416 protein-coding genes, 6 tRNA genes, 2 other RNA genes and 7 pseudogenes (1 of these 431 only partly in view) are annotated in these 451721 nt (G+C 61.8%); 225 read left to right on the forward strand and 206 right to left on the reverse strand.

Annotated features, from left to right (window positions below; genetic code table 11):
- Positions 1–233 precede the first annotated feature (233 nt).
- A pseudogene (locus FEV16_RS00535) lies at positions 234–521 on the reverse strand (transposase); the annotation flags it as partial.
- Between the two features lie 16 nt (positions 522–537).
- On the opposite strand from FEV16_RS00535, the gene FEV16_RS00540 reads away from it, so the two are divergent.
- A complete protein-coding gene (locus tag FEV16_RS00540; RefSeq protein WP_138165666.1) occupies positions 538–684 on the forward strand; it encodes a type II toxin-antitoxin system HicA family toxin in 147 nt (48 codons plus the stop codon).
- A gap of 14 nt (positions 685–698) precedes the next feature.
- Complete coding sequence (locus FEV16_RS00545; RefSeq protein ID WP_246657098.1) at positions 699–890, forward strand: type II toxin-antitoxin system HicB family antitoxin; 192 nt, start codon at positions 699–701, stop codon at positions 888–890.
- Between the two features lie 21 nt (positions 891–911).
- Here the strand turns inward: FEV16_RS00545 and rpoD are convergent, their stop codons facing one another.
- Positions 912–2924, reverse strand: coding sequence for an RNA polymerase sigma factor RpoD (rpoD, locus tag FEV16_RS00550; RefSeq protein ID WP_138165668.1), 2013 nt, complete (start codon positions 2922–2924; stop codon positions 912–914).
- Between the two features lie 211 nt (positions 2925–3135).
- Positions 3136–5040 (reverse strand): DNA primase, encoded by a 1905-nt coding sequence (gene dnaG / locus FEV16_RS00555; protein WP_138165669.1) that lies wholly within the window; start codon positions 5038–5040, stop codon positions 3136–3138.
- Positions 5041–5188: 148 nt separating this feature from the next.
- Between dnaG and FEV16_RS00560 the strand changes: the two genes are divergently transcribed.
- Positions 5189–5473 carry a BrnT family toxin gene (locus FEV16_RS00560; protein ID WP_138165670.1) on the forward strand — a complete coding sequence of 95 codons (285 nt, stop codon included), beginning with the start codon at positions 5189–5191 and terminating at the stop codon, positions 5471–5473.
- Between the two features lie 34 nt (positions 5474–5507).
- Positions 5508–5735 carry a BrnA antitoxin family protein gene (locus tag FEV16_RS00565; RefSeq protein ID WP_138165671.1) on the forward strand — a complete coding sequence of 76 codons (228 nt, stop codon included), beginning with the start codon at positions 5508–5510 and terminating at the stop codon, positions 5733–5735.
- Positions 5736–5792: 57 nt separating this feature from the next.
- On the opposite strand, the gene nikR is transcribed toward FEV16_RS00565, so the two are convergent.
- The 4 genes from nikR to FEV16_RS00585 all read right to left on the reverse strand — a co-directional run bounded on the left by nikR (position 5793) and on the right by FEV16_RS00585 (position 8847).
- Positions 5793–6260: a nickel-responsive transcriptional regulator NikR gene (nikR, locus tag FEV16_RS00570; protein WP_138165672.1), complete on the reverse strand. Its 468-nt coding sequence runs from the start codon at positions 6258–6260 to the stop codon at positions 5793–5795.
- A gap of 132 nt (positions 6261–6392) precedes the next feature.
- On the reverse strand, positions 6393–8048 hold the full coding sequence (locus tag FEV16_RS00575) for an adenylate/guanylate cyclase domain-containing protein (RefSeq protein ID WP_138165673.1): 1656 nt from the start codon (positions 8046–8048) through the stop codon (positions 6393–6395).
- A 62-nt stretch (positions 8049–8110) separates the two neighbouring features.
- A tRNA-Lys gene (locus FEV16_RS00580) sits at positions 8111–8186 on the reverse strand.
- Between the two features lie 115 nt (positions 8187–8301).
- Positions 8302–8847, reverse strand: a complete 546-nt coding sequence (locus FEV16_RS00585; protein WP_138165674.1) for a hypothetical protein — start codon at positions 8845–8847, stop codon at positions 8302–8304.
- 233 nt (positions 8848–9080) lie between these two features.
- Here FEV16_RS00585 and mdh point away from each other — a divergent pair, with 233 nt between their 5' ends.
- Together mdh and FEV16_RS17390 are read left to right on the forward strand one after the other, a co-directional pair.
- Entirely contained in the window at positions 9081–10043 is a 963-nt protein-coding gene (mdh, locus tag FEV16_RS00590; RefSeq protein WP_138165675.1) for a malate dehydrogenase, read from the forward strand.
- Between the two features lie 163 nt (positions 10044–10206).
- Positions 10207–10332: a hypothetical protein gene (locus tag FEV16_RS17390; RefSeq protein WP_281404835.1), complete on the forward strand. Its 126-nt coding sequence runs from the start codon at positions 10207–10209 to the stop codon at positions 10330–10332.
- A gap of 58 nt (positions 10333–10390) precedes the next feature.
- Here FEV16_RS17390 and FEV16_RS00595 read toward each other — a convergent pair whose 3' ends face one another.
- From FEV16_RS00595 to FEV16_RS00620, 6 genes are all read right to left on the reverse strand, one after another.
- Entirely contained in the window at positions 10391–11923 is a 1533-nt protein-coding gene (locus FEV16_RS00595) for a DUF882 domain-containing protein (protein ID WP_138165676.1), read from the reverse strand.
- A gap of 241 nt (positions 11924–12164) precedes the next feature.
- Positions 12165–12899, reverse strand: coding sequence for a hypothetical protein (locus FEV16_RS00600; protein WP_171015111.1), 735 nt, complete (start codon positions 12897–12899; stop codon positions 12165–12167).
- A gap of 87 nt (positions 12900–12986) precedes the next feature.
- Positions 12987–14015: an NAD regulator gene (locus FEV16_RS00605; RefSeq protein ID WP_138165677.1), complete on the reverse strand. Its 1029-nt coding sequence runs from the start codon at positions 14013–14015 to the stop codon at positions 12987–12989.
- On the reverse strand, positions 13975–14499 hold the full coding sequence (locus FEV16_RS00610) for a protein tyrosine phosphatase (RefSeq protein WP_138165678.1): 525 nt from the start codon (positions 14497–14499) through the stop codon (positions 13975–13977). The genes FEV16_RS00605 and FEV16_RS00610 overlap by 41 nt, the downstream gene beginning before the upstream one ends.
- A 22-nt stretch (positions 14500–14521) precedes the next feature.
- Positions 14522–15085, reverse strand: coding sequence for an HD family hydrolase (locus FEV16_RS00615; RefSeq protein WP_246657099.1), 564 nt, complete (start codon positions 15083–15085; stop codon positions 14522–14524).
- Between the two features lie 70 nt (positions 15086–15155).
- Positions 15156–15785 (reverse strand): DNA-3-methyladenine glycosylase I, encoded by a 630-nt coding sequence (locus tag FEV16_RS00620; protein ID WP_138165680.1) that lies wholly within the window; start codon positions 15783–15785, stop codon positions 15156–15158.
- 187 nt (positions 15786–15972) lie between these two features.
- Between FEV16_RS00620 and FEV16_RS00625 the strand changes: the two genes are divergently transcribed.
- Positions 15973–16497: a hypothetical protein gene (locus FEV16_RS00625; RefSeq protein ID WP_246657100.1), complete on the forward strand. Its 525-nt coding sequence runs from the start codon at positions 15973–15975 to the stop codon at positions 16495–16497.
- 119 nt (positions 16498–16616) lie between these two features.
- Positions 16617–17012 (forward strand): DUF3126 family protein, encoded by a 396-nt coding sequence (locus tag FEV16_RS00630; RefSeq protein ID WP_138165682.1) that lies wholly within the window; start codon positions 16617–16619, stop codon positions 17010–17012.
- Between the two features lie 13 nt (positions 17013–17025).
- Here the strand turns inward: FEV16_RS00630 and FEV16_RS00635 are convergent, their stop codons facing one another.
- The 20 genes and pseudogenes from FEV16_RS00635 to FEV16_RS00725 all read right to left on the reverse strand — a co-directional run bounded on the left by FEV16_RS00635 (position 17026) and on the right by FEV16_RS00725 (position 29508).
- Positions 17026–18411, reverse strand: a complete 1386-nt coding sequence (locus FEV16_RS00635; RefSeq protein ID WP_138165683.1) for an ATP-binding protein — start codon at positions 18409–18411, stop codon at positions 17026–17028.
- A 4-nt stretch (positions 18412–18415) separates the two neighbouring features.
- Positions 18416–19099, reverse strand: a complete 684-nt coding sequence (locus FEV16_RS00640; protein ID WP_138165684.1) for a response regulator transcription factor — start codon at positions 19097–19099, stop codon at positions 18416–18418.
- A 24-nt stretch (positions 19100–19123) separates the two neighbouring features.
- A complete protein-coding gene (locus FEV16_RS00645) occupies positions 19124–19477 on the reverse strand; it encodes a PepSY domain-containing protein (protein ID WP_138165685.1) in 354 nt (117 codons plus the stop codon).
- 77 nt (positions 19478–19554) lie between these two features.
- A complete protein-coding gene (locus tag FEV16_RS00650; RefSeq protein ID WP_210234855.1) occupies positions 19555–19770 on the reverse strand; it encodes a hypothetical protein in 216 nt (71 codons plus the stop codon).
- Positions 19736–19957 carry a hypothetical protein gene (locus tag FEV16_RS00655; protein WP_138165686.1) on the reverse strand — a complete coding sequence of 74 codons (222 nt, stop codon included), beginning with the start codon at positions 19955–19957 and terminating at the stop codon, positions 19736–19738. The genes FEV16_RS00650 and FEV16_RS00655 overlap by 35 nt, the downstream gene beginning before the upstream one ends.
- 1 nt (position 19958) lies before the next feature.
- Entirely contained in the window at positions 19959–20372 is a 414-nt protein-coding gene (locus FEV16_RS00660) for a DUF3168 domain-containing protein (RefSeq protein ID WP_138165687.1), read from the reverse strand.
- Between the two features lie 10 nt (positions 20373–20382).
- The gene (locus tag FEV16_RS00665; protein ID WP_138165688.1) at positions 20383–20709 is read right to left on the reverse strand and encodes a phage head closure protein; all 327 of its coding nucleotides are present in this window, start codon (positions 20707–20709) and stop codon (positions 20383–20385) included.
- Complete coding sequence (locus FEV16_RS00670) at positions 20706–21281, reverse strand: phage head-tail connector protein (protein WP_138165689.1); 576 nt, start codon at positions 21279–21281, stop codon at positions 20706–20708. Before FEV16_RS00670 ends, FEV16_RS00665 begins: the two co-directional genes overlap by 4 nt.
- A gap of 70 nt (positions 21282–21351) precedes the next feature.
- Positions 21352–22445 (reverse strand): annotated as a pseudogene (locus FEV16_RS00675) (phage major capsid protein).
- A 143-nt stretch (positions 22446–22588) separates the two neighbouring features.
- On the reverse strand, positions 22589–22762 hold the full coding sequence (locus tag FEV16_RS00680; protein ID WP_138165690.1) for a histidine kinase: 174 nt from the start codon (positions 22760–22762) through the stop codon (positions 22589–22591).
- A complete protein-coding gene (locus FEV16_RS00685) occupies positions 22759–22947 on the reverse strand; it encodes a hypothetical protein (protein ID WP_138165691.1) in 189 nt (62 codons plus the stop codon). The genes FEV16_RS00680 and FEV16_RS00685 overlap by 4 nt, the downstream gene beginning before the upstream one ends.
- Positions 22932–23486, reverse strand: a pseudogene (locus tag FEV16_RS00690) (phage portal protein); the annotation flags it as partial. The gene FEV16_RS00685 and the pseudogene FEV16_RS00690, both read right to left, overlap by 16 nt.
- 28 nt (positions 23487–23514) lie before the next feature.
- Positions 23515–23817, reverse strand: coding sequence for a hypothetical protein (locus FEV16_RS00695; protein WP_138165692.1), 303 nt, complete (start codon positions 23815–23817; stop codon positions 23515–23517).
- A 16-nt stretch (positions 23818–23833) separates the two neighbouring features.
- Positions 23834–24448 carry an RNase A-like domain-containing protein gene (locus FEV16_RS17395; protein ID WP_281404840.1) on the reverse strand — a complete coding sequence of 205 codons (615 nt, stop codon included), beginning with the start codon at positions 24446–24448 and terminating at the stop codon, positions 23834–23836.
- A 39-nt stretch (positions 24449–24487) separates the two neighbouring features.
- A pseudogene (locus tag FEV16_RS17110) lies at positions 24488–25645 on the reverse strand (phage portal protein); the annotation flags it as partial.
- Between the two features lie 69 nt (positions 25646–25714).
- A complete protein-coding gene (locus FEV16_RS00705) occupies positions 25715–27034 on the reverse strand; it encodes a terminase family protein (protein WP_246657101.1) in 1320 nt (439 codons plus the stop codon).
- The gene (locus FEV16_RS00710; protein ID WP_138165694.1) at positions 27000–27527 is read right to left on the reverse strand and encodes a hypothetical protein; all 528 of its coding nucleotides are present in this window, start codon (positions 27525–27527) and stop codon (positions 27000–27002) included. The genes FEV16_RS00705 and FEV16_RS00710 overlap by 35 nt, the downstream gene beginning before the upstream one ends.
- A 236-nt stretch (positions 27528–27763) precedes the next feature.
- On the reverse strand, positions 27764–28381 hold the full coding sequence (locus tag FEV16_RS00715) for a hypothetical protein (RefSeq protein ID WP_138165695.1): 618 nt from the start codon (positions 28379–28381) through the stop codon (positions 27764–27766).
- Positions 28371–28709: a hypothetical protein gene (locus FEV16_RS00720; RefSeq protein WP_138165696.1), complete on the reverse strand. Its 339-nt coding sequence runs from the start codon at positions 28707–28709 to the stop codon at positions 28371–28373. The genes FEV16_RS00715 and FEV16_RS00720 overlap by 11 nt, the downstream gene beginning before the upstream one ends.
- 286 nt (positions 28710–28995) lie before the next feature.
- The gene (locus tag FEV16_RS00725; RefSeq protein ID WP_138165697.1) at positions 28996–29508 is read right to left on the reverse strand and encodes a YcgN family cysteine cluster protein; all 513 of its coding nucleotides are present in this window, start codon (positions 29506–29508) and stop codon (positions 28996–28998) included.
- 139 nt (positions 29509–29647) lie between these two features.
- Between FEV16_RS00725 and FEV16_RS00730 the strand changes: the two genes are divergently transcribed.
- Genes FEV16_RS00730 through FEV16_RS00740 form a run of 3 tightly spaced genes read left to right on the forward strand, consistent with a single transcriptional unit; the run spans position 29648 to position 33085 of the window.
- Complete coding sequence (locus tag FEV16_RS00730; protein ID WP_138165698.1) at positions 29648–31885, forward strand: PBP1A family penicillin-binding protein; 2238 nt, start codon at positions 29648–29650, stop codon at positions 31883–31885.
- A 16-nt stretch (positions 31886–31901) separates the two neighbouring features.
- Positions 31902–32492: a DUF1214 domain-containing protein gene (locus FEV16_RS00735; protein ID WP_138165699.1), complete on the forward strand. Its 591-nt coding sequence runs from the start codon at positions 31902–31904 to the stop codon at positions 32490–32492.
- On the forward strand, positions 32483–33085 hold the full coding sequence (locus tag FEV16_RS00740) for a DUF1254 domain-containing protein (protein WP_138165700.1): 603 nt from the start codon (positions 32483–32485) through the stop codon (positions 33083–33085). The genes FEV16_RS00735 and FEV16_RS00740 overlap by 10 nt, the downstream gene beginning before the upstream one ends.
- 105 nt (positions 33086–33190) lie before the next feature.
- On the opposite strand, the gene FEV16_RS00745 is transcribed toward FEV16_RS00740, so the two are convergent.
- Positions 33191–33397 carry a hypothetical protein gene (locus tag FEV16_RS00745; protein WP_138165701.1) on the reverse strand — a complete coding sequence of 69 codons (207 nt, stop codon included), beginning with the start codon at positions 33395–33397 and terminating at the stop codon, positions 33191–33193.
- Between the two features lie 313 nt (positions 33398–33710).
- Here FEV16_RS00745 and FEV16_RS00750 point away from each other — a divergent pair, with 313 nt between their 5' ends.
- A complete protein-coding gene (locus tag FEV16_RS00750; protein ID WP_138165702.1) occupies positions 33711–34040 on the forward strand; it encodes a hypothetical protein in 330 nt (109 codons plus the stop codon).
- 98 nt (positions 34041–34138) lie between these two features.
- On the opposite strand, the gene FEV16_RS00755 is transcribed toward FEV16_RS00750, so the two are convergent.
- Genes FEV16_RS00755 through FEV16_RS00765 form a run of 3 tightly spaced genes read right to left on the reverse strand, consistent with a single transcriptional unit; the run spans position 34139 to position 35595 of the window.
- Positions 34139–34537, reverse strand: coding sequence for a DUF1178 family protein (locus FEV16_RS00755; protein ID WP_138165703.1), 399 nt, complete (start codon positions 34535–34537; stop codon positions 34139–34141).
- A complete protein-coding gene (grxC, locus tag FEV16_RS00760) occupies positions 34534–34806 on the reverse strand; it encodes a glutaredoxin 3 (protein WP_138165704.1) in 273 nt (90 codons plus the stop codon). Before grxC ends, FEV16_RS00755 begins: the two co-directional genes overlap by 4 nt.
- 21 nt (positions 34807–34827) lie before the next feature.
- Positions 34828–35595 carry a ComF family protein gene (locus FEV16_RS00765; protein WP_138165705.1) on the reverse strand — a complete coding sequence of 256 codons (768 nt, stop codon included), beginning with the start codon at positions 35593–35595 and terminating at the stop codon, positions 34828–34830.
- A gap of 177 nt (positions 35596–35772) precedes the next feature.
- Here FEV16_RS00765 and FEV16_RS00770 point away from each other — a divergent pair, with 177 nt between their 5' ends.
- Positions 35773–37095, forward strand: coding sequence for a cation:proton antiporter (locus FEV16_RS00770; protein WP_138165706.1), 1323 nt, complete (start codon positions 35773–35775; stop codon positions 37093–37095).
- A 2-nt stretch (positions 37096–37097) separates the two neighbouring features.
- Here the strand turns inward: FEV16_RS00770 and FEV16_RS00775 are convergent, their stop codons facing one another.
- The 6 genes from FEV16_RS00775 to galE all read right to left on the reverse strand — a co-directional run bounded on the left by FEV16_RS00775 (position 37098) and on the right by galE (position 42614).
- Positions 37098–38291, reverse strand: coding sequence for a GTP-binding protein (locus FEV16_RS00775; protein WP_138165707.1), 1194 nt, complete (start codon positions 38289–38291; stop codon positions 37098–37100).
- Between the two features lie 105 nt (positions 38292–38396).
- Complete coding sequence (locus tag FEV16_RS00780; RefSeq protein WP_138165708.1) at positions 38397–39818, reverse strand: D-alanyl-D-alanine carboxypeptidase family protein; 1422 nt, start codon at positions 39816–39818, stop codon at positions 38397–38399.
- 170 nt (positions 39819–39988) lie between these two features.
- Entirely contained in the window at positions 39989–40543 is a 555-nt protein-coding gene (locus FEV16_RS00785) for a DUF3280 domain-containing protein (protein ID WP_138165709.1), read from the reverse strand.
- A gap of 26 nt (positions 40544–40569) precedes the next feature.
- Entirely contained in the window at positions 40570–41034 is a 465-nt protein-coding gene (locus tag FEV16_RS00790) for an SRPBCC family protein (RefSeq protein WP_138165710.1), read from the reverse strand.
- On the reverse strand, positions 41009–41365 hold the full coding sequence (locus FEV16_RS00795) for a metalloregulator ArsR/SmtB family transcription factor (RefSeq protein WP_138165711.1): 357 nt from the start codon (positions 41363–41365) through the stop codon (positions 41009–41011). The genes FEV16_RS00790 and FEV16_RS00795 overlap by 26 nt, the downstream gene beginning before the upstream one ends.
- Before the next feature lie 259 nt (positions 41366–41624).
- A complete protein-coding gene (gene galE / locus FEV16_RS00800; protein WP_138165712.1) occupies positions 41625–42614 on the reverse strand; it encodes a UDP-glucose 4-epimerase GalE in 990 nt (329 codons plus the stop codon).
- A 120-nt stretch (positions 42615–42734) separates the two neighbouring features.
- Between galE and FEV16_RS00805 the strand changes: the two genes are divergently transcribed.
- Complete coding sequence (locus tag FEV16_RS00805; protein WP_138165713.1) at positions 42735–43619, forward strand: UTP--glucose-1-phosphate uridylyltransferase; 885 nt, start codon at positions 42735–42737, stop codon at positions 43617–43619.
- 170 nt (positions 43620–43789) lie between these two features.
- Positions 43790–45007, forward strand: coding sequence for a beta-ketoacyl-[acyl-carrier-protein] synthase family protein (locus FEV16_RS00810; protein WP_138165714.1), 1218 nt, complete (start codon positions 43790–43792; stop codon positions 45005–45007).
- Positions 45008–45011: 4 nt separating this feature from the next.
- On the opposite strand, the gene FEV16_RS00815 is transcribed toward FEV16_RS00810, so the two are convergent.
- The 3 genes from FEV16_RS00815 to FEV16_RS00825 are packed head-to-tail and all read right to left on the reverse strand — an operon-like array spanning position 45012 to position 46383.
- On the reverse strand, positions 45012–45437 hold the full coding sequence (locus FEV16_RS00815) for an SRPBCC family protein (RefSeq protein ID WP_138165715.1): 426 nt from the start codon (positions 45435–45437) through the stop codon (positions 45012–45014).
- Positions 45434–45958: a DUF2380 domain-containing protein gene (locus tag FEV16_RS00820; protein WP_138165716.1), complete on the reverse strand. Its 525-nt coding sequence runs from the start codon at positions 45956–45958 to the stop codon at positions 45434–45436. Before FEV16_RS00820 ends, FEV16_RS00815 begins: the two co-directional genes overlap by 4 nt.
- 29 nt (positions 45959–45987) lie before the next feature.
- The gene (locus tag FEV16_RS00825) at positions 45988–46383 is read right to left on the reverse strand and encodes a hypothetical protein (protein ID WP_138165717.1); all 396 of its coding nucleotides are present in this window, start codon (positions 46381–46383) and stop codon (positions 45988–45990) included.
- 125 nt (positions 46384–46508) lie between these two features.
- Here FEV16_RS00825 and FEV16_RS00830 point away from each other — a divergent pair, with 125 nt between their 5' ends.
- Both FEV16_RS00830 and murA read left to right on the forward strand, forming a co-directional pair.
- Positions 46509–47540: an AraC family transcriptional regulator gene (locus FEV16_RS00830; RefSeq protein ID WP_171015113.1), complete on the forward strand. Its 1032-nt coding sequence runs from the start codon at positions 46509–46511 to the stop codon at positions 47538–47540.
- A gap of 241 nt (positions 47541–47781) precedes the next feature.
- Positions 47782–49077, forward strand: coding sequence for a UDP-N-acetylglucosamine 1-carboxyvinyltransferase (gene murA, locus FEV16_RS00840; RefSeq protein WP_138165720.1), 1296 nt, complete (start codon positions 47782–47784; stop codon positions 49075–49077).
- Positions 49078–49151: 74 nt separating this feature from the next.
- On the opposite strand, the gene FEV16_RS00845 is transcribed toward murA, so the two are convergent.
- The 4 genes from FEV16_RS00845 to FEV16_RS00860 all read right to left on the reverse strand — a co-directional run bounded on the left by FEV16_RS00845 (position 49152) and on the right by FEV16_RS00860 (position 63917).
- On the reverse strand, positions 49152–50201 hold the full coding sequence (locus FEV16_RS00845) for an AI-2E family transporter (protein ID WP_138166423.1): 1050 nt from the start codon (positions 50199–50201) through the stop codon (positions 49152–49154).
- A gap of 223 nt (positions 50202–50424) precedes the next feature.
- Positions 50425–52647, reverse strand: coding sequence for a transglycosylase domain-containing protein (locus tag FEV16_RS00850; RefSeq protein WP_246657103.1), 2223 nt, complete (start codon positions 52645–52647; stop codon positions 50425–50427).
- 267 nt (positions 52648–52914) lie between these two features.
- A complete protein-coding gene (locus tag FEV16_RS00855; RefSeq protein WP_246657104.1) occupies positions 52915–58752 on the reverse strand; it encodes an MG2 domain-containing protein in 5838 nt (1945 codons plus the stop codon).
- 17 nt (positions 58753–58769) lie between these two features.
- The gene (locus tag FEV16_RS00860) at positions 58770–63917 is read right to left on the reverse strand and encodes a hypothetical protein (RefSeq protein WP_246657105.1); all 5148 of its coding nucleotides are present in this window, start codon (positions 63915–63917) and stop codon (positions 58770–58772) included.
- A 224-nt stretch (positions 63918–64141) separates the two neighbouring features.
- On the opposite strand from FEV16_RS00860, the gene FEV16_RS00865 reads away from it, so the two are divergent.
- Positions 64142–64534, forward strand: coding sequence for an SH3 domain-containing protein (locus FEV16_RS00865; RefSeq protein WP_138165724.1), 393 nt, complete (start codon positions 64142–64144; stop codon positions 64532–64534).
- A 9-nt stretch (positions 64535–64543) separates the two neighbouring features.
- Here the strand turns inward: FEV16_RS00865 and FEV16_RS17400 are convergent, their stop codons facing one another.
- Complete coding sequence (locus FEV16_RS17400; RefSeq protein WP_138165725.1) at positions 64544–66784, reverse strand: lytic transglycosylase domain-containing protein; 2241 nt, start codon at positions 66782–66784, stop codon at positions 64544–64546.
- 205 nt (positions 66785–66989) lie between these two features.
- Here FEV16_RS17400 and dapA point away from each other — a divergent pair, with 205 nt between their 5' ends.
- Positions 66990–67883, forward strand: coding sequence for a 4-hydroxy-tetrahydrodipicolinate synthase (dapA, locus tag FEV16_RS00875; protein WP_138165726.1), 894 nt, complete (start codon positions 66990–66992; stop codon positions 67881–67883).
- A 47-nt stretch (positions 67884–67930) separates the two neighbouring features.
- The gene (gene smpB / locus FEV16_RS00880) at positions 67931–68407 is read left to right on the forward strand and encodes an SsrA-binding protein SmpB (protein ID WP_138165727.1); all 477 of its coding nucleotides are present in this window, start codon (positions 67931–67933) and stop codon (positions 68405–68407) included.
- A 72-nt stretch (positions 68408–68479) separates the two neighbouring features.
- On the opposite strand, the gene FEV16_RS00885 is transcribed toward smpB, so the two are convergent.
- A complete protein-coding gene (locus FEV16_RS00885; RefSeq protein WP_138165728.1) occupies positions 68480–69088 on the reverse strand; it encodes an NYN domain-containing protein in 609 nt (202 codons plus the stop codon).
- A 380-nt stretch (positions 69089–69468) separates the two neighbouring features.
- On the opposite strand from FEV16_RS00885, the gene rpoZ reads away from it, so the two are divergent.
- Positions 69469–69855, forward strand: coding sequence for a DNA-directed RNA polymerase subunit omega (gene rpoZ, locus FEV16_RS00890; protein ID WP_138165729.1), 387 nt, complete (start codon positions 69469–69471; stop codon positions 69853–69855).
- Between the two features lie 215 nt (positions 69856–70070).
- Positions 70071–72278, forward strand: coding sequence for a bifunctional (p)ppGpp synthetase/guanosine-3',5'-bis(diphosphate) 3'-pyrophosphohydrolase (locus tag FEV16_RS00895; RefSeq protein WP_138165730.1), 2208 nt, complete (start codon positions 70071–70073; stop codon positions 72276–72278).
- Between the two features lie 84 nt (positions 72279–72362).
- On the opposite strand, the gene FEV16_RS00900 is transcribed toward FEV16_RS00895, so the two are convergent.
- The 3 genes from FEV16_RS00900 to FEV16_RS00910 all read right to left on the reverse strand — a co-directional run bounded on the left by FEV16_RS00900 (position 72363) and on the right by FEV16_RS00910 (position 74402).
- Positions 72363–72821 carry a hypothetical protein gene (locus FEV16_RS00900; RefSeq protein ID WP_138165731.1) on the reverse strand — a complete coding sequence of 153 codons (459 nt, stop codon included), beginning with the start codon at positions 72819–72821 and terminating at the stop codon, positions 72363–72365.
- 54 nt (positions 72822–72875) lie between these two features.
- Positions 72876–73451 carry an SRPBCC domain-containing protein gene (locus tag FEV16_RS00905; RefSeq protein WP_246657176.1) on the reverse strand — a complete coding sequence of 192 codons (576 nt, stop codon included), beginning with the start codon at positions 73449–73451 and terminating at the stop codon, positions 72876–72878.
- A 69-nt stretch (positions 73452–73520) separates the two neighbouring features.
- A complete protein-coding gene (locus FEV16_RS00910; protein WP_138165732.1) occupies positions 73521–74402 on the reverse strand; it encodes an AraC family transcriptional regulator in 882 nt (293 codons plus the stop codon).
- A 114-nt stretch (positions 74403–74516) separates the two neighbouring features.
- Between FEV16_RS00910 and FEV16_RS00915 the strand changes: the two genes are divergently transcribed.
- The 6 genes from FEV16_RS00915 (at position 74517) to recO (ending at position 79004) form a co-directional block, all read left to right on the forward strand.
- Entirely contained in the window at positions 74517–75272 is a 756-nt protein-coding gene (locus tag FEV16_RS00915) for a pyridoxine 5'-phosphate synthase (RefSeq protein WP_138165733.1), read from the forward strand.
- A 247-nt stretch (positions 75273–75519) separates the two neighbouring features.
- Positions 75520–76290, forward strand: a complete 771-nt coding sequence (gene lepB / locus FEV16_RS00920) for a signal peptidase I (RefSeq protein WP_138166425.1) — start codon at positions 75520–75522, stop codon at positions 76288–76290.
- A gap of 19 nt (positions 76291–76309) precedes the next feature.
- The gene (rnc, locus tag FEV16_RS00925; protein WP_138165734.1) at positions 76310–77014 is read left to right on the forward strand and encodes a ribonuclease III; all 705 of its coding nucleotides are present in this window, start codon (positions 76310–76312) and stop codon (positions 77012–77014) included.
- Complete coding sequence (era, locus tag FEV16_RS00930; RefSeq protein WP_138165735.1) at positions 77011–77937, forward strand: GTPase Era; 927 nt, start codon at positions 77011–77013, stop codon at positions 77935–77937. The genes rnc and era overlap by 4 nt, the downstream gene beginning before the upstream one ends.
- A gap of 85 nt (positions 77938–78022) precedes the next feature.
- Positions 78023–78250, forward strand: a complete 228-nt coding sequence (locus FEV16_RS00935) for a DUF1737 domain-containing protein (protein ID WP_138165736.1) — start codon at positions 78023–78025, stop codon at positions 78248–78250.
- Positions 78251–78272: 22 nt separating this feature from the next.
- Positions 78273–79004, forward strand: coding sequence for a DNA repair protein RecO (recO, locus tag FEV16_RS00940; protein ID WP_138165737.1), 732 nt, complete (start codon positions 78273–78275; stop codon positions 79002–79004).
- Here recO and FEV16_RS00945 read toward each other — a convergent pair.
- A complete protein-coding gene (locus FEV16_RS00945) occupies positions 79001–79246 on the reverse strand; it encodes a hypothetical protein (RefSeq protein ID WP_246657106.1) in 246 nt (81 codons plus the stop codon). The two genes, recO and FEV16_RS00945, sit on opposite strands and share 4 nt — an antisense overlap.
- A 247-nt stretch (positions 79247–79493) precedes the next feature.
- Between FEV16_RS00945 and parC the strand changes: the two genes are divergently transcribed.
- On the forward strand, positions 79494–81761 hold the full coding sequence (gene parC / locus FEV16_RS00950; RefSeq protein ID WP_138165739.1) for a DNA topoisomerase IV subunit A: 2268 nt from the start codon (positions 79494–79496) through the stop codon (positions 81759–81761).
- A 79-nt stretch (positions 81762–81840) separates the two neighbouring features.
- Here the strand turns inward: parC and FEV16_RS00955 are convergent, their stop codons facing one another.
- The 4 genes from FEV16_RS00955 to FEV16_RS00970 form a co-directional block, all read right to left on the reverse strand.
- Positions 81841–82212, reverse strand: a complete 372-nt coding sequence (locus FEV16_RS00955) for a hypothetical protein (RefSeq protein ID WP_138165740.1) — start codon at positions 82210–82212, stop codon at positions 81841–81843.
- A gap of 121 nt (positions 82213–82333) precedes the next feature.
- Positions 82334–82927, reverse strand: a complete 594-nt coding sequence (locus FEV16_RS00960; protein WP_138165741.1) for a hypothetical protein — start codon at positions 82925–82927, stop codon at positions 82334–82336.
- A gap of 8 nt (positions 82928–82935) precedes the next feature.
- Complete coding sequence (gene cysE / locus FEV16_RS00965; protein WP_138165742.1) at positions 82936–83775, reverse strand: serine O-acetyltransferase; 840 nt, start codon at positions 83773–83775, stop codon at positions 82936–82938.
- 72 nt (positions 83776–83847) lie between these two features.
- Entirely contained in the window at positions 83848–84615 is a 768-nt protein-coding gene (locus FEV16_RS00970; protein WP_138165743.1) for an alpha/beta fold hydrolase, read from the reverse strand.
- A gap of 160 nt (positions 84616–84775) precedes the next feature.
- Here FEV16_RS00970 and FEV16_RS00975 point away from each other — a divergent pair.
- Positions 84776–84852, forward strand: a tRNA-Arg gene (locus tag FEV16_RS00975).
- Between the two features lie 117 nt (positions 84853–84969).
- Here FEV16_RS00975 and FEV16_RS00980 read toward each other — a convergent pair.
- Complete coding sequence (locus FEV16_RS00980) at positions 84970–86109, reverse strand: HupE/UreJ family protein (RefSeq protein WP_138165744.1); 1140 nt, start codon at positions 86107–86109, stop codon at positions 84970–84972.
- Between the two features lie 524 nt (positions 86110–86633).
- Here FEV16_RS00980 and FEV16_RS00985 point away from each other — a divergent pair.
- Entirely contained in the window at positions 86634–86939 is a 306-nt protein-coding gene (locus FEV16_RS00985; protein ID WP_246657107.1) for a copper resistance CopC family protein, read from the forward strand.
- An 88-nt stretch (positions 86940–87027) separates the two neighbouring features.
- Positions 87028–87594: a hypothetical protein gene (locus FEV16_RS00990; RefSeq protein ID WP_138165746.1), complete on the forward strand. Its 567-nt coding sequence runs from the start codon at positions 87028–87030 to the stop codon at positions 87592–87594.
- An 18-nt stretch (positions 87595–87612) separates the two neighbouring features.
- On the opposite strand, the gene FEV16_RS00995 is transcribed toward FEV16_RS00990, so the two are convergent.
- Entirely contained in the window at positions 87613–88893 is a 1281-nt protein-coding gene (locus FEV16_RS00995) for a PepSY-associated TM helix domain-containing protein (protein ID WP_246657108.1), read from the reverse strand.
- Between the two features lie 203 nt (positions 88894–89096).
- Between FEV16_RS00995 and thrS the strand changes: the two genes are divergently transcribed.
- The 3 genes from thrS (at position 89097) to FEV16_RS01010 (ending at position 92138) form a co-directional block, all read left to right on the forward strand.
- Positions 89097–91049: a threonine--tRNA ligase gene (gene thrS, locus FEV16_RS01000; protein WP_138165747.1), complete on the forward strand. Its 1953-nt coding sequence runs from the start codon at positions 89097–89099 to the stop codon at positions 91047–91049.
- A gap of 224 nt (positions 91050–91273) precedes the next feature.
- Complete coding sequence (locus tag FEV16_RS01005; RefSeq protein ID WP_138165748.1) at positions 91274–91612, forward strand: PadR family transcriptional regulator; 339 nt, start codon at positions 91274–91276, stop codon at positions 91610–91612.
- Complete coding sequence (locus FEV16_RS01010) at positions 91605–92138, forward strand: hypothetical protein (RefSeq protein ID WP_138165749.1); 534 nt, start codon at positions 91605–91607, stop codon at positions 92136–92138. Before FEV16_RS01005 ends, FEV16_RS01010 begins: the two co-directional genes overlap by 8 nt.
- A gap of 131 nt (positions 92139–92269) precedes the next feature.
- Here the strand turns inward: FEV16_RS01010 and rpmB are convergent, their stop codons facing one another.
- Positions 92270–92563, reverse strand: a complete 294-nt coding sequence (gene rpmB / locus FEV16_RS01015) for a 50S ribosomal protein L28 (protein ID WP_138165750.1) — start codon at positions 92561–92563, stop codon at positions 92270–92272.
- Positions 92564–92963: 400 nt separating this feature from the next.
- Between rpmB and FEV16_RS01020 the strand changes: the two genes are divergently transcribed.
- The 3 genes from FEV16_RS01020 (at position 92964) to FEV16_RS01030 (ending at position 95634) form a co-directional block, all read left to right on the forward strand.
- Positions 92964–93854, forward strand: a complete 891-nt coding sequence (locus FEV16_RS01020) for an NAD(P)-dependent methylenetetrahydromethanopterin dehydrogenase (protein ID WP_138165751.1) — start codon at positions 92964–92966, stop codon at positions 93852–93854.
- 168 nt (positions 93855–94022) lie between these two features.
- Complete coding sequence (gene fae, locus FEV16_RS01025) at positions 94023–94532, forward strand: formaldehyde-activating enzyme (RefSeq protein ID WP_138165752.1); 510 nt, start codon at positions 94023–94025, stop codon at positions 94530–94532.
- A gap of 67 nt (positions 94533–94599) precedes the next feature.
- Positions 94600–95634: a hydantoinase/oxoprolinase family protein gene (locus tag FEV16_RS01030; protein ID WP_138165753.1), complete on the forward strand. Its 1035-nt coding sequence runs from the start codon at positions 94600–94602 to the stop codon at positions 95632–95634.
- A gap of 26 nt (positions 95635–95660) precedes the next feature.
- Here FEV16_RS01030 and FEV16_RS01035 read toward each other — a convergent pair whose 3' ends face one another.
- The 9 genes from FEV16_RS01035 to FEV16_RS01075 form a co-directional block, all read right to left on the reverse strand.
- Positions 95661–96242 carry a DUF447 domain-containing protein gene (locus FEV16_RS01035; protein ID WP_138165754.1) on the reverse strand — a complete coding sequence of 194 codons (582 nt, stop codon included), beginning with the start codon at positions 96240–96242 and terminating at the stop codon, positions 95661–95663.
- Complete coding sequence (locus tag FEV16_RS01040) at positions 96226–97647, reverse strand: DUF6513 domain-containing protein (protein ID WP_138165755.1); 1422 nt, start codon at positions 97645–97647, stop codon at positions 96226–96228. Before FEV16_RS01040 ends, FEV16_RS01035 begins: the two co-directional genes overlap by 17 nt.
- A 12-nt stretch (positions 97648–97659) precedes the next feature.
- Positions 97660–98217: a flavoprotein gene (locus FEV16_RS01045; RefSeq protein WP_138165756.1), complete on the reverse strand. Its 558-nt coding sequence runs from the start codon at positions 98215–98217 to the stop codon at positions 97660–97662.
- Positions 98217–98855: a uridylate kinase gene (locus FEV16_RS01050; RefSeq protein WP_138165757.1), complete on the reverse strand. Its 639-nt coding sequence runs from the start codon at positions 98853–98855 to the stop codon at positions 98217–98219. Before FEV16_RS01050 ends, FEV16_RS01045 begins: the two co-directional genes overlap by 1 nt.
- A complete protein-coding gene (locus FEV16_RS01055) occupies positions 98842–99987 on the reverse strand; it encodes a (5-formylfuran-3-yl)methyl phosphate synthase (RefSeq protein ID WP_138165758.1) in 1146 nt (381 codons plus the stop codon). The genes FEV16_RS01050 and FEV16_RS01055 overlap by 14 nt, the downstream gene beginning before the upstream one ends.
- Before the next feature lie 88 nt (positions 99988–100075).
- Positions 100076–101392 carry a folylpolyglutamate synthase/dihydrofolate synthase family protein gene (locus tag FEV16_RS01060; RefSeq protein WP_138165759.1) on the reverse strand — a complete coding sequence of 439 codons (1317 nt, stop codon included), beginning with the start codon at positions 101390–101392 and terminating at the stop codon, positions 100076–100078.
- Positions 101393–101412: 20 nt separating this feature from the next.
- Positions 101413–102279: an acetyl-CoA carboxylase, carboxyltransferase subunit beta gene (gene accD / locus FEV16_RS01065; RefSeq protein ID WP_138165760.1), complete on the reverse strand. Its 867-nt coding sequence runs from the start codon at positions 102277–102279 to the stop codon at positions 101413–101415.
- The gene (trpA, locus tag FEV16_RS01070; RefSeq protein WP_138165761.1) at positions 102276–103142 is read right to left on the reverse strand and encodes a tryptophan synthase subunit alpha; all 867 of its coding nucleotides are present in this window, start codon (positions 103140–103142) and stop codon (positions 102276–102278) included. Before trpA ends, accD begins: the two co-directional genes overlap by 4 nt.
- Before the next feature lie 122 nt (positions 103143–103264).
- Positions 103265–105199, reverse strand: coding sequence for a potassium transporter Kup (locus FEV16_RS01075; RefSeq protein ID WP_138165762.1), 1935 nt, complete (start codon positions 105197–105199; stop codon positions 103265–103267).
- Between the two features lie 310 nt (positions 105200–105509).
- Between FEV16_RS01075 and FEV16_RS01080 the strand changes: the two genes are divergently transcribed.
- Positions 105510–106307: a dienelactone hydrolase family protein gene (locus tag FEV16_RS01080; protein ID WP_138165763.1), complete on the forward strand. Its 798-nt coding sequence runs from the start codon at positions 105510–105512 to the stop codon at positions 106305–106307.
- Between the two features lie 7 nt (positions 106308–106314).
- Here FEV16_RS01080 and FEV16_RS01085 read toward each other — a convergent pair whose 3' ends face one another.
- Together FEV16_RS01085 and FEV16_RS01090 are read right to left on the reverse strand one after the other, a co-directional pair.
- On the reverse strand, positions 106315–107124 hold the full coding sequence (locus FEV16_RS01085) for a cyclase family protein (RefSeq protein WP_138165764.1): 810 nt from the start codon (positions 107122–107124) through the stop codon (positions 106315–106317).
- A gap of 39 nt (positions 107125–107163) precedes the next feature.
- Positions 107164–107370: a DUF1674 domain-containing protein gene (locus FEV16_RS01090; protein WP_138165765.1), complete on the reverse strand. Its 207-nt coding sequence runs from the start codon at positions 107368–107370 to the stop codon at positions 107164–107166.
- Positions 107371–107524: 154 nt separating this feature from the next.
- Here FEV16_RS01090 and FEV16_RS01095 point away from each other — a divergent pair, with 154 nt between their 5' ends.
- A complete protein-coding gene (locus FEV16_RS01095) occupies positions 107525–108871 on the forward strand; it encodes a transcription antitermination factor NusB (protein WP_138165766.1) in 1347 nt (448 codons plus the stop codon).
- A 109-nt stretch (positions 108872–108980) separates the two neighbouring features.
- Here FEV16_RS01095 and FEV16_RS01100 read toward each other — a convergent pair whose 3' ends face one another.
- Both FEV16_RS01100 and FEV16_RS01105 read right to left on the reverse strand, forming a co-directional pair.
- Positions 108981–109490, reverse strand: a complete 510-nt coding sequence (locus tag FEV16_RS01100) for an RNA pyrophosphohydrolase (RefSeq protein ID WP_138165767.1) — start codon at positions 109488–109490, stop codon at positions 108981–108983.
- Between the two features lie 124 nt (positions 109491–109614).
- Positions 109615–110703, reverse strand: a complete 1089-nt coding sequence (locus tag FEV16_RS01105) for a Ppx/GppA phosphatase family protein (RefSeq protein WP_138166427.1) — start codon at positions 110701–110703, stop codon at positions 109615–109617.
- A 236-nt stretch (positions 110704–110939) separates the two neighbouring features.
- Here FEV16_RS01105 and FEV16_RS01110 point away from each other — a divergent pair.
- Positions 110940–111013 (forward strand) — tRNA-Gln (locus FEV16_RS01110).
- 149 nt (positions 111014–111162) lie between these two features.
- A complete protein-coding gene (locus FEV16_RS01115) occupies positions 111163–111375 on the forward strand; it encodes an alkylphosphonate utilization protein (RefSeq protein ID WP_138165768.1) in 213 nt (70 codons plus the stop codon).
- Between the two features lie 576 nt (positions 111376–111951).
- On the opposite strand, the gene FEV16_RS01120 is transcribed toward FEV16_RS01115, so the two are convergent.
- Positions 111952–112359, reverse strand: a complete 408-nt coding sequence (locus tag FEV16_RS01120; protein WP_138165769.1) for a hypothetical protein — start codon at positions 112357–112359, stop codon at positions 111952–111954.
- 273 nt (positions 112360–112632) lie between these two features.
- Positions 112633–112869 carry a hypothetical protein gene (locus FEV16_RS01125; RefSeq protein WP_138165770.1) on the reverse strand — a complete coding sequence of 79 codons (237 nt, stop codon included), beginning with the start codon at positions 112867–112869 and terminating at the stop codon, positions 112633–112635.
- 234 nt (positions 112870–113103) lie between these two features.
- On the opposite strand from FEV16_RS01125, the gene FEV16_RS01130 reads away from it, so the two are divergent.
- Both FEV16_RS01130 and FEV16_RS17405 read left to right on the forward strand, forming a co-directional pair.
- Positions 113104–113286 (forward strand): hypothetical protein, encoded by a 183-nt coding sequence (locus tag FEV16_RS01130; protein WP_138165771.1) that lies wholly within the window; start codon positions 113104–113106, stop codon positions 113284–113286.
- Positions 113287–113435: 149 nt separating this feature from the next.
- A complete protein-coding gene (locus tag FEV16_RS17405) occupies positions 113436–113558 on the forward strand; it encodes a hypothetical protein (RefSeq protein ID WP_281404836.1) in 123 nt (40 codons plus the stop codon).
- A 122-nt stretch (positions 113559–113680) separates the two neighbouring features.
- On the opposite strand, the gene FEV16_RS01135 is transcribed toward FEV16_RS17405, so the two are convergent.
- Together FEV16_RS01135 and FEV16_RS01140 are read right to left on the reverse strand one after the other, a co-directional pair.
- A complete protein-coding gene (locus tag FEV16_RS01135; RefSeq protein WP_138165772.1) occupies positions 113681–114358 on the reverse strand; it encodes a hypothetical protein in 678 nt (225 codons plus the stop codon).
- 145 nt (positions 114359–114503) lie between these two features.
- Positions 114504–115157 carry a hypothetical protein gene (locus FEV16_RS01140; protein WP_138165773.1) on the reverse strand — a complete coding sequence of 218 codons (654 nt, stop codon included), beginning with the start codon at positions 115155–115157 and terminating at the stop codon, positions 114504–114506.
- 352 nt (positions 115158–115509) lie between these two features.
- Between FEV16_RS01140 and FEV16_RS01145 the strand changes: the two genes are divergently transcribed.
- From FEV16_RS01145 to FEV16_RS01200, 12 genes are all read left to right on the forward strand, one after another.
- Complete coding sequence (locus tag FEV16_RS01145; protein ID WP_138165774.1) at positions 115510–117114, forward strand: phosphoenolpyruvate carboxykinase; 1605 nt, start codon at positions 115510–115512, stop codon at positions 117112–117114.
- A gap of 102 nt (positions 117115–117216) precedes the next feature.
- Positions 117217–118386 carry an isovaleryl-CoA dehydrogenase gene (locus FEV16_RS01150; protein WP_138165775.1) on the forward strand — a complete coding sequence of 390 codons (1170 nt, stop codon included), beginning with the start codon at positions 117217–117219 and terminating at the stop codon, positions 118384–118386.
- 15 nt (positions 118387–118401) lie between these two features.
- The gene (locus FEV16_RS01155) at positions 118402–120009 is read left to right on the forward strand and encodes a carboxyl transferase domain-containing protein (RefSeq protein WP_138165776.1); all 1608 of its coding nucleotides are present in this window, start codon (positions 118402–118404) and stop codon (positions 120007–120009) included.
- 8 nt (positions 120010–120017) lie between these two features.
- Positions 120018–120806 carry an enoyl-CoA hydratase-related protein gene (locus FEV16_RS01160; RefSeq protein ID WP_138165777.1) on the forward strand — a complete coding sequence of 263 codons (789 nt, stop codon included), beginning with the start codon at positions 120018–120020 and terminating at the stop codon, positions 120804–120806.
- A gap of 1 nt (position 120807) precedes the next feature.
- Entirely contained in the window at positions 120808–122811 is a 2004-nt protein-coding gene (locus FEV16_RS01165) for a biotin carboxylase N-terminal domain-containing protein (protein WP_138165778.1), read from the forward strand.
- A complete protein-coding gene (locus FEV16_RS01170) occupies positions 122808–123725 on the forward strand; it encodes a hydroxymethylglutaryl-CoA lyase (protein ID WP_138165779.1) in 918 nt (305 codons plus the stop codon). The genes FEV16_RS01165 and FEV16_RS01170 overlap by 4 nt, the downstream gene beginning before the upstream one ends.
- Before the next feature lie 73 nt (positions 123726–123798).
- On the forward strand, positions 123799–124950 hold the full coding sequence (locus FEV16_RS01175; protein ID WP_138165780.1) for an acyl-CoA dehydrogenase family protein: 1152 nt from the start codon (positions 123799–123801) through the stop codon (positions 124948–124950).
- Between the two features lie 4 nt (positions 124951–124954).
- Complete coding sequence (locus tag FEV16_RS01180; RefSeq protein WP_138165781.1) at positions 124955–126028, forward strand: 3-hydroxyisobutyryl-CoA hydrolase; 1074 nt, start codon at positions 124955–124957, stop codon at positions 126026–126028.
- 25 nt (positions 126029–126053) lie between these two features.
- The gene (locus FEV16_RS01185) at positions 126054–127244 is read left to right on the forward strand and encodes an acetyl-CoA C-acyltransferase (protein WP_138165782.1); all 1191 of its coding nucleotides are present in this window, start codon (positions 126054–126056) and stop codon (positions 127242–127244) included.
- Between the two features lie 331 nt (positions 127245–127575).
- Complete coding sequence (gene pdhA, locus FEV16_RS01190; protein WP_138165783.1) at positions 127576–128685, forward strand: pyruvate dehydrogenase (acetyl-transferring) E1 component subunit alpha; 1110 nt, start codon at positions 127576–127578, stop codon at positions 128683–128685.
- The gene (locus FEV16_RS01195; protein WP_138165784.1) at positions 128678–129658 is read left to right on the forward strand and encodes an alpha-ketoacid dehydrogenase subunit beta; all 981 of its coding nucleotides are present in this window, start codon (positions 128678–128680) and stop codon (positions 129656–129658) included. The genes pdhA and FEV16_RS01195 overlap by 8 nt, the downstream gene beginning before the upstream one ends.
- The gene (locus FEV16_RS01200) at positions 129655–130755 is read left to right on the forward strand and encodes a dihydrolipoamide acetyltransferase family protein (RefSeq protein ID WP_138165785.1); all 1101 of its coding nucleotides are present in this window, start codon (positions 129655–129657) and stop codon (positions 130753–130755) included. The genes FEV16_RS01195 and FEV16_RS01200 overlap by 4 nt, the downstream gene beginning before the upstream one ends.
- A 3-nt stretch (positions 130756–130758) precedes the next feature.
- On the opposite strand, the gene maiA is transcribed toward FEV16_RS01200, so the two are convergent.
- Positions 130759–131388, reverse strand: a complete 630-nt coding sequence (gene maiA, locus FEV16_RS01205; protein ID WP_138165786.1) for a maleylacetoacetate isomerase — start codon at positions 131386–131388, stop codon at positions 130759–130761.
- Between the two features lie 84 nt (positions 131389–131472).
- On the opposite strand from maiA, the gene hppD reads away from it, so the two are divergent.
- The 3 genes from hppD to FEV16_RS01220 are packed head-to-tail and all read left to right on the forward strand — an operon-like array spanning position 131473 to position 134885.
- Entirely contained in the window at positions 131473–132570 is a 1098-nt protein-coding gene (hppD, locus tag FEV16_RS01210; RefSeq protein ID WP_138165787.1) for a 4-hydroxyphenylpyruvate dioxygenase, read from the forward strand.
- A 3-nt stretch (positions 132571–132573) separates the two neighbouring features.
- Positions 132574–133875, forward strand: coding sequence for a homogentisate 1,2-dioxygenase (gene hmgA / locus FEV16_RS01215; protein WP_138165788.1), 1302 nt, complete (start codon positions 132574–132576; stop codon positions 133873–133875).
- Entirely contained in the window at positions 133872–134885 is a 1014-nt protein-coding gene (locus FEV16_RS01220) for a fumarylacetoacetate hydrolase family protein (protein WP_138165789.1), read from the forward strand. The genes hmgA and FEV16_RS01220 overlap by 4 nt, the downstream gene beginning before the upstream one ends.
- Here FEV16_RS01220 and phhA read toward each other — a convergent pair.
- Positions 134882–135763 (reverse strand): phenylalanine 4-monooxygenase, encoded by an 882-nt coding sequence (gene phhA / locus FEV16_RS01225; protein ID WP_246657109.1) that lies wholly within the window; start codon positions 135761–135763, stop codon positions 134882–134884. The genes FEV16_RS01220 and phhA overlap by 4 nt on opposite strands.
- 96 nt (positions 135764–135859) lie before the next feature.
- Here phhA and FEV16_RS01230 point away from each other — a divergent pair, with 96 nt between their 5' ends.
- The 3 genes from FEV16_RS01230 (at position 135860) to FEV16_RS01240 (ending at position 139334) form a co-directional block, all read left to right on the forward strand.
- Positions 135860–137356: a CoA-acylating methylmalonate-semialdehyde dehydrogenase gene (locus FEV16_RS01230; RefSeq protein ID WP_138165790.1), complete on the forward strand. Its 1497-nt coding sequence runs from the start codon at positions 135860–135862 to the stop codon at positions 137354–137356.
- Between the two features lie 2 nt (positions 137357–137358).
- A complete protein-coding gene (mmsB, locus tag FEV16_RS01235) occupies positions 137359–138258 on the forward strand; it encodes a 3-hydroxyisobutyrate dehydrogenase (RefSeq protein WP_138165791.1) in 900 nt (299 codons plus the stop codon).
- 68 nt (positions 138259–138326) lie between these two features.
- Entirely contained in the window at positions 138327–139334 is a 1008-nt protein-coding gene (locus FEV16_RS01240; RefSeq protein WP_138165792.1) for a DUF4331 family protein, read from the forward strand.
- A 66-nt stretch (positions 139335–139400) separates the two neighbouring features.
- Here the strand turns inward: FEV16_RS01240 and FEV16_RS01245 are convergent, their stop codons facing one another.
- The 4 genes from FEV16_RS01245 to ppsA form a co-directional block, all read right to left on the reverse strand.
- Positions 139401–139949 carry a DUF992 domain-containing protein gene (locus tag FEV16_RS01245; RefSeq protein WP_246657110.1) on the reverse strand — a complete coding sequence of 183 codons (549 nt, stop codon included), beginning with the start codon at positions 139947–139949 and terminating at the stop codon, positions 139401–139403.
- 405 nt (positions 139950–140354) lie between these two features.
- Entirely contained in the window at positions 140355–140510 is a 156-nt protein-coding gene (locus FEV16_RS01250) for a DUF3309 family protein (protein WP_138165793.1), read from the reverse strand.
- A gap of 228 nt (positions 140511–140738) precedes the next feature.
- Positions 140739–141233, reverse strand: a complete 495-nt coding sequence (locus tag FEV16_RS01255; protein ID WP_138165794.1) for a cupin domain-containing protein — start codon at positions 141231–141233, stop codon at positions 140739–140741.
- Positions 141234–141501: 268 nt separating this feature from the next.
- A complete protein-coding gene (gene ppsA, locus FEV16_RS01260) occupies positions 141502–143985 on the reverse strand; it encodes a phosphoenolpyruvate synthase (RefSeq protein ID WP_246657111.1) in 2484 nt (827 codons plus the stop codon).
- 310 nt (positions 143986–144295) lie between these two features.
- On the opposite strand from ppsA, the gene FEV16_RS01265 reads away from it, so the two are divergent.
- The 4 genes from FEV16_RS01265 (at position 144296) to FEV16_RS01280 (ending at position 146519) form a co-directional block, all read left to right on the forward strand.
- A complete protein-coding gene (locus FEV16_RS01265) occupies positions 144296–144817 on the forward strand; it encodes an ABC transporter permease (protein WP_138165795.1) in 522 nt (173 codons plus the stop codon).
- 168 nt (positions 144818–144985) lie between these two features.
- Positions 144986–145414, forward strand: coding sequence for a universal stress protein (locus FEV16_RS01270; RefSeq protein ID WP_138165796.1), 429 nt, complete (start codon positions 144986–144988; stop codon positions 145412–145414).
- A gap of 41 nt (positions 145415–145455) precedes the next feature.
- Positions 145456–145797 carry a cytochrome c gene (locus FEV16_RS01275; protein ID WP_138165797.1) on the forward strand — a complete coding sequence of 114 codons (342 nt, stop codon included), beginning with the start codon at positions 145456–145458 and terminating at the stop codon, positions 145795–145797.
- 263 nt (positions 145798–146060) lie between these two features.
- On the forward strand, positions 146061–146519 hold the full coding sequence (locus tag FEV16_RS01280; protein WP_138165798.1) for a phosphate-starvation-inducible PsiE family protein: 459 nt from the start codon (positions 146061–146063) through the stop codon (positions 146517–146519).
- Between the two features lie 18 nt (positions 146520–146537).
- On the opposite strand, the gene FEV16_RS01285 is transcribed toward FEV16_RS01280, so the two are convergent.
- The gene (locus FEV16_RS01285; RefSeq protein ID WP_246657112.1) at positions 146538–146759 is read right to left on the reverse strand and encodes a hypothetical protein; all 222 of its coding nucleotides are present in this window, start codon (positions 146757–146759) and stop codon (positions 146538–146540) included.
- Positions 146760–146973: 214 nt separating this feature from the next.
- On the opposite strand from FEV16_RS01285, the gene scpA reads away from it, so the two are divergent.
- On the forward strand, positions 146974–149136 hold the full coding sequence (gene scpA / locus FEV16_RS01290; RefSeq protein WP_138165800.1) for a methylmalonyl-CoA mutase: 2163 nt from the start codon (positions 146974–146976) through the stop codon (positions 149134–149136).
- 152 nt (positions 149137–149288) lie between these two features.
- Positions 149289–149480 carry a DUF6494 family protein gene (locus FEV16_RS01295; protein WP_138165801.1) on the forward strand — a complete coding sequence of 64 codons (192 nt, stop codon included), beginning with the start codon at positions 149289–149291 and terminating at the stop codon, positions 149478–149480.
- Positions 149481–149485: 5 nt separating this feature from the next.
- Here FEV16_RS01295 and FEV16_RS01300 read toward each other — a convergent pair whose 3' ends face one another.
- Positions 149486–150772 carry a DUF2254 domain-containing protein gene (locus FEV16_RS01300; protein ID WP_138165802.1) on the reverse strand — a complete coding sequence of 429 codons (1287 nt, stop codon included), beginning with the start codon at positions 150770–150772 and terminating at the stop codon, positions 149486–149488.
- A 111-nt stretch (positions 150773–150883) separates the two neighbouring features.
- Positions 150884–150960: transfer RNA gene (locus tag FEV16_RS01305), tRNA-Asp, on the reverse strand.
- A 204-nt stretch (positions 150961–151164) separates the two neighbouring features.
- Between FEV16_RS01305 and FEV16_RS01310 the strand changes: the two genes are divergently transcribed.
- The 4 genes from FEV16_RS01310 to FEV16_RS01325 all read left to right on the forward strand — a co-directional run bounded on the left by FEV16_RS01310 (position 151165) and on the right by FEV16_RS01325 (position 156611).
- Positions 151165–151434 (forward strand): succinate dehydrogenase assembly factor 2, encoded by a 270-nt coding sequence (locus FEV16_RS01310; protein ID WP_246657113.1) that lies wholly within the window; start codon positions 151165–151167, stop codon positions 151432–151434.
- Positions 151431–154967: a transcription-repair coupling factor gene (gene mfd / locus FEV16_RS01315; RefSeq protein WP_138165803.1), complete on the forward strand. Its 3537-nt coding sequence runs from the start codon at positions 151431–151433 to the stop codon at positions 154965–154967. The genes FEV16_RS01310 and mfd overlap by 4 nt, the downstream gene beginning before the upstream one ends.
- Positions 154968–155158: 191 nt before the next feature.
- Positions 155159–155389 carry a hypothetical protein gene (locus FEV16_RS01320; RefSeq protein WP_138165804.1) on the forward strand — a complete coding sequence of 77 codons (231 nt, stop codon included), beginning with the start codon at positions 155159–155161 and terminating at the stop codon, positions 155387–155389.
- 277 nt (positions 155390–155666) lie between these two features.
- Entirely contained in the window at positions 155667–156611 is a 945-nt protein-coding gene (locus tag FEV16_RS01325) for a Spy/CpxP family protein refolding chaperone (protein ID WP_138165805.1), read from the forward strand.
- Positions 156612–156677: 66 nt separating this feature from the next.
- On the opposite strand, the gene FEV16_RS01330 is transcribed toward FEV16_RS01325, so the two are convergent.
- Positions 156678–158330: a multicopper oxidase family protein gene (locus FEV16_RS01330; protein ID WP_138165806.1), complete on the reverse strand. Its 1653-nt coding sequence runs from the start codon at positions 158328–158330 to the stop codon at positions 156678–156680.
- A 300-nt stretch (positions 158331–158630) separates the two neighbouring features.
- On the opposite strand from FEV16_RS01330, the gene FEV16_RS01335 reads away from it, so the two are divergent.
- On the forward strand, positions 158631–159557 hold the full coding sequence (locus FEV16_RS01335; RefSeq protein ID WP_246657114.1) for a TonB family protein: 927 nt from the start codon (positions 158631–158633) through the stop codon (positions 159555–159557).
- Positions 159558–159559: 2 nt separating this feature from the next.
- Here FEV16_RS01335 and pgeF read toward each other — a convergent pair whose 3' ends face one another.
- The 7 genes from pgeF to FEV16_RS01370 all read right to left on the reverse strand — a co-directional run bounded on the left by pgeF (position 159560) and on the right by FEV16_RS01370 (position 168116).
- Positions 159560–160339: a peptidoglycan editing factor PgeF gene (gene pgeF / locus FEV16_RS01340; protein ID WP_138165808.1), complete on the reverse strand. Its 780-nt coding sequence runs from the start codon at positions 160337–160339 to the stop codon at positions 159560–159562.
- A gap of 10 nt (positions 160340–160349) precedes the next feature.
- Entirely contained in the window at positions 160350–161432 is a 1083-nt protein-coding gene (locus FEV16_RS01345) for a class I SAM-dependent methyltransferase (protein ID WP_138165809.1), read from the reverse strand.
- Positions 161429–162253, reverse strand: a complete 825-nt coding sequence (lgt, locus tag FEV16_RS01350) for a prolipoprotein diacylglyceryl transferase (protein WP_138165810.1) — start codon at positions 162251–162253, stop codon at positions 161429–161431. The genes FEV16_RS01345 and lgt overlap by 4 nt, the downstream gene beginning before the upstream one ends.
- A gap of 115 nt (positions 162254–162368) precedes the next feature.
- Positions 162369–164576 (reverse strand): 3-hydroxyacyl-CoA dehydrogenase NAD-binding domain-containing protein, encoded by a 2208-nt coding sequence (locus FEV16_RS01355; RefSeq protein WP_138165811.1) that lies wholly within the window; start codon positions 164574–164576, stop codon positions 162369–162371.
- Positions 164577–164631: 55 nt separating this feature from the next.
- Positions 164632–165057 carry a VOC family protein gene (locus tag FEV16_RS01360; protein ID WP_138165812.1) on the reverse strand — a complete coding sequence of 142 codons (426 nt, stop codon included), beginning with the start codon at positions 165055–165057 and terminating at the stop codon, positions 164632–164634.
- Between the two features lie 23 nt (positions 165058–165080).
- Complete coding sequence (locus FEV16_RS01365; protein ID WP_138165813.1) at positions 165081–166289, reverse strand: acetyl-CoA C-acetyltransferase; 1209 nt, start codon at positions 166287–166289, stop codon at positions 165081–165083.
- 33 nt (positions 166290–166322) lie between these two features.
- Entirely contained in the window at positions 166323–168116 is a 1794-nt protein-coding gene (locus FEV16_RS01370) for an acyl-CoA dehydrogenase C-terminal domain-containing protein (protein WP_138165814.1), read from the reverse strand.
- 290 nt (positions 168117–168406) lie between these two features.
- Here FEV16_RS01370 and FEV16_RS01375 point away from each other — a divergent pair, with 290 nt between their 5' ends.
- The 3 genes from FEV16_RS01375 (at position 168407) to FEV16_RS01385 (ending at position 173547) form a co-directional block, all read left to right on the forward strand.
- A complete protein-coding gene (locus tag FEV16_RS01375; RefSeq protein ID WP_138165815.1) occupies positions 168407–171898 on the forward strand; it encodes an SEL1-like repeat protein in 3492 nt (1163 codons plus the stop codon).
- Positions 171899–172012: 114 nt separating this feature from the next.
- Complete coding sequence (locus tag FEV16_RS01380; RefSeq protein WP_348639961.1) at positions 172013–172309, forward strand: hypothetical protein; 297 nt, start codon at positions 172013–172015, stop codon at positions 172307–172309.
- Between the two features lie 62 nt (positions 172310–172371).
- Complete coding sequence (locus FEV16_RS01385; RefSeq protein ID WP_138165816.1) at positions 172372–173547, forward strand: lytic murein transglycosylase; 1176 nt, start codon at positions 172372–172374, stop codon at positions 173545–173547.
- Here FEV16_RS01385 and FEV16_RS01390 read toward each other — a convergent pair.
- The gene (locus tag FEV16_RS01390) at positions 173515–174678 is read right to left on the reverse strand and encodes an AI-2E family transporter (protein WP_138165817.1); all 1164 of its coding nucleotides are present in this window, start codon (positions 174676–174678) and stop codon (positions 173515–173517) included. The two genes, FEV16_RS01385 and FEV16_RS01390, sit on opposite strands and share 33 nt — an antisense overlap.
- Positions 174679–175163: 485 nt before the next feature.
- Between FEV16_RS01390 and FEV16_RS01400 the strand changes: the two genes are divergently transcribed.
- The 3 genes from FEV16_RS01400 to lptA are packed head-to-tail and all read left to right on the forward strand — an operon-like array spanning position 175164 to position 177055.
- The gene (locus FEV16_RS01400) at positions 175164–175778 is read left to right on the forward strand and encodes a ribonuclease D (protein WP_138165819.1); all 615 of its coding nucleotides are present in this window, start codon (positions 175164–175166) and stop codon (positions 175776–175778) included.
- A 50-nt stretch (positions 175779–175828) separates the two neighbouring features.
- Positions 175829–176530 carry an LPS export ABC transporter periplasmic protein LptC gene (gene lptC / locus FEV16_RS01405; RefSeq protein WP_138165820.1) on the forward strand — a complete coding sequence of 234 codons (702 nt, stop codon included), beginning with the start codon at positions 175829–175831 and terminating at the stop codon, positions 176528–176530.
- Positions 176531–177055: a lipopolysaccharide transport periplasmic protein LptA gene (gene lptA, locus FEV16_RS01410; protein ID WP_138165821.1), complete on the forward strand. Its 525-nt coding sequence runs from the start codon at positions 176531–176533 to the stop codon at positions 177053–177055. It abuts the gene before it with no gap.
- Positions 177056–177095: 40 nt separating this feature from the next.
- Here the strand turns inward: lptA and FEV16_RS17505 are convergent.
- Positions 177096–177401: pseudogene (locus tag FEV16_RS17505) on the reverse strand (lytic transglycosylase domain-containing protein); the annotation flags it as partial.
- 310 nt (positions 177402–177711) lie between these two features.
- Here FEV16_RS17505 and FEV16_RS01420 point away from each other — a divergent pair.
- On the forward strand, positions 177712–178038 hold the full coding sequence (locus FEV16_RS01420) for a DUF3175 domain-containing protein (protein WP_138165823.1): 327 nt from the start codon (positions 177712–177714) through the stop codon (positions 178036–178038).
- 47 nt (positions 178039–178085) lie between these two features.
- Here the strand turns inward: FEV16_RS01420 and FEV16_RS01425 are convergent, their stop codons facing one another.
- From FEV16_RS01425 to FEV16_RS01435, 3 genes are all read right to left on the reverse strand, one after another.
- A complete protein-coding gene (locus FEV16_RS01425; protein ID WP_138165824.1) occupies positions 178086–179267 on the reverse strand; it encodes an AIPR family protein in 1182 nt (393 codons plus the stop codon).
- 112 nt (positions 179268–179379) lie between these two features.
- Positions 179380–181032, reverse strand: coding sequence for an energy-dependent translational throttle protein EttA (ettA, locus tag FEV16_RS01430; RefSeq protein ID WP_138165825.1), 1653 nt, complete (start codon positions 181030–181032; stop codon positions 179380–179382).
- Positions 181033–181168: 136 nt separating this feature from the next.
- Positions 181169–181858: a hypothetical protein gene (locus tag FEV16_RS01435; protein WP_138165826.1), complete on the reverse strand. Its 690-nt coding sequence runs from the start codon at positions 181856–181858 to the stop codon at positions 181169–181171.
- A gap of 144 nt (positions 181859–182002) precedes the next feature.
- Here FEV16_RS01435 and purD point away from each other — a divergent pair, with 144 nt between their 5' ends.
- On the forward strand, positions 182003–183289 hold the full coding sequence (purD, locus tag FEV16_RS01440; RefSeq protein WP_138165827.1) for a phosphoribosylamine--glycine ligase: 1287 nt from the start codon (positions 182003–182005) through the stop codon (positions 183287–183289).
- Here purD and FEV16_RS01445 read toward each other — a convergent pair.
- From FEV16_RS01445 to FEV16_RS01460, 4 genes are read right to left on the reverse strand one after another with little or no spacing between them, the layout of a single operon-like run.
- Positions 183277–183885 carry a TPM domain-containing protein gene (locus FEV16_RS01445; RefSeq protein WP_138166433.1) on the reverse strand — a complete coding sequence of 203 codons (609 nt, stop codon included), beginning with the start codon at positions 183883–183885 and terminating at the stop codon, positions 183277–183279. The genes purD and FEV16_RS01445 overlap by 13 nt on opposite strands.
- The gene (locus FEV16_RS01450; RefSeq protein ID WP_138165828.1) at positions 183885–184673 is read right to left on the reverse strand and encodes a TPM domain-containing protein; all 789 of its coding nucleotides are present in this window, start codon (positions 184671–184673) and stop codon (positions 183885–183887) included. Before FEV16_RS01450 ends, FEV16_RS01445 begins: the two co-directional genes overlap by 1 nt.
- 2 nt (positions 184674–184675) lie before the next feature.
- Positions 184676–185107: a transcriptional repressor gene (locus FEV16_RS01455; RefSeq protein ID WP_138165829.1), complete on the reverse strand. Its 432-nt coding sequence runs from the start codon at positions 185105–185107 to the stop codon at positions 184676–184678.
- A gap of 39 nt (positions 185108–185146) precedes the next feature.
- Positions 185147–185632, reverse strand: a complete 486-nt coding sequence (locus FEV16_RS01460; RefSeq protein ID WP_138165830.1) for a hypothetical protein — start codon at positions 185630–185632, stop codon at positions 185147–185149.
- 103 nt (positions 185633–185735) lie between these two features.
- On the opposite strand from FEV16_RS01460, the gene FEV16_RS01465 reads away from it, so the two are divergent.
- The 4 genes from FEV16_RS01465 to FEV16_RS01480 all read left to right on the forward strand — a co-directional run bounded on the left by FEV16_RS01465 (position 185736) and on the right by FEV16_RS01480 (position 191528).
- Entirely contained in the window at positions 185736–186977 is a 1242-nt protein-coding gene (locus FEV16_RS01465) for an argininosuccinate synthase (protein ID WP_138165831.1), read from the forward strand.
- A 160-nt stretch (positions 186978–187137) separates the two neighbouring features.
- Positions 187138–188241 (forward strand): lysine-2,3-aminomutase-like protein, encoded by a 1104-nt coding sequence (locus FEV16_RS01470; RefSeq protein WP_138165832.1) that lies wholly within the window; start codon positions 187138–187140, stop codon positions 188239–188241.
- A 57-nt stretch (positions 188242–188298) separates the two neighbouring features.
- Positions 188299–190962 carry a DUF3772 domain-containing protein gene (locus tag FEV16_RS01475; protein ID WP_138165833.1) on the forward strand — a complete coding sequence of 888 codons (2664 nt, stop codon included), beginning with the start codon at positions 188299–188301 and terminating at the stop codon, positions 190960–190962.
- A 47-nt stretch (positions 190963–191009) separates the two neighbouring features.
- A complete protein-coding gene (locus FEV16_RS01480; protein WP_246657115.1) occupies positions 191010–191528 on the forward strand; it encodes a CAP domain-containing protein in 519 nt (172 codons plus the stop codon).
- A 1-nt stretch (position 191529) separates the two neighbouring features.
- Here FEV16_RS01480 and FEV16_RS01485 read toward each other — a convergent pair whose 3' ends face one another.
- A complete protein-coding gene (locus FEV16_RS01485) occupies positions 191530–191739 on the reverse strand; it encodes a hypothetical protein (protein WP_138165835.1) in 210 nt (69 codons plus the stop codon).
- A 135-nt stretch (positions 191740–191874) separates the two neighbouring features.
- On the opposite strand from FEV16_RS01485, the gene FEV16_RS01490 reads away from it, so the two are divergent.
- On the forward strand, positions 191875–192942 hold the full coding sequence (locus tag FEV16_RS01490) for a DUF2336 domain-containing protein (protein ID WP_138165836.1): 1068 nt from the start codon (positions 191875–191877) through the stop codon (positions 192940–192942).
- A 3-nt stretch (positions 192943–192945) separates the two neighbouring features.
- On the opposite strand, the gene FEV16_RS01495 is transcribed toward FEV16_RS01490, so the two are convergent.
- From FEV16_RS01495 to FEV16_RS01505, 3 genes are all read right to left on the reverse strand, one after another.
- Positions 192946–193287 (reverse strand): DUF1491 family protein, encoded by a 342-nt coding sequence (locus FEV16_RS01495; RefSeq protein ID WP_138165837.1) that lies wholly within the window; start codon positions 193285–193287, stop codon positions 192946–192948.
- 45 nt (positions 193288–193332) lie between these two features.
- Positions 193333–193911 (reverse strand): peptidoglycan-binding domain-containing protein, encoded by a 579-nt coding sequence (locus FEV16_RS01500; protein ID WP_246657116.1) that lies wholly within the window; start codon positions 193909–193911, stop codon positions 193333–193335.
- A gap of 130 nt (positions 193912–194041) precedes the next feature.
- Positions 194042–195160, reverse strand: a complete 1119-nt coding sequence (locus tag FEV16_RS01505; protein WP_138165839.1) for a HAMP domain-containing sensor histidine kinase — start codon at positions 195158–195160, stop codon at positions 194042–194044.
- A gap of 640 nt (positions 195161–195800) precedes the next feature.
- Here FEV16_RS01505 and FEV16_RS01515 point away from each other — a divergent pair.
- Both FEV16_RS01515 and lepA read left to right on the forward strand, forming a co-directional pair.
- On the forward strand, positions 195801–196388 hold the full coding sequence (locus FEV16_RS01515; protein WP_138165841.1) for a hypothetical protein: 588 nt from the start codon (positions 195801–195803) through the stop codon (positions 196386–196388).
- A 101-nt stretch (positions 196389–196489) separates the two neighbouring features.
- The gene (gene lepA / locus FEV16_RS01520; protein ID WP_138165842.1) at positions 196490–198295 is read left to right on the forward strand and encodes a translation elongation factor 4; all 1806 of its coding nucleotides are present in this window, start codon (positions 196490–196492) and stop codon (positions 198293–198295) included.
- 139 nt (positions 198296–198434) lie between these two features.
- Here the strand turns inward: lepA and FEV16_RS01525 are convergent, their stop codons facing one another.
- Together FEV16_RS01525 and FEV16_RS01530 are read right to left on the reverse strand one after the other, a co-directional pair.
- Positions 198435–199337, reverse strand: coding sequence for an EamA family transporter (locus FEV16_RS01525; protein ID WP_138165843.1), 903 nt, complete (start codon positions 199335–199337; stop codon positions 198435–198437).
- Positions 199338–199488: 151 nt separating this feature from the next.
- Positions 199489–200220, reverse strand: a complete 732-nt coding sequence (locus FEV16_RS01530; RefSeq protein ID WP_138165844.1) for a class I SAM-dependent methyltransferase — start codon at positions 200218–200220, stop codon at positions 199489–199491.
- Positions 200221–200321: 101 nt separating this feature from the next.
- On the opposite strand from FEV16_RS01530, the gene FEV16_RS01535 reads away from it, so the two are divergent.
- Both FEV16_RS01535 and FEV16_RS01540 read left to right on the forward strand, forming a co-directional pair.
- Complete coding sequence (locus FEV16_RS01535; protein WP_138165845.1) at positions 200322–201620, forward strand: glutamate-5-semialdehyde dehydrogenase; 1299 nt, start codon at positions 200322–200324, stop codon at positions 201618–201620.
- 169 nt (positions 201621–201789) lie between these two features.
- Positions 201790–202425, forward strand: coding sequence for a nicotinate-nucleotide adenylyltransferase (locus tag FEV16_RS01540; RefSeq protein ID WP_138165846.1), 636 nt, complete (start codon positions 201790–201792; stop codon positions 202423–202425).
- Here FEV16_RS01540 and FEV16_RS01545 read toward each other — a convergent pair.
- A complete protein-coding gene (locus FEV16_RS01545; RefSeq protein ID WP_138165847.1) occupies positions 202386–202706 on the reverse strand; it encodes a hypothetical protein in 321 nt (106 codons plus the stop codon). The genes FEV16_RS01540 and FEV16_RS01545 overlap by 40 nt on opposite strands.
- 46 nt (positions 202707–202752) lie before the next feature.
- Entirely contained in the window at positions 202753–204102 is a 1350-nt protein-coding gene (rimO, locus tag FEV16_RS01550; protein WP_138165848.1) for a 30S ribosomal protein S12 methylthiotransferase RimO, read from the reverse strand.
- A gap of 354 nt (positions 204103–204456) precedes the next feature.
- Between rimO and FEV16_RS01555 the strand changes: the two genes are divergently transcribed.
- The 21 genes from FEV16_RS01555 (at position 204457) to hypB (ending at position 226303) form a co-directional block, all read left to right on the forward strand.
- Complete coding sequence (locus FEV16_RS01555; RefSeq protein ID WP_138165849.1) at positions 204457–205440, forward strand: beta-ketoacyl-ACP synthase III; 984 nt, start codon at positions 204457–204459, stop codon at positions 205438–205440.
- 129 nt (positions 205441–205569) lie between these two features.
- On the forward strand, positions 205570–206607 hold the full coding sequence (locus FEV16_RS01560) for a sulfate ABC transporter substrate-binding protein (protein ID WP_138165850.1): 1038 nt from the start codon (positions 205570–205572) through the stop codon (positions 206605–206607).
- Complete coding sequence (gene cysT / locus FEV16_RS01565) at positions 206604–207467, forward strand: sulfate ABC transporter permease subunit CysT (protein WP_138165851.1); 864 nt, start codon at positions 206604–206606, stop codon at positions 207465–207467. Before FEV16_RS01560 ends, cysT begins: the two co-directional genes overlap by 4 nt.
- Before the next feature lie 7 nt (positions 207468–207474).
- Complete coding sequence (gene cysW / locus FEV16_RS01570; RefSeq protein WP_246657178.1) at positions 207475–208347, forward strand: sulfate ABC transporter permease subunit CysW; 873 nt, start codon at positions 207475–207477, stop codon at positions 208345–208347.
- On the forward strand, positions 208316–209440 hold the full coding sequence (locus FEV16_RS01575; protein WP_138165853.1) for a sulfate/molybdate ABC transporter ATP-binding protein: 1125 nt from the start codon (positions 208316–208318) through the stop codon (positions 209438–209440). The genes cysW and FEV16_RS01575 overlap by 32 nt, the downstream gene beginning before the upstream one ends.
- Complete coding sequence (gene tam / locus FEV16_RS01580; RefSeq protein WP_138165854.1) at positions 209437–210249, forward strand: trans-aconitate 2-methyltransferase; 813 nt, start codon at positions 209437–209439, stop codon at positions 210247–210249. Before FEV16_RS01575 ends, tam begins: the two co-directional genes overlap by 4 nt.
- A gap of 202 nt (positions 210250–210451) precedes the next feature.
- Positions 210452–212281: a porin gene (locus FEV16_RS01585; protein ID WP_138165855.1), complete on the forward strand. Its 1830-nt coding sequence runs from the start codon at positions 210452–210454 to the stop codon at positions 212279–212281.
- Between the two features lie 452 nt (positions 212282–212733).
- Entirely contained in the window at positions 212734–213819 is a 1086-nt protein-coding gene (locus FEV16_RS01590) for a hydrogenase expression protein HypE (RefSeq protein ID WP_138165856.1), read from the forward strand.
- A 17-nt stretch (positions 213820–213836) separates the two neighbouring features.
- Positions 213837–215654 carry a nickel-dependent hydrogenase large subunit gene (locus FEV16_RS01595; RefSeq protein WP_138165857.1) on the forward strand — a complete coding sequence of 606 codons (1818 nt, stop codon included), beginning with the start codon at positions 213837–213839 and terminating at the stop codon, positions 215652–215654.
- A complete protein-coding gene (locus FEV16_RS01600) occupies positions 215651–216172 on the forward strand; it encodes a nitrogen fixation protein NifU (RefSeq protein WP_138165858.1) in 522 nt (173 codons plus the stop codon). Before FEV16_RS01595 ends, FEV16_RS01600 begins: the two co-directional genes overlap by 4 nt.
- A gap of 18 nt (positions 216173–216190) precedes the next feature.
- Positions 216191–216814 carry a DUF5947 family protein gene (locus FEV16_RS01605; RefSeq protein WP_138165859.1) on the forward strand — a complete coding sequence of 208 codons (624 nt, stop codon included), beginning with the start codon at positions 216191–216193 and terminating at the stop codon, positions 216812–216814.
- The gene (locus tag FEV16_RS01610) at positions 216807–217454 is read left to right on the forward strand and encodes a DUF6084 family protein (protein ID WP_138165860.1); all 648 of its coding nucleotides are present in this window, start codon (positions 216807–216809) and stop codon (positions 217452–217454) included. Before FEV16_RS01605 ends, FEV16_RS01610 begins: the two co-directional genes overlap by 8 nt.
- Positions 217451–218809 (forward strand): hypothetical protein, encoded by a 1359-nt coding sequence (locus FEV16_RS01615; protein WP_138165861.1) that lies wholly within the window; start codon positions 217451–217453, stop codon positions 218807–218809. Before FEV16_RS01610 ends, FEV16_RS01615 begins: the two co-directional genes overlap by 4 nt.
- Entirely contained in the window at positions 218806–219348 is a 543-nt protein-coding gene (locus tag FEV16_RS01620; protein ID WP_138165862.1) for a hydrogenase maturation protease, read from the forward strand. The genes FEV16_RS01615 and FEV16_RS01620 overlap by 4 nt, the downstream gene beginning before the upstream one ends.
- Before the next feature lie 119 nt (positions 219349–219467).
- Entirely contained in the window at positions 219468–221864 is a 2397-nt protein-coding gene (hypF, locus tag FEV16_RS01625; RefSeq protein ID WP_138165863.1) for a carbamoyltransferase HypF, read from the forward strand.
- A complete protein-coding gene (locus tag FEV16_RS01630) occupies positions 221828–222133 on the forward strand; it encodes a HypC/HybG/HupF family hydrogenase formation chaperone (RefSeq protein ID WP_138165864.1) in 306 nt (101 codons plus the stop codon). The genes hypF and FEV16_RS01630 overlap by 37 nt, the downstream gene beginning before the upstream one ends.
- Positions 222130–222816, forward strand: a complete 687-nt coding sequence (locus FEV16_RS01635) for an SIS domain-containing protein (RefSeq protein ID WP_138165865.1) — start codon at positions 222130–222132, stop codon at positions 222814–222816. Before FEV16_RS01630 ends, FEV16_RS01635 begins: the two co-directional genes overlap by 4 nt.
- Positions 222813–223958 (forward strand): hydrogenase formation protein HypD, encoded by a 1146-nt coding sequence (gene hypD / locus FEV16_RS01640; RefSeq protein ID WP_138165866.1) that lies wholly within the window; start codon positions 222813–222815, stop codon positions 223956–223958. The genes FEV16_RS01635 and hypD overlap by 4 nt, the downstream gene beginning before the upstream one ends.
- Positions 223955–225025, forward strand: a complete 1071-nt coding sequence (gene hypE / locus FEV16_RS01645; protein WP_138165867.1) for a hydrogenase expression/formation protein HypE — start codon at positions 223955–223957, stop codon at positions 225023–225025. The genes hypD and hypE overlap by 4 nt, the downstream gene beginning before the upstream one ends.
- A gap of 10 nt (positions 225026–225035) precedes the next feature.
- Entirely contained in the window at positions 225036–225374 is a 339-nt protein-coding gene (locus FEV16_RS01650; protein WP_138165868.1) for a hydrogenase maturation nickel metallochaperone HypA, read from the forward strand.
- A 38-nt stretch (positions 225375–225412) separates the two neighbouring features.
- Positions 225413–226303, forward strand: coding sequence for a hydrogenase nickel incorporation protein HypB (gene hypB / locus FEV16_RS01655; RefSeq protein WP_246657117.1), 891 nt, complete (start codon positions 225413–225415; stop codon positions 226301–226303).
- Between the two features lie 13 nt (positions 226304–226316).
- Here hypB and FEV16_RS01660 read toward each other — a convergent pair whose 3' ends face one another.
- From FEV16_RS01660 to FEV16_RS01670, 3 genes are read right to left on the reverse strand one after another with little or no spacing between them, the layout of a single operon-like run.
- Positions 226317–227198 carry a transglutaminase family protein gene (locus FEV16_RS01660; protein WP_138165870.1) on the reverse strand — a complete coding sequence of 294 codons (882 nt, stop codon included), beginning with the start codon at positions 227196–227198 and terminating at the stop codon, positions 226317–226319.
- Positions 227195–229708 (reverse strand): circularly permuted type 2 ATP-grasp protein, encoded by a 2514-nt coding sequence (locus FEV16_RS01665; protein ID WP_138165871.1) that lies wholly within the window; start codon positions 229706–229708, stop codon positions 227195–227197. The genes FEV16_RS01660 and FEV16_RS01665 overlap by 4 nt, the downstream gene beginning before the upstream one ends.
- Positions 229698–233003: a transglutaminase family protein gene (locus tag FEV16_RS01670; RefSeq protein ID WP_138165872.1), complete on the reverse strand. Its 3306-nt coding sequence runs from the start codon at positions 233001–233003 to the stop codon at positions 229698–229700. Before FEV16_RS01670 ends, FEV16_RS01665 begins: the two co-directional genes overlap by 11 nt.
- Positions 233004–233291: 288 nt before the next feature.
- Between FEV16_RS01670 and FEV16_RS01675 the strand changes: the two genes are divergently transcribed.
- Both FEV16_RS01675 and lldD read left to right on the forward strand, forming a co-directional pair.
- Positions 233292–234413 (forward strand): putative zinc-binding peptidase, encoded by a 1122-nt coding sequence (locus FEV16_RS01675; RefSeq protein WP_138165873.1) that lies wholly within the window; start codon positions 233292–233294, stop codon positions 234411–234413.
- A gap of 231 nt (positions 234414–234644) precedes the next feature.
- Positions 234645–235772: an FMN-dependent L-lactate dehydrogenase LldD gene (gene lldD / locus FEV16_RS01680; RefSeq protein ID WP_138165874.1), complete on the forward strand. Its 1128-nt coding sequence runs from the start codon at positions 234645–234647 to the stop codon at positions 235770–235772.
- 81 nt (positions 235773–235853) lie between these two features.
- Here lldD and FEV16_RS01685 read toward each other — a convergent pair whose 3' ends face one another.
- Complete coding sequence (locus FEV16_RS01685) at positions 235854–236621, reverse strand: carbonic anhydrase (RefSeq protein WP_138165875.1); 768 nt, start codon at positions 236619–236621, stop codon at positions 235854–235856.
- A 282-nt stretch (positions 236622–236903) separates the two neighbouring features.
- Here FEV16_RS01685 and FEV16_RS01690 point away from each other — a divergent pair, with 282 nt between their 5' ends.
- Entirely contained in the window at positions 236904–237137 is a 234-nt protein-coding gene (locus FEV16_RS01690; RefSeq protein WP_138165876.1) for a NepR family anti-sigma factor, read from the forward strand.
- 48 nt (positions 237138–237185) lie between these two features.
- Here FEV16_RS01690 and FEV16_RS01695 read toward each other — a convergent pair whose 3' ends face one another.
- The 6 genes and pseudogenes from FEV16_RS01695 to FEV16_RS01720 form a co-directional block, all read right to left on the reverse strand.
- Positions 237186–238154 carry a DUF5996 family protein gene (locus FEV16_RS01695; protein ID WP_138165877.1) on the reverse strand — a complete coding sequence of 323 codons (969 nt, stop codon included), beginning with the start codon at positions 238152–238154 and terminating at the stop codon, positions 237186–237188.
- A 29-nt stretch (positions 238155–238183) separates the two neighbouring features.
- A complete protein-coding gene (gene egtD, locus FEV16_RS01700; protein ID WP_138165878.1) occupies positions 238184–239146 on the reverse strand; it encodes an L-histidine N(alpha)-methyltransferase in 963 nt (320 codons plus the stop codon).
- On the reverse strand, positions 239146–240453 hold the full coding sequence (gene egtB / locus FEV16_RS01705) for an ergothioneine biosynthesis protein EgtB (RefSeq protein WP_138165879.1): 1308 nt from the start codon (positions 240451–240453) through the stop codon (positions 239146–239148). The genes egtD and egtB overlap by 1 nt, the downstream gene beginning before the upstream one ends.
- Positions 240454–240552: 99 nt before the next feature.
- Positions 240553–241270, reverse strand: a pseudogene (locus FEV16_RS01710) (glutathione S-transferase).
- Positions 241271–241460: 190 nt separating this feature from the next.
- Positions 241461–241536, reverse strand: a tRNA-Ala gene (locus tag FEV16_RS01715).
- A 119-nt stretch (positions 241537–241655) separates the two neighbouring features.
- Entirely contained in the window at positions 241656–242030 is a 375-nt protein-coding gene (locus FEV16_RS01720) for a response regulator (protein WP_138165880.1), read from the reverse strand.
- A 241-nt stretch (positions 242031–242271) separates the two neighbouring features.
- Here FEV16_RS01720 and FEV16_RS01725 point away from each other — a divergent pair, with 241 nt between their 5' ends.
- The 3 genes from FEV16_RS01725 to glcF are packed head-to-tail and all read left to right on the forward strand — an operon-like array spanning position 242272 to position 246274.
- The gene (locus FEV16_RS01725; protein WP_138165881.1) at positions 242272–243765 is read left to right on the forward strand and encodes an FAD-linked oxidase C-terminal domain-containing protein; all 1494 of its coding nucleotides are present in this window, start codon (positions 242272–242274) and stop codon (positions 243763–243765) included.
- Positions 243766–243767: 2 nt separating this feature from the next.
- Entirely contained in the window at positions 243768–244982 is a 1215-nt protein-coding gene (gene glcE, locus FEV16_RS01730) for a glycolate oxidase subunit GlcE (protein ID WP_138166434.1), read from the forward strand.
- Positions 244983–244987: 5 nt separating this feature from the next.
- Positions 244988–246274, forward strand: coding sequence for a glycolate oxidase subunit GlcF (gene glcF, locus FEV16_RS01735; RefSeq protein ID WP_138165882.1), 1287 nt, complete (start codon positions 244988–244990; stop codon positions 246272–246274).
- Here glcF and trpS read toward each other — a convergent pair.
- From trpS to FEV16_RS01755, 4 genes are all read right to left on the reverse strand, one after another.
- A complete protein-coding gene (trpS, locus tag FEV16_RS01740; RefSeq protein ID WP_138165883.1) occupies positions 246271–247305 on the reverse strand; it encodes a tryptophan--tRNA ligase in 1035 nt (344 codons plus the stop codon). The genes glcF and trpS overlap by 4 nt on opposite strands.
- Positions 247306–247377: 72 nt before the next feature.
- Positions 247378–248682: an ATP-dependent protease ATPase subunit HslU gene (hslU, locus tag FEV16_RS01745; protein ID WP_138165884.1), complete on the reverse strand. Its 1305-nt coding sequence runs from the start codon at positions 248680–248682 to the stop codon at positions 247378–247380.
- Between the two features lie 83 nt (positions 248683–248765).
- Entirely contained in the window at positions 248766–249329 is a 564-nt protein-coding gene (gene hslV / locus FEV16_RS01750) for an ATP-dependent protease subunit HslV (RefSeq protein WP_138165885.1), read from the reverse strand.
- Positions 249330–249449: 120 nt separating this feature from the next.
- Positions 249450–250121, reverse strand: a complete 672-nt coding sequence (locus tag FEV16_RS01755; protein ID WP_138165886.1) for a hypothetical protein — start codon at positions 250119–250121, stop codon at positions 249450–249452.
- Between the two features lie 336 nt (positions 250122–250457).
- Between FEV16_RS01755 and hisB the strand changes: the two genes are divergently transcribed.
- From hisB to FEV16_RS01795, 8 genes are read left to right on the forward strand one after another with little or no spacing between them, the layout of a single operon-like run.
- On the forward strand, positions 250458–251054 hold the full coding sequence (hisB, locus tag FEV16_RS01760; RefSeq protein WP_138166435.1) for an imidazoleglycerol-phosphate dehydratase HisB: 597 nt from the start codon (positions 250458–250460) through the stop codon (positions 251052–251054).
- A 32-nt stretch (positions 251055–251086) separates the two neighbouring features.
- Positions 251087–251509 (forward strand): DUF2628 domain-containing protein, encoded by a 423-nt coding sequence (locus FEV16_RS01765; RefSeq protein WP_138165887.1) that lies wholly within the window; start codon positions 251087–251089, stop codon positions 251507–251509.
- A complete protein-coding gene (gene hisH / locus FEV16_RS01770; protein WP_138165888.1) occupies positions 251506–252156 on the forward strand; it encodes an imidazole glycerol phosphate synthase subunit HisH in 651 nt (216 codons plus the stop codon). Before FEV16_RS01765 ends, hisH begins: the two co-directional genes overlap by 4 nt.
- Entirely contained in the window at positions 252144–252902 is a 759-nt protein-coding gene (gene hisA / locus FEV16_RS01775) for a 1-(5-phosphoribosyl)-5-[(5-phosphoribosylamino)methylideneamino]imidazole-4-carboxamide isomerase (protein ID WP_171015114.1), read from the forward strand. Before hisH ends, hisA begins: the two co-directional genes overlap by 13 nt.
- On the forward strand, positions 252902–253681 hold the full coding sequence (hisF, locus tag FEV16_RS01780; RefSeq protein ID WP_138165889.1) for an imidazole glycerol phosphate synthase subunit HisF: 780 nt from the start codon (positions 252902–252904) through the stop codon (positions 253679–253681). The genes hisA and hisF overlap by 1 nt, the downstream gene beginning before the upstream one ends.
- Positions 253678–254004, forward strand: a complete 327-nt coding sequence (locus FEV16_RS01785; RefSeq protein ID WP_138165890.1) for a phosphoribosyl-ATP diphosphatase — start codon at positions 253678–253680, stop codon at positions 254002–254004. The genes hisF and FEV16_RS01785 overlap by 4 nt, the downstream gene beginning before the upstream one ends.
- Entirely contained in the window at positions 254001–254963 is a 963-nt protein-coding gene (gene coaA, locus FEV16_RS01790) for a type I pantothenate kinase (protein WP_138165891.1), read from the forward strand. Before FEV16_RS01785 ends, coaA begins: the two co-directional genes overlap by 4 nt.
- A gap of 56 nt (positions 254964–255019) precedes the next feature.
- Positions 255020–256630 (forward strand): Na+/H+ antiporter, encoded by a 1611-nt coding sequence (locus FEV16_RS01795; protein ID WP_138165892.1) that lies wholly within the window; start codon positions 255020–255022, stop codon positions 256628–256630.
- 47 nt (positions 256631–256677) lie between these two features.
- Here the strand turns inward: FEV16_RS01795 and clpB are convergent, their stop codons facing one another.
- Positions 256678–259299, reverse strand: a complete 2622-nt coding sequence (clpB, locus tag FEV16_RS01800) for an ATP-dependent chaperone ClpB (protein WP_138165893.1) — start codon at positions 259297–259299, stop codon at positions 256678–256680.
- Between the two features lie 208 nt (positions 259300–259507).
- On the opposite strand from clpB, the gene FEV16_RS01805 reads away from it, so the two are divergent.
- Positions 259508–260275 carry an MOSC domain-containing protein gene (locus FEV16_RS01805; RefSeq protein WP_138165894.1) on the forward strand — a complete coding sequence of 256 codons (768 nt, stop codon included), beginning with the start codon at positions 259508–259510 and terminating at the stop codon, positions 260273–260275.
- On the opposite strand, the gene FEV16_RS01810 is transcribed toward FEV16_RS01805, so the two are convergent.
- From FEV16_RS01810 to htpG, 3 genes are all read right to left on the reverse strand, one after another.
- Positions 260272–261135 carry a DUF4167 domain-containing protein gene (locus tag FEV16_RS01810; RefSeq protein ID WP_246657118.1) on the reverse strand — a complete coding sequence of 288 codons (864 nt, stop codon included), beginning with the start codon at positions 261133–261135 and terminating at the stop codon, positions 260272–260274. The genes FEV16_RS01805 and FEV16_RS01810 overlap by 4 nt on opposite strands.
- A 528-nt stretch (positions 261136–261663) precedes the next feature.
- Positions 261664–262572: a peptide chain release factor N(5)-glutamine methyltransferase gene (gene prmC / locus FEV16_RS01815; RefSeq protein ID WP_348639962.1), complete on the reverse strand. Its 909-nt coding sequence runs from the start codon at positions 262570–262572 to the stop codon at positions 261664–261666.
- 3 nt (positions 262573–262575) lie between these two features.
- The gene (gene htpG, locus FEV16_RS01820) at positions 262576–264486 is read right to left on the reverse strand and encodes a molecular chaperone HtpG (RefSeq protein ID WP_246657119.1); all 1911 of its coding nucleotides are present in this window, start codon (positions 264484–264486) and stop codon (positions 262576–262578) included.
- A gap of 437 nt (positions 264487–264923) precedes the next feature.
- Here htpG and FEV16_RS01825 point away from each other — a divergent pair, with 437 nt between their 5' ends.
- A complete protein-coding gene (locus FEV16_RS01825) occupies positions 264924–265334 on the forward strand; it encodes a DUF2794 domain-containing protein (protein ID WP_138165897.1) in 411 nt (136 codons plus the stop codon).
- 2 nt (positions 265335–265336) lie between these two features.
- Here the strand turns inward: FEV16_RS01825 and FEV16_RS01830 are convergent, their stop codons facing one another.
- Positions 265337–266581, reverse strand: coding sequence for an FAD-dependent oxidoreductase (locus FEV16_RS01830; RefSeq protein ID WP_138165898.1), 1245 nt, complete (start codon positions 266579–266581; stop codon positions 265337–265339).
- 91 nt (positions 266582–266672) lie between these two features.
- Here FEV16_RS01830 and purB point away from each other — a divergent pair, with 91 nt between their 5' ends.
- Positions 266673–267980, forward strand: a complete 1308-nt coding sequence (gene purB / locus FEV16_RS01835) for an adenylosuccinate lyase (RefSeq protein WP_138165899.1) — start codon at positions 266673–266675, stop codon at positions 267978–267980.
- Here the strand turns inward: purB and FEV16_RS01840 are convergent.
- The gene (locus tag FEV16_RS01840) at positions 267934–268401 is read right to left on the reverse strand and encodes a DUF2721 domain-containing protein (protein WP_138165900.1); all 468 of its coding nucleotides are present in this window, start codon (positions 268399–268401) and stop codon (positions 267934–267936) included. The genes purB and FEV16_RS01840 overlap by 47 nt on opposite strands.
- 164 nt (positions 268402–268565) lie before the next feature.
- Here FEV16_RS01840 and ccmI point away from each other — a divergent pair, with 164 nt between their 5' ends.
- The 7 genes from ccmI (at position 268566) to FEV16_RS01875 (ending at position 275586) form a co-directional block, all read left to right on the forward strand.
- Positions 268566–269678 carry a c-type cytochrome biogenesis protein CcmI gene (gene ccmI / locus FEV16_RS01845; protein WP_138165901.1) on the forward strand — a complete coding sequence of 371 codons (1113 nt, stop codon included), beginning with the start codon at positions 268566–268568 and terminating at the stop codon, positions 269676–269678.
- A 174-nt stretch (positions 269679–269852) separates the two neighbouring features.
- Positions 269853–270290, forward strand: a complete 438-nt coding sequence (gene ccmE, locus FEV16_RS01850) for a cytochrome c maturation protein CcmE (RefSeq protein ID WP_138165902.1) — start codon at positions 269853–269855, stop codon at positions 270288–270290.
- A 168-nt stretch (positions 270291–270458) separates the two neighbouring features.
- On the forward strand, positions 270459–272426 hold the full coding sequence (locus FEV16_RS01855; protein WP_138166438.1) for a heme lyase CcmF/NrfE family subunit: 1968 nt from the start codon (positions 270459–270461) through the stop codon (positions 272424–272426).
- Positions 272427–272554: 128 nt separating this feature from the next.
- A complete protein-coding gene (locus FEV16_RS01860) occupies positions 272555–273025 on the forward strand; it encodes a cytochrome c-type biogenesis protein (protein ID WP_246657120.1) in 471 nt (156 codons plus the stop codon).
- A gap of 77 nt (positions 273026–273102) precedes the next feature.
- Positions 273103–273354, forward strand: a complete 252-nt coding sequence (locus tag FEV16_RS01865) for a zinc-finger domain-containing protein (protein ID WP_138165904.1) — start codon at positions 273103–273105, stop codon at positions 273352–273354.
- 12 nt (positions 273355–273366) lie between these two features.
- Complete coding sequence (locus FEV16_RS01870; RefSeq protein WP_138165905.1) at positions 273367–274551, forward strand: FAD-dependent monooxygenase; 1185 nt, start codon at positions 273367–273369, stop codon at positions 274549–274551.
- A 411-nt stretch (positions 274552–274962) separates the two neighbouring features.
- Positions 274963–275586 (forward strand): transglutaminase-like cysteine peptidase, encoded by a 624-nt coding sequence (locus tag FEV16_RS01875; protein WP_138165906.1) that lies wholly within the window; start codon positions 274963–274965, stop codon positions 275584–275586.
- 9 nt (positions 275587–275595) lie between these two features.
- Here the strand turns inward: FEV16_RS01875 and FEV16_RS01880 are convergent, their stop codons facing one another.
- A complete protein-coding gene (locus FEV16_RS01880; protein WP_138165907.1) occupies positions 275596–276126 on the reverse strand; it encodes a gamma carbonic anhydrase family protein in 531 nt (176 codons plus the stop codon).
- Between the two features lie 217 nt (positions 276127–276343).
- Here FEV16_RS01880 and FEV16_RS01885 point away from each other — a divergent pair, with 217 nt between their 5' ends.
- From FEV16_RS01885 to FEV16_RS01895, 3 genes are read left to right on the forward strand one after another with little or no spacing between them, the layout of a single operon-like run.
- The gene (locus tag FEV16_RS01885; protein WP_138165908.1) at positions 276344–278062 is read left to right on the forward strand and encodes a heparinase II/III family protein; all 1719 of its coding nucleotides are present in this window, start codon (positions 276344–276346) and stop codon (positions 278060–278062) included.
- 29 nt (positions 278063–278091) lie between these two features.
- Positions 278092–279684, forward strand: a complete 1593-nt coding sequence (gene purH / locus FEV16_RS01890; protein ID WP_138165909.1) for a bifunctional phosphoribosylaminoimidazolecarboxamide formyltransferase/IMP cyclohydrolase — start codon at positions 278092–278094, stop codon at positions 279682–279684.
- A 58-nt stretch (positions 279685–279742) separates the two neighbouring features.
- A complete protein-coding gene (locus FEV16_RS01895; RefSeq protein WP_138165910.1) occupies positions 279743–280063 on the forward strand; it encodes a cellulose-binding protein in 321 nt (106 codons plus the stop codon).
- A 68-nt stretch (positions 280064–280131) separates the two neighbouring features.
- Here the strand turns inward: FEV16_RS01895 and FEV16_RS01900 are convergent, their stop codons facing one another.
- From FEV16_RS01900 to ptsP, 3 genes are all read right to left on the reverse strand, one after another.
- The gene (locus FEV16_RS01900) at positions 280132–280389 is read right to left on the reverse strand and encodes a hypothetical protein (protein WP_138165911.1); all 258 of its coding nucleotides are present in this window, start codon (positions 280387–280389) and stop codon (positions 280132–280134) included.
- A 95-nt stretch (positions 280390–280484) separates the two neighbouring features.
- Positions 280485–281555: a peptide chain release factor 1 gene (gene prfA, locus FEV16_RS01905; protein ID WP_138165912.1), complete on the reverse strand. Its 1071-nt coding sequence runs from the start codon at positions 281553–281555 to the stop codon at positions 280485–280487.
- Between the two features lie 52 nt (positions 281556–281607).
- Positions 281608–283872, reverse strand: coding sequence for a phosphoenolpyruvate--protein phosphotransferase (gene ptsP, locus FEV16_RS01910; protein WP_138165913.1), 2265 nt, complete (start codon positions 283870–283872; stop codon positions 281608–281610).
- A gap of 314 nt (positions 283873–284186) precedes the next feature.
- Between ptsP and FEV16_RS01915 the strand changes: the two genes are divergently transcribed.
- The 3 genes from FEV16_RS01915 (at position 284187) to ligA (ending at position 289779) form a co-directional block, all read left to right on the forward strand.
- Complete coding sequence (locus tag FEV16_RS01915; RefSeq protein ID WP_138165914.1) at positions 284187–287054, forward strand: EAL domain-containing protein; 2868 nt, start codon at positions 284187–284189, stop codon at positions 287052–287054.
- Positions 287055–287187: 133 nt separating this feature from the next.
- The gene (locus FEV16_RS01920) at positions 287188–287652 is read left to right on the forward strand and encodes a 2-hydroxychromene-2-carboxylate isomerase (RefSeq protein WP_348639966.1); all 465 of its coding nucleotides are present in this window, start codon (positions 287188–287190) and stop codon (positions 287650–287652) included.
- A gap of 33 nt (positions 287653–287685) precedes the next feature.
- Positions 287686–289779, forward strand: a complete 2094-nt coding sequence (ligA, locus tag FEV16_RS01925; protein WP_138165915.1) for an NAD-dependent DNA ligase LigA — start codon at positions 287686–287688, stop codon at positions 289777–289779.
- Positions 289780–289941: 162 nt separating this feature from the next.
- Here ligA and FEV16_RS01930 read toward each other — a convergent pair whose 3' ends face one another.
- The 4 genes from FEV16_RS01930 to FEV16_RS01945 form a co-directional block, all read right to left on the reverse strand.
- The gene (locus FEV16_RS01930) at positions 289942–290589 is read right to left on the reverse strand and encodes a sterol desaturase family protein (RefSeq protein ID WP_138165916.1); all 648 of its coding nucleotides are present in this window, start codon (positions 290587–290589) and stop codon (positions 289942–289944) included.
- 3 nt (positions 290590–290592) lie between these two features.
- Positions 290593–291585 carry a fatty acid desaturase gene (locus FEV16_RS01935; protein ID WP_138165917.1) on the reverse strand — a complete coding sequence of 331 codons (993 nt, stop codon included), beginning with the start codon at positions 291583–291585 and terminating at the stop codon, positions 290593–290595.
- The gene (locus FEV16_RS01940; RefSeq protein WP_138165918.1) at positions 291582–292796 is read right to left on the reverse strand and encodes a hypothetical protein; all 1215 of its coding nucleotides are present in this window, start codon (positions 292794–292796) and stop codon (positions 291582–291584) included. The genes FEV16_RS01935 and FEV16_RS01940 overlap by 4 nt, the downstream gene beginning before the upstream one ends.
- 64 nt (positions 292797–292860) lie before the next feature.
- Positions 292861–294099, reverse strand: coding sequence for an aminotransferase class I/II-fold pyridoxal phosphate-dependent enzyme (locus FEV16_RS01945; RefSeq protein WP_138165919.1), 1239 nt, complete (start codon positions 294097–294099; stop codon positions 292861–292863).
- Between the two features lie 250 nt (positions 294100–294349).
- Here FEV16_RS01945 and ccmA point away from each other — a divergent pair, with 250 nt between their 5' ends.
- Both ccmA and ccmB read left to right on the forward strand, forming a co-directional pair.
- The gene (gene ccmA, locus FEV16_RS01950; RefSeq protein ID WP_138166439.1) at positions 294350–294967 is read left to right on the forward strand and encodes a heme ABC exporter ATP-binding protein CcmA; all 618 of its coding nucleotides are present in this window, start codon (positions 294350–294352) and stop codon (positions 294965–294967) included.
- Positions 294964–295632: a heme exporter protein CcmB gene (gene ccmB / locus FEV16_RS01955; protein WP_246657121.1), complete on the forward strand. Its 669-nt coding sequence runs from the start codon at positions 294964–294966 to the stop codon at positions 295630–295632. Before ccmA ends, ccmB begins: the two co-directional genes overlap by 4 nt.
- Positions 295633–295638: 6 nt before the next feature.
- Here the strand turns inward: ccmB and FEV16_RS01960 are convergent, their stop codons facing one another.
- The 5 genes from FEV16_RS01960 to FEV16_RS01980 all read right to left on the reverse strand — a co-directional run bounded on the left by FEV16_RS01960 (position 295639) and on the right by FEV16_RS01980 (position 301731).
- Positions 295639–296079, reverse strand: a complete 441-nt coding sequence (locus tag FEV16_RS01960) for a DUF1036 domain-containing protein (protein WP_138165921.1) — start codon at positions 296077–296079, stop codon at positions 295639–295641.
- A 279-nt stretch (positions 296080–296358) separates the two neighbouring features.
- Positions 296359–296790, reverse strand: coding sequence for a DUF1772 domain-containing protein (locus FEV16_RS01965; RefSeq protein WP_138165922.1), 432 nt, complete (start codon positions 296788–296790; stop codon positions 296359–296361).
- A 70-nt stretch (positions 296791–296860) separates the two neighbouring features.
- Complete coding sequence (locus FEV16_RS01970; protein ID WP_138165923.1) at positions 296861–297667, reverse strand: enoyl-CoA hydratase; 807 nt, start codon at positions 297665–297667, stop codon at positions 296861–296863.
- Positions 297668–297723: 56 nt separating this feature from the next.
- A complete protein-coding gene (locus tag FEV16_RS01975; protein WP_138165924.1) occupies positions 297724–300129 on the reverse strand; it encodes a penicillin-binding protein 1A in 2406 nt (801 codons plus the stop codon).
- A gap of 360 nt (positions 300130–300489) precedes the next feature.
- Complete coding sequence (locus tag FEV16_RS01980; protein ID WP_246657122.1) at positions 300490–301731, reverse strand: N-acetylmuramoyl-L-alanine amidase; 1242 nt, start codon at positions 301729–301731, stop codon at positions 300490–300492.
- A gap of 657 nt (positions 301732–302388) precedes the next feature.
- Here FEV16_RS01980 and FEV16_RS01985 point away from each other — a divergent pair.
- Positions 302389–305325 (forward strand): ribonuclease E/G, encoded by a 2937-nt coding sequence (locus tag FEV16_RS01985; protein ID WP_138165925.1) that lies wholly within the window; start codon positions 302389–302391, stop codon positions 305323–305325.
- Positions 305326–305473: 148 nt separating this feature from the next.
- On the opposite strand, the gene FEV16_RS01990 is transcribed toward FEV16_RS01985, so the two are convergent.
- Positions 305474–306640, reverse strand: coding sequence for a pyridoxal phosphate-dependent aminotransferase (locus FEV16_RS01990; RefSeq protein WP_171015132.1), 1167 nt, complete (start codon positions 306638–306640; stop codon positions 305474–305476).
- 123 nt (positions 306641–306763) lie between these two features.
- Between FEV16_RS01990 and FEV16_RS01995 the strand changes: the two are divergent.
- Positions 306764–307948, forward strand: a pseudogene (locus FEV16_RS01995) (DUF4010 domain-containing protein); the annotation flags it as partial.
- 117 nt (positions 307949–308065) lie between these two features.
- On the opposite strand, the gene trxA reads toward FEV16_RS01995, so the two are convergent.
- From trxA to secA, 10 genes are all read right to left on the reverse strand, one after another.
- A complete protein-coding gene (trxA, locus tag FEV16_RS02000) occupies positions 308066–308386 on the reverse strand; it encodes a thioredoxin (protein WP_138166441.1) in 321 nt (106 codons plus the stop codon).
- A gap of 541 nt (positions 308387–308927) precedes the next feature.
- Positions 308928–310463, reverse strand: a complete 1536-nt coding sequence (locus FEV16_RS02005; RefSeq protein ID WP_138165927.1) for an acyl-CoA carboxylase subunit beta — start codon at positions 310461–310463, stop codon at positions 308928–308930.
- A 40-nt stretch (positions 310464–310503) separates the two neighbouring features.
- Positions 310504–311166, reverse strand: a complete 663-nt coding sequence (locus FEV16_RS02010) for a hypothetical protein (protein WP_138165928.1) — start codon at positions 311164–311166, stop codon at positions 310504–310506.
- Between the two features lie 88 nt (positions 311167–311254).
- A tRNA-Val gene (locus tag FEV16_RS02015) sits at positions 311255–311330 on the reverse strand.
- A gap of 134 nt (positions 311331–311464) precedes the next feature.
- Positions 311465–311746, reverse strand: coding sequence for an HU family DNA-binding protein (locus FEV16_RS02020; protein WP_138165929.1), 282 nt, complete (start codon positions 311744–311746; stop codon positions 311465–311467).
- 289 nt (positions 311747–312035) lie between these two features.
- Entirely contained in the window at positions 312036–314462 is a 2427-nt protein-coding gene (gene lon / locus FEV16_RS02025; protein WP_138165930.1) for an endopeptidase La, read from the reverse strand.
- 243 nt (positions 314463–314705) lie between these two features.
- Entirely contained in the window at positions 314706–315971 is a 1266-nt protein-coding gene (gene clpX / locus FEV16_RS02030; protein WP_138165931.1) for an ATP-dependent Clp protease ATP-binding subunit ClpX, read from the reverse strand.
- A gap of 231 nt (positions 315972–316202) precedes the next feature.
- The gene (locus FEV16_RS02035; RefSeq protein WP_138165932.1) at positions 316203–317423 is read right to left on the reverse strand and encodes a 6-phosphofructokinase; all 1221 of its coding nucleotides are present in this window, start codon (positions 317421–317423) and stop codon (positions 316203–316205) included.
- A 117-nt stretch (positions 317424–317540) separates the two neighbouring features.
- Positions 317541–317954 (reverse strand): surface-adhesin E family protein, encoded by a 414-nt coding sequence (locus FEV16_RS02040; RefSeq protein WP_138165933.1) that lies wholly within the window; start codon positions 317952–317954, stop codon positions 317541–317543.
- A 17-nt stretch (positions 317955–317971) separates the two neighbouring features.
- Complete coding sequence (gene secA, locus FEV16_RS02045) at positions 317972–320803, reverse strand: preprotein translocase subunit SecA (protein WP_138165934.1); 2832 nt, start codon at positions 320801–320803, stop codon at positions 317972–317974.
- Positions 320804–321150: 347 nt separating this feature from the next.
- Here secA and FEV16_RS02050 point away from each other — a divergent pair, with 347 nt between their 5' ends.
- Both FEV16_RS02050 and FEV16_RS02055 read left to right on the forward strand, forming a co-directional pair.
- Positions 321151–321444 carry a hypothetical protein gene (locus FEV16_RS02050; protein ID WP_246657123.1) on the forward strand — a complete coding sequence of 98 codons (294 nt, stop codon included), beginning with the start codon at positions 321151–321153 and terminating at the stop codon, positions 321442–321444.
- Between the two features lie 39 nt (positions 321445–321483).
- Positions 321484–321900 carry a DUF1036 domain-containing protein gene (locus FEV16_RS02055; protein WP_138165936.1) on the forward strand — a complete coding sequence of 139 codons (417 nt, stop codon included), beginning with the start codon at positions 321484–321486 and terminating at the stop codon, positions 321898–321900.
- A 5-nt stretch (positions 321901–321905) separates the two neighbouring features.
- On the opposite strand, the gene FEV16_RS02060 is transcribed toward FEV16_RS02055, so the two are convergent.
- Entirely contained in the window at positions 321906–322880 is a 975-nt protein-coding gene (locus FEV16_RS02060; protein ID WP_246657124.1) for a polysaccharide deacetylase, read from the reverse strand.
- Between FEV16_RS02060 and FEV16_RS02065 the strand changes: the two genes are divergently transcribed.
- Together FEV16_RS02065 and FEV16_RS02070 are read left to right on the forward strand one after the other, a co-directional pair.
- Positions 322879–323310 carry a GNAT family N-acetyltransferase gene (locus FEV16_RS02065; protein WP_138165937.1) on the forward strand — a complete coding sequence of 144 codons (432 nt, stop codon included), beginning with the start codon at positions 322879–322881 and terminating at the stop codon, positions 323308–323310. The two genes, FEV16_RS02060 and FEV16_RS02065, sit on opposite strands and share 2 nt — an antisense overlap.
- A gap of 8 nt (positions 323311–323318) precedes the next feature.
- Complete coding sequence (locus FEV16_RS02070; protein ID WP_138166443.1) at positions 323319–324302, forward strand: zinc-dependent alcohol dehydrogenase family protein; 984 nt, start codon at positions 323319–323321, stop codon at positions 324300–324302.
- A 209-nt stretch (positions 324303–324511) separates the two neighbouring features.
- On the opposite strand, the gene FEV16_RS02075 is transcribed toward FEV16_RS02070, so the two are convergent.
- On the reverse strand, positions 324512–326038 hold the full coding sequence (locus tag FEV16_RS02075; RefSeq protein WP_138165938.1) for a bifunctional aminoglycoside phosphotransferase/ATP-binding protein: 1527 nt from the start codon (positions 326036–326038) through the stop codon (positions 324512–324514).
- A 73-nt stretch (positions 326039–326111) separates the two neighbouring features.
- Positions 326112–326360: a DUF2312 domain-containing protein gene (locus FEV16_RS02080; protein WP_138165939.1), complete on the reverse strand. Its 249-nt coding sequence runs from the start codon at positions 326358–326360 to the stop codon at positions 326112–326114.
- 179 nt (positions 326361–326539) lie between these two features.
- On the opposite strand from FEV16_RS02080, the gene FEV16_RS02085 reads away from it, so the two are divergent.
- From FEV16_RS02085 to FEV16_RS02095, 3 genes are all read left to right on the forward strand, one after another.
- A complete protein-coding gene (locus FEV16_RS02085) occupies positions 326540–327022 on the forward strand; it encodes an RDD family protein (protein ID WP_138165940.1) in 483 nt (160 codons plus the stop codon).
- An 86-nt stretch (positions 327023–327108) separates the two neighbouring features.
- Entirely contained in the window at positions 327109–327840 is a 732-nt protein-coding gene (locus FEV16_RS02090) for an arginyltransferase (protein ID WP_138165941.1), read from the forward strand.
- A 166-nt stretch (positions 327841–328006) separates the two neighbouring features.
- Positions 328007–329359 (forward strand): L,D-transpeptidase family protein, encoded by a 1353-nt coding sequence (locus FEV16_RS02095; RefSeq protein ID WP_138165942.1) that lies wholly within the window; start codon positions 328007–328009, stop codon positions 329357–329359.
- A 6-nt stretch (positions 329360–329365) separates the two neighbouring features.
- Here the strand turns inward: FEV16_RS02095 and FEV16_RS02100 are convergent, their stop codons facing one another.
- Positions 329366–329788: a hypothetical protein gene (locus FEV16_RS02100; RefSeq protein ID WP_138165943.1), complete on the reverse strand. Its 423-nt coding sequence runs from the start codon at positions 329786–329788 to the stop codon at positions 329366–329368.
- Positions 329785–331650: a methylmalonyl-CoA mutase family protein gene (locus FEV16_RS02105; protein WP_138166444.1), complete on the reverse strand. Its 1866-nt coding sequence runs from the start codon at positions 331648–331650 to the stop codon at positions 329785–329787. The genes FEV16_RS02100 and FEV16_RS02105 overlap by 4 nt, the downstream gene beginning before the upstream one ends.
- Before the next feature lie 217 nt (positions 331651–331867).
- Here FEV16_RS02105 and FEV16_RS02110 point away from each other — a divergent pair, with 217 nt between their 5' ends.
- The 7 genes from FEV16_RS02110 to FEV16_RS02140 are packed head-to-tail and all read left to right on the forward strand — an operon-like array spanning position 331868 to position 337616.
- A complete protein-coding gene (locus FEV16_RS02110; RefSeq protein WP_246657125.1) occupies positions 331868–332248 on the forward strand; it encodes a phosphopantetheine-binding protein in 381 nt (126 codons plus the stop codon).
- Complete coding sequence (locus FEV16_RS02115) at positions 332249–333484, forward strand: beta-ketoacyl-[acyl-carrier-protein] synthase family protein (protein WP_138165944.1); 1236 nt, start codon at positions 332249–332251, stop codon at positions 333482–333484.
- Entirely contained in the window at positions 333474–333869 is a 396-nt protein-coding gene (locus FEV16_RS02120) for a hypothetical protein (protein WP_138165945.1), read from the forward strand. The genes FEV16_RS02115 and FEV16_RS02120 overlap by 11 nt, the downstream gene beginning before the upstream one ends.
- Positions 333866–334270, forward strand: a complete 405-nt coding sequence (locus FEV16_RS02125) for a MaoC family dehydratase (protein WP_138165946.1) — start codon at positions 333866–333868, stop codon at positions 334268–334270. Before FEV16_RS02120 ends, FEV16_RS02125 begins: the two co-directional genes overlap by 4 nt.
- 21 nt (positions 334271–334291) lie before the next feature.
- A complete protein-coding gene (locus FEV16_RS02130) occupies positions 334292–335152 on the forward strand; it encodes an SDR family NAD(P)-dependent oxidoreductase (protein WP_138165947.1) in 861 nt (286 codons plus the stop codon).
- Positions 335149–336306: a glycosyltransferase gene (locus FEV16_RS02135; RefSeq protein WP_246657126.1), complete on the forward strand. Its 1158-nt coding sequence runs from the start codon at positions 335149–335151 to the stop codon at positions 336304–336306. Before FEV16_RS02130 ends, FEV16_RS02135 begins: the two co-directional genes overlap by 4 nt.
- Positions 336307–336314: 8 nt before the next feature.
- On the forward strand, positions 336315–337616 hold the full coding sequence (locus tag FEV16_RS02140; RefSeq protein WP_138165948.1) for a glycosyltransferase family 2 protein: 1302 nt from the start codon (positions 336315–336317) through the stop codon (positions 337614–337616).
- 15 nt (positions 337617–337631) lie between these two features.
- Here the strand turns inward: FEV16_RS02140 and FEV16_RS02145 are convergent, their stop codons facing one another.
- The gene (locus FEV16_RS02145) at positions 337632–338441 is read right to left on the reverse strand and encodes a protein-disulfide reductase DsbD domain-containing protein (RefSeq protein WP_246657127.1); all 810 of its coding nucleotides are present in this window, start codon (positions 338439–338441) and stop codon (positions 337632–337634) included.
- 91 nt (positions 338442–338532) lie between these two features.
- Here FEV16_RS02145 and FEV16_RS02150 point away from each other — a divergent pair, with 91 nt between their 5' ends.
- Positions 338533–339183, forward strand: a complete 651-nt coding sequence (locus FEV16_RS02150; protein WP_138165949.1) for a YqgE/AlgH family protein — start codon at positions 338533–338535, stop codon at positions 339181–339183.
- Between the two features lie 9 nt (positions 339184–339192).
- Here FEV16_RS02150 and FEV16_RS02155 read toward each other — a convergent pair whose 3' ends face one another.
- From FEV16_RS02155 to FEV16_RS02170, 4 genes are all read right to left on the reverse strand, one after another.
- On the reverse strand, positions 339193–339687 hold the full coding sequence (locus FEV16_RS02155) for an N-acetyltransferase (protein WP_138165950.1): 495 nt from the start codon (positions 339685–339687) through the stop codon (positions 339193–339195).
- Positions 339684–340733 (reverse strand): aldo/keto reductase, encoded by a 1050-nt coding sequence (locus FEV16_RS02160; protein ID WP_138165951.1) that lies wholly within the window; start codon positions 340731–340733, stop codon positions 339684–339686. Before FEV16_RS02160 ends, FEV16_RS02155 begins: the two co-directional genes overlap by 4 nt.
- Before the next feature lie 10 nt (positions 340734–340743).
- The gene (locus tag FEV16_RS02165; RefSeq protein ID WP_246657128.1) at positions 340744–341403 is read right to left on the reverse strand and encodes a hypothetical protein; all 660 of its coding nucleotides are present in this window, start codon (positions 341401–341403) and stop codon (positions 340744–340746) included.
- 90 nt (positions 341404–341493) lie between these two features.
- Complete coding sequence (locus tag FEV16_RS02170) at positions 341494–342351, reverse strand: hypothetical protein (protein WP_171015115.1); 858 nt, start codon at positions 342349–342351, stop codon at positions 341494–341496.
- Positions 342352–342630: 279 nt separating this feature from the next.
- Here FEV16_RS02170 and FEV16_RS02175 point away from each other — a divergent pair, with 279 nt between their 5' ends.
- Genes FEV16_RS02175 through cysN form a run of 7 tightly spaced genes read left to right on the forward strand, consistent with a single transcriptional unit; the run spans position 342631 to position 348823 of the window.
- Positions 342631–343005, forward strand: coding sequence for a 2Fe-2S iron-sulfur cluster-binding protein (locus tag FEV16_RS02175; protein ID WP_138165954.1), 375 nt, complete (start codon positions 342631–342633; stop codon positions 343003–343005).
- A complete protein-coding gene (locus tag FEV16_RS02180) occupies positions 343002–343322 on the forward strand; it encodes a DUF2849 domain-containing protein (RefSeq protein ID WP_246657129.1) in 321 nt (106 codons plus the stop codon). Before FEV16_RS02175 ends, FEV16_RS02180 begins: the two co-directional genes overlap by 4 nt.
- Positions 343319–345043: a nitrite/sulfite reductase gene (locus FEV16_RS02185; protein WP_138165955.1), complete on the forward strand. Its 1725-nt coding sequence runs from the start codon at positions 343319–343321 to the stop codon at positions 345041–345043. Before FEV16_RS02180 ends, FEV16_RS02185 begins: the two co-directional genes overlap by 4 nt.
- The gene (locus tag FEV16_RS02190) at positions 345027–345533 is read left to right on the forward strand and encodes a DUF934 domain-containing protein (RefSeq protein WP_138165956.1); all 507 of its coding nucleotides are present in this window, start codon (positions 345027–345029) and stop codon (positions 345531–345533) included. The genes FEV16_RS02185 and FEV16_RS02190 overlap by 17 nt, the downstream gene beginning before the upstream one ends.
- Positions 345530–346279 carry a phosphoadenylyl-sulfate reductase gene (locus tag FEV16_RS02195; protein WP_138165957.1) on the forward strand — a complete coding sequence of 250 codons (750 nt, stop codon included), beginning with the start codon at positions 345530–345532 and terminating at the stop codon, positions 346277–346279. The genes FEV16_RS02190 and FEV16_RS02195 overlap by 4 nt, the downstream gene beginning before the upstream one ends.
- Entirely contained in the window at positions 346276–347193 is a 918-nt protein-coding gene (gene cysD / locus FEV16_RS02200; RefSeq protein WP_138165958.1) for a sulfate adenylyltransferase subunit CysD, read from the forward strand. The genes FEV16_RS02195 and cysD overlap by 4 nt, the downstream gene beginning before the upstream one ends.
- A 1-nt stretch (position 347194) precedes the next feature.
- Positions 347195–348823 carry a sulfate adenylyltransferase subunit CysN gene (gene cysN / locus FEV16_RS02205; protein ID WP_138165959.1) on the forward strand — a complete coding sequence of 543 codons (1629 nt, stop codon included), beginning with the start codon at positions 347195–347197 and terminating at the stop codon, positions 348821–348823.
- A 3-nt stretch (positions 348824–348826) separates the two neighbouring features.
- Here cysN and polA read toward each other — a convergent pair whose 3' ends face one another.
- The gene (gene polA / locus FEV16_RS02210; RefSeq protein ID WP_138165960.1) at positions 348827–351820 is read right to left on the reverse strand and encodes a DNA polymerase I; all 2994 of its coding nucleotides are present in this window, start codon (positions 351818–351820) and stop codon (positions 348827–348829) included.
- A 95-nt stretch (positions 351821–351915) separates the two neighbouring features.
- Here polA and aroC point away from each other — a divergent pair, with 95 nt between their 5' ends.
- Positions 351916–352998 carry a chorismate synthase gene (gene aroC, locus FEV16_RS02215; protein ID WP_138165961.1) on the forward strand — a complete coding sequence of 361 codons (1083 nt, stop codon included), beginning with the start codon at positions 351916–351918 and terminating at the stop codon, positions 352996–352998.
- Between the two features lie 19 nt (positions 352999–353017).
- Here aroC and FEV16_RS02220 read toward each other — a convergent pair whose 3' ends face one another.
- Positions 353018–355864: an AMP-binding protein gene (locus FEV16_RS02220; RefSeq protein WP_138165962.1), complete on the reverse strand. Its 2847-nt coding sequence runs from the start codon at positions 355862–355864 to the stop codon at positions 353018–353020.
- Positions 355865–356833: 969 nt separating this feature from the next.
- Here FEV16_RS02220 and FEV16_RS02225 point away from each other — a divergent pair.
- A complete protein-coding gene (locus FEV16_RS02225; RefSeq protein WP_138165963.1) occupies positions 356834–357607 on the forward strand; it encodes a methane monooxygenase/ammonia monooxygenase subunit C in 774 nt (257 codons plus the stop codon).
- Positions 357608–357677: 70 nt separating this feature from the next.
- Here FEV16_RS02225 and hemW read toward each other — a convergent pair whose 3' ends face one another.
- Positions 357678–358847: a radical SAM family heme chaperone HemW gene (gene hemW / locus FEV16_RS02230; RefSeq protein WP_138165964.1), complete on the reverse strand. Its 1170-nt coding sequence runs from the start codon at positions 358845–358847 to the stop codon at positions 357678–357680.
- Between the two features lie 74 nt (positions 358848–358921).
- On the opposite strand from hemW, the gene FEV16_RS02235 reads away from it, so the two are divergent.
- The gene (locus tag FEV16_RS02235; RefSeq protein WP_138165965.1) at positions 358922–359407 is read left to right on the forward strand and encodes a hypothetical protein; all 486 of its coding nucleotides are present in this window, start codon (positions 358922–358924) and stop codon (positions 359405–359407) included.
- Positions 359408–359525: 118 nt separating this feature from the next.
- Positions 359526–360074 carry a hypothetical protein gene (locus FEV16_RS02240; protein ID WP_246657130.1) on the forward strand — a complete coding sequence of 183 codons (549 nt, stop codon included), beginning with the start codon at positions 359526–359528 and terminating at the stop codon, positions 360072–360074.
- A gap of 8 nt (positions 360075–360082) precedes the next feature.
- Here FEV16_RS02240 and ada read toward each other — a convergent pair whose 3' ends face one another.
- Entirely contained in the window at positions 360083–361144 is a 1062-nt protein-coding gene (gene ada, locus FEV16_RS02245; protein WP_246657131.1) for a bifunctional DNA-binding transcriptional regulator/O6-methylguanine-DNA methyltransferase Ada, read from the reverse strand.
- 137 nt (positions 361145–361281) lie between these two features.
- Here ada and FEV16_RS02250 point away from each other — a divergent pair, with 137 nt between their 5' ends.
- Entirely contained in the window at positions 361282–362307 is a 1026-nt protein-coding gene (locus FEV16_RS02250; protein WP_138165967.1) for a histone deacetylase family protein, read from the forward strand.
- Positions 362308–362319: 12 nt separating this feature from the next.
- On the opposite strand, the gene hisG is transcribed toward FEV16_RS02250, so the two are convergent.
- Positions 362320–363291 (reverse strand): ATP phosphoribosyltransferase, encoded by a 972-nt coding sequence (gene hisG / locus FEV16_RS02255; RefSeq protein WP_138166450.1) that lies wholly within the window; start codon positions 363289–363291, stop codon positions 362320–362322.
- A complete protein-coding gene (locus FEV16_RS02260; RefSeq protein WP_246657132.1) occupies positions 363291–364436 on the reverse strand; it encodes an ATP phosphoribosyltransferase regulatory subunit in 1146 nt (381 codons plus the stop codon). Before FEV16_RS02260 ends, hisG begins: the two co-directional genes overlap by 1 nt.
- 198 nt (positions 364437–364634) lie before the next feature.
- Between FEV16_RS02260 and FEV16_RS02265 the strand changes: the two genes are divergently transcribed.
- The 6 genes from FEV16_RS02265 (at position 364635) to recR (ending at position 369009) form a co-directional block, all read left to right on the forward strand.
- Positions 364635–365483 (forward strand): hypothetical protein, encoded by an 849-nt coding sequence (locus FEV16_RS02265; RefSeq protein WP_138165968.1) that lies wholly within the window; start codon positions 364635–364637, stop codon positions 365481–365483.
- An 84-nt stretch (positions 365484–365567) separates the two neighbouring features.
- Positions 365568–365664, forward strand: an RNA gene (gene ffs / locus FEV16_RS02270) — signal recognition particle sRNA small type.
- 73 nt (positions 365665–365737) lie between these two features.
- Complete coding sequence (locus tag FEV16_RS02275) at positions 365738–366094, forward strand: GFA family protein (protein ID WP_138165969.1); 357 nt, start codon at positions 365738–365740, stop codon at positions 366092–366094.
- A 6-nt stretch (positions 366095–366100) separates the two neighbouring features.
- On the forward strand, positions 366101–367918 hold the full coding sequence (locus tag FEV16_RS02280) for a DNA polymerase III subunit gamma/tau (RefSeq protein WP_138165970.1): 1818 nt from the start codon (positions 366101–366103) through the stop codon (positions 367916–367918).
- Positions 367919–368242 (forward strand): YbaB/EbfC family nucleoid-associated protein, encoded by a 324-nt coding sequence (locus tag FEV16_RS02285; protein ID WP_171015116.1) that lies wholly within the window; start codon positions 367919–367921, stop codon positions 368240–368242.
- Positions 368243–368403: 161 nt separating this feature from the next.
- Positions 368404–369009: a recombination mediator RecR gene (gene recR / locus FEV16_RS02290; RefSeq protein ID WP_138165971.1), complete on the forward strand. Its 606-nt coding sequence runs from the start codon at positions 368404–368406 to the stop codon at positions 369007–369009.
- 61 nt (positions 369010–369070) lie between these two features.
- Here the strand turns inward: recR and FEV16_RS02295 are convergent, their stop codons facing one another.
- The 6 genes from FEV16_RS02295 to rpsA all read right to left on the reverse strand — a co-directional run bounded on the left by FEV16_RS02295 (position 369071) and on the right by rpsA (position 374410).
- Positions 369071–369685, reverse strand: a complete 615-nt coding sequence (locus FEV16_RS02295; RefSeq protein ID WP_348639963.1) for a DsbA family protein — start codon at positions 369683–369685, stop codon at positions 369071–369073.
- Between the two features lie 135 nt (positions 369686–369820).
- The gene (locus tag FEV16_RS02300; protein ID WP_138165973.1) at positions 369821–370024 is read right to left on the reverse strand and encodes a hypothetical protein; all 204 of its coding nucleotides are present in this window, start codon (positions 370022–370024) and stop codon (positions 369821–369823) included.
- 169 nt (positions 370025–370193) lie between these two features.
- Positions 370194–370811, reverse strand: a complete 618-nt coding sequence (gene rpsD, locus FEV16_RS02305) for a 30S ribosomal protein S4 (RefSeq protein WP_138165974.1) — start codon at positions 370809–370811, stop codon at positions 370194–370196.
- Between the two features lie 280 nt (positions 370812–371091).
- Positions 371092–371430 carry a hypothetical protein gene (locus FEV16_RS02310; RefSeq protein WP_138165975.1) on the reverse strand — a complete coding sequence of 113 codons (339 nt, stop codon included), beginning with the start codon at positions 371428–371430 and terminating at the stop codon, positions 371092–371094.
- 112 nt (positions 371431–371542) lie between these two features.
- Complete coding sequence (locus FEV16_RS02315) at positions 371543–372481, reverse strand: hypothetical protein (protein WP_138165976.1); 939 nt, start codon at positions 372479–372481, stop codon at positions 371543–371545.
- A gap of 186 nt (positions 372482–372667) precedes the next feature.
- The gene (rpsA, locus tag FEV16_RS02320) at positions 372668–374410 is read right to left on the reverse strand and encodes a 30S ribosomal protein S1 (protein WP_138165977.1); all 1743 of its coding nucleotides are present in this window, start codon (positions 374408–374410) and stop codon (positions 372668–372670) included.
- A 606-nt stretch (positions 374411–375016) separates the two neighbouring features.
- On the opposite strand from rpsA, the gene FEV16_RS02325 reads away from it, so the two are divergent.
- The 3 genes from FEV16_RS02325 to FEV16_RS02335 all read left to right on the forward strand — a co-directional run bounded on the left by FEV16_RS02325 (position 375017) and on the right by FEV16_RS02335 (position 377011).
- Entirely contained in the window at positions 375017–375250 is a 234-nt protein-coding gene (locus FEV16_RS02325; protein ID WP_138165978.1) for a hypothetical protein, read from the forward strand.
- A gap of 82 nt (positions 375251–375332) precedes the next feature.
- Positions 375333–376178, forward strand: a complete 846-nt coding sequence (locus FEV16_RS02330) for a DUF692 domain-containing protein (protein WP_138165979.1) — start codon at positions 375333–375335, stop codon at positions 376176–376178.
- Positions 376175–377011 carry a DNA-binding domain-containing protein gene (locus tag FEV16_RS02335; protein WP_138165980.1) on the forward strand — a complete coding sequence of 279 codons (837 nt, stop codon included), beginning with the start codon at positions 376175–376177 and terminating at the stop codon, positions 377009–377011. The genes FEV16_RS02330 and FEV16_RS02335 overlap by 4 nt, the downstream gene beginning before the upstream one ends.
- Here FEV16_RS02335 and fae (FEV16_RS02340) read toward each other — a convergent pair.
- The 6 genes from fae (FEV16_RS02340) to FEV16_RS02365 all read right to left on the reverse strand — a co-directional run bounded on the left by fae (FEV16_RS02340) (position 376981) and on the right by FEV16_RS02365 (position 383317).
- A complete protein-coding gene (fae, locus tag FEV16_RS02340) occupies positions 376981–377523 on the reverse strand; it encodes a formaldehyde-activating enzyme (protein ID WP_138165981.1) in 543 nt (180 codons plus the stop codon). The two genes, FEV16_RS02335 and fae (FEV16_RS02340), sit on opposite strands and share 31 nt — an antisense overlap.
- A 74-nt stretch (positions 377524–377597) precedes the next feature.
- Positions 377598–378092 carry an N-acetyltransferase gene (locus FEV16_RS02345; protein ID WP_138165982.1) on the reverse strand — a complete coding sequence of 165 codons (495 nt, stop codon included), beginning with the start codon at positions 378090–378092 and terminating at the stop codon, positions 377598–377600.
- Positions 378093–378130: 38 nt separating this feature from the next.
- Positions 378131–379186, reverse strand: a complete 1056-nt coding sequence (locus FEV16_RS02350) for a quinone-dependent dihydroorotate dehydrogenase (RefSeq protein WP_138165983.1) — start codon at positions 379184–379186, stop codon at positions 378131–378133.
- Positions 379183–379527: a DUF952 domain-containing protein gene (locus FEV16_RS02355; RefSeq protein WP_138165984.1), complete on the reverse strand. Its 345-nt coding sequence runs from the start codon at positions 379525–379527 to the stop codon at positions 379183–379185. Before FEV16_RS02355 ends, FEV16_RS02350 begins: the two co-directional genes overlap by 4 nt.
- A gap of 29 nt (positions 379528–379556) precedes the next feature.
- Entirely contained in the window at positions 379557–381785 is a 2229-nt protein-coding gene (gene mdoH / locus FEV16_RS02360) for a glucans biosynthesis glucosyltransferase MdoH (protein WP_138165985.1), read from the reverse strand.
- Entirely contained in the window at positions 381773–383317 is a 1545-nt protein-coding gene (locus FEV16_RS02365; protein WP_138165986.1) for a glucan biosynthesis protein, read from the reverse strand. The genes mdoH and FEV16_RS02365 overlap by 13 nt, the downstream gene beginning before the upstream one ends.
- 253 nt (positions 383318–383570) lie before the next feature.
- Between FEV16_RS02365 and glmU the strand changes: the two genes are divergently transcribed.
- Both glmU and glmS read left to right on the forward strand, forming a co-directional pair.
- On the forward strand, positions 383571–384932 hold the full coding sequence (glmU, locus tag FEV16_RS02370) for a bifunctional UDP-N-acetylglucosamine diphosphorylase/glucosamine-1-phosphate N-acetyltransferase GlmU (protein WP_138165987.1): 1362 nt from the start codon (positions 383571–383573) through the stop codon (positions 384930–384932).
- Between the two features lie 96 nt (positions 384933–385028).
- Complete coding sequence (gene glmS, locus FEV16_RS02375) at positions 385029–386858, forward strand: glutamine--fructose-6-phosphate transaminase (isomerizing) (protein WP_138165988.1); 1830 nt, start codon at positions 385029–385031, stop codon at positions 386856–386858.
- 5 nt (positions 386859–386863) lie between these two features.
- On the opposite strand, the gene FEV16_RS02380 is transcribed toward glmS, so the two are convergent.
- Positions 386864–388363: an FAD-dependent oxidoreductase gene (locus FEV16_RS02380; RefSeq protein WP_138165989.1), complete on the reverse strand. Its 1500-nt coding sequence runs from the start codon at positions 388361–388363 to the stop codon at positions 386864–386866.
- 151 nt (positions 388364–388514) lie between these two features.
- Between FEV16_RS02380 and FEV16_RS02385 the strand changes: the two genes are divergently transcribed.
- Both FEV16_RS02385 and FEV16_RS02390 read left to right on the forward strand, forming a co-directional pair.
- Entirely contained in the window at positions 388515–389339 is an 825-nt protein-coding gene (locus tag FEV16_RS02385; RefSeq protein ID WP_138165990.1) for an ABC transporter permease, read from the forward strand.
- Positions 389329–390102 (forward strand): ABC transporter ATP-binding protein, encoded by a 774-nt coding sequence (locus FEV16_RS02390; RefSeq protein WP_138165991.1) that lies wholly within the window; start codon positions 389329–389331, stop codon positions 390100–390102. Before FEV16_RS02385 ends, FEV16_RS02390 begins: the two co-directional genes overlap by 11 nt.
- Positions 390103–390104: 2 nt before the next feature.
- Here FEV16_RS02390 and FEV16_RS02395 read toward each other — a convergent pair whose 3' ends face one another.
- Together FEV16_RS02395 and FEV16_RS02400 are read right to left on the reverse strand one after the other, a co-directional pair.
- Positions 390105–391271 carry an LptF/LptG family permease gene (locus FEV16_RS02395; protein ID WP_138165992.1) on the reverse strand — a complete coding sequence of 389 codons (1167 nt, stop codon included), beginning with the start codon at positions 391269–391271 and terminating at the stop codon, positions 390105–390107.
- A gap of 66 nt (positions 391272–391337) precedes the next feature.
- The gene (locus tag FEV16_RS02400; protein ID WP_138166453.1) at positions 391338–392228 is read right to left on the reverse strand and encodes a hypothetical protein; all 891 of its coding nucleotides are present in this window, start codon (positions 392226–392228) and stop codon (positions 391338–391340) included.
- A gap of 156 nt (positions 392229–392384) precedes the next feature.
- Here FEV16_RS02400 and FEV16_RS02405 point away from each other — a divergent pair, with 156 nt between their 5' ends.
- The 4 genes from FEV16_RS02405 to hrcA all read left to right on the forward strand — a co-directional run bounded on the left by FEV16_RS02405 (position 392385) and on the right by hrcA (position 397204).
- Positions 392385–393674: a glycosyltransferase gene (locus FEV16_RS02405; RefSeq protein WP_138165993.1), complete on the forward strand. Its 1290-nt coding sequence runs from the start codon at positions 392385–392387 to the stop codon at positions 393672–393674.
- A gap of 143 nt (positions 393675–393817) precedes the next feature.
- Positions 393818–395092 carry a glycosyltransferase gene (locus FEV16_RS02410; protein WP_138165994.1) on the forward strand — a complete coding sequence of 425 codons (1275 nt, stop codon included), beginning with the start codon at positions 393818–393820 and terminating at the stop codon, positions 395090–395092.
- Between the two features lie 161 nt (positions 395093–395253).
- Entirely contained in the window at positions 395254–396036 is a 783-nt protein-coding gene (locus FEV16_RS02415; RefSeq protein ID WP_138165995.1) for an outer membrane beta-barrel protein, read from the forward strand.
- 82 nt (positions 396037–396118) lie between these two features.
- Positions 396119–397204 carry a heat-inducible transcriptional repressor HrcA gene (gene hrcA, locus FEV16_RS02420; RefSeq protein WP_138166454.1) on the forward strand — a complete coding sequence of 362 codons (1086 nt, stop codon included), beginning with the start codon at positions 396119–396121 and terminating at the stop codon, positions 397202–397204.
- A 20-nt stretch (positions 397205–397224) separates the two neighbouring features.
- Here the strand turns inward: hrcA and FEV16_RS02425 are convergent, their stop codons facing one another.
- Entirely contained in the window at positions 397225–399468 is a 2244-nt protein-coding gene (locus tag FEV16_RS02425) for a primosomal protein N' (protein ID WP_138165996.1), read from the reverse strand.
- Positions 399469–399546: 78 nt separating this feature from the next.
- Positions 399547–400803, reverse strand: coding sequence for an NAD(P)/FAD-dependent oxidoreductase (locus tag FEV16_RS02430; RefSeq protein WP_138165997.1), 1257 nt, complete (start codon positions 400801–400803; stop codon positions 399547–399549).
- Positions 400804–400932: 129 nt separating this feature from the next.
- On the opposite strand from FEV16_RS02430, the gene rnpB reads away from it, so the two are divergent.
- From rnpB to FEV16_RS02520, 18 genes are all read left to right on the forward strand, one after another.
- Positions 400933–401312: RNase P RNA component class A (rnpB, locus tag FEV16_RS02435), an RNA gene on the forward strand.
- A gap of 284 nt (positions 401313–401596) precedes the next feature.
- A complete protein-coding gene (rsmH, locus tag FEV16_RS02440) occupies positions 401597–402613 on the forward strand; it encodes a 16S rRNA (cytosine(1402)-N(4))-methyltransferase RsmH (RefSeq protein WP_348639967.1) in 1017 nt (338 codons plus the stop codon).
- Complete coding sequence (locus tag FEV16_RS02445; RefSeq protein ID WP_138165999.1) at positions 402613–403026, forward strand: hypothetical protein; 414 nt, start codon at positions 402613–402615, stop codon at positions 403024–403026. Before rsmH ends, FEV16_RS02445 begins: the two co-directional genes overlap by 1 nt.
- Entirely contained in the window at positions 403023–404792 is a 1770-nt protein-coding gene (locus FEV16_RS02450) for a penicillin-binding protein 2 (RefSeq protein WP_138166000.1), read from the forward strand. Before FEV16_RS02445 ends, FEV16_RS02450 begins: the two co-directional genes overlap by 4 nt.
- Entirely contained in the window at positions 404792–406243 is a 1452-nt protein-coding gene (locus tag FEV16_RS02455) for a UDP-N-acetylmuramoyl-L-alanyl-D-glutamate--2,6-diaminopimelate ligase (RefSeq protein ID WP_138166001.1), read from the forward strand. Before FEV16_RS02450 ends, FEV16_RS02455 begins: the two co-directional genes overlap by 1 nt.
- The gene (locus FEV16_RS02460) at positions 406240–407658 is read left to right on the forward strand and encodes a UDP-N-acetylmuramoylalanyl-D-glutamyl-2,6-diaminopimelate--D-alanyl-D-alanine ligase (RefSeq protein ID WP_138166002.1); all 1419 of its coding nucleotides are present in this window, start codon (positions 406240–406242) and stop codon (positions 407656–407658) included. The genes FEV16_RS02455 and FEV16_RS02460 overlap by 4 nt, the downstream gene beginning before the upstream one ends.
- Before the next feature lie 9 nt (positions 407659–407667).
- Positions 407668–408750: a phospho-N-acetylmuramoyl-pentapeptide-transferase gene (gene mraY, locus FEV16_RS02465; protein ID WP_138166003.1), complete on the forward strand. Its 1083-nt coding sequence runs from the start codon at positions 407668–407670 to the stop codon at positions 408748–408750.
- Between the two features lie 2 nt (positions 408751–408752).
- The gene (murD, locus tag FEV16_RS02470; RefSeq protein WP_138166004.1) at positions 408753–410180 is read left to right on the forward strand and encodes a UDP-N-acetylmuramoyl-L-alanine--D-glutamate ligase; all 1428 of its coding nucleotides are present in this window, start codon (positions 408753–408755) and stop codon (positions 410178–410180) included.
- On the forward strand, positions 410177–411331 hold the full coding sequence (locus tag FEV16_RS02475; RefSeq protein WP_138166005.1) for a putative peptidoglycan glycosyltransferase FtsW: 1155 nt from the start codon (positions 410177–410179) through the stop codon (positions 411329–411331). Before murD ends, FEV16_RS02475 begins: the two co-directional genes overlap by 4 nt.
- Positions 411332–411344: 13 nt before the next feature.
- Positions 411345–412460, forward strand: coding sequence for an undecaprenyldiphospho-muramoylpentapeptide beta-N-acetylglucosaminyltransferase (murG, locus tag FEV16_RS02480; RefSeq protein WP_138166006.1), 1116 nt, complete (start codon positions 411345–411347; stop codon positions 412458–412460).
- A complete protein-coding gene (gene murC, locus FEV16_RS02485) occupies positions 412457–413866 on the forward strand; it encodes a UDP-N-acetylmuramate--L-alanine ligase (protein ID WP_138166007.1) in 1410 nt (469 codons plus the stop codon). The genes murG and murC overlap by 4 nt, the downstream gene beginning before the upstream one ends.
- Complete coding sequence (gene murB / locus FEV16_RS02490) at positions 413863–414783, forward strand: UDP-N-acetylmuramate dehydrogenase (protein WP_138166008.1); 921 nt, start codon at positions 413863–413865, stop codon at positions 414781–414783. The genes murC and murB overlap by 4 nt, the downstream gene beginning before the upstream one ends.
- Before the next feature lie 79 nt (positions 414784–414862).
- Complete coding sequence (locus tag FEV16_RS02495; RefSeq protein WP_138166009.1) at positions 414863–415786, forward strand: D-alanine--D-alanine ligase; 924 nt, start codon at positions 414863–414865, stop codon at positions 415784–415786.
- Positions 415753–416763, forward strand: coding sequence for a cell division protein FtsQ/DivIB (locus FEV16_RS02500; RefSeq protein ID WP_138166010.1), 1011 nt, complete (start codon positions 415753–415755; stop codon positions 416761–416763). Before FEV16_RS02495 ends, FEV16_RS02500 begins: the two co-directional genes overlap by 34 nt.
- Positions 416764–416767: 4 nt before the next feature.
- Entirely contained in the window at positions 416768–418078 is a 1311-nt protein-coding gene (ftsA, locus tag FEV16_RS02505) for a cell division protein FtsA (RefSeq protein ID WP_138166011.1), read from the forward strand.
- 147 nt (positions 418079–418225) lie between these two features.
- Positions 418226–419866: a cell division protein FtsZ gene (ftsZ, locus tag FEV16_RS02510; protein ID WP_138166012.1), complete on the forward strand. Its 1641-nt coding sequence runs from the start codon at positions 418226–418228 to the stop codon at positions 419864–419866.
- Positions 419867–419972: 106 nt separating this feature from the next.
- Positions 419973–420968 carry a UDP-3-O-acyl-N-acetylglucosamine deacetylase gene (gene lpxC / locus FEV16_RS02515; protein WP_281404837.1) on the forward strand — a complete coding sequence of 332 codons (996 nt, stop codon included), beginning with the start codon at positions 419973–419975 and terminating at the stop codon, positions 420966–420968.
- 273 nt (positions 420969–421241) lie between these two features.
- Positions 421242–422126, forward strand: a complete 885-nt coding sequence (locus FEV16_RS02520) for an outer membrane protein assembly factor BamD (protein ID WP_138166013.1) — start codon at positions 421242–421244, stop codon at positions 422124–422126.
- On the opposite strand, the gene FEV16_RS02525 is transcribed toward FEV16_RS02520, so the two are convergent.
- Entirely contained in the window at positions 422123–423034 is a 912-nt protein-coding gene (locus tag FEV16_RS02525; RefSeq protein WP_138166456.1) for an alpha/beta hydrolase, read from the reverse strand. The genes FEV16_RS02520 and FEV16_RS02525 overlap by 4 nt on opposite strands.
- 98 nt (positions 423035–423132) lie before the next feature.
- Here FEV16_RS02525 and recN point away from each other — a divergent pair, with 98 nt between their 5' ends.
- Entirely contained in the window at positions 423133–424812 is a 1680-nt protein-coding gene (gene recN / locus FEV16_RS02530) for a DNA repair protein RecN (protein ID WP_138166457.1), read from the forward strand.
- Positions 424813–424814: 2 nt separating this feature from the next.
- On the opposite strand, the gene FEV16_RS02535 is transcribed toward recN, so the two are convergent.
- Together FEV16_RS02535 and FEV16_RS02540 are read right to left on the reverse strand one after the other, a co-directional pair.
- Positions 424815–425102: a type II toxin-antitoxin system RelE/ParE family toxin gene (locus FEV16_RS02535; protein ID WP_138166014.1), complete on the reverse strand. Its 288-nt coding sequence runs from the start codon at positions 425100–425102 to the stop codon at positions 424815–424817.
- Complete coding sequence (locus FEV16_RS02540) at positions 425099–425395, reverse strand: CopG family ribbon-helix-helix protein (protein ID WP_138166015.1); 297 nt, start codon at positions 425393–425395, stop codon at positions 425099–425101. Before FEV16_RS02540 ends, FEV16_RS02535 begins: the two co-directional genes overlap by 4 nt.
- Positions 425396–425496: 101 nt before the next feature.
- Here FEV16_RS02540 and FEV16_RS02545 point away from each other — a divergent pair, with 101 nt between their 5' ends.
- From FEV16_RS02545 to FEV16_RS02560, 4 genes are read left to right on the forward strand one after another with little or no spacing between them, the layout of a single operon-like run.
- Complete coding sequence (locus FEV16_RS02545) at positions 425497–426375, forward strand: chorismate mutase (RefSeq protein ID WP_138166016.1); 879 nt, start codon at positions 425497–425499, stop codon at positions 426373–426375.
- A 2-nt stretch (positions 426376–426377) separates the two neighbouring features.
- Positions 426378–427508 (forward strand): histidinol-phosphate transaminase, encoded by a 1131-nt coding sequence (gene hisC / locus FEV16_RS02550; protein ID WP_138166458.1) that lies wholly within the window; start codon positions 426378–426380, stop codon positions 427506–427508.
- Positions 427501–428424, forward strand: a complete 924-nt coding sequence (locus tag FEV16_RS02555) for a prephenate/arogenate dehydrogenase family protein (protein WP_138166017.1) — start codon at positions 427501–427503, stop codon at positions 428422–428424. The genes hisC and FEV16_RS02555 overlap by 8 nt, the downstream gene beginning before the upstream one ends.
- A 37-nt stretch (positions 428425–428461) precedes the next feature.
- Positions 428462–429157, forward strand: a complete 696-nt coding sequence (locus FEV16_RS02560; protein ID WP_138166018.1) for a class I SAM-dependent methyltransferase — start codon at positions 428462–428464, stop codon at positions 429155–429157.
- Here FEV16_RS02560 and FEV16_RS02565 read toward each other — a convergent pair.
- Positions 429132–429482, reverse strand: a complete 351-nt coding sequence (locus FEV16_RS02565; RefSeq protein WP_138166019.1) for a polyhydroxyalkanoic acid system family protein — start codon at positions 429480–429482, stop codon at positions 429132–429134. The genes FEV16_RS02560 and FEV16_RS02565 overlap by 26 nt on opposite strands.
- 73 nt (positions 429483–429555) lie before the next feature.
- On the opposite strand from FEV16_RS02565, the gene FEV16_RS02570 reads away from it, so the two are divergent.
- Positions 429556–430299 carry an extensin family protein gene (locus FEV16_RS02570; RefSeq protein WP_138166020.1) on the forward strand — a complete coding sequence of 248 codons (744 nt, stop codon included), beginning with the start codon at positions 429556–429558 and terminating at the stop codon, positions 430297–430299.
- A 30-nt stretch (positions 430300–430329) separates the two neighbouring features.
- Here FEV16_RS02570 and FEV16_RS02575 read toward each other — a convergent pair whose 3' ends face one another.
- From FEV16_RS02575 to sseA, 4 genes are all read right to left on the reverse strand, one after another.
- The gene (locus FEV16_RS02575; RefSeq protein WP_138166021.1) at positions 430330–431301 is read right to left on the reverse strand and encodes a phosphate ABC transporter substrate-binding protein; all 972 of its coding nucleotides are present in this window, start codon (positions 431299–431301) and stop codon (positions 430330–430332) included.
- Between the two features lie 274 nt (positions 431302–431575).
- Positions 431576–432985: a type I glutamate--ammonia ligase gene (gene glnA / locus FEV16_RS02580; protein WP_138166022.1), complete on the reverse strand. Its 1410-nt coding sequence runs from the start codon at positions 432983–432985 to the stop codon at positions 431576–431578.
- 110 nt (positions 432986–433095) lie between these two features.
- Positions 433096–433434 carry a P-II family nitrogen regulator gene (locus FEV16_RS02585; RefSeq protein WP_109025536.1) on the reverse strand — a complete coding sequence of 113 codons (339 nt, stop codon included), beginning with the start codon at positions 433432–433434 and terminating at the stop codon, positions 433096–433098.
- A gap of 182 nt (positions 433435–433616) precedes the next feature.
- The gene (gene sseA, locus FEV16_RS02590) at positions 433617–434489 is read right to left on the reverse strand and encodes a 3-mercaptopyruvate sulfurtransferase (protein ID WP_138166023.1); all 873 of its coding nucleotides are present in this window, start codon (positions 434487–434489) and stop codon (positions 433617–433619) included.
- 96 nt (positions 434490–434585) lie between these two features.
- On the opposite strand from sseA, the gene FEV16_RS02595 reads away from it, so the two are divergent.
- Positions 434586–435002, forward strand: coding sequence for a hypothetical protein (locus tag FEV16_RS02595; RefSeq protein ID WP_138166024.1), 417 nt, complete (start codon positions 434586–434588; stop codon positions 435000–435002).
- Positions 435003–435054: 52 nt separating this feature from the next.
- Positions 435055–435891: a DUF3108 domain-containing protein gene (locus tag FEV16_RS02600; RefSeq protein WP_138166025.1), complete on the forward strand. Its 837-nt coding sequence runs from the start codon at positions 435055–435057 to the stop codon at positions 435889–435891.
- Positions 435892–435904: 13 nt separating this feature from the next.
- Here the strand turns inward: FEV16_RS02600 and FEV16_RS02605 are convergent, their stop codons facing one another.
- Positions 435905–436297 (reverse strand): DUF1190 domain-containing protein, encoded by a 393-nt coding sequence (locus FEV16_RS02605; RefSeq protein ID WP_138166026.1) that lies wholly within the window; start codon positions 436295–436297, stop codon positions 435905–435907.
- A gap of 785 nt (positions 436298–437082) precedes the next feature.
- Between FEV16_RS02605 and FEV16_RS02610 the strand changes: the two genes are divergently transcribed.
- The gene (locus FEV16_RS02610; protein WP_138166027.1) at positions 437083–437862 is read left to right on the forward strand and encodes a response regulator transcription factor; all 780 of its coding nucleotides are present in this window, start codon (positions 437083–437085) and stop codon (positions 437860–437862) included.
- A 38-nt stretch (positions 437863–437900) separates the two neighbouring features.
- Here the strand turns inward: FEV16_RS02610 and FEV16_RS02615 are convergent, their stop codons facing one another.
- Positions 437901–438692, reverse strand: a complete 792-nt coding sequence (locus FEV16_RS02615) for a YdcF family protein (RefSeq protein WP_138166028.1) — start codon at positions 438690–438692, stop codon at positions 437901–437903.
- Between the two features lie 88 nt (positions 438693–438780).
- Positions 438781–440457 (reverse strand): electron transfer flavoprotein-ubiquinone oxidoreductase, encoded by a 1677-nt coding sequence (locus FEV16_RS02620; RefSeq protein ID WP_138166029.1) that lies wholly within the window; start codon positions 440455–440457, stop codon positions 438781–438783.
- Positions 440458–440631: 174 nt separating this feature from the next.
- Between FEV16_RS02620 and FEV16_RS02625 the strand changes: the two genes are divergently transcribed.
- The 4 genes from FEV16_RS02625 to FEV16_RS02640 are packed head-to-tail and all read left to right on the forward strand — an operon-like array spanning position 440632 to position 443982.
- Positions 440632–441621, forward strand: a complete 990-nt coding sequence (locus FEV16_RS02625) for an HlyD family efflux transporter periplasmic adaptor subunit (RefSeq protein WP_138166030.1) — start codon at positions 440632–440634, stop codon at positions 441619–441621.
- The gene (locus FEV16_RS02630) at positions 441618–442547 is read left to right on the forward strand and encodes an ABC transporter ATP-binding protein (protein ID WP_138166031.1); all 930 of its coding nucleotides are present in this window, start codon (positions 441618–441620) and stop codon (positions 442545–442547) included. Before FEV16_RS02625 ends, FEV16_RS02630 begins: the two co-directional genes overlap by 4 nt.
- Positions 442544–443731, forward strand: a complete 1188-nt coding sequence (locus FEV16_RS02635) for an ABC transporter permease (protein WP_210234859.1) — start codon at positions 442544–442546, stop codon at positions 443729–443731. Before FEV16_RS02630 ends, FEV16_RS02635 begins: the two co-directional genes overlap by 4 nt.
- 47 nt (positions 443732–443778) lie before the next feature.
- Positions 443779–443982: a hypothetical protein gene (locus tag FEV16_RS02640; RefSeq protein WP_138166032.1), complete on the forward strand. Its 204-nt coding sequence runs from the start codon at positions 443779–443781 to the stop codon at positions 443980–443982.
- 37 nt (positions 443983–444019) lie between these two features.
- Here the strand turns inward: FEV16_RS02640 and ubiA are convergent, their stop codons facing one another.
- A complete protein-coding gene (gene ubiA, locus FEV16_RS02645; protein WP_138166033.1) occupies positions 444020–444976 on the reverse strand; it encodes a 4-hydroxybenzoate octaprenyltransferase in 957 nt (318 codons plus the stop codon).
- A complete protein-coding gene (locus FEV16_RS02650; protein WP_138166034.1) occupies positions 444973–445416 on the reverse strand; it encodes a hypothetical protein in 444 nt (147 codons plus the stop codon). Before FEV16_RS02650 ends, ubiA begins: the two co-directional genes overlap by 4 nt.
- Positions 445417–445553: 137 nt before the next feature.
- Between FEV16_RS02650 and FEV16_RS02655 the strand changes: the two genes are divergently transcribed.
- On the forward strand, positions 445554–446327 hold the full coding sequence (locus FEV16_RS02655; RefSeq protein WP_171015117.1) for a 16S rRNA (uracil(1498)-N(3))-methyltransferase: 774 nt from the start codon (positions 445554–445556) through the stop codon (positions 446325–446327).
- A 233-nt stretch (positions 446328–446560) separates the two neighbouring features.
- The gene (locus tag FEV16_RS02660; protein WP_138166035.1) at positions 446561–446884 is read left to right on the forward strand and encodes a hypothetical protein; all 324 of its coding nucleotides are present in this window, start codon (positions 446561–446563) and stop codon (positions 446882–446884) included.
- A gap of 15 nt (positions 446885–446899) precedes the next feature.
- Here FEV16_RS02660 and FEV16_RS02665 read toward each other — a convergent pair whose 3' ends face one another.
- A complete protein-coding gene (locus FEV16_RS02665; RefSeq protein ID WP_138166036.1) occupies positions 446900–448288 on the reverse strand; it encodes a glutamate--cysteine ligase in 1389 nt (462 codons plus the stop codon).
- A 209-nt stretch (positions 448289–448497) separates the two neighbouring features.
- Positions 448498–449346: a DUF937 domain-containing protein gene (locus FEV16_RS02670; protein WP_138166037.1), complete on the reverse strand. Its 849-nt coding sequence runs from the start codon at positions 449344–449346 to the stop codon at positions 448498–448500.
- 296 nt (positions 449347–449642) lie between these two features.
- Here FEV16_RS02670 and ispH point away from each other — a divergent pair, with 296 nt between their 5' ends.
- The 3 genes in view from ispH to rnhA are tightly spaced (at most 30 nt apart) and all read left to right on the forward strand, a layout consistent with a single transcriptional unit that may run on beyond the window.
- Complete coding sequence (gene ispH / locus FEV16_RS02675; protein WP_138166038.1) at positions 449643–450611, forward strand: 4-hydroxy-3-methylbut-2-enyl diphosphate reductase; 969 nt, start codon at positions 449643–449645, stop codon at positions 450609–450611.
- Between the two features lie 30 nt (positions 450612–450641).
- On the forward strand, positions 450642–451607 hold the full coding sequence (gene thrB, locus FEV16_RS02680) for a homoserine kinase (RefSeq protein WP_138166039.1): 966 nt from the start codon (positions 450642–450644) through the stop codon (positions 451605–451607).
- Positions 451604–451721, forward strand: partial view of a ribonuclease HI gene (rnhA, locus tag FEV16_RS02685; RefSeq protein ID WP_138166040.1) — the beginning only. The gene runs 359 nt beyond the window's last position; 118 of the gene's 477 nt are visible here — the first part of the coding sequence; the start codon lies at positions 451604–451606; its stop codon lies beyond the right edge, outside the window. The genes thrB and rnhA overlap by 4 nt, the downstream gene beginning before the upstream one ends.

Here is a 451721-nt window from a genome sequence, read left to right on the forward strand (position 1 = left end):
CTCATGTAGGTGCGACCAAGCTGGTATGGGCTGGGCGCTATCTTCCCATTCAACCATAACGAGGGGGCATCGCTTGGCCATTGTTCAGTCCTTAAGCCTCTCGGAAGCAGTGCTTCTGGCAGATTAGAGGAATTCATCGCCCAAGAGGAAGCTCGTGGCATCGGGCCGGCTGACCGCGCTAAGTTCGACAGAGATGCGATCAGAAGATCAAACATCGCGTTCCGCATCTGGCGATGGTTCGAGCGGAAAGAAAACTCGCCGAGGTAGCGGTCCATGTGCTTCGCGCTGATGTGAATGTGCGTCGAAGCTACCGACTTCTTAAACAGTTTCCGGAAGCTCTCGACATTGTTCGTGTGATGCGTCGCGTCGTGGCGATAATCGCAATACGCCCATTCCTTCGCGCCATGCTTTACCGCGCCATGCTTGTAGCCGTCGCCGGTCAGTAAGCCATAGCTGTAAAGCTCATCGGTCGAAACTGTCGCGCCCTTCTCGACATTCTCAAGAACGACGCCGCGCAGCGAGAGAGATGGCTGGTTCTTGGTCGCTACAAGAGGCAGCGACCGCCAGTTCAAGCACCCAACGAAGCCAGGTCGAACGACGGTCGCAGGTAAGCCGTCAGACGATATTTCGCCAGGAACGCTGAACAGTATTCAGAAACAGGCAGGCCTCAAGGAGAAGCCCTGACGCGTTACGCGGTCGTGATCGAAAAGGCGGGCGACAATTACTCGGCCTATGTGCCTGATTTACCGGGTTGCATCGCGACAGGATCGACGGTGGCTGAAGTCGAGCGGGAACTGCGAGAAGCGATCCGATTCCACATTGAAGGGCTGGAGGCGGACGGTCTCCCAGTGCCGCTGCCTAGCGCCGTCGCAGAGTATGTCGACGCGTAAATCGATTCTCCGCGCGTCACGTCAATTATCCAAGAAGCTCCGCAGCTTCCGGCTGCGGCTCGGATGCTTCAGCTTCCTTAGCGCCTTTGCCTCGATCTGGCGGATGCGCTCGCGCGTCACTGAGAACTGCTGACCGACTTCTTCGAGCGTATGGTCGGTGTTCATGCCGATGCCGAAGCGCATGCGCAGCACGCGTTCTTCGCGCGGCGTCAGCGATGACAATACGCGCGTCGTGGTCTCGCGCAGATTCGACTGGATCGCCGCCTCGATCGGCAGCACCGCATTCTTGTCCTCGATGAAATCGCCGAGATGCGAATCTTCCTCATCGCCAATCGGCGTCTCGAGCGAGATCGGCTCCTTGGCGATTTTGAGAACCTTACGCACTTTCTCGAGCGGCATGGCGAGCTTTTCGGAAAGCTCTTCCGGCGTCGGCTCGCGCCCGATCTCATGCAGCATCTGGCGCGAGGTGCGCACGATCTTGTTGATCGTCTCGATCATATGCACGGGGATGCGGATCGTTCGCGCCTGATCGGCGATCGAGCGGGTGATCGCTTGGCGAATCCACCAGGTCGCGTAGGTCGAGAATTTATAGCCGCGGCGATATTCGAATTTGTCGACCGCCTTCATCAGGCCGATGTTGCCTTCCTGGATGAGGTCGAGGAACTGCAGGCCGCGGTTGGTGTATTTCTTGGCGATGGAGATCACGAGACGCAGATTCGCCTCGACCATCTCCTTCTTGGCCTGCCGGGCCTCGCGCTCGCCCTTCTGCACCATATGCACGATCTTGCGGAACTCGGAGATCTCCAGTCCCGTTTCGGTCGCAAGCGCGTGAATGTCGGCGCGCAGATCCTTGATGCGGTCCTTGTCGCGGGCGACGAATTCCTTCCAGCCCTTGGAGCCGAGCTTGGCGACGCGCATCACCCATTTGGGGTCAAGTTCGGAGCCGTGGAATTTGTCGATGAAATCTTCGCGCATCACGCCATGGCTGTCGGCGAGCCGCAGCAGTTTCGTCTCATAGCCGATGAGCCGCTTGTTGATGTCGTAAAGCTGCTCGACCAGCGCTTCGATGCGGTTCTGGTTTAGAGAAAGCGATTTGACGTCGGCGACAATCTCTTTCTTCAGCGTCTTATATTTTCGCTCCTGCGCGGGCGTCAGAGTCTCGTTCTTGAGCTTGTTTTCGACGTTCTGATCCTGAAGCCGGCGCAGCTTCTTGTAGGCGTCGGCGATGCGGGCGAAAGTTTCGAGGACTTTGGGCTTAAGTTCCAATTCCATCGCGGAGAGCGACACGGAATTTTCCATGTCGTCTTCTTCCTCGAACGTCTCTTCGGCGGGCGGGACTTCCTCCTCCAGACCGGCGGGCGGCGTGCGCGGCGCCGTCGACGGCGCCATGTCGGCGGCGGGGGCGGGCTCTGCAGTCTTCGCCGCCTTGCCCTCAGGGCCGGCGTAGGTCGCCTCGAGATCGATGATGTCGCGCAGCAGAACCTTGCCCGCTTCCAATTCCTCGCGCCAGATGATGATCGCCTGGAAGGTGAGCGGGCTCTCGCAGAGCCCGGCGATCATCGCCTCGCGCCCAGCCTCGATCCGCTTGGCGATGGCGATCTCGCCCTCGCGCGATAGAAGCTCGACCGAGCCCATCTCGCGCAGATACATGCGCACCGGATCGTCGGTGCGGTCGGCGGGCTCCGACGTGCGCGTCGTCACCGCGGTTGCGCGCGGACTTTCGACGAGTTCGCCGCCTTCAGATTCTTCCTCTTCGGCGGCCTGTTCCTCCTCGACATCGTCGGGATCGTCGCCTTCCGAGACCGTAATGCCCATTTCCGATAGCATTGCGTAGACGTCCTCGATCTGGTCCGACGATACTTCCTCGGAGGGCAGAACGGCGTTCAGTTCGGCATAGGTGACAAAGCCGCGCTTTTTGGCGAGCTTGATCATCCGCTTAACGGCGGCGTCATTGAGATCGAGAAGCGGCCCGTCGGAGGTTTCCGTCGCGGCTGCAGTCTCGTTCTCGACCTTGTCTTCGTCTTTCTTCGCCATCCATAAGCTCCAAGCATCTCGCCCTGGATCGGCTCCCCGAACCAGGCAAGGCGCAAGTTTTTCTCAAAAAATAAGCCTGAGAGGCCGCCCCTCTCCAAGCTGCGGCGCGGCGACCAGGCGAAGGGCCTTGCCGACCGCAAAAAACCTTCGCCCCGCCCCCTAGCGGCGCGTTTTCCATCCCCTCTTCGCCACGGCGTTAACCCTTGCGAATTCACAAATTGCGCGACGGCCGGCCGGAAAGCGCTCCATATCCTTCCACCGCCGCTTCTGCGCCATCTAGCGCCGACAACTGGGTCTGAATATCCTTCAGCCGCGCATAATCCCGCTCGTTGGGGTTGTCGGCCAGCAGCGCTTGCACCGCGCGCAACTCTCTATTTAACGCCAACGATCTGCGATGCAAGACGAAAGCCTGTCGCAGGCTTTCGCCGGCGTCAGCGGCGGCGGCCTCGGGGCGCACGCTCCACAACGTCGAGTGGGCGGCCATCGCCTCAAGCCGGGCGACCGTCCGCTCAAGCTCGAGCGACGCCAGAAACGGGCGAAGCTGAGCCTTATCCGATTCGCTACGCTCCGCGAATCGTAAAAGCGCGTCACGCAAGGCGCGCATGTCGCCGGAATCGAGGTCGAGGGTCGCCAGATCTTCGACACGGGAGTCGATCAGATCAGGATGATTGATCAGGATCAATAAGATAAGCGCTTCTCGCGGCGCGATCCCAGCCTTGACTCCCCGAAACAGCGGCGAATTCGCCAGCCCCGGACCAATGGCGAGGGGCCCGTCGTCAGTCGCGCGTCTGCGTCCGCCCGCGCTGCGGCGCGCGCCATAGGGGCCTCGAAATTGGCTGCGCCGATCGCGTCCAAAAAGGCTGTCCAGCCGCTGTGCGAACTCTTGCAGGTAGTGGCGCCGCAGGTCGTCGTCGCGAATCTCGCCGACAATCTCACGCAGCCGCCGTTCTAGCGCGGCGCGCCGCTCGGGCGTATCGAGCGCCGCCGAATCTGTCTCGCGCATCCACAAGAGATCGACAAGCGGCAGCGGCCGGCTCAGAGCTTCAGCGAGAGCCTCCGGGCCCGCGGCGCGCAGCAGTTCGTCGGGGTCCTGGCCGTCTGGCAGGAGCACGAATCGCAGCGAACGGCCGGGGCCAATCAGCGGCAGCACCGTATCGACCGCGCGAAAGGCCGCTTTCAATCCGGCCTTGTCGCCGTCGAAGCAGAGGATAGGCTCCTCGGCCAGACGCCAGAGCAGGGCGCATTGTTCGGCGGTCAGCGCAGTGCCGAGCGGGGCGACCGCGTTGGGGAAACCCGCCGCAGTCAGCGCGATGACGTCGATATAGCCCTCGACGGCGATGACCGCGCCCATCTCATGCGCGGCCTTGCGGGCGTTATGCAGATTGTAGAGCGTCGCCCCCTTGTGAAAGAGCGGCGTCTCGGGGGAGTTGAGATATTTCGCCTGGGCGTCGGCCTCCAAGGCGCGTCCGCCGAAGGCGATGACCCTTCCGGAGCGGTCGCAGATCGGAAACATGATCCGATTGCGGAATCGATCATAGGGAACAGCAATCTCCTCGCCATGGACGAGCAGGCCGGCCTCGATCATGGTTTCAACGCTTGCGCCCTTGGCGGCGAGATAATCGCGCAGCGCATGGCGTTCGGGCGGCGCAAAACCCAGACGGAATTTCTCGCGCGCGGACAAGGAAATCTGTCGGCGGTCGAGATAGGCGCGCGCCTCGCGTCCCGCTGCGCCGGCGAGCTGCTTTTCGAAAAAGACCGCCGCCGCTTCGAGCGCCTCGCCAAGCGTCGCGCGCCGCCGATCCTGCTCTTGCTGCTCCCTCGTCTCGACAGGCAGCGGCAGGCCGGCGAGCGCCGCCAGTCTCTCCACCGCTTCAGGGAAGGAGAGTCCCTCGGTCTCCATGACGAAATCGAAGATGTTGCCGTTCTTGCCCGCCGAGAAGTCGAACCAGCGCATCTTCTGGTCGTTGACGTAAAAAGAAGGGGTTTTCTCGGCGTTAAAGGGCGAGAGGCCCCGCCACTCCTTGCCTTCTTTCCTGAGTTTCACCTTCTGGCGCACGACCTCCGAGACGGGCACGCGCGCCCGAATCTCATCGAGGAAGGAAGGCGAAAAGCGCATTGGAGCCTGCCGTTGAGCAAGAAGTACCATAGACGCCTGGGACGCCTTGCGAGAAGCCTTCTTGATTATCTTGGTCAGTGTATATACAACTGCATTCCCGGCGCAGTGGCCTGCTGCGCCGCAGTAGTCGCCGCAGGCTTATCACAACATGGGCGAACAGGGCTTCGAATGGGAAGCAGATAAGAACGAGTCGAATCGCCAGAAGCACCGAATTTCCTTTGAAGAGTGTACCGCTCTATTCGACGAGCCCTTCCTGAGGATCCGCTCGGATCGTTCGGGCGAGACCCGGTGGTTGGCGATCGGAAAATCACAGGATCGGATTATCGCCGTAATCTACACTGAACGATACGGCCGTATTCGGATCATCTCGGCCAGGATGGCGAGAAAATATGAGCGTGAAATCTACAAAGATCGCATCGGTGACACATCATGAATCGATGACGCGCCGGGTGACAAAGAAGCGACAAATGACCGACGTGGAATTGGACGCCGCCGTCGCAAGCGATCCCGATTGGGCGGAATTTGAGCCGATCGACTGGAGCAAGGCAGAAGTCGTCGTGCCTGCAAAAAAGCAGGCGATTTCCATCCGTCTCGATCAAGACCTGATTGACTATTTCAAGGCGCAAGGCCCCGGCTATCAGCGACGCATCAACGCCGTTCTGCGCAGCTACATGAGGCAACGCAAGGTTGGTTAACCTGCGTTTGTTCAAAGCGCATCGCCGGGAATTGGCGTCTACGCCACGGGCCGGCGACTAATTCGAATGATGCGCGTGACGGGTTGTCGGGCGCCGATGGACATGGGGCGCTTCGGCCTGCTCGACATCCGCCGGGACGACGACGAGCTGCCCATATCGGACTCCGCGCTCGCCAATTACATGACCGGCGAAATGTTCGACTTCGGACTTCTGGCCCTTGAGCAGCGACACTTCGAGACAGGTCGCCTCATCCAAGTGCACATGGAGCGTGGCGATCGACATGTCGGCATGAGAATGATGATCGTGCATCAATCGCTTCGAGAGCTGTCGCGTCTCGTGGTCATAGACATAAACGAGCGCCGCGACGCAGGCGCGGGCGCCGTCATCGGTTTCGGGCGTTTTGAGCAGACCTGCGCGAACGAGATCGCGCACCGCCTCGGAACGGTTTCGATGGCCGCCCGCCTCCATATATTGGTCGAGCGCGCTCATCAGCTCTTCATCGATGGTTATCGTCACGCGCTGCATAGGTAGCTCCGGCTGTTTGCGGCTGCGTCGAGCCAGATGATAGGCCAAAATCGCCCGGCAGGCCCGAACGTTAGTTTATTATTCGCAGCGGCTAAGGGCCAATAGCGCGAGACGTGAAGGATCGAGCGCCGGTCACGAGCCGCTTTGGAAAGCGGCTGGTCTAGAAGACTTAAAGTCCAAAATTCCAGGCATTTGCGTCTTTTTTCCAATCAGAAAAAAGGACCGCATCGTCTCTTTGCCTTTCAAGTCGACGGTTCCGTCGTCCAGGAATACGTAATCATCAGTAAGGCGCACTTTGACCGCTTCCGACACATGGATCTTGTCGGGCTCACAGGTCGATTCGAAGCGGCTGGCGACATTTACGACATCGCCCCACAGATCATAGGAAAAGCGTTTTCTGCCGACGACGCCGGCGGCGACAGTGCCGGTGTGCACGCCCATCCTCATTTTGAGCGGGTAGGGAACTTCTTTGCCGAAATCATTTATGAAGCTCTGCGCATCTAGAGCGAAGTCTGCGATATGCTGACAGTGCAGCGGGTCGCGGGTCGGGACGCCGCCGACGACCATGTAGCTGTCGCCGATCGTCTTTATTTTCTCGACGCCGTGCTTTTCGACGAGCTCGTCGAATTTTTCGAATATGGCGTTGAGCATATTGACCGTCTCGTGCGGTCCAAGCTTCGCCGAGAGTTCGGTGAATCCGACGATGTCAGAGAAGAACACGGTGACTTCCGGAAAAACTTCCGCGATGGTTTCTTCGCCGCCGCGCAATCTTTCGGCGATGGCGGCAGGAAGAATGTTGTGAAGCAGCTTTTCCGAACGAGAGCGTTCGACCTCCAGATCCGCCAACGCCTCGCCTGAGAGCTTTATTTTATTTTCGAGTTTGTCGAATGCTATGTTCAGATCTTCCGCCATCGCGTTGATGGTCGTCGCCAACTCGCTTATCTCGTCGCTCCCGGAAACAGGAACGCGCGCACTCAGGTTTCCGGAGCCGATATCGTGAACGACCGTCATGAGCTGCGACGATCGAACCGCGAAGCGATTGCGCAAGAAGATGAGAGACAAAATGACCATGCCGAATAGGCCAATATTGATGTAGGTGTTGGCAGTGAATAAGAGGCGGGTGAACGCTTGTTGTTGTGAAATCTGCGTCGCATATCTCTGCCGAATCAATTCCTGCATCTGGGAGATTTTCAGCGCCAAATCTCCGTTGAGCTTACGATATTCGTCACTAAACAGCAGCTTTGTCGCTAGGGTTCGATCTGGCTTGCCCTTGCGGGAGAAGGTTCCGGCGCCGTCGTCGAACTCCCCATCGACCGCGTGCATTGCGGCGCGTTCGATGCCGACCACCTTCTCTAAGAAGCTGCGCGCTTCCTTTAACTTATTCAGCTCTTGTGCGGTGATATTTTGACTTAAGAAGCGATCTTCGATGGAAACTGCGTCGTCGCGTTTCTTTTCGGGCGGCGGAATAATCCCGCCATTCACGAGATCCCAATAGCCAAAATTGTAGTCTTTCGGTCGCGCGACTTTGCCATTCAGGATGGCTTCGATGGCGTTATACCAGTCAACTCTTTTCGGGTCGTTGTTAGAGATGTAGCCTCTCGCAAAGCGCGTCTGCCACTGCGAGGAAAAGACCAAGTCGTCGGCAAGCGTGGTCAGAGACTGCAGTTCGCGATGCGACGCCTCCAGCTCTTGCTGCGCTTTTTCGAGAAAGACGCCGAGCGCTAAGTTGGCTCCTGCTAATGCGACGAGCAATAGGAAGAAGATCGAGAAGAACGTCCGAAGCTTCATTTTCGGGCCCGCGACCGGACAGTCACTTCATCAGAAGACCACAGGGGCCATTGATTGACGATTGGTGGGCGCACAAGGGCTCGAACCTTGGACCCGCTGATTAAGAGTCAGCTGCTCTACCAACTGAGCTATGCGCCCGTCCGTCGAGCGCGCGGGCGAGCCCGACGCTGTTTCGAACGAGCGGTGCGAATAACAAAACCGCTCGCGGCTGTCCAGCGCTACGCAATGCCTGGGCTCGATTGCCCCTCTTAAGCTATGGCGCCGGCGCCGCCGGCCACCCGTGGATCAGCCGCGACTTCGTCACGAGATCGGACCAGGGTCCCTTATAGGCGTTGCCGGCTGCGGCCGTCGGCGCGTCCTGCTTACGCGCGCAAACACCTTTGGCCGCCTCGGATTTCGGGCCCTCCACGTAAAAATAGATGACGTCCATTTTCAGTCGCGAGGCCAGCTGATCGAGGACCGTGCCCCTTTTCAGCACATTTACGCCCCAATGGGCGTCGCGCGGGCCGCCCGGCTTAAAGCCGTAACCATAGTCGCCGTCGCCCTTGATGAGATCGAAGCGGATGTAACAAAGCTCGCCCTGAGGGGCGGGCTGCGCCACCATCTCACGGGTGACGATGACATCCTGGTTGTTGTAGCGGACCGTATAGTCGACCGGAAAATGCCAGACGTCGACCTTCTCAAAATGATTTAGGAGCTCCGCCTCGTCCGGGTCCGCCGCTCGAGCCGCGGTTGATCCTAGCAGGCCGCCCACCGCAATCGCGATCGCCCATATGGGCGTCGAAAATTCTCTCCTCATGTGTCGACCTTCCGCTGGCGCTCTTGCGCTCCCCCTCGAGCTTTGCAGGTAAGCAGCTCCGCCGGCGGTCGCAATCCCTGCGACATTAGCGCGCTTCGGCGGCGCCTCGGCTCTGGAGGCCGGCGGCGAAGGCGTGGCGCGGTCAGACTCTGGTTAGGACACGCGCCGAGAAGTCTTCCCCCCGCCGCAAAAGCGCGCTAGCAATTCTTGAGAAGCAAAGAACGAGTTTGATTATGTCGCGAAAAAAAATCGCTTTGATCGGCGCCGGCAATATCGGTGGAACGCTTGCCCATCTCGCCGGCCTTAAGGAATTAGGCGACATCGTTCTTTTCGACATCGTCGACGGCGTGCCTCAGGGCAAGGCGCTCGACATCGCCCAATCATCTCCCGTCGCGGGCTTCGACGCTAAACTTACCGGCGGCTCGGACTATTCGGCGATCGAAGGGGCGGATGTCGTCATCGTCACTGCGGGCATTCCGCGTCAGCCTGGCATGAGCCGCGACGATCTTTTGTCCATCAATCTCGGGGTCATCGCCAAAGTCGGCGCTGGCGTTAAGCAATATGCGCCAAACGCCTTCGTGATCTGCATCACCAATCCGCTCGACGTTATGGTCTGGGCGCTGCAGAAAGCTTCAGGCTTGCCGACGCATCGCGTCGTCGGCATGGCGGGCATGCTCGATTCTTCGCGCTTCCGTTATTTCCTCGCAGAGGAGCTGAATGTCTCGGTCGAAGACGTCAGCGCCTTCGTTCTGGGCGGCCATGGCGACGACATGGCGCCATCGGTGCGTTATTCGAGCGTGGCGGGCGTGCCGTTGCCGGACATTGTCGCTATGGGATGGACCACTCAGGAGCGAATCGACGCGATCGTCGAGCGCACGCGTAAAGGCGGGGGCGAGATCGTCGGCCTTCTTAAGACCGGCTCCGCATATTATGCGCCGGCGACCGCGGCGATCGCTATGGCCGAGAGCTACCTTAAGGACAAGCGCCGGGTGATGCCCTGCGCCGCCTATCTCACCGGCCAATATGGCGTGAACGGCCTTTACGTCGGGGTGCCGGTCGTCATCGGCGCGAATGGCGTCGAGAGGGTAATGGAGATCAAGCTCGATGACGTCGAGCGGGCGATGTTTGAGAAATCCGTCGCTTCGGTTCGGTCGTTGATCGACGCCGCGAAGTCCCTCGACGCCGCATTTGCCTGAACCCCTTCCAAACGCCGCACTCGATTTCAGAGCTGCAACGCCGCGGCGGAAGGCCGGCGGCTTGGGCTTGCCCACAGGAACATTCTTTGCAAGTCGGAGGTTAGTCACTCTGGAAGACTGAATCTTGCGAGAGGTTCAGCTTTGCTGGAATGGATTTAAGGCCATGTTTGATCCCGATGGCTATACCTTCGTCAAAATTATCGCTATTGCCGGCACGCTCTACTTCGCAGTGCGTGCTGCTATTCTACTCGGTGTCGCGGCGATAAATGCGGTTACTTTGCTGCCGTAAATTTTTAGTAGAAGGGTCGAGCTTTCAAAGGCGAGATGAGCGACCGCGTCTGGAGCATTTAGTGGACCGGGGACTTCGCAATCTCTTCCACGGCTTCCGGAGCGGCTTGGTCGCGCACGCGTGCGCGCGCGGCTGAGCGAAGGCCAGTGGGCGCAATAAGGGCGGCTTTCGCCGGCTGGTCGGCGACTTTTGGATTCCTCTGCACGCTTTCCTCGCTTGCGTCTGATTGCTCCTGCGCCTTTGGCTCAGGCGCGTAAGCGAGTGAATCTTCGCGGACTGTTTTTGACCTTCTTGCCTCGCTTTTGGTCGATTTGACCAAGCGAGCTATGGCGCTCGTCGCTTTGACGTCGAAGGTCGCGGGACGAGACGGGGGAAGGGGCGCCGATCCCCGCGCGGAACGATGGGGCGTGGCCTCGGGGCTTTCGCTCTCCTGAAGTTCGCTTGCGCTTTGCAGTTCGCGCGACCGCTCGACCGCGGCAAAAGTGGCGGCTCTGTCATAGGCGATCTGCCTATCTGTAAAGCCCGGGAGCGAAGCTGGACGCTGAGGCGGAAGCGGCGCCCGGACGGTGGGCAGCTTGGTGGATGAAGACCCCTGATCGGGCGGCTCTGCTCCCGGCGCTGAAAGGGTAGTTTCGCCCCGCGGCAGATCGGCCTCGGCTCGCGCGATCTCGGGCGCCCTATAACGATTGGCGTCGGCTGAGGCGGAAGCGGCGCTTTCTTCGTCGGCTTCGCCGTTCGCGCCCCGCGTCGCCCGCGGCGCGAGCGACGCCCATTGCTTGCGCGCGCCCGGCGCTGGCGTCGTGACCTCGGCGTCGTCTTCCTCGCCGCCGCCGCCAAATAGCATGGCGAAGAACCCGCCAAACGTGCGCCTCGGCGCGACGACATAAGCGCCGTCGCCGCGGGCTTCGATTTCCGCGCGCGCCTCTTCATAGCGCGCGAGCGGCTGGTTGTTGGTCGGCAGATGCACGGTTTTCCCGTCAGGGAAAAGCCGCACGAGTTCGTCGTAACTCATGCGCGGCCAATGGCGCACATTGCCGACGTCGAGATGGACAAAGGGCGTGCCGGCATTGGGGTAATAGCCAACGCCGCCGCGCTGCATCCGCATGCCGATCTCGCGAACCTGAGACATGGGAAGCCCGGGCATGGTGGTGTCCATCGCCTTGCCGAGCATGTGCTGTGAATATTTGGCGACGGCGCGCGAACGGGCGCGCAGCATGGCGTTCGTTTCAGGAGAGCGATAGGCGGAGACGACCTGCACGACCTGATCTCCAACGCCCGCGGAACGGTATGCTTCCCACACGACGTCAAACAGGCGCGGGTCCATATTGGTCGGCTCGTCGCGGCGCCAGTCGCGCAGGAACCAGTTCAGTTGCTGCAGGACGTTGCTGTCATACTGCCCGTTGACGAGATAGGTCGCAGAAATCGATTCATGCGTGTGGGCGTGGTAGAGAAGGATGGTTCTTGTGTCGCCGTTGGCGACCGCCGTTTCAGTGATTTTCGGCGCGAGCGTCGTCAGACAAAGGACGACGAGTCCGAGGACCTTAGAAAGCGGAGCGTAGATCAGGCGCGCGCTGGAGCGAGGCGTCGTCAATGGGTCGCTTCCCGTCTCGCTTGAAGCGCGCCGTGATCGGCGCCGCCCGGAACCAATAAATCTTCGAGACCTTTTGGCCCCATGCGCGCCATGCGCCGACGGCGCGATGACCGGCAGAAAATCAAATGTGAAATGCGCCGTTAAGACGCGCTTCGCCCATCGCGGCCGCTAGCGGCCTGATTTCCCACCCATTGCGACGCTAGGGTAACATCGTGGCGAAAAATTGCTCAAGCTTGGCGGCTTAGTTCGTAGCCACGGTTCGCATAAATTGCTGACCTAGGATCGGCTGCGCGCCGCTGATGAGCTGCAGATAGGCCGGGCTCAGCGGCGCGGCGTTCTGGGCCAGGAAAGCCTCCGATGGCGGTCTGCGGGGCGGGAGCGGCGCAGCCTCGGGAAGCGTGTTCGCCTCGATCTGCTCCCGGTCGGCGACGGCGACGCGGATCGGCGACGCCGATTGGCTGGAGAGAGCGGTCGCGACTGCTGACTGCACCTTATGCGCGACGTCGCCAAATGAGGCGAGGCTCACGCCCGACCCGTCCGGCTGTGCGCTGGCGACCCGGGTTGGCGGCGACGGCTGCTTGCGGCCGGCGATCATCGTCGGGCCGCTCTCGCAATTGCGCATGCCGAGAGCGATGAGCTCCGTCCCCGTCAGCACGCGATATTCTCTCGTTAGATGGCCAAGACGCGCCTGCACGGCGGCAGGGTAGGAGGCGAACAGCTGCGACGAGACGCCGAGGTCGGTCTCTCTGTTAATGGCGTTGTAGGCCTGATGAAATTTGACCTTCGCATCCGGATAGACGCAGACGTTCGGCAGGCTCAGCGCCAGCGTGCAGGCCGACCGGCATTCATGCAGCCTGACTTCGCGGTTCTCACGGCGATAGCGTTCGGTTATCGCCTCATAATCGCTGACGAGACCGCCGACATCTTTGTAGACGACGACTGGCGCCGGCATTGGCGGCGGCGACAAATAGCCCAAGACGCACCTCTACCCTACGCATTGGCGGGCTTCCGCTTCAGCAAGGATTCACCATGTCGCGGTGAACATTGGCTTAAAGAGGCGAAATCAGCCCCTTATGCCGACGCGAAGCCCCGGTGCGGGACGTTCTTGCAGAACATTGCGGCGAAAATGAAATAGAGCAGCTGGCCGGCCGCCGGTTTTTAAGGACATCTCGCCCGTCGGTTCGACAATGGCGGTTGTTTCGACAAGACGGCGGAAGTTTTGCTTGTGGAGATGCCGACCTGCAATTGCTTCTACTGTCCGTTGCAGTTCTGTTAGCGTGAACTCCGGCGCCATCAACTCGAAAATCACCGGCCGATATTTCATTTTGGCGCGCAATCTGCCCATAGCTGTGGCGAGAATGCGGCGATGGTCGTGGCGCATGGGCGCCCCGAGCGGCGCGAGCGGCGCCCTTTTTTGCGCCGATTCGCGGCCGTCGCGCAGCGCCTCCTCGAGGAGCCCGGCCTCGTAGAGAAGCTCGTAGCGCTCGAGGACGTTCTCCTCATTGAACGCACGGCCCTTGCCGCCAAAGAGCAGGTTGATGCGCACCCTGCGGGAAAGGCCCGAGAAGGAGACGGCGTCCGGCGACTCGGCGACCCAGCTTTCCAGTCCGGGCGCGATCGTCTCCTCGATGATCGCCGGCGGACCTTTGCGCCAATCCTCCCAGGGAAAGAAATCATGCCAGCTTCGCCAGACGCCCGCGCGCCGGTCGGCCTCATCGCGGATGCGGGTCAGCGCCAGATAGCCGACCGAGACGACATGCGGGTCGCGGTCGCCGGCGCGCGCATGCCGTCCGCGGTCGCCGAACGTGTAGAGCTGCTCGACATAGCCGAGAGGCGCGCCGGTCTGTTCGGCGACCCATTCGCGCAAGCCGATCTCGAAGGTCCGGTGACGGATGGGATCGAATGGTCCGGAAGGCAGGGCCGCAACGCCGACGGGCCCGTCCGCACGCGTCGTCAGGATCAGCGGCTCATCATCGCGAACGGCGACGATTGCGGCGGTGAGGCCAATTTCGACAGGGGGGGAAATCGGCGCGAATTCTTCCGCGACGTGACTAGGCGTCAGCGAATTCCAGGACGAAGGGCGATCCCTCATAGCAGTCGGTCCCGCGTCCAATTGCGGCGATCGCGGCGGACATTCGCCCCGCTCGCCCGAGCCTGTCGTCTGCAAGCGCGACCAAACGCCTGTTGGGGGTCGCGGTCGAAGAGACGCGGCGGAGTTCGCGCGCGATCTCCAATTCGCAGCGGTGCGGCGCCAATGCACAGGCCGCGACATAGGCCGCCGCGGGGGAACGACTCACCCCGGCGTAGCAATGAATGACGAGCGGCGCGGAACGGTCCCATTCTTCAAGAAAAGCTAACAGGCGATCGATATGTTCCTCGCCGGGAAGGATGTGTCCCTCCCGCGGCGCGTCGATATCGGAGACTGCGATGCGCAAATGGCGCTCTCGGGCGATTTCGCAAGGCCGAACAAGCGACGCCCCGGCCGTAAGAATGGTGATAAGCGAGCGCGCGCCGCTTTCGCGCACGGTCTCGACCACCTTAGTCAGCGAACAGACGTACAATCGCCCATTCGGCATTTCTCTCCCCGACGTTCTTCTTTTAACTTTCGTCGACCGCCCGGAATCGAGCGAGGAAACGCGCCTGCGTCTCCTCGATGGGAGTCGGGGCGAGTTCGTCCATGAAAGACTTCGGCGGGATCGCCGGGCGGCCGAAGATGCGCTCGGCTTCGGCCCGTGTAAAGCCCGCAAGCTGCACCGCCTCGAAAAAGGCGGCGGCGCGGTCGGCCGTTTTGCACAGGCGTCGCAGCGCGGGCTCGGGCGCCGGCGGAAGAGAGAAGCGCAGGAGAATCGCGCCGAGTATGCGGTCCTCGACCGCTCTGTATGCGTCGCCGATCACCGCCTTGAAGGGCGAAATCATGTCGCCGATCACATATTCCGGCGCGTCATGCAACAGCATGTAGAGCCGCTCGCTTCGGCCGATGCCCGGTTCAAGCGCGCTCGCGACCTTTTCCACGAGCAGGCTGTGTTGCGCGACCGAGAAAATATGCGCGCCGGCGGTCTGCCCGTTCCAGCGGGCGACGCGCGCCAGCCCGTGGGCGATATCCTCGATCTCCACGTCGAGCGGCGAAGGATCGAGCAGATCGAGGCGACGTCCGGACAACATGCGCTGCCAGGCGCGGGGCGCTTCGCTTCGCGACGCGCGCCCGCGCTTCGTCGAGGAGGAGCGTATTGCGTCAGCCAGCGTCGCCCCCCGCATGGCGATGGCAGCCGACCAGATGATCGTCCACCATGCCGACCGCCTGCATGAAGGCGTAAACGATCGTCGGCCCGCAGAATTTGAAGCCGCGCGCCTTGAGGTCTTTGGAAAGACGTTCCGAGAGCGGCGTTTGCGTCGGCACGTCGCTCATGCGCCTCCAATGATTGACGATCGGTCGCCCATCCACGAAATCCCAAAGATAATTCGAGAAGCCGGTCGCCGCCTCGATCCTGAGCCACGCCTGCGCCGAGAGCACGGCGCCCTCGATTTTTGCGCGATTGCGCACGATCGCATCATTGCGCATCAGCGCGGCCACGCGCTTTTGGTCAAAGACGGCGACCTTCTCTGGATCGAAGCCGGCGAAGGCGACGCGAAACGCCTCGCGCTTGCGTAGGATGGTGATCCAGGAAAGGCCGGCTTGAAAGCCATCGAGAGTCAGCTTTTCAAAGAGCGCTCGGCTGTCGCGCTCGGCTCGGCCCCATTCATTATCGTGATAGTCGAGATAAAGCGGATCGACGCCCGGCCATGGACAGCGCTTCAGTCCATCAATATGGGACACGACCGCGAGGTCACGCCAACTTGCCGGCTGTTCCCGGACGCTCGCCAAGACTCGATCCTTCCTGATGCGGACGTTAAACGCCGCGCGCCGCGGCTTTATCGCGCGTTCGGATTGCGTTCACAACCAAGTTGGGACTATCGTCCCGCTTGGCGGACGCAGATGGCGCGCGTCCTGCTTTATGCGCGGTCGCAAGTCATCGCGGCTCAGTTCGCGCCGCCCATCAATGGAGATTTATATGGGGATCGCTGTTTCTCACGCTGCGGCCGGCCTTTTCGCCCTCGCCGTCGGCGTCGCCGGTTCGCAGGCGGCGTATGCTCAGGCCAATGTGTTGAAGGAATGCGGATCGCAATATCAGGCCGCCAAAGCCGCCAATGAGCTGGGCGGACAGAGCTGGCAAGACTTTCTGAAGGCGTGTCGCGCCCGCCTATCCGAGCAGGCCAAGCCAGAAGAGAAACCGGCTGAAGCGAAACCCGCCGAAGCGAAGCCAGTGGAGCCGCCGCCAGCCGCCGCTGAGTCGAAGCCAACCCCGCCGCCGGCGACCGAGGCGAAGCCCGCGGAGCCCGCTCCGCCTGCGATGACGGAGGCCAAGCCTGCCGCCAAGCCGGCGAAGGATACGCAGGCCGCATTGCGCGAGCGTCAGAAGAAATGCGCCGCCGAATGGAAAGCAAAAAAGGCCGAACTCAAAAAGACGGATGCAAAAATCACCTGGCCGAAATATTGGAGCGAATGCAACAAGCGGCTGAAGGCCGCCGGCGAATAAGACCGAGCGCGCCAAGCATAGAACCCGACGGTCTCGCCGTCGGGTTTTTTGCGCGCCCTTGCTCGGCGACGCCGCACATGGCAGAGGAATGAAGCAGACCGACAAACGAGGGCCGGCGTTTGGACAAAATTGAATTGCGAAAGCTGCAGTCCTTCTTGCGCCGTTCGCTCGGCAATGACGGCATTCGCGTCGCAGCCGATCCGAAAAATCCAGAAGATGCGGCCGTTCATCTTGGCGAGCGAAGGATCGCGTCAATCTCTGTCGATGACGAGGACGGCGACCGCTCATTCGCTTTTGAGATGAAAATTCCCGTCGGACGCGAAGTGTTGCAGTCCTATTTGCGCAAGCTTTTTGAGAACGATCGCTTGTCGATCGCGGCGCGCGGGCGCAAGACCGATTCTGTCGAACTCAATTCCGACGGGGAATTCTTAGGCGTCATCTCGGCCGACGATCCCAAACTTTCGAGCTTCACGCTGCAAGTCGCCATTCTCGATTTCGATCTCGAGGACGAGTAGCGCGAAACGCGCTTTAAAATCCGGGCAATCGAAGCTCCGCGCGGAGACCTCCGCTAGGACTGTCGTTGAGCTGTAGCGAGCCGCCATAGGCGGCGGCGAGATCGACGACGATCGACAATCCAAGACCAGATCCAGGCTTGGTTTCATCGAGTCGTCGGCCGCGCTGCGTCGCAGTCGCGCGCAAATGTGAGGCGAGTCCCGGCCCATCGTCGTCGATGATGACGCGCAGCGCCGGCCGCGATGCGGTTTCGCCGCTATCAACAGAAACGTCGATGGTGACGCGGCTCTTCGCCCATTTGCCGGCGTTATCAAGCAGATTGCCGATCATTTCTTCGAGATCCTGGCGCTCGCCGAGAAAGCGTAGCAGCGGATCGGCGCCGCCGGAAAAGATCACGCCCGTATCGCCATAAATTTTGCTGAAAGCCCGAAGCAAAGCGTCGATCGACGGCGCAACCGGCGTCGCGGCGCCAAGCGCGCCGCCGCGCGCCGCCGCCCGCGCCCGATCGAGGTAGAAGGAAATCTGATCGCGCATGATCTGCGCCTGTTCTTGAACTTTCTGGGCGAGTTGGCCTGGCGCGGCGTCGGCTTCGTTGACGATGACGGAGAGCGGCGTTTTCAGCGCATGGGCAAGATTGCCGACCTGCGTGCGGGCGCGTTCGAGAATGTCGCGATTGGCGCTGATAAGCAGATTGAGCTCGTCGGCAAGCGGCGCAACTTCACTCGGGTAATTCCCCATGATGCGCTCCCGCTCTCCGCGACGGATAGAAGCAAGTTCGCGCTGTAATTGCCGCAAGGGACGCAAGCCGAAACGGACTTGGAAGGCGGCGCCGATCGCGAGCGCAATCGCTAGCGCGCCGAAGGCGACGATCAACGCAAAGCGAAAACGCCCGATCTGCTCTTCCATCTCTTCGCCGCTGCCGGCGACCTGCACGAGATAGATGCCGACGTCGCCAACGTCGATGACGCGCTCGACGATCCGCAGCCGCCGTCCATCAGGCCCAAGCGCGTAACCACGTCGAAAGCCGCCGACCTCCGCCGGGACGCCGAGATCGGAGAGCTTCGGCAGCGTTCCGGTGAAGAGCGAGCGCGACGCTTTTATTTCGTGTGATTTGTCGTCGAGCCGGGTGATCTGCCAATACCAGCCCGAGCCCGGCAATTCGAATTGAGGATCGCCAAGCTGGCCGGGGCCGGTGCGTCCCTCCTGTCCGGACTCGGACACGTCCGCCACGATAGCGCGCAGGTAAACGTCGAGGCGGCGTTCGAAGACCTCTTCCGCCTCGCTTCGGTAGTAGGCGGTAAGAAGAATGCTGGCGATGAGCAGAACGACAAGGCTCATCGCCGCCGCCGTCAGAAAAAGACGCGCCGCGATAGAGCGAATGGAGCCGATCGGCAGGCGCATACGCCTAACGTTTTTCGCCAGCGTCCTTTGCCGACGCGGCCGCCATGTAGCCAAGCCCACGCACGGTCTGAATGAGGTCGACGCCGAGCTTTTTGCGCAGCCTGCCGACGAACACTTCGACGGTGTTGGAGTCGCGATCGAAATCCTGATCGTACAAATGTTCGATGATTTCGCTGCGGGAAACGACGCGTCCGCTGTGATGCATCAGATAGGCGAGCAGCCGATATTCATGTGAAGTGAGCTTTACCGGCGCGCCGTCGACGACGACTCGGCCAGCTTTCGTGTCGAGTCGCACGGCGCCGCAGACGATTTCATTCGTCGCATGCCCTGTCGCGCGACGCAGCAACGCGCGGATGCGGGCGAGCACTTCCTCCATGTGGAAGGGCTTTGAAACATAGTCGTCGGCGCCGGCGTCGAAGCCCTGCACCTTGTCGCTCCAGCGGTCGCGCGCGGTTAATATCAGCACCGGCATATCCCGGCCGGCGGCGCGCCATTCTTCGAGAATGGTTACGCCGTCCTTCTTCGGGAGGCCGATGTCGAGGACGACGGCGTCATAGGGTTCAGTCTCGCCGAGATGACATCCTTCCTCGCCGTCGAAGGCGCGATCCACCGCATAGCCCGACTGTTCGAGCGCGCGAACGATCTGTCGATTTAGATCCTTGTCGTCTTCAACGACGAGCAGCCGCAATGCGTCCTCCCTGCGTGCTTATGCTCAGTTTTCTATAGAGCTAGAATGAGGCTGTCCGCTGAGCGCGTCGACATGAATTTTGACGATATGGCCATCCCGGCGCAGCAGGCTGATCTCATAAATAAGGCTTTCGCCCAATTGACACAGCCGGGCCCTGAGCGGTTCGCCCTGCAGGCGTAGCGCAATCTCCCGCATGCTCCTGAAAGGATCCGCAAGCTTATGCGCTTCAATCTTGCCGCGCGCTTGAGCCATGGTGAAGCATTGCATCCGCGCCCCCAGCAATTCTTCGACGCGGGCGGCAGTGGGGCGCGCGAAGGCGCCCGTCGCCGCAAGAGCGGCGACGGCGACCCGTCTCAGATACCGTCCGGCGGCCAGCATGCGCCTCTCCCCGGCGCATATTCGACCGAAAGCGATGAATGCGCAATGAATAGCAAAGAGACGCGGCCTACGCCGCCCTAACTTCCAGAGGCGCGGCAAGCGTCTCGTGTCTTCTTGTAATCGATGATCATGGCGGCGAGGGGCGTGTTTTTTGGCAGGGCCCGCAATTGCTTCGCCGCAATTTTTTGCTCTTCGAGCGAATAGACGACGAGCGGCGGACAACCGCCGCCCGTCGACTGGCATGCCGCAAGAGCGAAGCTAAAAGCGCCCAAGATCGAGATCTTCCGCAACATTCTCTATGCTCCTGCGCGCAACCATGATTTCGGCTTGCCGCTTTGCCGCGATCAAATCCGCTTCGGCGCGACGCGCCTTCTCCGCGTCGACGCCGCTCGCCACAAGGCGCGCCAGCGCCGCGCGCCCAAGCGCATAGGCGACGACGCCAGCGACCACGACGAGACACAGCGCAACGAGCTTCGGCATGTCAGGCCGTTCCCGGCGGCGTTGTCGCGCGAAAGCGCAGATTGACTCGTGCGATGCGGCCGTTCTGATCACGACGCGTCTCCATCGAGAGAAAGCGCAGATCGACGAGCCGATGGTCCTGCAGAGTGAGCGGCGCTTCGTCGAGCAGATCGGCGATGCGCTGCGCGAGATCGAGCGCCTCCGATAGTCCTCGCATCGTCGACGTGACGCCTATGGTGAACAATTGCTCGGCGCCGCGCGAAAGATCGGAGGACCAATCGCGCAGCTGCGCTTCGGCGAAAAGCGCATAGGGCGGTTCCATCCCGCGCGGCGCCTCGTCGTAGAGCTTCTCGCCAAGGACAGCGGTGAAGCCTGCGTCAGCGAGCAGATAGACGCGGATCGCTTTGCGCAGCGCGACCACAGGTGAAGCGCTCATGACGAGTCCTTTAGGTAATTTCTTCGCACTGGCAGATCAGAAAGCGCCGACGCTCGTCTGGGTCGAAAACCGATTGGATGCGAAGCTTGCGGCCGCGATGAAGGACGCGCATGTCTTTTGTGACATCGTTGCGCCAGCGGATCGTCACGACGTGGTTCGTCGCCTGTTCGGCGCGCTGCTCGATAAAATCCTCGCGCGCGCTCGAAAGGGCAATGCGCGCCCAGAGATTCGCGACCGGCGTGAAGCTGCGTGAAAAGCCGCCAGCGCCGTCAGGCGCGTCGATCGGCGCCTCCAGCGTCACCCGAAACCGCAGCGCGCCGATGTTCGCGCCGTTCACAGCAGCCGCTCCCGGCGAAACGGCGCGGCAAGCTGCGCGACCGCATTGGGCAAAGCGTCGTCGCCGTTATCGCCGCGATGTTCCCGCCAATGCGCGACGAGCGTGAGGATAGCGTGACGCAGCGGCTGCGGAATCTCACTCGCAAGCGCGCCATAACCGACGGCGAAATCGATTTCGATTCCATCCGTCGCGCGCCCCGGCGCTGGCGGCGCCGATTTGAAGCTGATGCGGCCACCCTCCGACGATGACGGCGCACGATACGCCGCCGCCGCGAGCGTTTGCGCTGCGTCGTTTGAATCGAAAATGCGTATCGCCGTCGCTGACTGAAAGGGCGCAAAGGGAATGTAGAGCGTGGCGTTGCAAATGGCCGAGGATGGCCAGCAGTCGAAAATGAGACGCCAGCTTTGTGTGACGAAGAAGCGTCGCGTATAGGCTTCAAGCGTCATGCGCGCGGCGACGATCAGCGTCTGGATCAGTTGATCCTCTTCAACGCCGTCTTCGCGCAACCATGATTTTGCGTCGGCGAGCGAGACGGGCTCGATCGCCGGCGCGCCGATGAGCATCGGTCGCATCGCGCATCCTGTGTTGGGGTAAGAGAAGGCCGCGAGCCTTCCGTCGCGGCCGTCCAAAGTTGGCAGGGGATTACGAGGCCGCAAACTTCAACAGCTTGATCGCCTCGAAATTCTGCACGCCGCCGCCGACGCGCTTCGTCGTGTAGAACAGCACATAGGGCTTGGCGGAATAGGGATCGCGCAGCACGCGAATGCCGACGCGATCGACGACCACATAGCCGCGCTCGAAATCCCCAAAAGCGATAGAGAGCGAATTGGCGGCCGGGTCAGGCATATCCTCGGCTTCGACGACGGGGAAGTTCATCAGCGACGCGGCGCCGTCAGCGGTCGCGGGCGGCGCCCAGATATAATCGCCGGTCGTCGTCTTGAATTGGCGCACGAGCGACTGCGCGCGCCGCCCCATGACGAATTTGGCGTTCTGGCGAAAAGCCGCGCGTAGAGCATAGACGAGATTGACGAGAGCGTCGGACGGGTTCGAAGCGGCGAAGGCGCCGGCGGCGCCCGTCGGCACATAGCCGATATTGCCCCAGGTCCAACTCGCGTCATCGATCGTCGCATAGGCGAGAAAGCCCTTGGGCTTGTTCACGCCGTCGCCATTAACGAAGGCCGCGCCTTCCTGTTCGGCGAAGGCGGTTTGCACTTCTTCGGCGATCCATTGTTCGATGTCGACGACGGAGTCATCGAGCAGCGCTTGAGTCGCCGCCGGCATGGCGTAAAGCTCCATCGCCGGGAAGGTCATGTCGGCGAGAGTTTCGCGAGCCTGCGCAGCACTTCGCGCTCCGTTGGCAACGGCACGAGATAGCCGCCGTCGGGGCCGGAGCCGCGCGACAGCGCCTTGGCTTCGAACGCCTTCAGCCCGCTCGCTTCGCCGGAGCGCATGTAATGATTGAACGCGCTCTTATGCTCGCGGCCGCTGTGATCGTCGACAAGCTTGCCGCCGATGCGCGGCCGCGACATTTCGAGCGCCAGGCGATCGAGCCGGCTCTTTGTATCGTCGAGCGCGTGGTCGATGCGCGCGAGTTTCTCCTCCGTCACGACATCGGCGCCGAGGCGGCTCTCGAGCTGCGTCAGGCGCTCGTCGTTGGTTTCCTTAAACGCGGAAAAGGCGCGATTGAGATCGGCGAGAATGTCCTCGCTGGCGGATTTTGTTTCAAGTGCTGACATGTGCAGGAGCCTCGTGTTGATGCGGGGGATAAAAAACCCGCGCGGCTCGAGCCGGCGGGAGAAGGCGCCAGCCTCATTCGCCTGCAGCAGCGGCTGTTCTGCGCGCTTTACCTCCGGCGCGCCAGTTCTTCGCAACGCCGCCATCAGCTCTTCTCCGCCTGGGCGTTGATCGGCGCATGGCTCGCTGCGCGCGCCTCGGCGCGAAGTTGCGCCAGCAATTCGACGAAGGTCTTGAAGACGGCGGAAGGGTCTTCGCGACGCACATTGCGCGCGCGCGGACGCCTGACAAAATGCGGCGGCCAATTTTTCCAACTCATGAATCGCTCCTGCAGCGTCTATTGAAGCGCGCGAGTTCGCGCACGAAAGCGTCGAGGCGGCGTGTCGCCTCGCCGAGTTCCCGCATGGCGAGATAGGCTTGCGCTGTAGCCGCGCAGGCCCACAGAAACAGCGCGAGATGCGCGAGATCGCCGCGCTCCAAGATGGCGTTCAGAATGTCGGACATGAACGATGGCTTCTTTCGAGCGAAGCGCTCGTGTCGACGCGCTCCCATTCGCTTGCGCGTTCGCTCGCCAATGCTTCGAGACGATCGGCGTTATAGTCGAGACGAAAGGCGCCAAAGCCCGGCTGCGGCCAGGCCTGAAAACTCTTCTGCACGCGCGCGACGAGCGGCAGAACGGTCTGGCGCCAGAAGGCGCGATTGGCTTCTGTGTAATTGCTGAAGGCGTTGTCCCCCGGAAGACCCAGCAGCAACGGCGGCACACCGAAGGCGAGCGCGATCTCGCGCGCCGCGCCCGCTTTCGACTCGGTAAAATCCATGTCCTTTGGCGAGAGCGACAGCGCCTTTCAGTCGAGCCCGCCTTCGAGCAGTAGCGGCCGGCCGGCGTTGGTCGCGCCGGAGAAATTCTCCTCCAGCTCTTCCTTTAAGCGCGAGAATTGCGCGTCGGTGAGATGCGCGCCTTCCGGCCCCGCATAGACGAGGGCGCCGGAAGGCCGCGCGGAATTGTCCAAGAGCGCCTTGTTCCAAAAACTCGCGGCGTTATGCGCTCGTCCTCTTTCGCCGAGCGGTTCTTCACTCCCCTTGCGAAGAGCCTTCAGCTTTCAGTCGTCGCCATATCTCTTCAAGATAAACTCGATAGTGTTGTTGATCGGCAAAGCCAACGCGTGCGCCGCCGTCAAACCAAACAGCCTCCAATTCCTTGTCGCTGGGATCGCCCGTCAAGATTTCAGTTAGAAAATCCTTGACGATCCCCTTTTCGTCCTCACTGAGATGTCCGATCGCGTACGAGATGTCGTCCGAGCCTTCTGGAATGTTTTCCTCGAGCTCGAGGTCGAACCAACCGCACATCTCGTACAATGCGTCGGGTACCTTCATGACAAATTTCCTTCGTCTACTCGAGTGGTCGCGGGTTCATCGGGAATGCGGTTAGTACTCTGTAGCCTTTCTCAGCCTTAGAATCCCTTACTATGATAACACGCACGCCAAATGTCTGTCGGATAACAGGAGTGGAAATTCCTGATGCCAAATAAGCTTCCTTGCCGGTGCGATATCCGAATATGCGCTCAATCTTTGCTTCAGGCGACTTTCCCTCGGCAACCGCATCCACCAGGTCCTTGTTGGCCTCCAACACACGGTTGACGAAGTCGTTCGCCGATTCATGGGAATCAAATGAACCAACAACCCGCAGATACTTTACGACGCGCGCAGCGGCCGTTCGTGTCGTTGTTCGCTCTTTCTCAATTGCGGCGAGCAACTCATCATCACTTTTGCCAACGTGCCGCTCAATTGTGTGGCCGTAGCCTTCTTCATCTTTCAGTTTGACGATGTACCGATCACGACTCTCGTTTTGTGCCGTTCTAATCCTCGGCGCAACGGCCGAACTATCGGCCGAATCGTTGCTTCCGTTCCAGTCGCCGCTTCCACCGCTCCCGCCGTCCGTCCATCGACCAGCGCCGAAAATTCCCGCCGGGACGCGCGGTTGATTCGGACTATAGCGGCGCTCCAGCGCGACATCGCGTTTGGCGAAGTGCGCCTCTTTCGGCGCCGGGCCATAGCCGAGCGCTTCGCGCTGCTCGTCGAGCGTAAGAAAGGCGGCCTTGCCGACGCGCTCCCATTCGGCCGCGCGTTCGCTCGCCAGCGCTTCGAGACGGTCGGCATTATAGTCGAGACGAAAGGGACCGAACCCCGGCTGCAGCCAGGCCTGAAAGCTCTTCTGCACGCGCGCGACGAGCGGCAACACGGTCTGGCGCCAGAAGGCGCGATTGGCCTCGGCGTAATTGCTGAAGGTGTTGTCGCCAGGAAGACCCAGGAGCAGCGGCGGCACGCCGAAGGCGAGCGCGATCTCGCGCGCCGCGCCCGCTTTCGACTCGGTGAAATCCATGTCTTTCGGCGAAAGCGACAGCGCCTTCCAGTCGAGGCCACCTTCGAGCAGCAGCGGCCGCCCGGCGTTGGTCGCGCCGGAGAAATTCTCCTCCAGCTCTTCCTTTAAGCGCGAGAATTGCTCGTCGGTCAGATGCGCGCCTTCCGGCCCCGCATAGACGAGGGCGCCGGAAGGCCGCGCGGAATTGTCCAAGAGCGCCTTGTTCCAGAAACTCGCGGCGTTATGCGTGTCGAGCGCCACTTGCGCGGCGGCGAGCGGCGGAAAGCCGTAATAATCGTCGAGCGGGTTGAAGAATTTGATGTGCAGGATCGGCTCGATCCCGTCGCCGCGCATCTCGTAGCGCGCTTCCTGACCCAACGCGCGATAGATGAGGGCCGCGGGCCAGCCATTGCGTCCCGCCTCGATGCTCATGCGGTCGGGCCGCAGCGCATAGAGTTCGCGTAGCTCCTCGTCGATCAGAACCGATTCGACATAGGCGTTGCCGTAAAGCAGCAGATTGGCGCAGATCGCCTCGATGAAGGAGGCGCTGGTGTCGAGCGGATTGGGGCGCTCGATGAGCGAGATCAGCGGATGGTCGACCGCCTCGTCGCGGCCCGCATAGACGAGCCAGGGCACCGAGGCGGCGGCTTCCGCCACCATGCGCACGCAGCGATGGCAGACGGCGTTGCGCTCATAGCCTTCGCGGGTCAGCACCGTCGAATTGCGCGCGCTCCAATGCGGCTGTCCGAGCGCATGCATGGCGAGCAGCTTCGCCGCGCGCGAATATTTGGTTTCGCGCGCCGGCGCGACCGCGCCGATGAGTCGCGAGAGCAGAGAGGGCATGAAGGGTCCTTGAGAAAAACGTAAAGCAGCGCGCGTTTACCCTCTCCCAAAGGGAGAGGGTATTTCGCGCTACACTCTTCGCATGCGCGGCTCGGGCGCTTTCGGCGTCAAGGCAAGCGCCGTAATCGCCCAGACCAGCGCGTCGAGCCGGTCGGGACTTCGGCCGGATGAAAGTCCGTCGGCGGCGAAATCGCACATTTCGTCTTCGAGCGCCGGAAAGGCGCCGACATGTTTGACGCGCCCCTGTTCGTAAAGCTGCGCCGCCGGGGCGGCGCGCAAATATTTGCCGCGGGTCGCCCGCGTCATCGTCACCGGGACAGACGGGTCGGCTTCGTTGAGCACCGCCCGCACCATTTCGCCGCCCTGATTGACTTCGGCGACAAGCGCGTCGGCCGAGAGCTTGTGATAGAGCGCGATCGCCGCGCGCGCCCATTGCGCCGGCCGCGCCGCCGACAATGTCGCATCGGCGAGAACGTAAAGCGCGCCCGCCTCTTCGACGCCCGCGGCGACGAGACCGCAATTGTCGGCGCGCTTGCCGGAGCTCGCCGGCGGATCGACGGCGACGACGATGCGCCTTAACGGCGGCGCCTCATGCACGCGGGCGCGCTCCAGCATGTCGCGGGTCCAGAGCGCGTCCTTGCGCTCGTCGAGGATTTCGCCGTCGAGCTCCTGACGCCCCAATCGCGTGCCGGCATATTGCGCGACGACGCTTTCGAGAAAGGAGGGCGCGAGATTGGCCGCATTCTCGCGCGTTAGTGCGCGGGTCACGACGCTTGTTGGATGGGCGATCAGCTCTTTTAAAAGCGGCAACGGACGCGGCGTCGTCGTCACAAGTTGGCGCGGCCAGTCGCCGAGACGCAGGCCGAATTGCAGCATGTCCCAAGTCTCCCTGGCGTAGCGCCATTTGGCGAGTTCGTCGCACCAGGCGGCGTGAAACTGAGGGCCCCTCAGGCTTTCCGGATCTTCGGCCGAGAAGGCTTGCGCCACGGCGCCAGAGTCCCAGACGAGCCGTCTGCGCGTCGTCTCCCAGCGCGGCCGATCGCGCCTTCCATGCACGGCGAGAAGCCCCGACACGCCTTCGACCATCACTTCGCGAACATCGGCCGCCGTCTCGCCGACAAGCGCGATGCGGCCGAGCGGCGCGAGCGAAAATTGCGCGCGCCCGAGCGCCAGCGCCTTCACCCATTCGGCGCCGGCGCGGGTCTTGCCCGCGCCGCGCCCGCCAAGAATGAGCCATGTGCGCCAGGGCGCGCCATTGGCGGCGAGCGCCGGCGGCCATTGATCGCGGCGCGCGACGAATTCCCAATCATCGAGAAGCCGCGCGAGTTCTCGCGCGCTAAAACTTTCGAGCGCGTCATTCAGTCGGCCCTGCGCCGCGCAATCGTTCAAGCCGTCGAGCAAGCTCCGCGCGGAGTTCGGCCAATTCGCGGGGCGGCGCGTCGCCTCCGTCGCTCGCGGCTTGCTCGCTGTCATCTGCGTCGTTCTCGCGATCCTCGTTCTCGCGCCGCATACGCTTCAATTCGGCGAGCGTCTTGACGAGGCTTGCGAGCGTGCGGGCGCTCGCCTCGATGGTCTTTGGCGCATGTTTGGCGAGCGCCGCTTCGGCGCGGGCGAATTCCTGTTCGACCGCGTCTTCGAGCCGCGCGATGAGACGGTTCGCGTCGCGCGGTTTCTTTGTTGCGGGCGCAGCCTCTTGCGTCTTCTTCGGCGCGCAGGCTGAAGCGCGTAGCGGCCAGCCGTTGTTCTCCCGAAAGCGGCGGAATTGCCCGACGCTCATGCCGAGCAGTTCGAGAATTTCGCGGATCGGCGTGACGCCAGAGTCATAGAGAAGCTTCGCCTGCGCAATTTTTTCATCGCGCGGCGGCGCGGATTTGGCTCGCATCTGCGAGTCTCCGGAAATTGGTTAGCAACTGAGTTTGATTTGTTAGTGGCGCTATTTGCTAAAGTCCGCGCGTGTCATTCTCGACAGGCCGGACGCCTGATCGGGAATCCAGAGATGTCGCCTGGATTCCCGATATTGCTTCTTCCGCGGAACTATTTCGGTGGCAAAGAGGTCGTCGGAGTGACGTTTTACTTTTGCACGGGCTGGAAAAAATCTTCCAGCTCGTGCAAAGTTGATTATGCGGCGGCTCGATCTGACCAATTGTCCTCATCATCCGCTACACATTCTGGCCCTTTGCGGCGCCAAAAATGAAATACAAGCTTTTCAGAAGGACTGTGAAAAGCTTCAATTTTCATTGTTATAAATGACTTCACCAAGTCGATAGCGCTGTCCACCGCCTTTTTCGTAACGTTGGTAGGCATGGGCATGTCTGTAGCAGCTATATTGCGATTGAACATGTCCTCCGGATTTTTCAAGAACGACGACGAAAAGGCCGCCATCCTAAAAAGTTTCTCCGCCTGAGCGGACATGACTTTTTGCCCACTCTCGCAACGCGAGAAATGCTCAGCCGTCATATCCAAGAACTCAGCGATTATTTTTGCCTTTACACCGAGTGCTTTCCTGATGAATTTTAATTCGCTCCCATTTAGCTTCCTCTTATGGCAAACTCTTGCCCGCACGACCGCATTGATCAAGCCGATCGTGTCAGGGATTTTTACAGTCTCCTCACCTGTTTGCTTATCAACGCCAAACTCCACGCCACTATGAAGTATGACCTTAAACGGCGCTCCCAGAGTGTCCATGTCATATGGCTTTCGAACAACAGGAACGCTCCCAGTTCGTTCATGCTGCATTGCCCGGCTCCTCCAGTGTCTTCACTCTCTTAACTCGTCGCACAGTCACTTCTAGAGTTTCAGAAATGACCCACAGCTGTGCACAAATACTGCCCCCATCGCCATCGCTGCCCTCTATTATCCATAGCGCTCCAGGGCCATCGAGTTTGTTTGCGTAGGTAACCGTGCCTAAGCGAAAAACGTTCCGCAGGTCCACGACGGATACATTCTCTCGCCTCAGCATTTCTGGCGTGTATGTGAAGCCAGTCTCGCGCGGCAAATAGGTCGCCGCATATTCACGAATCCAGACAGTTTCCGTCGCAAATTGCGGTTCCGGCGCGGCTGACATTCATATCCCTCCAGCGTTGCTGAGAGAGATTAATGGACGATTGATCTAAGATCAAGTTGATAGGGATCAAGTCATGGTGGCCAAAAGAGATCCCCTCGGCCTCAAGAGATGCGTCTTGAAGCGCGAGGGGATCAGGAGGGCGCGGGGGAGGGGAGGAGGACGCCGCGCCGGTAAAACTCGTTCGCGCCGCTCAAGCGCAATTTTGGAGCATGGCGTTTTTTTATAGGACCATCGTCCGGCTGTCAAGGAATAAAATCCGCATGGAGAAAAAATCCTATGCGAGCCCTCAATATCGCGCCTTCTTCGGCCAGCGCTTCGGCCAAAGCCTGATAAAATCCGGCAGATCGTCGGTGTCGACCTCGTCCTCGCCCGCCTCGACCCGGCCGCGCACGGAGACTCCGGCGCGATGGACGCTCTCGGGATCGCCCGAGATCAGCGGATGCCAGGGGGGCAGCGGTTTGCCCTGAAAGCGCAGGACATAGGCGCAGGTCGGCGGCAGCCAGCGAATATCTTTGAGCTTTTCGAGGGTTAGCCGCACGCAGTCGGGCACATATCGGCGCCGCCGGGGGTAGTCGGCGCAGCGGCAGCTCTGCTGGTCAAGCAATTTGCAGGCGACGCTCGTGTGATAAATCGCGCCGGTGTCATCGTCTTCGAGCTTCACCAGGCAACAACGGCCGCAGCCGTCGCAAAGCCGCTCCCACTCGGCGCGGGTCAAGTCCGAAAGCGGCTTTTCCCAGAACGGCGTCTCGGTCCGAGCGGGATAAACGGACAGGGCATTTTCGCCTTTTTTTAACGCCATCCTTCTCTTTCTACTTGCGCTTTGCGCGACAGAAACCATAACGCAATGTGGGTCGCGCGGACTGTCGTCAAGATGGTTTAAAAAGTGTTAACGTCCACAAGGCGCCGGTAAGTTTTGCCGCGCGGGAGGCATTTGAGCTGTGTGGGAGCGTTTCCAGGCCTCTGCTTTCGCTAAGCGCTTAAGGCGCATCCTGCTCGCGATCGACGCGCTGATCGATTCCGCCATGTTTCAGAGCGGGCGGCGCGCCCGTGAGCGCTATGAAGATTTCTCCACCTTCATGGAGCGCTTCCACGTCTCCGGCGTCGCCCGGGTCGGCGTGGAATTATCCTGTGAGGCGCTGACGCTCGGACTTGGCGCCGGCATCGTCGCGATGGCGCTGGCGTCCTCGGCCTTTCAGATGACAAGCGACGAGAACTGGCTCAAGCAGACCGATCTCGCCGTCACCTTCCTCGACCGCTACGGCGCCGAGGTCGGCCAGCGCGGCATCAAGCATGACGATCTGGTGCCGCTCGAGCAATATCCCGATCACCTTGTTAAAGCGGTGCTGGCGACGGAAGACCGGCGCTTCTACGAGCATTTCGGCATCGATGTGATCGGCACGCTGCGGGCGCTGACCGTCAACGCACGGTCATCGGGCGTGGTGCAGGGCGGCTCCTCCATCACCCAGCAGCTCGCCAAGAATCTTTTCCTGTCGAACGAGCGAACCATCACCCGCAAGATCAACGAGGCCTTTCTCGCGCTCTGGCTCGAGCACCATCTAACGAAGCGCGAAATCCTCAAGCTCTATCTCGATCGCGTCTATATGGGCGGCGGCGCCTTCGGCATTCAGGCGGCCGCCGAATTCTATTTCGGCAAGTCGGTCAAGGACGTCACCCTCTCAGAGGCGGCGATGCTCGCCGGCCTCTTCAAGGCGCCGACGAAATATGCGCCGCACGTCAATCTTCCGGCGGCGCGCGCGCGCGCCAATGACGTGCTCAATAATCTCGTCGACTCGGGCTTCATGACCGAAAGCCAGATCATCCCGGCGCTGCGCAATCCCGCGACGCCGATCGACCGCGCGCGCGAAACGAGCCCCGACTGGTATCTCGACTACGCCTATGGGGAAATCCGCAGGCTCGCTCAGGAGGGCAAGCTCGGCGACAATCGCGTGCTGCACGTGCGCACCGCGCTCGACTCCAACATCCAGCAGCGCGCCGAAGAGGTGATTGAAACCAATCTGCGCGAGCAGGGCCGCGCCTTCCACGCCAAGCAGAGCGCCGCGGTCGTGATGGAGCCCGACGGCGCGGTGCGCGCCATCGTCGGCGGCCGGGACTATGGCGCAAGCCAGTTCAATCGCGCGACTGACGCCGCGCGCCAACCGGGCTCCTCTTTCAAGCCCTACGTCTATCTCACCGCGCTGATGACTGGGCGTTTCAAGCCGACGACCATCGTCACCGACCGGCCGACCTGTATCGGCAATTACTGCGTGCATAATTACAGCGGCGGCTATGCCGGCTCCTTGCCGCTCGCCATGGCCTTGGCGAAATCCTTGAACACGATCGCCATCCAGCTGTCGCAAGCGATCGGCAAGGGCGATTCGCGCATCGGCCGCGCCAAGATCATCGACACCTGCCGGCGGCTCGGCATCACCACGCCGCTCGAAGATACGCCCTCGCTTCCCGTCGGCCAGAGCGACGTCATTCCGCTTGAACATTCCGCGGCCTACGCCGCCTTCGTCAACGGCGGCAAAAAGGTCACGCCTTACGCCGCCGTCGAGATCCGCAACCGCCAGGGCGATCTGCTCTATCGCCATGACCGTGACGCGCCGCCGCAACAGCAGGCGGTGCCGTTCGACAAGGTCGTGGAGCTTGCCGGCATGATGAAGAAGGTCGTCGAGGAAGGCACCGGCAAACGCGCGCAGCTTGGCGAAGGCATCGACGTCATCGGCAAGACCGGCACCACGAACGGCTATAAGGACGCGTGGTTCTGCGGTTATTCCGGAACGATGGGCGGCTGCGTCTGGTATGGCAACGACGACAACGCGCCGATGAATAATATGACCGGCGGCACGCTGCCGGCTGGCACCTGGCACGACATCATGGCCTATGCGCATCAGGGCGCGACGTTGAAGCCCATCGTCGGATTGAAGCCCGATCCAAAGAGCGTGACGGCCGTCGCCAACGCAAATGTGGTGAAGCCGGTCGAACTTGGCGCGCCGCAGCGTCCGGCGACCCTATCTAAGGGCGCGATCCAGGCGCTCGAATCGATTCAAACGAAGATCAAAGCTGTTGGCGGCGACAAGCAGAGCGCGATCGAAGCGCCGGAAAACGCCGCGTACGACGCCATGCGGCATGAGGCGCAGCGCGCAAATGGCGCCGCCGACGGCGTCGTGCGTTAGCGGCGGGAGCGCTTCCTTGGACCTCAAGCCTTATGCAAATTATCTGCGCGCCGGCTCGGTGATGATCGCCGGCCTCATCATTGGCCTGCTCGTGACCGTGCTGTCGCTCAACGCCGGCTACGGCTTCAATTCGCTGCGCGCCGGGCCATGGATCTCGTGGCCGCACACCGGCGCCGCCGACATCGATCCTTATGCGCGGGCGGTCGTAGCGCGTTCGGGGGAGGCGCCGCTCGGGCGCGATCAGGGACTGGCCTTCATCGCGCGAACGGACTCGAATGGCGCGCCGCTTAACGCCGATTGCGAATATCGCATCGTCGATCCCCTGCCTTCCGCGCGCTACTGGACAATTGCGCTCGCGAGCCCCGATGGACGTCTCCTCGCCAATTCAGCCGAGCGCTATGGCTATTCTTCGGTCGACGTTTTGCGCAAGGAGGACGGCGACTTTGAAATCGACGTCGCGCGTGAGGCGCGGCCCGGCAATTGGCTGTCGCCGGGCGAGGCGCGCGACTTCGTCGTTATGCTGCGATTCTACGATACGTCGCTCGACATCGATTCAAATCCGGATCCCAATAGTTTTCCCAAGATCGTGAAACTCGGATGCGCTTAAACATTCCAGATCGCTATCTCGACCTCGCGCCGTGGGTCATCGCGACGCTGTTCATCGCCGGGATCGTGCATGTCGTCTCGGTTCTGTTGATGCCGAGCGTTGCGCCGCGCGACGCTCTGGCGCGGCTTGCGGCCTATGTGAAGAGCGCCGCTCCGGCTGAGGGGCTGGTGCTGTTGCCGCAAATGACGCCCGGCGCCGAAATGCTTCCCTTCGAAGATCCGGCGTTGGCCGAGGCCGTCTGCGTCTATGATCTCGCCAAAGGTCCGCTGCGCGTCAAGACAAGCGTCGACGGCGAGGACTATCTCGGACTTTCGTTTCACGCCAGCGCCGGCCGCATCTATCATTCGATGACCGATCGCTCGGCGATCAAAGGCAAGATCGACATCGTCGTCGGCGACGCCCGCCAGATCGACGCGCTGGTGAGCGCTGACGAAGGCGACGCACCGCCGCCGCAAGAAGTGCGGCTCACGGCGCCGACGAAACGCGGCTTCGTTTTGATCCGCTCCTTCGCCAAGCGTCCTTCCGATCAGGAGCGCGCGCGAAGCCGTCTGAACGCGATCACCTGCCAGCGTTTCGATCTGCCGCAGGGATAGCATTTTTGCAGGCTGTCATTCCCGACAGGCCGAAGGCCTGATCGGGAATCCAGAGCAAGATCGCGCAACAATTGGATGTTGTCCTAAATTGCCGACAAGCGTCAATCAGTCGATCCGAACTATCTTGGCAATTGGCTGAGGCATGGCGCTAGGAGGTTGTAATTCGATAGTGAGAGCAACTTGACGCACGTCATCATCGGGAAATTCTTCTTCGGCTCGCTCAGCGGCTGCGTTGGCATCATCATCAACAACGAAGTTACCGGACTCGGTCATCACAATATGTATTTCGATAGTGCGTCTCTTGCCGCTCATTGCTACTTTCCTCCGGATCTAACGCGATGCGCCGTATCCCGCTATATGTAACACCGCATAGAACCGACACCTGTCGCTTCTTTCAATAGGAGACGCGGGTCGGCTTGCGTCGCGTGCGAGTTGCCTTCTAAGTCGAATACCTCAACCACGCCTTCCCATGCGGTCTGGCCTTGGAATGTCTTTTTGACGGGGGGGATTCGACAAGAGAGGTAACGCCGCCATGTTGATTCTCAATGCCGGCTGAGAGTGCGGATATCCTGGTCCATCGCCGGCTTTGGTCTATGGAAGAGTTAGTAGAGGAGAGTTCCATCTAATGGACTTATTATCGATAGCATCAAACTGCGCGACAATTTTAACAGCCGTCGTAGCGACCGCCACGGCGGTTTACTTTTTTCGCCTAAAACGTCAGCGCATAAGAATACTTGAAACCTATCTGAAATTTAGCGTGGAGAAAGGGCAGGCGCGCCGATTGCCGCATCTTATGGCCGAATGTCTCATGACCGAAGGTCAGCTTTTCGAAGCCGCGCTCGCCAGCAGGAAGGTGAACGTTTGGAATGCATTTGATGACGACGGGAATGAGACGCCAATTATCCTTTTTAATTATGATCCAAAAGGACGAGCTAGAAAAGTTCGGTCAAAATAGGCTGCGCACAATTGGCTTTTCTGGATTCCCGATCGCGCTTCGCGCGTCGGGAATGACATTGGGAAGTTTTCGCTTCGTGTGAAACGAACAGCCGTGCGTCAGTTGCCGTCGCTCGGCAGACCCGGAAGCGGTAGAATCTCGATTCCCTCTTCGAGCAATGCCTTCGCTTCTTCGAAAGTTGCGCGGCCGCGGATGGCGCGTCGCTCCGTCTCGCCATCCTCCATCGCGCGCGCTTCCTCCGGAAAGCGATCGCCGACATCTTCCGTGTTCGCGACGACCGTGTCGTGCAGCTCGCGCAGCTTCATGCGCAGATCGCGCGCTGAATCGTCACGCTGCTTGGCGACATTGGGCGCCATCACGTCGCGTGCGATCTTCGTCGACTCGCAGAAGGGACAGGCGATCCGTCCTTCAGCCGCCTGCTTCTCAAAGCTCGCGCAGTCGCGAAACCAGCTGTCGAAGCTGTGACCTGCGTCGCAGATGAGCGAATAGCGAATCATGCCGCAGCTCCGCCGGCGAGGAGCACGTCGAGTTCGCCCTCGCGTTCGAGAGCGTAGAGATCGTCACAGCCGCCGATATGCTGGTCGTCAATGAAAATCTGCGGCACAGTCGAGCGGCCATCGGCGCGCTCGCTCATGCGGCGGCGTCCGAGCGGGTCCCACGCCACGGAAATTTCTTCGAATTCGGCGCCCTTTTGCGTCAGCAGACGCTTCGCGGCGATGCAGTAGGGGCAGGTCGGCGTGGTGTAGATTTCGATGCGGGGGGCCATGGCGCGCTTATACGCCGGCCTCTACGCGCTTGTCACGGCCCGCGCGAAGACGAGAAGATCGACCCGCGCCGCGCCAGCCTTGAGCAACGCGCGCGTGGCCGCATTGGCGGTCGCGCCCGTGGTCAGCACGTCGTCCACGAGCACGACATTGCGTCCGTCGATAGCGTCGGCCCGCTCGGGGGATACCCGAAACGCGCCGGAGAGATTGGCGGCGCGCTGCGCCCGCGTCAGCCCGACCTGCGGCGCCCTGGGCTTGACGCGCTCAAGCGCCATCATCGCCGCCGGCACGGCGCTGATGCGCGAGATCGCCTGCGCAAGCGCCGCCGACTGATTGAAGCGGCGCGTAAAAAGCCGCAACCGGTGCAAGGGGATGGGCACGATAATGTCTGCATCTGCGAGAAGTTCGGCGCCGGCGCGCGCCATCCAGCGGCCCATCGGCTCGGCGAGCTCCAGCCGGTCGTAATATTTCAAACGGTGCGCCAAAGCGCGCGCCTTGTCGCTGTCGTAGCGGGCGACGGCTCTGGCGCGGCCGAAGGCCGGCGGATTGGCGGCGGCTTCGAGCGAAATCAAGCCCGGCTGCGCAAGGTCGCGTTCGAAAGGCGTGCCGAGTCGCTCGCAGTAGGGCCGCTCGATGAAGGCGATGTCGCGCCAGCATTCGGCGCAGATCGCGCCGTGGGCTGCAACGGCTTTTCGGCAGATGAGGCAGGACGGCGGATAGACGAGATCGAGAAGCGCATGTCCCGCCCGTGCGAGAGGCCGAAGCAGGTCCGTCTCTCCGCGCCAGTTCATTAGGCGAAACCCATTTAATCAGCCTAGCGGCCGCCGCCTCTTGGTGAAATCAGGGGGTGAGCGCGGGCGGAACCCTAACGCATGGTTGGGGTCAGGAAAAGAATCGTTTGGCTTGTCGGGCCGTCGACAAGCCGGCATTACAGTGTCGAAGCGGAGCCCGTAGGAGATCGGCGCGTCATGAATGAATTCCACACGCTCTTTGTCATCTCCTGTATCGCCGTGCTCGCGCCGCTGATCAACAGAGTTCCGGCTTTTGCCCGCGCGCCGATCGTCGCCATCGAGCTGCTGCTGGGCATGCTTGTCGGCCCACATGGGGCGGGGCTGGTGACGGCGGATGGCGCCCTCGACTTTTTAAGGGAGTTTGGTCTCGTCTATTTGTTTTTCCAGGCGGGGTTCGAGTTCAACCAGAATGAGATAAGAGGAAAGCCGCTTCGACTTGGGTTTTTTGCCTGGCTCGCTTCATTGGGCCTCTCGATCGTCATTTCCGGAATGCTGTACCTTGTTGGCCTCGTCGAGGCGCCGTTTCTCGTCGCGCTGATCCTGCCCACGACGGCCTTCGGCATATTGATCCCCATGTTGCGGCAGACCGGGAATCTTGATGACGAATTTGGACATTACGTCCTTGGCGTCGCGGCCGTCAGCGAACTCGGCCCGCTCGTTCTCGCTTCGATCGTTCTGGCGCATCACAATCATCATCTCCATCAGACGCTGCTGAGCGCTCTCTTCATCGCCGTCGGGCTCGCAACGATTTTCTTGCTCAAAAGGGCGCGTTCCGATCGCCTCACAGAAAGCGTTGTGCGCTGGCTTGGCGACAGCGAGCTTCTTCCCATTCGAATCTCGCTCGTTATCTTGCTCGGCTTCATCTCATTCGCCGATAGGCTGGGCATGGAGCTTGTGGTTGGCTCCTACATGGCGGGCATGGCCGTCGCGATCCTCGTGCGCGGCACCAAGGCCGAAATTCTCCAAGAGCGTTTGACCGCCATTGGCTCAGGTTTTTTGATTCCGCTGTTTTTCATCGAGAGCGGCGCCGCCTTCGACTTCATGGCGCTCGTCACGAGCCCAGCGAGCGTTGTGCTTTTCATTCTCTTTTGCACGGCGTTCCTGCTCATTCGCCTGGCGCCGATGAATATTTACCGGGGGACGTTGCCGGAACGCGACATGCCGGCATTGGCGCTATTGTCATCGACGACGCTGTCGCTCGTCGTCGCGCTAACTTATCTCGGCGTGAGCAGGGGACAGATGGCGCCAGGGACGGCCACCGCGCTTGTGGGCGCCGCGATGATGACCATCACCGTGTTCCCGACACTGGCCTTTTGGCTTCGTGGAGCGCAGCAGCAATCTCGCCCCGAGAGCAGCGTATCGCTTGCCGCTCACGCCGTCGCCGATTGGTTCTCTGCGCAGGCGTCTCGCGCGTTCGCCAAGCTTCCCCCTCAATGGCTCGAGGCCATCCAGATTTTCGAGCGGCGCCTCTTCGATCTCGTCAACCGCGCGGCAAATTAGGCTCAGCCGAGCAGGCCGCCCGGCGTGGGCGCGAGCGGGTTGTCGATGAGCGCCTGCGCGTCTGGGCGATCAGGCGCGGGGTGATTGACGAGCGCCCCGTAGAGTCCCTGTACGAAGCTTTCGTCGAGATCCTTGACGATGAAGACGATGCGCGTGCGCCTGTCCGCATCAGGCCAAGCGTCGAGTCGATGCGGCGGGTGAAAGACATGCTGTACGCCATGAATCGCGACGGGCCGCGACGGATCGTCAGCGAGCGCGACGATTCCTTTCACGCGCAACATGCGCGGCCCATGCGTGTGGCGCAGAAGATCAATGAAAATATCGAAGGAGGCAGGCGTCAGCGGCGTCTCTGAGGAGAAGCAGAAAGCGCGAATATGCGCGTCATGCCGGTTCACGTCATGGCTGTGATGCGCATGAGCTCCATCATGAGGCGCGTGGTCGTGATCATGACCGGCGTGACCATGCGCTTGCGCGGCTTCGACCGCTTCGGCGTTGAGCCATTCCTTCACGCGCGGCGTCTTTGTCGCAGGATCATAGAGGCCGCAGTTGATCAGCGCCTCCGGCGTCGCTTCGCCCTTGGCCGCGTCGAGCTGCAGCGCGCCGGGATTAAGTCGCGTAAGCCGCGCCTTCAGGGCGTCGAGCCGCTCTGCGCCCCGAGGCAGATCCGTTTTGGTCAGGACAAGCCGGTCTGCGACCGCCGCCTGCCTGACGGCCTCCTCATGCGCGTCGAGCGTCGCCTCGCCATTCGCGGCGTCGATGAGCGTAACGACGCCGTCGAGCCGATAGCGCATCATCAGATAGGGGTGATACATGATCGCGTGCAGGATCGGCGCGGGATCGGCGAGGCCGGTCGTCTCCAGCACGACGCGCTTGAATGGCTTGATCCTGCCATTGTCGAGACGCTTCAGCAGGTCTTCAAGCGTGTTCACCAGATCGCCGCGGATCGTGCAGCACACGCAGCCCGAACTCATCAGCATCATGTCGCCGTCGATTTTCTCAATGAAGAGATGATCGAGGCCGATCTCGCCGAATTCATTGATGAGGACGAGCGTATCGGCCAGCGCCGGCGAGGCGAGCAGTCGATTGAGCAGCGTGGTTTTGCCGGCGCCGAGAAAGCCGGTAACCACGGTGAGCGGAATCGACGGCGGCGCTGCGCGCACCGTGCGACGGGCGGCGGCATTGGTGAAATCGTTCATTTAGACGGAGCTCACGCCGGAGCAGAAAGAATTTCCTGCTCGCGGAAGGCTCGCATTTTCGCTGAAAACGACGCGCGTTTCCAGAACGAACGAACCGTGGCGCTCTTAGCTCTTGCCCTGTTCGGTAGCGGCGCGAGTCTTCGGGGCGACGGCCCGTTTTTGAACTTCGGCGGGAGGCGCGGCTGTTTTCGGCTTGGCTGCGTGTTTCGTCGCCTTAGGCTTTACGGCCGGCTCAGCTTCGATCACTTGGACCTTGGCGTCTTCCGCCTTCGCCGCGCGCGCGGCCTTCACGGCCTTTGCATGCTTGGCGGCGCGGCGTAGCGACACCGCATCCGGGGCAGGTTTGCTGATCGGCGAAGCATTCGCGTCGCCTGGCTCAGGCTGCGACGCATAGGCGGATAGATCGTCCTGTTCGCCCACGGGAGCGCCCGGCGCGCGCGTACGCGCCACCGGCCCGACATAGCCTGGCGCGCGACCGACATAGACGGAAACGGCCTCAAAGCGCGGGCGCGGCAGCCGCGCGACTTCTTTGGCGTTCATATGCGGCTGAGCGGGGCTCATGGTGTCGAGTAGCGGGATGCCTGTCGCCGCGACCGGCGCGGACGCCTCTTCGATCTCCGCCAAGAATTGCGCCGCCGCGGGTCCCCGGTGGTGACAGACCGCCTCGCGCATGTCAGGCGCCGCGGTGGGGCCAGTATTCGGCAGGGAGGATAGGGATGCGAGAGCCGCGCCGCTCTGGAAGCCGCGGTCGAGCAAGGCCGACGTCTTCGCGGTGCGCAGCATGGGATTGGGCGCGCCGAGCACGACGGCGATCAACCGCCGGCCGCCGCGGGTAGCGGAGGCGACGAGATTGAATCCCGCGGGGCAGGTGAAGCCGGTTTTCATCCCGTCAGCGCCAGGATAACGGCCAAGCATTTGGTTGTGCGTGGGAATGATCTGCCTGCCGAGCTGCATCGCGCCGATATTGAACAGATTGGCGTGCTCGGGAAATTGAACGTAAAGCGCGCGGCCGAGAATGGCGAGATCGCGCGCCGAAGTGACTTGCCGGTCATCAGGAAGACCATTCGGATTGACCCATGCCGACTGCGTCATGCCAAGAGAAGCGGAGGCGCGGTTCATTTCGTCGGCGAAGGCTTCGACCGAGCCCGATACGCCTTCGGCGATGGCGACGGCAATGTCATTCGCCGATTTCACCATCAGCATGACGAGCGCATTGTGCAGGGTCACTTCCGAGCCTGGCCTGAAACCCATCTTGGAAGGCGCCATGCGGCAGGCGCGCGGCGACATCATCACCGGCGTGTCGAGCGAAATGCGGCCCTGTCGCACGGCATCAAGCGCGACATAAGCCGTCATCAGCTTTGTCAGAGAGGCGGGATACCAGGAGGCGGTCGCCTGATCATGCGAGAGCACGGCCCCCGACGCCACATCAACGACGATCGATGGCGCCGCTCGGGCGGGCGCCGATGCGCCGAAAACGATCAACAATGCGCTGCTTGCGGCAATGAAAGTCGATTTCGAGAAGATCATCCGCCTAGCCCCGTCACCCGGCGCTCAAGCGCACGGGATCAAATGAAAACGCCACTTAATTATAATAGCGCCGAGGCGCTCATCCGAAATAGGCGCGGATTTGGGCGATTCGGGGGCGGCGATTTGCGAACTGTTAACCATAATCTCCATAAGAAGCGCGGACGGGGCCGTTAGCGCTGAACAGAATTTCGACGCGCGAGCTCCGGCTCGACGAGCTGATATCTGATCAGGAACTTCAGCGCGCGGCTCCAGGACTGGTCGGTTTCCCCGCGCAGGTCCGTTTGCGAGACATGCGTCAGTCGCCCGGTGCGCGCGTCGCGAATGCGCATTTCGAGATATTGCTCCATCACGCTGACTTTTCGAAAGAAGCAGACGAATGACAAGTCGGCGCCAAGCGCGCGGGCGATATCGGCGTCACAGCCGTTGCATTTGCGCAGCCAATGATCTTTCACTCTCTGATCCGTCGAAGCGCTTCCGTCGACGATTTCGAACAGCCCGGACTGGGTCAGAAGTTCGCGCGCGAGCGCTGTCATTTTTTGAAGGCGCGCCGTCTCTTCCGGGCTTTCGCCGGCGATCGGTCCTCCGGCGGTGAAATCGTCGAGCTCGATGTCGAACACGGCGAGTTTCATTGGCGGCGACGATTCTGCGTGAGCGCTCGCGATAAGCCCGATTGCGCCCGCCATGAGCGCCAATATTAGGACGAGGACGCATTTCTTGTTTGTCATCGCAAAGCTCGCCTCCATTTTATCCATTATACATTCTGCGCCGCCTCTTCGAGCTGTGAAATGCACGCGCCCCAGCCGTCGTAAAATCCGAGCTCTTCGTGCCGCTGGCGCTCGGCGTCGTCCTTATGCAGGACGCGCGCGACGTATCGGGTGCCCGAGCCTTCGTCGGCCATTGTCAGGATCGCGGTAAACGCGAGCCAGGGCGACGCAGGGCGCCAGCCCCCGACCAGCATTGACGTGAAGACGATGCGCTCCTGCGGCGCAATATCGAGAAAGCACCCGGGGTTGTCGCTTTCTCCGCCATCTGGCCCGCTCATAAAGGTGTGAAAGGCCCCGCCAGGATAAAAGTCGAAGGCGCGAACTTCGGTTTTCCAGGGTCGCGGACACCACCATTCCTTCAGGATCGCCGGATCAGCCCAGGCCTTCCAGACGCGCGCGCGAGGGACATTCAGGAGGCGCGAAATTTCAAGATCGAGGCTTTGATCGGTCATCCTGCTCCTCGTTTTTCTCCAAGAATGCGTCCAGGCGATCGAAACGCGCTTCCCATTCCGCACGTTGTCGGCCAAGCCACGCCTGCACGGCGTCAAACCGTTTCGGCTGGATGCGGCAGGTGCGCACGCGCCCGACTTTTCGGCTCGTCACAAGCCCGCTCTGCTCCAGAGTCTGCAAATGCTGCATGACCGCTGGGAGCGATATTTTCAGCGGCCTGGCCAGTTCGCTGACATTCGCCGGCCCCCGCGCGAGGCGCTCGATCATGGCGCGCCGCGTCGGATCGGCGAGCGCGGAGAACATGAGATCGAGGTTGGCCGAACGCTTAGGCATTTGCTTAACTATCATCGCACGGCGGCAAGGGCAAGGAAAACTTCATCAATTGCTTAAGTTTTTTCGCAGCTATGTTTGTTGGAACAGTTCAGATGTCATTCCCGATGCTCGCAAAGCAAGCGATCGGGCAACCTTGCTTTTTTGTAGTCGCAGCCCCTACAGCCGTCATTGCGAGGAGCGCAGCGACGAAGCAATCCAAAGGTCGGCTCATGATTCTGGATTGCTTCGCTTCGCTCGAAGGGATCAACCTCAGTCTCAATCAGCCGACGCGCGCAATGAGACGCTTTTCCCATTCGAGCGCCTGACGGACGATCTCGTCGAGGTTGTCATATTGCGGCGTCCAGCCGAGGGCTTGACGGATTCTCTCATTGGCGGCGACGATCGCGGCGGGATCGCCCGGCCGACGCGGCGCAATTTCAACGTCGAAATCAACGCCCGAAACGCGCTTCACCGATTCGATGACTTCGAGAACGGAAAAGCCGCGCTCATAACCGCAATTGGCGGCGAGATTGGCGCCGCCCTCGCGCAAATAGCGCAAAGCGTCGAGATGGGCGCGCGAAAGATCGGTGACCTGAATATAGTCGCGCACGCATGTGCCGTCCGGCGTCGGGTAATCGTCGCCGAAAACTTGCAGTTTCGGGCGCAGGCCGAGCGCCGTCTGCACGGCGACCTTGATGAGATGTGTGGCGTTTGGCGTCGATTGTCCCGAACGGCCCTTCGGGTCGGCGCCGGCGACATTGAAATAGCGCAATGCGACATAGGAGAGTCCGTGCGCACGCGCGGTGTCCTCCAACATCCATTCCACCATGAGTTTCGACCGCCCATAAGGCGAAACCGGCTTTAGCGGCTCGTCCTCGGTCACCGGATTGTGCAGCGGATCGCCGTAGACGGCGGCAGTCGAAGAAAAGATGAAGCGCTTGATTCCGCGCGCGACCGACGTCGCGAGCAGCGTGCGCGCTTTCGCCGTATTGTTGAGATAATAGCCCAACGGATCGGCGACGGAGTCGGGAACGACAATCTTTGCGGCGAAGTGAATGATTTCATCAACGGCATAGCGTTCGATCAAACCCGTGACGAGGTCCGCATCGCCGAAATCGCCGATGACGAGCGGCGCCCCGTCTGGAACCGACCAACGGAAGCCGGTCGAAAGATCATCGAGCACCACGGGCGGAGGTTCGCCGGCGTCAAGCAGCTCGAGTACAGTATGACTGCCGATATAGCCCGCGCCGCCCGTCACCAGAACCCTCATGCCGCAACCTTCCTCTCGTTTCTTCCGCCCAATTTAGCGCCGCAATGCCCCGGCGAGTCGCTTCCGCGCTGATTTGCCGCTATCACCCCATCGCCGTCTCAACCCTCACCAGGCTTTTCCATGAGCAAACGCATTCGCAAGGCCGTTTTCCCCGTCGCTGGCCTCGGCACGCGCTTCCTGCCCGCCACCAAGGCCGTGCCGAAGGAGATGCTGACCGTCGTTGATCGGCCGGTCGTACAGCATGTCGTCGATGAGGCGCGTGAGGCCGGAATAGAACATTTCGTTTTCGTCACGGGGAGAGGCAAGGGCGCCATCGAAGATCACTTTGACATGGCCTATGAGCTCGAGGACACGCTGCGCCGCCGCAACAAGTTGAAGGAATATGAAGCTCTGATGTCAGACCTGCCGGCCGCCGGCGCAACAAGCTTCACGCGCCAGCAGGCGCCGCTTGGACTCGGCCACGCCGTGTGGTGCGCGCGCGACATCATTGGCGACGAGCCTTTCGCGGTGCTGCTCCCTGATATGATCACGCTTCCGGCAAAGGGCAAAACATCGCGTTGCCTTGCAGAGGCGGTCGCGGCTTACGAAAAGCATGGCGGCAATATCATCGCCGTCGAGGAAGTAAAGCCGGAAGAGACGCATCAATATGGGATCGTGGCGCGCGGCAAGGATTATGGCGCGACCTTCGAAATCACCGGCATGGTTGAGAAGCCGCCACAGGGAACCGCGCCGAGCAATTTCATCATCTCCGGTCGCTATATTTTGGAGCCGGAGATTTTCGCATCGCTCGGCAAACATGAGACAGGCGCCGGCGGCGAAATTCAACTTACGGACGCCATGATAGATCTTGCGAAGACGCGGCCCTTCCATGCCGTGCGTTTTGACGGACGCACCTATGACACGGGCTCGAAGCTTGGATTTCTCGTGGCCAATATCGCTTTCGGCCTCGCACGGCCCGATGTCGCCGGCGGTCTGCGCGCCGAGCTGAAAAAACTGCTCGACTAAGCGTATATACCGTAAAAACATAGGCTTAGGCATGTCGCTCGTCGAACTGTCGCCCCAGTCCTGGGCGCCAGTTTGACGTTGGCGCGCGCGCTTCATTAAACCATTGGAAGGGCTTTTCAGATCGGCGCGCGGCCGCGCGTGATTGAATTCAAGCGAGGGATTGAACGCTGATGCCGCAACAAGGCGCCGCACGCAGAATCGTCATTACTGGAATGGGCGCAGTGTCGGCGGCCGGCGTTGGCGCGGCGGCGCTGTGGCGCGCGGCGCGCGACGGCGTCTCTTGCGTGCGGCCGGTGAAATTGCCGCGGCCCTTTACCGGACGAATCGGCATCGCGGCGCAGGTCCCGGACTTTGACGCCGCCGAATATCTCGAAGCCGAACTGCTTCCGTATTGCGATCCCTTTACTCAGTTCTCCATCGTCGCCGCCGATGAGGCGCTGGCCCAGGCCGGGTTCGCGGGAAAAGAGGTCGGCGGGCAACGAACGGCGGTGATTATCGGCACAGGCATCGGCGGCGCCACGACGATCGATAACAACGCCTATCAGGAATATAAGATCGAGACCCGGCCGGACACGCTGACCGTGCCGCGCCTCATACCGAGCGCCGCGCCGACGACGCTCGGCATGCGCTATGGCGCGAAGGGGCCGACTTTCGCGCTCGCCTCTGCTTGCTCCTCCGCGACTCAGGCGATCGGCGAAGCCTTCGAGATGCTGCGCGCTGGCCGCGCCGATCGGGCGATCGCCGGCGGCGCCGAAGCCTGCGTGACCAATGGCGCCATTCGCTCATGGGAAGCCCTGCGCGTTCTCACCCCTGACCTTTGCCGTCCGTTCTCGCAAAAGCGCAACGGCATGACTCTCGGCGAAGGCGCTGCGGTCTTCATTCTCGAGACGCTGGAAAGGGCGCAGGCGCGCGGCGCAACGCCGCTCTGCGAACTCGCCGGCTATGGCACGACGAGCGACGCTTTCGATCCGCTGCGCGCCGATGTCGAAGGCCCATCCCGCTGCATGCGGCTCGCGCTTGAAAGCGCCGGACTGGAGCCGGGAGACGTTGACTATCTCAACGCCCACGGCACGGCGACCTACGCCAACGACATCACCGAATCACAGGCCATGCGGGCCGTCTTTGGCGATAAGCCGCCGCCGGTTTCCTCTACGAAGCCCGTGCATGGCCATGCGCTTGGCGCAAGCGGCGGGCTCGAACTTTCGATCGTCATCAGCGCGCTTCGGGAGCAGGTCGCGCCGCCGACGATCAATTTTCTTGAAGCGGATCCGAAATGCGAGGTGGACGCCATTCCTAATGTCGCGCGCGAAATGCCGATCCGCGTCGCGCTGTCGAATTCCTTCGCCTTCGGGGGCATCAACGCGACGCTTGTCGTTCGCGCGATTTGATTGGTTACGCTTCCCGCAATTCCTTGTTCAATCCGTCTACGCCATCCGAGATCGCTGAGTGGACGAGCGCTATGATTTCGTCCCGATGCTCGGCGTCGACGTCGAAGCGCACCGTCCAGGACAGGACGCTGTGCGCTTCGCCATCGTCGTGAATCTCGACGACGCCCGCATAGTCTTTCACCGGAAAAGGATGATGCGGGCGTTCGTAGCGCAGTCGTCGCGCGCCGGCGTCGATTTCCACGATGTTGTCGCGCATTTCTTCGCCGGTCGTCAGCTTCATAATGCGCAGGGCGCCGACGCCAGCGCCTTCCACGCGGCAGTCGGAGATGATCGGAAACCAGCGATCGAGTCCGCCAATTCCGGCAATCGCCGCCCAAGCCCGCTCAGCGGAGGCGTCGAGCCGCTTCGTTATATTGACCATCGCATTCATTTCACTTGCTCCGCTCTCGCGCTTTCCGCAATCTGTCGCGCCAGATATTGTTCTGCGCGCCGCCAGGCTTCGTCGTCGTCGCCGCGAAAGGTGAGGCGGCGGTCGTCGATCAGGAGATTCTTCTCCACATCCACGATTTGCGCCTGCGCCAATTGCACGAGCGTGCTGATCTTATGCACGCCGCCGTAAAGGACGAGCCGCGCGCCCGCCTTTTTCGCCGCCTCGAAAAGCGCCTGCGGCGTCATGCGGCCCGCCGAGCAGGGAACGGGACCGCAATCGAGCGTCACGACCCTGTAAGCGCCGCCGGCGTCAAGGTCCTGGCGCAGCGCCGCGCCGAATGCGCGCAGCCGCGCTTCATGCTGGTCCCTCTGGTCTTTTTCCTCGCCGGAGGTGTCGACATAGTCGAAATCGAGGACGGCGATCGTCGCCGGCGCGACGGCTTGGGCCCATGCGCCGGCAAGCGTCGCGACGATGAGCGTCATTGCGGCGATCAAGGGCGTCCGCGCGTGCGCGTAAGGCATGTGCGATTCCTTTCCTGCGTGGGGAGTCCTCAGTTCGCAACGGGCCAAAAGGCCGCGGTGAGCAGCGCCAGCGCGATCCAGAAGCCGATTTCCAGCGTCTCGATAATCGGCTGCACGCGCTGGACCGCGCCGACGATATGCACGACGATCATCGTCGCCCAGACCATCGCCATGAATTCGAATGTCGGCGTTAAGGCTTCTCCGGTCAATGCGGCGCGAAGCATGAAGAAATTCAAGATGAGCGCGAAGGCGCCGAGACAACGGCCGAAATAGACCGTGAGATCGTGCTCCAACGGAATTTCCCAGCCGACGAGTCGCGCCCAGAAGAGCGGCGCGAAGGCGATCGGGATCGAGAAAAGAATGAGGGTCAAAGAGCCGAGCGCGAGCAGGAATGTTTGCGCATGAGGCGCGAGAGAGCCGATCATGGCCCGCCTCCTTCCAAAGGTCAGTCGCGCCGAGGTTAGGCGCTGGAGAGCGGAGAACTTGCCATTTCGCGCCAGCGGTGGAAGTTTCGCGCGAGACGCATTTTCTATTGGAATAGGGGAGGTTCGTGGCCGCTCTCGGCTTCACTAAGGCGCGTTCGATGGGGCCCGTCGCGGAAGCGGTCGAGCGCGCCGGCGGCTCGGTCGCGCGTGTCTTCCGCAAGGCCGAATTGCCATTGCGCCTGATTGAGGCGCCTGAACAGCTCATCCTGTTGAGAGACCAACTCGCGCTCGTCGAGCACGCCGCGCGTGAATTGGACGACGAAACGCTGCCGCTGCGCCTCTCCATGCAGGCGGGGATGGAAGGGCTCGGACTCTTCGGCAGACGCGTGCGAACGGCGCCGACGCTCGAAAACGCCATTCAGCGCTGCAACTTTGGCATTCAATCGATGTTACAGTCGATGACGCGCATGGATCTTAAGCAGACCGAAGCGAGCGCGGCGCGCCTCGCGGCGTGGACATATGAAATATTGGATGATGCGCCTGTCGGGCGGCAGAAGAACGAATTGCTCGCCTTCGGCTATATGATCTCCGCGCTCAAACATTTTCGTGTCGGCGCGTTGCGGGTCACGCTGCCGCGAAAGCCGCCGGAGCGCGCGACGCTTGAAGACCTTTTAGGCTGCGAGATTGCGGCCGGGGAAAAAGCCGCGCTGGTTTTTCCTGCAGAATGCTTGTGCAACGCCAATCCGGCATGTGTCGACCCTGACGACGCGCGTATCGACGACATGCCTTCGCCGACCGACTTTTCTGCCGCCGTCGAGCGACTCGTAGAACTCGCCTTGTTGGAGCGACGTCCCACGATCGACGCCGTGCGCCGACGTTTGGCGCTTTCGGCGCGCAGCTTGCAACGCCGGCTCGCTGAGGAGGGCGAGAGCTTCGATGCGATTCGCCGCCGCGTCGTTCTCGCGAAGGCGCGAACCCGCTTGAGAGACGGAGCGACGCCGATCACGCAGATCGCCTATGAACTCGGCTATTCCGACGCCGCGCATTTTTCGCGCGCTTTTGCCGCCTGGACAGGCGAGAGCCCACGCGCCTGGCGGCGCGCCGCATTGGCGCGAGCATGTGAAACAGGCTTGCCGTCCCTGGGACAACGCCCTTAGTAGGAAGGGGTTTTTACGAATAACGTTTGCAAAATATGGCAGACAGCGACGACGATCAGCGAAAGGGCGCCCCAAAAGGGGCGGATTTTGACCGGAAGTTTAAGGGCGCGCCGAAAAAGAAGGCTGCGCTTGCCGCCGCTTTGCGCGCTAATCTCGCCCGTCGCAAAGAGCGCGAACGCGCGCTAAATGGCCAGACGCCAGCCAAAAACGGCGGGGATTCGAAAACCGACAGCGAGGGGTGATGGATAAGATCAAGATCGTCGGCGGAAGCCGGCTCAATGGCGTGATCCCCATCTCGGGCGCGAAAAACGCCGCTCTGCCGCTGATGATCGCGTCGCTCCTGACGCGCGAGACTTTGACGCTCGCCAACATGCCGCTTCTCGCCGATGTGACGCTGCTCGAACGCATCCTCGGCAATCATGGCGTCGATTACGCTATCGCGGGTAAACGCGCCGGCGATTCTGTCGATGCGGGCCGCACCGTTCAGCTTACCGCGCGCGAGATCGTCGACACCACCGCGCCTTATGAACTGGTTTCGCGCATGCGCGCGAGCTTCTGGGTGCTGGCGCCGCTTCTCGCCCGAATGGGCGAGGCGCGCGTATCGCTTCCCGGCGGCTGCGCGATCGGCACGCGCCCGGTCGATCTTCTTCTCATGGCGCTCGAAAAACTTGGCGCGAAGATCGACATCGAGAACGGCTACGTCGTCGCCACGGCGAAGGAAGGTCTTGTCGGCGCCGAGATTGACTTTCCGAAGGTCACGGTCGGTGGCACGCATACGGCGCTGATGGCGGCGTCGCTCGCTCGCGGAACCACCGTGTTGCACAACGCCGCGCGCGAGCCGGAAGTCGTCGATCTTGCCGACTGCCTCGTGAAAATGGGCGCGCGCATTAAGGGCGCGGGCCAATCGACGATCGAGATCGAAGGCGTCGGTTCGCTTTATGGCGCAAGACACGCCGTCATGCCTGATCGGATCGAAACCGGCACTTACGCTATGGCGGTGGCGATGACGGGCGGCGACGTTCTTCTCGCCGGCGCGCGCGCTGATCTTCTGCAGGCGGCGCTCGATGTGCTCGAAGAGACCGGCGTCAGCGTGAGTGAAACGAATGAAGGACTGCGCATCGCGCGCAATGGCGCGGGCATTTCATCCGTCGATGTCACGACCGCGCCATTCCCGGCCTTTCCAACCGATCTGCAAGCGCAGTTCATGGCGTTGATGACGCGCGCCAAGGGCGTATCCCGCATTACCGAAACGGTTTTCGAAAATCGCTTCATGCACGTGCAGGAGCTGGCGCGATTCGGCGCGCATATCAAGCTTGAAGGCGACACCGCCATCGTGACGGGGTCGGATTATCTTGAAGGCGCGCCGGTGATGGCGACAGATCTGCGCGCGTCAGTGTCGCTCGTCATCGCGGGGCTCGCCGCGCGCGGCGAGACGACGATCAACCGCGTCTATCATCTCGATCGCGGTTTCGAGCGGCTGGAAAAGAAATTGCGTGGCTGCGGCGCGGAAATCGAGCGCATCAGCGGACAGGGGTGAGAGCGATCTTAGCCAAGGACTGACGAGGCCTGGCGTTTAGTCAGGCGCCTCGGACTCTATCGATTCTCTTGAATTCAGTTGGCTTCAGTCCGGCGGCGATCGGGGGTTTGCGACGCTCCAGAGAACATCGTCGCGATCCACTGAGTTGACGGAAACTGTGCGCAGAGCGTGAGAAAGGCGATCGCCAGCGGGACCCCAATGAAGGCTCCTGGAACGCCCCATAAGAAAGTCCAGAGAACGACTGCAAATACGACAACGGATGGTGAAATCGCCAAAGCCGAACCCGAAATGAGCGGCTCGAGATAGCTGCCGATGACAAATTGAATCACAGCGAGAGCAACGAACACGAGCATCGCGGTTTGCCAGGAATCGAATTGAACAAGAGCAAACAACGCTGGAAAAACGGTAACGATCAACGACCCGATATAAGGTAGATAGTTAAGCGCGAATGCGAGGATCGCCCAGGCGGCGGCAAGCTCAAGTCTCATGAGCAGAGCGAAACCGCCGACAGCGACGGCCGTCGCAATGCTCGCAATTGTGCGGACGATCATATACTTGCGGAATTTCTTCCCGATCGACTGGCTTGCCGTCAACAAACGACGACTTGTTTCTTGGTCTTTTAGTTTCATAATGTGATCTTGAAAATCTTCTGTTTCGACAAGGCCCATGATCAAGAATATGAAGACCAGAAGAGAGAAACCAACAAGAACATTGACCCTTATCGCGACTGTTTTTAGAAAGCCGACCAACCACGCGGCGTCGAAATTTTCCGTCACATGCGACATCACAAATATGTCGTGATCTTCCAGCCACGTCGTGGAATTGCGGAATGTCGCTCCAATTTTCAAAAGATTCTGACGGGTCCAGTCGGCGATCTCGCCGCCTCCCCATACAACCATCGATGTAAGCGCGATAACGGCGGCAAGCGTCACGACAATAGTGATCAGCAGCGCCAAAGCTTTTGGCATTCGGAACTGGAGCGCCTTCTGCAGCGGCCAGATCAAGGCGATTATAAATATCGCAAAAATCACCGGCTCAATGACGACCTGGGCCATGGAAGACGTTGCGAGCACAACGAACGTTATGACGAGCGCAGCCATGATGGTCACGAGTTGGTTATCCATCTTGCACCCGTTGATTCGCGGTCGGTATCTAGCTGTAATTCTAGCGCTGCATTGAAAACCATCTACTGGGCGCGTGTGAGAGGCCATTATTGCGGAGTGTCATTCCCGGCGCGCCCTTTGCGCGCGATCGGGAATCCAACAAAAATCCATTGATGGGACGAGGCGCCCCTGGATTCCCGATCAGACCTTCAGCCTGTCGGGAATAACAAGCCTGGCGCCACTCTCACTCGATCACAATCTTCACCGCGCGCGATGCGACCGGGGCGAGCGCAAGCCGCGCCTGAATGCGATGCGCGCCGGGCGTCATCGGCCAAAACACGGTTTCGTCCGCCTGCGCCGTGACGAAGGGCTCGCCGTCGATCGTCCAGACGATCTGTGCGTCCGCGCTGGTCGGCGCGAGCTTCAACGCCAGTCTGTTGAAGCGCTCGGGCTGCTCCGGATTTCGCCAGATATGCGTATTGTGCTCCGGCGTCGCGATGACGAGCGAGGCGCCATGCTCTTGGAGCTGTTCGAGCCCCGCGTCCGATGCGCCTGTCGGAGCCTGACTTGCGCCCGGCGCGCCTGAATGAGGCATCGCAGAGCGAGCCTCGGCCTCGCGCGCCTCCGCCGGCCTAACCCATTCGCGCAGAGTCTGAGCGCATTCGCCGTCGCCGGCGCGACAGAGGTCTATGGCGACGCGGCCTGGCGGCGGCGCAAATGTTTCCGGCGCGATGTCTCCGGGCGTCGCGCCATGCAGCTTCGCAAATACGGCGTGAGCAAGCCGCGCCGCCGATGACACGCCTGTCATCGCGCGCATCGCGCCAGCGTCCCCGCGCCCGATCCACACGCCGACAATGAATTTGTGCGAAAAGGCGACCGTCCAGGCGTCGCGATAGGCTTGCGACGTTCCGGTCTTCACGGCGACGGCGAAAGGATATTCGAGCGGTCCGTAGCGTGGAAAGGATGGAAGCCGCGCCTGCGGGTCGGCAAGCATGGACGTGATCAGACGCGCGCTGTCGACCGACAGCACGCGCCGCCGCGCACGCCGCGCTTCTCCGCGCGTGAATGCAAGCTCGCGCATAAGTCCGTCGTCAGCGAGCGCCGCGTAGGCGCGCATCACATCCTCAAGCCTGGTCGGCAGCGCGCCGATCGCCATGGAAATTCCAAAACTCTCCGCCGGCGTTTCGAGATCATGCAGGCCGAGGTCGCGAAGGAAATTGAAATTTGCCTCAAGTCCGACGCGGCGCAGCAGATTCGTCGCCGGCACGTTGCGGGAATTGGCGAGCGCCTGACGCGGCGTCAACGGTCCGAGATAGAGTCCGTCGGCGTTCGATACGCCCGACGCCCCTTCGGGAATGTCGTTCAAAAGATCTGTCGTCTTAAGAGCGCCGCGCTCGAACGCCAGCGCATAGATGAAGGGCTTCAGCGTCGAACCAGGCGAGCGCCGCACGCGCGTGAAGTCGAAGGCGCCTGCCTGCGGATCGCGATAGTCCGATGAGCCGACATCGGCGATGACGGCGTTCGTTCCTCGCTCGACGACCATGACCGCGACTTGCCGCGCGCCACGGTTACGAAAATTGGAAAGATAGCGGCGAGCGAGATGCAGGACCTCTCGTTCGACCTCCATATCGATCGTCGCATTGATGCGTTGGTCGCCGTCTGAGACGGGCAGCGCCAAGCCCTCGCGCGCGAGCGCCTCGTAACGTAGCGCGAGGTGCAGCGCCTCAGGACGGCGCTTGGCGTCGAGCGGTCGCATGTGATCGAGCTCTGCGCGCGCCAGCGCCGTCTGCGCGCCGTCGAGCGCGCCTTCTTCCTCTAGTCGCGCGAGAGCGTATCGGGCGCGCGCGGCCGCCAATTTGAGGCCGCTTTCGCGCGTGATGTTCATGCGTCCAGGCGATTGCGGAATGGCGGCGAGCAGGGCTGCCTGCGCCCAGGAGAGATCTTCGACCGGTCTGTCGAAATAGAAGCGCGCGGCGTAGGCGGCGCCATGTCCGTTAAGTCCGTAGGGCGCGAGCCGCAGATAATGTGCGAGCGTCGCCTCATGTCCGTGACGCGCGACGATGGCGAGCGCCGTCGCGGCCTGCATCAGCTTTTTGCCAAAGCTGCGCGGCCTCTCGCCCTGCATGCGCGCAACTTGCATGGCGATCGTCGAAGCGCCTTCACGTCTGCCGCGCAACATCAGATTGCGCCAGGCGGCGCGCAGCAGCGCGCGAATGTCGACGCCGGGGTGAGCGTAAAAGCGGCGATCTTCGAGAGCGAGAGTCGCATGCGCAATTTTTTGCGGGACAGTCTTCAGCGGCCAATAGCCGTAATCGACGCGCGCCGCATTCGTCGCGCGATCAAGCATCCTTTCGCCGATCTGGGTCAGAAAGGCGCCGTTACGGTCGTAAACGATGGCGCTTGCGCGTGGAGAAACGAGTTCGGCGCGTGACAGCGCCTCACGCGAGAGCCAAGCGGCGCCCGCCACGAATGTTGCAATAAGAGCCAGAGCGATTGCGCGCGCGAACCCTCTCCCTTTGGGAGAGGGTGGCTGCGGAGCAGCCGGGTGAGGGGTTGCGACATGTGCTGTCATGCGGTTGCGTCGAACCTACAAAGATTATTTCCCCTCACCCGACCCCGCCAAAAGCCCGTGGTTTACGACGGGCGTCTATATAGACGCCCTTTGGCGGGGCCACCCTCTCCCAAGAGGAGAGTGTTACGCGCCTACTTCCCAAGATGAGGGAGGGTTATGCGGCTACTTCCCAATCTCAACTCTCGCTCCCGCGCTGGTCGCGCGAAGGCCCTTCTTGTACATCGCCTCGACGAGCGCAGCCGGCTGCGTATAGGCTCCCGCCGTCTGCGCGCGCAGGCGAAAGGCGAAACGGTAGGTTCCCTTCGGTAGCGAATCATATGCGTAGAACACGCGGTCATCGCCGAAGGAGACCCAACTTGGCTGCAGCGTCGGCGCGATCGAGGGCTGCGCCTCGGCGGGCGCGGTTGCGATGTTGGGATTGAGCGGCTCATAGCCGGCGGCGAGCGGGATCGAGATCGCGATATGCGTGCGATCTTCGGGATTGACCACTTCCGCCGTCTCCTCGATGAGATCGCCTTGTTTCATCTGAAGAACGCCGTCGATGGGTTCGATCTTCTGCGGCGCCTTGCCGTTTTCGACGCGCCAGCTCTGTCTTGTGATCGTAAAGCCGTCGCTTGTCGGCTGAGCCTTTGCGCCGGGCTCGGCTGGCATGTAGCTGGTCTCGATCATCGCGACAAGCGGCGCATTGGAGCCATTGGCGATTTTCAGCGGTCCCTCGCTCTTCGACAGGTGACGGGCGACGGGATTGTTCGCGTCGATCGACAACGCGCGATCCTGTCCGCCATCATTGAAAGTCAGGCCGATCGACGCGACTGGCCGCCGCCAGCCTTCGGCCAGCGCTTCGATCGCGGCGGCGTCGGCGTTGGTCGTTCCCCAGCCGTCGCCTTCGCCAAGCCGCAGCAGCGCGTCGCGCAGCGCATTGGCGCGCGGATCGCCTGAGGCGACGAGCCCCGCTGCGCGAACCATCTCGGCGAGGTTACGCGTCTCGGAAGGCAGAATGATCGGCGTAGCGCTTTCCGCCGCCTGACCAGCATAGACCTGCACGCCATTGCGGCTCGCGAATTTCACGCGGCCCCACATCGTATCGATGAGCCCAGCGAGCGCGCGCTGATCGACATTAGGGAGAAGCGCGGCGGCGGAGGCCATCTGCGCGACGCTGATGTTGGGGAGGAAGTCGGCGCGACGCGCAAATTCCGCGACGTAGGATTCGTCGAGCTTGCCGCCTTCGGCGAGCGCTGAAAGCGCTTCGACGCGCTCGCGCAATTCATCGCCCGAAAGCAGCCGCGGATAATCGGAGCGCAACGACAATTTGAGGATATTGGCGAGACGATCCAAAAGGCTCTTGTCGATCGGCTCTCCGGCGCGCTCGGCCCGCGCAAGAAAATCATAGGCCCAGGCGGTCAGCGAGACAGTGCCGCGCGCGCGCGGCCAGAAGGCCACGAGCCCGTCAGCGTCGATCGACTGATCGATGATTTGCGCCGTCGATTTCACATTGGCTGAGACGCGATCCTCCAGCCCTGCCGCAGCGAGTATTGGCGCGAAGCTTTTTAGCGCCAATCCGCCGCGCGCAAGCGACAAGCGCTGCTCGGTGCAGCCATAGGGATATTCAACGAGCGCATTCAGTCCGGCGACGAGCTTCACAAGCGACGGGTCGGCGGCGACGATCGTCTCGCGCGAGAAGCTGCCGGGCCGCGCCTGCTCTCCAGCGGAAGCAATTGTCTTCGTTTCGCCGGGGGCGATCTCGACCAGTTCGAAGCGGCGTGTCGCTTCGCGATCCTCCTTCACGGGCAGGGCGATCTCGACCGCGTCTTTCGCGTGGTCGGCGTCGCGCTCTATGCGGAAGCCGAGCGTCGCATCGCCTGCGAGTTGGGCAGGCGCCGCGGCGCGCAGATCGATGCGCACAGGCTTGTTCTGAGTCCATTCAATCTTGCGGCTCGCGTCGCCTGAGAGCGTCAGCGCCGGCGCCGCGATCGACGCCTTGCCGGCGCCGCCCGGTCCTTCGACGATGCGCGCGACGAGGCCGATGTCGAACGCGTCGCCTGGGCGAATAAATCGCGGCAGCGCCGGCTGCGCGACCAGCGCCTGACGAATCAGCATTTCGCCGCCGGCGGCGCCGAAGCGGTCGGAACCGCTCACCGCTTTGGCGCGCAGCTTGAACACGGTGAGCGTATCGGGAAGCTGCACCTTGATTTTGGCGACGCCATCTGGACCGATCTTCACGCTTGGCAGATAGATCGGCACCGGCGTGAAATTCTTGCGCACGGAGATATTGTTCTCGGCGCCCCATTCCTGAAGTTCGTCGCCGTCGCCGCCGGCGATTTCCTCGAGCGGAATGACGCCGAAGGCCATGTTGCGCGTATCGCGCGCCGCCATCTTCGTTTCGCGCTCGACAATGAAATCCGGCAGCGGATCGAGCGGCCGTTCTTTTGCGAGCGAGAGCACCGCCTGATCTACCATCCAGAAAGTCGCCTCGCCGGAGAGCGGCTTGCCGGCGTCGTCCGAAAGCCGCAGCGCGACCTCGATCGCTTCGCCCGGGCGCGCCTTGGCCGGATGTTCGAGCTTCACATTGACGATGTTCTTTACGGGCGTCACCTCGACCCATTTCGTCGCGGCAATGGTGACGGGCTTGCCCTGATCGAAGGTCGCCGTCGGCTGCGGCGGCGCATCCTTCAGCCGTCCGCGCATGATCAGGAAGTGAACGGCGAGCTTCGGCGTCTGCTCCTTTTTTATTGGCAGCGCATAGCGGCCGAAGCCATTGGCGATGTCGACGAACTCATAGTCATAGACGCCGTTCGGCTGTTCAATGATGGCGAGCGCGCGCGCATTCTGGAACGGCGATTGGATGATGAGCGTCGCCACCTCGCCCGGCGCATATTTGTCCTTGTCGGTCGTGATCGTCGCGGACTCGGCCGGCGGACGCGCGAAGGTGACAGGCGTGTCGCCGCCGACGAAAAAGTCGACGCTCACCTGTTGCCGGCGCTTGAGCCTGTCATAGGCCTCCAGCTGCACGACATAGACGCCGGCGTTGCGGGTCTCCAATTCGACCTTCTGGGCCTCCTTCGCGCTCGTCACCTTGCGTTCGATCAGGACGTCGTCCTGCGCCTGCGTGACATATTTCGCTGCCCCTTGCGCGAAGTCCGACGCCTGCAGCGTCGAAATCCAATTGCGCTTGATGAGCCGCAGCGTCATCTCCAGGCCGACGACCGCCTCGCCCTTGCCGTCGATGGCGATGAGCTCCGGCGTGATGGCGCCTGGACGCTCGACATAGCGCGGCGTCTTCACGCCAAGCACGAAGGGCGGCAGCGCGATGACGTTCTGCACATTGCGCACTTCGACGCCGTCGTCGCCCGTCACCGTCGCTTCGATAGAATAGCGGCGCGGCTGCGCCGTCGGCTCGATCGCGGTGTCGAAAGTCATGCGGGCGGCGCCGCCGGCGTCGGTGCGCTGATCGCGTTCGAGCACCGCGGTCGATTTGAACTTGCCGTCGCCGGAGAAGCGCGCGTCTGTCGAAAAGAGAAAGCCTTCGCGTCCTGGCGGCGTGAAGACATGCGGAAATTGCGCGGCGCGCCATTTGACGGGGCGGTCAGCCGCAAGCCCGCCAGCGAAATAGCGGGCGAGGAGATCGACGTCGAAGGTTCCGTCGAGCGCAACGGTCTGTGGCGCATTGAGCACCACTTCGAAGGTCGGCAGACGATAGGCTTCCTTTTTGAACGTGAACTGGCCGCAGGAGATGTCTTGAGCGGGTTCCGCCGCTCCATTCTCTCCTTCAGCGGTTTCATCCGTTTCGCTCTTCTGCTCTTCGGACTTCTTGGCCTTTTTTGGCGCGTCCGGTTCGAACCGCGCCGAATAGTCGCCGGTCGCCTGAGTTTGCGCATCGAATTTGTGATAAAAGCCGCCGCTCGCGTCGAGCTTCACTGGTATGCGCCATTCCTGATTGCCGGGCCCCGTTACGACAAGCGTCCCGCCGGTCTTGGTCAGACTCAGCGCCCCGCCGCGGTAGCTGCGCACGAATCCTTTGATATGCGCGCTTTCCTCCGGCCGATAAATCGGCCGCTCGGAGAAGAGATGGCAGAGCGTGCGCGATTTTTCGGCGCGTGGCTGGTCAGCCTCGCTTGTCCAGGCAAGCCATTCCGACTCTGGCTTCGACCAGATTTCCCGCGAATATTCCGAAGGCGCGCTATTGGGGTCGATGACGAGCGTATCCAGTCCCTTGTTCACGACCACGCGCCGCGCTTCGCCGGCGCCGCGCTTATCCGGCGTCCAGGCGTAGAAGCCCGAAGCGTCGGTTGTTCCGCTCGCGAGCGTGACGAATTTTTCGTCCTTCAGTCCTTCGACGCGGATTTGCGCGCCGCTCACTGGCTGCGTCGTCGAGAGCGACGTGACGGCGAAGCGCACGCGGGTTGGTTCTTCGACGGCCGAAAGCGTGAGATCGGTGATTTGCACGCGGAGCCAGCGGCGTTTGTCGTCATCGACGGCGCGCAGGCCGACGAGATAGGTTCCCGGCTGTGCGCGGCCGCTGATCTTGGCGAAGTCCTCCTTAAGATCGACGCCGAATTTCGCGTCAGGGCCGTTGCGGCGGATCGGCAGATCGACGAGTCGCGACACTGCCGGCGAGCCGAGCGATTTGATGCGCTGCTTGATCGCGTCCGCCTCGATGTTGGCGTTTTCGCTCCATGTCTTCGGCTCGTTGCCGGGCAGGGGCGGGGCGTCGGAATCGCTCGTGTCGACGCCATGCGCAGGGAAGGGGAAGAAATCGCGCGACAGCGGATCGATGGCGTGGATGCGGATGTCGGCGCGGTCATATCCCCGGCCGCGCGCCGGCAGCAGCTGCGGACCGAAGCGTTCCGCGACCCCATAGCCCGCGTCCCATTGCAGCGCCGGCACATCGCGGGTGAAGGCGAAGCGCTGCGTGAATGCGGTCGCAAGCGCACGTCCTTGCGAGTCTTTCATCGCGCCTTGCGCGATCGAAAGCTCATAAACGCGGTCGGACAGGAATTTCGCGACGATGCGCAGTCGCCTGCCGTCGCTCTCGACGGCAAGATCGTCGACGGGCGGCGTAATTCGCAACGCCTCGCGCGCGCGCAAAATGTCGAGCGTCTCGGGCGTGGCGTTGAAAGAGAGCGCGAGCTGGCGCTTGCTCGCGGCGGAATAGGGCGGCGTAGCAACCTCGCCGCCTTCCTCTTCGCCGCTCTCCGGCGCAGGCGACATGAGATAGGACGCGCAGCGCAGCACATTGTCGGCGCGATCGTCGCTCCAGCCGCGCCCGCAACTTGCTTCGGTCGCGACGAAAGGCGGCGCGGTGCGCAGCCGCAATTCATAGGTCTGGTCGTCTAAACCGGCTTCGTCGGAAAGGCGCAGCCGCAGGATGGCGACCCGGCCATCCGCAATCCTTTCACGGAAGCGGATAACATAGGTCTGTTCCTCGGCGCGTTCGCCCCGCTCCAGCGCGCGGATCTCATAGGCCGAGGCGCTGAGCATTTGCCCGCCCTGTGGCGAGATGCCTGGCGAAGGACGAACTTCAATCGTGAGCAGCCGCGCCAGCGCGGCGACGTCGATGGGTTCGGCGAAGGTGAGCGCGATCTGCGTCAATTCAAGTTGCGGATCCGCGCCCTCGGCCGGGTTCGTTGATCGCGGCATCGGCAGCAGCGCGACGAGTTTCGTTTCCGCCGAACCGAGTTTCACGCTTACGCGCGACAGCGGCTTCCAGGCGTCGGCGGGGCGAAATTGCAAAGTGCGCGGACCGAGCCAGCGCCATTCACCTGCCGGCTGCGGCGTCATCGTCACATATTTTTGCGGCGAGTCTTCCGCGCCACCGTTCTTCGGTCCGGTGTCGCTGCCGAAGAAGACTGTCACCGGTTCATAGGCGCGCAGAAATTTGTCTGGCGCCACGCGTGTGCCGTCGGCGCGTTGCGCGTGGTCGAACACAGGCGGCGTTTCCGCGCGCAGCGGCGCCGCAGCGGCGAAGAGCGCACAAAGAAAGAGAAGCAGAAGTTTTTTCATCGCCGCGCCTTTCAAAGTCATTGCGCTTTGCTTTTCTTCATGCCGGCTTTATCGAGCAGCTCCGCCACGATTTCCGCCGGTGGGGCGTTTACAGGCGGAGACAGTCCGACGATCGCGACGCGGATCGTCGTCGCGGGAGCGTCAGGCGGCGTTCGCGCCTCGAGGAAATAGCGGCCGGGCGAGAGTTTCATCGTCTGCGCGACGCCTTCGCCGAGCGCTTTGCCTTGCGCATCCATGAGCCGCGCGCTGACGCGGTCGGGTTCGCCGCGAATGCCGAGTCCGATGTCGCGCGCTTCCTTCACCTCGAAGCTGAAGAGAGCGCTCGCGCCGGGCGACGCCGCCACGGCGTCGTTGACGCCTTCATGCGCCTCAACGACGGGCTGCGTCGAAATATCGAGCGCGCCGGAGAGCGTTCCTTCATAGGGCGCGTAAATGTCGAGCGTCGCTTCGCCCGGCGTCATGTAGCGACTGAGATCGACGCCATTCGCGAAAGCCAGCGTCTCGCGTCCGCCGTTTTGGGTAAAACTGACGATCGCCGGCGCGGCGCCCGTCGCTTTCAACAACGCAGGCTTGTCGCTCTTGACCGCGAAGCGCATCGCTGCGCCTTCGAGCGTCACGCGCTGTGGCGGATTGAGCGCGCGCGCCGCTGGCGTCGGCCAGGGGCTTGCTCCCGCGCGCTCGATCCAAAAGGCGACGAGCCCGGGCCCATGATCGATGATCGCTTCGCCCGCGCCATCGAGCGCGATGTTCTCGCCGCGGGAGATACGGCCATTGTTTGAAATGACGGTTGCTCTCGCGCCGCTGACAATCAGCCTGTCGTTCGTTCCAGCATCGAGCGGCAGCGAAATTTGCCCGGCTGCGGGGAAGAAACGCGTGAAGGCGCGCGTTACGTCGAGGCGCCGGTTCTCGCCCGGTTCGCGCGCAATGCGCGCCGGCAGCGGCGCTTGCGTCAGATTGACGAGAAGCGCGCGCGATTTGACGCCATGCAGAATGCGCGATGTTGCGGCGCCATCGCCGAAGACGACGCGGGGCTCGGCAAAAGCGGCGAGCCCACCCGCGAGGTCAATTGCGAGCGGACCGGCGGCCTCGTCCATGTCTATAGGCTGGACGCTCATCGGCGGGATAATTCCCGAAAACAGCGCGCCGCCTTTCACTGCCGGCCGGGCGTCGACGTCGATCGCACTTAAAGCCACACGCATCGGCGCGCTGCCTTCGGCGTTCCAAAGCGCGAGCGGCGCTTCGCCCGCAAGCGTCAAGGCGGCCCCCGGCGCGACGCCGACGCCGCGCCCGCCGTCGAGCGCGGGCTGCGCGAAGGCGGAACGCGCGAGCCACAGCCGCTGCTTGCCGGCGGGCGGCGCGAGGGGAACAAGATGCGCGCGCTCGCCCTCGCCGATGTCGAGCGAAATCTCAGCGCCCTTCCAGTCGAAGGCGGCGACGCCGATGCGCGCAGAACAATCCCCGCGGCTTATCAGCCACAGATCTTGCGCTTGCGGTGCCAGCGGTCCCGAGCGCGCCGGGCGCAATAAGCTTGCAGCCATCGAGCCGGCGGCGACGTCTTGCTGCGTGTCGAGGGTCACGAGCGAAGAGTCGGGCGCCGCGACTTTACCGACGCAGACTCCGGCGACGCCTTCGACTGGATCGAGCGCGACGTCGCCGAGCTGGCGCGCGCGACGTTCGACCGCGCGCGCGGAAAGCGTAATCGGCGCGTCGCCGCCGCCGATCGACCAAACGACGGCGCGCAATTCCCTGTCTCCGGCTGCAGGCCAGGCGGCGACGGGGCTGCGTCCGCGCTCCACGCCGATCGCGCGCCATTTGCCATCGGCGTCGCGCCGCTCGATCGAGATAGCGGCATCGCTTTCCGAGCGCGCGGCGATCAATGCGAGACTTCCGGCGGGCGCCGGGGCGAGGGAAAGGATATGCGCGCCGGCGCCGTTCAACGTCTTCTCGCCCGAAAACGGCAGCGGGCCGCCATTCTTCTCCTCAAGCAGCGACAGCCGAAGCTCGACGCCGCTTAATGGCGCGTCATCGTTTTCGGCCGTCTCTTCTTGACTGGCGCCTTCGCCGGAGGCCTCCCCATCATTGGAGACTTCTACGGTTTCCTCGCTGGACGCTTCCTGAGCTTCAACAGGCGCGCTCGGCTGAGCGCCAAGCGGCTCGAGCTCGAGCCGGTAATTTCCAGCGGGCAGCCGTCGGGACAGGGCGACATTCCAGTCGTCGACGCGTGGCTGCAGACGCTCGATCACGTCGCCCTTGCCGTCCTTCAATACGCCGATGGTTTCGATCGCGCCGAAGCTTGAAAGATCGACGACGCTGTCCTTCGCCAGTGAGAGATCGACGCGCGTCGGTGGTTCGATCGCGCGCGTGGCGCCGGGCTGCAACTCTTGCGAGTCGAGTGAAATCTCATAGTCGAGACGGTCGTCATGCGCGAGGCTTCGCGCCTCGACCCGGTAATCCCCCGCTGAGAGCTTCGATTTGAACGGCCTGCCAGCAGCGACCTTGCCGACGCTTTCCTTCTCGCCTTTAAAAATCTCGCCGACCATGCCTTCGCCGATCGAAAGATCGATCTCGGCGTCACCATAGAGGGAGAAGCGCCAGAGGTCCGGCGCGCGCGTCGCGTCGCGCGCCTGTGGCTCGCGCCATTGCAGCCGCTGCGTTTCGCCGAAGGGCAGGGGATGTGGGCCGTGGCCCTCCAGCGTCTTCGCGGGGACGACTGGCGTCAGTCGCGCGACCATGCGCGCTTCGACGTCTTTGGGCATGACGACCAGCCGATAGGCGCCCTTCTCGAATCGCCGCGTCAGGCGCTGCGTTTCGCCTGGCGCCGCGAGCGGCCAGCCGTCGGCGTCCTCCAATCTCGCGCGCCATTTCTGCTTCAGTCCGAGAAGCTCGATGCGATATTCGCCCTCGCGCGCGATCTCGATCGGCACGATCGCGCCCTTGCCTGAATCGAGCGTTGCGCGCGCAATTCCTGCGTCGACGAGTTTCGCCGTCGGCGCGAGAATCGCTGGCGAGATGGCAAGGCCCAAATGGCCGGAAGAGTCTTTCGCCGTTACGGCCGCGCGATAGGCGCCGGCGCGCAGAAAGGCCGTCACAAGCGCATTGGCGCCAGGGCCATTCGCTTCGCCTTCGCCAAGGCGCGGCGAAACATTGGCGCCGACGCGAAGCGCCGTCTTCATGCGCCCGAGCGTTTCGACTCGATAAAGGCCGCCCTGAGGGACATCAAAGCGCAGACGCTTCGTTTCATCGCGCGTAAGATCAAAGAAGGCCGGACGCGCAACGGAAGCGGAAAGCGCCATCGATGTCGGCTTACCCGATTCTTCCACCTTCGCCGGCGTGGTTTCAGGAACGAAGATGAGCCCGAGCGCGCGCGATTTTTCGGCGGCGGCAATCCTTATCGTCGCGAGGCGTTGCTCGTTCTCTTCTCTTTGATCGGCGTACGTCAGCGCGATATCGACGTTACGCGAATCGCGCGCAACCACTTTGCCGGTCTTTGGAAGCCGAACAGGCAGCGCAAGCTCCTTGCCGGCGTCCTGCCATATAGCTAATGGCGCCTTGTCGAGTTCGGCGGGAAGCGCGACGACGCGCGGCCCGGTCAAAAGTTGCGGCGCGACATTCGTCAGGATGAGATAGGAGCCCTCTTTTTCGAGCGTCTGAGTCCCAAAAGAAATGGATGGGCGCGAGAGCGTCGGCGCTGGCGCTGGCGCAGAAAGACCGGGAGGCCCGAGCGTCACGTCGATGACGCCGCCAGAGTCGCCTTTCGGCTCTAGCCTCAGGAAATAATAGCCCGCTTGGAGATCGTAGCGCGCTGAGTTTTTCCCGTCCGCGCGCGGCGCGAGCGCGCCAAGCGCGGGTTCGATGAAGGCGTCGATCTTGACGCCTTTTGCGTCGATTGCGACGAGCCCATCCCGCGTCGCCTCGAAGAGGATCGACGTCGGGCCGAACAGATTAAATTTTCCCCGCCACGCCTTTCCAGCGTCGATGCGCGGCGCGTCAGAAGCGATCACCCGCGTCTTGCCGTCGCGCTCGATACGCGCGAAGAGCGCTGTCGCCGGCGCTTCATCGCCGCCGTCGCCAGCGAGGTCGACGCTGACGAGATGCGGTCCTGACGCCTCGAACGTTTCGTGATCCGATTGGCGCAAACCGCGCAATGTGAACGCCTGGCCCTCATAGCCGGAGACTTCAAGACGCGCGTTCGTTTTGCCGTCAGAGGCTAGTCGGACGTTTGCGGAGGGCGTTCGGCTGTTCTTCGAGATCGTCGCGATCTCTTTCGATTCATTGCGCCGCGCTTCGAGCCGCGCGGGCGTTGTCTGCGTAAGGTCGAGACGGAAGGCGTCGTAGCTTGCCGGCGCATCGAAGCGCGCGGCGCCGAACGGGCCGATCACCCCCTCGGCGACGCCAGCTGCAAGCAACGTCGGCTCTTCAAGCCGCAGCATGAAAGGCTGTGCAGCGTCGCCTTGCGCCCAGACGAGTTTTTCGCCGCCGTAGGCGGTGACGACATAGCGTCCCGGCTCCAATGCGCCTTCGAGGCGCAGCCGGTTCATGGCGCGGCCGGGCTTTGTTTCAACCGTTTCCTGTTCGAAAGCGAGATCGACAAGTTCGCCATCGGCGCGCCAGACGCGCAGCTCGCTGAGCGCGCGACCGATCGCCTCGAGGCTTACACGACTTTCCGCGCCGACGTCGAAGGCATAGGAACGTTGCTGCAGATCCCCGAGTTCGCCGCTTTGAATGCGTCCCGGCGCGAGCGTCGGTTTCGATCCTTCTGCTTCAACGAAATTCTGTGCGGACAGCGCCGTCTTGCCGTTTGCGCCTTTCACGCCGAAGACACGCAGCTTGTAGACGCCCTTATCGAGCAAGGCGTCGATGCGTCCGTCGCGCAGGCCGGGCGCGCCGCTTGAATCAAGCGGGCCGGCGATCATGTCGACGAGTTCGATGCGCGCGCCTGATGGACTTTTTGCGCGGATCGAATAGCGGCCTAGCGCGGGAACGGTCAGAAGACTCGCGCCGTCATGGTCCGCTGGCAGTTCGCTCGGCGCAAAACTGATTGAAGCTTGTTTCGCTCTTGTTTCGGCGACGGCGGTTTGCGTGGCGCGCCATAAGGGCTGCGCGAAATACGCCACGGACGCAGCGAGAAGAGAGAACGCGATCCGCCGCATAAGCGTACCGTACACCAGCCGGGGATTCGCCGGGAGGGGCGCATCGCCGCTGGTTGCGAGCATAGGCCGCGCGCCGCGCCTGAGTCGAGAGCGATGCGCCTCTTGCTGCGACGATTCCTTCATGCCCTTGTCCCACGCGCTCTTTCCCACCGGCCCGTTTGGAGCCGGCCAAAATATCTTTTAGGCTAGGTTTTGTGACTGGGGATTGCGCGAGCGCACATCAAACCGGAGAATTCGGCATGCGGCGGTCGGTATTGGCCTTGGTTCTTTACGCCGCGCTCTCGTGTGGCCAGGAAGCGGCGGCGATAAAGCTGATGCTGGCCTATCCGGCGGTGCTCCGCGCAGGTCCCGAGGAGCACTATGCGGCGATTGAGACGGCGCCGGCGGGGACTGAAGTCAAAATCATACGCGACGATCCGAGCTGGACGCGCATCGCCGTTGGAAACAGGCGCTTTTTCGTCGCGACGCTCGAACTTGTCTTCGTATCCTCGAGGGTCACCGAGACGTCGGGCTGCGATTTTGGCTATCCTTATTCAGGCAGCAATCAATATTTCACCTGGCCGCCGACTGAGTTACGCCACAGCTGGCCGCTTGGCGAGCTGTTCGGCTACCACAACCGGTTTCCTTGCTAGAGCATGGGATTAAAGGCCGGCGTGCGCCAGTTCGACCTGCGGCGGCCGCGTCGCCTTATCCTCGAACTTCGCGCGATAGACGACGAAATTCTCCATCACGCGCTGCACGTAATTGCGCGTTTCGGTGATGGGAATCCTCTCCACCCAGTCGATCGGATCGACATTGGGCTTGCGCGGGTCGCCATAGGCGTCGATCCATTGTTTCACCCGCCCGCCGCCGGCGTTGTAGGCGGCGAATGTGAGGAGATAGGCGCCTCGATATTCCCCAAGCAGAATGCCGAGATGCGCCGCGCCGAGCTGGGCGTTGAACGGCGGATCGTTGAGCATCCGCGACATGTCGAAGCTCACGCCGCGCATAGAGGCGGTGTGCCGCGCGGTCGAGGCGATCATCTGCATCAAGCCCATAGCGCCGGCGGATGAAACGGCCTTTGGGTCAAAGGCGCTTTCCTGCCGCGCGACAGCGAAGACGATCGAGCGCGACGCCGAGCCTGGAAGCGCGTTGAAGGTTGGAACCCCGTAGGCGGGGAAGGCGACGTCATCGAGCGCAATTCCCCGGTAGGACGCCGCCTTGCCGTAAACGAGCGAGAGTTTGGCGTCTCCTTGCCGAGCGATGACATCCCCGAGCGCTGCGACTTGGGTCTCATCTTGCAAATACTTGGCGCCGTCGAGCGCAAACGGCGCAGCAATGTCCTTCTCGCCGAGCGCGAACAGCAACTCCGCCACCCGAACCGCTTCGTGACGGCTTTCGCCCGAGGCGGCCGCAGGCGCCGGACGAATTGGCCGATCTTCCGCGCCCAGGCGCGCGCTGGCGAGCTGTCCATAGAAGGTGGTCGAATGCGCCGCCGCCTGCTGATAAAAATCGAGCGCCCTCGAGTCGTTCTCGACTTCCGCCGTGCGGCCCAACCAGTACGCCGCCCGCGATTTCTGCAGCGGAGTCTCGGCAATCTCGGCGAGCAGCTTGAAATGCCGCTCAGCCTTGATCGGATCGTTTAAGAATCGCAGAGCGATCCAGCCGGCGCTGAATTCGGCGTCGACTTTGTTGCTGGTCTTAATCGCGGCGTGCTGTGCGCAAAGAATATAAGCGGTCTGGGAATCGCCCTGATCGAGCAGCTTACGCGCAACAAGGCGCCGCTCCTCCCACCAGGCGTCGCCGTCGACGACGAGTTCAGCTTCGTGCGGCGCTTTGCGCAGCAGCGCGCCAGCTTCGGCGAATTTATTGGCCGTGCGCAGCTTGTGAACGCGTCCGTAGAGCAGACCGGGATCGTCCTGCAGCGACGAAGGCACATTCGCGATCAAACGGTCGGAGCCAAGAATGCGGGCGCGGGCGAGCAGGGTGACATCCTTGCCGGCGAGCTCCGCGGCTCGCAAAGCCAACACATTCTTGCTCGCATAAAGAAGGCGGTCGGCGCGAAACTTATGGTCGGCCGCCGTCAGAAGCTCGCCAAGCTCCTTAGTAAAGGCCGTATCGAATCCCTGTCCGATATCGTCGTAGCGCCAGGCTTGGCGCGCTAGCGCCGCGGCCGCCTCGAAATTTCCTTCTCGCGCCAGCGCTCGCGCCAGCGCATATCTCCCATATCCGGTGAGCGGCTTTGTTTCGGCGAACCACGCCAACACGGTTTTGTCGGGATGGCGCTCCGCGACCAGCGCCTCCTCGCCGCGGCGGCGTAGCCAATCCGCGGCGGGCCAGTTGGGGTGGGCGGCGAGGAATGCGGAGATTCGCTTGAAGCCGGCTTCGCGCGCGTGAAGACGAAGGGCGACCCAGCGCGCTGCGGCGTCAGCGAGGGAGCCCTTTATCCGCGCTGCGTCCTCATCGCCGTGAGAGAAATCGCCAGCCTTGTAGAAGGCGACCGCTTGGATGAAAGCGTCGGCGTCGTCGCCGAGCAAAGCCGCAGCGGTTGCCGCCGCCACCTTGGCGCCATTCGACCGGCGCAAAGTCGGGGCGTTCGCCACGATCGGGGGTAGTGCGCCGTCTTCCGCGCCAAAGAGCGAATTTCCGAGAGGATGCGCCGCCTCTTTGTCGGAGCGGTCGCGCTCGATGAATTCACGCACAGTCACCTGCAAGGAGCCGACCCGAGAGCGCCAGACGCCGAGACTAAGGGGAACTGTGGGCGTCCAGCGCCAGAGCGATATGCGCTTCGCTTCGCCGTCGCCGAGACGGTCAAGTCCACTGAAGGCGGGCGCGGCGATCGCGAGGGCAGCCACGCCGATCGTCAGTCTGAAGCGCGTCGCAACACGTCGAGGCAACATCATCACCGCGTTTCCCTACTGGCGTGAAAAGCTGCTCTCATTTGCTTTACGAAGGGTCAACTCCCTGCGCCGCTTACGATTTCGATATCTCGCGGCCTCCTATTATAGCCTAGGGCTTTCCCGAACGCAGCCCAACGGCTATGAAGGGCGCCTCAATATTAGCGACGCGATTGCGGCGGCTCTGGGGCGTAGGGAAAGCTTTGATTCAATGAATGGAAAGCCGATTTTTCATGGGTCGATGACGGCCCTGGTCACGCCGTTTTCCCATGGAGAAGTCGATTATGACGCACTTCGCGCGCTGATCGATTGGCAGATCGAGAATGGGACGCACGGGCTCGTGCCGGTCGGCACCACGGGCGAAAGCCCGACGTTAAGCCACGAGGAGCATGGTCGCGTCATTACCGAGACGATTCGCGCCGCGCGGGGGCGCGTGCCGGTTGTCGCCGGGGCGGGCTCGAACAATACGCGCGAGGCGATCGCCATCGCCGGCCATGCGGAGCGCGCCGGAGCGGACGGTCTCCTCATCGTTACGCCCTACTACAACAAGCCCAATCAGGAAGGGCTGTATCTGCACTTCAAGGCGATCAACGACGCCGTCTCGATCCCTATTATTATTTACAACATCCCGCCGCGATCGGTCATCGACATGAGCGTCGAGACGATGAAGCGTTGCGCCGGCTTAAAGAATATCGTCGGCGTGAAGGACGCGACCGGCAATATCGGCCGCATTTCACTTCAACGCGAGGCGATGGGTCCGGATTTCATCCAGCTTTCTGGCGACGATCTCACGGCGCTCGCCTGCATGGCGGCGGGCGCGCATGGCTGCATCTCGGTCGTCGCCAATATCGCGCCGCGGCTCTGCGCCGATTTGCAGAATGCCTGTCTCGCTGGCGACTACGCCAAAGCGCTGGAGATTCAGGACAGGCTGACGCCGTTGCACGTTGCGACTTTTCTTGAGGCCGGGGTCACAGGCGCCAAGTATGGTCTCTCGCTTCTCGGCAAGGCCGAGGAGGGGGTGCGGCTTCCGCTGGTGCCGTGCACTCAACCCACCAAGGACCGCATACGGGCAGCGATGGTTCACGCTGGCGTGCTCGCGGCTTAAATTTCAGATCGCGTTTCGCCTTCGTCGAAACGCTTCGAGGGCAGTCAGTGGCCGCAAAGCCGGAGCCGAATTTCAAGGTCGTCGCCGATAACCGCAAGGCGCGCTACAACTACGAAATCGGCGAGACTTTCGAAGCGGGACTGGCGCTGACGGGCACCGAGGTGAAGTCGCTGCGCACCGGCAAGGCGACGATTGCCGAGAGCTACGCCCATGTCGACCGGCAAGGCGAGGCTTGGCTCGTCAACGCCAACATTCCGGAATATCTGTCCGGCAATCGCTTCAATCATCCGCCAAAGCGACCGCGCAAACTGCTGCTCAAGTCGCGCGAGCTAGCCAAGCTCTCTCAGGCAGTCGAGCGGGAAGGCATGACAATCGTGCCGCTCAAGCTTTACTTCAACGCCAAGGGTAGGGCGAAGCTGCAACTCGCGTTAGCAAAGGGCAAGAAGCTGCACGATAAACGCGAAGTCGAAAAGAAGCGGGACTGGAGCCGAGAAAAAGGTCGGCTGCTTCGCGCGCGCGGCTGAATCGAACCATAAAAAATTCGGCGTCTCGAAGACGAGACGCCGAAGCATTGGCCTTCACTTAATCGCTGAGCGTTATTCGCCTTCATCTTCGGCGTGAGCCGCTTGGGGTGCCGGACGCGGACGCTCCTGATAGCGCTGCATACGCTCGGCGCGCTCGCCGGGATCGCGGCCGATCTTTCCGACAAGATGGATGAGGTCGATGAACTCGTCCGCCTGCCGACGCAGTTCGTCAGCGATCATCGGAGGTTGGGTGGTGATCGTCGAGATCACCGAGACCCGCACGCCGCGCCGCTGTACGGCTTCGACCAGAGAGCGGAAGTCGCCGTCGCCTGAGAACAGAACCATGTGGTCGATATGCTCCGCCATCTCCATGGCGTCGACCGCAAGTTCGATGTCCATATTGCCTTTAACTTTGCGACGGCCCAGAGAATCGACGAATTCCTTCGTCGGCTTCGTCACAACGGCGTAGCCGTTGTAGTCCAGCCAATCGATCAAAGGCCGGATCGATGAATACTCCTGATCCTCGATCAGCGCGGTGTAGTAGAAGGCCCGGATCAGCCGGCCCTTGCCCTGAAATTCGCGGAGCAAACGCTTATAATCAATATCGAATCCCAACGATTTAGCGGTCGCGTAGAGGTTCGCGCCGTCAATGAATAACGCAATTCGTTCGATATCTGCCATCTCAGTCTCACGGTCGGGTTGTTATGTTAATTTCGTGCGGAACTGGCTAACGCCGTCAACCCGCAGCTCGGCGTCGCTTCAATTTTTTCCAAGTTCAGCGCCGAAAGTCTCAAGGGCGATTGCGCCGTTCTCGCGGCGCCGCCCGAGCCTTTCCGCAGCCATCCCTGAAAAAGCGCAGCGCGCGTCTCCTGAGATACATCGCCTCTCGATGTCGGAGCGTCAAGAGGATTAGCGACTTTTTGCCGACAAATCATGGAGCGTCTTCTAGAGAAACAAGGTCAAATACCGTCAGCAAAGCATCTAGCGCCAAGAGATTATTGCCTAATTTTCATAATTGGCGTATCAGCCCTACTCTCGAACCGAATGGAGCTTGACAGCAGATGGCGCGCGTTACTGTCGAAGATTGTATCGACAAGATCGAAAACCGCTTCGACCTCGTCCTTCTTGCTGCGCATCGGGCGCGGAACATCTCGTCTGGTCAGCCGATTCTTGTCGATCGCGACCGCGACAAAAATCCCGTTGTCGCTCTGCGCGAGATCGCTGAAACGGCGTTTGCGCCGGAAGACCTTTCCGAGGACTTCATTCACTCGCTTCAGCGTCACGTCGAAGTCGACGAGCCGGAAGCCGAAGCTGCGCCTGCCTTGACGCCCGCAGTTGGCGGCGAGCTCGAAGGCGAGGCGCAATTCGACCGCATGACCGAAGAAGATCTGCTGCGCGGTCTCGAAGGGCTGGTGCCGCCCGCCGAAGTCGAGGACGAAGCAGAGTAGTCGGCGGTCGGGCTAAACTTCTTGAGCTGTTCGCCTGGTAAGTCCGGGCAGCAGCCGCGCATTTGCGCGTCGTCGCTGTTGGTCATAGCGGCCACCCTGCGCTATTCTTGATTTAATGCTCCTGCCGCTCCGGCGCCGCTCGTCTGCTTTGTGCGTTAAATCGACGCATGGGTGGCGGGCGCGTCGGCGCATAACCATTCTTCGGCGCCACCCACATGATGCGTCAGTACGAACTCGTCGAACGCGTGCGGAAGTATAATCCGCGCGTCGACGAGGATTTGTTAAACCGGGCCTATGTTTACGCCATGAAGGCGCATGGGGCGCAAACCCGCGCCTCCGGCGATCCCTATTTTTCGCATCCGCTCGAAGTCGCCGCGATCCTCACCGACCTGAAGCTCGACGACGCGACGATCGTCGCGGCGGTGCTACACGATACGCTCGAAGACACCGACGCGACGCGCGAAGAGATCGACCGGCTGTTTGGGGAGCAGATTGGCAGACTTGTCGAGGGCCTGACCAAGATCGAGAAGCTCGATCTTGTCACCAAACAGGCGCGGCAGGGCGAGAATTTCCGCAAATTGCTGCTCGCCGTCGCCGAAGACGTGCGCGTGCTGCTGGTCAAGCTCGCCGATCGCCTGCACAATATGCGCACACTGCATTTCGTGCCGCAGGACAAGCGCGCGCGCATCGCTCAAGAGACGCTCGACATCTATGCGCCGCTGGCCGGCCGCATGGGCATGCAGCGTCTGCGCGAGGAACTCGAGGGCCTCGCCTTTCGCCATCTGATGCCGGAAGCGCATCAGACGATCGAGCAGCGCCTGCACGATCTGCGCACAAAGAACGGACGCATCATCAAGCGCATCGAGGACGAACTCGCTAAGGAGTTCGCGGCGCGGGGCATCACTGCGGCGGTCACCGGACGCCAGAAGTCGCCCTATTCGGTGTGGCGCAAGATGGAGCGCAAATCGATTTCCTTCGAGCAGCTTTCCGACATTTTCGGCTTCCGGATCATCGTCGGGACCGTGGAGGACTGCTATCGCGCGCTTGGCGTCGTGCATTCGAAATGGCCCAACGTTCCCGGCCGTTTCAAGGATTACATCTCGACGCCGAAACAAAACGACTATCGTTCGATCCATACGACCGTGATCGGTCCCGGCCACCAGCGCGTCGAACTTCAGATTCGCACGGCTGAGATGCATGAGATCGCCCGCTTCGGCATCGCCGCACATGCGCTTTATAAGGACGCCATTGGGGCGCAGGGTCGCGAGGAGCTCGCCAAGGAAAGCCGCGCCTTCCGTTGGCTGCAGGAAACGCTCGATCTCCTCGCGCATGGCGACAATCCCGAGGAATTCCTCGAGCACACCCGTCTGGAACTGTTCCAGGATCAGGTGTTCTGCTTCACGCCGAAGGGCGGATTGATCGCGCTGCCGCGCGGGGCGACGCCGATCGATTTCGCCTATGCCGTGCACACCAAGCTCGGCGATTCAGCGGTTGGCGCGAAGATCAACGGACGCGTCGCCCCGGTGCTGTCGCAGCTGAAAAACGGCGACGAGGTCGAGATCATCCGCGCCGAGGGGCATGTTCCGCCGGCCGCCTGGGAGGCGGCGGTCGCGACCGGCAAGGCGCGCGCCGCGATCAGGCGCGCGACGCGTGACGCCGTACGCCAGCAATATGCAGGGCTTGGCCGCCAGATCGTCGAACGCGCTTTTGAGCGCGCCGGCCGCGTCTGGAGCGAGGACAAGCTGAAATCGGCGCTAATGCGGCTCGCGCGCCCTTCAGTCGAAGACGCGCTCGCCGCCGTGGGCCGCGGCGAAATCTATTCGGGCGACGTCGTAAAGGCGGTCTATCCCGATTTCAGCGAAGAGCGCAGAGCCGCGCCGAGGCCCATCGGTCCGGGCGAACCAGGATGGTTCGGCGTCAAGGCGAACGCCAATGTGGTTTTCAAGGCGCCGGGCGCGAAAGACGGCGGCAGCGCCATCCCCATTCGCGGATTGCGCGGCGACGCGCCGGTGCGTTTCGCGCCGGAAGGGGGCGCGGTGCCGGGCGACCGCATCGTCGGCATTTTTACGCCCGGCGAAGGCATCACCATCTATCCGATTCAGTCGCCGTCGCTCACCGCCTTTGACGATCAGCCCGAACGCTGGCTCGACGTGCGCTGGGATATCGAAGCCGGCTCTTCCGCATTGTTTCCCGTCCGCATCGTCGTGACAGCGATCAATGAGCCGGGCTCGCTCGGCGCGCTCGCGACGCTGATCGGCGAGACCGGCGCCAATATCGACAACATCAGTTTCAAGGCGCATTCGCCTGACTTTCGCGAGATGACCTTCGATCTCGAAGTCGCCGACTTGAAACATTTGAACGGCGTCGTGACGCGCCTGCGCGCCAGCCCCTTGGTGAGCAAGGTCGAAAGGGTGATTGGGTGAGAGCGTAGCTGTGAGCGGTTTCAATCAGGTTCGATAATGAGCCTTATGCGACACGCGGAGCTTGGAGCGCATTACCATCAGCGATTAATGTTCAGCTTCCAAATTTCTACAAGATACGAATTTCATATAGTTTTTTGGCTTAGGTAAATTCAGCTTCTCTAAATTGATTAGAGCGTCCTCGATCCAGTTACGTGCTTCAACAACGGGGTCTATAGTAACCGTAGAATCGCTACCATCGTCATTCATGTGTTTGACCGAGTTTTTTGACCCCAGCGTAATTCCTAACGCTTTTTTGCGTTCGGTTTTTTGAGCGGTTTCGTATTCGACCTCTTTCCCGCTTTCAAGCACTTGGAACCCTATTTGGGCTTTCAAAGCGATAGTAGAAATGCGTTCATCTTTGGGCAAGTGTCTTCCGAATAATTCCTCTGCCGCCCCTGCCAAATGGATGGCTGAAAAGTAGCTTCGCTTCTCGATATATAGTTGCATCGCCGTATCGAGATACTCGTGCGCAATGTCCAGTTTTGTGTAAGTGGCTTCGGCCATTTGGCCTCTCCCCAAGTAACGCCTGTTCGTCCACTCTACGCGCATGTGCAAAAATCAAGACTTCTGCCGCATCTCCGCCTGAGCTTTTAGAGCGGAATTCATCGCCTCAAACCCTTGCTGGGTCGCCGGCAACATCCCGCTCAACATTCCGGCCAAGAGGCCCGAAAATATTTCCCCGTGCCTTAGGCGCGTTCGCTTCTCATCAAGCGGCTCAAGCAGGAAATAATGTTCGCCATCGAGCAACCCTTTGACGAATACCCGTCCAAGCCAGCGCAATTCTGAATTAGGACTCAGCGCGAGGACCACCGGATTAAACCGCATGGCGGGTTTACCCGGAGGAGCAATCCTAAGAGAGAGCGTTTCTCCTTGCGCCAGATTTCCAGAGATCCCGGTGATGAAGGGGTTCCATGAAGGCATGTGGTTGAAATCAGTTAAGATGCCCCAGACGCAAGCTGCAGGAGCTTCGATCTCGATTTCTGTTTCAATATGGCGTTGAACCATTCGCTCCTCCGCTGCTCCTAATTCGGTGCAAAAACTAGGGATGGCGCCAAACCGGCCGGATCGATTTTCAAAGAGTTGTGCAGAAACCTCCAATGGCGAGCGTGCCGCCTGCGCGCTATGAGAGAGCATGACGATCAAATCCCTTTGCCTTGGCGTCAATGTCGATCATGTCGCGACCGTCCGCACCACCGCCAGACCCTACTTGAGCGGCAAATATATCTCGGTCAAATGGCGATGTTCGGGCGTATCGTGATCGAGGTTCAGATAGTGGAAATAGACCGGGAAATCCCGAAGTTCTTCTCCAGATTCCGGCAGCCAATGGCGATAGAGCGCATAAACGCTCTCGTCGATCCGGTCGCGCGAACCGGCATGGACCGTCATGGCGCAGCGTCCGCCGGGGATCGTCTTCGTCACGACGCCTTGTTCATTGCCGGCGACCGGCTCCGTCACCGATCCGCAAATATCGAAGCGAAACTCCTCCGGCGGCGTCGTATTGGGGTCATTATACGGCACCCCATAGGTCTCGCACTGGCTGACGGGAGAAAGTCCGGACGACTTTCGCCAGGCGATGAAGCGCTGCACTGAATCGTTGAGCAGCGCCGGCGCGCCTCGATGTTCGAGCGCCGCGACCAATATCGGTTCGACGTCGATGATCTTTACGTCCATGTCATTCGTCCTTTCGCTGAGTGGGAGGCTTATGCGAGATCGCGCGCTCCATGACGCCCAGTCCGGCTTCTTGCGGAACGCGCTGGGCGTCTGGCCGAATGCGGCTTTGAAGGCGCGCGAGAATGATTCAGGATTTTCGAACCCTGAATCCAAAGCGACGTCGGTGATCGGCGCGGTCGGATTGAATGCGAGACGATAGGCGGCTCTCTTGAGCCTCATGAATTGAATGTAGCGTGAGAGGCTAATCCCGCAGTGTTGGGAAAATTGCCGATGGAAATGGAATTTTGAAAAGTTCGCGACGTCGCTCAGCACGTCGACGGTAAGGTCTTCGTAGAGATGCTTGTCAATGTAAGCGAGCACGCGATTGATGCGTCGCGCATAGACGGGTTCCTTTGATCTTGTCCTGGTCTCCATTTTTGCATCGTATCAAGCGCGGGGACCGACTTCTTGACCGAAATTGCTCATTGAGCCGCTGCGCCAGCCGCGCGCCCAATGACAAACCGTCCGCCCGCGCGCTATAGGAGCGCAATGACCTCGCCTCCCCTTCGCCTTGGCGTCAATGTCGATCATGTCGCGACCGTCCGCAACGCGCGCGGCGGCCCGCGGCCCGACCCAGTGCGCGCCGCGCTGCTCGCCATCGAAGCCGGCGCCGACGGGATCACCGCGCATCTGCGCGAAGACCGCCGTCACATCAACGACGCGGACATGGCGCGGTTGAAGGCGGCGATATCGAAGCCGCTCAACTTCGAAATGGCGGCGACCGAGCAGATGCTCGACATCGCCGTCGCGACGGCGCCGCACGCCGTCTGCCTCGTGCCGGAAAAGCGCACCGAGCGCACGACCGAGGGCGGCCTCGATGTCGTCGGCCAGCACGACTACCTTATGCCTTACGTCGATCAGCTGACTCGAGAGGGCGTGCGCGTGTCGCTTTTCATCGAGCCCTCGACGGAGGCGCTCGACGCCGCCGTTTCCATCAAGGCGCCGGTCGTGGAGCTCCATACGGGCGCCTGGTGCCACGCCGTCGAGGTCGGCGATACGCGGCGGGCGGAGGCGGAGTTCGCGCGGATCGCTGAGGCTGCCGACTATGGCGCGCAGCGTGGGCTCGAAATCCACGCGGGGCATGGCCTCGATTATGAGACGGCGCGCCGAGTCTGCGCGCTGCCGCAGGTCGTCGAGCTCAACATCGGGCATTTTCTCATCGGCGAGGCGATATTCGTCGGGCTCGCGGAGGCGATCCGGCGCATGCGTCAGGCCATGGAGCAGGGCCGGGCGCAACCTCTCTGAAGCCGAGGCAGCCTGGTCGGCGCGTAGGCAGGGAAAGCCCTGGCGTTAGCGTTAATCCCACAATCCGCCAAGTCTTGGCTGAATGGCTAAAGTGGCGCGTGGTCATCTATTTGACGCTAACCCGTCGCAATCGTTTGGCGCCGGCGCAGGTTCTCATCGAAGCTGTAGCGTGGTAAGCGGGACGGCCGGGCGGGCCGACGCCGCCCAAATGCATGAGGAGTGAGTCGGCTTGAGCAGGAACGTTCCGGTGGCTGAAAAGCGCGAAGAGGGCGGTTTTTTAGAAACCATTAAGGTCATCCTCCAGGCGCTGGCGATCGCGCTCGTCATCCGCACGCTGCTCTTTCAGCCGTTCAATATTCCTTCCGGCTCGATGATCCCGACGCTGCTCATCGGCGACTATGTGTTCGTGTCGAAATATTCCTACGGCTATTCGAATTACTCGATGCCGTTTGGGCCCGATATTTTTTCCGGCCGCATTCTGGCGTCGCCGCCGAACCGCGGCGACGTTGTCGTCTTCAAGCTGCCGCGGGACAATGAGACCGACTATATCAAGCGCGTCATCGGCCTTCCCGGCGACCGCATCCAGGTCATCGACGGTCGGCTTTACATCAACGGCGTCATCGTGCCGCGCACGCCGATCGAAAAGGCCGTGACTGAAAATCGCGAGGGACGCGACGTCCCTGTGACGACCTACAGGGAAACGCTGCCAGGGAACAGCGATCATCCGCCGGTCGAACACACGATCATCGAAATCGAGGGCGATCACGGCATCAACGACAGCACCGAACTCTTCGTCGTTCCGCCTGATCACTATTTCATGATGGGCGATAACCGTGACAACTCCACCGACTCGCGCATCGCGCCGGAGCTTGGCGGCGTCGGCTTTGTGCCTTTCGTCAATCTCGTGGGCCGCGCCGAGATCATTTTCTTCTCGGTCAAGAAAGATGAATCGGCGCTCGCCTTCTGGCGCTGGCCATGGTCGGTGCGTTGGGACCGGCTGTTTCGACCTGTTCATTGACCAGACGCGCGGGCGTGACATGACGCGCGGCCGCGACGAGGGGCTCGCCGCGCTCGAAGCGCGCATCGGACATGAATTTGCCGATCCGACCCTGCTCGCGCGCGCGCTGACCCATGTCACCGCCTCCTCCGCCCGGCGCGACTCATACGAGCGGCTCGAGTTTCTGGGCGACCGGGTGCTCGGTCTCGCCGTCGCCCACATGCTCTACGACGCCTTTCCGAACGAGAGCGAGGGCGAGCTGTCGCGTCGTCTCGCAGCGCTCGTGCGCAAGGAGACCTGCGCCGAGGTTGCGGAGACCTGGGGCGTTGGCCCTGCGATGCGACTTGGCGAGGGCGAGGCCCAGACTGGCGGACGCGGCAAACGCGCCTTGCTGGGCGACATTTGCGAAGCGATCATCGGCGCGGCCTTTCTCGACGGCGGCGCGGCCGCGGCCGAACGCATTGTCCGCAAGGCTTTCAGCAACCGCATGGCGAGCGGCCAGGATTTGCGTGACGCCAAGACCGCCTTGCAGGAATGGGCGCAGGCGCGTGGCCTGCCCACGCCGCGCTACCAGCTTGTCGCCCGCAGCGGACCGGACCATGCGCCTTTCTTCGAAGTCGCCGTGGATGTGAAAGGATTTCCGCCGACGCCGGGCTCGGGCGCCTCGAAACGCGCCGCCGAACAGGCCGCCGCGGCGGCCTTTCTGGTGCGTGAAGGCGCTGGCGCAGGAAAGGGCGAGGCGTGAGCGAAGGGCGCCACGCGCAGCGAGAAGAGACGCGTTGCGGCTTCGCGGCGCTCGTCGGCGCGCCCAACGCCGGCAAGTCGACGCTGCTCAATCAGCTCGTCGGCGCCAAGGTCTCGATCGTGTCGCGCAAGGCGCAGACGACTCGGGCGCTGGTTCGCGGCATCGCCATTGAGGCCGTAACGCAGATCATCCTTGTCGATACGCCAGGCATCTTCAAACCGAAGCGCAGGTTGGATCGCGCCATGGTCGCAAGCGCGCTGTCGGGCGCCGCCGACGCCGACGTGATTGCGTTGCTCGTCGATTCGCGCAAAGGCCTGGATGAGGAGGTTGAAGCAATATTAACGCAGCTTCAGCAGACGAGGGCGCCGAAACTTCTCGTCCTGAACAAGATCGACCTCATTCCCCGCGAAAAGCTGCTTGCGTTGGCGCAGACGCTGAACGCGCGCGAGAAATTCGACGAAACTTTCATGATTTCGGCCTTAAACGGCGACGGCGTCGACGATCTGCGACGGGCGCTCGCGCAGCGCATGAAGCCTTCGCCCTGGCTCTATCCCGAAGACCAACTCTCCGACGCGCCGCTGCGGTTGCTCGCCGCCGAGATCACGCGCGAGAAAATCTACGAGCGCCTGCACGACGAATTGCCCTATCAGTCGACGGTCGAAACCGAGTCCTGGACAAACCAAAAGGACGGGTCGGCGCGTATCGAGCAGACGATCTATGTCGCGCGCGACAGTCAGAAGAAGATCGTCCTCGGCGAGGGCGGCCGCACCATTAAGGCGATCGGCCAGGCGGCGCGCAAAGAAATCGCCGAAGCCGCTGAACAGCCGGTGCATCTCTTCCTTTTTGTGAAGGTTCGGGAGAATTGGGCCGACGATCCGGAGCGTTACCGTGAGATGCGGCTGGAGTTTCCAAAAGGCGAGTAGTATTCAAAACGACAAGCGCAGCCGTTTGTCGATTCTCTCCTTTATTCTCATCAATGCGCCGACTGCGTCGGAGCCAGGGCGCGACATGACCCAGCCTTCAAAACGCTTCACCGCTTATCGCTATCTCACCGGGCCGGACGACGCAGCCTTCTGTCATCGCGTCACGGAGGCCTTAAGCCGTGGCTGGACCCTCTATGGTTCGCCAGCCTTGACCTATGATTCCGTGAACAAACGCGTCATCTGCGGTCAGGCGTTGACCAAAGAGGTCGAGGACGCAGAATATAGGGCGGACTTGACGCTCGGAGATTTGTAGCAAGGCGGGCTAAGGCGAAGATATGGATTGGCGGGACGACGGCCTCGTCATGGGCGCGCGCCGGCATGGCGAGACCTCTGTCATTCTGGAACTGATGACGCGTGGACATGGTCGCCATCTCGGCCTCGTGCGCGGCGGCCGCTCGCGCCGGCTTCGTCCGGTTCTACAGCCCGGCAATCTCGTCGCCGCGCAGTGGCGCGCGCGTCTTGAAGACCATCTCGGCGCCTTGACGGTCGAACCGCTTGCGGCACGCGCCGCCCATCTCCTCGATCGCGCCGTGGCGCTCAATGGCGTCGCCTCGCTTTGCGCGCTTTTGCGTCTGTTGCCGGAGCGCGATCCTCATGAGGATTTGTTCGAAATGGCTGACGCCATCGCGGCGCGGCTTGGCGACATTCGCGATTTCGAAATCGCCGCGACAATGATGGCGCGATTCGAGCTTGCGCTGCTCGGCGCGCTCGGCTTCGGACTCGATCTCAACGCATGCGCGCTGACCGGCGCGCAGGACGATCTCGCTTATGTGTCGCCGAAATCAGGCCGCGCGGTGAGTCGCGCCGCCGGCGCGCCCTGGCGCGACAGGCTGTTGCCCTATCCCGACTTTCTTCAACATGAGAGTATTGCGGCGGCGCGGGGGGATCTTATCGCAGCATTCCGATTGACCGGATATTTCCTGACGCGCGACGTGCTGAACCCGCGCGGCGTCACGCTGCCTGCTGCGCGCGACCTTTACATCGACGCTCTTGCGCGCGCGGCCTAGTGGCCCTTGTCGCTACAAATGTAGCGCGATTCGCGGCGGGAGACGCCGTAGCCCGGGTCGATGTCGACGAGCACTTCGCGGCAGAGCGCCTGCATGTCGGCGTCATCCGCGTTCGGCGCTTGCGGGGCGCGGCCGCTCGCAGCGACTGTCGGGCCGGAGACCGGCAGCTGCGATCTGTCCAAAGCGGAAGAAGCGGTGGTGACGAGCAGCGTGGCGGCGAGCGACAAAAGCAGTTTCTTCATGGACGCCATGTTTTGAAAGCCGCAGAAAACCAGCGAAAATTCGACCGCGCCGATCCGCGCCATCGCTGCCGAAGCTTCTAAAGGAAGAGGTGCAGTGGCTGCAAGAACTTATTTGCAACAGTTCGCACAAAACGCGGTCGCTTTATCGACGCTTTCCGGGTGAGGAAAGCCGTCTCGAAATCGCCCGCTTGCGCCGAGGCGCGGGTGGCCATAGTACGGGTCACAAAGACAGAATCGGGTTTTGGAAATGGCGCAAAAAGGCGGCGCGGGAGCCGGAAAAGGAAAAGGCGCAAGCGACGTTAGCGTGATTGCGCCCGTCGATCTGCGCGAGGCGCTCGAGGAGCGCTATCTGCGTTACGCGCTTTCGACGATCACCGGCCGCGCGCTGCCCGATGCGCGCGACGGGCTTAAGCCCGTGCATCGGCGCATACTTTACGGGATGCATATTCTTCGCCTCGATCCCGGGGCGCCGTTCAAGAAATGCGCAAAGATCGTCGGCGACGTGATGGGCTCGTTCCATCCGCATGGCGATCAGGCGATCTATGACGCGTTGGTGCGGCTCGCGCAGGATTTCGCCTCCCGCTATCCGCTTGTCGACGGGCAGGGCAATTTCGGCAATGTCGATGGCGATTCGGCGGCCGCCTATCGCTATACCGAAGCGCGGATGACGGCGGTGGCGCGTCTGCTTCTCGAAGGCATCGACGAAGACGCGATCGACTTCATTCCGAACTATTCGGGCGAAGAGAAGGAGCCGGTGGTGCTGCCGTCGGCGCTGCCGAATATGCTGGCGAATGGCGCGCAAGGGATCGCCGTCGGCATGGCGACCTCTATTCCGCCGCATAATCTCGCCGAGCTTTGCGACGCGGCGCTCTATCTCATCTCCCATCGGAAGGCGACCGCCGAGCAGCTGCTGACCTTCGTGCAGGGGCCGGATTTTCCCACGGGTGGCATTGTCGTCGACAAGCGCGACGAGATCATCGAGACCTATCGCACGGGCCGCGGCTCATTTCGTCTGCGCGCGCGCTGGACCAAGGAAGAGCTGCCGCGCGGCGGTTGGGTCGCCGTCGTCACGGAAATTCCCTATGGCGTGCAGAAGTCGCGCCTCATTGAGAGGCTCGCGGAGCTTATCGCGGAACGCAAACTGCCGCTTGTCGCCGACGTGCGCGACGAATCGGCTGAGGACGTGCGCATCGTCTTCGAGCCTCGTTCGCGCACGGTCGATCCGGCGCTGATGATGGAGACGCTGTTCAAGCTCTCCGAGCTCGAAACGCGTTTCGCGATGAACATGAATGTGCTCGTCGACGGCGTGACGCCGCGCGTCGTGTCGCTCGACGAGGCCTTAAGGCAATGGCTCGACCATCGCCGCGTCGTTCTGCAGCGCCGTTCGCGCCATCGCCTCGCCGCCATCATTCGCCGCATCGAGCAATTGGAAGGCATGGTCATCGTCTTCCTCAATCTCGATAAAGTGATCCGCATCATCCGCGAAGAGGACGACGCCAAGGGCGAGCTGAAAAAAGCGTTCAAACTGACCGACCTTCAGGTCGATTACATCCTCGACACCAGGCTGCGCGCCTTGCGCCGGCTCGAAGAGATGGAGCTGAAGAAAGAGCTCAAGGAGCTTTCCGACGAGCGCAAGGACATTGATGCGCTGCTCGCCGATGAATCGAAGCAGTGGAAGACCATCGCCTGGCAGGTGCGCGAGCTGAAGAAAACCTATGGGCCGCAGACGCCGATCGGCAAAAGGCGCACGACCTTCGAAGACGCGCCCGAGGCGATCGATCTCGATCTCGCCGAGGCGATGATCGAGCGCGAGCCGGTGACCACCGTCGTCTCGAAGAAGGGCTGGATTCGCGCGCTGAAAGGTCATGTGCAGGATCTCTCGAGCCTGCAGTTCAAGGGCGACGACGAACTCGGCGCGTCTTTCTTCGCGCAGACGACCTCGAAAATCCTGGCGCTCGCGTCGAACGGCAAGGCCTATACGCTCGACGCGTCGAAACTTCCCGGCGGACGCGGACATGGGGAGCCGATCCGACTCTTCGCCGACATCGAGGAAGGCGCCGATGTCGTCGCCGTCCTGCCGCATGTGGCGGAGACTGCGCTGCTCCTTGTGACGAATGATGGGCGCGGGTTCGTGGTGAGCGCGGACGATCTTCTATCGTCGACGCGCAAGGGACGCGCGGTTCTTACTGTCGATCCGCCGTCGAGATTGAAGATCGTGACTCAGGCGCAGGGCGATCATATCGCCATCATTGGCGAGAACAGAAAGCTCCTGGTCTTTCCGTTGAGCGAAGCGCCGCGCATGGCGCGCGGCAAGGGCGTGCGCATGCAGCGCTATAGAGACGGCGGCGTCTCCGACGCGAAGGTATTTGTGTTGAAGGACGGACTGACATGGACCGACGCTTCGGGGCGAATCTTCACCGTCGACAAGGCGGAACTCAAGGACTGGATCGGCCATCGCGCCGAGGCAGGAAGATTGCCGCCGAGAGGCTTTCCGAGGAATAATAGGTTTGAGTAGAAACAGCTGGGGTAAAAGAGCGGCTCGGAAAGTGGACGCTTTTTTTGCGAAGTTAGTTGCGCGGGCTTGAGTAGCCTTCCTACTGCGTCGGACCTACCGTCCCGCTGTCGCGCAGGCGATGGCCCCGCACCCAGCCCATGACGCTGTTAGCGCTTCTGGGACTTTCATACATGACCGACACCCAGCCGTCATTGGTTTCCGCATAAGAGATCAGCGTGTCACCCGGCACGACAAAAACTCCCCTCATCGCGCAATGCACGCTGGGCGCTGAGTAGAATTGCAGCCGGCCTGTCCCAATCACGACATTGCCGTGCGGCGGCGAGATCAGCGGCGCCTTGTTCGAACCCGCCACCGGCTCCTTACAGCTCTTAATGCCGCGCGCGAATGCTGTGGTTCCTTGTGGAGTTGCGCCAAGCGCGATGGCGACAAGCACGATGTTCGCAAAACGCATTGTCGTTTTCCTGGATTGGTCCAATGCGAAATCTAAGCGCGCGCGCCGGGCAGGTCCCTGGCTTGATAAGTCTCTTATCCACGAAAATTATTGTGCGCACGAATACGGCGCTCGAAACGGCTCAATCCGTCTTTGAAAAATCCGGAATCTTGAATCCGAGCTTGCCCTGGCGCCAGAGCGTGAAGGCCACGCCGCCGGCGACGACGACGAAAACGCCGAAGGCGATATAGAGATAGATTTCTTCGTCAGTGACGAGACCGACGGAGAACGGATGCTTGCCGATAAAACTTTTCGCGCCGTCGTCGCTTGTGAGCTTCGCGTAAAGCACGTAATTGCCCGCGTCCCTGAAATTCTGGTCGAAATTCACCATGCCGTTGCGGAATTTTTGAATGGGCAGGCGGCCGACGACATCGGCCTCGGGGTCGGCGTCGCCGTTCGGCCCGTTGCCGCGCAGGATGCGGATGTCCCAGTTCATGTCGCGCAATTCATTGTCGGAAGCGTCGAGCACGATCACGCTCGGGCCGACGTCAGGCAGCGCGACGCATTCGCGGTCGATGTTTTTCTTGGGCTGCATGGCGACGAATTTCATCGACTTGCCGCCAAGCTCGATCGGACATTCGGGATCGTAATAATGCCAGCCGGCGGCCGTAGCGGTGTGCGAGAGGAGGACCGACGCGACAAAAACGAGCGCAAAGCCCAGTAGAGTTCTGCTCAAGGGAAACCTCACATGCCGGCTTCGAGAATTGCCAGCATCTGATCCATGGCCAGCGCCGGCTCGGCGCAACGCGAGTCGCCAACGATGCGGGCCGGCACGCCGGCGACGGTCTTGTTCGCCGGCACTGGGTCGAGCACGACCGAGCCCGCGGCGATCATGGCGCAGCGGCCGATTTCGATATTGCCGAGGATCTTCGCGCCGGCGCCGATCAGCACGCCGCGCCTGACCTTCGGGTGGCGATCGCCGCGCGCCTTGCCTGTGCCGCCAAGCGTGACGCCGTGCAGCATCGACACTTCGTCTTCGACGACGCTCGTCGCGCCGATGACGACGCCGGTGGCGTGGTCGATGAAAACGCTCTTGCCGATCACGGCGGCGGGATGGATGTCGACCTGGAAGGTCTGCGACGACAGGCTCTGCAGGATCAGGGCGAAGTCGCTGCGGCCGTTCTTCCAAAGCCAATGCGCCAGACGATAGGTCTGCAGCGCGTGGAAGCCTTTGAAGTAAAGCGCCGGCTCGATCAGCCTTGTGCAGGCGGGATCGCGCTCAAGCACGGCGAGCAGGTCGGCGCGGAACGCCTCGACCATTCCGGGCTCGCGCGCGACGCATTCTTCGAAAGCTTGGCGGATGGCGATATAGGGGGCTTCCGGCCGGTCGAGGCGCTGCGCCACGCGATGGGCGACGACGCCCGCCACCCCATTTTGCGACAGGATCGCAGGATGCAGGAATCCGCCGAGCTCCGGCTCGCGCCGTAGGATTTCTTCCGCCTCGGCGCGTAGCCGCGCAAAAAGCGGATCGCTCTGGGCGAAGTCGATGATTTTCGCGCCTTGTTCGCGCATTTCGGCGCCCATCCTCTCCCCTCCTTGGTCGGGCAGTTATATAGCGGACCGCCTGGACAATAGCACGGGCCCCGCCCGCGACAGTTAAGGCCGCGTATCCAGGAATTCCAGCACCGCCTGCTTATAGATGCGGTCGCCGACGGCCCGGTTGTGGTCGCGGCCTGGAATGTCGACGACGCGGGCGTTCGGGAAGAACTCAGCCAGCGGATGTGGGTCGCCCGCGACGTCGTCGCGCGTGCCGACGCAGATCAACACCGGCGCCGTGATGCGCGCGAGCAGCTCAGGCTGAATGGCCTTGCGCGCGCCGCGCACGCAGGCGGCGAGCGCGGCAAGATCGCTGCGGGTGGCTTCGGCGAAGCCGCGGAAGATTTTGAGCATCGAGTCGTCGATGTCCTCGATCCGCTCGGTCTCCATAGCCTCGGCAAGGCCACGCGGCAGCCCGGAGTCCTCGATGAGATTTTCGCCAATGCCGCCAAGGATGAGGGAGCGCACCCGCTCCGGCGCGGTCAACGCGAGGAGCGTCCCGATGCGTCCGCCGAGCGAATAGCCCATGACGTCGGCGCGGGGAATCGACAGATGATCGAGCAGATTCGCGACATCCGCCGCCATGAGGTCGAGACTGTATTGAGCCGGGTCATACAGCTTGGCGGATTGGCCGTGACCGCGATTGTCCAACACGATGACGCGGCGGCCGTCCTCGGTCAGCGTCTTGACCCACTGTGTGAAGAGCCAGTTCACGGCGTGGGTCGACGCGAAGCCATGCACAAGAACGATCGGTTCTCCGCGATCTTCCGTTAGGGGCTCGAAATCGACATAGGCTATCTTGACGCCATCCGACAGGAACGTTTCCATAAGAATCTCACCTAGCGCCTTTTATCTAAATGCTTGAGCCGTCGACGCAAGGCCGCTGCGGGGCGAAAGTAAATGCGCTATTGCCATTCGCGCCGCTTGCCGGTAAACGAGCGGGCGCGTCGCCTTAGCCCGTTAAAGCACGGGAGCGATGGCGCAATAGGCGCCCGTAGCTCAGCTGGATAGAGCACCAGACTACGAATCTGGGGGTCAGAGGTTCGAATCCTTTCGGGCGCGCCATTCTTTTCGAAATGCACAGATTTTATGGCGCAAGCAGTGCTGGCGGCTTCCCGAGAACCGAGACACTGAACCCTGACTGAGCCTATGCCCGTTCAGCCCGGATGAATGAAGGACAGCTCACCCCACTTCGCTAACGCGCACGAAAAACCAATAGGCGCCGAAGCAAGCGATGATCCCGGAGCAGACCTGAACGAGCAGCGGGCTGCGCTGTCCATGCGTGAAAATCTTATCGGCCAAAAAAAGTAAGGGCAGAACGATCAGCACGACGCCGATCTGCCCGATCTCGACGCCGATGTTGAAGCTCGCCAGGGCCGGCACGATAGCGCGCTGAGGAACGCCGAGTTCGATCAAGCCGCTCGCAAAACCAAAGCCATGAATAAACCCGAATGCGAAGGTGTCGCGCCAGCGACCGTCGACCTTGCGCGAAAAAAAATTCTCCACCGCCACATAGATGATCGACAGCGCAATCGCGATCTCCACCCACCAGCTTGGCAGATTGATAAGTTCGAGCGCCGCCAGCGAGAGCGTCACCGAATGCGACACCGTGAAAGCGGTCACGATCTTGACGACAGGCCAGATGCGCGTCGCCCATAGCATCACGGCGATCAGAAAGCACAGATGATCATAGCCGGTCATGATGTGCTCGACGCCCGCGGACAAAAATTTCGGCGCAAGCTCCCAAGGCGTCAGCAGCGGCTTGGAGAGGTCGATCATCGCGTCGCCGGGATAGATCATGACCTGTTCGGGCGCCGGCTCACGGCCCATGCGCTGCGCCTCTGTCAGATTGGATTCATCGCGCTTCTCGCCAATGCTGACGAGATGCTTTGCTCGCGATCCTTGCGCTTCCAGGAGCCTGAACGGGTTATAAAAAATCTGGCCCTGAACGGCGCTGCAGTCCATCTGCAGCACCACTTTTGAGTCGGAAGGGTTGGTTGGATCTTCGCCGACCGAAACGATCGTGCTTGCGCAGGTCTGGCCTTCCGCATTCTGCAGATCGACGCGCTGCTGGATGAATTTGCCGATCATCCCCTCGATGACGCCTGGCTCGGTGAGATCGACGTCGTCGCTCTTCGGCTTGTTCTCGGCGAACATGCGCTCGATGTCGGTTCCCAAAAAGCCGACTTCAACACGGTAATGATCATGCCCCTCAGGCACGATCCGGCTGCTGGAAATATCGGCCGTATGGGCTTGCGCCGCTGACGCAGTTGCGAAGAAGGCCAAAACCACGGCGAGCGGCTTGTTACGCAACCACATCATTGGGGCGGACTCCCTTGACGAAGCGCGAGCACGCGGCGTATGCGCTTTTTATACAAAGTGCATACAGTCGACGGAAAGACAAGTTTAAGTCCGGGGCGCTCGGGAGCGCGATAGCCCCCCTCTGAGCGGCGATTGACCGGCGACGGAAGCATACGCTCTCCGCGGGGAAGGCCGCGTTCGATTGGCGCCGCTGGTCAAGTCTGTGACATTATAAAACCGGCGCCGCTCGCAGTTGTTGCTGGGAAAGTTCGCATCATGATCCAATCGGATTTTTTCGCGAGATGACGAAGAGCGAACAGGAAAAATTTCGGCGAAAACATATCCGTTGGACCTTCGCCGGCCGGCGAACGCGCCTTCTGTTCGTGGGGATCATCCTGTCGGCCTCAGCGCCTGAAAACGCAAGCGCGCACGGAATGGACTCAGATGTCTCGCCAAGCACAGGGAAACAACAGCCGCGCGAGGCTCCGGCAATCGAATTGACCGGACCACCGCTCCCGCCGCAAGACGCCTCGCGCCCCGCGATTATGTTGGCGCATGCCATTGTCGTCCGCACTTCGCCAGCGCAAGGCGGCGTCGGTCCTGAGGACATCGGAAAGGTGGAAGTATGGTACGACGCGGGCATTCGCGACGCCTTTGCCGCATTGGCGGTTGTGAGCGCTGCGGGTGAAAGAGTCGATAAGCGCGACGCAGCGATCGACAGCGCCGATCCGAGCCACGTTTCGGTGAGCGTGAATAAATTGACTCCGGGAAAATACACGGTGCGCTATCGTGCGCTTTCGGCTGACGGCCACCTCGTCAGCGGCGCTTGGGAGTTCGAAGTGCGCCCATGACGCGCGTAAGCATTTCGTCGGGCCAACAGACAGCTATGCTCAATAATAAGGTCGAAACTCCTGGGCACAGAGAAAGGAAGCGCAAGCGATGAGTCCGGGCCGTTTGAACTTGATGATTTTCGTGGGCATCCTTCTGCTCGTCGGCGTCAACGGCGCGGCCTTTTCATATAAGCTATGGGGTCCGGCCTTCACTCAATATGTCGATGACTTTTGGAAGGCGCATACGGTGAAGCCCGCCGTGAAGGCTGGCGATCGCACCATATCGGAATGCCTTGGGGTCAGCGATTTCTACTCCGTGCACCTTACGACATACTTCCTGCCGGATTCGGAAGAAAGCGCCGGAGGAGCCACGGATGATTTGAGCAAATATGACGAGTATTGCGACCGCGTGCCCGGCACGGGGAAGGTCATTTTTTCCGTGACGCTCATGGAAAAAGAAGCGCGAAACGAAGCTGTCGCGCTTTCCTTCTATCGATATGAGCCTGACGGCGGTCTTAAACAGATAAATGCTCTGCCATCTCAGCCGCATTCAAGCGGTTTTGTGACTTTGGATGCAACGGTCGCTCACAAGGGGAAATACCTTCTAAAACTCGCTTTCGGCGAGGCGAAGAACGCCGAGGATACGATCGATATGCCGATCTTCGTCGGGCAGTGACGGCCGTCTGCGTTCGGGTCAAATGACGTGCAGGTTCGTGGGGCGCTTTCGCGCCCGCCGCTTGTGCCGCCACCGCAGAAAGCCGGTTACGTAGAGCGTAAGGGGCGCGAGTCCAACCATCAAAACCACCGAACGTCCTACGGCGCCAAACGCCTCTCCCGTATGCAGCGGGAACAGCCATTCAAGGAATTTCTCGCCCGTGGTGAAGGCGTCGCGATCTTGCACGTAAAGAACCTGTCCGCTGTACTGGTCGACGCCAACGTTCCTGTACGTCTTGGTGCGATTGGGCTCGTCGCTTGATTGCTTGCCGACGACATAAACGCCAGTGGGGGCGCTCGGCAGGAGAATCCAGTGGAGCTTTCCATCGGGGAAAATCTTGTCGGCGGACGCGACCGCCTCGCCGACGCCGATCGGCGCGTGGCCAGCAATCAGAGTCGATTTTCCAAAATCCGGGTCTTGGCGCACGGGAGAAAACAAAGTCGTGACCGAGCGCGTCGCCGGTTTGAAGATCATGGCGACCCCAGTGAACAGCGTGACCAACAGAAGGGCGGCGCAATAAATGCCGACGCTACGGTGTATGTCGTAGACAAGCCTCTCTGCGCTCGCCCGCCATTTGATCTTCAAACCCAATCGCCAGTTGCCGTTGAGCGGGCGCCACAGATAAATTCCAATGAGGATGGAGATGAAAAGAAGGATGGCGACCGAACCGAGGATATAGGCATTGTTCGCTCCAAGCAGCAGCGTCCAATGGAAGGCCATGATGATCGGGACGAGCGGCTGCGAAAATATCCTTTCGTTATGCAGATAAAGCCTCAGCCCTTTGACCTTCGCCGTGTAAGGATCGACGAACATCTCGAAAACGTCGGTGTCTAAGTCGTCCGTCTCGACCATATAGATTATCGCCGCGGCCGAGCCCGGATGTCGCGGCATCGTGAGCCTCTCCAATTTGCCGTCCGGCGGCATGGCGGCGATCGCCGCTGCAAGAATTTCGTCGAGCGAGCGGTAAGAGGCCTGTGCGGGCGCATCAACGCGCATGATCGGAGCGTTCAGCCATTCATCGATGTTCTCCCGAAACGCGAGAATGGCGCCGCTGAGCCCGACGAGAACGAACACTGCTCCCGCGAAAAGCCCGATGGTTCGATGAACCTGCAGAAAGATCTTGCGCGCGACGTCTCGCCGACGCATGGCGCGCCGCGATGATGCGATGTCTTTCTCCATGTCGCGTTCAGCGACCCGTTCGACCATGGACAGAAATCCTTCCGGCAACACAAGGTCGCCCGGGGTCATCGCGAGGGACATCCGGACCGCTTGCGCCAAAGAACGGCTGATCGGACCGACTTCGGACGGGCTTGTCAACGCACGCGGGCGTTTCTGCACAGGCGCCAAGCGCCATGGCGCCGCTTCCGATTGCCTTCGCCGGCGCTCGGCGCTATGAAAGCGCCGTCCATCCAAAGCGACTTACGCCGATTGGTGTCGGCGATTGAGCGCGTCAGGAGAACAACATGATAGCGGTCACATTCCCCGACGGGGCGTCCCGTCAGTTCGAGCCCGGCGTCTCGGGCGTCGACATCGCCAAGAGCATCTCTCCCTCTCTCGCCAAACGCAGCGTCGCCATGACGTTTGACGGCGCGCTCGTCGATCTCGCAAGTCCGATCGAGCGCGACGCGAAGATCGAATTCGTCACGCGCGACGATCCGCGTGCGCTCGATCTCATTCGGCACGACGCCGCGCACGTCCTGGCTGAGGCCGTTCAGGAGCTCTATCCGGGCGTGCAAGTGACGATCGGTCCCGTGATCGAAAACGGCTTCTATTACGATTTCTATCGTGACGAGCCTTTCACGCTCGAAGACCTGCCCACAATCGAAAAGAAGATGCGCGAGATCGTCGCGCGTGACGCTAAAATCTCGCGCGAAGTATGGAGTCGCGACGACGCCAAGCAGTGGTTTCTCGCCAAGGGCGAAGTCTTCAAGGGCGAACTCATCGACGCCATCAAATCCGACGAGCCGCTCTCGATCTATAAGCAGGGTCAATGGCTCGACCTCTGTCGTGGGCCGCATATGCCTTCCGTCGGCAAAGTCGGCACGGCGTTCAAACTGATGAAGGTCGCGGGCGCCTATTGGCGCGGCGATCACAATAATCCCATGCTGTCGCGCATCTACGGCACGGCGTGGGCGACGCAGGAGGAACTCGACGCCTATCTGCACCGCCTGGAGGAAGCCGAGCGGCGCGACCATCGGCGGCTCGGACGCGAGATGGACCTCTTCCATTTTCAGGAGGAAGGCCCCGGCGCGATCTTCTGGCACCCGAAGGGCTGGGCGCTGTTCCAGAACGTCATCTCATACATGCGTCGGCGCCTGAAGGCGGACTATCAAGAAGTCAATGCGCCGCAGCTTCTCGACAAGTCGCTGTGGGAGACGTCGGGACATTGGGAGTGGTTTCGCGAGAACATGTTCGTCTCGCAGCCCGCGCGCGAACAGACGGACGAAGATCGGCTTTACGCCATTAAGCCGATGAACTGTCCGGGCCATATCCAGATTTTTAAACATGGCCTGAAGTCCTATCGCGATCTGCCGCTGCGCATGGCGGAGTTCGGCGTCGTGCATCGCTATGAACCGTCTGGCGCCCTGCATGGTCTCCTGCGCGTGCGCGCCTTCACGCAGGACGACGCGCATGTCTTCTGCACCGAAGAGCAAATGGCGCAAGAGTGTCTCAAGATCAACGATCTCATTCTCTCGACCTATGCCGATTTCGGCTTCGAGGAAGTCGTCGTGAAGCTCTCGACGCGTCCGGAAAAGCGCGTCGGCTCCGACGAGGCCTGGGATCAGGCCGAAGCGATCATGGCGCGGGTGTTGAGCGAGATCGAACAGCGCTCGGGCGGCCGCATCAAGACGGGCATTAATCCGGGCGAGGGCGCCTTCTATGGCCCCAAATTCGAATATACGCTGCGCGACGCGATCGGCCGCGAATGGCAATGCGGCACGACGCAGGTCGACTTCAACCTGCCGTCGCGCTTCGGCGCCTATTACATCGGTCCGGACAGCGAAAAGAAGACTCCGGTGATGATCCATCGCGCGATCTTCGGCTCGCTCGAACGCTTCACCGGCATTCTGATCGAGCATTACGCCGGACATCTGCCGCTATGGCTGTCGCCGCTGCAGATCGTCGTGTGCACGATCACGCAGGACGCCGACGACTACGCCTATGAGGTCGCCGCGGCGGCGCGCAAGCTCGGGCTTGCGGTCGAGGTCGACGCGCGCAACGAGAAAATCACCTATAAGGTGCGAGAACATTCGCTGGCGAAGGTTCCCGTGCTGCTTGTCGCGGGCAAGAAGGAGTCGGCGGAGCGCACGATCTCGATGCGCCGGCTTGGCTCGCAGGCGCAGACGCAATTGCCGCTCGACGAGGCGTTGAAGCTGCTGGCCGACGAAGCGACGCCGCCGGATGTGCGGGGGTAACCCAAGGACGCTGGGCGTTCATACCTCCCCCTTGCGGGGAGGTCGCTCGCCAAAGGCGAGCGGGTGGGGGGATGCTACGACCGTTTTGAACCCCACCCGGTTCGCTTCGCGAACCACCCTCCCCGTAAAGGGGAGGGAGAGGGCGCACTGGTTTGTTATTCGCGCTCTTGACGCCGCGCCTATTTCTTCTATCTTTACGAAGAAATCGAATCGTGGAGCGTTTCTTGTCCAAAATTCCTGAGCTGACGACCGCCGAGCAGCAGACCCTGCTCGCCATCATGATTCAGCATCCCAACGCCTATGGCGTTTCGATCCGCGATGAAATCAGGAAGCGCACGGATCGCGAATATTCCTTCGGCTCGATTTACGCCGTACTGGAGCGTCTGGAAGACAAAGGTCTCATCGCCTCTCGAGAGGGGGAGGCGACTGCCGCGCGTGGCGGGCGGAAGAAACAGTATTTCACCGTCACTGCGCTGGGACAGGCCGCTTTACAGGCGTCCCTGCGCGCAGTTGATGCAATGCGTGACGGCGTCGAGATTGAAGGGACCTGGGCCTATGCTTGACAGGATTATCTTCATCATGCGCCGCGTTCCAGTGGCGGTTGAGACGGTAGCGATTGCAAGACATCCGTCCCCGCGGCTTTGGACATTTGTATTTTCCCTATTTGTCTACGCTGTTGTCAGTCTTGGATGTCGGGCCTTCGGGTTGAGCACTTTGGCTTCGATTTCTGTTGCAGTGGGGATTACATGGGCATGCCCGATACCTAGTTTTCAGAAGATCGCAGCCGTCTTTCAGTGCGCTACTGATTTGGCGATCGATGGCCGTGAGAAGATTCACAATCCACCAGCTCTTGCTGAATTTCTTGTTGGCCTTTTCGCGAAGCCAAAATATCGCACTAGCTTCTTGCAGTGCTTGGACGAGGATTTTCGCAGTGACATAAATGCTGGCATGCCGCTTTCCCGTGCCCGGTGGCGGTATCGGGCCGCTGCGCTGAACTCTGTCGGCCCCCAGCTTTGGGTGGCGATCAAGCGTATCGGCGTCATCGGCATTGTCGCCGATTATGTTCGTAGAAAGTTCGGCGGTGCATAGCTACAGCGCGCTCCCTCTCCCTATGGGAGAAGGGATGCGCGCCTTTTTCTGCGACAAGGATGAGGGCGCCAAAAAAACAAAAGCCCCGTCGCCGTTCGGCGCAGGGCTTTTCTAAAGCGGGAAGAAACGGATCAGGCGCTCGCGGCCGCCTGCTTCTTCTCGATTTCGCGCTTGAGCGCGCGGGCGTTCTGCGACAGCTCCTCGCTCTTCGCCTTGACCAGGAAGGCGTCGAGTCCGCCACGATGCTCGACCGAACGCAGCGCCGCCGCCGAGATGCGCAGCCGCACTGAGCGCGCCAGGGCCTCCGAGGCGAGCGTTACATTGACGAGATTGGGCAGAAAGCGGGTCTTCGTCTTCCGGTTCGAGTGGCTGACGAGATGCCCGGACTGCACGCCCTTTCCGGTGAGCTCGCAACGGCGGGACATGGATGTTCCTTTCGCTCTATTCGTCCATGCGCAGGCCGGCGCATCTTGCGCCTTATTCGCCAGCGGAGGGTGAAAAAGACAGCGAGGCGCGACGCCGATGCGCCGAGCCTCGTTTGCGGGCGCTTATAGAGGTAAAGCGCGGCCGCCGTCAACCGGCGCGCGGGGCGATCGGGCGCCCGCCTGCCATTGCACGCTGCGGCGCACACGCCTCTGGACATCGGCTCCGTTCTGGGTTCTAAGCCTCCATCGCTCCAGGCGAGGCCGAGGGCGCGCGACCGTGCGCCGTTCCTTTTGCCGGGAATCATTGAGAAACCGAAGGGCTGGAGACCATCTCCCGCCGCGCGCGTCGCCTTTTGGCCGCGTAAGACGCGAAAATCGAGAGAAAGGTTGGGGAAATTCAATGGCCAAAGCGATTCTGCACATGCTCAGCACGTTGAAGCATATGAGCCCCTTCGACGTGAATATGGCCCTCGACGCCGGCTATGACGCGGCGATTCCCTACACCAATGTCACGCTCGATGAAGTCACCGCGCTCGTGCAGGACGCGATGTTTTCCCGCGCGCCTTCCGCGGCGCTGCGCACGGGCATTTTCTTTGCCGGCCGCGACGCCGTGCTTGCGCTCGACATGATGGACGCCGCCAAGAAAGCGCTGCTCAAGCCTTTCGAAGTGTCGCTCTTCGCCGATCCCTACGGCTCCTTCACCACCGCCGGCGCGATGGTCGCCTGCGTTGAAAAGGTTTTGCGCGAGAAGAAGCAGCGCGAGCTCAAGGGCTCGAAAGTCGTCATCTATGGGGCCACAGGCGTTGTCGGCTATTCCGCCGCGGTCATCTCGGCGCTTGAGGGCGCTCAGGTCACCATCGTCGGCTATAGCGGCCTCGAGCGTGTCGCGAAGCTTGCCGACGAGATGTGCAAGCGCTTCAACATCAAGGTGGCGCCTGCCGACGGCTCCACCCCTGAGCAGGTGCGCTCGTTGCTTTGCCAGCATGAAATCGCGCTGTGCGCGGCGCGCGCCGGCGTGCAGGTGCTTTCGAAGGAAGACCTCGCCGCCGCCAAGGATCTTCTGATCGCCGCCGACGTCAACGCGGTGCCGCCGCTCGGCGTCGAAGGCTGCGGTCTGCACGACAATGGCGTCGTGATCTCGCCGCATGGCGCGCTCGGCATTGGGGCGCTGGCGATCGGCAACATCAAATACGGCACGGAAGCAGGCCTTTTCAAAAAAATGGCGACATCCGACGCGCCGCTTTGTCTCGACTTCCGTCACGCCTTCGCGCTGGCCCGCGAACTCGTGTGACGTCTCGCGCGCTCGCCAGGCTCCGCCTTGGCAAGGACGCGCAAAAATGGTTGAGTCCGCGCCGCGAGCGAAGCTTGCGGGGCTTCTCATCGCCGCACGCAGCGCGTGTGCGGCTCGCGTGGCGCGCCTGTCAAAATTTCAGGCGCCGGGATTCTGGGAGAAAAACACATGGCAGTGATCAACAAGATGCTGGTCGGCGAGTCGCTGGTCGGCGACGGCAACGAAGTTGCGCATATCGACCTGATCATGGGTCCGCGCGGCTCGGCGGCCGAGCTCGCCTTCGCCAATGCGCTGGTCAACAATAAGGACGGCTTCACGACGCTGCTCGCGGTCGTCGCCCCGAACCTGCTCTGCAAGCCCAACACGATCCTTTTTAACAAGGTGACGATCAAGGGCGCCAAGCAGGCGGTGCAGATGTTTGGCCCGGCGCAGCATGGCGTGGCCAAGGCGGTCGCCGATTCGGTGGCCGAGGGCGTGATCCCGGTCGACGAGGCCGACGACATCTTCATTTCGGTTGGCGTGTTCATTCACTGGGACGCGAACGACGACAAGAAGATCCAGGACTACAACTACACCGCGACGAAGGAAGCGATTGCGCGCGCCGTCAAGGGCGAGCCGAAGGCCTCCGAAGTCGTCGCCAAGCGCAACGAAGCCAAGCACCCCTTCGCGCCGAACTGAGTCGCGCGAACATCTTCGAGTTTGAAGGGGAGCCGCGCGGCTCCCCTTTTTCTTTTGGGAGAAGCGCGTGGCCGCGGTCATCGGCTGGGATATCGGCGGCGCGCATGTGAAGGCGGCGCGCGCGGACGACGGCCGCCTCACAGCGGTCGTTCAGATCGCCTGCGCTCCGCATGAAAGCGTCGCCAGTCTCGAACAAGCGCTGCGCGAGGCGCGCGCGGCGCTCGGCGACGTCGAACGTCATCGCGTCACAATGACGGCGGAGCTCTCCGACGCCTTCGAAAGCAGGTCGCGCGGAGTCATTGCAGTCGCCGCGATCGCCGCGCGTGAAACCGGCGCGTCTGACATCCTTTTCTACGCCGGCGAACGCGGCTTTATCACGCGTGACGAGGTTGGCGCGAACGTCGACGCCGTCGCTTCGGCCAATTGGCGCGCCTCTGCCGAACTCGTTGCACGTCATTGCGCGGATGCGCTTTTCATTGACATCGGATCGACGACGACAGACCTGACGCCGCTTTGCGCCGGCCGCGTCGCGGCGCTTGGCGTGAGTGACGCCGAGCGCCTCGCTTATGGCGAACTGGCCTACGCCGGATTTTCGCGTGGCGCGCCTCAGGCCTATGCGGCGCGCGCGCCGGTCGCCGGGCGATGGACGCCGCTCGTTAACGAGGCCTTCGCGTCGATGGCCGACGTGCGGCGCGTTCTCGGCGATCTTCCTGAAGGCGAAACAGACGCGGACCTTTCGCCGACGGCGGACGGGCGGCCCAAGACGGTTGCGGCGTCGCGCGCACGGCTTGCGCGTCTTACTGGGCGCGACGCCGCTGAATTGACCGACGCGCAATGGCGCGCCTTCGCGCAATATCTCGCACGCGCGCAACTGCGCGTCATCGAAGATCAGATTGCCTTGCTCCAGTCACGTGATGCCGTCGCGTTCGACGCTCCGATCGTCGGCGCAGGCGTCGGCCGCAAACTCGCTGCGCGCCTGGCGCAGGCGCAACGCCGGACATTCCTGGATTTCGCCGATTTGATCGCCGCGCCTCCGGCTTTGGCTGACAAAGCGGCGAACTGCGCGCCGGCTTCAGCGCTCGCGTTGCTTTTAGAGCCGTAGCTCGTTCAAGGAAAATGTCGCGCCGCCTACTGCGCCACGCCTGCCTTGACGTCGTTCATATGCGCATCGATCTTCGCCCTCACCATGTCCCAGGCTTCGCGCTCCGCCTGGCCGGCGGTTTTGTCGACGGCGATCTGCAGATAGGCGAGTTCGCTTTCGATCTTCTCGCGCGGCAGCATGTCGAGCCGCGTCGCGAGAATGGCCGCTTCGAGCACGGCGGCGCGCGCCCGATTCATGCCGAGAAAGGCGCGGTGCGACTCAATTCGTCTCACTTTGCAAAAGAAACGCGGCCGCAATTCGTGCTCCTCGACGCGCGCGACGATGAGTTCAGCGTGCGCGAGCGCTGCGGAAAGGCGCGGCGCCGGCCAGCCTTCGATATCGGTAAGCGGCCAGTTGCGGCATCCCGTGACGAGGCCCGCAAAAATTCGCGCGTCGTCAGTGAAGCTCGCCGTCAGTTTTGGAGTATGGGTGAGATTGAGGAGGGTCGAGGAGGGACGAAACGGCGCCGCGATCCAGTAACCGTGTTCCTCGATCAATCCGAGCGGCGCGATATGCGGTCGACCTTCAGGCGACAGCGTCGTGACGACGCATTCATGTATCAGAGGCATCTTTCGCAGGTCCTTCGCCCGCTTTGCGCATGGTGTGACCCATTTCCTTGAAACGGGTCGCGTCCTCTTCGTTAATGTCCGTCGCGACTCCGAAGTCGAGCGGCTCGTCCTGACGATAGCGCTTGCCGAGCTTGTAGGCGATCTCGGCCTTCATCAATTCTGCGCCAAGGTAAAAGGCGTGCGCGCCGTCATGTTCGACGGCAAGATGCGGAAAGAGCGCCATTGCGTCAGCCGCGACGTGGTGAAACCCTTTGGCGTAGATGTGCACGCCGTCTTGGGTCGTCTCTATTCGGAAATTAGTATCCCGCAGTTCGCGCGCAAGCTCGGCGATCTCTTCCGGCGTTGCGGCGTAGGGTTTGCGGTCATGTATCTGCAGCAGGGCGTCGCCGTAGCCTTTCGGCAAAGCGCGATCGGCGCGCGCCGCGAACATCAGCCGTCTCGCCGCGTCGTGCTCCTGCAGAGTCCGCCGCGTATGTGGCGAAACCTGCACCGTGAGCAGATGCCGGATATCGAGCTCGGAGCATAGGCCGAGCATCGCAGCGGTCACGCCGGCCGAGTCGGCGTCGGTGAGTTCCGTGAGATTGCCGGTGCCCATCATGATCTCGGCGTCAGGCTCGCGGGCGCGCAGTTCGACGTAACGGGCGATCGAGGCCGCGAAGCCAAAATGAATAGGATCGAGGATTGGATCGAGAATGGCGCCGATCCTGCGTTCGCGAGCGCGCCGGGCCGCGCGCTGGAGCGAATCAAGATCGCCGTGCGGTCGAGGCGTCAAAATCGGAACGATGGGAGATTTGTCGGGAAGAATCGAAAGCGTTTCTTCGTCGAGACTTAAGAGGTGATCGACGCCGGCCTTGGCTGCGCGTTCAAGCTCGGCCACATTGGCCGAGTCGACGCTCACCTTCAGACCATTCGCCTTGAGCGCCTCGATCGTTTCTTCAAGATGCGCAAAAGGCGTATCCGGCAGACAGCCGAGATCGATAACGTCGGCGCCGGCGGCGACGAGTTCGCGCGCTTTGACCAAGATATCCGCGACGCTCATTTTTGACGCGTCGACGATCTCGGCGAAGATCTGCATATCGTAGTGTGATAGATCGGGCTTCATGCCACCGCGTCCCAAATAGGCGGGGATATCCGCAATCTCTTCCGGTCCGCGTTCGAATGAAACGCCGAAGTCCTTGGTCAGCGCGGAGAGATCGGCGCGACAGCGACCGGGCAGTATCACGCGGTCGGCCTGCACAGGCCGCGGCAGACGTCGCTGGATGATCTCTTGCGTCATCAGCGCCGCGACCTTCACGCCGATATCGTGAATTCGCCATTGCCGCGCCGCTTCGCCGAAGCTCGCGACCATTCGCTCCAACCGCGGCAAAGCGAGGTGGCCGGTGAGGAACAGCAGGCGCTCGCTCATGAGGAGCCTTCGTTAGGGTTGCGGCTCGACCTCGCGGCGGCGACGCTCCACCGCTTCTTGCAGCGCCGCGAGGCTTTCCACGACCTGCGTCGCTTCGAAGGATTTCAGCGCATCGGTGTTCTGCAGATCGATGCGGCGCGGATAGACCATCACCATGCCCTTGGGCGCGCGCGTCTCGAGTTCGGGCGCGGTGTCGCAGGCGAAGACGATCGTCGGCACGCGACATTTGCCGGCCTGCGCAAAGACATTCGTCGCAAGATTGTCGGAAATGCCGACGACGCATTTCGCCACCGTGTTCGACGTCGCGGGCGCGAGAACCAGCGTGTGGTAAAAATTGTAATAGAAATTGCCGACCGGCGCGGCGCTCGCCGTCGTGTCCTTGAAGATGCGCACATTCTCCGGCAGCGCGAGATCGTGCTTATACATGCGAACGACTTCAGCCGCCGCCTTGCTGACAAAAAGATCGACGTGATCGAGCGTGCGGATCATGTCGAGACATTCGGTGAAGAAATGTCCGGATCCGGTGAGCGCCCAACCCCAGCGCGGCGTGACGACTTTCTTTTTTGTCATTAGGCGGACTTCCGCGTTGGAAAAGTTGAAATGGTTGCGCCCGGCAGCATACCGTCGGCAAGAACCGCCGTGGCGCGCGGGAGAAACGAGGGGCCGGCGATGAAGAGCGGCGTCCCATCGAGATAATCCGGAAGCGCCGGATCGACAACGCCCTTGCGTATAATCTCGCTCAGCGAGGCGCCGTCGCCGACATCGACGCTTTTGATCAGAAGCAGCGCGCCGGCGCGCGTTTTTTTTGCAAGCCAGGCGGCGAGACTGTCGGAGGTGACGCCCCAGCAGGGCGCAACGTCGTCGGCCGCGGCGACCATAGCGCTCGGCCGCCAAAGCGCGATACGTCCTTGCGCCTGGGCCGCTTGGATCGCGTCAAGAGAGTCGGCGAGCTCCAGCGTGGAGTCGCGGCTCGCGAGCGCAAGCGCATATTGTTCCATTGCGAGAACCGCCATGGCGTGCGCGGTTTTCTCGTCATAGCGCATTGCCGACTGTGCGGCGCGCACAGCGTCGGCGAAAGGTCCGCCGCCGGGGACGATCGTCAGCGGCCTGGGGCAGCGCTTCAGCGCCGTAAGCCAATCGCCGAGCGCCGGCGAAGCATGCAGACTGCCGCCGAATTTGACGACGAGAGGCGCGCTATTTGACGGCATCGATGCGCATCGGCGCTGGCTGTAAGCGGCGCGCCTCTTCATGAGCGCGGGCGCGCCGTATCCTCACGCCGACAGCGCCCGGCGCGACGTCAAGTTTTTCAACCTGCACAGTGACCGCGCGCACGCGCTCATGCAGCAACACGCTCTCGGCGAGGCGCTCGGCGATCGTTTCGACAAGCTCGATATGTCCGCCGGCGAGAATCATCTTTATCGCGTCCATAATCACATCGTAAGAAAAGATCGAGCGCATGTCGTCGGACCCATTGACGCGAGTCACTTCCGCTTCGACATTGAAACGCACGCGCTGCGTATGGCCGTGTTCATGGGCATAGGCGCCGATCTCCACGGGCGCGATGTAATCTTTAAGGAATACGGAATCGGTGTCGTTTGCTCCTGGAGGTTCAATATAGCCGCGGCCGAGGAACGCCCATTCGGCGTGAAACGCGACATGGGCCCCGCTCGCGGCAGGTATCAGGTCGCGGATCAGACTCGTGGCGCGAGCGTCGATAGCGGCCCGACGGTCGCCATGCGCGCAGAGCGCGCCGCGAAAACCGAGCACGTCCGCGCCAGTGACAAGCAGGCGCGGCACGTCTGGAGGCTCGAGCGAGCCGGCGAGGCCCGAAACGAGCCCGAGATTGCGGCAGCGCGCGACGAATTCGGAGAGCGCCCTGACGCTCATATAGTCGAGCAGTCGGCCTTTGCCTTTATGCGCGGTATCGAGCATCGCGCCATGAAAGCCGGCCCCGGCCAGCGGCTCGAGAATATCAAACTCGGGGCCGAGATCGGCGAAGAGCACGGCGACGAGTCTGGTTTTCGCGGTTAGCGGCGCCAGCGCATCGATGATCTCGACGGCGTCAGGCGTCGCGGGCAGGGCGAATTTCACATAGTCGACGCCCGCGGCGACCACCTCTTCAAAGGCGCGCAGCGCATGCGAGACGTCATGCGGCAGCTCCACCACCGCGCTCACCGGCCGACGGCCGTCGACGAAGGCGACGATCTCCGCGACCGAGTCGAGCGGCAGAGCGCCGAGGGCGCCGCGCGAGGGCGCCTTGCAGTCGATGATGTCGGCGCCGCGCGACAGGGCGATCTCCGCCTCTTCGCGCGAAAGAACGCTGGCCAACATCACGGTCATAAACTCAAGCTCCGGGGAAACGACGATCGCCGCGTTCGTTCATATACACTATTACGGACGCCGGAAATCTGCTCGGCCAAGATCCCGCCTAGTCGATGACCGAACCGTTGGCGGCCAGCACCGAGGCGGCGAGATAGAGCGAGCCTGCGATGAGCACGCGCGGCGGCGCGTCGAAGCTGCGCGTCGAAAGGAGCTTCAGCGCTTCCTCAACGCCATCTGCCGCCGCGCCGGGGATGCCCTCCGCCCTGGCGAGGCTCGCAACCTCATCTGGCGGCCAGCTCTTATGTTCTCCTTCGACCGGCACGGCGACGACCTCGCGCGCGAGCCCCACGAAATGCTTGAGCAGCGCGCGAATGTCCTTGGTCGTCTGCGCGCCGCAGATCAGCGCCAACGGGCGCGGCGACTTGTCGTGGAACTCGGCCATTGCCTCGGCCAACACGCGTCCCCCGTCTTCATTATGGCCGCCGTCGAGCCAGACCTCGGACCCAGACGGCGCGAGATCGACAATGTGGCCTTGTGTGAGGCGCTGCAGTCGCGCTGGCCATTCGGCGCGCGTCAGCCCAGCTTCGATCGCCGAGTTCGGAATCTCCAGCGCGACGGCGCGCAGGGCGGCGATGGCGCCGGCGGCGTTTTCATGCTGGTGGCGTCCAGCGAGCCGAGGCAGCGGCAGATCGAGCAGACCGTGTTCGTCCTCATAGACGAGGCGGCCGTTCTCATTGGAAATGTCGAAGTCGCGCCCGGCGACGATCAGCGGCGCGCCGACGCGCAGCGCCTCTCTCTCGATCGCCCTGGCTACCGGCTCCGACTGGAACCCGATGATGGCCGGCGCGCCCTTCTTCAGGATGCCCGCCTTCTCGTGAGCGATCTTTTCAACCGTATCGCCGAGGAATTCGAGATGATCGAGCGAGATCGAGGTGATGATCGTGCATTTGGGCTGAGAGATGACATTCGTCGCGTCATAACGCCCCCCGAGACCTGTTTCGAGCAGCAGCCAGTCGGCCGGCGTTTCGGCGAAGAGCAAAAAAGCCGCCGCCGTGGTGATCTCGAAGAAGGTGATCGGCTGTCCGGCATTCGCCTGTTCGCAACGCTCGAGCGCAGCGTTCAGACGCTCATCGTCGACAAGCTTACCGCCGCCGTCGGCGCCTAGACGGATACGTTCGTTGAAGCGCAGCAGATGAGGGGACGTGTAGACATGCACGCGCTGGCCGGCGGCCTCGAGCATCGCGCGCAAAAACGCGATGGTCGAACCTTTGCCGTTGGTGCCGGCGACGTGAATGATCGGCGGCAGTCGGAGATCGGGACGTCCCAGAGCTGCGAGCAGCCGCTCGGTGCGCCCGAGCGACAGATCGATCTTCTTTGGATGGAGCGTAAGCAGTCGCGACAGGATCGCGTCGTGCTGATCCATTGCGGCCGCGCCTCGCGATGTCAGGCGGCGGCGCGCCGCGGCGGCGACTTGGTCAGCAAACCGCACAGGCGCGCCAGAGTCTCGCGCATCTCCTGGCGCGGCACGACCATGTCGACCATGCCGTGATCGCGCAAATATTCGGCGCGCTGGAATCCTTCGGGAAGCTTCTCCCGGATTGTCTGCTCGATGACGCGGGCGCCGGCGAAGCCGATGATCGCGCCGGGCTCGGCGATCTGCACGTCGCCAAGCATGGCGTAGGACGCGGTGACGCCGCCCGTCGTAGGATTGGTCAGTACGACGATATAGGGCAGGCGCGCGTCGCGCAGGCGCTGCACGGCGATCGTCGTGCGCGGCATCTGCATGAGCGAGAACATTCCCTCCTGCATGCGCGCGCCGCCCGAGGCCGTGAAGATCACGAATGGCGTGCGCTTGGCGAGCGCATGTTCGCAGCCCGCGATGATCGCCTCGCCGGCCGCCATGCCAAGCGATCCGCCTAAGAATTCAAAATCCTGAACGGCGACGGTGACGGAAGACCCTTCGAGATTTCCGAAGGCGAGAGTGACGGCGTCCGTCATTCCAGTCTTCGTCCGGTATTCTTTCAGCTTGTCGACATAGCGCTTGATGTCACGGAACTTCAGCGGATCGAGCGGCGCTTCCGGCGTCGGAAGCAATTCGCACTGGCCGTCGTCGAAGAGATTGGCGAGCCGCGTCTCGACCGGACAACGCATGTGGTAGCCCGAGCCGGGCACGACGTAGAGATTGGCCTCGATGTCCTTATGGAAGACGAGCTGACCGCTCTCGGGGCATTTCACCCAGAGATTCTCGGGCGCTTCGCGCTTGATCAGCGCTTTGATCTTTGGCGGGACGACGTTCGAATACCAGTTCATGACACGAGCCTCGTCAACCAGCTCAACACGCCGCGCTTGGGTCGCGCATCCCGCACGCCTTCGGCGATCGAGGCGACGAGGCCCGTTACCGCGCTGACGCTCGAAGGACCGGCGTGGCCTTCCGCGTCGAGCGAGGCTTTCAGCGCTTCGACCAGCGCCGTCCCGACCACGACGCCATCGGCGTTGCGGGCGATCTCGGCGGCGTTTTCCGCATTCTTGACGCCGAAACCGACGGCGATCGGCAGTCCCGTGTGCCGTTTGATGCGAGCGACCGCCTGGCTCACGCCGGCATAGTCGGCGAGCGCCGCGCCGGTGATGCCGGTGAGCGAGACATAATAGACGAAGCCGCTTGTATTTTGGAGCACTTTAGGAAGCCGCCTGTCGTCGGTCGTCGGCGTTGCGAGTCGAATGAAGTTCAGCCCGGCGTCGCGGGCGGGGACGCAGAGCTCCGCATCCTCTTCCGGCGGCAGATCCACGACGATGAGGCCATCCACGCCGGCGGCCCGGGCGTCGCGCAGGAAGGCGTCGACGCCGTAAACATAGATCGGATTGTAGTAGCCCATCAGGACGAGGGGGGTGGCGTCGTCTCCGGCGCGGAAGTCGGCGACGAGCTTTAGGGTCTTTTTGAGCGTGGTCCCGGCCTTCAGCGCTCGCAGCCCCGCCGCCTGGATCGCCGGCCCGTCCGCCATAGGATCGGTGAAGGGCATGCCCACTTCAATAACGTCCGCGCCGGCCCTCGGCAGGCCTTTCAAGATGTCAAGCGATGTCGCCAGATCTGGATCGCCCGCCATCACGAAGGTCACGAGAGCGGCGCGCCCTTCTTTCCTGAGAGCGGCGAAGCGATCATCGATCCGGGTGGACATAAGCGACAGAGGTCCTTGGTGAGTCGGCGCGATTTTGCTGTAAGTCCGATCGATTGGCTGCGGCGGACCTTAGGGCTCCAATAGGGCCGAACAGGCCGTCCCGTCCACTGTTTTCGCGCGCGTTAAATCGTCACCTGCGCTCCCAATTCCACGACGCGGTCGGAGGGGATCGAGAAGAAGTCCGTGGCGTTGGCGGCCTGGCGGGTGAGCGCGACATAGAGCTTGTCCTGCCACCCCGGCATTTCCGAGGAGGCGCTCTCCTTGATCGAACGCCTTCCCAGGAAGAAGCTCGTGGTCATGATGTCGTATTTGAACCCGGTCTTGCGCATGGCGGCGAGCGCCGCCGGGACGCGTGGACTTTCCATGAAGCCATAGTGGAGCGTGGCGCGGTAGAAATCGTTCGAGAGCCTCTCGATTTCAAAGCGCTTTTCCGGCGAGACGCGCGGCCGGTCTTCGGTCATCACGCAGATCACCAGCACCCGCTCGTGCAGGACTTTGTTGTGCTTGATATTGTGCAATAACGCGGCGGGCGCGACGGCCGGATCGCTGGTTAGAAAGACCGCTGTGCCGGGCACGCGCGTCGGTTTCGACTTCTCCAACATCGCGATCAACTCCCTGAGAGGTATCGAGTCGCGATGTGTTTTTTCCGCGAGAAGCCGCGTGCCGCGTGTCCAGGTCCACATGACGATCATGGCGCAACCGCCAAGCGCCAATGGCACCCAACCCCCGTCTTTGACCTTCATAAGGTTCGCCGCAAGAAACGCCAGGTCGACGACGAGGAACGCTGAAATGAGTAGCAACGCAGCCCATAGCGGCCAATCCCATTTCCGCCACACGACGACAAAGGCGAGCCCAGTCGTGACCACCATGGTGCCGGTGACCGCGATGCCATATGCGGACGCCAAGGCGGAAGAGCTTTTGAAGGCGACGACGAGCAACAAAACGCCGATAAGCAATAGCCGGTTAATGCGGCCGATGTAAATTTGCCCTTCTTGAGAGGCGGAGGTGTGCGTTATCTCCAGACGAGGGAGAAGTCCGAGTTGGATCGCTTGCCTAACAATCGAGAAAGCGCCTGTAATCACCGCCTGACTCGCGATGACTGTGGCGAGCGTCGATAAGATAACGAGCGGCAATAATCCCCAATCCGGAGCCATGTGAAAGAAAGGATTGTCGATCGCCTCCGGACGGGAAAGTATCAGAGCGCCTTGACCAAGATAGTTTAGTAATAGCGCCGGCAGCACGAAAGAGAGCCAAGCGAAGCGGATAGGAAAGCGGCCGAAATGGCCCATATCTGCATAGAGCGCCTCGGCGCCGGTCACGCCCAGGAAGACCGACCCAAGCACCGCAAATCCCAGCCATCCGTGACTGACAAGAAAGCGGACGCCCGCGCGAGGGTCGAAGGCGGTCAGCACTTGCGGCGCATCGGCGATGTGCGAAGCGCCAAGCACTGCGATGCTAAGGAAGAACGTAATCATAATTGGGCCGAAAAAGGCTGCGACGCGCGCTGTTCCGTGACTTTGCACCCAAAACAGCGTGACAAGGATGAAGATCGTAATCGGCAACACGAATTCGCTGAAGCGATGCGTGACGAGCTCCAAGCCCTCGATCGCCGACATGACGGAAATCGCCGGCGTGATAATAGCGTCGCCAGAAAACAGCGCAGCGCCCGCGACGCCGAGCAAAAAGACAGGCGCAGAACCTCCGCCGAGCGCGGATTGTGCGAGCGCCATCAAGGAAAGGATGCCGCCTTCTCCCCGGTTGTCGGCGCGCATGAGGAAGACGACGTATTTAATTGTCACGGTGAATATCAGTGCGAATATCAACAGCGAAATAGCGCCGATAACCGCTTCTTCAGTGACGACGTCCGCCTTCACGCTGTGCGCTAGCGACTCACGCAGCGCGTACAGCGGGCTCGTGCCGATGTCGCCGTATACGACGCCGATCGAGCCAATGATGAGCCCGATAACGCCGCCGCGCGCACGTTCGTCTCCGTGATGCGCGTGAACTTGCGTCCCATCGCCGCCCGGGGCGGGACTGGCGTCGGATCGCTGGGTCATAGGATATTTCCCTTAATGGGACCCGACGCGCCTCTCGTCGACGCTGTCGCAAGAGGGCGCCCGCTCGGGACGAGCACGGGTAGGAGCAAGGATTCCTCTCCTTCGGCGGGGGTCGCCGATACGGTGCGGCGATATACGCGCTTTTCCGGGCAATGAGAAGTCGCTGTGGCGGCGTGATATTGGCGACGCCAAGTTCCAGGGCCATGGCATTATTCGCCATTAGAACTTCACCGCGAGAGGCCGAAGGTCCGCTGGACATGGCCCGTGTCTTTTATAGCTAATCTCCAAGCTCAGCTTTTCTGGAGGCCGCATGTCATCGTCTTTAGCCAACCCGGCCTGGTTTGCGCAGGCGGCGGGCGCGCCTTCGCCCAGCGCCGTCGTGACGGACGCGGAGGGCCTGGAGGCGGGCATGACGGAGCTGCCCAACGGGGCCCCGGCCTATTTTGCCCGCCCCCAAAACGGCGCCGAGCTCCCGATCATTCTGATCGCGCAGGAAATTTTTGGGCTGCACGAGCATATTCGCGACGTCGTGCGGCGCTTCGCCAAGCTTGGATTCATCGCCATCGCGCCCGACTTCCTCATTCGCTACGGCGACCCGCAGAAGGCGCCGGACATAGAGGCCATTCGCGCCATCGTCGCCAAGGTTCCCGATTCAGAGACGATGGCGACATTCGACGAAGCTCTCGCCTTCGCCGCATCGAAAGGCGGCGACGCCAAACGCGCCGCGATCAGCGGATTTTGCTGGGGCGGGCGCATCGCCTGGCTCTATGCAGCCCACAATCCTATGCTTCTCGCTTGCATTCCCTGGTATGGGCGCCTCGATGGGCCGCATACGCCGGCGCAGCCGCGCTGGCCGATCGACGTGGCCGCGGAGATCAAGACGCCGACGCTGGGGCTATATGGCGGCGCCGATCCGAGCATTCCTGCTGACGTGATTGAGGCTATGCGCGAGCGTCTCAAGCGGGCGCACGCGCCAGCCGAGATCATCGTCTATGACGGTGCGCCGCACGCGTTCTTTGCCGACTATCGCGAGAGCTATCGGGCGGACGCCGCAAAGGACGCCTGGTCGCGCGCGCTCGCCTTCCTGCGCGCGACGGGCTTGAAGTGACCTGCGCTTAGCGCGGCGTGAGCCCGATGATGCGCGCCGGGCCGCCCGAACCCTTTTCAATCTTCATTGGCAAAGCGACGACGATCGCGCCGGTCGGCGGCAATTGGTCGAGGTTGGTGAGATTCTCGAGGCCGCCGATATTGGCGGCGCCGATGATCCTGTGGACGAGAAATTCCTGCGACGGACCGTTATCGACGCTCGCCGTGTCGACGCCGATGAGATTGGGATGGCGTTCTTTCGCAAGCCAAGCGGCCGCTTCAGGACCGAAAGACGGGAAATGGAGATGGGTCGCGTCGCCCGGCGTGTCGTCGCCGAGATAGGCCTTCTTGTCGGGCCAGCGCGAACTCCAGCCGGTTCGCAGCAGCACGATGGCTTTGTCCGGAATGCGGCCATGCGCCGCCTCCCAGGCGGCGATATCCTCGACTGTCAATACATAGTCTGGATTCGCTTCGGCCTTGGCGGCGACGTCGATCACGATCGCCGGCCCTACGAAGCGTTCGACGGGAATTTCGGCGTTTGTCCAGCGGCCTTCTGCGAAATGCATCGGCGCATCGAGATGCGTGCCGCCGTGCTCGGGCGAACAAAAGGCGTTGGCGAAATAGAAGAACCCCGCCTTCGTCGGCCCCTTGTGCAGAACCGTCAGTTCAAAACCAGACGGCGAGGTCGGCCAATAGATAGTCTCGGCGTTGAAAGCGTGACTGAGGTCGACGACCTTGCTCGACGCGAGATCGAGGCTCTGCGCTTGCGCCGGTTCGAGCCGCGCGGCGGAGAGCATCAGACCAATAAGCAGTCCGCAACATGCATATGTTTTTTTCATTTCAGAAGATCTCCGGAACGGGCGGCTGACGCAGCAGAATTAAAAATCGCTCGCGATTCCTTTAACTTCCCAGTCACCGTAGCGTGCGGGATCCGGTCCGTCGCGGCCGCCGATTTCTTCGGGCGGCGCAGGACGTTTCGCGCCCTCACGGCGCCTCGCCTCGGCTTCGGCCAATGCGCGTCGCGCGGCTGGCGGCAGCTCAGCGCGCCGGTCTCTTGATCTTAATGGGTTGTTTGTCTTCGACACGGCCCGTCTCTTTGCATTCGTCGCACGCCGTAACGTCTATTGTGCTATGATTCGCAAAGGGAGAAGCCGTTTGGCGAATAGCGATAGTAGATCATATTCCGCTCGGACCAAATCGGCGCGTGCGCCGGCGCGTCAAGCGTCGCGGCAAGGCTTCGTGCCTGCCGAAGCGGTGCGAGAGGCCGAAGCGGCGAAGATCCCCGGATTACCGACGCGTCTCGCGGCGGCCAACATCATTGGCGATATTGTGCAGGGCGGCCATCGTCTCGACGAATGTTTCGCCGCGAACGCCGTTCCTTCGCGCTTGTCCGGACTCGACGCCCGCGACGTAGCGCTCACGCGCTCGATCGTCACGGTCGCGCTGCGGCGCCTTGGCGTCATTCGCTACGCGCTCGGCGAACTCCTCGAAAAAGGGCTGCCGCGCCAGGCTTCGCGCCTCGAGCATTCGCTGATCGGCGCAGCCGCGCAAATCCTGTTTCTCGACGCCGCCGATCATGCCGCCGTTGATCTTGCCGTGCGCGCCGCGCGGCTTGAACCGAAAACCGCCGCCTTCAGCGGTCTCGTTAATGGCGTGCTGCGCAATCTCGTACGACGCCGCGACGAATTCTTGGAGGTTGCAGCAAGCGGCGAATATGACGCGCCCACCTGGCTCATGCAGCGCTGGCGCAAACATTACGGCGAAGAAACAGCGCGCGCCATCTCGGCGATGCACATGCTGGAGCCGCCTCTCGACGTTTCAGTGAAAGACGATCCAGAGAACTGGGCGAAGCGGCTCGACGGCGTCGTGCTGCCGACAGGCTCCGTGCGGCTGCGCGCGCGCACGCCGATCAGCGAGCTTCCTGGCTACAGCGAGGGCGAATGGTGGGTGCAGGACGCCGCCGCTGCTTTGCCGGCGCGCCTGCTTGCGCCTCGCGCTGACGAGCGCGTGCTCGACATGTGCGCTGCGCCGGGCGGCAAGACGGCGCAAATGGCGTTTGCCCGCGCGCATGTGGTCGCGCTCGATCGTTCGGCGGAGCGCCTGAAGCTCCTCGCCGCCAATCTCGCGCGGTTGCAATTGCATGCGGAAGTCGCTGTCGGCGACGCCGCCGCCTATCAGGCGCCGCCTTTCGACGCGATCTTAATCGATGCCCCCTGTTCGGCGACGGGCACGATCCGGCGCCATCCTGACGTGCCCTGGACCAAGAAGCCGGGCGACATCGAAACGCTCGCGGCCTTGCAGACAAAGCTGCTCAATCGCGCGGCTCTACTCACGCGCGCCGGCGGCCGTCTCGTCTATTGCACCTGTTCGTTGGAGCCCGAGGAAGGCGAACAGCAGATCGCCGCGTTCTTGCGCCGCAATCCGGATTTCCGGCGCATGCCGATCGATCCAGGGGAGGGCGTTTCTGAGGAGTTTATCAGCGGCGACGGCGATCTGCGCACGTTTCCGCATTACTGGCCGAATGAAGATTCGCGCCTTGCCGGAATCGACGGTTTCTTCGCCGCGCGGTTGCTGCGGTCAGCTTAGAGCAGGTTCCGAAAAAGTTGACAGACTTTTTCGATGAGAACCTGCTCCAACGTTTTTATTTTGAGCGATTCCTTCCCGATCACATGAATCCATGTGATCGGGAAGCGCTCTAGGCCTCCGCAGCTGCGAAGCGCGCGAACTCCTTCACCACTTGCTCATAGACGATGCGCTTGAACGGCACGATGAGTTCCGGAAGCGCAGAAAGCTCCTCCCAGCGCCAGGCGTCGAATTCCGGCTTATGCGCGCCGCCGCCTGGCGCGTGAATGTCGATCTCGTTCTCGTCGCCAGTGAAGCGCAGCGCGAACCAGCGCTGGGTCTGGCCGACATATTTGCCGCTCCAGCGGTTGTTCGAACCTTTGGGCAAATCATAACACAGCCAGTCCGGGGCTTCGGCGAGCAGGGCCACGCTCGAGACATTGGTCTCTTCGTAAAGCTCGCGAAGGGCCGCCTCATAGGGCGTCTCGCCCTCGTCGATGCCGCCTTGCGGCATCTGCCACAGGTACGGCGGTCGGGTCTGGTCGTGGGCGCCCTTGGCGCGACGCCGGCCAATAAAGGCGTGTCCCTGCGCATTGAGCAACAGAACGCCGACGCAGGGCCGATAGAGTCCGTGTGGGCTCATCGCTGCGTCTCGTCGCAATGGCCGCTTTCGCGCGCCTCTAAAAATGCGTTGCTCATCGCCGTTCCCTGGCGCCCATACTTAACCTAGACAATTCTGCATATCTGCGCGCCCGCCGTCGAGCGGGTTAGACGCGGCGCATCAGCGCCCCGTCGGCCTCCATCAGCTCGAGCAGCATGCCTTCCCGCAAGCCCCGGTCGGCGATGCGCGTACGCTGGGCGGGAAAAAGGGCGCGAATGGCGTCAAAAATGGCGCAGCCGGCGAGGACGAGATCGGCGCGCTGCGGTCCGATGCAGCCGTTGGCGACGCGCTCCTCGAAATCCATGTCGCGCAACCGCATAATCGCTCGGGTCGCGTCCTCGTCGCTCATCCACAGGCCGTCGACGCGCCAGCGGTCGTAGCGTTCGAGCCCGAGATGAACGCCGGCGAGAGTCGTGACCGTTCCCGATGTGCCGAGGAGATGGAAGCGCGGACAGCGACGCTCCGCGGCCATCCGCCCCGCGAAGGGCGCGAGCAGCTCGCGCGATTGCTGCGCCATGGCGGCGAAGGTCTCGGCAGAGACGCTGCGCCCGCCAAAATGCTCAGCGAGCGTCACGACGCCGAGTTCGAGCGATGTCCAGGCGCGGAAGGCGTAGGCGCCGTTGTGATCGCCACGTTCGCGCGTCAGCCAAACGAGCTCGGTAGACCCGCCGCCGATATCGAAGAGCAATACGCTTTCCGCGGCCGGATCGGCGAGCGAACCGCAGCCGCGGGCGGCGAAGCGCGCCTCTGTCTCGCGGTCGATGATCTCGAGCCGCAGCCCGGTGCGTTCGCGCACGCGCTCGATGAATTCGTCGCCATTCGCCGCGCTGCGGCAAGCCTGGGTGGCGACGAGCCTGGCGCGGGTGACGCCGCGCGCTTCCATTTTTTCGCGGCAGATTTCGAGAGCGGCGATGGTGCGCTCGATCGCCTCCTCGCTGATGCGTCCCGCCTTTCCGAGGCCTTCTCCCAGTCGAACGATGCGCGAAAAAGCGTCGATGATGCGCAGCGAGTCATTGTTGCGCCGCCGTGGCCGACGTTCGGGGCGCGCGACCAGCAGCCGGCAGTTATTGGTGCCGAGGTCGAGCGCGGCATAGGTGTGGCGCGAGTCGAGCGAGCTGGGCGCGACGCCGTGCTCGACCTGTAACTCGGGCGCAGCCGGCGCCGACGCCGTTGAGGGTAGACCGGATTCCCTCACTCGATCCATTCCGCGAAGTCGCTCCGTCTCGACTCGCGTCGCATCGCCGAAAGCGGAGCGACGATTGCCCTAACGCCATGAGGCTGGCGTAAATTTCCTTTTTGCAGGATCGTCGCGCGGCTCGCAAGGCGTTTCCTAGAGGTAGAGGACGGAGCAGGGCCTAGCTGCCGTCTGGTTGACACCGTCACCGGCGCTCTCTAAGTCACCAGCCGTTCGCAGGCCTTGCGCTGCGCTGTTGGGGGATAGTTCAACGGTAGAACAGCGGACTCTGACTCCGTTAATCTTGGTTCGAATCCAGGTCCCCCAGCCAATAAAATCAAATAGTTATGAGTTAACGCCACAGAAAATCGGCAGCGTGTCACTTACGTGTCGCCAAACGGATTTGCGCTTCCTCAAGAGATTCCCTTGATAGAGAGAGCGTAGCGAGCGCAGCGTCGAACGTTGCTCGCGGAGAAAATCATGACAGTTAAGGACAGCAACGGCGTTGAGTTGAAGGACGGCGACTCCGTGACGCTCATTAAAGACCTAAAGGTCAAGGGATCGTCAGTCACGCTCAAACGAGGGACGTTGATTAAGAACATCCGGCTCACCGACGATGAGCAAGAAATCGAATGCCGAGCAGAAAAGATCAAAGGTCTCGTGCTCAGAACGGAGTTTTTGAAAAAGGCGTAGGCGCGCGCTCCTCATCTGCCGCGCCAATCCGCCGAGGCAGTTGAGGCGTCCTTCGATAAACAGCACGACGCGACGACCTGCGCGGCAAGCGCAGATTCGCTCCGGGGCTTGAGGCAATGCGCCCGATCATCGCCGGCCGCGGCGTCACAGAAGCATCATCGTAAGCGCGCAACGTCATGGCTGCGGCCGGTATGGAGCGGCCTTTTGATTTATGTTCTAGAGTTTTTCGCGGAGGACGTTGAAAATGAAAACTGTCCTCCGCTTAGGATAAAGCACCGCGCCAAAACCTTAGCGTTGGCCGAAAAACACGCCCACGCCGAGATCAAAATGTGACCATCGGCGACAAAAAGGCGTGCGGTTGCTTGATCATGGATCAACTTGGGAAATTGATGAGCGAGGTTCGGGACGAACCGGCTGTGTGACAACAAAAAAGCTCGGCCATTACTAGCCGAGCAAAGTTTGCGATTATTCCCTGAGAGGGGGCGGCGCACCAGGCGCCAATCACACCCGCGACGTCCGCTTAGCGGCGCATCGCATGAAGACAAGCAGCGCCTGACAGCCCGGATACTTGCCGTTCTACCACCCCCAATAGCCCGCTCCTGGGTAGCCGCAGACGTTCACCCAAGTCTGCGTCCATCCCCAGCCAGTCCAGACGGTGCGCGGGCGGTAACATCCGTAGCCATAGCCACCGTAGACGATGGGGCGGAAATAATAGGGACGATAGCCCCAGCCTCCATAACTCCAACGGGGCCCGCCCCAACCGGCGTGGCCAAATCCGCCGCCCCAGCCGCGTCCGCCCCAACCGCCGAAGTGACCGCCCCCAAAGCCGCCAAAATGGCCCCCGCCGAAGCCGCCGAAGTGGCCGCCGCCGAAGCCGCCGAAGTGGCCGCCGCTGAAGCCGCCACCATGCCCCCAAGCAAGAGCTTCTCCGGGGATGAGGATCGCAGCGGCCAGCGCGCCGAGTAGAGCCATTCGTCGAAGCATCGCAATGCTCCTTTTTGCCTAAGAACGCCCCTCCTGACGAAGCTTAACAGGGCCCGCACCGTCATATGTTTCGCAACTATTTCCAATCGCCGCCCCGTGCCCCCTAACACCGGGCCGGTTATCGACCTCGCCAAATGCGCGTGCTCAGTTACGCGCGTGTCCTGCCAGGATTATGGAGTCGCGCCCCTTCGAAGCGATTGCGCTCCACACGAAAAAGCCCGGCCATTGCTGGCCGGGCTGAGCGCGACACGCTTGATCGATTACGTTCGACGCCTAGTACCCAGCGACGATCGGGGGCGGCGGCGGTGGAGGGGCAAACGCGCCGAAAATCGTCGTCGCCACGGTGAAGGGCAGGGCGACGATCGCGCCCACAGGGGCGAACGGGCTTGGAGCGACCGCCGCGTAGGGAGGCGGAGGGGGAGGAGCCGCCGCGAGATCGGCGGCGAAAACCGAGGACGCCGTGGCCGCCATGGCGACGCCAAGCGCAAGAACGATCAATTTCTGGGTCAAGTTAGCCTCCTTACGCAGTCCTCGCATGCAATGCGGGATGCACTAATGCTAACGTTTAGCTTCCAAAATCGTTCCGGTACTAGAGACTTGCGCGGATACGATCTCGACGGCGGGAAGGCGGTCGTCGAAACTCTGCTCTCAGCCGATGTTTCTTATTGAAAATAATGCGCCAGATAGCTGATGCGCATCGGGCCGACATGAGGTCATCGCGTCGGGGGTAGGAGGGTTTGCGCAATGCAGTACGATGCGATTTTGGCCGCTCTCGTCGCTGGCGTCGTCACTCTTCTGGCGTTTCTTTTCTGGCCGGCAGTGGCGGATCAGTTCCCGGAGGTCGCTCGCGCAGCGATTGTCTATCTTCTGGTGCTTCTCGCCGGCTCCTGGATTTTCGAGTCCTGGAGGCACAGACGCCGCAAATAACGGTCCGAGCAGGTCTGGTTTATCAACGGGTCGCGCCGGTCGCCGCTTTTTGGGCCCAGGCTGGTAGATTTCCGGCTTGACAGCAGTCAAACAACGTTCTTTTAACGGCTCGACATTTATATCGCGCTCATTCTCAGGCAAACCGGTTCATGCGCTTCCTCAAAAAACTCCCAACCCTCGCCGCGCCGCTTGTCGGAGTGACGGTCGCGCTCGCTCTGTGCGTCGTCGTCTTCGCGCTGAGTTTGGCGGGAATGGACCCGAGCCTCGATTAGTCTGCTGGCGGCTATGTCGCCACTGCTCAAGATCATTGGATGAAAGAAGCAACCTCCGGTCCACATTTGAACCGGAGGTCACAAAGATATTACGGAGGCCGTACGCCGGCCCTCGCGCGCGATCAAGCCGAGCGCACAAAATTGAGCAATGTCGCGCTCAGGCTGCCTCCGGTAAAAACGATTGTCGCGCCAAGAGCGAGTAACGCAACAAGGTTGAGGGTCACGGCGTTCGCGACCCCGACTAGCGCGAGAAGGCCGAGCACAATCACAGCCAAACCTGAGAGCGCTTGGACGCCGGCCGAGCCGAAGGCCATCTCGCTCGCAAGAATTTCCCTGCTTGCAAGGTCGCTCTGAGACCGGCCTCTCAGCGACTCTTGACCAAGCACGTGCAATTGCCACACCGCATTGCTGCTCAGAACCAAAGCAGACCCAAACGCGATAGCGGCAATTGGGATCAGCGCAGCAGGTTCGATACGGAGCAATGAAAGGACGCCCAAAACGATGCCGGCGACGCCGACGAGGAAAACGACGGACAGGCTGCCGCCGCCAAATCCCTCGACCTGGGTCGCCGTGGAACCCGCCGGAAACATGATGCGAGCGTATTCAGACAACATCGTGCCGCCTTGAATCAGCAAAGCGGCGCCAAAGACGATCGTCGCGATCGCGGCCATCATTGGCGCGTTCACGCCGGACAGGCCCACAATGGCGATGACGATGGTGGCGAGACCGCCGATTGCGTCTATGAGGCCGCCATAAACCGCTGTTTCGCGAAATGCCGAATCTCGAGAGGTAATGGACATGGCATTGTCTCCACGCTCGCGATGTCGCCGCACGGCGAGACAACGCGAGATTCCACATAGCGTGGGATTCACATAGTCAAGCCCAATCACGCGTTTGCGCTTGCTTGCGGGACCCTGAGCCGTCGGCGCGACTGTGACCGCGCAATCAAGCCGGGCGCATGAAGCTTAGGAGTATGGCGTTGAGGCTGCCTCCCTTTAGAACGAGCGCCGACCCGAGCATGAGCAAAGCCACAAGGTTGAATGTCAGATCATATGTTGCGCCTGACGCAGCAAGAACGCCGAGAATGATCGCGGCGAGTCCAGCAAAGATCTGAACGCTGAGCGAATCGAAAACCATGTGGTTGGCGACAATGTCCTTCAAACTCTCTCCGCCTTTGGCGGACGCGCGTCTGATCGCATTGAGATGCCAGATGGAGATGCCGCTTAAGACCAGTCCCGCCCCGAACATGATCGATGCGACTGGAGTCAACATAGCGGAGTTGAAGTCGAGTAGCGATAGCACGCCAAGAGCAGCGCCGGCGGCGCCCAGCAACACAACGGCGAAACGGACGCTTACTCCAAAGGCGCTGGCGCTCGCCGCCGCCTCGACCGAAGCTTGCGTATACAGCGTCAGTAGCGTTCTTCCCTGCACCAGCAGAGCGACGCCGAATATAATTGTCGCGATTGCGGCCAGGAGGGGCGCATAGAGGCCCGCCAATCCGAGAATGGCGAGTAATAGAGTTGCAACGCCGCCAATATCGTCGATCAAACCAAAAGCGGCGCGCTCACGGTAGAGGCGCTGTCGAGCGACTATGGACATCGTCTTTCTCCGCTTCGATTCCGCCAGGACAAGAACTAAAGTAGCGGCGATGTCGGCGCGGCAAGCTCTGCGAACGCGAGACCGTTACTTTAATGCGTCTAAACGGCTGAGCTCGAGTGATGTCGCGTCGAGATAAGGCTGTAGCTTCGAGCCTCTCCTTAACCCGCCGAGATTGCAGCCTTGGGCGTAGCTGCTGTGCTGTTTGCCTGTCACTGTTTGCTTCGGGAGAACAGACGCTTCGCTGCTCCTTGATTCAGGCCATTCACGCTTTATTTCCTAGAAATGCTTACGCTTAGCCGGCGCTCATATGCCATTAACGTCGCATTCGGCGGGCCGGCGAGGGAAATTCAGTATGGCGAACACGGCGATGTGGCGAGCGGAGGACGTTGGTGGTTCGGCGGCTAATGACTTCGATCTCTTCACGCACGCGCGACGGAATTTCGAGACAAGCGAGCTTTTTGACGAAGCAATCCGCCGCGGGGAAGGGTTCGCATCTTCGACGGGTGGGCTCGTCGTTGAAACCGGCGTTCACACCGGCCGTTCGCCTAATGACAAATTCATCGTTTGCGACGCGCTGACCAATCAAACGATCTGGTGGGAAAACAACCAGTCGATGAGGCCGGAGGAGTTCGAGCGGCTTCATCAGGACATGCTGGCGCACGCGCGTCGGACGAGCCTTTTCTCTCAAGATCTCTATGCCTGCGCTTCGCCAGCGCACCAGCTCAACGTTCGCGTTTTCACTGAATACGCCTGGCACTCGCTGTTTGTGCGGCATCTGTTCGTCCCCGCCGAGCGCGCCTTCAACAACTTCGAGCCGCAGCTGACGGTCCTGGATTTACCTTCTTTCCGTGCGGATCCTTCACGTCACGGCTGTCGCTCCAATACGGTCATCGCGATCAATTTCTCTAGTGGTCTCGTGCTCATTGGCGGCACGCAATATGCGGGAGAGATCAAGAAATCGGTTTTCACCTATCTCAACTATATTCTGCCTGCGAAAGGCGTGTTGCCGATGCACTGCGCCGTTAACGAGGGCGAAGGCGGATCGGCGGCCTTCTTTGGACTATCCGGGACAGGCAAAACGACTCTGTCCGCTGATCCGATGCGTAGCCTTATTGGCGATGATGAGCACGGATGGGACGAAAGCGGCCTCTTCAATTTTGAGGGAGGCTGCTACGCGAAGGCGATCCGTCTTTCGCAACAATCGGAGCCGGATATCTATGCGGCGTCGCATCGTCACGGCGCGATCCTCGAGAATGTGTCGTACAATTCTGGCGCGGGCAGGTTCGACTTCGATGACGACTCGAGGACCGAAAACACTCGGATCGCTTATCCGCTCGGTTTTATCCCCAATGCTTCGGCGACTCGCCGTGCAGGTCATCCTAGGAACATCGTGATGCTGACCTGCGACGCATTTGGCGTGCTGCCGCCTATTGCGCGCCTGACGCCGGCGCAGGCCATGTATCATTTCCTCTCCGGCTACACCGCGAAAGTCGCGGGGACTGAGCGCGGCGTCATAGAACCCCAGGCGACGTTCTCCGCCTGTTTCGGCGCCCCCTTCATGCCGCGGCGGCCAACTGAATATGCGAACCTTTTGCGCGATTTCATCTTGTCCAGCGATGCAAACTGCTGGCTGATGAATACGGGCTGGTCCGGCGGTCAGTACGGCGAGGGACGGCGGATGCCGATTGCGGCGACGCGCGCGCTGCTTCAGGGCGCTCTCGACGGTTCGCTCGCGCAGGGGAGCTTCCGGATAGACCAATCATTCGGTCTGTGCGTGCCGGAGTCGGCGCCGGGCGTCCAATCCCAAATGCTTGATCCGGTTCAGACATGGTCATCGCGCGAAGATTTTGACTGGATGGCGAAAAGGCTTGTCGGGATGTTCGAGGCGAACTTCCGCACGCTCGCCCCTTTCGTCGACCAGCAGGTGCTCGACGCCCAACCCGGCCGCGTCCAGTAACTTTCCGGGCGCTCGTTGGCCATCAACCGGCTGCCGGCAACTTGAAACTTCGTTGATCGGCGAAAATATAGGGTCCATCACCGCGCGCCATCGGAGATGGGCATGCGCCATTGGACGCCTACTTTCGATTTCGATCTCGGCGACGTCGCTGACCGTGTGCGCAGCGCAACCGAAACTTTCGCGGGCGCCGAAATTGCGCCGCGGGCGCAGCAGATCGATGCGCAAAACGCTTTCCCTTCGGATCTTTGGCCCAAGCTGGGAGCCCTCGGCGCGCTGGGACTAACCGTGCATGAGCGCTACGGCGGCGCGGGAATGGGCTATGTGGAACACGTTCTCGCGATGGAGGAAATCAGCCGGGCTTCAGCGTCGGTCGGATTGTCCTACGGCGCCCACTCCAATCTCTGCGTTAACCAAATCCATCGCAACGGCTCGGAGGAGCAGAAACAGCGTTATCTGCCGGACCTCGTCTCTGGCCGTCACGTCGGCGCGCTTGCGATGTCGGAGCCAGGAGCCGGGTCCGACGTCACCGACATGCGGCTGAGCGCGGTGAGGCGCGGCGATCGTTATGTCCTTAACGGAAGCAAGATGTGGGTGACGAACGGTCCCGACGCGGATGTCGTGATCGTCTACGCCAAGACGGACCCAGGCGCCGGACCGCACGGCATAACCGCATTCATTGTCGAGCGCGTCTTTCCCGGTTTTTCCTCAAGCGCCAAGCTCGACAAGCTCGGCATGCGCGGCTCTAACACATGCGAACTCGTTTTTGAGGATTGCGAGGTCCCGGAAGAAAACGTGCTCGGCCTCCCGGAGCGCGGCGTGAATGTGCTGATGAGCGGCCTGGATTATGAGCGCGCGGTGCTCGCCGGCGGCCCGCTCGGAATCATGCAGGCCTGCATGGATGTCGTGCTTCCCTATGTGCATGAGCGCAAGCAGTTCGGTCAGCCGATCGGCGAGTTCGAGCTCATGCAGGGCAAGCTCGCCGACATGTATACCGCGCTCATGGCGACGCGCGCTTATGTCTACGCGGTGGCCAAGGCGTGCGATCGCGGCCGCGTGACGCGAAAGGATGCGGCCAGCGCCATATTGTTCGCTGCTGAGCGCGCGACATGGATGACGCTGGAGGCCATTCAGTGCCTCGGCGGCAACGGCTATATGAACGAATATCCGACAGGCAGATTGCTGCGCGACGCTAAACTCTATGAGATCGGCGCTGGGACAAGCGAAATTCGCCGCATGCTGATCGGGCGCGAACTTTATCAGGAGACGGCCTGACTTTGGAATAGCAATATGCCCCGCCTAGATAGCCTTGTGAATTCGAAAGGCGCTGATTACGCGAAGAATTATCAATTTATGGCTGACCGCGTCGCGGAGGTGAAGCGGATTGCGGCCGAGATTCGCGTCGGAGGGGACGAAACAGCGCGCGAGCGCCATCTCGCGCGTGGAAAAATGCTGGCGCGGCAGCGCATTGACGCGCTTATTGATCCATTATCGCCTTTTCTCGAAATCGCTCCGTTCGCCGCACATGGCATGTACGATGGCCGCGTCGCGGCGGCCGGGGTCGTCGCCGGAATAGGGCGGGTGCGAGGCCGCGAATGCATGATTGTCGCCAATGACGCCACGGTCAAAGGCGGCGTTTACTTTCCTTTGACTGTGAAGAAGCATCTTCGCGCCCAAGAGATTGCCTTTCAGAATAATCTGCCCTGCATTTATCTTGTCGATTCCGGCGGCGCTAATCTCACGAGCCAGGAGGATGTTTTTCCCGACCGGGATCATTTCGGCCGTATTTTTTATAATCAGGCGACGATGTCGTCACGAGGCATTGCGCAGATCGCGGTCGTCATGGGTTCGTGCACGGCGGGCGGCGCCTATGTGCCGGCGATGTGCGACGAAACGATCATTGTTCGCAACGAAGGCGCAATATTTTTGGCGGGACCGCCTCTTGTTAAAGCGGCGACCGGCGAGGTCGTGAGCGCAGAGGAGCTTGGCGGCGCCGAAGTGCATTGCCGTCGGTCGGGCGTCGCCGATCATTGCGCCGAGAATGACGCGCATGCGCTGCAAATCGCGCGGGATATCGTGGGCAATCTCGGGCCCGCGGGGGCGATACAGATCCCGGTTAGAAAGCCTGCCGAGCCTTTCTACGATCCCGAGGAGATTTATGGTCTTCTGCCTCAAGACCCGCGGAAGCAGTTCGACATACGCGAGGTAATCGCGCGGCTCGTCGACGCAAGCGAATTTGACGAGTTCCGCAAGCTCTATGGTCCGTCCTTGGTGACAGGCTTCGCTCACATCTATGGTTATCCCGTCGGAATCGTCGCCAACAACGGCGTGTTGTTTCCCGAGAGCGCGCAAAAGGGCGCGCACTTCATCGAGCTTTGCGTGCGACGCCAAACGCCGCTGCTGTTTTTGCACAACACGACGGGTTTCATTGTCGGCGCGAAATATGAAAGCGCGGGAGTCGCCAAAGAAGGGGCGAAGATGGTGACCGCGGTTGCGACGGCCGCCGTGCCCAAGCTTTCGATCATCGTCGGAGGCAGTTTTGGCGCGGGAAATTACGCCATGTGCGGCCGGGCTTACTCGCCACGATTTCTATGGATGTGGCCGGGAGCGCGCATTGGCGTGATGGGTGGAGAACAGGCGGCGAGCGTGCTGACGCGCGTCAAGCGCGAGGCCATGGAGAAGCGGCGGAAGGAATTTTCGCAAGCCCAAGAAGAGGAATTCGCGCGCCCGCTTCGGGAACAATATGAACGCCAGAGCCTGCCCCTTTATTCGAGCGCACGGCTTTGGGACGACGGCGTCATTGACCCGCTCGACACGAGACGGATCGTCAGTCTCGCGCTATCTTTCGCGCTGAGGGCGCCGATCGAAGAAACGCGCTTTGGCCTGTTTCGCATGTGAGTTCTTTTATGACGGCATTGCTGCAATCGGTTGACGCAAATGGCGTCGCGACTTTGACGCTGAACCGTCCGGACAAGCGCAATGCGCTTGACTCCGAGTTGATCGATCTTCTGAAGGACGCGCTCGAAGAACTGGGCGCGCGAGCCGACGTCCGCATTATCACGCTTGAGGGCGCCGGAGACTATTTTTGCGCGGGCGGCGATATTGGATCAATGCTCCGGATCGCGCAGAGCGCGTCGAGCGCCAATGAGCAGGACGCCTTGGCGCTCGCGAGAATGTTGCACACGCTGGACATGTCCCCGAAACCCACGATCGCATTGGCCAAGGGCGTCGTCGTCGGGGGAGGCGTCGGGCTTCTCGCGTGCTGCGACATCGTCATCGCGGCCGATGACGCGTCGTTCGCTCTCAACGAGGTGCGGCTCGGACTGCTTCCCGCGATCGTGGGGCCCTTTCTTATCCGGGCCATAGGGCTGCGCCAACTGCGCCGGTACGCTTTGACGGCCGAGCGATTCTCCGCCGCCGAGGCGCAGATGATGGGTCTCGTTCATCGCGTAGCGCCAAGGTTGGAGGTCGGGCTGGCGCATACGGCGATCGTCGCGGACTTGCTGCGTGGCGCGCCTGGCGCGCAGGCGGACGTCAAGGGCTTCTTCGCTGAATGCCACGATCAAGGGGCGGATACAGAACTCTTGCGCGAGGCCGCGAACCGACTCGCCGCCAGAAGATCAAGCGCGGAGGCGCAGGAAGGCCTTTCCGCATTTCTTGAGAAACGAACGCCCAAGTGGATCGCGGCCGACTGAGATGATGCGCAAGCTCCTCATCGCGAATCGCGGGGAGATCGCTTGTCGAATCATGCGCACGGCAAGAAGATTGGGGATCACGCCAGTCGCAGTCTATTCCGAAGTCGATGCGCATGCGATGCATGTCGAACTTGCCGATGAAGCCTATCTTCTCGGACCGGCGCCGGCGCGGGACAGCTATCTTTCGATCGATAAGATTATCGAAGTCGCCCGGCGTTCCGGATCGGACGCCATACATCCGGGCTACGGATTTCTTGCCGAGAATGCGGACTTCGCCGAAGCCTGCGCGGCGAATGGACTGATCTTCGTTGGACCGCCGCCTCAGGCCATGCGGCTTCTTGGTTCGAAGAGCGCGGCCAAGGCCGCGATGATACGGGCAGGCGTGCCTGTGGCGCCGGGATCATCTGGCCGCGACGATGCTGAATTATTGGAAGCGGCGCGCGCCATCGGCTTTCCCTTGCTTGTGAAGGCGTCGGCTGGCGGCGGCGGCAGGGGCATGCGCATTGTTCGAGCGCCCGAGGAAATGGCTTTAGCGCTTGAAAGCGCCCGGCGCGAAGCGCGCGCCGCTTTTGGCGACGATGCACTGTTCGTCGAGAAGTATTTCGCCGGCTATAAGCACATTGAAATCCAGATTTTTGCTGACTCGCACGGCGGCGTCATATCCTTTCTCGAGCGTGACTGCTCCTTGCAGCGCCGGCATCAGAAGGTCGTTGAAGAAACGCCAGCGCCGGGGCTGACTCCGTCTTTGCGCGCGCAGATGAGCGATGCGGCGATCCGAGCGGCGCGTACGGCGGGGTACGTCGGAGCTGGAACGGTCGAATTTCTGGTGGGGGATGACCATTTCTATTTTCTAGAGATGAACACAAGGCTGCAGGTCGAACATCCCGTCACGGAGATGGTTTCGAATCAGGATCTCGTCGAATGGCAGTTGCGCATCGCCTGTGGCGCGCCGCTTCCCTTGACTCAAAGCGATCTGAGGATGAGCGGCTGCGCCATTGAGGCGCGGATCTGCGCCGAAGACCCTGCGCGCGGGTTCCTGCCCTCATTCGGCAAGATCGTCCACTTTCGTGCGCCGCAAGAAGCGCCTTTTTTTCGCATCGACGCCGGCGTTCGCGCCGGCGATAGCGTCACGCCTTATTATGATTCGCTCCTGGCGAAACTGATCGTTTTCGGGGAGAGCCGCGAGCAGGCGCTTCGCCGCCTGCAGACAGCCCTAGATGAGGTCGAAATCGTCGGCGTCGTCACAAATCTCGATTTGTTGCGGGCGATTTCCAAGAGCGATGCGATGGCGAGTGGCGATTACGACACAGAATTCGTCGCGAACACTATCGACATGCTGATATGTCCGGCCGCTATGGACACAGATTTGGATCGCGTCCTTCTTGCGGCGTCGGCGTCGGTATTCCTAGCCGATGTTCGGCGCGCCGCGCGTGAGGCAAGCGGAGCGGTTGGCGACGAATGGTCGCCCTGGGCCGAAGCTGGCGCGTGGCGGCTTTACGCCCCTGCGAGCTACGAGCTTAGAGTTACGCAGTCTGATCGAATGCTCTCCGCCCTTATCCTGCGTCCGCATGACGGCGGCTTTTCGCTGAGCTTTGGCGATGTTGAGATGTCGGTAGAAGCTCAAAGGGTCGGCGATCGCCTCTCGCTGCTTGTAGATGGGGTTAAGCACGAAGTTTCAACGGTCGTCCTCGATGATGGCGTTGTCATCGTTCTTCGCGGCAGGAACTACCTCATCAATTGGCTGCAAGCGTCGACGACATCGAACCAGGCGCCGTCTGACGATCGCGTGCTGGCGCCGATGCCCGCGACCGTCACCCGCATCGCCGTAAAATCTGGCGATGTGGTCAGCAAAGGCGAGACCCTTATAGTCGTGGAGGCGATGAAAATGGAGATCGCCTTGGCCGCGCCGCACGACGGCGTCATCAAGAGCGTCGACTACTCGGTGGGCGATATGGCGAAAGAAGGCGCCGAACTCGTCACGATCGCGCGAAAGGACGTCGAATGAGCATCCCGTCCCGCGTGAGCATCGTGGAAGTTGGTCCTCGGGACGGCCTGCAGAATGAGAAACAGGCGCTCTCTCCGCATGTCCGGGCCGAACTCATCAGCCGTCTCGCGGCTGCAGGATTGACGCGCATCGAAGCCGGCAGCTTTGTCTCGCCAACAGCTGTGCCCCAGATGGCGCACACGGACGAGGTGCTTGCGCTTGTTCCAAAGGAAAATCTGCGCCTCAGCGTGCTCGTTCCCAACCTTCGCGGACTTTCGGACGCTATTGCGGCCGGAGCGGACGAGATCGCCGTATTCGCCGCTGCCTCCGAGACGTTTTCCAAGCGCAACATCAACTGCTCGATCGAGGAAAGTCTTGAACGATACGCCGAAGTGGTCGCAGAAGCGCGGCGCCACGGCGTCATGGCGCGCGGCTACGTCTCCTGCGTCCTGGGCTGTCCTTACGAAGGAGAGGTCGATAGCGGCCGAGTCGCGGCGGTCGCGGGCGCTCTCTTTGATATGGGCTGCTTCGAGGTTTCGCTCGGCGATACGATCGGCGTCGGCGCGCCGCTCCCCGCGCGCCGATTGGTCGAAAGAGTTGCGCGCGTCGCGCCGATCGACAAACTCGCGGTGCACTTTCACGACACCTACGGGCAGTCGCTCGCCAATATTTTCGCCTGTCTCGAAGTCGGCGTCTGCGTCGTCGACAGTTCTGTCGCTGGCCTCGGGGGGTGTCCATTTGCGCCGGGCGCAGCCGGAAACGTCGCGACCGAAGACGTTGTCTATATGCTTCAGCGAATGGACGTTGAAACCGGCGTGTCGCTCGACCGACTTTTGGACGCGGGGGCCTTTGCCTGCGCGCAACTCAATCGGGCGCCAGCCAGTCGCGTGGCGCAGGCCTATGCCGCTAAATGTGACCGTCCGGTTGACGCGTGACGAACGCCGAGAGCTTGTCAAAAAGCTTTGCCGCGACAAATTTACGTCAACAAAATTGCGATAAGTAGCGAAAATGTCGTCCTATTCTGAATTGAATGCCGAACAGGAAGCCATTTGCGAAATGGCGCGAGACTTCGGACGCGACCGCCTTGCGCCATTCGCGCTCGACTGGGACCGCGAGCATGTCTTCCCCATAGACGCGCTGCGCGACGCAGCGGCGTTGGGCATGGCCGCGATCAACGTGCGAGAGGCTTCCGGCGGCGCCGGGCTGACGCGTTTCGACGGTGTTCTGATCTTCGAGGCGCTCGCGATGGGTTGTCCGACGATCGCCGCCTACCTTTCTATTCACAACATGTGCGCTGGCTTGATTGACGCTTTCGGCAGCGACCGGCAGATCGACAAATGGCTGCCGAAGCTCGCGACGATGGAGATTTTATCGAGCTACTGTCTAACCGAGTCCGGCAGCGGATCGGACGCGGCGGCGCTGCGCACGCACGCAACATACAGCGGCGATCATTATGTCTTGAATGGCGCCAAACAATTCATTTCAGGCGCCGGCGCGGGCGGCGACAATCATCTCTACCTCGTCATGGCGCGCACCGGCGAGTCGGGCCCTAAAGGCATATCGGCTTTCATCGTCGAGGGCGGAACGCCGGGTCTAAGTTTTGGCGCGCTTGAGCGAAAGATGGGTTGGAACGCTCAGCCGACACGGGCCGTTATTTTCGATGACTGCCGGGTTCCGGCCGAAAATCTCATCGGACGTGAAGGCGAAGGATTCAAGATCGCCATGAAGGCGCTCGACGGCGGGCGCCTGAATATCGGCGCCTGCTCGCTCGGCGGCGCCCAGTCGGCCTTCGATCATACGCTGCGGTATATGAACAGCCGCAAGGCGTTTGGACGCGCGCTCGATGAGTTTCAGGCGCTGCAGTTTCGACTCGCGGATATGGCGACCCAGCTTGAGGTTTCGCGCACGTTCCTTTGGCGCGCGGCGGCGGCGCTCGACGCCAAATCGCCGGGCGCCACAACGTTGTGCGCGATGGCGAAGCGCGTCGTGACCGACGCCTGTTTTGCGGTCGCCAATGAGGCGCTGCAGTTGCACGGCGGCTATGGCTATCTCAGTGAATATGGAATCGAAAAAATTGTTCGTGACCTGCGCGTCCATCAGATTCTCGAAGGAACGAATGAAATCATGCGCGTCATCATTGTACGCTCACTGCTGAAGTAGGCATATGGATCTCATCGTTTCGCGAGAAGGTCGACTCGGACGTATTCTGCTAAACCGGCCGCAGGCGCTCAACACGCTGACGCTGCCGATGGTGCGCGATTTCCGGCGCGCGCTTGACGAGTTCGGAAACGATGAGGGCATTAGCGCCGTGCTCGTCGCAGGCGCCGGAGATCGCGGTCTTTGCGCCGGCGGCGACGTGAGAATTCTTTATGAGCTGGAGGCGTCACGGAAGCGGCTTTTCGCCGACTTCTGGCGCGAAGAATATGAACTGAATGCCCGCATCGGCTCCTTTCCCAAGCCCTATGTCGTCGTCATGGACGGAATCGTCATGGGCGGCGGCATCGGAATTTCCGCCCACGGCAACCGGCGGATCGTAACTGAGCGAAGCCGGATCGCCATGCCGGAGGTCGGGATCGGATTTTTTCCTGACGTGGGCGCGAGTTGGCTACTCTCCAAAGCCCGCGAGGTGGGCGTTTACATGGCGCTTTCGGCGACGTCTGTCGCCGCGGCCGACGCCATAGACGCCGGGCTCGCCGATCTCATGATCCATTCTCAAGACGTCGAGGGGCTTATCGGAGCTCTCGCGACAATAGAAGCCCCCGAGGATGTCGATGCTTCCTTGCGGCGCCTCGCGCGGTCGCCAGGTCATGGCCAGCTATCGCTGCACAAGCGGTTGCTTGCAGAAACAACAACGTACGGAAAGGTTGCTGACATTATCGCGGCCTTCGAGCGCGAAGGATCGGAATTCTCTCTTAGCGCTGCGGACGAAATCAGAACGAAGTCCCCGACGGCTCTGAAGGTGACTCGCGCACTGCTGCGGCGCGCTACGCAGGCTTCCGACCTCGAGACCTGTCTGACAAACGAATTCAACGCCGCGTGTCGCATGCTCGAGACTCACGATCTTTATGAAGGCATTCGCGCCGCGATCATAGACAAGGACCGGCGCCCGATATGGTCGCCTGACAGGCTCGAAGCGGTGAGCGACGAGGCCGTCGAAACAATCCTTGCAGGCGATGGCGCGCCGCCTCCGGCGTTTAAAAATTGGGATTCGTCGCCATATTCTCGATGGGAAGGCTAACGGGCCAGCCGATGAGGAGTTTGTCATGAGCGCTGCCGCACCGGTCGCCATCGTCGGGGCCGCGCGCACGCCGATTGGCGCCTTTCTTGGCGATTTGAAGGACGTTCCCGCGCCGCAACTTGGCGGGCGCGCCATCGAAGCGGCCGTGATGCGCGCGGGGCTCGCGCCGAACGACATAGACGAAGTCGTCATGGGTTGTGTTCTTTCCGCTGGACTTGGCCAGGCGCCGGCGCGCCAGGCGGCGCTCGGCGCAGGACTGCCGGAGACGACGGGCGCCGTCACCGTCAACAAGATGTGCGGCTCTGGAATGAAGGCGGTGATGCTCGCCAGCGATCAGCTCGCCGCCGGGGGCGCGCGAGTCGCGGTCGCCGGCGGCATGGAGAGCATGAGTAATGCGCCTTATCTGCTCGATCGCGCGCGCACGGGTTACCGGATGGGGCACCGTAAGGTCCTCGATCACATGTTTTTGGACGGTCTCGAGGACGCCTATGAAAAGGGCCGGCTCATGGGCTCTTTCGCCGAGGACTGCGCGACAGAGTATCAATTTACGCGCGAGATGCAGGATCGCTACGCGGCGACCTCGCTGGCGCGCGCGCAACGCGCCACAACGGACAAATCTTTCGCTCAGGAGATCGCGCCGATAACGCTGGGCAAAGGCGCCAATGGCCGGGCCGTCGCCAGCGACGAACTGCCAGGCAGAGCCAAGGCGGAGGATATTTCCCGCCTTAAACCAGCTTTCCGAGAGGATGGAACGATCACCGCCGCAAACGCCAGCGCGATATCGGACGGGGCTGCGGCGCTCGCTCTGATGCGCGCTGACGACGCCGAGCGCGCAGGCGTAAAGCCGCTCGCGATCATTCGGGGCTACGTCACCGTCGCCGGCGCGCCGAGCCGCTTTTCCGTCATGCCGATAGCGGCGATCCGTAAACTGATGGATCGGGTCGGTTGGACGACGAGCGGCGTGGACCTCTTCGAGATCAACGAAGCTTTTGCCGTCGTCGCAATGGCTGCGATGGGCGAGCTGGATCTACCGCACGACAAGGTCAATGTTCGGGGTGGCGCTTGCGCCCTTGGCCATCCCATTGGGGCGTCGGGCGCGCGGATTATCGTCACGCTTCTTTATGCTTTGGAGGCGATGGACTTAAAGAAGGGCGTCGCCGCGCTGTGCATCGGCGGCGGAGAGGCGACCGCGTTGGCTATCGAACGGCTAGGCTAGCGCTAATCTCGTGCGGTTCGTCGGTCGAAAAGTTCCCGTGCGGCGCCGCCAGTACCGCGTTCGACAGGTCGTCGCAGTTGTCCACATGGAGGCGTTAGGGTGCGCATCCGAATAAAGATGTGGATGGCCATATTGTCGATAGCGACGATGTGGCGCTGATCGAGCGAGGATGGCTAGATATGAACGATTTTCTTCGGGACAAAATCCGTCTCGGGATGACAAAGAATCGGCAAGTCGCTTTCCCGCGCTGCGGCGCGAAACCACAAAAAATTCGGCGCGGCGCCGTGACGTCCCGCATCGCCGCGCTACTTCGCTCATCAGGAGCGGGGCGATGGGAACCATAGAGATGGGTTTCGATCTCCATGTAGATTTCGTCCAGCTGTTGTCGCCAACCGGCGAGATCAGCAAGGCGGCCAGTAAATCGGCGAAAGACATTGACAGACTGGTCCAATTCTATCGCGCGATGACGCGGACCAGGACCTTCGACAATAAGGCGATCAGTCTCCAACGCACGGGTCAGCTTGGCACATTCGCGTCGGCGCTCGGACAAGAGGCGATTGGCGTCGGGGCGGCGGCGGCGATGGAAGAACGCGACGTGCTCGTGCCGTCCTATCGAGATCATGCGGCGCAATTCTATCGCGGCATGTCGATGCGTGAGTGTCTGCTCTATTGGGGCGGCGACGAGCGCGGAAGCGATTTCAAGAATGCGCGCGGCGACTTTCCAAACTGTGTGCCGGTCGCCACTCAGGCTCCGCAGGCGGTCGGCGCGGCTTACGCGCTGAAGATGCGCAAAGAAGATCGCGTCGTCGTCACGTTCATTGGCGACGGCGGCACGTCCAACGGCGCCTTTTACGAAGCGATCAACATGGCGGGAGTCTGGAAGACGCCTGTTGTCTTCATCATCAGCAATAACGGCTGGGCGATATCGACGCCGCGAGAACTCGAAAGCGCGGCTGAGACTCTCGCGCAAAAGGCGGTGGCCGCCGGTATCGAAGGCCGTCAGGTCGACGGCAATGACGTCGTTGCGGTTCATGAAGTCGTGCGCCGGGCGGTCGAGAAGGCGCGATCAGGCGGTGGACCGACGTTGATCGAAGCGCTCACCTATCGCCTCGGCGATCACACGACCGCCGATGATGCTTCGCGCTACCGTGATCCCGAGATCGTCCGCGCACAGTGGACGCGCGAACCGATCGCTCGGCTGCGCGCTTATCTCGTCAGCGAAGGCGCTTGGTCGAAGGAGCAGGAGTCGGAACTTCTGAAGGAGTGTGCGGAAGAGGTCGATCGCGAAGTTGCGGCCTATCTTAACGCGTCGCCGCTCAGTTCCGACGCCATGTTCGAGCATCTTTACGCAAAGCTCCCCGAGTCAATGCAGTGGCAACGAGAAGAGGCGCGCCGTTTCGCTCAACGCGGCGGAGACGGTGGCGGGAACGGCCATGGCTGAAATTACTTTGGTCGAAGCGGTCAATCTCGCGCTCGCGCGCGCGATGAGCGAGGACGGAGATGTGTTGCTGCTCGGCGAGGACATCGGGGTCAATGGCGGCGTGTTTCGCGCCACGAACGGCTTGCAGGCGCGCTTTGGCCGCGAGCGCGTCATCGACACGCCGTTGGCGGAAGGCGGCATCGCGGGGGTCGCGGTGGGCATGGCGGCGATGGGACTAAAGCCCGTCGCGGAAATTCAATTCTCCGGGTTCATCTACCCGGCCATTGATCAAATCATCAATCATGCTTCCCGTATGCGCAATCGCACGCGCGGGCGAATGACATGCCCCATGGTGCTTCGCTCGCCTTGCGGCGCAGGCATTCACGCGCCTGAGCATCACTCCGAAAGTCCTGAGTCGATGTTCGCGCACATGCCAGGGCTGCGCGTCGTGGCGCCGTCTTCGCCCGCTCGGGCTTATGGGCTGCTTCTGGCGTCGGTGCGCGATCCCGACCCGGTCATCTTTCTCGAGCCGACGCGACTTTATCGCCTTTTCCGCGAGGAGGTTGAAGACGACGGCGCGGAACTGCCGCTCGACGCCTGCTTCGTGTTGCGGGAAGGCGCCGACGCGACCGTCGTCACCTGGGGCGCAATGGCGCCGGAAGTGCTCGCCGCCGCTGAAAAACTCGAGGAAGAAGGCGTCACAATCGAAGTGATCGACGTGGCGACTCTCAAGCCTCTCGACGTCGAAACGATCCTGCGCTCAGTCGAAAAGACTGGGCGCTGCGTGATCGTTCATGAAGCGCCGCGCACGGCGGGCTTTGGCGCCGAGATCGCCGCCGAAATCGCCGAGCGCGCGCTCTATTCGCTGTTGGCGCCGATCAAGCGGGTGACCGGCTATGACGTCGTCGTGCCGCTCGCGAAATTGGAGAAGCAATATATTCCGAGCGTCGAACGCATCGTCGACGGGGTTAGGCAAGTGATGGAGGCGTCATGAACATTTTTCGTCTTCCCGATCTCGGAGAGGGGTTGCAGGAGGCCGAACTCGTGGAATGGCGCGTCGCCGCCGGCGAGGACGTCAAAGTCGATCAGCCGCTCGTTGCGGTCGAAACCGCTAAGGCCGTCGTCGAAATCCCGTCGCCTCAGGCAGGACGCGTCGAGCGGCTGTTCGCCTCCGCCGGAGACGTGATTCGCATCGGCGCGCCGCTGGTGGGTTTCGAAGGCGCCGGAGAAGATTCCGGGTCAGTGGTTGGCGCCGTTCAGCATGGCGCGGCAGTCGTCCGCGAGCAGCCCATCTCTGTCGGGCACGTCGGCGGAGCCGTGCGGGCCACGCCCGCGGTGAGAGCGCTTGCGCGTAAACTCAACGTCGATCTTGGCATGGTTACGCCCTCGGGTCCGGACGAGCTGATCACCGTTCAGGACATCGAACGCGTAGCGCGCATCTTGAGCGAGACGGAAGCCGCCGAGCCGCTGCGCGGCGCGCGTCGCGCCATGGCGCATAATATGGCGCAGGCGCAGGCGGAAGTCGCCGCGGCCACAATTGTCGACGATGCTGACATCAATGCCTGGGCCGCCGGAACCGACACGACTGCCCGCCTGATCCGGGCGCTCGTGAAAGGCTGTGAGGCCGAGCCTGAGCTCAATGCATGGTTCGAGTCTCACGCCTTTGCGCGCCGCGTGATGAAGAAGATCGACCTCGGCGTCGCCGTGGACCTCTCGGAAGAGGGCCTGTTCGTGCCGGTTCTGCGGGATGTTGGCAATCGCGACGCAAAGGATTTGCGTCAGGCGCTGGACCGCATGCGGAAGGACGCGGCCGCTCGGCGCATCCCTCCGGAGGAACTGCGCGGCGCGACCATCACGCTTTCGAACTTCGGTATGATCGCCGGGCGCTACGCCGCGCCAATCGTTCTGCCGCCGACCGTCGCGATCCTTGGCGCAGGCCGTATCCGCGACGAGGTGGTCGCCGCCAATGGCGCGCCTGCGGTGCATCGGGTCTTGCCGCTGAGTTTGACCTTCGATCACCGAGTGGTGACCGGCGGCGAAGCCGGCCGCTTCCTGGCGGCCGTTATCGCCGACCTGACGCTCGCGTCTTAGTATCTATTCGGCGTCGGGCTGCGCCTGCGGATGCGCCTCAATAAAGGCGGGGTGGGAAGCGCAGGCGGCTTCCACCGCAACTATGCGCGGACAGGCGTCTAGCGGGACGTCGAAGCGTCGCGCATTATAGACCTGCGGAATGAGGCATACATCGGCAAGCGACGGCGCTGCGCCAAAGGCGAAGGGGCCGGGTGCGATCAACGCCTCGACCGCGCTGAGGCCGTCATGGATCCAGCGCTTTCGCCATATGGCGATCTGATCGTCCTTCGCATCGAATTGCCCCTGCAGCGCCTGGATGACTCTCAAATTAACAAGCGGATGAATCTCGCAGGCGATCGTCAATGCCGCCGCCCGGACTTGGGCTGCGGTGATAGCGTCTTTGGGCAGAAGCGGCGGATCAGGCTTCAGCGCGTCAAGATAATCGATGACCGCCAGCGACTGGGTAATGAACGTCCCATCGTCGAGTTCGAGCGTCGGCACAATGGCCAGTGGGCTTTTGGCGCGATAGCCTGGGTCACGCTGTTCACCACGCAAAAGATGGATTGGCCGGCGTTCGACGACGAGCCCCTTGAGCGCGATCGCTATGCGCACGCGATAGGCGGCCGACGAGCGGTAGTAGTCGTAGAGGATCATGGGCCTTTAACCGGATCGGGGAATGCAATATTTAAGTAGCGGGATTTAAATAGCGGGTCAGCGGAAGCTGTATAGGGCCTTCAAATGGACTCGACGCTTGGCGACGCCGGAACGCCCGCCGAAAATCCGATGGGAACTGACGGATTCGAATTTGTCGAATTCGCGCATCCTGATCCTGCGCAGCTCGCATCATTGTTCGAAAAGATGGGATTTGCCGTCGTCGCGCGTCACCGATCCAAGGATGTGACGCTATATCGGCAGGGCGAAGTGAACTACGTGCTGAACGCGGAGCCCCATAGCTTCGCCGCCGAATTTCAGAAAGCGCACGGTCCTTCGGTTTGCTGCATCGGCTTTCGCGTGGTCGACGCCGCGAAAGCGATGCGCCGCGCCGTTTCGCTCGGCGCAAAGCCCGTCGCTTTCGGCGTCGGGCCGATGGAGTTGAACATTCCCGCGATCGAGGGCGTCGGGGGTTCGCTCATCTATTTTGTCGACCGATACGGCGATCAGGGATCAATCTGGGACATCGACTTTCGATGGACGGGCGAGCGCGACCCCAAACCTTTCGGCGTGGGCCTGACAGAGATCGACCATCTGACCCATAATGTGCGCCGCGGTCGCATGGACGCGCTCGCGAAATGGTATGAGCGGATCTTCAACTTCCGCGAAATTCGCTATTTCGACATTGAAGGCAAGCTGACGGGCTTGCGCTCTCGCGCCATGACGAGTCCCTGCGGCAAGATTCGCATCCCGATCAATGAAAGCTCCGACGAAAAAAGCCAGATCGAGGAATTTTTGGATGCCTATAAGGGCGAAGGCATTCAGCACATCGCTTGCGGTTGTCGTGACATTTACGAGGCCGTTGTCGCGATGCGTAAAAACGGGCTCGATTTCATGCCGGCGCCGCCGGATGCCTATTACGAAGCGTTGGAGGAGAGGCTGCCGGGCCATGGAGAGCCGACGCAGCGTCTCAAGGAACTTGGCATTCTTATCGATGGCCTTACGACGGGCGCGCGCCGTCTGCTGTTGCAGATTTTCTCCAAGACGGTCATCGGCCCAATCTTTTTCGAATTTATTCAGCGCAAGGGCGATGAAGGCTTCGGCGAGGGAAATTTCCGCGCGCTATTCGAGTCGATTGAAGAGGACCAAATCCGCCGCGGCGTTTTGAACCGGGCGGCAGGCTAGGCCATGGCGCCCACGGCCTATCTGCACGGTTTCGGCAACGGGTTTGAAAGCGAAGCTCTTCCGGGCGCGTTGCCGGTCGGCCAGAATTCGCCCCAACAATGCCCTTATGGTCTCTATGCAGAGCAGTTGTCCGGCTCCGCGTTCACCGCGCCAAACTGCGTCAACCGGCGCTCGTGGCTTTATCGGATTAGACCTTCCGTCCTTCACGTCCGCGATCCCAAGCCAATTGAGCAGAGCCGCTGGAAGACCGCTCCCTGCCGCGAGGTCGACGCGCCGCTCGGGCAGTTGCGCTGGGGCGCAAGCGACATCGCCGACGACGCAGGCTCCTTCATCGAAGGAATTCGCACCATCGCGACGGCCGGCGATTGCGGCCTGAAGGTCGGCATGGCCGCGCATCTCTATCTCGCCGCTCGGTCGATGCGCGACGACTATTTCTACAACGCCGACGGCGAGCTCTTGATCGTCCTGCAGCTTGGCGATCTACGCATCTTCACGGAGTTCGGGCTCATCGAGTGCGCTCCTGGCGAGATTTGCGTCATCCCGAGAGGCGTGAAATTTCGGGTCGAGCTGTCCGCAGACCCGTGTCGCGGCTACATCTGCGAAAACTACGGCGCGCCCTTCACATTGCCCTATCGCGGCGTGATCGGCGCCAACGGCCTCGCAGATCCGCGCGATTTCTTTACGCCGACCGCCGCATTCGAGGACAAGGAAAAGCCCTGTCGCCTCAGCGTCAAATGGGGCGGCCGCTTCTACCGCTGCGAGATCGGCCATTCGCCGCTCGACGTCGTCGCCTGGCACGGCAATTACGCGCCTTATAAATATGATTTACGGAAATTCTGTCCGATGGGCGCCTTGCTCTTCGATCATCCCGATCCATCAATATTTACGGTCTTGACGTCTCCTTCGGAAGAAAGCGGCGTGGGCAATGTCGATTTCGCGATTTTTCCGCCGCGCTGGCAGGTCGCTGAGCATACGTTCCGGCCTCCCTGGTATCATTTGAACATTATGAGCGAATTCATGGGCTTGATTTACGGACGCTACGACGCGAAGCCATCCGGCTTTGAGCCCGGCGGCATGTCGCTTCATAACGCGATGCTGCCGCATGGCCCGGACGCCGAAGCATTCGAACAGGCCTCAGACGCGGATCTTGCCCCAGTGAAGATCGACGACGCTCTGGCCTTCATGTTTGAATCCAGACTGCCGCTTTATCCGACCTCTTTCGCCATATCGCTCGATACCCTGCAGGAGGATTACGCTGGGTGCTGGTCGGGACTGCGCCGCCACTTTACCGGCAATGGACCGTGAAGCTCGCATCCCTGAAGAGTCGGCGCGACGGCGCGCTTCTCCTTGTCTCGCGCGATCTGTCGCGCGCCGTTGCGGCGGGTTTCGTCGCGCCCACTCTGCAGTCCGCGATCGAAGACTGGGAAACCGTGGCGCCGGAGCTGCGCGCTCTGGCGGCGCGGCTCGAATGCGGACTTCGCGAGAGCTTTCCCTTTCGCGAGCAGGACTGCGCCTCGCCGCTGCCGCGCGCCTACCAGTGGGCCGACGGCTCGGCATACGTCAATCATGTCGCGCTCGTGCGAAAATCTCGGGGCGCCGAAATGCCGGAGAGCTTTTGGAGCGACCCGCTGATGTATCAGGGAGGCTCTGACGCCTTTCTCGGGCCGCGCGACGACATTCCCTTGCTCGACGAGAAGCATGAGCTTGATCTTGAAGCCGAGGTCGCCGTCGTTACGGACGACGTTCCGATGGGCGTCACGCCGGAAGAGGCGCGCGACCGCATCAAGCTCGTGATGCTCGTCAATGATGTGACTTTGCGCGGATTGGTCGCTCCGGAGCTTGCGAAAGGCTTCGGCTTTTTTCAGTCAAAGCCGGCTTCCGCTTTTTCTCCTGTCGCCGTGACGCCTGACGAGCTTGGCGACGCGTGGGATGGCGGACGACTGTCGTTGCCGCTTCTGTCCTTCGTCAATGGCGCGCCGTTCGGGCGGCCGGACTCGGGAAAGGACATGACCTTCGACTTTCCGCGCCTCGTCGCTCATGCGGCGAGAACGCGGACGCTTTGTGCCGGAACGATCATCGGCTCTGGCACAGTGTCCAACCGTGGCGCCGACGGCGGGCCCGGCAGGCCGATCGGGCAGGGCGGGGACGGCTACTCCTGCATCGCCGAGCAACGCGTGGTGGAGAAGCTCATCGAGGGCGCGCCGCGAACGCCCTTCCTGAAAGCGGGCGATGTGGTGCGCATCGAAATGCGCGACGCCGAGGGTCGCTCGATTTTCGGCGCAATCGAGCAGCGAGTGTCAGGTCCGCAGTCTTAAGCGCTTCGCTTGGCGCGAAAATAATGAAAATCGCCGCGCGAGATGATGCGGTCTCCGGGCGCCAGCTCATGCGGCGCGAAATCCGAAGCGCCGCGAAGCCGATCATAGATTGGGCCAAAGTCCTGATAGCCGTCGGCGAGAAGCTTCTCAAAGCTTTCGATGACGAAATAAGTCTGTTGGAAATCGCTGATGATGTAATTCGTCCGCATGACGCGTTCGAGGTCGAAGGCGACGCGGTTGGGCGAGGAGTCTTCCAGCGAAAAGATCGTCTCCGAAGGAGACGACATGATCCCGGCGCCGAAAATGCGTAGCCCCGCGGGCGTCTCAATCAGGCCGAATTCGATCGTATACCAGTAAAGCCGCGCGAGATTGTGGAGCTGCCCGCGCCCAAGCGCCCGTTGCCCGCCCTTGCCGTAGGCCTCGAGAAAGCGCGCATAGGTCGGATTAGCGAGAAGCGGCACATGGCCGAAGACGTCGTGGAAGACGTCCGGCTCCTGCAGATATTCGAGCTCCGACTCTGGGCGGATGAACGCGCCGGCGGGGAAGCGCCGGTTGGCGAGATGATCGAAGAAGGCGTCATCCGGAATGAGCCCGGCGACCGGGACGACGCTCCACCCGGTCATGGCTCCCAATCGGCGGCTTAGGTCGGCGAAATCCGGAATGCCGGAGCGCGAAAGTTCGAGCTTTTGCTTCGCCTCCAGGAACTCGTCGCAGGCGCGCCCAGGCAAAAGCTTCCCCTGGCGGGCGAAGAGCCTGTTCCAGCGGTCATGCTCCTCATCGCTGTAGGACGCCCAATTCTGGTCTATCGTCCAGTCCGCCTGTCGCGGCGCCTGCGCGTATCGATTCTTGCCTTCGCTCGTGAGCTGCAGTCCCATCATGGACGCCCATCGTGGAAGCCGTCTCTGTATAACATATAGGCGCGCCGTCTCGTCTTGCGAGATGACATCACGCGGACGCGCCTTAGATGAGCGAACATGGAAGAGCTTTGGCATTTTATCGGCGGACGTCGCGTTAAGGGAAAGTCCGGCCGTTTCAGCGACGCCTATGAGCCGATGACGGGAGCGACGATCTCGCGCGTGCCGCTCGCCGGCCGCGAAGAGGTCCGCGAGGCGGTCGACGACGCCGCTGCGGCGCAACGAGAATGGGCGGCGATCAATCCGCAACGCAGGGCCCGCGTGCTGATGAAATTCGTCGATCTCGTCGCGCGCGAGAAGGAGAGGCTTGCGGCGATTCTGGCGCGCGAGCACGGCAAAACGATCGCAGATGCGCAGGGCGAAATTCAGCGGGGCGTTGAGGTCGTCGAATTTTGCATCGGCGTTCCGCATTTGATGAAGGGCGAGTTCACCGACTCGGCGGCCGCTGGCCTCGACGTTTATTCGATGCGCCAGCCGCTCGGCGTCGTCGCCGGCGTCACGCCTTTCAATTTTCCAGTGATGATTCCGATGTGGAAATTCGCGCCCGCGATCGCTTGCGGCAACGCCTTCATTCTGAAGCCCTCCGAGCGAAACCCCGGCGCGCCCCTGTTTCTTGCCGAACTGATGCTCGAAGCCGGCCTGCCGGCGGGCGTGCTTAACGTCGTCAATGGCGACAAGGAGGCGGTCGATGCGCTGCTCGAGGAGCCTCGCGTCAAGGCCATCGGCTTTGTCGGGTCCACGCCCGTCGCCGAATATGTCTATGCGCATGGGGCCGCCCACGGAAAACGCGTGCAATGTTTCGGCGGCGCAAAGAATCACATGGTGATCATGCCCGACGCCGACATGGATCAGGCGGTCGATGCTCTGGTCGGCGCAGCCTATGGGTCAGGCGGCGAACGATGCATGGCGATCTCGGTCGCCGTGCCGGTCGGGGAAGAAACGGCTGACGCGCTGGTCGCTCGGCTCGAACCGCGGGTCGAAAATCTGCGCGTCGGCCCTTCGATCGATCCGTCAGCCGATTTCGGCCCGCTGATCTCGCGCGCGCATCTGGAGCGAGTCAAAGACTATGTCGCGCTCGGCGTACAGGAGGGCGCGAGATTGCGGGTCGATGGCCGCGGCTTCAAAATGCAAGGCTATGAGGACGGTTTTTACATGGGGGGCTGCCTATTCGACGAGGTGCGGCCGGAGATGCGGATCTACAAGGAGGAAATTTTCGGTCCGGTACTGTCTGTCGTGCGCGCGCGCGGCTTCGACGAGGCGCTGTCGCTTGCGAATGATCACGAATATGGCAATGGCGTCGCCATCTTTACGCGCGACGGCGATGCCGCGCGCGAATTCGCCTCCCGCGTCGAAGTTGGCATGGTCGGCGTCAATGTGCCGATCCCGACGCCTTTGGCCTATTACACCTTCGGCGGTTGGAAGCGATCGATGTTCGGCGACCTCAATCAGCACGGACCGGACGCCATCCGCTTCTATACAAAGACGAAGATCGTCGCGTCGCGATGGCCCGGGGGCGTCAGGACGGGCGCGAGTTTCGTCATGCCGACCTTGTCGTAGCCATGGCGCGAGTAGCTTTCATCGGTCTCGGCAACATGGGCCGTCCGATGGCGGCGGCGCTGGCGCGCGCCGGCGTCAAGACACGTGGATTCGACCTTAACGTGTCGCTTATCGAAGCCGCCGCCAAGGAAGGCGTCGTCGCCGCGAGTTCCCTGCGCGATGCGGTCGACGGGGCCGACGTCGCCATCACCATGCTGCAGAGCGGCGATCAGACGCTTGCCGTCTGGCGGGAAATCGCTCCCCAGTCGCGCGGCAAGCTCCTTATCGACTGCTCAACGATCGACGTTGAAAGCGCGCGCGCCGCGCATCGCCTCGCGGCGGAGTGCGGCGCGCCCTCAGTCGACGCGCCCGTATCCGGCGGCGTCGCCGGCGCAAAAGCTGCGACGCTGACGTTCATGTGCGGCGGCGAAGCGGGGGCGTTCATGGCGGCGAAGCCGATCCTCGAATATATGGGCGCGCATATGCTTCATTGCGGCGGCGCCGGCATGGGGCAGGCGGCGAAAATCTGCAACAATCTCATGCTCGGCGTCACCATGATCGCGACGGCGGAAGCCTTCGTTCTCGCCGAAAGGCTCGGACTTTCGCATCGGGCGCTGTTTGACGCGGCGTCGATTTCTTCGGGCCAGTCCTGGTCGCTCACGACCTATTGCCCCGTGCCTGAGATGACGCCGGCGTCACCCGCGAACAATGATTACATGCCTGGCTTCATGACCGCCCTGATGCTGAAGGATTTAAGACTTGCGCAAGAAGCCGCCGCGCACGCTGGCGCTGCTTCTCCGCTCGGGGCCGCTGCGACGCAGCTCTATGCGCTGCATAACGCGGCAGGCCAGGGCGGCGCCGATTTTTCCAGCATCATCAGACTCATTCGCGGCAATCTTGATGATGAAACAAAGCCGACGTAGCTTGCGCGCGGACCCGTCGCAAAAAGATCAGTCGGACATTTCTCCCACGTATTAAAGGAGGCGACAACATGTCAAACCATTTCACTGGTCTCAGTCTCGGTCCGCCGCTCGGCGATCAAAGGTTGGACCTTTGCGATCTCTATGCCTTCCAGTCGCCAAGCGATCTCTCTCGGACGGCGATCATTCTCAACGCCAATCCCAACTGCGATGAGTTTCATCCTGAGGCCATCTACCGGCTCAACATCGATAATGACGGCGATTGCCTGACGGATATTGCGATCACTTACGTGTTCGCGCCCAAGCAAAACGGCGGGCAGACTTATGACGTCTATTTGGCGCGCGGCGCAGAATCGCGCTCGCCCGAACCCGTTGGCGAGAAGATCGTCTCCGGCGCAGAAGTTTCCTTTGGCCCAAAGCCGAATATCGTGCGAGCGGGCGATTTAACTTTCTTTACAGGCGTTCGCAGCGACGCGTTCTTTTTCGACTACGACGGCATTCTGGCCTTGTACGACACGTCCGGCGGCAGAAATTTCACGGCGCCGCATCTCGGCGGCAAGTCTCCCTGGACGGGCAAGGATTCGAACACCGAAGCAAATATTCTTTCGACGGTCGTCGAGATGCCGACAAGCGCTCTTGGCGGCAATCCAGGCGTGAGAATCTGGGGGCGCTGCAGCGTGCGCCGCGACGGCAAACTTATTCACGCCGATCGCGCCGGTCACCCGTCAGTCAGCAGCTTCTTCAACACCGACGAAACGAAGGAAGAATATAACGCCAGCGAACCGGTGAACGACCGTAAACGCTGGCTCGAACAGTTCATCCATCTGATGGGCCATACGGGCGACTACACGAGGGATGAGGCGATTGCCGCGATCGACGAGCACGGCATCTTGCCGGATATGCTGAACTTCGATCCCACAAAGCCTGCGGGCTATCCCAATGGCCGCACGTTTACTGACGACGTCATCAATTTCCGACTGTCATTTCTTTCAAAGGGCGACATCCCGCCTGACGGGTTGAAGCCGCATACCGACACTTTGAAAGAATTTCCCTACATTGGAACGCCGCATCAAAAATAAATCGAGCCACAAAAAAACGGGCGCGCTGCCAGCGCGCCCGTTTTAGCGTTGTCACGCAGCGGCAGGTTACCGATGCGCGCGGACCTTCTTCGGCTTAGCGGGCGGCGCGGGCGGCGGCGGGGGCGGCGTCACCGGCATATATTGCAAGCTGACGTTGCCGATGCCGGCGGAAACATTCAGCCCAGTGCCGAGCGAGACGGAAACAGGCTGCAGGGAGATGGTCTTGTTCGACCCGCCGACAAGGACCGCGGCGCCAGCGCCGGCGCCGACTGCGGCTGATCCCTCCGCGCCAATATAGTCGCCCGCCAGAGCGCCGGGCTGGATGCTATTCGTGGCCGCGAGAACCGTCCAAATCATCTGACCCGGACCGCTGATGCCAATATTGGCGCCGACATTGGTCAGTCTGCCGATGTAATGCTGCGGCGGGTTGCGCTGAGCGTCCACGTAAACGCAGTCGAGCGCCTGGTTTTCAACGAGGATCATGCCGACTCCGCCGGAGACATGGCAGAGGAGCGTGCCGACTTGCACCGATTGAGCCTTGGCGACGCTGGGCGCGAGTGCGATGGCGAAGGACATCGCGCAAAACGCGCGTCCGAGCGAAAAACGAGACATCATTGAACTCCATTGATGGTTGCGGGATTTTACCGCGCGGGCGGAACTCTAAAGGCGAAAGGTCCAAAAAGTAACCCTGCGGGGAAGTCATTGAGCGGTCAGCGGAATATTTGCGCACAGCTGATTCGCGCCGGAGCAATCGAAAGGGAGGAACGCGCCTTCGTGCGCCTGGCGCTAATGCGCCGGCGTAAATGTCTGAGCGCCCAACTGAGCGCGTCGTAACAATAAGGCGAGGGGAATGATGATCGCAGCGACGAGCGTCAGCGCGTAAAACACGTCGATATAGGCTAGATGCGAGGCTCGGGATGAACGTCTCTGCGCTCAAATGGCGCTGTCCTCGTCTCGGTCATCCACCACTCCGCGCGCCGAGAACATATTTGGCGCGCCGACGAGCCGGGTCCGCGGGCGTTATAGCCTGCCGATCAGAGCCATGACGACGACGATGGCGAGCAGGGCCCCGAGGAGGCCGCCGGGGCCATATCCCCATTCGGAACTATAAGGCCATGTCGGGAGGGTGCCGATGAGCAACAACAGCAGGACGATGATAAGGACAGTCGAGAGCATGGATGAACTCCTTGGCCGCCGCACGCTTTTCGCGACCTTCAAGCGCAACTCTCACGCTGAAATAATGTTCCTCGCGGCCTTCCCGGCGATCGGAACGGCGCTGCTTGCCTTCATCCTCCTCGCGCCTACGTTGCTTCGAGAGGCGATCGCTCTTCAAGCGGAAGCCGCACATGAACGGCTCGCGACCTCGGATGTAAAGGCGCGAGCCGTTTTCTCGGATCGATCATCTTACGGCTTAGGCGTGCCCATTGGCGCGATATTGAGACGAGGGTCGTCCTTGGGATCGTAGTAATCGATCTTCCAGGGGCCTGTCGCATTGATCTGAAGAACTGAGTCCTCGTCGACAAACACATAATGCAAGACGCCCGCAGGCATCGAGACGAAGCTGCCGGCAGGAAGTTTCTCGACGCTTGCCCGGTCGGCTGTTTGTCCTCTGCCGAAGCTGAAGGCGCCTGAGATGATGGTGACGAGCTCCGCCTTGGGATGCGTATGCGGCGCAACGCGATAGCCCTTTGGCGCCTTGATGCGAACGACGAAATCGCCTTCTTGGGTCGGATCTCCATAGAGCACCGCCATCTCAGCGCCACCCGGCAGGGAGGTAGGCGCGGGCTCCCACTTGATGTCGCCCGGAAGAAATACGCGATGCGCATCGACTCCTCCGCCTCGGGCCATTCCGCCAAAGGCCAGAAGGCCAGCGACGACGATCGCCAGTTTTGGTTTCATGCTTGTCTCCCGTCGCATTTATCTTCTCGAGCGGCGCCGGAGCCATCGGAGCCGTCCTCAGGGCGAGAAATATAGGGCGCGAGGGAATGCGCTCATCCCATCGAGCTAGAAAAACAGCCGAATTAAGCGCTGCTTTAGCCCTGCCAGAAGATCGCAACGACGATGATACGCTGACCCGCAAGGCCGGCTTTGCCTTGGGCGACGCGCTCTAACGGCGCCAAGCGCGTATGGCGATTTGCATGAATTCAAGGACGCGCTTGCTGGCCGATCAGTCTGTCTTCCTCGGCTCTCGGCCGAGCTGCTTCTCCATGTCGACGATGCGTCTTGTCGTCTGCAAAACCGTATCGGGGTTGAGGCTGATCGAGTCGATTCCTAAGCGTACAAGAAACTCGGCGATTTCAGGATAATCCGAGGGCGCCTGACCGCAGATCCCGCAGTGACGTCCATTGCGCCTGGCGCCTTCGATCGCCAAACGGATGATCTCCTTGACGCCCTCGTCACGTTCGTCGAAGTCGAAGGCGACAATTTCCGAGTCGCGGTCGACGCCAAGCGTCAGTTGCGTCAGATCGTTCGAGCCAATCGAAAACCCATCGAAATGTTTGGAGAACTGATCGACCAACATGACGTTGTTTGGAATTTCGCACATCACATAGATTTCGAGCCCGTTCTTGCCGCGTTCGAGACCAAGCTCGCGCATGAGTGAGACGACTTTCTCCGCTTCTTCGATGCGCCGGCAGAAAGGAATCATCAGCTTGACGTTCGTCAAGCCCATGTCCTCGCGCACGCGTTTCATCGCAGCGCATTCAAGAGCGAAGCCCTCTCGATAGGCAGGGTGCGCATAGCGCGAGGCGCCGCGAAAGCCAATCATCGGATTGGCTTCTTTGAGTTCGAAAACCTCGCCGCCGAGCAATGACGCATATTCGTTACTCTTGAAGTCAGACATGCGCACGACGACAGGCTTAGGGTAAAACGCCGCGGCGATTGTGCCGACTCCTTCGGATAGCCGCTGCACGAAGAACGCGCCGGGGCTCTCATAATTGGCGGTCAGTCTGGTAATCTCGGCGCGTTCGCGCGCTTCCAACCGCTCGGGGTGAACGAGCGCCATCGGATGCGCTTTGATCGAATCTGCGATGATGAACTCCATGCGCGCGAGACCGACGCCGTCGCTGGGCAAAGCGGCGAGACTGAAAGCGCTGTCCGGATTGCCCACATTCATCATCACGTGAGTGGCGGGTTTCGCCAAAGTCGAAAGATCGACTTTCGCAATGTCAAACGTGATCTCGCCTTCATAGACCTTTCCGACGTCGCCCTCGGCGCAACTCACCGCGATCATGTCGCCGGTGCGAATGAGGCGCGTCGCCGTGTCCGTGCCGACAATTGCGGGAATGCCGAGCTCGCGCGCGACGATCGCCGCGTGACACGTACGACCGCCGCGATTCGTCACGATGGCCGCCGCCGATTTCATCACCGTGCCCCAATCAGGGGATGTCGTGTCGGCGACAAGGATCTCGCCTGGAACGAATGTCGAAAGCTCGCTCGCGCTCTCAATCACGCGCGCCTTGCCGCTGGCGATCTTTGCCCCGACCGAGCGTCCTTCGACGATGATCCTGCCGTGTTGCGTGACCCGGCAAATTTCGGCGACGTTCCGGTCGCGGCGAGACGCGACGGTTTCAGGCCGCGCCTGGACGATATAAAGCCGCCCGTCGACGCCGTCCTTGGCCCACTCAATATCCATCGGGCGGCGCTCGCCGGCCTTCGCGCTATAGTGCTCCTCGATCGACATCGCCTGTCCGGCGAGCGTCAGCGCCTCTTCGTCCGATATGCAGAATTTCTCTCTTTCCTTGGCGTCGGTCGGAACGTTGCGCGTTGTCGCGCGCCCCCGATCTGAAAAGATCATTCTGATCTTTTTTGGACCCAGCGCGCGCTTCAGAACGGCGCGCTTGCCCAGCCGGTAAGTCGGTTTGAAGACGTAAAATTCGTCGGGATCGACAGCGCCCTGCACGACGTTTTCACCAAGGCCGTAGGCGCCGGTGATGAACACGACATCTTCGAATCCGCTCTCGGTATCGATCGTGAAGACGACGCCAGACGCCGCCAAATCCGAGCGCACCATTTTCATCACGCCGACGGAGTTGAAAACCTTGAAGTGGTCGAAGCCGTTGTCGATGCGATAGCGAATGGCGCGGTCTGTGAATAGGCTCGCGAAACAATGGCGGATGGCGTCCAGTACTGCCGCGGCGCCGTGAACGTTGAGATAGGTGTCGTGTTGCCCGGCGAAGCTCGCGCTGGGCAAATCCTCGGCCGTCGCCGAAGAGCGCACGGCGACCGTTAAATCGGCGCCGTATTCGTCGGTGAGGCCGGCCAAGGCGGTGCGAATTTCCGCTTCGAGATCGGGCGGCGTCTGTGCGCTGTAGACAATTTCACGCGCCCGCGCCGCTCGTCTTGCGAGATCGTCGACGTCCGCCGGATTCAAGCCGTCGAGCGCCTTCCGAAGATCGGTCCAGGCGCCTTCGTGGTCGAGCGTGTAGCGATAGGCCTCGGCGGTGACGGCGAACCCGTTGGGCACAAGAATGCCTTTGGCCGTCAGCTCCCTATACATTTCGCCAAGAGAGGCATTTTTGCCGCCGACAAGCGGCACATCGGCGATGCCGACCTCGCTAAAGAAGCGAATAAACCGCTCTCCAGCCCGCGGCTGCAGTTCTGCGTCACGCCCAATCGCGGATTTGTCGGCGTCTGTGGAGATTTCGACCATGAGGAGCTTCTCTGGAGAGAGTTTTCGAGCGCGGTCCTCGCGCTCCTTCGCGTCATAATTGATGCAATTTCATGACGCCTTTGCATAGTCGCGCCAAATTTTTGAAGCGGACGGCAAATTTTCGCATAGCCATTCCTGTCGGCTAAGCCAGCGCTAGCGCATGCGATTCAGTTAAAAGAACGTTTACGGGAGAAGCCTGCAGGACAAAAATTTGGCGCGAAGGTCGACTTTTGGCCGGATTTTGGGCGACAATAGAGAGGTGAGAGTGCGGCTGTACAAACCGACCCACGCGACGGCCGGAGTTAAAGTTATGGATTCGGTGGATCTTGATCAGGTGATGGACGAAATAATCCCAAGGGGGGACACCAGACCGCCGGCGCCGCCGGCTGCGAACTTTCCGGCTCGTCAGCGTGCGCGCGGCGGCGATGACGCCATGGCGGCGTTGGACCTCGTGTCTCAGGCCGCCGCGGCGATCAAGGAACTCGAAAAGCAGTCCGCTCAAGCGGTGGCGCGGGCGCATGGCGCCGCCAATGCGGTGAGAGAGAAGCTGGAGCGCGCGGAAGATCGCGGCGACCGCGCAGAGGCGGCGCTACGCAAGTCGGAGGCCGAAGCCGCCGATCTGACCGCCGCCCTCATACAAACGCGAAAAGATCTCGATGCGCTGCAGTCGCGGCTTGCGGCGAAGCACGCCGATCTTGTGGCGATGGAGCAGCGGGCCATAGTGGCGGAGAAGCGCGCCACTGAGGCGGACGCCGCCGTCCAAAGGATCGTCGACGCCATTCGGACGCAGCTTCCGGTCAAGCCCGGCGAGCAGGGCAAGCCGATAGCCTGACAGAAACCGCTGGCCGCAAGGTTCATCGCGCCCGTGGCGCCGCCTCGTGCGGCGCCACTGCTTTTTTGCGGAGAACCGTGATGAGCGTTAGCTAGCGCGCAGCGCCAATCCGAGCGATCATGCCGCCCTTAAAAGGTGAGTCGCGGCGGAGCGCGTCGGGAGGCGGGGATGTATAAGAAAATTCTGGTGGCCGTTGATATCAGCGAGGCTGACGTCACGCAGCTCGCGCTCGACGCCGCTGTCGCGCTCGCAAAAGTGGCGCAGGACGCGCAGCTTCGGCTCATCAACGTTCAACCGCTCGTGCCTGTGGCCTTCATTGATTACATCCCGCCGAATTTTGACGAGGAGATGCGCGAGGCGACCGAAAAGGACTTGGCGGGATTGCGCGGCAAAATCTCCTATCCGGCGGAACGCGTCTCCTCGATCGTGCGCTTTGGCGCCGTTTATCCAGAAGTGCTTGCTGAGGCAGAGGAATGGGATGCGGACCTTATCGTCGTCGGTTCGCATCGCCCGACGATGGCCACCTATCTTCTCGGCTCGAACGCCAAAACCATCGTGCGCCACGCCAAATGTTCAGTGCTCGTCGTGCGCAAATAGGGCGCGGTGACACGCGCCGGGCGCGCGGCTAGACTTCGCTCATGCTTCGATTCGCGCCTTTGGCGGTTGCGCCGCTCCTCCTGTTCGCCGCCGGCGTCGTGTATGCGAAGGCGCCCGCCGATGCGCAGTTGCTGAAGCGTGGGCGGGCGATCGCGCAGCAAAATTGCGGCCGCTGCCATGCAGTAAGGGCGAGTGGAGAGAGCGCCAATCCGAAATCGCCGCCGTTCCGTTATCTTGCTCGGAAATATCCGCTGAACAATCTCGAAGAGGCGCTCGCCGAGGGCATCGTCGTCGGCCATGAGGGCGTCGAGATGCCGCAGTTCCAGCTCAGCGCCGCGCAGATCGAAGCGCTGCTCGCCTATCTGAACTCCATCCAAAAGTAGCGTTTGCGGCTGGCGTTGTCGCGTTTCTCGAACGCGGCGAGGCGCGCCTTGGCGCCTCGCGGTCGGTCATCGAGCGGCCTCGGCCGGATTGGCCGCTCGCCCGGCTTGTCGCCTTGCTCCACGCGCGAACTGGGCGCAGCGACTTGGCGGATCGGGCGTTAGGACGTTAGAGACAAAGTCATTTGCGCTCGGCGGGGCCATACGCGATTGTTCGCGCCACCGCATGTGACCCGAGGCGGCCCCACAAACCTTGCAGGCGATCGATGAAAGATTTGGACAGGGAGGACACCTCAGCGGTGCGTCGAATGCTCGATCGGATCGATCCGATCGGCTATCTGCTCACCGAAGGCTTTCATCTTCTCGCGCTCTTCGCCATCGGCGGAGCGACGGTCTGGGCGGCGACGAAAGCGTTTCTCGAAATGACGGCGAGGGGTCACGCGACGATCGAAGATCTGTTGCTGCTCTTCATCTATCTCGAAATCGGCTCCATGGTCGGCATCTATTTCCGCACCAACCACATGCCGGTGCGCTTCCTCCTCTATGTCGGGATCACCGCGCTCACCCGCCACATGATCGGCTATGTGCAGATGGAGTCGGTCCCGGATGTCGGCATATTGATTCTCGCGGGCGCGACGCTCATTCTGTCGCTCGCAGTGCTCACGATCCGCTACGCCTCGGCGCGATTTTTCTCCAGAGCGTCGGACGGAATGGACGCCGAGTGAGTGGGGCGATCGCGCCCGTCAATTTTTCATCTTTGAAAGCGCATCGCGGCAGTCCGGCGAAACTTCGTCTATGTGGGCCTGAAAGCATGCGAGAATGCGACCCCCGCCGGGCATGACGCCGTTGCACAGCTTCGCATAATCCGCCTTGCACCTTTCCTTCACGTCGTTGGGAATCTGGTTTCCGGGCAGGGCCTGCGCGGACGTGACGCCGGCGAAAATGGCGATCAGTAGCAAGCTCATAGAGCGGCGCATCTCAATGTCCTGAGTTGGCGTTCCAGAGGAAGGCGAGAGAGAGCGATTGTGCCTTGCTAGGCGTGATCCGGGCAAGGGCCGGCTCAGCCGAGCAGGCGCTTGGCCGCCTCGCTTCAAATCGTCGCGCTTGTCCTTAGCCGCGCGGCTTTGCGACGCGGACCGCTCTGGTCTAAGAGAAAGCGGCAAAAAGTTTGAGGAAAAAATGTCCGCGATACCGAACTTTGCATCGATTCCCTTCGCGCCCGCCGCGCCCGAGCAGGAGGCAAAGCCCCGCCGCTGGCTGACGCCGGAAGGGATCGAGGTGAAGAACGCCTATGGCCCGCAGGATGTCGCGGGCCTCGCCTTCGTCGACGGCTATCCCGGCGTCGCGCCCTATGTGCGCGGACCCTACCCGACCATGTATGTCGCCCAGCCCTGGACGATCCGCCAATATGCGGGCTTCTCCACCGCCGAGGATTCGAACGCCTTCTACCGCCGCAATCTCGCCGCTGGCCAGAAGGGTCTCTCTGTCGCCTTCGATCTTGCGACCCACCGCGGCTATGACTCTGACCATCCGCGCGTGATGGGCGACGTCGGCATGGCGGGAGTCGCGATCGACTCGATCTACGACATGCGCACGCTCTTCGACGGCATTCCGCTCGATCAGATGTCCGTGTCGATGACGATGAACGGCGCGGTGCTGCCCGTTCTCGCGCTCTTCATAGTGGCGGCGGAAGAGCAGGGCGTGCCGGCTGAAAAGCTGACCGGCACGATCCAAAACGACATCCTCAAAGAATTCATGGTGCGCAACACCTACATCTATCCGCCTGAGCCTTCGATGCGCATCGTGTCGGATATTTTCGCCTATACCTCCAAACATATGCCTAAGTTCAACTCGATCTCGATCTCCGGCTATCACATGCAGGAGGCGGGCGCGTCGGCCGATCTCGAATTGGGCTATACGCTGGCTGACGGCGTCGAATATGTGCGCGCTGGCGTTGCGGCCGGCCTCGATATCGACGCCTTTGCGCCGCGTCTCTCCTTCTTCTTCGCCATCGGCATGAATTTCTTCATGGAGGTGGCGAAGCTGCGCGCGGCGCGCCTGCTCTGGGCGCGGCTGATGAAGGATCTCGGCACCCAGTCCGAAAAGAGCATGACGTTGCGCACGCACTGCCAGACCTCCGGCTGGTCGCTCACCGCGCAGGACGTTTACGTCAACGCCATTCGCACTTGCGTCGAAGCAATGGCGGCGACGCAAGGCCATACGCAATCGCTGCACACCAATGCGCTGGACGAGGCGCTCGCGTTGCCGACCGATTTCTCGGCGCGCATCGCGCGCAATACGCAGATCGTGCTGCAGCAGGAGAGCGGCACGACGCGCATCATCGATCCTTGGGGCGGCTCCTATTATGTCGAGCGCCTGACCGCGGAACTCGCCAAAAAGGCTTGGGCGCATATCGAAGAAATCGAGACGCTTGGGGGTATGGCCAAGGCGATCGCGGCCGGCGTGCCCAAGCAGCGCATCGAAGAGGCGGCCGCGAAGACTCAGGCGCGCATCGACAGCGGAACGCAGGTTGTCGTCGGCGTGAACAAATATCAGCCCGAGAACGACGCAAAGCCGAATGTGCTCAAGGTCGACAACGCCGCCGTACGCGCAGCGCAGCTCGATAAGTTGAAGCGCCTGCGCGCCGAACGCGACGAGATGAAGACGCAGGCGGCGCTAAACGCGCTGACCGATGGCGCCACATCGGGCGCCAATCTTCTCGATCTCGCTGTGAAGGCGGCGCGCGCCAAGGCCAGCGTTGGCGAAATCTCTTTTGCGCTCGAGAAAGTCTTCTCGCGCCATAAGCCGAAGGCGAATGTGATCTCCGGCGTCTATGCGAAGGAAGCCGGCAAGGAGAGCGTCCAGGTCGGCCGCGTCGTGGGCATGACGCGCGATTTCGAGGACAATACCGGCCGCAAGCCGCGTATCCTCGTCGCCAAGATGGGTCAGGACGGCCACGATCGCGGCCAGAAGGTCATTGCTTCGGCCTTCGCCGACATGGGCTTCGACGTGGTCATCGGCGATCTGTTCGCGACGCCAGACGAAGTCGCCAGGAAAGCGGCCGAAGCTGACGTGCATATTGTCGGCGTCTCGACGATGACCGCCGGCCATCTGACTCTAACGCCGGAACTGCGCGATGCGCTAAAGCGCGCCGGTCGCGGCGACATCATGATGGTCGTCGGCGGCGTCATTCCCCCCGATGATTTCCAGGCTCTCTATGATTCTGGCGCCGCCGCGATCTTCCCGCCGGGCACCAATATTCCGCTTGCGGCGGAGAAGTTGCTGCACGAGCTGAATATCCGTCTTGGCTTCGCGCAGCGTGAAGTGGCGAAGGCAAGTTGACTTTCTCGCACTCTCGCGCGTCGTGGCCGGGCTTGTCCCGGCTCTCCACGAGAGGCGCCGCACGGTTCTGGCGTGGATGCCCGCGACAAGCGCGGGCATGACGCCTTCGGGCGTCGCACTATGTATATTGGTTCGGCAAAGGGAGCCGGGCGATGGATGAAGACGTTTTCAATATGGCCATTCGGAAGTTTCTGAAGGAGGTGGGCGTCACCTCACAGCGCGAGATCGAGCGCATCGTGCGCGAGCACAAGGTCGCAGGCGACCGCTTGAAGCTGCGCATGACGCTGACCGCGGAAGGCACGCCGCTCAATCACATTGTCGAGAGCGAGATAGATGTTCGCTGAAAAGGTCAGATCGTCGGCGCCTCGACGAAGCGGGCGCTTTCGGTGATTTCCGTGGCGAGCGCGCGTATCCGCTGCTTTTCCGACTCGAGCGTCAAATTCGCCTCGGCGCGGGCCAGGGCGTCCGCGGACTGTCGGAGAGCGGCCTTGCCGAAGGTGGTTGCGTCGTCGCGCGTCAGACCAAGCAGGATTTTCTGCAACCAGATTTGCACTTCAACCATGGCGGCGCCGTCGCGCGCAATAGGCCGAAAGAAATCCTCGAACATGTCGCTGACGTCGAGCGGCGGCAGATAAATGTTGGGAAAACTCACTTCCGCCGCGCTGCGTGTCTCCCAAAGCGCAAGAAGGCGTGCGCCGCGCGTGAGCACCTCGATCGAAGTGCCAGGATCGTTGATCGCCGGCGAGAGGGTGCGCGAGGCGATTTCGCTCAGCACAATCAGGCCGAAGCGCGGGTCATGTTCGAAGGTCCGACTGTCGCCGATGGAGAAGACGCTTCGCAGCGTCCTCATCAGCTCATTGAGCCGTTCATGGTCAATTCCCGGACAGGCGACGTAACACAAAGGCTTAGTGCGATGCGCGAAGGAGCCAGGGTTGACCTGAATCCATAACGTCGCGCCTATTTTTTCAGCCGCCTCCTGCGCGGCGGCGAGGTCCATATGCAGCACATAGCCGGGCCGCTCGGCATGGATCGGCGTCGCGTTGTCGGGCGGAGGCGTGGTCAGGGGCTTGCACCCGAGATAGGGCGATTCAAGGCGCTCCTCCAGCGCTTTGGCGGTGGCCTTCTCCAGCCGCGGCAGCAGATCGGAAAAGCGGCCAAATTCACGCAGCAGATCGATCCAGCGAATAAAGTTCCAAAACATCAGCGCGATTACGACAAGCGTCACGAAGAACAGCAAGAGCCGTCCGGCGCCGCGGTATATTCCCAATTTGAGCGTGACGATTCCGACAAGGCTGAAGGCGAATGCGCCGAGAAAGGTTGCGATGACCTTTTGCGAGGTCTTCTCCTTGAGCAGAAGTTGCGTTGCGTGCGGAGTCGCGGTCGACGCGGCGCTCGCGATCGCCGCCGCCATGATGCCGAGCGAGAAGGTCGATACCGCCAGCATTGAGGACGCCAGAATGGTCAGCACGCTTTCGAGGGCGTGGGCGCCGAGTTCCCCTTCGATCCAGTTCGGCATATGAGCGCGCAATAGGGAGGCGGCGAAGGCGGTGACGCAGGCGACGAGCGCATAAAGCGTCACCCGCACCCACAATTGCTGGAAGAAATGGGACAGCCGCCAAGACCACTTTCTTTGCATGTCCCTGTCTCTCAGAGCGACGCGTCGAAGCTTAAGACGGGAAATAGCGCGCGCCAGACGCCAAGCCACAGCGCGCCAATCGAGACATGGAGGAAGTGGGTGGGGGAATTCTGGCGAGAGAGACGGGACTTGAACCCGCGACCTCCGGCGTGACAGGCCGGCGCTCTAACCAACTGAGCTACTCCCCCGCGGCGCGCTTGCGAACGCGAGAGGCGCCAGATAGCGCAGGCGCATCTTGAGGTCAAGGAAGTTCGCTTTCCCGGAGCCCTCCGGCGCAGCGCTCAAAAGCCGCTAAGCCGCGGGAGCGCTTGGCCTCAGGCCTCTTTCTCTTACCGTCCTTTGCCTTTCCTGTGCGTCTGCATTAAGCCTCGCGCCATATAGGGAGACGAACGTTGGACGACGACATGCGCAGGCGGCGCATACGGGTGCGCGCCTGGCGGCGAGGCATGCGCGAAATGGATATTCTGATGGGGCGCTTCGTCGATGCGCGCGTCGAGGCGCTTCCTGCGCAGGCGCTCGCGGAACTCGAGAGGCTGCTCGATCTGCCCGACGAAGCGGTCTACCGATGGCTCTCGGGCGCTGAACAGCCGCCGGCGGAGCACGATACGCCGCTTTTGCGCCAAATCATCGCCTTTCATATCCACGACGGGCCGATCCATTGAGCGTGGCCGCCACAAAGCAGAAGAAGGCGGCGGCGGGGCTTGAGGCCGCGCGCGCTGGTCTCGTCAAGGGCGAGAGGCTGATCTTCGCCCATGCGCCGGATGGTTTCGACGCCTTCGTCAGCGCCGACCTTGCGCGCGCGCTGGCGCGCGAGGCTGAAGGACGCGCCGCCGTCTTCGTCCATGTCGCGCGCGACGCCGCGCGTTCAGCGGCGTTCCGCGCCGCTCTCCGCTTCGCCAATCCGGTTGTCGAAATCCTCGATATTCCGGCATGGGACTGCCAGCCCTACGACCGGGTGTCGCCGCACGCGGGCATCGTCGCGCGGCGCATGACCGCGCTTTCGCGCTTAACGCGCGCCAAATCCTCGTTCGAACGGCCACGCGTCGTGACGACCACCGTCGATTGTCTGTTGCAGCGCGTTCCGCCGCATAAGATGGTCGCCGCCGAAAGCTTCGCCGCGGCGCCCGGCAATGTCGTAAAGCTCGATGAATTGGCGCTCTGGCTCGAGGCGAACGGCTATCTGCGCGCGAGCACGGTGCGCGAGACGGGCGAATATGCGCAGCGCGGCGGCATCGTCGATCTCTTCCCGCCGGGGCTGCCGGCGCCGATCCGACTCGATTTCTTCGGCGACACGCTCGAGTCGATCCGCTCCTTCGATCCCGACACGCAACGCGCGACGGGGCAGCTCCGCGCGCTCGACCTGACGCCGATGAGCGAATTACGCTTAACGAGCGAGACGATGCGTCGCTTCCGCCAATCTTATGCTGCGCGCTTCGGCGGCCAGACGCGCGGCGACGCTCTTTATGAGGCGGTGAGCGAAGGCCGGCGCTTTCACGGCATGGAGCATTGGCTGCCGCTCTTCTATGAGCGGATGGATACGCTCTTCGACTATCTTGGCGACGCGCCCATCCTGCTCGACTCCCTTGTCGAGGACGCGGCGACGGAGCGCGTCAAGCAGATCGAGGATTATTACGACGCGCGCAAATATGCGCATGACCTGGACCCTGCAGGCTCAAACTACAAGCCGCTTGAGCCGCGCGAACTCTATCTGTCGCTTGAGGAATGGCGTGCGGCCATAGAGGGGCATGCGGCGGCGCAATTCTCGCCCTTTGCGGCGCATGAGGGCGAAAAGGCGATCGACTGCGGCGGGCGGCCCGGCCGCGATTTTGCGCCGGAGCGCAATACGCCCGACGTCAACGTGTTCCAGGCGGCGGCGGATCACGTCGAGTCGCTGCGCGATGCCGGCAAAAAAGTCGTCGTCGCGGGCTGGTCGGATGGCTCCTGTGAGCGGCTCAGCCATGTGCTTGCCGAACATGGTCTGCCGGATCTTCCGAACGTGGCGTCGTTTCCCCAAGCGCTTTCACACGCCGTTTCCGTCGCCGTGCTCGGAATTGAGCGTGGCTTCGAGACAGATGCTTACGCGGTTTTAGGCGAGCAGGATATCCTCGGCGATCGCTTCGTCCGTCGCCGTCGCCAACGCAAGCCGAATGAAAATCTTCTCGGCGAAGTCGCCGCGCTTTCCGCCGGCGATTTGGTGGTGCATGTCGATCACGGCATCGGCCGTTTCATCGGCTTGGAGACGATCTCCGCCGCGGGCGCGCCGCACGACTGTCTCGAGCTCCACTACGCCGGCGGCGACAAGCTCTATCTACCGGTCGAGAACATCGAGCTCTTAACGCGCTATGGCGGCGAGGACGCCGAAGCGCAGCTCGACCGGTTAGGGGGCGCCGGCTGGCAGTCGCGCAAATCGCGGATGAAGAATCGCATCCGCGAGATGGCGAAAGGGCTCATCGAGATTGCGGCGCAGCGGCAGCTGCGCGAGGCGCCGAAGCTTATTCCGCCGGAAGGGCTCTACGATGAATTCTGCGCGCGCTTTCCTTACGACGAAACCGAGGATCAGCTCGCCGCCATCGACGCGACGCTTGACGATCTCGCCGCCGGCCGTCCGATGGACCGACTCATTTGCGGCGACGTCGGCTTCGGCAAGACTGAGGTCGCGCTGCGCGCCGCTTTCTGCGCCGCGATCAACGGCAAGCAGGTCGCCGTCGTCGCGCCGACGACCTTGCTCGCGCGTCAGCATTACAAGACCTTCAGCGAACGCTTTGCCGGGTTGCCGGTGCGCATCGGACGGCTGTCGCGCATGGTCGGCGCCGCCGAAACGCGTGAAACGAAGAAAGATGTCGCAGACGGCCGCACCGAGATTTTGATCGGCACGCACGCTGTGCTCGGCAAAACCGTAAGCTTTAAGGATCTTGGGCTCGTCATCATCGACGAGGAGCAGCATTTCGGCGTGGGACATAAGGAGCGCCTAAAGGAGCTGCGCGCCGAGGTGCATGTGCTGACCCTCTCGGCCACGCCAATCCCACGCACATTGCAGCTCGCCATGACGGGCGTGCGCGAGCTTTCGATCATCGCCACGCCGCCGATCGACCGGCTCGCGGTGCGCAGTTTCATTTCGCCCTTCGATTCGCTCATCGTGCGCGAAGCCTTGCTGCGCGAGCGGTATCGCGGCGGCCAGGCTTTCTTCGTTTGTCCGCGTATCGAAGACCTCGAAGAGGCGGCGGCCTTCCTGCGCGAAAATGCGCCTGAGTCGAAATTCGTCATCGCGCATGGGCAGATGGGCGCGAGCGAACTCGAAGACAAGATGTCGGCCTTCTATGACGGCAAGTTCGACATTCTGCTATCGACGACAATCGTTGAATCGGGCCTCGACATTCCGCGCGCCAACACGCTCATCGTCTGGCGCGCCGATATGTTTGGCCTCGCGCAGCTCTACCAACTGCGTGGACGCGTCGGGCGCTCCAAACTGCGCGCTTATGCGCTGTTCACGACGCCCGCCAACCGCACGATCACGCCTCAGGCGCAAAAGCGTCTCGAAGTGCTGCAGTCGCTCGATACGCTTGGCGCTGGTTTTCAGCTCGCAAGCCACGATCTCGACATTCGCGGCGCCGGCAATCTTTTGGGCGAAGAGCAGTCGGGACATATCAAGGAGGTCGGCTATGAGCTGTATCAGCAGATGCTCGCTGACGCGATCGCGCTGCTGAAGGCCGGAGTCGAGGAGCCGCAGGAGGAAGCCTGGTCGCCGACGATCGCCATCGGCGCGCCGGTGACGATACCGGAAGACTATGTCTCAGATCTCACGCTGCGCCTGCAGCTCTATCGCCGTCTATCGACTCTCGAGACGGATCAGGACATTGAGTCTTTCGCCGCTGAGATGATTGATCGTTTCGGCCCGATTCCGCCGGAGGTGGAGCAATTGCTCGAGATCGTCGCGATCAAGGCGCTCTGCCGGCGCGCGCATGTCGAGAAAATCGACGCTGGCCCGAAGGGCGTCATCGTCGCCTTCCGCGAAGACAAATTCTCAAATCCCACCGGGCTCGTCCGCTACGTCGCAGAGCAGGGGACAAGCGCCAAGGTGCGCCCCGATATGCGAATTGTTTTCATTCGTGAATTTGACAGCATGAAACAGCGACTCGCGGGGACGCGCCGCATTCTTCGTACGCTGGTCGAAATCGCAGAAAAGAAGGCCGCTTAACGCTGTCGAGTCGCGTTCTCTGCGGTGCGCATTCTTTTCGCTATTGCGAGAAAAATCAGCGGCAAACCGACATGACGATCATTGTAGAATTAACGACATGTAAAAATAGCATTTTATGCGCGTGAACCACGCTTGCCGCCGCCTTTGGAAGAACGGGCGGCGTAAGAACATGCATCATCAGGGAGAGGAACATGGCTTATAAGTTTTTTGCCGTCGTCGCCCTCGCTTCGGCAGCGGCCCTGACTGGTCACGCCTTTGCCGGCGAGCACGCATCGACGGCTGAGTGGAAGTCGCCTCAGGTGGTCGGGCAGCCTGGATACAAGGAAGAGGCGGCCAAACCTCGCGAGGCGGCCGCGCCGCGCCCGATCGGGCAGGATCCTTATGCAGCGCGCAATCCGAACGTGTCGTCGCAGAACAGGTAAACACTAAACCGAGCGATTTTGACTCGTACGGGCCAAAATTACGAGCGGCGGGCGCGTGTCCGCCGCTTTTTGCTGCGCGGAATCCGGATCGAGTCCTGGGTTCACGCGCTTACGTGACGATTCGCCTATCGCCGAGCGGCTTGATTTGTGACAAAGTTGCAGACGTCCAAAGGCGCCTGATGTTCGGTTAGGCGCGCCATAAGCGCGAAACTCCATAATGATTCGTCGCGCCAGCGACGACAGGAGCGATCGCGACAAACTCGCCAGGGAGGGCGCCATGACGACGCGGAAACAAAACTCGCGCGGAAGACTGCTTGCGGCGAGCGCCGCCGCTTTGCTCCTCGCCGCTGGATTCTCTGCGCAGGCGCAACAGAGCGGCGCGGAACATAGCGGCATGGACCACAGCAAAATGGATCATGGCGCCATGGAGCACGGCGGCGCCAACGCGCCAACGCAATGGGCGGACCCCGGCAAGGCGCAATCAGGCGCTGCTGAGTCCGGCAAATCCGAAGACCAGAAAAGCGAGGCGGGCAAGGCGGATGAAGGTCATGCGGGCCATCATGGCGGCACGGGTGGAACGATGGGCGGCATGGGTCATAGTGGCGGCATGGGCGGCATGGACCACGGCGGCGGTCAGAGCGGCGGCATGATGGGCGGCATGGGCGGGATGATGGGCGGCATGTCGGGCATGAGCCACGACGGCAAGGGCGGCGACAGCATGGGCGGCATGTCGCACTCCGGCAGCGGCATGATGAACAAAATGGTCTGCGGCTTCGCCGAACATGTCGATGGGCGCCTCGCCTATCTCAAGGCGGAGTTGAAACTCACTGACGCGCAAACGGGCGCTTGGAACGCATTCGCTGACGCATGGCGCGCAACGGCGCAAAAGGCGAAGCAAAAATGCGACGCCGCCGATATGCGCATGGATCATTCCAAGGCGGAAGTGCTGAATAAGCTCACGATGATGGAAAACCATATGGTCGACCATCTCGAAGTCGTGCGCGCTCAGAAGGCCGCCATTGAGTCGCTCTTTACCATCTTGAGCGATGAGCAGAAGAAGATCGCGAATACGACGCTCACTGGGATCATGAAGGTCGGCAAGTCGATGAGCGACATGATGGGCGGCGGCATGATGGGCGGCATGGGCGGGATGATGGGCGGCATGTCCGGCATGGGCCATGGCGGAGGTCAGAGCGGCGGCATGGGCGGCATGGAGCATTGACTTGCGCAAAAGCACTCCCGGCGGGCGAATCGCCGCCGGGAGTGCGTCGAGATTGGTAGCTTAAGTCTATTCCACCGAGAACTCGCGCATCATGCCTGCGTCCTCATGTTCGAGGTTGTGGCAGTGATACATGAAGCGGCCCTTGAAATCGCCGAAAGGCTTGACGATTCGCACGCGTTCGCCCGGCGCGACGAGCACAGTGTCCTTTAGTCCGCTGTCGATGAAGCCTTCGCGTATCGTGGCGTAAGCGTCCTCGTCGCCTTCGAAGCTGCGCTCGATGATCTCGAACTGCTGGCCGTGCAGATGGATCGGATGGGCCATCGACATCATTCGCATCATCCCCATGCCGCCCATTCGGCCGCGCATCATCCCCCCGCCCATCATTCCCATGCCGCCCATCATTTCCATGCGACCCATGCCCATGCCCATGCCCATGCCCATGCCGCCGTGTTCATGGAAAATGTCGATCAGCTGAGTCGTATCGACGGGAATGCGTTCGCGCGGCTGAATGTCGTCATGACCATAAGGCCGTCCGTTCAGGAACATCGCCATATGCGCCATGGTGATGGCGATTGGAATCGGATCTTCGCGATTGGCGACTTCTTCTCCGCGGATGCGCCTGATCGTCGAGAGTTTCTCCGGGAGCTTCCACAAGTCGCTTGAGGCTTTCATCACCTTTGCCGTAAACAGCGAATATTCTTCGCCCACGGCGAGATCGCTTCTCATCATGCGCTGCGCCATGGGCGGAATCAGACTGTCGAACTCACCGCTCAGCATCGTCAGCTTGGAGCCTTGCGGACGGCCGCTAAAATCGACGAGAAGATCGACGCGCTCGGCGGGCGCGAGCATCACATAAGGGCGCGTCTCAGCCTTCTCCAATAATCCGCCGTCGACGCCGATCACGGTCAACGGCGTGCGGTCATCCCAGCACAGCTTATAGATCCGCACATTCGAGCCGTTGAGAATCCGCAGGCGATAGGGACGGCTGGCGACGTCGACCGTGAAATTGGATCGACCGTTGACGAGCACGCGGTCGCCGTAAAAGCCGAACATGCTCGTATGCATGTCTCCGCCATAGGCGAGCTGATTATCGTCGTCGAATGAGCGATCCTGAATGACGAGCGGGATTTCGAACTCGCCCGAAGGCAGTCTAAGCGCGCGCTCTTCATCATCCTCGACGATGATCCCGCCAACGAGGCCGCGATAGACCTGCGTCGCCGTCTTTTCATGCGTGTGCGGATGATAGAAATACATCCCGGCGCGATTGCGGATTTCAAATTCGTAGACGTAAGTTTCGCCCGGATCGATCGCCGCCGCGGGATGGCCGTCCATCAGCATCGGCACATGCAGGCCGTGCCAATGCGTGATCGTTTCTTCAGGCAATTCGTTTCGAAGCCGAATGCGGACCTTCTGTCCTTTCGAGAAGCGCAACAGCGGGCCGAGATAAGTATCCGGCAGCGCCGTCAGCGCATTCGACGGACCTTTGATCAGATTGCCGGCATAGCGCCACACCCGCGTTGGGCCGCCATTTAAAATCCGCGCTTCATCGCGCTTGCAGATTAGGTCGAGGTCGACGTCCGGATTGAAAGTCTCCGACGCGCGGTTGGGCGCGATCCGGCGCATCGCATGGCCCTGGCCGTAGGCCGTCATCGCACCGACTGTCGCAGCGCCCGCGCCGAGCAAAAGGGCGCGGCGCGACATTGGCGCAAAGCGCTTCATAGATCCTCACTCCCCTCGCGGCGTTCACGCGCCGCTTACATTAGTTACCCCTTATATACGCCTCTCTCTAAGTCTTGTTAACTGCGTCAAAAAGCGTCGTGTTTTTCCGGGGGAGCGTTTTCGCTCAAAGGCGGTTATAAGTTCCCAAGTGGCGCGGCCCGATCACCCACTTACATCGATTATGCAAGCAGCGGCGGCGCTGAAGCGCGGCTTTCCAACGCGATGAACGACAGCAGCGGACAACGCGCCTTTAGCGCGACCTTGGCTGTGGCCGCGATTAGGCGGCGCCACGAGGCCTTGGTGCGTCCCCGCTTCCTGATGTTCCTGCTCTTGTGCCTTTTGGCGCATCTCTGCGTCATCGCGTTTCTGCTCTGGCAGGATTGGCGCTTCGCCCGTGAGGCGCCGCCTATCGCGGAGGAAATTCCAGTCGAGGTGATCAACGAGCCGCCCGCGCCAAAGCAGGAAGAGCCTCCGCCCGAACCCGAAAAGCCGCCGGAGAAGCAAGAACAGCAGCAGCAAAAGCCTCCGCCTCCGCCGCCGCAGGAGATTGAAAAGCCTGCCTTCGACGCTCCGGAAGCCGAGAGCAAGACCAAGTCTGACGTCAATGCGCCGGAGCTGAAAGACCTCAAGACGCCAAAGAACGCGCCTGAGAAGGAAAACGTCACGCCCAAGGATGAGAAGCCTCAGGGCATGAAGGACGCTGAAGACGAAGAAGGGAAGGCGAAGGCTCCGGAAGAGGCGAAGGAAAAGCCGATCGAAGACAAAAGCGACGCCGAGATCATCGAAGAGGCCGCGCCGGATACGAAGCCGCAAGAGAAACCCGATCCGACCGAGAAGGGAAGGGTGAAGAAGGGCGAAGGCAACTCGATCGCCGATCAGCTCGCGGCGCTGGCGCCGATCCCCGACTATAAGCTCGCGGCGCCGCCCAAGCCGTCCCCGGTCGGCGGCGGTCATGCGAAGACAACCTATTTGACGATCCTCTACGGGCTCATCATGCCGCACATGCATGTTCCGCCGCGTGTGCGGGCTAGTCAGGCGATCGGCAGGGGCGCGGTCGTCTTCTACATCGACGAGGCGGGCAATCTTACCCATCAGGCCGTGTATCAGCCCAGCGGCGCGCCAGATCTCGACGCGGCGGCGCTCGCCGCCGTACGCCGCGCCGCGCCTTTCCCGCCGCCGCCGCGCGGACTGCCGCACTCGATGCTATTCAGCTACGCGACGAAGTAGCGTCACAGAAGCGTGATCGCCGAGACGAGCCGTCCATAGTCTGGCTCGCGACGATGGACGCTGCGGCGGTAGCTGAAGCAGCGCGCTTCGTCCGCGTAGGTGTCGACGCCGAGGTCTTCGAATGATGCGACGTTGAGCGCCGCGATGCGTGAGGCGATGAAAGCCGGCAAGTCGAAAGTCGTATGGCCTTCGCGATCTGTCGGCGTGAAGAAGCGCGCGAAGGATTCGTCAGTTTCGCGAAACCGGGCTGCGAATTCCGGTCCGACTTCATAGCTCGTCGCGCCGATCGCCGGTCCGAGCGCGACATGGATGTCGGCGCGACGCGCGCCCTGCGCTTCCATCTCCGCGACTGTCGCTTCGATGACGCCGCCGAGCGCGCCTTTCCAGCCGGCATGACAGGCGCCGATTACGCCCGCTTTCGCGTCGGCGAAGAGCAGCATGCCGCAGTCGGCGCCTGTGACGCCGAGCGCCAGCGAGACTTCCGTCGTGACGACGCCGTCGCATCGCGGTCGCGCTTCTGCGCTCCATGGTTCGCGTACGCTAACGGCGTCTGCGGAATGTATCTGGAACGGCACGAGCAGGCGCTCTGATTCAACGCCGAGGCGCGCCGCCATGCGGGCGCGATTCTCCGCAACGCTCGGCGGCGCATCGCGCGAGCCGACTCCGCCGTTAAGCGACGCGTAGACGCCTTCGGAGACGCCGCCTTCGCGGGTGAAAAAGGCATGGCGTAATCCGGGCAGGCTAAGATTTCGCGCCGTGAGCGCAGGCGTTTCGAGCGTCATCGTGCCGATGTTACACGAAAAATCCTGGCAGGTCGGGCATGTCTGGATGGGTCACGGCCATCACTTTGAACAACCCGCCCATCTGATGGCGCGCATCGTCGATGCCCGCGAGACGTTCGAAGGCGTCAATGATCGATTGCGCCTGTTCCGGCGTCGCTCTTTTCGTCAGGGCTTCGGCCCGGCGTTCGATGCCAAGCTGCAGCAGAAAATGCGCTTGCGTAACCGGGCCCATCACCTTGGCGCCGCGCGCACGGGCGGCGCGCGCCAAAGCCGCAAAATCGACATGAGCGGTTAAATCGGCCTCTCCGGGCGCCGCCAGCGGATCGACATAGGCGTGACGCGACACTGCCTGAAGACTGTCGCCGAGCGATGTTTGAGTATAGCCGTAGTCGACGAGCAGCAGCGCGCCGCCTTCTTCGACAAGCCGCGCGGCGATATCGCCGATAAGATTTTGACTCGCGACGCTGACTTCGACGATCGATCCTTCGCGCGCTGGAACGTTTAACGTCGTTTCAATTTCATCGGACAGTCCAAAGGCGAGTTCGCTCTCAGCGTCGAGCCCAACGAGCCGCTCGCGCCAGCCGCTGGCGGTCTTGACGTAGTGCCTGACCGGCAGAGCGTCGAAAAATTCATTGGCGATGATAAAGGCCGGGCCGGGGGGCGTCTCGGCAAAATCCAAATGCCACTGCACCGGCTTTGCAGCCGTGGCCAGCGTTTGGCTTTGCGCCTCGCGCAGAACCGGACTGGTTTCGACAAGATGCACGGAAATGGCGGAGAAGAAATTTGGCGCGATCGGGGTCACGCGCAGCACGTCCGACATCAGCGTGCCCCGACCGGGTCCGAGCTCCACGAGACGCGCCTGAGGCGGCGCGCCGGCGGCGCGCCAGGCTTCAGTGATCCAGACTCCGAGCAATTCGCCGAACATCTGACTGATCTCCGGCGCGGTGATGAAATCTCCGGCCGCGCCGAAAGGATCGCGCGTCATGTAATAGCCGTAACGCGGATGCGTGAGGCAGAGAGACATGTAGCGCTCAAGCGTCATCGGGCCGTCGTGAGCGATCGTCTCGATGATCTCTCTCTTTAAGTTGCTCATGCCGTCGCGCTCCTCGGGCGGAGCGCGAACATGATCGCCGCAGCGCCAAGAAAGACGAGCGGCGCGGAAAGGACCATGCCCATAGTTAGTCCATTGGGAAGGGCTTCCTGCACCGGATCGGGCTCTCGGAAAAATTCGCAGAAAATGCGGGCGAGCCCATAGCCGACGCCGAACAGGCCGGTGATGAGCCCCGGATGTTTAAGCGCGCCATGACGCGCCGCGAGCCATAACACGAGACCGAGGGCGACGCCCTCAAGACCCGCTTCATAAAGCTGGCTTGGATGGCGCGGAAGGTCGCCGGCGCCAGGAAAGACCATCGCCCAGGGAGCGTCGCTCTCCCGGCCCCACATCTCAGGTTTGATGAAATTGGCGAGGCGGCCAAAGAAAAGACCGATCGGCGCAACAGCGGCGCAAATATCGCTCACGGTAAGCAGCGGCGTGCCGCTGCGGCGGGCGTAAAGAAGCATGCCGATCATTGCGCCGACAAGCCCGCCATGAAAGGCCATGCCGCCTTTCCATGTTTGAAATATTTCGAGCGGATGCGCGAGGTAGAACGCCGGATCATAGATCAGCACGTGCCCGAGGCGCCCGCCGATAATGATTCCAAACGCGACGAAGACGAGAAGATCATCGAGAGACTCTCGGCTTGGACGCGGCTGGCCGCGCCTCCAGAGCGCATCATTCGCGACGAGCGCGCGCAGGCCGAGCCAGCCGAAGACAAAGCCGCCGATATAGGCGAGCGCGTACCACCGCAGCGGCAAGGGCCCGATGTTGACGGCGACTGGATCGATGACTGGAAAGGGAAGCACAAAAAACGGCATTCATGAGGTCCGGGCGCGGGCGGTTTCGAACTACACGCCCCGCCTGTCTTTTACCTGTCGGCCCCGCCGATGTCATGTCCTGGCCAGCGCGCGTCGAAAAGCGCCTAAGCCGCGATCACGCCGCCATTTTCTGCGGCATGAACCGTCCGTAGAAAGTTTCGCCTTTCGCCGCCATCTCGCGCAGCAATTGCGGGGGCTCGAAACGCGGGCCGAATTTCGCGGCGAGCTTGTCGCATAGCGCCACAAAGGCCTTCGCGCCCATGCTATCGATGTACGAGATGACGCCGCCGGTGAAGGGCGCGAAGCCGAAACCTAGAATGGAGCCGACGTCAGCCTCCCGCGGATCGGTGACGACGCACTCCGCCATGGCGCGCGCCGCTTCGACCGCCTGGGTCACGAGGAAACGCAGCTTCATTTCATCAACGTCGAGCGTATCGGGATTGAGCTCTTTTTGCGCCAGAGCTGAAAGGCCGGGCCAAAGACTCTTCGTTCCGTTGGAATGATAGTCGTAGAAGCCCTTGCCGTTCTTGCGGCCGAAGCGGCCGTTTTCCTCGACCATGAAGCGCAGCACACGTTCTTGCGCGGGGTCGACCGAGCCTTCGCCAAGGTCCTTCTTCGTCGCCTGCAGGATTTTCCATCCGAGATCCAGCGCGACTTCGTCATTGAGCGACAGCGGGCCTACCGGCATGCCGGCCATGCGGGCGACATTCTCGATCATCGCGGGCGGCACGCCGTCGACAAGCATGATCTGCCCTTCGCGCACATAATTGAGCACGCAGCGATTGGCGAAGAAGCCTCGCGAGTCGTTGACGACAATCGGCGTCTTCTTGATGATGCGGATGAAGTCGAGCGCCGTCGCCAGGGCGCGGTCGCCGGTCTTCTTGCCGAGAATCACTTCGACGAGCAGCATCTTTTCGACCGGCGAGAAGAAATGGATGCCGATGAAGTTTTCGGGCTTTTGCGAGGTTTCCGCGAGCGAGGTGATCGGCAGTGTCGAAGTGTTCGACGCGAAGATAGTGTCGCCGCCAATGACGTCCTGCGCGCGCTTCGTGACGTCGGCCTTGACGGCGCGGTCCTCGAACACCGCTTCGAGCACGAGATCGCAACCTTTCAGCGCCGCATAGTCGGCCGCGGCGACGACGCGCGCCATCAAGGCGTCCTTGTCGGCCGCGGTGGCGCGGCCCTTGCTAACGGAACTCGACATGAGTTTGTCGATCGTCGCGAGGCCTTTGTCGGCGCTCTCCTGATCGCGATCAATCAATACGACGTCGAGGCCGTTGAGCGCGCTGATATAGCCGACGCCTGCGCCCATGAAGCCAGCGCCGATAATGCCTATCTTCTTGAGATTGGTCGGACCGATGTCTTTGGGCCGATGCGCGCCCTTGTCCAATTCGTTCTTTGAGAGAAACAGCGAGCGGATCATCGCCGCCGCTTCCTTCGAGCGCAGAATATGCGCGAACCAGCGCGACTCGACGGTCAGCGCCTGGTCCATCGGCAATTGCAGACCTTCGTAGACGGCGTGCAGAATGGCCTTGGCCGCGGGGTAATTGTCGTAGGTCTCGCGGCGATAGATCGCGTTGGCTGCGGGCCAAATCATCATGCCGGTCGGCGAGAACACCCTGCCGGAAGGATTCTTGAATTCCTTCACGTCCCACGGCGCCTGCGCCTTGCCGCCGTTGACGATAAAGGCGCGGGCGCGATCGACGATCTCGGCTTTCGGCGCGATCTCATGCACGAGCTTGGCGCCGAGCGCGGCTTTCGGCTTGATCTGATCGCCCCTGAACAGGAATTGCAGCGCGTCGCCCGTCTGCATGATGCGCGACACGCGCTGCGTGCCGCCGGCGCCCGGAAAGAGCCCGACTTTAATTTCCGGCAGTCCGACTTTGGTCTTCTCGTCATCCGCCATCACGCGATAATGGCAGGCGAGCGCAAGTTCAAAGGCGCCGCCGAGACACACGCCGTAGATGGCGACGGCGAAAGGCTTTCCGCAGGTCTCGAGTTTCCGGTAGAGCAGCGACAGCCGGCGCGAAAATTCGAAGAACTGCTTATTGGCCGCCTCTTCGCCTTGCTCCTTCAGCGCCTTTGCGTATTGCGCTGCGCCATGCTGCAGCATGGTGAGATCGGCGCCGCCGGAAAAGGCGTTCTTGCCAGACGCGATGACGCAGCCTTTGACGCCAGGATCGGCGACGACCGCGTCGATGATCTGCTCCAGCTCGTCCATCACCTCCGGCGTGATGACATTCATCGAGCGTTCCGGCATGTCCCAGGTCGCAAGCGCGACGCCGTCTGGATCGATTACGAATTTGAAATTCTGGAGGTTCATCGAGGACTCCCTTGAATGAGCGATCTGCAGCGGCGAAGACCGAACGTATGGATCGTTATTCGGGCAGCGTGACTGCGCCAGCGTCGTCGAGAAGGAAGCCTGGGTTCCACGCGACTTCCCAGAAGTGTCCGTCGAGGTCTCGGAAATAACCCGAATATCCGCCCCAGAACGCTTCTTGCGCAGGCTTTACGATCGTCGCTCCGGCGGAGCTCGCCTCCGCAAGGACGGCGTCGACATCCTGTTTCGAGCGTGCGTTGTAGGCGAGCGTGACGCCGCTAAACCCACCCCCGTCGGGCGGCGTTCCGACGTCCGCCGCCAATTCCGATCGCGGATAAAGCGAAATGGCGACGCCGCCGCACTGGAAAAAAGAGATGCCCTGCGCCGCTCTGACAGAGCGGCGCCAGCCCAGCCGCTCAAAAAAAGCCGTGCTCTTTGCAAGATCGTTCACGCCGAGCGTAATGAGGGAGATTCTTTGTTCCATTATCGTGCGGCTCCGCGCCAGAATTACACCCGCTCGACGATCGTCGCGGTGCCCATGCCGGCGCCGATGCAGAGCGTCACAAGCGCTGTGGATTTTCCTGTGCGCTCCAATTCCTCAATCGCGATTCCCATCAGCATGGCGCCCGTGGCGCCGAGCGGATGGCCCATGGCGATGGCGCCGCCATTGACGTTGACCTTCGCGGGATCGAGGTCGAAAGCTTGAAGATAGCGCAGCACGACGGCGGCGAAGGCTTCGTTCACTTCGAAAAGATCGATGTCGTCGATCGTCATGCCGGCGCGCTTGAGCACTTTGCTTGTCACGTCGACAGGTCCGGTGAGCATCAGCGCCGGCTCGGAGCCGATATTGGCGTAAGCGCGAATCTTGACGCGAGGTTTGAGACTGTGCTTCTCGCCCGCCTCTTTCGAGCCGACGAGCACCGCCGCGGCCCCGTCGACAATGCCTGATGAATTGCCGGCGTGATGCACGTAATTCAACTTTTCAATCTCGGGATGCGCCTGAATGGCGACCGCGTCGAAACCGCCCTGTTCGGCGTAAAAGGCGAAGGAGGGCTTCAGCGCCGCAAGCGCCTGCATGTCGGTTCCGGGACGCATATGTTCGTCGCGGTCGAGCAGCGTGATTCCATTGACGTCCTTCACCGGAACGATCGAATGTTTGAAGCGGCCTTCCTCCCAGGCTTTCGCCGCGCGCTGTTGTGATTGCACGGCATAGGCATCGACGTCGTCGCGCGAGAAACCGTATTTCGTCGCAATGAGATCGGCCGACACGCCCTGCGGCATGAAGTAGGAAGGAATGGCGATGGTCGGATCGACAGGCCAGGCGCCGCCCGACGCGCCGATACCGACGCGGCTCATGCTCTCGACGCCGCCGCCGATCGCAAGATCGTGCTGGCCGGACATGATCTCGCCGGCGGCGAAATTCACCGAGTCCAATCCCGAGGCGCAGAAGCGATTGATCTGCACGCCGGGGACTTTGTACGAATAGCCAGATGAAATCGCCGCGGCGCGGGCGATGTCGCCGCCGGCTTCGCCGACCGGATCGACGCAGCCGAGGATCACGTCGTCGACCTCGGGGCCTTCGAGCTTGTTGCGCTCTTTGATGGCCTCTAACGCCGTAACGGCGAGGCCGAGCGAGGAAACCTCATGCAGCGAACCATCCGGCTTGCCGCGGCCACGCGGCGTGCGAACGGCGTCGTAGATGAAAGCGTCGGGCATCAAGCGTTCCTCTCTCGAATCCTTCCGGCGCGTCTAAAACATCTCTTCGGCGAGCGACATCATCGTGTCGGCGCCGGTTGAAATGCGCGTCAGGCGCAAGCTCGTTTCGGGCAGCATGCGCTCCATGTAGAAGCGCGCGGTGAGAAGCTTGGCGTCCATCCGCGCCGCCTCGTGAGGTTCTCTCGATTTCTTCTCCATCGCCGCTTGCGCGATCTTCACCCACATCACGCCGAGCGCGACGCGACCGAAGAGATGCATATAGTCATAAGAGGCGGCGCCGGCATTGTCGGGTTTCGTCATAGCGTTCTGCATCAGCCACATCGTCGCTTTCTGCAGATCATCGAGCGCCGACTTCACCGGCATAGCGAAAGGCTTCATTGCCTCGTCGGACGCCAGCGGATTTAGGAACTCCGACGTTTCCTTGAAATAGGTCATGATCGCGCGGCCGCCGTCGCGCGGCAGCTTGCGGCCGACGAGGTCGAGCGCCTGAATGCCATTGGCGCCCTCATAGATCATGCTGATGCGGGAATCGCGCACGAACTGCTCCATGCCCCATTCGCGAATATAGCCATGGCCGCCATATACCTGTTGAGCCTTCACGGTATTCTCAAAACCCATGTCTGTGAGCACGCCCTTGAGCACCGGCGTCAGCAGGCCAAGCCGGTCTTCCGCCGCCTGGCGCGAGGCGGCGTCGTCGGACCGATGCGCGATGTCGCTGTCGAGCGCGGCAGAAAGCGCAAATCCGCGCGCCGCTTCATTAAAGGCCTTGATCTCGAGCAGCATGCGCCGCACGTCCGGATGCACGATGATCGGGTCGGCGGGCATCTTGGGATCCTTGGGTCCGGAAAGCGCGCGGCCTTGCAGACGTTCCTTGGCGTATTGCGCCGCGTTTTGATAGGCGACCTCAGAGAGGGCGAGGCCTTGCATGGCGACGCCGAGGCGCGCCTCGTTCATCATCACGAACATGGCGTTCAGTCCGCGATTAGCTTCGCCGACGAGAAAGCCTTGAGCGCCGTCGTAATTCATGACGCAAGTCGAGTTGCCGTGGATGCCCATCTTTTCTTCGATGGAGCCGCAGCTGACGCCATTGCGCGGACCAAGCGCGCCATCGCCGTTGACGAGAAACTTCGGCACAATGAAGAGCGATATGCCCTTCACGCCGGCGGGAGCGCCTTCGATGCGCGCAAGCACAAGATGCACGATGTTCTCAGCCAGATCATGCTCGCCGGCGGAAATGAAAATCTTTTGTCCGGTGATCGAATAGGAGCCGTCGTCCCGCGGCGTCGCCTTCGTCGTCAGCAGTCCGAGATCGGTGCCGCATTGCGGCTCGGTTAAGTTCATCGTGCCCGACCAGCGACCATCGGCCATCTTCGGCACATAAAGTTTTTTTTGCTCGTCATTGCCATGACGCAGAAGCGCCGCGAGCGCGCCTTGCGTGAGGCCCGGATACATCGCGAAGGACATATTCGCCGACGAGGCGAATTCATTCATCGCCATCGACAGCGTATAGGGCAGGCCCTGTCCGCCGTATTCCTCGGGCACAGTGAGGCTGATCCAGCCGCCCTCGGCGAAAGCGTCATGCGCTTCCTTGAAGCCCGGAGGCGTGGAGACTGAGGCGTCGTCGTGGCGCACGCAGCCCTTTTCGTCTCCAGACTGATTGAGCGGCGCGAGCGCCTCTTCGCAAAGCCTTCCCGCCTCAAAGAGGATTTGCGACATTACATCGGGGGTTACGTCCGCAAAGCCTGGCAGATTGCCGAAGCGTTGAAAATTCAAGACGTCGTTTAGAAGGAAGAGGGTATCGTCCACAGGCGCCTTGTAGCTCGGCATCACGCCTCCTCCTTGCAGGCGACGCTGGGCGGCGCCGTCGCATCGCGATTCTCTCGGGCTGCGTCATAGGTAGAGAGGCGCCGCCGCGCGCGCAAGCGAGCCACTTGGCGGCGATCCGGAGCGCGACAAGAGCTATAGAGCCGTTTTTTAACGGCTTCTTTACTTCGATTGACAGAAAGTCACCGTCATCGGCCCGCCTCTCCGCTAATATTGCGGCGATTCGCGCGTCCGTGTCCGTTCCACAGCGTTTTTCTCCAAATTTCCACGGGTCGGACCCGCCGGACCACCACATGAGCAAGGCGCAATTTCCTGATCAGGGTCGTCCGGAATCGGAGTCGCGCGAGGTCGGACGCGGGGCCGAGGCGCATGCTGAAGAGAATCGCGACAGCAGCGAAGACTTGATTTGGCGGTCGATTGCAGCGCTCTCCAAAGCCCGCATTGAGAGCCGGCTCGGCGAGCAGCCTTCCGCAAAAGCTAAACCTATCCGCAGCGCGCTGGCGGAGCTCGAATCGAAGCTCGCGCTCGCGGCCAGCGAAGATCGGGGCGAAAAGTTCGAAAAGGGGTTGAGGGGTCTCGATCAGCGTCTCTCCGATATCGCGCGACGGCTGGACCAAGACGCGGCGCATCAGCGCGAAGCGAAGTCGTCGGCCCCGTCAGACGCATCCGCCGCGCATAACGCGGCCTCCGCTCAAAGCGAGCGAGCGGCCCCTGGCGGCGATGCGCCCGTTCACCGCCCGCTTTTAGACGCGATCGCGCAAATCACCGAGCGCCAGCGCGTGCTCGATGACGCACTTGGCGGTTCTGAGCCCGCGTCCGCATCGCGCATGACGGCCCTGCAGCGCTCGATCGACTCGGTCGCGCGACATTTAGACGGTTTTCGCGAGGACGCCGCCGAGCGCGGCGACCAGCAGCTCGTGATGATGCGACAGATCGAAAATGTCCGTCGCGAAATTCAGGACATGGCGCGAGCGATCGGCGAGCTCGCGCCGCGCGCGTCCGTCGCCGCGATCGATACGGCGTTAGCCGATCTCCGTCAGCGCATCGACTTGCAACGCGACCGCGGCGTTTCCGACGAGACGCTCGCGCCTGCCGAGAATATCATCAGCGAATTGCGCGCCGTGATTGAAGATCTCGATCCAACTCCGGTCGTGCGCAACCTTCGTGCCGACGTCGAAACGATCGGCGTCAGACTGGAGAAATTGCAGAAAGGAGATGTCGCGCAGGCTTCGGCCGTGCGCGAACTCGCGTGCGAAACTCATGAAATCAAGGAGCAGCTGGCGGCGCTGATGGCGCGGCCACTGCCGCTTGAGAAGATCGAGGCGCGCATCATTGACGTTACGCAGCGCGTGGACGCGCTGAGGCTTTCCTGTGGCGCGTCCGGCGCGGATCTTGGCGAAGTCGCCACGAAAATCCGCTCCATTATCGCCGCGGAAACGGGGAAGGGCCTTGAGTCCTTCAACAACCGGCTCGATCGCCTTGCGCAAAAGCTTGACGCCGTCGTCGTTCAGACCGCGGCCGCGCGGTTCGACGAGCTCGGCGACCGTATCGACGAACTCGGCAAGACGATCACTAAGCGCATGGATCGTGGAGCGGCGGATATGGCGCCGCTGGAGGCGCTCGTCGCAAAGCTCGCAGAGAAAATCGATGGCGCTTTGGATGGCGCGAGTCACGCTTCGGCCTTCGAGGAGATCGGCCGCAGGTTCGACAATCTTGAGTCGCGCTTTGTGGAAAGCGCGCCGTCAGAGTCGCTCGCGCGCATCGAAGCCATGCTCGCGGAGCCGAACGGTGAGCGTCAATTCGCCGACCTCTCGCAGCGGATCGACGAGCTTCGTCAGACGTTCGCCGCGCGGATGGAGAGCGCCACGAGGGCAGGCGATTTAGGGCATATCGCCGCCATCGAAGAGTTGCTGCGCGGCCTCGACGGCAAGCTCGACGCAGCGCTCTCTTCCGATGCGCGTCATCTTGATTTGCAGGCGATCGAGCGGGAGCTTGCGCAGCTCTCCTTCAAAATTGATCGGCTCGACGATCCTCTCTACGCTCCAAGGTTTAGCGATCAGAATTCTCGCCTTGAGGAAATCGCTGAGCGGTTGGAGCGCGTGCATGACGCGCTCGCGCAGAGAGTTGAAAGCGGCGCGCGCGCCGAGAAAAGGGAAAGCGAGTTGGCGGCTCTCATCGAGTCGCTCGCCGACCGCATCGATCGGCCCGTCGAGCCTGCGGCCGATTCTGAAGCGCTCAAGTCGCTCGAAACTCAGATTGACGCCTTGTCGCGGCGGCTCGAGCGGATCGACGCAGGAAGCGGCGCGCTTATCGGCTTCGAATCGAAAATCGATGATCTTTTGGCGCGACTCGAGGACACACGATCTGAGACGGCTCAGGCGGCGGAAGAGGCCCTTCGTCGGGCGGCTGCGGAAATTCTCCGCGAAACGGAGAAGGTTCAGCAATGGGCGGCGCGCCGAGTTCGTCGCGACGACAATGACGATTGTCATGTCTCCAAGGACTCGGCGGCGCCGGGGACGGCGGACGGACAAAACGCCGAGAGCAAAGAAGTCGCGCCGCTCGATCCAATGGAGTTCCTGCTGCCAGTTGACGATCGCGTCGTCGACGGGCGAGGGAATTTTAGTGGGCCCCTATCAGGCGCGGAGCGCGTAGGGTTTCGGACCTCGGTTCAATCTGATTTCATCGCCGCGGCGCGCCGCGCCACGCAGCCGGCGACGGACGCGGCGTCAGGCGAAGGCGCAATCGGCGATGCGACGCCTGAGGGCGGGGCGGTGGTCAGGCTCGGCGCCGCCCTTCGGGAGCGTAAGCGCCCGCTGCTGTTGAGCCTTGCCGCGATCATGCTGCTGATTGGGGCCTATCAGATGGCGCGGCTCAGCGGGCGGGACGGATTGATTATAGGCCCGTCGCTAAGGCAACAGGAGGCTAAGGCCCCTGCTAAGGCGGTCCTGCCGCCTTCGTCGCCAGAAACGCCGCTCGCCTCTAAGGAGGCTCCATCGATAGCGCTAGCCGAGCGTCCGGTCGCAGCCCAGCAAAATATCGATCCAATGCCCACCGGCGCCATAGAGGCGACGCCGCTGTCGCCCGGCGACGCATTGGCGGCGATCAAACGCCTCGCTGTGGAGGGCGATCCGGCCGCCCAGTATGAAATGGGCGCGCGCCTTGTGGAAGGGCGCGGCGCCGCGCGCGACGCCAAAGCGGCGGCGCGCTGGTTCGAAAAGGCCGCCGAGACAGGGCTTGTGCCGGCGCAATATCGGCTCGGCTCGATGTATGAGAAGGGCGTGGGAGTCGAGCGCGACTACGGTCTCGCCCGGCTTTGGTATGAGCGCGCCGCGGGGTCCGGCAACGCTCGAGCGATGCATAATTTTGCGGTGCTGCTTGCCGAGGGAGGCGACGGTAAGCCCGACTATGTCGCCGCGGCGGATTGGTTTCGTCGGGCGGCCGAGTATGGCGTTCGGGACAGCCAGTTCAATCTCGCGATCCTCTATGCTCGGGGTCTCGGCGTCAGCCGCGATCTGGTGCAAGCCTACGCTTGGCTTTCCGCCGCCGCCGATCAGGGCGACGATGACGCGGCCAAGAAACGCGACGAAATCGGCGCTCGCCTCGATTCGAGGGAGCTTGCTGCGGCCAAGTCGATCGCGACTGGTTTTCGCGTAAAGGCGCCAATCCCGGAGGCCAACGACGTTCCCGTGTTCAGGACTGGCGGCGGCGAGGGGGCAAGAGAGCAGCCTCCGGTTAAGCCTCCAGTCAAAGCGCCCTCGGGAAAACCGCGGGTCTCTCAGCTTTAGAACCGACCTCGCCGCGCCATTAACGGTTCGTGTACGGGATCGCTTCTATTGTCAGCTCGACCGAGCCTCTTGGCGCCGCGCGCGTATGTGCAGGGCTCGCCATCTTTGGAGACTATGATGCGCAGAACAATCGCGACGCTTTCGGCGGCCTTGGCTCTCAGCGCCGCAGCGCTGGCGTCCGCCGCGCCAGCGCGCGCCGATTCCGCGGGGCCGGCCATTGCGGCGGGCATTGGCGGATTTGCGCTTGGAGCGATCACCGGCGGGGCGCTCGCCAATTCTGCGCCACCCGTGGTCTATGCGCCTGCGCCTGTCTATGTCGCGCCGCCGCCCGTCTGCTGGGTTGAGCGCCGTCCGATCTTCGACGAATATGGCGTGGTGATTGGTTCCCGTCCCCGCCGCATTTGCGAGTGACGGGCGCGTCTTACGGCGACGCGGCCCATGAAAAAGCCGCGTCCTTACGTTAAATTCGCGGCATGAAGGCAAATCATCTTTTCGCGGCCTTGGCCGTGCTGCTGTTCGCGGCCGCTCCGGCGCGCGCCGAATGGTCTGGCTGCCTCTCGAGCCTGCGAGGCGACGCGGCAGGAGCCGGCGTCAGCCGGCAGACGATTGCGTCGGCGACGGATGGGCTCACCCCCAACGACGCCGTTAGCTTCATGGACAAGCAGCCAGAGTTCACGACGCCCGTCTGGGACTATGTCGCCGGCCTCCTCGACGAGGAGCGTGTCGAAGAAGGACGCGTCATGCTGCGCCAGCATGCGCGCGTGCTGCATGCCGCTGAAAGCCGCTATGGCGTAGACGCGCCGACCATTGTCGCCGTGTGGGGCGTCGAGTCTGATTTCGGCAAGAGCTTCGGCAAGCGCCCCGTGGTCCAGAGCCTCGCGACGCTCGCCTGCGAAGCGCCGCGCCGCAATGACTATTGGCGTAAGGAATTCATCGCCGCGCTGAGAATTCTCGATAGCGGCGACATCGCGCCAGAGGAATTCTACGGCTCCTGGGCCGGCGCCTTCGGCCATACGCAGTTCATGCCGTCGACCTTTCTTAGAATGGCTGTCGATCTCGACGGCGACGGAAGGCGCAACATTGCAAGCTCGGCGGCCGACTCGCTCGGCTCGACGGCGAATTATCTGCGCAAGAGCGGCTGGCGTTCTGGCATGCCTTGGGGCTTCGAAGTGCGTCTGCCGGAAGGCTATTCCGGACCTTCCGGGCGGGGACATCGGCAGTCCATGGGCTTCTGGCAGTCGCGCGGCATCATGCGCCTCGACGGTAGCGGCTTGGGCGATGGCGCTGCGGCGCTGCTGCTGCCGGCCGGCCGTAGCGGGCCGGCGTTTCTCGTTACAAAAAACTTCGATGCGATCTATACTTATAACGCAGCTGAGTCATACGCGCTGGCGATCTGCGTCCTGTCCGACATGCTGCGTGGCCGGCCAGGCATTCAGACGCCGTGGCCGACCGACGATCCGGGCCTGTCACGCGCCGAGCGGCGGGAATTGCAGGCGCTGCTCACCCGTAATGGCTATGACGTCGGCGACTCCGACGGGGTGATCGGAACAAAGACCAAAGAGGCGATCGCCGATTTCCAGTCGCGCGCCGGCCTCGAGCGCAATGGCCGGGCTAGCCTAAAGGTTCTTAACGCCCTGCGCGGGCGGTAGGTCCGGCGACGTCTCCACGTCGAAATCCGGCTCGACCGCGTTTTCGCTAACGGTCTTGAGGTCGTCGGCGATCCAGGCCTTGGTCAGCTCCCAGACGACGGCGAGAACGACCGGCCCAGCGAATAGGCCGGCCACCCCATGGGCGAGCACGCCGCCGATCACGCCGACGAAAATCACTGGGATCGGCGTCGACAAGCCATGCGCGAAGATGAAAGGCTTCAGCACATTGTCCATGTAGTTGACGCTGAGCATGCAGATCGTCAGCGCCAATGCTGGACCCGCCGCCAGGGTCGTCCAAGCCCAGAAGATGACCGGCGCGACGATCAGCAGCGGGCCGATCTGGATGATGCCGAGCACGAGAATGGCGATGGTCAGCAGGCTCGCGCCCGGCACATCGGCGAGATACATGCCCGCCCCGCCGACAACGGCTTGCATCAGCGACAGGCCCATGACGCCGCGCGAAACGGCGTTGATCGTGGCGCCGGCGAGATCGACAAATTTCTCGCCGCTTGAGGGATCGATGCGCCGCGACAGGGCGCGCGCGCCCGCGAGCATTTGCGGCGCGGCGGCGAGAATGAAGCCCATAAGCAGGACGGAGACGAGGAATTTGAGCGTGCCGGCGCCGGCGCTCTTCGCCATGTCGAGCAAAAATTCTCCGGCGGGCTTCAGTTGCGGTAGAATTTGCGTGAAGGCGCTGCGCAGATTGGTCGAAGCGAGCAGCCAGAAGGAATAAAGCTGCTCGCCGACGAAGGGCCATCCTTTGATCGACGCCGGCGGCGGCGGGACGGCGATGTCGCCGGTCTCGATCCCCTCCATCACCGACTTGATGGGGTCGATCGCGCCGACCGCCATCCATGTGACCGGACCGATGATCAGCACGAGTCCGGCGATCGTCATCAATACGGCGGCAGTGATGGGCCGTCCGCCTAACAATTCGGCCAGCACGCGGAAAATCGGATAGAGCGCCACGGCGAGCACGACGCTCCAAAGAATGATCGCTGCAAAAGGCAGGATGATGATGAAGGTCCAGTAGAGCAGCGCGCCGATCGCGAACAGGCGGATGGCCAGTTCGATGACCATCGCATTGAAGCGGCGCTCGACGCCGTTAATGCCGTTGGGCAGATCGATCACCGGCGTTCTCTCGCCATCCCGCGACTTTTGCATCGCAATAGAGTGAAGATTTGGCGGGCGTCTGACAAGAGAGCTTTACGTCACGGGCGTTCCGGATCGCCAGCGACGGATTGCAGCCATAAGGCTACGCTTGCGGCCTAATAGCCGCCGCTTCCAACCAAAGGATGGATGCCGCCTAGTCCCTTGGGATCGGCCTGCCGGCTGCGTTTGCCGGTTTTGGTCCCTTGGTCCGACTTTGACGCCGAAACAGACTTAGCGGCGGTCTTTGAGGATGCGGCGGAGACGGGTGGCGCAGCGACCGCGCAGAGGAGAATTAAAGCAAGAAGAAAGCGCATGCGGGTTAACCCCCTCGAAGCGAAAAGCCTGCAAGGCTTACATAGTCCGGCTTTGCTTGGGAGCGAGACCGGCGCGCGACGCGAGCGCTTCGACAAGTTTTGCGCATTTTGCGATAGACTACTCGCTCCACATCGAACGATTCGAGCCGCATGACCATCCGCTTGCATCAGGGCGATCTCCCCGAGGGGATCGGCGCTGGCTCTATTGTCGCGATCGACACAGAGACCTTGGGCCTCAATCCGCATCGCGACCGGCTGTGCCTAGCGCAGCTCTCTTTCGGCGACGGCAACGCCGAGCTTGTTCAGTTCGCCAAGGGTCAGACCCGAGCGCCCAATCTCGAACGCCTGCTCGCCGACCCCGCCATTTTGAAAGTCTTCCACTTCGCGCGTTTCGATATCGCCATATTGGCCAAGACCTTCGGCTTCGTTCCCGCGCCGGTCTATTGCACCAAGATCGCCTCTAGGCTCGTCCGAACCTATACGGACCGGCATGGCCTCAAGGATCTCGTGCGCGAGCTTTTGGGCGTGGAGATATCGAAGCAGCAGCAGTCGTCCGACTGGGGCGCGCCAATGCTTTCCGAGGCGCAGCAGGCCTATGCGGCCTCGGACGTTCTCTATCTGCACCAGCTGAAGGAGAGGCTCGACGCCATGCTCGCCCGCGAGGGCCGCGCCGAGCTGGCGCAAGCCTGTTTTGAGTTTCTGCCCACACGCGCGCGCCTCGACCTCGCTGGCTGGCCGGATACGGACATTTTCGCCCATGAATGAGGCGGTTACGCCGCCTCGAATTCGCCACCTCCGCGCCTCATGATCACGCCATGACCGACGCTTTCCCGACGCCCAACGCCCGCGACCGTATCGGCGCGTTTGTCGCGCCGCGACAAACCGCTTTTCCGGAGGCGCTGCGCCATACGGCGCGGGTCGCTCGTCTGCGCCGCTGGATTCTGTGGGGGGCAGGCGGCGTCATCGGCATCGTCGCACTCGGCCTGCTCATCAGTTCGCTGCGCTTTCTGCCGGTCGTAAGCGTGGCGCGCGTCGCGCTCAAGGGCTCCCACATCGTCATTGAAAGCCCGAAACTCGTCGGCTACCGCAAGGACGGGCGCCCTTATGAGGTGCGTGGGGCGATCGGCATGCAGGACTTGACGAAGCCTGATATTTTCGAATTGGAGCATCTCGAAGTCAGGGTCGAGAACACTCACGACAGTTCGATCGTGCTCACGGCCGAGAAGGGCGTTTACAATCGAAAGGCCGATCATGCCGACATGAGCGGCGGCGTTAACATCCGCAATGAGAAGAGTTTCGACATGCGGCTCGAGTCGGCCGTCATGGATTTCAAGGCCAGCGTGATGACCTCAAACAAGCCCGTCCTGTTGAAGATCGAGGGGGGCGAGGTCGTGGCGCAGTCGGTGGAATTCTCGCAAAATGAGCGGCGCGCGACCTTCGAAGGCGGGGTGCATTCGGTGCTATACGGCCACGGCGACGCGCCCGCGCCATCTTCGGGCGCTGCGACCAAAGGCTAAATGCTCCACTTCGTCCTTTTTCTTTTCGCTGCGCTCGTCGCGGCGGCGCCGGCAAACGCCCAAGGGCGTTCCGGCGGCATCTTGCCGGGCGCAACGGCCAAGGACCCGCTCAATATCGACGCGGGAAAGCTCGATTATTTCGAGAAAGAGCAGAAGCTCATCTACTCTGGCAGCGTGATCGTCACGAATGGACCGTCGACGCTCAAGGCGACGCGCCTCATCATCTTTTTAGAGGGAAAAGGCGATCAGGCGGCCGCGACGACCAACGATCGCGTCAAACACATCGACGTTGAAGGACCGGTGACGCTCGTCTCAAAGGATCAGATCGGGACTGGCGATCGGGGCAGCTACGAGAAGAGCGAAAACAAGGTCTATCTCATAGGCAATGTAACCCTGACTCAGGGCGAGAATATCGTTAAGGGCGACAAGCTCGTCTATGACGTGACGACTGGCATGGCGACCGTTCAAGGCGGCGCGGCGCAGGGCGGACGAGTGCGCAGCACCTTCATGCCAAAGAACCAATAATTTTTGGAAGTTAGTGCGTGGCTGACGCTGACGTCACAAGCTGATCGAGCATGCGCTTGCGCTTGGCTTCATAGTAATAGCCGCCGGCGTAAAGCTTGATCGCTCGCGCTTCATTGCCGCCGCTCACCTTATAGGCGTTGGCGAGATAAGGCACCGCAAAGGCGAGATTGGTGTCAGCGTCGAGAAGACCGCTCGCCGGCCCGTCGTAGCCCATGTGCCGCGCTGTGTCGTGACGGATCTGCATCAGCCCCCAATAGGGTCCGTGCCTGGCGTTGGGATTGTAATTGCTCTCGCGGCGGATCGAGCGGTGAATGAGCGATTCGGGAATGTCGTAGATTCGGGCGTAATGGGCGATCCGCGCATGGAGCGCATCCTGGCCCGAAAGCTGGGTCTCTTGTGCGGCCTCGTCATAGGCGGCGGGGGCGGCGGCGACTGGCGACTCCTGCGGCGCGCAGCCTGCGAGCAACAGGGTCCCGAAAACGGCAAGGGCCGCGGTCCCGCGGAATAATCTCATCTTAAAAAATCCCTCACTGGCCGCCCACAGCCCAGCCTGCGAATGCGCCATGCCCAAATGGCGAATTCGTGGCGGTCACGCTTTGGCGAGTTGATTTCTGGGGGCAGCCGACTACCTGCCGCTATCGGGAATGAGGCAGGCGATGGCGCAAAAGCAGTCGAAGAGCGGCCAGGCGGCGAAAGGCTCAAAGACCGCAACCAAATACTGGTCGGGCGACGTCACGCGCCACAGCGACGCGCTCGATCTCGAGTCAGGCGTGTTCACCTGGGACGATCCGGCCAAGATCGCCCACTCCCTGAAGCGTTCGGCGGAGAAGAGCGACCGGCGCAAGTCGGAGCCATATCGCTCCGCCATGTCGATGCTGACGTTCTACGTCAACAGAGCCGGCAAGGATTTGTCCAATGAGCGCCGGAAGGTTCTGGAACAGGCGAAGGACGAATTGCGCAAGGCGTTCGGGCGGGAAAGCTAAAACCGAGCAAATCAAGGGAGCGACAAAATCAGTCGCTCCCTCTACCTTTAGGCTTCAGCAAGTACCGATGCTATGGTTTCGGTATAGATACTTAGAGCATCGTAAGCGGCTTCGCTTCGTCCCATCAAGGTAACTTCTCGATTCAGCGCTCGATATTGTTGAACTGCGCGGCGAATTAATTCATCTTCCTTGAAAAGCGAGGGTTTCTCTAAAACCCACTGGTTATTTTTCTTCCGGACAAAAGCGCTTAAGGCGGACATGATCGGGAAGAGAATGCCCGGCGCGACCCACACTACCTTATTGGTCGTTTTATCTCGCTTAACGGGACGGCCGCCAGTCGGCCTATCGCTGTTCTTACCGTATTCATGCAGTCGATGGCCGTTCCAACCTTCGTGTCGCTCCCAGTTTCTAAACTCTTTAACTGCGACCGGACCCATTTGTACAGTAAAGTCATATAATTGGCCGCGATCTCCCTTTTTTTCCTGTGCCCAAGCGCTGAAATCAGCAAGACATTTACCGCCTTGCTTGTATGAGAAGTTGCGTCCTGCGCTCGTGCTGCCGAGAAGCTTCTGAGGCATGAGCAATCGCGTCCACTGAAGGACATTCTGAACGTTCATTCCGACAGTATCGGTCTCGCTCATCTGTAGCGTCTCGCCCGGCAGATGCTGTTCGATTGATTGCTTCAGATCTGCGAGATAGCCGCGCGCGCCAGCCTGCGAAACGCTCTTCACGGCGGTTGCCGTGTTACGCGCGATTGCTATTTCAACGATTTGCTCTTTCGAAGGCTCCATGACGATCTCAGCGCGCACCATAAATTCGGCGCCGTCGTCACCTTCGAGCCCACTGAAATAGCGCAGCAACTCACCTTGAGTTTGAGCTCCGTTGATGATGCTTGCGTTTTCCAAGAAGGCAACGCGCTTGTTGTCGTCTACGTTGCATGCTGTGCAGGTGATTGTCACCCCAGAGTTACGATTTATGAATCTATCCGGAAGCTCCTCGATCGTATTCGCAATCTGCTTATGGACAAAATTCCGCTTACTGGATGAATGCTCCGCTATATAGCTTCTCAAATTATCCTGAGTTCCAATATTGAGAATGTCGCGCGCGCTCACGTTAGCGAACCACGTTTGAACGCCGTTGGCCTTTTCGTCAGGCGACGTAAGGTTACGAATCAAATTGTAGGGGAGGGAAAGCACGGCATTAGCCGTGCCGTGACGAGAATTCGCCATTGCAATTGCCTTTCCAGTTCCCTGCGTATCCCTTCGGTGCGCATCCGCGCACAAAGCTCACAGGGCAGCTTAGGCTGCAATGATTCCTAGTGCCGCGTCAAGTCGCGGCCTATCACCGCGTAAACTTCTTATATTTCAGCCGGTGCGGGATTACGGAATCGACTCCCAAGCGCCGCTTCTTATCCTCTTCGTAATCGGCGAAATTGCCTTCGAACCATTCGACATGGCTGTCGCCTTCATAGGCGAGAATATGCGTCGCGATGCGGTCGAGGAAAAAGCGATCGTGCGAGATGATGACGGCGCAGCCGGCGAAATCGACGAGCGCCTCTTCGAGCGCGCGGAGCGTCTCGACGTCGAGATCGTTCGTCGGCTCGTCGAGCAGCAGCACATTCGCGCCGCTTTTCAGCATTTTCGCGAGATGCACACGGTTGCGCTCGCCGCCTGAGAGCTGGCCGACCTTCTTCTGCTGGTCCGATCCCTTGAAGTTGAAGGCCGAGCAATAAGCGCGCGAATTGATCTCGCGCTTGCCGAGATAGATCACTTCATTGCCCTCCGAGATTTCCTCCCAGACGGTTTTATTGGCGTGCAGCGCGTCGCGCGATTGGTCGACATAGCCAAGCTGCACGCTGTCGCCGATCGTGATCTCTCCCTTGTCAGGCTTCTCCTGCCCGGTGATCATGCGAAACAGCGTCGTCTTGCCGGCGCCGTTGGGGCCGATCACGCCGACGATGCCGCCGGGCGGCAATTTGAAGGAGAGATCGTCGATTAGCAGCGTGTCGCCGAAGCCTTTCGACAGATGGTCGAACTCGATGACATTGTCGCCGAGACGTTCCGCCACCGGAATGACGATCTGCGCAGTCGTCGGCGCCTTCTCGCTCTGCTTGGCGACGAGTTCCTCATAACGCTGGATGCGCGCCTTGCTTTTCGCTTGCCGCGCCTTGGGCGAGGAGGCGATCCATTCGCTCTCGGCTTCGAGCGCGCGCTGGCGCGCCTTGTCTTCCGAGGATTCCTGCGCGAGGCGCTTCTGCTTCTGCTTCAGCCAGCTCGTGTAATTGCCCTCATAGGGAATGCCGCGGCCGCGATCGAGTTCGAGAATCCAGCCCGTGACATTGTCGAGGAAGTAGCGGTCGTGGGTGACGATGAGGATCGCGCCCGGGTATTGGCGCAGATGTCCCTCCAGCCAGTTCACCGTCTCGGCGTCGAGATGGTTCGTCGGCTCGTCGAGAAGCAGCATTTCCGGCTGTTCGAGCAGCAGCCGGCAGAGCGCGACGCGGCGCCGCTCGCCGCCCGAGAGCTTTGTCACATCGGCGTCGTCGGGCGGACAGCCGAGCGCGTCCATCGCTTGGTCGACCTGGCTGTCCAAATCCCACAGGCCCTTGGCTTCGATCTCGTCCTGCAGTCTGGTCATCTCATCGGCGGTCTCGTCCGAATAATTCATCGCGAGATCGTTGTAGCGGTCGAGAATCGCCTTCTTTTCGGCGACGCCCAGCATGACGTTACCGCGCACGTCAAGCGCAGGGTCGAGGTGAGGCTCCTGAGGGAGATAGCCGACGCGCGCGCCCTCTGCGACGAAGCCTTCGCCCGTGAATTCCTTGTCGATGCCCGCCATGATGCGCAGCAGAGTCGATTTGCCCGCGCCATTGACGCCGAGCACGCCGATCTTGGCGTCGGGATAAAACGAGAGATTGATATTTTCCAAGACCTTCTTGCCGCCGGGGTAGGTCTTGGTCAGGCCTTGCATGTGATAGATGAACTGGCGCGCCATATCGCCTCGCAATGGATGAGATTGGCGCTGTCTTTAGAGCATTTTCACGCGGCGAGGGAAGCCATTCGGACTACCAACTGGGCAGAAAAAATACCCCCGGCGGGCGCCGGGGGGTTTTTTCCGAGAAGGGCTGCGCTCAGGTGGTGCGCATAAAGCTCAGCACCGTAGCGCTAAGGGTGCTGCCCGTGAGCACGAGCGTAGCGCCGAGGGCAAGCAGCGCGACCAGGTTCAGCGTCAGATCGGCGGTATGGCCGGCAAGCGCCAGAATGCCGAGGACGATCGCCGCCAGTCCGGCAAGGGCCTGAATGCCGGCGGATCCCGACGCCATTTCGCTCGCCAGCATCTCGGCGCCAAAATGTTGCGACTGCCCAACCGAGGCCACCTCCATACTTGCGGAGGCGCGGCGAAGCACGTAGAGGCGCCAAACAGCGTTGCTGCTTAGAAGCAGAGCTGTGCCAAAGCCAATGACCGCGATCGGCGACAGGACGTCTGGCTTGATTCCAAGGAGCGACAGAACGCCAAGCACGATACCGCCTGCGCCGACGAGAAAGACGAGCGCGAGGCTATTGCCGCCCATCTGCTCTGGGGTAGCGGTTCGGACGCCGCCGGGAAATACGACCTGCGCATAATCCGACAGCATAGCTCCGCCCTGAATCAATAGGGCGACGCCGAAGACGATTGTCGCGATTGCGACCATCATGGCCGGCGAAATTCCAACTAAACCGCAAATGACGAGAACGATAGTGGCGACGCCGCCGATGGCGTCGATCAGACCGCCATATGCGACCGCATTTTCATGCGATGCGATATCTCGGGTAATGGACATGTGGGACACTCCAGCCGCTTGCCCCCCGTGCGCTAGCTAGCGGCGCATATCAGGGGGGCAAGCCTAGCATTTCCGAGCGAATTGCCTTTTGACCTCAGCGCGCCTTAAAAGCGCAAACGAGGCAATCGGGCGAGCGCAGCGGCCATGAATGTTCTTTTGATCGGATCGGGCGGACGTGAGCATGCGATCGCCATCGCGCTGAAAAAAAGCCCGCTGCTTAAGCGGCTCTATATCGCGCCTGGCAATCCAGGAACGGCGCGCATTGGAAATAATGTCGATCTCGATGTCGCCGACCACTCGGGCGTGATCGACTTTTGTCGAGAGACCGCGATTGCGCTCGTCGTCATCGGGCCAGAGCAGCCGCTGATCGGCGGGCTCGTCGACGAGTTGGAGAAGCGTGGCGTTCTCGCCTTTGGTCCAACGCGGGCGGCGGCTCAGCTTGAAGGCTCCAAGGGCTTCACCAAGGATTTGTGTCGCGACTATCGTATTCCGACCGCGCGCTATGCGCGTTTTCGCGCGCTCGAACCTGCAATGCATTATTTACGCGAGAATGGCGCGCCGATTGTCGTCAAGGCCGATGGACTCGCCGCCGGCAAAGGCGTCGTCGTCGCGCAGACTCTTGCGGAAGCGGAGAGCGCCGCGCAGGCGATGTTCGCCGGCGCCTTCGGCGCGTCGGGAGCCGAGGTCGTCATCGAGGAATATCTCGAGGGGGAAGAGGCGTCGCTCTTCGCGCTCTGTGATGGCGTTCGCGCATTGCCATTCGCCACGGCTCAGGATCATAAGCGCGTCGGCGACGGCGACACGGGTCCGAACACCGGCGGCATGGGCGCTTATTCGCCGGCTTCGGTCGTGACGCCGGAGGTCGAAGCGCGCGTCATGAACGAAATCATCGCGCCGACGATGCGCGCCATGCGCGAAAGGGGCGCGCCATTCAAGGGCGCGCTCTATGCGGGACTGATGCTCACAAGGGATGGGCCAAAGCTCATCGAATATAATTGCCGCTTCGGCGATCCCGAGGCGCAGGTCATTCTCCCCCGTCTTGAGGACGATCTTCTCAAGTTGATGCTTGCCGCTGCGCGAGGCGATTTACCGCAGGATCGGCCGCGGTTCTCGCCGCTTACCGCGCTGACGGTCGTTCTCGCGGCGAAAAATTATCCGGGGACGCCGATGACGGGCTCGGAAATCCGCAAGGTGGAAAGCGCCGCGGCTGTCGAGGGGGTCACGATCACCCACGCCGGCACGCGCGAGGAAGGGGGAAAACTCCTCGCCGCCGGCGGCCGCGTGCTCAACGTCACGGCCTTGGGCGAAAGCGTCGCCGAGGCGCAGGCGCGCGCATACGCGGCGGTCGATCTTATCGACTGGCCCGGCGGCTTTTGCCGCCGCGACATTGGCTGGCGGGAGGTCGCGCGCGAACACAACTACATCACGTAGATCTTGTCGGGCAGTTCGTCGCCGCTCGCGCCGGGCGGCGCATACTGCGCCAAGAGGCGCGCGCATTCCTCGATCGCCGCGACAAAACCGTCCGCCACTCTTTCCTGCCGTATTTCTTCAAGCAGTTGATTGAGCGCGACTTGCCATCGCTCGTTTGCGATCTTCGCGGCGACCGCGTCGTCGGCGACGATACGCGCATAGCGTTCGGCGAATGAGACGAATATGAGCACGCCCGTTCGCGATTTGGTGCCGGCGACGCCGCGCGAGAAAAATTGCTCAATTGCTTCGCGCTCGGCACGGGCGCGCATGACGGCGCGCGGCGTCAACAAAAAGCGCACGGGAGCCCATGAGACAAAGAGCGTCGCGACGATAAAGATCGCGATTTGGGCCGCGAAGATTTCGCGAGTCGAGAGGTCGGTAAAAAGCAGCATGGGCCAGGGCGACGCCAGCGCGACGAAGGCGCCCCAAAGCGGCGGCACAAATGCGTAATCGGAAGAGCGGCGCGCCAGCACACAGACGATCTCGCCGGACGTTGTTTCCTCAGCGCGGCGGATTGTCTCGGCGATGCGCTCATAATCTTGCGCGGTCAGCTGCATCACCAGTCTCCCGAAGCGCCGCCGCCACCCGATGAGCCGCCGCCGCCAAAGAATCCGCCGCCGTCGCTCCAACCGCCGGCGCCGCTCGAGCCGCCCGAGGAGTCGCTGTTCCAGAAGCCGCCGCTCGGGGGCAGCACGATCATGGGGCTCCCGCCGCGCCGGTAGCGTCGGTAAGCACGCCGCTGGCCGCGTGCGCTACGCGCCATCCAGACCACGATGAACAGAAACAGCGCGAAAAAAATGAGCGGAGAAAGCTCGTCGAAACTCGTGGATTGGGGCCCCCGCGCCCGTTTCGTCCATTCAGCGGAATCGCCGGAGAGCACCTCGATAATGCCCTCGACGCCGCGCTCTACCCCGGCGCCATAGTCTCTCGCTTTGAATCTTGGCGCCACCGCGCTGGTCAGAATGATCTTCGACAACGCGTCGGTGAGCGTTCCTTCCAAGCCGTAGCCGACTTCAATACGCATTTTGCGCTGGTTCGGCGCGACAAGAAACAGGACGCCATTGTTCTTTTTCGCCTCTCCAAGCTTCCAAAAGCGAAACAGGCCGTTGGCGTAGGTTTCGACATCCAATCCGTCGAGCGAATCGACAGACGCCACGACAAGCTGGATACCCGATTTGTCCTCGAGATCCTTGAGCTTTGTCTCGATCGTAGCTTTCGTCGCGAGCGGAATGATATTGGCTTGATCGACCACTCGGCCGGTGAGCGGCGGATAGTTCGCGGCCGCGAAAGCCAGCGATGCAACGAGAAAGAAGAGCGGCGCGAGCCAGCGCGCGGCCCCGCGCATCGCTATTTGCCTTCGCACCGGGCGCAGCGCCCAGCGATTTCGACGACGCGCGTTCGGGCGCTGAATTTCGCGGCCCCGATAAGAGCGGAAAGTTCGCGCGCAAAGCCTGGGGACGTCGCCTCCTTCACCTCGCCGCATTGCTCACAAATGATGAAAACGACTGGCTCCTCGGCCTCATGCGCATGTCCGCAAACGATATAAGCGTTTTTCGATGCAAGCCGATGCGCCAGCCCATTGTCCATAAGATAGCCGAGCGCGCGGTAGACCGAGACCGGCGCAGGACGTTTGCCTTCTTCGTCCGCCATGAGATCGATCATCTCGTAAGCGCCGACCGGCCGGTTCGCCTCCGTGAGGATGTCGAGGGCCCTGCGCCGCGCCGGCGTCAGACCGGCGACCTTGGGCCGCGAGGAGCTTTTGGCGGTGCGGCTGCTCATTGCGCCAATTTAGGGGGCTTCCGCGCAAAAGACGAGGCTTCAGCGCTTGGCGCAGGCCGCGGTGAATTTCTTGAATTTCTCCGCCGCGTCCGCGAGAGGCGCCGTACGCTGCGCGCCGCCGATGGAAATATTGAGCGTTTCCCCGCTGGTCATCGCGGCGAAGATCGGGTCCTTCGTCTGAAGGGATGCTTCGAAGCTCGGCACGCCCGCTTCCTCATTCGGGACGAGCTTGCCGGCGACCTTCGCCGTTTTTTGGCCGACAGAGAGGGTCGCCGTCGCCTTGTCGCCAGCTTTGAGCTTGTCGCTCGTTTCGGCGACCCAGATTTTGACGACGCCGCTCCCTGGCGCGCAGGTGAAGCTTCCGAGACTGTCGTCGCTCTCCGGGACCCCATAGCCGAGATAGATGCTATCCGCGTCTTTGTCCTCCAGTCCGCCGAGCGTCCAGACGCGCGCGTCGGTTTGGGCGCTGACGCCCGACAGGGCGATAAGAGAAAGGACTCCCGCTAGGGCGCATGTTCGCTGCACGCATTCTCTCCTTGCGCCGAGGGCGTGGACCAGGCCGGCTTGCGCTCACGCGCGCGGCGCCTATAGTCCGCGCGCAATTGCCTCCCGCCGAGCCAGAGCCAAAATGAACCGCCCGAAAAAAGAAATCAAACGCGTCGTCCTCGCCTATTCTGGAGGGCTCGACACCTCCATCATCCTGAAGTGGCTGCAGACGACCTATAGGGCGGAAGTCATCACCTTTACCGCCGATCTCGGACAGGGCGAGGAGCTCGAGCCCGCGCGCGAGAAGGCGCTGCTTTTGGGCGTTAAGCCAGAAAACATCTTCATCGAAGATCTGCGCGAAGAATTTGTGCGCGACTATGTCTTCCCGATGTTTCGCGCCAACGCCCAATATGAGGGGCTTTATCTTCTCGGCACGTCGATCGCGCGTCCGCTTATCGCCAAAAAGCAGATCGAGATCGCACGCAAAATGGGCGCGGACGCGGTCTGCCATGGCGCAACCGGCAAGGGCAATGACCAGGTGCGTTTCGAACTCGGCTATTATGCGCTGGAGCCCGATATCGTCGTGATTGCGCCCTGGCGCGAATGGACCTTCGTCTCGCGCGCCGACCTCATCGCCTTCGCCGAAAAGAACCAGATACCGATCGCCAAGGACAAGCGGGGCGAAGCGCCGTTCTCGACCGACGCCAATCTTCTGCACACGTCTTCGGAAGGAAAGGTGCTCGAAGACCCGAACCAGGAGACGCCGGATTACGTCTATTCGCGCACGGGCAATCCTGAGGATGCGCCCGATGAGGCGCAATATGTCACGATCGACTTCGAGAAGGGCGATGCGGTCGCTGTGGATGGCGTCAAGCTCTCGCCCGCGGCGCTGCTCGCCAAGCTCAACGATCTCGGACGCCTGCATGGGATCGGACGACTCGATCTCGTCGAAAACCGCTTCGTCGGCATGAAGTCTCGCGGCATGTATGAGACGCCGGGCGGCTCTATCCTGCTCGTTGCGCATCGCGGCATCGAGAGTCTCACGCTGGACCGCGGCGCCGCGCATCTCAAAGACGAACTGATGCCGCGCTACGCCGAACTGATCTATAACGGCTTGTGGTTTTCGCCGGAGCGCAAGATGTTGCAGGCGGCGATCGACAAGAGCCAGGAGCATGTAACGGGCCGCGTGCGCGTCAAGCTCTATAAGGGTTCGGCGACGCTTGTCGGCCGGGAAAGCCCGTGGTCGCTTTACGATCAGGACCTCGTCACATTCGAGGAGGGCGGAACTTACGACCAGCGCGACGCCGAAGGCTTCATCAAGCTCAATGCGTTGCGGCTGCGCACGCTGGCGAAACGCGCTACGCGCGGAGCGAAGCAAAACTGACCACGTTGACGGATTTGCGGACCGCCGGATGCCTCCCTCTCCCGCGAAGCGGGGGAGGGTAAGGGAGGGGGCTTAAATTCGAGTCGAGCAGAAATTGCATCGTCCTCTTTCCAACTCTCCCCCGCTTGGCGGGAGAGAGGGCGATCGCGCTGCGGAGGAAATGTCGCCGCTGGATCAAGGCACAACCGCGCAGACTCGCGGACCGTCGCAAACGCTTCTTTCTCTCGACGATCTCGTTGACGCTGGCCTCATCGCGGAAGCCGACGCGCCAAGCCTTCAAAATGTCGCCAAGCGCTACAGCATCGCCCTCACGCCGGAAATCGCGGCGCTGATCGATCGTGACGATCCGAATGATCCGATTGCGCGCCAGTTTATTCCCGACCCTCGCGAATCCCATAGCACGCCGCAGGAACACGCCGACCCGATCGGCGACGATGCGCATTCGCCGCTGCCAGGGCTCGTGCATCGCTATCCGGACCGCGTGCTCTTAAAGCTGCTGTCGGTTTGTCCGGTCTATTGCCGCTTCTGTTTCCGCCGCGAAACGGTCGGTCGCGGTAAGGGCGAGCTGCTGCCAGAGTATCACGTCAGCGCGGCGCTCGATTATATTGCGACGCGACAGCAGATTTTTGAAGTGATCCTCACCGGCGGCGATCCCTTGATGCTCTCGGCGCGTCGCCTCGAAGCCGTGTCGCGTCGTCTTGCTAATATGCCGCACGTGCGGCTGTTGCGCGTTCACACGCGCGCGCCGACCGTCGCGCCGGACCTTGTCACGTCGGATCGGCTCGCGGCGCTTCGCGGAAGCGGCAAGGCTCTTTTCGTCGCCCTGCATGTCAATCATGCGCGCGAATTGACCGAGTCGGCGCGGGAGGCGATCGCGCAGCTGCGTGAGGCGGGCGCGATCCTTCTGTCGCAGACCGTTCTGCTCAAAGGCGTCAATGACAGCGTTGAGGTCCTGGAGCGGCTGATGCGCGATTTGGCAAGCCTGGGGGTCAGGCCTTATTATCTGCACCATCCAGATCTCGCGCTGGGGACCGCGCATTTTCGGCTCAGCCTTGCGGCGGGCAGACGAATCTACGCGGAGCTGTCACGCCGGATGACCAGCCTCGCGCTGCCGGCCTATGTGCTCGACATTCCCGGGGGCTTCGGCAAGGCGCGCCTCGCCGAGGGCGCCGCCGAGCCAGACGGCCGAGGAGGATGGATCATCGTCGATCGGAATGGCGAGAAACGGTCCTACCGCGATGAACTCGAGCCGCCGAAGGACTGACTTTCGTTCGCGTGCTCGGAACAGATCCATCGGCTCGACTCCACGTAAGGAATACTTGTGCGCAGACTGACGCTCCTGATCGCCATACTGATTGCGGCGTTTGCCGCTTTCGTAGCGCGCGCCGACGAGGCGCCGGATTCGATCGAGCAGTTCAACGCGCGTCTCGATCGCGCGCGCTCGACGCTCGATGAAGTGCAAAAGGCGCTGGAGCAGCCGGAGCTTTCCGACGCAGCATTGCGCAGTCTGCGCGCGCGCATCGACCCCTTGCCGCGTGAGCTGGAAGAGACGATCGAAAAGCTAACGCCGCGTCTTGCAGCGATTGATGCCCGATTGAAGGAGCTTGCGCCCGTCGCGACGAAACCGCAGGAGCCGGCAAAGGAGGCTCCGAAAGCGCCGGAGAAGCCCGCGGAGACGAAGCCCGCGCCGAAGCCGTCCGTAAAGAACAGCGTTGAGAAGCCGCAGCCGCCAAGAGGTCCGCCTGCGCCTGCGCCGGAGACGACGCCGGGCGATACCGAATCCCCCGACGCGTTGGCTCGCGTCAGCGCCAACGCCGAGCTTGAAGAACAGCGTCGCCTTTTCGACGCGACTGACGCGACGCTGAAACGCGCGCGCGCCATGCTGCTCGAAGCGCGGCAAATCTCGGTGACGATTGTCGCGCGCCAGCGCGGACTTTTCGCGAAAAATCTTTTTTTGCGCACGAGCGGCCTGTTCACGCCTTCGCTGTGGCGCGCCGCGCTTGAAAGCGTTCCCGGCCTTGTCAGCGATTCGGCGAGCTTTCTTTCCGATCGTGCGGGGAATGTCGTCGATCGCGTCAATAGCGGCAAGCGCGCGCAGTTTTTTGCCGTGCTTTTCCTGATCGCCGCTGGCGGCGTTTTGGCGCTGTTCATGGCGCGCCGCGTCGCAAGGCGTCTTGACGGGGACGCCACTCCGACGCCTTTACGCAAGGCGGCCGCTGCCGGATGGACGGCGATCGTTGTCGCAGCCGCGCCAGTTGCTGCGGTCGGCGCATTGAGCCTAGCCTTTGACGCCTTCGACATTGTCGACTCGACGTTGGAGCCGATTTGGCGACGCGTTGTCGAAGGCGTGGCGAGGATCGCCTTCGCCTACGCTATCGCGCGCGCGGTTTTCGCGCCGTCCCATCCGAACTGGCGATTGATCGATCCGGGCGATCGGCTCGCTAGGCTTCTGACGGCGCTGATCGCGCTAGCGGCGCTGACTCTTTCCGCGGCGCGCTTCGTGGAGCAACTCGAAGAAGCGACGCAGGCTGGTCTGTCTCTCGTTATCATCACGCGCGGCATGGGCGTGATGATTGTCGTCGCGCTCATCTCCATTGCGCTCTTCAACCTGCCGCGCCGCGCCGAAGTTGAAAAGGGCGGCGCCGTCGCGACCGTCGAAGGACGCGACTGGATGAGCGCCGCGCGTTTCTTTGGCGCCGTCGTGGTCATAGCCTTAGTGGCGGCATGTGGCGCCGGCTACGTCACTTTCGCCAATTTCGTCATTCTGCAAATAGGGTGGACTGCGGCGGTGCTGGCCATCCTCTACGTCGTCGTGACGCTTCTGCGCGGCGGCATAGAGGCGGCGTTTGCGCCGATGAGTTTTCTTGGCCGCAATGTGATCAGCGGATTCGGCATGCGCCGCGAGCAACTCGCGCCGCTCGCCGTGCTGCTTTCCGGCATTGTTACGCTGCTCTGCTTCGTGACGGCGGCTTTGGTGGCGATGGCGCCGCTCGGCTACGAGTCCGGCGATTTTCTCGCGAATATCCGATCGGCCTTCATTTCCTTCAAGATTGGCGACGTCACCATCTCGCCTTCGAGCGCGCTCGTAGCGGTATTGGTCTTTGCCGCCGGGCTCGCCGCAACCCAGGGACTTCGTCGCTGGCTTGACACGCGTTTTCTGCCGCTGACGCGCCTTGATCTCGGATTGCGCAATTCGATCAGCGCGACGCTCGGCTATGTCGGATTCATTCTTGCGGCGGCGCTCGCCCTCTCCTATGTGGGGCTCGGCTTCGAGAAGCTCGCGATCGTCGCCGGCGCCCTTTCCGTCGGCATTGGCTTTGGCTTGCAGTCGATCGTCAACAATTTTGTCTCAGGACTCATTCTGCTTTGGGAGCGCGCCATTCGAGTCGGCGACTGGGTGGTGGTCGGCGATGAGCAGGGCTATGTCAAACGCATCAATGTTCGCTCCACCGAGATCGAAACCTTCGACCGCGCGACGATGATTGTGCCGAACTCCAATCTCGTCGCCGGCGTCGTGAAGAATTGGCTGCGCGGAGACAAGGTCGGCCGCATAAAAATCGCCATCGCGCCCCATGCCGGCGTCGATCCGGAAAGGATGCGCGACATTCTTTTGGCGGCGGCGCGCGCGCAGGAAGGCGTTTTGCGGATTCCTGCTCCACAGGTGATGTTCCTCGGCATGGAGGCGAACGCCTTCAAATTCGAGTTGTGGTGCTATGTCGAGGATGTCGAGCAGTCAGCGCGCGTGCGCAGCGATCTGCACTTTGATCTCTATCAGCGCCTTGGTGAGGCCGGAATCACCATTGGTCTCGCCGCGGCGGCGCCGCCGACGATCGTCCATATACCTGAGCTCGACAAGCTTGCGGCGGCCGCTGTCGCGAGCGCCCTTGCGATTGAGGCCAATCTGCCGGGCGTCAAGAGCGAAGGCGAGGAGCCTGAAAAATCCGACGTCTTCGAAGAGAACGCCGCGCCCTCGGAAGCAAAGTAAATCTCTTCACGTTCACTGTTTCTCAAAGAATGGGGAGCGAGATGCGCATGATGCTCTTGCCGCAACTCCTTCGTTTCGCCGGTCTCCTTGCGATCGGCGCGCTTGCCGGCTGCAACGCCGCGCAGGAGTCGGCGAGCCCTCCAGTAGGGTCGGAGCCGCCAATGTATCGTTCTCTGGCGACAGCCGGCGCGCGCGTCGACCCCGCTGCGGCGCGCGACATGATCTCGCTTTATCGGCGCAATAGCGGCCTCGGCGCTTTGGCGCTCGACGACGGGTTGCAGCGCGTTGCGGAGGCGCAGGCGCGAGACATGGCGCAAAGCGCTGACCTTGCGGCGCGTGGCGAGCTTGGCGATCGGCTGGCTGGCGCAGGGGTTCAAACCCCGGCGGCCGTGGAGAATGTTTCCGCCGGCTATCGCACGCTGGCCGAAGCATTTTCGGGGTGGCGAGATTCCGCTCCGCACAATGCGCGTATGCTGGATAAGCGCGTAAAACGGATGGGCATCGCCACGGCCTATGCGCCTGGCGCGAAATATAAAGTCTATTGGGCGCTCGTTCTCGCCGACTGAATCATGCGCGGACCCCGCGCTTGCGTTTGCCGCCGCTGGGCGGCGTGCCGCAATATTCTGGTTCGGACTTCGTAATTGGACTGGTTACGCCGTCGTCGATCCGTAGATAGCGCACGCCGAGAAAGAAAAGGATCTCGGCGTCACGTTGCAGTGTACCGCAAAGTCTCGGCGCCGCTCTTGGGCGCGGCCGGAAGGCGATGACCTTCCCCATGACGATCCCTCCCCAAGCTCCTAACGACGATGAATCAGCATATGAAGACGATTAGGAGTTGGCGAGGGTTAATGTTCCGTCAATGACCCGATGCTAAATTTTCTGCAGGTTGCGTAGGGTTCGAGTGGTGTTGCGATGGACGGCGGTAAGGAACAGCATCGGAGCGTCGATGCTTCGCTGCTTCGAGCGGTCGTCGATCAGTTTGTCGAACGCTCGATGCATCCGACGGCCGATATTCGTCAGTTCGAGCCGCTCGCGCTCGGCCTCATCGACAACATCGATTCCGAAACAGTCGCTCGCGTGGCGCTGCCCCTCTGCTTTCATCCCGAAACGCCTTCGTCTATTTTTGCGCGTCTTTTCGACAAGGGCGGCGCCGCCGCGGCTCTTGCCTTTCAATTCACGCCCAATTTCCGGCAGCGCGACATGATGGTCACGGCCGAGCGGGGTCCGACGCCATTCGCGGCGGCAATCGCCCGCCGACGCGATCTCGTTCGCGAGACGATGACGGCGCTTGCCTCCCGCAACGAAGTCGAGGTGCTTCGCGCGCTCGCCGGCAATCTTTCGGCGCATTTAGACGCGGCGTCGCGGCGCGCGCTGGTCATGGCGGCGCGAGATGATCTGACGCTCGCGCGTACGCTGCTCGATCGCGACGACCTCGATCTTGATCCGGAACCGCTGTTTCTCGCTGCGAATCGGCTCGAGCGCAGGGCCATCGTGCTCCACGCTTGTCGCCAAATATTGGCGAGCGGCGCGACTGAAACGCATTGTCGCGCTAACGCCGATTTCGTCGCAAAACTGGAAGGAGCAGCGCAACGCCAGGATCGCGGCGCGATGGCCACGCTCCTTTCCGAGGCGCTCGAGTGCCGAAAGGACCGTGCACGCGCCGTTGTCGCCGACCGTCTTGGCGAGGCTTTCGCTCTGGCGCTCAATGCGATCGGCATTCCGTTGGAGTCGGCGGCGCGCATCCTTTGGGCTGAACCACACCGCAGCGCCACGATTGCACGCTCGCTTGTCGGATTGACGCGTTCGACGCCGCAGCGCGCGGCGGCGCGCATCGTTAGCGCAGTGACCGGGGCGGCGCGATCGGAGCGCGAGAATTCGCGCCGGGCGACGCGAGAAGAGGCTGGTGCGCCAACGTGGCGGCGCGCGGCGGCGCCCCAACCCGTGGCGCGACCATCGCGCAAACTCGATCAGTCCGCCTGATCGCTATGCGGCGAGGTCGACAAAGATGCGACCCTCACGATCCTCAATTTCGACGATCCAAAGATCCGGGTCGAACATGATCTCGCGCTTGAGCCTTTGCTCGGCCTCTGCCGGATCGAGCCAGTCCCCTGCATGAACCTTCGCGAACAGACGATCGACTCCCTCGGGCGGCTCTTCGCTTTGCGGCGCAGGACCATAGACCGCGGCGCGCCCGTCGAGCCGATCGAGCTTCACAAAGATCGCGCCGGCTTCGGCCGCGCCGCGACGGCGCAGCATGGCGACTGCGCCTTGTGTCTCCGCGCGACGGATTAGCGCGGAGACGAATATGTCAGACCTCAGGCGCATGACGTTCAAACTAGCGCTTGAGCAACCGGATTGTCGAACGCTCGCTCAGGGGAGCGGCAGGTTGGAGCGCGCCGCAAGCAGCCGCAGCAGTTTCGGCGTGATTTGGCCTTTGGCTGGCAGGCCGATATCCCGCTCGAACTTTTCGAGGACCTGGCGCGTGGCGCTGTTAAGCATGCCATCAGCGCGTACGACGTAACCGAGCTTCAGCAGGGCGCGCTGCGCAAAAAGCACCTTACCGTCGATAGCCGAATTACTATCGGCGGCTGGCGCCTTTTCGTTCTTGTGCGCGCTTGCCGCGCGCGGAGGCGCGGCGCTAAGGATAAGCGAGCTGATGGCGTCCCGCTTCTTATCCATCATGCGCGGCGTATCTGGTTTAGCTGGCCCGCTCTTGGCGACCTCCACCTTTTCGATTTTTTCGGCGATCGCGTCGGGGACGGCGCGCTGGCTCGAGTCTCGCTCTGTGCGCGCAGCTTCGATGACGGCGGGCCGCGCCGGCGGAGTCGGCGCCGTTATGACCGCTGGCAAAGGCTGACTGGAAAAGAGTGGCGCCGGATGTCTTCCGTCCTGGAAATACAGGGCGTTCATAGGTACGCCGATTGCCGCCACGGCGGCAATGCCGAGCATGAGCGTCGCGCCTATCCGGTTCGCGCCGAAGATTCGTCCGAAGAATGAGCGACGTCCAGCGCGCCGTCCGTTGCGAGGCGGCGCGCGATCGGAAGGCGAAGCCTGAAAATGAGAGGCGTAAAGCGAGGCGTCACGCAATTTTCTTCACCTTTGCTGGTTCGGCACGCCCTGCTGCGACCGTGTTTGGCGGAGCGCCGGTTCGCGCGATCGTTTGGATTTTCGCCATGCCGCCGGTCGCGCTGCGGCGCTGACCGCAGTCCTGGGGCAAGCGAACGGTGACCGCCGTGCCGGACTGCAGGCCGCTTTCAATCGTGATCGAACCGCGGTGCAGCCCGACAAGCCCGCGTATGACGGAAAGACCAAGGCCCGTTCCCTCCTGTCCGCGATCAAATGGCGCGCGCGCCCGGAAGAAAGGGTCGCCGAGCCGCTCGAGATCGTTTGGCGCGATGCCGACTCCAGTATCCGCGACAGTGATGACGGCCTGATTTCCTTCCAGCTGAAGCAGCAGCCTCACCGTTCCCGGTGGAGGCGTGAACTTCACCGCGTTAGAGAGCAGGTTAATGAGGATCTGCTTTAAGGCGCGTTTGTCGGCGACAATTTCACCAAGCGCGCTGGCGTATTCGCGCGAGAGCGTCACGCCAGACTGGTCGGCCATCAACTGCATCATGTCGCAGCATTGATCAGCCAAGGCCTGCAGAGGAAAGGGCTCCAGCTCGATTTGCATGGCGCCGGCTTCGATCTTGGAAGCGTCTAAAATCGACTCGACGACCGCGAGAAGATGGCGCCCCGAGGCGCTAATGATGGATGCATATTCCCGCTGTTTGGCGGGTTCGCATGGCGCGATTCCCTCGTTCGCGAGCATTTGCGAAAAGCCGATAATGGCGTTGAGCGGCGTGCGCAGTTCGTGGCTGATATCGGCGAGTAGCCGCACGTTGCCGATTGTCGCGCGTTTGGCTTCCATGTGAGCGGCGGCAGGGGAATCGAACTCGATGCGCAGGGCTCCCGTGCGCGACAGCACGATCAAGAAAATCAGTGGAATCTGCGCGAGAAAGAAGATTGCCGTCTCAGCGATTGTCGGCGCCCCGTGGAAGAACAGAAACAGCGGCGCCGATGTCAGTAGACAGGCGATGACGACCAGCCGCCCCAGGATGAACGCGCGATGACGGTCTTTCCGCGCCGGTCGACTGGCGATGCTCCTTTGCAACGCGACATCGGTCCAAAACTCGAAACTATCGGGGAAACTACGCAAGACACACGCTCCACATTAGTCCGGATGGGTAGCAGATCGGTCTTAAACACCCGCTAAAGCGATGCCTTTACTGGGCAGACTCCTCCATATGGTTTGTAGTTTATTGATGCGGTTTTCATGGGAAATCGATGCGCGTTTACGAAGGCTCAACTCCCTCGCGACATCACTTCAGCAAACTGCTTCCGTTATGGAGAGGCGCTTGGTTTTTCTTGCCAAATGCGCAATCTGCATTTTTCTCGTCTTAGTCGCGCTGCAGTGGCGGTCTGATCATGCGCCGAACGCCGCGAACAGGGCGGCCATGCGCGCCGCGGCTTCAGCCGTTTCGATGGTCCGTGCGGGCGGCGATGCGCTTGCCGGCGCCGCGCGCGAAAAATGCATGACCGCGCCCCGCGACTGCCTCTCGGCGGCGCAGCGGCTCCAATCGGCGACCTCTCGGGCTCGCTAGGCCACAATCCACGAAGGTGGTGTGTGCAATAAGCTGCGGCACGGCCGAGCTTTTTTGCCGAATCAAAAAATTGACTCTAAACATGGTTTAGCTTGGCGCGCGATTTAGAGGCCGAACCGCCACCGAGGCCAATTTTCGTTCCCCAGCGCGACTTGCTCGCGCGTCGTCACTCTCTCCTAAAAAAAGGAGATGGCCATGTCCGAAGAAACTTCGTCTGAAGATACGGTTTCCCGCGCCGAGTTGAACAATCTGCAGGAGCAGCTCAAAGCGATTCGCATGGAGCGCGACCGGCAGCTTTTCGAAAAATCCGAGATCGTGGCCAAGGCGAACGCTTACGCTAAGGAGCGCGACGACCTTCGAGACAGTCTTGCGGCGATGACCGCCGAGCGCGACCGCCTTGGGGCCGAGAAGGCCGAGGCCACGAATAAGATGCTGGAGGCCTCTCGACAGGTCGAAGCCGCCAACGGCCGCGCCGACGAGGCTGCGGCGGAGATTACGCGGCTGCGCCACGTGATCGCTACGGCGCCCTCGTCCGATCCCGCTATCGTGCTGTGGAACCTGGTCCAGCAAAAAACTAAGGGGGGCGTCGCCTGGACGCGGTCCAAGATTCCCGCCGACAGCCCGGCTTTGCCTTGGTTCGATAAGACGATCGCCATCGTGACTCAGATCGGCTGCTTCGCCATCAAGGCGACAGACGCCTTCATTCGCTGGGCGACGCCGAGGGCCATCGAGCTTTTTCACAAGGGCAAGGCGGAGCTCGAGGCTCGGCTGGCGAAGAAATAGTCTCAGGCTTCGGCGCGCGGCCCTAGGTCCCGGCGTCAAGTGGCGCTAGGGCGACCTGACTCGCTCTTTCTTTCCCCGGCGGGCGCTGCTATCCCCCGCCCATGACCGCCCACAAGATCGAAAACATCCGCAATTTCTCGATTGTCGCGCACATCGACCACGGCAAATCGACGCTCGCCGACAGGCTTATTCAGGAGACCGGGACGCTCGCCGCGCGCGAGATGGTCGAGCAGGTGCTCGACTCGATGGATATCGAGCGCGAGCGCGGCATCACCATCAAGGCGCAAACTGTGCGCCTCAACTATAAGGCCAAGGACGGCAAGGATTACGTCCTCAATCTGATGGACACGCCGGGCCATGTCGACTTCGCCTATGAAGTGTCCCGCTCGCTCAAGGCGTGTGAAGGCTCGCTCCTCGTCGTCGACGCCTCGCAGGGCGTCGAGGCTCAAACGCTCGCCAATGTCTATCAGGCGATCGATGCTGGCCACGAGATCGTGCCCGTCCTGAACAAGATCGATCTGCCGGCGGCTGAGCCCGAACGCATCAAGGAGCAGATTGAAGAGGTCATCGGGCTCGACGCCTCGGACGCCGTGCTGATCTCCGCCAAGACCGGCCTCGGCATTCCCGATGTGCTCGAGGCGATCGTCACGCGGCTGCCGCCGCCTTCCGGCGACGAGAAGGCGCCTTTGAAGGCGCTCCTCGTCGACAGCTGGTACGACGCCTATCTCGGCGTCGTCGTGCTGGTGCGCATCTTCGATGGGACCCTGAAGAAGGGCCAAAAGATAAAGATGATGGCGACGGACGCCCATTACGAGATCGACAAGATCGGCGTCTTCCGGCCGAAGATGCAGGATGTCGCCTCGCTCGGCCCGGGCGAGGTCGGGTTTATTACGGCGCAGATCAAGCAGGTCGCGGATACGCGCGTCGGCGACACGATCACCGACGACAAGAAGCCGACCGCCGAGCCGCTGCCCGGCTTCAAACCGGCGCAGCCGGTCGTGTTCTGCGGTCTCTTTCCAGTCGACGCCGCGGACTTCGAGGATCTGCGCGCCGCGATCGGCAAGTTGCGCTTAAACGACGCGAGCTTCTCCTACGAAATGGAGACGTCTGCGGCGCTGGGCTTTGGCTTCCGCTGCGGCTTTCTCGGCCTCCTGCATCTCGAAATCATTCAGGAGCGGCTGCAGCGCGAATTCGATCTCGATCTCATCGCGACGGCGCCGTCGGTCATCTACAAGATCACGCTGACGAACGGCGACGAGATCGAGCTGCATAACCCCGCCGATATGCCGGATGTGGTGAAGATCGAGGAGATCAAGGAGCCCTGGATTAGGGCGACGATCCTCACGCCCGACGAATTTCTCGGCTCGGTCTTAAAGCTCTGTCAGGACCGGCGCGGCGTGCAGGTCGATCTTAATTATGTCGGCAAGCGCGCAATGGCCGTCTACGATCTGCCGCTCAACGAGGTGGTGTTCGATTTCTATGATCGGCTGAAGTCAATCTCGAAGGGCTATGCATCGTTCGACTATCAGCTCACCGACTATCGCGCCGGCGATCTCGTGAAGATGAGCATTCTCGTCAACGCCGAGCCGGTCGACGCGCTCTCCATGCTGGTGCATCGCTCGCGCGCCGAGGGACGCGGACGGCAGATGTGCGAGAAATTAAAGGAGCTTATTCCGCCGCATATGTTCCAGGTGCCGATTCAGGCGGCGTTAGGCGGCAAAATCATTGCGCGCGAAACGGTGCGCGCCTTCCGCAAGGACGTCACGGCGAAATGCTACGGCGGCGACGTGACCCGCAAGCGCAAGCTCCTCGAGAAGCAGAAGGAAGGCAAAAAGAAGATGCGCCAGTTCGGCCGCGTCGAGATTCCGCAGGAAGCATTTATCGCGGCGCTGAAAATGGAGGAGTAGGGGGAATTTCCCGAACCTCTCGCGTCATGCCCGCGCTTGTCGCGGGCATCCACGCGATTGGGCCGCCGCCAATCATGCAAAGCGCACGCAACGTCCCGGCGTGGATGGCCGGGACAAGCCCGGCCATGACCGCTTTCGATCACCCCCGCGCCAGCGCGATCATCACCGCGCCGAGCAGCATCACCGCTGCGCCCAATAGCCTGCCGCCAGACTCTTCCTTCAGCACATGGCCGCTCGCGACCACTGTGAAGAGCGCCGACAGGCGCTTGATGGCGATCACGTAAGGCGTGAACAGCACGGTGAGCGCCCACATCTGCAAAGTGTTGCCGAATGCCATCGCCGAACCCGCGCCGACCGCGTAGCGCAGCGCAAACAGACTTGGCGCCGCGCGTCGCCCGGCGAACCAGTAGAGCAGGGCGCATAGCGAGATGACGATCGTCACCGCGGTGACCCAGATGAGCGGCGTCGACGCCCTGACGCCGAGCTTGTCAATATTGGCGGTGATGCTCCAGATCACCGCGACGCCGATCATGAACCGCGCGCCCTTGTCACGCGCGAAGACATGGAAGTTGAAGCGGCGTCCATTTTCTTGGTTTGCATCGAGCAAGCCGACGCCAAGCACGGTGAACAGAACGCCGAAGACGCCCATCGGCGGCGCGTGCTCGCCTGTCATGATCGGCGAGGTGAACAGCATCAGCACCGGCGTGAGCAGCACGAGCGGCGCGACGAGCGACGCGTCTGAGAGCCGAAAGGCGCGGATGTAAAGCAGATAGGCGACGACATTGAGCGCGCCTGACCAGGCAAGAAGAATCCAGAAGTCAGGCTTCGTCAGCGACGCAAGCGTTTCGCGCGGCGCGCCGAGCAGACCCGGATAGAGAACGAAGCAAGCGAGGGTCAGCAGGACCGCGCCGGCGCACCATTGCGCAGCGAGAATGGCGCGATCGTCCGCCGTCCGCGTCGCGGCCTTGGTGCCGAGATCGGTGACCGACTGGCAAATGGCGGCGACGAGAGAGGCGAAAAGAGCGAGAAGCGCGAGGTCCATGGCGCGCTATAGCGCATGATCGGCAAAAGTGAGAGCCGCTTTGGCGTAAGATATCGAGCTTGCGCGCGGCTAACCCTCTCCCATTGGGAGAGGGTTGCACGCCTCTTATTGGAGGGAATGAAGCATGATCGTTTCGATCTGATATGGCGGATCAAGCGCTAGGCTTCACCGCTATGACCAGCGTGTCGACGCCTTCGCGAAATTCGACCGTGACCGGCGCGAAACCAGCTGCGCGCAACTGCTCGATCGACGGCTCGAAATACATGATATGCAGGGGAGATTCATCGCTGAGTAGATGCACGACCCAGCCCTCGAGCAGATCGACTCGCTTTCTCTCGGTCAAAATCTTGAACCATCGCCGCACTGTAGCTTGGGTGTCGGCAAGATGCGCGGCGGAATCGTCCATTGCGTAGCGGTCGCCGTTGACGAAAATACCGTCAGGCCTCAAAGCGCGAAAAATCTCAGCGATTGCGGCCTTACGGTAGTCGTCAGCAAAATTATGGATCGCATAATTTGAAATGACGACATCTATGCCCGCATCGGGCAGAGCGCGTAGCGCGGCGAGCGCATCGGCTTCGATGAACTTGACGCGGCCGGCTGATACATAATCAGCGAGATTGACGCGCGCCTGATCGAGCATCTCGCCGGCGCTGTCGACCGCGGTGAGCTTGAGGTCATGGCGCGCCGAAAGCGCCGCCAGCGTGCTGATCCCGGTTCCACAGCCAATCTCGAAGCCTTCGATCGGCCCGGTGTCGGAACGCCAATCAGCCATCCGCGTCCCGATCATTTTTGCGAGCGCGGCGGCGTTTGGACACAATAGCCGCAGCACCTCATATTCCGCGCCGATCGGTCCGGTGAAGGGATTATCTTGAAGGGCGGACATGGCGGCTGTTTTTTCATATTGTTCAAGGGCTCGCAAGACCGTGGCTTTCCTTGCAGGCGACGTCGTGATAGCGAGGCGCAAGCTTTTGAGGCAATGCAGCTATGACGCAGGCATTACGTAACGAGGCGCCGACAGCGGACACGACGCTAAGCGACTCGCTTGCCGTGCTCGGGCGGGCCGCGCGCGCAGCGGCGCGAGCCGTGGCGCTCGCCTCGACCAACGCCAAGAACAAGGCGCTGCGTGAAGCAGCCTGCGAAATTCGCCGCCAAAGCGGCGCGATACTCGCAGCCAATGCGCTCGACGTCGCCGACGCCAGGGCGCGTGGAACGGCGCCTTCTTTCCTTGATCGGCTGACACTCGATCCGAGCCGCGTGGAGGCGATTGCCCGCGGTCTGGAAGAGATCGCCGGTCTGCCGGACCCTGTCGGCCGCGTTCTGGCGAGCTTCGAGCGTCCGAACGGCTTGAAGATCGAGCGCGTCTCGACGCCGCTCGGCGTCATCGGCGTCATCTATGAGAGCCGTCCGAACGTCACTGCCGACGCCGGCGCGCTATGTCTTAAGGCCGGCAACGCCGCCATTCTGCGCGGCGGTTCTGAGAGCCTGCGTTCGTCAGCGGCCATCCACGCCTGTCTCGTCGCGGGGTTGAAGTCTGCAGGGCTTCCCGAGGCGGCGATCTCGCTCGTCGCGACGGCGGATCGCACCGCGGTTGGCGCGATGCTCGCGGGGCTTGACGGCAATATCGACGTGATCGTGCCGCGCGGCGGCAAGAATCTCGTGGCGCGCGTGCAGCATGAGGCGCGCGTGCCGGTCTTCGCGCATCTCGAAGGGATCGTGCATGTCTTCGTGCATAAAGACGCCGATCTCGACATGGCGAAGCGCGTGCTGCTCAACGCCAAGATGCGGCGTACCGGCATTTGCGGCGCGGCGGAAACGCTGCTCGTCGACAAAGCTTGCGCCGCGACGCATCTTGCGCCGCTCGTCGCCATGCTGATCGAGGCGGGCTGCGAAGTGCGCGGCGACGCCGCGACGCAAGCCGCAGATGCGCGGGTCAGGCCGGCGACGGAAGAAGACTGGCGCGCCGAATATCTCGACGCGATCATCGCCGCGCGGGTCGTCGACGGACTAGAGGGCGCGATCGATCACATCGAAACTTACGGCTCCCATCACACCGATTGCATCATCACCCGCGATGAAAATGCGGCGCGGCGCTTCATGAACGAGGTCGACTCGGCGATCGTGCTGCACAACGCCTCGACGCAATTCGCCGACGGCGGCGAATTCGGTTTCGGCGCCGAAATCGGCATCGCGACGGGCCGTATGCATGCGCGCGGACCGGTCGGCGTCGAGCAGCTGACTTCTTTCAAATATCGCGTCTACGGCGACGGCCAGGTGCGGGGGTGAGCGGTATTTTCTTGCGTGGAGTCGGCCGAGGATGTCATCCCCGGCAGGCCGGCGGCCTGACCGGGAATCCAGAATCGATCCACGGCTTCTGGCCTTGCTGTGGATTCCCGGCCGCTTCGCTATCGCAAAGCGTCGGGAATGACGTCCTGGCTGTTCAGCCGGAGATGGCATGACGCAGCCCATCCCCCTTCTCCCGCCCCATGCGCCGGGCGTGCGTATCGGCCTCTTTGGCGGTTCTTTCGATCCGCCGCATGAAGGCCATGCGCTCGTCTCGCATCTTGCGTTGACTCGGCTAAAACTCGATCGACTGTGGTGGATCTTTTCCCCTGGCAATCCTCTAAAAGACGCGAGCGAACTGCCGTCAATTGACGCGCGGATAGCGTCGGCGAAAGAGATCGTCCGCAATCCGCGGGTCGCCTTCACCGGATTCGAGGCTGAAATCGCCGCGCGCTACACCTGCGACACGATCGACTATCTTCACGCGCATTGTCCGGGCGCGCGCTTTGTCTGGATCATGGGCGCCGACAATCTCTTGCAATTCCATCTCTGGCGACGATGGAAGGAGATTGCGCGGACGACGCCGATCGCTGTCATTGATCGGCCGGGCGCGACGCTCAAAGCGGCGAACGCCAAGGCGGCGGTTTATTTCAAGAGCGCGCGGCTTCCCGAAAAGGAAGCGGCGCTTCTTGCCGTCACGCCGCCGCCAGCCTTCATTTATCTGCACGGGCCGCGGATCGAGCGCTCCTCGACGCAGTTGCGCGAAAGCTACTTGCGCTCGAACAACGGCAGTATCCAGCGCTTATAGGCCCAGAAGCTCGCCGGGATGCCGACGAAGATGGCGACCCACATCAGCGCCGAATTGTCCGTGCTGCGCTCATAAAAGCCGCCGCCTTCTGTAACCGACTGCGTATAGGGATTGCGCACGAAGAACGTGAGCGCGAAGGAGCCGACGACGATGAGCGCGGTCGCGATATAAAGGCTGCGCGGAATGACGAACTGCGGCACATGCGGCTGCGTCGGCGCATCTTCAGTTTTGGGCGGCGGGCTTTCTTGCGGCGTGCCCTTCTCTTCCGGTTCTTCGGTCATGGCGCTTCTCTCCAGATATTATCCTTGAGCCCAATATAGGGCTGCTCTAGGCTGCCGCGCCATAGACGTCGTAGGCCTCCGAGCGTTCGATTTTCGCCGTGACGATGTCGCCCGCACGCAAGGGGCGCCGCGATGCGACAAAGGCCGCGCCGTCGATCTGCGGGGCGTCCGCCTTGGTGCGGCCCTTGGCGAGCGCCCCCGTTGGTCCGCCGCCCGGCTCGTCGATGATGACCGAAAGGCGCTTGCCCACTTTGCGTTTCATCAGCCGTGCGCTGATCGCCTGCTGCTTCTCCATGAAGCGTCGCCAGCGCGTCTCCTTCACTTCGTCCGGAACGGCAGGCAGGCCAAGCGCTTCGGCTGGGGCGCCGGCGACGGGCTCGTATCTGAAGGCGCCGGCGCGATCGATCTCGGCTTCATCCAGCCAATCCAGCAGATACTCGAAATCCGCGTCAGTCTCGCCGGGAAAGCCGACGATGAACGTCGATCGCAACGCGAGGTCAGGGCACGCCTCGCGCCAGGCGCGAATGCGCTCCAGCGTCTTCTCTTCATTCGCCGGGCGCTTCATCGCTTTCAGCACATTCGGCGCAGCGTGCTGAAAAGGAATGTCGAGATAGGGAAGAATTTTCCCTTCCGCCATCAAAGGCACGACCTCGTCAACATGGGGATAGGGATAGACATAGTGCAGGCGAATCCAGAGCCCGAGTTCGCCGAGCTCCCGCGCAAGATCAAGAAAGCGCGCACGCACGCCGCGTTCGCCGAACATGCTCTCGGCGTAGCGAATGTCCCGCCCATAGGCGCTCGTGTCCTGCGAAATGACGAGCAACTCTTTGACGCCGGCGCGCGCCAGCTTTTCCGCTTCGCGCAATACGTCGGCGGCTGGCCGCGAGACGAGCGGTCCGCGCAGATGCGGAATGATGCAAAAAGAGCAGCTGTTGTCGCAGCCTTCCGAGATTTTAAGATAAGCGTAATGGCGCGGCGTGAGCTTCACGCCCTGTTCGGGGAGAAGGTCGACAAGCGGGTCATGCGCCGGAACGGCCGCGCGATGTACCGCCTCAACGACGCTTTCATATTGCTGTGGGCCGGTGATGGCCAGCACTTGCGGGAAGCGCTCCAAGACTGCTTCGGGCTCGGCGCCCATGCAGCCGGTGACGATTACCTTGCCGTTTTCGTTGAGCGCGGCGCCGATTGCTTCAAGCGACTCCGCCTTGGCGCTATCGAGAAAACCGCAAGTGTTGACAATGACGACGTCCGCCCCGGCGTGGCTGCGCGACAGCTCGTAGCCTTCAGCGCGCAGACGCGTGACGATCCGTTCGCTGTCGACAAGCGCCTTAGGACAACCGAGAGAGACAAAGGAGATGCGCGGGGCCGCGTTCGCCGGCCTTTGTTGATCCTGCATGGCGCCCATTGCCATGCTCGGGCCGTCTTTGCAATCGCAGGCTCGGCGTTACGCGGTCAGAGCGCCGAGAAGAGCGAAAAGCGCGACGGCTGCAAAGACGATGGCGTGGATCATGAACGCAACTCCGATGGCCCCTGCAATGGTCTAGTGGTGCGCGCTTTAAGAAAGGGTTCACGGTGTCCTTTCTGAGACGCGCCGGCGTCGGCCAAAAAAAGCCAATAAGTCGGCCACGATGCCGGGTGTTTGCGGTGGGCCAAAAAAAGAAAATTTGCGCTTGGCCTGAGCCGCTCTTAATGAATAGCGCCTCGCTGGCGGCAATTGGCCCCAGCTCCTCGAAGAAGGAAGCGCCTCGTCTTGACGAATTCCGTAGTTCTCGGAACAGGGTCTTATGCGCCGCAGCGTGTCCTCTCCAACGCCGACCTTGAGAAAATCGTCAAGACGAACGACGAGTGGATCGTTAGCCGCACCGGCATCAAGGAGCGCCGAGTAGCTGCGGATGATCAGGCGACATCCGATTTAGCTGCGGCCGCCGCGCGCGAGGCGCTGGAATTCGCTGGCGTGAAGCCGAACGACGTGGACATGCTCGTCGTTTGCACGGTGACTGGCGACACGCCGACGCCGTCCTGTGCGTCATTTGTCCAGGCGCAGCTTGGCGCGAAGAACGCTTTCGCCTTTGACGTGGGCGCCGCCTGCGCCGGTTCGCTCTATGGCTTGTCCATCGCTGATCAATTCATCAGAAGCGGCAAAGTGAAGCGGGCTCTTGTCATCGGCGCCGAGACGTTAAGTCGCTTCGTCGACTGGACCAATCGCGAAACTTGCGTGCTGTTCGGCGACGCCGCGGGGGCGATTTTGCTTGGCGCCAGCGAAGAGGAAGGACGCGGCGTGCTTGCCGCGAGTCTGCGCACGGACGGCTCCATGACGGGCATACTCGGCATCTATGGCGGCGGCAGCCGCCGTCCGCCTTCAGCCGAAATGCTGGAAGAAAAGGCCGGCAAAATCAAAATGCGCGGGCGCGAAGTCTATAAGGTCGCCACCCGGCTGTTGCCTGAAGTAGTTGGCGAGACTCTAAAAGCCGCTGGTTTGACCGCAGCCGACATCAATCACGTTATTGCTCATCAGGCTAATAAGCGGATCATCGAATCCGCGATGCAAAGTCTCGGCGTTCCTTTCGAGAAATGCTGGATCAACATCGACCGCTATGGAAATACATCGAGCGCCTCCATGCCCATCACGCTCGATGAGGCGAATCGCGCCGGGAAGCTGAAAAAGGGCGACGTCATCGCGATGATGGCGATCGGCGCGGGGATGACTTGGGGCGGCGCAGTGCTGCGCTGGTAACTTCTCCTCTCGCTCTTCCAGAGGCCAAAAAATCTGCTGAACAGCCGGCGTCCGACGGGAGCGCTCCAATCCGTTTGCCAAAACAGTATACTCATGCTACCGATTTTATAGACTAATGGAGAAGCCAACATGAGTGAGAATTTGCAGAAGCGTCTTGGCCTGGGGATTTTGGGGGGCTTGGTTGCGCTAATGATGCTGGCTAGCGCGCATTCTCAGGCGGGCCAGACATTCCTGAATGTCTCCTACGACCCTACGCGCGAACTCTATAAGGCGATCAACCCGGCCTTTGTGGCCGACTGGAAGGCCAAGACCGGCGAAACGGTCGAAATCCAGGCGTCGCATGGCGGATCAGGCGCACAGGCGCGCGCTGTGATCGAGGGGTTGAACGCTGATGTCGTGACGCTGGCGCTCGCCGCGGATATTGACGCGATCGCCAGCAAGAGCGGCAAGATCCCTGTCGATTGGCAGAAGCGCCGGCCCAACAACTCCTCGCCTTACACGTCGACGATCGTGTTTCTTGTCCGCAAGGGCAATCCGAGAGCCATGAAGGATTGGGATGATCTAAGCAGACCCGGCGTCGCCGTGATTACCCCCAATCCAAAAACCTCCGGCGGCGCGCGCTGGAATTATCTGGCGGCATGGGGATATGGGCTGAAAAAGTTCGGCGGCGACGAAGCGAAGACCAAAGACTTCGTGAGAGCTATTTACAAGAACGCGCCGGTCATGGACACGGGCGCGCGAGGCTCGACGATAACCTTCGCCCAGCGCGGCATCGGCGATGTCCTGCTCGCTTGGGAAAATGAAGCCTTTCTTGCGCTCAAGGAATTCGGCGCTGACAAATTCGAGATCGTTACGCCGCCGCAATCTATTCTGGCGGAGCCGCCGGTCGCCGTCGTCGACGCCAACGCCGACGCGAAGGGCAACAGGCAACTTGCGGAAGCTTATCTCGACTTCCTCTATTCGCCGCCGGCGCAGGCGATCATCGCGCGCAATTTCTATCGCCCCGTTCATCCGGAGTATGCGTCGAAGGACGATATAAAGAAATTCGCCAAAATTGATTTCATCACCGTAGACAAAACATTTGGCGGCTGGACGGCCGCGCAAAAGAAGCATTTCGCCGACGGCGGCATTTTTGACGAAATCCAGAAACAAGAGCTGACAAGGTGACCTCCCCGATTCTTGTCGGCAAAAACGCTCGGCGCCTCACCGCGCCGAGCGTCATTCCAGGCTTCGGCCTGACTTTCGGCTATACGCTGATCTATCTCGGCCTGATCGTCCTGTTCCCGCTCGCGACGCTCATCTGGTGGTCCTCGGGATTAGGACTTTCCGGCTTATACGCAATAGCCTCTGAGCCGCGCGTCGCTGCAGCGTTGCGTGTGACTTTCTTCATTTCCTTCGCAGCGGCGGTGGTCGATCTGTTCTTTGGCCTCATCGTCGCCTGGGTGCTCACGCGATATGATTTTGCCGGCCGTCGACTGCTCGACGCATTCGTCGATCTGCCCTTCGCGCTGCCGACCGCCGTCGCCGGCATTTCCCTCGCAGCGCTTTATTCTCCCAGCGGCTGGTTCGGCGCGCCGCTTGCCGGCTACGACATCAAGATTGCCTTTACCCGCTTGGGCATTTTGGTCGCGCTCATCTTCATCGGCCTGCCGTTCGTCGTGCGCACAGTACAGCCGATTATTTCAGAGCTTGAAGTTGAGCTGGAGGAGGCCTCCGCCACTCTTGGCGCCGGTCGGCTACAAACCGTCCTGCGCGTGATGCTGCCGCCTTTGGCGCCGGCATTGTTAACCGGTTTGGCGCTCGCCTTCGCCAGATCAATTGGCGAGTATGGCTCGGTGATTTTCATCGCCGGCAATATCGCTTACGTGTCTGAGATCGCGCCTCTGCTCATCGTTGTGAAGCTTGAACAATATGACGTCGCTGGCGCGACCGGCATCGCGACGATCATGCTGGCGATCTCTTTCGCAGCGCTGCTCCTCATTAATCTGGTCCACGCTTGGAGCCGCAGGAAGTTCGGTCGTGTCTGAGATTGCCATAACCTCCGCTTACGAGCGTCGCGCCAAATATCGGCCCGTCACAGAAGACTCGCCGCTTGCGCGCTATGCGCTCATTGCGACGGCGGTGTTGTTTCTTGCTGTCTTCCTCCTGGCGCCGCTTGCCATCGTCTTCGTCGAAGCCTTCAGCAAAGGGATTGAACCCTTTCTTGCCGCGTTCGACGATCCAGATGCGCTCGCCGCCATTCGTCTTACGCTTCTGGTCGCGGCGCTCGCCGTGCCAGCCAATCTCGTGTTTGGGCTCGCCGCGTCGTGGTCGGTCGCCAAATTTTCCTTTCCGGGCAAGAGCGTTCTCGTCACGCTGATTGATCTGCCCTTCTCCGTATCGCCGGTCGTCGTCGGTCTCGTCTATGTGCTCGTGTTCGGCGGCCAAGGCCTCTTCGGCCCATGGCTCGCCGCTCATGGCGTGCAGATCATTTTTGCGGTTCCAGGCATCGTCCTGGCGACAATCTTCGTCACCTTTCCTTTCGTCGCGCGCGAACTCATTCCTTTGATGCAGGAGCAGGGCAAGGTCGAGGAGGAAGCGGCGCTCACGCTCGGCGCTTCGGGCTTCAAGACTTTTCTCACCGTGACGCTGCCCAACATTAAATGGGGCCTGCTCTATGGAGTGCTGCTGTGTAACGCCCGCGCCATGGGCGAATTCGGCGCAGTCTCCGTCATTTCCGGCCACATTCGCGGCCTGACCAACACAATTCCGCTTCAGGTGGAGATTCTCTACAATGAGTACAACAATGTCGCCGCTTTCGCTCTCGCGGTTCTTCTTGCAGGCTTGGCGCTCGTCACGCTCGGGCTCAAGACCTTCCTTGAGTGGCGCCACGCCGATGCGCTTTCCGGAAGCGTTCGCCGACACTAAGACGATTAAGCGCGGCGCTTCGATTCGCATCGAGGGAGTCGAGCAGGATTTCGGCGCCTTTCCGGCGCTGCGCGATGTCAGCCTCGACATTCAATCCGGCGAACTCGTTGCGCTGCTCGGGCCCTCGGGATCTGGCAAGACGACGCTGCTGCGCGTGATCGCAGGCCTTAATTCTCCAGATCGCGGTCGAGTCCTGTTCGACGGCGAGAATGCGACCGGCCTGCCTGTGCAGGATCGCCATGTCGGCATGGTCTTTCAGAACTATGCGCTGTTCAAACATATGACCGTCGCCGACAATATCGCCTACGGTCTGAAGGTTCGTCCCAGGCGCACGCGACCGTCACGCTCAGCGATCAGAACTCGGGTCGCCGAGCTTTTGCAATTCGTTCAACTCGACGGACTTGGCGCCCGCTATCCAGCGCAACTCTCCGGCGGCCAGCGCCAGCGCGTCGCGCTCGCTCGCGCGCTCGCGATCGAGCCGCGCGTGCTGTTGTTAGACGAGCCATTCGGGGCGCTTGACGCGCGCGTGCGCAAGGATTTGCGCCGCTGGCTGCGTGACATTCATAAGCAAACGGGATTGACCACTGTCTTCGTCACGCATGATCAAGACGAGGCGATGGAGCTTGCTGACCGCGTCGTCGTGCTCAACGAAGGCCGCATCGAACAGATCGGCACCCCTGAAGAGCTCTATGATCGTCCAGCTTCGCCTTTCGTCATTTCTTTCGTCGGCGAAGCAGTCGCTTTGCCAGTCGCTATCGCAGACGGCCAAGTGAGGTTCGGCGGCCGCGAATTGCACATCGACACGCACGGCTTGCGCAGCGGACCGGCGAGAGTCTTCTTCCGCCCAGCGGACATCGCCGTCGCGGCTGAAGGAAATGGCGATCTCGAAGGTCGCGTTGAAAGTCTGCGGCGAACGCCCGCTGGCGTTCGCGCCACGATCGCCATCGACGGCTACGATCAAACGCTCGAAATCGACTCGCCGCTCGAACGTTCAGCTTCGCTCGGCGGCCGCGTCCCGCTTTCGCTGGCGAAAGCCCGCATCTTTCCGGCGGACGAAAATGGCGGATATGTCAACGCCGGAGACGGCATTTGAGCTGGACGCTGGCTAAAAGGATCGAGGCAAGCAGCGCAACAAACGACTGGAACTCGGCTCTCTATCTGAAATTTGAAGCGGAGCGTACGCGCGCCGCCCGCGATCTGCTTGCGCGCACGCCTTATTGCGACACGCGACGAGTGTTCGATCTCGGATGCGGTCCCGGAAACAGCACGCAGCTCCTCGCCATGAGTTTCCCCGGGGCTGAAATCATCGGGATCGATAAGTCCGATAATATGCTTGCCGTCGCCCGCGCGTGCGCGCCGACCGCGACCTTCATTAAAGAGGACATCGCACATTGGCGCCCCTCCGAACCAGCCGATCTGATCTTCGCCAATGCGGCGCTGCATTTCTTGCCTGATCATCGTGAGTTGATGACGAGGTTGTTGAGTTATCTGCGGCCTGGCGGACGTCTCGCGGTTCAAATGCCGAACAATACGCATGAGCTTTCCCACGCGGCCATGCGTATGGTGGCGGCGGATGGACCTTGGGCGCCGCGTCTGCTGCCCGTCGCCAAGTCGATCATGGTGCTCGGTCCGCTCGAGGAATACTACAATTTGCTCGCGCCGCTCTGCACCACGATTGATATTTGGCAGACGGTCTATGTTCACCCCCTCGACGGCCCTGACGGGGTTGTTGAATGGTTCGAAGGATCGGGACTTCGTCCGTTTCTAGATCTGCTGGACGAAAACGTGCGAGTCGAATTTCTTGAGCGCTACCGAGAGCGGCTCACGCAGGCCTATCCGCGACAGCCGGACGGCAAAGTCCTTTTGCGATACCCGCGCCTCTTCTTCGCTTTGCAGAAATAGAAGGCGGATGGCGTCTGGCGCCGCCGCCTGAGCGCTCAATCCTGACAAACTGTGACATTACCGCAACGGTTTCGCTCAATTCAAAAGTTTATCTATAAACTATATAGACAATATGTAGACATTTCGGTTCACTGACTCTCGCGGCGTGGATGGAGATAGTTCGCAGAGGCGCAAACCTCCACGATGAGAGGCGAGAGCGGGCATGTCAAAGGGAAAACTAAAACTCGGGGCTGCAGTTACGGCGACGGCTATTGCCCTCGCCTCGAATGTGGCATTTGCCGTTGAAGCGGCGGGCGCCGATACGGCTTCAGAAATCCGCGCCCTGAAAGAGCGATTGCAGGCGCTTGAGGCGCAGGTCGCCAAGCAGAAGACGGAGGGCAAACGCGCGACCAATGTCGCAAACGCCGCAGTGGTGGCGAAGGCGCCGCCAGGCCCGCCTCCGCCGCCGCCGGTCTTCGTCAGCTTCAGGAACGGCTTGTTCGTGGAAACCGAGGACAAGGCCTACAGCTTCAAAATCGGCGGCCGCCTTCAGATCGATGGCGGCGGCATCAGTTATCCAATCGGCGTTCCAAACAACTTCGGCTACAAAGGCTTTGCCGGCGTGCGTCGCGCACGTCTCGACGTCGAGGGTGTGGCCGCGAAGATCTGGTTCTATAAGCTCGAATACGATTTCGCCGGTTCGACCGGTTCGGGCAACGCGCTCGGCGGCATCCGCGACGCCTATCTGGGAATTTACGTTCCCGGCACCGAAACCCCTTATTCCAAGGGCCCTGTCTGGGTACAGGTCGGCAATATGAGAGAGCCCTTCTCATTGGACTCTTTGAACTCGACGAAATATCTCGACTTCATCGAGCGTCCGCTGTCGGTGGATGCCTTCGCTGCATCCCGTCACGTCGGCGCCGCTGTCGCGGCGCGTGGCGAAGATTGGACGGCCAAATTTGGCGTATTCTCGACGAGCTTCGAGGACAACATTAACAACCCCACCTTGGTCAGCGCTCCGGCAACCTTCTGGGCGCCGGTTCCGCGCGGCGGCGGACAATATTTCGATCTGACCGGCCGTCTGACCTATGCGCCGATCAAGACCGAACATGAGCTACTCCACCTTGGCGTCGCGGGCCGGTATCACCAGCCGAACGACGCCACAGGCGTCAGCGACGATCGTATGCTGCGCGTCGGCAATCGCCTGCGTTCGGAAGCCAATGTTCTCGGCATGCAAACGCTGGGCACGCCGGACCTTTCTTGCAGCACGATTACATTCCCGGGCGCATTCCCGCTCGCCAACCTGACGACGGCCAACCTGACAGGCAAATGCGTCACGAGCGAATTCCAATATGGCTTCGAACTCGCCGGCGCCTGGGGTCCGCTTTCAATGCAGGCTGAATATATCGGCATGCAGGTCAATCGTGACCCGAACAAGATGCTGCAGGCGGCGCTGATCGGCAACTTCTTCCCAAGCGCCGCTACGCCCTTCGGCTTCACGCCAGGCGGCTCTTCAGCGTTCTTCAACGGCTTCTATGCCTACGGCCAATGGTACATCACGGGCGAGGAGCGCGCTGCAGGCTACAGCGTTAAAGACAAGAACGGCGCTGTCTTTGAGCAGGTCAAGATTCTCAATCCGCTCAGCAAGGGCGGCTACGGCGCCGTGAGCCTTGCCGCCCGCTACAGCTCGATCAACCTCAACAGCGGCCGCTGGTCGGGTTCGGGCCTCTTTAACATGTTGACCTATACGACGATCGTCGCGCCGAACATTCTCAATACGGCGCTCATCGCCAATCAGGCGGGGATCGCCGGCGGCCGACAGGAGAATACGACCTTAGGCATCAACTGGTATCCGGATAACGGCTTCCACTTCCAGGCGAACTGGACGCATGTGCTGCATTGGTCCGCGCCGCTGGGCGCAGGCTCGGCGGCGGCGTTCGCGGGGACGGGATTCCTCGGTCTTGTTCCGCCAGGGTTGCTCGCTCTTCAGGGCAGATATCAAAGCGCAGCGCATCCGGATCTGTTCGAAGTTCGCGCTCAAGTTTACTGGTAGAAAACCATCCCCAAACCAGCCCGCCGAGCCTTAGGCTTGGCGGGCTTTTATTTTGCCTTCTTTGACCTTCGCGGATGCCGCCGGGGGAACCGCTCTGTTCGCGTTCATCTCATATGCTCAGGTCATGAGCGAAATCTGAAAAAAGCGAGATTCGCACACCTCATTATCCAGCCGCAGAGCAGCGATACGGCATGCCGTCTGCGCCGCACCGCCACGCCCAAGAATAAAAATTTAGTGACTGCAAAATCGAGTCTACTTAGGAACATTTCTTATATTCCCGAGTTTCCCCCTCAATCGACAGGCCTGTTCGTGGCCGCTCCGCGTAAGCAAGGGTTACCCTCGTGACAGTCGTAGCCCCTTCTCAACATGTGAAAACTCCATCCGCCCCGCCGAGCGCCTAGGGGCGGACAAAATTGCGTCGCGCGCGCTTCTTTTGGTGAAAGGATTGACCGATGGCTCCAGACCCCAATCCACTCCCAAAAGGAAAAGAGACGCCTCCATCCAAAATCGAAGAGGTTCACGTACTCTGGCTCACTGCTGGGCTCAGCTGCGATGGAGATTCTGTTTCCATCACCGCCGCCAGTGAGCCGAGCATTGAAGACGTCATGCTCGGCGCCATACCAGGACTGCCGAAGGTCCACTTGCATAATGCGGTGCTGGCGTACGACGTCGGCGACGATTTCATGCAGGCGTTTCACAAGGGCGCGCGTGGGGAACTCGAACACTTTGTGCTGGTGGTCGAAGGATCGATTCCCAACGAGAAGCTGAGCGGGGATGGGTATTGGGCGGCAGTTGGCACGGATACATCGACAGGCCAACCAATCAAAACGACCGAATGGATTGATCGGCTGGCGCCAAAGGCGCTCGCGGTAATCGGCGCCGGCACATGCGCCACTTTTGGCGGCATCCATGGGATGAAAGGGAATCCGACCGGCTGCATGGGCTTGCAGGACTATCTTGGAGTCGAATGGAAATCCAAGGCCGGCTTGCCCATCGTGAACGTGCCGGGCTGCCCCGTTCAGCCGGACAATTTTATGGAGACATTTCTTTATCTACTGCGTCAGCTCGCTGGGCTCGCGCCGATGATTCCTGTCGATGGCCATGGTCGTCCGCGGTGGCTGTTCGGCCCAACCGTTCACGAAGGATGCGATCGCGCCGCTTATTATGAGGAGGCGGACTTCGCGCACGAGTACGGCTCGCCGAAGTGCTTGGTGAAGATCGGCTGCTGGGGTCCGGTGGTTCAGTGCAATGTGCCCAAGCGCGGCTGGATCGCTGGACTTGGCGGCTGTCCGAATGTTGGCGGCATTTGTATCGGCTGCACGATGCCGGGCTTCCCCGACAAGTTCATGCCGTTCATGGACGAGCCGCCCGGGGGGCGCATCTCATCGACGTTAATCCAGCCCTACGGCGTTCTGATCCGAAATTTGCGCAAGATCACTAATCACACGCTCAACAGAGAGCCGAAGTGGCGCAATAAGGAGCCGACCTACACCACTGGCTACGATCCTGAACGGCCGAGCAAGACTCATCCACTCTAATTTAAGGGACCGCGATCATGGTCGACCTCGCAACCCGTCCTTCAGCGCCTCCGAGCCCCAAAAAAGCGTCGCCCAACCTCGTCGAGAAAAACTGGGATCCGATTACCCGTATCGTCGGTAGTCTCGGAATTTTCACAAAGATCGATTTCGAGAATCGGCATGTCGCCGAATGTCACAGTACGTCATCGATTTTCCGCGGCTACAGCATCTTCATGAAGGGCAAGGATCCTCGTGACGCCCATTTCATCACCAGCCGGATATGCGGCATCTGCGGCGACAATCACGCGACATGTTCGGTCTACGCGCAAAATATGGCCTACGGAATTAAGCCGCCGCCTTTGGCTGATTGGATCATCAACCTCGGCGAAGCCGCGGAATATATGTTCGACCACAACATCTTCCAGGACAATCTGGTGGGCGTCGACTTTTGCGAGCAGATGATCAAGGAAACCAATCCAAGCGTCTGGGCCAAGGCGCAAAGGACGCCGGCGCCGCATGCTGATGCGCACGGATATCGCACGATCGCCGAAATCATGACGGCGCTTAATCCATTTTCTGGCGAATTCTATCGTGAGACATTGATTGTCAGCCGGTATACGCGTGAGATGTTCGCCCTGATGGAGGGACGCCATGTGCATCCCTCCACCCTTTATCCGGGCGGCGTCGGCACCGTGCCCTCAAACCAGCTCTTCACTGAATATTTGACTCGTCTCGTGCGGTACGCCGAGTTCATGAAGAAATGCGTGCCGCTGCACGATGATTTGTTCGACTTTTTTTACGAGGCGTTGCCGGGATATGAGGAAGTCGGACGTCGACGAATTCTTATGGGCTGCTGGGGATCGTTCCAGGATCCAGACCATTGTGACTACAACTACAAGAACATGACGCACTGGGGTCGAAAGATGTTCGTCACCCCAGGCGTTGTCGTGGACGGCAAGCTCGTCACGACGGACCTCGTCGACATCAATCTGCAAATTCGCATTCTGCGCGGGCAGTCCTATTACGAGTCATGGGACGATTGCGAAACCTTCGTCAAAAACGACCCGTTAGGCAATCCTGTCGATCAGAAACACCCGTGGAATCAGACGACCATTCCAAGGCCGCAGAAACGAGACTTCGACAAGAACTACTCATGGGTGATGTGTCCGCGCTGGCTCGACAAGAGCAGCGGAGATCATCTTGCGCTCGACACCGGCGGGGGCGCCTTCGCGCGACTCTTCGCAACAGCGCTGGCGGGACTCGTGGACATCGGCGGCTATGTCAAAGCGACGGGCGATAGCGTCAAGATTAACCTGCCCAAGACAGCGCTCAAACCTGCAGTGGAGTTTGAATGGAAGGTTCCGAAGTGGAGCAATGCGATCGAACGTAATCGGGCGCGCACCTATTTCCAGGCCTATTGCGCTGCCGCGGCTTATTACTTCCTCGAGCAGGCGTTCGCAGAAATACAGGCCGGCCGCACAAAGACCTGGACCGAGTTCAAAGTTCCTGAGGAGGCGATCGGCTGCGGCTTTCATGAGGCGGTGCGCGGCGTGTTGTCTCACCATCTCGTCATAAGAGACAAAAAAATCGCCAACTATCATCCTTATCCGCCGACGCCTTGGAACGCGACGCCGAGGGACGATTTCGGAACGCCCGGACCTTACGAAGATTCGATACAAAACACGCCGATTTTTGAGGAGAACGGCCCGGACAATTTCAAAGGCATCGACATCATGCGCGCCGTGCGAAGTTTTGATCCCTGTCTACCGTGCGGCGTCCACATGTATGTCGGCGGCGGGAAAACTATCGAGACCCGGCATTCGCCGATGTTTGGCGCATCGCGGAAATCGCCATGAGCGTGGAAGCGCGTGAGACGGAGACGATCGAGCAAGCGCTGGTTCGGCTCGAAGCGCTCACGGCCGCGCTTGAGCGAATGTCAGATGATAGGGACCGAGAAACAGCGCGTGGGCTAGTGACGCTTCTGCTCGATCTGCATGGCCGAGCGCTTGAACGGCTGAGCGCAATTATTGCGGGCTCAGGCGGCGGCCCGGCCTTAATTGAACAGATCAGTAAGGAAAAGGAAATCGCGGCGATCTTGCTGCTTCATGGGCTGCATCCACAGAGTGTTGAGGAACGCCTGCTGCAGGCCATCGCGCGCATGCAGCCAAAGTGGAACGCGCGCGGCCTCCATGTGGAACTCACCACAGCGGAGAAAGCCTTCGCAATCGTTCAACTGCGGCGGAATGGACTTGAAGAGCCTGGCGATCAGTTACGATTTGAGATTGAGGCCGCGCTCACCGATGCGGCGCCCGACCTCGACGACATTTTGATCGAAATGGACATGACCGAAATTTACGCCGAACCCGCCGCCTAGGGAGAGAGGCGCGAAGGCATGGAAAGGATACAATCAGGTAACTGGGCGTCTCGGCTGCGGCGAATCCTATCCGTAGCACAAGAGGAGCATTGCGACTTCTGCTCGAAGCCTATTGATCCGCGGCACACGCATTTGATCGAACGCGTGACACGAAAGTTCTTTTGCGCCTGTCCTCAATGCGCGCTCCTCTTGGGCGAGGGAGAGCGCTTTGCCATCGTAAACCCGCGTATCCATCCGTTGCATAATTTCGAGCTGAACGACGCGGAATGGCAGAGCTATTACATACCGATTGACCTCGCTTTCATTTTCCGCAGCACGCCGGCGCAACGCCCGCTAGCGATTTATCCAGGACCAGCTGGAGCGATCGAGGCGTATTTCGCCGATGACGCATGGGCCCGCTTAATCGATGCAAATCCAGTGCTGACCGACCTACATCCGGATGTAGAGGCGCTGCTTGTCAATCGAATGAATGGCGCCCGAGAATATTACCTCGTTTCCATCGATCGCTGCTATGCCCTGATTGGGGTAATGCGCAGGCATTGGCGCGGATTATCAGGCGGCGCCGAGGTTTGGGAGTCTGTTCAAGACTATTTTCAAAAGCTGCGCGATGGCGTCGAGATGGCGGAGGCGGCGCATGGTTGATCTCGACTTCAGCATCGAAGACGTCAGAGTCGAAAAATATTCAGCTGCGCCCCTGCTGTTGTTCGCCCTGCATGTCGTCAACCGGACGCCTGAGCTGCCTGTCCTTAACGTGATGCTGAACTGCCAGATCCGCATTGAGCCAATGCGGCGGAGATATGCCGGCAACGAGCAGGAGAGACTTTCTGATCTCTTCGGCCATCCTTCACGGTGGGGCGAGACGCTGCGCAGTCTCCTTTGGATTCATGCGAATGTTTCCACTCCCGCGATCGATTCGAAGCTGGAAGTCGATCTGCCGGCGCCGTGCAGCTATGATTTTAATATAGCGGCGACGAAATATTTCCACGGCCTCGAGCAGGGCGACGTCCCTCTCAGATTCCTTTTCAGCGGCTCAATATTTTATCGCGACAGCGAAGGCAGGGTACAGATTGAACAGATTCCTTGGAGTAAGGAAAGCGCTTATCGCCTGCCCATTGCGGCATGGCGCGCCATGATGGAAGATTACTATCCGCAAAGCATGTGGCTTCGTCTGCATCGTGACGCTTTCGAGGAGTTGGACAGCTACCGGCGACTGCGCGGGTTCCCGACATTCGAAGGCGCCTTGCAGTCGCTGCTCGAAAAGAAAGCCGCGGAGGCGACATGAATCTCGACTCCATCAAGGCGATTACCAATGCTGTTCTTTATGAGGGCTACATTCTCTATCCCTACCGGCCATCGTCGATCAAAAATCGTCAGCGGTGGACCTTCGGCGGCGTGTTTCCAAAGGCGTTCGATCAGCAGGGCGATTCGTCGCTGATGGAGACGCAGATTCTGCTCCGGGGCGGGGAACATGCGGTGTTTCGCGTCCATATCCGTTTCTTGCAAGTTGTTAACCGCGAGGTCGGACGACTCGTGACGCCGGCGCAAGAGCCGCCGGAACAAGAAGAGCCGGCATTGACGCTCGTTCCGAACCTTAATGTCGATGGTCGCGAGCTGCTGGCCTGGGAAGAGGCAATTGAACGAGAGGTCGCTTTGGAGCCGATGCGGCCGATCGATATTCAAGATGCCATTCTCGCAACGCCGTTCCGCTTTGAAGGCGCGCGTGATTTCGAGCCGGTAAGGACTGGGGACGGCCGCGTCGTCGCTGCTTTCGTTCGTTCGTCCCATACGATCGAAGGCGTCGTCGAAGCGAAGGCGCAGAGGCTCGCGCCCGATCTATGGAAGCTGACCGTTCGGATCGAAAACGTCACGCCGCTTGCCGAGGCCCATCGCCAAGACCGTGCGGCGGCGCAGCTTCGCGCCTTTGCCTCAACGCATACAATCCTGATCGTCGAAGACGGCGCCTTCGTCTCGTTGCTCGATCCTCCCGACGATCTACGCGAGGCTGCGGCGCAATGTCGAAATGTCGGCGCCTTCCCTGTGCTCGTCGGCGGTCGAGACAATCGCGCTGTGCTCTCTTCGCCGATCATCCTCTATGATCACCCGGCGATCGCGCCGGAAAGTCCTGGCGATTTGTTCGACGGCACCGAGATCGACGAAATCTTAACGCTTCGCATCCTCGCGATGACCGACGCCGAGAAACGTGAGATGGCCTGTGTCGACGCGCGTGCGCGTGCGCTTTTGGAGCGCACGCACGCCTTGACGGCCGAAGATATGGCGCGGTTGCATGGCGTCATGCGCGACGGTCAATCGCAAACCAGTCTGACGGATGCGCTGACAGAGATCAAAGAGCGTGAGAAGCCTAGGCTCGTCTCACTGCTGGAAAGCGGCCGCGCTCTGTGTGTGGGCGCCCGCGTGCGGCTACGTCCGAAGTCGGGCGGTGACATCATGGATATCGCGCTCAGAGACAAGGTCGCCGTTGTCGAGGCGATCGAGCGCGATTTCGAGGACCGTGTTCATGTCGCTGTGACTTTGATTGACGACCCTGGGCGCGATCTCGGCGCAGAAGGCTTTCCCGGTCATCGTTTCTTTTTCAGTCAGGAGGAGGTCGAACCGATTGCTGCTGGAGAAGGACCATGACGTCGATCCTCGTCGCCTGTATTGGCAACATCTTTAATGGTGATGACGCTTTCGGAGTCGAGGTGGCGCGGCGGCTTTCACAAGGCGTGCTCCCAGATGGCGTGCAAGTGATCGATTTCGGCATTCGTGGGATCGATCTTACCTATGCGCTGATGGAGGGCTATGACGCCGTCATTCTCGTGGACGCCGCGCAGCGAGGGGAAGCGCCCGGCGTGGTCTCGATCGTGGAGCCAGCGCCGGTCGAGGCTGAAAATAACTCGCTGGAGGATTTGGCGCTTTCGCCACATGATCTCGATCCGGCGAAAGTTCTTCGTTTGGTGTCCGCGCTTGGCGGAACTTGCCGGCGTGTGCTCCTCGTCGCCTGCGAGCCGCTGACGCTCGGCGGTGACGATGGGGTCATGGGTCTAAGCGGGCCAGTCGCTGCGGCCGTCGATGTCGCTGCTGAGACAATAGAGGAACTGATCGATGAAATGATGGCGCCGTCACCCGCCGGGGGCTCGCGCGGCGCGCTCTTATCGGCCGAAAGGAGAATGTCATGAGCGGATGGGAGATTGCGGGGATCATCCTTGGGGTTATCATCCTTGGATTGCTGATCATGAACGCGAAAGACATCTATCGTTACATCAAGATCAGCAATATGTGAGGCCACAAGAGCATTATGAGTTTCGTGGCGGAGCAATCGCAGGCGCTCGAATTTCGGGTGCGTGGTCGCGTGCAGGGCGTCGGCTTTCGCCCGACGGTCTGGAGGATGGCGCGTGAACTTGGCCTTGCCGGCGAGGTTCTCAACGACGGCGAGGGCGTATTGATCCGCGTCAGCGGCGATCAATCGCAAATTGTGGCGTTACTTCGACAAATCGAGCGAGAACCGCCGCCGCTTGCTCATATCGATGGCATCGAGAGGCAACGATACAGCGGTAAGCTGCCGCTGGATTTCCGCATCGCCGAAAGCATCGGCGGAAACGCCCGCACGCAAGTCGCGCCAGACGCGGCGCTCTGCGCGGCCTGCGCGGCGGAGTTGCGCGATCCCAGCGAGCGCCGCTTTCGCTATCCTTTCACCAATTGCACGCATTGCGGACCGCGACTCAGCATTGTGACGGCCATTCCCTATGACCGTGCGACGACGACAATGGCGCCATTCGCGCTATGCGAAGCGTGCGAGGCGGAATACCGCAATCCAAGGGATCGTCGTTTTCACGCCGAAGCTGTGGCATGTTCGGCGTGCGGTCCGACCGCATCGTTCATTGCCTTAGGCCAGGATGACCTTCCGCGCGACGGCGACGGCGACGCGATCGAAGTTGCGGCCCGCTTCATCGCGCGAGGCGACATCATCGCCGTGAAGGGGCTCGGCGGCTATCATCTGGCGTGCGACGCAACGAATCCTGAGACTGTCGCGCGTCTACGTCTGCTGAAACGCCGTGACGCAAAGCCTTTTGCGCTGATGGCGCGCGATCTTGCCGTGATACGTCGCTACTGCGCGGTTGATGCTCTCGAGGAGCGCGAACTCACGAGTGTCGAAGCCCCGATTGTTCTGCTGCGGGCGACGGGTCAGAAGCGCCTGCCTCAGGCTGTAGCGCCCGGACTCGATACGCTCGGCTTCATGCTGCCGACGACGCCGTTGCATTTATTATTGATAGAGCAGTTCGAGCATCCGCTCGTGATGACGAGCGGCAATATTTCGGAGGAGCCTGCGGTCGTCGATGACGCCGAGGCGTGTCGACAACTTGCCGATATCGCATCTTTCGCTTTGACGCATGATCGCGCTATCGCCAATCGGGTCGATGACTCGGTCGTGCGGATCATGGGCGAGCGATCGAGAGTTCTTCGCCGCTCTCGCGGCTACGCGCCGGCATCGCTTCGGTTACCCAAGGGCTTTGAGAGCGCGCCTGACCTGCTCGCGATGGGCGGCGAGCTGAAGTCTACGTTCTGTCTGCTCAAGGACGGAGAGGCGGTTCTGTCGCAGCATCAGGGCGATCTCGAAAACGCTGCGACGTTCAATGACTATCGAAAGAATCTCTCTCTCTATGAGCGAATGTTCGATCACGCGGCGTCCGCGATCGTGATCGACCGGCATCCGGAGTATCTTTCGTCGAAACTAGGGCGCGTCGAGGCCGAAAGACGCGGCGCACAGCTGATTGAGGCGCAACATCATCACGCTCACGTCGCCGCCTGCCTTGCCGAGAACGGCCGACCGCTCGAGGCGCCGCCGGCGCTCGGGATCGTGCTCGACGGCCTCGGCTTTGGCGACGACGGCGCGATATGGGGCGGGGAATTTTTACTGGCGGATTATCATGGCTATGAGCGGCTGGCGCGATTGAAGCCGATCGCTATGCCCGGGGGCGCTCAGGCGGCGCGCGAGCCCTGGCGCAATCTTTATGCGCATCTCAGAGCGGCGGGCGAGCTCAACGCTGCACGCCTGGCAGACGAATGGATCGCATTCGAAGGCAAGCCTCTTGCGACGATCGACAGAATGATCGCGCAAGGCGTCAATTCGCCGCTAGCCTCCTCTTGCGGTCGTTTGTTCGATGCGGTCGCAGCGGCGATCGGCGTCTGCGCCGACCGTCAGGCTTATGAAGGCGAGGCGGCGGCGCAAATCGAGGCGCTTGCGGCCACGGCGTTGAACGAAGACAGCGGCTATCAGTTTGACATTTCCGGGTCTGAACTCATTGAGATCGACCCGGCGCCAATGTGGCGCGCGATACGCGATGATCTGCGGGAAGAAGTTGCTGCATCAGCGATCACTCGCCGGTTCCACCTTGGCCTTGAAAATGCGATCGGTGAAGTCGTCGCGCGGCTAGCGGACGAGCGAGGTTTTGAAACGGTGGCGCTTTCCGGCGGATGCTTCCAGAATCGCCTACTCTTTGAAAGCGTCCACGAGAGTTTGCGAGAAGCAGGATACGAGGTGCTGACCCATGCTGACGCGCCCGCCAACGACGGCGGGCTCTCGCTGGGCCAGGCCGCGATCGGCGCCGCACGTCTGATGAGAACAGCTGACCTGAAAAGAGCTGGAGAGAACCACACATGTGTCTCGGCATTCCCGGCTGCATCGTTAGCATAGACAATGCAGACGATCTCATCGCGACCGTCGACGTGAGCGGGGTGCGCCGGCAGATCAATATCAGCTGCGTCGTCGATGACGCGCATCCTGTTGACTCTTGCGTCGGCGATTGGGTTCTCGTGCATGTCGGCTTTGCAATGAGCCGGATCAACGAGGCGGAGGCCGCCGAGACGCTGAGGCTGCTTAAAGAACTCGGCGATCTGCAGGCCGAGCTTGAAAATATGCGAACGCCGGCCGACGCAGTTACGGCGGAGGAACAGGGCTCATGACCAGCAAGAGCGCATTGGAGCTCCTTTATCCGTTCCTGCATGGCAAAGAGCAGGATCCTGCCGCCGTCGACGCGGCCTTGCTGCATTCGATCGAAGAAAAGGCGCGCGAGTCGCGCGAGACAAATGCGAATTTTTTTGCCGAACGGGCGACTGTTCTGCTCGGCGCGGCAAAGGCGCTCGCCGCCGTTTATCGCCGCGGTGGCAGGATGTTCACCATGGGCAACGGCGGCTCGAGCTGCGACGCGTCCCACGTGGCCGTCGAGTTTCTCCATCCAATCACCGCCGGTCGGCCGGCGCTCGCGGCCATAAATCTTACCGCCGACGTTGCGATGAATTTCGCAGTCGCCAATGACGTCGGATTCGAGCATGTTTTCGTGCGTCAGCTTATCGCACATGCGCGTGAGGGAGATGGACTCATCGGGCTCTCCACGAGCGGCAATTCCGCAAATCTGATCGCCGCCTTTGTCAAGGCGAGGGAGATGGGTCTGACGACCATTGGCTTTTCCGGTGGTGACGGCGGCAAGATGACGAACGTCTGCGATCACTGCCTTGTCGTGCCAACCATGTCGGTTCACCGCATTCAGGAGTGTCACGTCGCCGCCTACCACATCCTCTGGGATCTCGTTCACACGCTGCTCGCCGGCGATCGCGGCTCGGCCATAGACAAGGATGTCGCCGCATGAAATTCGTCGACGAGTTTCGCGATCGGGCAAAGGCCGAAATCCTGGTCAAGGAGATCGAAAGGCTACTTGCGCGAATGAAGCGCGATGAAACTCGGCCGTTACAGATCATGGAAGTTTGCGGCGGGCACACGCATTCGATTTTCCGATACGGCGTTGAAGGGATGCTGCCGAAATCCATCGAACTGGTGCATGGGCCAGGCTGTCCGGTCTGCGTGCTGCCAATGGGACGCGTCGATGATTGCGTCGCCATCGCCGAGCGGCCCGAGGTGATTTTCACAACTTTTGGCGACGCCATGCGCGTGCCGGGCTCCCGAAAGAGTTTGCTTCAGGCCAAGGCCGACGGCTGTGACATGCGGATGGTTTATTCGCCGATGGACGCGCTGGGGATCGCACGTCAAAACCCCACGCGGGAGGTGGTGTTCTTCGGCATCGGCTTCGAGACGACCATGCCGTCGACGGCGTTAACCGTGCTGCAGGCCGAGCGCGAAGGGATCAAGAACTTTTCGGTCTTTTGCAACCACATCACCATCGTTCCGACGATCAAGGCGATTCTCGACAGTCCAGACCTGCGGCTCGACGGATTTCTGGGACCGGGGCACGTTTCGATGGTGATCGGCGATGCGCCTTACGAATTTATCGCGCGCTACTATAAAAGGCCGATGGTGATCGCGGGATTTGAACCTCTCGACATTCTACAATCGATCTGGATGTTGCTGAGGCAGATCGACGAAGGGCGTTGCGAGATCGAAAATCAATATGCGCGGGTGGCGCCGCGGGCCGGTAACGCCGTGGCGCTCGAGGCGGTTGCGCAAGTGTACGAACTTCGCGAGTTTTTCGAATGGCGCGGTCTCGGGTCGATCGACCACTCGGGCGTGAAGATCCGAGAGGCCTATGCGCGCTTCGACGCCGAGCGCAAATTTGCGGTGCCAAACGCACGGATAGCCGATCCCAAGTCCTGCCAATGCGGCGAAGTCCTTAAGGGCGTTATCAAACCGTGGGAGTGCAAGGTTTTCGGTCGCGCTTGCACGCCCGAGACGCCGCTCGGCGCGCTGATGGTGTCGTCCGAGGGCGCATGCGCCGCCTATTATCAATATGGCGGCGTGAAGCGCGGACGCGACGAAGCGGAGGCGAGCGCCGCATGAATATGGTCTCCTTCCCGTTCCGACGTCCACGCGGCAAGGTGCATGCGCCAACCGTCACGTTGGCGCATGGCGGCGGCGGCAAGGCGATGAAGGATTTGGTCGACGACGTCTTCGTCGAGGCCTTCGATAACCCATTATTGGCGCTGCTCGACGATTCTGCGCAGATCGACCTCTTGGGCCTTGCCCAATATGGCGATCGCCTCGCTTTCACGACGGATTCATTTGTTATTGATCCGCTGGTGTTCCCTGGAGGCGACATTGGCAGGCTTGCGGTCTGCGGCACGGTGAACGACCTTGCCGTGGGCGGCGCGCTTCCACTTTATCTCTCTTGTGCGGTGATTGTGGAGGAAGGCGTTTCCATCGACTTGCTGCGCCAAATCGCCAAGTCAATGGCGACAACTGCGCAGGAAGCGGGGGTGAAGATCGTCACTGGCGACACCAAGGTCGTGAACAAGGGCGCTTGCGATCGAATATTCATCACGACGACCGGCATTGGCGTCGTCGCAGCGGGCGTCGAGCTTGGCGTCCATCGCGCCAGATTAGGCGATGCGGTACTCGTCAACGGGCTTCTCGGCGATCACGGCGCTGCAATCCTTGGCGCGCGCGGCGACATGGCGTTGCAGTCGCCGATCGAAAGCGATTGCGCACCGCTGCAGGATCTTGTCGCCAGCCTGCTCGACGCGGCGCCGAACACGCGGTTCATTCGCGATCCGACGCGAGGCGGCATCGCGACCGTGCTCAATGAAATCGCCGAAGCCGCTCAGGTCGCCATCGAAATCGACGAGATGGCCACGCCGCTTCGCGATGAGGTACGAGGCTTTTGTGAAATACTTGGGCTCGATCCGCTCTATCTGGCCAACGAAGGCAAGATCGTCGCGATTACGCCGCCCGACGAGGCCGAGCAGGCGATCGATGCGATGCGCGCGCACCCGCTAGGACGACAGGCGGCCATTATCGGCAATGTCGTCGCCGGCGAGCCGGCGGGTCGCGTCACCATGCGCACCATTTTCGGCGGCCGCCGCATCGTTGACATGCTGGTCGGCGAGCAATTGCCGCGCATCTGCTAAAGGAGCCGACGTGCACGAACTCTCGATCGTTTGCAGCATCGTCGAACTGGCGTCTGAGGCCGCCGAGGGCCGCGCCGTGCGCCGCGTGACGATCGAGATCGGCAAATTGTCGGGCGTTGAGCCGGAAGCCGTCGCCTTCTGCTTTCCGGAGGTCGCTCGAGGCACGCCACTCGAGGACGCGACGCTGGACATCCGCGAAGTCGAGGCCGAGGCGCGTTGCGACATCTGCGGCGCCGAGTTTCCCACGCCCGACATGCTCTCGGCGTGTCCTTGCGGCTCTCGTCAGTTTGAGCGCTTGCGCGGCGACGAGCTGAATATCAAAAGCATCGAAATTGAAGAGGCTGCATAATGTGCACGAGCTGCGGCTGCCAAGGGCAGGGGACCACGATGACCAATCTGCAGACCGGCGCAAGCGCGGAGATCGCGGGGCCCGAGCATGGTCGGCATGGCCATGGTCATTCGCATGGCGCGGGCGATCATGGCCACGATCATTCTCGTGGTGAGCATCATCACGCTCATGAAGAACATCATCATGCTCACGGGATTGATCACAGCCACGCACATTCTCACGATCATAGCCATCATGATCATGCTCACGAGCATTCCCACGGCCGCGTGGACATGGAAGCGCGGATTCTCGCGAAGAACGACGCAATCGCCGCCAAATGTCGGGCCTGGCTCGCAGGCCGCGAGATCGTGGCGCTCAATCTTCTCAGTTCGCCCGGCGCCGGAAAGACGACGCTGTTGGAGCGCGCCATCACGGACTTATCGTGCGAACTGCCGCTGTTTGTCATCGAGGGCGATCAGGCGACGTCGAATGACGGCGAGCGCATTCGCGCGGCGGGCGGGCCGGTGGTTCAGGTCAATACCGGGACTGGATGCCATCTCGACGCGGAAATGATCGCGCGCGCCCTTTCCGAACTCAAGCCGAGCGTGGGTTCGCTCGTGTTTATCGAAAACGTCGGCAATCTCGTATGTCCGGCCCTCTTCGATCTTGGCGAACACGCCAAGGCTGTGACTTTTTCAACGACGGAGGGCGAAGACAAGCCGCTCAAATATCCGCATATGTTCAGCGCCGCGAAGGTGGTCATCTTCAATAAGATCGATCTTTTGCCGCATCTCGATTTTTCGATGGAGCGGGCGAGAGAAAATGTTCTCCGCGTCAATCCAGACGCTGAGATCGTTGAAGTCTCCGCCAAGACGGGCGCAGGCATGCAGGCGCTGTACGGTTGGATTCGCGCGCAGCTAACGGCAGCCAAACAATCTATTCTCGTTTGAAGACAACTTCATTTTAAATCGCCGCCTCTTTAACATCGACGCTGACGTCCAAATCTTGACCGCCGGCGCCAAGAATTACGCCGTCGATCGGCGAAACATCCGCATAGTCGCGTCCGATGGCGATAGCGATATGGTCATTTCCGACCGCCATGGCGTTCGTAGGATCAAGGTCGAGGAAGCCAAATTCTGGTCCGCACCAAACAGACACCCACGCATGGGTTGAATCGGCGCCTTCCAGCCGCGCCTGGCCAGGAGCGGCGACGGTGCGAAGATAGCCGCTGACATAGGCTGCCGGCAGGCCGAGGCCGCGTAGAGCCGCGATCATGATGTGTGCGAAGTCCTGACAGACCCCACGGCGGCGCGCGAAGGCCTGCGCGATAGGGGTAGCGACATGCGTCGCATCCGTATCGTAGGCGAAATCGGCGTGGACGCGCATCATCAGTTCAAGCGCGCCTTCGAGAAGAGGCCGACCGGGCGAAAAGCTTTCTCGCGCGTAATTCGTCGCCGCGTCGAACAGCGGCGCGAAGCGGCTCACATAGATGTAATGGGCGGGAGACGAAGCCGCGAGTACGTTCGATGCATAAGCTGCGTTCCTCACGATTTCCCATGCCGGCGTCAACGCCGGAGCAGGGGGTGGCGCCCGATCCACCTCGACGCGCGCCGCGAGGGCGATTTGCAGTTTCGTGTGGGGCTTGAGAATGTGCGCCTCGCAAACACGATTTCCGTGAAAGTCGATCCTGTCGCTGACGACTTCAGCCGCTGGCGACAGCTCGATACGATCGGACAGCACGGTTTGACCACGATCATTACGTGGGAGCAGACGCATGGCGCAACGCGCCGAAGCGACAGGTGCGTCATAATTGTACGTCGTGCGATGGGCGATGTCGTATATCACGCGATCCGCGACGGCTGATAATTTGCTGCGCCATCGGCGCCATGCGTGAAATAGCGCTCGGCAATTTGGTCGGCGAGAGTCATCAAGCGCTGCTCGAACGCAAGAATTATTGCTGCATCCAAATGGCGCGCGTCCGCCGACTCGAGCTCGGCGCGTAGCCTGACGGAAAGTCGTCGCGGCGACTCCATGACTCCGTCGTTGCGCAGAACGGGCAGCGCCGCGAGATGTTCGTCGATGCGCATGGCCTGAAAGGCGACAGATCGCGGATTGAACGGATCGAGCATCGCCATGTCGAGGACGGGCGCCAGCGCGGCGCCGGCGATGTAACGCGAACGATAAGTGATCTGTGAATCGAGGAGATCGAGCAGCGCATCGAGCGTCTCGACAGTCGCCTCGTCGCTGGCCAGCTGTCGAGCGAAACGGCAAGTCCCGATGGCGCGTTCGATCCTTCGGCCAAGATCGATAAAGCTCCAGCCGGCGACCCGGTTGAAATTTTCGTCAATCAGCCCGGACAGCGCCGCCAGCGTATGGAGCGAACGCTCAACGATTTCCAGAGCTTCGGGTTCCGTTATGGCGCGCGCGTCTGCGCGCATCAGACGCGTTTCGATGCGTCCGATAAGCTGCCAGGCATCGTGCGACAGGCGTTCACGCACGATCGATGCCGCACGTTTTGCATTGCGCACGACCGACAGCGCTGAACCGTAATTGTCGGCGCCGGCCGCTGCCGCCCACGCGATCTGTGTCGGATTCATGTCCGCTATGTCTTCCGGCGCGGCGCCCCAGGCGATCAGCAGTCGCGCAAGCCGTTCGATCGACTGGCGCCCTTGAAGATCGATGTGCTGGGGTTCGCCCAACCTTGCCCTCAGCGACCGCACGATGCGCAATGTCGCTTCGGCGCGCTCAAGATAGCGGCCCATCCAGAAAAGATTATCGGCGGCGCGGCTTGGCAAATTGCCGAGCGTGCGCACGATCGGCGGATCTTCGTCGGAGGGCAGCAGCGTCGACCATTCGATCGGACGGCTTGTCAGCACCCACACGTCGCTTGATTGCGCCCCCTCGTCCATGGACACGGCGCGCGCGTCGAGCCGGTGGGAGATGCGACAAAAGCCTCCAGGCATCACGGTCCATCCGTCAGCCGTCGCGGCGGCGAAAACGCGTAGCACGAAAGGTCTCGGCGCCAGGCGATCGTCGGTCCAGGCCGGAGTGGTGGAAAGATTGATCGGCTCCTGAGCGACATAGTCGACGCCGCGCTGATTTATAGCGTCGATCACCCGCATGCGCTCTTCGCTCGTAAGCGCATGGCCAAGCGCCTCGCGACGTTCGCCAAATCCGGGAAGACGTTCGGTGAACGCGCCGCTGATCGCAAATTCGCCTAATGCGTTGATAACCTGTCTGCGTTCGCCCTCCCGTCCGCACCACCAGCTTGTGACATTAGAAAGTTTGAGGCTCTCGCCGAGCACGCGCTTTGACAGTTCCGGCATGAAGCTCATCAGCGCGCGCGACTCGATGACGCCCGCGCCGGGCATATTGGCGACGACAACAGCGCCCCGACGGATGGCTTCGAACATGCCCGCGACGCCGAGCCGCGACGAAGCATTTTGCTCCAGCGGATCGCACCAATCCGCGTCGACGCGACGCCAAATCGCATCGGCGCGCTTGAGGCCGGCGATGGTGCGCACATGGAGCTTGCCGTCGCTCGCGACGAGATCTTCGCCCTCAACCAGCGTAAAACCGAGATAACGGGCGAGATGCACCTGTTCGGAATAAGTTTCGCTCCAGGCGCCGGGCGTGAGCAGGCAGATCCGCGGGTCGACGCGCTCCGCTGCGCGGGACATGCTTGCGCGGAATTCTCGAAAGAACGGCGCCAGGCGCTCGACATTTAGGTCTCGATAGAGACTTGGAAGCGCGTGCGACAGCACGAGCCGATTCTCCAACGCGTAGCCGGCGCCCGAAGGCGCCTGAGCGCGATCGCCGAGAACACGCCAATTGCCGTCTGGCCCTCGCCCCAGGTCGGCGGCGTAAAAGCGAAGCCAGCGTCCACCCGGCGGAGCGACACCACACATCGGTCGAATAAAATCTTGAGACCCAGCGACGGCTGCGGCGGGCAGCGCGTCCTCCGCGACAAGGCGCGCGTCGCCGTAAATGTCATGCAGGACGCGATCGAGAAGTTCGGCGCGCTGCGCGACGCCTGCCGCGATGTCACGCCATTCGAACTCCGGGATCAGCAGCGGCAAACGGCCCAGCGGCCAGCTGCGCTCCTTGGTTTCGCCATGAACGCGATAGGAGATTCCCATGTCGTCGATGCGGCGGCCGGCTGCGGCGAAGCGCTGTTCCAGCCCCGCGTCGCCTAATGCCGCGAGCGATTCCAGGAACTGACGCCAATGCGCGCGCGGACGCCCGTCGCGGTCGAGCAACTCATCAGGCGCGTCGCGCTTCGGCGCATAATCGGCGATCCAGGCCGCGACGCGGCTTGACGCCTCGTCCCTTTCGATGTCGCGCTCAGCGGACAACACGCCTCCGAAGATCCAGTGTCAGCGGAAACTCATGGCTCGCCTCCTCGCGCGGCGGATCGACTGGTCCGGGCGTATGTCCATGATCCTGGAATCGCGCCAATCGCCGCGCTTCGGCTTCGTTACTGTTGACGGGGAAGGCGTCGTAATTGCGGCCTCCGGGGTGCGTTGCATGATAGACGCAGCCGCCCAGAGAACGCCTGCTCCAGCAGTCGATAACGTCGAAGGTCAGCGGGGCGTCGACAGGAAGAGTCGGATGCAGTCCCGAAGGCGGCTGCCAGGCCTTGAAGCGCACGCCCGCCACCGCCTCGCCTGGGGCGCCAATGCTCGTCATCGGCACGCGATGTCCATTACAGGTGATGACGTGTCGACCAGGAACGAGCCCGTTCGCCTTGATCTGCAACCGCTCAAGCGAAGAATCGACGTAGCGCACCGTGCCGCCGTTTCCGCCTTCCTCGCCCATCACATGCCAAGGTTCGAGCGCTCCGCGGACCTCCAGGTGAACGCCGCCATGTTCGACACTGCCAGCCAATGGGAAGCGGAACTCGCGCTGCGCCTCGAACCATTCCGGCTCGAAGGCGTAGCCCGCTCTATGCAAGTCGTCGACAACGCCAAGGAAATCCTGCCACACGAAGTGCGGCAACATGAATTTATCATGCAGCGCCGTTCCCCAGCGCACCAGATCACCGTGCTGTGGCTCCCGCCAGAACCAGGCGACGAGCGCACGAAGCAACAGTTGCTGCGCGAGACTCATGCGGGCGTCGGGGGGCATTTCGAACGCGCGAAATTCCACCAGTCCGAGACGCCCCGTCGGTCCCTCGGGCGAATAAAGCTTGTCGATACAGATTTCCGCGCGATGAGTATTGCCGGCGACATCCACCAGCAGATTGCGAAACAGCCGATCGACGAGCCACGGCGGGACATAGCCTTCGCCGGGCGACGGCGTCTGAGCTAGGGCGATCTCCAACTCGTAAAGCGAGTCGTGTCGCGCTTCGTCGACTCGCGGCGATTGGCTGGTCGGTCCGATGAACAGCCCGGAGAATAGATAGGACAGCGACGGATGGCGCTGCCAATAGAGCACGAGACTCTTCAGCAGGTCAGGGCGGCGCAGAAAGGGCGAGTCGGCGGGCGTTTCGCCCCCAAGCACCACATGATTGCCGCCGCCGGAACCAATCTGTCGTCCGTCGACCATGAATTTGGCGGTCGTCAACCGCGCCTGCCGCGCTTCCTCATAGAGCGCGGTCGTGGTTTCGACGGCCTGCCCCCATGTCGCGGCCGGGTGAATATTGACCTCGATGACGCCCGGATCTGGCGTCACCTTAATCACTTCGAGACGCGGATCGTTCGGCGGCGGATATCCTTCGATGTGGAGCGGCGCCCCCGTGGCTTTGGCGCTTTCCTCCACGGCCTCAAGCAATTCGAGGTAATCTTCGAGCGTCGCTACGGGAGGCATAAATACGCAGAGATGGCCGTCGCGCGGTTCGATGGTGAAGGCGGTCCGCACAGCGCCTTCAACAATGGACTGTTCATGAACATCTTGACGCGCGTGGCCGCCCCCGACCTGCCCCGCCTGAATGCGTCGAAAATGTCCAGGCTCCGGTAAGGGATCTCGCGGAACGAAGGGGTCCTGCGGAAGGACGTGGGGATATTCGTCTTCCGACAGCTTGGGCAAAGACGTTACGGGAAGCCGCAGTCCGATTGGCGAATCGCCCGGCGCCAAGAACAGTTTTCCGCGACGAAGCGTCCATTTTTCTGAGGTCCAGCGCGACTGGGAGTCGGCGCGCGCATTCCAGCGCTGGATCGGCAGGACGAAGCCGGTGGGTTTGCTCAGACCGCGCTCGAAAACCCGCATCATGCGCGAGCGTTCCTCCGCATCGTCGATCTTGGGATCGGACGGATCGACGTTGATCGGAAGGGCGCTCTCCTTCACCATCCAATGCGCGGGATCTTCATAGGCAGGCACCGCATGGTCGGCGCCGACGCCGAGTCGCTCTGCGAGATCGTGCACAAAGACTTCCGCGTCCGCCGTGGTCGCGCCCTTCGGCTTCGTGATATCAGCGACGAACTGCGGCTCGGACCAAATTGGCTTGCCGTCGCGCCGCCAATAAAGACCAAAGGCCCAGCGCGGCAGGCTTTCGCCGGGATACCATTTGCCCTGGCCGTAATGCAGAAAGCCGTTTGGCGCGAAGCGTTCGCGCAGCCTACGAATGAGATCGTCGGCCCGCTCGCGCTTGCTTGGGCCGGTCGCTACGGTATTCCATTCGGCGGACTCGAAATCGTCAATCGAGACGAACGTCGGCTCGCCGCCCATGGTAAGGCGAATGTCCAGCGCTTCAAGGTCGGCGTCTACTTTTTCTCCGAGCGCGTCGAGTCGGCGCCATGCTTCATCGGAAAAAGGCGCGGTGATGCGCGGCGCTTCATTGATGCGATCGACGCGCATCTCGAAACCGAATTCAACTTGAGCTGGCTCTACGAAGCCCGATATAGGCGCCGCGGAGCGGTAATGCGGCGCGCCGCATAGCGGCAAATGGCCTTCCCCGCAAAAAAGGCCCGAGGTCGCGTCGAGACCGACCCAGCCGGCGCCGGGCAGGAAAACTTCCGTCCAGGCGTGCAGATCGGTGAAGTCGTGATCGGTTCCTTTCGGGCCTTCGATGGGATCGGTGTCGGCCTTCAGCTGAATGAGATAGCCCGAGACGAAACGCGCCGCGAGACCAAGCCTGCGCAAGATCTGCACGAGGAGCCAAGCGGAATCGCGGCACGAGCCTGACCCAAGCGCGAGAGTCTCTTCCGGCGCTTGCACGCCAGGCTCCATTCGGATGACGTAACGAATATCGCGGTGCAGACGAGCATTAAGCTCGACGAGAAAATTGATGGTTCGCGTCTTTTCCCGTGGGAGACTCTGGACGAAGGCATTCGTCAGGGGTCCGACGTCCTCGGGTTCGAGATAGGCGGCAAGCTCTGTTTTCTGTTCTTCAGGATAAGCGAAGGGAAAGTCTTCAGCATAAGGCTCAATAAAAAAATCGAAGGGATTGTAGACGGCAAGCTCCGCCAGTAGATCGACCTCGATTTTGAATTCGCTCGCTTTCTCCGGGAACACGAGACGCGCCAGCCAATTGCCGTTCGGGTCCTGCTGCCAGTTTATGAAGTAGTCCGAAGGCGCGATCTTGAGCGAGTAGCTCGACACCTTCGTGCGACAATGCGGCGCCGGGCGCAGGCGAATGATCTGCGGACCCAGCGAGACAGGCCGGTCATATTTGTAGTGCGTGATGTGATGGAGGGCGATCTGGATCGACACGTTATTTAGGGTCTCATCGCAGCGCCATCCGCTTTCGAACTGGCGCGAAGCCGCTATCGAAGTTTAGCGGCGCTGGGCCGCGAAGTGTCAATCTGAAAGGCCAAGAAATTCGCGGCTTTGTTCGAAAATCCGGCAAAAAGCCTAGCCTCTGAGTGCGACCTGCGCAATCAGCCGGCGCCGAATGATGTCCCGGAGGAAGGACTTTATGTCCGATTCAACCAGTTTGAGCCCGGAACATTAGGTCTGCCGCACAGTTATGGCCGCAAGCCGTCGGGGGAAAGATCTCCAATGAAAGCCTTTCGATGCCAAGCTTGCCGCCAGAGCATACTTTTCGAGAACACCAGATGCGAAAGTTGCGGGCACAAGCTCGGCTACCTCCCGTGTCTCGGCGAAATGACCGCCGTCGAACCGGTCGGCGACGGTTGGGCCGCGCTGGCTGACGGAACTCGCGAATACCGGTTCTGCAAGAATTGGGAGCTGCATGGATGCAATTGGATGGTCGAGAAAGGAGGTCCCTCGGAATACTGTCTCGCCTGTCAACACAATCGGACTGTGCCCGACTTATCAGACGATAAGCGCCATGCCGCTTGGCAGAAAATCGAAACCGCCAAGCGGCGGCTGTTTTACAGTCTCACCCGACTAAATCTTCCTGCGCCGAACGTTTCCGATAACGACGGCGAGCCGCTTATCTTCGATTTTCTTGCGGAGGAGCTTTCTAAAAAGCCGGTTCTGACAGGCCATAGCTCGGGTTTGATAACGATCGCCTTGAAGGAAGCGGATGATCCAGAGCGAGAGAAAATGCGTGATGAAATGGGCGAGCCCTATCGCACCTTGCTCGGTCATTTCAGACATGAGATCGGCCATTATTATTGGGAGCGCATCGTGTCGAACTCACGTCACCTCGCGTCCTTTCGTGAGCTTTTTGGAGACGAGCGAGACGACTATTCCACCTCCCTGAAAAAACATTATGAAGAGGGGCCTTCGGCCGACTGGCGACGGAACCATATCAGCGCATACGCCTCATGCCACCCATGGGAAGATTTCGCGGAGACCTTTGCGCATTACCTCCATATCGTCGATACGCTCGAAACGGGCCGCAGCGCGGGGCTCGTGGTACGACGGAACGATGGCTCTCCTGCACGGGTCGATTTTGATCCGTACAGCTGTCCCGACATCAGCGAGATGATCGATAACTGGCTCGATATTTCATTCGCGCTGAACAACATCAACCGATCGATGGGTCAGCCGGATATCTATCCCTTCGTGATCTCGCCAGTCGTCAAGGAGAAGCTGGGCTTTGTCCAAGGCCTCTTAAAGGATCATGCACAGCGCCCGTGTGCTGCGAGCGGCGTTTCAAGGCAGGGATTGCTCGCCATGGAGCATTGTGGCGGGCAAGTTCCCAACCAATAACCAGCCCAATCCTCCTCTCAAAGCCGCCATCGGCTTCGAACCTGGCCCTGTAGGCTCGACAAGCGCCGCCGATGAGACGATTGCCGCTCAACTCTCCAAACCGGTATAAGGGTTCGCTGGGTTCCCCGTTCCCCAGAGTGAATCAAAAAACGGTCCGCTGTCCAAGCGCATGAAACGGCGACTTTGGATAGCGGTATCTAAGGGGCGCCGGACGTCTTTCCGGAGAATTGAATGATCGTTTCGTCGGCTTCAGACTACCGAAAGGCCGCGCAGCGCAGGCTGCCTCGCTTCCTCTTTGATTATATTGATGGCGGAGCGAACGCCGAGGATACGTTAAAGGCCAATGTCGCCGATTTGAGAGCCGTCAACCTCAGACAGCGGGTGTTGAAGAATGCCGCGGATCTCAGTCTCGCGACGGAGTGGTTTGGTCAGTCTTCCAAGCTTCCTGTGATCTTGGCGCCTGTCGGGTTGAGCGGAATGTTTGCCCGTCGCGGCGAGGTTCAGGTCGCCAACGCTGCTGAAAAAAAGGGTGTTCCCTATGTGTTGTCGACGCTGTCTATTTGCCCGCTTGAAGAAGTTGCGTCGCACTGTTCGTCGCTCTGGTTCCAGCTTTATGTGCTCAAGGACCGCAGGTTCATGCAATCTATGTTGGAGCGCGCTCAGCACGCAGGCGTAAAAAATCTTGTATTCACGGTTGACCTGCCTGTGCACGGATCGCGCTACCGCGACGCCCCTTCGGGTCTGTCCGGACCATACGCCGCGCAGCGGCGCATGCTTCAGGTCATCAGTAAACCCGCATGGGCCTTCGACGTTGGAATTAGAGGTCGTCCGCACGATCTCGGCAATATCTCGCAATATCTCGGCAAGGCGACCGGTCTGCAGGACTATGTCGGCTGGCTTGGACAAAACATTGATCCATCGATCAGCTGGTCGGACTTGGAATGGATCCGCGATTTTTGGAAGGGTCCTCTGATTCTTAAAGGCATATTGGATCCCGAGGATGCTCGAGACGCGGTGCGGTTCGGAGCGAATGGAATCGTCGTTTCGAACCACGGCGGACGTCAGCTGGACGGCGCGCTGTCGACGGTCAAAGCCCTCCCGCCGATCGCCGATGCGGTCGGAAACGACCTCGAGGTTTTCGTCGATTCAGGCGTTCGCTCCGGACTGGACGTTATCCGCATGCTGGCGCTTGGCGCAAAAGGCGTCCTGCTCGGGCGGACCGCCGCTTATGCTTTGGCTGCGGCCGGCCAGGCGGGCGTTGAGAATATGCTCGAGATCTTCGCCAAGGAAATGCGAGTGGCAATGATTTTGACCGGGGTCACTTCGATCGCTCAAATTGACCGGCGAATTCTTGCTTGATCTTCTGAGCCATGCATCGGCCCAGAAGATTTTTGCGTTGAATGTGCGCTTCCTGACTCGATAAGGCTCAGGGCCTTAGCTTCACGCAAAAAGATCCACCCGGCCATTGGCAAGGCGATAAATTCCGCTCACGACTTTGAGGCGCTTTTCGTTGAACGCTGCGCTCAGTAAAGGCGTCGCGGTCTCGAGCGTTTTCGCGCAAAGCCGAGCATTCTCCATCGTCGCGTTCTCTAATAGATCGCCCGGACGGCCTGCGACTGCATTTACCGCCGGCGCCAGAGCGGCGACAAGCGACGGAAGGTGGCCAGGTAAAGTCGTATGATCCTGTATCGAAGAAATCGCGGATTTTACAGCGCCGCAGGCTTCGTGACAGAGCACCAGAATGAGGGGAGTCTTCAGCACTTCCACGGCATATTCCATGCTCGCGACATTGTCCGGGTTCACGATATTGCCGGCGACACGCACGACGAACAGATCTCCGCGCGAACTGTCGAAGGCGTATTCCGGCGCAATCCGTGAATCCGAACAGCTGAGAATGGCGGCGTAGGGATTCTGCCCGCCGATGAGCGCCTCGCGTTCGGCGGCGAAGTCGTGGCGTCTGGCGACGCCTTGCTGATATCGTTTATTGCCCTCCATCAGGCGCGCCAACGCGTCGTCAGGAGTCATGACGTTCTCAGGCTTCGGCGGCGCGCTCGTCTGCTTGGTTTGCTTAGCTTTGGATCGTAGGTCCTTCGCGTTCGCCTGTGCGACTGCGGTCAGCATTCCCGCGGCGGCCGCGCCGAAAACGAAGGCTCTGCGACGCATGTTGTTTCCATGAACAATATCAGCAAAGCCACAAACGTTACACATGGCGCGATCCTCCGGGGCAGAGACAACACTCCGCTATTTGTGGTGCAAACATAACACGCACAGTCGCCAGCCACATAGCAGGAGAGTGTCTTCTCCTCTCGCTCAAACTCTGCCAGGGATCGGGAGCGCGCCGATTGGAAGCGTCTTAACGAGTCGAGCCGACGCTATGCATTTAATTTACCATACAATTTACAAATCGTCGTCGCGCAGCGTTGGCCCACATTATGGCCGCAACATAAGTCGACGCTCCATCGTCCGCTATTTGACGAGTGGAGGTGCAACATGCGTCGGCTCCGCTTGTATCGCCAAGAGGTCGGCGATCAATTCGGCGAATTGTTACGACAAACGTACGATGATGTCCTTCAAGAGCCGCTTCCGGGCCGTTTGCTCGATCTCTTGGAGAGGCTGGAAAGGGACGCGACGTCGCTTTTACAAGAAGCGCGGCCGTCCAAAATTGGCGAGGCCGCTCGAGAACCGCTAATGTCCTTGGCGCGCCGACGTTCAGCTGTCGACTGAGGTCAGGTTAGGCAGATGGCGGGGCCGCGTACCCGAAAAATGGCTAACCTATCCCCGAACTGAACGCGGGATGCCGATACTTCCCATCGGACATTCGAGTGCGGCGCGGTCCCATCCGGCGGCGTTCGCGGCAGCGTCATATGTGCTCTGCAAGAAGTTCAGTAGCGTAGCATCGGGATGCTCGGCGCTCCGCACAACATCATATGGCAGGATAAATTCCTTGAGATCCTGGCTAAAAAAAGCGCCGTCAGGTTTGACCAGCGCGTGATCAAATCCGGGCGGCGCCGGATAAGCATAGGAATAGAAAGCCGGGAAATCGACGGAGCCGCTTCCAGGCCAAAAGCCCGCGCTGCTCACCTCATGCGAGTACGCTTCGCGCACAACAGCGTCGGAGAGGTTGGGAACGCCACCCGGATGGAGCGGCGCACGGCGACCGGAAAATCTTGTCACCGCCAAATCAAAGCTGCCCCAAAAGAAGTGTACCGGGCTCGCTTTGCCAATGAAGCCCGTGCGAAAGAATTTGAACACGCGGTCGGCTTGCATAAGCAATCTGAAAAACCGGTTCGCATAATCAGGATCGTAGGCGGCATGGATCTGGTCCTTCGTGAAGGGAATCGCGTCAGGGATTTCATTGGGACGCTCATTGATGCGAACAAAAATGTTCAACTCCTCGAGCATTGTCAGAAGATGCGCATAAAAATCAGCGACGGACTGAGCTCGAAGCTGCATTTGCCGTTGTTTGCCATCGCTGCTCGTAATGCGCAGCACATGGTCAATGAAATTGAAATCAACCTGAAAGGTCCTTGATTCATAGGCTATTGGCGATGTGGTGAGGCCACGCGCCGTAACGTACATTGTGACGTGCCAGGAGTGGTTTAGCCAGGGCGTAAGCGACAATCGAATCTTGCCGACGATCTGAGTCCATAAATGCAGAGTCGTATAGGTTTCCCGCCAGGCGTCATATGGCAGTGCGGGCCAAGCGTTTCGATCTGCTTCACTCACGTTCGTCGTGACCATTTCAGCTCTTCACGTCGTCCGGTCTCCGTTCAAGGGGTCAGTAGTTCGTGTACGCTGAACAGGTTCGCCTCATCTGTCCATACGCGCTGAGGAGCCCAGCCCGCAGATTGCGCCATCAAATGGAACTCCTCGATCGTGTATTTGTAAGCATTTTCGGTATGGATCGTTTCTCCGGCGCGAAATCGGAATCTTCGGCCTTTCACCCAAACATCCTGATCGCTTGAGCTGATAAGATGCATTTCGATGCGTCCTTCGAACGGCTCGTAGATCGCTGCATGGCGAAAGTTATTGAGATCGAACGTGCCGTCGAGTTCACGGTTGATGCGCGCCAGCAGATTAAGATTGAATGCAGCGGTGACGCCATTCGCGTCGTTATAGGCTTGAACGAGCTGGCGAACGTCTTTCTTCAGATCGACGCCAATGATCAACCTGCCGCTTGGCGAGAGCGTTCCCCGCATCGCTCGCAACAATTGCGTCGCCTCTGCGGGGCCGAAATTGCCGATGGTCGATCCAGGAAAAAATCCGAGTCTTGGTCGCTTCGCTAGTTCGATCGGCAGTTCGATTGGATGCGAAAAATCAGCCGCGGCCGGCTGTATGTTAAGTCGTGGAAATCGAACCGTAAGCCGTTTCCGGGCGTCCGAAAGAGCGCTCTCCGAGATGTCGACTGGCGCATAGGCGTACAGCTCTGGCAGTTCTCGAAGAAGAATTTCCGTTTTGATGCTCGAACCGGAACCGAATTCGACGAGAACGGTTTCCTCGGACTTCCCCTTAAGCATCTGCGTCGCGTTAGCTTCGAGAATGCCAATCTCGACTCTTGTCGGATAATATTCCGGTAGGCGCGTAATTTCTTCGAAAAGCGCGCTGCCTGTAGCGTCATAGAAAAAGCGACAGGGCAGACTCTTCCGCCGTCGGGACAGGCCCTCCAACACGCTGACGGCGAAGTCGTCCACTCGCGGCAGACTCGTCGCAAGGCGTTCGGTCGCCTCTGACATCAGTCGACCTCCCAAGCGAGGCGTAGGCCCATAAATTGCCAACGCTGGTGCGGGTAAAAGAAATTTCGGTAGCTCGCGCGGATGTGGCTTAGCGGCGTTACGCAAGAACCGCCACGCAATGCGTGCTGACCAACCATGAACTTGCCGTTGTATTCGCCCAGCGCTCCTTGAGGGGCGCGATAGCCCGGATAGGGCGAATAGGCGCTCTGCGTCCATTCCCACACATCGCCGAACATCTGCCGAGGCGACCCATTTGTTTCTGCTTCAGCTGGCATGGGACGCAATTCGGCCGTTTCGAGAAAATTTCCTCGCCTTGGCGATGTTATCGCTGCGACCTCCCATTCGAATTCGGTCGGCAACCGCTTGCCCGACCAGCGCGCAAAAGCGTCGGCTTCATAGTAGCTGACGTGCGCGACTGGCGCATCGAGACGAAGCGGCTGCAATCCTTCTAGCGACATCCCAAGCCACTCTCCGTCATGCGTTTCCCAGTAGAGTGGCGCATGCCAGTTCTCGCGATTGACCGCCGCCCAGCCGTCCGACAGCCATAGGGTCGCCGTTTCGTAACCGCCGTCGGCAATGAATTCCAACCATTCCCAGTTTGTGACCAGGCGGTCGGCGAGTCGGAACGGATGGATCAGCGCATCGTGACGAGGCTGCTCATTATCCCATGCAAAACCGCTTCCTTCGTAGCCGATCTGATAGACGCCGCCCGGAAAATCAATCCAGCACGCCGGCTCAAGCGGCGCGCCGCCTATGGAGCGGAAGCGCGTTGGTCGGTAGGCCGGCCTCAAGGGGTTGGCGGCGAAAAGCGAGAGGATGTCTGTGAGCATCAGCTCCTGATGCTGCTGCTCGTGATTGATCCCGATATCGAGCCTATGGGCTAAGCCCGGCGGTAAGTTGGTTTGATCAGCAAGGAGCTTCGCCAACGCCAAATCGACATGCTCGCGATAGGCGAGAATTCGATCGAGCGACGGCCGAGTAAGAAGCCCACGCTTTGGGCGCGGCTGCCGGGGACCCTGGCGCTCATAGTAGGAATTGAAGCAATAATTGAACGCTTCATCGAACAGCCGATAGCCCGGCAGGTAGGGCGCCAAGACAAAGGTTTCAAAGAACCAAGTCGTATGAGCGAGATGCCATTTGGTCGGGCTGGCGTCCTCCATCGCTTGGACGACCATATCTTCAGCGCTGAGCGGATCCGCAAGTTCGATCGAACGCTTGCGCGTCTCAAAAAGGCGATCGCCCAAGGCGCTGCAGGCGCTCGTAGGGCGCTGCGGATCCGGGGTCAAAACCAATCCATGCATCAACATATCTCCGGGGAGCGCGCCGAGTTCAAGCGGCTGAGACGGACAAGGAGCATATAGGGCGAAGCGTAGACTAAAGTCTGGGTCCGAAAACCTCGATTGTCATCAGCCGTCGAGTTCCGGGTAATGACGAAATATTCCTTGCTCGTTGAATTTCACCCGGCGATCGCTAGCGAGATATGCGCAAATGCGCGGGCGTTGCGCGACTGTCATACGAAGGCGGGCCACTCGCGGCGTCTCGGCGAGAACCGCTCGCGATTTCTTTGGGAAGGCGTAGAGCAGGCCTTCGACGACTTGAAACAGAGAAAGATCGGCGTAGCTAAGGGCACTGCCTACAAGATGCGCGTCGCCGTCGCGATTGCGGGCGAGGATGGTTTCGAACCAATCAAAATACTTTTGTATGCGTTCCTCGCGAAAACCCTTTGCTCGGCGTAAAGCCTCGGGTTTCTGCTCCTCATAGTACAGATCGGCGCCCAAGGGATGGTGGCTATCGTGGGCCTCGCTGACGAGATCGGCGATGGTCAGCTGAATTTGGTGAGCCCAAAAGTCTGCTGGCCGCATCTTTAGGGGCGAGACCGTGACGATCGCCCAGATAGAGAAGTATCGCGGCGGTTTGACCGATGATCACATCTCCGTCTTTCAAGAACGGCGGCGCGAACGACGGATGGGTGACGTCGGTCCGTTCAAAAAAATCTAGAAGCGTCGCCTCGCCCTGTCGTTTGCGCGCGACATCAATGTAGTTGGCCCCGGCTTCTTCCAACACAAGTCGGACGAACTCTCCGCGTCCCTGAATGCCGGGCCAATAATAGAGCTCGTAGGTCATGGCTGAGCCGCAGCGTGTGGGCGCTTGTCGAGCGCGGCGTTGAATTGGGTGATTTATGCGTTTCAAATATCGTTTGAGGGGCGCGGATCAAGGTTGCGCGGAGCGCGCCGGAAGCGGTGGCGCCCAGGTCCCTAATGGCTTGGGAAGCGCCCCGTGACTAAAACGAGCTAGGATCAGCGAATTAGAGCTTTGGTGGAGCCAGACGGAATCGAACCGACGACCTCTTCAATGCCATTGAAGCGCTCTCCCAACTGAGCTATGGCCCCGTTCTCTTCGGACGTCTCTTGGGGGAGGTCCGGACGGCTCAACGCCGTCGCGCGCTGTATAGTTCAGCCGCGCGTCGCCCGCAAGCCCGTCAAAAAATGCGACATGGCCGAACGGCCGGTCAGCGCTTTTCTGGGAGAAAGGAATTCACCGTCTCCAAGAATTTCGCCACGGAAATCGGTTTCGACAGATAGGCCTCACAGCCGCCCTGAAGGATTTTTTCCTCGTCGCCTTTCATCGCGAAGGCGGTGATCGCGACCACGGGTATGTCGCGCAAATTTTCGTCTTCTTTGAGCATGCGTGTGACTTCCAAACCGCTAACCTCCGGTAACTGAATGTCCATCAGGATGAGATCAGGCCGGTGGCTTCGCGCCAAGGAAATCGCCTCAAAGCCGCTTTTTGTACATAGCGTCGCATAGCCGTTCGATTCCAGAAGGTCGTTGAAGAGCTTCATGTTGAGCTCATTGTCCTCGACGATGAGGATTGTCTTGGTCATGCCCTTGGGCCCGTTTTCCGGCGTACGATCAGTCTCGGCCGTAGCATAGGCAGATTAATGAAAAGCGCCAAAAATCCGCGCATTGTTAAAGATTAAGGGCTCGCGGCGCGCTTGCGTGTAATACGCCGCTCGACTAAACCCCTTGGAAAAGCGAGCGCCGCACGAGGGATCATGCCGCCCCGCCGGTAGGCGAAAGCTGTAGCGTTAGCGGCGCTCTTGCTTGCGTTGGAGGCGCGAGTCGATGACGCTCCTCATGCCGACGCCTGAGCCAGCGATCATGTCGCAACGCGGCGAACTGATCGCGCGTCTTGGGGCCATTCTGCCTAGCGAAAGCCTGATCGTCGACGAGGTCTCACGTCGCGCCTATGAATGTGACGCCTTCACCATGTATCGGGCGCTTCCGCTCGTCGTCGCGTTGCCGGGGAATGTCGAGCAGGTCCGCGCCATCATGGCGCTTGCCGCCGAAATGAACGTCAAGGTCGTGCCCCGCGGCGCCGGCACGTCGCTGTCCGGCGGCTCCATGCCGCTTGAGGACGGCATTCTTCTCGGCATGTCCAAATTCAACCGGATCCTCGAAATCGACTATGAAAACCGCTGCGCGCGCGTTCAGCCGGGCGTTCAAAACCTGGCGATCTCGAAAGCCGTTGAAGCGCAAGGCTTCTACTATGCGCCGGATCCGTCGTCGCAGATCGCCTGTTCGATCGGCGGCAATGTCGCTGAGAACGCGGGCGGCGTTCACTGCCTGAAATACGGCCTGACGACCAACAACATACTCGGGCTCGAAGTCGTGTTGATGGGCGGCGACCTCATCAGGCTCGGCGGCAAGCATCTCGACAGCGAGGGCTATGACCTGATCGGGCTGATGACAGGCTCCGAAGGATTGCTTGGCGTCGTCACGGAGGTGGTCGTGCGGCTCTTGCAAAAGCCGCCTGTGGCGCGGGGGCTGCTGCTCGGCTTTGCCAGCGTGACGGCTGGCGCCCGCTGTGTTGGCGCGATCATTGCGCGCGGCGTCATACCCGCTGGCCTTGAAATGATGGACAGAGCGACAATCCATGCCGTCGAACGCTTCCAGCCTTGCGGCTATCCGCTCGACGCCGAAGCGCTGGTCATCGTTGAACTGGACGGAACGCCGGCGGAAGTCGATCACCTCGTTAGCGTAGTGCAGGATATTGCGCGCGAAGAAGGCGCGACGACGATACGCGCGTCCACGAGCGAGGCCGAGCGGCTGCAGTTCTGGGCCGGACGCAAGAACGCCTTTCCAGCCGTGAGCTGTATCGCGCCCGACTATCTCTGCATGGACGGCACGATTCCGCGGGCGCGGCTGCCGGAAGCGCTTGCCGGCATGGAACGGCTCGCCAAGGAGCAGGGGCTGAGCGTCGCCAACGTATTTCATGCCGGCGACGGCAATCTCCATCCGCTCATTCTCTACGACGCGTCAAAAGAGGGGGACGTTGAACGCGCGGAAAAGCTCGGTTTCGACATTTTGCGCCTGTGCGTTTCGCTCGGCGGCGTTCTCACCGGCGAGCATGGCGTTGGCGTCGAGAAGCGTGACCTCATGGGCGAGATGTTCAGCGACGTGGATCTCGAGCAGCAGATGCGGCTCAAATGCGCCTTTGACCCGGCCGGCCGACTCAACCCTGGCAAGGTGTTTCCAACGCTGCATCGTTGCGCCGAGTTCGGGATGATGCATGTCGCAGGCGGAAAAATGCCATTTCCCGATCTGCCGAGATTCTAATGATGCAGGCCGCATTGGCGACGCTCGAAATCCGCGATGAGTCTGACGCCGTAGATGCGATCTGTGCAGCGAATGCGAAAGGCGTCTCCTGCGCGATCGTCGGCGGCGGCTCCAAATCTCAGCTCGGGCGCTGCGCGCCGCAAACGCAGGCGCTCTCCACCCCGGCGCTCGCCGGCGTGACGCTCTATGAGCCCAACGAGCTCGTGCTCTCGGCCCGCGCCGGCACGCGTTTGAGCGAGATCGAAGCGCTGCTTGAGAACAATGGGCAACAACTTGCTTTCGAGCCCATGGATTATGGACCGCTTCTCGGTGCAGAGGCGGGCTACGCGACGATCGGCGGCGTCATCGCGGCGAACGCTTCCGGTCCGCGGCGGATTAAGGCGGGAGCGGCGCGAGACCATTTGCTTGGATTCCGCTGCGTCACCGGACGTGGCGAGCAGGTGAAATCAGGCGGCCGGGTCATGAAGAACGTCACCGGCTACGACCTCTCGAAACTTGTCTGCGGTTCCTATGGCACGCTGGCGCTTCTGACGGAGCTGACGCTCAAGGTGCTCCCCAAGTCGGAGACGGAATGCACGCTGCTGGCGATCGGCGCTGATGAGGCGGAGAGCCTTGCGCTCTTGCGCCGCGCCACTGCAACGCCCTGTGAACCTTCGTCGCTCGCGATGCTGCCCGCCGGCGTCGCCTTGGCCTTAGACGCCGATGCGGCCGCGATACGCCTCGAAGGTCCGACGATATCCGTGACGGCCCGCCGCGACGATCTCGTTGCGCGTTTGTCTGGCGGCGGCGTTCGATTTGAGACGCTGGACGAACGCGATTCGACGACGCTTTGGAGAGGGCTGCGTGACGCCGCTCCGATTGCCGCGCAGGTCGGCCAAGTCTGGCGCATTTCCGTGGCGCCCACCGAAGGTTTTGCCGTCGTTGAGCGCATTCGCCGCGCAGGCGTGCCCTTGCTTGCGCATTTCTACGACTGGGCGGGCGGACTGATATGGCTGTGCGTCGAAACCACGTCGGACGCATACGCCGCCGTAGTGCGCGCCGCCGTCGATGTTAGCGGCGGCCATGCGACTCTCATTCGGGCGAGCCAAGAGACGCGTACGATTGTCGACGTCTTCCATCCGCAACCGGCGGCGCTCGCGGCGCTGACGCGCCGCGTCAAGGAAAGTTTCGATCCCGCGCATATTTTGGAGCGTGGTCGAATGCGCGCGGAGTTCTAAAAGCGATGCAGACGTTCTTTTCCCTGCGCGCTTTGGCCGATCCCGACATGGCCGAAACTGAGAAGATACTGCGCGCCTGCGTGCATTGCGGCTTCTGCTCGGCGACTTGCCCGACCTATCTTCTCACCGGCGACGAACTCGATGGGCCGCGCGGCCGAATCTATCTCATAAAAGAGATGTTTGAAAAGGAGCGGCCGGCTGACGCTCAAACCGCGCTTCACATCGATCGCTGCCTGTCCTGCCTCTCCTGCATGACGACATGTCCATCGGGGGTGCATTTCATGCATCTCGTCGATCACGCGCGCGCGCATATTGAGGAAACATACCGGCGGCCCTTTGTGGAGCGCGCCATGCGCGCGGCGCTCGCTTTCGTGTTGCCGCGGCCTTCTGTGGCCCGTCAGCCGTTTCGCCTTGCGGCGGCCATGCGTCCCTTGGCGCGCTTGCTGCCGCGGCGGCTCGCGGCCCCGTTGGCGCTCGCGCCGGCGCGTGTCCCAGCTCCTTCCAAAACCGATCTTCCGCAGGTTTTCGCCGCTCAGGGTGTCCACAAGATGCGCGTCGCGCTGCTCAACGGCTGCGTTCAGACGGTAATCGACACTTCGATCAATGAGGCGACCATACGGCTCCTGACTCGCCACGGCGTCGAAGTCGTTGTCGCAAAGGGCGCCGGCTGCTGTGGCGCGTTGCCGCATCACCTCGGGAAGGTTGAAGCCTCGCTAGGCTATGCGCGCGCCAACATCGAAGCCTGGATGCGCGAAGTCGAAACTGGCGGACTCGACCATATCGTCATCAACGCCTCGGGTTGCGGCACGAGCGTGAAGGACTATGGCCATATGTTCCGCAATGATCCGACTCTCGCGGATAAGGCTGCGCATATCTCGTCGCTCGCGAAAGACGTAACGGAACTTTTGGAAGAGATCGGCTTCGCATCCTCGGGCGACGCGCCGAAACTTCGGGTCGCCTATCATTCGGCGTGCTCTCTTCAACATGGGCAGAAGATATCGCAAGAGCCGGTAGCGCTTCTCCACGCGGCGGGCTTTGAGGTCGTCGACGTTCCAGAAGGTCATATCTGCTGCGGTTCGGCAGGGACCTATAATGTGCTGCAACCAGATTTCGCGGGAGAGCTACGATCGCGAAAGGTCGCCAATATCGAGAGCGTCGCGCCAGACATCGTCGCCGCGGGCAATATCGGCTGCATCGTTCAAATCAGGTCGGGAACGCCAATTCCGGTCATGCATACGGTCGAATTGCTCGACTGGGCGAGCGGGGGACCGAGGCCTCCAGCGCTCGGCTAACGCAGAAACCCCACGATGTCCTTCACCGCATTCATATTCTCGCGGGCGATGGCGCGCGCGCGGTCCGCGCCGTCCCGGAGCACGCCGTCGATATAGGTTTCATCCTCGCGGATACGGCGCATTTTATCGGTGATCGGCGCGAGTTTCGCGACGGCGAGATCGACAAGCGCGCTCTTGAAAGCCGAGAAGTTGGCGCCGCCAAATTCGCCGAGCACATCAGCCTTGCTGCGTCCGGAAAGCGCCGCGAATATGCCGACGAGATTGTCAGCTTCCGGGCGCCCTTCGAGCCCCTTTTCCTCGGAAGGCAAAGCGTCGGGATCGGTCTTCGCTTTTTTGACCTTCTGCGCGATCTGGTCGGCGTCGTCGGAAAGATTGATGCGCGAATAATCGGAGGCGTCGGACTTCGACATTTTCTTGGTGCCGTCGCGCAGGCTCATCACCCGCGTCGCCGGGCCGGAGATCAGCGGCTCGGGCAGGGGAAAGAAGGCCTCGCCAAAGCCGTTGCGCGCAATCGATTCCGAGAAGTCATTGTTGAACTTCTGCGCAATGTCGCGCGCCAGTTCGAGATGTTGCTTCTGGTCGTCGCCGACAGGCACATGCGTCGCCCGGTAGATCAAAATATCGGCGGCCATCAGCACCGGATAGTCGAGCAGGCCCATGGAGGCGTTCTCGCGATCCTTGCCTGCCTTGTCCTTGAACTGGGTCATGCGATTGAGCCAGCCAATGCGCGCGACGCAGTTGAGCACCCAGGCGAGTTCAGCGTGCTCCGGCACCTGGCTCTGGTTGAAGACGATGTTCTCCTTGGGATCGATGCCGCAGGCGATAAAGGCGGCGGCGATCTCCCGCGTGTTCGCCTTCAGCGCGATCGGGTCCTGTGGCACGGTGATCGCGTGCAGGTCGACGACGCAATACATGCAGTCAAAGCTCTTCTGCAGCTCGACGAACTTAACGATGGCGCCGAGATAGTTGCCGAGATGCAGATTGCCGGTGGACTGCACGCCAGAGAAGACGCGCTGAGGGAAAGTTGACATGTGATCGGCCAGGGTTTTGCGTTTGGCCGGTCTTATGACGAACCGCAGCCCCTGGCGCAAGTGCCGTGCGCGTCACAAAATAAACCGGCTCAGATCCCTGTTCTTCGCCAGATCGCCGATGTGCTCCTCGACATAGGCGCCATCGATGACGATTTTCTCGCCGGCGCGGTCGGAAGCGGAAAAGCTGATGTCATCGAGCACGCGCTCCATGACCGTTTGCAGACGCCGCGCGCCGATATTCTCGACAGAGGTGTTGACCTGCACGGCGATCTTCGCGATCGCGTCGACGGCTGACGGCGCGAATTCGAGCGTCACGCCCTCGGTGCCCATCAGCGCGGAATATTGCTTCGTCAGACAGGCCTCGGTTTCGGTGAGAATGCGGCGGAAGTCGTCTTCATTGAGCGAAGCAAGCTCGACGCGGATCGGAAGCCGTCCTTGAAGTTCCGGCAGAAGATCGGAAGGCTTCGCCACATGGAACGCGCCAGAGGCGATAAACAGGACGTGATCCGTCTTGACCGAGCCATGTTTCGTCGCGACCGTCGTGCCTTCTATGAGCGGCAGCAGGTCGCGCTGAACGCCTTCCCGCGAGACGTCGGCGCCGCCGCGCCCTTCACGCGCACAAATCTTGTCCATCTCGTCGATGAAGACGATGCCGTTGTTCTCCACCTCGATGATCGCCTCGCGGACGCTCGCTTCCTGATCGATCAGCTTGTCGCTTTCCTCAGCGACGAGCGGCCCTTGCGCCTCCTTCACTGAAAGCTTGCGCGGCTTTCCGCGCTGCATCGCCTTGCCGAAAATATCGCCAAGCGAAAAAGCGGACACGCTCGCGCCGGGCATATTCGGCAGTTCGAACATCGGCATTGAGGGACCCGATTGGGTCAACTCGATCTCGATCTCCTTCTCATCGAGCTCGCCGCTGCGAAGTCGGCGGCGGAAGGTCTCGCGCGTACTGGGCGAGGCGGCGGGGCCGACTAGCGCGTCAAGCGTGCGCTCTTCCGCCGCTTGCTGTGCGCGCGCCTGCACGTCTTTACGGCGGCGCTCCTTGACCATCACGATGGCGACTTCAATGAGATCGCGCACGATCTGTTCAACGTCGCGGCCCACATAGCCAACTTCGGTGAATTTCGTCGCCTCGACTTTCAGGAAGGGCGCGCTGGCGAGACGGGCGAGGCGGCGGGCGATTTCGGTCTTGCCGCATCCGGTCGGGCCGATCATGAGAATATTCTTGGGCAGCACCTCTTCGCGCATCTGACCTTCAAGCTGAAGCCGCCGCCAGCGGTTGCGCAGCGCGATCGCTACCGCGCGCTTGGCGTCGTTTTGCCCGACGATAAAGCGATCAAGTTCGGAAACGATCTCGCGAGGCGAGAAATCGGACATGGGAAGTTCCTTCGGAACGGCAGTGGGCAGTAAGCAATCGGCAGTCGGATCATCCTACCGCCGACCGACGACGGCCGACTGCCTTATATCTTCTCCACCACCACATTCTGGTTGGTGTAGACGCAAATCTCGGAGGCGATCACCATCGCGCGCCGCGCGATGGTCTCGGCGTCGAGCGGCGAATCGAGCAAAGCGCGCCCGGCCGCGAGCGCGTAGTTCCCGCCTGAACCGATGGCCGCTACTGCCCCTTCATCGGTCGCTTCAGGCTCCAGCACGTCGCCGGAGCCTGTCAGCACGAGGCCGACGTTTTTGTCGGCGACGAGCATCATCGCCTCCAGACGCCGCAAATAGCGGTCCATCCGCCAGTCCTTGGCGAGTTCGACGCAGGCGCGCATCAACTGTCCGGGATATTGCTCGAGCTTGGATTCAAGCCGCTCAAAAAGGGTGAAAGCGTCGGCGGTGGCGCCGGCGAAGCCCGCGATAACGTCACCCTTGCCAAGACGGCGCACTTTCTTGGCGTTACCCTTCATGATCGTCTGACCGAGGCTGACCTGACCGTCGCCGGCGATAACCGTTTCTCCGGCCTTCTTCACGAGAATGATCGTCGTCGCGTGCATGCCCGCCGAGCGGCTTTGTTCGTTATCCATTCGCCTTATCCGAGCCGAGATATGCAGCCGATGTAAGGTTTGGCGCGGTTTTGAGCAAGGGCGGGACGGCGGCAGGATAATCGTGCTGTTTATCCGGCAGAGCAGGAATTCCTTTGGCGTTCACTCCCGCGGGGCGGGTGCTGGGAAATCCAAAATCTCGCGCGTGTATGTTTCGTGCACCTCGGAGAGGGGGCGCTGATCGCGCGCATAAACGACCGCCGTGTGCTCGAAGAGATCATGCGGAATGGAGAGAGCGCCGCTCGTTTTTTCGGGCGCAGCATTGGCTGAGACTTCCCAACCTTCAGGCAAGGGAGACCAGCGCATCTTCATCTCCATGGTGCGACGAAACGGCTGAAGCGGGGCGATGGCCTTGCCGAAGGGCGTTTCCGTCGTTTCCAGCGCATGATTCATTTCGTCAGAAAGCCGCCCCGGCACATACCAATTGTCAGCCTCCGAGAGCACGTGCTCGCCGCAGGCGAGCTGCACTCGGCGGTATTTCACCGGCTCCTCGGCGCCGACCTCGAGCCGTCGGCGCGTTTCGTCACTCGGCTGCTTTTCGTTTCCACCGATTCGGCGCGCGACGATTTTCGGCTCCGCCGACATCTTGTGATCGGCGCACCATTTCTCGAGCGTCGCCGTGGCGCTTCGGCTCGCGAGCAGAGAGGCGTTCAGCGTTTGAATGAGCGCCAGGGCTTCGATGCGCGACACAAAGCCGTCCCGCCAGGGTTCGGCTGCCGCCGGAAGAAAGGTTGGCGTCGTCGCGAGAAGGGCGCCGAGAAGTCTGCGCTGCATGTTTTGAGCCTCCTCGTTTGGCTTTGGATGACGGAAAGCCCTCCGGGGCGTGCGGCATTATGCGCGCGTAAACGCCTTCTTAGGCGCTGTTCGCGAAGCTATAAGCGTCTTCCACCGTCGGCATATCGCCGTGGTTGCGTTCGAGACAGGAATCAGCGCGAACATTTGGACCATTTTCGGTCTTTGCGGCCAATATGCCGAGGAGGGGAGGCCGTTGGCGCGTATCTCGCTTCTGCTTAACGCCTAAACCATTCGAGTGGCGTATCTAAAATGGAATTGCTACAAGCTGGCCGCTTGCGGCCCAAACCGCCGGTAGAGCCCACAAAAAGGCAGGAAATGCGCAGCGCGACGATCGAGCGCAATACGAAGGAAACGAAGATTTCCGTGACTGTCGACCTCGATGGGGCCGGCCGCTCGGAAATTTCGACCGGGGTCGGTTTTTTCGATCATATGCTCGACCAGATCGCCCGTCATGCGCCGCTGGATCTCACCGTACGCGCCGAGGGCGATCTGCACATCGACGGCCATCACACGGTCGAGGACGTCGGCATCGCCATCGGCCAGGCGGTGGATCGCGCCCTTGGCGATCGCAAGGGCATTTCCCGCTATGGCGACGCGCATGTGCCGCTCGATGAGGCGCTAACCCGCGTCGTCGTGGACGTCTCGGGTCGTCCCTATCTTGTCTACGACGTGTCTTTTCCCGCGCAGCGGATCGGCGCCTTTGACACCGAATTGATGCGCGAATTCTTCCAGGCCTTCGCGGTCCACGCCCGCGTCGGGCTGCACATCGAGCGCCTGCGCGGCGTCAACAGCCACCACATCGCCGAGAGCGCCTTCAAGGGCTTCGCGCGGGCTTTCGGCAAGGCGGTCGCGATAGATCCTCGCCGGACGCAGGGCGAAGCGCCCTCCACCAAGGGAACGCTCACCGCCTGAAAAGAGGCGCGTGAGCGAGCGAGGGACGGCCGATGGCCATATTCACTGTTCATTTTCCGCCGACCGCGTCGGGCCAGCCTGCATCGCCGGAGAAGATCGTCTTCCTGCGCGACGGCTTTTCCTGGCCGGCCCTTATTTTCGGGCCGTTTTGGCTTGCCTGGCGGCGCGCTTGGCTTGTCGCCGTCCTTTGGACGCTGCTTCTCGCCGCTTTGGCGCTCATTGCCTGGAAACTGCGGGTGTCGCGCGAGGCCATGTCATGGCTGACGCTCGCTCTCGCCGTCTGGCTCGGCTTCGAGGGGGAGCGGCTGGTTGGGTGGAATTTGGCGCGCCGCGGCTATGTCGAGCGTGATCTCGTCATCGGCGAGGACCTCGACGAGGCTGAGGCTGCCTTCTTTTACCGCCATCGCCCTGGGCAGATCGGGAATGAAGACGCCTTTCGAGGGCCCGCTCCTTGACGACCGCGATCATCGACTATGGGTCGGGCAATCTTCACTCCGCATTGAAAGCCTTTGAGCGCGCCGCGCGCGAGTCGCAGCAGCCGGCCGATATTCGGGTCACCAGCGATCCAGACATCGTGCGCGGCGCCGAACGCATCGTCTTGCCGGGCGTCGGCGCTTTCGCCGATTGCCGCCGCGGTTTGATGGCGATCGAGGGCCTCTACGCCGCGCTGCAAGAGGCTGTCGTCGCTCGTGGCAGGCCTTTTTTGGGAATTTGCGTCGGGATGCAGCTTATGGGCGCGCGCGGCCTCGAACATGGCGAAACGCCGGGGCTTGGCTGGATTCCCGGAGATGTTGCGGCGATCGAGCCGGCCGATCCTTCATTGAAAATTCCCCACATGGGCTGGAACACGCTGACGCTGAGCCGAGAGCATCCGCTCTTTGCGAGCGTGCCCACAGGAGAGCGCGGATTGCACGCCTATTTCGTGCACTCGTTTCAGCTGTCCCCGTCGGCGCCCGAGCATGTGCTGGCGACAACCGACTATGGTGCGCCGCTCACCGCGGCCGTCGCGCGCGACAATCTGGTCGGCGTGCAGTTTCATCCCGAAAAAAGCCAGAGGCTCGGCCTAGCGTTGATCGGCAATTTCCTCAGGTGGCGACCGTGATTTTGTTTCCCGCAATCGATTTGAAGGAAGGCCAGTGCGTGCGCCTCGCACAGGGCGACATGGATCGCGCGACTGTGTTCAACGATGACCCTGCCGAGCAGGCGCGCGCCTTCGAGCGGGTCGGATTCGAATATCTGCATGTCGTCGATCTCGACGGCGCTTTCGCTGGAGCGCCGCGCAATGCCGAGGCTGTCGAAGCCATTCTCGCGACGTTGACGATTCCCGTGCAACTTGGCGGCGGCATCCGTGACATGCGCACGCTGTCGCGCTGGCTGGACAAGGGCGTCGCGCGCGTCATCATCGGCACGGCGGCCGTTAAGGACCCATCGTTTGTCCGCGAGGCGGCGCGCGTCCATCCCGGCCGCGTCGCTGTCGGGATCGACGCCAAGGATGGCTTTGTCGCGGTCGACGGCTGGGCGCGCGCCACGCGCATGTCGGCGCTTGATCTCGGCAAGAGCTTCGAAGACGCAGGCGTCAGCGCCATCATCTACACCGACATCTCGCGGGACGGCATTTTGACTGGCCTGAACATCGAGGCCACCTTGGCGCTTGCTGACGCCTTGACGATTCCCGTCGTCGCCTCCGGTGGTTTGGCGTCGCTTGCCGACGTGGAGCGGCTGCTGCAGCCCGGTTGCCGCAAGCTCGCCGGCGCCATCACCGGGCGTGCGCTCTATGACGGCAGGCTTGATCCGGCGCAGGCGCTGGCGATGATACGCCGCGCGCGCGCGGCGACGGAGGATGCGTAATGCTCAAGGCGCGCGTCATTCCCTGCTTGGATGTGAAAGAAGGCCGCGTCGTCAAAGGCGTCAATTTTGTCGATCTGCGTGACGCCGGCGATCCGGTCGAATGCGCCATCGCCTATGACGCCGCCGGCGCCGACGAGCTTTGCTTTCTCGACATCACCGCCAGCCATGAGAATCGCGGCATTCTGCTTGACGTTGTGCAGCGCACGGCGGAAGCCTGTTTCATGCCGCTGACTGTGGGCGGCGGCGTGCGAACGCTGGACGACATTCGCAATCTCTTGCTCGCCGGCGCCGACAAGGTCTCGATCAATTCGGCGGCCGTCGCCAATCGCGGCTTCGTTCGAGAGGCGTCGGAAAAATTTGGCGCACAATGCATCGTCGTCGCGATCGACGCCAAGCGCGTAGCCGATGGACGCTGGGAGATCTTCACACACGGCGGGCGTCGCCCGACCGGAATCGACGCCGTCGAATATGCGCGCGAGGTGACGGACCTTGGCGCCGGCGAAATCCTGCTGACTTCGATGGATCGTGACGGCACAAAGAGCGGCTTCGATATTGCGCTGACGCGCGCCGTCGCCGACGCCGTGCATGTGCCGGTCATCGCCTCGGGCGGCGTCGGAACGCTCGATCATCTCGTCGCCGGCGTGAAGGAAGGCCATGCGAGCGCGGTGCTCGCCGCCTCGATCTTCCATTTTGGCGAATATTCGATCCCCCAGGCGAAGCTTCACATGGCGGCCGCCGGCCTCCCGATGCGCCTCGACGGCATGGAGGTGATGGCATGACGGGATTTACGCTCGACGATCTCGCCGCGCTGATCAAATCACGGCGCGATGACAGCGCGTCGACCTCCTATACGAAGACCCTGCTCGACGCAGGAATGCCGAAGATCGCCAAGAAATTTGGCGAAGAGGCGGTCGAAACGGTGATTGCCGCGATAGCGGACGACCGAAGCGCGCTGATCAATGAAGCCGCCGATACGCTCTATCATCTTCTCGTCGTGCTCGAAGCGAGAGATATCTCGCTCGATGAGGTGTTGCACGAACTGGAGCGGCGCACGAAGCAGTCAGGCCTTGCGGAGAAGGCCGCTCGAGGAGGGAAGGGATGACGGTGACGGAGCTCGTCCCCAACAACGAAGCTCTTTCTCCTTACCGGCACTTTACCCGCGCCGAATGGGCGGCTTTACGCGCGGATACGCCGCTGACGCTGACGCTTGACGATCTTGCCCGGCTGAAGTCGCTCAACGATCCAATCTCGCTCGAAGAAGTCATCGAAATCTATCTGCCGCTGTCGCGATTGCTCGCGCTTTATGTTGCGGCGACGCAGGGCCTCTTCAAGGCGACGCAGCGCTTTCTTGGCGCAGAAGACGGCAAGGTTCCTTATATCATCGGGGTTGCGGGCTCGGTCGCCGTTGGAAAATCCACGACGGCGCGCGTGTTGCGGGCGCTGCTGTCGCGCTGGCCGAACACGCCGAAAGTTGAGCTCATCACCACGGACGGATTTCTCTTGCCCAACAGAATCCTTGAGGCCGAAAGGCTCATGGACAAGAAGGGCTTTCCCGAGAGCTACGACAACAAGTCGCTGCTGCGATTTCTGTCCGACGTAAAGGCGGGCCGACGCAACGTTTGCGCGCCGGTCTATTCGCATTTGACCTATGACGTCGTCGAGGGCGAAGCGACCTGCATCGACCGGCCAGACCTTCTGATCGTCGAAGGCGTCAATGTTCTGCTTGCGCCGCGCCTGCGCGACGGCCGCGAAATTCCCTTCGTCTCCGACTTTTTCGATTTCTCGGTCTATCTCGACGCCCCCGAAGACGTGCTGGAGCGATGGTATGTGGAGCGCTTCCGCCGGCTCCAGCAGACGGCGTTCCGCGATCCGAAATCCTACTTCGGGGTCTATGCGGATCTCGATGAAGAAGAGACGACGCGTGTCGCAAGAGACATTTGGACACGGATCAATCTCGAGAATTTGCGCCAGAACATCGCTCCAACGCGGCCGCGCGCGAGTTTGATCCTGACGAAGGGCTCCGATCACAGGATCGAGGAAGTGGCGCTACGAAAGCTATGAGCTTGGCTGCAGCGGCGGACTAGTCCCGCATAAGGCGCGGGCTATAAGGTGGATGCATGCTCGCGGGTCTCCAAATACTCATCTTTCTTCTGGCGGCGGTGGCGTTCGTCGCCTTCATCGCATTGCGCTCCGGCGTCGCCTTGCCAGTTCTTCTCGTCGCGTCTGGCGTTTTGATCGCCGTTGCGCCTGGCGCGCCCGCCTTTGTGCTCGAGCCGCAATTCGTGTTGCTCCTCGTGCTGCCGCCGGTGATCTACATTTCCGGCGTCAACATGAGTTGGCGGGAGTTTAAATTCAATCTGCGGCCGATACTTCTGCTCGCCGTCGGCTGCGTCGTCTTCACCACGATTTCCGTTTCGCTCGCGATGAAATGGCTGCTTGGCTGGCCCCTGGCGGCCGGCTTCGTGCTCGGCGCGATCGTCTCGCCGCCGGACGCCGTCGCGCCGCTCGCCATTGCCCGGCGGATGCAGTTGCCGCGGCGCATCCTTGTGATCTTGGAGGGCGAGGGCCTCGCCAACGACGCCACGGCGCTCGTTCTCTACCGCTTTGCCGTGGCGGCGGTCAGCGTCGGCTCCTTTTCTTTGGCGCAAGCAGGCGGAACATTCGTCGCAATTATCATCGGCGAGATCATGTGGGGCCTTGTCGTTGGCTGGACGATCCTGCGGCTGCGACGCTTCATGCGCGATCCGCGGATCGAGATTACGCTGTCGCTGATCACGCCCTACCTTGCCTATTGGCCGCCCGAACATCTCGGCGGGTCGGGAGTCATCGCGACAATTGCGACCGGCCTCTACATCAGCTGGAACGGGCCTAGGCTGATCAGCGCCGCGACGCGTTTGCAAGGCGTGTTCTTCTGGGATTTCTTCCTCTTTCTGATCGAAGGCCTCGTTTTTCTCTTCACCGGACTGCAGGCGCAAACGCTCATAGAGCGAATCCGGGATCATTCGCTTTATGAGCTGGCGATGTCCGCGGCGATCGTTTCGCTCGTGGTGATCGTGGCGCGATTTGTGTGGACCTTTCCAATCATCTATCTGCCGCGCTGGCTCATTCCGCCGCTTGCGCGACGCGATCCTTCGCCGCCCTGGCAATGGGCTTTCATCCTCTCCTTCACCGGCGTGCGCGGAATCGTTTCGCTCGCCGCGGCGCTGGCGATTCCACTCGCAACGGCGCGGGGCGAGCCGTTTCCCTATCGCGACGCGATCTTTTTTCTCACCTTCTGCGTGGTGATGGCGACGCTCGTCTTCCAGGGCTCCCTGCTTCCCTGGATCATTCGCAAACTTGGTCTCGCCAGAGCCGGCACGGAGGAGCGTCTTCTCGACCGCTCCGAGGAGCTGCGCGTCCGTCACGCCGCGATCGAGGCGTCCAGCGCGAAGCTCGCGAGTCTCGGCGCGGAGATTGACGTTCCGGAGGAGGCGATGCTGGCGCTTCGCGGGCAGCAGGACTATTTTTCGTCGCGCGTCCGAATGAAGTGCGACATCAAAGAAGAGCGCCGTGAGCTCGTAGAGCTTCACGACGAAATCGAATTGCAGCTCATCACTGAGGAGCGCGTTCTGATCAACGACATGCTGCGGGAAGGCAAACTCAAGGACGAAGCGCGCCGCCGCATCGAGCGCGAACTCGATTTGCGCGAGGCCGACGTCCTTAACCGCCGCGCCGAACGGCTGTGGTAGGCGGCGCGCAAAACCCTCTCCCAAAGGGAGAGGGAAGCGCCCGCTGTTTACGCGTTCCCCACCGTGCGCAACAGCGGCGCGGCGCGCCCATGCGCCGATTTGCCGTCGATGATGAGGCCTGAGGCGTCGGCCGAAACTTCGACCGTCGCGCCGTCGACGATCTCGCCGGCGAGCAGCCGCTCGGCGAGCGTGTCCTGCAGCTCCTTCTGAATGACGCGCTTCAAGGGCCTCGCGCCGTAGGTCGGGTCGTAGCCCTTCGTCGCGAGCCAATCGCGGGCCTTTGAGTCGAGATGCACCGTGATCTTGCGATCTTCGAGCAGCTTCTGCAGCCGCTTGATCTGAATATCGACGATCGCGCCCATGTCCTCGCGCTGCAGACGATTGAACAGGATGATCTCGTCGACGCGGTTCAGGAACTCCGGCCTGAAATGAGCCCGCACCACCTGCATGACTTCATCATGCACGGCGGAGGAATCCTCCCCCTCCTTCTGCATGACGAGGAATTCCGACCCGAGATTCGACGTCATGATGATCAGCGTGTTCTTAAAGTCCACGGTGCGGCCTTGGCCGTCCGTGAGGCGCCCGTCGTCGAGCACCTGCAGAAGCACGTTGAAAACGTCCGGATGCGCCTTCTCGATTTCGTCGAAGAGCACGACCTGATACGGCCTGCGGCGGACGGCCTCGGTCAATGCGCCGCCTTCCTCATAGCCGACATAGCCGGGCGGCGCGCCGATAAGCCGCGCCACAGAGTGCTTCTCCATATATTCCGACATGTCGAGCCGCACCATCGCGGTCTCGTCGTCGAAGAGGAACGCCGCGAGCGCCTTCGTCAGCTCGGTCTTGCCGACGCCGGTGGGGCCAAGGAAGATGAAGCTGCCGATCGGACGGTTGGGGTCCTGCAGTCCGGCGCGCGCACGGCGCACTGCGGTCGACACGGCGATGACCGCCTCATGCTGCCCGACAACGCGCTTTGCAAGCTCGCCCTCCATGTGCAGCAGCTTCTCGCGTTCGCCTTCGAGCATCTTGTCGACCGGCACGCCAGTCCAGCGTGAGACGACCTGCGCCACGTCATTGGCGGTGACCTCTTCGTCGACGAGCGTGTCAGCTTCGCTTTCCGTCTCCGAGAGTTTCTTTTCGAGATCGGGAATCACGCCGTAAGTGAGTTCGCCCGCGCGCTGATATTCGCCGCGCCGCTGCGCCTGCGCCAGTTCGTTTCGCGCCGCTTCGAGTTGCTCCTTGAGCTTCTGCGCGGCTCCGAGCTTATCCTTCTCGGCCCGCCAGCGCGCAGTGAGCGCTCCCGATTTTTCTTCGAGGTCGGCAAGCTCGCCTTCGAGCTTAGCGAGACGATCCTTCGACGCCGTATCCGTCTCTTTCTTGAGCGCCTCCTGCTCGATCTTGAGCTGAATGATGCGCCGATCGAGTTCGTCGAGCTCCTCGGGCTTCGAGTCGATCTGCATGCGAAGGCGCGACGACGCCTCGTCGATAAGGTCGATCGCCTTGTCCGGTAGGAAGCGGTCGGAAATGTAGCGGTTCGACAAAGTCGCGGCGGCAACGATCGCGCTATCGGTGATGCGCACGCCGTGATGGAGTTCGTATTTCTCCTTCAGGCCACGCAGGATCGAGATCGTATCTTCGACCGTCGGCTCGTCGACGAAAACCGGCTGAAAGCGTCGAGCGAGCGCAGCGTCCTTTTCGACATGTTTACGGTATTCATCGAGCGTCGTCGCGCCGACGCAATGCAATTCGCCGCGCGCGAGCGCCGGTTTCAGCAGGTTGGAGGCATCCATCGCGCCATCCGCCTTGCCGGCGCCCACGAGCGTGTGCATCTCGTCGATGAAGAGGATGATTTTGCCTGCGGCGGCGGTAATCTCGTTGAGCACGGCTTTCAGCCGTTCCTCGAATTCGCCGCGATATTTCGCGCCGGCGATCAGCGCGCCCATGTCGAGCGCGAGCAGCTTCTTGTCCTCGAGGGATTCCGGCACGTCGCCGTTGACGATGCGCAGCGCCAATCCCTCGACAATCGCTGTCTTGCCGACGCCGGGCTCGCCAATGAGCACGGGATTGTTTTTGGTGCGCCGGGACAGCACCTGCACGGTGCGGCGAATTTCCTCGTCGCGGCCGATGACCGGATCGAGCTTGCCCTCGCGCGCCGCCTCGGTGAGATCGCGGGCGTATTTTTTGAGCGCGTCATAGGCGTTTTCGGCCGAAGCCGAATCCGCCGTGCGGCCCTTGCGCAAATCTTCAATTGCGGCGTTCAGCGTTTGCGGGGTGACGCCGGCGTCCTGCAGAATGCGGGCAGCCTCGGAGTCCTTCTCCATCGCCAGCGCGAGAAGCAGCCGCTCGACGGTGACATAGGAGTCGCCCGCCTTCTGCGCGATCTTCTCGGCGTTGTCGAAGAGCCGCGCCGTCGCGGGCGCGAGATAGAGCTGGCCGGCCCCGGAGCCGCCGACTTTCGGCAGTTTGGCGAGGGCGGCTTCGGTTTTCGCCAGCGCCTCGCGCGAGCGTCCGCCAGCGCGGTCGATCAGCCCGGAGGAGAGGCCCTGATCGTCATCGAGCAAGACCTTCAGAATATGTTCCGGCGTAAACTGCTGGTGGCCTTCGCGCGTCGCCAGCGCTTGCGCCGACTGAACGAATCCGCGCGCGCGTTCAGTGTATTTCTCAAAATTCATTCATAGCCCCTCTGACCATGAGGCGGCCCTTCGTTTTTAAGCGGCCCGCCTCGCGTCCAAATTTTGTTGAAGGCCCCTTGCGGCGGCCCACGTCGTCGATATGGGAAGCATGGGCCATATGAAAAGGCCCACTCGCGTCGCAAGCGTCGCAATTCCTCGCCGCTTCGCTTAGGACGTATTGTCGCTAGCAGTTTTCGCCGGAGTTCGCATGCGGGTCGCCGCACTCTACCGCTATCCCGTCAAAGGCCTGTCGCCGGAGCGGCTAAGCGCCGCCGATCTACAGGCTGACAGTTATTTTCCGGGAGACCGGCTGTTTGCGCTCGAAAACGGGCCTTCAGGCTTCGATCCAGCGGCGCCCGAGCATCAGCCCAAAATCAAATTATTGATGCTGATGAGGAACGCCGCGCTCGCGGGCTTGGCGACGCGCTACGAAGCGGCGACCGGCGTGCTGACCATCGCGCGTAATGGAGACGAGGTCGCGCGCGGGGATTTGCGGACGGTCGAAGGACGCGAAGCCATCGAGGACTTTCTGACCGCCCATCTCGGATCGGAAATTCGCGGCCCCGTCCGACTTCTCGCCGCGCCGAATGGCTTCCGCTTCACGGACTCAAAGTCGGGCTTCGTCTCGCTTGTCAATCTGGCGAGCGTCGCGGCGATCGCGCAAGCGGAAGGCGCGGCAGTCGATCCGCTGAGGTTTCGCGCCAATCTTTATCTCGAAGACATGGCCCCCTGGGCCGAGGCGGCGCTCCTGGGGCGAACGCTCTCGATCGGCGGCGCGCGACTCGAGGTTCTCAAAATGACCGACCGCTGCGCGGCGACCGGCGTCGAGCCGGGCACTGGGCGGCGCGACATGGACCTCGTTCAGACGCTGCGCGAGAACTTTGGCCACATCGATTGCGGCGTCTACGCGCGGGTGACGTACGGCGGCCGCATTGCAATCGGCGACGCGATCAGCGTGGCGCCCGACAGTCGTTAGAACCGATCGGGCTCCAGCGGAAGCTCGCCGACCTGCGGCGCGTCATCGTCTCGCGACTCGCTGGCGACGTCATCCATCGGGGGGCGAGGGCGCCGGCGGCGTCTCGAGCTCAAATGATAATTGACCCCGCCCTCATGTTCGCGCGGCGCGTTTTCGCGCTCGAGAAAGGGCTCTGCGCCTTCGCTCGGCGCGGCGCGCGCAGCAACCGGCGCCGTGATGAAGGACGGCAGCGCCGTTCCCGCGCCGCCCTCGGCCGCGCCGGCCTCGCCGCGCGGCTGGAAACGACGATCGCGGCCGCGGTCGTACCCCTGGTGACGGGGACGGTCTCCGCCCTCAGCGTTGCGATCCCGACCATACTGCGGTCTTTCGGGCCGTTGCGGGCGATCAGGGCGTTCCGCGCGCTCGCCGCCCCGCATATCGCCCATCGGGCGCTCCTCGAAAGGCTGCGGCTGCGGCTGAGGCTGCGGCGGCGTGAAATGCGGCTGTGGCGCGAAAGGCTGAGGCTGAGGCTGATAGGCCGGCGCCGGGAGCCGTTCGGAAAGCGGCGCGAAACGATCGGGAAGAGCCGCGAAATCGTCGTCGTCCTCGGCGGTCTCGATTTCGGCCTCGGGCTGCGAGCGCGCATAGCCATTGACGTGTTGCTGCTGCTGCGCGGCGGCGATCAGTCGGAAATAATGCTCAGCATGCTGCAGAAGGCTCTCGGCCATGATCGTGTCGCCGGAGGACTGCGCGTCGCGCGCGAGCTGAAGATATTTTTCGGCGATATGTTGAGCCGTGCCGCGAATCTTAACGTCGGGGCCATTGGACTCATAGGATCGCGTAAGCGGATTAGGCCCTTTGCGGCCGTTGCGTCCCCGCATTCTCTTGTTTTGTCCTGGTCTCATCAAACTCCCCGAAATCTCGCTGCGCTCGGCTCTCGCCTGCGCGGCTTTCCCAACAACGTCGCCGCCAAATTCCTTCGCCAGACGCAGCCAACGCGAAACGCGCGAACGACAGCGATCCATTCCCGGACCCCGAGCTTTAAGAGCGGCGCGCGCGAGTCGATTTTCCTCAAGTTGGCCGCAATCGGCGGTCCCGCGTAGTTCTGCGCCAATTCCCCTCAGCGCGAGTTCACGACGCTCAGCGCAACTGGACGCCAGCTGTCTGCGAGGCGCATAAACGCCCCGACGATCGAAGTGGCCTCACTCCGGCGCTTTCATGTCGATTTCGACGTTGCTCCTGGCCGGTCGTTTCGAGCTTCCGTTCGCGAAGCGGAGCCACAGGTCTCGAGTTTCTCTCTCGAAGTCGGCGATCGGCTGGACCTACGATGACTATAGTGGAGGGGTTGGCCCCCAACAAGGCCATACGCCGCGGAACGGGCCAAAAAAGGCGTTACTGTAGCCAATATGTCACTTCCCGGAGGCCGCAAGTCGCGCGGCGACTACCCTCTCGTGGCGGCCGGCGTCGCGTGCGACGCGCTCGATTTGGAACCCTTTAGCGCCCAAAAGCGTGGCGACGCTGACAGCTTGATCGAAGCCGACTTCAAATAGGACGAGCCCGTCTTCGGCAAGCAGCCTCGGCATGTCGCGGATGATTTCCCGATAACAGTCGAGTCCGTCCGCGCCGCCGTCGAGCGCCAGCGCGGGATCATGAAGGCGCACCTCGGGTTCGAGCCCTGCGATGTCATCCGTGCGCACATAGGGGGGATTGGAGACGATAAGATCGAATCGCCCCTGAAGCGCCTCCGCCCAGCGGCCGCGCACCACGCTGGCTCGGTTAGAGAAGCCGCAGCGGGCGAGATTTGCGGCGGTCGCCGCGCAGGCTTCGGCCGAAAGATCGACAGCGACGGCTCGCGCGCCTGGAAACTCGCTGAGAAGCGCACAGGCGATTGCGCCCGAGCCGGCTCCAAGATCGAGAATCGAGAGCGGCGCGTCGCGCTTTTTCGCGAGGAAGCTCAGCGCCGTTTCGACCAGCGTCTCGGTGTCCGCCCGTGGATCGAGAACGCCGGGCGTGACGGCGAGGTCAAGCGTCCAAAACCCGCGCTCTCCAAGAATACGCGACACAGGCTCGCGGGCGACCCGCCGCGCGGCGTAGTCCGAAAGCGTGCGCGCTTCCTCATCCGACAAGGGAGCGCGCGGCGCCAAAGCGAGTTCAAGCCGCGTCAGCCCCGCGGCGGCGCGCAGCAGAGCGCGCGCGTCCTCCTGGGCATCGGCGACCCCCGCGGCTTCGAGATAGTCTGCGACCTTTGCGATCGCCTCTATCCGCGTCGGGGGCGGCTCGCTGCTCGTTGCCGCCTTTTTCCCAACGCTCAGCTTCATTTCCTATCCTCGAGTTGCGAGAAGCGCCGTCAGCCTCTTCGCAAAAGCCGCCGCGTCGACGGGATGCTCGCCGTCGGCCACGCGCGCGAGATCCAGCAAGAGGAGCTGGTCGTCGCGCGTCGCATCCCGCCCTTTCGCGCGCAAGGCGGTCGCCAGCGCGACGATCGCCTCATGCCTTGGATTGATTTCCAAAACGGGCTTTCCGAAGGCCGCCTGTTGACCATGTTCGGCCAGAAGGCGGGACAATTGACGATCAAGCCCACTGTCCGGCGCCACAAGACAAACGGCGCTGTCGGTGAGTCGCGTCGAGGCGCGCGCGTCGTCGACATACTCCGCCAGCGTTTCCTTAAGCGCCGCCAGCAGATCGGCGACATCGGCCGGCGCGGGCGCCTCCGGTTTGGCGCCCTCGACGAGGGCGACCGCGTCGATGTCCGCCTGACCCTGAGTCACGGATTTGAACGGCTTGCCTTCAAAGCCGAGCGCGCTCGTCACCCAGAAGGCGTCGACGGCGTCGTCGAGCAGCAGGACCTCGACGCCTCTCGCGCGGAAGCCTTCGAGTTGCGGACTGGCGCGCAGCCGCTTCATGTCGTCGCCGACGAGATAATAGATCGCCGTCTGATTTTCCCGTAGATCGGCGACGTAATCCTTGAGCGTGCGGGTTTTTTCCTCGGACTTCGTCGAGGCGAAACGCGCGATTTCAAACAGGGCGTCGCGACGGCTCGGGTCTTCGTGCAGCCCTTCCTTGAGCACGGCGCCGAAATTTTTCCATACTTCCGCGAATTTCTCGGGCTCGACGTCGGCGAGCTTCTTGAGCTCCTGCAGAATACGCGTGGCGATCGCCTTGCCGATCGCGCCGACGACAGGGCTTTTCTGCACCATTTCGCGCGAGACATTGAGCGGAATGTCGGCGCTGTCGACGACGACGCGCATGAACCGCAGCCAGGCGGGCAGCAGCTCCATGTCGCGTGAGATCAGCACGCGACGCACGTAAAGCTTGGATCTGCTCTTTCGCGCCGGATCAAAGAGATCGAAAGGCCGCGCGCCGGGAACAAAGGCGAGCACCGTATATTCCGTGCGTCCTTCCGCGCGCCAGTGGGCGATCAGCGCCGGCTCATCCAACTGCCCGGACAGCTGCCGGTAAAAATCGACATATTGCTCATGCGGGATTTCCGACTTCGGCTTCGTCCAGAGAGCCACGCCCTCTGCGATTCGGCGGGGCTCTTCACCAGCCGCCCCAACGAGGTCGATCGGCGCGGCGATCGCGCCCGAATGTTCCCGCACGACGCTTTCGACGCGCCAGCCGTCGAGAAATTCGTCACTCTCGGCATTGAGATGCAAACTGACGCGCGTGCCGACGGCAGGCGCCTCGTCGAGCGGCAGCGGCGCGATTTTGTACGAACCCTTGCCCTCCGAACTCCACAGCCAGGCCTGATCCTGGCCGGCGCGCCGCGTCGCGACCTCGACGCGATCGGCGACCATGAAGGCGGAATAGAATCCAACGCCAAACTGGCCGATGAAGCCAGCGTCCTTTTCCTTCCCGATCTTGTCGAGAAAGGCGCGCGTTCCCGAATTGGCGATGGTGCCGAGCGCGCTGACCAACTCGTCGCGCGACATGCCGACGCCATTGTCGGCCACCGTCAGCGTGCGCTTGTCTTTATCAAGCGAGATGGCGACAAGCGGCGCTCCCGCTTGCGCGGCGAGTTTTTCGTCCGACAGCGCCTCATAGCGAAGCTTCTCGCAAGCGTCGGCGGCGTTCGAGACAAGCTCTCGCAAAAACACGTCGCGCTCCGAATAGACGGAGTGAGTCATGAGTTCGAGGAGCCGCGCAACATCGGCCTCGAAGCCAAAATCGGTGGGGGCGGTTTGCGGATTGGCGGCTGCGGCCGCGTCGACGGATGCGGCGTCGTCGGTCATGTTCTCTCCAATGAAAAGACAAAGGGAATCGGCGTCGCGGTCGGCGCGACTGCGCATCTTGAGTTCGTCATTGCTGGAAAATTTGCAAGAGCGCGCTGGCCAGAAGGCCAAAGCTAGACGAGCCGGCGGGAGCGAAACTCCCTGCCGGCCCGACCATCGCCACGACCTCTATATCTCGGAACCGCGCGCTTTCGGGGGGCTGGGGGGCTGACGAAACCGAAAACGCGTGGCCCCGAGCTGTCGAGGCAATGAACTTCATTTTGGGCGGCGCGTTTGGCTGGCAAGGGGCGCCATGTCGGCGAAAGTATGATTATTACTAGCCAAATCTTATCTGCCTGCGCGGTCGAAAAGATTCTCGTCGTAAACCCGTCATTAAGTCTTGCCCGTCGCATCCGTGCGGGCCAACATGCCTGCGAGAGATCGAGGAGAGCGGACGCATGGCGGAGTCGGAGACGACGGAGCCCAGCCGGGCCCGACCCGCGCTCGTCGTCGTGAACGGCGCTTCGCCGGACGCGACGCACGGAGTTCGGGGAGAGAAGCGCGGCGCGGCGGTTTCATTCAGCCGGCCAGAACTCAACGTCATCTTCAATCTTTATGGCGCGAAAGTCGCTCAGGGCGAATGGCGCGACTATGCGATCGACTTCACGCCGGCGAAGGCCGTGTTCTCGATTTTCCGGCGCGCGAGCGAGGCGCCGCTTTATCGAATCGAGAAGAGCCCCACGCTGGCGCGCCGGCAAGGCGCCTATTCCGTCATCGCGGCGACAGGGCTCGTGCTCCGGCGCGGGCATGATCTTTCGCGAGTCGTGCGCGTTTTGGATCGCGCGCTGCGGCTCGTCGGCGCCGAATAGGATCAGAAGCGGTCGACGCGATAGGGCGCGGGATCGACGAAGGGCGTTTCGCCCGTCAGCATCTCGGCGAGGAGCCGGCCGGTCACTGGCCCAAGCGTCAGCCCGTGATGGGCATGGCCGAAATCGAACCATAGGCCGCGATGACGCGGCGCCGGGCCGACAATCGGCAGCATGTCGGGCAGGCAGGGCCGCGCGCCGCGCCAAGGCTCCGGGTCGAGCCGTTCGGCGAGCGGAAACAATCGCCGCGCCGTCGGTTCGCAAATCTCGATTTGCACCGGCGTCGGCGGCGAATCGCGCCGGGCGAATTCAGCGCCGCTCGTCAGTCTGATCCCGCGGCGCATCGGCGCCAGGAGATAACCAAAGTCTGCGTCGAGAATCGGATGATTGAGCCGCGCGCCGTCCTTTGCGGCGTAATGCATGTGATAGCCGCGCTTCCAGCCGAGGGGGACGCTGTAGCCGAGCGGCCCATATATGGCGTCCGACCAGGGGCCGAGCGCCACCACCGCCGCGCCGGCGACGAGCGGCCCTTGCGTGGCTTCGACGCGCCAGCGCCCATCCGGCTCCTGCGAAAGACTGCGCGCGTCGCCCGCGAGCAATTTCCCGCCGCGTGAGATGAAAAGGTCCGCGTAGGCCTTCGAGAGGGCGGCGGGATCGACGATCGCGGCGGTGTCGCGGTAATGAATGCCCCCGGCGATTGGCGCGAGATCCGGCTCCAGCGCCGCGACTCCGGCGGCGTCGAGCGTACCGATATGCAGGCCATAGGCGCGTAGCCGCTCAGCGTCGGAGACGCCATGCGCGAGAGTCTCCTCGCTACGATGGAGCTTGATCCAGCCGTTTCTGCGCAGGAGTTCGCCGGCTCCAGCCTGCTGGATAAGCGCCTCGTGCTCGCTAAGGCTGTTTTCGATCAGCGGGCGCCGCGCCTCGATATTTCGCTGCACGCGCTCGGGCGCGCTTTCGCGCCAATAGCGCAGGAGCCATGGACCTACGGCGGGCAGGGCGGAGAAATGGTAATGCGCCTCGGGCAAAAGGTTCAGCGCATATTTGATCAGCTTCGCGGGGTCTCGCGGGAAAAGATAGGGGATAAGCGACGAGCGCTCGATCAGGCCGGCGTTGCCGAAGCTCGTCTCCTGTCCGGCCGCGCCAACGCGATCGATGAGCGCGACCTCGCGGCCGCGCGCCTGCAGATGCAAAGCGGCGCTGACGCCGACGATCCCCGCGCCAAGAACGACGACATCCGCCGACTTCATGAATCCTCCAGCCTGATCGCCTCATATATGGACTCTGATGCAACGCGCATGCTAGCGCCTCTCTCTTTCCTAGAATTTTAGAGCGCGCCTGATGATCCCCCGCTATTCCCGACCCGAAATGACCGTGATTTGGGAGCCGCAGACGCGGTTTCGCATCTGGTTCGAGATCGAGGCCTATGCCTGCGACGCGCTCGCCGAGATCGGCGTCATTCCGCGGGAGAGCGCCAAGGCGATCTGGGACAAGGCGGATTTCGTCACTTTCGACGTCGCGCGGATCGACGAGATCGAACGCGTCACGAAGCATGACGTGATCGCCTTTTTGACCCATCTCGCCGAATTCATCGGCGCCGAGTCGCGCTTCGTTCATCAGGGCATGACGTCTTCGGACGTGCTCGACACCTGTCTCGCCGTGCAATTGTCGCGCGCGGCGGATCTCTTGATCGCCGATATCGACGCGTTGCTCTTTGCGCTCAAGACGCGCGCCTATGAGCACAAATACACGCCGACGATCGGACGCTCGCACGGCATTCACGCCGAGCCGACGACGTTTGGGCTGAAACTGGCTCAGGCCTACGCCGAATTCACGCGCGCGCGGGAGCGGCTCGTCGAGGCGCGCAGAGAAATTTCGACCTGCGCGATTTCAGGCGCCGTCGGCACATTCGCCAATATCGATCCGCGCGTCGAAGAATATGTCGCGCATAAAATGGGGCTCACGCCCGAGCCGATCTCGACGCAGGTCATTCCGCGCGACCGCCATGCGGCTTTCTTTGCGACGCTCGCCGTCGTGGCCTCGTCGGTCGAACGGCTCGCCATTGAAATCCGCCATCTTCAGCGCACAGAGGTGCTCGAGGCGGAAGAATATTTTTCCGCCGGGCAGAAGGGCTCTTCCGCGATGCCGCATAAGCGCAATCCGGTGCTGACCGAAAATTTGACCGGACTTGCGAGGCTTGTGCGCGCGATGGCGATTCCCGCCATGGAAAATGTCGCCCTCTGGCACGAGCGCGATATTTCGCATTCTTCCGTCGAGCGCATGATCGGGCCCGACGCGACGGTCACTCTCGATTTCGCGCTGGCGCGCTTAACGGGAGTGATCGAAAATCTCGTCGTCTATCCGGAAAACATGCGCAAGAATTTGGAGAAGCTCGGCGGTCTCATTCATTCGCAACGCGTGCTTCTGGCGCTGACGCAAAAAGGCGTCTCGCGCGAAGACGCCTATGCGATGGTGCAGCGAAACGCCATGCCGGTCTGGCGCGGCGAGGGCGACTTCCGCAACCTGCTCGGGCAGGACAAGGACGTGAGCGCGAAGCTGTCGCCAGCCGAATTGGATGAGCTTTTCGACCTCTCGTACCACTTCAAACATGTAGATGCGATTTTCGCGCGCGTATTTGGGAAGGCCTGAAGTTTCCCTCAATTTCCGAAAATCCGAGCTGCAACTCCCTCGCGAAGGCGATGAGCGCGGCGGTGAAAAGCATCATCGCGAAGGCGAAGAGGAAGCCTGCGCCATATTCGTGGCGCATATGGAAAAAGGCTGCCGCGAAGCCGAGAATGACGAGGACGCTCGTCGCAATGCAACTGCCGACGCCCCAATAGATGGCGCGATGTATCAGCTTCGCGCGCGTCCTGAGGACCGGCAATTCCACTTTAAGATGCGCCCGCGACTCGTCATCCTGGGCGTCGAGCTGTCTCGAACGGTCGACCAGCCGGTCGAGGCGCGAGACGAGCACGCTCAAAAGCTGCGCCTCGGCCGCAAGCAGAAAGGCGGGACCGGTGACTTGCGAGATCACCGTGGAAAGCTGTTCGATCGAAGGCGAGTAATACATCGTCAGCGGCGGCCTTGCTGGAGAAATCGGATTCTGGGGCCTTTATAGCGCAAGTCGGTTGGGCGGCGTTTGGCCTTTTCGCACGGGCCTCATGGCGATTATCCGGCGCTTCCCGCCCCGCATGTCTCTTCCAAACTCCTGCGCAAAGCCTTAAAGAGCGGGCCATGATTTGGCTTATCTTCGCCTTGCTCACCGGCGCCGCGGTCATGGCGGTGCTGGCGCCTCTGGCCATGCGAGGCGGGGCGGAGAACGAAAGCGCCGCCGACGTCGCTTTCTTCGAGGAGCAGATCGCCGAGATCGAGCGTGAGCGTTCGGAAGGACGGCTCGACGCAACGGACGCCGAAGCCGCAAAAACCGAGGCGGCGCGACGGCTGTTGCGCGCGGAAGCCGCCCCAAAGGCCAAGGTCGCCGCCTCGCGCAAACTTGCGCTCGCCGCGGCGCTAGCGGCCATCGTCGCAATGCCCGCCGTCGCCCTGTCGCTCTACGCGCGCCTCGGCCATTCCGACCTGCCCGATATGCCGCTGACGGCGCGACTGGAATCTGCGCCTGATGGGCGTGATCTTGCCAGCGCCGTCGCGCGCATCGAGCAACATCTGCGCGAGCATCCCGAAGACGGCCGCGGCTTCGAAGTCATCGCGCCTTATCTGCTGCGCACGGGCCGCGGCGAAGAGGCGATCCACGCCTACTCCGAAGCGCTGCGCCTTTTGGGCGCGACGGCCGCAAGATATGCGTCGCTCGGAGAAGCGCGCGTTGTCGTCGCAGGAGGCCTTGTGACGCCGGAAGCGAAGACGGAGTTCGAGGCTGCGCTCGCGCTCGACCCCTCAGCGCCTGAGGCGCAATATTACCTCGGCGTGGCGGCCGCGCAGGCGGGCGAGAAGGAAAAGGCGATCGAAATCTTTTCCAAGATGGCTGCTGACGCGCCGCCTGACGCCGCTTATCTCAAGGCTGTGAATGGGCAACTCGCCATTTTGCGCGGCGAAGCAAGCGCGCCGGCAAGCGCGGGCGGACCGTCGAGCGAACAGGGCAGGGCGATCGCGGCGATGCCCGCCGATCAGCGTCAAGCGATGATCCGCGGCATGGTGGATCGCCTTGCCTCGCGGCTTGAAGCCAAGGGCGACGATGTCGAAGGATGGCTGAAACTCATTCGCGCCTATAGCGTCCTCGCCGAAACCGAAAAGGCGAAAAAGGCGGTGACCGATGCGCGCAGGGCGCTCGCCAGCAAGGACGATGTGGCCCGCATCGATGCGCTGGCGAAGAAACTGAATATCGGCGGCTAGATCACGCTGCATTTGGGCGGAGTCGCCCAAATGCAGATAACGTGATCGATCTCAAAAGTTTAGAGCGCGCTCTATGCGAAAAACCGGGTTCCACTTTTTTGCAGTGCGCTCTAAAGTGAAGTTTCGACTCTTCGCAACAGCGGGCTGATGCGGCATAGGAGCGTTCTGAATAAGATGACGCGCAAGGGAAAGCGGCTGACTTTGATCGCCGGAGCGATGGCTGTTCTCGGCCTCGCCGCGGGGCTTATGCTGTTCGCGCTACGCGACAATATCGTATTCTTTTACACGCCTTCGGAGCTTGCCAAAAAGCAGGTCGCCGCCGGCGCGCGGCTGCGCATCGGCGGATTGGTGAAGGAAGGAAGCGTCGTCAAGAACGGGCATGACGTGAACTTCACGGTCACCGATAAGACGAATGATCTTGCCGTGTCCTACACCGGACTGCTGCCGGATCTCTTCCGCGAAGGGCAGGGCGTTGTCGTCGATGGCGTGCTGCAACCCACCGGCGCCTTTCGGGCCGACAGCGTGCTCGCGAAGCACGATGAACGCTACATGCCGCGCGATGTCGCCGACGCTTTGAAGAAGCAAGGCGTCTGGCAGGGAGAGACGAAGTGATGGGCTCTTCACAAGGCTTCCTCATCCTGAGGAGCGAGCGAAGCTCGCGTCTCGAAGGACGAATAAACCGCTCATGCCATAAGGCGCTGCGCCCTCGTGCTTGGAGACGCGCCTTCGGCGCTCCTCAGCATGAGGGCGCCTTTATCGGGCGCCGATACTGAGGTCCGCATGATCGTTGAAACCGGACATTACGCGCTTGTTCTCGCGCTGGCGCTGGCGCTGGCGCAATTCGCCATTCCCTTCATTGGCGCCCGGTTGCACGATGCGGCGCTCATGCGCGTCGCGCGGCCGGCGGCGATCACGCAATTCCTGCTCGTCGCGCTCGCCTATGGGGCGCTCACTTACGCGCATGTCGTCTCCGATTTCTCGCTCGTCAATGTCATCGAGAATTCCCATTCGCTGAAGCCCTTCATCTATAAAATCTCGGGCGTCTGGGGAAACCATGAAGGCTCGATACTTTTGTGGGTGCTGGTTCTCTCGCTCTGCGGCGCGCTGATCGCGATTTTCTCGAACGCGATGTCCGACAGGCTACGCGCTGACGCGCTCGCCATTCAGGGTCTGCTCGGCGCCGCCTTTCTTCTCTTCATTCTGCTGACCTCAAATCCATTTGCGCGCGTCGCGCTGGCGCCGTGGGAAGGGCGCGATCTCAATCCGATCCTGCAGGACCCCGGTCTCGCGATCCATCCGCCGCTGCTCTATCTTGGCTATGTCGGCTTTTCGATCGTGTTCTCTTTCGCCGCCGCCGCGCTCATCGGCGGACGCATCGACGCCGCATGGGCGCGGATCATTCGCCCATGGACTCTCTTCGCCTGGATCGCGCTGACGCTCGGCATCGCGATGGGATCGTATTGGGCCTATTACACGCTCGGGTGGGGCGGCTTCTGGTTCTGGGATCCGGTCGAAAACGCGTCGCTGATGCCCTGGATCGCCGGTACGGCGCTGTTGCACAGCGCCGCCGTGATGGAGAAGCGCGAGGCGCTGAAGGTCTGGACGATTTTTCTCTCTATTCTCGCTTTTTCGCTCTCTCTGCTCGGCACGTTCCTTGTGCGCTCAGGCGTGCTCACCTCGGTGCATGCGTTCGCGAGCGATCCTGACCGCGGCGTCTTCATCCTCGCCATTCTCGTCTTCTTCATCGGCGGCGCGCTCGCGCTCTTCGCCCTGCGGGCGGGAGCGCTGCCGGTCGGCGGCGTGTTTGCGCCGATCTCGCGCGAAGGCGCGCTCGTTCTCAATAATCTGCTGCTTTCGGCGTGCTGCGCCACCGTGGTCGTCGGGACGCTCTATCCGCTGGCGCTCGAAGCGCTTACAGGCGAAAAGATTTCTGTCGGCGCGCCGTTCTTCAACACTGTGCTGATTCCGATCGCGCTGCCGCTCGCCTTGCTGATGCCGATCGGCCAGATGCTTTCATGGAAACGCGGCGATCTTCTCGCCGCCCTGCAGCGGCTGCGCGTCGCTTTCGTGGTCGGCGTCGTGGCTGCGGCCGCTTTCGGCGCCTGGTACGGAACGCCCTTTCTTTCGATCATTGCCGCCGGAATCGCGATCTATCTCGTCATCGGCGGCCTGAGCGATCTTATTATACGCGCGCGGGGCGGCTCGGGGCGCGCGAGCTTCAAGCGCCTAGCGGGGCTGCCCCTGTCCGCCTTCGGCACGTCGATCGCCCACGCCGGCATGGGGCTGACGCTGCTTGGCCTCGCTGCCACCGGCTGGGGCGTCGAAAGCATCGTGGCGATGAAGCCTCTGAGCTTCTACGACGTCGGTCCCTATCAGATCGGGATCGAATCGGTGTCGCCGCGTCAAGGGCCGAATTATTCGGAAGTCTACGCCGTGATGGCGGTGCGCAAGGATGGCGCGACGATCGCGACGATCGAACCGGCGAAGCGCTTTTATCAGGCGCGGCGCATGGAGCGCTCGGAGGCCGGGATCATCACGATCGGCCTCGGTCAGGTTTATGCGGCGATCGGCGAGTCGCATGAGGAAGGAACGGTCGACGCTCGGCTGTACTGGAAGCCGCTCGTCACGCTGATCTGGATCGGCGCGCTCATCATGGCTTTCGGCGGCGCGCTGTCGCTCGCCGACCGGCGCCTGCGCATCGGCGTCGCCCGCCGCGCCGCCGCGCCTGCTTTAGAGCCGGCGGAATGAGCGTTGGAGCCCCCTCCCTGTCCCTCCCCCGCTTGCGCGGGAGAGGGGACCCTAACGATCGGCATTTGTGTGGTTCGGAGGGATCGCCGAATCTAACTCCCTCTCCCGCGAAGCGGGGGAGGGTTGGGGTGGGGGTTTTAATCGCCTTCTTCCTCTTCCCTCTTGCCGCTTTCGCCGTCACGCCTGGCGAAATGCTGGCCGATCCGGCGCTTGAAGCCCGCGCGCGGGCGATCACCATGGAGCTGCGCTGCCTCGTCTGCCAGAACCAGTCGATCGACGATTCCGACGCTTCGCTCGCCAAGGATTTGCGCGGGCTCGTCCGCGAGAAGCTCAAGGAGGGGATGAGCGACGCCCAGGTGCGCGAATACATTCATTCTCGCTACGGCGATTTCGTGCTGCTGCGCCCGCCGGTGAAGCCCGACACGGCGCTGCTCTGGAGCGCGCCGCTGATCGCGCTCCTCGCCGGCGCCGCCGCCGTCTGGATGGCGGCCCGGCGACGTTCGGGCTTCGCCGCCGCGCCCGCCAAGGCGCTCAGCGAAGAGGAGCGCGCGCGGCTGAAAGCTTTGGGCGTATCGGATCCCGACAAGCCCACGAGCTGACCCCTATCCAACGCGCCTGCGGTCAACTATAGGGGCGGGACAGTCCCGCCGCACCGGCGCCTCTCAAGGAACGGACCATGGCCCAGCATTCCACGCCCCATTTCCACAACCAGCCCGGCGTCGCGCAGGTCAGGATCGGAGCGAAGGAATTCATGTGCGTCGGCGCTTTGCCGCCCTTCGACCATCCGCATGTCTATATCGACATGGGCGCGGGCTCCGAGGCGATCTGCCCCTATTGCTCGACGCATTATGTCTATGACCCGGTGTTGCGCGGCGGCGCTGACCCGGCCGAATGCGTCTACCGCGTCTCTGAAGACGCCGCCGCCTGACAGTAGCTCGCCGTGAGCGCGCCGATCGTCATCGCCGGCGCAGGCATTGGTGGCCTCGCCGCAGCCTTGTCGCTGGCGCGCGCCGGGAAGCGCGTGCTGGTTTTGGAGCGCGCCACTCGGATCGAGGAGGTCGGGGCGGGACTGCAAATCGCGCCGAACGCCGGAAGAATTCTCGCCAAGCTCGGGCTTGAACCGCCGCTCGCCGCCGTCGCTCTGGAGCCTGAAGCTATAAACATCCGCCGCGGACGCGATGGGGCCGTTCTGGCGCGGCTTGACCTCTCCGACTCAAGGTCGCGCTGGGGCGCGCCATTCCGGCTTTTCCACCGCGCCGATCTGCAGGGCGCGCTGCTGCATTCGGCGCTCGAGAATCCGCATACCCATGTTCGCGCCGGCGCTCGGGTCGGCGATTTCCAAGCGAACGCGCGCGGCGTCCGCATTCGCGTGCACACGCAGGACGGCGTCGAGGAGATTGAGGCGGCTGGGCTGATCGGCGCCGACGGCGTGCGGTCGAGCGTGCGCGGCCACCTCGTCCCTTCCGAGCGCGATGCGCCAGCCTATTCCGGCTGCGTCGCCTGGCGCGCCACGCTCCCGGCCGACAGCATTCCGGCGGCGCTTCGCGCGCGCGAGTCCAATCTCTGGCTGATGCCTGGCGCTCATGTCGTTCACTATCCGCTGCGCGACGGCTCAATGATCAACGCCGTCGTCATCATTGAAGAGCCGCCGGACGCCGAGGACGCCCACTCAAGCTTGTCGCTGCAAGGCTCGGAGCTCGCCCGCCGCTTTGCGCCGCGTCGGACTTCCGCCGCGCTGCGCGAATTGATCGAAGCCGGCGCCTCCTGGCGGCATTGGCCGCTGTTCATGCGTCCGGCGCTGAAACAATGGACGCACGGCCCCGTCACACTCCTCGGGGACGCCGCGCATCCGATGGTCCCTTTCCTGGCCCAGGGCGCGGCGCAGGCGATCGAAGACGCTGACGCCCTCGGCGAAGCCTTCATGCGACTGGGCGCGACGGTTGAGGCCGCCTTCGCCGCCTATGAGGGCGCACGGGTCGCCCGCGCCGAGCAGGTCGTGCAGGCCTCGCGCCGCCAGGGCGGTTACTTCCATATGAGCGGACTTCCAGCCGTAGCCCGCAATCTTGCGATCCGCGCGCTCGGCGGACCCGGCATGCTGGCGCGCAACGCCTGGCTCTATCGCTAGAGGCCACAGCCCACGGCTTTGTTCCGTCGCCGCTCGGCGAGGCCGTGTGCCGGAAAGCTCTGTGGCGAATTTGCGCGCCAAAGAGGGCGCATTCCGGTGACTCCGGGAGAAAAAATTTTCGCTGCGACCGGGCGCGTTAACCGCCGAAACCCTCGTAAGTTAACCAGCGTTGCTTGAAGCTTAAACCGAGGCAGGGCGCACGCAAACGAAATTAGAGCAACGCGCGCTAAAATAGCATTTACTTCAATGAGATACGAGAACGCATCAAATTTTACGCATTTCGATAGCGCGAAATTATACTTACCGCGTTTCTCAGCAAATCTAAACGCATTCGCGTAAAATGCGGCAGAAATACTTTCTCGGACAGCAAAACAAGAAAACTAATTTCGCCTCATGGCACGGAGGCGGGTTATGTTGGGCATCGTTAGCAAGGCGGTTGTGGCGCTCGGAATGGCGGGCATGGCGCTTATCGCCGTCAATGCAAAAAGTTTCGCCGGCCCTGAAACCGCGACTTTCGCTGCGCTTGGCCAAGAAACGAGCGTGCCCTACGGCTGGGTGGACTTCTGCCAACGCTATCGCGGCGAATGCCAGGATGACACGACCGCGCCCGAAGAAATCGAACTCACTGCCGCCGTTTTTCGCAAGATCGCGCGCATCAACGCCTGGGTGAATAAGAACATCGACCCCGTCACGGATGCGGACCACTGGAGCGCGCTCGACAAGTGGGACTACCCCAGCGACGGCAAGGGCGACTGCGAAGATTTCGCGCTGCTGAAACGCCGCATGCTGATCGAGGAAGGCTTTCCCCGTCAGGCGCTGCTGATCACCGTCGTGAAAGAGAAGAACGGCGAGGGCCACTCGGTGCTGACAATAAAGACCAGCCGCGGCGAGTTCGTGCTCGACAATCTGTCCGATGAGATGCGTCCTTGGACGCAAGTTCCCTATCGCTTCGTCAAGCGGCAGTCGCAGCACAATCAGAACGCTTGGGTCGCCATCGAGCCGCTGACGAGCGCGCCGCTTTACGTCTCGCGGTAAGACGGGCGCTCAAGGGATAAGCGTCAGCCCCATCGCGTAACGTTGGCCGTTCTCGACATAATGTTTCGCCGATTCGAGATGCCTGTCCCGCGCCTTTTCGTCGAGCGTGCGGATCGCCTTGGCCGGCGAGCCGACGATCAGCGAATAGTCGGGAAATTCCTTGGCCTCGGTCACCAGCGCATTGGCGCCGACGAGGCAGTTCGCGCCGATCTTCGCCCCGTTGAGGATCGTCGCGCCCATGCCGATCAGCGTCGCTTCGCCGATCGTGCAACTGTGCAGAATGACGCCGTGACCGATCGTGCAATCCGGCCCGATGACGAGCGGAAAGCCCATGTCAGTATGGAGAATGCTGTTTTCCTGGATATTGGTGCGGGCGCCGACCGTGATCCACTCATTGTCGCCGCGCAGGACGCAGCCAAACCAGATATTGGCGTCCTCCTCCAGTTCGACGCGGCCGATGACGTGCGCGCCGGGCGCCACATAGAACCGGCCCTGGGCCGGCAGGCGCGGCGCGATTCCGTCGATCGTGTAAAGCGGCATTGGCGAAGCCTCCCTGAAATGAGGCGCGACATTGCCATTTCCGGCCTTTTGCACGCAATGGCGGAAGAAGCCGCATCCCGGCCGATCTCATTCGGAAGTCACGGAAATTTAGACTATAAGCGGGCGGCAGGGTTTGGTAATGCCGGCTGGCGCGCCGGCGGCGGGGGCTCTGTCGCGCGTGACAGCCGCTATCGGAGGACGCCCACTGAGCGCCAGAATGTTGCGGGATCGGGTGCGGCTTGTCGGCGCCTCTGCGGCGCGGGCTGCGGGGGCTCTCGCGCGAGGCGCCGCCGCGCCCTACCACCTCGTGAAATCGATGGCGATCGCGCCGCCGGAGCGGCTGCGCATCGCGCCGCCCGACATAAGAACCACCGACTCGACCGTCGCCGATCAGATTTACGCCGGCTATTTCTCCTTCGAAGGGAAGACCGTGCAAGCGAGGGGCGTCTCGCCCTTTCTTGTGGCGCCGCCTTCCGAGGGGTGGCGGCGTTCCCTTGCAGGATTTTCCTGGCTGCGGCACTTGCAGGCTTCGGACAAGCGGGTGGCGCTCGCCACGGCCCAGGCGCTTGTCGGCGACTTTCTTTCGCTTCCGAAACTTCCTGCCGACGATCCGGCGATGGAGCCCGCCGTCGTCTCCCGGCGACTGCTCTCCTTCCTGTCGCAATCGCCAATGCTGCTCGATGGCGCGGAGGCGGATTTTTACGACGCATTCATGCTGGCGCTCGCGCGCAACGCCCGGTTGCTGTGGCGGGCGCTCGCCGGCGACGGGGCGCGGGGCGCCGATCGCGCCCTTTGCATCATCGCGCTAGCCGAATTCGCGGTTTGCGCCGACACCGGACGCAAAATCGCGCCGCATGTATCGCGCGCGCTGAGCGCTGAGCTTGACCGCGAGATTCTCACCGACGGCGGCCATGTCAGCCGCAACCCGCAGGTCGCGGTCGATCTGCTCCTCGATCTATTGCCGCTGCGACAGGTGATCGCCGCGCGTGGCCTGCAAACGCCCCCCGCGGTCCTGCGCGCCATTGACCGGATGATGCCCATGTTGCGGATGCTGCAACATGGCGACGGCTCGCTGGGGCTATTCAACGGCATGGGCGCGACGGCGCTGGATCGGCTGGCGAATGTGCTCGCTTATGAAGACACGCGCGGCGCGCCGCCGGTCAACGCGCCTTATGCCGGCTATCAGCGCATGGAGGCGCGGAACGCGCTCGTCATTGTCGACGCTGGCGGGCCCCCGCCTTTCGAGTTTTCTCTCTCTGCGCACGCCGGTTGTCTCTCTTTCGAATTTTCGATTGGAATCGAGCGGGTTGTCGTCAACTGCGGGGCGCCGTCGCCGCCACATCTCGACGCGCGCGAACTTGCCCGCGCCACCGCCGCGCATTCGACGCTTGTCATCGGCGATCGCTCCAGCGCGCGCATCGCGCCACAAAACGCGCCGCGCTGGCGCGCAGGCCGCGTCCTTGCTGGGCCACGCAACATTGAGGTCGAGCGCCGCCGCACGGAAGGCGAGACGATGCTCGTCCTGTCGCATGACGGCTATGCGCGAGATTTCGGCTTGATCCACGAACGCGAATTGACGCTTGCGACCGATGGGGCCGCGCTTTTTGGCGTCGATCGGCTCGCCGCCGCCGAAGGCGGCCGAAGACACGCGCAGACCAGCGATTTCGCCCTCCGCTTCCACATTCATCCGCGCGTGCGCGTTGCGTCGGGCGCTGACGGAACGGTCGAACTTGCTCTCGCCAACGGCGAAACGCTCTTCTTTGAAGCTCAGGGCGCAACGCCCGAAATCGAAGACAGTATTTTCTTCGCCGCGCTAGGCGGCGCGCGCAATTGCGCACAGATCGTTGTGCGAGGGACGGCGGCCGCTGGCGCCGAGATCGCTTGGAGCTTCCGGCGGCGGGCAGGCGAGCAGGTTCCTCCCGGTCGCAAGGTATGATAAGCGCGGCGCGATTTTAGGAGAATGCAATGCCGGTCGACTTGCGCCGCGTGGCGCGCGCGCTGATTTCCGTTTCCGACAAAACAGGCCTCGTCGACTTTGCGCGCGCTCTGACGACGCATGGCGTCGAGCTTGTCTCTACCGGCGGGACGCGCAAGGCGCTTGCCGAGGCGGGGCTTGCAGTGCGCGACGTCGCCGATCTCACCCAATTTCCGGAAATGATGGACGGAAGGCTGAAGACGCTGCACCCGAAGGTGCATGGCGGACTTTTGGCGATCCGCGAGAATCCGGAACATGAGGCGGCGATGCTCGCGCATGACATCCGGCCCATCGACCTGCTCGTCGTCAATCTCTATCCTTTTGAATCGACGCTCTCGAAAGGCGCGCCTTTCGAGCAATGCATCGAAAACATCGATATCGGCGGGCCGGCGATGATCCGCGCCGCATCGAAAAATCACGACGACGTCGCCGTCGTCGTCGATCCCAATGATTACCATGCGCTGATTGAAGAACTCGCCGCGACAAAGGGTTCGACGCGGCTCGCGACGCGTCGGCGGCTCGCGCAGAAGGCCTTCGCGCGCACCGCGGCCTATGACGCGGCGATCTCCAATTGGCTTGCACAGGAGCTTGACGAAGCCTCGCCGCCGCTACGCGCCTTTGGCGGACGTCTCGCCGAGCCGATGCGCTATGGCGAAAACCCGCATCAATCCGCGGGCTTTTATCTCACAGGCGAGAATCGCCCTGGCGTCGCCACGGCGCGCCAGCTTCAGGGCAAGCAGCTCTCATATAACAACGTCAATGATACCGACGCCGCCTTCGAATGTGTGGCGGAATTCGATCCGGCGCGCACCGCCGCCATTGTCATCGTCAAACACGCCAATCCTTGTGGCGTCGCCGAAGGCGCGACGCTGGCGCAAGCCTACGAGAAGGCGCTGCGCTGCGACCCCGTTTCCGCCTTCGGCGGCATCGTCGCGCTCAATCGCAAGCTCGACGCCGAAGCCGCCCGAGAAATCGTCAAGATTTTCACCGAAGTGATCATCGCCCCTGACGCTGACGAAGAAGCGATCGCGATCATCGGCGCCAAGAAGAATCTACGTCTGCTATTGACTGGCGGCCTGCCCGACGCCAGCGCGCAGGGTTTAACCTATCGATCCGTCTCCGGCGGTTTTCTCGCGCAATCGCGCGACAACGCCGTTGTCGACGACATGACTCTGCAAGTCGTAACGAAGCGACAGCCCACGGCGCAAGAACTTGCGGATCTCAAATTCGCGTTCCGTGTGGTGAAACACGTCAAGTCGAACGCGATCGTTTACGCGAAGAATGCCGCCACAGTGGGCATCGGCGCCGGACAGATGTCGCGCGTCGATTCTTCGCGCATCGCCGCGCATAAGGCGCAGGAAGCCGCGCGCGCCGCAGGGCTAACGGAAAGTCTCGCCAAAGGAGCCGTTGTCGCCTCCGACGCCTTCTTTCCATTCGCCGACGGGTTGCTGGCCGCTGCGGAAGCAGGCGCGACGGCCGTTATTCAGCCGGGCGGCTCGATTAACGACAAGGACGTCATCGCCGCCGCGGACGAGCAAGGCCTCGCAATGGTCTTCACCGGCGTACGACATTTTCGGCACTAGTAATGCTCCTGGCGCTCCGGCTAAAGTGGCCGCTTGACGCCGGAAAGGGAGTTCCAAAATGCGTAATTCTTTTAAACTGACGCTGGGCCTCGCCCTCATTTGCGCGCTTGCTTCGAGCCAGGCTTTCGCGGAACGGCGCAAGCCCGTCGCGACCGGCCAGGTCACTGCGGCGCAGGGCGACGATTTTCCAATTGCGCTGCCGCATAACCTCACGACCGGCAAAGACTGGCTCGACGACGGCGCGGGTTCAGCCGCGCAGGGAAATCTGGGGCCCAATCGTTACGCCAACGATAATTACTTTCTTGAGCAACAGGATTTCACGCTGCAAGATCCGCAGCGCTACAATGAGATCGGCCAGTTTTTCGATTACGACTGGTGAGCCGCGCTCGTTTGTGAATGAAAAAGGCCGGCGCGCGCCGGCCTTTTCTGACATTTGGATATGTTGCGTTAGCACACGGGCACTGAGCGATAGCCGATCACGTCGCCCCAGCGATTGAAGATCGGACGGCGCTCGTAATAGCAATCCGGGCCGCTCGCGGCCGCCGCCATCGCGCCCAAAGCCAAGGCCCCGCCTACAGCGAAAGGCGCCCAGCCATAGCCGTGATGCCATTTGGACCAGGCGAACGCGGGGGTGGCGCTTGCCGTCGCTCCGACCATGATGGCGGCGGCGAGGCTCATAGAAACGAACTTTTTCAACATGGACATGGCTCTCTCCTCAATTTGGCGATACTCACGTTGCGAGCATCTACACTTTAGGGAGAGACTCTCACGATGTTCGTGCGCCGGCGCACAGGGCGCGTTTACGCTTCGCTTTGTGCGAGCAGCTTTTGCTGGCGGTCTGTCGTCAGCGCATCGATGACCTCGTCGAACTCGCCTTCCATGACGCGATCGAGCTTATAAAGCGTGAGATTGATGCGATGGTCGGTGACGCGCCCCTGCGGAAAATTATAGGTGCGGATGCGCTCCGAGCGGTCGCCTGAGCCGACCTGCTGCTTGCGGTCCTCCGAGCGCTCCCTGTCGAGCCTTTGTCGCTCCGCGTCGTAAAGACGCGATCGGAGCACGCTCATAGCCTTCGCCTTGTTGCGATGCTGAGAGCGCTCTTCCTGCATCATCACCACGATGCCCGACGGAATATGGGTGATGCGGATCGCGGACTCGGTCTTGTTGACGTGCTGGCCGCCGGCGCCCTGCGAGCGCATTGTATCGATCTGCAGGTCCTTGTCGTCGATGACGACGTCGACGTCCTCGGCTTGTGGCAACACCGCCACGGTTGCGGCCGACGTATGGATGCGTCCCTGCGTCTCGGTTTCCGGCACGCGCTGGACACGATGCACGCCCGATTCGAATTTCAGCCGTCCATAGACGCCCCGGCCGACGATTTCGGCGACGATTTCTTTGAACCCGCCGAGCGCGCCGGGGCTTTCGGATACGATTTCGACGCGCCAGCCCTTGAGCGCGGCATATTTCTGATAGGCGCGGAAAAGATCGCCGGCGAAAAGCGCCGCCTCGTCGCCGCCTGTGCCGGCGCGCACTTCGAGAATGACGCCCTTCTCATCCGCCTCGTCCTTGGGGAGAAGCGCAAGTCGCAGCGCACTTTCCGCCGCTTCCAGACGTTCGCGCGCGGCGTCCGTCTCGCTTTCGGCAAGCGCGCGCATGTCGGCGTCGATTGAGGCGTCGGCGAGCATGGCGGAAAGATCGTCGGCTTCCTTTTGCGCCGCGCGGTAGGCGCGGATCCTTTCGACGACGTCGTCGAGCGATGCGCGTTCGCGCGATAGCGCGACGAAGGCCTGTCCGTCGGCGCCGATGGCGAGTTTGTCGCCGATTTCGTCATAACGGCGCAGGATGAGGTCGAGTTTGTCTTGAGCGAACATGGAAGTTTCTTGAGAAGTAGTAAGGGCGGCGGCGCGAAGAAAGACAGCCCCGCTACAAAGGCACGCCGCGCGCGATCGCATAATCGCGCAATTGCTCCCGCACCGAAGCGCTGCCGTCATCGGAAGCGAGTAGCGATGCGAGATAAACCTGCGCCTCTTCGAGATTGAGATTGAGGATCATCGTCTTCACCGGACCGATGGCGGAGGCCGCCATCGACAGCGAGCGATAGCCGATGGCGAGCAGCGCCAGCGCCTCAAGCGGGCGCCCGCCCATTTCGCCGCAGAGCGTCACTGGCGCGTTGTGCCGCGCGCCGGCCGCGACGATGCGTTCAAGCGCGCGCAGCACTGGCGGCGAGAGATTGTCATAGCGTTTCGAAACGCGCGTGTTGTCGCGATCCGCCGCGTACATGTATTGCACGAGGTCGTTAGAGCCGACCGACAGGAAATCCGCGCGTTTGGCAATGAGATCGATTTCCCACAGCAGCGATGGCACTTCCACCATGGCGCCGAGCTCGAGGCGCTTTGGCGGCTGATGACGATGACGTTTGATATGTTCGAGTTCGCGTAGGGCGATCGACTTCGCCGCGTCGAATTCGGCGACATTGGCGATCATCGGAAACATGATCCGCAGATCGCGATGGGCGCCTGCCTTCAGCATTGCGCGCAGTTGCATCCGCAAGAGGCCCGGCCGGTCGAGCCCGATGCGGATTGCGCGCCAACCGAGCGCGGGATTCTCCTCTTCGATCTTCGCCATATAGGGAAGGATCTTGTCGGAGCCGATATCGAGCGTGCGAAAGGTGATCGGTTTATCTGGCGCCGCGTCCAGCACGGCTTTGTACAAGCGATATTGTTCGTCCATGCGCGGAAACCGCGGGGCGAGCATGAATTGCAGCTCAGTGCGGAATAATCCGATCGACCGTGCGCCGGTCTCATGCAAATGCGGCATGTCGATCGCGAGGCCGGCGTTCATGTGCAGAGAGATTTCGACGCCGTCCTTGGTGATTGCCGGCACGTCACGGAGCTTGGCGTATTGCTCCTGGCGACGCGCCCGCAGCCGCGCTTTTTCGGCATAGGCGCTCTGCACGTCTGGCTGCGGCCGAATGTGCACTTCGCCGGTGGTGCCGTCGACAATGATCGGATCGCCGGTCTCGACGATGTCAATCAGGCCGGGAACGAGCCCCACCGTGGCGATGCCGAGCGCCCGCGCAACGATCGCCACATGGCTCGTCGGGCCGCCTTCCTCCAGCACCAGTCCGCGTAGCCGCTTGGGGTCATAATCGAGCAGCGCGGCCGGTCCCATCGTTCGCGCGACGATGATGGCGTTTTCCGGCACGCTGTCGCGATCGGCGACATAGCTCTGACCCGTCAGCTGATGCAGCAGCCGGTTGGCGATGTCGTCGAGATCGTGCAGGCGGTCGCGAAGATACGGGTCGGTCTGACGCTGCATGCGCGCGCGGGCGTCGTTCTGAACGCGCTCGACCGCCGCCTCCGCCGTCAGGCCGGTCATCACCGCTTCGCGCAGACGGCGCACCCAGCCGCGGTCATAAGCGACCATGCGCACGGTTTCGAGGACTTCTCGCGGCTCGCCGGCGGCGATTCGGTCGCTATGCGCGACGAGTTCGTCGATCGACTGTCGCATCGCGTCGATCGCATGCTCGAGCCTGGCGAGCTCGGTTGGCATGTCCTCGGCGACGAGCTGCTTGATGACGACGCGCGGTTCGTGCAGCAGCACGTGCCCGAGGCCGACGCCTTCGGCCATTGGCGCGCCCCGGAGCGATGCCGGACGGTAGAGAGCAAGGTCGCGCGGATCTTCGATCGCCTGCAATTCGCCGGAGGCGATGAGCTCAGCGAGCAGCATCGCCGTCGTTTGCAGCGCTTCGATCTCTTCTTCCGAATAGACGCGGCGCACCTTGTTCTGGACGACGAGCACGCCGAGCGTATTGCCGCCGCGCAGGATCGGCACGCCGAGGAACGAGTGATAGGCCTCTTCGCCGGTCTCAGGCTTATAGGAGAATGCGGGGTGATCTTGCGCTTCGGAAAGGGCGACAGGCTCGGCGCTTTTGGCGATGAGGCCGACGAGACCCTCGCCCGCATGCATCGTGGTTAAATGGACGGCTTCGCGGTTGAGGCCCTCAGTCGCGTAAAGCTCCAAGCGCTGGTCGGCGCGCAGCACATAAACGGAACAAACTTCCGCGACCATGTTCGCGGCGATCTGGACCACGATCTTGTCGAGCCGCGCCTGCGCGCTGATCGGCTCCGCGCTGATTTCGCGGAGTCGGCGCAACAGAAGGCGCGGTCCGCCGAGAGCGCTTCGCATCCAATCAGTTCCCGTTTTCCCAGAATTTCGCGGGTGGCCTACCGCAAAAAAACCGCCATGCGCCTGTAGATTGCGACAGTGGCCCTCAAGCAGCGTATATTGGCGCCGCTGGCGCTCCGCAAGCGCGGCCAAGAAACGCAGCGACGCAAGGAACATACCGGTATTGCAAAGCTTGGCGAATCGGCTTGCGGGCCGGGGTCGAAGCCTCTACCAGTTGGCCATCGGAGATCGGCGATGACAGCCTACGCGCTAGGCGCCCGGCATTGGCCGCGCAAGACGCGTTCTCCGGGCCTGCGGCATCGAGAAGAGAATTCGTGCGCCTGAAAAAATATCTGATCGCTCTCTTTTTGTTCGTCGTATCCGCTCAGGCCGTCGCCATGGAGTCGGTACGGGTGCCGCAGGGCGCCCGGGCGATCGATCTCACCGGTGTGGTGGAGAAGCATTCTTCGCAGGGCGACCGACTGCAAGTTTCGACTGCGCCGGGCTCCGACGGCATCGTCCGCCGTATCGAGGTTGGCGCGAAGGAGGCCGGCAGCCAACCGAACTGGATCGTTTTCGCGCTCACCAACGACACGGACGAGCAGATCGAACGCCTCATCGTCGCGCCGCACTACCGGTTGCAGGGCTCGGGCGTCATCTGGCCGGATCTCGGTTCGGCGCGCATTACGGCCATCACGGCCAGCCAGGGCTTTCCCCCGGAGGTTGAGGACGCCTCCGACGCCGACGTTTTTCGGCTGACGCTCGACCCGGGAACGACGGTCACCTATGTCGCGGAACTTCGTACGCCCAACCTGCCGCAGCTCTATCTCTGGGAGCCCTCGGCCTATAAGGACAAGGTGACGAGCCTGACGTTGTACAAGGGCATTGTCATCGGCATCGCCGGTCTGCTGGCGCTGTTTCTGACGATCGTCTTCGTGGTGAAGGGCGCCGTCATCTTCCCGGCGGCGGCGGCGCTCGCCTGGGCGGTGCTCGCCTATGTGTGCATCGACTTCGGCTTCTGGGACAAAATCTTCGGCTTCGACGTCAACGCCAACAGGATCTGGCGCGCCGGCGCAGAAACCGTCCTCTCCGCGACGCTCGTCGTCTTTCTCTTCGCCTATCTGAACCTCAACCGTTGGCATGTTCGCGCCTGGCATGTCGCGGCGCTGTGGCTCTTGATCCTTTTGAATCTCGTCGCCCTTGCGGTGTTCGACGCCCCGGTCGCGGCCGGCGTTGCGCGCATCTCGCTCGCGACCGTCGCCGTCGTCGGCTTCGTGCTGATCCTCTATCTTGCGACGCACGGGTTCGACCGGGCCATCATGCTGATCCCGACGTGGTTCCTGCTGGCCGTTTGGGTGGCGACGGCGGGATTTGCCGTCGCCGGCTGGATCACCAACGACCTTGTATCTCCTGCTCTTGTCGGCGGCCTGGTGCTCATCGTGATGCTGATTGGCTTCACCGTGATGCAGAACGCCTTCGCCGCCGGGGGGCTCTCTCACGGGGCGATCAGCGACGTCGAGCGCAAAGCCCTCGCGCTCACTGGCGCCAATGAGATCGTGTTCGACTGGGACGTTCCCTCGGACCACATTTACGTCAGCCCGGAAGCCGAAGCTGCGCTCGGCCTCGATCGCGGCGGGCTCGAAGGCGCCGCCTCCTCTTGGCTCGATCTGCTGCACCCCTTCGAGCAGGATCGCTATCGCGCCTGTCTCGACGCCATTCTCGAGCAGCGGCGCGGCCGCATTAACCAGGAGTTCCGCCTGCGCGCGGCGGACGGCCACTATCTCTGCTATCGGCTGCGGGCGCGGCCGGTCGTGGGGCCAGACGGCGAAGTGATCCGCGTCGTCGGCACGCTCAATGACGTGACGGACGAACGCAACGCACAGGAGCGTCTGCTGCATGACGCCGTGCACGACAATCTCACTGGCCTGCCGAACCGTGAATTGTTCTTCGACCGGCTGGAGGCCGCCCTGGTTCTCGCGCGCATAGAAAAGGATGTGCGCCCCACGGTCCTCGTCATCGACATTGACCGCTTCAAGCAGATCAATGAGCAGGTCGGCATGGCCATGGGCGACAGCATTCTGCTCACCGTCGCGCATCGCCTTACGAAACTGCTGCAGCCTCAAGACACTCTGGCGCGGCTTTCCGGCGATACATTCGCAATCATCCTGGTTTCGGAGACGAACGCGGATCATGTCATCTCGGTCGCCGACTCGGTTCGCCGATCGCTTTCAACTCCAGTGCGCTTCACCGATTGTGAAATTGCGCTTTTCGCGTCGATCGGCATCGCGCTTCACGATCAGCAGGTCCATCCCGGCGCCCGCGACATGTTGGAGAACGCCGAAATCGCCATGCGCTACGCCAAGCGCTCCGGCGGCAACCGCATTGAAGTCTTTCGTCCGGCGATGCGCACGCAGCGTTCCGACCGGCTCACTCTTGAAGCCGATCTGCGCCGGGCGCTGGAGCGGAGAGAGATCAAAGTATTCTTCCAGCCGATTGTTCGACTCGAGGATCGCACCATCGCCGGCTTCGAGGCGCTGCTGCGATGGGACCATTTGCGACTGGGTCGGCTTGAGCCTTCCGAATTCATCCCCGTCGCCGAGCAGACCGGGCTGATCATCGACCTTGGACTTCTTGCGTTGGAGCGGACCGCGCGCGAACTCGCGGCCTGGCAGCGCGCGCTCGCGGTAGATCCGCCGATTTTCGCCTCCGTAAACATTTCGTCGCGGCAGCTTTTGCGCCATGACCTTTTGCGCGACGTCAAAAGCGTGTTGATGCGCAACGACATCATCAAGGGAAGCTTGAAGCTGGAAATGAGTGAGAGCCTGGTGATGGAAAATCCCGAATATGCCGTTCAGATGCTAACGCGCATCAAGGAGATCGGCGCGGGCCTTTGCCTTGACGATTTCGGCGCCGGCTATTCTTCGCTTGCCTATTTGCAGCGCTTCCCCTTCGACACGATTAAAATCGACCGTTCCTTCATCAAACAGTCCGGCAAGGGCGCGCGGCCCGTCATTTTGCGCTCGATTGTCGCGCTGGCTCAGGACCTCGGCCTGGATGTCGTCGCCGAAGGCGCGGAAACAGAAGCCGACGCGATCGAGCTTTATCAGCTCGGCTGCGGATACGCGCAGGGCTACGCCTTCGGCCGGCCGATTAGCTCTCGGGACGCCCGCCGCCTCGTCGGGGCCGCGCCGGAAGCCGCCTAGCGCGATGACGCCGAAGCTCGAATTCTGGTTCGAGTTCGCAAGCACCTATTCTTATATCGCCGCCGAAGAGATCGAGGATAAGGCAAGCGCTGCGGGCGTCGAGGTCGTATGGTGACCCTTTCTTCTCGGACCGATTTTTGTCGAACAGGGATGGCGAGATTCGCCCTTTAATCTCTATCCAGCCAAAGGCGCCTATATGTGGCGCGACGTAGAGCGTCTCTGCCAACGCAAGGGCATCGCATGGCGCAGGCCGAGCGTCTTTCCGCGTAACGGTCTTTTGGCCTCTCGGATCGCAACGGCGTTGGACGAGTCGGAGAAGCTTCCCGCCTTCGTTCGGTCCGTTTATCGCGCCAATTTTTCCTTTGATCTCGACATATCGAACCCTTCCGTTCTGAAGGAGATTTTGCGAAGCCTTTCTCTCGATGAAGAGGCGATTTTCAATCGTGCGAATGGCGACCCAGTGAAGCAATTGCTTAGAACGCGCACGGATGAGGCCAAGAGCCGGGGCGTATTCGGCGCGCCGAGCTTTTTTGCGAAAGAGGGACTATTTTGGGGTAGCGATCGGTTGGAACAAGCTCTCGACACTTTAAGAAAATGACGCGTCTTATGCGCGAGCGGATAGACTGACATAATGACGAAGTCGCCTTCCGAACATTCTCTTTCCGAAGCCCGCGCCGAACATGCGCGGCTGCACAAGGAGATTTCGGCGCACGATCGCCGTTATTATCAAGAAGACGCGCCGACCGTCTCTGACGCCGAATATGACGCGCTGCGTTTTCGTTACGAGGAGTTGGAGAAAGCCTTCCCCGAACTCGCCACGGCGCAGTCGCTAACGAAGAAAGTCGGCGCGAAACCTTCAGAAAAATTCGCCAAAGTGAAGCACGCCGTGCCGATGCTTTCGATCGGCAACGTATTTTCGGATGAAGAACTCGAGGATTTTGTCGCGCGCGTGCGCCGTTTCCTTGGTCTACGCGACGGTTCGCTGCGCTTCACCTTTGAGCCGAAGATCGACGGGCTTTCCTGTTCGCTGCGCTATGAGAAGGGCCATCTCGTGCAGGCGGCGACCCGGGGCGACGGCTATGAGGGCGAAGACGTCACCGCCAACGTTCGCACCGTCGGCGAGATTCCGCAGCGGCTGGATGGAGATCATTCGAATGTCCTTGAAGTGCGCGGCGAAGTCTATATGACGCACAAGGACTTCGCTGCGCTCAATGCGCGGCAAAAAGAGTCCGGCAAGACTCTCTTCGCCAATCCGCGCAACGCCGCCGCCGGTTCGCTGCGGCAACTCGATCCCAAGATCACCGCATCGCGGCCGCTGCACTTCTTCGCCTACGGCTGGGGCGAGGCCTCCATGCTTCCCTCGGAAACGCAGATGGGCGTGCTTGAAGCGCTGCGCCGCTATGGGCTGCCCGTCAATCCATTAACGACGCTCTGCGACAGCGCGGAAGACATGCTGGCGCATTACCAAGCGATCGAAGCGCAGCGCGCGACGCTCGGCTATGACATCGACGGCGTCGTTTACAAGGTCAACGACATCGCGCTGCAAGAGCGCCTCGGATTTGTCTCCCGCGCGCCCCGTTGGGCGGTCGCGCGCAAATTCCCGGCCGAACGCGCGACGACAATATTGCGCGGCATCGAGATTCAGGTTGGGCGTACCGGCGCGCTGACCCCGGTCGCGCGGCTTGAGCCGGTCACGGTCGGCGGCGTCGTGGTGCAGAACGCCACGCTGCACAATGAGGATGAGATCGCGCGCAAGGACATTCGCATCGGCGACACGGTCGTCGTGCAGCGCGCGGGTGATGTCATTCCGCAAATCGTCGAGGTGGTGAAGGAGAAGCGCCCGCACGGCGCCAAGCCATACGAGTTTCCGCATATATGTCCGCGCTGCGGCTCGGCGGCGCTGCGCGAGATCGACGAAAAGACCGGCGAAGCGGATGTCGTGCGCCGCTGCACGGGATCGCTCGTCTGTCCGGCGCAGGCGATCGAAAGGTTGAAACATTTTGCTTCGCGCAACGCCATGGATATCGAAGGGCTGGGCGATAAGCAGATCGAATTTTTCTTCGACGAAGGAATGATCAAGACCGCGTCCGACATTTTCACGCTGCCCGCGCGCGAGGCGCATATGTCGCCGCGACTCGCCGAACGTGAGGGCTATGGCGAGACCTCGGTGCGCAATCTTTTTGCGGCGATCGAGGCGCGTCGAAGAGTTCCGATCAATCGCTTCATCTATGCGCTTGGCGTTCGCCATGTCGGCGAGACCAATGCGCGCCGGCTGGCGCGCCATTTCGGCGACTTCGAATCGTTGCGCGAGACGGCGAGTGTGGCGGAGCCCGGCGGCGAGGCGCGCGCGCGAATCGATTCGATCGATGGCGTCGGACCCGTCGTGGCAGAGGCGCTGCATGACTTTTTCGCCGAACCGCACAATGAGCGCGAAATCGACGCGCTCTTAAAGGAGATCACTTTGGAGCCCATGCCCGCCGTGGCGTCTACGTCGCCTGTCGCGGGCAAGACTGTGGTGTTCACCGGTGCGCTTGAGCGGCTCACGCGTGACGAAGCGAAGGCGCAGGCCGAGCGTTTCGGCGCGCATGTCGCGGCGTCGGTGTCGAAGAAGACCGATCTCGTGGTCGCCGGACCCGGCGCGGGTTCGAAGCTCAAGAAGGCGGCGGAGCTTGGGATCGAAGTGATCAGCGAAGACGACTGGTTTGCAAGAACCGGGCAGGGGTGACTCTGGAACCTTGAAAGGCGGCCTCGTCCTTCGAGACGCGAGCTTCGCTCGCTCCTCAGGATGAGGCCTAACTTCTTGCAACAAAAAAAAGCCCCTCATGCTGAGGAGCCTGCGTAGCAGGCGTCTCGAAGCACGAGGGGCTTCCCATGCTAATTCTTCTCGTCACACCGCGCGCGTGCCGGGCGTGTCGCCCTTCTGATAGGCGGTGCCGAACACATAATCCCACCAGATCGCGTGAACGCCGAAGCCTTTCTCGGCGTCGCGGAAGTGGTGCAGCATGTGCAGGCGCTTCACCATGCGGCCAAAGTCGGTTTTCGGCTGGCCGTGATGCGTCCAGTAATGCACGCAATCATAGATCACATAGCCTGCGATGAAGCCGGCGAGTACCGGCCAAGCGAATGTCGCGCCGAAGATCAGCCGAGCGCAAACCAGCGCGATCAGCATGATCGGTCCCGAGAGCAGCGGCGGCATGACAAGCCGCAGCGGATCATTGGGATAGATATGATGCACGCCGTGAATGAGGAACTGGAAGCGCGGCCCGAGCCCGAAGGGCAGCGCAAACACCGTATGGAAAAGATAGCGGTGGCCGAAATATTCGGTGAGCGTCCAGCCGAGATAACCGATCACGAGGCCAACTAGGACGAGCGTCAGGCTGTTGATCGTGAGCGAATAGATCAACAGTCCGAGAATGATCGGGCAATAGATGATCACCGGCGTAAGGTGATGCACGCGGGACAGCTTATCGAGGAGATCGCTCTCGAAGAGACGGGGCGAAGCGTCGAGCGCCTGGGCTTTTGCGTCCTGCATCATGGCTCACTCCGCCGGCGCTATAACGGGCGCTTCGCGCGCGGCCTGCGTCACATTTTCCGACCGCGTTCCAAGCGAATAGGTCGGATCGAAGATGAATGTCGCGAGCAGCGCGAACCAGGAGCGATGGCAGCGCAAATCGTCATAGAACTCGGGCGCCATCGCTTTCAGCTCCGGCAAGCGGTTCCACGGGATCTCGTGAAAATCGTGATGCTCGTTGTGGTAGCCGATATTGAGCGCGAGCTTATTCAGCGGACCATAGTAATCGAACGTCCCCTGGTCCGGGCCGAAGGCGAAATGCTCTTGCAGCCAGCGCGCGCTCAAGGGATGCAGGCCGCCGACCGAGAACCAGAAGGAGAAGAAGAGATAGAGCAGGGCGTTCCACCCGAAAGCCCAGAGCACGAAGAGATCGAAAAGGGCGATGACGCCGATATTGACGTAGGTCCAGGTTCCCCAGATCGGCACCGTGCCTTTCAGGCGCGACAGGCGCGCAAGCTGAATGGCCGGGAAGAAGAAGAGCCAGACCGCCTTGCGCCATGCGCTATTGCCGACCCATTCGACTTCCCAGCGGCTTGGAATGTCGGCGTCATAGTCATAGGCCGACAAATGCGAATGATGCTTGATGTGATAGCAGCGAAAGCCCATCGCCGTCGGAAAGGCGTTGGGCAGATCCGCGAGGATCGCCGTCCATTTATTCGCGAGCGGGCTGTCGAAGACGCAATTGTGAATCGCGTCATGGATGATGACGAAATTGGCGTGATTGGCGAAGGCGCCGACGCAGATCGCCATCAAGAGCGACAGCCACCAATAGGAGAGGCCGAGCGAACCCAAGATCGCGGCGATCGCGAGCTGACCGACGAAAATCGCCGCCGTAATCTTGAAGGTTACGGGGTCCTTGCCGAAGAGCTCGCGCACTTGCGGATATTTTTCGAGGATCAGCTTGCGCCGCTCGACATGCGTGCGGTCGGCGCCATTGGCGGTGACTGAAATGCCGTTCATGACGTTGCACCCTGTAGCTGAGTTGCCGTTACGCCGTCGCGCATACGCAAAGCCTCGCCGCCGCCGCCGACTGTGAGGCGCTTTTCATAGATGCGATGTATCTTGTCGACCTTGCCGCCGAACATTTCGATCGGCCGGCGCATGTCGGCGTTGCTCTCCAACACCCAGCCGGCTTCAAGATGCGGAACGGCGAACTTGGCCCAGCGCCGCCGCATCTCCTCAATCAGCGCAAGAAAAATCGCGCCGCCGGTCGCGCTTTTCTGCAGCGTCTTGCGCGTGCCGAGAAGCAGCAGCCGCGCCGATTTGAACTGATGCGAGCGGTATCGCAAAATCGCGCGTAGCCAGCCGAACGGGAACAGCCGGCCGTTGAGATCAGCGAGAATTTCGTTGAGATTGGGAAGCGCGATTGCGAAAGACTGCGGCGCGCCGTCAAGTTCGACGACAATGCCGAAATCCTCGGTGACGAGAAATTGCAGCGCGTCGGCGTCTGAATCGAATTCTTCCTTGGTGAAGGGCACGAAACCCCAATTGCCGCTCCAGCCGTCGTTGAACAGTTCCGCCATCAGAGCGGTTTCGCCCTTCTTCAATGCCTTCATGTTCAATGGCCTGAGCTTTAAGCGATCGCGCCATTCGCGGCGCGTCGAAATGCGCGCCGGCTTTTCGACTTCGTCGCTTGAGATTTCGAAGCGATAGGACAGGAGGTCTTGCGCCTTCTCATAACCCAGCGCCTCGATATGACGCGAGAGATAGGGCGGATGCCAGGGCATGTAAAACATTGGCGTGGCGTTAAAGCCCTCAACGAGCACGCCGCACTCTCTGTTGATCGAAGGCGAGAACGGTCCGTTGATCCGCTCAGCGCCCTTGGCCCGCAACCAATCCTCGGCGGCCTGCGTCAGCGCGCGAATGACCTCTATATCGTCGACGGCGTCGAGCGCGCCGAACTGCGCATTGGAGGCGCCGACCGGCGTCACCCCGGGCTTATAGACCTGCGCCATGATGCGTCCGACCCACTGGCCGTCGCGGCGGGCGAGAAATTTTTGCTCTTCAACGAATTTGTAGTGCGGGTTGAGCTTATGCGCGAAGACCGTCCAACACTGGACGTCCAGCGGCGGCGCAAAGCCTGGCGCGCCGGCATAGAGCAGCCGCGGCAGCTTGCAAAAGGTCGCAAAGCGCGAAAGGCCGTCGACCGGAAGAATCTCGATCTGCGCCATATGCAAGTCCTAGCGGCAGCAGGCCATTAATCGAAAGCGTCAAAGTGACGCGGAGAGGGAAATTTCAGCCCCCCGCCATCGCGGCGGCGACGATCTGATGCGCCTCTTCCGTCACCGGCGGCATGTCGCGCAGCGTCTGGATGACGCCGCGGATCTCCGCTTCGCTATGATTGGCGGAGAAGAAGAAGCGCAGTCTCGGCCCGTCCTTCGGCACGCCGATGCGCACCACCGGCGGCACGTAATAGCCGTTCTCCAGCAAATGTTGAGACGCCCACATCGTCTCGACGTCGCTCGAGAAGAGGATCGGCACGACGCCGCGGCCGATCGCCGGCCCCGTCGAGAATCCCGCCTCATGCGCGACCGTGCGGAAGAGCTCGGCGTTGCTCGCGAGCTTGGCGATGCGCCAGGTCTCCTCCTGCATCAGCCGCAACGCGGTGCGCGCGGCGGCGAGAATGACCGGCGACAGGCCGACGCTGTAAACGAAGCCCGGCAGCGTGTAGCGGAACCAGTCGATGACCTGCTTCTTCCCGCAGACATAGCCGCCGCAGGACGCGAGCGTCTTCGACATCGTGCCGACGATGAGGTCGATCCGATCCGCATCGACTCCTTGATGTTCGGCGAGGCCGCGCCCCGTCGCGCCCAGGACGCCGAGTGAATGCGCTTCATCGACGAGTAGCCAGACCTTGTATTTCTCTTTGATTGCGAGAAGTCGCGGCAGGTCGGCGGTATCGCCATCCATGCTGTAGACGCCTTCGACGACGATCAAGACGTTGCGATATTCTTCGCGATGGCGCGCCAGCAGATGATCGAGATGATCGAAGTCGTTGTGGCGGAACTTGACGACATGCGCCGGCGCGCCGTCGGCGCCGGCGACGATGCTGTTATGGGCGAGCTCGTCGATGAAGATCGCGTCATTCTTGCCGCTCATCAGCCAAGCGATCGTCGTCACATTGGAGAGATAACCCGAGACGAGCGTCAGCGCGCTCTCCATGCCAAGAAATTCGGCGATTTCCGCCTCGAACGGCTTGTGCGTCGTGCGCTCGCCGCCGACCAGCCGCGAGGCGAGCGCGCCAATGCCGAGGCCATCGATCTCACGCTTCGCCTCCTCGCGAATCCGAGGATGATTCGCCAGGCCGAGATAGTCGTAGTTCGCGAAGCTGACGAAACGCTTACCCTGCGCTTCGAAATCGGCCCGCAGCCTGTCGATCTGAGCGAAAAACGGATCGCTGAATTCCAGCAAAGCGTTGCCAGCGAAACGGAATCGCCTTGCCGCATAATCCTCTAAGCTTTTATGCTTCGTCACTTATTCCGCAGTCCCTGAATAACGGGCGCGCCGCGCGCTATGAGCGAAAAACCTGGGCCCCAAGCGCCCGAGGAATGATCCGGCTGCTTAGCATTCCCGCCCCGTCAGCGCCAGCGGGGCGGCGGGCAGGGGCCAGAAGCTTCCGGCCCGCGGCTGAGGCCGCCGAGGCTGGCGGATTCGATCGCAAGGCCTTATCCCGTAGCCCATGTCGCGCGATGTCCAATTCGATGAGCCGCCGGCCGATGGCGCGATGCGTCTTCGCGTCGACGATCTCTGCGTCACACGCGGGGGCAGGCTTGTACTCGATCGGCAGAGCTTTTCGCTTTGCGCCGGTCAGGCGCTGGTCGTGACAGGCCCAAATGGCGCGGGGAAATCCACGCTCCTGCGCGCGTTGGCGGGGCTCCTGCCTTGCGCGGGCGGCTCTATTGCGCTCGTCGGCGGGCCGCCCGACGTCGAGTTGCCGCAGCAGGCGCATTATCTCGCCCATAGCGATGGAATGAAGTCGGCGTTGACCGTCGAGGAGAACCTGGATTTCTGGTTGCGCTATCTCGCTCAAAAGCCAGATCCGCGCAGCCGCACGGTCGACGCCGCGCTCGCGATCGTCGGGCTCGGTCATATTGCCGCCGCGCCCATTGGCGTGCTCTCCGCCGGCCAGAAGCGGCGTGCGGCGCTCGCGCGCCTTCTCGTCGCCTTCCGGCCGCTCTGGCTGCTCGATGAGCCGCTGACGGCGCTCGACCGAACTTCGCGCGAGAAATTCGCCGTCGCCATGCGCGAACATTGCGCCAGTGGCGGACTCATCATCGCCGCGACGCATGAGCCGCTGGGGCTCGATGAAGCGTCATCGCTCGCTTTGGGCGGTGCCTCGTGAGCGCTCTGCCGGCTCTTTTCCTGCGCGAATGGCGCGTGGCGCGCCGCATCGGCGGCTCAGGCGCAATGGGCGTCGTCTTCTTCCTGACGCTTGTCGCGATCGTTCCCTTCGCCGTGGGGCCGGACCCGAATCTTCTCGCCCGCATCGGGCCGGCGATTCTGTGGATTGCGGCGTTGCTGGCGACGCTGCTTTGTCTCGACCGGCTGTTTCAGGCGGACGCCGAGGATGGCTCGCTGGATCTTTTCCACCTCGCCGAGACGCCGCTTGAGTTGGCTGTGCTCGTCAAATGCGCCGCTCATTGGGCGGCGACGGGCCTGCCGCTTATTCTCGCTGCGCCCTTTCTGGGCCTGATGCTGCAACAGGAGCGCATGGCGCTTGTCGGCGTCGTCGCGACGCTTCTCGTCGGCACGCCCGCGCTCACTTTGATCGGCGCGATCGGCGCGGCGGCGACCGTCACCGTGCGGCGGGGCGGCCTCTTGATGGCGCTGCTCGTCCTGCCGCTGACCATTCCGGTGCTGATCTTCGGCGTCTCCGCCGCGGAGGCGGCGAGCGGCGGAACCGTTCCCTTCTATGCGCCCTTCGCGATTCTCTGCGCGATCACGCTCGCCGCTCTCGCGCTCTGCCCATTCGCGGCCGCCGCGGCGCTTCGCTATCTCGGCGAGTAGAAGCGCTTAATCGATGCATACGCGCCCGCTGCTCGAGCGGCCGGTGAGGCTCTGCGTGTGGTTGCCGCTGCCGCTCGTGACGTGAACGAAGCCCTTCATCTCGCCGCGACGTCCGAAGATGCACCGCTTGGCGTCGCCGATCTTGAACGCGCCTTGCGACGTGCAGAAGGAGGAGTCGCCGCGCCATTCCCTGCCGCCGCCATGCGCATAGAAGAAATAATTGTGCGGATCGGATGTCTCGCTGCGCAGCACGACTCGCTCGCAGCCGCCGCAGGCGCGAAGCTTCCACCAGCCTTCTGAAGTGAATCCGCCGCTCGGACTGACCCAGGCCGCCGCGACAGTGACTTGATCGGGCGTTCTGTTGCAGACGGTGAAATCCGCCTTCGCGAAAGGCGCAAAGACGCAACACGCAACGGCGAACATGATCGAAAGATGCAAAGCATTCATTTCATCCTCCAAAAAAAATTTGAAAAAGTTACTGCGATGACTTGCGCCCGCATGAAGCAGTCTGACCCGTCTTCTCGCCCCCCATCTGCCTGTCAGCTTGCGCGCGCCGGAAAGGCGGCGATCGTGAAGGCGATGGCGAGCGCCAGGAGCAGCGCCAGATGCAGGGCCCGATTGCGCAACCTGGACATTTCTCGCCTCCCTCAAAATGCGCGCCGACCGACAGAGGCTTGCGCGCGATAACGTTATTATGCGTGAAATAGCGCCCGGCGCCTCGTCCGGTTAGTTGAGAGAGGCCCAAAGGAAGATAAGCGTCGCAACGCAGCCGAGAGCGGCGCGCACGGCATGCAGCCGCGCCCAGGTCTTGATCAGTTCGCGGCTTTCCGGTCCCGCTTGGCCCGAATCTATCGCCAAGAGGCGCTCGTTGATGGGCATGATTTTCAGCAGCGTATAAGGCCAGTTGGCGACGATGAGCGCGGCGCCGACGAGCCAAAGCCATTGGCCGGTTTGCAGCCATGCTAAGGCGCCGAGAATGCCTCCAATCAGCGCGAGCGGCGCCTGCATCGCGAAGCCGCGTTTATAGGCCGGCTTCCATTGCCTAAGCAGATTTTCGTCGTCGAGACGCAGTCGCGCCGGTTGTTCGGCGACAATGATGTAGAGCGCCGCGCCAGAGAATATGGCTGCGGCGATTAATGCAAGCTGGCCGACAACCATGTCATCGCTCCTCTACTGTAACGCAGCGGTTCCTTTCCTTTCAGGATTGATATTACCTATTGGATTTCGTTCACTCTTCCGTCCAAGTGGGCGAACGCTTTTCTAGAAAGGCGGCAACGCCTTCCTTCGCGTCTTCTGCGAGCATGTTGTCGACCATCACCGCGCTCGCTAGTTCATAGGCTTCGGCGAGCGGTATCTCTCGCTGTTCATAGAACGCCTTTTTTCCGAAGCGGATCGCTTGCGGAGATTTTCCGGCGATGAGTCGCGCCAGCGCCAAAGCCCCACTACGTGCGCCATCGGCCGAAATGCGGTTGACGAGGCCAATGCGCAGCGCTTCCTCGGCCCCGATAGGGACGCCCGTCAGCAGCATTTCCATCGCATGTTTCGGCGCCACGCTGCGCGAGACGGCGACGGCTGGCGTCGAACAGAAGAGGCCGATATCGACGCCCGGCGTGCAGAAGCGCGCACGTGGCCCTGCGACGGCGAGATCGCAACTGGCGACAAGCTGGCAGCCGGCCGCCGTAGCGATTTCGTCAACAGCCGCAATGACCGGCTGAGGCAGCATCACGATTTTCTGCATCAGCGCAGAGCATGCGCGCATCGTCTCATCGAAGAAAGCGCGGCCGCGGTCTGGATCGTTGCGATGCGCCGTCAGCTCTTTAAGATCGTGGCCGGCGCAAAAAGCCGGCCCTTCCGCCTGCAGCACAACAGCGCGAACGTCGTCGCGGCCGGCGATCGCGTCGAGTTCGCCCCAAATGGCCTCGATCATTGCAAGCGATAATGCGTTGCGCGTGGCGGGACTATTCAGCGTGAGGGTCGCCACGCCAGCCCCAGTCTCCAGGGTCACGCGCGCACTTGTCTCGGCGTTGAGGGTCATCGCTTCGAGATATAAAGCCGGCTGACGGAAACCAAAGGTTTCCCACCGCGTCTTGATCAGTAAAGGCCGCCAGTGCCGCTGCCGACCTGCTGATCCACGTCACTCGGCGTGTCGAGCTGACGCGGGCCGCCGCCGGCGGAATAGGCGTCAGGCGGCGCAGTCCCCGGCTTGAAGGCTTCGAGAATCGTGCCTGCTCCCGAAGAACGCAGGCCGGAATGCACGTCGACCGAAATGAGCTTGATCCCCGGCGGCACGCGGAACGGCGTATCCGGCTTGTCCTTCAAAGCGACCATCATGAAATCGCGAAAGATCGGCGCGGCGAATTGCGCGGCCTGTGCGTGGCTGCCAAGCGAGCGCGGACGGTCGTAGCCGATGAAGACGCCAACCGCGAGGTCAGGCGAGAAGCCGACGAACCAGAGATCCTTGGCTTCGTTCGTCGTGCCTGTCTTGCCGGCGAGATGCTTGCCGACGGCCCTGATTGAGACGCCGGTGCCGCGCTGGATGACGCCTTCCATGATCGACGTGATCTGATAGGCGGTCAGCGGATCGAGCACTTGTTCGCGCTTGTCGATGAGCTTCGGTTCGAGCTGGTTTTCCCATTGCGCCGCATCGCAGCCGATGCATTGGCGCTCGTCATGGCGGTAGAGCGTCTTGCCCCAGCGATCCTGAATTCGATCGATCAGCGTCGGCTTGATGCGCTTGCCGCCATTCGCCAGCATCGAATAGCCGGTGACCATGCGTAGAAGCGTGGTTTCGCCGGCGCCCAGCGCCATCGAGAGATAGGGCGTCATCTCGTCATAGACGCCGAAGCGCTTGGCGTATTCGGCGATGAGCGGCATGCCGACGTCTTTCGCTAGGCGCACCGTCATCATGTTCTTCGAATGCTCAACGCCGTAGCGCAGCGGATGCGCGCCGGTGCCGTGGCCGCCTTCGAAATTCTCCGGCGTCCAATAGGTGCCGTCAGCCTGCTGAATTGAGATTGGTTCGTCGAGAATCGACGAAGACGGCGTGTAGCCGTTGTCGAGCGCCGTCGCATAGACGAAGGGCTTGAAGGAAGAGCCGGGCTGACGCAGCGCCTGCGTCGCGCGATTGAACTCCGACTGGTCGAAGGAGAAGCCGCCGACCATTGAGAAGACGCGGCCCGTATGCGGGTCCATCGCCACCATGGCGCCAGAAATGTCTGGAATTTGCCGCAGACGATATTGGCCGGCGCGTCCCGCGAGCGGTTCGACATAGATCACGTCGCCGGGGGTCAAGGCCGTTCGCGGACCGCGGCCGGTCCAGCGCATGCCTTCGGCGGTTAGCGCGCCGGTTTCGCGTTCGCGAGCGACTTCTCCGGATTTTTCGCGCGCCGGCTGAAGGCCGATGCGCGCCGAGTCGCCGCTCACGTCGAGCACCACGGCGAGGCGCCACGGCTTGACGTCGCCAAGCGCTGGGATTGCGGCGAGCGTCACGCCCCAGTCGGAGGAGATGTCGATGTGGTTCATCGCGCCGCGGAAGCCATGCGCTTCGTCAAAGCGCACGAGGCCGTCGGCCAAGGCCTTGCGCGTCAGCGCCTGCATCTTGGGATCGAGCGTGGTGCGAACCGAGAGGCCGCCCTCGTAAAGCTTCTTCTCGCTATATTGCTCCAGCAGCTGACGTCGCACTTCTTCGGCGAAATAGCCGGCGACATAAGTGTTGGGCGAGAGCACGCGCGGATTGACGCCGAGCGGTTCGGCCTTCGCCTTCGCGCCTTCTTCGGCGGTGACATAGCCGTCGGCGATCAGGCGATCGATGACGTAATTGCGGCGCTCAATGGCGCGCTCGCGATTCTGAAACGGATGATAATTGCTCGGCGCCTTAGGAAGCGCGGCGAGGTAAGCGGCCTCGGCGAGCGTCAGCTCATTGACCGATTTGTTGAAGTAGTTGAGCGCGGCGGCGGCGACGCCGTAGTTTCCAAGGCCGAGATAGATCTCGTTTAAATAAAGTTCGAGAATCTTGTCCTTGGGGTAGGCGGCTTCAATCCGGAAGGCGACAAGCGCCTCGCGAATCTTGCGCTCGATCGAGCGCTCATTGCCGACGAGGAAGTTTTTAGCGACCTGCTGAGTGATGGTCGAAGCGCCTTGCACATGGCGGCCACCCTGGGCGAGCACCGTCACGGCGCGCATCACGCCTTCGGGGTCGACGCCGAGGTGGTTGTAAAAATTCTTGTCTTCGGCGGAGATGAACGCCTGCTTCACCATTTGCGGAATCGCCGAGCTCGGCAGGAACAGCCGGCGTTCATGCGAATATTCGGCAAGGATGGAGCCGTCGCCTGCGTGAAGCCGCGTCGTCACCGGCGGCTCGTAGTTTCGCAGCTGCTCGGTGTCCGGCAGGTCTTTGGAGAAATAGTAGATCAGCCCGGCCCCGGCGATCGATCCAACAAGGAAGACGATCGTCGCGGTCGCGAAGACGAAGCCCAAAAACCTTGCGAGCATTCGCATGAAATATCACCCTTAGAGCAGCCGGCGCCGGGCGTCGGCTCGTGTTTCCAATGTCGAATTCCGTTTCGCGACGCTGCGGAACGGGCCTATCCGGCGCGCCAGCCGGTTCGTCCGGCTCAGATATAGTGAGCGCTCGCGCCTTTTGCGCCGCCCCTCTAACAAGGCCCCGTTTGGCTCATTACACCATTTGGCGACTTCCAGCGTCCGTTCCCAGCGCCCTTGTAGCGGAGGTCGCCGGCTGGCGAAATTGGCCGCGGAACAGGCGGCTTATCAGCAGCGCCGCGCCTGCTTCTCCTTAGACCGCTTGCGGCTCGAAAGGCCGAGCGTCTCACGCGCCTGGGTTTGCCCCAATTTTGTGTTTTATTGTGGGCGCAGGGAGCCCGCGGGGGCCCGCGCTTCCCGGCTATGCGCGCTGAAATAAGCGTCAATCGCGTCGGCGGTTTTCTGCGCTGCGCGTTCGCGCCACTCTTGCGACGTCAGCCGGACGAGATCCTTGTCGCTCGAGAGATACCCTAGTTCGAGCAGCACTGAAGGCACGTCGAAGGCTTTGAGAACGACGAAGCCTGCGGAGCGGCTCGGATTCTTGTTGAGCGCGCCGACTTCCTTCCAGAACGAGATCAGCGAATGCGAAAACTGGCGGCTATACGCGCGGGTTTCGCGCCGCGTCAGTTCGAACAATATGTCGCCGACTTCTTCGGCTTCCGCTTTGCTCTCAAGACCGGCCGCCTGATCGGCGAGATTTTCCTTCTCCGCCATCCGCGCCGCTACCGCATCCGACGCCCGCTCGGAGACCGTGTAGACGGTCGCCCCCTCGACAGCTGTCGCGGCGAGCGTGTCAGCGTGAATGGAGATAAATAGCGACGCATTGTTTTCACGGGCGATTCTGACCCGCTCGGCAAGCGGGAGAAACGTGTCTCGGTCGCGAGTCAAAAGGACGCGCGCTCGGCCGGCGTCTTCAATCTTATGCCGCAGAGCGCGCGCGAACTCGATCACCACATCCTTTTCCAATTCCCCATTTTTGCCGGTCGCGCCCATGTCGACGCCACCGTGACCGGGATCGATGACGACCATGGGTTTGTCTGTCGGCGACTGCGCCGCCTGCGGCGTAGGCGACGGCGGATCAAAGGGCTGAGGCCGCGCCTGTTCGGCGACGGTCGCGGCGAAGTGAGCGGCGCTGGTCGGCGCAAGCTCGATGACGAGGCGCGGGCCCCCGACGGCCACTTCGCTGTCCGCCTTGAGAATTTTCGCGGGGCCAGCGAGATCGATGACGACCCGCGACCGCCCCGGCGCAAACGTGCCATACCTATATGATTTTATGAGTTTGTCGCTCGTCGACAGGCCGGCGTTCGCCTCCATGCGGAAAAGCGTTTCGGGCAGATCGACGATGATGCGCGGCGGATTTGCCACCGGGTGCGCCGCGACCGGCGGCAAGCCGGTAAGGTCAAAGATGAGGCGGGAGCGATCGGAAAGGCCCTCGATGCGGGCGGCAAGCGCAGAGATTTCCTTGTGCTCTTCAGCCGCAACAGGCCGCTCGGGCAGGCGCCAGGCCAAAAGAAGCCCGAAGGCCGCTGAAAGGAGCAGAGATGGCGGCCCTCGGCGCAAAACGGTCCTCCTCACAACGGTCCTTAAATGGTCCGGCAAACGCCGATTTTGAAAGAGCGTCGTTAACGCATCGTTAGCTTATCTGAAAGTCGCACCCCCGGGGGGCATTCTTTCTCACAAAATTTTCAGTGAATAGCCGAGTCGGCGCTTGCGCCGCCCGGCGGCGATCGATATGTAGGGTGAAAGCTGCGGAATTCCGCGGCGCGATCATTGCCGCTCGACGCGGCCGTCAAAATCGAGCCAACGGAATTTCGGGACAGTTGACGTCTTCCCGTTACGCCGCCGACTAGGCCGTAACGATTAATCGCCGCCTTTAAGGCGTCGCGAAAGGTTTTTTGACGATCTCATGGCCGGGACCGTGATAGGCGCAAGAGCAGGCGTTTTCCCCGTGCGGCTGGTTCGCGCGGCGGGGCGCAGCTTCGCCAATTACATGGCTTCCCGGCTCGCTCGTCATTTCTCCATGACGAGGCGCGTCGCGCTTCTTCGTCCCGCCGGCTTCTACGCCGGCCAGCGTATCGCAGGCCTCAAGCCTGTCTCATTTCTCCCAACAAACGTTCGCGCCTCAAGGCTGCGCCAAAGAGCGGTCGCCGAGTCCCGTTTCGGACTCAGGCTTGCCCCGTTGGCGTCGTTGCGCGCGACGCCGCAGAAGAGTCCCCCATGGCTAACAAGATGCTCATCGACGCCTCCCACCCGGAGGAGACCCGCGTAGTCGTTCTGCGTGGAAACCGCGTTCAAGAATTCGATTTCGAGGCTGCCGACAAAAAACCGCTACGCGGCAACATTTATCTCGCGAAAGTCACGCGAGTGGAGCCGTCCCTTCAGGCCGCCTTCGTCGACTACGGCGGAAACCGTCACGGCTTTCTGGCTTTCGCCGAAATTCACCCCGACTATTACCAAATTCCCGTCGCCGACCGGCAGGCGCTGCTCGAGGAAGAGAGCCGCGTCCATCAGCAGGCCGAAGAGGAGGAACGCGAGCGCGCCCCGCATGGCCGTGGACGCCGCTCGCGTCGCCGCCAATATGAGGGCGCTGAAAAACGCGCCAGCGCCGACGAGGCGATAACGAGCGAGCCCATCGACGAAGCGGCCGAAACTCCGATCGTCGAGGACCAAGCCGAAACCGGTTTCGCGGATTCGGAAAGCGCGCCGGAATCAGCCGCGGGAGCCGGACCGAAAGCAGTTGTCGAGGCGGAGCCGGTCGCGAGGGCTGAAGCCAAGGCCGAAAGCCCCGAGTCCGGCAAGGCTGACGCCAGTGAGACCCAAGCCGCCGAGGCTCAGGTTGAAGAGGATGGCGAGGCGGAAGAGGGCGAACAGCTTGTCCTGTCGGCGCATCACGAACAGATTTCTGTCGATCCTGCTGGCTTCGGCTCGGTCGAGACCGGAGAAGCCGACGAGTTCGCCGTCGACGCGCAGGAGCCGGATCATGAACTGAAAGCGCGACGTCAGGATGAGCGCGACGAGGCGCGTGAGCGCGCCCGCGAGGACGAGGCGGTCGAAGTTAGCGCCCGCGCCGAGCCGCCGGTTGAGTCGCATGACGAGGAAGAGCACGACGACGAGGAAGATCACGTCGAACATATCGGCGGCGACGCCATGGACGAAGCGCCCTATCGCGCGCCCCGTCCGCGCCGCCAATACAAGATTCAAGAGGTCATCAAGCGCCGCCAGGTGCTCCTCGTTCAGGTCGTCAAGGAGGAGCGCGGCAACAAAGGCGCGGCGCTCACCACATATCTTTCGCTCGCCGGCCGCTATTCGGTGCTCATGCCCAACACCGCGCGCGGGGGCGGCATTTCGCGCAAGATCACCGATGGCGCCGATCGCAAGCGGCTCAAAGAGATTGTTCATGATCTCGAAGTGCCGGAGGGCATGGGCGTCATCCTCCGTACGGCCGGCGCGACGCGCACCAAGCAGGAGGTCAAGCGCGACTTCGAATATCTGCTGCGTTTGTGGGAGAGCGTGCGCGAATTGACGCTTCGCTCCTCGGCGCCGACGCTCGTCTATGAGGAAGGCTCGCTGATCAAGCGCGCCATTCGCGACCTTTATGGGCGCGACGTCGAGGAAGTCGTCGTCTCGGGCGAAGACGCCTATCGCGAGGCGAAAGATTTCATGCGCATGCTGATGCCGAGCCACGCCAAGAACGTGCGCTCGCATCGCGAGGCTTATCCGATCTTCGCCGAAAGCGGCGTCGAGGCGCAGCTCGACGCGATGTTCTCCAACCACGTCACGCTCAAATCCGGCGGCTATCTGGTCATCAATCAGACCGAGGCGCTTGTCGCGATCGACGTCAACTCCGGGCGTTCGACGCGCGAGCATAATATCGAGGACACGGCGCTTCGCACCAACCTCGAGGCCGCGGACGAAGTCGCGCGGCAACTGCGACTGCGCGATCTCGCCGGGCTGATCGTCGTCGATTTCATCGACATGGAGGAGAGCCGCAACAATCGCGCCGTCGAGCGACGCCTCAAGGACGCGCTGAAAAATGATCGCGCCCGCATTCAGGTCGGCCGCATCTCGCATTTCGGCCTGCTCGAAATGTCGCGTCAGCGTATACGCGCCGGCGTGGTTGAGGGCTCGACGGTGCTATGTCCGCATTGCGCCGGCGCCGGCCATGTGCGCTCAACCGCCTCCATCGCGCTGCATGTATTGCGTGTGTTGGAAGAGGCGCTGGTCAAGAGTTCGGCGCATGACGTAACGCTGCGGACCCGCGCTGTGGTGGCGCTCTACATCCTCAACCAGAAGCGGGCCCATTTGCAGGAACTGGAGCGCCGCTTCGGCGTCCATATCACGGTGGCCGCCGACGATACGCTCACCGGCGCCACATATCACGCGCTCGAGCGCGGAGAACTCGCCACTGGACCGCGCCTACCACAGCGCGATGCGCCTTTGCGCGTCGATTCCATTCGCGCGGAACCTCTCGAAGAGGAGGCGGCTGAAGAAGCGATCGCCGGCGAACTGGTCGAGGCCGAAATGGAAGGCGTCGAGGCAAGCGGCGAGCGGCGTGATGAGAATGGCGGTCCGCGCTTTGGCGCGGATGATGAAGGCGCGTCGCGCGGCCGTCGTCGCCGTCGTCGCCGCGGCCGTGGCGGCGGGCAGGGCGGCGAACATTTGCCGCCCGGCGCCGAACAGCCTTCTGACGAAGGTCTCGCTATTATGGCAGCGATCGAAGGCGCGCCGGCGCCCGCCGAGGAGCGGCCCGACCGCCGCGGCGGCAGACGCGGGGGTAATCGCGGTCCCGATCGCGGCCCGGGCCGTTGGCGGCGATCCGCGCCCTTGCCCGAGGAATTCAGAGATCCTTCCGCCGTCTTCCCGTCTGAAGAGGGCAGCGAAGAATCGCAAGCGCTGATTCCTTCGGGCGAAACTCCTATGCCGCAGTTCCTTCCCGCGTCTCCTGTGAACGGGGCCGAGATCGCGCCGCCCGCCGAATCGCGCGCGAGTGCGCCGGCCGCTCAGATCGTTCCGTCCGAGGCGCCGGCGCCCCAGCCTGCGCCGCAACCGGTTCCGCGACGCGAGCCGACGGAAGTGGTCATTACGGAGGCGGATCCTAACCGTCCGAAGAAGGGCGGCTGGTGGCAGCGGGTGCGCACGCCTTTCGGCGGGTAAACTCCCAAGGAGGCCTGTTGAGCAGGTGTTTATCGTAACGCCCCTGCAAGCGGGGAGAGGGGTAATCCGCACTACGCCTACGCCTCTTCTCCCCGCTCGCGGGGAGAAGTGAGATGAGGGGCTTGGGGTTTTTCGTAGCCGAAAGACGCTATAGCCCGACGAGCCACGCCTCGAGTCGTTCGACTCCTTCCGCGACATCCGCCGCCGCGCCTGCGTAAGAGATCCGCAGCGTTTTCGCGCCGCGCCGTGGATCGAAATCGACGCCGGGCGTCGTCGCGACGCCAGCTTCACGCAGCATCCTTTTGCAGAATCCGATTGAGTCGTCGGTGAACCGCGAGACGTCGGCGTAAATGTAAAAAGCGCCGTCGGGCGGCGCGAATTTATCCAACCCCAGTTGGGGAAGTCGGTCGAGCAGAAGCGCCCGGTTGCGCGCATAAGCGGCGCGGTTCGCCTCCAATTCGTCGCTTGCGTCGAAAGCCGCGAGCGCCGCGCGCTGCGACAACGTCGGCGCGCAGATCGCGAGCGACTGTTGCAAGCGCTCGAGCGAACGCATGAGTTCTGGCGCGGCGACCAGCCAGCCGAGACGCCAGCCGGTCATCGCGTAATATTTCGAGAAGGAATTGATGACGAGAGCGCGTTGCGAAAAGCGCAGCGCGGTCTCCGCCCGCCTCTCATATTCGAGGCCGTGATAAATCTCGTCGGAGACAAAGACGATTCCGGCTTCGTCGCAGAAGGCGCAAATTCGCGCCAGCTCGTTGCGCGCGATCATCGCGCCGGTCGGATTGGCTGGACTCATGAAGAGCGCGCCGTGGACCTTCCTGTCGCGATGAGCCGCTTCGAGCATCGCCGCGGTAGGCGCAAAGCGCGTCTCCTCATCGACATCGAGCAGCACTGGCTCTAGCCCCAGCGCGGAAAGAATATTCGCGTAAGCCGGATAGCCCGGCGCTGTCAGCGCGATCCTCGCTCCTGGATCGAAAGCTGCGAGAAAAGCGAGCAGAAAGCCGCCCGACGATCCGGTCGTGACGATGATGCGATCGGGCGAAACATCGATTCCATAGCGCTCGCTATAGTGGCGCGCGATGCGAGACCGTAGCTCAGCGTCGCCGAGCGCCTCGCCATAGCCGATGAATCCGTGGCGTAGCGATTCGGCGGCGGCCTCGCGCACGCGGCGCGGGGCGGCGACGCCAGGCTCGCCAAGCTCCAAATGAATGATATTGCGGCCAGCGCGCTCCAAGGCTTTTGCGTCGCGCAGCACGTCCATCGCCATGAAAGGCGCGACACTGGAGCGGCGGGAGGGAAGCGAGGGTAACTTCATAGGCATGTTTTATTGCCAATCTGGATGAGGCGCACGGTCTCCTTGCCGCGCGCCATATTATCTTGAGCGGGACTCGGGCCTAATTTTCAGGAGCAGATGTGGCGCACGCCACAAAGAGAAGAAATGTATGAATTAAGCGCCGTAGAGCTGATACAGAGATTGTTGATCGCATTGGCGATCGGACTGCTCATCGGTCTCGAACGAGGCTGGACGTCGCGCGACGAAGCGGAGGGCGAACGCGCCGCAGGCCTTCGCACGAATGGCCTGGCGGCGCTGCTCGGCGGCGTCTGGGGCGCAATCGTTCAGCCTTTCGGCGCTTCCGGCGTCATCGCTTTGGCGATCGCCTTCGTTTTCGTCGGCGCATTGATCGGCGTCTATCGTTACCGAGAAAACGTGCATGACGAGACCTTCGGCGCGACGACGGCCGTGGCGGCCTTGCTCGCCTTCTCGCTCGGGGCCTTTGCGGTCATCGGCGATATTCAGGGGGCCGTCGCGGCGGCGGTGGCGACGACGGCGATCTTGGCGCTCAAGGCGTTTCTCCACGGCCTCGTCGCGCGCATTACCTGGGACGAGCTACGCTCCGGACTGGCGCTGCTCGTCATGAGCTTCATATTGCTGCCCGTCCTGCCCAACCGCGCCATCGATCCGTGGGATGCGGTGAACCCTTTCGAATTGTGGCTGATGACCGTGCTGATCGGCGTGATTTCCTTCGCCGGCTACGTCGCCGTAAGGGCGATCGGCTACCGCCACGGAGTCGCCGTCGCCGGCATGGCGGGAGGACTGGCGTCGTCGACCGCGGCGACGGCGGCGATGTCGCGACTGGCGCGTGAACATCCGTCGCAGGCTGGCGCGTCCGCGGCGGGCGCAATCTTCGCGAATGCGATCATGGCGCCGCGCATCCTCGCAATTATCGCCGTCATCAATCCAACGCTCGCTTGGCGCTTGGCGCCGCCAGTCGTTGCCGGCGGCGTTCTTTTCGCGCTTGCCGGCGTTTTTTTGCTGCGACGAAACGGCGGCGAGCGGCCCGGCGAAGCGAGCGATCTTTCACTCGGCAATCCGCTCGATCTTGTCGCGGTGCTCAAATTCGGCGCTCTCCTTGCGACGGTGATGGTCCTTTCGCGGTTCGCGACTCATTTCGCCGGAAGCGCCGGCGCTTATGCGCTCGCAGCCGTTTCAGGCATCGTGGACGTCGACGCGATTGGGCTCACCATGGCGCGCCTTGGTTCGACCGAGATCGGCGCAAAGGCGGCTGCAGGAGCCGTCCTGCTGGCGCTCCTGTCGAACACGGCGTCCAAAATCGTGATGGGTTTCGTGATCGGCGGCCCCGCGATGGGCCGCAGACTCGCCGCCGCTTCCACTCTCGCAATCGCTGGCGCCCTCATGGCGCTTTGGGCGACGGGGCTTACAGACCTGTCGGTCTATCGCTCAGACGGCAGCGGTGATCCACCGCGACAATTCGCCCTTCGGCGCGGCGCCGACCTTTTGCGCGGCCGCCTTGCCGCCCTTGAACAAAATGAGCGTGGGAATCGATCGTATGCCGAGCTTGCTCGCGACGGCGGGGTTCTCGTCGATGTTGAGCTTAACGAACTTGACCTTGCCCTTCATTTCCGTGGCGATCTCCTCGAGCGCCGGGGCGATCATGCGGCAAGGACCGCACCATTCCGCCCAAAAATCGACAACGACCGGCTCGTCTGACTTGAGCACTTCCTGTTCGAAAGTGGCGTCGGTAATCTTTTGCGTGGACATAGCCGGCCTTTCAGTGGGGCGTTCGATGAGGCGTGCGCGGAAGGTAGGAAGCGCGCCATTGCCCGTCAAGGCGACGGCATAAGCCACGCTAAGGCCTTTCGCAATTGCCGAGACTTGCGTTCTTTCGCCGAACAAGTCGAAGAAACACAAAGAGCGGGGATGGCGTCCCGCCGCTCCCCGCTCTTTGGCACCCCGTCCTTAACCGAAAAGAAACGCCAAGCTCCGAAGTCTTAAGTCGCTCCGATAGCCTGTTCGCGGGCTCAATTTTCGAGCCTCCGGCGAACCGCGTTCTGTTCGGCGTCCTCCCCGACTTGGACCGTAGCTGGGCCTAATTCCTGCGACGCATTCGACGCTTAGGCTTTTACCCAACCAACCTGGCGAGCGCACACTATGACAAAACGGGCGGCCTGTCACTTCAAAAATGTGCACTTTGGCGAATTTTGTGATGTGGCGCCGCTGATTTAGGCGGGGCCGCCGCCGCGCCAAATTGGCGCAGCGCGATAGGTCGGCGGGGCCAGTCGGCTCACCGCTGTTGCAGCGGTCACAACGGAATGTTGTCGTGCTTCTTCCAAGGATTTTCCAACTCCTTGTGACGAAGCAGCGCGAGCGCGCGCGCGATTCGCTTGCGCGTCGAATGGGGCATGATGACTTCGTCGATGTAACCACGCTCCGCGGCGACGAATGGCGACAGGAATCGGTCCTCATATTCCTTGGTGCGCTGAGCGATCTTCTCCGGATCGCCGAGGTCTGAGCGAAAGATGATTTCGACTGCGCCCTTCGCGCCCATGACGGCAATCTGCGCCGAAGGCCATGCATAGTTGACGTCGCCGCGAAGATGTTTTGAAGCCATAACGTCGTAGGCGCCGCCGAACGCCTTGCGCGTGATGACGGTCACCTTCGGCACGGTCGCTTCGGCGTAAGCAAATAGCAGCTTCGCGCCATGCTTGATCAGACCGCCATATTCCTGTGCGGTGCCGGGGAGAAAGCCCGGAACGTCGACAAAGGTGACGATCGGAATATTGAAGCAATCGCAAAATCGCACAAAACGCGCCGCCTTCTTTGACGCGTCAATGTCGAGCACGCCGGCGAGCACGAGAGGCTGGTTGGCGACGAAGCCGACCGTGCGTCCTTCGATGCGGCCGAACCCGACGACGATGTTGCGCGCGTGCGCATCTTGAATCTCGAAGAAGTCGGCCTCATCGACGACCTTATGGATGAGCTCCTTGATGTCGTAAGGCTTGTTCGGATTGTCGGGAATGATCGTGTCGAGCGAATCGTCGAGGCGGTCCACTTCGTCGAACGCCGGCCATTCCGGCGGCTCCTCCTGATTGGAAGAGGGCAGGAAATCGATGAGCCGTCGCATTTGCAGCAGCGCTTCGACGTCATTGTCGTAAGCGCGATCGGCGATTGAGCTCTTCGTCGTATGCACCGAGGCGCCGCCGAGTTCTTCCGCCGTCACCGTCTCATTCGTCACCGTCTTCACGACGTCAGGCCCGGTGACAAACATGTAGCTCGTGTCGCGCACCATGAAGATGAAGTCGGTCATCGCGGGCGAATAAACGTCGCCGCCGGCGCAAGGACCCATGATCACAGAGATCTGCGGAATGACGCCGGAGGCCAGCACATTGCGCTGAAACACTTCGCCATAGCCGCCGAGCGCCGCGACGCCCTCCTGAATGCGCGCGCCGCCGGCGTCGAAGAGGCCGATGATCGGCGCGCGATTCTTGAGCGCCATGTCCTGCAGCTTGGTGATCTTCTGCGCGTGAGTCTCCGAAAGCGAGCCGCCGAAAACCGTGAAGTCTTTGGCGAAGACGAAGATGGCGCGGCCGTTGACCGTGCCCCAGCCGGTGACGACGCCGTCGCCCGAAATCTTCTCGCCCTGATCCATGCCAAAATCGGCGCAGCGATGGGCGACGAACATATCGAACTCTTCGAAGGACCCGTGGTCGAGCAAGAGATCAATGCGTTCGCGCGCAGTGAGCTTGCCGCGGGCGTGCTGCGCTTCAATGCGCTTATGGCCGCCGCCGAGTCGCGCGGACGCGCGCCGCTGTTCGAGCCCATCGAGAATATGTTTCATGTCCTGCCCTGTTACTGATTATGACTGTTGTGGGGCGCGCTTACAGCTTGCGTGAGCCAAGCCGCCAACGCGCGATGTCAGCGCCGGTCAACATATAAAGCTTGTCGGGCGAAGTCCGCTCCGCGAGCTTCACGAGTTCGGTGCTGACGCCCATCATTGTCGCGTAGCGCGAAAGCGTCTGAAGCATGCCGCCCTCGTCCAAGTTGCGTTGGCGGACGAATCCGCCTTCGGCGATGTCGAAATTCGTCGAATAGTTGAACATGCGGTGTACGCCGACGCTACTCTCCGGGGGGATCACACGCTTCCTGCCGCCCATCAGCGCATAGACGCAAGCCGAGTAGCAGCGGCCGGATACCAGCGCCATTGTGCGCGATTGATCCGCGGCAGGACGGGCGACGATCACCGCCATGCCCAGCTTGCGGATGGCCTGGCCGAGCTCCATCGAGGCGACGACCTTTCCGCCGGGCGAGTCGAGCAGCACGATGCCGTGCAGATTGCCGCCGCGAGCATTTTCGCGCACGAAAGCGAGGAAAGCGTCCGGCGTCGCTTCGCCAATTTCGCCCTGCGCCGCAATCACCTGCGGGCAATTCGCGCCGCAGCCGCCGGAATTCACCCCGACGACGCGAAAGCTCATCTCTTCGGCGCGCGCGGCCGAGGCGGAGATGATGCAAAGCGCGAACAGGGCGGTTGTGATTAGTCGCATCCGGGAGGCCTTCTTTTTTCCGAGTAGCCTAAAAGGAGTTCCCGGGTCTTGGAACATGAAATCCCGCGCCGCATGATGACGTCGCCGGTGGTGGGCGGTGACGGTCTCGAACCGCCGACCCTCTCGGTGTAAACGAGATGCTCTACCAACTGAGCTAACCGCCCAAACGACGCTGCGCGCATGCTGGGTTTTAAGGGCGGGGTTTGCGCGAGGCAAGCTGGCTCAAAGCTACGGCCGCCGGAGGTCCCGACGGCCGTTGTGATTTCAACCTTTGAGGCTCGCGCCGTCAAAGCGGGATTTACTTGGCCTTATTGAGCGCGGTCTTCAGCGTCGCGCCGGGCTTGAAGCGGGCGCTTTTTGACGCGGGAATTTTGATCTCTTCGCCGGTCGCTGGATTGCGGCCCTTGCCGGCGGCGCGCTTCTTCACCGAAAAGGTGCCGAAGCCGACGAGGCGGACTTCGTCGCCCTTTTTGAGAGCCTTGGTGATGCCGTCGATGACGGCGTCGATGGCGGCCGCCGCCGCCGCTTTCGAGGTCTCCGTCTCGTTCGCGACGTGCTCGACGAGTTCCAATTTGTTCATGGCTTTTCCTTCTCCTTCGCTGCGAGCCGCCCGGCGTGAGAATGCGCGACCTCGAATCGGCATTGCGCAGCGAAGGCGAGTGTTGGTCTCGAATCGCAGGAAAAGCAAGGGATGCCGGACGTCAAAGGCGCAGAATCGCTGGATTTCCGGAGGAAATGGCCGTTGCGAAGCCAAATGCTCATGCATTCCGGGCGTTGCGGAGCGCACATCGGTAGGTTTGAAAAAGAAAGAGCCCCGCCAGCGCGGGGCTCTTAAGTCTTTCTATGTCTTTCGCGGAACGCTCAGGCGGTCAGTGCGCGCGCACGCCTGAACCGTCATCCTCGCCGATGGCGCCATGCTTGGCGATGGCGGCGGCGTCTTCCTGCCATTCGATTGGCGTGGGCTGCGAGACGAGCGCGTGACGCAGCACCTCGTCCATGCGCGCGACGGGCACGATTTCCAGGCCGTTCTTCACCGCGTCGGGGATTTCCGCCAGATCCTTGGCGTTCTCCTCGGGGATCAGCACCTTCTTCAAGCCGCCGCGTAGGGCCGCCAACAGCTTCTCCTTCAAGCCGCCAATCGGCAGGACGCGGCCGCGCAGCGTGATCTCGCCAGTCATCGCGATGTCGCGCTTGACGGGAATGCCCGTGATGATCGAGACGATGGCCGTGGCCATCGCCACGCCCGCCGACGGCCCATCCTTGGGCGTCGCGCCTTCCGGCACGTGCACGTGGAAATCGCGGCGGTCGAAGACGGGCGGTTCGACGCCGAAGTCGACGGCGCGCGAGCGCACATAGGACGCCGCCGCGGAGATCGACTCCTTCATCACGTCGCGCAGATTGCCCGTGACCGTCATCTTGCCCTTGCCGGGCATCATGACGCCTTCAATCGTCAGTAATTCGCCGCCGACCTCAGTCCAGGCAAGTCCCGTGACGACGCCGACCTGATCTTCGAGTTCGGCCTCGCCATAGCGGAATTTCGGCACGCCGAGATAGTCCGAGATGTTCTCGCTCGTGATGACGATCTTCTCCTTCTTCTTGAGAAGGATTTCTTTCACCGCCTTGCGCGCGAGATTGGAGATTTCGCGCTCAAGATTGCGCACGCCAGCTTCGCGCGTATAGCGGCGAATAAGAGTGAGCAGGCCGTCGTCGGCGATCATCCATTCTTCAGGCGCAAGACCATGCTTATGCACCGCGTTGGGGATGAGGTGCCTGCGCGCGATCTCGGCTTTCTCGTCCTCTGTGTAGCCGGCGATGCGTATGATCTCCATGCGGTCCATCAGCGGCGGCGGAATATTGAGCGTATTCGCCGTCGTCACGAACATCACGTTCGAAAGGTCGTAATCGACTTCGAGGTAATGGTCGTTGAACGTGGCGTTCTGCTCAGGGTCCAGCACTTCGAGCAGGGCCGACGACGGGTCGCCGCGGAAGTCCATGCCCATCTTGTCGATTTCGTCGAGCAGGAAGAGCGGATTGGACGTCTTGGCCTTGCGCATCGACTGGATGATCTTGCCGGGCATCGAGCCGATATAAGTGCGCCGGTGTCCGCGGATTTCCGCTTCGTCGCGCACGCCGCCAAGCGACATGCGCACGAATTCGCGGCCGGTCGCCTTGGCGATCGACTTGCCGAGCGAGGTCTTGCCGACGCCGGGCGGGCCGACGAGGCAGAGGATCGGGCCAGTCAGCTTATTGGCGCGGCTCTGCACGGCGAGATACTCAAGGATGCGCTCCTTGACCTTCTCGAGACCGAAATGCTCGGCGTCGAGCACTTCCTCCGCCTGTCCGAGATCGCGCTTCACCTTGGAGCGCTTGCCCCACGGGATCGACAGGATCCAGTCGAGGTAATTGCGCACGACGGTGGCTTCGGCGGACATCGGCGACATCTGCCGCAGCTTCTTGAACTCGGCGAAGGCCTTGTCGCGCGCTTCCTTGGAGAGCTTGGTGTTCTTGATCCGCTCTTCGAGCTCGGCGAGATCGTCCTTGCCGTCCTCGTCGCCCAGCTCCTTCTGGATCGCCTTCATCTGTTCGTTGAGGTAGTATTCGCGCTGCGTCTTCTCCATCTGCCGCTTGACGCGCGTGCGAATGCGTTTCTCGACCTGCAAGACCGAGATTTCGCTCTCCATCAACGACAAACATTTTTCGAGTCGCCGCGCGACGCTGGCCGTCTCGAGTACGTCCTGCTTTTCGGCGATCTTAACCGAAAGGTGAGACGCGACCGTATCGGCGAGCTTCGAATAGTCGTCGATCTGCGTCACCGCGCCGACCACCTCCGAGGAGACGCGCTTGTTGAGCTTCACATAGCTTTCGAATTCGGCGATCACCGAACGGCCGAGCGCTTCGACCTCGACCGGAGAGCCGAGATCATCGGCCAGAACTTCGGCGTCCGCCTCGTAATAGTCGTCTGCGCGGGTGTAATTGCGCACGCTGGCGCGCGCCACGCCCTCGACCAGCACCTTCACAGTGCCGTCGGGCAACTTCAGAAGCTGCAGCACCGAGGCGAGCGTGCCGATTGAATAGATGGCGTCGGTCGCCGGATCGTCGTCGCCGGCGTTCTTCTGTGTGGCGAGCAGAATGAGCCTATCAGATTTCGTCACCTCTTCGAGCGCGCGGATGGATTTCTCGCGCGCAACGAAAAGCGGGACAATCATGTGCGGAAAGACGACAATGTCGCGTAGCGGCAGCACCGGATAGCTTTCGACCGCTCCGGGCATTACGGCGTCTCGCTTTTCGTTCGACATTCTTTTTGTCCTGTCCTCGACCGCGCCCCGCTAAAGCGGCGACGCGCAGACCGCAGGCGATTTTGGGTTTAAGGCCGCGATACGGTCGCCCGCCGTTTTCGCGCCAATAAAAGACCGCCGGCGATCGCGCCCGACGGTCCCGTTAACGCAAATGGTATACACGAACTATCGATTCAAGGCGCTGCGGCGCCCAAGCTTAATCCGGAAATCGGCGGCGCGTCGACCGCCCATCTATCAGCGCCGTCAGGCGCTCGCGCCGCTCTTTTCGCTGCGCTCGGCGTAGATGTAGAGCGGCCGGGCTTTACCCTCGACGACTTCCGGTCCAATGACAACTTGTTCGACGCCCTCCAAGCCTGGCAGATCGAACATCGTGTCTAGCAAGATTCCTTCCATGATGGAGCGAAGGCCACGCGCGCCGGTGTGGCGTTCGATCGCTTTGCGAGCGACGGCCGACAGCGCGTCGTCCTGGAAGGTAAGTTCGACGTTTTCCATCTCGAAGAGCCGCTGATACTGCTTGACCAGCGCGTTCTTGGGCTCGGTGAGGATGCGCTTGAGGGCGTCCTCGTCGAGATCTTCGAGCGTCGCAATGACCGGCAGACGGCCGACGAATTCGGGGATGAGCCCAAATTTTAGCAGGTCTTCGGGTTGCACCTGCCTAAAAATGTCGCCGGTGCGACGCTCGTCGGGCGCCTGCACAGTGGCCCCGAAGCCGATCGACGTGTTGCGGCCGCGAGCGGAAATGATCTTCTCGAGCCCGGCAAAAGCCCCGCCGCAGATGAAGAGAATATTCGTCGTGTCGACCTGCAGGAACTCCTGCTGCGGATGCTTGCGCCCGCCCTGCGGCGGCACGGAGGCGACAGTGCCCTCCATGATTTTCAGGAGCGCCTGCTGAACGCCCTCGCCCGAAACGTCGCGGGTGATCGACGGGTTGTCGGACTTGCGCGAAATCTTGTCGATCTCGTCGACATAGACGATGCCGCGCTGCGCGCGCTCGACATTATAGTCGGACGCCTGCAGAAGCTTGAGAATGATATTCTCGACGTCCTCGCCGACGTAGCCCGCCTCGGTCAGGGTCGTGGCGTCGGCCATGGTGAAGGGCACGTCGAGGATGCGCGCCAAAGTCTGCGCCAGCATGGTCTTGCCGACGCCGGTCGGCCCGATCAGCAGAATATTGGACTTTGCGAGCTCTACGTCGCCATGTTTCGTCGCATGATTGAGACGCTTGTAATGGTTATGGACCGCGACCGAGAGAACGCGCTTGGCCTGGGCCTGGCCGATGACATAGTCGTCCAGAACCTTACAAATCTCTCTCGGAGTCGGAATGCCGTCGCGCTGTTTAACCAGTGAGGATTTGTTTTCCTCGCGAATGATGTCCATGCACAATTCGACGCATTCGTCGCAGATGAACACCGTCGGTCCGGCGATAAGCTTGCGCACCTCATGCTGGCTCTTGCCGCAGAAGGAGCAGTAAAGCGTGTTTTTGGAATCGCCGCCGCCGACCTTGCTCATATTCTTCTCCCATCGGGCCGGACTGCCGGGCGAATCGGCCCGAATGCCTGTGATACCGGCGCCAAACTAACAAAAGGTGAGAGCGGTTGGCGTTCCCGCTTCCATCCATCGTTTCGGTCGTCAGCGACGAGCGCCCGAGAACCATGACTGGTTAGTGTATTTTAGACGACGGCCAAATTGCAACCTTCGCCGGAAATTCGTCAAAGCAAGAAGGGCGCCTACGTCGTAGGCTCATGTGGTGAGGATCTTGGGAACCCGATTGAGCCGCAACCGATAGGCGTCCGGCATGCCGCTTCCAAGCAGCGGGCGGAGATAGAGCCGGAAGGCGTCCGTGACGTCTGTGCCGCACGGGCTAATGTATTCGTCCGGCATCACTTTTGTCTTGGCGGCGATCTCTTCGAGCGGCGTCAGCTGATAATCGACTGAGTAGAATCCCGTCCGATGGATCGTCACCGAGCCGTCCCGGTCGCCCCAAATGGCGTATTGCACGGCCTTCTCGCCGACCTCGCGCGCCTCCCGCTGGTCGACGTCCGAGACGCAGCCGACGAAGCTCCTCTGAACATAGCCGAAAGTGTCGGCCCGCACCCGCTTGAATCCCAGCCGGTCCTTCACGAGGAGGGTGAGCTCGTCGGCAAGCGCGCCGCCGCCCAGGTGGACGTTGCCGTGGTCGTCCCGCTCGACCGTCCTGGCGAGCTTTTCGGCGATCGGCGTATGGTTTTCGTCGCAGACGCCCTCAGAGACGGCGACGACGCAGCGGCCGTATTTCGTCATGGTCGCCTTCACGTCGGCGAGGAATTTGTCGACGATGAAGGCGCGCTCGGGGATGTAGATGAGGTGCGGGCCGTCGTCGGGGAATTTCTTGCCGAGCGCTGAGGCGGCGGTCAGAAACCCCGCGTGTCGGCCCATGACGACCGCGATGTAGACGCCCGGCAGGGACCAATTGTCGAGATTGGCGCCGGCGAAGGCCTGCGCCACCCAGCGCGCCGCCGAGGGAAAGCCCGGCGTGTGGTCGTTGACCATCAGATCATTGTCGATGGTTTTCGGAATATGGACGGTCCGCAGCGGATAGCCGGCGTTCTTTGCTTCCTGCGAGACGATGCGCACCGTGTCAGATGAGTCGTTGCCGCCGATATAGAAAAAACAGCCAATTCCATGCGCCCGCAGAACGCGAAAGATTTCCTGACAATATTTGAGGTCCGGCTTATCGCGGGTGGAGCCGAGCGCGGAAGACGGGGTGCAGGCGACGAGTTCGAGATTATGGGTCGTCTCCTGGGTGAGGTCGACGAAATCCTCATTGACGATGCCGCGAACGCCATGGAACGCGCCATAGACCCGCTCGACCTCGCGAAACTTGCGGGACTCCAGCACGGCCCCGACGAGCGACTGGTTGATGACGGCGGTGGGCCCTCCGCCCTGGGCGACGAGCACTTTAGAAAAATCGATGGCGGTCACGACAAGCTCCTGGAAACGCCGGCGGCGGCAGATGTCCCGCACGGTGCGGAACAACGGCGCTTCGCCAGCGCTGCGCTTATATTCTCAGGCAGGGGGCCGTTCAAATCGGCGTGAGGGCTACTCTGACGACTTGCTCGCGCAGACCTTGGCGAAGAGCCCCTCGTAATAGGGCGGCACCGCGGACCAACCGTCTTTTGGCGGATATGGCTTGGTGATCTTTCCTTCGCCCATCTGGCCCTGACGCCAGCCGCCGCCCCCGGATCTGTATTTCCGATTGGCGCAATCGAACGACACTTTCTCGATTTCCGAGAGGCCTTTTTCGGCGAGGCCGAATGCGGCGGCTTTTGGCGAGGCGGCGTCGTAATCAGTGAGCGCGTCGATCGTGACGATTCCATCGGCCGACGCGCTACGGGATCCGGCGTCCATGTAAATGGTCGAAAAATCGTCGCTCGAGACCTGGACCCATTCGGCGCGAGCCGATGCGGAAGAAGCGAGCGCCGACATGAGAGCAGAGGCGCTGATCTTCCACATGGCGGTTTTCATGCCGGCTAAACCAACGCGCCGTGGCAATGCTTGTATTTTTTGCCCGAGCCGCAAGGGCAGGGCTCATTGCGGCCGACCTTGCCCCAGGATCCGGGATTGGCGGGGTCGCGCGGCTGCGCGGCGGTTGCTTCGCCAACCGTCGCAAGGCCGCGCGCTGAAAAATCCGCCGTCGCCAAGCGCGCATTGAGGTCGTTGAGCGCGGTCTGCTGTCCGCCGCCGATCAGCGCCTCCGGATTTGGATGCGACATCTCCATCGGCGGCAATTCCGGCGGCGCGGATGGCGGCGCCTCGAATGACACTTCGACGCGCATCAATTGCGCAGTCACCGTTTCGTCCCAGCGCGTCATCAGACTCTTGAAGAGCTCCAGCGCCTCGGACTTATACTCATTGAGCGGATCGCGCTGCGCCATGCCGCGCCAGCCGATCACCTGCCGAAGATGATCGAGCGCGACAAGATGTTCGCGCCACAGCGTATCGAGAGATTGCAGCACGACCTGCTTCTCGATCATACGCATCAGCGGCTCGGTGTTCTTTTCGACGCGTTCGCCATAGGCCGTATCCGCCGCCTCTAGCAGGCGCTCTTTGATCTCCTCGTCGGCGATGCCTTCTTCCTTCGCCCAGTCGGCGACCGGCAGATCGAGATTGAGCTTCGCCTTCACTTCTTGCGCAAGACCCTCGACATCCCAGGCCTCGGCGTAGGCGTCATGCGGAATGTGTTGCGACACCATTGCGTCGATCACGTCGGCGCGCATATCGCCGACCTGCTCTTCGACGCTCTCCTCATCCATGATTTCGCGCCGGCGCTCGAAAATCACCTTGCGCTGGTCGTTCATGACGTTGTCGAATTTGAGGATGTTCTTGCGGATGTCGAAGTTGCGCGCCTCGACCTTATGCTGCGCCTTCTCGATCGCCTTGTTGATCCACGGGTGGACGATGGCTTCGCCTTCCTGCAATCCGAGCTTCACCAGCATCGAGTCCATGCGCTCCGAACCGAAGATGCGCATGAGATCGTCTTGCAGCGACAGGAAGAATTTCGAGCGGCCCGGGTCGCCCTGACGTCCGGAGCGGCCGCGCAGCTGATTATCGATGCGCCGGCTCTCGTGGCGCTCCGTGCCGACGATGTAGAGGCCGCCGGAAGCGATCGCCTTTTCCTTGAAGTCGGCGACTTCCTCGCGGATTTCCGCTTCCTTCTTGGCGCGCGCGTCGCCTTCGAGACCGGCGCATTCCTGCGTCACGCGCATTTCGACATTGCCGCCAAGCTGAATGTCGGTGCCGCGGCCCGCCATGTTGGTGGCGATGGTGATCGCGCCAGGCACGCCCGCCTCCGCCACGATATAGGCTTCCTGTTCGTGGAAGCGCGCGTTGAGCACCGCGAAGAGTTTCGACGGCTTGCCCGAGCGCGCCGCGTCATAGAGTTTGGAAAGGCCCTTCGGATCGGCGAAGTCGATCATCTTGTATCCCTGCGACAGCAGGAACTCCGCCAACTGCTCCGACTTTTCGATTGAGGTCGTGCCGACGAGCATCGGCTGCATCCGTCCGTTCGCGTCCTTGATCTCGGCGGCGATCGCGTTGAGCTTCTCTTTGAAGGAGCGATAGACCTCGTCGTCCTCATCGAGGCGGCAGACCGGGCGGTTTGTCGGAATTTCGACGACGTCGAGCTTGTAGATTTCGGCGAATTCGTCCGCCTCTGTCGCCGCCGTGCCGGTCATGCCGGCGAGCTTGTCATAGAGACGGAAATAATTCTGGAAGGTGATCGACGCGAGAGTGACGTTTTCAGGCTGAACCTGAACGCGCTCCTTCGCTTCGAGCGCCTGATGCAGACCTTCCGAATAGCGGCGGCCGGGCATCATGCGGCCGGTGAATTCGTCGATGATGACCACTTCGTTGTTGCGGACGATGTAGTCCTTATCTTTTTGAAAGAGCTTATGCGCGCGCAGCGCCTGATTGACGTGATGCACGAGCGTGACGTTGTGCGCTTCATAGAGCGCGCCGTCGGTCAGCGCTCCCGCTTCGACCAGCAGCTCTTCCATGTGCTCATTGCCAGCGTCGGTCAGGTGAACCGTGCGCTGTTTCTCGTCGAGCTCGAAGTCGTCGGCGTTGAGCTTCGGGATGAGCCTGTCGATCGTGTTGTAGAGATCGGATTTATCGTCGATCGCGCCCGAGATGATGAGCGGCGTGCGCGCCTCGTCGACTAGGATCGAGTCCACTTCGTCGACGATCGCGAAATTATGTCCGCGCTGCACCATCTGCGAGAATTCATATTTCATATTGTCGCGCAGATAGTCGAAGCCGAATTCGTTATTAGTGCCGTAGGTGATGTCGCAGGCGTAGGCGGTCGCGCGGTCGTCGTCCATCAGATCGTGCACCACGACGCCGACGCTCATGCCGAGAAATTTGTAGATCTGGCCCATCCATTCGGCGTCGCGTTTGGCCAGATAATCGTTCACCGTGACGACATGGACGCCTTTGCCTGCGAGCGCGTTGAGATAGACGGCGAGCGTGGCGACGAGGGTCTTGCCTTCGCCCGTGCGCATCTCCGAGATCGCGCCTTCATGCAGCACCATGCCGCCGATGAGCTGGACGTCGAAATGGCGTTGGCCTAGGGTGCGCTTGGCCGCCTCGCGCACTGTCGCGAAGGCCGGAACGAGCAGGTCATCGAGCGTCTTGCCGGCTGTGAGTTCTTCACGAAACTGGCGGGTGCGATCCCGCAGCTCTTCGTCGGTCAGCGCCTCGACTTGCGACTCCAGGGCATTGATCGCATTGACCTTCGGCGCATAGGTCTTGAGACGGCGATCATTGGCCGTGCCGAAAATCTTCTTGGCGAGTGCGCCGATCATTCTTGCGAACCTCTCTCCCGCGCAGCGTCTGCCGCCTTCTCGGCGCGCCGGGGGACGGCTGCCGGCGGAACGTCGCATAAAGCATGAATAACATCCGCCTGCGACATCGCCCCAATGGCGGCGGGGCGCCGAGATTGACGCGGCGTTTCCGCCGGAGAGATAAGAGCCGCCAGAAACCTTGTCAATGTAAGGGATTTCCGCGCAACGCTATGTGGAACGGGACTGGCTCATCGCCTGAGGGTAAGCCAAATGGACGTTGACGGCGATCAACGCCGAGCCTAGCGTTGGCTCGCCATCCTATTTTAGGGCCGCGTCTTTATCTGCGGCGCATTTACATGGAGGCTCTTTTGACGAGACGTCATTATTTGCTGGTCACGGCTTTAGGCGCCGCGATTGTTCTTTACGGCGCGACGGCGCAGGCCCAGCGCCGAACCCCGTCCGGATCCGCCGTCAGCCCGACGGAACATTTCGGCGATAAGGCGCCTCCAAAGGAAGAGGCTGCGCCCCCGAGCAAGAAACCGATTTCCGGTGAGGAGGAGGCTCGGCCCGGCGTCGGCGAAGTTTCCAAGGAACCGCCCGTTCCGACCAAGGCGCGCTCCATCCGTTTGGATCCTAAGGCCCAGCCTACGCCCAAGCCCTAATTTTCATTGCGTCCCGGCGCATTTTGCAACGAGGGGACTATGCGCAAATTTTTGATCTTATTGGCGACGCTCAGCGTCATCTGCGGGCCGAACGCCGCTCAGGCCTGGTTCAAATTTCACAATAAAACGAACGCCACAGTGTGGGTGTCGTTCCTCTGGTATTCGCCGGGCTGTTCCGACGGCGGAGATTGGACAAAAAAGGGCTGGTGGAAATTAGACCCCGGCCAGACCAAGACGGTCTTTGGCCAGGATCTGCAGAGCGTCAACACCTATTATTATTGGTATGCCGAATCGAACGACGGCGCGAAATGGAGCGGTCCTTTCAATATCTGCGTGCCGCAGAGCGCGTATCAGTGGTGCATCAACACCTGTTGCACGCCGACGTGCCGGACAGTCGGCTTCCGCGAGAAATATATCGGCAGCTACAACAATTACACGATCAATCTCGTCAAATAGCGCGCTTAACGCGCTTCATTGAGCGGCCGCAGCGGGCGGGGCATCGCGCCCGTGTCCATGAGCCGCGAAAACAGTTTTATGCCGACTGGCTCATTGCCATTGGGGTGCACGAGCACGATCGAGCCCGGTCGGGGCCTTAGGCCGAGCGCCAGCCAGCTGTCCGCCCCGAGCGGGATCAGATGGCGATCTCGGATATGCTCCAGCAGCGCGGAATCTGCGACCAATCCTGGAAATCGAAAAAAGACCGATGGCGTCGCCCCTTCAGCGATGATGAGCTTTTCCGTCTCGAATATCTCGCGATCGACATCCACGCCCGGGCGCAGAAAATAATTCTGCCTGTCTGGAAGACCGGCGACATAGGGATGGCTGTAGGAATGGCTTGCCCATGTGATAGCGAGCGCTCCGGTCCGCGCCTTTTCGCGCAGCCAGGCGAAATCGGCGCGATGATGCGCAAGCCATGCGCCCGAGACGGCTAGCGCGACCGGCGTATGTGGGCCCTGCGCGGCGAGCTTTTCGAAGAAGGCGCGGTCCAGCGGCTTGTGTGTGGGACAGAGATCGCCGGTGACGAAGGCGCCGTCTCCGGCCCCTTGAATGAGGCCAGCGTTGACGAGCGCCGGCGGGCGCGCCGAGTCTTGAGTCGGATGCAGCGCCTTCAAATAGCGTGTCTCGGCCTGCGCCGCGTCGCTCGTCTCTTCGCAGCGCCAGCACGCCGCGCGCTCCAGCGAAGTCTGCAATGATTGCGGATCGACTGTGAGAAGCAGCGCCTCTCCGTCGACGTTCATCCGTCGAATGGCGAGTCGCGACTCGTCACCATTATCGCAGGCTTCGAAAACCGGCGGGTAGTCGCGCACCCGCTCATCAGCCGGCGTGGGGCCGGGCGTGATTTCGACAGGCGCGCAGGAGATCTCTTCGCCATACGCCGTTGCGGCGCCGGCGACGGACGCCCACAATAGCAGCACGAGGAGCCGTCTTACGATCATGATCAAAAACGAAGTGGTTGAGAAAATCGCTTTTTCAATCGAGTCAGCCGAATCGGCCGAGCTTGCGGCAAGGCTCGGCGAGGAAGTTGCGGCCCAGTTCGGCGCGCGCGATGAAAGGCCCCTTTCAATAGTGGCGCGCGATGCGCAGGGGGCGTTCGTCGGCGGACTCAATGGCGTCTCGCACTGGCGTTGGCTTTACGTTCGTCATTTGTGGGTGGAGAAGTCACAGCGCGGGCGCGGCCTCGGACGTCGGGTTATGACGGAAGCCGAGCGGCTCGCCCAGGAACGCGGCTGCGTCGGGGTCTATGTCGACACATTCGACCCGCAGGCGGCCGCCTTCTATGAAGCTCTCGGATTTACGCGAGCGGGAAAGATCGTCGGCTTTCCTCCCGGACATGCGCGGCTCTTTTTTAGAAAGTTGCTGCGTTGACAGTGATGATGAAGGCCATGGTCCTGCAGCGGCCGAATACGCCGCTTGTCTTGGAGGAGCGACCGCTCCCAATTCCCCGGGCCGGCGAACTGCGGCTCAAGGTTGAAGCTTGCGGCGTTTGCCGCACCGATCTTCATGTCGTCGACGGCGAACTCACGCAGCCGAAGCTTCCCATCATTCCGGGCCATGAAATCGTCGGGCGCGTCGATGCGATCGGCGCCGCCGTGACTGGTTTCTCCCCGGGGCAACGAGTCGGCGTTCCTTGGCTCGGCCATACCTGCGGGCATTGTCCCTACTGCATGAGCGCGCGCGAAAACCTATGCGACGATCCGCTCTTCACCGGCTACACGCGCGACGGCGGCTATGCGACCCACGCTGTCGCCGACGCCTCTTACTGCTTCCCACTGCCGGAGAGCGGCGATCCGGCGACGCTCGCGCCGTTGCTCTGCGCGGGTCTCATCGGCTGGCGCACGTTGAAGATGGCGGGTCCGGCGGTAGTGATTGGGATCTACGGCTTCGGGGCCGCCGCGCATATCATCGCTCAGGTCGCGATCGCGCAGGGCAAGCGCGTTCACGCTTTCGTGCGGCCGGGCGATCAGGCTGCTGCTGATTTCGCGCTGTCGCTTGGCGCCGCGTCAGCGCAGGACTCTGACGCGCCCCCGCCCGAGCCGCTCGACGCCGCGTTGATCTTTGCGCCGGTCGGCGCGCTTGTCCCGCGCGCCCTCGCCGCGACGAAGAAGGGCGGCGCCGTCGTCTGCGGCGGCATTCACATGAGCGACATTCCGAGCTTTCCCTATGCGCTGCTCTGGGAGGAGCGGCGACTTCTGTCGGTGGCGAACCTCACGCGCGAAGATGCGCGCGAGTTTCTCGCGCTGGCCCCGACGTTGCCGCTGAAGATGCACACGGCGCGCTATCCGCTCGCGAAGGCGAACGAGGCGCTTGCTGATTTGCGCGAAGGTCGGCTGCAAGGCGCAGCGGTGCTCATCCCGTAGTCGGTCAACGCGCGAAGCCTCGACATTTGGCCGTCATTGCGAGGCGCGTAAGCGCCGAAGCAATCCAGGCCGCTTCGCGATTCTGGATTGCTTCGCCTTCGGCTCGCAATGACGGCTCATACTACCGGTCATTCCCGACGAACCGAAGGTTCGATCGGGAATCTAGGAGCAACGTCACGGATGGTTTCCCTGGATTCCCCATCGCGCGCTTAGCGCGCGTCGGGAATGACGTAGTTGACGGCTCCTTGCGACAATGACTCAAAAGTCGCCGCAATCTCAGTGGCGACTTTCGCTGCATCTTTCGACGCATCGATTTTGAGCCATTCGATCTCGCCGGTCGCTTTCTCCATTTGCGCGTGAAGCACGTCGCGCGTGGCGTCGGACACGTCGTTGACGCGCGCGTCGACGCGCGCCACGCGCTGGGCGAGATCGAGATCGAGCCAGACGCCCAGGAACGGCGCGCGCGCATGTTCGGCCGCGGCTTGTATCGCTTCGCGGTCTTCAGGACGATCGAAGACGGCGTCGACGATGACCGGCCAGCCGAGCGCGGCCGTTCGCGCCGCAACGTCGAACATCTCGGCATAAACTTTTGCTGAAACAGTGCTGGCGTAGGCTTCGTGGGGAAGACGTTCGGTCGGCGCGACGCCAAAGAGCCGCTTGCGGATGCGGTCGCTGTTGATCACGCGCGCGCCCGGCGGACATCCGATGTGTGGCGCGAGCACCGCGGCGATGCTCGACTTGCCTGATCCGCTGAGGCCGCCGATTGCAATGATGGCGCCTTTGGCCGGCGTGAGCAGCGTCTCGGCGAGATTGAAATAGAGCCGGGCGCGTTCAGCGTTTTGTTGTGACGCTTCAACATGTGCGCGTATGGCGGCGCGCAGCGACATGAAAAAAGGGAGAAGCGGCAAGCCGTCGGTTTCGTCGCGCGCATCGAGATAGCGGTTGAAGGCGACATTTGAGAAGTCGTAAGCGCCGACCCGCCAGAGATCCATCAGCAGGAAACCGACATCATACAGCACGTCGATCGTTGCGATCTCGTCATCGAATTCGAGACAGTCGAAGAGCGTCGGCGCGCCTTCGAACAGGCATATGTTGCGTAGCGTCAGATCGCCGTGGCAGCGGCGCACCTTGCCCTGCGCCTTGCGCGAGTCGAGCAGCGCGCTCTTCGTATCGAGCGCCTGGCTGAGTCGTGCGACAAGCGCGTCGATCCGCTTCGCGCTGGCAGCCGCCGCCTTGTGCAGACTCAAGGCTGTCTCATCAAGGATTCGACGCATCGCCGCCGCGCCGCCGCGCGTGCGGTCTGGCGCCGCATCATCATGAGACTTGGCGATTTGACGCGCGAGCGACTCGACCATTTCACGCGTCAGGCGGTCGTCCTTCGCAATCTGGTCGAATAGGTCGTCGTCGGCGAAACGCCGCATAACGACCACGGCGTCGACCATCTCCCCCGCGCCGTCGAGCGCCAGCCGCCTGTTCGACTCGCGGGTGACGCGGCGCGAGCCGAGATAGAGTTGAGGCGCGAAGCGCTTGTTGAGCGTCGCTTCGCGCTCGCACATGTCCAAACGGCGCGCCGGCGTCGAGAAGTCGAGATAGGGGAAGCGCACCGCTTTCTTGAGCTTATAGGCGTGCGTCTTGCTGAGCGCGACAATGGATATGTGAGTCGTGACGATCCGCTCCGCGCCGCCGTCGAGCGACGCAAGAAAGCGCACGACTTCATCCTGCGCGCCAAAATCCATAAAGCGCCTCGCCGAGCCTCGCTTATAGCCTGCTTGCGAGGGCCTTCCCAAGAGCGAGGCTTGCGGGCGAACGCTATTCCATGCCGAGCGCGGAAAGATAGAGGTCGAGGATCTCCTCTTCCTCCTGCCGCTTGTGCTTGTCCAGTCGGCGGATCGACACGATCTTGCGCATCACCTTGGGGTCGAACCCCGTCCCCTTAGCTTCCGCGTAGACATCCTTGATGTCGTCGCCGATCGCGCGCTTCTCCTCTTCGAGCTTCTCTATCCGCTCGATGAAGGCGCGCAAATGTCCGCCGTCGACGGCGTTGCTGTCCATGTGCATTTCCCGAGGCTGCGCCGGGGGCAGGGCGCGCGCCGGCTGGGCGGGAGCCTTGCGACAAAGGAGGCGCCTCCGTCAAGGCGGCGCGGCGACTAATCCCCGAATTCCGCAGCCCGAGCGGCGCACTTGAAACCGCGCTTATGGCCGCCGATCTTTGGCGGAACAACCGAAAGCCGGAGTTGATGACCGAGCGCGATCCCTTTTCTAGCGGCGAGCCGCCCATCAATCCAATCGGCGCGCGCGCCGCGCCTTACATTCCGCCGCAGGCGCTCGAAGGCGTTCGCACGCGCCGCATCATCGCCGTCATGCTCGACCTGATCCTCGTCTCCGGCATGTCGGCGGCGCTGTTCATCGCTCTCTTAATCCTCAGCGCCGGATTATCGGCGCTCATCCTGCCGCCGCTGTTTCCGATCGTCGCCTTTTTTTACAATGGGCTGACCGTCTCGGGCCGGCGAATGGCGACGCTTGGCATGGCGTTTATGGACCTGGAGATGCGCACCATGGACGGAGATCCGGTGCCGTTTTTGCAGGCGGCGGTCCATGCCGTGCTGTTCTATATCACCTGGCTCTTCCCGCCGCTGCTGCTCGTTTCTCTGTTTACGAGCGACAAGCGCTGCCTGCACGACATCCTGGCGGATGTGATCGTTTTGCGGCGGTCGTCTTAAATTTTGCAACTTTCCCGCCGCAAATCTGGCCTTGGCGCGCGCCGCTCGGGCGCTCTAGATTAATTTCGAATCGGGAATGATCGAGCGTGACCAAAGAGCCGCGCGACGCGCCGCAATTCTACCTGACCTCTCCAGCGCCTTGCCCCTATTTGCCGGGACGCGAGGAGCGGAAGGTCTTCACCCATCTCATCGGGCTGCGCGCGCCGGCGCTCAATGACACGCTGACGCAATCAGGCTTCCGTCGCTCACAGACCATCGCGTACCGCCCTGCCTGTGAGCAGTGCCGAGCCTGCGTTTCCGTGAGGGTGAAGATCGAGGAGTTTGCGCCCTCGCGGGGGATGCGCCGCATTCTCCGGCGCAACGACAATCTTGTGGCCGAGACGCGTCCGGCGCGCGCGACGCATGAGCAATACGCCTTATTTCGCCGCTATGTCGGCGCACGCCATTCGGACGGCGGCATGGCCGACATGAGCATGGTCGACTACCAGATGATGATCGAAGACAGTCACGTCGACACGCGGCTGATCGAATATCGTCTCGCGACAGGGAATGGCGAGAAGGGTCCGTTGGTGGCCTGTTGCCTGACCGACCGGCTCACTGACGGCCTGTCGATGGTCTATTCCTTCTATGAGCCTGAACTCGAGCACCGTTCGCTCGGGGCCTACATGATTCTGGATCATGCCGCGCGCGCTCGAGGCTTCGGCCTGCCGCACGTCTATCTAGGCTATTGGGTCGAGGGCTCGCGTAAGATGGAATACAAGTCCCGCTTCCTGCCACAAGAGCGGCTTGGCATGAGCGGATGGATCCGGGTGGGTTGAGCTTGGGATTGGCGGGCGCTTCGGCGCCGTAGCTCCGCAGGCCACAAAATCGCCGGACTATTCGCGCCTTGTTAACGCCGAAGATGCACAACTCGATCAAAACAGCCGGCGCGGTCCCTTAGGCGGCGCCGTCTTTCGGCTTGACCACCGGGGGCGTTTCCCGGCGATGCGATTGGAGCGATCTGTGCGAGAATCCGCATTTCTGCAATTTATACGCGGCGTTGCGCTCGTTTTTGGCGCTGTCGCTCTCACCTCCGCCTCGGCCGCCTGGGATCAGGACGGACAGGCCGAGTGGGCGCAGCGCTACGACGCCGACGCCCGCCTGACCGTTTCCCGTTCGACAACCCCCATTCTCTCGACTCAGACCGTGGCGGCTACCGAGGCTGCGATCGAGCGCATCCGCGAAATCGTCGCCAACGGCGGATGGCCGCAGGTGCCCTCAGGCCAGCAATTGCGGCTCGGCTCAAATAGCCCGGCTGTGTCGGCTCTGCGCCGCCGACTGATTGTTTCCGGCGACATCGGGGCTGAAACCGGCGCGAGCCCAGTTTTCGACTCTTACGTCGAGGCGGCGGTCCGCCGTTTTCAGGAGCGTCACGGGATTATCGCCACCGGCGTCGTCAACCAGCAGACCATCCAGGCTTTGAATGTGCCTGCTGAGACCCGACTGCGGCAGCTCGAAACCAATCTTGTGCGTCTGCGCAGCTTCTCGCGCGACCTCGGCAACCGCTACGTCACCGCCAACATCCCGGCCGCTTCAGTGGAGACGGTCGAGAACGGCGAAGTCATGACCCATCACATGGCCGGCGTCGGCAAGATCGACCGTCAATCGCCGGTAATGCAGACCAAGGCGATCCAGGTCAATTTCAACCCGTTCTGGACGGTGCCGGCGTCGGTGATCCGCAAGGACCTGATTCCAAAGATGCAGGCGGATCCAAACTATCTCAACGCCAACCACATTCGCGTTTACAACAAGGACAATCAGGAGCTCCAGCCTGAACAGATCAACTGGCGTTCGCTCGATGCTCTGAATTTCCGTTTCCGCCAGGACATCGGCGGCGACTTCAACTCGCTTGGCGTCGTGCGCATCGACATCGCCAATCCCTACGGCGTCTATATGCATGACACGCCCGCCAAAGGCGTTTTCGGCGACGATTTCCGCTTCGTCTCGTCGGGCTGCATCCGGCTTCAGAATGTTCGCGACTACGTCGCCTGGCTCTTAAAGGAGACGCCCGGCTGGGACCGCGACCATATTGATCAGGTCATCGCTTCCGGCGAGCGCGTGGACGTCAAGATCGCGCCGGCCGTTCCTGTCTATTGGGTCTACATCACGGGGTGGGCGACGCCTGATGGCGTCACCCAATTCCGCGACGACATCTATCAGCGCGACGGGCTCGGGGTGCGCTCAGCCGGCGGTGATTCGGTCGCCCCGACGGTCGTCCAGGCCGCGCGTCCAATGCCCGCCGACGGGTTGCTCTCTGGCGACGACGACAGCTACTTCGAGGAACGTCCGCGGCGATAGCAGCGGCTAATGCGTCGCGGCCTCGCTACGCGACGCGCGCCAGGTTCCGCCGCAAAGGTCGGTTGACGACGACCACGCGCCGGAGCCCTTGCCGCCCCGCAACGTTCCGTGGAAACGCACGACGCGCTCTCCGTTGCCTGTGAAACGGGCGACGATCGTCCCTTCATCGTCAACATAGCCCCAGGACGAGACAGCCGGCCCCGGCGCGGATGCGATCTTGTTGTCGACGATGTCGAAAGTGGGCGGAATGAAGAGCTGGCACTCGCCGACCGTCGTGGCGGCTTCGATGTTCCACGTGCCGTTTGGATCGCCGACCGGGCCGGTCAGAGCCTGCTCGTTCTCCGGCTTCGCTTTTGGGCCGCGTGGCTGTTTCGCGTGCGCTCCCCCAGCCGCCACGCAGGCTGCAAGCGCCAACGCTAGAATTCTCATTTGGCCTCCGAAAACGCGCGCTGCAGCGCGCCCTGCATATCGCAGCCCGCGTAAATAAATTCGGTCACGCCGGCGTGGCGCAGACGCTCCTCGAGCTCGCCCGGCCGTCCGGCGAGATAAAGCCTAGCGTCTGCGCCTTTGAGCGCAAGCGCCGCCGTTTCCGCCGCGTCTCCATAGATCCTGTCGGACGAGCAGATGCAAGCGAGTTTGGCGCCGGACTCCCGGAAAGCATTAACGATCTCAGTCGTCGACTCGGTTTCGGGTCCGAAAACCGCTTCCACGCCGCCGGCCTCGAAAAAGTTTTTGGCGAAATTCGCCCGCGCCGTGAAGGCGGCTACCGAACCGAGATTGGCGAGGAAAATCTTGGGACGGGCGCCCGATTCCGCCGAATAGGCGTCCGATTCTTCGCGCAGGCGCTCGAAAGGCTCCGCAAGGCGATGCGGCGTGAGCGGGGCGATCTTTAAGGCGCCGACCGGCGGCTCAACGGTTTCGGCGGCGGCGTCATAGGGCGCCAGAACGTCGAGCGCGCCCTCGTGAATGTCAGGAAATTGGTTAGCGCCGATAAGCTTATCCTTGGCGCGGGCGACGTTCTTCGCGCGCAGCTCCGCGACTTCAGCGACGCGCGCCTGGAAGCCGCCTCTCTCCAGCGCGTTGGGCAGCCCGCCTTCGGCTTCGATCTGCTGAAAAAGCGCCCAGGCTTGCTTGCACAGCTCGTCGGTCAGCGCCTCGAAGCCGCCTGCGCCATTCGTCGGGTCGTCGACTGCATCGATATGGGCTTCGTCCTGCAGCACAAGCTGCGTATCGCGCGCCAGCCGACGCGCGAATTCGTCCGGCGCGCCCAGCGCCTGGGTGAAGGGAAGAACGGAAATGGCGTCGGCCCCGCCGACCGCCGCTGAGAAGACGGCAAGCGTCCCGCGCAAAATATTGTTCCAGGGATCGCGCCGAGACATCATGCGCCAGGCTGTCTCAGCGAAGACCAGCGCGGGCTGCGGCGCGAGGCCGCAGGCCTCTTCGACTCGCGCCCAAAGGCGACGCGCCGCGCGGAATTTGGCGACCCCCAGCAATTCGTCCGCGTCCGCGCAGAATCGGAACGCGATCAGGCCCCGCGCCGCATCGAGGTCGAAACCGCCGTCCGCTAACGCCCGTAGATAGGCGAGCGCGGAGGAAAGCGCGAACGCAAGCTCCTGCGACTCGGTCCCGCCGGCCGAATGCACGACGCGGGCGTCCGCGACCGCGGTCGCATAGACAAAGCCAGCCTCGGCGACGGCCTTCACCTCCCTCGCGAAGCTCTTTGAAGCTTGCGCCCAAGGCTCTGCGGCGGACCCATGCCGCGCCTGCGCGCCGAGCGGATCGAAGCCCATGGAAACCCGGGTGATCGACGGCTCGATATGCTGCTGGTCGATGAAACGCATGAGCGCCTGGGCGGCGCCGGGCGCGCGGGGGGAATAGTCCAGCGTCAACGGGATGCCGTAGTCGAGACGAACATTGGCGAGCGCGCGGGCGATCGCGTCATCGTCGTTACGGACGAGCCCCCCGCCATAGGCCCCAATCGAGCCGGCGAAGACGAGATGCAGTCCGTCCGCTCCCCCGTCGAGGTCCTGCAGCGCCAGGCGGTTGGCCGCGTCGGGGTCTGAGACGTCGACACGGGCCAGAATGGCCCAGCGGCCCGGATTCTTACGCAAGGCGGAGCGGGGCGAACCCGCGGCGCGGGCGTAAAGCGGCTCAATAGAAAGACCATCATAGGTCTTGGAGACGAGCGTTTCGAAGGATGCGCCTTTGAGCGCCCGCTCGATGAGGGCGCGCCACTGCGCTTCCGTGGCCTGTGGAAAAACACCCGCCAGCGCCGTCTCCTGTCCCGTCATTTTCGCCGTCGCCCTCCGTTGTTTCGGGCGGCGTTTTCGCATGAAGCGCTCCGCCGGGCCACTGCAAATCCGCCAAGAGCGGAGCGTGAAATCCGCCAAGAGCGGAGCGGGCTTTATTTTCGAGGCCAAACGCCTTAACCAGTGCCGATCGCGCTCGAGGGCGGATTAACAGAGCGCTGGGGCGGAATAGCCGGAATATGAAGCGGGCGGTCCGGCAATGCGGCCCGAATTTCGAGGCGTCGGATCGGCGCCGCCGCGTCAATGCGCCGCGCGCGCGTCAGTTGTCGCCGAGGCGGCGAAGACCCCTGAAACGGAGGAACTCGTGACAGACAATGTTCAGGAAAAGAGCCAACTCGTCGACGAGATCGTCGAGGTGATCGCGGCGGAAGGCATGGTCGACAAAAGCAAGATCACTCCTGACGCGACGATTGAGAGCCTCGACCTCAAATCCGTAGACATCGTTATGATTCTCACGGCGCTTGAGGAGAAGTTCAACGTCTACATCCCGATGGACGGGTCGCTGCAAGAAGCCAAGGACGTCAAGAGCCTGATCGAGGCGATCGCAGACCACATTCAGAAAGAACGCGAGAAGCAGTAAATGGCGTTCTCGCGAGCGCGCCCCGAGGGGCGGCGCGTCGTTATTTCCGGCATGGGCGCGGTTTGCGCCTCGGGCGTCGGCGCGCAAAAGCTTTGGGAAGCTGCGCGCGACGGCGTGGCGCAGATTCGTCCGCTCAAGACTGAACGCCCTTATGACGGCCGCATCAAAATCGCGGCTCAGGTGCCGGATTTCACTCCGGCGGAATACATCGAGCCCAACGTTCTTCCCTTCTGCGATCCCTTTACGCAGTTTTGCATCGTCGCGGCCGACGAAGCGATGGCGCAGGCCGGATTTGAACGCAAAGATATCGCTGGTCCAAAGACCGCTGTGATCATCGGCTCTGGCATCGGCGGCATGACCACGATCGAGGACGGCATCTATCGATATTACGTCGAAGGAACGCGCCCCGAGATGTTGAGCGTCCCGAAGCTCATCCCCAGCGCAGCGCCCGCGACGATAGGCATGCGCTATTCCTGTCTTGGTCCGACATTCGCAGTCGGCAGCGCCTGCTCGTCGGCGTCGCAGGCGATCGGACTCGGCATGCAGATGATTAGACAGGGCCTTGTGGACAAGGCGATTGTCGGCGGCGCCGAGGCTTGCGTCATCAATGCGACGATCCGCGCGTGGGAAGGCCTTCGCGTGATGACCCCGAATTTGTGCCGCCCCTTCTCCAAAGGCCGCAACGGCATGTCGCTTGGCGAAGGCGCGGCGGTTTTTATTCTTGAAACCGAAGAATCGGCCCGTGCGCGCGGCCACGAGCCTCTATGTGAACTTGCCGGCTACGGCACAACCAGCGACGCCAAGGATCCGGTGCGGCCCGACCTTGAAGGCGCGTCGAACTCGATCGCCTTGGCGCTCGAGGATGCAGAAATGGAGCCGCGGGAGATTCATTACGTAAACGCGCATGGCACCGCGACCCACGCCAATGACATCACCGAAGCCGAAGCCATTCTGCGCGTGTTCGGCGATTATGGACGGGTCGTGCCGGTCTCGTCGACAAAGCCCATCCACGGCCATGCGCTTGGCGCGAGTGGCGGGCTGGAGCTCGCGATCACCATCAAGGCGCTGCGCGAACAGATCGCGCCTCCCACCATCAACTTCCTGGAGCCGGACCCCAAGTGCCCGCTTGACGTTGTTCCGAATGTCGCGCGTAAGCATAAGATCGACGCCGCCATGTCGAATTCATTCGCCTTCGGAGGGATCAACGCCGTGTTGATCGTGCGCCATGCCGCTTGAGTCGCCGTGCGCGCTCGGACCCTTTCGGCTGCGCGTCGATCCAGCGCGGGCCGCGGCCTATGCACGCGAGACCGGAGGGGACGTGGAGACCGTTCCGCTCGCCTATCCTGCGATCTGGCTCGCCGAGCCCTCGCTTTTTTCGGTCGTACGCGACCTTTGCGATGATCTCGATGTCGTGCCGGTGCATGAGTCGCAAAGCTTCTCCTATGACGCGCCTCTCGTTGCCGGAGAGAGCTATGATTTTAGCGTCACTATAAGCCGTGAGGACACGCCGCCGCGTCTGACGCTGGTGGCGATGGTCGCAAGATTGGACGGAGAGCCTTGCGCTCGAGTCGAAACAATGATGCGGCTCGTGCCGCGTGCGGCGCTGGCGAGCGTGTCATGAGCGGCGATATCAAAGTCGGCGACATAATTCCCGAGACCATCATCGGTCCCTTCGACGCGCCTTCGCTCACTCGTTACGCCGAGGTTTCGGGCGACGCCAACCCATTGCATCTCGACGATGCCGTGGCGGCGGCGATTGGCCTCACCGCGCCGCCGGTGCACGGGATGAAGCTTCTTGCCGCCTTTGAACCGATGCTGAGAGCGTGGCGGGACGATCTCATTATCTCTTCGCTTGCCGGAAGGTTTGTGCAACCGATTCTGCGCGGCGACACTGTTAGGCTGTCGGGACGCGTTTTACGAGCGACGGATGATGAGATTTTTGTTCGTCTGACCGCTTATGGCGCTGCGCGAGCCCCGGGCATCATTGGCGAAGCGACTCTGCGGCCAAAGGCGGGCGCATGAACTTTCGGATGGGGCTTTCACGTGGCTAAGAGCGCCGTCCGTGTCTTCATAACGGGGGCCTCGAGCGGCATTGGACGCGCGTTGGCGGTCGCATACGCCAGCGAAGGCGCGAGCCTTGTCTTGCTCGGCCGCGACGCTGAGCGGCTCGAAGCCGCTGCGCGCGCATGCCTCGCGGCGGGCGCAGAAGAGGCCGAGACCCACGTCGCCGACGTTCGCGATCGCGAATCCATGGCGCGGATCGTGCAGTCCGCACAGGACAAACTCCCCATCGACATTCTTATCGCCAACGCCGGCGTCGCAACGGGCCTTTCGCCCGGCCAGCTCCTCGAAACCCCCGAGGCGGTCCGAGCAATGCTCAAGATCAATGTCGAGGGAGTCTTCAACACCGTCGAGCCTGCGATCCTGCCGATGTGTGCCCGCAAGAGCGGCAGGATCGCCATCGTGGGCTCGATGGCCGGCGTGCGCGCGCTGCCCCATTCGCCGGCCTATTGTGCGGCGAAGGCGTGCGTTCACATGTGGGCGGACAGCCTGCGCGGCCAACTCGCGGCCTATGGCGTGCATGTCGCGCTTATCGTGCCCGGTTATGTGAAAACGCCAATGTCGGCGCGCACCATCGTGAAGACGCCGTTTTCGGCGCGCGCCATCGTAAAGACGTCGGCGTCGGGGGACGTCGAGTCCTGGCAACCCGGGGCCCTTTCCGACGAAGAAGCCGCGCGCATCATCAAGAACGGGCTCGAACGACGCCGCGACGTCATCGCCTTTCCACGTTATATGTATTGGGCGATGCGCCTCTTTTCCTTTTTACCGGCGGCGCTCGTCGACGGCGTCATGCGCCAGTTTCCCGCCGAGGTGCCGGAAACGTCGGAGCGCGGGGAAACGTGATCTTCGACGTCATCATGTGGGCGGCGGCGATCTATTGGCTCATCGCCATGGCGCTGCTCTTCGTCTCAATCGCGGCGACCATCGCCCAACCTTGGCTTGCCGTCCGCCGCGCCACGCGACGAGATCAGCCGGCGGTCTCGGTGGTTCTTCCGGTCAAGCTGATTGACGATCAATTTGATCGCACGCAAGAGTCCGCGCTCACGCAGCACTACCGCAATTTCGATGTGACGGTGTCGTCAACCGACCTTGATGCGCCAGCCGTCCAGCGTATGCGCGCCATTCTTGCGCGTCATCCGACCGTGCCTTCGCGGGTCGTTCTTTCGACCGCGAAATTCGCGGTCAGTCCGAAGGTCGATAATCTTTACGCGCCCTTCATACAGGCGTCACACGACGTCATCTTCATGAAGGACGCGAATGTGCTGCTTGAGCCGGACGCCTTGGCGCAACACATGCGGGAGCTGACGGACGATGTGGGGCTTGTCTGCGCCATCCCATATTGCGCGCGGCTCGAAAATTTTGCCGCTCACGTCGAGGCGGCGATCATCAATGGACCGCATGCTCGTATGCTATTTCTCGCCTCGGCGTTAGGGCAGGGGCACGGCGTGGGGAAAATTATGCTATTTAGGCGGTCGGACTTCCTGCGCGCGGGCGGCTTCGACGCGATTTCCCATACGGTGGGGGAAGACAACGCCTTGGCGAAGGCGATGCGGCGGATTGGCAAAAGGCCGGTCTTTTCCCACAGACCTGTCCGGCAGGAGCTTGGCGTTCGCAACTTTGCGGATGTTTATCATCGGCAATTGCGTTGGAGCGTCATTCGCCGAAACGACGAACTCATTTCCTTTCTCGCCGAGCCAATATGCCAAGCGCTTCCGGCGGTTATCGCTTCGGCCCTCGCGGCGCCGCTCATCGGCCTCGCGCCCATCGTCGCGGCGTCGGCGACCCTTATTGTGTGGTTTACGCTCGAAACATTGCTTTCCATGGCCAAAGGATGGCAGTTATCTTGGGCTGCGCCTGCGGTGTTTGTAATTCGCGAGGCGACGATGTTGGCGGTCTGGTTGAACGCCTGGGTCACCGACCGCGTGGTCTGGGCAAAGAGCAGCGTGAACGCGCGCACGGGGGCAAAGCCCTCTCCGGTTCCGCATGAAGAAGGATAGGCCGTTTGGTGCTGGGGCTTTTTCAATTCATCTTTGATGCGATCACGATTGTCTGCGCTTCGATCATGGTTGTGATCGGTATTGGCTATTTGATCGTCATCGGTCGTTTCTTATACGACCAGCTGCGCGGCGTGCGCGATTCCGAAGCGCCTGCGACGCCTGATTCGGAGCTGCCAAACGTTCTGCTGCAAATCCCGGTGTTCAATGAGCCGCTCGTAACCGAGCAATCGTTGCGCTGCGTCGCGCTTCTCGACTGGCCCAAAAATAAGCTGCGCATTCAGCTTCTCGACGATTCGACTGACGAGACGAGCGCGCGCGCCGATGTGGTGGCGGCAGAGCTTCGCGCCGGCGGCGCCGTTATCGACCATGTGCGGCGGTCCGACCGCTCGGGATTCAAAGCCGGCGCTTGCGCGCACGGCCTTACGATCACGGACGAACCCTTCGTCGCGATGCTCGACGCTGATTTCCGTCCGCCTCCCAATTGGCTGAAGCGGACGGTTCCGCTTTTTCTCACCGACGATCACGTCGGATTCGTGCAGTCACGCTGCGAGTTCCAGAACTTCGAGAAGAACTGGCTGACGCGCGCGCAGGGTCTCGTGCAGGACGGGCATTACCTCGTGGAGCAGCGCTCGCGCGCACACGCGGGCTGGCTCTTTCAATTCAACGGCACGGGCGGCATCTGGCGGCGCGCCACGATCGACGACGCCGGCGGCTGGTCGGATTATTCGCTGTGCGAGGACCTCGATCTTACCGTTCGCGCGGCGCTCAATGGATGGCATGGGCTGTTTGTGTCGGAGCCGCCGATTCCCGGTCAGGTGCCGGAGGGAATTCGCGATTTCAGACGTCAGCAGAGGCGCTGGTCAAACGGTTTCGTGCAGGTCGCGCAAAGGACCGTCTTGCCGATCTGGCGTTCGCCATGGAGTCTGACGCGCCGCGTGATGGCGATCTCCCTTATCGCCCATCAGATTTTCTTCCCGACCGCCGCCGTCGGGTTCATCGCCCTTGTTCTTGGCGCGATCCTGCACGGGTCTCTCGCGCCCTACGCGGACATGTTGGAGATTATCGGGATCATGACCCTGCTGGTGGCGCTCGGCGTCACGCTTCCGCCATACCTGGCGTTAAGGCGGGGGACCATCGTCGACTACGTCAAGACGGTCGCGTCCATTCCGCCTCTGATGATCTATCTCGCCTTCGCCAATGGCGCGAAGATTCTGCAGACTTTGCGCGGACGGAAATCGACATTTAAGCGCACGCCCAAGCTCGACCATGAAGCTACGGCGCGAGAGCCAATTGACGCTAAAGTAGAATGAGCGAAGAGGGGCGCGCTACTCCAGCCGCGCCGGGGCTTCGAAAGCGCCGACGTCGGTGACGATCGTAAGGGTCGTATCTGCGGCCTTAGCCGGGGCGACGCCAGAAAAGAGCTTAAGCTCGAAGCCCTCTCCAGCGCGCGTGCTCTCAATGAAAAGCGGCTCTTTTGCTTCCGCAAAGAGGTCCTTCGCCTTGCCAGGGCCGAGATAACGCAATCGCCATGACCCCTCCGCGCCGTTGCGCGACAGAGAGAAGCGCTTTTTCGCTTCGTCCGCGGTGAGCTTCTTCGGCACAAGCCTTTCCGCCTCGGCGATCGCCGCGGCGTGAGGCGAGGCGCCGACGCGCGGCAGCTCCAAAGACAGTTCGGCGCGCGCGGGCAGACAAATCTTCCCACATGAGGCGTAGTCGAGCGTGAGATTGAGCGTCACCGGCGCGTTCGGATCACGCGGCGTCACCCTCAAGGGCAAAAGCACGCGCGAATCATAGCCGGCGACGACGGTCCCGGCCTCGTCGATATGCTTTGGCGCCGGAAAGGACGGCTCGACCGCGGCGACATTGACGGATTTCGAAAAGTCGAATGCGGGCGCCGAGCCCGCCTCGCCTGGTTGACGCCAGTAGGTGATTGTCTCTGGATCGAGTGTGATCTCGACCGCTGCGTGGTAGGCGCCTGCTTGTGGAGACCCGGCGGATAGGAGCCGAGCGCGCGAGGCCGAGCCCTTAACGATAGCGGAAGCAAACACGGCGCTCTCGGCGGCCGTCTTTGTGGGATAACCCTGCGCGAGCGCTACGGCTAGCGTCGCGACGACAAACAGTTTTAAACGCATCATAGTTTGCGGCGGTTCGTCCTCTAGTGAAGGCAGTCAGTTACATAGTTTTGCGCCGCTTGTCCTCAGGGCTCGGCGAGCGTAGCATGACCCTATGAGGCCAGCCGGCAAGAAGCAAGATTTCGCGGCGAGAGTGAACGAGCGCCGCAGCAGTCGTCCTGCTGATCGGCGCTATCTCGACGGCCAATTGCTGATCGCAATGCCGAGCATGTTGGATCAGCGCTTCGCGCGGTCGGTGATCTATCTCTGCGCCCATTCCGAAGAGGGCGCGATGGGCATCGTGGTAAACCAACCGGCCCGCGTTCGCAATTTTCCGGATCTTCTGGTGCAGCTTCAGGTGATCGCTCCCCAGGAGCGCATCAGTCTGCCGAGCCGCGCCGAAGACATCCAGGTGCTTTCGGGCGGACCGGTGCAGACCGACCGCGGCTTTGTGCTGCACTCGCCGGATTTCTTCCTCGATAATTCGACGTTGCCGATCGATGACGGCGTGTCTCTGACAGCAACCATCGACATTTTGCGCGCGATCGCGGCGGGGCGCGGCCCCGATCAGGCGCTGCTCGCGCTCGGCTATGCGGGCTGGGACGCAGGTCAGCTCGAAGAAGAGATACAGCGCAATGGCTGGCTGAATTGTCCTGCCGATCCTGGCTTGCTGTTCGATCGCGAGCTGGAGACCAAATATGCGCGCGCCTTGCGCTCGATCGGCGTCGATCCTGAGCGGCTGTCTGCGAACGCGGGACACGCCTGAGCGTCGGACTCAGAGTCGGTCGAAGGCTGGCGCATAGTCCACCTGTCCCTCCCTGGCCGGAAGCTCGCCGTTGAGCGCCATCGCCAGGAAATGCGGCCCCGAATATGGCGAGCCAAAGCCAGTCGCAAGCTCCGTTCGGAATCCGAAACGGCCGTAAAAATCTCCGTCGCCCAATACGAAAATCGCGCGCCACTGATCTTTCTGTTCGCGCGCCAGTGTCCAGCGCAAAAGGGCGCTGGCGACGCCTTGCCGGCGATGCGCTGCGGCGACGGCGACAGGACCGAGCCCAAGCGCAGGAAAGGGAGCTCTCATTCTGGATAGGGTGGCGTGGCCGACGATGAAGCCGTCGATGGCGGCGACGCAGCCAAAAACTAAATCGCCGTCCTTGCGCAGCGCCTCGATGAGGTCTGCCTCGCCGGGCCTTTGGAAGGCTGCAAGAAGCAGTTCGCGTGTCGCCGGGTAATCTTTCGGCGTTTCACTGCGAAGACTTGCGCTTTCGCTCATGGCGCAGGGTTGCTGTGGAGCGCATGAATGGCGTCGATGCGCCGCTCGATTTCAGGCGTGATCGCGAGGTTCATCGAAGCAAGGTCGGTTTTGAGTTGCGCCATTGTTGTGGCGCCAATGATGTTTGAGGTCACGAAGGGCCGCGAGGTCACGAAAGCGATTGCGAGCTGCGCCGGATCGACGCCAAGGTCCCGCGCGAGATTTAGATAAGCGTCGACGGCCAGTTCGACTTCCGGCTTCTCATAACGCTGCGCACGCTCAAATAGAGTGGTGCGCGCGCCCGGCGGTCGTGCGCCGCCCTGGTATTTGCCGGTGAGATAGCCTTGGGCGAGCGGCGAATAGGCGAGCAAACCGACGTGGTCGCGCGCGGCGAATTCGGCTAAGCCCATTTCGAAAGTGCGGTTGACCAGATTATAGGCGTTTTGAATCGAAACGACGCGCGGCCCGTGGCCGAGTTCGGCGGCGCGCAGGAAGCGCGCGACCCCCCATGGCGTTTCATTGGAAAGGCCGATGTGACGAACCTTCCCGGCTTCTACCAGCCGCGCGAGCGCTTCCAGCGTCTCTTCAATCGGGATTTCCTCGCGTCGCGTTGGTCGCCGATAGGTCGTGCCGCCCGCGCCCCAAAGCGGCAGTGAACGATCCGGCCAATGCAATTGATAGAGATCGATGTAGTCGGTCTGCAGCCGCTTGAGCGAGCCTTCGACCGCATAGTCGATGTTCTTGGCGTCGAGAACGGTTCCGGCGCTTCCGGGACGCAACCAATTGGCGTCGCCGCGCCCGGCGACCTTGGTCGCGATGATAACCTTGTCCCGGTTCTTGCGCGCGGCAAGCCAACTCCCAATGATGCGTTCGGTCGACCCATGAGTCTCTCGCCGTGGCGGAATCGAATAGATTTCCGCAGTGTCGACAAAATTGACGCCGCAATCGAGGGCATAGTCCAGTTGGGCGTGACCTTCCGCTTCGCTGTTCTGCTGTCCCCAAGTCATCGAGCCGAGACAGATTGCCGAGACTGAAAGATCCGTGTTTCCGAGTTTGCGGTATTCCATGGGGCGGCCGTTAACGAAGAAATTCGCTCGATTGCAGCTCAAGCCGCAGTTCGAAGCTCTGAAACTGGGTGAAGATCGGCAAGAGCCAGGCTTTGAGCGCAGCGCGAACCACAAGGGACATTCCTGGCGGCGGCTCGCTCACGAAGCGGGATAATGACAGATCGACGTCGTCGAGCGCTCGAGCCATCGGCGCCTCAAGGCGGGGAATCACGAATTTGCCGCTCGTCGGATAGCGCGCAAGGATTGTTAGCGCGTTCCGGCCAAGCGGCGACGCGCCGCGATTGTGAATGACGCTCATCGTCAGATCAGGCCAGGTGGTCTTCAGGACGAGCGCGCTATTGGCCGCGCTCTCCGTGACGTCTGTCTGAAAGAGCACGATTGGCTCCACGCAGAGCCTTCGCGCTTCTTCAAGAAAGCCGATTTCAGCAATCGTTGCAAACAGGCGTTCATAAGAGCGGTGCCAGACGTCGACGATCTTAGGTCTTTCGTCGGCGACGAGAAGGCGATCGAAAAGCGAGATCTGTCCCTTGACTTCGTCAAGATCGACGACGCGCGTCCTTTCAGGAAAGAACAGCGCATAAAGCGGCTCGCGGGAGGCGGTGTCGAAGCCATCAACGCGGACATTGCGCGATAGATAATAATCGGTCAGTAAACGCGCCGCAGTCGTCACGCCTGTTTTCGAGTGCGGCGAGCAAACAAAGAAAACGAGCGTGCGGCGCATCATGTGGTCTTAGACAATCTGCGCCGTCGCCTCGGTCCTTTATCGCCTCTTTTCGTCGAGGAGTTCGAGTAGGCCTACTCTTTCGAACTCATCTGCGACGCGCGCGAGCCAGGTCCGGACATACCCGCGCAGCACGAAGGAATGCTCAGCCGCGCGGCCCTGCGCATCCTGATTGGCGACGAATGTTGAAAAAGGCGCCCCGCAGAGTTCGACCTGCTCGTAAGCGAGTTCGCTGAGCTTGGGGATGGTGATCTCGCCTGAGGTGACGACGTCCTCGAAATATTTGGCGTGCGTTTGAGGATCCCACTCGAAGAAAGTCGTGTCGTTGACGTGATTTTTCACCATGAAGTAGTTGGCCTCCGCAACGTAAGGCGCAATTTCGGCGATTTCCTCCAGCGAGGAGATCGAGGGTCCGATGACGTGTAGCAGGATGAAGCGGAACTCGCCGCCTTTCACCGCGTCGAAGAACCCGATCTCGTCGAGAGCCTGAAGCGCCGGACTTAAGCCGCCGGCGCGCACGTCGATGACGCTGACTTTGGCCTGCGACGAATTCAGCGTGTCGATAATCTTCATCTGGTCCGCCGGCTCGGTCAGATCGACGATCATCGTGTGGTCGGGGTGAAAGCGATGAAGCGTTCCGCGCGGCGTCTCGGTGTCGAAGGCGCGCGCGTGGATGTCGTTGAGCGAAAGAAAATCGAGGATCGCTCTGGCGATCGTCGTTTTGCCGACCCCACCCTTATCCGCGCCCACGACGATGACCGCCGGCCGAGCGGCGCCTTTGGGAGCGGCCACCGCAGTCTTAGCTGTTTGAGCTCGACTTGGGGCCTGTTGAGCTCGACTTGGGGCCTGTCGTTTGGCTGGCGCTGCCCTGGTAATTTTGACCGGCTTCTTGACCATGGGTGCTCCCCTATCGGATTCGCGCTGCGCCGCTGCTTATGAAGGAGACAAGTACATTTAACAAACATGGTTTTCGGCGCTTGTCATGCTCCGATTCAGCTAATCCTCGATGGCGCTGCAATTGTGACGTCATAAAATAACATTATATTTATGTTATTATTAATATGCTCCATAGCTGGAACGTAAATTGACATTCGTGCGTTTTGCAGGTTTATGCGTTCGAAATACAGAACGTCCGTGGCTGCTCGCCGGCGCGGACCAGATTCGCGCGTCAGGGACATGAGCAGCTTCGAGAATATGGTCGTACAGCGGCCCGCCGAGTCATCGTCGCAGCAAGGTCTGGCGACTCTGCACGTGGAGGACCGCAACGGCGTGGTTCATGAACTCGAAGCCGTTGAAGGCTGGCGGCTGATGGAGATTTTGCGCGACCATGGCGTCGGTATGGATAACACCTGCGGCGGCGCGCTCGCCTGCGCGGAATGCCACGTCATCCTCGATGTGGAATGGGCGCGCCGCGTGCCGCCGCCCCGCGAAGAAGAAATTGAAAAACTCGATGAATTGCCGATGCTTTACGAAAATTCGCGTCTCTCTTGCCAAATCATTTGGTCGGACGAGATGAGCGGTCTTCGACTGAAGCTCGCGCAGGAGACATGATGGCCGCCTTCAAACATCCCCAGATCCTCATCGCCTCAAATCTGGCGGACGGCGAAGTGGTGTTTCTCGGGCCGTCCGGCTGGGAGCGCGACCATCGTCGCGCATGCGTGGCGCAGAACGCTGACGAGGCTGCGGCGTTCGAAGCGGCGGGCAAGCGCGACGTTTCCGCCAATCGAGTGGTCGACGTCTATCTTGCCGACGTCGAGATCGGCGGGGATGGCGCGCCGACGCCATTGCATTATCGCGAAAGGATGCGCGTGAAGGGGCCGAGCGTGCGCCTCGATCTCGGCAAACAGTTCCCCGGGAGCGCGGCATGACGGCGGTCGATTTGCGCGTGGCGCAGCGGCCCAATGCGCCGGTGACGACTTATCGCTACGACGAATATGACGCGGCCTTCGTGCGCGAACGCGTGGCGGAGTTTCGCGAGCAAGTGCGTCGTCGGCTTTCCGGCGCGTTGACGGAAGAGGAATTTCGGCCGTTTCGGTTGATGAATGGACTCTATCTGCAGCTTCACGCCTATATGCTGCGCGTCGCTATTCCCTATGGCACGCTGACGGCGCGCCAGATGCGCCGCCTCGCCGATATCGCCGACAGATGGGACAAGGGCTACGGCCATTTCACCACTCGCCAAAATCTGCAGTACAACTGGCCGAAGCTTGTCGACACGCCAGACATCCTCGAAGCGCTTGCCGACGTCGAGATGCACGCGATCCAGACGTCCGGCAACTGCATCCGCAATGTGACGGCTGATCATTTCGCTGGCGTGGCGCCGGATGAGATCGAAGATCCCCGCCCGACGGCGGAGTTTTTGCGGCAGTGGTCGAGCCTGCATCCGGAGTTTTCATTCCTGCCCCGCAAATTCAAGATTGCGGTGACGGGCGCCGAGCACGACCGCGCGGCGATCATGGTGCATGACGTCGGCCTGCGTATTCTCAGGAACGAAAGAGGCGAGATTGGCTATCAGGTCGTCGTCGGCGGCGGTCTCGGCCGTTCGCCCTTTGTCGGCAAGATTGTCGGCGACTTCGTGCCGCGAGAGGATTTGCTCGCCTTTCTCGAGGCGATCATGCGCGTCTACAACCGCTTCGGCAGGCGTGACAACAAATACAAAGCGCGCATAAAAATTCTCGTCCACGAGAAAGGGATTGACGAAATCCGCGCTGCGGTTGAAGCCGAATTTGCGGCGATGGACTGCTCGGTTTTTTCCCACGATCCCGCCGAGTTTGAGCGCATCGCGTCTTTTTTTGCGCCGCCGCCTTATGAAACGCTGCCCGCCGCTTCTTCGGCGCTGCGCACCGCAAAATTGGAGACGCCGGCCTTCGCCAATTTCGTTGATGTCAACGTCAGCGCGCACAAGATACCCGGCTACGCCATCGTCACGGTTTCATTAAAGCCCATCGGCGGCATTCCCGGCGACGCCACGTCCGAACAGATGCGCGTCCTCGCCGACGCGAGCGAGCGCTTCGGTTTCGGCGAGTTGCGCGTCAGTCACGAGCAAAACATCATCCTGCCGCATGTGAAGCAGGACGATCTTTTAGCGCTTTGGCGGATGCTCGAGCCAGTTGGTCTTGCGACGGCGAACGCCGGCCTTGTCTCGGACATCATCTCATGCCCGGGTCTCGATTACTGTTCGCTCGCGACTGCACGCTCGATTCCTATCGCGCAGGCGATCTCGAAGCGTTTCTCAGACATGTCGCGGCAGCGGCGCATCGGCAAACTCGGCATCAAAATCTCGGGCTGCATCAACGCCTGCGGTCATCATCACGTCGGCGCGATCGGCGTTCTCGGCCTGGAGAAGAAAGGCCAAGAGTCATACCAGATCACGCTCGGCGGCGATCCGACCTTTTCCGCGTCGATCGGCGAAATCCTTGGGCCTGGCGTCACTGCGGACCAGGTCCCGGACGTCATCGAGCATCTCGTCGATTTCTATCTTGCCGAACGCGCGGAGGGCGAAGCGTTCATCGACACCTGGCGCCGCATCGGTCATGTGCGGTTCAAAGACGTCTTGCGTCGGGAGGGCGAAGATGGCGCTGATATCTGAAGGCCGTTTCGTCGAAGATTCATGGCGCCGCCTCGCCGACGAGGAAGCGTTGCCAAAGACTGGCGAGGTCATCGTGTCGCTGCCGCGACTTGAACATGCATTGGAGGTTCTCGGGACGGAATCATCGCTCGGCGTGATCGTCCCGAACACGACCGAGCCTTCGTCGCTCATTCAGGCGTTGCCGCGACTTCAGCTTATCTCAATCTCTTTTCCGGCCTTCTCCGATGGTCGCGGCTTCTCCTTGGCGGCCCTTCTGCGCCGCGCGGGATTTAAAGGCGAGTTGCGCGCGAGCGGCCGACTTGTGGCCGACCAATACGCTCATGCGATCGGCTGTGGCTTCGATACGATCGAAATCCCCGACGATCTCGCCGATCGTCAGGATGAAGAGCAGTGGCGCGTTGCGCTCAACACCTATTCGATGAGCTATCAGCGCGGCTATGCCGGGCGCGGATCGATTCTTGAGGCCCGTAGGAGGGCCGCGCGCTCATGAAACCTTCCATCGCTGAAACGCTGGCGCCGCGACTCGCGCCGCTCGATCTTGATCATCGCCTGGTGCTGGTGCGCGAGTTCATTCCCGGCCGGATCGTGTTCACCACGAGTTTCGGGATAGAGGATCAGCTCATCACGCATTCGATCTTCACGCAGGGACTCGATATCGACGTCGCGACGATCGACACGGGGCGGCTGTTTCCCGAAACCTATGAGCTATGGGAGCGCACGGAAGCGCGTTATGCGCGGCGCATTCGGGCGGTCTGCCCGCAGGCTGCGCCGCTTGAAGCGCTGATCGAAGATCAGGGAATCAACGGTTTCTATTACTCCGTTGAGGCGCGCAAGGCCTGCTGTCATGTGCGCAAGGTCGAACCGTTGTCGCGGCTGCTTGCCGGCGTTTCAGGCTGGGTGACGGGGCTTCGGGCGGATCAGTCTCAGGCGCGCTCGGACGCGCCAATTATCGCCTTTGATGAGACTCACAGGCTGCTCAAGCTTAATCCGCTTGCAGATTACACGCGCGACGCGGTCGTTGCGGCGGTTGAGGAGTTTTCAGTGCCCATCAACGCGCTTCACGCCAAGGGCTTTCTGTCGATCGGCTGTGCGCCTTGCACGCGCGCGGTGCTTCCCGGCGAAAGCGAGCGCGCTGGCCGCTGGTGGTGGGAAGAAGACAATAAGAAGGAGTGCGGCCTTCATGTTGGCGAAGACGGCGTGTTGCGCCGTGGCGCGCCGCAAGAGGCGGACCAATGACAGCGCTCGCGGCGCGTCCGCTCGGCCATCTCGATCGACTCGAGGCCGAAAGCATCCACATCATGCGCGAGACCGTCGCCGAATGCGAACGGCCGGTGATGCTTTATTCCATCGGCAAGGATTCGGCGGCGATGCTGCACATCGCCATGAAGGCCTTTTATCCGTCGAAACTGCCGTTTCCATTGCTCCATGTCAATACAACATGGAAATTTCGCGAGATGATCGAATTTCGTGATCGTCGCGTGAAGGAGCTTGGAGTCGAACTCATCGAATATATCAATCCCAAAGGGATTGAGATGGACATTAGCCCCTTTGTTCATGGCTCGAAGCTTCATACCGAGATTATGAAGACCGAGGCGCTGAAACAGGCGTTGGACAAATACAACTTCGACGCGGCTTTCGGCGGCGCGCGTCGCGACGAGGAAAAGTCGCGCGCCAAGGAGCGTGTGCTGTCATTTCGCACGGCGCAGCACCGTTGGGACCCGAAGAATCAGCGCCCGGAATTCTGGCGTCTCTACAATACGCGAAAAGCGCCAGGCGAAAGCTTGCGGGTTTTCCCAATGTCCAACTGGACCGAGGCGGATATCTGGGATTACATCGCGCGCGAGAACATTCCCGTCGTTCCGCTCTATTTCGCCAAAGAAAGGCCTGTCGTGCGCCGCGGCGGCACGCTTATCATGGTCGATGATGATCGCATGAAGCTCGCGCCAGGCGAGTCGATCGAACATAAAAAGGTGCGCTTTCGCACGCTCGGCTGCTACCCGTTGACGGGCGGCATAGAAAGCGATGCGTCCACTCTCGACGAGATCATTGCGGAAATGCGCGAGAGCCGTTCCTCGGAGCGTCAAGGGCGGCTTATCGACCACGACGGCTCCAGCTCAATGGAGCAAAAGAAGCAGGAAGGATATTTCTGACATGCACGGCGCCGTCGCTGCCGCATTGCCTTCGCGCGCGCCTGCACGGTTAGTCGGCGAAAAGCCGCTCCTGCGGTTCATCACCTGCGGCTCGGTCGATGACGGCAAATCAACGCTGATCGGGCGTTTGCTCTACGACGCCGATCTTGCGCCCGACGACATTATCGCAGCGCTCGAAAGCGACTCCAAGAAGCATGGCACGCAGGGCGAAGCGCTCGACTTCGCCTTGCTCGTCGACGGACTTGCCGCTGAGCGCGAGCAGGGCATCACGATTGACGTCGCCTATCGTTATTTTGCGACGGACAAGCGCAAGTTCATCGTCGCCGATACGCCGGGCCACGAGCAATACACGCGCAACATGGCGGTCGGCGCCTCGACAGCCGACCTCGCCATTCTGCTTGTTGACGCGCGCAAGGGAATCCTGCCGCAAACGCGCCGACACAGCGTCATCACCTCGATGTTCGGCGTGCGTCACGTCGTCGTCGCTGTCAACAAGATGGATCTCGTCGGCTACAGCGAAGGGGTCTTCCGCAAGATCGAAGCGGATTTTCACGCATTCGCCAATAATCTTCGCTTTGCCTCCATCTATGTCGCGCCGCTTGTCGCCAAGGATGGCGACAATCTTGTCCACGGCAGCGCCAATATGTCTTGGCATCAAGGCCCGCCGCTGCTCTCCTATCTTGAGGGCGTCGCGGTCGAAGATGTGATGCAGATCGCGCCCTTTCGGATGCCCGTGCAATGGGTGAATCGACCCAACCTCGACTTTCGCGGCTTTTCCGGCTTCATCAGCGGCGGCAATATTCGGCCGGGGGACATTATCCGCGTTCTACCCTCGGGGCGGGATACGCGTGTCGCGAGAATTGCCACATTCGATGGCGATCTCGAAAGCGCGCTGTCTGGTCAGTCAGTGACGCTGACTCTTTCTGAAGAAATCGACATCTCGCGCGGCGATCTCTTGTGTTCGCCAGTGTCGCCAGCGAAAACCGGAGATCGTCTCGAAGCGAAGCTCCTATGGCTCGTGCGCGAGCCTCTCCTCGTCGGCAAGAACTATTTGTTGAAGCTCGGGACGAAGACGGGGCCTGCGGCCGTAACCGAGGTCGATGCGCGCATCGACATTGAGAGTGGCCTTCCGCAACCGCTGGCCGATGGTTCGACTCTCGCCTTCAACGAAATCGGCGACGCGCGACTGTCGCTTGAAACCGTGATCGCCTGCGACCCCTATGTCGAGAACCGCGAAACCGGCGGATTTATCCTCATCGACCGCATCACCAATGAAACGGTGGCTGTCGGCATGGTCAAAGCGGTCGCCGCATCAAACGGCCGCGCGGCGGCGCCGCTGACGGAGCTCAGCTACGCCTCTATGGAAGGGCTGCCGCTTGTGCGGGAGTCGTTTCGACCAAGTCCGACGCGCAGCCTAGTAAAGGCGCTGTCGTGGCTCTTGCCAGCAAGCGTTTCGACCTTTCTCATCGTATACGCCTTTGTCCAAAACGCAGAGCTTGCCGCCGAAATCACCGGCGTTGAGCTGCTTGCGATGTTCGCGCTCTATTATTTCCACGAGCGGTTTTGGACGCGATTGAAGTTCGGGCTGGCGACGGAAGAAACGCAGCCCGGAGACGACCCAGGGCTCTGAGCATCAGTGCGCCTCGTCCCAATTGGCGGCGGCGCGCGCATCGACTTTCAGCGGCACGGTTAGATGAACGGCAGGTGAGGGCGCCTGCTCCATCACGCGACGCGCGACTTCGATCGTCGCCTCGGCTTCATTGATCGGCGCTTCGAATACAAGCTCGTCATGCACTTGCAGAAGCATTTGCGCTGAAAGTCCGGCGCGCGTGAGCGCGTCATCCATCCGTGTCATGGCGCGACGGATGATATCGGCGGCCGCGCCCTGGATTGGCGCATTGATCGCGGCGCGCTCGTAAAAGGCGCGATCTGAAGCATTGGCGGAGCCGATGCCAGGGAAGTGATAAACCCGGCCGAAGATCGTCGAGACTTCTCCCTTCTCGCGCACGGTTTTGCGGATTGAATCCATGTAATCGCGAATGCCGGGAAAGCGTTCGAAATAACGCTTGATATAGGCGCTTGCCTCTTCACGCGGGATGCTCAGCTGATTGGCGAGTCCGAAAGCGGAGATACCATAGATAATGCCGAAGTTGATCGCCTTGGCGCGGCGGCGCGTTTCGGGCGGCATGTCCTTGATTGGCACATTGAACATTTCGCTGGCCGTCATCGCGTGAATGTCTAGGCCATCGGCGAAGGCGCGTCTGAGCTGAGGAATGTCGGCGATGTGGGCGAGCAGCCGCAGCTCGATCTGCGAATAATCCGCAGAAATCAGCACGCGGCCGGGCGCTGAGATGAACGCCCTGCGAATCTTGCGCCCCGCCTCGTTGCGCACGGGGATGTTCTGAAGATTCGGCTCTGATGAAGAGAGCCTCGCCGTCGTCGTCGCAGCGAGCGCATAGCTGGTGTGCACGCGGCCGGTGTCAGCATTGATATAGCCGGGCAGGGCATCGGCGTAAGTGCTCTTGAGTTTCGAGACCTGTCGCCAGTCTAGAATGCGACGCGCGAAATCATTGCCGTCGCCAGCGAGGTCTTCGAGAACGCTTGCGGAAGTCGACCAGGCGCCCGTGGCTGTCTTTTTCGCGCCGGGCAGCCCCATTTTGCCGAACAATATGTCGCCCAGCTGCTTAGGCGAGCCGAGGTTGAAATTCTCGCCGGCAAGCTCGAATATTTCGGCTTCGAGACGCGCCATGTTCTGCGCGAATTCGCCGGAGAGGCGCGATAAGATCGTGCGATCGACGGCGACGCCTCTTCGCTCCATGCGGGCGAGCGTCGCGACCATCGGCCGCTCCAGAGTCTCGTAGACCGTGGTCATGCGCTCTGACGAGAGCCGCGGTTTCAACACGCGCCAAAGGCGCAGGGAAATATCCGCCCGTTCTGCCGCATATTCCGTCGCTGCCGTGAGCCCCGCACGGGCGAAACCGACGAAATTGCGGCCGGCGCCAGCGACGGAGGCGAAGGTCAAAGCGTCATGGTCGAGATAGTGGCGCGACAGCTGTTCAAGGCCATGGTCGTTGCGTCCTGAATCCAGCGTGTAGGACATAAGCATCGCATCGTCGATCGGCGCGACGTCGATTCCGTACCGCGAGAGGACAAGCAGATCATGCTTCATGTTGTGTGCGATTTTGAGGATCGACGAGTCCTCAAACAGCGGCTTTAGTCGCGTCAGAGCCGCCTCGATCGGAATTTGTCCCTCGACCAAATTGGCGCCGGCGAAAAGGTCAGCGGACTCGCCAGATCGATGCTGCAGCGGCACATAACAAGCCTGTCCCGGCGCCGTCGCCATAGAGACGCCGACGAGTTCTGAACGCATCGGATCCGGCACGGTCGTTTCGACATTGATCGAGACGAGACCAGCGCCGGCGGCGTCCGCGATCCATTGGTCCAGACGCTCGGCCGAGGCGATCGTCTCATAGGTAGAGCGATCGATCTTGTTCGTCTTCGCTTCGGCGAGACGCGCCGAGACGAGCCTCGTCGGCGTGAGCGCTTCACTTGTCCGCTTCTCGACGGGTTTCGGAGCCTCAGAAGCAGGCGCGGCAGTCTCTGAGAATTCGCCATCCCGAGTTCGCCAGCCGGCGGCCCCGACAAAGTCCGGATCAGGCGCGATGTCCTGCGCATGCACCCCATACATCTCAGCGACTCGGCGGGTGATCGTGGTGAACTCCATCGCTTGCAGAAAGGCGATGAGTTTCGCAGGGTCCGGCTGATGAAGGCCGAGGTCTTCGAGCGGCGTTTCGAGAGGCGCGTCGCGCACGAGTTCGCAGAGCTTCTTCGAAATAAGAATGCGCGCGACCGCATCTGGCTCGGTCAGAGCTTCGCGCCGCTTCGGCTGCTTGATGCCCGACGCCTTGGCGAGCAGCGTTTCGAGATCGCCATATTCGTTGATGAGCTGAGCGGCCGTCTTGACGCCGATACCTTTCGCGCCCGGCACATTGTCGGTCGAATCGCCTGCAAGCGCCTGCACGTCGACGACTTTATCGGGAGTGACGCCGAAATAGTCGACCACCTCGGCTTCGCCAAAGAGGCGTTCTTCACGCGCGCCCTTCGTTCCGGCGGTTCCCGAGGCGGGGTCGTACATTCTCACGCCGGGCCCGACGAGCTGCATCAAATCCTTGTCGGCCGAGACAATCAGCACGTCCGCGCCCTTGGCCTGCGCCTGCGTCGCGTAAGTGGCGATCAGATCGTCGGCCTCGTAGACATCCTGTTCGATCGGGGTGAGGCCGAAGGCGCGCACGGCGGCGCGCATGAGCGGAAATTGCGGAACGAGGTCTTCCGGCGGTTCGGAGCGATGCGCTTTGTAGTCGGGATAAAGGTCCTTGCGGAACGAATGTTCGCTTTTGTCAAAGATGATGGCGAGATGCGTGGGCTTCACGCCCGCCGCCCCCTCGCGCACGAATTGGAGCACCTTCGTGCAGAAAAGCCGCACGGCGCCGGTGGGCAGCCGGTCGGTACGATAATTATATTTCGCATCCTGCCGGATCGACTGGAAATAAGCGCGAAAGACGAAGGAGGAGCCGTCAACGAGGAAGATGTGGCTGCCGGGGCCGACGGGCTTATTGGTGAGGGTCATGCGCCTATCTTAACGGCGCGCGCGCGCCGCGTCATGGCGCGGTCGCCCGAAACCGCATCGTTTGACCGGCGCCGGCGCGAGGCATAGAAGACCGCATGTCCCACAATAGTTTTGGCCATCTGTTTCGCGTCACCACCTTCGGCGAGAGCCACGGGCCGGCGCTTGGCGCGATCGTCGACGGATGTCCGCCGAAAATTCCGCTCGAAGTGATGGACATCCAGGGTTTTCTAGATAAGCGCAAGCCGGGACAGTCGCGGTTCACGACGCAGCGGCGAGAAGCTGATGAGGTGAAGATTCTTTCCGGCGTCTTCTCCTACGGCGACGGCCGACAGGTGACGACCGGAACGCCGATTGCGCTCGTGATTGAGAATACCGACCAACGCTCCAAAGACTACGGAGAAATCGCCGACAAATACCGTCCCGGCCACGCTGATTATGTTTACGACGCGAAATATGGCGTGCGGGATTATCGCGGCGGTGGGCGCTCCTCGGCGCGTGAAACCGCGGCGCGGGTCGCCGCTGGCGCTGTTGCGCGCAAGGTGATCCCAGGCGTGACGATTCGCGGCGCGCTGGTGCAGGTCGGTCCGCATAAGATCGATCGGGCAAGTTTTGACTGGGCCGAGATTGAACGCAACTCGCTTTTTTGCCCCGATGCGCGCGCGGCGGAAATATGGACGGACTATCTCGATAACGTGCGAAAGGACGGCTCGTCCATCGGCGCTGTGATCGAGATCGTCGCGGAGGGCGTTCCGGCTGGCTGGGGCGCGCCGGTTTACGGCAAGCTCGACGCCGATCTCGCCGCCGCGATGATGTCGATCAATGCCGTGAAAGGCGTCGAAATCGGCGCGGGATTCGCCGCGGCCGAGCTCACCGGCGAAGAAAACGCCGACGAGATGCGCGCCGGAGACAAAGGACCGCAGTTTTTGTCCAACAACGCCGGCGGCGTGCTCGGCGGCATTTCGACAGGACAGCCCCTCGTCGTGCGCTTCGCGGTAAAACCGACGTCTTCAATTCTGACGCCGCGCCGCACCATCGATCGTTTCGGCAAGGAGACCGACATCGTCACGAAGGGCCGTCACGATCCCTGCGTTGGCATTCGCGCCGTGCCGGTTGGCGAAGCGATGATGGCCTGCGTGCTGGCCGACCATTTCCTGCGTCATCGCGGGCAGGTCGGCTGACGCAAGGTTTGCAATCACCTCACCCCGCCATCATTACGCGTTCGTGGCCAAGGTCGGGTTCGCCGCAACGCTCTAATATCTTTTGGCGCGCAGCGTCGCGCAATGCGACCGCCGCTTGAAAGTCATCGCCTTTAGGCTCGATCGGCGCGCCAATATGAACGGCGATGGGACCGCGCCTGAACAGCCATGAATCGCTGCGCAAAATCGAACGTGTGCCCCGGATCGTGATGGGCACGACCGGGAGCCCCAATTGCGCGGCGGTCGAAAAGGCGCCGATATGGAACCCGAGCAGTCCCGGCATTCGCGAAAAGGTTCCTTCCGGAAACCAGACCAACCGCACGCCCGCGCGCGCTGACTGCAAGGCGGCTCGCGCATCGGCGACGCCGCCTGCCGGATCAGTCCGCCGCACAAAGATCGCGCCAAGGCGCCGCAAGAAAGGACCAGCGACGCGCTGATGCGCGAGCTCTTCCTTCGCAATGAACGAAAGCTCTCCGGGACAGACGGCGACAAGCACCGCGCTGTCCAGATAGCTCGAATGGTTGGCGATGAGAATCGCGCTTTCCTGCGGGACCGCCGTGTCGCGCGTAATGGTAAGCGGGCAGCCGATCAAGCGAAAAAACAATCGCGCGGCCGAGCCGACAAGATGGTGACGCCATATCCGTCTTGGCGTCAACAGCACGCATGGCCACACGAAGGCGCCGATCAACGCCAGCATGCTCCACGCAAAGGCATTGTAGGCCGAAATCGCGAAATTGGCTGAGAGGCGGCGCAGCCGAGGCGCGACGCCGGAGAGGGCGACACGCACAAGCTGCCATTGCGGGCTCGTCCCCTTCGTTCGTAACTGACCAGTTTCGAACATGGCGCGCGCGGCCGAGCGTCTTATCTTTCCGCTCGATGTTTTCGGGATGGTGTGCGGTGGAACGAGAACGACTTCATCCGGAGCAAGATCAAGCAAGGCTTGAGAGGTTTCGCCGATCCTTTTGCGCAAAGACTCCCGTCGCGCATCGTCGGTCAGGCGCGTTTCAGCGAGAACAATCAGCCTTTCCGTCCCAGCGCGCGCATCGATCGCTGCAAACGCCGCGACGCAGCCCTTTCTCGCTCCTTCAAGGGAGCAGACAGCTTCTTCCAGTTCCTGCGGATAGATGTTGCGTCCGGCGCGCTTGATCAGATCCTTGATACGGCCGGTGATGAAAATATCGCCGCCTGCGATGTAGCCGCGATCGCCGGTCTCAAGCCAATCGCCATCAAACAGCGCGGCAGTCTTTTCCGGATTTTGGAAATATCCTCGCGTCGCCGACGGCCCTCGGAACTGTATGCGTCCCTCCTGTCGCTCCGGCAATTCGCGACTGGCGTCGTCGACGACGCGGATTTCGTGGTGAGGCAGAGGCCGTCCACAGGCCACTAATGAGATGACGCCTTCGACGCCTGGGTCTGCGATCCGTGCAATGCCGTCGCGATCGAGCGCCTTGCGATCTACGCGATCGATGAGGGGTCCTCGGCCGGGCGGCGGGAAAGCAAGTCCAACGGCGTTTTCCGCCAGCCCGTAAACCGGAGTCATCATCTCGGGTCGAAAGCCGTAAGGCGCAAATCGTTGAGCGAAGCGCACAAGGGACGTCGGGCTCACGGGCTCTGCGCCGTTCATGATCGCCCGCAAAGATGAAAGATTGAGGCCGTTGATCTTGGCGTCGTCGATCGCCTTCAGGCACAGTTCATAAGCAAAATTCGGGGCTGCGGAGATCGTCGCCTTATGCGTGTCGATCGCCCAAAACCAGCGCGCCGGATCAGCGAGAAAGGACAGCGGCGACATGATGAGCGCCGACGCTCCGTAATAAAGACTGCCAAGCCAGCAGCCGATCAGCCCCATGTCATGATAGAGCGGCAGCCAGCTGACGACCCTGTCCGCTGACGAAGCCTTCAGCACGCCGCCCATGGCGCGGATGTTTGCGAGAAGATTGGCGTGAGACAGCACGACGCCCTTTGGATCGCCGGTGCTGCCTGACGTGTATTGGATCAGCGCCGTGGCGTCGGGCGGCGCTGGCAATGGCGCGGATATTGGCGCAGCAGAGTTCAGATCTGGAATCGTAACGATGTGTTGAAGCGCGCTCACGAGCCCATAGAGCAATTTACCTACGACTCTGATCTCGGCGTTGGTGATGAGCACGCTGGCTTCAGCGTTCGACAATATCCCGGCCTGGCGGCGAAGATGATCCTCGATCTGCGCTAAGCGAAAGGGTGGATAGATCGGCACGGGAACAGCGCCGCAGAACAAAACCGAAAAAAACGCGATGAAAAAATCGCGGCTTGTCGGCAGCATGATCGCGATGCGATCTCCAAAGCTCACGCCCCGCTCAATGAGCCCGCCCGCCGCGGCGCGCGCGGCATGATAGAGCTCGCCATAGGTCAGCGGCTCTGGAGGACCTTCGGGCCGCCAAAGCAAAACATGTTCGCGGTCGCCGTGACGCTCGGCATGTTGTGCAAGCGCGTCGATCAGCGTTTTGGCCTCGATCGGCTCGTCCACCGTCTCAAGCGTGGTGGGCGAGGCGGGTCGAGGCGATGTTGGCGCAATAGCCGCTCCGGCGGCGAGGACCGCATTTACGAGATCGCGAGGACGGTTCGCTTCTCCGATGAGTCTTTCGGGGAGCTGCACCTTGAATTTGTGATTAAGCCGTAACAGCAGCTCTGCGCGCGACAGGCTGTCGAGCGCCAGATCTCGATCAAGGTCGCTGTCAAGTTGCACGAGTCGAGAATCGACGAAATCCGGATGCAGCTCGATGACGAGCCCGCGAACGACCTCAAGCACAGCCGTCTGCGAATTTTCCAAAGGGCGCGATGCGCCGTTCTCAAGGCCTGTATCCGCCTCTGGCATGAGAGCCTTCAACTCAAGCGCTACGCCACCTTGCGACTACGTCGCGTCATCGATCGCGCCGCCGCATAATAGAATTTATGACAGCGTGTCCGTTTCGGCGAGCAGCTTGTATTCCATGCCTGAGCTTGACCAAGGAGGATCGCTTTCGTCGAAAGCCATCAAATTCTGAAAAAAGCTACGTCAAATCGACGATAGCGATCGAAGGAATAATCACTGTCAACGAAGTCCGATCAGTTCGAGAGCGAAACTCGAAATTTAATTTGAAAACAGGCCCATCGATCGAGGTCTTGTCGCGCGTCAATTTCGTGGCGTCGTTTCGTCGCATGGCGAACTTCGACGGCTTGCTTGACCGCGCCCGCGATCGACCTAACGTTGGCTCCGGAACCGAGAGGCGGCGGTGACTCCAAACTTTCAGCGGATGCGTCTGCGCGCGCGCATATTCGCGGCGATCGTCGCATGCCTTTTTCTCACGCAGACGTCGATCGCGGTCGCACATGCTGCGGCGCTCGGAGAACGGATCGGCGCGGTTTGCGCGCCGCAAGAGGAAGCGAATAACGGCGAACCGCCGCTAGTCCCCGATAGCGGCCATTGCCAAGGGTTCTGCTGCATTCTTCATCACGGCGCGCTGGATGCGCCTCCTTTAAAACCAATCGCTTCAAGCGCTCTGAATTTTCCAGCGGAGGCTCTTTCACTTCCGCTGGAGAGTTCCGATCATTCGCCGCGCATCGAACCAAAACGCGCGTCTCAATCGCCACGGGCGCCTCCTCAGCAGGTCTGAAGCTTTTCTCGCGGACGAGCGACTCCCTCGCCGCCATTTCGATGGCGATGCGGCGAAAGGCGCGCGAAGTTCTCAGACTCTTCCGCTCAGTCGGCCGCGGTAACCAATGCAGCTCCCGACTTTAGCGGACACATCAGACCTTTGAGGAGGGGAGCTAGACCCCCTGACAGCTCAGACATTTGGAGACAATCATGAGTACGACAAAAGCCGAAGCCCGTTCCGCTGCCGTGCGCGCGGAACAAATCATGGATACGAAGCCCGTTCTCATCAGCCTCGCTGCGCTGATGATGTTTGTGATCATCCTGCGTCTCTATGAGCAATTTTTTGCCTGGAGCGTCGGCCTCGATTCATTCGCGCCGGAGTTCCAGGTCTATTGGATGGGCCTGCTGCAATTTGCGATTCTCGCGTCGTGCCTCGGCGCGGCCGGCTTGGTCGGCTTTCTGTGGCGCACGCGCGACCGCGATCTGGCGAACCTGGCCGCCCCGACTGAAATGCGCCGGCTCATTTATCTGGTTCAGTGGCTGCTTGTTTTTGCGGTCGCCCTCTATTGGGGCTTGAGTTTCTTTTCGGAGCAGACGGCCGTCTGGCACATGACCGCCGTACGCGACACGGATTTCACGCCAAGTAATATCATCACCTTCTACGTTTCATATCCGCTTTTCGCGATCATCGGGCTAGGCGCGTTCTTCTACGCAAGGACGCGCCTACCCACTTTCGCGAAGGGCTATTCTCTCGCCTTCGTGGTTCTTGTGGTCGGCGTCTTCATGACCATACCGAATGTGGGATTCAACGAATGGGGCCACACGTTCTGGGCGATGGACGAAGGCTTTGCAGGTCCGCTGCACTGGGGCTTCGTCTTTTTCGGATGGATGTCGCTCGCGATGTTTGGCGTCGTGCTGCTGATCCTTGGCCGCATTGGCGAACTTCTCGGCCCTGATGCGCTGGAGAAATTGTACCAGCGCTAAGTTCGCCCTGAACGCTCAGCCGGCGCCGTCTATTGAGCGGCGCCGGTCGCGCCTTCTCTGAGGGAATCCGCTACGCCGCGAGATCGGCGACGACCGCGTCAAGCACTGGAAAGCCTTCCGAGCTTACGCGAAGCTTGTTCTCGCGGGTGAATTCGACGAGCCCGTCGCCAATCAGTTCGCTGATGCGCGATTGCGACAGGCGCTTGCCGGTGAGCAGGAAATAGCGCTGCGGATCGAGGCCTTCGCGCAACCTAAGCCCCATCAGTAGGAATTCGTCGCCCTCCTGCTCGGATGAAAGCAGTTCATCTTCGATGAGGCCGTGCCCCTCTGTCTCGACGCAGGTCAGCCACATCTCGGGGTGCCGCTCGGCCGCCTGGGCGCGCCGTCCGCGAGGCGTAACGATCCGCCCATGAGCGCCGGGGCCGACGCCGACATATTCGCCATAGCGCCAATAGACCAGATTGTGCCGGCACTCGGCGCCTGGCCGCGCGTGATTGGAGACTTCGTAAGCCAGCAGGCCCGCGCGGGCGGTGACTTCCTGAGTCACGTCCCAGAGCGCGCGTTGAACGTTGGCATCCGGCAACGCCATCTTGCCGGCGTTGACCATGCGCTCGAACATCGTGTCGGGCTCGATCGTCAGCTGATAGAGCGAGATATGCTCCGGCGCGCGGGCGAGCGCCAGCTCCAGCTCTTTTCGCCATGCCGCTGGGGTCTGACCCGAACGGCCGTAGATCAGATCGAACGATGTGCGCTCGAAAACAGAATTGGCGACATCGAGCGCCATCAGGGCTTCCGCGACGGAATGTTGCCGTCCGAGCGCGCGAAGGTCGATGTCGTTCAAGGCCTGCAGGCCGAGGGACACGCGGTTGACGCCGGCGGCCTTGAAGCCTTTAAACCTCGAGGCCTCGACGCTCGTTGGATTGGCTTCGAGCGTGATCTCGCAATCTTTGGCGAGAGTCCAATGGGTCGAAATCTGAGATAGGATCGCTTCGGCCGTGGAGGGCGACATCAGCGAGGGCGTGCCGCCGCCAAAGAAGATTGAACGGACCTCGCGTCCGGGCGTCAGAGCGGCGCGATGCGCGAGTTCGACGCTAAAGGCTTCGACGAAGCGGTCCTCGTCGACGTCGCCGCGCCGGACGTGGCTGTTGAAGTCGCAATAGGGGCATTTCGACAGGCAAAACGGCCAGTGGACATAGACGCCGAAGCCTGGGTCGAAAGCGTTGCGAATCGGTGTCGCCATGGCTCTTTATCGCACGGAATGGCGGGAAAAGGCACGGCGGCAGAGCCGATGCGGCCGGCCTTTCGGGAGGCTGTATGTCGTTTTGGAAAGCTTGGCGGTCCTGGCGGCGAGATGCGGCCGCTCACCCCGACCCCGCGATGCTGGCGATCGCTGAAGCGATCTCCCGTAATCTCGCGGCGCTTGGCCTCTTCGTCGATTCGAAACAATACGGGCGCGGCTTTTTCGAAATCAAGGCGTCGACATCGCCCAAGCTCATCACCACGCCTGATGGGACAGAGGCGTCGGGAATTGCGCTCCTGCTCGCCGGCGGATACGCGCCGCCGACGCTCGTTTTCGAACAGATCAACTCTCTGCAGCGCGGCTTGGGACGCGCCATGGTCGAGGCGGTCATAGCAGGTGTAAAAGAGTTGCCGGGCGCCTTCGGGCGGCTGCGGGTCAACGACCTTTCGCCGCGCTTGCAAGACGGGCGGCGATGGTGGGAGCATGTCGCGGCGGCGCATCCGGAATTCGAGTGGGTGATCACGCATGAGGAGCCGTTTCGAAGCGCGTCCCCGAGGTGAAGGGCGGGGATTCGGGGCGCTTTCTATTCTGCGCTGCTGGCTTGGCGCTGCGCCGCCGCGACATGCTGCCGCGGCGCCCGACCGGACAGCAAGCGAGATTGAAAATCTCTCCCACTTCTTGAAGAAGCAGGAAACGCTCCAGAGGCTCGCGCGCGAGTTCGGCTATGACGCCAGCAAAGTTACGCTCAGCCCACAGACGAGAACCTTTGACTACCTTGGTCAAAGCTTTACTTCCGAAGGCCAGTCTTTCCCCGACGGCCGCATTGAAATCTATTACGACCCGCAAATGACGGACGCGCGCCTCGGCTGCTGCCTCGCGCATGAACTGCAGCATGTGCGTTATTTCGTTGTACGAGACGCATACTGCGCGGAGCCGACAGATGGTCCCCTGCATCGACGCTTCGCCAAATATGCGCCGGAAGCGCTCGGGGCGCAGCGAGGCGTCTCTAACTATTCAAATGAACATTGGGACGCTTGGAAAGGCGACGCGCCGCCGAAGCTTTTTTCTATGGAATTGGAGATGGGAAAAAGCGAACCCATCAATGAGACGATCGCGGAGGTCGCCAAGGCGCTTTACAACTGGGGACCTGACGTGCGCATCAATCCTCTATGGAGAGAGTTGCACGACGCGATCAATGAGGAATATGCGGCGCTTCGCAGCGCATAGAGCCGTCGTTACGGCTTGCGTTCTCGTTGAAGCAACTCACGCTTTCTTTCGACTCCCCAGTAATAGCCGGAAAGCGCGCCGTCGCTGCGCACGACGCGATGGCACGGCACTGCGAGCGAAACCGGGTTGGCCGCGCATGCCTGGGCGACCGCGCGCGTCGCTTTCGGCGCGCCGATGCGTCGCGCGATCTCGCCGTAGCTTGCCGTCTCGCCCGCTGGAATCTCGCGCAGCGCAGCCCAGACGCGCTGTTGAAACGCCGTCCCGCGCATGTCGAGCGGCAGATCGAAGCGTGAGCAAGGTCGCTCCACCATGCCCACCGCCGCGGCGACATAGCGTTCGAACGCCGCATCGCCGCCGATGAGCGTCGCCTTCGGAAATCGATCCTGCAGATCGCGCAGCAGTTCTTCTGAATCGTCGCCGAGCGAAATGGCGCAGACGCCCTTCGCGCTCGCGGCGACAAGCACCGCTCCGAGAGACGAATGGCCGATCGCGAAGCGGATCATCTCGCGTGCGCCGCCAGCGCGATAGGCGCTCGGCGTCATGCCCAATGTTTCCTTCGTTGTCGCGTAGAAGCGCGCGTTCGAATTATAGCCTGAACCATAGATCGCCTCGGTCACCGTGCGGCTGTCTTTCAGCTCATCGCGCAGGCGGGCGCGCCTGTGCGCCTGTGCATAGGCTTTCGGCGTGACGCCCGCGATGCGCGAAAACAGTCGGTGGAAATGATAGGGGCTCAACCCGACTGTTCGCGCAAGCTGCGCAAGCGTTGGCGGAGCTTCGGCCGCTTCGATCACCCGACAGGCGCGGGCGATTTTTTCAGCGTCTTGCTCCTGCTGCGACGGCGCTTCAGGTCGACAGCGACGGCAGGGACGAAAACCCTGAGCCTCGGCTTCTTCAACTGTGGCGCAAAAGCGCACATTGGCGCGCTTAGCCGGCCGAGAGGGGCATGATGGCCGGCAATAAACGCCGGTCGTTTTGACGCAATAGTAAAAGTCGCCATCGTGACGGGCGTCGCGCGCGACAACCGCCGCCCAGCGGGCCTCATCAAGATCCAGGGTATTTGCCTGCTTCATGTCGTTGGCTTGCATACACGCATCATCCAACTTTCGCCGTTCGTCGCAATGCGTTTCTTGCTGTCCAATCCAAATCGGGCTGACATGCTCATTGCAAACTCCTATGCTGTGCGCCTGAAGCCGAGGGCCGGACGGGGATGACGCGAACAGGTGACGCTGCAGCCTTCACGCGCCGGGCCGCAATCGCCGGCGCGAGCGCGAGCCTCGCTTGCCTTGGCGCGCGTGCTGAAACAACTTCGACGCTGCTCGTCACACATCCCGCGGCGCTGGCGCACGAGATGGGGCCGACTCATGTCGAACGGCCTGAGCGTCTCCGCGCCATTTTGCGCGCGCTTGAAGATTTGCGTTTCGCGGGTCTTATCCGCGCTGAAGCGCCCTTGGCGCCGCAGGAGGCGCTGCTGCGCGCCCATAGTTCAGAGCATTTGTTGCGCCTCGCAAAGTCGGCGCCCTCCGAGGAGTATGTGCGCATTGGTCCGGACGTCGTCATGAATGGCGCCACGCATGAAGCGGCGTTGCGCGCGGCAGGCGGCGCAATCGCCGCCGTCGATGCGATCATGCGCGGCGAAGCCAAAAACGCTTTCGTCGCCATGCGGCCGCCTGGACATCATGCGACCCGCAATACGCCGATAGGCTTTTGCTTTTTCAATAACGCCGCCGTTGCGGCTTTGCATGCGCGCGCGGCTCATGGCGCGTCGCGTATCGCTATCGTCGATTTCGACGTGCATCACGGCAATGGCGTGCAGGAGATTTTCTGGAGCGACCCGAACGTGCTTTACGCGTCGACGCATCAGATGCCGCTCTATCCCGGCACTGGCGCGGTGAGCGAAACCGGCGCGCATGACACTATCGTCAACGCGCCGCTCGTGAAGGGCGACGGCGGCGCGCAATTTCGCGAGGCGCTCGCATCGCGCATTCTGCCGCGTCTCGACGCATTTTCGCCCGATCTCATTATCTTTTGCGCCGGCTTCGACGCCCACCTACACGATCCGCTTGGCGGATTGCGTCTCGTCGCTGAGGATTTCAGAGACGTGACTCTGCATGTGATGGAGATCGCCGCGCGCCGCTGCAAGGGACGCATCGTTTCGCTGCTCGAAGGCGGATATCGACCTGAAGATCTTGAGCGCAGCGTCACGGCGCATGTCGGCGCATTGATGGGGGCTTGAATCAGGCTGCAATCAGCCAAGCCGCCCTGCGAGCTTGCTCCACAAGGCGTTCTCCGCCTGAAACACATAATCGAGCCGCGCGCTGGTGACGCTTTTGGCGCCTTGGGAGATCAGCCAGTCCGCGAGCGCCGCGACGGTTTTTGACGGACAGGAGAAGGTCGCGCAATCTTCGGCCCTTTCATGCACGCTGGCGCCGAAGTTCGCCTCAGCCTCACGCAGAATCTGGTCGCCTAGCCCAGGCAGATTCACCCGCACGTCGCGTGTCGTGCGCGCTTCTTCTTCCGCGGCGATGCGCGAAAGAATGATGCGCGCCGCTTCGCGCGCCGTTTCGCTCCAGGGCGCCGTCAGAGAAGCGACGAGATTGGCCTGCGAGCGCAAGATCACCCCGTCCTCGATCACCTTCAGCGCATTCGCCGCGAGCGTCGCGCCGGTTGTGGTGATGTCGACGATGAGATCGGCCGAGCCTGCTGCGGGCGCGCCTTCAGTCGCGCCGGAGCTCTCGACGATGCGGTAGTCGGATACATCATAAGCGGCGAAGAAGCGTCGCGTGGTATTGACGTATTTTGTCGCGACCCGCAGCCCCCGGCCGTGGCGCGCACGAAATTCGTCTGCCACGTCGGCAAGATCGCTCATGTAGCGCACGTCGATCCAGGCTTGCGGCACCGCGACGACGACATTGGCGGCGCCAAAGCCAAGCGGCGCGAGAAGCTCGACCGTCTTGTCGGCGTCGGCGATCTCCTCGCGCACCAAATCTTCGCCGGTGACGCCGAGATGCGCTTCGCCCAAGGCGAGCCGGCGCGTGATCTCGGAAGCGGAGAGATAGGCGACTTCCGCGCCTTCGACTCCGGCGACGGCGCCGCGATAATCTCTCGCGCCTCGTCCTTGCGTCAGCTCCAAGCCGGCGCGCGCGAAGAAGGCGGCGGCGTTTTCCTGCAGACGGCCTTTCGATGGGGAGGCGACGATGAGTTTTTGCACGCGCGCCATCATGCCTCTCCGGCGTTCGGCAAAAGCCGGTCGATCCAAATTGCGGCGCCGACCGCCGGTATGTCCGAGGCTGCGCCAAGCGTCTTGAGCAATCGGTCGTAGCGTCCGCCCCCGATCACCGGTTCGCAATCATTGCCGTGACGGGCCTCGAAAACAAAGCCGGTGTAATAGTCGAGATGGCGCGCAAAGCTTGCGGAGAAGCGCATGTCATTGACCGCGAGGCCGCGTGCGGCGATGGCGCGCGCGCGCGCATCGAAAGCGTCGAGCGCGGCTGAGAGGTCAAGCTGCGCGTCGGCGGCCAGCCGGCGCATGGCTGCGGAAGCGGACTCGGGCGCGCCGTCTATGGCGAAAAAAGCTTCCGCCAGCGCGCGAGTCTCGTTGGAAACTGCGGCGCCTTCGGTGAGCGTGGCCTGATCGAGGAAGCGCTCGGCGATTTCCGCCGCGCTTCGCCCGCCAACTGCAGTGATGCCGGCGATGGACAGCAAATCTTCAACCAGACGGCGTGCATCTGCGGGATCGACTTTGGTCAACGCCGCCAATACGCCCGACTGATCCGGACCGCCGTTGCGTCTCGGTGGCGTGAAGATGTCCGCAATCCTTTGACCGCGCGCGTGGCCGGCGGCAAGACGTCGGCGCCAGACTGCGGGAACGTCGAGCCTTTCGAGAAAGGCGGCGACGAGGCCCGCGTCGCCGATGTGAACATTAAGCGCCGTCGCGCCGGCCGCCGCCGCGGCTTCGAGCGCAGCGGCAAGAATTTCAGCGTCCGCGGCTTCGCGGTCCTGACGGCCGAAGCTCTCAAGGCCAGCCTGAAGAAATTCGCCGTCGCCGGTCGCGCCATGTTCGGGCGCGCGGAAGATCGAACCCCCATAAGCGAACGCCGCCGGCTCGCCCGCTTGAGCGGAGGCGAGATAATCGAGGCAAACGGGGATCGTATATTCCGGGCGCAGGCAGAATTCCGCGCCTGAGCCGTCGCTCGTCAGATAGAGACGGCCTCGAAAATCCTCTCCGGAGCGATCGAGAAAGACGTGCGCCGGCTGCAGGAGGCGTGGCTCGCAGCGCGCGAACCCCTCGCGCGCGAAATGCGCAAGGATAGCCGCAAGGCTCACGGCCTGGCGATTGTCTGGCTCGGCTGGCGCAGCGATCAAAGTGCAGATTCCTCTCAAAAATTTTGCGCTCTCTTTAGCAACTGCGCAGTTGCAGCGCACCCGATTTTGGGGGAGAGGGTGAAGAAAGCTCGGGGGGAAGAAGACCGACCAGGGCGTTGAGTTTGGTCAAACGGTTTTGACGAGGCCGGTCCGTTATCTTGGCGAACCGGCCAAATTGCGAAAAAAGGGACAATATTGATGCGCGCCTATCACATGATGGCCATCGCCGCCGCCATTATTTGGGCGACTCCCGCAAAGGCCGGCTGCTGGCCCAGCGAGAATTTTCCGCTGGCCTGCTGGCTAGATACCTATGGGCTCGCCTGCGAACATCATCGCGCTCTAACGAGCGCGAAGGCGGTTCAATGGCCGGAGCCGCGACTTTCGATCTATGAGTTCGAAATCGTCGACTGGTGGACCTCCCATCCGACAGTGGCCTGTCCGCCGACGAAAACGGTGACGGTCAGCGGCGTCTGGGATCGCGAGACCGGAAAGGCGGAAGAATCGTCGCCGTCCGCCGGGTCGCGTTACGTTTATTGCAACCGCAATCCGTGGACGGGGCAGGGGCCCAACGCGCCAACATTGTGCAGCGCGCCAGCGAATGATCCGAACCTGGGGCTCCCTGTCACTTCCGCCATGCTGTCGCAAAGCCAGAGGCAGTCGCTGCTTCTGGCGCAGGAGCCCGTACACACGCGCTGTCAGCAAGTGGAGCCGTCCTCGATCGGTTCGCAGTGGCTGAAGGGGAACTCGCTGGTTCGCGTCGTCGCCGCTCATCACGAGCACCAGAAAATCGAATGGCGCTTATTCTTTCTCGATTTTTATGAGTTTGGCCCATGGCACGACGTGACGCCGCCGAAATTGCCCGCGCCAGCGCCCACCTACACAAAATACACGGAGAGGCGCATCGCCACGACCACCCGCCGCTTTTGGTTGAATAAGCCCGGGCGCTGGCTGGTCATCCCCGTGGCGAAGCCGGCCTCGACGCTTGCTCAGATGAGCTCCCCAGGTTGGCAGGATGACTGCCCCGGCGCGGTTTTCAACGTGGAATGAAGAAGGTTTTGCGGAGGCCAGGGCTCGCAGCTCCGACGCAATGCGAGCCTTGCATCGCCTGTCGTCCTCTGCCACATAAGGGCCGGGAGGTTGGCGGTGGACGCTTCACTCGCCAACCGGGTCAGGTCCGGAAGGAAGCAGCCCTAACGAGCTTGGGCGGGTCTTCGTTCAGCCTCCCACCTTCGCCCCGAGGGACGCCGGCCAAGCGGCGGGGCGCCGCCTTCCTCTCGGCTGGCCGCGACGAGGAGAGCGACATGAGCGAGGCGCTTTATCACGGCTCCTGCCAATGCCAAGGCGTCGCTTTCGAGGCTTCTCTCGACCTCGACCATACCGTCACCTGCAATTGCTCGCGCTGCCAGCGCCTCGGCTCTGTGCTGAGCTTCACGCCCGCGACGAAGTTCACGTTACGGCTGGGCGCCGAGGCTTTAAGCGAATATCTCTTCAACACGAAGAAGATCAGGCATCAATTCTGCAAGACGTGCGGGATCGAGCCTTTCGCCTATGGCGAGGATCGCGACGGTACGCCGATCGTCGCGGTCAACGTCAATTGTCTCGAAGGCGTCGATCCGCGCGCGCTGAAATCGACCCATTTCGATGGGCGAAAACTTTGAGCCTCCATGAGCGACCAGCTCTTCCTTGACGATTCCGGCGCGGGGACCGCGCCGTCGGCCTATCGTGTGCTGGCGCGCAAATATCGACCGAAGACCTTCGCGGATCTGATCGGCCAAGAGCCGATGGTGCGCACGCTCGAAAACGCCTTCGATCTCAACCGAATTCATCAGGCCTATCTGCTGACTGGCGTTCGCGGCGTCGGCAAGACGACGACGGCGCGCATCCTCGCGCGCGCATTCAATTACGAACTGCCGGCGCGAGACGGCAAGCCTGCGATCAATCAGCCGACGATCCATATGGAGGAGCTTGGCGTTCACTGCCAGGCGATCATCGATTCGCGCCACGTCGACGTGCTGGAAATGGACGCCGCCTCGCACACAGGCATCGACGACATCCGCGAGATCATCGACAATGCTCGCTATCGCCCGGTGATGGCGCGCACCAAAGTCTACATCATCGACGAAGTGCATATGCTTTCGAAGGCGGCTTTCAACGGCCTGTTGAAAACGCTTGAAGAGCCGCCGGAGCATGTGAAGTTCATCTTCGCGACGACCGAAATCGACAAGGTGCCGGTGACGGTGCGCTCGCGGTGCCAGCGATTTGATCTGCGCCGCATCGACGCCGGTTTGCTCGCCGATCACCTGCTCAATGTCTGCAAGGCCGAGGGCGTCGCCATTGACCCGGAAGCGCTCGCTATGATCGCGCGCGCGGCGGAAGGCTCGGCGCGCGACGCGCTGTCTTTGCTCGATCAGGCGATCGCTTATGGCGCGGCGCATTCCGCAGGCGGCGCGATCGCCGCCGAAGATTTGCGGCTGATGCTCGGCGTCGCCGACAAGGCGCGAATCATCGATTTGTTCGAAGCGGCGATGGCGGGCGATATCGCCAAGGCCATCGGCATACTCGAAGATCAGTATAATGGCGGCGCCGATCCGGCGCAGGTGCTGCTCGAACTTGCAGAATTCACGCATCTTGCCACGCGTCTGAAGCTTGCGCCGGAGACCGCGCAATCGGCGGCTCTAACGCCTGAAGAAAAGCGTCGCGGCGAAGACGCCGCGATGCGCCTTTCCATTCCGGCGCTTACGCGCGCCTGGCAGATTTTGATGAAGGGCGTCGAGGAATTGCGCGGGTCGCAGCGACCGCTGGCGGCGGCCGACATGGTGTTGGTGCGGCTCGCTTACGCCTCTGACATGCCGACGCCCTCGGAGGCGCTTCGGCGTCTGGGCGTTACAGAGAATGCGTCGTCGACCGACTCTCGCTCGCCGTCAGCGCGAAGCGCGGAATCTGCCGGAGGCGGCGCAGCGCCCGTGCGCGGAGGTCCGCGACTCGCGGCGGCGTCACGCCCCGCAGAGCCGTCTCCAGTGGTGGCTCCAAAGCCGGCGGCGGCTCCAAGAACGGTAATCGAGAGCTTCGACGCTCTTGTGGCGCTTGCCGCGCAGAAGCGAGATATGCGCCTCAAAATCGCGCTCGAATCCGAAGTGCGGATGGTTCGATTTGAACCCGGACTGATCGAATACGAACTCGCCCCCGGCGGCGCGCGCGATTTGGCTTCGACTCTGATGCAGAAGCTGCAGGCTTGGACTGGCGAGCGTTGGATGGTTTCGATCGTCGCCTCGGGCGGCGCGCCGACGCTCAAGGAACAACGCGAAGCTGAGGAACTCAAACGCCGCTCCTCGCTCGAATCCGATCCACTCGTAGCGAGCGTGCTCGCGCGTTTTCCTGGCGCGCAGATTGTCGCCGTGCGAGGCAGGGATGAAGGCGCGGCGTCCGCCGAAACGCTTTATGATGACGCGTCGCCACTCGAGGAAGACGACGGAGAAGCTTAAATGATGGACTTCCTGGGCTTGATGAAGCAGGCGCAGCAGATGCAGGCCAAGATGGCCGAAGCGCAATTGGAGCTCGAACAGACCGTCGTCGAGGGTGAAGCGGGCGGCGGCATGGTCAAAGTCGCGCTTACCGCCAAGGGCTCGATGAAAAGCGTCTTCATTGACCCGAGCCTGTTGAAGCCGGAAGAGAAGGAAATACTCGAGGACCTGATCCTCACGGCCCATATGCAGGCGCGCGCCAAAGCCGAAGAGGCGATGGCCGAAAAGATGAAGGCGCTGACTGGCGGCCTGCCGCTGCCGCCTGGCCTCAAGCTGCCGTTTTAATTTTTGCGTATCGCTGCGCTTCTCGCGTCATGGCCGGCCTTGAGCCGGCCATCCACGTGATGACGCCGCCCAACGCTTCCATTTATACGTAACATTCTGGCGTGGATGCCCGCGACAAGCGCGGGCATGACGCGAAACCTCATGAGGCGTTTGATCCGGCCATGGCTGAAAAAGTCGCCGGCCCAGAAATCGAAAAACTCGTGCAGCTTCTAGCAAAGTTGCCCGGGCTCGGCCCGCGCTCGGCAAGGCGCGCTGTGCTGCATCTCATTCGCAAACGCGAAGAACTGCTGGCGCCGCTCGCTGACGCGATGCGTATTGCAGAGGAGCGTATCGTCGTCTGCTCCGTCTGTGGGAATATCGACACGAGCGATCCTTGCACGATCTGTCGCGACGCGCGCCGCGACGCGTCGATCCTCGTTGTCGTCGAGACGGTCGCTGACCTATGGGCGCTGGAGCGCGCAGGGCTGCTCAATGCGCGCTATCACGTTCTCGGGGGCGTGCTATCGCCGCTCGACGGCGTCGGGCCCGACGATCTCGCCATCGCGAGCCTCGTGGCGCGCGTGCGCGCCGAGGAGACTCGCGAAGTAGTGTTGGCGGTCAACGCCACTGTCGACGGACAGACGACTGCGCATTACGTCGCCGATGTGCTGTCTCCCTCAGGCGTGAAGGTAACGCGGCTCGCCCATGGCGTGCCGGTTGGCGGCGAACTCGACTATCTTGACGAGGGCACGCTTGCGGCGGCGCTGGAACGCCGGACAGTCTTTTAGAGGGCGCTTTCCAGAGACGTCATGGCCGGGCTGGGCCCGGCCATCCATGCGTAGAAATCAATTACTTCGCGGCGGACTTCGATGCGATGATCTGGTCGAGATCGGCGACGGTCATTTCGCCAGTGTATTTGTCGCCATTGATGAAAAATGTCGGCGTGGAGTTGACCCCTAATTTTTCAGCAGCGCGGTTACGAACCTTGTTCACATTATCGTAGAGCGCTTGATCTTTGAGAACCGCCTCGAACTTTTCCTGACCGATCCCCGTCTGCTTCAGGACATTCGCCAGACCATCGAGCGGCTTATCGGCGAAGGCCCAGTTCTTCTGCTGCGAGAATAGAAGATCGACCGCCGCATCGCGCTTGTCGCCAAGTTGGCGCGCCAGCATGAAGGCCGCTGTCGCCAGCGGATCAAGCGGAAACTCGCGCAGGATGAATTTCACTTTGCCGGTGTCGATGTAATTCTTCTTCAGCTCAGGATAGACATCGCGATGGAACGCCGCGCAATGGCTGCAGGTCATCGAGGCATATTCGACAATTGTAACGGGAGCATTCGCCGAGCCTTCCACAACGTCGGGCAGCGCGTCCGGCGCCATCAACTCCTCGACCGAGACTTTGCCTGCTGGCGACTTCTCGGCGTAAGCGGGCGTTGCGGCAAAGAGCGCGCATGCGGCAGCCATAAGAAGGAAATCACGACGGGTCGAAAAAGCGAGGGGCATGTGCAGTCCGTAACTGTTGCGATGCGGGAAGACCTTAAACTCTTCAACAAATGTGGCAAATCAAATTTGGGCAGGAACTTGGACGAGAAGCGAAGCTCACAGTCCGTGTTTCGGTCGTATGAACCAATAGAGCACGCCGATCGCCGCAAGAACGACGCCGAACCAGAAAACCACGTCGCCGATCTGCAGGTCCTTCATAGTATAGCTGAGGACGCTGACAAGCAGCCCGCCGATCGCGATCCATAGCGGACGCTGACTGCGTTCGGTCTCCGCCGGCCGCTTCTTCGATAGGTTGGACAAGCGCCTCTCCCTTGGGCGTTCATTCGCGCAACGCCCTTTTTCACGTCGCTTGCACGCGGCGGCGGCGTTCTGTGCTTAGACTTCCCGATGGCGCTCTTACAGTCAAGAATTGCGCGCAAAAAAACAGCCGCTCGAAGCGGCTGTTTTTTCCATATTCCTGCGCGCCGATTTAACGCGAATAGAATTCGATGACGAGATTCGGCTCCATCTGCACGGGATAGGGCACTTCCGTCGCATGCGGCACCCGGATGAGCTTCGCAGTCATCTTCGAGTGATCGACGTCGTAATATTCCGGCGCGTCACGCTCGGCGAGCTGAACCGACTCGAGAACCGTCACCGCCTGTTTCGAGGCTTCCTTGACCTCGATCACGTCCCCGATTTTCACCTGGTAGGATGGGATGTTGACGCGCTTGCCGTTGACGCGGATGTGCCCGTGATTGACGAACTGGCGGGCGGCGAAAACCGTCGGCACGAATTTCGCGCGATAGACGATGGCGTCGAGGCGCCGCTCCAAAAGGCCGATCAGATTATCGCCGGAGTCGCCTTTCATGCGGATCGCTTCCGCGTAATATTTGCGGAACTGCTTTTCCGAAATATTGCCGTAGTAGCCCTTGAGCTTCTGCTTGGCTTTGAGCTGGGTGCCGTAGTCGGAGAGCTTGCCCTTGCGCCGCTGCCCGTGCTGCCCGGGGCCGTATTCACGGCGGTTGACGGGGCTCTTTGGCCGACCCCAGATATTCTGGCCCAGGCGGCGGTCGAGCTTGTATTTTGCTTCTGCGCGTTTCGTCACTTTGACTGTCGTCCTCTATGATCGCGTTGGCGCGAGAGAGGCGACAGGACGAAAATCGCCCGGAGCCTTGCGCTCGGAGCGTCGTCCAAGATCGCGTCTCTCGCTCCCCGTCAGCGCGGGGGCCTCGAGAACGCGCCCTCCTCTGCCGGATTATCCGGCCGACAGGCGTTTGCAGCAAACGCCACGGGTGCTTACCCGATGCGAACAGATCGCGTCAGGTCCGTGGGGAGCTAAAGGAAAGCGCTCCCCAAGTCAAGATTCTCGTCTGGAATAGCCCGACTTACGGCCACCAGAAGGGAAGACCTTCGTCGTAAGGAACGATCATATCCGTGTTGTAGGGCGGACGCTGTGGCAGCGTCTCCTGCATGTACCAGCTGCGCTGGTTGCGTTCGATGGGGTCATGATTGAGATAAGTCTGCTGAATCATGTAGCGATTGGTGCTGCCGACCGGCACCTGCGTGCCGGGATCGAGCCAGCTGCGGCGCTGGATGTCGATTGGGCCGCGGCCGCAACAAACTTCGTTTGAGGCAACGCGATAGCGCGACTTGGCGAGCGCGTCGCCCGCCGCGAACAACACGAGACAGGCAAGCCCCGCCGACAGCACTTTATTCCTGCGCATCACGATCCCCTTTTAACTGAAACTAGGGGTTATAATAGCGGAACGTTTCGCAAAAGCGAGTTGGAGGCGCGTTTTCCCGCCAGCCATCCGCCGTCAGGGTGAACGCCTCGCGCTAGCGGGGCGTCGGCGCGCTTTGACGCGATGTTTTCGCATGCGCGCGCCGTGCGCCCTGCGCCGAACGCGCGGCATTCTTTTGCGCCGGAATCGTCGCGGTGAGGTCGTCGCGAGAGATATTGGCGCAATCGATGGAGCTAGCCGACGCCGCTTTCGAGAAGAAATCGTTCAATGCGGGTTTATCCGGGCTCGCCGTGTAGGTGATGCGGTCGAGCAAGCAGCCAAGCGCGACTCGATCGATTGGACTCGCGGTTTCGCCGCACGCGAGTCCGGCAATTTCAAGCGCCAGCTTCTCGTCAATGAAGCGCGTGGCGAGACAGCTGCGTTCGCTCGCCGCCACGCCCTGGGACGAGGGTTGCCACAGACGTATGTCGGCTGTCTCGAAGGATCCGAATTTCGTGATCAGCGCGCTGGGTTGACCGATTTTTGCGACATTCAGTCCCGCGTCTACGGCGTGGCGGGCCATATCCAAAAAGAAATCCGACGCCTTTTCCTTGTCGACGATGTCTTGATGAATGTCGATGCGCATGAACGGCGCGCCCACCGCGAATTGCCCCACGGCGATCGTGTCGATGCGACCGGAGCCGTTCTCGCCGTCACGGACTGCGATCGTCTTTTTCTCGCGCTCGAATTCGCGCGCGGCGACGTCGAAGGCGCTGAAGGGTCTCGCCATTAGCGCCGAAGCCTCGACGGCGTCGACGGAGACTTTGGTGGTGATTTTGCCTGATGGCGCGAGAGCGACAGCGCGAGGCGGCTCGAGGTTCGCAGCGACCTTCGGTTCAAGGTTGTCCGACCCGCGTGGAAACAGAACGAGTGCGGCGACAAGAATGAGCGTCGAGCTGACGCTCATTCCGATCGCTGCGCGGACGCCTGTCGGACGCGCGCGCAGCGGCTGCGCATAACGCCTGTAGTTTTGTTCGGACTGGGCAACGCTCATAAGAGGCGACTCCGGCGGCCCGCAGGCAGTTGCGGGCAGGAAAACGCGCCGAGTTTGCGCCCACGTTTCAAAATTAGGGTTAACAAATCCGCTTGAATTGCATCTTGGTGAATGAAGGGTTCACGCGCGCGCAAGAAAAAACCCGCGCCTTGCGGCGCGGGTTCGAATCTGACGATCGAGGAATTTTTACTCCTCGGACTTCTTGCCCTTCTTGGGCGTTTCGTCGCGGGCCTTTAGCGCCGCGCCGAGAATGTCGCCAAGCGAAGCGCCGGAGTCGGCAGAGCCATATTGCGCGATGGCCTCCTTCTCCTCGGCGACCTCGAGCGCCTTGATCGAGACGGAGATCTTGCGCGCCTTGCGGTCGAAGAGCGTCACGCGGGCGTCGACCTTCTCGCCGACGGCGAACCGATCTGGACGCTGGTCGGCGCGGTCGCGAGCGAGTTCGCTGCGCTTGATGAAGGTCGTAAGATCAGTGCCGGCAATCTTCACGTCGATGCCGGAGTCCTTCACCTCAATCACTTCGCAGGTGACGACGGCGCCTTTCTTGATCTCGCCGCCTTCCTCGGCGCTGACGGAAGCGAAGGGATCGCCCGCAAGCTGTTTGACGCCAAGGGAAATGCGCTCCTTCTCCACGTCGACGTCAAGGACCTGGGCGTTGATGATGTCGCCCTTCTTATATTCCTCGATCACCTGCTCGCCGGGACGGTTCCAGTCGAGGTCCGACAGATGGACCATGCCATCGACATCGCCGTCGAGGCCGATGAAAAGACCGAATTCGGTCTTGTTCTTGACTTCGCCGGAAACGGTCGAGCCGACCGGATGTTTCTCGGCGAATCCCTCCCACGGATTCTGCAGGCACTGCTTGAGGCCGAGCGAGATGCGGCGCTTGACCGGATCGACTTCGAGCACTTGGACGTCGACCTCCTGGCTCGTCGAGACGATCTTGCCGGGATGAACGTTCTTTTTCGTCCAGCTCATTTCCGAGACGTGGACGAGTCCTTCGATGCCAGGCTCCAATTCGACGAAAGCGCCGTAGTCGGTGATGTTGGTCACGCGGCCATGGAATCTCGCGCCGATCGGATATTTCGCCTCGATGCCCTGCCACGGGTCCTCGAGAAGCTGCTTCATGCCAAGCGAGATGCGGTGCGTCTCGTGGTTGATCTTGATGATCTTTACCTTGACGGTCTGGCCGATGGTCAACACCTCGGACGGGTGATTGACGCGCCGCCAGGCGATGTCGGTGACATGCAGCAGGCCATCGATGCCGCCGAGATCCACGAAAGCGCCGTAGTCGGTGATGTTCTTCACGACGCCGTCGATCACCTGTCCCTCTTCGAGATTGGCGACGATCTCGTGACGCTGCTCGGCGCGGCTCTCCTCGAGCACGGTGCGGCGAGACACGACGATGTTGCCGCGGCGCCGGTCCATCTTCAGGATATGGAAGGGCTGCGGCACATTCATCAGCGGGCCGACGTCGCGGATGGGTCGGATATCGACCTGGCTGCGCGGCAGGAAGGCCACGGCGCCGTCGAGATCGACGGTAAATCCGCCCTTGACCTGGTTGAAGATCACCCCGTCGACCTTTTCATTGGTCTCGAACGCCTTTTCGAGCTTCACCCAGCTCTCTTCGCGGCGCGCCTTGTCGCGCGAGATGACGGCTTCGCCGAGCGCGTTCTCGACTCGCTCCAGATAGACTTCGACCTCTTCGCCGACCTGCGGGGCGGGGTCTCGGCCATAACCGGTAAATTCCTTGATGGCGACTCGGCCCTCGGTCTTGAGGCCGATGTCGATGACGGCGACATCCTTTTCGATGGCGACGACGCGGCCCTTGATAACGGAGCCTTCGAAGGCTTCATTCTGGCCATAGCTTTCGTCGAGCAGAGCGGCGAAATCTTCGCGCGTGGGCGCGCGATCGGTAGTGACGGACATTTGTTCTCCTGAGGGCCCCATAGGGCGGCGCCGGCAATTGGTTAGCGTTGCGGATCGGCTTTCGGCGATCGGACGTCCCCCGCGGCTAGAACGCGAGGCTTGACGAAAAGTTCGCTTTAAGCGAACTGCCGGCGCGGCCCGATGTCGAAAACCAAAGCGAATGCGCCGGCTTGGTCTCCGGCGCGGCGCTTATCTATCAGCGACGCGTCGCAGCCGCAAGCGCGTCGACGTGAAAAGCATATGATAGGCGCTTCGGCAAAGCTCTGATTTTGCGCTGCAATATCGAAATAATATACTGATTGTATGTATTAAACATAATGCGCAAGCGCGCCAATTTACTGCTGGCGGAATCGCAAGCGCGCGCATAGTCTGCCAAATTGCCAAGCTTCGATGCGCTTTCGCGTTCGCATAGGGCGAAGTCACAGAGATGGGACGAAGGCGAGGTTGCCGTTTGCCCTGGCGTCGTCTGGCAGGATGGAAACAAGCGTCAGCCGACCAGTTGGGGACAAAAAGTCCGGGAGCGCTAAGTAGAAGCTAGCACGCGCCGCGAGAGCGGCGACAGCGTCGCCTTCCCCTCGTTGCGAGGGGATATAAGAGGAGAAAGAAATGAAGCCTAATATTATTTCAGGATCGGCTCTCGCCGCGGCGGCCGTCGCCCTTGCGTTGAGCGGCGCGTCCATCGCGCCCGCACACGCGCACGGCGCGAAGGCGCCCCACATGAAGAGCCATTGCGGCGGCAAAGGAACCTGCCGCGGCATGGCCAAATGCCATCACAAAGCGCAGTGTCACCATTACAAGGGCCACTGCAATATGAAAAACCGCTGCCACACCAAGAAGTAATCGCCTCATGCGGGGGCGGTTCATCCTGGCCGTCCCCGTCACCGGCTCTTGCATGAGCGGCGGCGCCTGAGGGGGAGATGTCATGGAAAAGCCCGCGCCTCTCGGCTACGGCTTAGGACTGAGGCCCGTCTATTACGACGAGATCCTGGCGTCGCGCCCGCCGATCGACTGGTTCGAAATCATCTCTGAAAACTATATGCTCGCCGGCGGCAAGCCTTTGGCGATGCTCGATCGCATCCGGGCTGATTATCCAGTCGTCATGCATGGCGTCTCTATGTCGTTGGCCTCAACCGATCCGCTCAACTTCGATTATCTGCGGCAGTTGCAGGCGCTCGCCGAACGCGTCCAGCCGGCCTGGATTTCAGATCACGTCGCCTGGACAGGCGTTCACGGCGTGACGCTTCACGATCTGTTGCCCATTCCCTATACGCGCGAGTCGCTTGCGCATATCGTCGAGCGCATCCTGCGGGTGCAGGATTTTCTCAAGCGCCGGCTCGTGGTCGAAAACGCCTCGACTTATGTTTCCTTCGTCGATTCCGAAATGAGCGAGCATGAGTTCGTCCGCGAAATGGCGGAGCGCGCCGATTGCCTGTTGCTGCTCGACGTCAATAATGTTTTCGTTTCGAGCTTCAATCACGGCTTCGATCCGATCGCCTTCATCGACGGCGTTCCGGCCGAACGCGTCGTGCAGTTCCATATGGCAGGCCATACCAATAACGAGACGCATCGGGTCGACACCCATGACCAGCCGGTCTGCGAAGAAGTCTGGGCGCTCTATGAGCACGCCCGCTGGCGATGTGGCGACGTCTCCGCCATGATCGAGCGCGACGATAATTATCCGCCGCTCTCCGAGCTTCTGGACGAACTCCAGCATATGCGCGACATCGACGCGCGCATCGCAAACGAGCGAGCGCTCAGCGCGGCATGAAGCTCGCCGATTTCCAGTCCCTTTTTCAGGAGCGCGTGCTGGCCGGCTCTGGAGAGGCGGACAAGCCGCTCCTGAAAAAATTGAGATCGTCGCCGCGTGGCGCAACTCCTGAGACGCTGCTCGATGTCTATCAGACCGGCTACCGAATACGATTAGCCGATTTCGTTTCCCAGGATCACCCGGGGCTGCGCGCGATTCTCGGAGACGAGACTTTTGAGGCGCTGGTCGACGACTACATCGATTGGCGTCCGTCGCGCGAGCCTAACGCGCGCTTTTTTACGACCGGACTGCCGGATTTCATGCGCGAAAATTCGCCCTGGCGCGACGACGCTCGGGCGGTCTCCATGGCGCTGTTCGAACGCGCGACGGTGGACGCCTTCGATGCTGCCGATGAAACCTCCTTGGCGGTGCAGGCGCTGGCGGACTTTACGCCCGAGGATTGGCCTCGCCTCGCCTTCGATTTCGACCCGAGTCTGACGCTGCTCGAACTCGCAGCCGGAACAGTTCGCGCTTATGACGCGGCCATCAATGAGGAGGAGGCGGAGAAAGTCGATGCGCCTACGGCGGGCGATCAAGTCGAATATGCGGCAGTGTGGCGAGTCGCGCACGAATCCGCCTACCGCCAGCTCGAGCCCGACGAATATGTCGCGCTCAACGAAGCGCGCGCCGGGCAGGCCTTCGGAGACATTTGTCAGATGACGGCGTTCCAGCAGGCCGGGGAGATCGCGCCGGAGCGTTTGGCGCAATGCCTATCGAGCTGGTTCCAGGACGGAATGATTATCGGCGTGCGCGTGCGCGACGATCATTCTTCAAATACGCCTTCAAGCGCGTAATGCTGCACGCTCTTGCGGTTGGCGATGAGTTCGTCGGCCGTCGGCTCGCCCTTCATCGCGCGTGAGATCGCGAGCTTCGTCGCTTCGTAATTGGTGCGATAGAGGTCTTTCTTGTCGAGCTTCTTGTGCTTGGCGCACCGCGGATCGAGCCAGACCATGATGACCATGCACAGCTCGTTGATCTGATCTTTAGGGATAATTCCTTCTGCGATGCAATCGACGATGGCGTCGCCTGTCGCCGCCTGCACGACGCCGCCCAGTAGCTCGACATATTCTTCCGATTTGACCGTCATTTTGGTGGTCATCATTGTCGCCGGCCGCACCTGCTGGTTGAGGTCGCGGATGACGAACATGCGCGGATGGCCCGCGACCTGACCCGCCATGCTGGCGAAGGCGTGTCCGACCGGACCCTTGACGTTGCCGATCATCACTTCCGGCATGGCGTCGGTATATTGTCCGTCCGCCGCCAGAACCGTCGCTTCGCCCGTCGCCAGCCAGATATGCTCGGTCATGATTTTTCCTCTTGTTGAAGACGCGTTCGCATAGCATCGGGCGCTGTCACAGGGAAGGTGGGGTTGTCGCGTCGTCAGACCTCAAGCGCCGGGGCGAATTTGAGAACGCCGTTTGGCGCTGGTCCACGAAAGACGATGCGCTGTACGAATTCGGGCTCAAGGTTTCGATACGTCAGCCGCCCATCGCTAGCGAAGCCGACGCTGTGGTAGACGTCAGGATCGCCAATCAGGGCGCACCCATTGGCGCCTTGTGCTCGCAACAATTCCAGGCCGCGAAAGATGAGCGTTCTTCCAATTCCTTGCCGCTGTCTCTCCGGCTTGACCGCGATTGGGCCAAGGCCAAACCAGCCATAATGCGCATCGTCGATCGTCACGGGCGAGAATGCGATATGGCCGAGGATCTCGCCGCCATCCTCAGCGACGAGCGAGATCGTCAAATCTCCGTCAGCGCGAAGCGCGTCGATGGAGTCCGCTTCCGTATCGTCGCTGAAGCGCATGGGCTTGAACGCCGTCCAAGTTAGATCATGGATGGCTCGGATATCGGCAGGGGTTTCATGTCGAATGAGCATTCCACATGGTCCCCTCTATTAACCGTCAATCAGGCGGCTCAACTGAACGTCGCCATCTTGCGGCCTATAAGCATGGCAAGCGTGGCGTTTTCGCGTTCGAGCATTTCGAGCAGACCGATTTTGATGCGCGAGATGAGTGCTGGGCCCTCATATGCCAGCGCGGAATAGAGCTGGATTAGCGTCGCGCCGGCTTCGATTTTGGCGAGCGCCGCTTTCGCGCTGCCGATGCCGCCGACGCCGATCAGCGGAAACTGCCCTTCGACTCTCAAATAGGTTTGCGCGAGCATGCGCGTCGAGAGATCGAAAAGAGGCGCGCCGGAAAGTCCGCCGGTCTCCTTCGCGAATTTCGAGCGAAGCGAAGCGGGCCGCGAGATCGTCGTATTCGAAACGATCATGCCGTCGATGCGCCGCTCCCGCGCGACGCGCACGATATTATCGAGCTGATTGAGCGTGAGGTCCGGCGCGATTTTCAGGAGCAGGGGACGTCGGATCGGCGCCGCGTCGCGCGCTTCGATGACACGCGCGAGCAGATCGGAAAGCGCTTCAGGCTCCTGCAAATCGCGTAAGCCAGGCGTATTCGGCGAACTGACGTTGATCGTGAAATAGCTCGCGACGTCGGCGAAGGCGCGAACGCCCGCGACATAGTCCGCAACACGGTCTGCGGCGTCCTTGTTGGCGCCGATATTGACGCCGACAATCCCGCGTTGCGCGCGCTTCGAGAGGCGCACAAGCGCCGGCGCATGGCCATCATTGTTGAAGCCGTAGCGATTGACGATGGCGCGATCTTCGACGAGACGAAAGGCGCGTGGACGCGGATTGCCGGGCTGCTCGCGCGGCGTCAGCGTCCCGACTTCGACGAAGCCGAACCCGAAACCAAGCATCGCGTCGGCGACTTCAGCGTTCTTGTCGAAGCCAGCCGCCAGCCCGATCGGATTGGGGAAGTCGAGTCCGAAGGCTGAAACCGAGAGACGCGCGTCGTCAGATTGCGGCGCGTTTGCCGGCATCAATTTCAACGCAGCAATCGTCGCGCGATGCGCCGTTTCCGCGTCGAGCAGGCGCAGGAGCGGCGATGCGATCGCAAAGGCGTCGATCATTTGAGAAGGCCGGAGAAGGCGTGCCGACCGTCAGCGCCGATGGGCAGCGGATCGACGCGCGCCGCCGCCTCCAGAGAAAGCGGCGCGTAGAGATGCGGAAACAGCGCGCCGCTGCGCGAGGCCTCCCATCTGAGCGCGTCGCCAAGCTTTGCGGCGTTCACCGCAATGAGCAGCAGATCCGTTTGACCGGCGAAATATTTTGCGGCTGTTTCCTCGACCTGTTCAGCGGTCGAAAAATGAATAAAGCCGTCAGCAAGATCGATCGCAGCGCCGCTAAAAACGCCTGCGCTTTCCGCCGCGCGCCAATCAGATCGAGAGACGATCTTGTAGATATGGGTCACTGCCGAACCAGCCTTATGCTCTATGCCGGTCACTCGGCGGCGCGCGCTGTTTCCTGCGCCGCTGCGGCGAGGACGGCGCGGCGCGGCAGACGCGCGATCATGCCGATAAGCGCGCGGTCCGAGAGCGCGACGAGCCTCTCGCCGCGGTTGAGCCAATTGACCGCGTCCTCGATCGTCTCGGCGTCGGCGATTTTGGCTTCGGCGAGAGCGCGGTCCGCGCCGATCTGTCCGCGTTGCCTCGGTCGGCGCGTGGGCAACCAGTTCTCGTGCAGCGCCCGCAACTCCGGGTCTTGGTGAATGGCGATCAATCCATTGACGTCGTCCTCGCCGGCGCGCCCCAGCGCCTTCGAAAGAGCCTTGCCGCGCTTGGCGATCGGCGGCGTCGTTGTTTCTTCCGGAGTGATCAGCGCGCCGGCGCGCCGAAACATGAGGCCGAGCCAACGTTGGCTCGTCGCCCATGAAATGATGATTGCAAGCACAAGGCCGGCGATCGTGGGCGACATCCAGGCGACGAGCGAGGGCGAAATCATGAAGCCGGCGACGAGGCTGAGCACGCCCAGCGCGACATGCCAGATGTGACGACGGACGATGTCGCTGAATGGCACGGAGCCATCGTCGCGCCGCTGAGGGTCCCAGCCGGTGTCGAAGCCGAACACGATATGCAGCACATGGCCGGTCTGAATGAGCATCATGATCGGCGCGAGCAAAGCGGACAGCACGATTTCGAAAGCTGTCGAGACCAGCAGCATAATAACGCCGCCAGACCCTTTGCGCGTTTCCGGCTCACGAATGGCGACGATTAGCCCGAAGAGCTTGGGAGCAAGCAGAATGCCCATGGTGAGGCCGAAGAGTTCAAGCGACCGCTCAGCGTCGAACCGCGGAAAGGTCGGAAAGAGCGCGAATTCGCCGGTGAAATATTCCGGGCGAAAATAGCTCGCCTGGAACACGATCACGATACCGATGAGCAACTGCAAGAGCCACAGCGGCGAAGTCAGATAGCCGAAGATGCCGGTGAGAAAATGCTGCCGCGACGCCCAGTGAAAGCCTTCGCCGAACAATACGCGCGCATGCTGCAGATTGCCCTGGCACCAGCGACGGTCGCGAATTGAGAGATCGATCAGCGAAGGCGGACTCTCTTCGTAAGAGCCGCCGAGAGTCGGCATCATGTAGACAGCGTAGCCGGCGCGCCGGATAAGCGCGGCTTCAACGAAATCATGGCTCAGGACGTGGCCGCCCCAAGGCGGACGGCCGCGCAAGTCCGGTAAACCGCAGTGCTTCGCAAAGGCCTCCGTGCGAATGATGGCGTTATGGCCCCAATAATTGCCGTCGCGGCCCATCCAGGCCGATAGGCCCATCGCGATGACAGGACCATAGATGCGCGCGGCGAATTGCTGGACCCGGGCGAACAGCGTGTTGCGATTGATGATGAGCGGCAACGTCTGAATGATGCCGCTGTCGGGATCGGCCTCCATCGCGGCGGCGAGCTGGACGATGGTCGGGCCGCTCATCAGGCTGTCGGCGTCGAGCACGACCATGTGGCTATAGGCGGCGCCCCAACGCGAAACGAAATCTTCGATATTGCCGGCTTTACGCGCCGTGTTCTTTTCGCGCCGCCTGTAAAAGATTCGCGCCTGCGGGCCGAGCCGTCGGCGGATGGCGATGAAGGCGCGCTCTTCCGCGACCCAAATGTCGGGATTGGTGGTGTCGGAGAGGAAGAACCAATCGAAATGCGCGCCGAGACCTGTGGCTTGCAAATCTTCGTAGATCGTTTGCAGCGCGGCGAAGACGCGGCTCGGCGCTTCGTTGTAGATCGGCATCACGACGGCGGTTTTTTCGGCGAGAGTCGACGGGAGCGTCGGCCGCTTGCGCCGGCGCATCAACACGGCGAAGCCGACGACGCAACTTGCGAAGGAGAGCGCGATCCAGGAGAAGTTGAGCACGAACAAGGCCAGCAGCGCCCACTTCAAAATGGTGACGCCGCCGACGTCGATAACTTTGTACATTTGGGCGGCGCCATAGGCGGTCAGCGCCAAGCCGCCGCCGAAGGTGACAAGCCGCGCGAGCCATGGCGTGCGCCATAGCCACGGCGCCTCCCTCTTGCGCCGCTGACGCTTATCGAATTTGAACAGATTTTGGGCCGGCATCGGCAGCCGGCTCTCGACAGGAGTCGGCGGAGCCGCTGCTGGATCGGAACTGGCGGTTCTCCGTTCCAGCGCCGGCGGAGAGTCATCTGTGGCGGCGAAGTTTACGACGTCCATCGGTAAAGCCAGGTCTCACTGATCGGGCGATCGTCCGACTGCAGAACCAGTCGAAGCTCGCAATAGTTCTCGCCGGCGGGGTCGACGTCGAAAACGACACGGCAGGACTTCGCCGACGAATTCAAATAGGTCTGAATATTGGTCGCCAATCCGGGGGAGGTCGTCAACGCCGCTTTAAGTTGCGCCGTCCGCTGTGGGTCCGCCAATACGTCGCCGGAAAAGACGACAACAAAACGGCGGAGTTTACCCCCTGGCGCGCGACCGGAGCGTGCGCTTGTGGCGACCGCAAATGGCGGGCGCGCCGGCGGCTCCCAGCACCAGAACTGACGATAGGCGAACGATGTCTCCTTGCCGGCGACGAGAGCGGTCCTCGGCCGCCAGTAGGCGACGACATTGGCGTTGATTTCGGACTCTGATGGAATCTCGACGAGTTGCAGGGCGCCGTCGCCCCATTCGCCGAGCGGTTCGACCCATAGCGACGGACGGCGCTCCCAGTGCTGCTGGTCATCCTCATAATCATCGATGTCGCGTTGCCGGATCAGCGAACCGAAGCCCTGGGGATTGCCGTCGACGAAGGAGGAGAATTGCAGAATCTCGCGGTTCGACACTGGTCGCCAAAGCCATTCGCCTTGGCCGGTGAGCATCTGAATGCCGTTGATGTCGGCGACCATCGGCCGCCAATCGTCGGGCCGGGGACGGTCGAGCGGCGTGAAGAGCGAAGCCGCGGCAAAGCCCGCGAGCCCGAAGTGATCGACCGCCGTGCGCGGGTAAAGCGTCAATTCGGTGTCAATGAGCGTCGCTTCGCCCGGCCGCAGCGTGAAGCGATAGACGCCGGCGACGCTGGGGGAATCCAGCAAAGCGTGAACGACGAGCGCGTTGTCGCCGAGCGCGGGCTTCTCGATCCAGAAGCTTCGAAAGGCTGGAAATTCCTCGCCGCGCGGATCGGCCGTGCGGATTGACAGACCACGCGCGGTCACGCCGAGATTCTGCCCCCGCGCGACGGCGCGATAGAAGCTTGCCCCTTGAAATATGGCGAGTTCCGCCTCGGAGCCGCCATTTTGGGCGTGAAGGACCCGAAACCCGGAAAAGCTGAGGTCGGGAAGCGACTCCGGGACGTTCAGCCCGCCATAGTCGAACCGGCGCCTATCGTAAGGCAGCCGCGCGGCGGCGCCATTCTCCACCAGGTAGATATCCACCGCGCCCGCAAAAATATGGCCGCGGTGAAGCGGCTCGATGCTGAAACCCGTGTTGTCCTGACGCCATATTGCTGCGTCCGGCTTCGTCTTGATCCCGACGAATTGTTCATAGGAAAGATTTGCGAAGGGTTCAGGCAGGTCCGTTCGGGGCGGCGTATAGGGCTTTGCTGCAAGTGCGCGGGCGAGCTCAACCACCATGTCGCGCGAGAAGGGCGAAGGATCTGGAGCCTTTGGGCTCGCCGCCGGACCAGCAGTCCCCGCGTTTGACTGAGACGAAACGATCCCCGCCGCGATTGCGCCCAAGCCCGCTTTCAAGACATCTCGACGTTCGAACATGAGTTACCGAAGGAAGGTCGGCCCGGAGGCGATCCGCGAGGCTGAACGGGCAACTGAGCCCTTTGCGGCGGGCTGGCGACAGCCCTCTATACAAGAAAGCTAAGGAGACAAAATGGTTTTCTTCGCGGTTTTTGAAGGCTGCGCGCGAAAGCCGCGGCGCCTTGCGCTCCGCCGCTCGAATCTGCCAGAACCGCGGCACAAGCGGCGCCGCTTCGCCGGCTCCTAGCGCAACGTCTAGCCTTTGGGCCCCCCGATGCCGACCGACAGAAGCGCGCTCGCGATCATCCTTGCCGCCGGCGAAGGCACGCGGATGAAATCCGATCGCCCGAAGGCGCTGCACGAGGTCGCTGGACGCTCCATGCTCGCCAATGTATTGACGAGCGCGGTCGCGGCCGGCGTCAACCGCGTCGCCGTGATCGTCGGCCCCGGTCGAGATGACGTTGGCGCAGAGGCGCGCCGCTGCATCCCCGACGTGCAGATTTTCGTTCAGAATGAAAGGCGCGGCACGGCGCACGCAGTGCTCGCCGCCCGCGCCGCCCTCGCTGAAGCATGCGACGACCTTCTGGTGCTTTTCGCCGATACGCCGCTGGTGACGCCGCCGACGATCGAAGCGTTGCGCGCCGCCCTCGCCGAAGGCGCCGCCGTAGCGGTCTTGGGCTTCGAAGCCTCCAACCCCTTCGGCTACGGACGGCTGTTGCGCGACGCTGCGGGGGGCCTCATCGCGATCCGCGAGGAGAAAGATGCAAGCGACGACGAACGCATCGTGACGCTCTGCAATGGCGGTCTGATGGCGATCGACGGCGCCCACGCGTTGCGCTTGCTGGAGAAGATCGACAATAAGAACGCCAACGGCGAGTTCTATCTCACCGATGTGGTGGAGCTCGCTAGAGCAGACGGACGCAAAACGACAGTCGTCATCGCCGACGAAACCGAAGTTCTAGGCGTCAACGACCGCATACAGCTCGCGCAGGCCGAGGCTATTGCGCAGTTGCGCCTGCGTCGCGCCGCCATGGCGAGAGGCGCAACGATGATCGCGCCAGAGACTGTTTTTCTTTCCGCCGATACGGAAATCGGCTGCGATGTCGTCATTGAGCCGCATGTCGTCATGGGCCGGGGCGTAAAAATCGCCGATGGCGCGGTGATCCACGCTTTCTCGCATCTCGAAGGCGCGAGCGTCGGAAAAGGCGCGAGCGTCGGTCCCTTCGCACGCTTGCGGCCAGGCGCGGCGCTTGCTGAAAACGCCAAGGTCGGGAATTTTGTCGAGATCAAGAACGCCAATGTCGCGCAAGGCGCCAAGGTCAACCACCTGACCTATATCGGCGACGCCGACATCGGCGCGAACGCCAATATCGGCGCAGGGACCATCACCTGCAATTACGACGGGTTTCTCAAATATCGCACGACCATTGGCGACAATGCCTTCATCGGCTCCAATTCCTCGCTTGTCGCGCCGGTGACGATCGGCCAGGGCGCCTATATCGGCTCAGGCTCGGTCATCACCAAGGATGTTGCGCCCGACGCGCTCGCCGTGGGGCGCGGACGCCAGATGGAAAAGGCAGGGTGGGCGGCGACTTTTCGCGCCACGCAGGCTGCGAAGAAGGCCAAAAACCGGTAACTTCGAGCCTTCGCGCCTATTCACCCTAAATTTGACGTTGATCGCGCGTTCATCCGCCTTGTCGGCGCTCTTGCTACTATCGCTTCGGAGATCGTCATGTGCGGCATTGTGGGAATTATCGGCGCAGGCCCGGTAGCGGGCGGCGTCATCGAGTCGCTGAAGCGTCTCGAATATCGCGGCTATGATTCCGCCGGGATCGCCACTCTGGAGAACGGCCATCTCGCGCGTGTGCGCGCGAGCGGAAAGCTCAAGAATCTTGAAGAAAAGCTCGCGGCGGCGCCGCTTTCCGGGGCCATCGGCATCGGCCATACGCGCTGGGCGACCCATGGCCGGCCCACCGAGAACAACGCCCATCCGCACGCCAATGACCGCGTCGCGGTGGTTCATAATGGCATCATCGAAAATTTCCGGGAGCTTCGCGCCGAACTCGCGGCGAAGGGCCATATTTTCTCGACTGAGACGGATTCGGAGGCGGTCGCCCATCTCGTCGCCGACGAGCTGCGCAACGGCGTGACGCCGGAAACAGCCGTCGCTGCCGCCTTAAAACGGCTCAAGGGCGCCTTCGCGCTCGCCTTTCTTTTCGAAGGCGAAAACGATCTTTTGATCGGCGCCAGGCGCGGTTCGCCGCTCGCCGTGGGTAAGAGCGACGACGGCGTCTATCTCGGCTCCGACGCGCTGGCGCTCGCGCCCTTCGCGACGTCTATCGCCTATCTCGACGAGGGCGATTGGGTGACGCTGACGCGCGAAGGCGTGCGTTTCCATGACGCCGACGACAATCCGGTCGAGCGGCGCTTTCAGCCGCTGATCGCCGGATCTTTCCTCATCGACAAAGGGAATTACCGCCATTTCATGGCCAAGGAGATTCACGAGCAGCCGGAGGTCGTCGGCCGCACGCTCGCGCATTATCTCGATCTCGCCGAGGGCGTCGTGCGCTTGCCGTTCGAACTCAAATTCGATCCGCAGGCGCTGTCGCGCGTCACCATCTCCGCCTGTGGCACGGCCTATTACGCCGGTCTTGTCGCCCGCTACTGGCTTGAGCGCTTCGCCCGCCTTTCAGTCGAAATCGACATCGCATCGGAGTTTCGTTACCGCGAGGCGCCGCTGCCTGAGAATGGCCTGACTATTCTCGTCTCGCAGTCCGGCGAAACCGCCGATACGCTCGCAGCTCTGCGCTACGCCCGCGAGCATGGCCAGCACATTCTTTCGATCGTCAATGTCGAAACCTCGACGATCGCCCGCGAGAGCGACACTGTCGCGCAGACATTGGCGGGACCCGAAATCGGCGTCGCTTCGACGAAGGCCTTCACCTGCCAGCTCGCGGTGTTCGCCTGTCTTGCGCTGGCGTTAGGCCGGGCGCGCGGGGTGCTGAGCAAGGAGCGCGAACGCGAACTCGTCGCGGAGCTCGTCGCCGCGCCGGGGCAGATGGCGCAGGCGCTTGCGCGCGAGGCGCAGATCGAACCTGTGGCGCGCGACGTGGCGCGGGCTTCGAGCGTGCTTTATCTCGGACGCGGACCCGCCTTTCCTCTGGCGCTCGAAGGCGCGCTGAAGCTCAAGGAGCTTTCCTATATCCACGCAGAGGGCTATGCGGCGGGCGAATTGAAGCACGGGCCAATCGCGCTGATCGACTATGCGATGCCTGTGATCGTGTTAGCGCCCCCCGACGCGAGCCTCGAGAAGACCGTCTCGAATCTCCAGGAAGTCGCCGCGCGGGGCGGTCATTTGATTCTCATCGGCTCGCCGCACGCGCGAGACGCTGCGGCCGCCGATCTTGCCGGCTTCATCGAAATGCCGGAAGACGTTGCGGGCCCCTTCGCGGTCATCGTCTACGCTATCGCCGCGCAGCTCCTTGCGTATCACGTCGCGACCTTCATGGGTAAAGACGTGGATCAGCCGCGCAATCTGGCGAAGAGCGTGACTGTGGAATAGGGCGCTCAGCCCCTCTTGATGATTTCGACGGCGTTCCGCGCCTCGACGATGGCGCTCTCGACCGCCGGCATGCCTTGTCCGTCCGAATGCGCGAGCAGCACATTGCCGAAGCGCTTGGGCAGCGCCCGCATGGTTGTGACGATCCCAGGCGCGGCGATGAGGTGATGATGGCCCCAGCGCGTCAGCCGCACTTCGGTGAGCCGCGCCCCGCCGAACGTCTCCGGAAGGAAGCGTCGCAGCTCTTCGATGATTGGCGCGGCGAAGTCGGCGCGGTCGCCGGCGAGCAGTCGCTCGCGCCCCACGCGAGGGTCCCGAAATGGTGCATAGACCGTCAGCACGCTTTGATCCTTAGGCCGTTCGGCGGAGGGCAGGGCCGCCGTCCCGCTGACCGCATCGCAGAAGCTCTGGGCGCCGAGCGCCCAATTGTCATAGGGCAGTTCCGTCGGCGGCCCCTCGAAACAGCAGTTGGCGACGAGATAGCTGCCCTGACGCAGCGAAGTCATTTTTGCAGTCGCGGCGGGGTCGACTCCGCGCAGAATGCGGCCGGAAAAAAAGTAGGGGGCCGCAACGACCGCCCAGCGCGTTTCGAGGCAGCGGAGCTCTTCCGGATTTCGCACGTCGAACCAGCCTATGCGGGCGTAGCCGCCTTCCGCTGGCTCGATCGCGTAAACCGCGGCGCCGGTGACGACCCGCCCTTCGCCAGCCTGGGACAGGCGCGCCGCCATCGCGCGGGCGATCGCAGCGTTGCCGCCCGGGAAGGCGTAGATGGGCGTGTTGATCTCCGAAAGAAAATTCACGCCTGCATAGGCCGAAATGTTGGCCGTGGGCGCGCCCAATGCCGAGAGGCAGTAGGAGTCGAGCAAGCCAAGAAGTCGTGCGTCGATATGCTCTCTCCGCAAGAAGTCGAGCAGGGACAGCCCGTCAAGCGCCAGCGCCTGCTGCGACGCCTCGGCGATCGGAATTTTGGGGAAGTCCCGGCTCTCGCCAAGGCGGCGTAATAGCGCTTTGAGGTCCTCATAGGCGCTCCGCCATTCCCCCTCCCGAGGATCGCCTTCGCCTGCCGTCCCCGTCATCACCCTGTCGACCGGATCGCTGACGGGCCGCGGCCCGAGACCCAGCATCTCGTAGAAAGCGCCAAAAGGTTCAGACAGGTCAACGATATATGCGGAACCCAGCGCGTAATCGACATTGCGCCAGCGCCCGGATTTGGCGACTCCGCCAGGCTCCGACTCGCGCTCCAAGACGAGCAGGTCGCGATCTTTCAAAAGCGTGGCGACGGCAAGGCCCGCCAAGCCTCCGCCGATGATGGCGACTTCGACGCGTCGCTCAGGGGCTGGAAGGGGGGCGCGCCAAAGCCCGTCCCGGATCGCGTGCATGGGCGCAAAACTGTCGCCAGTCCATTCACTCAGAAGGTAGGGCGGCTCCTGGGCTGATCCCGCGCGCGGCAGGATGAGCTGTGTCCCCAAAGCGCCAAACCCGGCGATCGCCTCACGCCGTGTCAGCATGGCCGTCTCCGAAGACGATGCGCCTGGTAATTCATGCAGTTCCTGGGGGTTGAGCGTCGCCATTGACATAGGGCGGGCTGAACTGGTCTATGCGAGCGACGCAGCGCCCGGCGCGATAGCGCTCTCTAGACCCGAAAGGACGCGCCGCCACTTGCTCGCCTCGATACCAGCCGTCTATATCGCGCCCTTCGACAGGGCCTGGCGCAATCGGGAGCTCATCCGCGCCGTCGTTCGACGAGAGCTCATTTCCAGATTTAGCGGCTCGGCCCTCGGACCGCTTTGGGCGGTGCTCGCGCCGCTCTTCATGCTCCTCACCTATACCGCGCTGTTCTCCATCACAGTCCCGCAGCTGTCCGCCGGCCAGACGGTCACGGATTATGCGAGTTCGATCTTCATCGGACTCATCGTCTTCAATCTGTTCAGCGAGCTCGCCTATCGCGCGCCGATGCTTCTGCACGAGCATGTCAACTTCGTGAAAAAGTCGATTTTTCCAAGCGAGACCATCGCCTGGACCGCGACCATCCGCGCATTCACATATGCCGGGGTAGCGTTTGCCGTATATATCGTCTTTCGATTGCTGACGGCGGGATCGATTCCTCTCACGATCGCGCTGACGCCGTTCCTGATCGCGCCCTTCTTCCTCTTCATGTTGGGAGTCGTCTGGTTTTTGATGGCGCTCGGCGCCTTCACGCGTGACGTTGCGCATATCATGGCGTCGATAGTGCCGATGCTCATGTTCGCAACCCCAATTTTTTATCGGATCGACCAGATTGGGGAGATATCGAGGTCGGCCGCTGTCTGGTTGCGGTTTAATATCGTGGGCGACTATATCGAGATGCTGCGCGATCTCGCTCTCAATGGAAACATGCCGAATATCCTCGCATACCTGGGGATTGTCGCTGTATCCTACGCCGTATTTATCGGAGGCTACCAATTTTTCATGCGCTATAAATCGGTGATCGTCGATGTCATCTGAGTTCGCGATTCGCTGCGGGGGCGTCGGCAAAGCGTTCCAGCTCTATGCGCATCAGAACGATCAACTCAAGCAGATCCTGTTTGGTCTCTGGAAGAAATTTTACAGGGAAAAATGGGTTCTGAATGACGTCAACTTTACGGTCCAGAGGGGCGAGCGCGTCGGCATTGTCGGGCGCAACGGCGCTGGCAAAACCACGCTGCTGCAAATCCTCTGCGGCATTACGCAGCCGACCAGAGGCGAGTTCGAGATCAAGGGTCGCATTGCGCCGATATTGGCGCTGGGCTCTGGTTTCGACGGGCTGCTGACGGGGCGCGAAAACGCCCGCATCGGCGCGGCGATCCTCGGTCTTTCGCGCAAAGAGGTTGACGCCTGCATCGACGATATCGCCGCTTTCGCCGACATCGGGCCTTTCTTCGAACAACCGATGCGAATCTATTCGGTAGGCATGATCGCGCGCGTCGCATTCGCAATCTGCGCTCACGCCCAGGCGGACGTGCTCATCGTCGACGAGGCGCTATCCGTAGGCGACGAGATCTTTCAAAAAAAATGCGAGAATTACATTAGCGAATTCGCCAAGACGGGAACAATTCTTATCGTCTCCCATAGCCTTGAGTTTCTTAAGAAGCTGTGCACGCGCGTATTGTGGCTGGAAAATGGCGTTGTGCGCGAGATCGGCGATCCTGCAAAGGTCATCGCTCATTACCGCGCGGCGATGAAAGCCGAACAGGGTCAAAAAAGTCGCGTGGCGATGAAAGCGGAGTAGGCTCAAAAAAGTGGCGTCGCATAGGCGCCGGCGGGGGCCGCGCTTTGGGCGCTGGAGAGACGCCGCGGCTTTGCGCTCCAGTTCAACCGTGCGATGAGCCAAGCCGAAACGCCGACTTCCGCGAGCGCCAGCGCGGCGAGCAGCAATACGAACAGCCCGTTGATGCGCAGCAATGATTCAAGCGCGACGAGAAAGCCAATGTGCACGGTCGGAATCGCCATGATGGCGAGGCTTCCTGCCGCCCCCCTCCGACCGGTGATGTTGCCAAAAGTCAGCACGAGCGCCATCGCGAGCAGCGTATGAGCGATAGCGAGCGCCGGCACGCCAAAACGCTTTGCCGCCTCTGCGGCCCATTCGCCGAGCTGGCGCGGGTCGCCGCGCGCCACAGCGTAATTGGCTAGAAATGCGCCAGCCGACAATTCATAGACTCCTCGCCAGCCACGGTCGGGCAGCGAAGCGCTGCCCTGCATCGGCAACGCCATGGCATATTCGTCGAAATTGGCGATGCGCACGTCGCCCGTCGTCAGGGAGCGCGTCTGGATGCTGCCGTTCGAGAGCGCGACGATGACGCCTGTTTCGTTGCGCCGAAATTCCGCGCGCGCCGCCGTCACAGTCTCCTCCTGCATTTTTTCGACCGAAAGCTGACGCACGAACAGATTGACTGCGAGGTCAGGCGTCTCCCAGCGCTCGATGTACAGCGTCTTCACGCCATTATCGAATGTATAGAAATGCGCTGCGTCGAGCATGCGATGGTTGAGCGAATTGCGTACGACGTTGAGCACGTCCTGCATGCCGCTCGAATAATAAGGCGCGGCGAAATTGGCGAGCAGATAGCCAAGAACGACGACGCCGGCCGCCAAGACCAGCGCAGGCCGGCAGATGGCCCAAACTGAAAGGCGTAGCGCGTAGAGAACGGCAATCATCCCTTCGCTCGCCATGCGCGAGAATTCCAGCGCGGTGGCGACGCCGACCGCCATCGGCAGGGTCACATAGGCGACCGTGGGCGTCACGCCGATGAGGGCAGGGATGACGAGGCCGCCGCGCACCGCCGCGGGAGGCAACTGGTAAAGCAGATAGGAGAGGACGACCGGAACTGAGAGCGCGAACTGCACGACGATCACGCCGAAGCCGATCCGCTTGAAGAGGTAAAGAAACAACAGGCGCGGCATGTCGGCGGCGTCCTCGTTATCGCCCGATATCGCACCGAATGGCGACGAAAGCTTGGACCCCGCGCCTCACTTCTTGAATCTCGCCCATGCGGCCCTCGAATATTCCGTCCACGCCTGATCAAAAACGCCGCTTTTCGGCAAAGCGGTGGCGCCGGCCCAATGCGCGAAATAAATTTCCTTGCCTTCGTAATCGACGGGCTTGTTGTCTTTAAATTCGACCCCAGGCGCCTTGTAGAAGCTTTCGTGCGAAGCGCCGGTGACCACATGCGGCAAAAGCGCGATTTTTACGCCGCGACGATGCGCAACGAAATTCACAAGCGGCTGCGCGAAAAGTTGCCCGCGCTTGCGCACGTCATGGAAGATCGTGGCGTCGTCGCGGATTGTATCAATGAAGTCGGAAAGTTTGAGATACTGGTTCGATGTGACCCAGAAGCCGTCATTGAAGAGGAGCGCATCCTTGAGAAATGGGTAGCGGTCGCGCTTGTCGTTGTAAACATATTCGAAACTTGGCGAGGCGACGATGAACTCAGTTTTGCCTGTCTCGAGACGACCAAACAGCGGCGTGAAGTCGCGAAACAGAATGACATCGACGTCGACATAGGCGACTTCGTCGAGCGGCAGGGCGAGCGCCTGCAATTTTCTCAGCCGGCGGCGATTAGTATTGAAGACGCCAGGGTAAAGTTCATGCGAAAGCTTATCAATTTCCCTCGGCTCTTCGCCGACGTAATGCGCGCCGTAGATGTCCGCGGCGCGGCGCGTCATCGTGACATTGTCGTCGTAAGGAATGAGATAAAGCGGCAGCGAGGAATTGGTGTCTCGGTAACTCTCGAGAAAAGGCAGCAGCCAATCGATGATCTTGTCGTTGCCGACGATAGCGACGCCGTAACGCCTCGGAGCGCCGCTTGGCGCGGCGGCGCCTTCGGGCGATAAGACTGGATTTGGAACGCGTAGCCTCATATAGGGGATGTATTTGAAAATGGCGGCTAAAAGCAAGGGGCGGCCGAGCCGTGAGCGAAGATGCGTTTCTCGAAGGCTCAGGTGTGATAAGGAGCGGCGACAGCGCTTGATCAAGCCAGACCGAGATTTTCATTAGGGATTTGAGGATCAACCGGCATGTCCCTCGCCATGTCTCATACGATGCGCCCCATTCCCTCATCCGCAACACGGCAGGCGGAAACCACAGACGCGGAAACACGGCCTCTTGCCGGTAAAACCGTCGCCGTCGTTCATGCCGCCTGGCACAGTTGCGGCAGTTACCAGGTCAACGTCAGTCAGATCGCCGCTTATAAGGCGCTTGGCGCGCGCGTCGTTTCTGTCGCAATGATGGACGATGTGGCGCGTCGCCCGCCGCATGGCGCGCGTTGGTCAGCCTATATTGAAGCGTCGCGCGACATCGGCGCCGATCGACGTTACTACTCTGGCGCTCCGCTCTCTGCTCTAGCGTCACGACTCCTCATCGATGGCTGGTGGCGGTTAATTCACGGCGATCAGGCGTCATGGCTGATCGAACTCGCCAAGCGCGCGCCGTTGCCGGAAGGATTCGAGAACGAAACGATCGACTTCATCCACGCCAATCATTATTTCACGCTGCCGTTCGTCGAAACTCTGATGCGGGGACGCAAAGTTCCAGTCGTTTTGGAGACGCAGGACATTCAGGCGCGCCAATATATTTTGCGCAACAAGGGCGGTTTCTTCATTCCGCCCTACGCGACCTATGATGACATGCTTAAGATCGAACTTGCGTGGATGCGTCGCGCTGATCTTTGCGCGCATCTCAATGAGGAGGAGCATCGCGATTTCCAGAAACTCCTGCCGCAGTCGCGGCACGCGCTGATCTACCCGGCGGTGTCCTCAGCGCCACTGGCGCGCGGACGCGACATCATCATCGTCGCGAGCGACAACTACGGCAATTACATGAGCCTGCGCTGGTTCTTGCAAGAGGTTCTCCCGTTAGCGGGCGAGGCCCGCGTCGCGATCTACGGCAATATCGACGGGGGCGTGAGGAGACGCGACGCGGCGCTCTATGAATCGCATCGTGCTTTGTTCAAAGGCCGGGTCGACGACATTGGCGCGGTGTACGCCAACGCCGGCTGCGTGCTGCTCCCCACGGTCGAAGGTCATGGCCTGTCGATCAAGGCGGTTGAGGCGCTATCCTGCGGGGCGCCTCTCGTCGCGACGCCGCTGGCGTTCCGCGGCATGCAGGTCGATCCGGCGAAATTGAAGAATGTCGCTCTCGCCGAAGACGCCAAGCAATTTGCGGCGCTGTGGCGCGACGCCCAGGCGCGGGCCGAACGCGAAGACGCGACTGAGGCGGAGCGAAGCGACACGCGCCGGCTCTATGAAAATTCGTTCAGTCCCGAGGCTTATGCGCGCGCCCTGGCGACAGCCGCCGCGACGCTCTGAGAAACTCGTCTCTCTGGCGGCGCCTGCCAAACCCGAGCGCGGCCCTCCGCGCACACCATTGCGCAGACAGGCCAGCGAAAGTGCGATTGTCGGAATAGCCGAACTCTGATTAGGCTGCGGCTTACGCCACCAGGAGGATCGGATTGAGCGTCTCAACGAGTGAATGCTTGGCATGCGCCGAGCGTCCGCTTTTCGGCCGGCGGGTCGCGCTTGTTCATCCGGCTTGGCACTCCTGCGGCACTTACCGCGTCGTTCTTGGCCAAATCGCCGCCTATCGCGCGCTTGGAGCTGAAGTTTTTCCGATCGCTGTCAGTTCCGATCCAGGCTTTCATCCCGCCCGAGGATGGATTTGGAAGTCTTTCAATCAGGCGACTCCAGAACTTGACGGCGGCGCGCGCTACTACGGCGGCACGCCGTTCCGTGCGTTGTTCGCGGCCCGATTTCTGCGCGAGGCGCTATGGCCGTACATTCATGGCGACCAGGCCGTAATTCGTCTTGCCATGGCGGAACGTGCGCGGCTCTCGCCCGCTGTCGAGGACGCAACCTATGATCTTGTTCATTGCAACCACTTTTTTTTAATGCCTGTCGCGCGCCGTCTCGCGCGCCACGCTGCGCCGATCTTGCTCGACACGCATGATCTGCAGGCGCGGCAATTTGCGCTCATCAACGAGACCATGCCTTGGCTTAGGCCTCGCGCCACTTATGAATCCATGTTGGCGCAAGAACTTGAATCAATGCGCGGCGCGGATCTCCTGCTTCATCTCAACGCCGAGGAGGCCAAGGACTTCGAGACCCTTCTTCCCGAAAAGGCCCACGCGCTGCTTTATCCAGCTATTCCCGAAGCGCCGACCGGACCTGGCGGCCCCGACATTGTTCTCGTTGCAAGCAACAACACGGCCAATGTCGAAAGCGTTCTCTGGTTTTTGAGCGAAGTTGCGCCGAAGGCGCCCGGCGTTGCCGTCAAGATCGTCGGCAACGTCGACGCCGCCGTTCGCTCAAAGGCGCCTGAGCAATACGCCGCATACAAGGAGTGGTTCCTGGGCCGAGTCGAAGATCCTGGCTCCGTCTATGCGAATGCGCGTCTCGTTTTACTTCCGACGATCAGCGGAACGGGACTTTCGATCAAATCCGTGGAAGCGCTCTCGAGCGGCCTGCCGCTGATCGCCACCACGCAGGCCATGCGGGGAATGGAGGAAGCAGCGTTGCGCCTTCCCGGCGTCGTCACTGTCAATTCAGCCGCAGAATTCGTTCAGGCGCTGACGCTGGCCGCCGCCGATGCGCCTCTAGACGAAGCCGCGCGGCGCGCCAGCGCCGGTCGTCGCTATTACGAGGCGCGCTTTTCGCTCAGCGCGTACAAGGCGAGCCTTGGCGTGCTGGCGGCCGCGCTGATCAGCGCGACACAGGAAAATAGCGCGTAGAAAATCAGCGCTTTGCATGAAGGTGTGTCTCATCGGCAACGTTGGGGGAAAAATGGCGTCGTGACCCTGGGCGCTAATTACCTCTTAGGTTTGATAATGTTACTTTGCTTTTTGAAACTGCCGTTCGTCCAAGCGGGATGAGCTTATTGGAGGCGCCTCGAATGACTTTCAAAACCTTCATTGTTGGCGCCTTTGCGTCAGTGCTTGCGGCCAGCGCCGTTTCGGCGGCTGACCTTCCGAGCTACAAGGCTCCGCCGCCTCCGCTTCCGCCGCCTTTCAGCTGGGAAGGCTTCCATATTGGCGTCAGCGGCTCCTATGGCGGAGGCATCTCCGCCACTAACGCCAATGTTTATTCTTTGGCGCCGGGACCATTGTTTGGTTTTCCGGCGTCGCATTCGATCGGCACGAGCGGCTACCTCGTCGGCTATCAGAATGGATATAATTGGGTCTTCGACAATAAACTGGTCGTCGGCTACGAAAGCGAATTCAATTACGCCGATGTTCGCGCGACAAATACGGGCGCATTCATTGGCGGAGTCGGCGCCAGCAGCCGCCTGCAATGGTTTGGTTCCGAGCGCTTGCGCTTCGGCTACGCCTACGGGCGTTTCCTTCCTTACATCACCGGCGGTCTGGCCTATGGGAAGGTCCGGCCCTACGGCACGCAGTGGGCGAATGGATTCGTCTTCCCCGCCAGCCAGTCAGTCTGGCAGGCAGGTTTCGCGGTCGGCGCTGGCGTAGAGTACGCCGTTCTCGATAACTGGTCGGTCAAGGCGGAATATCTCTTCACGAGCATGAAGGGAGCCTCGGGCGCAAACTTCGGCTTCCCCTTCTCCTACCGCGTCTTCCAGGGCAACTACCTCGACACGCATATCGCCCGCGTCGGCGTCAATTATCAGGTCAAGAACATCGGCGCGCTCATCGGGATGCCTGATCTCGGCCTCTGATCGATCGTCTTTCCCGACGTTGAAGAAGCCCGGCCTCGCGCCGGGCTTTTTCGTTGGCGCGCAGATGCGATATCCTCAGCTCATGATCCGCAACCCGCCGCTTGGCCACCCTTCGGCGCTGAGCCTCGCGCAACTCAGCGACCGCTCCCGCGAAATCTTCAGACAGATCGTCGACAGCTATCTCGCTTCCGGCGATCCGCTAGGCTCGCGCAATCTCGCCCGGCTCCTGCCGATGACGCTCTCGCCCGCCTCGGTGCGCAATGTCATGCAGGACCTGGAGGAGCTCGGCCTCATCTATGCGCCGCACACGAGCGCAGGACGTCTTCCGACCGAGCTTGGGCTTCGCTTTTTTGTCGATTCGATGCTGCAGATCGGCGACCTCGAAGCGAACGAGCGTGCGCGCATCGCCGCCGAAGTTGAAGCGGCGTCGAAAGACCATGATTTCTCAGGCGTCCTTGCGGAAGCGACGAGTCTTCTGTCGGGGCTGACCCGCATCGCAGGCGTCGTCGTCGCCTCCAAGGACAATGTGCGGTTAAAGCAGATCGACTTCGTGCGGCTCGAACCCGAGCGGGCTTTGGTGATTCTCGTCGCCGACGATGGGTCGGTTGAAAACCGCGTGATCCCCGTGGCGCGCGATTTGCCGGCGTCTGCGCTAACGGAGGCGGCCAATTATCTCAACGCACGCGTTTCTGGCCGGACAATCGCCGAAGCCCGCGCGAACATCGAAGCATCGCGGCGCGCCGCGCAAAAGGAACTCGACGAACTGGCGGCCCGGCTCGTGGAGGCCGGATTGGCGACCTGGGCGGGCGCGATGGGCGAGTCGCGGCAGCTGATCGTCCGCGGCCAGGCACATCTTCTCGAAGATCTGACCGCCGCCGCCGATCTCGAGCGCGTTCGGCTTCTCTTCGCCGATCTGGAGACCAAGACGGAGGTCATCGACCTGTTGGAGCGCGCCGAAGAGGGCGAAGGCGTGCGCATTTTCATCGGCTCGGAAAATAAGCTTTTCTCGCTCTCCGGCTCTTCAATGATCGCCGCGCCGCTGCGCGACAGCGAACGCCGGATCATCGGCGCGCTCGGCGTCATCGGCCCGACTCGAATCAACTATGCGCGGATCGTTCCGATGGTCGACTACACCGCGAAGGTCGTGGCCCGCGTCGTCGGCGGGTGAAGGAGCTGAAGGACAGCTCCTTACGAGAAGTTTTGCGGGTCGACATCCATCTGCACGCGAACGCCGCCTCGCTCTTTCGGTCCTGCAGCAATCATGTCGCGTATAAACGCCTGCAGGTCGGCGCCGCGTGGTCCTTTGGCGAGCAGTCGAAATCGATAACGGCCGCGGATGAGCGCGATCGGCGCTTCCGCCGGACCCAGCAGCGCGATTTCATTTTCCTCTGGCCAGGCGCCGGGCCCAGCGACTTTGTAGCGCGGCGAAGGCGGCAGCTCATGCGCCGCCCGGACGAGCGCGCGGGCGTGAGCTTCCGCGGCTCCGGCGTCTTTAGCCGAAACAATCAAAGCGGCGAGACGACCAAAGGGCGGGAGTCCTGCGCGCTCGCGCACCGCGATCTCCTGCGCATAGAAGCGCTCCGCGTCTGCCGAGAGTAGAGCTTCCATCACCGGATGCGAAGGGTGAAATGTCTGGATCAGCGCCCGGCCGGGCCTATCGCCGCGCCCGGCGCGCCCTGTCACCTGATTGAGAAGTTGGAACGTGCGCTCCGCCGCGCGCGGATCGCCGCTGCCCAAACCAAGATCCGCGTCGATGACGCCGACAAGCGTGAGATGAGGGAAATTGTGGCCCTTGGCGACGAGCTGCGTGCCGATGACGATATCAAAAGCTCCCTTTGCAATCTCCTCCAATTCGCGCCGCAGCCGTTCTGCGCCGCCCGGAAAATCGGATGAGAGAACGAGTATGCGCGCGTTCGGAAAGAGCGTCGCCGCTTCTTCAGCGAGCCGTTCGACGCCCGGTCCGCAAGCTGCGAGCGAATCCTCGCTGCCGCATTCGGGGCAGACGTCCGGACGGCGCTCGACATGACCGCAATGATGGCACATCAGCGCGCGGCGGAAGCGATGCTCGACCAGCCAGGCGTCGCAGTGTTCGCAACGGAAGCGATGGCCGCATGTGCGGCAAACCGTCAACGGCGCATAACCGCGCCGATTGAGAAAGAGCAGCGCCTGTTCGCCGCGGCCAATCGTTTCGCTGACGGCAAGAGCAAGCCGTGGCGCGATCCATCGACCGCGCGCCGGGCCTTCCTTGCGCATGTCGATCGCTTCGAGCGTCGGCATCAGTCGCGCGCGCGCCCGCGAATCGAGCTTCAGATAGCCGTAGCGCCCGCGCATGGCGTTGACGCGCGTTTCAATGGACGGAGTCGCCGAGGCGAGAACAATGGTCGCTTGTTCCATCCGCGCGCGCACCACCGCCATGTCGCGCGCGTGATAGCTCACGCCGTCGTCCTGTTTGTAGGCCCCTTCATGTTCCTCATCGACGATGATCAGCCGCAAATTGGAAAAGGGCAGGAACAATGCCGAGCGCGCGCCGACGACAACGCGCACGTCTCCCGTCGCGCAACCGCGCCAGATGCGCGCGCGCTTCCGTGCGCTAACGCCGGAGTGCCATTCGGCGGGTTTCTCGCCAAAACGCGCAGCGAAACGCTCGAGAAATTGAGTCGTGAGCGCAATTTCCGGCATCATGACAAGCGCCTGTCCGCCTGTCTGCAGCGCTTGCGCGATCGCCTCGAAATAAACTTCAGTTTTGCCCGAGCCGGTGACGCCTTCGAGGAGGAAGGGCTTGAACGCCTGCAGTGAAAGCGTCGCCTTCAGCGCGTCTGCGGCGTCCTGCTGAGCAGGCTCTAAGCACGGCGCGGCGAACAAAGGATCGAGCGGCGGCGCGATCGGCTCCGGCGGCGCGGCGATCGCCTCCAACGCGCCCTCATCGACGAGAGCGTCGATGACGCCCGTCGAGCAGGCGGCGGCTTCGGCAAGCGCCTTCTTCGTAAAAGCCAAGCCGCCTTCCGCCGCCGTCAGCACCCGCGCGCGCGTCGGCGTCAGGCGTTGCGGCGGCGCGCCGCTCGCGCGATAGAGCGTGCGGGGCGCCTCAGGTCCGGCGTCTTCCGCGGCGCGGGTGGCGAGCCGCAACGCCATGCCGCGCGGCGTCAGCGTGTAGCGTGCGAGCCAATCAATGAAGTCGCGCAGCTTGCGTGAGAGCGGCGGCCGGTCGAGGCGCGCGCTGATGGTCTTGAGATTTCCTCCCGGGCCGGAGCCGCTGTCGACCGACCAGACGACGCCATAAGCCTCGCGGCGCCCGAGCGGCGCGCTGACACTGTCGCCGGGTTGAAGACGCATCGCCGCCGGCGCGAGATAGGAATAGGTCGAGTCGACCGCGACCGGCGCCAAGACCTCGACGACTCGCGCACCTTCCTCATCGTTCTGCGCCGCGCTCATGCCGAGGGCTTAATCCATTCCGATCCGAAGCGGAAATTTCCTGAAACGAAGCGGCGAGTCCCGCGCAGTCGATCGAGCTTAGCGCGTAATTATCCGCGCGCCTCGATTGCTTGTCAGGTAGGTCGCGATCCAACTCATCGCCACGAAGATGCGGCTACGCAAATTTACGAGAAAATAAATGTGCACGATGCTCCAGAAGAGCCAACCGGGGAAGCCGGTCAACTCCAGCCGGCCGAGTTTGACGATCGCCGAGTTTCGGCCAATCGTCGCCAGATTGCCGTAGTCGCGGTAACGGAAGGGTTTGCTCGGAGAGCGTCCGAGGAGGCGGAGCCGAATTGCGTTTCCGACATATTTGCCCATTTGCTTCGCGGAAGCGGCGAGCGCTGGAACTGGCGTTCCATCAGGACCTGTGAGAAACGCGAGATCCCCGATGACATAGACGTTTGGAAGGCAGGGGACCGTCAGATTCTCGTTTACGGCGATACGTCCGGCATGATCGCCTTCAACGCCTAGCCAGTTCGCAGCCGGCGAAGCCCGAACGCCGGCGGCCCAGAGAATGACGCCTGCGGCAATCTCCGTCTCTCCAGCAATGATTCTGTCCTCGAACACCTGGTCGACGGTCAGCGCCGTGCGAACCTCAACGCCGTTTCTTTCAAGCGATTTGCGCGCGTATTCGGAAAGCCTCTCGGGGAAGCTTGAAAGAATGCGCGGGCCGGCTTCGAGCAGAATGATCCGTGCGTTCTTCGGATTGGCGCGGCGAAACTCGGGCGGGAGCGTATGCCGGGCGAGTTCGGCAATGGCGCCGGCGAGTTCGACTCCCGTCGGACCGCCCCCGACGATGATGATGGTGAGCAGTCTCTCGCGTTCGACGGGATCGACGCTGACCTCGGCGCGTTCGAATGCGAGAAGCAGCCTGCGGCGGATGAGCGCCGCGTCGGAGATGGTTTTCAGCCCCGGCGCCAACTTCGCCCAATCGTGACCGAAATAGGAATGCGTGGCGCCCGTCGCGACGACGAGGAAGTCATAGCCAATCTCGCATTTTCGAGTTTTCACGACTTTGCGCGCGGTATCAACGCCCTCCACCGTGAGCATCAGCACGGTTGTACTCCTTTGACGCCGCACCACGTGGCGTATCGGCCATGCGACCTCCGGCGCGGCGAGGGCCGCCGTCGCGACCTGATAGAGCAGGGGCTGGAAACAATGATGATTGTTGCTGTCGAGGATCAGCACGCGCGCATCCGCGCCGGCGAGCGCCTGCGCAGCAGCGATGCCGGCGAAGCCGCCGCCAATGATGACGATGCGAGGTTGGCTCTCGGCGGCGCTGCTTTGCTGCATGGCGAACCATCCACAGACTGGCTTGTCGTCAGAGAGAGCGAATCAGGCCTAAAGCAGCCCGAAGCATACAAGGTTCCGCCTCGTGAGCGTCCTTGCATTCCGGCGCTGGGGCGCCTATCCCTTCCTAAGCCAGTCGGCTGGACGGCCGCTGCCAAAAGCAGAGGAAAGTCCGGGCTCCACGGAGACACGGCGCCGGATAAGGTCCGGCGGGGGCGACCCCAGGGATAGCGCCACAGAAAGCAAACCGCCGCGCAAGCGGTAAGGGTGAAAGGGTGCGGTAAGAGCGCACCGCCCGAGCGGCGACGTTCGGGGCAGGGCAAGCCCCGCCGGGAGCAAAACCGAATAGGGGCGACGGAAGGATTTCGAGCGCGAGCTTGAGCCTTCAACCCGTCTCCGGGACTGTCGCCCGGGTTGGTTGCTAGAGGCGGGCGGCAACGTCCGTCCCAGAGGAATGGTCGTCACGTTCTGCAAAGGACGTACAGAACCCGGCTTACAGGCCGGCTGGCGCTTAATATCCAGTTTTGCGGCGAATATGGCCGCACGGAAGTTTGGCCTCGTTTCTTCCGCCACAAGTCGGCCAAATTCCGGGCCACCGTAAACGCTCCCTTAACGATAAAAAAGCCTAATGAAGCCGGTTGCCGAGTTCGGCGCGTGGCGACCCGCCTGCTCCCCGACGCCTCGCGGTTTCATGTCGATTAAGACCGCCCAGCCGCAATTGAGTCGTCTCGACGAGCCAGCGCTCGCCGAGCGCACAGCGTCGCGCCGCCTGCCATCTCGCGCGGCGCGCCGTCTTATGAGGAGCATGATGATGACGTCGGCGCCGCATATTCCAGTGCTGCGCGACGAGGCGATCGCCGCGCTCGCCGTCCGCGCCGGTGGGCGCTACATCGACGCGACGTTCGGCGCCGGCGGCTATACGCGCGCCATACTCACGCAGCCAGAAACGCGCGTTCTTGCTTTCGACCGCGATCAGAACGCAGTCGCAGCCGGTCAGGCGCTTGTCGATGAGATGCATGGACGGTTCACGCTTGTCGAAGCGCGCTTCTCTCAACTCGTGGACATCGCGCGCGCGAAAAATTTCGCGCCGGTCGACGGCGTGGTGTTCGACATCGGCGTCTCGTCGATGCAGTTCGACGAAGCGGCGCGCGGCTTTTCTTTTCGCGCCGAGGGTCCGCTCGACATGCGCATGGAGGGGCGCGGGCGAAGCGCCGCCGACATCGTCAATGAAGCGGAAGAAGAGACTCTCGCGGACATTCTGTATTTCTTCGGCGAGGAGCGCGCCGCGCGGCGCATCGCCCGGGCGATTGTCAATGATCGTAAAATTGCGCCGTTCGAAACGACAAGAGCGCTCGCAGGACTTATCGAACGCGTGGCGCCCAGCCGTCCGGGCGACATTCATCCGGCGACCAAGAGCTTCCAGGCGCTGCGCATCGCCGTCAATAACGAACTCGAAGAATTACTGAATGGTTTGCTTGGCGCCGAACGGCTTCTCGCCGAAGGCGGCCGGCTCGTCGTCGTGACCTTTCATTCGCTCGAGGATCGCATCGTCAAACAATTTCTCGCTGAACGATGCGGCCGTGGCGAAACCGGGTCACGCCGACTTCCCGGCGAAATCGCGCCGGCGGCGCCGAGTTTCATCTGCGAAGGGCGTCAACCGATCACGCCCACACACGCCGAAACGGCGGCCAATCCGCGCGCGCGCTCGGCCAAATTGCGCCACGCGACGCGCACAATGGCGCCGCCACATCCGCTCGACCCAAGGCTCGCGCGGCTTGTTCGCCTGCCCGATCGCGACAAGGGAAAAGCCTGATGCTGCGGCTCCTCAACATCATCGCGGTTCTCGCGCTCGTCGGGTCGGCGGTTTACGCCTATTCGATCAAATATCAGACGAGCTATCGCGCCGAACAGATCGCCAAAACGAATATCGAGATTAGGCAGGAGCGCGACGCCATTGCGGTGCTGCGCGCCGAATGGGCCTATATGACGCGGCCAGAGCGCGTTCAGCAGCTCGCCGACGCTTATCTTACAGGCATGAAGCGGCTCGACGCGACGCAGATCGTCAGCGCGCAATCTCTGCCCGAGCGATCGCCGCGCGTCGACTCCATCGGCCAAAAGCTCGACTCGTTAGGATTGAGCATGCCGGCGACGCCGCCAGTCGCCGGCGGCGCATCGACGACGACGCCCAAAGCGCAGGGACAGAGCCAAGAGCGACGCAAGCCATGACGCAGACGACGTTCGATACGCAAACATCGCCAGCGCGCAGAATGCGCATGCTACTGCGCGCCGTATTCTCGACAAGTCTCGCTCTGAGCGCGTCGCGTATGCGCCTTGCGGCGCTGGGCTTCCTCGTGCTTTATGCGGTAATTGCGATCAAGCTCGTCTATCTGGGCTTTAAGCCGGAAGCGGCGACGACGCGGCGCGCGGCGGCGGAGGCGGTCGCGGCTTCGCGCCCCGACATCCTCGATCGCAACGGCGAAGTGCTCGCAAGCGACGTCAAGGTGATGTCGGTTTTTGCCGAGCCGCGCCGTCTCATCGACAAGGATGAAGCGACCGAGCTTTTGACCGCCGTTTTGCCGGGGCTCGACGCGCGCGAGTTGCGTGAGCGGCTCGCCTCCAAAAAGGGCTTTGTGTGGGTGAAGCGCGAGGTGACGCCGCATCAGCGCGACGAAATCTTTCATCTCGGACTGCCGGGCGTCGGATTGATCGCCGAGAATAAGCGCGTCTATCCGAATGGCCCAATCGGCGCGCATGTGCTCGGCTTCGCCAATGTGGACAATCAGGGCATCGCCGGCATCGAGAAATATCTCGACGGGCAGGGGCTCGCCGATCTGCATGGCGCCGGCTTTGGCGCGGCGGCTGAAGACCTAAAGCCCGTGGCGCTTTCGCTCGACATACGCGCGACGCATGCGCTGCGCGACGAGCTCGAAAAGGGCGTCATTCACTTTAAGGCGAAGGCGGGCGCAGCGGCGATCATGGACGTCAACACCGGAGAGGTGATCGCGCTCGCGTCGCTCCCCGATTACGATCCGAACAAGCCGACCGACGCGCTCGATCCGATTCACATCAACCGCATGAATGTCGGCGTTTATGAGATGGGCTCGACCTTCAAGGCGCTGACCATCGCGATGGCGCTCGATTCCGGCAAGGTTAATCTCAACTCGAGGCTTGACGCGCGCGGCGTGCTTTCGTTCGGCCGCTTCAAGATTCATGATTATCACGCGCAAAATCGCGCGCTCACTCTGCCGGAAGTTTTCACCTATTCGTCCAATGTCGGCGTCGCGCGTATGGCGATGGGCCAGGGCGTGGAGCGGCACAAGGCGTTCTTGCGCAAGATGGGCCAACTCACGCGCATGCGCACCGAACTGCCCGAAAGCGCCGAGCCGATCGTGCCAAAAAATTGGGGCGAGTTGAACACTATGACCATCGCCTTCGGTCATGGCCTCGCCGTGGCGCCGCTACAGGCGATGATGGCGGTCAGCGCGCTGATGAACGGCGGCTATCTTATGGCGCCGACTTTCATCAGGCGCACCGAAGAAGAAGCGAGAGCGAACGCAGAACGCGTGGTTAAGCCGGAGACGAGCGAAGCGATGCGCTATCTCATGCGCCTCAACGCCGAAATCGGCACGGCGCGAAAGGTGAATATCGCCGGCTATTACGTCGGCGGAAAAACAGGCACAGCGGAAAAGGTCGTCAACGGGCACTATTCGAAGAACAAGCTTTTTACGACCTTTATGGCGGTGGCCCCATCGGATAAGCCCAAATATCTGTTCCTCACCATCATGGACGAACCTCAGGGCCTGCCGGAAACCGGCGGCTACGCTACCGCCGCCTATAACGCCGGCCAGGTGACGGGCGAGATCATCGAGCGCGTCGGGCCCATTCTCGGGCTCGCCCCCCGCTTCGAGCCGCCGCACCAGCCTTTCCCCCTCCTCGCCAAACTGGGTTATGGCTATGCCAATATTCCCGCCCGCGGCGGGGGAGGGCATTGATGCTGCTTTCGGAACTGCTCGCGACGCCTGATCTTGAGCCCGCCCTGCGCGGGCTCAAGATCGCTGGCCTGACGGCCGACAGTCGAATGGCGCGCGACGGCTTCGTTTTTTTTGCAATTCCGGGTCATGCAGGCGACGGCATGTCTTACGTCGCTGACGCGGCGTCGCGCGGCGCCAGCGTCGTCATCGCGCAACGCGCCGCCAAATGTCCGCTGCCGCTTATCGTCGTCGACGACGTGCGGCGCGCCTTGGCGCTCGCGGCGGCGCGCTTCTTGCCTCGTCAGCCCTCGACGATCGCCGCCGTGACAGGCACGAGCGGCAAGACATCGGTCGTCGCCTTCCTGCGCCAGATCTGGGCCGCGCTTGGACATGATGCGGCGTCGCTCGGCACAGTCGGGATCGTGGACTCGCGCGGCGCCCATTACGGCGCGCTGACGACGCCGGGGCCCGTCGAACTGCATCAGATGCTGGAGGACCTCGCGGGGCGCGGCGTCACGCATCTCGCGATGGAAGCGTCGTCGCTCGGCATCGATCAACGGCGGCTCGACGGCGTGCGCGTCGCTGTTGCCGGCTTCACCAATTTCTCGCGCGACCATCTCGATCATCACGCGAGCATGGAGGACTATTTCGCGGCGAAGATGCGGCTTTTCGATACGCTGCTGCAGTTTGGACAGACCGTGGTGATCGACGCCGACAGCGACGTCGCGTCCCGCGTTATCGACATCTGCCGCACGAGAGGTCTCCAGATTTTCAGCGTCGGTTCGAAAGGCGAAACGATCAAACTACTTTCGGCGACGCCGTCCGCCCTCGCAACATCGCTGCGGCTCAGCCATGACGGCGCCCGATACGAAGTGAATCTGCCGCTCGCCGGCGCATTCCAGGTCTCAAACGCGCTCGTCGCCGCCGGCCTCGCTATTGCAAGCGGCGATAACCCGCAGAAAGTCTTTGCGGCGCTCGAAGCGCTCACGGGCGCGCCGGGGCGGCTCGAATTCGTCGGCCAGCATAAGGGGGCGCCGATCTTCGTCGACTACGCCCATAAGCCCGACGCGCTGGAAAAAGTGCTCGCCACCCTGCGGCCGCTGACAAAAAATCGCCTGATTGTCGTTTTCGGGTGCGGCGGCGACCGCGACCGAGGCAAACGCCCGCTGATGGGCGAAATCGTCGCGAGAGCCGCTGATGTCGCCATCGTCACTGATGACAACCCGCGCAGCGAGGACGCGGCCGCCATTCGCGCGGAAATCCTTCAAGGAACCCGCGGCGGCGCGGCGCAGATCATCGAGATCGGGGATCGGCGCGCGGCGATCGCCAACGCCGTGGCGGAACTTCAAACAGGCGACGCGCTCGTGGTGGCCGGCAAGGGCCACGAAACGGGGCAGATCGTCGGCGACCGCGTTTTGCCTTTCTCCGATCATGAGGCCATTGCGCAGGCGCTAAAGGAGCATCATCCATGACCCGGAAGCCGCTATGGTCGGGACTGGCGCTGGTCGGCGCGCTGCGCGCGCGCGTCAGTGGCGGCCTTGCGCGCGAAGCCTCTGGCGTTTCCATCGATACGCGCACGCTTCAACCGGGCGATATGTTCCTCGCCATCAAAGGCGAAACGCGCGATGGCCATGAGTTCGTGCGAACGGCTTTTGAAAAAGGCGCGTCGGCGGCGGTGATCGATGAAGCGCATGCGCCTGAACTCTCCGGCGCCGGTCCGCTTTTCGTCGTCAGAGACGTGCAACAGTCGCTCGAGTCGCTCGGCCAGCGTGCGCGCGAACGGAGCGCCGCTTTCATCGTCGCCGTCACCGGCTCGGTCGGCAAGACGTCGACGAAGGAAATGATCCGGCTCATGCTGTCGCGTTTCGGCGACACGCATGCGTCGGCGGCGTCCTACAACAATCAATGGGGCGTGCCGCTGACGCTCGCGCGCATGCCGGCGGAGTCGCGCTACGGCGTATTCGAACTCGGCATGAATCACGCGGGCGAGATCGCCGCGCTCGTCGCTCAGGTGCGCCCACACGTCGCCGTCGTCACGCGCATCGCGCCCGTTCATCTCGAATATTTCGGGTCAATCGAGAAGATCGCCGACGCCAAGGCGGAAATCTTCCCGGCGCTCGACGGCGGCGTCGCCATCATCAATCGCGACGACGGGTTTTACGAGCGTCTCGCTGCTGCTGCGGCGCCGACCGCCGGACATGTCTTCAGCTTCGGCGAGACGGAGGGCGCCGATGCGCGTCTCTTGTCATACGAGACCGTCGACGAAGGCGCGCTCGTCGAGGCGGAAATTTTCGAACGCCGTCTGCGCTTCCGCATCGGCGCGCCTGGCAAGCATGTCGCCATGAACGCGCTCGCGGCGCTGCTCGTCGGCGCCGTATTCGATGTGGATTTGGAAGAGGCTGCGGGGGCTTTCGCCGAATTCAAGCCGCCGACCGGACGCGGTCAGCGCGAGAAGATATCGACGCGGGATGGCGCGTTTACGCTCATCGACGAGAGCTACAACGCCAATCCGACCTCGATGCGCGCGGCGCTGCAACTTCTCGGCGGCGCGGCGACGGGACCGGGCGGGCGGCGTATTGCGGTGCTCGGCGACATGCTGGAGCTCGGACCCCAGGCGGCCGAACTCCATGCCGAACTCGCGCCAGACCTTATCGACGCCAAGGTCGATCTGCTCTTCACCTCGGGACCGTTGATGTCGCGCTTAAGTTACGCTGCTCCCGATACCATGCGCGCCGCGCATCGGGCGACGCCGCTGGAGCTGGAAGAGGCGGTGCTTGCCGCCATCAGGCCCGGCGATGTGGTGATGGTGAAGGGCTCCAATGGTTCGCGCATGTCGCGGATCGTCTCGGCTTTGAAAGACGCATTCGCCGACGAGATGGCGAACTGAGGAGAAACGATGCTGACGCTGCTTGCGGACTTTTCTCATCTTTACAGTCCGCTAAACGTCTTCCGCTACATCACGTTCCGCGCCGCCATGGGAGCGGCGACGGCGCTTTTTTTCGTCTTCTTCTTCGGGCCGGGCGTGATCGCCGCGTTGCGCATCAAACAGGGCAAGGGCCAGCCGATCCGCGAGGACGGACCGGCTTCGCATCTCATCACCAAAAAAGGCACGCCGACGATGGGCGGCCTGATGATTCTCTCGGGGCTGCTCGCAGCGACGCTACTCTGGGCGAATTTGCGCAATGCTTATGTGTGGATCGTGCTCTTCGTCACCGTAAGCTTCGGCCTCATTGGCTTTTATGACGACTATCTTAAGGTGACGAAACAATCACACGCCGGCTTCTCCGGCAAGCTGCGATTAGCGCTCGAATTCGTTATCGCCGGCGTCGCCTGTTATTTGATGACGAAGGCCGGCGGCGAGAACATGACGAACATCGCCATCCCGATGGTGAAGGGCTATGTCGCGACGCTCGGGCCGCTCTTCATTTTCTTTGGCGCATTCGTCATCGTCGCCGCCGGCAATTGCGTTAATCTGACTGACGGACTCGACGGCCTCGCCATCGTGCCGTCGATGATCGCCGCAGGCGCCTTTGCGATCTTCGCTTATCTCGTCGGCAATTCGATCTTCTCGAATTATCTCGGCGTCAATTACGTCGCCGGCGTCGGCGAACTGACGATTGTCTGTTCCGCCTTCATCGGCGCGGGACTTGGCTTTCTGTGGTTTAACGCGCCGCCGGCGCAAATCTTCATGGGCGACACCGGCTCGCTGGCGCTGGGCGGACTCGTCGGCTCGGTGGCGGTGGCGGTGAAGCAGGAATTCGTGCTTGTCATCGTTGGCGGCCTTTTCGTCCTCGAAGGCGCGTCGGTCATCATCCAGGTCGTCTATTACAAGCTCACCGGCAAGCGCATTTTCCTGATGGCGCCGATTCATCATCACTTCGAACAAAAGGGCTGGAAGGAGCCGCAGATCGTCATCCGGTTCTGGATCATCGCCTTTGTCCTGGCTCTGATGGGCCTCTCGACCTTGAAGCTGAGGTGACGATGACGCCGGTCGAGACGTTCAAGGACAAGCGCGTCGCGCTTTTCGGCCTCGGCGGCTCGGGCCTCTCGACGGCTCGCGCATTGATCGCCGGCGGCGCTGAGGTCGCCGCTTGGGACGATGGCGAGGCTGGACGGCTCAAGGCGGTCGCGCAAGGCATAGCGCTCGAGGACCTCGCTGTGGCGGATTGGAGCGGCTTCGATGCGCTCGTCCTTTCTCCCGGCGTGCCGCTGACCCACCCCGAGCCGCACTGGACTGTGCAGGCGGCGAACGCAGCCGGAGTCGAAATCATCGGCGACGTCGAACTGTTCTGCCGCGAGCGCGAAGCGCGCGCCGGGGGCTCGCCCTTCATCGCCATCACCGGCACAAACGGCAAATCGACGACGACGGCGCTTATCGCGCATATCTTGCGCGAGGCCGGACGGGACGTGCAGCTCGGCGGCAATATAGGCGTGCCGATTCTCGACCTCGAGCCGCCGTCGGACGAACGCATTCACGTCATTGAATGCTCATCGTTTCAGATCGATCTTGCGCCATCGCTGGCGCCGACCATCGGCGTTTTGATCAACGTCACGCCGGACCATATCGACCGTCACGGAACGATTGAAAATTACGCCGCCATCAAGGAGCGGCTTGTCGCTGCGGCCGAAGTGGCGCTTGTCGGCGTCGACGACGCCTATTGCCACGCGGTCGGCGCGCGTCTCGCCGCAACGGCGTCGCCCGATAAGCGTGTTATGCCTGTGTCGGCGAAACGCGCGCTCGACTGGGGCTTCTATGTCGAGGATCGAAGCGTCTATTTCCGCGAGCATGGGCATCCGCCCGATGAAGCCGAGCTGATCGGTTCGCTTAAAGGCGCACGCGCGCTTCGCGGCGCGCATAATGCGCAAAACGCCGCTTTCGCCGCCGCGGCCGCGTGGGAGTGCGGACTGGACGATGATGAGATTGCGAGCGGTTTGCTAAGCTTCCCTGGCCTGCCGCATCGCATGGAGGAAGTTAAACGCATCGAGCGTGCGCTGTTCATCAACGATTCAAAGGCGACCAACGCCGACGCCGCCGAAAAAGCGCTGACGAGCTTCACCGACATCTACTGGATTCTCGGCGGCCGATCGAAAGCGGGCGGCGTCGAGCCGCTGCGGCCGCACTTCTCGCGCATACGCAAAGCCTATCTGATCGGCGAGGCGACCGACGATTTTGCGCGCACGCTTGAGGGAGCGCTGCCTTTTGAGCGATGCGGAACGCTTGACGTGGCGACGACGCGCGCCGCGCTCGACGCGCTCGCGGAAGGCGCGCCGGAACCCGTGGTGCTGCTGTCGCCGGCATGCGCATCCTATGACCAGTTCGCTAATTTCGAAGCGCGCGGCGATGCGTTTCGTGGCCTCGTTGAGGGGCTCCCCGCCGTCATCGCGGCGCGAAAAGGAGGGCTGAGATGATCTCGCGCGCTGAACGAACCCCTTTTTCGGACTGGGCGTGGACGGTGGATCGCTGGCTGCTGGCGAGTCTTGCACTGCTGATCGTCGCCGGCCTCGTCTTTGCCATGGCTGGCAGCCCGCCAGTGGCCGAACGGCTGCATTTGCCGACATTCCATTTCGTCAACCGACAGGTGATGTATCTTCTTCCGGCGCTCGTCGTGATGATCGCGACGTCCTTTCTCTCGCCGCGTCACGTGCGCCGCCTTGCGCTGGTAATCTTCGTCATTTCGCTTGCGCTCGTCATCGCAACGATCTTCTACGGTCAGGAAGTGAAGGGCGCGAAGCGGTGGATCTTCGGCATCCAGCCATCGGAGTTTCTCAAGCCCGCCTTCGTCGTGCTTGTCGCGTGGGCTTTTTCCGAAGGAGCGCGGCGCAAGGACGTTCCCGGGAATCTGATCGCTCTTCTGTTAATGCCCATCACGATCGTGCCGTTGATATTGCAGCCTGACTTCGGCCAGACGATGCTGATTTCGATCGTTTGGGCGGCGCTGTTCTTCATGGCCGGCCTGCACTGGATATGGGTTGTCGGCCTTGGCGGATTGGGCGGCGTCTCAGCGCTGCTCGCCTATAAATTTGTGCCGCATGTTCATGCGCGCATCGAGAGCTTCCTGGAGCCGCCGCCGCCGGTCGCAGGCGTGCCGGCCAACTTTCAGTCGGAGACGGCGCTCGAGAGCTTCATCGCCGGATCGTGGTTCGGCAAGGGTCCCGGCGAAGGGGTGATCAAGCGCATCCTTCCAGACTCGCACACCGATTTCATCTTCGCCGTTATTGGCGAGGAATTCGGCGTTCTCGTTTGCATCGCGCTCGCTGCGGTCTTCGCCTTCGTCGTTGTGCGGGGGCTCTTCTCGGCGGCGCAAAACAGCGACCCATTCTGCCGTTTCGCCACCGCGGGACTCGTGATGCTCTTCGGCTTGCAGAGCTGCATCAATATGGCGGTGAATGTGCACCTCATGCCCGCCAAGGGCATGACGCTGCCTTTCGTCTCCTATGGCGGCTCTTCGCTTATTTCGTTGTCGCTCGGCATGGGATTTTTGCTCGCTGTCACGCGCAAGCGGCCACGCGCTCGCGTTTTGAGCGAGCTTGCCGCGACGGGCGCTCCCGCCGCCGCGTGATAAAAGCCTTGTCATGAAGGATTCTCCGATTCTCCTCGCCGCTGGCGGCACTGGCGGCCATCTTTTTCCGGCTGAGGCGCTCGCGCATGCGCTTGCTGCGCGAGGAGTGGCGGCGGAGCTCGTCACCGAAGAGCGCGCATTGCGCTACGGCGGCAATTTTCCCGCGAGGGCCATGCATGTGATCCCCGCCGGAACGCCGCGTGGCGGCTCGCTCTTCGCCAAGGCGCAGGCGGTGGCGCGTCTCGCCATCGGCACAGCGCAGGCGGTCGCGCTCCTGCGACAGGTGAAGCCCGCCGCGGTGATCGGTTTCGGCGGCTATCCGACCGTGCCGCCCTTGCTTGCGGCGTCCTATCTGGGCGTGCCGAGCGCCTTGCATGAAGCGAATGGCGTGATGGGCAAGGCCAATCGCTTCCTCGCAGGCCGCGTGGACAGGATTGCCGCCGGCCTGCCGACTCTCGTCGTACACCCGGCCGTGCAAAACAAGGTCGTTGTCACTGGCAATCCGGTGCGTCCCAATGTGCTCGAGGCCGCGAAGACGCCTTATCCGACCCTTGACGATGGAATCTTCCGTCTACTTGTCGCGGGCGGCTCGCAAGGCGCGCGTGTGATGGCGGACATCGTGCCAGTGGCGGTCGCAGCGCTTCCTGAGGCTCTGAGAGCAAGAATAACCGTCGTTCAACAAGCGCGCCCCGAAGATATCGAGCGCGTCGAAGCGATCTATGCCGGTGTCAAGGTCAGAGCCGAGATTGCGCCCTTCTTCGCCGATTTCCCGGCGCGGGTCGCCGCGGCGCATTACGTCATTGCCCGCGCCGGCGCGTCGACGGTCTCAGAACTCGCAGTCATTGGGCGACCAGCAATGTTGGTGCCGCTGCCGCACGCGCTCGATCAGGATCAGGCGGCGAACGCCGCTTTTTTGGAGCAGGCCGGCGGCGCGGAAACCGTGCGCCAAAGCGATTTCACGCCGGAATTTTTGACGCGGCGGCTGAGCGAACTCATCAGTGCGCCAGCGCAACTTTCCGCGCGCGCCGAAGCCGCTAAGCAGGTAGGCGTCGCCGACGCCGCCGATCGCCTCGCCGATCTGATCATCGATGTTGCGCGAGAAAACGTCGCGAGACGGAGACAAGGATGAAACTGCCGCGAGAGCTTGGGCCAATTCACTTCGTCGGCATCGGCGGCATCGGCATGTCGGGCATCGCCGAAGTGCTGCTTAATCTCGGCTACAAGGTGCAAGGGTCCGACGCAGCGGAAAACGCTAATGTAAAGCGCCTCGTTGAAAAGGGCGCGACAATCAGCATCGGGCACGACGCAAAAAATCTCGGTGAAGCCGCTGTCGTCGTCGTCTCCACCGCGATCAAGCGCGACAATCCCGAACTTGTGGCGGCGCGCGAAAAACGTCTTCCAGTCGTGCGTCGCGCCGAAATGCTCGCCGAGCTCATGCGCCTCAAGCAATGCGTCGCGATCGCTGGCACGCATGGCAAGACCACGACGACCTCGCTTGTCGCGACGCTGCTCGACGCCGGCGGTCTCGATCCGACGGTGATCAATGGTGGTATCATCAACGCCTATGGCACGAATGCGCGTCTTGGCGCCGGCGAATGGATGGTTGTCGAAGCCGACGAGAGCGACGGCACATTCCTCAAATTGCCAGCGGATGTCGCCATCGTCACCAATATTGATCCCGAGCATCTCGATCATTTCCAAACATTCGACGCCATCAAGGAAGCCTTCCGTAACTTTGTGGAGAATATTCCCTTTTACGGCTTCGCGGTGATGTGCCTCGATCATCCGACGGTGCAGGAGCTCGTCGGCCGCATCGAGGATCGCCGCGTCATTACCTATGGCGAAAATCCGCAGGCCGATGTGCGGCTGCTCGACGTCAATCTCGAGGGCGGCGTCTGTAAGTTCAACGTGCTCTTGCGCGACCGCAAGACCGCACAGGCGATCTATCTTGAAAATCTCCTGCTACCGATGCCGGGCCATCACAACGCGCTCAATGCGACCGCCGCCATTGCTGTCGCCAATCAGCTTGGGCTATCGCCGGAACAGATCCGCAAGGCGCTCGCGGGCTTTGGCGGCGTGAAGCGCCGCTTCACCAAGACCGGCGAATGGAATGGCGTGCAGATTTTCGATGACTACGGTCATCATCCGGTCGAAATCGCCGCCGTGCTGCGCGCCGCGCGGGCTTCAACCAAGGGCAAGGTCGTCGCGCTGATGCAGCCGCATCGCTTCACGCGGCTGCAGTCGTTGTTTGACCAGTTCTCCACCTGTTTCAACGACGCCGACGTTGTCATCGTCGCCGACGTTTATCCTGCAGGCGAGGCGCCGATCGATGGCGTCGATCGCGACTCGCTCGTTTCGGCGATCAAGGCGCATGGCCATCGCCGCGCTTTGGGGCTTCCATCGCCGGAAGTTCTTCCAGCGATGGTCCGCGAGATCGTCGCGCCGGGCGACTATGTCGTATGTCTCGGCGCTGGCAACATCACGCAATGGGCCTATGCGCTGCCGGAGCAGCTTGCGGCGGGGAAGAAGCCGTGACCTTTCCCGACATTTCCGCCGATGTCGCCGCCGCCATGCCTCAACTGCGTGGACGGCTCACGGCGAATGAACCGCTCGCGCCCTATACGTGGTTTCGAGTGGGGGGGCCGGCGCAGATCCTGTTCATGCCGGCCGATGAAGTCGATCTCGCTTACTTCCTTGCCCATCTCTCGAAAGACATTCCCGTTACCGTGATTGGACTCGGCTCCAATCTCATTGTGCGCGACGCCGGCGTCGAAGGCGTTGTCATTCGGCTTTCGGCCAAGGGCTTCGGCGATATCATCGTCGAAGACGGCTGCAGGCTGCGAGTCGGCGCCGCCGTTCCCGATGTGAAGGCGGCGCGCGCCGCCGCCGAAGCGGGCATCGACGGTCTGGCCTTCTATCGTGGCATTCCCGGCGCGATCGGCGGCGCGCTGCGGATGAACGCCGGCGCGCATGGCGGCGAGACGAAGGATGCGCTCATCGAAGCGCGCGGCGTCGACCGCGCCGGCGACATACGCGTTTTCGCCAACGCCGATCTCGGCTATTCCTACCGCCATTGCTCGGCGCCGGAGGATGTGATCTTCACTCAAGCGCTTTATCAGGGAAGGCCAGGCGATCCGGCGATGATCATCGCCGAGATGGAGCGCATCACGGCGGCGCGGGAAGCCTCGCAGCCGATCAAGGAAAAGACCGGCGGGTCAACCTTCAAGAATCCTGAGGGCGCAAAGGCGTGGCAGTTGATCGACGCGGCCGGTTGTCGCGGACTTGTCGTCGGCGACGCGCAGGTAAGCGAAATGCACTGCAATTTTCTGATCAACCGCGGACGCGCCACCGCCGCCGATATTGAGACGCTTGGCGAAGAGGTGCGCCGGCGCGTGCGTGAGACGAGCGGCGTCGATCTGTATTGGGAGATCAAGCGAATAGGCGTCGCGTGAAGTGATCGCCACTGGGTCGCGAGGCCGTCTTGCGGATTTTTGCGCCAATCTACGGCGCGCTCGATCGGATATTCAAGTCATGACCAAACACGTCGCCGTTCTGATGGGCGGACTTTCCGCTGAACGCGAAATTTCTTTGCGGTCGGGCGAAGCCTGCGCGAAGGCTCTCGAGGAGCAGGGATTTCGCGTTACCCGCGTCGACGCCGGACATGACGTCGCGAATGTCCTTTCATCGCTCAAACCAGACGTCGCCTTTAACGCGCTCCATGGAAAGTTTGGCGAGGACGGCTGCATTCAGGGCGTGCTGGAGCTTCTGCGCATCCCGTACACGCATTCCGGCGTGCTTGCCTCATCAGTGGCGATGAAAAAGGACGTGGCGAAGACGGTGATGGCGGCCGCAGGCGTTCCCGTTCCGCGAGGGCGCGTTCTGCACAGGCTGGAGGCCGCCCAAGCGCATGCGCTGCCACTTCCCTATGTGCTCAAGCCCGTCTCCGAAGGCTCCTCCTTCGGGGTCTTCATCATCCATGAGGGCCAAGAGCATCCTCCTCAGGAGTTATGGCGAGAGGATTGGTCGCACGGCGACATGATGCTTGCGGAGCAGTTTATCGCGGGACGCGAACTCACCTGCGCCGTCATGGGCGACAAGGCTCTGGACGTGATTGAAATTCTCGCCGCCGACGGCGGTTGGTACGACTATCACGCAAAATACGCCAAAGGGGGCTCGAAACACGTCCTTCCGGCGAATCTTAAACAGAATATTTACCAAGAGGTTCAACATTTGGCCCTTGAGGCTCATCGAGCTCTTGGCTGTCGCGGCGTAAGCCGCGCGGACTTCCGATACGACGACCGCCCCGGAGGTACGGGCGAACTCGTCGTATTGGAAGTCAACACTCAGCCGGGAATGACGGAGACCTCGCTCGTGCCAGAAATGGCGGCTTACGCAGGTTTTTCGTTCGGCGAGCTGGTCAAATGGATGGTGGAAGACGCATCCTGCGATCGTTGAAGGAGTCGTTTGCGGCTCGGCATTCGCTCGTCCCTATCGTCCCCGGTGAATCCTCATATGCCCTAGCCGCGGTGGTCGCCGTTACGTCGGTTCCCTCTGCGAGCGCTCCCGCCGCCGTTGCGCCGCGCGCGCCATCGCGTAAACGCCGCGGCGGACGCCTCCTCTCGCGCCTGGCGCTTCTGGGCCGGCCGGGCGTCGGCTCGCTTGCGACGATCGCGCTCTTCGTCTTTGTCGGCGCGGCCGGCTTCATTGAGAATGGCGGCTACACCGATCTCGTCGCGCGCGAGGGCGAACTCTACGACATCGCGGCGCGCGTCGCCGGCTTTCCGATTTCCGCCGTCACCATTACGGGCCAGTCGCGTTTGAGCGAGCGCGAACTCCTCGACGCCGCAGGCGTTGGTCTGCGGAACTCTTTGCCCTTCCTCGATGCGACTGCGGTGCGCGATCGACTGATGCAGGTCCCGCTCGTGAAATCAGCGCGGGTGATGAAGCTCTATCCCAGCCGCCTCGTGATCGCGATCGAAGAACGCCAGCCGAGCGCCTTGTGGCAGCGCGATGGACGTGTCGCCGTCATCTCTGAAGACGGCGTGCCGATCGATGAATTGCGCGACCAGCGCTATCTCGGACTGCCGTTCGTCGTCGGCGAAGGCGCGCAAAAACGGCTACCCGAGTTCCTCATGCTGATGACAAAGGCCGGGGATCTTTCGCATCGGATCAAAGCTGGCGTGCTCGTCGCTGGGCGCCGCTGGAACTTCGAGATGACGAACGGCGTGACGGTGAAGTTGCCGGAGATCGGTCCGGCCGAAGCGCTGGAAACGCTCGCGCGGCTGCAGCGAGAGGCCCGCATTCTCGATAAGGACGTGATGTTTGTTGATTTGCGAATTCCTGATCGCGTGAGCGTGCGGTTGACGGAAGAGGCCGCGGCGACGCGCGAGGCTCAGACGGCGCCGCGCAAATCGTCGAAGAGTGGTGGTTAGCCGCATGATTTTGCCCATCATCCCTCCACGCATGAAGCCGCTCTCGCCGCGACGTTCCGCGACTTTTGCGGCGCTCGACGTCGGCACGTCCAAGATCGCCTGCCTCATCGCGCGGCTGACGCCGCTTGGCGCCATAGCGCCCGGCGATTGGCGCACCCACCGAATCCGCATCGTCGGCATCGGCCATCAGCGCTCCCTAGGCGTAAAGAATGGCTTTGTGGTTGACATGAACGCGGCCGACACCGCGATACGACAGACGGTGGACGCCGCCGAACGCATGGCTGGCATGCAGATCGAACGCGTCGTCGTTACGGCTGCGGGCGGCAGATTGTCGTCGGAGCACTTCCAGGCGAAACGCGTCATTGGCGGCCGCGAAGTCGCCGAAGACGACATTCATCGCGTTCTCGAGGCTTCGGCCGCGCATCATCTCCATCGCGGCCGCATTGCCCTGCACTCGCTGCCCACCGGCTTCTCTCTCGACGGCGTGTCGGGCATCCGCGAGCCCAAGGACATGATTGGCGAGGAGCTCGGAGTCGATCTCCATGTCGCGACCTGCGATCAGGCTGCGGCCCGCAATCTGATCATGGCTGTCGAGCGTGGCCATCTCAGCGTCGAGGGCATGGCCGCTGCGCCTTATGTCGCAGCTCTCTCGACGCTCGAACCCGATGAAGCCGAGATGGGCGTCGTCGTCGTCGATATGGGCGCCGGGTCGACCTCCGTCGCCGTTTTCGCCAGAGGCGAGATGATTTATGTTGACGCCGTCGCGCTCGGCGGCGGTCACGTCACCATGGACATCGCGCGCGGGCTTGACGCGCGGCTCTCCGACGCGGAGCGTCTGAAGACCTTTCACGGGTCGGCGATCGCTTCGATCTCTGATGAGCGCGAAACCATCTCCTTCGATCACGTCGGCGAGAGCGATCACAAAGCGCATGCGCCGAAATCGCATCTCGTGCGCATCATCCGCCCGCGAGTCGAGGAGACGCTTGAATTCCTCCGTGACCGCTTGGCTAAGGCCGGCCATCCGAGCGGCCCCGGCCGCCGCATCGTCCTGACTGGCGGCGCAAGTCAGCTCACGGGCGTCGCTGAAGCCGCGCGCCGCATTCTCGGCGGCCAGGTGCGGGTGGGGCGTCCGATTGGCGTCGAGGGTCTGCCGGAATCGGCGAGGACTCCTGCCTTCGCGGCGGCCGCTGGACTGCTCGTCTATCCGCAGGTCGCCGCGCACGAATATTTCGAGCCGCGCCGGATCGAGCGCGCGGCGACAGGAACGGACGGATACATCACGCGCGTAGGGAGATGGTTAAGAGAAAGCTTCTAGAATCGCGCGGAAGTGATTCATTCAACCGGCGCGCCGACAGCAGCACGCCGAGCATGATTGCCGAGGACGACGCGTTCGGCGACCGGGCGTCCAATGGCGAAGGATAACGAGCGCCGAGTCGTGGACGAATGGTGAGAGGCCTGGCAGATGACGATCAACCTTAAAGCTCCCGAATTGAGGGAATTGAAGCCCCGCATCATGGTTTGCGGCGTCGGCGGCGGCGGCTGCAATGCCGTCAACAACATGATTTCCTCCGGTCTGTCGGGCGTCGATTTCCTCGTCGCCAACACGGACGCGCAGGCGCTCGCTTCATCGCAGGCGGAACGAATTATTCAGATGGGCTTGCAAGTGACGGAAGGTTTGGGCGCGGGCGCTCAGCCTGAGGTCGGCCGCGCGGCGGCCGAAGAGGCGCGCGAAGAAATTCGCGAGCATCTCGGCGGCGCGCACATGTGCTTTGTCACCGCCGGCATGGGCGGCGGCACCGGCACGGGCGCCGCCCCGGTGATCGCGCAGATCGCGCGCGAGATGGGCATCCTCACCGTCGGCGTCGTCACCAAGCCCTTCCATTTTGAAGGCCAGCGTCGCCTGCGCATCGCAGAGTCGGGCATCTCCGAACTGCAAAAATGCGTCGATACGCTGATCGTTATCCCGAACCAGAATCTCTTCCGCATCGCCACGGAAAAAACGACCTTCGCCGACGCCTTCGCCATGGCCGATCAGGTTCTCTATTCGGGAGTGGCGTCGGTTACGGACCTGATGGTCAAAGAGGGCCTCATCAACCTCGATTTTGCCGACGTCCGCTCGATCATGCGCGGCATGGGCAAGGCGATGATGGGCACCGGCGAAGCCACGGGAGAAAATCGCGCCAATCTCGCGGCGGAAGCGGCTATCGCGAATCCGCTGCTCGATGAAGTGTCGATGAAGGGCGCGCGCGGCCTGCTGATCTCCATCACCGGCGGCCACGACCTCACGCTTTACGAAGTCGACGAGGCGGCAAGCCGTATTCGCCAAGAGGTCGACGAGGACGCCAACATCATTCTGGGCGCAACATTCGATTCATCGCTCGAAGGCGTGGTGCGCGTCTCCGTCGTCGCAACCGGCATCGATCTCGCCGCAATCACCGCCGACGATCCGACGAGCGAATCGCGTCTTGCAGAAGCCGCCCAGCGCCTGCGCAACCAGTTGCAGCAGGCCCGCGCCCAGCAGTCCGCGCCGGTTGTCGAACCGACGCCCGTCATGCTCCACAGGGAGGAGCCGCAGACCGCGGACAGCTATTATGCCGAGTCGGCGCAGGCGCATGGCGTCTATCTTGAGCCGGCGCCGCCGCGGCCCACTTATAGCGAGCCGCGTTTGGACGCTGTGCGCCCCGAGGCGCCGGTCGGCGCCTATGTGCCGCCTGCGCCGGAACAGCCCCGCGCGTCGCGCATGCCGCAGATCGAAGATTTCCCCCAGCCGATCCAGGATCAGCTGCGTCAGCAGATGGGCGGCGGCGATCATCGCCGCAAATCGATCTTCGAGCGTCTCGCTTCCTTTGGCGCGAGCCGCCAGGAAGACGGTCTGCAGAGCGCGCCCGCGGCGTCGGGGCCTCGCCCGCAAATGGCCCCGGGGAGCGCTCAGCCGTCGGCGACCCATGCCGAATATGGCAAGCGTCCCGTCGCTCCGCCGCCGGCGGGCTCTGGAGGGCATGCGTCGCTCGATCCACACGGCCGTCGCCCGCTGCAGCCTCGCTCCGCTGAGGAGGATCATCTGGAGATCCCAGCCTTCCTGCGCCGACAGGCCAATCACTGAGCCTCTCAAACAATCGGAAAGGGCCCGCCTCGCGGGCCTTTTCTTTTGGGCGTCACCGTTTGTAACAAACTGTAGGAAACCGTGACTGGAGCCGCCACGCTCGGATTTGCTATCTTCCGCGCGGGCTTTAGGGGAGGGTTGCGCCATTCGCTCGGATTCTCGCCGACTCGCGTCGCGCGCGCCCTGCGCAGCGCTTCCTGTAGGCGCGGCTGCGCCAGCAGTTCAGCAGACGATCGCCCGGAGCGTTAGAATCGCCGGCCAGGGCGTGCACGGCGGTCATTGCGTCAGCCTAACGCTCGCGCCATGCGGCGGTGACGTCGGGATTATTTTCAGCGTTGCAGGAGCGGAAATCGAAGCGCATTGGTCCTGCGTCGACGCATCGAAATTGCGCACGCGTCTCGCGTGCGATGGCGCCAGCGTGTCGACGGTCGAGCATCTGATGGCCGCGCTGGCGGCGCTTGGCGTCGACAACGCCTTCATTGTGCTCGACGGCGATGAAGTTCCGGCGATGGACGGGTCCGCTCGCGACTTCGTTTCGGCGATCGACGAGGCCGGCGTCGTCGCGCTTCCTGCGCCGCGGCGCGCGTTGCGCGTTACGAAGCCGGTGCGCGTATCAGACGGCGCCGGCTGGGCGGAGCTTAGTCCCGCGGAAACCGGCCTCCAACTCGATGTGGAAATCGCCTTCCCGGGGCCGATTGGCCGCCAGCGCCGGGTCCTCGAGCTGACGCCCGAAATATTCCGAACCGAATTGGCAGGCGCTCGTAGTTTTGGATTCCTGCGTGACGCCGAGCGACTTTGGCGGGAAGGTCTCGCGTTGGGCGCCAATCTCGACAATACGCTCGTTTTTGATGAGCGCGCCGCGATCAATCCTCATGGGTTGCGATTCGCCGATGAATGCGTGCGTCATAAGATGCTGGATGTCGTGGGCGATCTCGCGCTGGCTGGAGCGCCGATTATCGGCGCCTTCCGTTCCTATCGCGGCGGGCATGGCCTCAATATCGCGCTGCTCGAAGCTGCAGCGCGATCCGGCGCCCTGGCGCCCGAATTCGACGGCGCGCGCAATAAACGCGCGGCGGGGACGGGCCGAAGCCTCTCGCCATAATCTCGCCAGATGAAGGTTCTTCTTTCAGCCGACCGCAAAAAGGCGCGGCGCGCCGCCGCGGCTTTCGAGCGGGTTCCGAAAAAGTTGACAGACTTTTTCGATGAGAACCTGCTCCAAGGTTTTGATTTTGAGCGATTCCTTATCGAGCACATGTTCCATGTGATCGGGAAGCGCTCTAGGCGCAGGGCAGGGGGCCCCGCGGCGGATTTGGCTAATTGAGCTTGAAAGGCGTCCGACGCGCTGGCGTCGCATGGCGCTGCAATGGGGCAATAAATGACGGTTTTCGCTCGTTCATTCGGTTTTTTGGCTTTGGCGTCGGCCTTATCGATCGGCGCTTCTCCGGCCCGCGCCGACCTTATGGACTCGATCACCAGCGGATTCGGCCTTTTTGGCGGGGGCGGCACGAAATATCAGACCGAGATCACGCCCGATATTCCCGCGGACGATCTTTACAATGCTGGCTTGGCGAAGCTGAAGGCGAAGGATTACGAGGGCGCGGCGAAGAAATTTGGCGAATTGGAGAAGCACTATCCATCATCGGACTGGGCGCGCAAGGGCCTGCTCATGGTGACTTTCACTCAGTATGAGCATCCCAAATACGACGACGCCGTGCAGTCAGCGCAGCGCTACATCGGCCTTTATCCAAATTCTCCCGACACGCCATACGTCTACTACCTGGCGGCGATGTCCTTCTACAATCAGGTGCCGGACGTCATGCGCGATCAGCAATCGGCTGAGAAGGCGCTGGAGATTTTCGCGCAGCTCGTTCAAAAATTTCCGAAATCTGAATATGTGAACGACGCAAAATACAAGATGCAGGTGACGCGCGACCAACTCGCCGCCAAGGAGATGAACGTCGGGCGCTTTTATCTCACCCGCAAGAATTACCCTGCCGCGATCAACCGTTTCCATGACGTTCTCGGCAAATATCAGACGACGCGCCACACTGAGGAGGCGCTCTATCGGCTTACCGAAGCCTATCTCGCCATGGGCGTGACCAATGAGGCGCAGACGGCGGCCGCCATTCTGGGCCACAACTACCCGGATTCGCAGTGGTATAAGGACGCTCACGCTTTGCTGAAGAGCGACGGTCTGGAGCCGCACGAACACACCGATTCCTGGCTGTCCAAGATTGGCAAGACGCTGCACGCAATCTAGCTGTCTATCGCCGAAAAGCGCGCCTGCATAAATGCGCCGGCGTGCGCGAGCGCGCGCCGGCCATCTTCGAGCCGCGCATTCCATAAGTGCCACGCGTGAATCATGCGCGGCCAAACCTCCAATGTGACGGAGACGTCGGCCGCGCCCGCGACCGCTGCGAGTCGCGTCGAATCGGCGAGCAACGTTTCATTCGAGCCCACTTGGACGATGAGCGGCGGCAAGCCCGTGAAATCGCCGAAGAGCGCAGAAACGCGCGGATCGCGGCGATCGACTCCTTGCGGCGCATAGGCCTGCGCAAGTTCCTCAAGGTAGGATCTATGCAGCAGCGGGTCGACGCTATCCTTCGTCGTCAGCGTTTCGCCGGAGAGCGTGAGATCGGTCCACGGCGAAACGAGCCAGGCGCAGGCGGGAAGCGCCTCATTGAGGTCGCGCAGGCGCATGAGCAAGGCAAGCGTCAGCCCGCCGCCGGCGCTGTCGCCGCCGACCGCAATATGCTTCGCATGAAATCCTTGCTCGCGGAGAAATCGCCAGGTCGTAAGCGCATCGTCATAGGCGGCGGGAAATGGATGTTCGGGCGCAAGCCTGAAGGCGATGGCGAGCGTGCGGGCGCGCGCGGCGCGTCCAGCTTCCGTCGCCATTCGGCGATGGCTGACGATCGAGCCCGAGCAATAGCCGCCGCCGTGAAAAAAGATGAGCGCGCGCGACGGGTCGCTTCCCGGCGCTCGAGACCATTCGGCGGGCATGCCGTCGATCGAAATCGATTCGAGCAAAATATCCGGCGCGGCAGGCCAAGCGGCGCCCACCTCCTCGATACGGGCGCGCCGCGCCGGCCAGCCGACCGGTCTCGGCTTTGCGCTTAGCAGGGCGCGGATGTCGTCAATGCCGAGATCGCCCACGAAAATCTCCATTTGGAAACGGTCGCTCACGACTATAATCGCGCCGCGTCCATGCGTCGCGGCCGTGGATTCGTCGCCTCTACACGCCAGGAATGCTTGAGCAAGGCCTCATGCTGATTCGTCTTTCCATTCGCGACATCGTGCTGATCGACGCGCTCGACCTCGAGTTCGCGTCGGGTCTGACGACGTTGACCGGAGAGACCGGCGCGGGAAAGTCGATCCTGCTCGACGCTTTCGTGCTGGCGCTCGGGGGACGCGGCGACGCGTCGCTCGTTCGCGCCGGCTGCGAACAGGGACAGGTGACAGCGGTCTTCGATACGCCTTCGGAGCATCCCGCGCATCTCGCCGCTCGCGAATTTGGGCTCGCGAGCGAAGACGAACTGGTGTTGCGCCGCGTGCAGTCGGCGGACGGCCGCACCCGCGCCTTCGTGAACGACCAGCCGGCGACGGCGCAGGCGCTGCGCGCCATCGGGCGCGAGCTTGTCGAGATTCACTGTCAGCATGACGAACGCGCCCTCGTCGATCCAAGCGCGCATCGCGCGCTTGTCGACGCACATGGGTGTCTGGTTGCGCAAGCGAATGACGTTCGCGCGCGTTATGGCTCCTGGCAGGCGGCGCGACGCGCGCTCGTTGAAGAAGAAGAACGCGTCGCCAAGGCGCGCGCCGACGCCGAATATCTGCGCCATGCGCATGCCGAGCTTTCGGAGCTTGCGCCGCAGGCGGGCGAGGAAGAAGCGCTTTCCGAACGGCGACTCTTCATGCAGCGCGCCGAAAAGGTCGCTGCGGACATTTCCGACGCGCTCGCCGCTTTTTCAAACGATGGGTCTCCGGCGCGAGAAATCACCCAGGCGGCGCGCCGCTTGGAGCGGCGTTTGGCGCAGGCGCCGCAATTGTTGGACGCGCCTGCGCGGGCGCTGACGCAAGCTGTCGACGCTTTGGGTCTTGCCGAAGAGGCGCTTGAACGGGCGCTCACCGAGACGAAATTCGATCCGGCGGAATTGGAGCGCGTCGAGGAGCGGTTGTTCGCGCTGCGTGGCGTCGCGCGCAAGCATCAGGTCGCAGTCGCCGATCTGACGAAGCTTGCCGATAAATTCTCCGACGATCTCGCGGCGCTCGACGCTTCCGAAGCGCGGCTTGTGGCGCTTGCGCGTTCGCTAACCGACGCGAAGCGGGCTTATGACGACGCGGCTTCAGCGCTCTCGCTTGCGCGCAAGGCGGCGGCGCAAAAACTCGATGCGCTGGTCGACGCGGAATTGAGGCCGCTGCGGCTGGAAGGCGCGCATTTTTCGACACAGGTGACGAGCGATCGAGAGTCAGCCGGGCCGGAAGGCATCGACCGCGTCGAATTCTGGGTGCAGACCAATCCGGGATCGCGCCCCGGTCCACTGACCAAGGTCGCGTCTGGCGGCGAACTCGCCCGCTTCATGCTGGCCTTAAAGGTCGTGCTCGCCGATCGCGGCTCGGCGCCGACGCTCGTTTTCGACGAGATCGACACGGGCGTCGGCGGCGCCGTCGCCGACGCCATCGGCCAGAGGCTGGCGCGTCTTGCCGCGCGCGCTCAGGTGCTCGCCGTCACCCATGCGCCCCAGGTCGCCGCGCGCGCCGGTCAGCACCTTCGCATCAGCAAGGGCGCGCCGGCGAAACCCGGCAAGGAGAAGCGCGTCGCGACCAGCGTCGCCGTGCTGGCGGAAGGCGAGCGGCGCGAGGAGATCGCCCGCATGCTGTCGGGCGCCGCCATCACCGAAGAGGCGCGCGCCGCCGCGGCAAGGCTGCTGGAAGGGGCGGGTTGAGTTCATAACGACTCAGGCCAACGCCGCGCGCCGTGATATACGCGCAAAATTTGAACCGCTTTGTCCTTAACGCGGTAAGGGACGACATAGGGAGTTTTGTCGACGACGAATTCGCGCGTTCCAGGGACGCGCCCGGGCCGCCCAATATGAGGGTTCTCAGCAAGAACGGTCTCGACCAACTCGAGAATGTGAAGTGCGAGGCGTCTCGCAGCCGCCGGATTGTCTTGCGAGATGTATGCTCTTAGGGCTGCGAGATCGTCGATCGCCTCGGGCGCCCAAATGATCTTCACGGGCGACGGATTTCGTCAGGCGTTCCCCAACTCTCGATCCAACGACGTACGTCGCCCTGTTCAACGCTGGCGCCGCGATCTAGAGAGGTCAAGGCTTTACGAATTCCGGCCACTTGCCATTCGTTTGCGTCAAGATACTCAGCGATGGCTTCAGCCGTGAGAAAAGAACGGCTGCGGCCCGTGCTCGCTGCGAGACTGGCAAGCCGCTTTTTGATTTCCGGACCAACTCTTACGGTGAAGGTCTCGGAAGCGTCGCGCGCCTTGCGCTTGATCTTTGCGGTTCGTGATTGCATGTACACACCATAGCACACCACCCCTTCGGGACAATGGTCGCGGGAAATCGGCTGCCGCCTTTCGTTGCCTCCAGTCTTACGCTGGCCTAAGAGAGAGCGCCATGCAGGAAGCGCCTTTGCTGAAGACCGCCACGGATACGCTCGCCGAACTGCGCGGCGAGATTGACCGCATCGACCGCGACATGCACCGTCTCCTGATGCAGCGCGGCGAGATCATCGATCGTCTGATCGCCGTCAAGCGTGCGCAAGGCGGCGGCTGCGCCTTTCGGCCTGATCGAGAGGCGCAAATGATGCGGGCGTTGGTCGAACGTCATGAGGGGACTTTGCCGCTCGACGCCGTCGAGGGCGTCTGGCGCGTCATCGTCTCGACCTTCACCTATGTCCAGGCGAATTATTCGGTGCATGCCGACGACAGCGGCGGCGACGCTCAGATCCGCGATTCCGCGCGTTTCCACTTCGGCTTCACCGTTCCCTATGTCGCGCATCACGGCGCTGGCGCGGTGATTGAAGCGGTCGCCGCCTCGACCGGCGATTTGGGGATATTGCGCGCGACTGGCGGACTCTCCGACGGGGCGTGGTGGATGCGCCTGGTCGGCGAGGATGCGCCGAAAATCATCGCACGCCTGCCCTTCGTCGAGCGGCCTAACCATCCTGCGGGTCTGCCGGTGTTTGTCGTCGCGCGGCTTGCGTCCGACGCTATGGCGCAGGGCGTGACGCTTTATGCGGTCGGCCTCGCGCGCTGGACTCACGCTTTGCCGGCCGCGTTTCAAACGCTCAAGGGCGAAATTCTCGCAAGCGCCCCGCATCCTGAAGGTCTGGCGCTGCTCGTCGCCGCAGCCAGTGACGCCGACGCGCAATCCTTCGCTAAAGCAATGGCCGAAGCAGGAGTGGAGGGCGCGCGCGTCGACGTGATCGGCAGCCACGCCATGCGTTTCCAGCTCAATGACGCCCGCAGCGGCGTCTTCGTTCCCGGCGGTTGATGATGACGCGGCCAACTCCTCGTCCGAGCGTTCTCGCGATCGACGCTTACGTTCCCGGCAAGAGCGCCGCGCCAGGCGCGGCGCGCGTGTTCAAATTGTCGGCCAATGAGACGCCGCTGGGGCCTTCGCCGCGCGCGGTGGAGGCTCTTCGCGACATTGCGGACCATATCGCGATTTATCCTGAAGGCTCGTCGCGCGCATTGCGCGAGGCGATCGGCGAGAGCTATGGGCTCAACCCCGATCGGATCATCGCCGGCGCTGGCTCTGACGATATTCTGGAACTGCTTGCGCTCGCTTATGTCGGTCCGGGGGACGAGGGCGTCTACAGCCAGTACGGGTTTCTGGAATATAAGATCGTCACTCTCGCCGCCGGGGGTACGCCTGTCGTCGCTCCAGAGACGAACTACACGGCGGAAGTTGACGCTCTTCTTGCCTGTGTGAACGAGAGGACGAAGATCGTTTTTCTCGCCAATCCGAATAATCCGACCGGCACTTTCGTGCCCGCGAGCGAAGTGTCGCGGCTGGCGCGTTCGCTGCCTTCACATGTGCTGCTCGTGCTCGACGCCGCCTATGCCGAATATGTTCTGCGCGAGGATTATGAGGCGGGCGTCGCGCTTGTCGATGCGCATGAAAATGTCGTGATGACCCGCACTTTCTCAAAAATATTTGGCCTTGCGGGCTTGCGCGTCGGTTGGGCTTACGGGCCAGCGCATGTGATCGATGCGCTGAACCGAATACGCTCGCCGTTCAACGTCTCGAGCGCAGGCTCGGTCGCGGCGATCGCCGCGCTGTCGGATCGCGTCCATCTCGACGCGGCGATCGCGCATAATGCGCGTTGGTTGCCGTGGCTCACCCAAGAAATTTCGGCGCTCGGCCTCAATGTTCTGCCAAGCGTCGCGAATTTCATCGCCATCCGTTTCCCCGAGACGCCGGGACTAACGGCCGCCGACGCCGACCGATTTCTTACGTCGCGCGGTCTGGTGCTGCGCGCGATCGGCGCCTATGGCATGGGTGAGTTTCTGCGGCTCACCGTCGGCATAGAAGAGGCGAATGAACGCGTCGTTGAAGCGCTCTCTGAATTTATGCAGAGCGCCCGCACGCGACACAACGCGCAAGCAGACGTTCATGGCTGACGTCGTCTGCGAACGATTGGCGTTGATCGGCGTCGGCCTTATCGGTTCGTCGATTGCGCGCGCGGCCCGCCAGTTCGGCGCGGCGCGGCATATCGCCGTGATGGATTTATCGCCGCAGGTCGTCCGTCGCTGCGGCGAACTCGGTCTGGCCGATGTCGTAACGCAGGATCATGCGGAGGCGCTCACCGGCTCCGATCTTGTCATTGTTTGCACGCCAGTCGGCGCTTGCGGCGAAGTTGCGCGAAGCCTCGCGCCGCATTTGGAGGAGCGCGCGGTTGTTTCCGATGTCGGCTCGGTGAAAGGCGCAGTCGTCGCGCAGATGACTCCACATCTTCCCGAACCCGCGCGCTTCATCCCCGCCCATCCGATCGCCGGCACGGAATTCTCCGGGCCAGATGCAGGATTCGCCACGCTTTTTCAGAACCGCTGGTGCATTCTTACGCCGCCCGAGAACGCCGATGGCGCGGCCGTCGAAAAGCTCAAAGAATTCTGGAAGCGTTTAGGGGCGAACGTCGAGACGATGAGCGTCGCGCATCACGACGCCGTGCTTGCGCTCACCAGTCACCTGCCGCATCTCATCGCCTATAATATCGTCGGCACGGCGGATGATTTTGGCGACGAGACGCGTTCCGAAGTCATCAAATTCTCGGCTTCCGGATTCCGTGACTTTACGCGCATCGCGGCGTCTGACCCGATCATGTGGCGCGATATTTTTCTCGCCAACAAGGACGCTGTCCTTCAGATGCTCGGGCGTTTCAATGAAGACCTAAGCGCGCTGCAGCGGATGATCAGGCGCGGCGATGGGCAGGGGCTTGAGGAGTTCTTTTCACGCACCCGCGAGATCCGCCGCTCGATCATCGAGCAAGGCCAGGACACTGCAGCCCCAGATTTCGGAAGGCAAGCGGAAGGACGGTGAGCGCTGTCTCTCGATGACCGGCTTGCGAGGATCACGTATGACTCAACCGGATTCCGACGCGCTACGCGCCGCTTTCGAAGACGCGGTTCCAGGCTATGACGCGCTACGACGCAAGCTCATTCCGCATTTCGACGCCTTCTATGGGACAGCGCTCGATCTTCTCGAAGAGGCCGTCGGCGGGGACGCGTTCCGATGCGTCGACCTTGGCGTCGGCACCGGTCTTTTGTCGGAGATGATTCTCGAGCGGTTTCCTGGCGCGCAGGTCGAAGGCGTCGATTTGGCCCCCAAGATGCTGGACGCGGCGCGCGAACGGCTTGCTGTCTTTGGCGCGCGTGTGCGCCTGTCGTTCGCCGACTATGCGACCGCGCCGCTTGCCGGATCGCTCGACGCCGTCGTCTCGGCGCTGTCCATCCACCATCTCGATCACGAGGCGAAACGATGGCTCTTCCGGCGGATTCATGATGCGCTGCGGCCCGGCGGCGTTTTTATCAACGCTGATCAGTCGCTCGGCGCCACGAGCGAGATCGAGGACGCCTATCAGCGCCGCTGGGAGGCCGACGTCCGACGTTCAGGAATTGACGACGAAGATTTCGCGGCGGCGAGAAAGCGCGCAAAGCTCGATCGCAGCGCGACCTTCGCCGATCAGATCGCCTGGCTCAAAGACGCGGGGTTCGGCTATGCCGACATTGGCTGGAAACGCCATCGCTTCACGGTGTTTTACGCTCGGCGCTAGAGTCGTTTTTTGATTGGCCGATGCGCAGGGCTTCGTTGGCGTTGCGCGAGATGACCTGCTGCACCGCGCCGGAGAGCGCCGCGAGCAGCCAGGGCAGCTGAATGTCGATGCGCAGCAGATCTTTCAGCACCGTGATCTGCGCCGATGCAGCCTGGCCGAGCGCCTTCACGCGAACCGTCGCCACGTCCCCCTCCCAACTGACTTCTGAATGCGCGACCTTGTCGATATATTCGCGCTGCATCTTCGTCAGCTGTTCGGAGACGCGGGCTTTCGCCCATTCGACGCCGAGATCGTGCGGAACGGTGACGGTGATGGCGTTCGACATGGCTTCCTCCACGCTCCAATGTAGGGGTCTCCGGCAGGAATAGAAGAATGGCGCGGCTAAAGGCGACAGCCTAATGGATTTTCGAGGGATCATCTTAAGGAGACGGACAATCGCGTTTGCTCTGCTCATGGGCGTCGGCGCAACCGACGTTGTCGCCTTTGACGTTCCGACGCCGCCACACCGGCCGACTTCTTCCAAGAACGAGTCCGCTCCCGAGGCAAAACCGCCGGCGAATGGCCAGCCCCAAGCGGAGACCGCGCCCGGAGAAGATTGCACGGCGAAACTGCGTGGGGCGGGGGTGGATTTCGAGACGACCCAAACGCCTCCGGGCGATCTCGATGGCTGCGCAATCGATGGGCCCGTGCGACTCGCTGCGGTCATGGTCGACAAGCGTCGCGTCGCGCTCAATGCGAAGCCGGTGCTCAGTTGCGCTTTCGCGTTGCAGTTTTCCGATTTCGTGAAAAATCTGCTCGCGCCGCTCGGTTTTGGCGCCATGGGCGCGTCGCTCGTCGCGATTGAGACAGGTTCAGGCTACGAGTGCCGCGGCCGCAATCATGATTCAGAAGCGAAGCTGAGCGCGCACGCTAAAGGCCTTGCCCTCGACGTCGGCGCGTTTGTTTTCTCGGACGGTCGAAAAATCGGGATCGACTCTCAGCCGGATCCTCAATCGACAGTTTACGTCAAAGCGCTACGAACGGCGGCGTGTGGCTGGTTCACGACCGTGCTCGGGCCCGGATCAGATCCGTTTCACGCAACGCATCTGCATTTCGACATTGAGCGGCACGGATCGAATGACGCCTATCGCATCTGTCAGTGAGGGCGCCGCTCAGCCTATCTTCGCTTTGGATCAATTCGCCGAGGCGAGCAGTCCGAGCCGCGTCAGCTCATGCTCGCGAATGTTGCGGGTAATCGGATAATAGCCGCCTTTCTTCGCTTGCGTCTGGCCGTCTCTCGAAAGGACATATTTGACGAATTCGCCGCTTAGCGTGTCGATCGGTTTCTTGGGGTCCTTCAGAAGGCAAATGTAAAGGCCTCTCGCCAGCGGATATTTGCGCGAATAGGTGTTGTCGAAAGTGGCGCCATAGCAGGCCTTGCCGGCGGAAATCGGAACCGCGCGCACGGCGCTTGTCTTGTAGCCGATGCCTGAATAGCCAATCGCAAATTTGTCAGCGCCGATGGCGCTTACGACAGCCTCCGATCCGACCTGCATCTTGATGTCGTCTTTGAAGTCGCCGCCGCTCAAGACATGCTGTTTGAAGAATTTATAAGTGCCCGAAAGCGTGTTGCGGCTAAACAAGGCGATGGGCTTCGTCGCCCATTCGCCGGTCAAACCGAGCTCGCCCCATGTGCGAATGCTTTTCCCTCCGCCGCTTTTCGGATTGGCTGCAAAAACCCGCTCTATTTGCTCCATGCTGACGCATTGGAGGGGATTGTCCTTATGGACATAAATCGCGAGAGCGTCGATCGCGACGAGAACCGCCGTCGGCTTATAGCCGAATTTCGCTTCGAAGGCGCCGATCTCGTCCGGAGTCATCGGTCGTGACATCGGACCAAGCTGTGCTTCTCCGGAGAGTAGCGCTGGCGGTGCCGTGTTCGACCCTTTGCCTTCGATGTCGATTTTCACATTTGGGTAAATCGATTGAAAGCCTTCGGCCCACAACTCCATCTCGTGAAGCATGGTGTCGGAGCCGACAGATTTTAGGTTTCCCGAGAGGTCACTGACGACTTTGTAGGGAGAAAGCTCCATATCAAACGCGGCCGCGCCGAGGGTCAAAGCAACAAAAGCGGCGACGGCGGCGGAGAGCGCTCGCAGTGTCATTGGTTTTTCTCTCATTGAAAACATCGCGGCCTCAGCCGCTTCGCACCGGCGGTCGTGTGATCGACATGGAAACCGATTGGAGACGGCCTCAGAACCAATGACTGTGCGGCTTTTGGCTTTCGGGGCCAATTTCGCCCGGCTAAATGACACGCGCATGACGTCTCTGCGGCGGCGCGGCGCGCGATTCGACAAACTTGCGCAATAAAAAATCCGGAAGGCGAAGAATCGCCTCCCGGATTGCATGCATGCGCGGCCAAGATGGCCGGCGTCTTCCTCAGTAGGAGTAATACATGTCGAATTCGACCGGATGCGGCGTCATCTCGAAGCGGATGACGTCCTGCATCTTGAGGTCGATATACGAGTTGATGAAGTCTTCGCTGAACACGCCGCCGGCGGTCAGGAAGGCTTGATCGGCCTTGAGACTCTCAAGCGCTTCGCGCAATGAGCCGCAGACCGTCGGAATGGCCTTCAACTCCTCCGGCGGGAGGTCGTAAAGGTCCTTATCCGCCGGCGCGCCCGGATCGATCTTGTTGGCGATGCCGTCGAGACCCGCCATCAGCATCGCCGCGAAAGCGAGATAGGGGTTCGCGGTCGGATCTGGGAAGCGCACTTCGACGCGCTTCGCCTTCGGGTTCGTCGAGAACGGAATGCGGCAGGAGGCCGAACGGTTGCGCGACGAATAGGCGAGCAGCACCGGCGCCTCGAAGCCCGGAACCAGGCGCTTATATGAATTCGTCGAAGGGTTGGTGAAGGCGTTCAGCGCCTTGGCGTGCTTGATGATGCCGCCGATGTACCACAGGCACTCTTGGGAGAGGCCGGCGTATTTGTCACCCGCGAAGACCGGCTTGCCGTCCTTCCAAATCGACTGGTGGACGTGCATGCCGGAACCGTTGTCGCCATAGACGGGCTTCGGCATGAAGGTCGCCGACTTGCCGTAAGAATGCGCGACCTGATGGATGCAATATTTATAGATTTGCAGATGGTCGGCGATGGTGACGAGCGTCTCGAACTTCAAACCGAGCTCGTGCTGCGCTGAAGCGACTTCGTGATGGTGCTTCTCCACCTTGGCGCCCATGGCCGCCATCGCGGCGAGCATCTCGCTGCGCATGTCCTGCGCCGAGTCGACCGGCGGAACGGGGAAGTAACCGCCCTTGGTGCGCACGCGATGGCCGAGATTGCCGCCCTCATAGGCCGTGCCGGTGTTGGAGGGCAGTTCGGTCGAATCAAGCGCGAAGCCCGTGTCATAGGGCTCGACCGAAAAACGCACGTCGTCGAAAACGAAGAACTCGGCCTCGGGGCCGAAATAGGCCGTATCGCCAACGCCGGCGGATTTCATGTGCGCAAGCGCCTTTTTGGCGATGCCGCGGGGGTCACGGTTATAGGGTTGGCCGGTCGTCGGCTCGATAACGTCGCAAACGATCGAAAGCGTCGAGGCCGCGAAGAACGGGTCGATGGAGATGGAATTCAAATCGGGAACCAGCGTCATGTCCGATTCATTGATCGCTTTCCAGCCGGCGATCGACGAGCCATCGAACATGATGCCGTCCGTCAAGGCGTCTTCATCGACGATCGACACGTCGAACGTAACATGCTGCCACTTGCCGCGCGGGTCGGTAAATCGGAAATCGACGTATTTCACGTCGTTATCCTTGATCTGCTTGAGTACGTCCTTGGCCGTCGTCATTTGGTTCGATGCCTCTCTTTGCTGATCTTGCTGTTTAGCCGTTTTCGTATTGGGCGCGGCAGAGCGTTTGAAGATGTTGGCGAGAAAGCTCATGGGGCGGGGGCTCAATGCTAGATGGCGTCCGCGCCGGTTTCGCCGGTGCGAATGCGGATCGCGCCTTCAACGTTGGAAACAAAAATCTTGCCATCGCCGATACGGCCAGTTTGCGCAGCCGTGCGTATGGCCTCCACGGCGCGCTCCACCGCCTCATCAGCAAGTACGATCTCGATTTTAACTTTCGGCAGGAAATCAACGACATATTCGGCGCCGCGATAGAGTTCCGTGTGCCCTTTCTGACGGCCGAATCCTTTTGCTTCGGTGACCGTGATTCCCTGGAGCCCCGCCGCCTGCAGCGCTTCCTTCACCTCATCGAGCTTGAACGGCTTGATGATCGCCTCGACCTTTTTCATCAAATCCCCCGCGCGCTTAGCTTAAGCCCCGGCCCGCTAGCGACTTTGGCTCGGCTGAAGAGCCGCCGAGCTTCTAACACTGCCGCGTTTGTCGCGCCATGGCCAAAGTTCCGGCGCCTATGGCAGGTCTGGCGCCCATCAGATGTGCGATATGCTCTTTTATTAAGCTATAAGCTCAATAACTATGCATTACCGCGATCGTCGACGATCGCGGGCAAATCTTCTCGCGCTCCCCATTCCGACCAGGAGCCATCATAGACCGTCGCTGGCGGGCGACCTGCTGCGGCGAGCGCAAGACTGATTATGCAAGCGGTGAGCCCCGAGCCGCAGGTGGCGATCACGGGAGCGTCCGGATTGACGCCCGCCGAGGAAAACGCCGCCTCAAGCCCGGCCTTGCCCTTCATTTTCCCGCTCTCGAGCACATCGCCGAACGGAAGGTTCAAAGCGCCCGGCATATGGCCGGAGCGCACGCCCGGGCGCGGCTCTGGCGCCCAACCGTGAAATCGTTCAGCGCTTCGCGCATCGACAACTTGCGGCGCGCCGAGATCTAACGCCCGCCGAACGGTTTCGACGTCGGCGACAAGGCTCGCGTCGAAACGTGAACTGAAGTTCGCTGGCGCTCTCTTGCGCGCTTCGCCCCGTTCAAGCGGCCGGCCCTCGGCTTTCCACGCGGGAAGACCGCCAGAAAGGATCGACGCCTTTTCCACGCCGAAGGCCGTGAGCGTCCACCAAAGGCGCGGCGCGGAGAAGAGGCCGACGCTGTCACAGACGACGGCCCGCATGCCGTTTCCAAATCCGAGCCGACGCATCTCGGCCGCGAAGACTTCGGGCTCGGGCAACATGTGCGGCAGGTCGCGGGAACGATCTGCGACGGCGTCAATATCGAAGAATTGCGCGCCGGGGATATGCTCCTCGAGAAACTCCGCGCGCGCATCGCGGCCGGCCGCGGGCATATGCCACGACGCGTCGAAGACGACGAGGTCGGCGTCAGAAAGATGTGCCGCAAGCCAGTCGGTGGAGACGAAAAGAGAGGCGGGGTCGATTTTGCGCGTCATGGGTCCGTTCGCTGCGCGCCCGACGCAGCTTGCATCCGGCCGTCTGGCGTTCACAATACGCCGATTCGATTCTCACGCCATTGGCGCTCGACCCACATGCTCGATATTCCAGGCAAGGCCTGCGGCTCCTGCTTCTTCTGCTGCAAGGTTCTTGAAATCGACGAATTCAAAAAGCCGGCGGGCAAGCTTTGCGAGCACTGCGCGCTGACCGGCGGCTGCGGCGTCTATGAAACGCGCCCACAAGTCTGCCGCGACTATTATTGCCGATGGAAGGAGGAGCGTAGCTTCTCGCCCCAGTTGCGGCCCGACAAAGTCGGCACGCTGCTGATGGATGATGCGGACAGCGACGAGTACCACGCGGTATGTGACCCGGAAAAGCCGTTTTCCTGGCGCAATCCTCTCGTATTTAAGCACCTTGTCGCCGAGGCCAAAGCGGGACGGCTCGTGGTCGCAAAAGCGGGATTGCGGGCATGGCGCATTTTCGAGGACGGACATTGGCAAGAATGGGCCTGAGCCCCAGCGTGGATACGGCCAAGGGTTCTGCGCCGCGCAGCGCGTGCAGGCCATGAATTCGACTGGCTTGAAATCACGCCGCCTTCCAGGTCGCAGCTGCGCTGCGGCGGCGATCTCACTTTGCCTCTGCGCGCCTGCCGCCACGGAGACCCTCAAGGCGCATTACGCGCTCAGCCTAATGGGAATACCTATCGGCAGCGCGTTCGCTTCCGGCGTGGTCGACCCGCAAAACTACCGCGTCGAAATCTCGATGCGGACGACCGGGCTCGCCAATCTGGTCAATAACACCAGAGGCGCCGCCAGCGCGAGCGGCGGATTGACCGCTGGCGGGCCGTCGCCATTAAGCTATGCGAACACCACGTCGAATAGCGACGAAACGCGCACGGTTCGCATGTCGCTTGCGGGCAATGCGGTGCGCACGGTGGACGTGAGGCCCGCGCCCTGGGACGCCGAGGCGCGCGTGCCCGTGACGGAAAGCGCCAAACGGCACATCCTCGATCCTGTCAGCGCTCTGATTATGCGCGTGCCGCCGGGAGAGGAACTGACAGGTCCATCGGCGTGCAACCGAACAATCCCCGTTTTCGACGGCGTAACGCGTTTCGACGTTGAACTCACCTACGCAGGCGACCATACGGCGCAGACGAGAGGCTATGAAGGCCCTGTGACCGTATGTTCCGCCCGCTATACGCCTATCGCTGGACATCGTCCCGACAGTTCCGCCACCCGCTATATGGCGCACAACCACGACATCAGCGTCTGGCTCGCGCCGCTTCCCGACGCGCATGTCGTCGTGCCGATTCACATCGCGATCGGCACCGCCGCCGGCAAGCTCGTCATCGACGCGGCTGAATTCGAAATCGAGCAACGCCGCGCCGATTCCAGGCGCTGATGTTTCGGCGATATCAGTTTATCCGAACTTCTTTGGTTTTCTTCCGGTTCATGCGATCGGACTCATATTCGAGATATCTGACTTCCAACGGCTCAGCGCCTTTGTCCTGGCGCAGACAAAATGAGGGGCGCGGCGAAAAGCCACCTTCCGGGTCCTGGAAGCAATCCGAGAAGCGTAGTTCGCATTGAAACATCGTTTCGCTTTTTGGCGCCGCCCGCGCGATGACGGCGCGCGCTTTTTCAATCGCCTGCTTGCATGTTTCCGGCGTGAAGCCCCATGCTTCACAGTCGCTTTGCGACGCCATATATTTTCCGTCGCCCGCACAGACGGGCGAGCGCCTGAAGGCGTAAAAGGCTGAAAATCCTGCCGCCACGATGGCGACGGCGATGATGACGAATTTGAACATCGAAACTTCACGCTCGCGGGACGGAGTTTGTCGCGGTTCGATAGATAGTCGTCGGCGCGCGCCGTCGGCAAGCGTAAACTGAGCTTTTGCTTCGGGTCTATGCGGCGATGCAACGCAGCGTCGACCATGCCGGTCGCTTGACAGCGCTCGGCGTCTGCAATACTTCGAATTCACCGCATTTCGGAACCCGCGGCCGAGAGCTGCGAGCATTATGGCTCTCCGGACGCGGCTAGGGCCGAATAAGCGATGCAGACGCGTTCCCGCCTAAGTGAGGTCGATGTTGAACTAAGACCGAGGCGGGCCGGCGTCGGCCACGTTATCCACTTGACCAATTCGACAAACGACCGCAACGCCGCTTCCGCGGATTGCAGCGTGAATCTCGGCTTGTGGCGCAAACCGGCAATGTGTGACAGAAGGAGGAAACTATGGGCGCTATTCTTGAACTGACGAGCTATGCGGCGACTCCGGTCGGCATGATCGCGATCATCGTCATCGGCGCGGCAGCTTATTTTGCCGCTCGCTGGGTGTTCAGCGACTAAGACAAGCTCTCACGAAGCGTTTAAGCGCGGCGCGCTGGCTAAGGCCAGCGCGCCGTTTTTTCTTGTCGGTTTTGCCGGTCCACTCAGGAAGGACTTGCATCCGCGGGCGCCTGCGGTATTGTGACATGCCACCTCTAACGGGCAGGGCGCGCCGACCCTTTGGGCCAGAACACTAGCTATGTCCAAGGTCCAAGCAGGGCGGAATCGAACCAATATGTTGCCTTCGGGCGCACCGGCGGAGGCTTAATGGCTCCCACCTCTTCGACTAGGGCTACAAATGACCAGAAGGACGGCCTGCGCATAGCTCGGGCCGATGGTGACGGCGCGCGTCTGGCGGAGGCCGAGCGCATCGACGTCGCCATAGCCGACAAGAGCCCGCTGATCCTTGCAGGTCTGGACAAGCTGCTATCAGACGACCGCCGCTTCAACTTGGTTGCGAAGTTGACGGATGGCGAAGAATTTCTCGAGGCCGCGCGCCAGCAGAAATTCACCATCGCCGTCATCGGTTGGCAATTGCCGACGCTGCACGCCCGTGACGTTTTACGCGCGCTGTCGCGTCAGGTCGCTGCGCCAAAGATCGTCGTCTATAGCGGCACCAACGATCCGGCGGCGCCGGCGGAGACTCTGCAGCTTGGCGGCGCCGGATTTGTCTCGAAACGCGCTCCGCCAGAGCGGCTTCTGGACGTGCTAGCCGCCGTGGCGGCCGGCGATATGGTTTTTCCCTTCGTCGATATCCGCAAGATGCGCAGCGACCCGCTGGAAAACCTGACTCTGCGAGAGCGGAGCCTGTTGTCCGCGCTCGGATCCGGCCATACCAACAGTCAGCTCGCTAAGGATTTCGGCGTCTCGATCAACACGATCAAGTTCCACCTGCGCAATCTTTTCGAGAAGCTCGAAGTGCGAAACCGCGCGCAGGCGATCGCGCTCTTCCTGGAAATGAAGCACGGCGCTTATCCCGGCGGCGGAGGCGGTCGCAGCATGGAGCCGGCGGGCTCATCGCGCGGACGCCGCAGCCGCTCCGACTAGACGCGCATCCCGGCCGCACCCGCAGTGAGATCGTTTGATTATGGCGCGGGAAACAGCGCGTCGCTTTTTCCGGCAAGCCGATAGGCGATCAGTCCCGCCCATTCATGTGCGGCGAAATCCACAAGTCCCAGCGCTTTCGTCGGAAAACGTGGGAATTCGAGTCCGACGTCGCCGCTCGTACGATAGTCCACGGGATAGGCGATCACGTCGAACCCCGCCTTGCGAAATACGCCTACGGCGCGCGGCATGTGCATCGCCGATGTGACAATCAACCAGCGCTCACCAGGCTTCGGGTGAAGCAAGTCGCGTGTGAAGATTGCGTTCTCGTATGTGTTGCGCGAACGGCGCTCATATAGGATATCGTTCTGATCTAGCCCGACTTGGCGCCAGAAGCGCTGGACGGCGTCGGCTTCGGAATAGGGCGAGCCGAGCAGCGCGGCGGAGCCTCCCGTAAATATGAGACGCGCGTTTGGATATTTGCGTTTCAGCGCAATCGGCGCGGTCAAGCGTTCTGCCGCATCGATCAGCGTTGGCCGGCCGCGATCGGCGCTCAGCCGCTCGTCGATCGCGCCGCCAAGAACAATGACGCCGTCCGGCGGCGGCATATTATCTGGCGGAGGCGGAAAGCGTGCTTCAAGCGGCGCCGCCAGGAAACCGCCGAGCGGCCCGAAAGCCATCAGCAGCAATGCGAGCGCGCTGACGGCCGAGAACGCGCGTCCCCATGTCTTCCACCGCGTGAACAGCAGTATTGCGCCCACGATCGCGAGGAAGATGAAGAGGTGGACCGGCGCGAGGAAGAGCTCGAAAATTTTCGAGACGGTGAAGAACATCAGTGCACGCGAGTCCTCGCCGCGTCATTGGCGCAGATGGTATTTCGGACCGTTCGCCGCGCGGACCGCAGCCGCCTCCGCCGCTCCCTCACATATTCGGATAGTTCGGTCCGCCGCCGCCTTCCGGCGGAACCCAGGTAATGTTTTGCGCCGGGTCCTTGATGTCGCATGTCTTGCAGTGAACGCAATTCTGCGCGTTGATCACGAAGCGCGGGTCGCGCCGCGTCTCCTCATCGGCATAAACCACTTCATAAACGCCCGCCGGGCAATAGAGCCGTGCGGGCTCGCCGTAGATCGGAAGATTGCGCTCAATAGGAATTGCCGGATCGGCAAGCTTCAGATGAACCGGCTGATCCTCCTCGTGATTGGTGTTAGAAACGAACACCGACGACAGCTTGTCGAAGACGAGCTTGCTTGCGCGTTTCGGGTAAACGATCGGCGTGACTTCAGAGAGTGGTTTGAGCGCTTCGTAATCGGCCTTGCCGTGCTTGAGCGTGCCGAAGAAGGAAAAGCCGAAGAGCTCGTTCGTCCACATATCGAGGCCGAAGAGGGGCGCGCCGACGTAGGTGCCGTATTTCGACCAGAGCGGCTTGACGTTTCGCACCGGCTTCAAATCGCGGCCGATGTCGGAGCCGCGCCAGGCTGTGTCATAGGCGACGACTTCGTCATGCGCGCGGCCTTCGGCGATTGCGGTCGCGACATGCTCGGCGCACAGAACGCCCGACAGCATCGCATTGTGCGACCCTTTGATGCGCGGCACGTTCATGAAGCCCGCGGCGCAGCCGACCAGCGCGCCGCCCGGCATGACGAGCTTCGGCACGCTCTGCCATCCACCCTCGGTCAGTGCGCGCGCGCCATAAGAAAGACGTTCGCCGCCTTCGAGCGTCGGCGCGATCAGCGGATGGGTCTTGAACCGTTGAAACTCGTCGAAGGGAGAGAGCGTCGGATTTGAATAGTTGAGATGCACGACGAAACCGATCGACACGAGATCGTCGTCGAAATGGTAAAGAAACGAGCCGCCGCCAGTATCGGACGCGAGCGGCCAACCAAAGGAATGCTGCACAAGGCCGTCCTTGTGCTTCTCCTTCGAAATGCGCCAAAGCTCCTTGAAGCCGATGCCGAATTTCTGCGGCTCGCTGTTTGCGCAAAGGTCGTATTTCGCGAGGAGCTGCTTGGTCAGCGAGCCGCGCGCGCCTTCGGCGAAGATCGTATATTTGCCCTTAAGCTCCATCCCGCGGGTGAAGCTGTCCTTTGGTTTGCCGTCGCGGCCAACGCCCATATCCCCAGTCGCGACGCCGACGATTTCGCCCTCGTCGCCGTAAAGAACTTCGGCGCCGGCGAAGCCGGGATAGATTTCGACGCCGAGGTTCTCAGCTTCCGACGCGAGAAAGCGGACGACATTGCCGAGCGAGCCGATAAAATTGCCGTGGTTGTTCATCAGCCGCGGCATCAGCATATTGGGAATGCGGAGGCCGCCTTTTTCCGACAGCAGCAGGAAATGGTCCTCATGCACCTGAGTTTTCAGCGGAGCGTCGTCGCGCGTGCGCCATTCGGGTAGAAGCCGGTCGAGGCCGATCGGATCGATCACCGCGCCGGAGAGGATATGCGCGCCGGGCTCGGAGCCTTTCTCGATGACGACGACTGAGAGATCCGGCGCGATCTGCTTTAAACGAATCGCCGCGGCGAGGCCGGCCGGTCCTGCGCCGACGACGACCACGTCATATTCCATAGATTCACGCGGCGGCAGCTCCGTATCTTCAGCCATTTTCAATCCCTTTTGCCTTTCTTGGAGGCATTCTAGCCTTTTTGCAATCGCCGCCGCAAAAAGAGTTTCGCGTTTGGGCAAGACTTCGATCGAGCCGCTCGCGGCGGGGTTTCGTCGCGTTACAGGAGAGGTGCATAATCAGACCATGCTCGATCCGCGCTACGCTCCTGCCGCATGAAGCCTGTCGCATTCTTCATCGCGCTGGCGCTTCTGACCGTCGTCGTTTGGGGCGTCACCTATCGTCCGGCGAATCCCAACGACGTGTTCCTGGGATACGTGGAAGGGGACATCCTCTACATCGGCCCCTACGAAAGCGAGAGAGTGGCGAGCATCGCGGTCGCCGCCGGCTCTGAGGTCAAGAAGGGCGATCCGCTGTTTACGATGTCGACGACGCTCCTCGATCGCGCGCGCGACGAGGCGACCGCCCGCATCGCTCAACTCGAAGCGCAAGCCGAAAATTTGCAGGCGGCGATGAATCGGCCGGAGCAGATCGCCGTTCTGCAAGCCGCGCTTGAGCGCGCCGAGGCCGCGTTGCAATTGTCCCGTTCCGATTATGATCGGCAGCGCAAGCTTTATGCCGACGGCCATGTCGCGAAGGCGGCGCTCGATCGCGCCGAGATGGCGCGGGCGCGCGACGAGGCGAGCGTTAAGGAAGCGCGCCGGCAGGTCGAGGCGTCGCGCATGGCGAGCCGCTCGCAAGAAATCGAAGCCGCTGAAGCCAGTCTGAAACAGGCGCGCGCGCAACTCGACGCGCTCAACATCCGCATCAAACGCCAAAGCGTCGTGTCGCCGGCCGACGGCGCCGTGCAGGACGTTTTTTTCAGGCCTGGGGAGATCGTCAACGCTGGCCAGCCTGTCATTGCCCTACTGCCGCCTGAGAATCGCAAGGTGCGCTTCTATGTCTCCGAACCGGAGCTGCCGAAAATTTCGCTCGGCGAACGGATGCGCGTCACTTGCGACGGCTGCGCCAGCGATCTTTACGGTCGCGTCTCCTATATCGCCGGCCGCCAGGAATATACGCCCCCGGTGATCTTCAGCGACAAGGAGCGTGCAAAACTCGTCTTCAAGGTTGAAGCGCATTTGGAAGGCGCGGCGCGTGCTGTGCCTCTTGGAATGCCGGTCGCCGTCACACCGGCGCCGGAATCGACCGGATCAACGCAGTGAGCGTCGAGAGCGACATCGCGATCGATGTGCGCGGGCTGACCAAATCCTTCGGCGCCAAGAAGGTCGTCGACAATTTCACGCTGCAGGTGGCGCGCGGCAACATTCAGGGCTTCCTTGGCCCAAACGGCAGCGGCAAGACGACGACGATCCGTATGCTCTGCGGTCTGCTGACGCCTGACTCCGGCGAAGGAAAATGCCTCGGCTACGACATTCGCCGACAGCAGGAAGAGATCAAGCGCTATGTCGGCTACATGACGCAGGGTTTCTCGCTTTATCGCGACCTCACCATTCGTGAAAATCTGGAATTCGTCGCGCGGGTCTACGGTCTCGAAGCGCCGGAGGACGCTGCTCAGGGCGCGCTCGAGCGGCTGGGCCTCGTCGCGCGCGCCGATCAACTCGCCGGCGAACTTTCCGGCGGCTGGAAGCAGCGGCTTTCGCTCGGCGCCTGCATTCTGCCCGGGCCTTCGCTACTCCTCCTCGACGAGCCGACCGCCGGCGTTGACCCCAAAGCGCGCCGCGACTTCTGGGACGAGATCCATCATCTTGCGACGCAAGGCCTAACGGTGCTCGTTTCGACCCATTACATGGACGAAGCGGAGCGGTGCCACCAGATCGCCTATATCGCCAACGGGCGGCTGCTCGCCTCAGGGACGATTCCCGAGATCATCGCCGGCGCGCATCTCTCGACATGGGTCGTGACTGGCGAGGGCCTCGATGCGCTGAGCAGCGAGTTGAAACATCTGCCGGGCGTGGACATCGTCGCGCGGTTCGGCGCCGCGCTGCACGTCGGCGGGCACGATGAAGCGGCGATGGAGCGCATCGCGCGCCGCTATAGCGCCGAAGGCGTTCATCGTTGGAAACGCGATGAGCCGTCGCTTGAAGACGTATTCATCGATTTGATGACCCGCGCCGGACCGGATCAGTGAGCGTGGAGCAAAGCCTGCCAAACTCTGTTCCCCGTCCTGCGCGGCGCGGGGCGCTGGCGCAGTCGTGGCAGCGCGTGCTCGCCATGTTCGTCAAGGAATTCATTCAGCTTCGTCGCGATCGACCGACATTCGCGATGATCGTCGGCATCCCGCTCATTCAGCTGATGCTTTTCGGATATGCGATCAACACCGATCCGAAACATCTGCCGACGGCCGTGCTGACGAGCGACGATAGTCCGATCGCGCGCGCGATGATCGGCGCGTTACGCGCGACCGATTATTTCAACATCAAATATGTCGCGCGGGGCGAAACGGACGCCGACAAATTGATCCTGTCGAACAAGGCGCAATTCGTCATTCAAATTCCGCCTGATTTTTCTCGACAGCTGGTTCGCGGCGAAAAGCCGGGGCTTCTGCTCATCGCGGACGCCTCGGACCCGGTCGCGACCTCTGGCGCCATCGCCGCGGCGCTCGGAGCTGCAGATCAGGCGCTCGACCGAGAACTGATAGGGCCGCTCGCCTCGCTCAAGCAGAATGCGCCGCCGTTCGAGATCCGCATACATCGACGCTACAATCCGGCAGGCGAGACCCGCCGCAATATCGTGCCCGGACTGATCGGTACGATCCTCACCATGACGATGCTGATTTACACGGCGCTGTCGGTGACGCGCGAGATCGAGCGCGGGACAATGGAGGCGTTGCTCGCTATGCCGGTGCGTCCCGTCGAGATTATGCTCGGCAAGATCGCACCCTATGTGGTCGTCGGCGCGGTGCAGATGTCGACGATTCTTATCGTCGCTTCGTTGTTGTTTCAGGTGCCTGTGGTCGGCTCGCTTTTTTTGCTCACCCTGCTGACGCTGCTTTTCATCGTCGCCAATCTCTCGGTGGGCTACACGTTCTCAACTGTGGCGGTGAATCAGCTGCAAGCGATGCAAATGACCTTCTTCTTTTTTCTGCCGAGCATGCTTCTGTCCGGCTTCCTGTTCCCTTTTTATGGGATGCCAACATGGGCGCAATATCTAGGTGAGATAATGCCGCTTACCCATTATCTGCGCATCGTGCGTTCGGTGATGTTGAAGGGCTCCAACTTCGGTAATCTCGCTGTGGACGCCGGGGCGCTCGCAGCTTTCACGCTTGTCGCGATGAGCGTCGCGGTAATGCGATTCCGGCAAACGCTCGACTGACGTTGACGGCCCGACATTGGCGGCCGAACATTAGCGCGGAGACGAAAATGTCTGAAACGGAAGATCCGCAAACGCGGTTCAACATAATGATGAAGATCGCCGCGATCGCCGCGGTGCTGCTGACCGGCTACTACGTGTGGTCTTTCTTTGTCAGCAGCCGCTACCAGGCGCTTTGCGGCGCCTCGTATTGGGAGCTGAACAAGACGCAGATCGAATCCTGTGTCGACAGAAAAAAGGAACTCGAGAAATAGAGCAGTTCCACATCGCGCCTGTCGCGCGGCGCCAGCGTCAGAAAAGGAATGCGAGGCTCTGCGCAGCAAATCCGGCAAAGAGTAGTAGCCCTGCATCGCGGTTTGACCGGAAAAGCCGCAGAGCGGTCGACGGCGCGACATTTTCTCTCGTCTCAGCGATCTGCCATGCGAGATGCGCCGCATAGGCGGCGACTCCGAGATAGGCGAACCATCCGCCGCCCGCTGCAAACACAGCGGTCACGGCGCTCGCGATTGATGTCGCGTAGAGTGCGCCTACCGCTATTTGCACGCGCTTGCCAAAGAGCCGGGCGGTGGAGCGCACGCCAACGATCGCGTCGTCGCGCAAATCCTGAAGCGCATAGATCGTGTCGAACCCGACCGTCCAAAAAATCGCCGCCGCATAGAGAAAAAGCGCTGGCGCGCCGAGCGCGCCGGTCTGCGCCGTCCAACCGAGCAGCGCCCCATAGGCGAAGGCGCATCCAAGAATCGCCTGCGGCCAGGAGGTGAAGCGCTTGGCGAAAGGATAGATCAGCACGATCAGCGGAGAGATCAGGCCAAGAGCGATCGTGAGCGCGTTAAACGAGAGAAGCACCGCGAGCCCAATGAGGCATTGCGCGACGATAAAGGCCAGTGCAGCGCGCGGCGTCACACGCCCGCTCGCAAGCGGCCGTAGGCGCGTGCGCTCGACTTTGGCGTCAATCTCGCGATCGACATAGTCATTGTAGGTCGAGCCTGCGCCGCGCATGACGACGGCGCCGATGAAAAAGAGCGTCAGATGAAAAAGATTCGGCGCTTCGTGCAACGCCGCGGAAGCGAGCGCGCTCGACTCCCAGCAGGGAAGGAGCAGCAGCCACCAGCCGATCGGCCGATCCAGGCGCGCGAGCTGTATGAACGGAAGTAGCGCGGGCGGCGCGCAGCGGAGCAGCGGATGGTCGGCGATCGCGTCGGGGAGCGCGGGCGCCTCCGACGAATCGCCGCCTTGCGCTGCGCTCACAGAGGCCCGGCGGGCAGTTTCGGCGGCGCCATCATGCCGCCGCCACCGGCGGCCGCCTGTTCGCGTTGCTGTTTCACCTTCGCCGCCACCGAGCAGGCTTGCGAGGCGAAATTCTGAGTCTTGGCGCGCGCTTCCTTGAAGCTGTCGACGGCATTATCCGGAATGTTGCACCATTCCTTGTTCTTGGTGAGATAGTTCAGCATCTCGGTTTCGACAGCGGCGAGACGTTTGGCGGCCGGACAGGCGGCTTCGGGGTCCATCTTGCCTTTGCCCGCCTTGCCAAGATTGTTGAGCGCCTCAATTCCCGCCATGCGCTTTTCGCTCAGCTTCTGAAAATCTTCCTGACAGCTTTGCGCATAGGCGCCGCTCGCGGCGAAAAGCAGCGTCAAAATCGATAAGCGCGCGAGCGCGCGCAAAAAAGTGACAGCGCCGAGGATCATGGCTCTTGGTCCGCTCATCAGGCGTGCAGCATTACCAGCAGGCTTGCCGGCGACGCAAGTTTTGGCGAACTTGCACGCAACAAAGCGGCGGCTTCATGGCGAGCGCGCGGCGCTCGCGTCTCCGCTAGGAAGCTATTGTGTCTGCTTATGATTTCACAGCTCAGCGCCTCTTTGTCCGCGACGACCTCGCGACAGGCGCCGAACTCGCGCCTTCTGCCGAGGCGTCGAACTATCTGCTCAATGTCTTGCGCATGCGCGAAGGCGCGGCGATTCATCTGTTCAATGGCCGCGACGGCGAATTTCGCGCGAGCCTCGCCAATGTCTCGCGCCGCTCCGCAAAATTGCGCGTCGGCGAGCGGTTGCGCGAACAAAGCCCGCGCGCCGACCTCGACTATTGCTTCGCGCCGCTAAAGCAGGCGCGGCTCGACTATATGGCGCAAAAAGCCGCCGAGATGGGCGTGGGCCGCCTCGTCCCGGTGATCACGCACCGCACACAGGTCCGTCGCGTCAATTCGGCGCGGCTTGAAGCCAATGTCATCGAGGCCGCGGAGCAATGCGGCGTGCTCGCCGTACCTGAGGTGGCGCCCGCCGTCGAACTTGCCGACTTTCTGGCGCATTGGTCTGCGGGGCGGCTCCTTATTTTTTGCGATGAACACGCCGAATTGGCCAATCCGTTGGACGCGCTCCATGGCCGTACGGCGCGAGGCGGCGTGAGCGTGCTGATCGGACCGGAAGGCGGTTTCGACGATGCCGAACGTGCGGCCATCGGGCGCCTGCCGAATGTCGTGCGACTTTCACTTGGGCCGCGCGTGCTTCGCGCCGACACGGCCGCCGTAGCGGCTCTGGCGGTCGTACAGGCGACGATCGGCGACTGGCGTTTGCCAACCGCCGCTGGAACTAAAAATAAATAAACAGAAAATAAAGCGTAGCGTTCACATGGCCTCGGCGGATTACCCCGGAGGGCTTCTAAAGACACGATCCTGCCACGATGTTTGTCTCTAGTCGGGTAGCGGGCCGACGTCCTCCTCTGGGGTGACTATCGCCCCTCCGCGTAGCAACGGCGTTTGGTAACCTACTGTCTGGATTGCAAAGCTCCTGAAATCTCGTGCGATGCGCGGATTTGGGGAAGTGGAGCCAAGAACTCATGACCCTGGACACCATCAGCCGCAGCAACCGCCTCTATCCAGCGCACTTGCTTGGCCTCATTGCGCTCACTGCGCTGGCGGTCGCGCCGGCGCACGCTGACAATGTGAGCCAGTGCGCGCAATATGGCGCTGATTATGTTGCGGTTGCGGGATCAAACGGTTGCGTTCGCCTCGGCGGCCATGTCCGCGTGACGATGCCCAGAACGCCTGTCGTGCCAATGGGTTATGCGGAAATGCGCCGGGATGGCATGCAGCAAGCCGCCGCGCGTTCCTCGCTGCCCCCGATGGCGCCTTTCGGACTGCACGACCTTTTCCCACGCTAAGCGGTTTCCCAGTAGCTATAGCGGCAGGACGCAGTCGGTGAAGGCGGCGTCGATTGCGCCTCCCCAAGCGCCGTAATAGGCATCCAAGCGCTGCTGCGCCAAGGTGCGTCCGTCTTCTAGAATTGCCTCTAGCGGCGCGAGATAAACGGTCTCGTCGCGTCCATCGGCGTCGAGCCGCGCGCGGCGGCGCAATCCTGCATTGGCCAGCGCAAGAACGTCGCGGCCGATCTCCCGAAGGCTGCGGCCTTCGATCTTTGCGTCGAGCGCCAGCGCCGGGACATCGTCGCGAAGCGCTTGGCGGGCGGCGGCGCTCCAACCTTTTGTCAGTTCTCGCGCCTGATCGAGCGCCGCGGCGTCATAAAGGAGACCGGCGCAAAGCGCGGGGAGCGCTGTGAAATGGGCGCGAGGGCCGGCGTCGGCGCCGCGCATCTCGAGATAGGTTTTCAGCCTCACTTCCGGAAAGATTGTCGAGAGGTGATTGGCCCAGTCCGACATCGTGGCGCGTTCGCCCGGCAGTTGTTGAAGGCGGCCCGCCATCAAGTCGCGAAAGCTTGCGCCCGCCACGTCGTGATAAACGTCGCCGCGCTTGACGAAATACATCGGGACGTCAAGCGCATAATCGACATAGCGTTCGAAGCCGAATCCTTCCTCGAAAGCGAAAGGCAGCATGCCGGTGCGGTCCGGATCGGTATCAAGCCAGATATAGGAGCGCTGCGAGAGCCGGCCGGTCGGCGCCCCGTCGAGAAAAGGCGAGTTTGCGAACATCGCCGTGAAGAGCGGCTGCAAGGCGAGGCCGACACGCATCTTTTGAACCATGTCGGCCTCGTTGATGAAGTCGACGTTGACCTGGACGGTGGCGGTGCGAAACATCATGTCGAGCCCATGCGTGCCGACTTTCGGCATATAGGCTTGCATGATGGCGTAGCGTTGCTTGGGCATCGTCGGCGTCGCGGCGCGCGACCACTTCGGGCTGGCGCCGAGATCGAGGAAGCCGACGCCAAGCGCGCCCGCGACGGGCGCGAGCGCCGCGAAATGCGCGTCCAGTTCGTTCCGCGTCGAGTGGACATCCGGCAGCGGCGCGCCGGAGAGTTCGAATTGTCCGCCGGGCTCAAGCGAAATCGCGCCGCCGCCATCAGACTGATAGAGGCCAATTAGCGCATCCCGGTCAAGGATCGGCGCCCATCCGAGCGCATCGCGCAAGCCCTCAAGCAACGCCCGCACGCCGCCGCGTCCGCCCGCGCCCTCGTAAGGGACCGGCGCATTGTCAGCGTTATAGAAGGGAATCTTCTCATGCTCGGTGCCGATGCGCAGCGGCGCGCTGCCGGTCTTGCAGCCGGCTTCCAGCCATTCGACCAGCATATTGCGCGACGTGATCGGCGTCGTGTCGGATACGTCGCGAGCCATCTACGAGGAATGTTCCGTATTAGAGGAGACGCGCGGCTGTGGCGCGGACGCGCCTGGCGCATGAAGGAATCGGGCCGATGGAATTGCAGGAAAGCGCGCGCTGCGCAAGCCTCCGCCGCGCCGGCGGGCGAGTTCTGATGACGCGGAGGCTTTCACTTCTTGATGGCCTTGGCAGGCCTTGGCGCCGCCGAATCCGTCCAGCTTGCCTTTCAGCGCCTGCCGAACATCTGCCCGATGATGCTCTCGATGTCCGATCGTGCGCCGGCGCCTTGGCCGGGAGCGCTGCGTCCGATCTGCAGCGTCTTCTTGATCTCCTCGATCGCTTGCTCGATCGACGCCTGGTCCATATCGTCCGGCAGGCCCTGTGAGCCGCCGTCGCGGCCATAGCCTCCGCCCATGGGATCGTCCATCGGACCGCCATAAGGACCTGGCGCGGGACGGCGGCCGCCGCCGAGCAGCGATCCCAATATCGATCCCAAGATTGTGCCTAACAGGCCGCCGCCCGTTCCGCCCCGCGACGTCGGCACTGGAGCCGGCTCGGGTTGCGGCGCGCGTCTTCCGCCGCCGAGCATCTGCTCCAATATTGAGCTGAGCGCGCCGGAATTGACGAGCTGACCCAACACTCCACCGAGACCCCGATTGCTGATGTTTTTGAACAATCCGCCAATGAGCACAGAGGCGAGCACGGGCAAGAGTTGCGAGAGAATGTCCGGGCGCAGTCCCGTCTCGCGCGCCGCGACCTGAACGACTCGGCCGGCCGCTGCCGGGGAGCCGAAGAGATCGTCGAGCAGTTGTCGCGACTGGGCGATAGAGTCCGCATCATGCGCGGCGCTCGCCTCATCGAACGCGGCTGCACGTAGCGGAGAAGCGATATCGCCCAGAAGCCTTTCGAACAGGGAGGGCTCGTCGGCGGCGTGGCTCAGGCCGACTTCGAGCGCCGGCGCCAGGGCTTTGATGGCGCTGTCCATCTGTTCGTCGGTGAGGCCAAAGCGCTGAGCAAGGTTGGCGACCAGCTGTCCGCCTTGCGCCGACTGCAAAATCTCGTCGACATATGACATGGGGCAGCTCCGTTCCGTCAGGCCCTGGATACGAGCCCGCCGTTATGGTGTCACAGTCCGGCGGCGCCGCCAATTTGGGCGCGAGAAGCGAAACTTCTGAAGGCCGACGGCGCTTACAACGCATTGGCGTTGCTTGCCGATGGCGGTCTCGGGGCGGTTCGCTTCGCCCCGGCAGCTTGACACCATCGCCCATGCGCGACATTCCTTGCCGGCGTTCAGTCCGGTCGATCCGGACGGCCGCGTTTTGGCGCTTGAGCGACTAGCCGCCTCGCGCCGCCTCTGCCAAAGGCGCGAAGATGAACGTTCACCCTCGGCCCGCAAAGCCGCCGCTGAAAATACTCCTTTGCTCGCCGCGGGGATTTTGCGCAGGCGTGGTGCGCGCAATCGACGCCGTCGAGCGGGCGCTCGCCAAGTTTGGCCCCCCCGTCTATGTGCGTCACGAGATCGTCCACAATCGCTACGTGGTCGAGTCGCTTAAGGCCAAGGGCGCGGTCTTCGTCGAGGAGCTCGACGAGATTCCGACGGCGAACGTTCCGGTCATCTTCTCGGCGCATGGCGTCGCCAAGTCGGTTTCGGCGGCGGCGGCGGAACGTGGACTCCTCGCCATAGACGCGACCTGCCCGCTCGTCACGAAAGTGCATCGAGAGGCGGAGATTCATTGGCGGCGCGGCCGGCGTGTATTGCTTGTCGGCCACTCGGGCCATCCCGAAGTCGTCGGAACGATGGGACAGCTGCCGGAGGGCGTGGTGATTCTGGTCGAATCGGTCGAGGACATCGACAGGCTGAACATCGAAGACGAAACCAATCTCGCCTATGTGACGCAGACGACTCTGTCGCTCGACGACTCCCAGGAGATTGTCAACGCGCTGACGAAGCGTTTTCCCAAGATCATCGGTCCGCACAAGGAAGACATCTGCTATGCGACGACGAACCGCCAGGCTGCGGTGAAGGAAGTCGCGCCCTATGTCGACGCCGTGATTGTCGTCGGCTCGCCCAATTCATCGAATTCTCAGCGGCTCCGCGAAGTGGCGGAGCGCGCCGGCGCGCCGGCGCAGCTCGTGCAGGGTCGCGGAGAGATCGACTGGAATATTTTTGGCGATATCTCGTCGCTCGGAATCACGGCGGGCGCGTCGGCGCCCGAGGTGCTGGTCGAGGAGATCATGGACGCTTTCGCGGAACGTTACGACATTGCCGTCGAAACCATCTCCAGCGCCGACGAGAACGTGTCTTTCCCTCTTCCCAAGGAGCTGCGGGCGATCGCCTGAGGGCCCGCCTGCGGTGAACGGTCGGCGCTCATGGCCGTCTATACGCTGGTCGACGATGAGGAGTTGATCGCTTTTCTCGCGACATATGACCTCGGCGAGTTGCTGTCCTGCAAAGGCATCGCTGAGGGCGTCGAGAACTCGAACTACTATCTACACACCGGCGCCGGCAGCTTCATCCTCACGCTTTATGAGAAGCGCGTCGCGGAAGCTGATTTACCCTTCTTCCTGGGTTTGATGGAACATCTCGCCGCCCGCGGCGTGACCTGTCCGTTGCCGGTGAAGAACCGCGCCGGAGTCGCGCTGGGGCGCCTTGCCGATCGGCCTGCCGCTGTCATCACCTTTCTTGACGGCTATTCAGTCCATCATCCAGAAGCCGCGCACTGCGCAGCGCTCGGCGCGACTCTGGCGCAACTGCACCTCGCGGGCGCCGACTTCGCGCAACAACGCCGCAACGCGCTTTCGGTCGAGGGATGGCGGCCGCTTTTTGCGACTTGCGCGTCGCGCGCGGACGAAGTCGCGACGGGATTGCGTGCGCTCGTCGATGCTGAGCTCGATCATCTGGAGCGGAACTGGCCGCGCGATCTGCCGAGCGGCGTGATCCACGCGGATCTTTTTCCAGACAATGTGTTCTTTCTCGGCGATCGCATCTCGGGATTGATCGATTTCTATTTCGCCTGCACCGACGCCTACGCCTATGACCTCGCGATTTGTTTAAACGCCTGGTGCTTTGACGCCGAGCATCGCTATCAACCGGAGAAGGGCGCCGCGCTGCTCGAGGCCTATCGGCGCATACGACCGCTTTCGCCTGCAGAGATCGCGGCCTTTCCCACGCTCGCGCGCGGCGCAGCGCTGCGTTTTCTGCTGACGCGCTACGTCGACTGGCTCAACGTGCCGCCAGGCGCATTAGTGCGTCCAAAGGATCCGCGCGAATATCTCGCCAAGCTCCGGTTTCACCAATCAGCCGCCGATGCCCGCGTTTATGGCTTCGCCTCATGACGCGACGCGTCGAGATCTGGACCGACGGCGCCTGCTCGGGAAATCCGGGGCCCGGCGGCTGGGGCGCGATCTTGCGCTTTGGCGATCGCGAAAGAGAGATCAACGGCGGCGAGC

Origin of the sequence: Methylocystis sp. B8, assembly GCF_005771425.1 — a bacterium.
In the GTDB taxonomy this organism is placed as follows: domain Bacteria; phylum Pseudomonadota; class Alphaproteobacteria; order Rhizobiales; family Beijerinckiaceae; genus Methylocystis.

Excerpts from the sequence above, each read along its gene's own strand:
- FEV16_RS01100 (WP_138165767.1), bottom strand. The coding sequence starts at position 109,490 with ATGAGCCCACACGGACTCTATCGGCCCTGCGTCGGCGTTCTGTTGCTC.
- FEV16_RS01280 (WP_138165798.1), top strand. The coding sequence starts at position 146,061 with ATGAAAGATTTGGACAGGGAGGACACCTCAGCGGTGCGTCGAATGCTC.
- FEV16_RS00810 (WP_138165714.1), top strand. The coding sequence starts at position 43,790 with ATGCCGCAACAAGGCGCCGCACGCAGAATCGTCATTACTGGAATGGGC.
- FEV16_RS02125 (WP_138165946.1), top strand. The coding sequence starts at position 333,866 with ATGAGCGGCGATATCAAAGTCGGCGACATAATTCCCGAGACCATCATC.
- FEV16_RS01385 (WP_138165816.1), top strand. The coding sequence starts at position 172,372 with ATGAAGGCAAATCATCTTTTCGCGGCCTTGGCCGTGCTGCTGTTCGCG.
- FEV16_RS00770 (WP_138165706.1), top strand. The coding sequence starts at position 35,773 with ATGAATGAATTCCACACGCTCTTTGTCATCTCCTGTATCGCCGTGCTC.
- FEV16_RS01490 (WP_138165836.1), top strand. The coding sequence starts at position 191,875 with ATGGACGGCGGTAAGGAACAGCATCGGAGCGTCGATGCTTCGCTGCTT.
- rpsA (WP_138165977.1), bottom strand. The coding sequence starts at position 374,410 with ATGTCCGTCACTACCGATCGCGCGCCCACGCGCGAAGATTTCGCCGCT.
- FEV16_RS01615 (WP_138165861.1), top strand. The coding sequence starts at position 217,451 with ATGAATCTCGACTCCATCAAGGCGATTACCAATGCTGTTCTTTATGAG.
- FEV16_RS01985 (WP_138165925.1), top strand. The coding sequence starts at position 302,389 with ATGGCTAACAAGATGCTCATCGACGCCTCCCACCCGGAGGAGACCCGC.
- FEV16_RS01590 (WP_138165856.1), top strand. The coding sequence starts at position 212,734 with ATGGCTCCAGACCCCAATCCACTCCCAAAAGGAAAAGAGACGCCTCCA.
- FEV16_RS01420 (WP_138165823.1), top strand. The coding sequence starts at position 177,712 with ATGGCGCAAAAGCAGTCGAAGAGCGGCCAGGCGGCGAAAGGCTCAAAG.
- FEV16_RS02555 (WP_138166017.1), top strand. The coding sequence starts at position 427,501 with ATGGCTGACGTCGTCTGCGAACGATTGGCGTTGATCGGCGTCGGCCTT.
- ispH (WP_138166038.1), top strand. The coding sequence starts at position 449,643 with ATGAACGTTCACCCTCGGCCCGCAAAGCCGCCGCTGAAAATACTCCTT.
- lptA (WP_138165821.1), top strand. The coding sequence starts at position 176,531 with ATGCTCCACTTCGTCCTTTTTCTTTTCGCTGCGCTCGTCGCGGCGGCG.
- FEV16_RS02095 (WP_138165942.1), top strand. The coding sequence starts at position 328,007 with ATGCGATTGGAGCGATCTGTGCGAGAATCCGCATTTCTGCAATTTATA.
- trxA (WP_138166441.1), bottom strand. The coding sequence starts at position 308,386 with ATGTCCACGCAAAAGATTACCGACGCCACTTTCGAACAGGAAGTGCTC.
- fae (WP_138165981.1), bottom strand. The coding sequence starts at position 377,523 with ATGACCGAGCATATCTGGCTGGCGACGGGCGAAGCGACGGTTCTGGCG.
- mraY (WP_138166003.1), top strand. The coding sequence starts at position 407,668 with ATGCTGACGCTGCTTGCGGACTTTTCTCATCTTTACAGTCCGCTAAAC.
- FEV16_RS01970 (WP_138165923.1), bottom strand. The coding sequence starts at position 297,667 with ATGACCCTCAACGCCGAGACAAGTGCGCGCGTGACCCTGGAGACTGGG.
- egtD (WP_138165878.1), bottom strand. The coding sequence starts at position 239,146 with ATGTCAGAGGCGACCGAACGCCTTGCGACGAGTCTGCCGCGAGTGGAC.
- FEV16_RS02380 (WP_138165989.1), bottom strand. The coding sequence starts at position 388,363 with ATGCTGACACGGCGTGAGGCGATCGCCGGGTTTGGCGCTTTGGGGACA.
- FEV16_RS00610 (WP_138165678.1), bottom strand. The coding sequence starts at position 14,499 with ATGCCGAATGGGCGATTGTACGTCTGTTCGCTGACTAAGGTGGTCGAG.
- thrB (WP_138166039.1), top strand. The coding sequence starts at position 450,642 with ATGGCCGTCTATACGCTGGTCGACGATGAGGAGTTGATCGCTTTTCTC.
- FEV16_RS02160 (WP_138165951.1), bottom strand. The coding sequence starts at position 340,733 with ATGGAATACCGCAAACTCGGAAACACGGATCTTTCAGTCTCGGCAATC.
- FEV16_RS01085 (WP_138165764.1), bottom strand. The coding sequence starts at position 107,124 with ATGAAAAAAACATATGCATGTTGCGGACTGCTTATTGGTCTGATGCTC.
- FEV16_RS02640 (WP_138166032.1), top strand. The coding sequence starts at position 443,779 with ATGTCTGAAACGGAAGATCCGCAAACGCGGTTCAACATAATGATGAAG.
- hypD (WP_138165866.1), top strand. The coding sequence starts at position 222,813 with ATGAAATTCGTCGACGAGTTTCGCGATCGGGCAAAGGCCGAAATCCTG.
- FEV16_RS01435 (WP_138165826.1), bottom strand. The coding sequence starts at position 181,858 with ATGTCCATTACCCGAGATATCGCATCGCATGAAAATGCGGTCGCATAT.
- FEV16_RS00715 (WP_138165695.1), bottom strand. The coding sequence starts at position 28,381 with ATGCAGCATGAACGAACTGGGAGCGTTCCTGTTGTTCGAAAGCCATAT.
- FEV16_RS01035 (WP_138165754.1), bottom strand. The coding sequence starts at position 96,242 with ATGCCTCTGATACATGAATGCGTCGTCACGACGCTGTCGCCTGAAGGT.
- FEV16_RS01330 (WP_138165806.1), bottom strand. The coding sequence starts at position 158,330 with ATGAAGCGCTTTGCGCCAATGTCGCGCCGCGCCCTTTTGCTCGGCGCG.
- FEV16_RS01940 (WP_138165918.1), bottom strand. The coding sequence starts at position 292,796 with ATGGCGCAGATCGAGATTCTTCCGGTCGACGGCCTTTCGCGCTTTGCG.
- recR (WP_138165971.1), top strand. The coding sequence starts at position 368,404 with ATGGCTGAAAAAGTCGCCGGCCCAGAAATCGAAAAACTCGTGCAGCTT.
- FEV16_RS01165 (WP_138165778.1), top strand. The coding sequence starts at position 120,808 with ATGATGCGCAAGCTCCTCATCGCGAATCGCGGGGAGATCGCTTGTCGA.
- FEV16_RS02085 (WP_138165940.1), top strand. The coding sequence starts at position 326,540 with ATGACCGAGCGCGATCCCTTTTCTAGCGGCGAGCCGCCCATCAATCCA.
- FEV16_RS02445 (WP_138165999.1), top strand. The coding sequence starts at position 402,613 with ATGCTGCGGCTCCTCAACATCATCGCGGTTCTCGCGCTCGTCGGGTCG.
- FEV16_RS02275 (WP_138165969.1), top strand. The coding sequence starts at position 365,738 with ATGAGCGAGGCGCTTTATCACGGCTCCTGCCAATGCCAAGGCGTCGCT.
- FEV16_RS02235 (WP_138165965.1), top strand. The coding sequence starts at position 358,922 with ATGTCGTTTTGGAAAGCTTGGCGGTCCTGGCGGCGAGATGCGGCCGCT.
- mdh (WP_138165675.1), top strand. The coding sequence starts at position 9,081 with ATGTCGCGAAAAAAAATCGCTTTGATCGGCGCCGGCAATATCGGTGGA.
- FEV16_RS02175 (WP_138165954.1), top strand. The coding sequence starts at position 342,631 with ATGAGCAGCTTCGAGAATATGGTCGTACAGCGGCCCGCCGAGTCATCG.
- FEV16_RS02080 (WP_138165939.1), bottom strand. The coding sequence starts at position 326,360 with ATGCACATGGACAGCAACGCCGTCGACGGCGGACATTTGCGCGCCTTC.
- glmU (WP_138165987.1), top strand. The coding sequence starts at position 383,571 with ATGCCGACCGACAGAAGCGCGCTCGCGATCATCCTTGCCGCCGGCGAA.
- FEV16_RS02585 (WP_109025536.1), bottom strand. The coding sequence starts at position 433,434 with ATGAAAAAGGTCGAGGCGATCATCAAGCCGTTCAAGCTCGATGAGGTG.
- FEV16_RS01345 (WP_138165809.1), bottom strand. The coding sequence starts at position 161,432 with ATGAGCAACTTAAAGAGAGAGATCATCGAGACGATCGCTCACGACGGC.
- FEV16_RS00645 (WP_138165685.1), bottom strand. The coding sequence starts at position 19,477 with ATGCTGGCCGCCGGACGGTATCTGAGACGGGTCGCCGTCGCCGCTCTT.
- hisG (WP_138166450.1), bottom strand. The coding sequence starts at position 363,291 with ATGGCGCGCGTGCAAAAACTCATCGTCGCCTCCCCATCGAAAGGCCGT.
- FEV16_RS02650 (WP_138166034.1), bottom strand. The coding sequence starts at position 445,416 with ATGATCCTCGGCGCTGTCACTTTTTTGCGCGCGCTCGCGCGCTTATCG.
- FEV16_RS01200 (WP_138165785.1), top strand. The coding sequence starts at position 129,655 with ATGAACATTTTTCGTCTTCCCGATCTCGGAGAGGGGTTGCAGGAGGCC.
- hslU (WP_138165884.1), bottom strand. The coding sequence starts at position 248,682 with ATGTCCGATTTCTCGCCTCGCGAGATCGTTTCCGAACTTGATCGCTTT.
- rsmH (WP_348639967.1), top strand. The coding sequence starts at position 401,597 with ATGAGGAGCATGATGATGACGTCGGCGCCGCATATTCCAGTGCTGCGC.
- FEV16_RS02285 (WP_171015116.1), top strand. The coding sequence starts at position 367,919 with ATGATGGACTTCCTGGGCTTGATGAAGCAGGCGCAGCAGATGCAGGCC.
- FEV16_RS01585 (WP_138165855.1), top strand. The coding sequence starts at position 210,452 with ATGTCAAAGGGAAAACTAAAACTCGGGGCTGCAGTTACGGCGACGGCT.
- FEV16_RS00945 (WP_246657106.1), bottom strand. The coding sequence starts at position 79,246 with ATGAAGAAACTGCTTTTGTCGCTCGCCGCCACGCTGCTCGTCACCACC.
- FEV16_RS01230 (WP_138165790.1), top strand. The coding sequence starts at position 135,860 with ATGGAAGAGCTTTGGCATTTTATCGGCGGACGTCGCGTTAAGGGAAAG.
- FEV16_RS01885 (WP_138165908.1), top strand. The coding sequence starts at position 276,344 with ATGTTGCGGGATCGGGTGCGGCTTGTCGGCGCCTCTGCGGCGCGGGCT.
- FEV16_RS01130 (WP_138165771.1), top strand. The coding sequence starts at position 113,104 with ATGCAGTACGATGCGATTTTGGCCGCTCTCGTCGCTGGCGTCGTCACT.
- FEV16_RS01935 (WP_138165917.1), bottom strand. The coding sequence starts at position 291,585 with ATGAACGGCATTTCAGTCACCGCCAATGGCGCCGACCGCACGCATGTC.
- hisB (WP_138166435.1), top strand. The coding sequence starts at position 250,458 with ATGCGCAGCGCGACGATCGAGCGCAATACGAAGGAAACGAAGATTTCC.
- FEV16_RS01010 (WP_138165749.1), top strand. The coding sequence starts at position 91,605 with ATGCTTGACAGGATTATCTTCATCATGCGCCGCGTTCCAGTGGCGGTT.
- FEV16_RS02105 (WP_138166444.1), bottom strand. The coding sequence starts at position 331,650 with ATGACGGGACAGGAGACGGCGCTGGCGGGTGTTTTTCCACAGGCCACG.
- FEV16_RS01285 (WP_246657112.1), bottom strand. The coding sequence starts at position 146,759 with ATGAGCTTGCTACTGATCGCCATTTTCGCCGGCGTCACGTCCGCGCAG.
- rimO (WP_138165848.1), bottom strand. The coding sequence starts at position 204,102 with ATGCAGGATCAACAAAGGCCGGCGAACGCGGCCCCGCGCATCTCCTTT.
- FEV16_RS01960 (WP_138165921.1), bottom strand. The coding sequence starts at position 296,079 with ATGAATGCTTTGCATCTTTCGATCATGTTCGCCGTTGCGTGTTGCGTC.
- clpX (WP_138165931.1), bottom strand. The coding sequence starts at position 315,971 with ATGAGCAAGGTCGGCGGCGGCGATTCCAAAAACACGCTTTACTGCTCC.
- FEV16_RS01515 (WP_138165841.1), top strand. The coding sequence starts at position 195,801 with ATGTCCGAAGAAACTTCGTCTGAAGATACGGTTTCCCGCGCCGAGTTG.
- rpmB (WP_138165750.1), bottom strand. The coding sequence starts at position 92,563 with ATGTCCCGCCGTTGCGAGCTCACCGGAAAGGGCGTGCAGTCCGGGCAT.
- FEV16_RS01375 (WP_138165815.1), top strand. The coding sequence starts at position 168,407 with ATGAGCAAGGCGCAATTTCCTGATCAGGGTCGTCCGGAATCGGAGTCG.
- FEV16_RS02220 (WP_138165962.1), bottom strand. The coding sequence starts at position 355,864 with ATGCCAGAGGCGGATACAGGCCTTGAGAACGGCGCATCGCGCCCTTTG.
- hrcA (WP_138166454.1), top strand. The coding sequence starts at position 396,119 with ATGATCCGCAACCCGCCGCTTGGCCACCCTTCGGCGCTGAGCCTCGCG.
- FEV16_RS01495 (WP_138165837.1), bottom strand. The coding sequence starts at position 193,287 with ATGCGCCTGAGGTCTGACATATTCGTCTCCGCGCTAATCCGTCGCGCG.
- FEV16_RS00720 (WP_138165696.1), bottom strand. The coding sequence starts at position 28,709 with ATGTCAGCCGCGCCGGAACCGCAATTTGCGACGGAAACTGTCTGGATT.
- murC (WP_138166007.1), top strand. The coding sequence starts at position 412,457 with ATGAAACTGCCGCGAGAGCTTGGGCCAATTCACTTCGTCGGCATCGGC.
- prfA (WP_138165912.1), bottom strand. The coding sequence starts at position 281,555 with ATGTTCGCTCAAGACAAACTCGACCTCATCCTGCGCCGTTATGACGAA.
- coaA (WP_138165891.1), top strand. The coding sequence starts at position 254,001 with ATGACGGTGACGGAGCTCGTCCCCAACAACGAAGCTCTTTCTCCTTAC.
- FEV16_RS02115 (WP_138165944.1), top strand. The coding sequence starts at position 332,249 with ATGGCGTTCTCGCGAGCGCGCCCCGAGGGGCGGCGCGTCGTTATTTCC.
- glcE (WP_138166434.1), top strand. The coding sequence starts at position 243,768 with ATGCAGGCCGCATTGGCGACGCTCGAAATCCGCGATGAGTCTGACGCC.
- FEV16_RS01720 (WP_138165880.1), bottom strand. The coding sequence starts at position 242,030 with ATGACCAAGACAATCCTCATCGTCGAGGACAATGAGCTCAACATGAAG.
- FEV16_RS00985 (WP_246657107.1), top strand. The coding sequence starts at position 86,634 with ATGTTGGCGCATGCCATTGTCGTCCGCACTTCGCCAGCGCAAGGCGGC.
- FEV16_RS01245 (WP_246657110.1), bottom strand. The coding sequence starts at position 139,949 with ATGATGTCTCGTTTTTCGCTCGGACGCGCGTTTTGCGCGATGTCCTTC.
- FEV16_RS01810 (WP_246657118.1), bottom strand. The coding sequence starts at position 261,135 with ATGCGGGGACGCAACGGCCGCAAAGGGCCTAATCCGCTTACGCGATCC.
- FEV16_RS00905 (WP_246657176.1), bottom strand. The coding sequence starts at position 73,451 with ATGCTCTCTCATAGCGCGCAGGCGGCACGCTCGCCATTGGAGGTTTCT.
- FEV16_RS02450 (WP_138166000.1), top strand. The coding sequence starts at position 403,023 with ATGACGCAGACGACGTTCGATACGCAAACATCGCCAGCGCGCAGAATG.
- FEV16_RS02190 (WP_138165956.1), top strand. The coding sequence starts at position 345,027 with ATGGCGCTGATATCTGAAGGCCGTTTCGTCGAAGATTCATGGCGCCGC.
- FEV16_RS00970 (WP_138165743.1), bottom strand. The coding sequence starts at position 84,615 with ATGGAAACGTTCCTGTCGGATGGCGTCAAGATAGCCTATGTCGATTTC.
- FEV16_RS00765 (WP_138165705.1), bottom strand. The coding sequence starts at position 35,595 with ATGAACTGGCGCGGAGAGACGGACCTGCTTCGGCCTCTCGCACGGGCG.
- FEV16_RS01765 (WP_138165887.1), top strand. The coding sequence starts at position 251,087 with ATGGCCATATTCACTGTTCATTTTCCGCCGACCGCGTCGGGCCAGCCT.
- FEV16_RS01825 (WP_138165897.1), top strand. The coding sequence starts at position 264,924 with ATGGCGGAGTCGGAGACGACGGAGCCCAGCCGGGCCCGACCCGCGCTC.
- accD (WP_138165760.1), bottom strand. The coding sequence starts at position 102,279 with ATGAACTGGTATTCGAACGTCGTCCCGCCAAAGATCAAAGCGCTGATC.
- FEV16_RS01635 (WP_138165865.1), top strand. The coding sequence starts at position 222,130 with ATGACCAGCAAGAGCGCATTGGAGCTCCTTTATCCGTTCCTGCATGGC.
- FEV16_RS01785 (WP_138165890.1), top strand. The coding sequence starts at position 253,678 with ATGACGGGATTTACGCTCGACGATCTCGCCGCGCTGATCAAATCACGG.
- FEV16_RS00825 (WP_138165717.1), bottom strand. The coding sequence starts at position 46,383 with ATGATCGGCTCTCTCGCGCCTCATGCGCAAACATTCCTGCTCGCGCTC.
- FEV16_RS02295 (WP_348639963.1), bottom strand. The coding sequence starts at position 369,685 with ATGGCTGCCGCATGCGCGCTCTTTGCCGCAACGCCCGCTTACGCCGAG.
- FEV16_RS17405 (WP_281404836.1), top strand. The coding sequence starts at position 113,436 with ATGCGCTTCCTCAAAAAACTCCCAACCCTCGCCGCGCCGCTTGTCGGA.
- ppsA (WP_246657111.1), bottom strand. The coding sequence starts at position 143,985 with ATGGTCGAAATCTCCACAGACGCCGACAAATCCGCGATTGGGCGTGAC.
- FEV16_RS02545 (WP_138166016.1), top strand. The coding sequence starts at position 425,497 with ATGCAGGAAGCGCCTTTGCTGAAGACCGCCACGGATACGCTCGCCGAA.
- FEV16_RS02430 (WP_138165997.1), bottom strand. The coding sequence starts at position 400,803 with ATGCAGCAAAGCAGCGCCGCCGAGAGCCAACCTCGCATCGTCATCATT.
- FEV16_RS02565 (WP_138166019.1), bottom strand. The coding sequence starts at position 429,482 with ATGTCGAACGCCATCACCGTCACCGTTCCGCACGATCTCGGCGTCGAA.
- FEV16_RS00670 (WP_138165689.1), bottom strand. The coding sequence starts at position 21,281 with ATGCGACCGATGCTCATCGGCGCGCCGGCGATCGAGCCCGTCTCGCTC.
- FEV16_RS01185 (WP_138165782.1), top strand. The coding sequence starts at position 126,054 with ATGAGCGCTGCCGCACCGGTCGCCATCGTCGGGGCCGCGCGCACGCCG.
- lldD (WP_138165874.1), top strand. The coding sequence starts at position 234,645 with ATGATCGTTTCGTCGGCTTCAGACTACCGAAAGGCCGCGCAGCGCAGG.
- FEV16_RS01240 (WP_138165792.1), top strand. The coding sequence starts at position 138,327 with ATGTCAAACCATTTCACTGGTCTCAGTCTCGGTCCGCCGCTCGGCGAT.
- FEV16_RS00820 (WP_138165716.1), bottom strand. The coding sequence starts at position 45,958 with ATGCCTTACGCGCACGCGCGGACGCCCTTGATCGCCGCAATGACGCTC.
- FEV16_RS02310 (WP_138165975.1), bottom strand. The coding sequence starts at position 371,430 with ATGCGCAGGAATAAAGTGCTGTCGGCGGGGCTTGCCTGTCTCGTGTTG.
- FEV16_RS01560 (WP_138165850.1), top strand. The coding sequence starts at position 205,570 with ATGAGTGAGAATTTGCAGAAGCGTCTTGGCCTGGGGATTTTGGGGGGC.
- FEV16_RS01455 (WP_138165829.1), bottom strand. The coding sequence starts at position 185,107 with ATGAGCAGCCGCACCGCCAAAAGCTCCTCGCGGCCCAAGGTCGCCGGT.
- pgeF (WP_138165808.1), bottom strand. The coding sequence starts at position 160,339 with ATGACGCTCGAAACGCCTGCGCTCACGGCGCGAAATCTTAGCCTGCCC.
- FEV16_RS01965 (WP_138165922.1), bottom strand. The coding sequence starts at position 296,790 with ATGGTTGTCGGCCAGCTTGCATTAATCGCCGCAGCCATATTCTCTGGC.
- FEV16_RS01875 (WP_138165906.1), top strand. The coding sequence starts at position 274,963 with ATGTTGGGCATCGTTAGCAAGGCGGTTGTGGCGCTCGGAATGGCGGGC.
- FEV16_RS02460 (WP_138166002.1), top strand. The coding sequence starts at position 406,240 with ATGACCCGGAAGCCGCTATGGTCGGGACTGGCGCTGGTCGGCGCGCTG.
- FEV16_RS02170 (WP_171015115.1), bottom strand. The coding sequence starts at position 342,351 with ATGGTCAAGAAGCCGGTCAAAATTACCAGGGCAGCGCCAGCCAAACGA.
- FEV16_RS02455 (WP_138166001.1), top strand. The coding sequence starts at position 404,792 with ATGCTGCTTTCGGAACTGCTCGCGACGCCTGATCTTGAGCCCGCCCTG.
- FEV16_RS00980 (WP_138165744.1), bottom strand. The coding sequence starts at position 86,109 with ATGATGTGGTTGCGTAACAAGCCGCTCGCCGTGGTTTTGGCCTTCTTC.
- FEV16_RS02400 (WP_138166453.1), bottom strand. The coding sequence starts at position 392,228 with ATGAGGCTACGCGTTCCAAATCCAGTCTTATCGCCCGAAGGCGCCGCC.
- ada (WP_246657131.1), bottom strand. The coding sequence starts at position 361,144 with ATGAAGCAGGCAAATACCCTGGATCTTGATGAGGCCCGCTGGGCGGCG.
- FEV16_RS02225 (WP_138165963.1), top strand. The coding sequence starts at position 356,834 with ATGAGTACGACAAAAGCCGAAGCCCGTTCCGCTGCCGTGCGCGCGGAA.
- FEV16_RS01575 (WP_138165853.1), top strand. The coding sequence starts at position 208,316 with ATGCGCTTTCCGGAAGCGTTCGCCGACACTAAGACGATTAAGCGCGGC.
- FEV16_RS00560 (WP_138165670.1), top strand. The coding sequence starts at position 5,189 with ATGGGCGAACAGGGCTTCGAATGGGAAGCAGATAAGAACGAGTCGAAT.
- FEV16_RS01425 (WP_138165824.1), bottom strand. The coding sequence starts at position 179,267 with ATGGCGAATTCTCGTCACGGCACGGCTAATGCCGTGCTTTCCCTCCCC.
- glmS (WP_138165988.1), top strand. The coding sequence starts at position 385,029 with ATGTGCGGCATTGTGGGAATTATCGGCGCAGGCCCGGTAGCGGGCGGC.
- mdoH (WP_138165985.1), bottom strand. The coding sequence starts at position 381,785 with ATGGACGTCGTAAACTTCGCCGCCACAGATGACTCTCCGCCGGCGCTG.
- FEV16_RS01690 (WP_138165876.1), top strand. The coding sequence starts at position 236,904 with ATGCGTCGGCTCCGCTTGTATCGCCAAGAGGTCGGCGATCAATTCGGC.
- FEV16_RS02500 (WP_138166010.1), top strand. The coding sequence starts at position 415,753 with ATGGATGGTGGAAGACGCATCCTGCGATCGTTGAAGGAGTCGTTTGCG.
- cysE (WP_138165742.1), bottom strand. The coding sequence starts at position 83,775 with ATGGGCGCCGAAATGCGCGAACAAGGCGCGAAAATCATCGACTTCGCC.
- FEV16_RS02265 (WP_138165968.1), top strand. The coding sequence starts at position 364,635 with ATGCGCGCCTATCACATGATGGCCATCGCCGCCGCCATTATTTGGGCG.
- pdhA (WP_138165783.1), top strand. The coding sequence starts at position 127,576 with ATGGGAACCATAGAGATGGGTTTCGATCTCCATGTAGATTTCGTCCAG.
- FEV16_RS01160 (WP_138165777.1), top strand. The coding sequence starts at position 120,018 with ATGACGGCATTGCTGCAATCGGTTGACGCAAATGGCGTCGCGACTTTG.
- FEV16_RS00990 (WP_138165746.1), top strand. The coding sequence starts at position 87,028 with ATGAGTCCGGGCCGTTTGAACTTGATGATTTTCGTGGGCATCCTTCTG.
- parC (WP_138165739.1), top strand. The coding sequence starts at position 79,494 with ATGGCGCAAAAAGGCGGCGCGGGAGCCGGAAAAGGAAAAGGCGCAAGC.
- ccmE (WP_138165902.1), top strand. The coding sequence starts at position 269,853 with ATGACGCGCAAGGGAAAGCGGCTGACTTTGATCGCCGGAGCGATGGCT.
- FEV16_RS02525 (WP_138166456.1), bottom strand. The coding sequence starts at position 423,034 with ATGGAGATTTTCGTGGGCGATCTCGGCATTGACGACATCCGCGCCCTG.
- hypE (WP_138165867.1), top strand. The coding sequence starts at position 223,955 with ATGAATATGGTCTCCTTCCCGTTCCGACGTCCACGCGGCAAGGTGCAT.
- FEV16_RS00695 (WP_138165692.1), bottom strand. The coding sequence starts at position 23,817 with ATGAAGGTACCCGACGCATTGTACGAGATGTGCGGTTGGTTCGACCTC.
- FEV16_RS02060 (WP_246657124.1), bottom strand. The coding sequence starts at position 322,880 with ATGATCGTAAGACGGCTCCTCGTGCTGCTATTGTGGGCGTCCGTCGCC.
- thrS (WP_138165747.1), top strand. The coding sequence starts at position 89,097 with ATGATAGCGGTCACATTCCCCGACGGGGCGTCCCGTCAGTTCGAGCCC.
- FEV16_RS00655 (WP_138165686.1), bottom strand. The coding sequence starts at position 19,957 with ATGCCGAAGCTCGTTGCGCTGTGTCTCGTCGTGGTCGCTGGCGTCGTC.
- FEV16_RS00865 (WP_138165724.1), top strand. The coding sequence starts at position 64,142 with ATGCGGCGGTCGGTATTGGCCTTGGTTCTTTACGCCGCGCTCTCGTGT.
- htpG (WP_246657119.1), bottom strand. The coding sequence starts at position 264,486 with ATGACCGACGACGCCGCATCCGTCGACGCGGCCGCAGCCGCCAATCCG.
- FEV16_RS01370 (WP_138165814.1), bottom strand. The coding sequence starts at position 168,116 with ATGCCGAGCTACAAGGCGCCTGTGGACGATACCCTCTTCCTTCTAAAC.
- FEV16_RS17400 (WP_138165725.1), bottom strand. The coding sequence starts at position 66,784 with ATGATGTTGCCTCGACGTGTTGCGACGCGCTTCAGACTGACGATCGGC.
- FEV16_RS02615 (WP_138166028.1), bottom strand. The coding sequence starts at position 438,692 with ATGTTCTTCACCGTCTCGAAAATTTTCGAGCTCTTCCTCGCGCCGGTC.
- FEV16_RS00725 (WP_138165697.1), bottom strand. The coding sequence starts at position 29,508 with ATGGCGTTAAAAAAAGGCGAAAATGCCCTGTCCGTTTATCCCGCTCGG.
- nikR (WP_138165672.1), bottom strand. The coding sequence starts at position 6,260 with ATGCAGCGCGTGACGATAACCATCGATGAAGAGCTGATGAGCGCGCTC.
- FEV16_RS02040 (WP_138165933.1), bottom strand. The coding sequence starts at position 317,954 with ATGTGGAAGATCAGCGCCTCTGCTCTCATGTCGGCGCTCGCTTCTTCC.
- FEV16_RS01320 (WP_138165804.1), top strand. The coding sequence starts at position 155,159 with ATGGCTTATAAGTTTTTTGCCGTCGTCGCCCTCGCTTCGGCAGCGGCC.
- FEV16_RS02660 (WP_138166035.1), top strand. The coding sequence starts at position 446,561 with ATGACCCTGGACACCATCAGCCGCAGCAACCGCCTCTATCCAGCGCAC.
- fae (WP_138165752.1), top strand. The coding sequence starts at position 94,023 with ATGGCAGTGATCAACAAGATGCTGGTCGGCGAGTCGCTGGTCGGCGAC.
- FEV16_RS02605 (WP_138166026.1), bottom strand. The coding sequence starts at position 436,297 with ATGTTCAAATTCGTCATCATCGCCGTCGCCATCGTGGCGGCAGGATTT.
- FEV16_RS00625 (WP_246657100.1), top strand. The coding sequence starts at position 15,973 with ATGGGGATCGCTGTTTCTCACGCTGCGGCCGGCCTTTTCGCCCTCGCC.
- FEV16_RS00740 (WP_138165700.1), top strand. The coding sequence starts at position 32,483 with ATGCGCTTAAACATTCCAGATCGCTATCTCGACCTCGCGCCGTGGGTC.
- FEV16_RS00955 (WP_138165740.1), bottom strand. The coding sequence starts at position 82,212 with ATGCGTTTTGCGAACATCGTGCTTGTCGCCATCGCGCTTGGCGCAACT.
- FEV16_RS01155 (WP_138165776.1), top strand. The coding sequence starts at position 118,402 with ATGCCCCGCCTAGATAGCCTTGTGAATTCGAAAGGCGCTGATTACGCG.
- egtB (WP_138165879.1), bottom strand. The coding sequence starts at position 240,453 with ATGTTGATGCATGGATTGGTTTTGACCCCGGATCCGCAGCGCCCTACG.
- maiA (WP_138165786.1), bottom strand. The coding sequence starts at position 131,388 with ATGATCCTCTACGACTACTACCGCTCGTCGGCCGCCTATCGCGTGCGC.
- FEV16_RS02405 (WP_138165993.1), top strand. The coding sequence starts at position 392,385 with ATGTCCCTCGCCATGTCTCATACGATGCGCCCCATTCCCTCATCCGCA.
- FEV16_RS01055 (WP_138165758.1), bottom strand. The coding sequence starts at position 99,987 with ATGACCGTGATGTTGGCCAGCGTTCTTTCGCGCGAAGAGGCGGAGATC.
- murG (WP_138166006.1), top strand. The coding sequence starts at position 411,345 with ATGAAGGATTCTCCGATTCTCCTCGCCGCTGGCGGCACTGGCGGCCAT.
- FEV16_RS01480 (WP_246657115.1), top strand. The coding sequence starts at position 191,010 with ATGATGCTCTTGCCGCAACTCCTTCGTTTCGCCGGTCTCCTTGCGATC.
- FEV16_RS02330 (WP_138165979.1), top strand. The coding sequence starts at position 375,333 with ATGGAAAAGCCCGCGCCTCTCGGCTACGGCTTAGGACTGAGGCCCGTC.
- hypF (WP_138165863.1), top strand. The coding sequence starts at position 219,468 with ATGAGTTTCGTGGCGGAGCAATCGCAGGCGCTCGAATTTCGGGTGCGT.
- FEV16_RS01265 (WP_138165795.1), top strand. The coding sequence starts at position 144,296 with ATGGATTCGGTGGATCTTGATCAGGTGATGGACGAAATAATCCCAAGG.
- mmsB (WP_138165791.1), top strand. The coding sequence starts at position 137,359 with ATGGCGCGAGTAGCTTTCATCGGTCTCGGCAACATGGGCCGTCCGATG.
- FEV16_RS01595 (WP_138165857.1), top strand. The coding sequence starts at position 213,837 with ATGGTCGACCTCGCAACCCGTCCTTCAGCGCCTCCGAGCCCCAAAAAA.
- prmC (WP_348639962.1), bottom strand. The coding sequence starts at position 262,572 with ATGAAGCTGAGCGTTGGGAAAAAGGCGGCAACGAGCAGCGAGCCGCCC.
- clpB (WP_138165893.1), bottom strand. The coding sequence starts at position 259,299 with ATGAATTTTGAGAAATACACTGAACGCGCGCGCGGATTCGTTCAGTCG.
- FEV16_RS00650 (WP_210234855.1), bottom strand. The coding sequence starts at position 19,770 with ATGTTGCGGAAGATCTCGATCTTGGGCGCTTTTAGCTTCGCTCTTGCG.
- FEV16_RS01445 (WP_138166433.1), bottom strand. The coding sequence starts at position 183,885 with ATGCAGCTGACCGCGCAAGATTATGAGCGCATCGCCGAGACAATCCGC.
- FEV16_RS01470 (WP_138165832.1), top strand. The coding sequence starts at position 187,138 with ATGTCGCCGCTGGATCAAGGCACAACCGCGCAGACTCGCGGACCGTCG.
- FEV16_RS00785 (WP_138165709.1), bottom strand. The coding sequence starts at position 40,543 with ATGACAAACAAGAAATGCGTCCTCGTCCTAATATTGGCGCTCATGGCG.
- lon (WP_138165930.1), bottom strand. The coding sequence starts at position 314,462 with ATGTCGAACGAAAAGCGAGACGCCGTAATGCCCGGAGCGGTCGAAAGC.
- FEV16_RS01805 (WP_138165894.1), top strand. The coding sequence starts at position 259,508 with ATGCGGGTCGCCGCACTCTACCGCTATCCCGTCAAAGGCCTGTCGCCG.
- FEV16_RS00755 (WP_138165703.1), bottom strand. The coding sequence starts at position 34,537 with ATGATTCGCTATTCGCTCATCTGCGACGCAGGTCACAGCTTCGACAGC.
- cysD (WP_138165958.1), top strand. The coding sequence starts at position 346,276 with ATGACAGCGCTCGCGGCGCGTCCGCTCGGCCATCTCGATCGACTCGAG.
- scpA (WP_138165800.1), top strand. The coding sequence starts at position 146,974 with ATGTCCGCGATACCGAACTTTGCATCGATTCCCTTCGCGCCCGCCGCG.
- ftsZ (WP_138166012.1), top strand. The coding sequence starts at position 418,226 with ATGACGATCAACCTTAAAGCTCCCGAATTGAGGGAATTGAAGCCCCGC.
- FEV16_RS01900 (WP_138165911.1), bottom strand. The coding sequence starts at position 280,389 with ATGTCCATGTTGAAAAAGTTCGTTTCTATGAGCCTCGCCGCCGCCATC.
- FEV16_RS01675 (WP_138165873.1), top strand. The coding sequence starts at position 233,292 with ATGAAAGCCTTTCGATGCCAAGCTTGCCGCCAGAGCATACTTTTCGAG.
- glcF (WP_138165882.1), top strand. The coding sequence starts at position 244,988 with ATGCAGACGTTCTTTTCCCTGCGCGCTTTGGCCGATCCCGACATGGCC.
- FEV16_RS02110 (WP_246657125.1), top strand. The coding sequence starts at position 331,868 with ATGCGGCCCGAATTTCGAGGCGTCGGATCGGCGCCGCCGCGTCAATGC.
- ettA (WP_138165825.1), bottom strand. The coding sequence starts at position 181,032 with ATGGCGCGCCAGTTCATCTATCACATGCAAGGCCTGACCAAGACCTAC.
- FEV16_RS01990 (WP_171015132.1), bottom strand. The coding sequence starts at position 306,640 with ATGAAGTTACCCTCGCTTCCCTCCCGCCGCTCCAGTGTCGCGCCTTTC.
- FEV16_RS01840 (WP_138165900.1), bottom strand. The coding sequence starts at position 268,401 with ATGTATTACTCGCCTTCGATCGAACAGCTTTCCACGGTGATCTCGCAA.
- FEV16_RS01695 (WP_138165877.1), bottom strand. The coding sequence starts at position 238,154 with ATGGTCACGACGAACGTGAGTGAAGCAGATCGAAACGCTTGGCCCGCA.
- FEV16_RS01135 (WP_138165772.1), bottom strand. The coding sequence starts at position 114,358 with ATGTCCATTACCTCTCGAGATTCGGCATTTCGCGAAACAGCGGTTTAT.
- FEV16_RS02250 (WP_138165967.1), top strand. The coding sequence starts at position 361,282 with ATGACGCGAACAGGTGACGCTGCAGCCTTCACGCGCCGGGCCGCAATC.
- FEV16_RS02005 (WP_138165927.1), bottom strand. The coding sequence starts at position 310,463 with ATGAAACATATTCTCGATGGGCTCGAACAGCGGCGCGCGTCCGCGCGA.
- FEV16_RS02070 (WP_138166443.1), top strand. The coding sequence starts at position 323,319 with ATGAAGGCCATGGTCCTGCAGCGGCCGAATACGCCGCTTGTCTTGGAG.
- FEV16_RS01725 (WP_138165881.1), top strand. The coding sequence starts at position 242,272 with ATGACGCTCCTCATGCCGACGCCTGAGCCAGCGATCATGTCGCAACGC.
- FEV16_RS00635 (WP_138165683.1), bottom strand. The coding sequence starts at position 18,411 with ATGCGCCTGCCGATCGGCTCCATTCGCTCTATCGCGGCGCGTCTTTTT.
- galE (WP_138165712.1), bottom strand. The coding sequence starts at position 42,614 with ATGAGGGTTCTGGTGACGGGCGGCGCGGGCTATATCGGCAGTCATACT.
- FEV16_RS02325 (WP_138165978.1), top strand. The coding sequence starts at position 375,017 with ATGAAGCCTAATATTATTTCAGGATCGGCTCTCGCCGCGGCGGCCGTC.
- FEV16_RS01270 (WP_138165796.1), top strand. The coding sequence starts at position 144,986 with ATGTATAAGAAAATTCTGGTGGCCGTTGATATCAGCGAGGCTGACGTC.
- FEV16_RS02570 (WP_138166020.1), top strand. The coding sequence starts at position 429,556 with ATGGATTTTCGAGGGATCATCTTAAGGAGACGGACAATCGCGTTTGCT.
- dnaG (WP_138165669.1), bottom strand. The coding sequence starts at position 5,040 with ATGCGCTTTTCGCCTTCCTTCCTCGATGAGATTCGGGCGCGCGTGCCC.
- FEV16_RS01865 (WP_138165904.1), top strand. The coding sequence starts at position 273,103 with ATGGCCCAGCATTCCACGCCCCATTTCCACAACCAGCCCGGCGTCGCG.
- FEV16_RS00605 (WP_138165677.1), bottom strand. The coding sequence starts at position 14,015 with ATGAGGGATCGCCCTTCGTCCTGGAATTCGCTGACGCCTAGTCACGTC.
- FEV16_RS01365 (WP_138165813.1), bottom strand. The coding sequence starts at position 166,289 with ATGCCCGACGCTTTCATCTACGACGCCGTTCGCACGCCGCGTGGCCGC.
- phhA (WP_246657109.1), bottom strand. The coding sequence starts at position 135,763 with ATGATGGGACTGCAGCTCACGAGCGAAGGCAAGAATCGATACGCGCAG.
- FEV16_RS02540 (WP_138166015.1), bottom strand. The coding sequence starts at position 425,395 with ATGCAATCACGAACCGCAAAGATCAAGCGCAAGGCGCGCGACGCTTCC.
- hisC (WP_138166458.1), top strand. The coding sequence starts at position 426,378 with ATGACGCGGCCAACTCCTCGTCCGAGCGTTCTCGCGATCGACGCTTAC.
- FEV16_RS02180 (WP_246657129.1), top strand. The coding sequence starts at position 343,002 with ATGATGGCCGCCTTCAAACATCCCCAGATCCTCATCGCCTCAAATCTG.
- lepA (WP_138165842.1), top strand. The coding sequence starts at position 196,490 with ATGACCGCCCACAAGATCGAAAACATCCGCAATTTCTCGATTGTCGCG.
- aroC (WP_138165961.1), top strand. The coding sequence starts at position 351,916 with ATGTCCCACAATAGTTTTGGCCATCTGTTTCGCGTCACCACCTTCGGC.
- hemW (WP_138165964.1), bottom strand. The coding sequence starts at position 358,847 with ATGGCGACACCGATTCGCAACGCTTTCGACCCAGGCTTCGGCGTCTAT.
- FEV16_RS00775 (WP_138165707.1), bottom strand. The coding sequence starts at position 38,291 with ATGAACGATTTCACCAATGCCGCCGCCCGTCGCACGGTGCGCGCAGCG.
- FEV16_RS02350 (WP_138165983.1), bottom strand. The coding sequence starts at position 379,186 with ATGATCGACGCCTTTGCGATCGCATCGCCGCTCCTGCGCCTGCTCGAC.
- sseA (WP_138166023.1), bottom strand. The coding sequence starts at position 434,489 with ATGACGCGCAAAATCGACCCCGCCTCTCTTTTCGTCTCCACCGACTGG.
- FEV16_RS01500 (WP_246657116.1), bottom strand. The coding sequence starts at position 193,911 with ATGCTCGGCATTGCCGCCGTGGCGGCAATCGGCGTACCTATGAACGCC.
- FEV16_RS01465 (WP_138165831.1), top strand. The coding sequence starts at position 185,736 with ATGAACCGCCCGAAAAAAGAAATCAAACGCGTCGTCCTCGCCTATTCT.
- FEV16_RS02195 (WP_138165957.1), top strand. The coding sequence starts at position 345,530 with ATGAAACCTTCCATCGCTGAAACGCTGGCGCCGCGACTCGCGCCGCTC.
- lgt (WP_138165810.1), bottom strand. The coding sequence starts at position 162,253 with ATGCCGTTTTTTGTGCTTCCCTTTCCAGTCATCGATCCAGTCGCCGTC.
- dapA (WP_138165726.1), top strand. The coding sequence starts at position 66,990 with ATGAATGGAAAGCCGATTTTTCATGGGTCGATGACGGCCCTGGTCACG.
- FEV16_RS01895 (WP_138165910.1), top strand. The coding sequence starts at position 279,743 with ATGCGTAATTCTTTTAAACTGACGCTGGGCCTCGCCCTCATTTGCGCG.
- FEV16_RS01380 (WP_348639961.1), top strand. The coding sequence starts at position 172,013 with ATGATGCGCAGAACAATCGCGACGCTTTCGGCGGCCTTGGCTCTCAGC.
- grxC (WP_138165704.1), bottom strand. The coding sequence starts at position 34,806 with ATGGCCCCCCGCATCGAAATCTACACCACGCCGACCTGCCCCTACTGC.
- FEV16_RS01630 (WP_138165864.1), top strand. The coding sequence starts at position 221,828 with ATGTGTCTCGGCATTCCCGGCTGCATCGTTAGCATAGACAATGCAGAC.
- FEV16_RS02155 (WP_138165950.1), bottom strand. The coding sequence starts at position 339,687 with ATGAGCGAAAGCGCAAGTCTTCGCAGTGAAACGCCGAAAGATTACCCG.
- FEV16_RS02010 (WP_138165928.1), bottom strand. The coding sequence starts at position 311,166 with ATGCGACTAATCACAACCGCCCTGTTCGCGCTTTGCATCATCTCCGCC.
- FEV16_RS01145 (WP_138165774.1), top strand. The coding sequence starts at position 115,510 with ATGGCGAACACGGCGATGTGGCGAGCGGAGGACGTTGGTGGTTCGGCG.
- FEV16_RS01600 (WP_138165858.1), top strand. The coding sequence starts at position 215,651 with ATGAGCGTGGAAGCGCGTGAGACGGAGACGATCGAGCAAGCGCTGGTT.
- FEV16_RS01075 (WP_138165762.1), bottom strand. The coding sequence starts at position 105,199 with ATGACCCAGCGATCCGACGCCAGTCCCGCCCCGGGCGGCGATGGGACG.
- FEV16_RS00685 (WP_138165691.1), bottom strand. The coding sequence starts at position 22,947 with ATGTCCGACATTCTGAACGCCATCTTGGAGCGCGGCGATCTCGCGCAT.
- FEV16_RS01485 (WP_138165835.1), bottom strand. The coding sequence starts at position 191,739 with ATGGGGAAGGTCATCGCCTTCCGGCCGCGCCCAAGAGCGGCGCCGAGA.
- FEV16_RS01755 (WP_138165886.1), bottom strand. The coding sequence starts at position 250,121 with ATGCAGCGCAGACTTCTCGGCGCCCTTCTCGCGACGACGCCAACCTTT.
- FEV16_RS01255 (WP_138165794.1), bottom strand. The coding sequence starts at position 141,233 with ATGAAACCAAAACTGGCGATCGTCGTCGCTGGCCTTCTGGCCTTTGGC.
- FEV16_RS01180 (WP_138165781.1), top strand. The coding sequence starts at position 124,955 with ATGGATCTCATCGTTTCGCGAGAAGGTCGACTCGGACGTATTCTGCTA.
- FEV16_RS01880 (WP_138165907.1), bottom strand. The coding sequence starts at position 276,126 with ATGCCGCTTTACACGATCGACGGAATCGCGCCGCGCCTGCCGGCCCAG.
- FEV16_RS01400 (WP_138165819.1), top strand. The coding sequence starts at position 175,164 with ATGACCATCCGCTTGCATCAGGGCGATCTCCCCGAGGGGATCGGCGCT.
- FEV16_RS02280 (WP_138165970.1), top strand. The coding sequence starts at position 366,101 with ATGAGCGACCAGCTCTTCCTTGACGATTCCGGCGCGGGGACCGCGCCG.
- hisF (WP_138165889.1), top strand. The coding sequence starts at position 252,902 with ATGCTCAAGGCGCGCGTCATTCCCTGCTTGGATGTGAAAGAAGGCCGC.
- FEV16_RS02665 (WP_138166036.1), bottom strand. The coding sequence starts at position 448,288 with ATGGCTCGCGACGTATCCGACACGACGCCGATCACGTCGCGCAATATG.
- FEV16_RS01325 (WP_138165805.1), top strand. The coding sequence starts at position 155,667 with ATGACGACGCGGAAACAAAACTCGCGCGGAAGACTGCTTGCGGCGAGC.
- FEV16_RS01830 (WP_138165898.1), bottom strand. The coding sequence starts at position 266,581 with ATGAAGTCGGCGGATGTCGTCGTTCTTGGCGCGGGGATCGTCGGCGTC.
- FEV16_RS01450 (WP_138165828.1), bottom strand. The coding sequence starts at position 184,673 with ATGCGCGGGGCCGCGCGCTGGCTCGCGCCGCTCTTCTTTCTCGTTGCA.
- FEV16_RS02670 (WP_138166037.1), bottom strand. The coding sequence starts at position 449,346 with ATGTCATATGTCGACGAGATTTTGCAGTCGGCGCAAGGCGGACAGCTG.
- FEV16_RS01120 (WP_138165769.1), bottom strand. The coding sequence starts at position 112,359 with ATGCTTCGACGAATGGCTCTACTCGGCGCGCTGGCCGCTGCGATCCTC.
- FEV16_RS02495 (WP_138166009.1), top strand. The coding sequence starts at position 414,863 with ATGACCAAACACGTCGCCGTTCTGATGGGCGGACTTTCCGCTGAACGC.
- FEV16_RS02150 (WP_138165949.1), top strand. The coding sequence starts at position 338,533 with ATGAGGCCAGCCGGCAAGAAGCAAGATTTCGCGGCGAGAGTGAACGAG.
- hppD (WP_138165787.1), top strand. The coding sequence starts at position 131,473 with ATGGACTCGACGCTTGGCGACGCCGGAACGCCCGCCGAAAATCCGATG.
- FEV16_RS02595 (WP_138166024.1), top strand. The coding sequence starts at position 434,586 with ATGCTCGATATTCCAGGCAAGGCCTGCGGCTCCTGCTTCTTCTGCTGC.
- murA (WP_138165720.1), top strand. The coding sequence starts at position 47,782 with ATGGATAAGATCAAGATCGTCGGCGGAAGCCGGCTCAATGGCGTGATC.
- FEV16_RS02120 (WP_138165945.1), top strand. The coding sequence starts at position 333,474 with ATGCCGCTTGAGTCGCCGTGCGCGCTCGGACCCTTTCGGCTGCGCGTC.
- purD (WP_138165827.1), top strand. The coding sequence starts at position 182,003 with ATGAATGTTCTTTTGATCGGATCGGGCGGACGTGAGCATGCGATCGCC.
- FEV16_RS02625 (WP_138166030.1), top strand. The coding sequence starts at position 440,632 with ATGAAGCCTGTCGCATTCTTCATCGCGCTGGCGCTTCTGACCGTCGTC.
- FEV16_RS01535 (WP_138165845.1), top strand. The coding sequence starts at position 200,322 with ATGACGCAGGCATTACGTAACGAGGCGCCGACAGCGGACACGACGCTA.
- FEV16_RS02475 (WP_138166005.1), top strand. The coding sequence starts at position 410,177 with ATGATCTCGCGCGCTGAACGAACCCCTTTTTCGGACTGGGCGTGGACG.
- FEV16_RS00795 (WP_138165711.1), bottom strand. The coding sequence starts at position 41,365 with ATGCCTAAGCGTTCGGCCAACCTCGATCTCATGTTCTCCGCGCTCGCC.
- FEV16_RS00710 (WP_138165694.1), bottom strand. The coding sequence starts at position 27,527 with ATGCGAGCCAAATCCGCGCCGCCGCGCGATGAAAAAATTGCGCAGGCG.
- FEV16_RS01930 (WP_138165916.1), bottom strand. The coding sequence starts at position 290,589 with ATGATGCAGGACGCAAAAGCCCAGGCGCTCGACGCTTCGCCCCGTCTC.
- FEV16_RS02315 (WP_138165976.1), bottom strand. The coding sequence starts at position 372,481 with ATGAGCGTTGCCCAGTCCGAACAAAACTACAGGCGTTATGCGCAGCCG.
- FEV16_RS00885 (WP_138165728.1), bottom strand. The coding sequence starts at position 69,088 with ATGGCAGATATCGAACGAATTGCGTTATTCATTGACGGCGCGAACCTC.
- FEV16_RS01250 (WP_138165793.1), bottom strand. The coding sequence starts at position 140,510 with ATGCTCTCGACTGTCCTTATCATCGTCCTGCTGTTGTTGCTCATCGGC.
- FEV16_RS01795 (WP_138165892.1), top strand. The coding sequence starts at position 255,020 with ATGCTCGCGGGTCTCCAAATACTCATCTTTCTTCTGGCGGCGGTGGCG.
- FEV16_RS00845 (WP_138166423.1), bottom strand. The coding sequence starts at position 50,201 with ATGGATAACCAACTCGTGACCATCATGGCTGCGCTCGTCATAACGTTC.
- trpA (WP_138165761.1), bottom strand. The coding sequence starts at position 103,142 with ATGTCCACCCGGATCGATGATCGCTTCGCCGCTCTCAGGAAAGAAGGG.
- FEV16_RS01115 (WP_138165768.1), top strand. The coding sequence starts at position 111,163 with ATGACAGTTAAGGACAGCAACGGCGTTGAGTTGAAGGACGGCGACTCC.
- FEV16_RS02620 (WP_138166029.1), bottom strand. The coding sequence starts at position 440,457 with ATGGCTGAAGATACGGAGCTGCCGCCGCGTGAATCTATGGAATATGAC.
- FEV16_RS00565 (WP_138165671.1), top strand. The coding sequence starts at position 5,508 with ATGACCGACGTGGAATTGGACGCCGCCGTCGCAAGCGATCCCGATTGG.
- FEV16_RS01300 (WP_138165802.1), bottom strand. The coding sequence starts at position 150,772 with ATGCAAAGAAAGTGGTCTTGGCGGCTGTCCCATTTCTTCCAGCAATTG.
- FEV16_RS01195 (WP_138165784.1), top strand. The coding sequence starts at position 128,678 with ATGGCTGAAATTACTTTGGTCGAAGCGGTCAATCTCGCGCTCGCGCGC.
- FEV16_RS02100 (WP_138165943.1), bottom strand. The coding sequence starts at position 329,788 with ATGAGAATTCTAGCGTTGGCGCTTGCAGCCTGCGTGGCGGCTGGGGGA.
- FEV16_RS02065 (WP_138165937.1), top strand. The coding sequence starts at position 322,879 with ATGATCAAAAACGAAGTGGTTGAGAAAATCGCTTTTTCAATCGAGTCA.
- FEV16_RS02425 (WP_138165996.1), bottom strand. The coding sequence starts at position 399,468 with ATGAGCGCGGCGCAGAACGATGAGGAAGGTGCGCGAGTCGTCGAGGTC.
- FEV16_RS01530 (WP_138165844.1), bottom strand. The coding sequence starts at position 200,220 with ATGTCCGCCCTTCAAGATAATCCCTTCACCGGACCGATCGGCGCGGAA.
- purB (WP_138165899.1), top strand. The coding sequence starts at position 266,673 with ATGATCCCCCGCTATTCCCGACCCGAAATGACCGTGATTTGGGAGCCG.
- FEV16_RS02055 (WP_138165936.1), top strand. The coding sequence starts at position 321,484 with ATGCGCAAATTTTTGATCTTATTGGCGACGCTCAGCGTCATCTGCGGG.
- recO (WP_138165737.1), top strand. The coding sequence starts at position 78,273 with ATGGATTGGCGGGACGACGGCCTCGTCATGGGCGCGCGCCGGCATGGC.
- FEV16_RS00680 (WP_138165690.1), bottom strand. The coding sequence starts at position 22,762 with ATGAGTTGGAAAAATTGGCCGCCGCATTTTGTCAGGCGTCCGCGCGCG.
- FEV16_RS01050 (WP_138165757.1), bottom strand. The coding sequence starts at position 98,855 with ATGCCGTCAAATAGCGCGCCTCTCGTCGTCAAATTCGGCGGCAGTCTG.
- rnc (WP_138165734.1), top strand. The coding sequence starts at position 76,310 with ATGACGCGCGGCCGCGACGAGGGGCTCGCCGCGCTCGAAGCGCGCATC.
- FEV16_RS00745 (WP_138165701.1), bottom strand. The coding sequence starts at position 33,397 with ATGAGCGGCAAGAGACGCACTATCGAAATACATATTGTGATGACCGAG.
- FEV16_RS00915 (WP_138165733.1), top strand. The coding sequence starts at position 74,517 with ATGACCTCGCCTCCCCTTCGCCTTGGCGTCAATGTCGATCATGTCGCG.
- FEV16_RS02395 (WP_138165992.1), bottom strand. The coding sequence starts at position 391,271 with ATGCCGCGCCTGTTGTTTCTTTACCTCTTCAAGCGGATCGGCTTCGGC.
- purH (WP_138165909.1), top strand. The coding sequence starts at position 278,092 with ATGCCGGTCGACTTGCGCCGCGTGGCGCGCGCGCTGATTTCCGTTTCC.
- murD (WP_138166004.1), top strand. The coding sequence starts at position 408,753 with ATGACGCCGGTCGAGACGTTCAAGGACAAGCGCGTCGCGCTTTTCGGC.
- FEV16_RS02390 (WP_138165991.1), top strand. The coding sequence starts at position 389,329 with ATGTCATCTGAGTTCGCGATTCGCTGCGGGGGCGTCGGCAAAGCGTTC.
- FEV16_RS01610 (WP_138165860.1), top strand. The coding sequence starts at position 216,807 with ATGGTTGATCTCGACTTCAGCATCGAAGACGTCAGAGTCGAAAAATAT.
- FEV16_RS17390 (WP_281404835.1), top strand. The coding sequence starts at position 10,207 with ATGTTTGATCCCGATGGCTATACCTTCGTCAAAATTATCGCTATTGCC.
- secA (WP_138165934.1), bottom strand. The coding sequence starts at position 320,803 with ATGATCGGCGCACTCGCCAAGAAGATTTTCGGCACGGCCAATGATCGC.
- ftsA (WP_138166011.1), top strand. The coding sequence starts at position 416,768 with ATGATTTTGCCCATCATCCCTCCACGCATGAAGCCGCTCTCGCCGCGA.
- FEV16_RS00855 (WP_246657104.1), bottom strand. The coding sequence starts at position 58,752 with ATGAAAAAACTTCTGCTTCTCTTTCTTTGTGCGCTCTTCGCCGCTGCG.
- FEV16_RS01175 (WP_138165780.1), top strand. The coding sequence starts at position 123,799 with ATGTCGTCCTATTCTGAATTGAATGCCGAACAGGAAGCCATTTGCGAA.
- FEV16_RS01275 (WP_138165797.1), top strand. The coding sequence starts at position 145,456 with ATGCTTCGATTCGCGCCTTTGGCGGTTGCGCCGCTCCTCCTGTTCGCC.
- FEV16_RS01140 (WP_138165773.1), bottom strand. The coding sequence starts at position 115,157 with ATGTCCATAGTCGCTCGACAGCGCCTCTACCGTGAGCGCGCCGCTTTT.
- FEV16_RS01855 (WP_138166438.1), top strand. The coding sequence starts at position 270,459 with ATGATCGTTGAAACCGGACATTACGCGCTTGTTCTCGCGCTGGCGCTG.
- trpS (WP_138165883.1), bottom strand. The coding sequence starts at position 247,305 with ATGTCAACTTTCCCTCAGCGCGTCTTCTCTGGCGTGCAGTCCACCGGC.
- FEV16_RS02345 (WP_138165982.1), bottom strand. The coding sequence starts at position 378,092 with ATGCTCATTCGACATGAAACCCCTGCCGATATCCGAGCCATCCATGAT.
- FEV16_RS00895 (WP_138165730.1), top strand. The coding sequence starts at position 70,071 with ATGATGCGTCAGTACGAACTCGTCGAACGCGTGCGGAAGTATAATCCG.
- FEV16_RS01685 (WP_138165875.1), bottom strand. The coding sequence starts at position 236,621 with ATGTGTAACGTTTGTGGCTTTGCTGATATTGTTCATGGAAACAACATG.
- FEV16_RS01975 (WP_138165924.1), bottom strand. The coding sequence starts at position 300,129 with ATGCGAATGCTCGCAAGGTTTTTGGGCTTCGTCTTCGCGACCGCGACG.
- FEV16_RS02415 (WP_138165995.1), top strand. The coding sequence starts at position 395,254 with ATGACTTTCAAAACCTTCATTGTTGGCGCCTTTGCGTCAGTGCTTGCG.
- FEV16_RS00790 (WP_138165710.1), bottom strand. The coding sequence starts at position 41,034 with ATGACCGATCAAAGCCTCGATCTTGAAATTTCGCGCCTCCTGAATGTC.
- FEV16_RS00815 (WP_138165715.1), bottom strand. The coding sequence starts at position 45,437 with ATGAATGCGATGGTCAATATAACGAAGCGGCTCGACGCCTCCGCTGAG.
- FEV16_RS01170 (WP_138165779.1), top strand. The coding sequence starts at position 122,808 with ATGAGCATCCCGTCCCGCGTGAGCATCGTGGAAGTTGGTCCTCGGGAC.
- polA (WP_138165960.1), bottom strand. The coding sequence starts at position 351,820 with ATGACCCTCACCAATAAGCCCGTCGGCCCCGGCAGCCACATCTTCCTC.
- FEV16_RS00585 (WP_138165674.1), bottom strand. The coding sequence starts at position 8,847 with ATGAGGAGAGAATTTTCGACGCCCATATGGGCGATCGCGATTGCGGTG.
- FEV16_RS00780 (WP_138165708.1), bottom strand. The coding sequence starts at position 39,818 with ATGATCTTCTCGAAATCGACTTTCATTGCCGCAAGCAGCGCATTGTTG.
- FEV16_RS02020 (WP_138165929.1), bottom strand. The coding sequence starts at position 311,746 with ATGAACAAATTGGAACTCGTCGAGCACGTCGCGAACGAGACGGAGACC.
- recN (WP_138166457.1), top strand. The coding sequence starts at position 423,133 with ATGCTGATTCGTCTTTCCATTCGCGACATCGTGCTGATCGACGCGCTC.
- rpoD (WP_138165668.1), bottom strand. The coding sequence starts at position 2,924 with ATGGCGAAGAAAGACGAAGACAAGGTCGAGAACGAGACTGCAGCCGCG.
- FEV16_RS01525 (WP_138165843.1), bottom strand. The coding sequence starts at position 199,337 with ATGGACCTCGCGCTTCTCGCTCTTTTCGCCTCTCTCGTCGCCGCCATT.
- cysN (WP_138165959.1), top strand. The coding sequence starts at position 347,195 with ATGCACGGCGCCGTCGCTGCCGCATTGCCTTCGCGCGCGCCTGCACGG.
- FEV16_RS01620 (WP_138165862.1), top strand. The coding sequence starts at position 218,806 with ATGACGTCGATCCTCGTCGCCTGTATTGGCAACATCTTTAATGGTGAT.
- FEV16_RS01040 (WP_138165755.1), bottom strand. The coding sequence starts at position 97,647 with ATGAGCGAGCGCCTGCTGTTCCTCACCGGCCACCTCGCTTTGCCGCGG.
- FEV16_RS02335 (WP_138165980.1), top strand. The coding sequence starts at position 376,175 with ATGAAGCTCGCCGATTTCCAGTCCCTTTTTCAGGAGCGCGTGCTGGCC.
- FEV16_RS00805 (WP_138165713.1), top strand. The coding sequence starts at position 42,735 with ATGAGCAAACGCATTCGCAAGGCCGTTTTCCCCGTCGCTGGCCTCGGC.
- FEV16_RS02575 (WP_138166021.1), bottom strand. The coding sequence starts at position 431,301 with ATGACACTGCGAGCGCTCTCCGCCGCCGTCGCCGCTTTTGTTGCTTTG.
- lptC (WP_138165820.1), top strand. The coding sequence starts at position 175,829 with ATGACCGACGCTTTCCCGACGCCCAACGCCCGCGACCGTATCGGCGCG.
- FEV16_RS01360 (WP_138165812.1), bottom strand. The coding sequence starts at position 165,057 with ATGGAACAAAGAATCTCCCTCATTACGCTCGGCGTGAACGATCTTGCA.
- FEV16_RS01020 (WP_138165751.1), top strand. The coding sequence starts at position 92,964 with ATGGCCAAAGCGATTCTGCACATGCTCAGCACGTTGAAGCATATGAGC.
- hypB (WP_246657117.1), top strand. The coding sequence starts at position 225,413 with ATGACCAATCTGCAGACCGGCGCAAGCGCGGAGATCGCGGGGCCCGAG.
- FEV16_RS01540 (WP_138165846.1), top strand. The coding sequence starts at position 201,790 with ATGACGCAGCCCATCCCCCTTCTCCCGCCCCATGCGCCGGGCGTGCGT.
- FEV16_RS00615 (WP_246657099.1), bottom strand. The coding sequence starts at position 15,085 with ATGTTGTCCGGACGTCGCCTCGATCTGCTCGATCCTTCGCCGCTCGAC.
- FEV16_RS01545 (WP_138165847.1), bottom strand. The coding sequence starts at position 202,706 with ATGACCGAAGAACCGGAAGAGAAGGGCACGCCGCAAGAAAGCCCGCCG.
- glnA (WP_138166022.1), bottom strand. The coding sequence starts at position 432,985 with ATGACGACGGCCAAGGACGTACTCAAGCAGATCAAGGATAACGACGTG.
- FEV16_RS00910 (WP_138165732.1), bottom strand. The coding sequence starts at position 74,402 with ATGGAGACCAGGACAAGATCAAAGGAACCCGTCTATGCGCGACGCATC.
- hmgA (WP_138165788.1), top strand. The coding sequence starts at position 132,574 with ATGGCGCCCACGGCCTATCTGCACGGTTTCGGCAACGGGTTTGAAAGC.
- FEV16_RS01355 (WP_138165811.1), bottom strand. The coding sequence starts at position 164,576 with ATGAACCTCCAGAATTTCAAATTCGTAATCGATCCAGACGGCGTCGCG.
- FEV16_RS00995 (WP_246657108.1), bottom strand. The coding sequence starts at position 88,893 with ATGTCCCTCGCGATGACCCCGGGCGACCTTGTGTTGCCGGAAGGATTT.
- FEV16_RS00935 (WP_138165736.1), top strand. The coding sequence starts at position 78,023 with ATGACCCAGCCTTCAAAACGCTTCACCGCTTATCGCTATCTCACCGGG.
- FEV16_RS02075 (WP_138165938.1), bottom strand. The coding sequence starts at position 326,038 with ATGGATTTTGGCGCGCAGGATGAAGTCGTGCGCTTTCTTGCGTCGCTC.
- FEV16_RS01150 (WP_138165775.1), top strand. The coding sequence starts at position 117,217 with ATGCGCCATTGGACGCCTACTTTCGATTTCGATCTCGGCGACGTCGCT.
- hslV (WP_138165885.1), bottom strand. The coding sequence starts at position 249,329 with ATGGATAACGAACAAAGCCGCTCGGCGGGCATGCACGCGACGACGATC.
- FEV16_RS02185 (WP_138165955.1), top strand. The coding sequence starts at position 343,319 with ATGACGGCGGTCGATTTGCGCGTGGCGCAGCGGCCCAATGCGCCGGTG.
- FEV16_RS01080 (WP_138165763.1), top strand. The coding sequence starts at position 105,510 with ATGTCATCGTCTTTAGCCAACCCGGCCTGGTTTGCGCAGGCGGCGGGC.
- FEV16_RS00660 (WP_138165687.1), bottom strand. The coding sequence starts at position 20,372 with ATGAGCGCTTCACCTGTGGTCGCGCTGCGCAAAGCGATCCGCGTCTAT.
- ligA (WP_138165915.1), top strand. The coding sequence starts at position 287,686 with ATGACGAAGTCGCCTTCCGAACATTCTCTTTCCGAAGCCCGCGCCGAA.
- FEV16_RS02365 (WP_138165986.1), bottom strand. The coding sequence starts at position 383,317 with ATGTTCGAACGTCGAGATGTCTTGAAAGCGGGCTTGGGCGCAATCGCG.
- FEV16_RS02520 (WP_138166013.1), top strand. The coding sequence starts at position 421,242 with ATGACGGTTTTCGCTCGTTCATTCGGTTTTTTGGCTTTGGCGTCGGCC.
- rpoZ (WP_138165729.1), top strand. The coding sequence starts at position 69,469 with ATGGCGCGCGTTACTGTCGAAGATTGTATCGACAAGATCGAAAACCGC.
- FEV16_RS00575 (WP_138165673.1), bottom strand. The coding sequence starts at position 8,048 with ATGAAGCTTCGGACGTTCTTCTCGATCTTCTTCCTATTGCTCGTCGCA.
- FEV16_RS02610 (WP_138166027.1), top strand. The coding sequence starts at position 437,083 with ATGGCTCCCACCTCTTCGACTAGGGCTACAAATGACCAGAAGGACGGC.
- ccmI (WP_138165901.1), top strand. The coding sequence starts at position 268,566 with ATGATTTGGCTTATCTTCGCCTTGCTCACCGGCGCCGCGGTCATGGCG.
- FEV16_RS02560 (WP_138166018.1), top strand. The coding sequence starts at position 428,462 with ATGACTCAACCGGATTCCGACGCGCTACGCGCCGCTTTCGAAGACGCG.
- ptsP (WP_138165913.1), bottom strand. The coding sequence starts at position 283,872 with ATGCGAAGCGCTCTCGGCGGACCGCGCCTTCTGTTGCGCCGACTCCGC.
- FEV16_RS00750 (WP_138165702.1), top strand. The coding sequence starts at position 33,711 with ATGGACTTATTATCGATAGCATCAAACTGCGCGACAATTTTAACAGCC.
- ccmA (WP_138166439.1), top strand. The coding sequence starts at position 294,350 with ATGCGTCTTCGCGTCGACGATCTCTGCGTCACACGCGGGGGCAGGCTT.
- FEV16_RS02600 (WP_138166025.1), top strand. The coding sequence starts at position 435,055 with ATGAATTCGACTGGCTTGAAATCACGCCGCCTTCCAGGTCGCAGCTGC.
- FEV16_RS00900 (WP_138165731.1), bottom strand. The coding sequence starts at position 72,821 with ATGGCCGAAGCCACTTACACAAAACTGGACATTGCGCACGAGTATCTC.
- FEV16_RS02145 (WP_246657127.1), bottom strand. The coding sequence starts at position 338,441 with ATGATGCGTTTAAAACTGTTTGTCGTCGCGACGCTAGCCGTAGCGCTC.
- FEV16_RS01045 (WP_138165756.1), bottom strand. The coding sequence starts at position 98,217 with ATGACAAAAAAGAAAGTCGTCACGCCGCGCTGGGGTTGGGCGCTCACC.
- FEV16_RS01295 (WP_138165801.1), top strand. The coding sequence starts at position 149,289 with ATGGATGAAGACGTTTTCAATATGGCCATTCGGAAGTTTCTGAAGGAG.
- FEV16_RS01605 (WP_138165859.1), top strand. The coding sequence starts at position 216,191 with ATGGAAAGGATACAATCAGGTAACTGGGCGTCTCGGCTGCGGCGAATC.
- FEV16_RS01060 (WP_138165759.1), bottom strand. The coding sequence starts at position 101,392 with ATGGATCAGCACGACGCGATCCTGTCGCGACTGCTTACGCTCCATCCA.